This window comes from Streptomyces sp. NPDC088246, from assembly GCF_044741025.1.
Classification (GTDB): domain Bacteria; phylum Actinomycetota; class Actinomycetes; order Streptomycetales; family Streptomycetaceae; genus Streptomyces.
In genome coordinates, this window is sequence record NZ_JBIURV010000002.1 from 114,011 (window position 1) to 553,165 (window position 439,155).

General features: G+C 69.7%; 383 protein-coding genes, 6 tRNA genes, 17 pseudogenes and 1 riboswitch (1 of these 407 running past the window's edge). Of the genes and pseudogenes, 169 read left to right on the top strand and 237 right to left on the bottom strand.

Annotated features, from left to right (window positions below; translation table 11 throughout):
- Positions 1-738, bottom strand: the 5' portion of a protein-coding gene (proS, locus tag ACIPEK_RS03105; protein WP_401989930.1) for a proline--tRNA ligase. 678 nt of this gene lie to the left of the window's left edge; 738 of the gene's 1,416 nt are visible here — the first part of the coding sequence; it begins with the start codon at positions 736-738; its stop codon lies off the left edge, out of view.
- 238 nt (positions 739-976) lie between these two features.
- Between proS and ACIPEK_RS03110 the strand changes: the two genes are divergently transcribed.
- Positions 977-1,837 carry an SAM-dependent methyltransferase gene (locus ACIPEK_RS03110; RefSeq protein ID WP_401989932.1) on the top strand — a complete coding sequence of 287 codons (861 nt, stop codon included), beginning with the start codon at positions 977-979 and terminating at the stop codon, positions 1,835-1,837.
- 31 nt (positions 1,838-1,868) lie between these two features.
- On the opposite strand, the gene ftsH is transcribed toward ACIPEK_RS03110, so the two are convergent.
- Positions 1,869-3,782, bottom strand: a complete 1,914-nt coding sequence (ftsH, locus tag ACIPEK_RS03115) for an ATP-dependent zinc metalloprotease FtsH (protein WP_401989934.1) — start codon at positions 3,780-3,782, stop codon at positions 1,869-1,871.
- Between the two features lie 165 nt (positions 3,783-3,947).
- Here ftsH and yhfZ point away from each other — a divergent pair, with 165 nt between their 5' ends.
- From yhfZ to ACIPEK_RS03155, 8 genes are all read left to right on the top strand, one after another.
- Entirely contained in the window at positions 3,948-4,886 is a 939-nt protein-coding gene (yhfZ, locus tag ACIPEK_RS03120; RefSeq protein WP_383076452.1) for a GntR family transcriptional regulator YhfZ, read from the top strand.
- 86 nt (positions 4,887-4,972) lie between these two features.
- Entirely contained in the window at positions 4,973-5,359 is a 387-nt protein-coding gene (locus ACIPEK_RS03125; RefSeq protein ID WP_383076454.1) for a PRD domain-containing protein, read from the top strand.
- Positions 5,360-5,426: 67 nt separating this feature from the next.
- A complete protein-coding gene (locus tag ACIPEK_RS03130; RefSeq protein WP_401989936.1) occupies positions 5,427-5,783 on the top strand; it encodes a DUF2620 domain-containing protein in 357 nt (118 codons plus the stop codon).
- A 41-nt stretch (positions 5,784-5,824) separates the two neighbouring features.
- A complete protein-coding gene (locus tag ACIPEK_RS03135) occupies positions 5,825-7,159 on the top strand; it encodes a YhfT family protein (RefSeq protein WP_401989938.1) in 1,335 nt (444 codons plus the stop codon).
- Between the two features lie 35 nt (positions 7,160-7,194).
- Positions 7,195-8,151 carry a phosphotriesterase gene (locus ACIPEK_RS03140; RefSeq protein ID WP_401989940.1) on the top strand — a complete coding sequence of 319 codons (957 nt, stop codon included), beginning with the start codon at positions 7,195-7,197 and terminating at the stop codon, positions 8,149-8,151.
- A gap of 2 nt (positions 8,152-8,153) precedes the next feature.
- The gene (locus ACIPEK_RS03145) at positions 8,154-9,269 is read left to right on the top strand and encodes an aminotransferase class V-fold PLP-dependent enzyme (RefSeq protein WP_401989942.1); all 1,116 of its coding nucleotides are present in this window, start codon (positions 8,154-8,156) and stop codon (positions 9,267-9,269) included.
- A gap of 2 nt (positions 9,270-9,271) precedes the next feature.
- Positions 9,272-10,435: an alanine racemase gene (locus ACIPEK_RS03150; RefSeq protein ID WP_401989944.1), complete on the top strand. Its 1,164-nt coding sequence runs from the start codon at positions 9,272-9,274 to the stop codon at positions 10,433-10,435.
- Between the two features lie 26 nt (positions 10,436-10,461).
- Entirely contained in the window at positions 10,462-11,703 is a 1,242-nt protein-coding gene (locus tag ACIPEK_RS03155) for a phosphopentomutase (RefSeq protein WP_401989946.1), read from the top strand.
- 59 nt (positions 11,704-11,762) lie between these two features.
- On the opposite strand, the gene ffh is transcribed toward ACIPEK_RS03155, so the two are convergent.
- From ffh to ACIPEK_RS03180, 5 genes are all read right to left on the bottom strand, one after another.
- Positions 11,763-13,313: a signal recognition particle protein gene (gene ffh, locus ACIPEK_RS03160; RefSeq protein WP_401989949.1), complete on the bottom strand. Its 1,551-nt coding sequence runs from the start codon at positions 13,311-13,313 to the stop codon at positions 11,763-11,765.
- A 234-nt stretch (positions 13,314-13,547) separates the two neighbouring features.
- Complete coding sequence (locus ACIPEK_RS03165) at positions 13,548-16,010, bottom strand: [protein-PII] uridylyltransferase (RefSeq protein WP_401989952.1); 2,463 nt, start codon at positions 16,008-16,010, stop codon at positions 13,548-13,550.
- 29 nt (positions 16,011-16,039) lie between these two features.
- On the bottom strand, positions 16,040-16,378 hold the full coding sequence (locus tag ACIPEK_RS03170; RefSeq protein WP_093899110.1) for a P-II family nitrogen regulator: 339 nt from the start codon (positions 16,376-16,378) through the stop codon (positions 16,040-16,042).
- The gene (locus ACIPEK_RS03175; RefSeq protein WP_401989955.1) at positions 16,375-17,733 is read right to left on the bottom strand and encodes an ammonium transporter; all 1,359 of its coding nucleotides are present in this window, start codon (positions 17,731-17,733) and stop codon (positions 16,375-16,377) included. The genes ACIPEK_RS03170 and ACIPEK_RS03175 overlap by 4 nt, the downstream gene beginning before the upstream one ends.
- A 370-nt stretch (positions 17,734-18,103) precedes the next feature.
- Complete coding sequence (locus ACIPEK_RS03180; RefSeq protein WP_401989958.1) at positions 18,104-19,579, bottom strand: hypothetical protein; 1,476 nt, start codon at positions 19,577-19,579, stop codon at positions 18,104-18,106.
- A gap of 422 nt (positions 19,580-20,001) precedes the next feature.
- On the opposite strand from ACIPEK_RS03180, the gene ACIPEK_RS03185 reads away from it, so the two are divergent.
- Complete coding sequence (locus tag ACIPEK_RS03185) at positions 20,002-20,661, top strand: bifunctional DNA primase/polymerase (RefSeq protein WP_401989961.1); 660 nt, start codon at positions 20,002-20,004, stop codon at positions 20,659-20,661.
- A gap of 359 nt (positions 20,662-21,020) precedes the next feature.
- Here the strand turns inward: ACIPEK_RS03185 and ftsY are convergent, their stop codons facing one another.
- Positions 21,021-22,232 carry a signal recognition particle-docking protein FtsY gene (ftsY, locus tag ACIPEK_RS03190; protein WP_383077705.1) on the bottom strand — a complete coding sequence of 404 codons (1,212 nt, stop codon included), beginning with the start codon at positions 22,230-22,232 and terminating at the stop codon, positions 21,021-21,023.
- A 108-nt stretch (positions 22,233-22,340) separates the two neighbouring features.
- On the opposite strand from ftsY, the gene ACIPEK_RS03195 reads away from it, so the two are divergent.
- Together ACIPEK_RS03195 and ACIPEK_RS03200 are read left to right on the top strand one after the other, a co-directional pair.
- Complete coding sequence (locus ACIPEK_RS03195; protein WP_401989964.1) at positions 22,341-23,741, top strand: purine-cytosine permease family protein; 1,401 nt, start codon at positions 22,341-22,343, stop codon at positions 23,739-23,741.
- 58 nt (positions 23,742-23,799) lie between these two features.
- On the top strand, positions 23,800-24,765 hold the full coding sequence (locus ACIPEK_RS03200) for an LLM class flavin-dependent oxidoreductase (protein ID WP_401989967.1): 966 nt from the start codon (positions 23,800-23,802) through the stop codon (positions 24,763-24,765).
- A 76-nt stretch (positions 24,766-24,841) separates the two neighbouring features.
- On the opposite strand, the gene ACIPEK_RS03205 is transcribed toward ACIPEK_RS03200, so the two are convergent.
- From ACIPEK_RS03205 to ACIPEK_RS03225, 5 genes are all read right to left on the bottom strand, one after another.
- On the bottom strand, positions 24,842-26,260 hold the full coding sequence (locus ACIPEK_RS03205; protein WP_401989970.1) for a sugar porter family MFS transporter: 1,419 nt from the start codon (positions 26,258-26,260) through the stop codon (positions 24,842-24,844).
- A 228-nt stretch (positions 26,261-26,488) separates the two neighbouring features.
- A complete protein-coding gene (gene smc / locus ACIPEK_RS03210; RefSeq protein WP_401989973.1) occupies positions 26,489-30,127 on the bottom strand; it encodes a chromosome segregation protein SMC in 3,639 nt (1,212 codons plus the stop codon).
- A 303-nt stretch (positions 30,128-30,430) separates the two neighbouring features.
- Positions 30,431-30,643 carry a hypothetical protein gene (locus ACIPEK_RS03215; RefSeq protein ID WP_018551753.1) on the bottom strand — a complete coding sequence of 71 codons (213 nt, stop codon included), beginning with the start codon at positions 30,641-30,643 and terminating at the stop codon, positions 30,431-30,433.
- Between the two features lie 88 nt (positions 30,644-30,731).
- Positions 30,732-30,872 carry a hypothetical protein gene (locus tag ACIPEK_RS03220; RefSeq protein ID WP_229846040.1) on the bottom strand — a complete coding sequence of 47 codons (141 nt, stop codon included), beginning with the start codon at positions 30,870-30,872 and terminating at the stop codon, positions 30,732-30,734.
- Positions 30,873-31,081: 209 nt separating this feature from the next.
- A complete protein-coding gene (locus ACIPEK_RS03225) occupies positions 31,082-31,363 on the bottom strand; it encodes an acylphosphatase (protein WP_401989977.1) in 282 nt (93 codons plus the stop codon).
- A gap of 145 nt (positions 31,364-31,508) precedes the next feature.
- Between ACIPEK_RS03225 and ACIPEK_RS03230 the strand changes: the two genes are divergently transcribed.
- Together ACIPEK_RS03230 and ACIPEK_RS03235 are read left to right on the top strand one after the other, a co-directional pair.
- Positions 31,509-32,459: a CAP domain-containing protein gene (locus ACIPEK_RS03230; RefSeq protein WP_401989980.1), complete on the top strand. Its 951-nt coding sequence runs from the start codon at positions 31,509-31,511 to the stop codon at positions 32,457-32,459.
- 73 nt (positions 32,460-32,532) lie between these two features.
- Positions 32,533-32,961: a winged helix-turn-helix transcriptional regulator gene (locus ACIPEK_RS03235; RefSeq protein WP_383077718.1), complete on the top strand. Its 429-nt coding sequence runs from the start codon at positions 32,533-32,535 to the stop codon at positions 32,959-32,961.
- Here ACIPEK_RS03235 and mutM read toward each other — a convergent pair.
- From mutM to ACIPEK_RS03280, 9 genes are all read right to left on the bottom strand, one after another.
- Positions 32,934-33,803: a bifunctional DNA-formamidopyrimidine glycosylase/DNA-(apurinic or apyrimidinic site) lyase gene (gene mutM / locus ACIPEK_RS03240; protein ID WP_401989983.1), complete on the bottom strand. Its 870-nt coding sequence runs from the start codon at positions 33,801-33,803 to the stop codon at positions 32,934-32,936. The two genes, ACIPEK_RS03235 and mutM, sit on opposite strands and share 28 nt — an antisense overlap.
- 94 nt (positions 33,804-33,897) lie before the next feature.
- Entirely contained in the window at positions 33,898-34,722 is an 825-nt protein-coding gene (gene rnc, locus ACIPEK_RS03245; protein ID WP_383077722.1) for a ribonuclease III, read from the bottom strand.
- A 19-nt stretch (positions 34,723-34,741) separates the two neighbouring features.
- The gene (rpmF, locus tag ACIPEK_RS03250) at positions 34,742-34,915 is read right to left on the bottom strand and encodes a 50S ribosomal protein L32 (protein WP_003965982.1); all 174 of its coding nucleotides are present in this window, start codon (positions 34,913-34,915) and stop codon (positions 34,742-34,744) included.
- Between the two features lie 2 nt (positions 34,916-34,917).
- Complete coding sequence (locus ACIPEK_RS03255) at positions 34,918-35,589, bottom strand: DUF177 domain-containing protein (protein WP_266357563.1); 672 nt, start codon at positions 35,587-35,589, stop codon at positions 34,918-34,920.
- A gap of 147 nt (positions 35,590-35,736) precedes the next feature.
- Positions 35,737-36,810, bottom strand: coding sequence for a cell division initiation protein (locus ACIPEK_RS03260; RefSeq protein WP_401989988.1), 1,074 nt, complete (start codon positions 36,808-36,810; stop codon positions 35,737-35,739).
- Positions 36,811-36,909: 99 nt separating this feature from the next.
- Complete coding sequence (gene coaD, locus ACIPEK_RS03265) at positions 36,910-37,389, bottom strand: pantetheine-phosphate adenylyltransferase (protein ID WP_327278009.1); 480 nt, start codon at positions 37,387-37,389, stop codon at positions 36,910-36,912.
- A gap of 26 nt (positions 37,390-37,415) precedes the next feature.
- Complete coding sequence (rsmD, locus tag ACIPEK_RS03270) at positions 37,416-38,000, bottom strand: 16S rRNA (guanine(966)-N(2))-methyltransferase RsmD (RefSeq protein WP_401989991.1); 585 nt, start codon at positions 37,998-38,000, stop codon at positions 37,416-37,418.
- Positions 38,001-38,096: 96 nt separating this feature from the next.
- Positions 38,097-40,367, bottom strand: a complete 2,271-nt coding sequence (gene recG / locus ACIPEK_RS03275; protein ID WP_401989994.1) for an ATP-dependent DNA helicase RecG — start codon at positions 40,365-40,367, stop codon at positions 38,097-38,099.
- A gap of 158 nt (positions 40,368-40,525) precedes the next feature.
- Positions 40,526-42,139 (bottom strand): DAK2 domain-containing protein, encoded by a 1,614-nt coding sequence (locus ACIPEK_RS03280; protein WP_401989997.1) that lies wholly within the window; start codon positions 42,137-42,139, stop codon positions 40,526-40,528.
- A gap of 256 nt (positions 42,140-42,395) precedes the next feature.
- Here ACIPEK_RS03280 and rpmB point away from each other — a divergent pair, with 256 nt between their 5' ends.
- Complete coding sequence (gene rpmB, locus ACIPEK_RS03285) at positions 42,396-42,581, top strand: 50S ribosomal protein L28 (protein ID WP_030928661.1); 186 nt, start codon at positions 42,396-42,398, stop codon at positions 42,579-42,581.
- A gap of 153 nt (positions 42,582-42,734) precedes the next feature.
- On the opposite strand, the pseudogene ACIPEK_RS03290 reads toward rpmB, so the two are convergent.
- Both ACIPEK_RS03290 and ACIPEK_RS03295 read right to left on the bottom strand, forming a co-directional pair.
- A pseudogene (locus tag ACIPEK_RS03290) lies at positions 42,735-42,981 on the bottom strand (bifunctional hydroxymethylpyrimidine kinase/phosphomethylpyrimidine kinase); the annotation flags it as partial.
- 10 nt (positions 42,982-42,991) lie between these two features.
- Positions 42,992-43,963, bottom strand: coding sequence for a thiamine-phosphate kinase (locus ACIPEK_RS03295; RefSeq protein WP_383077732.1), 972 nt, complete (start codon positions 43,961-43,963; stop codon positions 42,992-42,994).
- A 336-nt stretch (positions 43,964-44,299) separates the two neighbouring features.
- Here ACIPEK_RS03295 and ACIPEK_RS03300 point away from each other — a divergent pair, with 336 nt between their 5' ends.
- Both ACIPEK_RS03300 and ACIPEK_RS03305 read left to right on the top strand, forming a co-directional pair.
- Positions 44,300-44,533, top strand: a complete 234-nt coding sequence (locus ACIPEK_RS03300; RefSeq protein ID WP_093899132.1) for an Lrp/AsnC family transcriptional regulator — start codon at positions 44,300-44,302, stop codon at positions 44,531-44,533.
- Between the two features lie 20 nt (positions 44,534-44,553).
- Complete coding sequence (locus tag ACIPEK_RS03305; protein WP_383077734.1) at positions 44,554-45,039, top strand: DUF3515 domain-containing protein; 486 nt, start codon at positions 44,554-44,556, stop codon at positions 45,037-45,039.
- 52 nt (positions 45,040-45,091) lie between these two features.
- On the opposite strand, the gene ACIPEK_RS03310 is transcribed toward ACIPEK_RS03305, so the two are convergent.
- The 3 genes from ACIPEK_RS03310 to ACIPEK_RS03320 all read right to left on the bottom strand — a co-directional run bounded on the left by ACIPEK_RS03310 (position 45,092) and on the right by ACIPEK_RS03320 (position 48,127).
- Entirely contained in the window at positions 45,092-46,249 is a 1,158-nt protein-coding gene (locus tag ACIPEK_RS03310; RefSeq protein ID WP_401990002.1) for a D-alanine--D-alanine ligase family protein, read from the bottom strand.
- A 118-nt stretch (positions 46,250-46,367) separates the two neighbouring features.
- Entirely contained in the window at positions 46,368-47,378 is a 1,011-nt protein-coding gene (locus ACIPEK_RS03315; protein WP_383077738.1) for an NAD(P)H-dependent glycerol-3-phosphate dehydrogenase, read from the bottom strand.
- Positions 47,375-48,127: a lysophospholipid acyltransferase family protein gene (locus ACIPEK_RS03320; RefSeq protein ID WP_401990005.1), complete on the bottom strand. Its 753-nt coding sequence runs from the start codon at positions 48,125-48,127 to the stop codon at positions 47,375-47,377. The genes ACIPEK_RS03315 and ACIPEK_RS03320 overlap by 4 nt, the downstream gene beginning before the upstream one ends.
- A gap of 149 nt (positions 48,128-48,276) precedes the next feature.
- Between ACIPEK_RS03320 and cofC the strand changes: the two genes are divergently transcribed.
- A complete protein-coding gene (gene cofC / locus ACIPEK_RS03325; RefSeq protein WP_401990008.1) occupies positions 48,277-48,960 on the top strand; it encodes a 2-phospho-L-lactate guanylyltransferase in 684 nt (227 codons plus the stop codon).
- A gap of 10 nt (positions 48,961-48,970) precedes the next feature.
- Positions 48,971-49,174: a hypothetical protein gene (locus ACIPEK_RS03330; protein ID WP_383077743.1), complete on the top strand. Its 204-nt coding sequence runs from the start codon at positions 48,971-48,973 to the stop codon at positions 49,172-49,174.
- 91 nt (positions 49,175-49,265) lie between these two features.
- On the opposite strand, the gene ACIPEK_RS03335 is transcribed toward ACIPEK_RS03330, so the two are convergent.
- From ACIPEK_RS03335 to leuC, 4 genes are all read right to left on the bottom strand, one after another.
- A complete protein-coding gene (locus tag ACIPEK_RS03335; protein ID WP_401990011.1) occupies positions 49,266-49,919 on the bottom strand; it encodes an HU family DNA-binding protein in 654 nt (217 codons plus the stop codon).
- 143 nt (positions 49,920-50,062) lie between these two features.
- Positions 50,063-50,290 (bottom strand): hypothetical protein, encoded by a 228-nt coding sequence (locus ACIPEK_RS03340; protein ID WP_072487271.1) that lies wholly within the window; start codon positions 50,288-50,290, stop codon positions 50,063-50,065.
- Between the two features lie 104 nt (positions 50,291-50,394).
- Complete coding sequence (gene leuD / locus ACIPEK_RS03345; RefSeq protein WP_401990013.1) at positions 50,395-50,988, bottom strand: 3-isopropylmalate dehydratase small subunit; 594 nt, start codon at positions 50,986-50,988, stop codon at positions 50,395-50,397.
- Between the two features lie 5 nt (positions 50,989-50,993).
- On the bottom strand, positions 50,994-52,418 hold the full coding sequence (leuC, locus tag ACIPEK_RS03350; RefSeq protein ID WP_382957172.1) for a 3-isopropylmalate dehydratase large subunit: 1,425 nt from the start codon (positions 52,416-52,418) through the stop codon (positions 50,994-50,996).
- Between the two features lie 174 nt (positions 52,419-52,592).
- Between leuC and ndgR the strand changes: the two genes are divergently transcribed.
- Positions 52,593-53,309, top strand: coding sequence for an IclR family transcriptional regulator NdgR (ndgR, locus tag ACIPEK_RS03355; RefSeq protein WP_030928691.1), 717 nt, complete (start codon positions 52,593-52,595; stop codon positions 53,307-53,309).
- A gap of 57 nt (positions 53,310-53,366) precedes the next feature.
- Here the strand turns inward: ndgR and ACIPEK_RS03360 are convergent, their stop codons facing one another.
- Positions 53,367-53,864: a DUF4188 domain-containing protein gene (locus ACIPEK_RS03360; RefSeq protein WP_401990016.1), complete on the bottom strand. Its 498-nt coding sequence runs from the start codon at positions 53,862-53,864 to the stop codon at positions 53,367-53,369.
- Positions 53,865-53,956: 92 nt separating this feature from the next.
- On the opposite strand from ACIPEK_RS03360, the gene ACIPEK_RS03365 reads away from it, so the two are divergent.
- A complete protein-coding gene (locus tag ACIPEK_RS03365) occupies positions 53,957-54,598 on the top strand; it encodes a MerR family transcriptional regulator (RefSeq protein ID WP_401990019.1) in 642 nt (213 codons plus the stop codon).
- A 92-nt stretch (positions 54,599-54,690) separates the two neighbouring features.
- Here the strand turns inward: ACIPEK_RS03365 and ACIPEK_RS03370 are convergent.
- From ACIPEK_RS03370 to ACIPEK_RS03410, 9 genes are all read right to left on the bottom strand, one after another.
- Positions 54,691-54,763: transfer RNA gene (locus ACIPEK_RS03370), tRNA-Glu, on the bottom strand.
- Between the two features lie 25 nt (positions 54,764-54,788).
- Positions 54,789-54,860: transfer RNA gene (locus ACIPEK_RS03375), tRNA-Gln, on the bottom strand.
- Between the two features lie 12 nt (positions 54,861-54,872).
- Positions 54,873-54,945: transfer RNA gene (locus tag ACIPEK_RS03380), tRNA-Glu, on the bottom strand.
- Positions 54,946-55,005: 60 nt separating this feature from the next.
- Positions 55,006-55,078, bottom strand: a tRNA-Glu gene (locus tag ACIPEK_RS03385).
- 25 nt (positions 55,079-55,103) lie between these two features.
- Positions 55,104-55,175 (bottom strand) — tRNA-Gln (locus ACIPEK_RS03390).
- 147 nt (positions 55,176-55,322) lie between these two features.
- Positions 55,323-56,018 (bottom strand): HAD family hydrolase, encoded by a 696-nt coding sequence (locus ACIPEK_RS03395; protein WP_401990022.1) that lies wholly within the window; start codon positions 56,016-56,018, stop codon positions 55,323-55,325.
- 129 nt (positions 56,019-56,147) lie between these two features.
- On the bottom strand, positions 56,148-56,477 hold the full coding sequence (locus ACIPEK_RS03400; protein WP_401990025.1) for a hypothetical protein: 330 nt from the start codon (positions 56,475-56,477) through the stop codon (positions 56,148-56,150).
- Positions 56,478-56,697: 220 nt separating this feature from the next.
- Positions 56,698-56,898, bottom strand: coding sequence for a DUF397 domain-containing protein (locus ACIPEK_RS03405; RefSeq protein WP_401990028.1), 201 nt, complete (start codon positions 56,896-56,898; stop codon positions 56,698-56,700).
- A 12-nt stretch (positions 56,899-56,910) separates the two neighbouring features.
- A complete protein-coding gene (locus tag ACIPEK_RS03410; protein WP_401990031.1) occupies positions 56,911-57,762 on the bottom strand; it encodes a helix-turn-helix domain-containing protein in 852 nt (283 codons plus the stop codon).
- A 143-nt stretch (positions 57,763-57,905) separates the two neighbouring features.
- On the opposite strand from ACIPEK_RS03410, the gene ACIPEK_RS03415 reads away from it, so the two are divergent.
- A complete protein-coding gene (locus tag ACIPEK_RS03415; protein ID WP_401990034.1) occupies positions 57,906-58,232 on the top strand; it encodes a hypothetical protein in 327 nt (108 codons plus the stop codon).
- 484 nt (positions 58,233-58,716) lie between these two features.
- Here the strand turns inward: ACIPEK_RS03415 and ACIPEK_RS03420 are convergent, their stop codons facing one another.
- From ACIPEK_RS03420 to ACIPEK_RS03445, 6 genes are all read right to left on the bottom strand, one after another.
- Entirely contained in the window at positions 58,717-59,175 is a 459-nt protein-coding gene (locus ACIPEK_RS03420) for a hypothetical protein (protein ID WP_401990037.1), read from the bottom strand.
- An 83-nt stretch (positions 59,176-59,258) separates the two neighbouring features.
- The gene (locus ACIPEK_RS03425) at positions 59,259-60,884 is read right to left on the bottom strand and encodes an alpha/beta hydrolase (protein ID WP_401990040.1); all 1,626 of its coding nucleotides are present in this window, start codon (positions 60,882-60,884) and stop codon (positions 59,259-59,261) included.
- A 7-nt stretch (positions 60,885-60,891) separates the two neighbouring features.
- Complete coding sequence (locus ACIPEK_RS03430; RefSeq protein WP_401990043.1) at positions 60,892-61,191, bottom strand: hypothetical protein; 300 nt, start codon at positions 61,189-61,191, stop codon at positions 60,892-60,894.
- A gap of 205 nt (positions 61,192-61,396) precedes the next feature.
- Positions 61,397-62,869 carry a glutamate--tRNA ligase gene (gene gltX / locus ACIPEK_RS03435; protein ID WP_401990046.1) on the bottom strand — a complete coding sequence of 491 codons (1,473 nt, stop codon included), beginning with the start codon at positions 62,867-62,869 and terminating at the stop codon, positions 61,397-61,399.
- Complete coding sequence (locus tag ACIPEK_RS03440; protein ID WP_114246867.1) at positions 62,862-63,638, bottom strand: fumarylacetoacetate hydrolase family protein; 777 nt, start codon at positions 63,636-63,638, stop codon at positions 62,862-62,864. The genes gltX and ACIPEK_RS03440 overlap by 8 nt, the downstream gene beginning before the upstream one ends.
- An 81-nt stretch (positions 63,639-63,719) precedes the next feature.
- Positions 63,720-63,914 (bottom strand): hypothetical protein, encoded by a 195-nt coding sequence (locus ACIPEK_RS03445; protein ID WP_114246866.1) that lies wholly within the window; start codon positions 63,912-63,914, stop codon positions 63,720-63,722.
- 579 nt (positions 63,915-64,493) lie between these two features.
- Between ACIPEK_RS03445 and ACIPEK_RS03450 the strand changes: the two genes are divergently transcribed.
- The 8 genes from ACIPEK_RS03450 to ACIPEK_RS03485 all read left to right on the top strand — a co-directional run bounded on the left by ACIPEK_RS03450 (position 64,494) and on the right by ACIPEK_RS03485 (position 74,975).
- Positions 64,494-68,231 carry a nitrate- and nitrite sensing domain-containing protein gene (locus tag ACIPEK_RS03450; RefSeq protein ID WP_401990051.1) on the top strand — a complete coding sequence of 1,246 codons (3,738 nt, stop codon included), beginning with the start codon at positions 64,494-64,496 and terminating at the stop codon, positions 68,229-68,231.
- Entirely contained in the window at positions 68,232-68,654 is a 423-nt protein-coding gene (locus ACIPEK_RS03455) for a roadblock/LC7 domain-containing protein (RefSeq protein WP_003966009.1), read from the top strand. It begins immediately after the preceding gene.
- Positions 68,655-68,788: 134 nt separating this feature from the next.
- Positions 68,789-69,196 (top strand): DUF742 domain-containing protein, encoded by a 408-nt coding sequence (locus ACIPEK_RS03460; RefSeq protein WP_003966010.1) that lies wholly within the window; start codon positions 68,789-68,791, stop codon positions 69,194-69,196.
- Positions 69,177-69,758: an ATP/GTP-binding protein gene (locus ACIPEK_RS03465; RefSeq protein ID WP_072487286.1), complete on the top strand. Its 582-nt coding sequence runs from the start codon at positions 69,177-69,179 to the stop codon at positions 69,756-69,758. Before ACIPEK_RS03460 ends, ACIPEK_RS03465 begins: the two co-directional genes overlap by 20 nt.
- Positions 69,759-70,105: 347 nt before the next feature.
- Positions 70,106-73,294 (top strand): nitrate- and nitrite sensing domain-containing protein, encoded by a 3,189-nt coding sequence (locus tag ACIPEK_RS03470; protein WP_401990054.1) that lies wholly within the window; start codon positions 70,106-70,108, stop codon positions 73,292-73,294.
- 10 nt (positions 73,295-73,304) lie between these two features.
- Positions 73,305-73,718 (top strand): roadblock/LC7 domain-containing protein, encoded by a 414-nt coding sequence (locus ACIPEK_RS03475; RefSeq protein WP_267007938.1) that lies wholly within the window; start codon positions 73,305-73,307, stop codon positions 73,716-73,718.
- Between the two features lie 89 nt (positions 73,719-73,807).
- The gene (locus ACIPEK_RS03480; protein ID WP_401990057.1) at positions 73,808-74,413 is read left to right on the top strand and encodes a DUF742 domain-containing protein; all 606 of its coding nucleotides are present in this window, start codon (positions 73,808-73,810) and stop codon (positions 74,411-74,413) included.
- Positions 74,394-74,975, top strand: a complete 582-nt coding sequence (locus ACIPEK_RS03485) for an ATP/GTP-binding protein (RefSeq protein ID WP_014048542.1) — start codon at positions 74,394-74,396, stop codon at positions 74,973-74,975. The genes ACIPEK_RS03480 and ACIPEK_RS03485 overlap by 20 nt, the downstream gene beginning before the upstream one ends.
- A 143-nt stretch (positions 74,976-75,118) precedes the next feature.
- Here ACIPEK_RS03485 and ACIPEK_RS03490 read toward each other — a convergent pair whose 3' ends face one another.
- The 5 genes from ACIPEK_RS03490 to ACIPEK_RS03510 all read right to left on the bottom strand — a co-directional run bounded on the left by ACIPEK_RS03490 (position 75,119) and on the right by ACIPEK_RS03510 (position 84,925).
- Positions 75,119-75,322, bottom strand: coding sequence for an acyl-CoA carboxylase subunit epsilon (locus ACIPEK_RS03490; RefSeq protein ID WP_383079046.1), 204 nt, complete (start codon positions 75,320-75,322; stop codon positions 75,119-75,121).
- Between the two features lie 66 nt (positions 75,323-75,388).
- Positions 75,389-76,972, bottom strand: a complete 1,584-nt coding sequence (locus tag ACIPEK_RS03495; RefSeq protein ID WP_401990061.1) for an acyl-CoA carboxylase subunit beta — start codon at positions 76,970-76,972, stop codon at positions 75,389-75,391.
- Positions 76,973-77,316: 344 nt separating this feature from the next.
- Positions 77,317-79,662, bottom strand: coding sequence for a polysaccharide lyase 8 family protein (locus tag ACIPEK_RS03500; RefSeq protein ID WP_401990064.1), 2,346 nt, complete (start codon positions 79,660-79,662; stop codon positions 77,317-77,319).
- An 89-nt stretch (positions 79,663-79,751) separates the two neighbouring features.
- Positions 79,752-83,624: an endo-alpha-N-acetylgalactosaminidase family protein gene (locus tag ACIPEK_RS03505; protein ID WP_401990067.1), complete on the bottom strand. Its 3,873-nt coding sequence runs from the start codon at positions 83,622-83,624 to the stop codon at positions 79,752-79,754.
- Positions 83,625-83,836: 212 nt separating this feature from the next.
- Complete coding sequence (locus ACIPEK_RS03510; RefSeq protein WP_401990070.1) at positions 83,837-84,925, bottom strand: GlxA family transcriptional regulator; 1,089 nt, start codon at positions 84,923-84,925, stop codon at positions 83,837-83,839.
- Positions 84,926-85,092: 167 nt separating this feature from the next.
- Between ACIPEK_RS03510 and ACIPEK_RS03515 the strand changes: the two genes are divergently transcribed.
- Complete coding sequence (locus ACIPEK_RS03515) at positions 85,093-85,956, top strand: S1 family peptidase (protein WP_401990073.1); 864 nt, start codon at positions 85,093-85,095, stop codon at positions 85,954-85,956.
- Between the two features lie 99 nt (positions 85,957-86,055).
- Positions 86,056-87,027 carry a GlxA family transcriptional regulator gene (locus ACIPEK_RS03520; RefSeq protein WP_401990076.1) on the top strand — a complete coding sequence of 324 codons (972 nt, stop codon included), beginning with the start codon at positions 86,056-86,058 and terminating at the stop codon, positions 87,025-87,027.
- Between the two features lie 10 nt (positions 87,028-87,037).
- On the opposite strand, the gene ACIPEK_RS03525 is transcribed toward ACIPEK_RS03520, so the two are convergent.
- On the bottom strand, positions 87,038-87,910 hold the full coding sequence (locus tag ACIPEK_RS03525; protein ID WP_401990078.1) for an MBL fold metallo-hydrolase: 873 nt from the start codon (positions 87,908-87,910) through the stop codon (positions 87,038-87,040).
- 117 nt (positions 87,911-88,027) lie between these two features.
- A complete protein-coding gene (locus ACIPEK_RS03530) occupies positions 88,028-88,471 on the bottom strand; it encodes an ATP-binding protein (protein WP_401990081.1) in 444 nt (147 codons plus the stop codon).
- 111 nt (positions 88,472-88,582) lie between these two features.
- Here ACIPEK_RS03530 and ACIPEK_RS03535 point away from each other — a divergent pair, with 111 nt between their 5' ends.
- The 3 genes from ACIPEK_RS03535 to ACIPEK_RS03545 all read left to right on the top strand — a co-directional run bounded on the left by ACIPEK_RS03535 (position 88,583) and on the right by ACIPEK_RS03545 (position 90,689).
- Entirely contained in the window at positions 88,583-89,407 is an 825-nt protein-coding gene (locus tag ACIPEK_RS03535) for a helix-turn-helix domain-containing protein (protein WP_401990084.1), read from the top strand.
- The gene (locus ACIPEK_RS03540) at positions 89,404-89,673 is read left to right on the top strand and encodes a DUF397 domain-containing protein (RefSeq protein WP_401990087.1); all 270 of its coding nucleotides are present in this window, start codon (positions 89,404-89,406) and stop codon (positions 89,671-89,673) included. The genes ACIPEK_RS03535 and ACIPEK_RS03540 overlap by 4 nt, the downstream gene beginning before the upstream one ends.
- 560 nt (positions 89,674-90,233) lie before the next feature.
- Positions 90,234-90,689, top strand: a complete 456-nt coding sequence (locus ACIPEK_RS03545) for a hypothetical protein (RefSeq protein ID WP_401990090.1) — start codon at positions 90,234-90,236, stop codon at positions 90,687-90,689.
- A 224-nt stretch (positions 90,690-90,913) separates the two neighbouring features.
- Here ACIPEK_RS03545 and ACIPEK_RS03550 read toward each other — a convergent pair whose 3' ends face one another.
- Entirely contained in the window at positions 90,914-91,156 is a 243-nt protein-coding gene (locus tag ACIPEK_RS03550) for a hypothetical protein (RefSeq protein WP_401990093.1), read from the bottom strand.
- Positions 91,157-91,726: 570 nt separating this feature from the next.
- A complete protein-coding gene (locus ACIPEK_RS03555; RefSeq protein ID WP_401990096.1) occupies positions 91,727-92,251 on the bottom strand; it encodes a hypothetical protein in 525 nt (174 codons plus the stop codon).
- A gap of 227 nt (positions 92,252-92,478) precedes the next feature.
- On the opposite strand from ACIPEK_RS03555, the gene ACIPEK_RS03560 reads away from it, so the two are divergent.
- Positions 92,479-93,108 (top strand): YceI family protein, encoded by a 630-nt coding sequence (locus ACIPEK_RS03560; protein WP_401990099.1) that lies wholly within the window; start codon positions 92,479-92,481, stop codon positions 93,106-93,108.
- A 205-nt stretch (positions 93,109-93,313) separates the two neighbouring features.
- On the opposite strand, the gene ACIPEK_RS03565 is transcribed toward ACIPEK_RS03560, so the two are convergent.
- The 11 genes from ACIPEK_RS03565 to ACIPEK_RS03615 form a co-directional block, all read right to left on the bottom strand.
- Positions 93,314-93,760: a hypothetical protein gene (locus ACIPEK_RS03565; RefSeq protein ID WP_401990102.1), complete on the bottom strand. Its 447-nt coding sequence runs from the start codon at positions 93,758-93,760 to the stop codon at positions 93,314-93,316.
- Positions 93,761-93,846: 86 nt separating this feature from the next.
- Positions 93,847-96,525: a SpoIIE family protein phosphatase gene (locus tag ACIPEK_RS03570; RefSeq protein ID WP_401990105.1), complete on the bottom strand. Its 2,679-nt coding sequence runs from the start codon at positions 96,523-96,525 to the stop codon at positions 93,847-93,849.
- Positions 96,526-96,689: 164 nt separating this feature from the next.
- Positions 96,690-98,057, bottom strand: coding sequence for a hypothetical protein (locus ACIPEK_RS03575; protein WP_401990108.1), 1,368 nt, complete (start codon positions 98,055-98,057; stop codon positions 96,690-96,692).
- Between the two features lie 175 nt (positions 98,058-98,232).
- Positions 98,233-98,367, bottom strand: a complete 135-nt coding sequence (locus tag ACIPEK_RS03580; RefSeq protein ID WP_401990110.1) for a hypothetical protein — start codon at positions 98,365-98,367, stop codon at positions 98,233-98,235.
- A gap of 72 nt (positions 98,368-98,439) precedes the next feature.
- Positions 98,440-99,858: a GH1 family beta-glucosidase gene (locus tag ACIPEK_RS03585; protein ID WP_401990113.1), complete on the bottom strand. Its 1,419-nt coding sequence runs from the start codon at positions 99,856-99,858 to the stop codon at positions 98,440-98,442.
- Between the two features lie 27 nt (positions 99,859-99,885).
- Complete coding sequence (locus ACIPEK_RS03590) at positions 99,886-100,902, bottom strand: ABC transporter ATP-binding protein (protein WP_401990116.1); 1,017 nt, start codon at positions 100,900-100,902, stop codon at positions 99,886-99,888.
- On the bottom strand, positions 100,899-101,873 hold the full coding sequence (locus ACIPEK_RS03595; protein ID WP_401990119.1) for an ABC transporter permease: 975 nt from the start codon (positions 101,871-101,873) through the stop codon (positions 100,899-100,901). The genes ACIPEK_RS03590 and ACIPEK_RS03595 overlap by 4 nt, the downstream gene beginning before the upstream one ends.
- A 3-nt stretch (positions 101,874-101,876) precedes the next feature.
- Positions 101,877-102,857, bottom strand: a complete 981-nt coding sequence (locus tag ACIPEK_RS03600) for an ABC transporter permease (RefSeq protein WP_401990122.1) — start codon at positions 102,855-102,857, stop codon at positions 101,877-101,879.
- Positions 102,854-103,912, bottom strand: a complete 1,059-nt coding sequence (locus ACIPEK_RS03605; RefSeq protein ID WP_401990125.1) for an ABC transporter ATP-binding protein — start codon at positions 103,910-103,912, stop codon at positions 102,854-102,856. Before ACIPEK_RS03605 ends, ACIPEK_RS03600 begins: the two co-directional genes overlap by 4 nt.
- 30 nt (positions 103,913-103,942) lie before the next feature.
- Positions 103,943-105,616, bottom strand: coding sequence for an ABC transporter substrate-binding protein (locus tag ACIPEK_RS03610; protein WP_401990128.1), 1,674 nt, complete (start codon positions 105,614-105,616; stop codon positions 103,943-103,945).
- A 161-nt stretch (positions 105,617-105,777) separates the two neighbouring features.
- Positions 105,778-106,752 carry a LacI family DNA-binding transcriptional regulator gene (locus ACIPEK_RS03615; protein ID WP_401990131.1) on the bottom strand — a complete coding sequence of 325 codons (975 nt, stop codon included), beginning with the start codon at positions 106,750-106,752 and terminating at the stop codon, positions 105,778-105,780.
- A gap of 582 nt (positions 106,753-107,334) precedes the next feature.
- On the opposite strand from ACIPEK_RS03615, the gene ACIPEK_RS03620 reads away from it, so the two are divergent.
- Positions 107,335-108,249, top strand: coding sequence for a GNAT family N-acetyltransferase (locus ACIPEK_RS03620; RefSeq protein ID WP_401990134.1), 915 nt, complete (start codon positions 107,335-107,337; stop codon positions 108,247-108,249).
- A 59-nt stretch (positions 108,250-108,308) separates the two neighbouring features.
- On the opposite strand, the gene cimA is transcribed toward ACIPEK_RS03620, so the two are convergent.
- The 6 genes from cimA to ureA form a co-directional block, all read right to left on the bottom strand.
- A complete protein-coding gene (cimA, locus tag ACIPEK_RS03625) occupies positions 108,309-109,916 on the bottom strand; it encodes a citramalate synthase (RefSeq protein ID WP_401990137.1) in 1,608 nt (535 codons plus the stop codon).
- 278 nt (positions 109,917-110,194) lie between these two features.
- Positions 110,195-111,535, bottom strand: coding sequence for an MFS transporter (locus ACIPEK_RS03630; protein ID WP_401990140.1), 1,341 nt, complete (start codon positions 111,533-111,535; stop codon positions 110,195-110,197).
- Between the two features lie 81 nt (positions 111,536-111,616).
- Positions 111,617-112,222: a TetR/AcrR family transcriptional regulator gene (locus ACIPEK_RS03635; protein ID WP_401990143.1), complete on the bottom strand. Its 606-nt coding sequence runs from the start codon at positions 112,220-112,222 to the stop codon at positions 111,617-111,619.
- 57 nt (positions 112,223-112,279) lie between these two features.
- Complete coding sequence (locus tag ACIPEK_RS03640; protein WP_401990145.1) at positions 112,280-113,305, bottom strand: agmatine/peptidylarginine deiminase; 1,026 nt, start codon at positions 113,303-113,305, stop codon at positions 112,280-112,282.
- Positions 113,306-113,332: 27 nt separating this feature from the next.
- Positions 113,333-115,015, bottom strand: coding sequence for an urease subunit alpha (locus ACIPEK_RS03645; protein WP_401990148.1), 1,683 nt, complete (start codon positions 115,013-115,015; stop codon positions 113,333-113,335).
- A complete protein-coding gene (gene ureA, locus ACIPEK_RS03650; RefSeq protein WP_382952214.1) occupies positions 115,015-115,710 on the bottom strand; it encodes an urease subunit gamma in 696 nt (231 codons plus the stop codon). The genes ACIPEK_RS03645 and ureA overlap by 1 nt, the downstream gene beginning before the upstream one ends.
- A gap of 126 nt (positions 115,711-115,836) precedes the next feature.
- Here ureA and ACIPEK_RS03655 point away from each other — a divergent pair, with 126 nt between their 5' ends.
- Entirely contained in the window at positions 115,837-116,589 is a 753-nt protein-coding gene (locus ACIPEK_RS03655) for a cytosine permease (RefSeq protein WP_401990151.1), read from the top strand.
- 91 nt (positions 116,590-116,680) lie between these two features.
- On the opposite strand, the gene ACIPEK_RS03660 is transcribed toward ACIPEK_RS03655, so the two are convergent.
- The 3 genes from ACIPEK_RS03660 to ACIPEK_RS03670 form a co-directional block, all read right to left on the bottom strand.
- Complete coding sequence (locus ACIPEK_RS03660; RefSeq protein ID WP_401990154.1) at positions 116,681-116,842, bottom strand: hypothetical protein; 162 nt, start codon at positions 116,840-116,842, stop codon at positions 116,681-116,683.
- 84 nt (positions 116,843-116,926) lie between these two features.
- Positions 116,927-118,015 carry a branched-chain amino acid aminotransferase gene (locus tag ACIPEK_RS03665; RefSeq protein ID WP_401990157.1) on the bottom strand — a complete coding sequence of 363 codons (1,089 nt, stop codon included), beginning with the start codon at positions 118,013-118,015 and terminating at the stop codon, positions 116,927-116,929.
- A 239-nt stretch (positions 118,016-118,254) separates the two neighbouring features.
- Complete coding sequence (locus ACIPEK_RS03670; protein WP_401990160.1) at positions 118,255-119,298, bottom strand: 3-isopropylmalate dehydrogenase; 1,044 nt, start codon at positions 119,296-119,298, stop codon at positions 118,255-118,257.
- 148 nt (positions 119,299-119,446) lie between these two features.
- Here ACIPEK_RS03670 and ACIPEK_RS03675 point away from each other — a divergent pair.
- A pseudogene (locus ACIPEK_RS03675) lies at positions 119,447-120,193 on the top strand (metallophosphoesterase family protein); the annotation flags it as partial.
- Between the two features lie 321 nt (positions 120,194-120,514).
- Here ACIPEK_RS03675 and ACIPEK_RS03680 read toward each other — a convergent pair.
- Positions 120,515-120,790, bottom strand: a pseudogene (locus tag ACIPEK_RS03680) (LysR substrate-binding domain-containing protein); the annotation flags it as partial.
- A gap of 101 nt (positions 120,791-120,891) precedes the next feature.
- Between ACIPEK_RS03680 and ACIPEK_RS03685 the strand changes: the two are divergent.
- Entirely contained in the window at positions 120,892-122,796 is a 1,905-nt protein-coding gene (locus ACIPEK_RS03685) for a glycoside hydrolase family 97 catalytic domain-containing protein (RefSeq protein ID WP_401990163.1), read from the top strand.
- A gap of 177 nt (positions 122,797-122,973) precedes the next feature.
- On the opposite strand, the gene pruA is transcribed toward ACIPEK_RS03685, so the two are convergent.
- Together pruA and ACIPEK_RS03695 are read right to left on the bottom strand one after the other, a co-directional pair.
- Positions 122,974-124,605: an L-glutamate gamma-semialdehyde dehydrogenase gene (gene pruA, locus ACIPEK_RS03690; protein WP_383070952.1), complete on the bottom strand. Its 1,632-nt coding sequence runs from the start codon at positions 124,603-124,605 to the stop codon at positions 122,974-122,976.
- A 47-nt stretch (positions 124,606-124,652) separates the two neighbouring features.
- Entirely contained in the window at positions 124,653-125,579 is a 927-nt protein-coding gene (locus ACIPEK_RS03695; RefSeq protein ID WP_383070950.1) for a proline dehydrogenase family protein, read from the bottom strand.
- Positions 125,580-125,758: 179 nt separating this feature from the next.
- Here ACIPEK_RS03695 and ACIPEK_RS03700 point away from each other — a divergent pair, with 179 nt between their 5' ends.
- Complete coding sequence (locus tag ACIPEK_RS03700) at positions 125,759-126,901, top strand: PucR family transcriptional regulator (protein ID WP_401990168.1); 1,143 nt, start codon at positions 125,759-125,761, stop codon at positions 126,899-126,901.
- A gap of 118 nt (positions 126,902-127,019) precedes the next feature.
- On the opposite strand, the gene ACIPEK_RS03705 is transcribed toward ACIPEK_RS03700, so the two are convergent.
- The 7 genes from ACIPEK_RS03705 to ACIPEK_RS03735 all read right to left on the bottom strand — a co-directional run bounded on the left by ACIPEK_RS03705 (position 127,020) and on the right by ACIPEK_RS03735 (position 137,572).
- Complete coding sequence (locus ACIPEK_RS03705) at positions 127,020-127,613, bottom strand: TetR/AcrR family transcriptional regulator (RefSeq protein ID WP_401990171.1); 594 nt, start codon at positions 127,611-127,613, stop codon at positions 127,020-127,022.
- A gap of 101 nt (positions 127,614-127,714) precedes the next feature.
- Positions 127,715-129,307: a phosphoglycerate dehydrogenase gene (gene serA / locus ACIPEK_RS03710; RefSeq protein WP_383070945.1), complete on the bottom strand. Its 1,593-nt coding sequence runs from the start codon at positions 129,305-129,307 to the stop codon at positions 127,715-127,717.
- 272 nt (positions 129,308-129,579) lie between these two features.
- Positions 129,580-130,581, bottom strand: a complete 1,002-nt coding sequence (ilvC, locus tag ACIPEK_RS03715) for a ketol-acid reductoisomerase (protein ID WP_093897792.1) — start codon at positions 130,579-130,581, stop codon at positions 129,580-129,582.
- 100 nt (positions 130,582-130,681) lie between these two features.
- A complete protein-coding gene (gene ilvN / locus ACIPEK_RS03720) occupies positions 130,682-131,209 on the bottom strand; it encodes an acetolactate synthase small subunit (RefSeq protein WP_018102507.1) in 528 nt (175 codons plus the stop codon).
- A gap of 22 nt (positions 131,210-131,231) precedes the next feature.
- Positions 131,232-133,082, bottom strand: coding sequence for an acetolactate synthase large subunit (locus ACIPEK_RS03725; RefSeq protein WP_401990176.1), 1,851 nt, complete (start codon positions 133,080-133,082; stop codon positions 131,232-131,234).
- A 222-nt stretch (positions 133,083-133,304) separates the two neighbouring features.
- On the bottom strand, positions 133,305-136,142 hold the full coding sequence (locus ACIPEK_RS03730; protein WP_401990179.1) for a putative bifunctional diguanylate cyclase/phosphodiesterase: 2,838 nt from the start codon (positions 136,140-136,142) through the stop codon (positions 133,305-133,307).
- A gap of 479 nt (positions 136,143-136,621) precedes the next feature.
- Positions 136,622-137,572: a 2-hydroxyacid dehydrogenase gene (locus ACIPEK_RS03735; RefSeq protein ID WP_401990182.1), complete on the bottom strand. Its 951-nt coding sequence runs from the start codon at positions 137,570-137,572 to the stop codon at positions 136,622-136,624.
- Between the two features lie 133 nt (positions 137,573-137,705).
- Here ACIPEK_RS03735 and ACIPEK_RS03740 point away from each other — a divergent pair, with 133 nt between their 5' ends.
- The 3 genes from ACIPEK_RS03740 (at position 137,706) to ACIPEK_RS03750 (ending at position 140,370) form a co-directional block, all read left to right on the top strand.
- On the top strand, positions 137,706-138,701 hold the full coding sequence (locus tag ACIPEK_RS03740; protein ID WP_383070936.1) for an aldo/keto reductase: 996 nt from the start codon (positions 137,706-137,708) through the stop codon (positions 138,699-138,701).
- A gap of 177 nt (positions 138,702-138,878) precedes the next feature.
- Positions 138,879-140,042, top strand: a complete 1,164-nt coding sequence (locus ACIPEK_RS03745; RefSeq protein ID WP_401990185.1) for a PQQ-dependent sugar dehydrogenase — start codon at positions 138,879-138,881, stop codon at positions 140,040-140,042.
- 31 nt (positions 140,043-140,073) lie between these two features.
- A complete protein-coding gene (locus tag ACIPEK_RS03750) occupies positions 140,074-140,370 on the top strand; it encodes a DUF6191 domain-containing protein (protein WP_401990771.1) in 297 nt (98 codons plus the stop codon).
- A 21-nt stretch (positions 140,371-140,391) separates the two neighbouring features.
- On the opposite strand, the gene ACIPEK_RS03755 is transcribed toward ACIPEK_RS03750, so the two are convergent.
- The 17 genes and pseudogenes from ACIPEK_RS03755 to ACIPEK_RS03835 form a co-directional block, all read right to left on the bottom strand.
- Positions 140,392-143,550, bottom strand: coding sequence for an AAA family ATPase (locus ACIPEK_RS03755; protein ID WP_401990188.1), 3,159 nt, complete (start codon positions 143,548-143,550; stop codon positions 140,392-140,394).
- Positions 143,551-143,619: 69 nt separating this feature from the next.
- Positions 143,620-143,805, bottom strand: a complete 186-nt coding sequence (locus tag ACIPEK_RS03760; RefSeq protein ID WP_327272771.1) for a hypothetical protein — start codon at positions 143,803-143,805, stop codon at positions 143,620-143,622.
- Between the two features lie 626 nt (positions 143,806-144,431).
- On the bottom strand, positions 144,432-145,127 hold the full coding sequence (locus ACIPEK_RS03765; protein ID WP_401990192.1) for a hypothetical protein: 696 nt from the start codon (positions 145,125-145,127) through the stop codon (positions 144,432-144,434).
- 72 nt (positions 145,128-145,199) lie between these two features.
- Positions 145,200-145,754: a GNAT family N-acetyltransferase gene (locus ACIPEK_RS03770; RefSeq protein WP_401990195.1), complete on the bottom strand. Its 555-nt coding sequence runs from the start codon at positions 145,752-145,754 to the stop codon at positions 145,200-145,202.
- Positions 145,754-148,000 (bottom strand): MMPL family transporter, encoded by a 2,247-nt coding sequence (locus tag ACIPEK_RS03775; RefSeq protein WP_401990198.1) that lies wholly within the window; start codon positions 147,998-148,000, stop codon positions 145,754-145,756. The genes ACIPEK_RS03770 and ACIPEK_RS03775 overlap by 1 nt, the downstream gene beginning before the upstream one ends.
- Positions 148,001-148,184: 184 nt before the next feature.
- The gene (locus ACIPEK_RS03780; protein ID WP_401990202.1) at positions 148,185-149,660 is read right to left on the bottom strand and encodes a hypothetical protein; all 1,476 of its coding nucleotides are present in this window, start codon (positions 149,658-149,660) and stop codon (positions 148,185-148,187) included.
- 83 nt (positions 149,661-149,743) lie between these two features.
- Positions 149,744-151,870: a phosphocholine-specific phospholipase C gene (locus ACIPEK_RS03785; RefSeq protein ID WP_401990205.1), complete on the bottom strand. Its 2,127-nt coding sequence runs from the start codon at positions 151,868-151,870 to the stop codon at positions 149,744-149,746.
- Between the two features lie 142 nt (positions 151,871-152,012).
- Positions 152,013-152,255 (bottom strand): annotated as a pseudogene (locus tag ACIPEK_RS03790) (arsenic transporter); the annotation flags it as partial.
- An 81-nt stretch (positions 152,256-152,336) separates the two neighbouring features.
- On the bottom strand, positions 152,337-153,845 hold the full coding sequence (gene gatB / locus ACIPEK_RS03795; protein WP_383070920.1) for an Asp-tRNA(Asn)/Glu-tRNA(Gln) amidotransferase subunit GatB: 1,509 nt from the start codon (positions 153,843-153,845) through the stop codon (positions 152,337-152,339).
- Between the two features lie 15 nt (positions 153,846-153,860).
- Complete coding sequence (locus ACIPEK_RS03800) at positions 153,861-154,100, bottom strand: hypothetical protein (protein WP_401990208.1); 240 nt, start codon at positions 154,098-154,100, stop codon at positions 153,861-153,863.
- Positions 154,097-155,599 carry an Asp-tRNA(Asn)/Glu-tRNA(Gln) amidotransferase subunit GatA gene (gatA, locus tag ACIPEK_RS03805; protein WP_401990211.1) on the bottom strand — a complete coding sequence of 501 codons (1,503 nt, stop codon included), beginning with the start codon at positions 155,597-155,599 and terminating at the stop codon, positions 154,097-154,099. The genes ACIPEK_RS03800 and gatA overlap by 4 nt, the downstream gene beginning before the upstream one ends.
- 5 nt (positions 155,600-155,604) lie before the next feature.
- Positions 155,605-155,901 (bottom strand): Asp-tRNA(Asn)/Glu-tRNA(Gln) amidotransferase subunit GatC, encoded by a 297-nt coding sequence (gene gatC / locus ACIPEK_RS03810; RefSeq protein ID WP_015036350.1) that lies wholly within the window; start codon positions 155,899-155,901, stop codon positions 155,605-155,607.
- Between the two features lie 200 nt (positions 155,902-156,101).
- Entirely contained in the window at positions 156,102-158,261 is a 2,160-nt protein-coding gene (locus tag ACIPEK_RS03815) for a putative bifunctional diguanylate cyclase/phosphodiesterase (RefSeq protein WP_401990214.1), read from the bottom strand.
- Between the two features lie 359 nt (positions 158,262-158,620).
- On the bottom strand, positions 158,621-160,813 hold the full coding sequence (gene ligA / locus ACIPEK_RS03820; RefSeq protein ID WP_401990217.1) for an NAD-dependent DNA ligase LigA: 2,193 nt from the start codon (positions 160,811-160,813) through the stop codon (positions 158,621-158,623).
- Positions 160,814-160,843: 30 nt separating this feature from the next.
- Positions 160,844-161,869 (bottom strand): methionine synthase, encoded by a 1,026-nt coding sequence (locus ACIPEK_RS03825; protein WP_401990220.1) that lies wholly within the window; start codon positions 161,867-161,869, stop codon positions 160,844-160,846.
- Between the two features lie 47 nt (positions 161,870-161,916).
- Complete coding sequence (locus ACIPEK_RS03830; RefSeq protein WP_401990222.1) at positions 161,917-162,606, bottom strand: SDR family oxidoreductase; 690 nt, start codon at positions 162,604-162,606, stop codon at positions 161,917-161,919.
- 43 nt (positions 162,607-162,649) lie between these two features.
- Positions 162,650-163,189 carry a TIGR00730 family Rossman fold protein gene (locus ACIPEK_RS03835; RefSeq protein ID WP_401990225.1) on the bottom strand — a complete coding sequence of 180 codons (540 nt, stop codon included), beginning with the start codon at positions 163,187-163,189 and terminating at the stop codon, positions 162,650-162,652.
- A 110-nt stretch (positions 163,190-163,299) separates the two neighbouring features.
- Between ACIPEK_RS03835 and ACIPEK_RS03840 the strand changes: the two genes are divergently transcribed.
- A complete protein-coding gene (locus ACIPEK_RS03840) occupies positions 163,300-163,635 on the top strand; it encodes a DUF427 domain-containing protein (protein ID WP_401990228.1) in 336 nt (111 codons plus the stop codon).
- 526 nt (positions 163,636-164,161) lie between these two features.
- Here ACIPEK_RS03840 and ACIPEK_RS03845 read toward each other — a convergent pair.
- Positions 164,162-164,320 carry a hypothetical protein gene (locus tag ACIPEK_RS03845; protein ID WP_401990231.1) on the bottom strand — a complete coding sequence of 53 codons (159 nt, stop codon included), beginning with the start codon at positions 164,318-164,320 and terminating at the stop codon, positions 164,162-164,164.
- A 281-nt stretch (positions 164,321-164,601) separates the two neighbouring features.
- On the opposite strand from ACIPEK_RS03845, the gene ACIPEK_RS03850 reads away from it, so the two are divergent.
- Together ACIPEK_RS03850 and ACIPEK_RS03855 are read left to right on the top strand one after the other, a co-directional pair.
- Positions 164,602-165,456, top strand: coding sequence for a helix-turn-helix domain-containing protein (locus ACIPEK_RS03850; protein WP_401990234.1), 855 nt, complete (start codon positions 164,602-164,604; stop codon positions 165,454-165,456).
- Between the two features lie 12 nt (positions 165,457-165,468).
- The gene (locus tag ACIPEK_RS03855; RefSeq protein ID WP_327272787.1) at positions 165,469-165,663 is read left to right on the top strand and encodes a DUF397 domain-containing protein; all 195 of its coding nucleotides are present in this window, start codon (positions 165,469-165,471) and stop codon (positions 165,661-165,663) included.
- A 64-nt stretch (positions 165,664-165,727) separates the two neighbouring features.
- On the opposite strand, the pseudogene ACIPEK_RS03860 reads toward ACIPEK_RS03855, so the two are convergent.
- Positions 165,728-165,898: pseudogene (locus tag ACIPEK_RS03860) on the bottom strand (IS630 family transposase); the annotation flags it as partial.
- Between the two features lie 66 nt (positions 165,899-165,964).
- Between ACIPEK_RS03860 and ACIPEK_RS03865 the strand changes: the two are divergent.
- Both ACIPEK_RS03865 and ACIPEK_RS03870 read left to right on the top strand, forming a co-directional pair.
- Positions 165,965-166,720 carry a dienelactone hydrolase family protein gene (locus ACIPEK_RS03865; RefSeq protein ID WP_401990237.1) on the top strand — a complete coding sequence of 252 codons (756 nt, stop codon included), beginning with the start codon at positions 165,965-165,967 and terminating at the stop codon, positions 166,718-166,720.
- 153 nt (positions 166,721-166,873) lie between these two features.
- Complete coding sequence (locus ACIPEK_RS03870) at positions 166,874-167,185, top strand: hypothetical protein (protein ID WP_401990240.1); 312 nt, start codon at positions 166,874-166,876, stop codon at positions 167,183-167,185.
- A 259-nt stretch (positions 167,186-167,444) separates the two neighbouring features.
- On the opposite strand, the gene mnmA is transcribed toward ACIPEK_RS03870, so the two are convergent.
- Positions 167,445-168,572: a tRNA 2-thiouridine(34) synthase MnmA gene (mnmA, locus tag ACIPEK_RS03875; protein WP_401990243.1), complete on the bottom strand. Its 1,128-nt coding sequence runs from the start codon at positions 168,570-168,572 to the stop codon at positions 167,445-167,447.
- 61 nt (positions 168,573-168,633) lie between these two features.
- Here mnmA and ACIPEK_RS03880 point away from each other — a divergent pair, with 61 nt between their 5' ends.
- A complete protein-coding gene (locus ACIPEK_RS03880) occupies positions 168,634-169,314 on the top strand; it encodes an N-acetylmuramoyl-L-alanine amidase (protein ID WP_401990246.1) in 681 nt (226 codons plus the stop codon).
- A 105-nt stretch (positions 169,315-169,419) separates the two neighbouring features.
- Here ACIPEK_RS03880 and ACIPEK_RS03885 read toward each other — a convergent pair whose 3' ends face one another.
- Positions 169,420-170,589, bottom strand: a complete 1,170-nt coding sequence (locus tag ACIPEK_RS03885) for a cysteine desulfurase family protein (RefSeq protein ID WP_401990249.1) — start codon at positions 170,587-170,589, stop codon at positions 169,420-169,422.
- On the opposite strand from ACIPEK_RS03885, the pseudogene ACIPEK_RS03890 reads away from it, so the two are divergent.
- The 3 genes and pseudogenes from ACIPEK_RS03890 to ACIPEK_RS03900 form a co-directional block, all read left to right on the top strand.
- Positions 170,557-170,724, top strand: a pseudogene (locus ACIPEK_RS03890) (IS5/IS1182 family transposase); the annotation flags it as partial. The gene ACIPEK_RS03885 and the pseudogene ACIPEK_RS03890 sit on opposite strands and share 33 nt — an antisense overlap.
- Positions 170,725-171,021: 297 nt before the next feature.
- On the top strand, positions 171,022-171,246 hold the full coding sequence (locus tag ACIPEK_RS03895; RefSeq protein ID WP_401990252.1) for a hypothetical protein: 225 nt from the start codon (positions 171,022-171,024) through the stop codon (positions 171,244-171,246).
- Positions 171,243-171,680, top strand: a complete 438-nt coding sequence (locus ACIPEK_RS03900) for a hypothetical protein (RefSeq protein WP_401990255.1) — start codon at positions 171,243-171,245, stop codon at positions 171,678-171,680. The genes ACIPEK_RS03895 and ACIPEK_RS03900 overlap by 4 nt, the downstream gene beginning before the upstream one ends.
- A 151-nt stretch (positions 171,681-171,831) precedes the next feature.
- Here ACIPEK_RS03900 and ACIPEK_RS03905 read toward each other — a convergent pair whose 3' ends face one another.
- The 7 genes from ACIPEK_RS03905 to ACIPEK_RS03935 all read right to left on the bottom strand — a co-directional run bounded on the left by ACIPEK_RS03905 (position 171,832) and on the right by ACIPEK_RS03935 (position 179,851).
- Positions 171,832-172,698 carry a thioesterase family protein gene (locus ACIPEK_RS03905; RefSeq protein WP_401990258.1) on the bottom strand — a complete coding sequence of 289 codons (867 nt, stop codon included), beginning with the start codon at positions 172,696-172,698 and terminating at the stop codon, positions 171,832-171,834.
- A gap of 119 nt (positions 172,699-172,817) precedes the next feature.
- Complete coding sequence (locus ACIPEK_RS03910; RefSeq protein ID WP_401990261.1) at positions 172,818-173,489, bottom strand: trimeric intracellular cation channel family protein; 672 nt, start codon at positions 173,487-173,489, stop codon at positions 172,818-172,820.
- 19 nt (positions 173,490-173,508) lie between these two features.
- Positions 173,509-174,693, bottom strand: coding sequence for an ABC transporter ATP-binding protein (locus ACIPEK_RS03915; protein ID WP_401990774.1), 1,185 nt, complete (start codon positions 174,691-174,693; stop codon positions 173,509-173,511).
- A gap of 35 nt (positions 174,694-174,728) precedes the next feature.
- Positions 174,729-175,829, bottom strand: a complete 1,101-nt coding sequence (locus ACIPEK_RS03920) for an ABC transporter ATP-binding protein (RefSeq protein ID WP_401990264.1) — start codon at positions 175,827-175,829, stop codon at positions 174,729-174,731.
- Positions 175,826-176,827, bottom strand: coding sequence for an ABC transporter permease (locus tag ACIPEK_RS03925; protein WP_383070974.1), 1,002 nt, complete (start codon positions 176,825-176,827; stop codon positions 175,826-175,828). The genes ACIPEK_RS03920 and ACIPEK_RS03925 overlap by 4 nt, the downstream gene beginning before the upstream one ends.
- Positions 176,828-176,972: 145 nt before the next feature.
- The gene (locus ACIPEK_RS03930) at positions 176,973-178,751 is read right to left on the bottom strand and encodes an ABC transporter substrate-binding protein (RefSeq protein WP_401990267.1); all 1,779 of its coding nucleotides are present in this window, start codon (positions 178,749-178,751) and stop codon (positions 176,973-176,975) included.
- Between the two features lie 95 nt (positions 178,752-178,846).
- Positions 178,847-179,851, bottom strand: a complete 1,005-nt coding sequence (locus tag ACIPEK_RS03935; protein WP_401990269.1) for an ABC transporter permease — start codon at positions 179,849-179,851, stop codon at positions 178,847-178,849.
- A gap of 973 nt (positions 179,852-180,824) precedes the next feature.
- Between ACIPEK_RS03935 and ACIPEK_RS03940 the strand changes: the two genes are divergently transcribed.
- On the top strand, positions 180,825-181,319 hold the full coding sequence (locus ACIPEK_RS03940) for a hypothetical protein (RefSeq protein WP_383070876.1): 495 nt from the start codon (positions 180,825-180,827) through the stop codon (positions 181,317-181,319).
- Between the two features lie 643 nt (positions 181,320-181,962).
- Here the strand turns inward: ACIPEK_RS03940 and ACIPEK_RS03945 are convergent.
- The gene (locus tag ACIPEK_RS03945) at positions 181,963-182,361 is read right to left on the bottom strand and encodes a helix-turn-helix domain-containing protein (protein WP_401990272.1); all 399 of its coding nucleotides are present in this window, start codon (positions 182,359-182,361) and stop codon (positions 181,963-181,965) included.
- Between the two features lie 467 nt (positions 182,362-182,828).
- Here ACIPEK_RS03945 and ACIPEK_RS03950 point away from each other — a divergent pair, with 467 nt between their 5' ends.
- Positions 182,829-183,428: a hypothetical protein gene (locus ACIPEK_RS03950; protein WP_401990275.1), complete on the top strand. Its 600-nt coding sequence runs from the start codon at positions 182,829-182,831 to the stop codon at positions 183,426-183,428.
- Between the two features lie 230 nt (positions 183,429-183,658).
- Here the strand turns inward: ACIPEK_RS03950 and ACIPEK_RS03955 are convergent, their stop codons facing one another.
- From ACIPEK_RS03955 to ACIPEK_RS03965, 3 genes are all read right to left on the bottom strand, one after another.
- Complete coding sequence (locus ACIPEK_RS03955; protein WP_401990277.1) at positions 183,659-184,441, bottom strand: enhanced serine sensitivity protein SseB C-terminal domain-containing protein; 783 nt, start codon at positions 184,439-184,441, stop codon at positions 183,659-183,661.
- Positions 184,442-184,622: 181 nt separating this feature from the next.
- On the bottom strand, positions 184,623-185,393 hold the full coding sequence (locus ACIPEK_RS03960; RefSeq protein ID WP_401990280.1) for an enhanced serine sensitivity protein SseB: 771 nt from the start codon (positions 185,391-185,393) through the stop codon (positions 184,623-184,625).
- Between the two features lie 80 nt (positions 185,394-185,473).
- Positions 185,474-186,151, bottom strand: coding sequence for an AAA family ATPase (locus ACIPEK_RS03965; RefSeq protein WP_401990282.1), 678 nt, complete (start codon positions 186,149-186,151; stop codon positions 185,474-185,476).
- Between the two features lie 158 nt (positions 186,152-186,309).
- Positions 186,310-186,407: riboswitch (glycine riboswitch) on the top strand.
- A 140-nt stretch (positions 186,408-186,547) separates the two neighbouring features.
- Between ACIPEK_RS03965 and gcvT the strand changes: the two genes are divergently transcribed.
- The 7 genes from gcvT (at position 186,548) to ACIPEK_RS04000 (ending at position 192,082) form a co-directional block, all read left to right on the top strand.
- Positions 186,548-187,663: a glycine cleavage system aminomethyltransferase GcvT gene (gene gcvT, locus ACIPEK_RS03970; RefSeq protein WP_401990285.1), complete on the top strand. Its 1,116-nt coding sequence runs from the start codon at positions 186,548-186,550 to the stop codon at positions 187,661-187,663.
- A gap of 91 nt (positions 187,664-187,754) precedes the next feature.
- Positions 187,755-188,132, top strand: a complete 378-nt coding sequence (gene gcvH / locus ACIPEK_RS03975; protein ID WP_327272806.1) for a glycine cleavage system protein GcvH — start codon at positions 187,755-187,757, stop codon at positions 188,130-188,132.
- Between the two features lie 19 nt (positions 188,133-188,151).
- Complete coding sequence (gene glyA, locus ACIPEK_RS03980) at positions 188,152-189,411, top strand: serine hydroxymethyltransferase (protein ID WP_401990288.1); 1,260 nt, start codon at positions 188,152-188,154, stop codon at positions 189,409-189,411.
- Positions 189,412-189,605: 194 nt separating this feature from the next.
- The gene (locus ACIPEK_RS03985; RefSeq protein ID WP_401990291.1) at positions 189,606-190,988 is read left to right on the top strand and encodes an L-serine ammonia-lyase; all 1,383 of its coding nucleotides are present in this window, start codon (positions 189,606-189,608) and stop codon (positions 190,986-190,988) included.
- A 30-nt stretch (positions 190,989-191,018) separates the two neighbouring features.
- On the top strand, positions 191,019-191,144 hold the full coding sequence (locus ACIPEK_RS03990) for a hypothetical protein (protein ID WP_401990294.1): 126 nt from the start codon (positions 191,019-191,021) through the stop codon (positions 191,142-191,144).
- A 270-nt stretch (positions 191,145-191,414) separates the two neighbouring features.
- A complete protein-coding gene (locus ACIPEK_RS03995) occupies positions 191,415-191,693 on the top strand; it encodes a hypothetical protein (RefSeq protein ID WP_401990297.1) in 279 nt (92 codons plus the stop codon).
- Positions 191,690-192,082: a type II toxin-antitoxin system VapC family toxin gene (locus tag ACIPEK_RS04000; protein ID WP_401990300.1), complete on the top strand. Its 393-nt coding sequence runs from the start codon at positions 191,690-191,692 to the stop codon at positions 192,080-192,082. Before ACIPEK_RS03995 ends, ACIPEK_RS04000 begins: the two co-directional genes overlap by 4 nt.
- A 271-nt stretch (positions 192,083-192,353) precedes the next feature.
- Here the strand turns inward: ACIPEK_RS04000 and ACIPEK_RS04005 are convergent, their stop codons facing one another.
- A complete protein-coding gene (locus ACIPEK_RS04005; protein ID WP_401990303.1) occupies positions 192,354-192,938 on the bottom strand; it encodes an SUKH-4 family immunity protein in 585 nt (194 codons plus the stop codon).
- 439 nt (positions 192,939-193,377) lie between these two features.
- Here ACIPEK_RS04005 and ACIPEK_RS04010 point away from each other — a divergent pair, with 439 nt between their 5' ends.
- The 4 genes and pseudogenes from ACIPEK_RS04010 to ACIPEK_RS04025 all read left to right on the top strand — a co-directional run bounded on the left by ACIPEK_RS04010 (position 193,378) and on the right by ACIPEK_RS04025 (position 196,717).
- Positions 193,378-193,908 (top strand): hypothetical protein, encoded by a 531-nt coding sequence (locus ACIPEK_RS04010; RefSeq protein ID WP_401990306.1) that lies wholly within the window; start codon positions 193,378-193,380, stop codon positions 193,906-193,908.
- 360 nt (positions 193,909-194,268) lie between these two features.
- Complete coding sequence (locus ACIPEK_RS04015; RefSeq protein ID WP_401990309.1) at positions 194,269-194,502, top strand: hypothetical protein; 234 nt, start codon at positions 194,269-194,271, stop codon at positions 194,500-194,502.
- Positions 194,503-194,759: 257 nt separating this feature from the next.
- Positions 194,760-195,035 (top strand): annotated as a pseudogene (locus ACIPEK_RS04020) (hypothetical protein); the annotation flags it as partial.
- A gap of 704 nt (positions 195,036-195,739) precedes the next feature.
- The gene (locus ACIPEK_RS04025) at positions 195,740-196,717 is read left to right on the top strand and encodes a terpene synthase family protein (protein ID WP_401990778.1); all 978 of its coding nucleotides are present in this window, start codon (positions 195,740-195,742) and stop codon (positions 196,715-196,717) included.
- Between the two features lie 38 nt (positions 196,718-196,755).
- On the opposite strand, the gene ACIPEK_RS04030 is transcribed toward ACIPEK_RS04025, so the two are convergent.
- Positions 196,756-198,168, bottom strand: a complete 1,413-nt coding sequence (locus ACIPEK_RS04030) for a PucR family transcriptional regulator (protein WP_401990312.1) — start codon at positions 198,166-198,168, stop codon at positions 196,756-196,758.
- 178 nt (positions 198,169-198,346) lie between these two features.
- On the opposite strand from ACIPEK_RS04030, the gene ACIPEK_RS04035 reads away from it, so the two are divergent.
- From ACIPEK_RS04035 to ACIPEK_RS04045, 3 genes are read left to right on the top strand one after another with little or no spacing between them, the layout of a single operon-like run.
- On the top strand, positions 198,347-199,852 hold the full coding sequence (locus ACIPEK_RS04035) for a long-chain fatty acid--CoA ligase (RefSeq protein ID WP_401990315.1): 1,506 nt from the start codon (positions 198,347-198,349) through the stop codon (positions 199,850-199,852).
- Positions 199,853-199,893: 41 nt separating this feature from the next.
- On the top strand, positions 199,894-200,175 hold the full coding sequence (locus ACIPEK_RS04040; protein WP_401990318.1) for a hypothetical protein: 282 nt from the start codon (positions 199,894-199,896) through the stop codon (positions 200,173-200,175).
- Between the two features lie 9 nt (positions 200,176-200,184).
- Positions 200,185-201,672: a carboxylesterase/lipase family protein gene (locus ACIPEK_RS04045; RefSeq protein ID WP_401990321.1), complete on the top strand. Its 1,488-nt coding sequence runs from the start codon at positions 200,185-200,187 to the stop codon at positions 201,670-201,672.
- A 79-nt stretch (positions 201,673-201,751) separates the two neighbouring features.
- Here the strand turns inward: ACIPEK_RS04045 and ACIPEK_RS04050 are convergent, their stop codons facing one another.
- Entirely contained in the window at positions 201,752-201,967 is a 216-nt protein-coding gene (locus ACIPEK_RS04050) for an EF-hand domain-containing protein (RefSeq protein WP_401990324.1), read from the bottom strand.
- A 164-nt stretch (positions 201,968-202,131) separates the two neighbouring features.
- Between ACIPEK_RS04050 and ACIPEK_RS04055 the strand changes: the two genes are divergently transcribed.
- Positions 202,132-202,770: a GNAT family N-acetyltransferase gene (locus ACIPEK_RS04055; protein ID WP_401990326.1), complete on the top strand. Its 639-nt coding sequence runs from the start codon at positions 202,132-202,134 to the stop codon at positions 202,768-202,770.
- Positions 202,771-202,813: 43 nt separating this feature from the next.
- Here the strand turns inward: ACIPEK_RS04055 and ACIPEK_RS04060 are convergent, their stop codons facing one another.
- The 6 genes from ACIPEK_RS04060 to ACIPEK_RS04085 form a co-directional block, all read right to left on the bottom strand.
- The gene (locus ACIPEK_RS04060) at positions 202,814-203,971 is read right to left on the bottom strand and encodes a hypothetical protein (protein ID WP_401990329.1); all 1,158 of its coding nucleotides are present in this window, start codon (positions 203,969-203,971) and stop codon (positions 202,814-202,816) included.
- On the bottom strand, positions 203,971-204,792 hold the full coding sequence (locus ACIPEK_RS04065; protein WP_401990332.1) for a polysaccharide deacetylase family protein: 822 nt from the start codon (positions 204,790-204,792) through the stop codon (positions 203,971-203,973). Before ACIPEK_RS04065 ends, ACIPEK_RS04060 begins: the two co-directional genes overlap by 1 nt.
- A gap of 359 nt (positions 204,793-205,151) precedes the next feature.
- Positions 205,152-205,667 carry an ATP-binding protein gene (locus tag ACIPEK_RS04070; RefSeq protein ID WP_383070834.1) on the bottom strand — a complete coding sequence of 172 codons (516 nt, stop codon included), beginning with the start codon at positions 205,665-205,667 and terminating at the stop codon, positions 205,152-205,154.
- 251 nt (positions 205,668-205,918) lie between these two features.
- Positions 205,919-206,686 (bottom strand): enoyl-CoA hydratase/isomerase family protein, encoded by a 768-nt coding sequence (locus tag ACIPEK_RS04075; RefSeq protein ID WP_383039146.1) that lies wholly within the window; start codon positions 206,684-206,686, stop codon positions 205,919-205,921.
- Between the two features lie 87 nt (positions 206,687-206,773).
- Entirely contained in the window at positions 206,774-208,027 is a 1,254-nt protein-coding gene (locus tag ACIPEK_RS04080) for an Ig-like domain-containing protein (protein WP_401990337.1), read from the bottom strand.
- A 258-nt stretch (positions 208,028-208,285) separates the two neighbouring features.
- Complete coding sequence (locus tag ACIPEK_RS04085) at positions 208,286-208,561, bottom strand: L,D-transpeptidase (protein ID WP_401990340.1); 276 nt, start codon at positions 208,559-208,561, stop codon at positions 208,286-208,288.
- 153 nt (positions 208,562-208,714) lie between these two features.
- Here ACIPEK_RS04085 and glgX point away from each other — a divergent pair, with 153 nt between their 5' ends.
- On the top strand, positions 208,715-210,949 hold the full coding sequence (gene glgX / locus ACIPEK_RS04090; RefSeq protein ID WP_401990343.1) for a glycogen debranching protein GlgX: 2,235 nt from the start codon (positions 208,715-208,717) through the stop codon (positions 210,947-210,949).
- A gap of 3 nt (positions 210,950-210,952) precedes the next feature.
- On the opposite strand, the gene ACIPEK_RS04095 is transcribed toward glgX, so the two are convergent.
- Genes ACIPEK_RS04095 through ACIPEK_RS04110 form a run of 4 tightly spaced genes read right to left on the bottom strand, consistent with a single transcriptional unit; the run spans position 210,953 to position 214,616 of the window.
- Entirely contained in the window at positions 210,953-211,603 is a 651-nt protein-coding gene (locus ACIPEK_RS04095) for a response regulator (RefSeq protein ID WP_383070826.1), read from the bottom strand.
- A gap of 19 nt (positions 211,604-211,622) precedes the next feature.
- On the bottom strand, positions 211,623-212,912 hold the full coding sequence (locus ACIPEK_RS04100) for a sensor histidine kinase (RefSeq protein WP_401990346.1): 1,290 nt from the start codon (positions 212,910-212,912) through the stop codon (positions 211,623-211,625).
- A 23-nt stretch (positions 212,913-212,935) separates the two neighbouring features.
- A complete protein-coding gene (locus tag ACIPEK_RS04105) occupies positions 212,936-213,712 on the bottom strand; it encodes an ABC transporter permease (RefSeq protein ID WP_401990348.1) in 777 nt (258 codons plus the stop codon).
- Between the two features lies 1 nt (position 213,713).
- Positions 213,714-214,616 (bottom strand): ATP-binding cassette domain-containing protein, encoded by a 903-nt coding sequence (locus ACIPEK_RS04110; protein WP_401990351.1) that lies wholly within the window; start codon positions 214,614-214,616, stop codon positions 213,714-213,716.
- 184 nt (positions 214,617-214,800) lie between these two features.
- On the opposite strand from ACIPEK_RS04110, the gene ACIPEK_RS04115 reads away from it, so the two are divergent.
- Together ACIPEK_RS04115 and ACIPEK_RS04120 are read left to right on the top strand one after the other, a co-directional pair.
- The gene (locus tag ACIPEK_RS04115; protein ID WP_401990354.1) at positions 214,801-216,672 is read left to right on the top strand and encodes an ABC transporter ATP-binding protein; all 1,872 of its coding nucleotides are present in this window, start codon (positions 214,801-214,803) and stop codon (positions 216,670-216,672) included.
- Positions 216,669-218,543: an ABC transporter ATP-binding protein gene (locus tag ACIPEK_RS04120; RefSeq protein ID WP_401990357.1), complete on the top strand. Its 1,875-nt coding sequence runs from the start codon at positions 216,669-216,671 to the stop codon at positions 218,541-218,543. Before ACIPEK_RS04115 ends, ACIPEK_RS04120 begins: the two co-directional genes overlap by 4 nt.
- Before the next feature lie 21 nt (positions 218,544-218,564).
- On the opposite strand, the pseudogene ACIPEK_RS04125 reads toward ACIPEK_RS04120, so the two are convergent.
- From ACIPEK_RS04125 to ACIPEK_RS04135, 3 genes and pseudogenes are all read right to left on the bottom strand, one after another.
- Positions 218,565-218,861: pseudogene (locus tag ACIPEK_RS04125) on the bottom strand (winged helix-turn-helix domain-containing protein); the annotation flags it as partial.
- Positions 218,862-218,932: 71 nt separating this feature from the next.
- The gene (locus ACIPEK_RS04130; protein WP_401990359.1) at positions 218,933-220,384 is read right to left on the bottom strand and encodes an alpha/beta fold hydrolase; all 1,452 of its coding nucleotides are present in this window, start codon (positions 220,382-220,384) and stop codon (positions 218,933-218,935) included.
- 311 nt (positions 220,385-220,695) lie between these two features.
- Positions 220,696-221,025: a DUF4190 domain-containing protein gene (locus tag ACIPEK_RS04135; RefSeq protein WP_401990362.1), complete on the bottom strand. Its 330-nt coding sequence runs from the start codon at positions 221,023-221,025 to the stop codon at positions 220,696-220,698.
- 359 nt (positions 221,026-221,384) lie between these two features.
- On the opposite strand from ACIPEK_RS04135, the gene ACIPEK_RS04140 reads away from it, so the two are divergent.
- From ACIPEK_RS04140 to ACIPEK_RS04155, 4 genes and pseudogenes are all read left to right on the top strand, one after another.
- A complete protein-coding gene (locus ACIPEK_RS04140) occupies positions 221,385-222,683 on the top strand; it encodes a histidine kinase (protein ID WP_401990781.1) in 1,299 nt (432 codons plus the stop codon).
- A complete protein-coding gene (locus ACIPEK_RS04145; protein ID WP_401990365.1) occupies positions 222,680-223,399 on the top strand; it encodes a response regulator in 720 nt (239 codons plus the stop codon). Before ACIPEK_RS04140 ends, ACIPEK_RS04145 begins: the two co-directional genes overlap by 4 nt.
- Before the next feature lie 226 nt (positions 223,400-223,625).
- Entirely contained in the window at positions 223,626-224,648 is a 1,023-nt protein-coding gene (locus ACIPEK_RS04150) for an alcohol dehydrogenase (protein ID WP_401990368.1), read from the top strand.
- A 424-nt stretch (positions 224,649-225,072) separates the two neighbouring features.
- Positions 225,073-225,276, top strand: a pseudogene (locus ACIPEK_RS04155) (hypothetical protein); the annotation flags it as partial.
- 169 nt (positions 225,277-225,445) lie between these two features.
- Here the strand turns inward: ACIPEK_RS04155 and ACIPEK_RS04160 are convergent.
- Positions 225,446-226,489 carry an FAD-dependent oxidoreductase gene (locus ACIPEK_RS04160; RefSeq protein WP_401990371.1) on the bottom strand — a complete coding sequence of 348 codons (1,044 nt, stop codon included), beginning with the start codon at positions 226,487-226,489 and terminating at the stop codon, positions 225,446-225,448.
- Between the two features lie 96 nt (positions 226,490-226,585).
- On the opposite strand from ACIPEK_RS04160, the gene ACIPEK_RS04165 reads away from it, so the two are divergent.
- Positions 226,586-227,230, top strand: a complete 645-nt coding sequence (locus ACIPEK_RS04165) for a TetR/AcrR family transcriptional regulator (RefSeq protein WP_401990374.1) — start codon at positions 226,586-226,588, stop codon at positions 227,228-227,230.
- Between the two features lie 590 nt (positions 227,231-227,820).
- Complete coding sequence (locus tag ACIPEK_RS04170) at positions 227,821-229,848, top strand: M4 family metallopeptidase (RefSeq protein ID WP_401990376.1); 2,028 nt, start codon at positions 227,821-227,823, stop codon at positions 229,846-229,848.
- Positions 229,849-229,972: 124 nt separating this feature from the next.
- Here ACIPEK_RS04170 and glgP read toward each other — a convergent pair whose 3' ends face one another.
- Positions 229,973-232,576: an alpha-glucan family phosphorylase gene (gene glgP, locus ACIPEK_RS04175; protein WP_401990379.1), complete on the bottom strand. Its 2,604-nt coding sequence runs from the start codon at positions 232,574-232,576 to the stop codon at positions 229,973-229,975.
- Positions 232,577-233,300: 724 nt separating this feature from the next.
- Between glgP and ACIPEK_RS04180 the strand changes: the two genes are divergently transcribed.
- The 4 genes from ACIPEK_RS04180 (at position 233,301) to glgB (ending at position 241,272) form a co-directional block, all read left to right on the top strand.
- On the top strand, positions 233,301-235,352 hold the full coding sequence (locus ACIPEK_RS04180; RefSeq protein ID WP_401990382.1) for an alpha-1,4-glucan--maltose-1-phosphate maltosyltransferase: 2,052 nt from the start codon (positions 233,301-233,303) through the stop codon (positions 235,350-235,352).
- The gene (gene treS / locus ACIPEK_RS04185) at positions 235,349-237,055 is read left to right on the top strand and encodes a maltose alpha-D-glucosyltransferase (RefSeq protein WP_382897252.1); all 1,707 of its coding nucleotides are present in this window, start codon (positions 235,349-235,351) and stop codon (positions 237,053-237,055) included. Before ACIPEK_RS04180 ends, treS begins: the two co-directional genes overlap by 4 nt.
- Positions 237,056-237,288: 233 nt before the next feature.
- The gene (locus ACIPEK_RS04190) at positions 237,289-238,689 is read left to right on the top strand and encodes a phosphotransferase (protein ID WP_401990385.1); all 1,401 of its coding nucleotides are present in this window, start codon (positions 237,289-237,291) and stop codon (positions 238,687-238,689) included.
- A 150-nt stretch (positions 238,690-238,839) separates the two neighbouring features.
- Complete coding sequence (gene glgB, locus ACIPEK_RS04195) at positions 238,840-241,272, top strand: 1,4-alpha-glucan branching enzyme (RefSeq protein ID WP_401990388.1); 2,433 nt, start codon at positions 238,840-238,842, stop codon at positions 241,270-241,272.
- A gap of 56 nt (positions 241,273-241,328) precedes the next feature.
- Here glgB and ACIPEK_RS04200 read toward each other — a convergent pair whose 3' ends face one another.
- The gene (locus ACIPEK_RS04200; protein WP_401990390.1) at positions 241,329-242,219 is read right to left on the bottom strand and encodes an NAD(P)-dependent oxidoreductase; all 891 of its coding nucleotides are present in this window, start codon (positions 242,217-242,219) and stop codon (positions 241,329-241,331) included.
- A 146-nt stretch (positions 242,220-242,365) separates the two neighbouring features.
- On the opposite strand from ACIPEK_RS04200, the gene ACIPEK_RS04205 reads away from it, so the two are divergent.
- From ACIPEK_RS04205 to ACIPEK_RS04255, 11 genes and pseudogenes are all read left to right on the top strand, one after another.
- On the top strand, positions 242,366-242,677 hold the full coding sequence (locus ACIPEK_RS04205) for an NIPSNAP family protein (protein WP_327278023.1): 312 nt from the start codon (positions 242,366-242,368) through the stop codon (positions 242,675-242,677).
- 14 nt (positions 242,678-242,691) lie between these two features.
- The gene (locus ACIPEK_RS04210) at positions 242,692-242,841 is read left to right on the top strand and encodes a hypothetical protein (RefSeq protein ID WP_401990393.1); all 150 of its coding nucleotides are present in this window, start codon (positions 242,692-242,694) and stop codon (positions 242,839-242,841) included.
- A gap of 567 nt (positions 242,842-243,408) precedes the next feature.
- A complete protein-coding gene (locus tag ACIPEK_RS04215) occupies positions 243,409-244,056 on the top strand; it encodes a hypothetical protein (RefSeq protein WP_401990396.1) in 648 nt (215 codons plus the stop codon).
- The gene (locus tag ACIPEK_RS04220) at positions 244,044-244,550 is read left to right on the top strand and encodes a hypothetical protein (protein ID WP_401990399.1); all 507 of its coding nucleotides are present in this window, start codon (positions 244,044-244,046) and stop codon (positions 244,548-244,550) included. Before ACIPEK_RS04215 ends, ACIPEK_RS04220 begins: the two co-directional genes overlap by 13 nt.
- Before the next feature lie 225 nt (positions 244,551-244,775).
- Positions 244,776-244,985, top strand: a pseudogene (locus tag ACIPEK_RS04225) (IS1380 family transposase); the annotation flags it as partial.
- 224 nt (positions 244,986-245,209) lie between these two features.
- Complete coding sequence (locus tag ACIPEK_RS04230; RefSeq protein ID WP_401990402.1) at positions 245,210-245,707, top strand: DUF3995 domain-containing protein; 498 nt, start codon at positions 245,210-245,212, stop codon at positions 245,705-245,707.
- Between the two features lie 68 nt (positions 245,708-245,775).
- A pseudogene (locus tag ACIPEK_RS04235) lies at positions 245,776-245,952 on the top strand (transposase family protein); the annotation flags it as partial.
- A gap of 414 nt (positions 245,953-246,366) precedes the next feature.
- Positions 246,367-247,380 carry a MarR family transcriptional regulator gene (locus ACIPEK_RS04240; RefSeq protein WP_401990405.1) on the top strand — a complete coding sequence of 338 codons (1,014 nt, stop codon included), beginning with the start codon at positions 246,367-246,369 and terminating at the stop codon, positions 247,378-247,380.
- Positions 247,381-247,650: 270 nt separating this feature from the next.
- Positions 247,651-248,550: an aldo/keto reductase gene (locus ACIPEK_RS04245; RefSeq protein ID WP_401990784.1), complete on the top strand. Its 900-nt coding sequence runs from the start codon at positions 247,651-247,653 to the stop codon at positions 248,548-248,550.
- A gap of 803 nt (positions 248,551-249,353) precedes the next feature.
- A complete protein-coding gene (locus ACIPEK_RS04250; protein ID WP_401990408.1) occupies positions 249,354-249,740 on the top strand; it encodes a hypothetical protein in 387 nt (128 codons plus the stop codon).
- A gap of 4 nt (positions 249,741-249,744) precedes the next feature.
- Entirely contained in the window at positions 249,745-250,380 is a 636-nt protein-coding gene (locus ACIPEK_RS04255; protein WP_401990411.1) for a TetR/AcrR family transcriptional regulator, read from the top strand.
- A 224-nt stretch (positions 250,381-250,604) separates the two neighbouring features.
- On the opposite strand, the gene ACIPEK_RS04260 is transcribed toward ACIPEK_RS04255, so the two are convergent.
- From ACIPEK_RS04260 to ACIPEK_RS04280, 5 genes are all read right to left on the bottom strand, one after another.
- Entirely contained in the window at positions 250,605-251,906 is a 1,302-nt protein-coding gene (locus tag ACIPEK_RS04260; RefSeq protein ID WP_401990787.1) for an RNA polymerase sigma factor, read from the bottom strand.
- Positions 251,907-251,914: 8 nt separating this feature from the next.
- Positions 251,915-252,322, bottom strand: coding sequence for a YciI family protein (locus ACIPEK_RS04265; protein ID WP_401990414.1), 408 nt, complete (start codon positions 252,320-252,322; stop codon positions 251,915-251,917).
- A gap of 190 nt (positions 252,323-252,512) precedes the next feature.
- Positions 252,513-252,857, bottom strand: a complete 345-nt coding sequence (trxA, locus tag ACIPEK_RS04270) for a thioredoxin (protein ID WP_401990417.1) — start codon at positions 252,855-252,857, stop codon at positions 252,513-252,515.
- A 3-nt stretch (positions 252,858-252,860) separates the two neighbouring features.
- A complete protein-coding gene (locus tag ACIPEK_RS04275) occupies positions 252,861-253,265 on the bottom strand; it encodes a MerR family transcriptional regulator (RefSeq protein ID WP_401990420.1) in 405 nt (134 codons plus the stop codon).
- 100 nt (positions 253,266-253,365) lie between these two features.
- Complete coding sequence (locus ACIPEK_RS04280) at positions 253,366-254,730, bottom strand: cation:dicarboxylate symporter family transporter (RefSeq protein WP_401990790.1); 1,365 nt, start codon at positions 254,728-254,730, stop codon at positions 253,366-253,368.
- Between the two features lie 137 nt (positions 254,731-254,867).
- Between ACIPEK_RS04280 and ACIPEK_RS04285 the strand changes: the two genes are divergently transcribed.
- Together ACIPEK_RS04285 and ACIPEK_RS04290 are read left to right on the top strand one after the other, a co-directional pair.
- Positions 254,868-256,559, top strand: coding sequence for an ATP-binding protein (locus ACIPEK_RS04285; RefSeq protein WP_401990423.1), 1,692 nt, complete (start codon positions 254,868-254,870; stop codon positions 256,557-256,559).
- Complete coding sequence (locus ACIPEK_RS04290) at positions 256,556-257,230, top strand: response regulator (protein ID WP_383070729.1); 675 nt, start codon at positions 256,556-256,558, stop codon at positions 257,228-257,230. The genes ACIPEK_RS04285 and ACIPEK_RS04290 overlap by 4 nt, the downstream gene beginning before the upstream one ends.
- Here ACIPEK_RS04290 and ACIPEK_RS04295 read toward each other — a convergent pair.
- Both ACIPEK_RS04295 and ACIPEK_RS04300 read right to left on the bottom strand, forming a co-directional pair.
- Positions 257,203-257,472, bottom strand: a complete 270-nt coding sequence (locus ACIPEK_RS04295) for a transposase (protein ID WP_401990426.1) — start codon at positions 257,470-257,472, stop codon at positions 257,203-257,205. The two genes, ACIPEK_RS04290 and ACIPEK_RS04295, sit on opposite strands and share 28 nt — an antisense overlap.
- 52 nt (positions 257,473-257,524) lie before the next feature.
- On the bottom strand, positions 257,525-258,202 hold the full coding sequence (locus tag ACIPEK_RS04300) for a hypothetical protein (protein ID WP_401990429.1): 678 nt from the start codon (positions 258,200-258,202) through the stop codon (positions 257,525-257,527).
- Positions 258,203-258,245: 43 nt separating this feature from the next.
- On the opposite strand from ACIPEK_RS04300, the gene ACIPEK_RS04305 reads away from it, so the two are divergent.
- Complete coding sequence (locus tag ACIPEK_RS04305) at positions 258,246-258,713, top strand: hypothetical protein (RefSeq protein WP_401990431.1); 468 nt, start codon at positions 258,246-258,248, stop codon at positions 258,711-258,713.
- 228 nt (positions 258,714-258,941) lie between these two features.
- Here ACIPEK_RS04305 and ACIPEK_RS04310 read toward each other — a convergent pair whose 3' ends face one another.
- Positions 258,942-259,124: a hypothetical protein gene (locus tag ACIPEK_RS04310; protein WP_401990434.1), complete on the bottom strand. Its 183-nt coding sequence runs from the start codon at positions 259,122-259,124 to the stop codon at positions 258,942-258,944.
- Between the two features lie 12 nt (positions 259,125-259,136).
- Here ACIPEK_RS04310 and ACIPEK_RS04315 point away from each other — a divergent pair, with 12 nt between their 5' ends.
- Positions 259,137-259,313, top strand: coding sequence for a hypothetical protein (locus tag ACIPEK_RS04315; protein WP_401990437.1), 177 nt, complete (start codon positions 259,137-259,139; stop codon positions 259,311-259,313).
- 133 nt (positions 259,314-259,446) lie between these two features.
- The gene (locus ACIPEK_RS04320; RefSeq protein WP_401990793.1) at positions 259,447-260,085 is read left to right on the top strand and encodes an XRE family transcriptional regulator; all 639 of its coding nucleotides are present in this window, start codon (positions 259,447-259,449) and stop codon (positions 260,083-260,085) included.
- A 225-nt stretch (positions 260,086-260,310) separates the two neighbouring features.
- On the opposite strand, the gene ACIPEK_RS04325 is transcribed toward ACIPEK_RS04320, so the two are convergent.
- A complete protein-coding gene (locus ACIPEK_RS04325; RefSeq protein WP_401990440.1) occupies positions 260,311-261,315 on the bottom strand; it encodes a helix-turn-helix domain-containing protein in 1,005 nt (334 codons plus the stop codon).
- 247 nt (positions 261,316-261,562) lie between these two features.
- Entirely contained in the window at positions 261,563-262,588 is a 1,026-nt protein-coding gene (locus ACIPEK_RS04330; RefSeq protein ID WP_093897439.1) for an ATP-dependent 6-phosphofructokinase, read from the bottom strand.
- A 318-nt stretch (positions 262,589-262,906) separates the two neighbouring features.
- Between ACIPEK_RS04330 and pta the strand changes: the two genes are divergently transcribed.
- The 3 genes from pta (at position 262,907) to pyk (ending at position 267,740) form a co-directional block, all read left to right on the top strand.
- The gene (gene pta / locus ACIPEK_RS04335; RefSeq protein WP_401990443.1) at positions 262,907-264,988 is read left to right on the top strand and encodes a phosphate acetyltransferase; all 2,082 of its coding nucleotides are present in this window, start codon (positions 262,907-262,909) and stop codon (positions 264,986-264,988) included.
- Entirely contained in the window at positions 264,985-266,235 is a 1,251-nt protein-coding gene (locus tag ACIPEK_RS04340) for an acetate kinase (RefSeq protein WP_401990446.1), read from the top strand. Before pta ends, ACIPEK_RS04340 begins: the two co-directional genes overlap by 4 nt.
- A 74-nt stretch (positions 266,236-266,309) precedes the next feature.
- Complete coding sequence (pyk, locus tag ACIPEK_RS04345; protein WP_401990449.1) at positions 266,310-267,740, top strand: pyruvate kinase; 1,431 nt, start codon at positions 266,310-266,312, stop codon at positions 267,738-267,740.
- 70 nt (positions 267,741-267,810) lie between these two features.
- Here the strand turns inward: pyk and ACIPEK_RS04350 are convergent, their stop codons facing one another.
- From ACIPEK_RS04350 to ACIPEK_RS04370, 5 genes are all read right to left on the bottom strand, one after another.
- Positions 267,811-267,996: a hypothetical protein gene (locus ACIPEK_RS04350; protein WP_401990451.1), complete on the bottom strand. Its 186-nt coding sequence runs from the start codon at positions 267,994-267,996 to the stop codon at positions 267,811-267,813.
- A gap of 109 nt (positions 267,997-268,105) precedes the next feature.
- A complete protein-coding gene (locus tag ACIPEK_RS04355; protein ID WP_401990454.1) occupies positions 268,106-269,362 on the bottom strand; it encodes a hypothetical protein in 1,257 nt (418 codons plus the stop codon).
- Entirely contained in the window at positions 269,352-269,918 is a 567-nt protein-coding gene (locus ACIPEK_RS04360) for a DUF6114 domain-containing protein (RefSeq protein WP_401990457.1), read from the bottom strand. The genes ACIPEK_RS04355 and ACIPEK_RS04360 overlap by 11 nt, the downstream gene beginning before the upstream one ends.
- A gap of 94 nt (positions 269,919-270,012) precedes the next feature.
- Positions 270,013-270,660, bottom strand: a complete 648-nt coding sequence (locus ACIPEK_RS04365; protein WP_401990460.1) for a DUF6230 family protein — start codon at positions 270,658-270,660, stop codon at positions 270,013-270,015.
- A gap of 600 nt (positions 270,661-271,260) precedes the next feature.
- Positions 271,261-272,241 carry a tetratricopeptide repeat protein gene (locus tag ACIPEK_RS04370; RefSeq protein WP_401990463.1) on the bottom strand — a complete coding sequence of 327 codons (981 nt, stop codon included), beginning with the start codon at positions 272,239-272,241 and terminating at the stop codon, positions 271,261-271,263.
- Positions 272,242-272,558: 317 nt separating this feature from the next.
- Between ACIPEK_RS04370 and ACIPEK_RS04375 the strand changes: the two genes are divergently transcribed.
- On the top strand, positions 272,559-273,188 hold the full coding sequence (locus tag ACIPEK_RS04375) for a TetR/AcrR family transcriptional regulator (protein WP_401990466.1): 630 nt from the start codon (positions 272,559-272,561) through the stop codon (positions 273,186-273,188).
- Positions 273,189-273,241: 53 nt separating this feature from the next.
- Here the strand turns inward: ACIPEK_RS04375 and ACIPEK_RS04380 are convergent, their stop codons facing one another.
- From ACIPEK_RS04380 to ACIPEK_RS04395, 4 genes are all read right to left on the bottom strand, one after another.
- Positions 273,242-274,942 carry a methylmalonyl-CoA mutase gene (locus ACIPEK_RS04380; RefSeq protein WP_401990469.1) on the bottom strand — a complete coding sequence of 567 codons (1,701 nt, stop codon included), beginning with the start codon at positions 274,940-274,942 and terminating at the stop codon, positions 273,242-273,244.
- Between the two features lie 110 nt (positions 274,943-275,052).
- Positions 275,053-275,385 carry a DUF3817 domain-containing protein gene (locus ACIPEK_RS04385; RefSeq protein ID WP_382944822.1) on the bottom strand — a complete coding sequence of 111 codons (333 nt, stop codon included), beginning with the start codon at positions 275,383-275,385 and terminating at the stop codon, positions 275,053-275,055.
- 224 nt (positions 275,386-275,609) lie between these two features.
- Positions 275,610-276,119: a MarR family winged helix-turn-helix transcriptional regulator gene (locus ACIPEK_RS04390; protein ID WP_401990796.1), complete on the bottom strand. Its 510-nt coding sequence runs from the start codon at positions 276,117-276,119 to the stop codon at positions 275,610-275,612.
- Positions 276,120-276,129: 10 nt separating this feature from the next.
- A complete protein-coding gene (locus ACIPEK_RS04395) occupies positions 276,130-277,383 on the bottom strand; it encodes an MFS transporter (protein ID WP_401990472.1) in 1,254 nt (417 codons plus the stop codon).
- 76 nt (positions 277,384-277,459) lie between these two features.
- On the opposite strand from ACIPEK_RS04395, the gene ACIPEK_RS04400 reads away from it, so the two are divergent.
- Together ACIPEK_RS04400 and ACIPEK_RS04405 are read left to right on the top strand one after the other, a co-directional pair.
- Entirely contained in the window at positions 277,460-277,723 is a 264-nt protein-coding gene (locus ACIPEK_RS04400; RefSeq protein ID WP_401990475.1) for a hypothetical protein, read from the top strand.
- An 82-nt stretch (positions 277,724-277,805) separates the two neighbouring features.
- Positions 277,806-278,804: a DUF5937 family protein gene (locus ACIPEK_RS04405; RefSeq protein ID WP_401990478.1), complete on the top strand. Its 999-nt coding sequence runs from the start codon at positions 277,806-277,808 to the stop codon at positions 278,802-278,804.
- Between the two features lie 65 nt (positions 278,805-278,869).
- Here ACIPEK_RS04405 and ACIPEK_RS04410 read toward each other — a convergent pair whose 3' ends face one another.
- Positions 278,870-279,169, bottom strand: coding sequence for an MTH1187 family thiamine-binding protein (locus ACIPEK_RS04410; RefSeq protein WP_093898565.1), 300 nt, complete (start codon positions 279,167-279,169; stop codon positions 278,870-278,872).
- A complete protein-coding gene (locus ACIPEK_RS04415) occupies positions 279,166-279,516 on the bottom strand; it encodes a DUF3817 domain-containing protein (RefSeq protein WP_093898564.1) in 351 nt (116 codons plus the stop codon). Before ACIPEK_RS04415 ends, ACIPEK_RS04410 begins: the two co-directional genes overlap by 4 nt.
- Positions 279,517-279,796: 280 nt before the next feature.
- Between ACIPEK_RS04415 and ACIPEK_RS04420 the strand changes: the two genes are divergently transcribed.
- The 4 genes from ACIPEK_RS04420 to ACIPEK_RS04435 all read left to right on the top strand — a co-directional run bounded on the left by ACIPEK_RS04420 (position 279,797) and on the right by ACIPEK_RS04435 (position 282,443).
- Positions 279,797-280,429: an AIM24 family protein gene (locus tag ACIPEK_RS04420; RefSeq protein WP_401990799.1), complete on the top strand. Its 633-nt coding sequence runs from the start codon at positions 279,797-279,799 to the stop codon at positions 280,427-280,429.
- Positions 280,429-281,079: an AIM24 family protein gene (locus ACIPEK_RS04425; protein WP_351256246.1), complete on the top strand. Its 651-nt coding sequence runs from the start codon at positions 280,429-280,431 to the stop codon at positions 281,077-281,079. Before ACIPEK_RS04420 ends, ACIPEK_RS04425 begins: the two co-directional genes overlap by 1 nt.
- Positions 281,076-281,840: an AIM24 family protein gene (locus tag ACIPEK_RS04430; protein ID WP_383073137.1), complete on the top strand. Its 765-nt coding sequence runs from the start codon at positions 281,076-281,078 to the stop codon at positions 281,838-281,840. The genes ACIPEK_RS04425 and ACIPEK_RS04430 overlap by 4 nt, the downstream gene beginning before the upstream one ends.
- Positions 281,841-281,966: 126 nt before the next feature.
- Complete coding sequence (locus ACIPEK_RS04435; protein WP_401990483.1) at positions 281,967-282,443, top strand: MarR family winged helix-turn-helix transcriptional regulator; 477 nt, start codon at positions 281,967-281,969, stop codon at positions 282,441-282,443.
- Positions 282,444-282,463: 20 nt separating this feature from the next.
- Here the strand turns inward: ACIPEK_RS04435 and ACIPEK_RS04440 are convergent, their stop codons facing one another.
- Positions 282,464-283,918, bottom strand: coding sequence for an ATP-binding protein (locus tag ACIPEK_RS04440; RefSeq protein ID WP_401990486.1), 1,455 nt, complete (start codon positions 283,916-283,918; stop codon positions 282,464-282,466).
- Positions 283,915-284,577, bottom strand: a complete 663-nt coding sequence (locus ACIPEK_RS04445) for a response regulator transcription factor (RefSeq protein ID WP_401990488.1) — start codon at positions 284,575-284,577, stop codon at positions 283,915-283,917. Before ACIPEK_RS04445 ends, ACIPEK_RS04440 begins: the two co-directional genes overlap by 4 nt.
- A gap of 118 nt (positions 284,578-284,695) precedes the next feature.
- Between ACIPEK_RS04445 and ACIPEK_RS04450 the strand changes: the two genes are divergently transcribed.
- Positions 284,696-285,292, top strand: coding sequence for a PepSY domain-containing protein (locus ACIPEK_RS04450; protein ID WP_401990491.1), 597 nt, complete (start codon positions 284,696-284,698; stop codon positions 285,290-285,292).
- A gap of 327 nt (positions 285,293-285,619) precedes the next feature.
- Here the strand turns inward: ACIPEK_RS04450 and ACIPEK_RS04455 are convergent, their stop codons facing one another.
- The 4 genes from ACIPEK_RS04455 to ACIPEK_RS04470 all read right to left on the bottom strand — a co-directional run bounded on the left by ACIPEK_RS04455 (position 285,620) and on the right by ACIPEK_RS04470 (position 293,035).
- Entirely contained in the window at positions 285,620-287,929 is a 2,310-nt protein-coding gene (locus ACIPEK_RS04455; RefSeq protein WP_401990493.1) for a protein kinase, read from the bottom strand.
- A gap of 31 nt (positions 287,930-287,960) precedes the next feature.
- On the bottom strand, positions 287,961-290,420 hold the full coding sequence (locus ACIPEK_RS04460; protein WP_401990496.1) for a PQQ-binding-like beta-propeller repeat protein: 2,460 nt from the start codon (positions 290,418-290,420) through the stop codon (positions 287,961-287,963).
- 396 nt (positions 290,421-290,816) lie between these two features.
- Positions 290,817-291,773 carry a methylmalonyl Co-A mutase-associated GTPase MeaB gene (gene meaB, locus ACIPEK_RS04465; RefSeq protein ID WP_401990499.1) on the bottom strand — a complete coding sequence of 319 codons (957 nt, stop codon included), beginning with the start codon at positions 291,771-291,773 and terminating at the stop codon, positions 290,817-290,819.
- 62 nt (positions 291,774-291,835) lie between these two features.
- Complete coding sequence (locus ACIPEK_RS04470; protein WP_383073121.1) at positions 291,836-293,035, bottom strand: acetyl-CoA C-acetyltransferase; 1,200 nt, start codon at positions 293,033-293,035, stop codon at positions 291,836-291,838.
- A 135-nt stretch (positions 293,036-293,170) separates the two neighbouring features.
- Here ACIPEK_RS04470 and mce point away from each other — a divergent pair, with 135 nt between their 5' ends.
- The 7 genes from mce to ACIPEK_RS04505 all read left to right on the top strand — a co-directional run bounded on the left by mce (position 293,171) and on the right by ACIPEK_RS04505 (position 302,886).
- The gene (gene mce / locus ACIPEK_RS04475) at positions 293,171-293,599 is read left to right on the top strand and encodes a methylmalonyl-CoA epimerase (RefSeq protein WP_114246697.1); all 429 of its coding nucleotides are present in this window, start codon (positions 293,171-293,173) and stop codon (positions 293,597-293,599) included.
- Positions 293,600-293,762: 163 nt separating this feature from the next.
- Positions 293,763-297,626, top strand: coding sequence for a polarized growth protein Scy (gene scy / locus ACIPEK_RS04480; protein WP_401990503.1), 3,864 nt, complete (start codon positions 293,763-293,765; stop codon positions 297,624-297,626).
- Positions 297,627-297,810: 184 nt separating this feature from the next.
- Positions 297,811-298,749 (top strand): cellulose-binding protein, encoded by a 939-nt coding sequence (locus ACIPEK_RS04485; RefSeq protein ID WP_383073116.1) that lies wholly within the window; start codon positions 297,811-297,813, stop codon positions 298,747-298,749.
- An 85-nt stretch (positions 298,750-298,834) separates the two neighbouring features.
- Positions 298,835-299,869 carry an ABC transporter ATP-binding protein gene (locus ACIPEK_RS04490; RefSeq protein WP_401990506.1) on the top strand — a complete coding sequence of 345 codons (1,035 nt, stop codon included), beginning with the start codon at positions 298,835-298,837 and terminating at the stop codon, positions 299,867-299,869.
- Positions 299,870-299,874: 5 nt separating this feature from the next.
- Entirely contained in the window at positions 299,875-300,654 is a 780-nt protein-coding gene (locus ACIPEK_RS04495) for an ABC transporter permease subunit (protein ID WP_383073112.1), read from the top strand.
- Positions 300,655-300,859: 205 nt separating this feature from the next.
- Positions 300,860-302,017: an ATP-binding cassette domain-containing protein gene (locus tag ACIPEK_RS04500; RefSeq protein ID WP_383073110.1), complete on the top strand. Its 1,158-nt coding sequence runs from the start codon at positions 300,860-300,862 to the stop codon at positions 302,015-302,017.
- A gap of 188 nt (positions 302,018-302,205) precedes the next feature.
- Positions 302,206-302,886 carry an ABC transporter permease subunit gene (locus ACIPEK_RS04505; protein WP_401990802.1) on the top strand — a complete coding sequence of 227 codons (681 nt, stop codon included), beginning with the start codon at positions 302,206-302,208 and terminating at the stop codon, positions 302,884-302,886.
- A 21-nt stretch (positions 302,887-302,907) separates the two neighbouring features.
- Here ACIPEK_RS04505 and ACIPEK_RS04510 read toward each other — a convergent pair whose 3' ends face one another.
- Positions 302,908-303,237, bottom strand: coding sequence for an ATP/GTP-binding protein (locus tag ACIPEK_RS04510; protein ID WP_401990510.1), 330 nt, complete (start codon positions 303,235-303,237; stop codon positions 302,908-302,910).
- A gap of 209 nt (positions 303,238-303,446) precedes the next feature.
- Here ACIPEK_RS04510 and ACIPEK_RS04515 point away from each other — a divergent pair, with 209 nt between their 5' ends.
- Positions 303,447-304,490 (top strand): LLM class flavin-dependent oxidoreductase, encoded by a 1,044-nt coding sequence (locus ACIPEK_RS04515; protein WP_401990513.1) that lies wholly within the window; start codon positions 303,447-303,449, stop codon positions 304,488-304,490.
- Between the two features lie 74 nt (positions 304,491-304,564).
- On the opposite strand, the gene ACIPEK_RS04520 is transcribed toward ACIPEK_RS04515, so the two are convergent.
- A complete protein-coding gene (locus ACIPEK_RS04520) occupies positions 304,565-304,957 on the bottom strand; it encodes an SCO5389 family protein (protein ID WP_030971516.1) in 393 nt (130 codons plus the stop codon).
- A 262-nt stretch (positions 304,958-305,219) separates the two neighbouring features.
- Here ACIPEK_RS04520 and nucS point away from each other — a divergent pair, with 262 nt between their 5' ends.
- Positions 305,220-305,891 carry an endonuclease NucS gene (nucS, locus tag ACIPEK_RS04525; protein ID WP_093898543.1) on the top strand — a complete coding sequence of 224 codons (672 nt, stop codon included), beginning with the start codon at positions 305,220-305,222 and terminating at the stop codon, positions 305,889-305,891.
- A 289-nt stretch (positions 305,892-306,180) separates the two neighbouring features.
- On the opposite strand, the gene ACIPEK_RS04530 is transcribed toward nucS, so the two are convergent.
- From ACIPEK_RS04530 to ACIPEK_RS04545, 4 genes are all read right to left on the bottom strand, one after another.
- Positions 306,181-308,697 (bottom strand): ATP-binding protein, encoded by a 2,517-nt coding sequence (locus ACIPEK_RS04530; protein WP_401990516.1) that lies wholly within the window; start codon positions 308,695-308,697, stop codon positions 306,181-306,183.
- 249 nt (positions 308,698-308,946) lie between these two features.
- The gene (locus ACIPEK_RS04535; RefSeq protein ID WP_266357903.1) at positions 308,947-309,270 is read right to left on the bottom strand and encodes an STAS domain-containing protein; all 324 of its coding nucleotides are present in this window, start codon (positions 309,268-309,270) and stop codon (positions 308,947-308,949) included.
- A gap of 237 nt (positions 309,271-309,507) precedes the next feature.
- Positions 309,508-310,356: a 3-hydroxyacyl-CoA dehydrogenase family protein gene (locus ACIPEK_RS04540; RefSeq protein ID WP_401990519.1), complete on the bottom strand. Its 849-nt coding sequence runs from the start codon at positions 310,354-310,356 to the stop codon at positions 309,508-309,510.
- Positions 310,357-310,541: 185 nt separating this feature from the next.
- Complete coding sequence (locus tag ACIPEK_RS04545; protein ID WP_383073098.1) at positions 310,542-311,183, bottom strand: TetR/AcrR family transcriptional regulator; 642 nt, start codon at positions 311,181-311,183, stop codon at positions 310,542-310,544.
- 90 nt (positions 311,184-311,273) lie between these two features.
- On the opposite strand from ACIPEK_RS04545, the gene ACIPEK_RS04550 reads away from it, so the two are divergent.
- The 3 genes from ACIPEK_RS04550 (at position 311,274) to ACIPEK_RS04560 (ending at position 313,556) form a co-directional block, all read left to right on the top strand.
- Positions 311,274-312,056, top strand: a complete 783-nt coding sequence (locus tag ACIPEK_RS04550; protein ID WP_401990522.1) for an ABC transporter ATP-binding protein — start codon at positions 311,274-311,276, stop codon at positions 312,054-312,056.
- A gap of 13 nt (positions 312,057-312,069) precedes the next feature.
- Positions 312,070-312,819 (top strand): ABC transporter permease, encoded by a 750-nt coding sequence (locus tag ACIPEK_RS04555; RefSeq protein ID WP_401990525.1) that lies wholly within the window; start codon positions 312,070-312,072, stop codon positions 312,817-312,819.
- Between the two features lie 164 nt (positions 312,820-312,983).
- Positions 312,984-313,556, top strand: coding sequence for a cob(I)yrinic acid a,c-diamide adenosyltransferase (locus ACIPEK_RS04560; RefSeq protein WP_401990527.1), 573 nt, complete (start codon positions 312,984-312,986; stop codon positions 313,554-313,556).
- Positions 313,557-313,610: 54 nt separating this feature from the next.
- Here ACIPEK_RS04560 and ACIPEK_RS04565 read toward each other — a convergent pair.
- Positions 313,611-314,146 (bottom strand): annotated as a pseudogene (locus ACIPEK_RS04565) (hypothetical protein).
- 151 nt (positions 314,147-314,297) lie between these two features.
- Here ACIPEK_RS04565 and ACIPEK_RS04570 point away from each other — a divergent pair.
- The 3 genes from ACIPEK_RS04570 (at position 314,298) to ACIPEK_RS04580 (ending at position 318,189) form a co-directional block, all read left to right on the top strand.
- Complete coding sequence (locus tag ACIPEK_RS04570; protein WP_401990805.1) at positions 314,298-315,494, top strand: sensor histidine kinase; 1,197 nt, start codon at positions 314,298-314,300, stop codon at positions 315,492-315,494.
- Complete coding sequence (locus ACIPEK_RS04575; protein ID WP_401990530.1) at positions 315,491-316,141, top strand: response regulator; 651 nt, start codon at positions 315,491-315,493, stop codon at positions 316,139-316,141. Before ACIPEK_RS04570 ends, ACIPEK_RS04575 begins: the two co-directional genes overlap by 4 nt.
- Positions 316,142-316,311: 170 nt before the next feature.
- Positions 316,312-318,189 (top strand): glycosyl hydrolase family 18 protein, encoded by a 1,878-nt coding sequence (locus ACIPEK_RS04580; RefSeq protein ID WP_401990532.1) that lies wholly within the window; start codon positions 316,312-316,314, stop codon positions 318,187-318,189.
- 323 nt (positions 318,190-318,512) lie between these two features.
- Here ACIPEK_RS04580 and ACIPEK_RS04585 read toward each other — a convergent pair whose 3' ends face one another.
- The 25 genes from ACIPEK_RS04585 to ACIPEK_RS04705 form a co-directional block, all read right to left on the bottom strand.
- Positions 318,513-318,959, bottom strand: coding sequence for a DUF2550 domain-containing protein (locus ACIPEK_RS04585; RefSeq protein ID WP_401990808.1), 447 nt, complete (start codon positions 318,957-318,959; stop codon positions 318,513-318,515).
- A 140-nt stretch (positions 318,960-319,099) separates the two neighbouring features.
- The gene (locus tag ACIPEK_RS04590; protein ID WP_277328391.1) at positions 319,100-319,474 is read right to left on the bottom strand and encodes a F0F1 ATP synthase subunit epsilon; all 375 of its coding nucleotides are present in this window, start codon (positions 319,472-319,474) and stop codon (positions 319,100-319,102) included.
- 110 nt (positions 319,475-319,584) lie between these two features.
- Entirely contained in the window at positions 319,585-321,027 is a 1,443-nt protein-coding gene (gene atpD, locus ACIPEK_RS04595; protein ID WP_351256312.1) for a F0F1 ATP synthase subunit beta, read from the bottom strand.
- Positions 321,027-321,941 (bottom strand): F0F1 ATP synthase subunit gamma, encoded by a 915-nt coding sequence (locus tag ACIPEK_RS04600; RefSeq protein WP_401990536.1) that lies wholly within the window; start codon positions 321,939-321,941, stop codon positions 321,027-321,029. The genes atpD and ACIPEK_RS04600 overlap by 1 nt, the downstream gene beginning before the upstream one ends.
- Positions 321,942-321,944: 3 nt before the next feature.
- Positions 321,945-323,516: a F0F1 ATP synthase subunit alpha gene (gene atpA / locus ACIPEK_RS04605; protein WP_383039329.1), complete on the bottom strand. Its 1,572-nt coding sequence runs from the start codon at positions 323,514-323,516 to the stop codon at positions 321,945-321,947.
- Positions 323,517-323,654: 138 nt separating this feature from the next.
- Complete coding sequence (locus ACIPEK_RS04610; protein WP_401990540.1) at positions 323,655-324,470, bottom strand: F0F1 ATP synthase subunit delta; 816 nt, start codon at positions 324,468-324,470, stop codon at positions 323,655-323,657.
- Complete coding sequence (locus ACIPEK_RS04615; protein WP_401990811.1) at positions 324,467-325,012, bottom strand: F0F1 ATP synthase subunit B; 546 nt, start codon at positions 325,010-325,012, stop codon at positions 324,467-324,469. The genes ACIPEK_RS04610 and ACIPEK_RS04615 overlap by 4 nt, the downstream gene beginning before the upstream one ends.
- A 46-nt stretch (positions 325,013-325,058) precedes the next feature.
- A complete protein-coding gene (locus ACIPEK_RS04620) occupies positions 325,059-325,304 on the bottom strand; it encodes a F0F1 ATP synthase subunit C (protein WP_383073080.1) in 246 nt (81 codons plus the stop codon).
- Between the two features lie 74 nt (positions 325,305-325,378).
- On the bottom strand, positions 325,379-326,194 hold the full coding sequence (gene atpB / locus ACIPEK_RS04625) for a F0F1 ATP synthase subunit A (RefSeq protein ID WP_383073078.1): 816 nt from the start codon (positions 326,192-326,194) through the stop codon (positions 325,379-325,381).
- 225 nt (positions 326,195-326,419) lie between these two features.
- Positions 326,420-326,857 (bottom strand): hypothetical protein, encoded by a 438-nt coding sequence (locus ACIPEK_RS04630; RefSeq protein WP_383073076.1) that lies wholly within the window; start codon positions 326,855-326,857, stop codon positions 326,420-326,422.
- Between the two features lie 264 nt (positions 326,858-327,121).
- Positions 327,122-328,507 carry an MraY family glycosyltransferase gene (locus tag ACIPEK_RS04635; protein ID WP_401990545.1) on the bottom strand — a complete coding sequence of 462 codons (1,386 nt, stop codon included), beginning with the start codon at positions 328,505-328,507 and terminating at the stop codon, positions 327,122-327,124.
- A gap of 92 nt (positions 328,508-328,599) precedes the next feature.
- Positions 328,600-329,865 (bottom strand): serine hydroxymethyltransferase, encoded by a 1,266-nt coding sequence (glyA, locus tag ACIPEK_RS04640; RefSeq protein WP_401990548.1) that lies wholly within the window; start codon positions 329,863-329,865, stop codon positions 328,600-328,602.
- A gap of 157 nt (positions 329,866-330,022) precedes the next feature.
- Positions 330,023-330,664: a protein-tyrosine-phosphatase gene (locus tag ACIPEK_RS04645; protein WP_266357930.1), complete on the bottom strand. Its 642-nt coding sequence runs from the start codon at positions 330,662-330,664 to the stop codon at positions 330,023-330,025.
- Positions 330,661-331,308, bottom strand: a complete 648-nt coding sequence (locus tag ACIPEK_RS04650; RefSeq protein ID WP_266357932.1) for an L-threonylcarbamoyladenylate synthase — start codon at positions 331,306-331,308, stop codon at positions 330,661-330,663. The genes ACIPEK_RS04645 and ACIPEK_RS04650 overlap by 4 nt, the downstream gene beginning before the upstream one ends.
- Before the next feature lie 64 nt (positions 331,309-331,372).
- A complete protein-coding gene (prmC, locus tag ACIPEK_RS04655; RefSeq protein ID WP_383073069.1) occupies positions 331,373-332,218 on the bottom strand; it encodes a peptide chain release factor N(5)-glutamine methyltransferase in 846 nt (281 codons plus the stop codon).
- A gap of 42 nt (positions 332,219-332,260) precedes the next feature.
- Positions 332,261-333,337: a peptide chain release factor 1 gene (gene prfA / locus ACIPEK_RS04660; protein WP_383073065.1), complete on the bottom strand. Its 1,077-nt coding sequence runs from the start codon at positions 333,335-333,337 to the stop codon at positions 332,261-332,263.
- Between the two features lie 155 nt (positions 333,338-333,492).
- On the bottom strand, positions 333,493-333,717 hold the full coding sequence (gene rpmE, locus ACIPEK_RS04665; RefSeq protein ID WP_019764351.1) for a 50S ribosomal protein L31: 225 nt from the start codon (positions 333,715-333,717) through the stop codon (positions 333,493-333,495).
- Between the two features lie 142 nt (positions 333,718-333,859).
- The gene (locus tag ACIPEK_RS04670) at positions 333,860-334,963 is read right to left on the bottom strand and encodes an LCP family protein (RefSeq protein ID WP_401990553.1); all 1,104 of its coding nucleotides are present in this window, start codon (positions 334,961-334,963) and stop codon (positions 333,860-333,862) included.
- A gap of 424 nt (positions 334,964-335,387) precedes the next feature.
- Positions 335,388-337,409, bottom strand: coding sequence for a transcription termination factor Rho (rho, locus tag ACIPEK_RS04675; protein ID WP_383073062.1), 2,022 nt, complete (start codon positions 337,407-337,409; stop codon positions 335,388-335,390).
- Positions 337,410-337,802: 393 nt separating this feature from the next.
- Complete coding sequence (gene thrB / locus ACIPEK_RS04680) at positions 337,803-338,720, bottom strand: homoserine kinase (protein ID WP_401990556.1); 918 nt, start codon at positions 338,718-338,720, stop codon at positions 337,803-337,805.
- Positions 338,721-339,145: 425 nt separating this feature from the next.
- Positions 339,146-340,216, bottom strand: coding sequence for a threonine synthase (gene thrC / locus ACIPEK_RS04685; RefSeq protein WP_401990559.1), 1,071 nt, complete (start codon positions 340,214-340,216; stop codon positions 339,146-339,148).
- Positions 340,217-340,222: 6 nt separating this feature from the next.
- Complete coding sequence (locus tag ACIPEK_RS04690; protein ID WP_401990562.1) at positions 340,223-341,578, bottom strand: homoserine dehydrogenase; 1,356 nt, start codon at positions 341,576-341,578, stop codon at positions 340,223-340,225.
- 95 nt (positions 341,579-341,673) lie between these two features.
- Positions 341,674-343,065, bottom strand: coding sequence for a diaminopimelate decarboxylase (lysA, locus tag ACIPEK_RS04695; RefSeq protein ID WP_401990565.1), 1,392 nt, complete (start codon positions 343,063-343,065; stop codon positions 341,674-341,676).
- Between the two features lie 26 nt (positions 343,066-343,091).
- On the bottom strand, positions 343,092-344,087 hold the full coding sequence (gene nrtL / locus ACIPEK_RS04700; protein WP_401990568.1) for an ArgS-related anticodon-binding protein NrtL: 996 nt from the start codon (positions 344,085-344,087) through the stop codon (positions 343,092-343,094).
- A 55-nt stretch (positions 344,088-344,142) separates the two neighbouring features.
- Positions 344,143-344,577: a response regulator gene (locus tag ACIPEK_RS04705; protein WP_401990571.1), complete on the bottom strand. Its 435-nt coding sequence runs from the start codon at positions 344,575-344,577 to the stop codon at positions 344,143-344,145.
- Positions 344,578-344,795: 218 nt separating this feature from the next.
- On the opposite strand from ACIPEK_RS04705, the gene ACIPEK_RS04710 reads away from it, so the two are divergent.
- The 5 genes from ACIPEK_RS04710 to ACIPEK_RS04730 all read left to right on the top strand — a co-directional run bounded on the left by ACIPEK_RS04710 (position 344,796) and on the right by ACIPEK_RS04730 (position 348,601).
- Positions 344,796-344,867, top strand: a tRNA-Arg gene (locus ACIPEK_RS04710).
- A gap of 341 nt (positions 344,868-345,208) precedes the next feature.
- A complete protein-coding gene (locus tag ACIPEK_RS04715; RefSeq protein WP_401990574.1) occupies positions 345,209-345,679 on the top strand; it encodes a GNAT family N-acetyltransferase in 471 nt (156 codons plus the stop codon).
- A 322-nt stretch (positions 345,680-346,001) separates the two neighbouring features.
- Complete coding sequence (locus ACIPEK_RS04720; RefSeq protein ID WP_401990577.1) at positions 346,002-346,265, top strand: CopG family transcriptional regulator; 264 nt, start codon at positions 346,002-346,004, stop codon at positions 346,263-346,265.
- Positions 346,262-346,675: a type II toxin-antitoxin system VapC family toxin gene (locus ACIPEK_RS04725; protein ID WP_401990580.1), complete on the top strand. Its 414-nt coding sequence runs from the start codon at positions 346,262-346,264 to the stop codon at positions 346,673-346,675. Before ACIPEK_RS04720 ends, ACIPEK_RS04725 begins: the two co-directional genes overlap by 4 nt.
- 342 nt (positions 346,676-347,017) lie before the next feature.
- Positions 347,018-348,601 carry an SWIM zinc finger domain-containing protein gene (locus tag ACIPEK_RS04730; RefSeq protein ID WP_401990814.1) on the top strand — a complete coding sequence of 528 codons (1,584 nt, stop codon included), beginning with the start codon at positions 347,018-347,020 and terminating at the stop codon, positions 348,599-348,601.
- Between the two features lie 97 nt (positions 348,602-348,698).
- On the opposite strand, the gene ACIPEK_RS04735 is transcribed toward ACIPEK_RS04730, so the two are convergent.
- Entirely contained in the window at positions 348,699-349,076 is a 378-nt protein-coding gene (locus ACIPEK_RS04735; RefSeq protein WP_327272909.1) for a hypothetical protein, read from the bottom strand.
- A 193-nt stretch (positions 349,077-349,269) separates the two neighbouring features.
- Between ACIPEK_RS04735 and ACIPEK_RS04740 the strand changes: the two genes are divergently transcribed.
- Positions 349,270-349,470, top strand: a complete 201-nt coding sequence (locus ACIPEK_RS04740) for a superinfection immunity protein (protein ID WP_401990583.1) — start codon at positions 349,270-349,272, stop codon at positions 349,468-349,470.
- A gap of 183 nt (positions 349,471-349,653) precedes the next feature.
- Here ACIPEK_RS04740 and ACIPEK_RS04745 read toward each other — a convergent pair.
- Both ACIPEK_RS04745 and glyA (ACIPEK_RS04750) read right to left on the bottom strand, forming a co-directional pair.
- A pseudogene (locus ACIPEK_RS04745) lies at positions 349,654-350,163 on the bottom strand (RNA-guided endonuclease InsQ/TnpB family protein); the annotation flags it as partial.
- A gap of 61 nt (positions 350,164-350,224) precedes the next feature.
- Positions 350,225-350,419 (bottom strand): annotated as a pseudogene (gene glyA, locus ACIPEK_RS04750) (serine hydroxymethyltransferase); the annotation flags it as partial.
- A 454-nt stretch (positions 350,420-350,873) separates the two neighbouring features.
- Here glyA (ACIPEK_RS04750) and ACIPEK_RS04755 point away from each other — a divergent pair.
- Both ACIPEK_RS04755 and ACIPEK_RS04760 read left to right on the top strand, forming a co-directional pair.
- Entirely contained in the window at positions 350,874-352,358 is a 1,485-nt protein-coding gene (locus ACIPEK_RS04755; RefSeq protein WP_401990817.1) for a hypothetical protein, read from the top strand.
- A 172-nt stretch (positions 352,359-352,530) separates the two neighbouring features.
- On the top strand, positions 352,531-354,480 hold the full coding sequence (locus tag ACIPEK_RS04760; RefSeq protein WP_401990586.1) for a protease pro-enzyme activation domain-containing protein: 1,950 nt from the start codon (positions 352,531-352,533) through the stop codon (positions 354,478-354,480).
- 270 nt (positions 354,481-354,750) lie between these two features.
- Here ACIPEK_RS04760 and ACIPEK_RS04765 read toward each other — a convergent pair whose 3' ends face one another.
- On the bottom strand, positions 354,751-355,818 hold the full coding sequence (locus ACIPEK_RS04765; protein WP_401990589.1) for a Ku protein: 1,068 nt from the start codon (positions 355,816-355,818) through the stop codon (positions 354,751-354,753).
- A 61-nt stretch (positions 355,819-355,879) separates the two neighbouring features.
- Between ACIPEK_RS04765 and ligD the strand changes: the two genes are divergently transcribed.
- From ligD to ACIPEK_RS04810, 9 genes are all read left to right on the top strand, one after another.
- Positions 355,880-356,776: a non-homologous end-joining DNA ligase gene (gene ligD, locus ACIPEK_RS04770; RefSeq protein WP_401990592.1), complete on the top strand. Its 897-nt coding sequence runs from the start codon at positions 355,880-355,882 to the stop codon at positions 356,774-356,776.
- A 239-nt stretch (positions 356,777-357,015) separates the two neighbouring features.
- Positions 357,016-359,193, top strand: coding sequence for a HEAT repeat domain-containing protein (locus ACIPEK_RS04775; protein ID WP_401990595.1), 2,178 nt, complete (start codon positions 357,016-357,018; stop codon positions 359,191-359,193).
- Positions 359,190-359,537 carry a zinc-ribbon domain-containing protein gene (locus ACIPEK_RS04780; RefSeq protein ID WP_401990598.1) on the top strand — a complete coding sequence of 116 codons (348 nt, stop codon included), beginning with the start codon at positions 359,190-359,192 and terminating at the stop codon, positions 359,535-359,537. Before ACIPEK_RS04775 ends, ACIPEK_RS04780 begins: the two co-directional genes overlap by 4 nt.
- A 102-nt stretch (positions 359,538-359,639) precedes the next feature.
- Positions 359,640-360,395: a hypothetical protein gene (locus tag ACIPEK_RS04785; protein WP_401990601.1), complete on the top strand. Its 756-nt coding sequence runs from the start codon at positions 359,640-359,642 to the stop codon at positions 360,393-360,395.
- Positions 360,392-361,759, top strand: coding sequence for an ATP-binding protein (locus ACIPEK_RS04790; RefSeq protein WP_401990604.1), 1,368 nt, complete (start codon positions 360,392-360,394; stop codon positions 361,757-361,759). The genes ACIPEK_RS04785 and ACIPEK_RS04790 overlap by 4 nt, the downstream gene beginning before the upstream one ends.
- Before the next feature lie 122 nt (positions 361,760-361,881).
- Entirely contained in the window at positions 361,882-363,261 is a 1,380-nt protein-coding gene (locus ACIPEK_RS04795; protein WP_401990607.1) for an FtsW/RodA/SpoVE family cell cycle protein, read from the top strand.
- A 76-nt stretch (positions 363,262-363,337) separates the two neighbouring features.
- Positions 363,338-364,795 (top strand): penicillin-binding transpeptidase domain-containing protein, encoded by a 1,458-nt coding sequence (locus ACIPEK_RS04800; protein ID WP_401990610.1) that lies wholly within the window; start codon positions 363,338-363,340, stop codon positions 364,793-364,795.
- A 4-nt stretch (positions 364,796-364,799) separates the two neighbouring features.
- A complete protein-coding gene (locus tag ACIPEK_RS04805) occupies positions 364,800-365,867 on the top strand; it encodes an amidase family protein (RefSeq protein ID WP_401990613.1) in 1,068 nt (355 codons plus the stop codon).
- Complete coding sequence (locus ACIPEK_RS04810) at positions 365,864-366,343, top strand: DUF3291 domain-containing protein (RefSeq protein WP_401990616.1); 480 nt, start codon at positions 365,864-365,866, stop codon at positions 366,341-366,343. Before ACIPEK_RS04805 ends, ACIPEK_RS04810 begins: the two co-directional genes overlap by 4 nt.
- 9 nt (positions 366,344-366,352) lie before the next feature.
- Here the strand turns inward: ACIPEK_RS04810 and ACIPEK_RS04815 are convergent, their stop codons facing one another.
- Positions 366,353-366,520, bottom strand: coding sequence for a hypothetical protein (locus tag ACIPEK_RS04815; RefSeq protein WP_401990619.1), 168 nt, complete (start codon positions 366,518-366,520; stop codon positions 366,353-366,355).
- A 140-nt stretch (positions 366,521-366,660) separates the two neighbouring features.
- Entirely contained in the window at positions 366,661-367,779 is a 1,119-nt protein-coding gene (locus tag ACIPEK_RS04820; RefSeq protein WP_401990621.1) for a ferritin-like domain-containing protein, read from the bottom strand.
- Positions 367,780-367,959: 180 nt separating this feature from the next.
- Here ACIPEK_RS04820 and ACIPEK_RS04825 point away from each other — a divergent pair, with 180 nt between their 5' ends.
- The 5 genes from ACIPEK_RS04825 (at position 367,960) to ACIPEK_RS04845 (ending at position 373,961) form a co-directional block, all read left to right on the top strand.
- Positions 367,960-368,895 carry a diiron oxygenase gene (locus ACIPEK_RS04825; RefSeq protein ID WP_401990624.1) on the top strand — a complete coding sequence of 312 codons (936 nt, stop codon included), beginning with the start codon at positions 367,960-367,962 and terminating at the stop codon, positions 368,893-368,895.
- A gap of 47 nt (positions 368,896-368,942) precedes the next feature.
- The gene (locus ACIPEK_RS04830; protein WP_383073014.1) at positions 368,943-369,698 is read left to right on the top strand and encodes a TetR/AcrR family transcriptional regulator; all 756 of its coding nucleotides are present in this window, start codon (positions 368,943-368,945) and stop codon (positions 369,696-369,698) included.
- Positions 369,699-369,715: 17 nt separating this feature from the next.
- Complete coding sequence (locus tag ACIPEK_RS04835) at positions 369,716-369,982, top strand: hypothetical protein (RefSeq protein WP_383073013.1); 267 nt, start codon at positions 369,716-369,718, stop codon at positions 369,980-369,982.
- A gap of 81 nt (positions 369,983-370,063) precedes the next feature.
- Entirely contained in the window at positions 370,064-372,625 is a 2,562-nt protein-coding gene (locus tag ACIPEK_RS04840) for a PQQ-binding-like beta-propeller repeat protein (RefSeq protein WP_401990628.1), read from the top strand.
- Between the two features lie 160 nt (positions 372,626-372,785).
- Positions 372,786-373,961 (top strand): NlpC/P60 family protein, encoded by a 1,176-nt coding sequence (locus ACIPEK_RS04845; protein WP_401990630.1) that lies wholly within the window; start codon positions 372,786-372,788, stop codon positions 373,959-373,961.
- 235 nt (positions 373,962-374,196) lie between these two features.
- Here the strand turns inward: ACIPEK_RS04845 and ACIPEK_RS04850 are convergent.
- Positions 374,197-375,054, bottom strand: a pseudogene (locus ACIPEK_RS04850) (tyrosine-type recombinase/integrase); the annotation flags it as partial.
- Positions 375,055-375,178: 124 nt separating this feature from the next.
- Here ACIPEK_RS04850 and ACIPEK_RS04855 point away from each other — a divergent pair.
- On the top strand, positions 375,179-375,694 hold the full coding sequence (locus ACIPEK_RS04855; RefSeq protein WP_401990633.1) for a hypothetical protein: 516 nt from the start codon (positions 375,179-375,181) through the stop codon (positions 375,692-375,694).
- A gap of 283 nt (positions 375,695-375,977) precedes the next feature.
- On the opposite strand, the gene ACIPEK_RS04860 is transcribed toward ACIPEK_RS04855, so the two are convergent.
- The 6 genes from ACIPEK_RS04860 to ACIPEK_RS04885 form a co-directional block, all read right to left on the bottom strand.
- Positions 375,978-376,193, bottom strand: a complete 216-nt coding sequence (locus tag ACIPEK_RS04860) for a hypothetical protein (RefSeq protein ID WP_401990636.1) — start codon at positions 376,191-376,193, stop codon at positions 375,978-375,980.
- A gap of 708 nt (positions 376,194-376,901) precedes the next feature.
- Complete coding sequence (locus tag ACIPEK_RS04865; RefSeq protein ID WP_401990639.1) at positions 376,902-378,140, bottom strand: styrene monooxygenase/indole monooxygenase family protein; 1,239 nt, start codon at positions 378,138-378,140, stop codon at positions 376,902-376,904.
- Positions 378,141-378,170: 30 nt separating this feature from the next.
- Complete coding sequence (locus ACIPEK_RS04870) at positions 378,171-378,821, bottom strand: ATP/GTP-binding protein (RefSeq protein WP_383074350.1); 651 nt, start codon at positions 378,819-378,821, stop codon at positions 378,171-378,173.
- The gene (locus ACIPEK_RS04875; protein WP_037689183.1) at positions 378,802-379,215 is read right to left on the bottom strand and encodes a DUF742 domain-containing protein; all 414 of its coding nucleotides are present in this window, start codon (positions 379,213-379,215) and stop codon (positions 378,802-378,804) included. The genes ACIPEK_RS04870 and ACIPEK_RS04875 overlap by 20 nt, the downstream gene beginning before the upstream one ends.
- Positions 379,212-379,691 carry a roadblock/LC7 domain-containing protein gene (locus tag ACIPEK_RS04880; protein ID WP_383074348.1) on the bottom strand — a complete coding sequence of 160 codons (480 nt, stop codon included), beginning with the start codon at positions 379,689-379,691 and terminating at the stop codon, positions 379,212-379,214. Before ACIPEK_RS04880 ends, ACIPEK_RS04875 begins: the two co-directional genes overlap by 4 nt.
- Positions 379,688-382,684, bottom strand: coding sequence for a nitrate- and nitrite sensing domain-containing protein (locus ACIPEK_RS04885; RefSeq protein ID WP_401990820.1), 2,997 nt, complete (start codon positions 382,682-382,684; stop codon positions 379,688-379,690). The genes ACIPEK_RS04880 and ACIPEK_RS04885 overlap by 4 nt, the downstream gene beginning before the upstream one ends.
- A 365-nt stretch (positions 382,685-383,049) precedes the next feature.
- Here ACIPEK_RS04885 and ACIPEK_RS04890 point away from each other — a divergent pair, with 365 nt between their 5' ends.
- Positions 383,050-383,835, top strand: coding sequence for a protein phosphatase 2C domain-containing protein (locus ACIPEK_RS04890; RefSeq protein ID WP_401990644.1), 786 nt, complete (start codon positions 383,050-383,052; stop codon positions 383,833-383,835).
- A 27-nt stretch (positions 383,836-383,862) separates the two neighbouring features.
- On the opposite strand, the gene ACIPEK_RS04895 is transcribed toward ACIPEK_RS04890, so the two are convergent.
- Entirely contained in the window at positions 383,863-384,360 is a 498-nt protein-coding gene (locus ACIPEK_RS04895; RefSeq protein WP_401990647.1) for a MarR family winged helix-turn-helix transcriptional regulator, read from the bottom strand.
- Positions 384,361-384,587: 227 nt separating this feature from the next.
- Here ACIPEK_RS04895 and ACIPEK_RS04900 point away from each other — a divergent pair, with 227 nt between their 5' ends.
- Together ACIPEK_RS04900 and ACIPEK_RS04905 are read left to right on the top strand one after the other, a co-directional pair.
- Complete coding sequence (locus ACIPEK_RS04900; RefSeq protein ID WP_401990650.1) at positions 384,588-385,445, top strand: lysozyme; 858 nt, start codon at positions 384,588-384,590, stop codon at positions 385,443-385,445.
- A 226-nt stretch (positions 385,446-385,671) separates the two neighbouring features.
- Positions 385,672-386,430: a polysaccharide deacetylase family protein gene (locus tag ACIPEK_RS04905; RefSeq protein ID WP_401990823.1), complete on the top strand. Its 759-nt coding sequence runs from the start codon at positions 385,672-385,674 to the stop codon at positions 386,428-386,430.
- 123 nt (positions 386,431-386,553) lie between these two features.
- On the opposite strand, the gene lon is transcribed toward ACIPEK_RS04905, so the two are convergent.
- Positions 386,554-389,022, bottom strand: coding sequence for an endopeptidase La (gene lon, locus ACIPEK_RS04910; RefSeq protein WP_401990653.1), 2,469 nt, complete (start codon positions 389,020-389,022; stop codon positions 386,554-386,556).
- A 267-nt stretch (positions 389,023-389,289) separates the two neighbouring features.
- On the opposite strand from lon, the gene ACIPEK_RS04915 reads away from it, so the two are divergent.
- Positions 389,290-390,081: a GNAT family N-acetyltransferase gene (locus tag ACIPEK_RS04915; protein WP_401990656.1), complete on the top strand. Its 792-nt coding sequence runs from the start codon at positions 389,290-389,292 to the stop codon at positions 390,079-390,081.
- 60 nt (positions 390,082-390,141) lie between these two features.
- A complete protein-coding gene (locus ACIPEK_RS04920) occupies positions 390,142-390,336 on the top strand; it encodes a hypothetical protein (RefSeq protein WP_401990659.1) in 195 nt (64 codons plus the stop codon).
- Here ACIPEK_RS04920 and ACIPEK_RS04925 read toward each other — a convergent pair.
- On the bottom strand, positions 390,263-391,072 hold the full coding sequence (locus ACIPEK_RS04925; RefSeq protein ID WP_401990662.1) for a rhomboid-like protein: 810 nt from the start codon (positions 391,070-391,072) through the stop codon (positions 390,263-390,265). The two genes, ACIPEK_RS04920 and ACIPEK_RS04925, sit on opposite strands and share 74 nt — an antisense overlap.
- A 134-nt stretch (positions 391,073-391,206) precedes the next feature.
- On the opposite strand from ACIPEK_RS04925, the gene ACIPEK_RS04930 reads away from it, so the two are divergent.
- The 10 genes from ACIPEK_RS04930 (at position 391,207) to ACIPEK_RS04975 (ending at position 404,444) form a co-directional block, all read left to right on the top strand.
- On the top strand, positions 391,207-391,821 hold the full coding sequence (locus ACIPEK_RS04930; protein ID WP_401990664.1) for an RNA polymerase sigma factor: 615 nt from the start codon (positions 391,207-391,209) through the stop codon (positions 391,819-391,821).
- Between the two features lie 14 nt (positions 391,822-391,835).
- Positions 391,836-392,837, top strand: coding sequence for a zf-HC2 domain-containing protein (locus tag ACIPEK_RS04935; protein ID WP_401990667.1), 1,002 nt, complete (start codon positions 391,836-391,838; stop codon positions 392,835-392,837).
- Between the two features lie 10 nt (positions 392,838-392,847).
- Positions 392,848-393,648: an ABC transporter ATP-binding protein gene (locus ACIPEK_RS04940; protein WP_401990670.1), complete on the top strand. Its 801-nt coding sequence runs from the start codon at positions 392,848-392,850 to the stop codon at positions 393,646-393,648.
- Entirely contained in the window at positions 393,645-395,039 is a 1,395-nt protein-coding gene (locus ACIPEK_RS04945; protein WP_401990673.1) for a hypothetical protein, read from the top strand. Before ACIPEK_RS04940 ends, ACIPEK_RS04945 begins: the two co-directional genes overlap by 4 nt.
- On the top strand, positions 395,036-395,659 hold the full coding sequence (locus ACIPEK_RS04950; RefSeq protein ID WP_401990676.1) for a hypothetical protein: 624 nt from the start codon (positions 395,036-395,038) through the stop codon (positions 395,657-395,659). Before ACIPEK_RS04945 ends, ACIPEK_RS04950 begins: the two co-directional genes overlap by 4 nt.
- A gap of 377 nt (positions 395,660-396,036) precedes the next feature.
- On the top strand, positions 396,037-396,729 hold the full coding sequence (locus tag ACIPEK_RS04955) for a spermidine synthase (protein WP_401990679.1): 693 nt from the start codon (positions 396,037-396,039) through the stop codon (positions 396,727-396,729).
- A gap of 226 nt (positions 396,730-396,955) precedes the next feature.
- A complete protein-coding gene (locus ACIPEK_RS04960; RefSeq protein WP_014154105.1) occupies positions 396,956-397,693 on the top strand; it encodes a response regulator transcription factor in 738 nt (245 codons plus the stop codon).
- On the top strand, positions 397,690-398,766 hold the full coding sequence (locus ACIPEK_RS04965; protein ID WP_401990681.1) for an ATP-binding protein: 1,077 nt from the start codon (positions 397,690-397,692) through the stop codon (positions 398,764-398,766). Before ACIPEK_RS04960 ends, ACIPEK_RS04965 begins: the two co-directional genes overlap by 4 nt.
- A gap of 257 nt (positions 398,767-399,023) precedes the next feature.
- The gene (locus ACIPEK_RS04970; protein WP_401990684.1) at positions 399,024-402,863 is read left to right on the top strand and encodes a multifunctional oxoglutarate decarboxylase/oxoglutarate dehydrogenase thiamine pyrophosphate-binding subunit/dihydrolipoyllysine-residue succinyltransferase subunit; all 3,840 of its coding nucleotides are present in this window, start codon (positions 399,024-399,026) and stop codon (positions 402,861-402,863) included.
- A 789-nt stretch (positions 402,864-403,652) separates the two neighbouring features.
- Entirely contained in the window at positions 403,653-404,444 is a 792-nt protein-coding gene (locus ACIPEK_RS04975) for a BTAD domain-containing putative transcriptional regulator (protein ID WP_401990687.1), read from the top strand.
- Between the two features lie 70 nt (positions 404,445-404,514).
- Here the strand turns inward: ACIPEK_RS04975 and ACIPEK_RS04980 are convergent, their stop codons facing one another.
- From ACIPEK_RS04980 to ACIPEK_RS05055, 16 genes are all read right to left on the bottom strand, one after another.
- A complete protein-coding gene (locus tag ACIPEK_RS04980; RefSeq protein ID WP_401990690.1) occupies positions 404,515-405,396 on the bottom strand; it encodes an ABC transporter permease subunit in 882 nt (293 codons plus the stop codon).
- Positions 405,393-406,334: an ABC transporter ATP-binding protein gene (locus ACIPEK_RS04985; protein WP_401990693.1), complete on the bottom strand. Its 942-nt coding sequence runs from the start codon at positions 406,332-406,334 to the stop codon at positions 405,393-405,395. The genes ACIPEK_RS04980 and ACIPEK_RS04985 overlap by 4 nt, the downstream gene beginning before the upstream one ends.
- 78 nt (positions 406,335-406,412) lie before the next feature.
- A complete protein-coding gene (locus ACIPEK_RS04990; protein ID WP_401990696.1) occupies positions 406,413-406,922 on the bottom strand; it encodes a multidrug transporter in 510 nt (169 codons plus the stop codon).
- A gap of 60 nt (positions 406,923-406,982) precedes the next feature.
- The gene (locus tag ACIPEK_RS04995; protein WP_401990699.1) at positions 406,983-409,130 is read right to left on the bottom strand and encodes a peptidase domain-containing ABC transporter; all 2,148 of its coding nucleotides are present in this window, start codon (positions 409,128-409,130) and stop codon (positions 406,983-406,985) included.
- Complete coding sequence (locus ACIPEK_RS05000) at positions 409,127-409,642, bottom strand: hypothetical protein (RefSeq protein WP_401990702.1); 516 nt, start codon at positions 409,640-409,642, stop codon at positions 409,127-409,129. The genes ACIPEK_RS04995 and ACIPEK_RS05000 overlap by 4 nt, the downstream gene beginning before the upstream one ends.
- Positions 409,639-412,956, bottom strand: a complete 3,318-nt coding sequence (locus tag ACIPEK_RS05005) for a type 2 lanthipeptide synthetase LanM family protein (RefSeq protein WP_401990705.1) — start codon at positions 412,954-412,956, stop codon at positions 409,639-409,641. The genes ACIPEK_RS05000 and ACIPEK_RS05005 overlap by 4 nt, the downstream gene beginning before the upstream one ends.
- Positions 412,957-413,049: 93 nt before the next feature.
- Positions 413,050-413,289, bottom strand: a complete 240-nt coding sequence (locus tag ACIPEK_RS05010; protein ID WP_383074315.1) for a mersacidin/lichenicidin family type 2 lantibiotic — start codon at positions 413,287-413,289, stop codon at positions 413,050-413,052.
- A 25-nt stretch (positions 413,290-413,314) separates the two neighbouring features.
- Positions 413,315-413,536 carry a mersacidin/lichenicidin family type 2 lantibiotic gene (locus tag ACIPEK_RS05015; RefSeq protein WP_383074313.1) on the bottom strand — a complete coding sequence of 74 codons (222 nt, stop codon included), beginning with the start codon at positions 413,534-413,536 and terminating at the stop codon, positions 413,315-413,317.
- Between the two features lie 728 nt (positions 413,537-414,264).
- On the bottom strand, positions 414,265-417,258 hold the full coding sequence (gene fxsT, locus ACIPEK_RS05020) for an FxSxx-COOH system tetratricopeptide repeat protein (RefSeq protein WP_401990709.1): 2,994 nt from the start codon (positions 417,256-417,258) through the stop codon (positions 414,265-414,267).
- An 81-nt stretch (positions 417,259-417,339) separates the two neighbouring features.
- Positions 417,340-418,731 carry an aKG-HExxH-type peptide beta-hydroxylase gene (locus ACIPEK_RS05025; RefSeq protein ID WP_401990712.1) on the bottom strand — a complete coding sequence of 464 codons (1,392 nt, stop codon included), beginning with the start codon at positions 418,729-418,731 and terminating at the stop codon, positions 417,340-417,342.
- Positions 418,728-419,936 (bottom strand): FxsB family cyclophane-forming radical SAM/SPASM peptide maturase, encoded by a 1,209-nt coding sequence (locus tag ACIPEK_RS05030; protein WP_401990715.1) that lies wholly within the window; start codon positions 419,934-419,936, stop codon positions 418,728-418,730. The genes ACIPEK_RS05025 and ACIPEK_RS05030 overlap by 4 nt, the downstream gene beginning before the upstream one ends.
- 193 nt (positions 419,937-420,129) lie before the next feature.
- Positions 420,130-420,303: an FxSxx-COOH cyclophane-containing RiPP peptide gene (gene fxsA / locus ACIPEK_RS05035; protein WP_383074306.1), complete on the bottom strand. Its 174-nt coding sequence runs from the start codon at positions 420,301-420,303 to the stop codon at positions 420,130-420,132.
- A gap of 303 nt (positions 420,304-420,606) precedes the next feature.
- Complete coding sequence (locus ACIPEK_RS05040; protein WP_401990718.1) at positions 420,607-424,191, bottom strand: SAV_2336 N-terminal domain-related protein; 3,585 nt, start codon at positions 424,189-424,191, stop codon at positions 420,607-420,609.
- A 7-nt stretch (positions 424,192-424,198) separates the two neighbouring features.
- Positions 424,199-425,230 (bottom strand): AAA family ATPase, encoded by a 1,032-nt coding sequence (locus ACIPEK_RS05045; protein ID WP_401990721.1) that lies wholly within the window; start codon positions 425,228-425,230, stop codon positions 424,199-424,201.
- 94 nt (positions 425,231-425,324) lie between these two features.
- Positions 425,325-427,436, bottom strand: coding sequence for a trypsin-like peptidase domain-containing protein (locus ACIPEK_RS05050; RefSeq protein WP_401990724.1), 2,112 nt, complete (start codon positions 427,434-427,436; stop codon positions 425,325-425,327).
- On the bottom strand, positions 427,433-428,050 hold the full coding sequence (locus tag ACIPEK_RS05055) for a CU044_2847 family protein (RefSeq protein WP_383074298.1): 618 nt from the start codon (positions 428,048-428,050) through the stop codon (positions 427,433-427,435). Before ACIPEK_RS05055 ends, ACIPEK_RS05050 begins: the two co-directional genes overlap by 4 nt.
- A 185-nt stretch (positions 428,051-428,235) precedes the next feature.
- On the opposite strand from ACIPEK_RS05055, the gene ACIPEK_RS05060 reads away from it, so the two are divergent.
- Positions 428,236-428,421, top strand: coding sequence for a DUF6104 family protein (locus tag ACIPEK_RS05060; RefSeq protein ID WP_010061466.1), 186 nt, complete (start codon positions 428,236-428,238; stop codon positions 428,419-428,421).
- Here the strand turns inward: ACIPEK_RS05060 and ACIPEK_RS05065 are convergent.
- The 3 genes and pseudogenes from ACIPEK_RS05065 to ACIPEK_RS05075 all read right to left on the bottom strand — a co-directional run.
- Positions 428,422-428,687, bottom strand: a pseudogene (locus ACIPEK_RS05065) (hypothetical protein); the annotation flags it as partial.
- A gap of 252 nt (positions 428,688-428,939) precedes the next feature.
- The gene (locus ACIPEK_RS05070; RefSeq protein ID WP_401990829.1) at positions 428,940-429,134 is read right to left on the bottom strand and encodes a hypothetical protein; all 195 of its coding nucleotides are present in this window, start codon (positions 429,132-429,134) and stop codon (positions 428,940-428,942) included.
- A gap of 135 nt (positions 429,135-429,269) precedes the next feature.
- A pseudogene (locus ACIPEK_RS05075) lies at positions 429,270-429,689 on the bottom strand (helix-turn-helix domain-containing protein); the annotation flags it as partial.
- A gap of 26 nt (positions 429,690-429,715) precedes the next feature.
- Between ACIPEK_RS05075 and ACIPEK_RS05080 the strand changes: the two are divergent.
- Together ACIPEK_RS05080 and ACIPEK_RS05085 are read left to right on the top strand one after the other, a co-directional pair.
- Positions 429,716-430,573 carry a DUF4097 domain-containing protein gene (locus ACIPEK_RS05080; protein ID WP_383074296.1) on the top strand — a complete coding sequence of 286 codons (858 nt, stop codon included), beginning with the start codon at positions 429,716-429,718 and terminating at the stop codon, positions 430,571-430,573.
- A gap of 1 nt (position 430,574) precedes the next feature.
- A complete protein-coding gene (locus ACIPEK_RS05085) occupies positions 430,575-431,558 on the top strand; it encodes a helix-turn-helix transcriptional regulator (protein ID WP_401990728.1) in 984 nt (327 codons plus the stop codon).
- Positions 431,559-431,585: 27 nt separating this feature from the next.
- On the opposite strand, the gene ACIPEK_RS05090 is transcribed toward ACIPEK_RS05085, so the two are convergent.
- From ACIPEK_RS05090 to ACIPEK_RS05115, 6 genes are all read right to left on the bottom strand, one after another.
- Positions 431,586-432,155: a Clp protease N-terminal domain-containing protein gene (locus ACIPEK_RS05090; protein ID WP_401990731.1), complete on the bottom strand. Its 570-nt coding sequence runs from the start codon at positions 432,153-432,155 to the stop codon at positions 431,586-431,588.
- Positions 432,155-432,364: a sigma factor-like helix-turn-helix DNA-binding protein gene (locus tag ACIPEK_RS05095; RefSeq protein WP_093899545.1), complete on the bottom strand. Its 210-nt coding sequence runs from the start codon at positions 432,362-432,364 to the stop codon at positions 432,155-432,157. The genes ACIPEK_RS05090 and ACIPEK_RS05095 overlap by 1 nt, the downstream gene beginning before the upstream one ends.
- A gap of 68 nt (positions 432,365-432,432) precedes the next feature.
- A complete protein-coding gene (locus tag ACIPEK_RS05100) occupies positions 432,433-433,119 on the bottom strand; it encodes a cellulase family glycosylhydrolase (RefSeq protein ID WP_401990734.1) in 687 nt (228 codons plus the stop codon).
- 46 nt (positions 433,120-433,165) lie between these two features.
- Complete coding sequence (locus ACIPEK_RS05105; RefSeq protein WP_401990737.1) at positions 433,166-433,348, bottom strand: hypothetical protein; 183 nt, start codon at positions 433,346-433,348, stop codon at positions 433,166-433,168.
- 44 nt (positions 433,349-433,392) lie between these two features.
- Positions 433,393-434,358 carry a zinc-binding dehydrogenase gene (locus ACIPEK_RS05110; RefSeq protein WP_401990740.1) on the bottom strand — a complete coding sequence of 322 codons (966 nt, stop codon included), beginning with the start codon at positions 434,356-434,358 and terminating at the stop codon, positions 433,393-433,395.
- A gap of 215 nt (positions 434,359-434,573) precedes the next feature.
- Positions 434,574-435,785 carry an NADP-dependent malic enzyme gene (locus ACIPEK_RS05115; RefSeq protein ID WP_401990742.1) on the bottom strand — a complete coding sequence of 404 codons (1,212 nt, stop codon included), beginning with the start codon at positions 435,783-435,785 and terminating at the stop codon, positions 434,574-434,576.
- A gap of 519 nt (positions 435,786-436,304) precedes the next feature.
- Between ACIPEK_RS05115 and ACIPEK_RS05120 the strand changes: the two genes are divergently transcribed.
- From ACIPEK_RS05120 to ACIPEK_RS05130, 3 genes are read left to right on the top strand one after another with little or no spacing between them, the layout of a single operon-like run.
- Complete coding sequence (locus ACIPEK_RS05120) at positions 436,305-437,255, top strand: ABC transporter substrate-binding protein (protein WP_401990745.1); 951 nt, start codon at positions 436,305-436,307, stop codon at positions 437,253-437,255.
- Between the two features lie 29 nt (positions 437,256-437,284).
- Positions 437,285-438,235, top strand: coding sequence for an amino acid ABC transporter permease (locus ACIPEK_RS05125; RefSeq protein ID WP_401990748.1), 951 nt, complete (start codon positions 437,285-437,287; stop codon positions 438,233-438,235).
- A complete protein-coding gene (locus ACIPEK_RS05130) occupies positions 438,232-438,993 on the top strand; it encodes an amino acid ABC transporter ATP-binding protein (protein ID WP_383074285.1) in 762 nt (253 codons plus the stop codon). The genes ACIPEK_RS05125 and ACIPEK_RS05130 overlap by 4 nt, the downstream gene beginning before the upstream one ends.
- Positions 438,994-439,155 lie beyond the last annotated feature (162 nt).

Sequence of the window (439,155 nt, forward strand, 5' to 3'; positions counted from 1 at the left end):
CAGGTAGCTGGTGTGGAAGGCCTTGGCGAAGTTGGTGCCGAGCTCATGGCTCGTACCCATCTGCAGGGCCTTGCCGTCCCGCATCATCCCTTCGAGCGTCAGGGTGTTGACGGCCCCGGCGAACCGCTCGGCGGGGGTCTTGCGGCCGAGGACCACATCGATGCCCAGCACGTTGACCATGAAGTCCGCGTAGACGTCCCGGTGGATGTACGCCGCGTACTCCCGGGCCTCCTCGTAGGTGGCATGGGCGGTGTGGCCCTCCTGCCAGAGGAATTCCGTCGTACGGAGAAAGACCCGCGGGCGCATCTCCCAGCGCACGACGTTCGCCCACTGGTTGATCAGCAGCGGCAGATCCCGGTAGCTCTGCACCCACTTCGAGAAGTACTCGTTGATGATCGTTTCGGACGTCGGCCGCACCACCACGGGCTCTTCGAGCTCTTTTCCACCGGCGTGGGTCACGATCGCGAGCTCCGGTTCGAAGCCCTCGACGTGCTCGGCTTCGCGTGTCAGGTAAGACTGGGGGATGAAGAGCGGGAAGTAGGCGTTCCGGGCGCCCGCCTGTTTGATTCGGGCATCCATCTCCTGCTGCATCCGCTCCCACAGGCCGTATCCGTACGGCCGGATGACCATGGTGCCGCGCACCGGACCGTTGTCCGCGAGTTCGGCCTTGTTGATCAGATCCTGGTACCAGCGGGGAAAGTCCTCGGCCTGGGGCGTGAGAACGGGTGCCTTTGCCATGGCGCGCATCGTACGGCGATACCGCCCACCACACAGGGCGACGGGCCCCGCTTCCACGGGCCGTCCCCACGGGCGCACCACCGGAGCACGCAAGCATCGCCATCACACCCCTGGACGCGGACGCGGATACGCAGTTCTCTGACATACGGGGGGAGCGGGCGCACACGCACAGGGGGACATCCACTCGGGGCACGACCGATCGGACATGACCGACCTCTCGGCGGATTGGGGCGCTTCCATGACACCAACGCTCGTCCGGCACCACAGCAACGCGAACACGGCCACCCCGGTGGACTCCGGTAACCGTGCCCGGGACTGGGCCGAGATTCAGGAGCGAATGCTCGCACCGCTGTACGAAGCGGTGTACGAGCGGCTCGAAGTGGGAAGCGGCACCCGGCTGCTCTCCCTCGGCTGCGGCTCCGGTCTCGCGCTGCTGATCGCGGCCACGCGCGGGGCGCTCGTCACCGGCGTCGACACCGACCCCGAACGGCTGGCACTCGCCCGGGCCCGGCTGCTGCCCGGGCCGGGGAGCGACGCCGGGCATCCGGCCGGGCATCCGCGGCTCCTGGACGGCGATCCGTCCGCGGCCGCCCCTGCCGACGGAACGCCGTACAACCTGCTCACCGCGTTCACCCCGATCGGCTGCTCGTCCGGCGACGGGGAAGGGCTCGTGGACGCGCTGCGGTCCGCCGTACCGCTGGCCGCCCGGGGCAGCACGGTCGTACTGACCGGGTGGGGTCCGCCGGAGCGGTGCGCGACGGCGCCGGTGCTGCGGGTGGCGGGCCGGCTCTCCGACGGGTCGCGGGCGCCGCGTGCGGGCGGCTGGCGGCCGTGGAGCCGGGACGATCTGGAAGAAGTGGCGTTCCGGGCCGGGCTGAATCCGGACGGCTCCGGCCGGGTCGCGTGCCCGTTCGGGTACGCGGACATGGACAGTGCGGTGCGGGGGCTGCTGTCGACGCGGCTCTTCGATACGGCGGTGCGGGCGACGGACCGGGACCAGGTGGCCGAAGAGGTCGCGGAGGCCCTGCACCCGCACCGGCGCCGGGACGGCACGATCTGGATGCCGAACGTCTTCCGCTATCTCGTGTGCACCACCTGAGCCATTCCGTGAACCTCGTGTGCACCGGCGGCTACTTGCCCAGACGGGTGATGCCGGCCGCTCGGTAGGCGGCGGCCTCGTCCAGCGTCTCGCTCTCCAGCAGCGCCGCGGCCAGCGAGTCCAGCCTGTCCCGGTTCTCGCCCAGGAGCCGGCAGGCCACCTCGTAGCACTCGTCGACGATGCGCCGCATCTCGCCGTCCACCGCGTCGAGCGTCGCCGGGGCTGCGGAGAGTCCGTACGCCTGCTGGGCATCGCTCGGGATCGCCGTCAGCCTGCCCACCTTGTGGCTCATGCCCCAGCGGCCGACCATGCCGCGGGCCAGGTTGGTGACCTGTTCCAGGTCGCTCTCCGCACCTGTGGTGACCATGCCGAAGACCACCTGCTCGGCAGCCATGCCGCCGAGCGCACCGATGATGCGGCCACGCAGATACTCCTCGGTGTACGCGTACTTGTCGGCGTCCGGCGTCGAGATGGTGACGCCCAGGGCCCGGCCGCGCGGCACGATGGTGACCTTGCGGACCGGGTCGGCGCCCGGCTGGAGCATGCCGAGCAGGGCGTGGCCGCTCTCGTGGTACGCGGTCCTGCGGCGTTCCTCGTCCGACATGACCAGTGAGCGCTCCGCCCCCAGCTGGACCTTCTCCAGGGCGTCCGAGAGATCGGACTGGCTGACCTCGGACTGCCGGCGCTTGACCGCGAGCAGCGCGGCCTCATTGGCCAGGTTGGCGAGATCGGCGCCCGTCATACCAGGGGTCGTACCGGCGACCTGGGCCAGATTCACATCCTCGGCAAGCGGGATCTGACGGGTGTGGATCTCCAGGATCGCCTCTCGGCCGCCTCTGTCCGGCGGGCTCACCTGAACGATCCGGTCGAAGCGGCCGGGCCGGGTGAGGGCGGGGTCGAGGACGTCGGCGCGGTTGGTGGCGGCGAGGACGACGACGCCCTCCGAACCGGAGAAACCGTCCATCTCGGTGAGGATCTGGTTGAGGGTCTGCTCGCGCTCGTCGTGGCCGCCCATGCCGGAACCGCCGCCGCGGGCCCGGCCGATGGTGTCGATCTCGTCGATGAAGACGATGGCGGGGGCGACCTTGCGTGCCTCCGCGAAGAGTTCCCGCACCCGGCTCGCACCGACGCCGACGATCATCTCGATGAATTCGGAGGCCGATGCCGAGAAGAACGGCACTCCGGCCTCGCCCGCGACGGCCCGTGCGAGCAGTGTCTTGCCGGTGCCGGGCGGTCCGGCGAGGAGCACTCCCCCGGGCATCCGGGCACCCATCTTCCGGTACGCCTGCGGGTTCTTCAGGAAGTCCACGACGTCGTTGAGCTCGCCCTCGACCTCGTCGATCCCGGCCACGTCCTGGAAGGTGGTGCGCTTGCCGCTCTCCAACTCGACGGGCTTGGGCGGCGCCTTGCGCCCGAAGCCGCCCATCCCGCCGCCCATGCCCCTGGACATCCGCCGGGCGATGAACACCCAGAGCAGGACGAGCAGCAGCATCGGGGCCAGCGAGATCAGCAGATTCGCAAGGAAGCTGCGCTGCTGGACGACCGGCTCGGCGGTGACCGTGACATCGCCCTTGACCAGTTCGGCCCAGAGGTTGTCGTCCGCGAAGGCAGGCCGCTGAGTGACGAACTCGGTGTATTTCTTGTCGCTCCCCGGGACCTTCGCCTCCTTCTTGAGCTGTCCCTGGATGGCATCGCCCTTGGAGTAGATCTTGGAGACATTGCCCGAGGTGACCTGCTTGCTGAACTCCGTGTACGCGATCGTCCGCTCCTGTGCCCCGTTGAAGAAGGACAGCACCAGATTGGCGATCAGATAGACGGCGAGCGCGGTCAGCAGCAGCCCGCCCCAGCCTCCCGGCATCTTGCGGCCCGGCGGCGGGGGCGGCGGGGCGCCCTCGGAGCGCCATGGCTGATCGGTTCGATCGCGGGGAGGTACGGGGGTGGTCACGCGCGCTCCTCTGCCGACAGCCAGTGAATGTGACATTAGACGAGAAATCGACCCAAAGCCCCTTGTAGGCCCAGCCAGTGGGCCCACCGGGGGAAGCGGCGGGCGGCGAATGAACCCCTCGCGGACTCCTTGTCAATATCCAGAATCCTGTTTACTGTTTGATTCGTGAACGATTTCGATGACCGCTTCCTCACCCGGAACGGCCTCGCCGCCCGGCAGCTCGCCGTCCTGCTGCTCAACCATGAGCCGGACACCCGCCTGCCCCGCGTACGCGACTTCGCCGAGGAGCTGGGCTGCGGAAACGGGACCGTTCAGGCGGCCCTGCAGCTGCTGGAGGATTCCGGGGCGATCGAGACGACCGCCCGCGGCCATCTCGGCACGTTCCTCGTCCGCTCGGACCGCTCCATCCTCTGGCGGCTGTCCGGACTCGGCACACTGCTCGCCGCGATGCCGCTCCCGTACTCACGCAGGTACGAAGGCCTGGCGACCGGACTGCGCAGCGCCTTCGAGGAGGCGGGCGCCCCGTTCGCGATCACGTTCATGCGGGGCGCCGGAGCCCGCACTGCCGCGTTGCTGGAGGGCAAGGTCGACCTCGTCGTCCTGTCCCGCTTCGCGGCCGACCAGCTGATCGCCGAGCACCCGGTGGAGCTGGTCGCCGACCTGGGCCCCGCCACCTACGTCGGCGCGCACGGCATGCTGCTGCGGCACGGCGTCGACCTGGACTCCCCCGGACTGCGGGTGGCCGTCGACCACGCATCCGAGGATCTGCGGATGCTCGTGGAGCGGGTCTTCGCCGGCCGGAAGGACATCGAATGGCTGGATGTCTCGTACATGCAGCTGCGCGACCTCTTCGCCCGCAACGAGGTCGACGCCACCGTCTGGAACCTGGACGAGGTGCAGGACCGGCTCGGGCTCGGCGTCGACGTGCTCCCGCTCGGCGACGAGGTCACCCGGGAGCTGTCGCTGCGCAACTCCAGCGCTGCCGTCATCGGCCGGACCGACGGGGCGAAGGCCCTCGCCGCGGTCCGGGACTCACTCGATCTGTCCCTGGTGACCCGGCTGCAGAGCGAAGTGCTGCGGGGCGAGCGCGTGCCCTCGTACTGACCGGCGGGTCGGGTGACGTAGATCTCGCGCGACACCCGTGATCAAAATACAGAATCCTGGTTACTGTTGATTTTAGGAGGATCACCATGGACGACCAGCTCGCACTGCGGATCCAGCTCTTCCGCGAAGGCGGTCAGGTCCGGCCCGATGTGGCCGACTTCGTCACCGCCGAGCTGACCGCCCTCGAAGCCGACGGCCGCACCGTCACCGAAGCGACCGCGGGCATGCTGACCAGCCATCTGATGATGGCGCTCACCCGGCTGCTCGACGGCGAACCGATCGAACAGTTCCTCACCGACGACCAGGTCGCCGCCGAACTGGCCGGACACCCCGACGCCGTCGAACGTGCCCGCGCCGTATCCGCGCGGGCCGAGCGGGAGCTCGGCGCCGCGCTCCCCGACTCGGAGGTCAACTTCCTCGGCATGCACCTCGCCGTCCTGGCCCAGCAGTCACCGGCCACCCCCGCTTCGTGACCGGTCCCGGCGCACGGAACAGACACGCCCCGGCACGCGGAAACAGACACAGAGAGAAGAGACAGCCATGACGAAGATCCTCACCGGTGGAGTCGGCAAGGTCGAGGTCGCCCAGGCCATCGGCAAGCTCGGGATCGACTCCCTCGACGTCGTCACCTCCAGCGACATGGACGCAGCGATGAAGCTCCGTGTCGGGCAGGCCGACTACTACCTCGGTACGTGCCACACCGGTGCCGGTGCCTCCCTCGGCGTCCTCGTCGGCCTCATGGGCAGCGCCGCCTGCCACACCTTCGGCCGCAGCGTGCCCACCGAGGAGCAGATCAGCGCCCTGATCGCCGACGGCAAGAAGGTCTTCGGCTTCTCGATGGACCAGATCGACGCCATCGCCCCACTCATGGCGCGCGCCATCGCCGCCCGCGGCTGATCCGGCCGCATCTCCCCATCCCGGGCACGAAGGAGTGATTCGTGAGCACCACACTCGCCGCCGGCACCAGCCTTGATTTCACGCTGGCCCAGCAACTGACCGTCATAGCCCTCTGTGCGCTGACGGCGTACATCTCGCACATGGCTCTGGCCGTCTTCAACGACGGCGTACGTCCGTTCCTGCTGGACTTCATCCAGGGGCGCACCACCCGCAGTGCGACGACGGCTGTCTCCTTCGGCCTCTCCGCCGGGTTCATCTTCGGACTCGGCGCCCCGATGGCACTCTCCACCGGTGTGCTCAACCCGTGGCTCGTCTTCCTGCCCACCGACATTCTCGGCATGCTGGCGCCGAAGAAGTGGCTCGCGCCGATCCTCGGCGGCGCCTGGGGCGCGGTCGTCGTCTTCGGACTGAACGGCGCCAACAACGTCGCGCACGACCTGCCCGTCGACTTCATCACCGCCATGCAGCAGATGTCGACGCCGATCCTCTTCCTCTTCACGCTGTTCCCGGTGCTCGCCATCACCAAGCAGTTCGGCCGCAAGTGGGGCGCCATCTCGGGAGTCCTGGAACTCGCTCTGGTGGTCATGACCATGAAGGTCTGGCCGAAGATGTTCGCCGGGGCGCTGGCCATGGCCGTCGGCGTGCTGATGCTGATCGCCCTGGCCGTCGCCAAGGACATGAAGCAGCGCAGGGCCGACCGGGCCGCGGGTGTCACCGAGGTCGTCCTGGAGGACGACCCGATGGCCTCGCTCTTCAGCGCCAGCGCGGCCCGCCTGCGCACGTACCTCCCGCTGTTCATGGTGCTCGGCGCCGGAGTCTGCGTGCTGGCGCAGATGCACATATTCGGCGGCGGCGAAGCGACCAGCTTCCTGATCGCCAAGGGGCAGTACGCCGAGGCCGCCCAGGTCGACTTCTACCGGGTCTTCGGCTTCATCCCGCTGATCGCGACGACCGCGCTGGCCTCCGGCGCGTACGGCATCGCGGGATTCACGCTGGTGTACCCGATCGGCTACCTGATGCCGAACCCGTTCCTGGCAGCGATCGTCGGCGCCGCCGTCTTCGCCGCCGAGATCCTGGCCCTCTCGTACATCGGCAAGGTCCTCGGCAAGCTCCCCAGCGTCCGTGACTCCTCGGAACACCTGCGCAGCGCGATCGGGGACACCCTGCAGCTCGCGATCCTCTTCGGCTCGCTGATGGCCGCCAACGCCATGGGCGGCGGACTCGGCATCCTCGTCGTCGGCGGGCTCTACCTGCTGAACGAGGCGATGGGCCGACCGGTCGTGAAGATGGCCGCAGCTCCCGCCGCGGTGATCGTCGGCGGCATCCTCCTCAACGTCCTGTACTGGCTCGACCTGTTCACCCCGATCAAGGGCTGAGGCCGGGTACGTACACGAAGAAGGAACCCCCCACGATGAACCACCCCGCACCGCCCGTCCTGCGCACCGTCGTCGGCGATCTCGCAGCCGATTCCGTGGCCGGCCCCGTCCTCGCCCATGAGCACCTCGTCCTCGATCTGGACCACAAGGGCGACGGCGCGGCCGTCCTCGACCCGGGACTCCACTCCGCGGCGGTCACCGCCGAGCTGGCCGCGCTGCGCGCCGAGTTCGGTCTCTCCCTCGTCGTCGAGCTGACCTGCCGCGGCATGGGCCGCGACATCCGCGCCCTGGCCCGCATCGCCCGGGACGCGCGGATCGCCGTCGTAGCCGCGACCGGCTGGTACTACGAGCCGTTCCACACCCCCGAGATCGACGGCAGCAGCGTCGAGGAGCTCACCGGCGCGCTCGTCCGGGAGATCGACGGCGGTATCGGCGCCACCGGCATCCGCCCCGGTGTTCTCGGCGAGATCGGCAGCCACGGCGACACCCCGACCACGCCCGAGGCCAAGGTGCTGCGCGCCAGTGCGCGGGCCGCCCTCGCCACCGGCCTCTCCGTCGCCACCCACGCCCAGCTCGGCCGCGGCGGAATCGCCCAGCTGGAGCTGCTGACCGGAGAGGGCCTGCCGGCCCATCGCATCAGCATCGGCCACCAGGATCTGCTCGACGACCCCGCCGTCCACAAGGAGCTCGCGGCGAGCGGGGCGTACGTCGCGTTCGACACCGTCGGCAAGGACGGCTACCAGAGCGACGACACCCGGCTGCGACTGCTGCTCGCCCTCGTCGAGGCCGGGCACGCCGACCGGGTGCTGCTCAGCTGCGACATCTCCCGCCACGGCTACCTCCTCGACGAGGGCGGCCGGGGGTACGGGCATCTGTTCCGGAGCTTCCTGCCCAAGGCCCGCGCGGCCGGTGTCGACGACGACCTGATCGACCTGATGACCCGCCGTAATCCGCTCCGCTTCCTGACCGGCGCCCGCGTGGAGGAGTTCTGACCATGAGCCCTGTACTTCCGCAGACCTTCCCGCTCGCGACAGTGGAGCTGGACGACGCGATCGCCGGACAGTTCCGGCTCCTGGAGGCCACCGCCGCGCACTTCGAGGGCCCCCAGCTCTTCGACGCGGACGCCGGAGTCGTCCCCGGTCTCGGCCGCCCCCGCACCACCGCCCGCGTCGAAGCCGTACTCGCGGACTTCTTCGGAGCCGAGGACGCCGCCTTCGTCCAGGGCGCGGGTACCGGCGCGATCCGCGCCGCCCTGGGCGCCGCCGTACGGGCGGGCGACCCGCTGCTCATCCACCGGGCCCCTGTCTACCGCACCACCGAGGTCACGCTGCGCGGCATCGGTGTACGGACCGTCGAGGTCGACTTCAACGACGCGCGGGCGCTGCACGAGGCCCTGGAGTCCGGCCGGTTCCGGTGGGCCTACGTCCAGCACACCCGGCAGCGGCTCGCCGACTCGTACGACCCCGCGGAGGTCCTCGCCGCCTGCCGGGCCGCCGGAGTCCGCACCCTCGTCGACGACAACTACGCCGTCATGCGCACCCCCGCCTCGGGAGTGGAGCTCGGCGCCGACGCCTCCTGCTTCTCCCTGTTCAAACTGCACGGCCCGGAAGGCGTCGGCATCGTGGTCGGCGCCCGCGATCTGGTCGGGCACATCCGCCGCGACAACTACTCCGGCGGCGGACAGGTCCAGGGCCATCAGGCGCTCGACGCCCTGCGCGCCCTCACCCACGTACCGGTCATGTGGTCCGTGCAGTCCCGGGTCGGCGCCGAGGTCGCCGAGCGGCTGGCGGCGGGCGAAGTGGACGGCGTCGCCGAGGTACGGATCGCCAACGCCCAGGACCGCTGCCTGCTCGTCCGCCTCGACCGGCCGGCCGCGAAGGAACTGCCCGCCGTCGCCGCCCGCTTCGGAGCCGCCCCCTACCCCGTCGGCTCCAACTCGCGCTACGAGATCGCGCCGCTCTTCTACCGGATGTCCAGCTCCGCTCTCGCCGACTCCCCCGAGCTGGCCGACTGGACCGTACGCATCAACCCGATGCGGGCGGGCGCGGATCTCGTCATCGACATCCTGCGCCGCTCGCTCGACGTGCTGAACGACCCGAAGGACGACTGACCGTGTTTCTCGACACCGTGCTCACCCGCAACCCCGAGCTCGTCGACGCCGCGGCCACCCTTCACCGGCGCGGCGAGATCCCGCCCGACACCTACGTGATGGACCTCGACGGCGTCGAGGCCAACGCCGCGCTGCTGGCGGCCGAGGCCGAACGGGTCGGCATCGGCCTCTGGTTCGTCGTCAAACAACTGGGCCGCAACCCCGAGCTGATCAGGGCCGTTGCCCGCCACATCCCCAAGTTCGCCGCCATCGACCCGCCCGAGGCCCGCACCCTGCACGCCGCGGGCGCACAGGCCGGCAACCTCGGCCACCTGGTCCAGATCCCCCGCCGCGCACTGCCCGAAATGCTGGCCTGGCGCCCCGAGACCGTCACCGTGTTCGACCTCGCCAACGCCGCGGCCGTGTCCGAGACCGCCGAGCGGCTCGGCTTCGTCCAGGACGTTCTCGTACGCCTCGAAGGCGCCGAGGGCGCCGTCTATCCCGGCCAGGAGGGCGGCGTCCCGCTCGGCCGCCTCGACTCGTTCGCCGAAGCGGCCGAGCAACTGCCCGGCATCCGGATCGCGGGCGTCACCGCCTTTCCCTGCCTCCTGTGCGACCCGGCGACCGGCATCCCCCGCGCCACCCCCAACTTCGCGCTCGCCCTCAAGGCCCGAGAAGTCCTGGCCGCCCGGGGACACGAACACCTGAAGCTGAGCGCCCCCAGCGCCACCTCGATGGCGTCCCTCCCGCTGCTCGCCGAACTCGGCGCCACCCACGGCGAACCCGGCCACGCCCTCACCGGCACCACCCCGCTGCACGCCCTCGACCCACGGCAGCCCGAGAAGCCCGCGTACGTGTACGTCAGCGAGATCGCCCACACCCTCGGCGACGGCCGCCCGGCGATCCGCGGCGGCGGCTTCTACGCCCGGTCCCACATCCGCAGCGCCCTGCTGCCGCGCACCGGCACACGCCTCGGCGTACAGGACGCACCCGCCGAGAACATCGACTACTACCGACTGCTCGACGCTCCCGCCGACGGCCGGGACGCCCGGCTCGGCGACACCGCACTGCTCGCCTTCCGTACCCAGATCTTCGTCACCCGCTCGACCGTCGCCGTCGTCTCCGGACTCGCCTCCGGCACACCCCGGCTGAGCGGGCTGTACGACGCCCAGGGCCGGGCCCTGTAAGGCCGACCCCTGAATAGGAGGCACCCATGGCCAAGACCGTCATCGTCGTCATCGACGGATTCGGCATCGGCGCCATGCCCGACGCGGGCACCCTGCGCCCCGGCGATCTCACCGCCGATACCTGCGGACACGTCCTCGACCACTGCCGCACGGCCCTCGGCCGGCCGCTGCGCCTGCCCGTGCTCGGCGCGCTGGGTCTCGGCCTGGTCCACCCGCACCAGGACCTCGCCCGCCGTACCCGTCTGCCCGTCGCCGCGGGCCGCGCCGCCCTCGGCTATCCCGGCGCCGACACCTTCGCGGGCCACCAGACGATGATGGGCGCCGACTTCAGCCGGGTCACCGTGGCCCGGCTCGCCGACCATCTGGCCGAGGTTGCCGCCGCCCTCGAAGCGGCCGGCCACCGCGTCGAACCGCTGGACGGCAAGCCGCTCCTCGTCGTCGACGGCACGGTCCTCGTCCACGACAACCTGGAGGCCGACCCCGGGATCAACTGGAACGCCTCCGGCCGCCTGGAGGACCTGTCCTTCGACGGCCCCGGCGGTATCCTCGCCGTCGCCCGTACCGTCCGAGCGGTCGCGCCCGTCGCCCGGGTCATCGCGGTCGGCGGCCACGCGGACGGCCCGCTGAGGCAGTTCGTACGCCCCGGCGATGCGGGAACCGTCGGACTCGACACCCCCGCCACCGGCTTCTACCGCAACGGCGGCCTGGAAGTTCAGCACCTGGGCGCCGAGCTCGACCACACCCGCCAGCTCCCCGGTCTGGCCGCCCGCGCCGGCATCCCGGTCACCCTGGTGGGGAAGGCCGCCGACATCCTGGCCTGCGAGGCGGCGCGGCGACACCCCGCCGTGAAGACCGCCGACGTGCTCTCCTACACCCTCGAAGCGGTACGCGCCCCCGGCGACGCGCTCGTCGTCGCCAACGTCCAGGAGACCGACCTGGCAGGGCACCAGCAGGACACCGAGCGCTACGGACACCTCCTGGAGCAGGTGGACTCCGGGCTCGCCGGGCTCGTGGCGCTGCTCGACAGCCCCGGCGACCGGCTGATCGTCACCGGCGACCACGGGAACGACCCCACGATCGGGCACGCCTACCACACCCGCGAGTACGTGCCGGTGCTGATCCACCGGCCCGGCACGGACGGCGTGGAACTGCTGCCGGACGCGGACAGCCTCGCGGATGTGGGCGCCACCGCCGCCGCGTCGCTGTCCCTGGACCCGGCGGGGCTGGCCAATGGCACGACGCTGCGGCCGGGACGGCACGCCGCATAGGAACATGCGCAGGGGGCGCCCACCGTCGGTGGGCGCCCCCTGCGCATGTCGTCGGGCGATCAGCCCATGAACTTCTTGAACTCGTCCGGCAGCTCGAAGTTCTTGTCCTCCTGCGCCGGCAGACCGAACGCACCGCCCTGCGCCGCCGCCTGCTCGCGACGGACCGCAGCGGCCTGCTCCTCGGCCTTGCGCTTCATCGGGTTGCCGCTCTTGCGCTTGCCCTTGGCCTGCTTGACCTGCTTCTTCTGCCGGCCGGGACCGCCACCCATGCCCGGCATCCCGGGCATCCCCGGCATGCCGCCGCCCTGCGCCATCTTCGACATCATCTTGCGCGCATCGAAGAACCGCTCCACCAGGTTCTTCACGGCGCTGACCTCGACACCGGAGCCCTTGGCGATACGGGCCCGGCGCGAACCGTTGATGATCGTCGGCTCGGCGCGCTCCTTCGGGGTCATCGACTTGATGATCGCGGCGGTGCGGTCCACGTCGCGCTCGTCGATGTTGTTGATCTGGTCCTTGATCTGCCCCATGCCGGGCAGCATCCCGAGCAGCTTGGAGATGGAGCCCATCTTCCGGACCTGCTCCATCTGGGCCAGGAAGTCGTCGAGCGTGAAGTCCTTGCCCTTGCTGGACGCCAGCTTGGAGGCCATTTTGGCGGCCTCTTCCTGGCTGAAGGTCTTCTCCGCCTGCTCGATCAGGGTGAGCAGGTCGCCCATGTCGAGAATGCGGGACGCCATGCGGTCGGGGTGGAAGGCGTCGAAGTCCTCGAGCTTCTCACCGTTCGACGCGAACATGACCTGCTTGCCCGTGACGTGGACGATCGACAGGGCCGCACCACCGCGGGCGTCACCGTCGAGCTTGGAGAGCACCACGCCGTCGAAGCCGACGCCGTCGCGGAAGGCCTCCGCGGTGTTGACCGCGTCCTGACCGATCATCGCGTCGACGACGAAGAGGATCTCGTCGGGGCTGACGGCGTCGCGGATGTCCGCGGCCTGCTGCATCAGCTCCTGGTCGATGCCGAGGCGGCCGGCGGTGTCGACGATCACGACGTCGTACTGCTTGGAGCGGGCGTGCTCGACCGAGTCCTTGGCGACCTGGACCGGGTCACCGACGCCGTTGCCCGGCTGCGGCGCGTACACCGCGACACCGGCGCGGTCGGCGACGACGCTGAGCTGGTTGACGGCGTTGGGGCGCTGGAGGTCACAGGCGACGAGCAGCGGGGAGTGGCCCTGGCCCTTGAGCCAGAGGCCGAGCTTTCCGGCGAGGGTGGTCTTACCGGCACCCTGGAGACCCGCGAGCATGATCACGGTGGGCGGGTTCTTGGCGAACCGCAGCCGCCGGGTCTCGCCACCGAGGATGCCTACGAGCTCCTCGTTGACGATCTTGATCATCTGCTGCGCCGGATTCAGCGCCTGGGCGACCTCGGCGCCGCGCGCCCGCTCCTTGACCTTGGCGATGAAGGACCGGACGACGGGCAGCGCGACATCCGCTTCGAGCAGGGCGATACGGATCTCGCGAGCCGTGGCGTCGATGTCCGCCTCGGACAAGCGGCCCTTGCCCCTGAGGTTCTTGAAAGTCGCGGCAAGGCGGTCGGAGAGAGTATCGAACACGGCGCTCGTCGGTCCTCAGGGTCGGGGGCAAATTGGATTCGGTACCCCAGGGTATCCGGCTCCGAAGAAACGATGCCCCCTGCCCGGGGGAAATCCCGGACGGAGACCGTGTCACACGAATCCCCGCGTGTGCGGGGAGCGGTCCTTGTCCATCCTTACGACCTGCCGGGCGGGCGGAACATCCCCGCATTCGCAGGGATCAACTGTTGATCCAACGATCGCGGCCGCCTCAGGTCACCCCTGAAGTGCGACCTCCACCGCCTTCGCCACCGCGACTGCGGTCTCGTCGGGCAGCGGCTCCCCGTCCGTATCCGTGACGTAGAAAGCGTCCACCGCGTTCGCTCCCAGCGTCGAAACATGCGCGCTGCGCACCCGTACCTCGCACTGCTCCAGCGCCCGGCCGATCCGGTGCAGCAGCCCCGGGGCGTCCTGGGCCCGTACCTCGATCACGGTCGCCAGCTGTGAGTCGGCCGCCGCGACCGTCACCCTCGGCGGCGGCGCCTTCATCCCGCGCCGCCTCGGATAGGCGGCCTCACGCTCGGCGAGGCGGGCCCGGATGTCGAGGGACCCGTCCAGCGCGCGTACGAGGTCGGCGCGGAGGCGGGTGGCCTGCGGCAGGGAGCCGTACTCGGCCGCGACCCGCCAGCTGAGCAGCAGCAGGTCGGCGGATTCGCCCTCACCGAGCTCGATGGGGAGTTCCACGGCCCGCAGATCGGCTGCTCGCACGGTGAGGCGGTGCAGGGCGAGGACGCCCGCCGCCGCGGGCAGCACGCCGGGGCGATCGGGCAGGGCGATGAGGAGTTCGACGCCGACGGGTTCCGGTTCGCCGTCCTCGTTCGGGGTCTCGGCCTGGGCGTGCAGGGCGAGGACGGGTTCGCCGGTGCGCAGGGCCTCGATGGCCAGGCGTTCCTGTTCGGCACTGGGGGCGGCGGGTTCCGGTTCCTCCGGGGCCTGGCCGGCGAGCACGGCGGCGACGCGTTTGACGAGGTCTGCGACGAGGGAGGCGCGCCAGGTGGACCAGGCGGCGGGCCCGGTGGCGAGTGCGTCGGCCTCGGTGAGGGCGTGCAGGAGTTCCAGGGTGGAGGTGGTGGAGACGGCGGTGGCGACGGAGCGCACGGTCGCCGGGTCGTCGAGGTCGCGGCGGGTGGCGGTCTCGATGAGCAGCAGATGGTGGCGTACGAGGGTGGCGATGACGCCCACGTCGTGCTGGTCGAAACCGATCCGGGCCGCCATGTCGCGGGCGATGACCTCCCCGGCGACGGAGTGGTCGCCGGGCCAGCCCTTGCCGATGTCGTGCAGGAGTGCGGCGACGAGGAGGAGGTCGGGGCGGCCGACACGGCGGGTGAGGGAGGAGGCACGGACGGCCGCTTCGACGAGATGGCGGTCGACGGTCCAGGTGTGGACGGGGTTGCGCTGGGGGCGGCAGTGGACGCGTTCCCAGTCGGGGAGCAGCCGGGTGATCAGTCCTTCGGCTTCGAGTGCTTCCCAGACGGGGACGGTGGCCTCGCCCGCGCCGAGGAGGGTGACGAGTTCCTCACGGGCCTCGGCGGGCCAGGGCACCGGCAGCGGGCGTGCGGCGGTGGCGAGGTGGCGTACGACGTGGCGGGAGAGCGGGAGTTCGGACTGGGCGGCCGCTGCGGCGGCGCGCAGTACGAGCACGGGGTCACGTTCGGGGCGGGCGGAGCGGGCGAGGACGGCTTCGCCGTCGGCCTCGACGACGCCCTCGGCGAGCGGGGTGCGTTCGGTGGCGGCGGTCTTGCCGCCACCGAGAATCGCGCGGAGCCGGGGGCGCGCCGAGCGGGCGCGCAGGACGCGGTTGACCTCGCGCCAGGTGACGTCGGTTGCGTAGGAGACGGTGCGGGCGGCCTCGTACACCTGGCGGAGCAGGGCGTCCGCGTCGAGGAGACCGAGGGCGGTGGCGACCTGGTCCTGTTCCTGAAGGGCGAGGCGGTCGGTGGCACGGCCGGTGGTGAGATGGAGCGCGTCGCGGGCGTCGAGGAGGACGCGGCGGGCTTCGGCGAGTCCTTCGCGGGGGGCGTCGGCCACCCAGGAGGCGGCGACGGCGCGCAGGGCGGTGGCGTCGCGCAGTCCGCCGCGGGCCTCCTTGAGATCGGGTTCGAGGAGGAACTGGAGCTCGCCCTGGCGTTCGGCGCGTTCGCGGCAGAGCTCATCGAGGGCGGGGAGGCGTTTGGGAGCCTGGTTGCGCCAGTCGGCGAGGATCGCGGTGCGCATGCCGGCGACGAGGCCGAGGTCTCCGGCGACGGGCCGGGCGTCGAGCAGTCCGAGTTGGACCTTGAGGTCCTCGCCGGCCGCTCTCCGGGCTTCGGCGGGGGTGCGTACGGAGTGGTCGAGAGCGAGGCCGAGGTCCCAGACGGGGTACCAGATGTGGTCGGCGAGGGAGGCGATGGCCCCGGCGTCGGCGTTGCCGTCGTGCAGGAGCAGGAGGTCGAGGTCGCTGCGCGGGGAGAGTTCGCCGCGGCCGTAGCCGCCGACGGCGACGAGGGCGGCGCCGCGGACGCCGGTCTGTTCGGCCGCGGCGGTGAACAGCGTGGTGAGCCAGTCGTCGGTGAGCGATGCGAGGGCCGCACGGCGCGGCGGCCCGGACTGCGCCTTCTCCTGGAGGAGGCGCAGCCGGGCCGCCGCGTAGCTGCTGGGTTCCGAGTCATCGGATTCGGTGGTCGCTTCGGTGCTCGTCACCCGGCTGCCTTTCGTTTCGGGACCGCGGGTCAGAGTGCGTCCGGGCCGCGTTCGCCCGTTCGTACGCGAATCGCGGTGTCGACCGGCACGCTCCAGACCTTGCCGTCACCGATCTTGCCGGTTCGGGCGGCCTTCACGACAACGTCGATGAGCTGTTCGGAGTCCTCGTCCTCGACAAGGACCTCGATACGGATCTTGGGGACGAGGTCGACGGTGTACTCGGCGCCCCGGTAGACCTCGGTGTGGCCGCGCTGACGCCCGTATCCGCTGGCTTCCGTGACCGTGAGGCCCTGGATGCCGAAAGCCTGGAGGGCCTCCTTGATCTCGTCGAGCCGGTGTGGCTTCACGACTGCGGTGATGAGCTTCATGCGTCCACCTTCTTCGTCTTCGGTGCTGCCGTCGTGCCCGGTGCCGTTGAGGAGGCCGTGGTGCGCAGGGCCGCGCCGCCGCCCGCTCCGCTGAAGTCGTACGCGGTCTCGGCGTGTTCGACCTGGTCGATGCCGGAGATCTCGTCGTCCTCGTCGACCCGCATCCCGATCGTCTTGTCCAGGAGGAAGGCGAGGATCGCGGAGACGACCAGAGAGTACGCGAGGACGGCGAAGACACCGACGGCCTGCTTGCCGAGCTGATCGAGGCCGCCGCCGTAGAAGAGGCCCTTGGCGTCGGACTGGACACCACCGGTGGCGAAGAAGCCGATGAGGAGGGACCCGGCGACACCGCCGACGAGGTGGACGCCGACGACGTCCAGGGAGTCGTCGTAGCCGAACTTGTACTTCAGGCCGACTGCCATGGCGCACAGGACACCGGCGATGGCGCCGACCGCGATGGCGCCGAGCGGGCTGACCGCGCCGCCGGAAGGCGTGATGGCGACAAGGCCCGCTACCGCGCCGGAGGCCGCACCGAGGGTGGTGAAGGAGCCGTGGCGGAGTTTCTCGTAACCGAGCCAGGCGAGCATCGCGGCAGCGGTGGCGACCTGGGTGTTGACGAACATGACCGCGCCGACGCCGTCGTCGTTGCCGAGCCACGAGCCGGCGTTGAAGCCGAACCAGCCGAACCAGAGCAGTCCGGCACCGAGCATGACGAGCGGCAGGCTGTGCGGCCGCATCGGGTCCTTCTTGAAGCCGACGCGCTTGCCGATGACGAGGATCACGCCGAGCGCCGCGGCACCTGCGTTGATGTGGACGGCCGTGCCACCGGCGAAGTCGATGACGCCGAGCTCGAAGAGCCAGCCGCCCGCGCCCCAGACCCAGTGGGCGACGGGGAAGTAGACGACGGTGACCCAGAGCGTGATGAACAGGGCCCAGGAGGTGAACTTGACCCGGTCGGCGAGGGCGCCGCTGATCAGTGCGGGGGTGATGACGGCGAACATCAGCTGGAAGACGGCGAAGACGTAGACGGGGATCGTGTAGCCGTCCCAGAGCTGGGTGATACCGATCCCGCTGAGGCCGACGTAGTCCGAGTTCCAGCCGATGACGGAGCCGATGTCGGTGCCGAAGGCGAGGCTGAATCCGTAGAGCACCCACAGGATCGTGACGATCCCGAGGCTGATGAAGCTCATCATCAGCATGTTGAGGGTGCTCTTGACGCGGACCATGCCTCCGTAGAAGAAGGCCAGGCCCGGGGTCATGAGCATCACCAGGGCGGAGCAGATGAGCATGAACCCGGTGTTGGCGGCAGACAGCGTCGGGGCGTCTGCGGCTAGCGTCGTGATGCCTGGGGGCATCGGCGTCTCCTCGTCGTCGGTGCGGCCGCGTGCGGGCGATAGGAGCGGGACCACGTGCGGGACCACTGGGGAAAGGGTGCGGGCCGGTTATGCGCCATGAGATTCGCCCAGCACGGTTTCCGTCGGTGCCGCACGGTGTTTCGCGGTAGTGACGAAGAGGTCCGGTGTGTTACGTCGCCATGAACCGGCCGCGGCGTATCCGGGGCCGGGCCTACTCTGCGGGCGCGGCCGCATACGGTGCGGTTACGACTCTCCCGTACGGGAACGGCAACGCGAACCGGCCACGCCGACCACCCGCTGACCTGGCAATTGGGGGAGCCGAAGTCGGTCTGTGCGGGGTGGTCGCCGTGGCCGGGGCCTGGGGTGCGGCTCAGACCGCTTCTGCGGTCTCGGGCAGCTGCTCGGTGAGGAGATCGGTGAGCCTGGCGACTTCGGGAATGTCCCCGAAGTCCCTGGCAGCGGTGTCGACGGTCTTGCGGAGCCGGGTGTTGACGCGCTCGGAGCGGATCTTCTTGGCGACGCGCAGCGCCTTCTCGGCCAGCACCGCGGACTGCTCGGGCTCGCGCTGGAGGAGGTGGACGGTGGCGAGGCCGACCAGGTTGAGCGCGTAGGACCGCTGGTGCTCGTCGTCCTCGCCGAAGAGCTGGACGGCCCTCTTCATGGGACGTTCGGCGAGCGTGGCGTACGTGGGGCTGCGGCCCGCGACATAGGCGAGGTCCCGGTACGAGTGGGAGTTCTCACCGTTGAGCTCGGCCTCGGAGAAGAAGCGGATCCAGTCGGGCTCGGGCTCGCCGTCGATCCCGACATCGAGGAAGGTGTCCTCGGCCATCCGGACGGCTCGTTTGCACTTGCTGGGCTGGCCCATGTTGGCGTAGGCACGAGCCTCCATCGCATACAGCATGGCCTGGGTGCGCGGAGTGGCGCAGTCGCGGCTGCCGTACTGCGCGAGATGGATCAGTTCGAGGGCGTCGTCGGGCCGTCCGAGGTGGATCATCTGGCGGCTCATGCTGGACAGAACATACGAACCGAGCGGTTTGTCGCCGGCCTCTTTCGAGGCGTGGAGCGCGAGAACGAAGTACTTCTGTGCGGTGGGCTGGAGGCCGACGTCGTAGCTCATCCAGCCCGCCAGCTCCGCCAGTTCGGCCGCGCAGCGGAAGAGCCGCTTCGCGGTGGCCGCCGGCTGCGGTTCCTGCAGCAGGTCGGTGACCTCGTGGAGTTGACCGACGACGGCCTTGCGGCGCAGTCCGCCGCCGCACTGCGCGTCCCACTGACGGAACATCGCGGTGGTCGACTCCAGCAGGTCGAGCTCGGGGCCGGAGAGCCGGGAGGGCCGGCGGGCCGCAGCGGCCGACTCCGGCTGTGCGGGTCCGGTGGCGGCGACGGGCACCAGCCAGCGCTGCATGGGTTCGATCAGGGCGGGTCCTGCGGCGAGCGCGAGCGAGGAGCCGAGGAATCCGCGGCGGGCGAGCATGAGATCGCTGCGGGAGAACTCGCTGAGCAGGGCGACGGTCTGCGGACCCGCCCAGGGCAGGTCGACGCCGGACACGGACGGTGACTGATGCGCCGCGCGCAGTCCGAGGTCCTCGATGGCGACGACGGAGCCGAAGCGCTCCGAGAAGAGCTCGGAGAGGATGCGCGGGATCGGCTCGCGCGGCTGTTCACCATCGAGCCAGCGCCGCACCCGGGAGGTGTCGGTGCTGATGTGGTGAGCGCCCGTCTGGCGCGCCCGGCGGTTCACCTGCCGCGCCAGCTCACCCTTCGACCAGCCGCTGCGCACGAACCATGAGCCCAATTGTCCGTTGGGGCGCTTACCGGCATTCGTATCGCCTGCGCCGCTGCCACTCACTGGAACGCCCCCATCCGCTGAATACTGTCGCGCGAACCACTATCAGATTGCCCTGATCCGGTGCTGCCCATACGGAGGTTGCGCACGATCGAACAGGAAATCGGATTGCCTCCGGCATACCCATGGGCGCACATAGTTCCATGGTTCGCGTACCGACGGTAATCCTACGATCACCGCCTCTGCGAGGGCGATTACAGAAACGCCACCATTCGCCACCCCTTCGAATGAACGCCACCACCGTCGGGCGCGATTCACTTGACACACGGCGATCGGCAGTGGGCGCAGTGACGCACGACGGGGCGCATGGAACACGCCGCAAGACTCCGAGTGCACCGGCGCGCCACGGATCGACAGTGACGATGGAGCGTCACGATCGGACTCCGCGTCGTAACCACTGGCGAGTCGGACACGTTGGAGGGGGCATGGGCTTCACGATCGGCGGCATCCGCGAGATGCGTACCGGCTCACGGCGCCGCGGCCGTGCAGCCGAGTGCACGGCAGTGGCCGAGTACACAGGGCTGTGGGGCTGGGCCGTCGCGCCGGGAGCGCGGACAACGGCCGGCCGCTGCTCGTGCGGGGAGGCCAAGTGCTCCTCCCCCGGCGCCCATCCACTGGACTTCGCCCTCGAGGTCCCCGCAGGGGCCACGCTCGACGCGGCGGCGGACGCCTGGGCCCAGGTGCCGGGCGCCTCGATGCTGCTTCCGGTGGGCCGCACCTTCGACATCCTCGACGTCGCCGAAGCGGCCGGGCGCCGGGCCCTGGTCCGCATGGAGCGGATGGGGCTGCCACTCGGCCCGGTCGCGGTGACACCGGCCGGGCGCGCGCAGTTCTTCGTGGCCCCGGGTGCCGCCGCCGAGCTCCCGCAGCTGCTGTACCGGATGGGCTGGGACGACGCGGGTCTGGACCTGCGGGCGCTGGGACCCGGCTGCCACATCACCGCCCCGCCGTCCGAGGAGGGCGGCCTGGGCCCGGTCCGGTGGCTGCGCCCGCCGGTGCTGGACACGGCGGCCGCACCGCCGCAGGCGCGACTGCTGCTGGGCACGCTGGCGTACAGCTGCCATCGCGCGCCCCTTTGCGGCTGAGAGCCTGTCGGGTGACGTCCGACCGGGCGGCCACGTCCTGGCAGGCACGCTTCCCGCGTTGTCGTCAGTCACCGACTCCCCCATAGCTGAAGGCATGGGGGGATCCCCTTCGCGTCGATTCCCTCCTCCGCCTTGGAATCGCACGCACCAGACCGCGTCCGCCACCCGATCGGAGGTCACCCGACAGGCTCTGAACCGCCGCCGCTTTCGCGGAGGTGAGGTCCCGCCGTCGGGGTTGCTCAACCGGTGGCCGTTGTCAGACGCAGAGCCCGACAGCCCCAGCCGCAGAGCCCGACAGGACGAAGAGCCCGACCGCAGTTGCATCATGCGGTCGGGCTCTGTTGTCGGCGCGCGAGGCGTCAGTCTCCGATCAGGGCGTCCACGAACGCCTCCGGCTCGAACGGAGCCAGGTCGTCCGGTCCCTCACCGAGACCGACCAGCTTCACCGGTACGCCCAGTTCACGCTGGACGGCGATGACGATGCCGCCCTTGGCGGTGCCGTCCAGCTTGGTCAGCACGATGCCGGTGATGTCGACGACCTCGGCGAACACCCGGGCCTGTACCAGACCGTTCTGTCCGGTCGTGGCGTCGAGGACGAGCAGGATCTCGTCGAGCGGTCCGTGCTTCTCGACGACGCGCTTGACCTTGCCGAGCTCGTCCATGAGTCCGGTCTTGGTGTGCAGCCGTCCCGCGGTGTCGATGAGGACGACATCGGCGCCCTCGGCGATCCCTTCCTTCACCGCGTCGAAGGCGATCGACGCCGGATCGCCGCCCTCGGGTCCTCGCACGGTGCGGGCACCGACGCGCTCGCCCCAGGTCTGGAGCTGGTCGGCGGCGGCGGCCCGGAAGGTGTCGGCGGCGCCGAGCACGACGCTGCGGCCGTCGGCGACGAGCACCCGGGCCAGCTTGCCGGTGGTGGTGGTCTTGCCGGTTCCGTTGACGCCGACGACCATCACGACACCGGGGGTGTCGACACCGCTCTCCGTCTTGACCGCACGGTCGAAGTCGGTGCCGAGCAGGGTGAGGAGCTCCTCGCGCAGCAGCGAGCGCAGCCCTTCGGGGGTACGGGTGCCAAGAACGCGGACGCGTTCACGGAGCCGCTCCACCAGTTCCTGGGTGGGTGCGACGCCGACGTCGGCGGTGAGGAGGGTGTCCTCGATCTCCTCCCAGGTCTCCTCATCGAGGTTGTCGCGGGACAGGAGCGTGAGCAGCCCCTTGCCGAGGGAGTTCTGCGAGCGGGCGAGCCGGGCACGCAGCCGCACCAGACGGCCCGCAGTGGGCTCGGGCACCTCGAGGGCGGGGGCGGCGGGCGCCTCCGGCTCGACGGCCTCGGGGGCTTCCTCGGCGGGAGCCTCGGCCGAAGGGGGACCGACCTCCTCGATGGTGCGGCGCGGTTCCTCGCGCGGCGTCTCGGCTTCCTCGCCGACACGGGGTTCGGCGGGAGGAGTGATGGTCGGCGTGCTCGACGGTGCCGGGGGCAGCTGCTTCTTCTTGCGGCTGCTGACCACGAGCCCGCTGATCACGCCGACCGCGACCAGGGCGATGACTACAGCAAGGATGACGAATTCCATAACCCACCCAGTATCAGTCACGTCCGCCGCGGGGGCCGCCCCGAAGGATCACCCTCGAATCCCTTTGAGCGTTATGCACCTTTTGGCGGTAAAGGTACGATTCTGCCCGTGGAGACCCGTGGCCTGGAACCCGTCCCCGACAGCGAGCGCACCGGCCGGGTCCGGACCCTCTTCCCCACCTGGGTCGGCGCGAACCTGACCGTACTGCTGCTCACCATGGGTGCAGGGCTCGTCGTCTTCAACGGGCTGAACTTCTGGCAGGTGCTGGCCGTCGCGATCGCGGCGCCGGTCATCGGTTTCGGACTGGTCGGCCTGGTCTCGATCGCGGGCAAGCAGGGCGGGGCTCCCGGCATGGCACTCTCCCGGGCTGTCTTCGGCCAGCGCGGCAATCTGCTGCCCGGCGCGCTGATCTGGGTCGCCCGCTGGGGCTGGGAGACGGTGAACGCGGTAACCGGCACCTACGCCCTGCTCGCCGTACTGAATCTGCTCTTCTCCATCGAGAGCAGCAACACCCTGATCATGGCAACCCTGCTCGCCTTCGTGGGGAGCAGCTTCCTGGTGTCGGGGCTGGGCGTGCGCGCCCTGCGGGTGTGCTGCACCTGGTCGGCATATCTCTTCGGGGGCTTCAGCGTCCTCGTACTGATCCACCTCATCGGCCGGACCGAATGGCGGGATGTCCTGGACAGGCCCGCAGGCCCCACGGCGATGATGATTGCCGGAGTCGGCACACTGGCGGCCGGCGGGATCAGCTGGGTTCCGACCGGCCCCGACTTCGCCCGCTATCTGCCGCGCTCCGCGTCCGGCCGGGCGATGATCGCGGCGACCGTGGGCGGCGCCGGGATCGTGTTTCTGCCGATGGTGCTGATGGGATCCGTGATGGCGGTCGCCACGCCGGGCCTGGCCGTCACCCGGGACCCGGTCTCGTTCATCGGCCCCCTGCTGCCGGACTGGCTCTCGGTGCCGTATCTGCTGATCGCCGTGGTCGGCATGGTGCTGATCAATGCGATGTCGATGTATTCGGCCGGATTCACCGCACAGACGCTGGGATTCATGATCCCCCGCGCGTGGGCGGTCGGGGTGAATGCCGCCATCAGTCTGTTTCTGAGCTCGTTGCTGATGATGACGGCGGCGGGCTTCCTGGATTCCTTCGTCTCTTTTCTGACGCTGCTCGCGGTGACGTTCTCGGCATGGATCGGCGTCTTCGGCGTGGATCAGCTGCGGGGGCGTACGTACGATCCCGCGGCGCTCCTGGACACCACACCGGCGAGCGCCTACTGGTATACGGGGGGTTTCGCCGTGACCGCCGTGGCCGCGTGGACCGTGGGCCTGGTGGCGGGCCTGCTCTTCACCGGCGTGGAGTGGTTCTCCGGCCCGCTCGCCGCCACCTGGATCGGGCGCCACGGACTGGGCTGGGCGGCCACGATCGCCGTGTCCGCCGCGCTGTACGCGATCCTGCCGCGTCCCGCCGGTCGGGAACGGCCCGGAGACGTCGTACTCCTACACTTCTGACGCCACGTCAGCTAATGTCCCGCCTCGCCGAGTTCGCCCGACGCAGGGGACAAGTGTCATGGCCTTCACAGTGGTCCGGTTCAATCTCGTCGATCCCGATGCCACCCCCGAGTCGCTCTCGGCCCGGTACCGCGCCGCGCTGGAGATGGCCGCGTACGCCGACGAGCACGGCGTCGACACCGTACAGACCGAGGAGCACCACGGCGCCGCCAACTCCTGGCTGCCCTCCCCCTTCGTCTTCGCGGGTTCGGTCTTCGGCGCCACCCGCCGGATCGCGGTCACCGTCTCGGCGATCATCGGCCCCCTGCACGACCCGCTGCGGCTGGCCGAGGACATCGCGGTCCTTGACCTGCTGAGCGCGGGCAGGCTGGTCACGGTGGCGGGGATCGGCTACCGGCCCGAGGAGTACGAACAGGCGGGTGTCGAATGGGGCAGCCGCGGCCGGCTCCAGGACGAGCTACTGGAGACGTTGTTGCAGGCGTGGACCGGGGAACCGTTCCCGTACCGGGGCCGTACGGTCCGGATCACGCCACGCCCGTACACCCAGCCGCATCCGCTGCTGCTGGTGGGCGGCAGCTCGCGGGCGGCGGCGCGGCGGGCGGCCCGGTTCGGGCTGCCGTTCTTCCCGAGCGCGCATCTGCCGGAACTGGAGGCGTACTACCACGAGCGGCGCGCGGAATTGGGGACGGACGGCTTCTGCATGATGCCGTCCGCCCGGACGCCGCTGCTGCATGTGTCCGAGAACCCGGACCGGACCTGGGCGGAGTACGGCGAGCACTTCCTGCACGAGGCTCGTACGTACAGCTCCTGGCAGTCCAAGGACATCCGCTCGGCCGTACGCTCGGCGGCGACGACGGTGGCGGAGCTGCGGGACGAGGAGGTCTACCGGGTCATCACACCGGACGAGTGCGCCGGGGCGGCCGGGGAACCGGACAGCCTGGTGCTGCATCCGCTGTGCGGCGGGATGCCCGTCGAGGAGGGGTGGCGCAGTCTGCGGCTGTTCTGCGAGGCGGTCGCGCGCTGACCCGGGCCACCGGAACTGCCCCGGCGCGCGGGTGCGGGCCGGGGCATTCCGTGGTCGAGGAGAGGGGCAGCGGGGATTAGCCCATCTCCTCCAACGCCTTGCCCTTGGTCTCCTTCACGAACTTGAACACGAAGGGGATCGAGAGCGTGGCGAAGCATGCGTAGATGATGTACGTGCCCGACAGGTTCCAGTCGGACAGGCTCGGGAAGCTCGCGGTGATCGCCCAGTTGGCGATCCACTGCGCGGACGCGGCGACGCCGAGCGCGGCGGCGCGGATCTTGTTCGGGAACATCTCACCGAGGAAGACCCAGACCACGACACCCCACGACAGGGCGAAGAAGAGCACGAACACATGGGCCGCGACGAGCGCCACGATGCCCTGGGTGTGCGGCAGTTTGCCGTCGACCAGGTGGGCGGAGAAGGCCCAGGCCTCGAAGGCGAGGGCGATGGCCATACCGGTGGAGCCGACCAGCGCGAGCGGCTTGCGGCCCACCCGGTCCACCAGCACCATCGCGATCACGGTACCGACGATGTTGATGATCGACGTGGTGAACGAGTAGAGGAATGAGTCCGAGGGGTTGATGCCGACGGACTGCCACAGCGTCGCCGAGTAGTAGAACGCCACGTTGATGCCGACGAGTTGCTGGAAGACCGACAGGCCGATACCGACCCAGACGATCGGCAGGAACCCGAAGCGGCCGCCGAGCAGGTCCTTGAACCTGGACTTGTGCTCACGGTGCATGGCGGTCTCGATCTCGGCCACCCGGGCGTCGAGGTCGACATTCTTGCCCTCGACCTCCTCGAGGATCCGCCGGGCCCGGTCCTTCTTTCCGACCGAGATCAGGAACCGCGGCGACTCGGGGATCGCGAACGACAGGAGTCCGTACAGGAGGGCGGGGACGACCATCACGCCGAGCATCCACTGCCAGGCCTCGATGCCGCCGATCCTGCCGCGCTGATCTCCGTCGGCGAGCTGCAGAATGCCGTAGTTGACCAGCTGGGAGATGGCGATGCCGATGACGATCGCCGCCTGCTGGAAGGAGCCGAGCCGGCCGCGGTAGGCGGGTGGCGAGACCTCGGCGATGTACGCCGGGCCGATCACGGAGGCCATACCGATGGCGAAGCCGCCGATGATGCGCCACATCGCCAGGTCCCAGAGCGCGAACGGGAGCGCGGAACCGACGGCGCTGATGGTGAAGAGCACGGAGGCGATCTGCATGCAGCGGATTCGGCCGATGCGGTCGGCGATGCGCCCCGCAGTGGCCGCGCCGATCGCGCAGCCGATCAGGGCGATGGCGATGACCTGGGCGAGCGTTCCCGGGCCGATGTCGTACCGGCTGCGGATCGCCTCGACGGCGCCGTTGATGACGGAGCTGTCGTAGCCGAACAGGAAGCCACCCATCGCAGCGGCCGCCGTGATGAAGATGACATGGCCGAGGTGATCCGGATGGGCCTCTCGGGCTCCGGACGCCGGTCCCTGCGATGTGCTGGTCACATGTACTCCTGATGCCTGGCCGCGTCGTCAGGTGTGGGGGGGGCGAGCCCTTGTGGGGGAGCGAGCTCTTCCAAGTGGCGCATAACTTCACGACAGACACCACTTGAACGTAAAGACGACGTTTCAGAGAGTATGCCTTCACATTTCGAAGTCAAGATTTCCCACTGGCGCACATCTACGCAGGAACACTCAAAAGGTACGTTGAAGTATTGAAGATTGAGTAAAGGCTCAGCGCAGCCGCTGGCTGATGACCTTGGAGACGCCGTCTCCCTGCATCGAGACGCCGTACAGTGCGTCGGCGACCTCCATCGTCCGCTTCTGGTGCGTGATCACGATCAGCTGAGAGCTCTCCTGGAGCTCCTCCATGATCCGGATCAGCCGCTGCAGATTGGTGTCGTCGAGCGCCGCCTCGACCTCGTCCATCACATAGAACGGACTCGGCCTGGCCTTGAAGATCGAGACCAGCAATGCCACCGCCGTGAGCGAGCGTTCCCCGCCGGACAGCAGCGAGAGCCGCTTGACCTTCTTGCCGGGCGGCCGGGCCTCGACGTCCACACCGGTCGCGAGCATGTTGTCCGGGTCGGTCAGGATGAGCCGCCCCTCGCCACCCGGGAAGAGCCGCGAGAAGACGCCCTCGAACTCACGGGCCGTGTCCCGGTACGCCTCGGTGAACACCTGCTCGACCCGCTCGTCGACCTCCTTGATGACCTGTATCAGATCGGCCCGGGTCTTCTTCAGGTCTTCGAGCTGCTCGGAGAGGAACTTGTGCCGCTCCTCCAGAGCCGAGAACTCCTCAAGCGCAAGCGGATTCACCTTCCCGAGTTGCTGATACGCCCGTTCGGCAGACTTCAGCCGCTTCTCCTGCTCGGCCCTGACGAACGGCTTCGGCTGATTGCGCGGGTGCTCCGGGTCCTCCGGCAGCTCCTCGCCCTCGGCGGCCGGCGACGGCGGTACGAGCTGGTCGGGGCCGTACTCGGCGGCCAGCCCGGCCGGCTCGACGCCCAGCTCCTCCAGCGCCTTCGCCTCCAGCTGCTCCATCCGTAGCCGCTTCTCGGCACCGAGCACCTCGCCGCGGTGGACGGAGTCGGTGAGCTTGTCCAGCTCGTTCTTGAGCTCGCGGCCCCGGTTGCGCTCAGCCGCCAGTTCCCGCTCCCGCTCCGCCTTCGCCGCCTCGGCCGCGACCCGCTCCTGCTCGGCCCGTACGACGGACACCTCGACATGGGCCAGCAGCTGACGGGCGCCGGACGCGACGGCGGAGGCCACCGCCGCCTCGTGCCGCAGTCGGGCGCGGCGCTGCTCGGCTCGGGCACGGGCCTCGCGTTCGGCGCGGGCGCCCCGGTCGAGGGAGTCCGCGCGGCCCGCAAGTCCCTTGACCCTCTCCTCATGGGTACGCACCTGGAGGCGGGCCTCCATCTCGGTCTGGCGGGCGTTGGCACCGTCGGCGGCGAGCCGGTCGCGCACGGAGGTGTCCGGCTCCTCCTCGACCGGCATCTCCTCGGCGACGAGCAGCCGCTCGGCCAGCTCCTCGGCCTCCTCCGTCGCCCGCTCCAGCGCCTCCTGGGCACGGGCGGCGGACGCGGTCATCCGCTCGGCCTCGCCCGCGGCGCCACGGGCCTGCCCGGCGAGCCGCCCGAGCTGCTGGGCCACCCCGGACTTCTCCCGCTCGGCGGCCCGACGCCGCTCCCCCAACTCCTCGACCAGCCCGGCGCTCGCGCTGCGGCGCTCCCCCGCAAGCCGCTGGGCCTCGGCCAACTCCGCGCACCGTACGGCCAGTTCCTCCAACTGGGCAGCGGCCTCGTCGACCGACGCCTGCACTTCGAGGAGGCTCGGCGCCCCGGCGGAACCGCCGTGCGCGAAGTGGGCCGAGAAGATGTCCCCCTCGGCGGTCACGGCCGTCAGTTCCGGGTGTACGGCGACGAGATCCTCGGCATCCTCCAGGGTGCCGACGACCACCATGCCCCGCACCAGCCTCCTTACGGCGCCCACCAGTTCGACGGGCCCGCGGACGAGGTCGGCCACTGCGGGCGGCCCCCCTGCGGGCGCTCCGGCCACATCGACACCAGAGAGACCAGAGAGACCAGAGACACCAGAGGCATCACCGACCCCACCGGCACCACCCTGACCGGGTACCCCATCGAGCGCCCCGCCCAACAGCAGTGCCGCCCGCCCCGCGTCCTGCTTGCGCAGCAGCCGGATCGCGTCCGCTGCCGTGGCCGGGTCCATCACCGCGACCGCGTCCGCCGCCGCGCCCAGTGCCGCCGCCACCGCCACCTCGTGCCCCGGCGCCACCGTCAGGAGTTCCGCGACCGGACCGAGCAGGCCCGACAGGCGGTCCCGCGCGCCGAGCAGCACACCGGTGCCGTCCTTGCGGCGCAGACCGAGGGCAAGTGCCTCATGGCGGGCCGCGACCGCCGCCCGCTTCCGTTCGGCGACGGTGGCGGCCTCCCGGGCCGCGGAGAGCGCCAGCTCCGCCTCTGCGAGTTCCCGCTTGGCGGCCTCGTGCCGCTCACCCAGCTCCACGTCGCCCGCGTCCAGGCCCTCGACCTCGGCCTTGAGCTGTTCGTACTCCTCCTGCGCGGCGACCGCCCGCTCCTGCGCCTCGTCGCGCGAGGCGGCAAGCCGGTCGATCTCCGCCTGCGCCGAACCGGCCCGGCTGCGGGCCGCGTTGACCTGTCCGTTCAGCCGGGCGAGCCCCTCTCGGCGGTCCGCGATGGCGCGGGCGGCATCCTTGAGCCTGCGCTCCTCGGCCGCCAACTCCCTTTCCAGTTCGGCCCGGTGGGCGGCGGTGTCCTCCAGTGCGTGTTCCGCCGCTTCCAGCGCGGCCTTCAGCTCCGCCTCCTGCTCACGGATCCGGGCGGCCTCGCGCTCCATGCTTTCAGGGTCCCTGAATCCCGTGCCGCGCCGCTCCTCCTCCGGCGCGGCGGTGGCGCTCTTCACCCGGGCGTCGGCGAGCGAGATCGTGCCGCGTACCCGTTCGGCCAGCTGTGAGAGCTCGTACCAGGTCTGCTGGGCGCGCTGCAGCCGCGGCGCCAGCCGCCGTACCTCGTCCTCCAGCTCCGCCTCACGCGCCAGCGCCGACTTGAGCTCCGCCTCCGCTGCTTCCCGGCGCTGCTTCAGTGCAGCTTCGTCGGCGATCTCGCTGCGCAGCGCGTTACGCAGCCGCACCAGGTCGTCGGCGAGCAGCCGCAGCCTGGCGTCGCGCAGGTCGGCCTGGATGACGGCGGCCCGGCGCGCCACGGCCGCCTGCCGGCCCAGAGGTTTCAGCTGCCGTCGCAGCTCGTCGGTCAGGTCCTGGACGCGGGCCAGATTGGCCCCCATCGCGTCCAGTTTCCGCAGCGCCTTCTCTTTCCGCTTGCGGTGCTTGAGTACGCCTGCGGCTTCCTCGATGAATGCGCGCCGCCCCATCGGATCGGCATGGAGTACGGAGTCCAGCCGGCCCTGGCCGACGATGACATGCATCTCGCGGCCGATACCGGAGTCCGAGAGGAGTTCCTGGATGTCCAGGAGCCGGCAGGTGTCGCCATTGATCTGGTATTCGCTGCCGCCGTTGCGGAACATGATCCGAGTGATCGTCACTTCGGCGTACTCGATGGGCAGTGCGCCGTCGGAATTGTCGATGGTCAGCGAAACTTCCGCCCGCCCGAGCGGCGGCCGCCCGGTGGTGCCGGCGAAGATCACGTCTTCCATCTTGCCGCCGCGCAGGGATTTGGCCCCCTGCTCCCCCATGACCCAGGAGAGCGCATCCACCACATTGGACTTGCCCGACCCATTGGGACCGACGACGCACGTGATACCGGGTTCGAACCGCAGCGTCGTGACGGAGGCGAACGATTTGAAACCACGCAGGGTCAGGGCCTTGAGGTGCACGCCGCCGGACTCTACCTTTCGCTCTCGGTTTCGCTGATGAAGGTGCAGGGCACATCAGACGGTAAGGGAAGGGGTGCAGGTCCGGGGCGGGTCCCGCACAGGTCCGGGCGGAAAAGAAAGAAGGGACGCCGAAGCGCCCCTTGTAAATCTTGTGCGGTGTTGCTGGTGCAGCGCATGACGGATCAAAGACATGTCACGGTGATGACAGATCAAGAGCAGTGATCTTCAATGATCCGGTGACGATCCGGGTGATGATCTCGGACGGCTGACGCGGACAGCCCGACCGGCCCTGGGGGCCATCGGTCAGGTCAGCGCCGGCTCCGCCTGAGGTACGTCGATGTCGATGCTGTCGAGCAGCGACTCTTGGTGCTGGGCGGCGGCATTGAGTGCGTCGTTCTCGTCCTGAATCCGCACGAGCTCGGATTCGAGGTCCTGGACGCGCTGCTGGAGCCGTCGCATCTCGGCGAGGAGTCGCGGGTCGGAACCGCCGACGTAACCGAGAAGCGCCTTTGCCATGATGGATGGTCCTCCACACTGAGTGACCGACCGATGCGGTGTGGGTCGTGAGGGAATCGCACCCGCGGTGCTCGGCAGTGCTCTGTATTCACTGCTGTTCTGCTGCCAAACAGCTCTGCCAAACAGCTAAGGTGCGCGGGGATTTCAGCGTCTCACCAAAAAGTTTGACGGTCAACACGATCACGCCCTGTAGAGACGGGCGGCCCGGGGCGCGCGGCTTGACGATCATGCGGCGCGGCTCTCCTGCGGGACCCTCGGGGGCGTGGAGATCAGCCTTACTGCCGCAGCCTGGCACGCCGACCGAATCTTGGCAACCACCCGGTCATTCCGCAGGTCATTTCATGTGTACGCAGATGAGTGCCCACTCCGTCACCCCGCGCCGCCCATCGAACACGGTCCGAACACAGCCTCCCGGGACGGCTCCGGATCGAGCCCGGATCAGCGGATCGCAAAACCCTCGTACACGCCGCGCGGGGTGCCCCAGATCTCGGTGACTCCGTCAACGCGCCCGGGTGTGTCGTCCGAGCGCAGCCATTCCAGCAAACGGTGGCAATTCTCACGTTGACCCTCGGCGACGACCTGCACTCTGCCGTCGTCGAGATTCAGGGCGAATCCGGTGAGGCCACCGATCTCCAGAGCGTTTGCCCTGGTGAACCAGCGGAACCCTACTTGCTGTACTCGGCCGCGTACCCAGGCGGTGAGTCGTACATCTTCGTTCATGCCCGAACGCTAACCGGCCAATTGCTCTCGGAACACTTCCTGCCGATAGGGCATGGGCTACAGTCCCGTCGCGATAGCTTCACCCCATCGGGTGAATCATGTTGACGCCGAGAGCGGCGTCCAGACCCCCGGAAGGGCTCAGCAGATGGGACGCCATCGACGCTCCGCCGCAGTTCCTGCCACTGAGCACCAGGCAGCGGGGGACGCGGGCCGGCACCGGGGTGCGCGCCATAGGAAGCGGTCCGGGATACCTGTTCGTACGGGACTGATCGGCGCGTCCGCGGCCCTTGCCGTGGGGGCCGTGGCGATCGCCTCCGGTCTGCTGCCCGGCGGCGACACCTACACGGTCGGCGGCGACACGGCTGCCGACCAGGTGCGTACCGAGGGGGCCCCGGATCTGCTGACCCAGGGCACCTCCACCACCGCCCCTGCCGACCGCGCCACCGCGTCCGCCGCGGCCGGCCGCGGCGTCGGGCGCGCCGACGGCGCGACGAAGGCAAAGTCCCCCACCGGTTCCCCGTCGTCCGCCTCCGCGCCGAAGACGTCCGGACCGACCGGGCGGGCAAAGCCGTCCGAATCTCCGACGTCGTCCGAGTCCGCTGCGACGGAAGCCGGGAAGAGCACCGCCCCGGCCACGGTCGACAAGTCGTCGGCCGCACCGACGGCCGAGGCCTCCACTCCGGCCGCCCGCAGGTCCGTGGAGCCGACGTCGGCCGCCGCCGGCTCCGCACAGGCCGCTGTGCTCACCCTGGTCAACCAGGAGCGCGCGAAGGCCGGCTGCAGCCCCGTCACCGCCAGCGCCTCACTGGCCTCACTGGCCCAGGACTTCAGCGACGACATGGCTACCCGCGGCTTCTTCGATCACACCGACCCCGACGGCCGGACCCCCTGGGACCGCGCCTCGAAGGCCGGTGTGCAGGGGTTCGGGGGCGAGAACATCGCCCGCGGCCAGGCCGACGCGCAGGCCGTGATGGACTCCTGGATGAGCAGCGACGGCCATCGGGCAAACATTCTCAACTGCGATTACAAGACGCTCGGCGTCGGCGTGCACTTCGGTGCGGGTGGCCCCTGGTGGACCCAGGACTTCGGCTTCTGAGCACTCCCGAGACGCGCTCACCGGGAGAAAGCGCACCCCAGCGGTAAGCGCTGTGCGGCGTACGCTGGTCGGCATGGACGAGAACACCCGTCTGGATGCGCTCGCTTTTGATGTGTTCTCCAGACAGTGCCCCTCACGCGGCACTCTGGAGCATGTCACCGGGCGCTGGGGCAGTCTGACGCTGGGAGCGCTGTACGAGGGCAGCTTCCGCTTCAACGAACTCCGTCGCCGGGTCGACGGGGTGAGCGAGAAGATGCTCTCGCAGACGCTCCACGCCCTGGAGCGGGACGGTCTGGTCCACCGCGAGGCCCAGCCGACCAATCCCCCGCGCGTCGACTACGAGCTGACCTCTCTGGGCCGGCAGGTCGCCGAGCGGCTGCTCGGACTGATCGAGCTCGTCGAGGGCCGGATGCCTGACGTGCTCCAGGCCCGTGACCGTTACGACGAGGCCCACCCGAGTCCGGAGACCGGCGCTCAGGAAGCCGTGCGCGGCGGTCGCTGACAGCGCGGGCAGAAGTAGCTGGAGCGGTTCATCCACGGGCGGCGGCGCATCGGCGTACCGCAGCGGTGGCAGGGCTCGCCCTCTCGCCCGTACGCGTCGAGCGAGCGGTCGAAGTAGCCGGACTCGCCGTTCACATTGACGTAGAGGCTGTCGAAGCTGGTGCCGCCCTGGTCGAGCGCCGCGTTCATCACGTCGCGGACATGGCCCAGCAGTTCGGCCGACTTGGGGCGGGTGAGGGTTGCGGTGGGCCGGTCGTAGTGCAGCTTGGTGCGCCAGAGCGCCTCGTCCGCGTAGATGTTGCCGACGCCGCTGATCAGCGACTGGTCGAGCAGGGCGCGCTTGACCGTCGTACGGCGCAGGCGCAGCGCGGTGTGGAAGGCGTCGTCGTCGAACGCCGGGTCCAGGGGGTCGCGGGCGATGTGCGCGATGGTGTCGGGCAGCCCGTCCGTGCTGTCGGCGGCACATTCGTGGAGAGAGAGCCCGCCGAAGGTCCGCTGGTCGACGAAGCGCAACTCGGTGCCGAGCGAGTCGTCGAAGCGGATCCTGACGCGCAGATGCTTCTCGTCGGGGGTGTCCTGCGGCTGTACGAGCAGCTGGCCGCTCATGCCGAGGTGGCCCAGCAGTGAGCTGGACGCATCGTTCAGCGGCACCCAGAGGTACTTGCCGCGGCGCATGGCCGTTCCGAAGCGGGCGCCGCCGAGCCGGGCCGCGAAGTCCACGCCGCCCGCGAGATGGCGGCGGACCGCGCGCGGGTGCAGCACCTCGACGTCGCCGACGGTTCGGCCGGTGACCCAGCGCTCAAGACCACGTCGTACGACTTCGACCTCGGGCAGCTCAGGCACGGTGTCGCTCCTGGAGAAGTGAACTGAAGAGATGAAAAGAATATCCGGGCAGGAAAAACCCCTCGGTGCGCAAGGCACCGAGGGGGTTCTCGGGTCAGGCCGGAGCGGCGTCCGTGGACGGCGACGGGTTGGCAGGGGTGTCGGCGGCCCCTCCGTCGGCGGCGGTCTTCGCCGCAGCCTCCCGCGCTTCCGCGGCGGCGCTGATCTCACGCCAGGCAGACTCCGCCGCCTGCTGCTCCGCTTCCTTCTTGCTACGGCCGGTGCCGGTGCCGTACGAGACACCACCGACGCGAGCAGCAGCAGTAAAGGTCTTCTCGTGGTCCGGGCCGGTCTCCGTGACGAGGTACTCGGGGACGCCGAGGCTCTCGCTCGCGGTGAGTTCCTGGAGGCTGGTCTTCCAGTCCAGGCCGGCGCCGAGGTTCGAGGACCTGTCGATCAGCGGGTCGAAGAGCCGGTGGACCAGCTCCGAGGCCGCGCTGAGACCCTGGTCGAGGTAGACCGCGCCGATCACCGCTTCAAGGGTGTCGGCGAGGATGGACGCCTTGTCCCTGCCGCCCGTGCCCTCTTCACCACGGCCGAGCCGGATGAAGGAGCCGAGTTCGAGGCCGCGGCCCACTTCCGCAAGTGCACGCGAGTTGACCACCGCGGCCCGCAACTTGGCCAGCTGGCCTTCGGGCAGGTCGGGGTGGGTGCGGTACAGCGTGTCCGTGACCACCAGGCCGAGCACCGAATCCCCGAGGAATTCGAGCCGTTCGTTGGTGGGCAGACCGCCGTTCTCGTATGCGTACGAACGATGGGTCAGCGCACGCACCAGAAGGGCGGACTCGAGGTGATACCCGAGCCGCCCTTCCAGAAGCGTGTGGGACGAGGCTGTGTTGACGTTGTCTGCCTGCTTCTTGGCGTTGGACAACTCAGACATCGGGCCTCTCACCAGCCGCTCAGACCTCGAGGACCTGGCGCTTGTTGTACGTGCCGCAGCTGGGGCACGCGATGTGCTGCAGCTTCGGCTCCTGGCAACGCTCACACGAAACCAGGGTGGGGACCGCAGCCTTCCACTGCGACCGGCGGTGGCGCGTGTTGCTGCGCGACATCTTCCGCTTCGGAACAGCCACGGCTACTTCTCCTGCTTCTCGTCGACGCCCGCTTCGGCGCCGCCCATGTTGTCCTTCTCGCCGTCCTGAACGGTGTCGGCGAGTCCTTGCAATGCCGCCCAACGGATGTCGACGGCATCGTGGTGGTGACCGGGGTTCTCGTCCAGCCTGATTCCGCATTCGGAACACAGACCGGCACAGGACTCCCGGCACACCGGCTGCATCGGCAGTGCGAGCACCACCGCATCGCGCAGCACTGGTTCGAGGTCGAACAGGCCGTCCTCGATGAAGAGCCTGTCCTCGTCGTCCTCGGCGTCGTCGGCCGGTTCCGCCTTGCTGCTGCGGCCCCGGTCATCGGCGTCAGGGTACGAGAACATCTCCTGGAAGTCCGCCACAACCTCTTGGCGCAGCGGCTCCAGACACCTTACGCACTCCCCCTCGGCCGACGCACGGGCGGTGCCTGTGACAAGCACCCCTTCCATGACCGATTCGAGACGGAGATCCAGCTCCACGGGTGCGCCTTCCGGCACACCGATGACCCCGTCGATGCCGAGGGCCGGTGAACCGGGTGCGTCCACCGAGCGGGTCAGCCGCTGCAGGGCACCAGGACGCCGACCCAGCTCGTGCGTATCGAACACGAGGGGGTTTCGGTGGTCGAGGTGGCCGTTCAGGGCTTTTCCTGCTTTCGAAATCATGTGCATCGCGCATCGTGGGGAGGGCCGACCGGATTCGGATTCGAAACGGGCAGCCGGGATCGCGGACATACGCGCGACCGAAGAGCCAGGATACTGGACGCGCCGCCCAGCTCCCAATCCGGTCCGCCCCGGCTGTCCGCCGCCCGGTCAGCGCTCCTGTTCGTACCGGCGGAGCTGGTCCAGATCGATCATGCTGGTGTCGAACAGGCTGGTCTCGTCGAGGGCGCTCTCACCCTGCGGCTGGAGCGCCTGCTGGGGCTGCATGGGCTGCTGCTGCCAGCCGTCGTACCCCTGGACCGGGATCTGGGCCTGGCTCTGGTCGTAGCCCTGCTGCTGATAGGCGGCGTACGGGTCCGGCTGCTGCTGGTAGCCGTAGACGTCCTGCTGCGGCTGCTCCTGATACGCGTACGTCTCCGCGTAGCTCGGCTGGGCCTGGGCGGGGAAGTGCGGCTGGACCTGCTGGTGCACCGGCTGCGGCTCCGGGGTGGCGAGCCCGGCGAGGCCGGCCCAGTGGTCCTCGTCGCTCATGTGCCCCTGATTGCCCGCAGCGTCCTGGGCGGCCACGTGCGCGCCGAGTTCGTCGGTGGCGACCCGGCCGTGCAGCTTCTGCCGGCCGCGGCCGACCGCCTCCAGGGTCTTGGCGAGCACGGCCTCGAAGGCGCCGAGCTTGGTGTCGACGTACTCGTCCGCACGGCGCTGGAGCGTGGCCGGGTCGGTACTGCGCTCGGGGGCCTCGGCGAAGTCCGGGTCCTCGTATCCCTGCTCGTCGAAGGCCTGGCCACGGCCGAGGAGCTTCTCGCGGCCCCGGTCGACGGAGCCGATGGTCTTGGTGAGGACGACCTCGAAGTTGGCGAGCTTGCTGTCGACGTACTCGTCGGCCTCGGCACGGACCTCCTCGGCCTCCCGACGGGCCTCGCCGAGGATGCGGTCGGCCTCGCTGCGGGACTGCCTGGCGACCTCGGTCCCGGAGATCAGCGAGGTGCGTTCGGCCTGCGCGGTCTCGATGATCCGCTCGGCCTCCTGACGGGCCTGCTCGGCCATCTGCTCCCGGCCGCCGATGAGCTCCTGGGCATGGGCGAGCGAGCCGGGCAGGGCCTCGCGTACCTCTTCGAGCATCGCGAGCAGCTCGGCGCGGTTGACCACGCACGAAGCCGACATGGGCATGGACCGGGCGCTCCCGACCGTCTCGACGATCTCGTCGAGCTTCTTCTGCACGTCCACCGTGTGCTCGCCACTCTCTACAGCCGATTTGGAGACGGACGGGACGACTGTACGGCCAGTCGGCGCCCGCCCGACACCTGGTGACGGTCCGTCAGTTCTTCAGTGCTGAGCAAGGCGTTCGGTGAGGGCTTCATGGACCACCGGGGGCAGCAGGTGGGAGACGTCGCCGCCCCAGGTGGCGACCTCCTTGACCAGGGAGGACGACAAGAAGCTGTAGGTGGGATTGGTCGGCACGAAGAGCGTTTCGACGCCGGAGAGACCGTTGTTCATCTGGGCCATCTGCAGCTCGTAGTCGAAGTCGCTGACGGCCCGCAGGCCCTTCACGATCGCCGGGATGTCGCGCTGCTTGCAGAAGTCGACCAGGAGACCGTGGAAGGACTCGACCTCGACGTTGCCGAAGTCCGCGGTGACCTGGCGGATCAGGTCGATCCGCTCGTCGACCGTGAACAGGCCCTTCTTGGACTGGTTGATCATCACCGCGACATGTACGACGTCGTACAGCTTCGAGGCACGGCCAATGATGTCGAGGTGTCCATTGGTGATGGGGTCGAATGACCCCGGACAGACGGCGCGGCGCAACTTGGTTCCCTCGCTCTCCGGTCCGGTCATCGTGCGTCTTCGCACGTAGAGGCGGCGCGACCGTACCAAAGCGTTCCCTCGCCGTAGCGACGGGCCCGCAGTGGCTCGAATCCCTTGGGCCAGTTGAATTCTCCGCCTCTGGTGCTGCGTTCCACGGTGACGAGGGCGTCGGCTGTGAGCCACCCCTGGGCACGGAGTGTGAGCAGTATCTCGCCAAGATCGTCGTCGGTCACGGCGTACGGCGGGTCCAGGAACACCACGTCGTACGGCTCCGCGGGCGCCGGTCCCGTCATGATCTGTTCGGCTTTGCCGGTACGGACTTCGGCGCCGGGCAGGCCGAGTGTGCGGACGTTGTCCCGGACGGTGCGGACGGCCTTGGGGTCGGCCTCGACGAGCAGGGCGTGGACCGCGCCACGGGAGAGTGCCTCCAGGCCGACGGCGCCGGAACCCGCGTACAGATCCGCGATACGGATGCCGTGGAGGCTGCCCAGGAGGGCTTCCCAGGTGGAGAAGAGGCCCTCGCGTGCACGGTCGGAGGTGGGGCGGGTGCCGGTGCCGGGCGGGACGGCCAGGCGGCGTCCGCCGGCCGAGCCGGCGATCACGCGGGTCATGGGTGTCTGATCCTCGGTTCGTGGGTGGCCCACAGGATGCTGCGGCGCCGTGCCACCCACGATATGGCGTCGTGGCGGATGGGGCCCGCGCACCTGTCACCCCTTGTCGAGGTACTGCTCGCGCTCCTTGTCGAGCAGCGCGTCCAGCGCGATCCGCAGCTCGGGCAGGTTTTCCAGCTCCGGGTCGGCTGCGACGATCGTGGCGGCCTCCTCGCGGGCGGCGGCGATGACCTCCTCGTCGTCGATGACGGTGAGCATCCGCAGCGAGGAGCGGACCCCGGACTGGGCCTGGCCGAGGACATCGCCCTCGCGGCGCTGTTCGAGGTCGATCCGGGACAGCTCGAAGCCGTCGAGGGTGGCGGCGACGGCGGAGAGCCGGGCGCGGGCGGGGCTGGCCTCGTGGGCCTCGCTGACCAGCAGACAGAGTCCGGGGGCGGAGCCGCGGCCGACCCGGCCGCGCAGCTGGTGGAGCTGGGAGACCCCGAACCGGTCGGCGTCCATGATCACCATGGCGGTGGCATTGGGGACGTTGACCCCGACCTCGATGACGGTGGTGGCGACGAGGACATCAACCTGGCCCGCGGCGAAGCGGCGCATCACGTCGTCCTTGTCGTCGGGGTTCATCCTGCCGTGCAGCACCTCGACGCGCAGACCTGCGAGCGGGCCCTTGGCGAGCTGTTCGGCGATCTCCAGGACGGCGAGTGGCGGGCGCTTCTCGCCGTCGTCCTCGGCCGCCTTCTTCTTCCCCTTCTTGCCCGCCGCCTCGTCCTCGGCGTCGTCGCCGATGCGGGGGCAGACCACATAGGCCTGGTGCCCGTTCTCCACTTCCTCCCGGACCCGTTCCCAGGCGCGGCTGAGGAAGTGCGGCTTGTCCTTGGCGGGTACGACATGGCTGGCGATCGGCGAGCGGCCGGCCGGCAGCTGGTCCAGTACGGAGGTCTCCAGGTCGCCGAAGACGGTCATGGCGACCGTACGGGGAATGGGGGTCGCGGTCATGACCAGCAGATGCGGCGGCTGCTTTCCCTTGGAGCGCAAGGCGTCGCGCTGTTCCACCCCGAAGCGGTGCTGTTCGTCGACGACGACCAGGCCCAGGTCGTGGAACTGCACCTTGTCCTCGATCAGCGCATGTGTGCCGATCACGATCCCGGCCTCGCCGGTCACGAGGTCGAGCAGGGCCTGGCGGCGGGCCGCGACACCCATGGAGCCGGTGAGCAGCACCACCTTCGTCCCCTGTCCGGAGCCGCCGAGCGCCCGCCCGTCGCCCGACCGCCGCCCCTCCTGAGGAGGCGCTTCGCGCCACAGTCCCCAGTTCTCGGCCAGCTCGCCCATCATTTCGGTGATGGAGCGGTGGTGCTGCTGGGCGAGCACTTCGGTGGGCGCGAGCATGGCGGCCTGCCCGCCCGCGTCGACGACACCGAGCATCGCGCGCAGCGCGACCATGGTCTTCCCGGACCCGACCTCGCCCTGGAGGAGCCGGTGCATCGGGTGCTCGGTCGCCAGGTCGTCGAAGATCTCCTTGGAGACCTTCTGCTGTCCCTCGGTGAGGGTGAAGGGCAGCTTGGCGTCGAAGGCGTCGAGCAGTCCGCCGGGCCTGGGTCTGCGGGCCACTGCCGGGAGCTGGGTGTCGGCGTATCTGCGGCGGGCCAGCGCGACCTGGAGGACGAAGGCCTCGTCCCACTTCAGCCGGTCCCTGGCCTGTGCGATGTCCGCCTTGGTCTGCGGGCGGTGGACCTTCAGCAGCGCTTCCGGGAGCGGGGTGAACCCGCGGCCCTCGCGCAGACTGGGCGGCAGCGGGTCGACGGCCTCCCGCGCACTGGGCAGCACGGTGTCGACTGCCTTGGCGATCCGCCACGAGTCCAGCTGCTTGCAGGCCGGGTAGATCGGCAGCAGCCGCCCGGCGAACGCGTCCACCGCTTCCGTGGCCTCGGCCCCGTCGATGGACTCGGCGTCCAGCAGCTGGTACGTGGGGTGGGCCAGCTGCATCTTCCGGTTGAAGACGGAGACCTTGCCCGCGAACATCGCCCGCCGGCCCGGCAACAGCTCCTTGTGCGGTTTGTGGACGCCATGACCGAAGAAGACCAGCTGGAGGCGGCCGTTGCCGTCGGTGAGGGTCACTTCGAGGCGCTTGCCGCGGCCGTTGTTGAACATCATGATGCGTGCGTCGGCCACCTGGGCGACCACCGTCACATGCTCGTCCAGCGGAAGGTCGGTCAGCGCCGTGAGCCGACCGCGCTCCTCGTACCGTCGCGGGTAGTGGTGCAGCAGATCACCGACCGTATGCAGGTCGAGGTGTTCGGCCATCACCTTCGCGGTGGCTCCGCCGAGCAGCTTCTTGAGGGGTTCATCGAACGCAGACACGCGATCCATTGCACACCACACCACTGACAGATGTCCGCCGGGCACCACACGGAACACCGGAATCCGCTGATCGGAGAGGACACTCTCCGACGCGCGCGTCCGTCGCACAGGTGCGGAAATCGAACCTGTCCGGCGCTTGAGGACACCCGCGCCGGCCGCAGCCCGCCCTACTCCACCCCGATCAGCAGCGGAGCGCACTGGAGGCCGCCCCGGTACACCACCGTGTCGACCGCCAGATAGCCCTCGCGTACGTGCTCCTCCAGCTCGTCGGCCAGGCTGTCGGGGACGTCCTCGCCGAGGACCAGGGTGACCAGTTCGCCGCCCGCCGCCAGCATGCGGTCCAGCACGTTCCGGGCCGTTTCCGGTACGTCCTCGCCGATGACCGCGACGTCGCCGTCGATCAGGCCCAGGATGTCGCCGGCCTGGCAGATACCCGCCATGGTCCAGGACTGCCGCTCGGCGACGGCCAGTTCGGCGTAGCGGGTGGCACCGGCCGCGGCGGTCATCGCCACCACGTCCTCGTCGAAGCTGCGGTCGGGTTCGTGGACGGCGAGGGCCGCGATGCCCTGGACGGCGGCCCGGGTCGGGATCAGGGCGACCCGGACGCCCTCTGCGCGGGCCTGTTCGGCGGCGGCAGCGGCGGTGTGGCGCAGCTCCGCGTCGTTGGGCAGCAGAACCACCTCGTGGGCGTGCGCCCGGCGGATCGCGTCGACCAGTTCGCCGCTGGCGGGCGGCTCCCCGGGGCGCGCCAGGACCGTCGTCGCCCCGGCCTCCTTGCACAGGCCGCGGAGCCCGTCGCCGGGGACCACCACGACGACCGCGCGCTGCACGGGTTCGGTGTGGGGGTGCACCCGGTCCGCGCCGAAGTGGGTGATCCGGATGCGGTACGGCCGCCCCGCCTCGACACCGGCCTCCACCGCCGCACCCGCGTCGTCGACATGCACATGGACGTTCCACAGCCCGTCGCCGCCCACCACCACGAGCGAGTCGCCGAGCCTGTCGAGCCGGGTCCGCAGCCGGTCCACGGCGTTGTCCGTGGCCTCCAGCAGGTAGATGACCTCGAAGGCCGGTCCGCCCTCCGCGCAGTCCTGCGGCACAGGGATCACGGCTGCGGGCACGGCCACGTATGTGCGCTCGGGAGCCCGCCCTGAGACCGCTTCCACGAGCGCCCCGAGCACCGTCACCAGGCCCCGTCCGCCGGCGTCCACGACGCCCGCCCGTCCGAGGACGGCGAGCTGTCCCGGGGTCGCTTCCAGGGCCGTCCACGCTCCCTCGTACGCCGCCCGTGCGACCGCCGCGGTTCCGGCGTCGTCCGCCGCGCGCCCGGCGGCCTCGGCGGCTGCGGTGGCCACGGTCAGCACGGTGCCCTCGACGGGGTGGGCGACGGCCTGCCGGGCGGCTGCGGCGGCCCTGGTGAGCGCCCGGCGCAGATGGTCCGCGTCGTGCCCGTCGGCCAGCACCCCTGCCATGCCGCGCAACAGCTGGGCCAGGATCGTGCCGGAGTTTCCGCGCGCACCGATCAGTGCTCCGTGCGCCATGGCCCGCACCGCGTCGGCGGCGACGGGCACGGTCGTACCGGTCTCATGGGCGGCGAAGACCGCTTCGACGGCCTGGGTCGCGGACTCCACTGTGAGATAGAGGTTCGTACCGGTGTCCCCGTCGGCGACGGGGTAGACGTTGATCGCGTCGATCGCCTCGCGCTCCCGGCCCAGTGCCTCCAGGGCCAGTGAGCACCAGGTACGCACCGCGACGGCGTCCATGTCGTCGGCGGTCTGCGGCACCTGTCGGTCCTCCTCGAAATCGGCCGGGTGGCCGGCTGCACCGCAGAGTAGCCCCGTGCGCCGAGTCCGGCGGGGACAGGGGCGGGACAGGGGGCGGCGGAACCCATGGTAGTTTCGTTCCACCGACGCAGCCGTTGTATGCTGCTTCGGTTGCCCGATGAGAGTCGGGCCATTCCCCCGGTGCCGCCACTTCAGTCAAATGAATCCGGCGCGCCGGAATTCACTGTAAGTGCACCTGAAGTCTTTGGAGTGACCCGTGGCTGCCAACTGCGACGTCTGCGGCAAGGGGCCGGGCTTCGGCAACAACATTTCGCACTCGCACCGCCGTACGTCCCGTCGCTGGAATCCCAACATCCAGCGCGTGCGTGCCGTGGTCGGTCGGACGCCGAAGCGGCTCAACGTCTGCACCTCGTGCATCAAGGCCGGCAAGGTCGCGCGCTGACGTTCCCGTCGTAGCGCAGCCTTCCGGTTGCCCAAAAAGCCGGTCCACCTCGGTGGACCGGCTTTTTGCTGTGCTCCTGGGGCCCTCACGCGGTGCGCGTCCGCCGGTGTGGTGGACGGTGACGGGGCCGATTCCGGCGCCCAGCGGGAAGCCCGCTTCGATCACGGTGCCGTCCACCACGCTGCGGTACCGGGCGCGTACGGCATCGACGGGCAGACTCCCAGGCGCTCTGCATCCCCGGCGAGTTCTGGGCCGTGACGGCGGTCAGCACGCTCATTGCGTGCACACCGAGCGTCGGCATCGTCTTCGGATCGGCCTGAATGCGCGCACCGCCACCGGAATCGGAACCGGAACCGGCGACGGTGCGTACACGGGCGGGTACAGCAGCGGATATGGGCATACGCCGAAATCTACTGAGCGTCCTCGATGTCCCCGAAATGGTCCCAGCCGCCCTTGCTGGTCCAGGGCGCCCCGTCGACCGTCACCTGTGGCAGCGCCGAGGGGTTGAGGACTTCGCCGATCACCTTCCAGCGGGCGGGCAGCTTCACGTCCGGCGGGAAGGTCGCGACGATCGCGTGGTCCTCTCCCCCGGTCAGCACCCACTGCAGCGGGTCCACGCCGACGGCCTGCCCGATGTCGGACATCTGCGAGGGGATGTCGATGAGTCCGGAGCGCAGATCGATCCGGACCTTGCTGGCCTCGGCGATGTGCCCGAGGTCGGCGACGAGTCCGTCGCTCACGTCCGTCATCGCGGTGGCGCCGAGTCCGGCGGCCGCGGGGCCTGCGTGGTACGGCGGTTCGGGGCGCCGGTGGGCCTCGACGAAGGCGCGGGGCGAGCGGAAGCCGCGGGAGAGCACGGCGTATCCGGCAGCGGACCAGCCGAGCCAGCCGGTGACGGCGACGACGTCGCCGGGCTGGGCGCCGGACCGGGTGACCGGTTCATGGTTGCGCAGATCGCCGAGTGCGGTGATCGAGACGGTGATCGTCTCGCCGCGCACCACATCGCCGCCGACCACGGCCGCGCCGGCGACCTGGCACTCGTCACGGATGCCGTCCATCAGCTCGCCGGCCCAGGTGACCGGGAGTTCGGAGGGGACGACCAGGCCGAGCAGCAGCGCGGTGGGCACGGCGCCCATGGCGGCGATGTCGGCGAGATTCTGGGCGGCGGCCTTGCGGCCGACGTCGTACGCCGTCGACCAGTCGCGACGGAAGTGCCGTCCCTCCAACAGGATGTCCGTACTGGCCACGACCCTGCGGTCGGGAGCGGACACGACCGCGGCGTCGTCGCCGGGGCCGAGCCGTACCGCCGGAGTGGTGGTGAGCCGGGAAGTGAGCTCCCTGATGAGCCCGAACTCCCCCAACTCGCCCACGGTTCCCTTCACCGAGTCTCACCTCTCATCTATCGCCCCGGACGTTCGTCCGGGCTGCTTCAGCGGCCGGGGGTCCGGATCGTGGACCGGCCGCCGCCGCAGGGAGCAGTCTGCACCGGTTCTCATCGGCATGTCTGTCCCCCTCCCGCAACGCTCTTCCGCACCGCTGCACATGCGGTCGCGGGCCGTCACTGCTGTCGGTACTGTCAAGAGATACGTCAACTTGTGTCTTGCGTGCGCCACGCTGTGGACGTCAACCGCCCCGTAGGTCTCCCCGCGGCCCGCGGCAACGCGATACCGTGGCGTCCCTTTCCCCCACATGATCCTCGTGGCCGCCCTGGAGGTTCCGTGGTACAGGCGTACATCCTTATTCAGACCGAGGTGGGCAAGGCGTCGACCGTCGCCGAGACCATCGCCAAAGTTCCGGGAGTGATCCAGGCAGAGGACGTCACCGGCCCCTACGACGTGATCGTGCGCGCCCAGGCCGACACGGTCGATGAACTCGGCCGCATGGTGGTCGCCAAGGTCCAGCAAGTGGAAGGCATCACCAGAACCCTGACCTGCCCGGTCGTTCATCTGTAGTCCCCGTCTACGCTGGGCCGGTGACATCATTGCGCCGGCTCCGCCACCCCGTGTTTCTCGGTCCGTCCGTAGCCGCGCTGCTGCTGGCCGCCGCGGGCTGCTCCTCGACCGACGCCGCGGCGTCGATCACGGTTCCCACGCCGTCACCGGAAGCCGCAGCTTACTGCCGTGCACTGCACAAGGAGCTGCCGAAGACCGTTGCCGGACTCGACCGCGGTGACACCGGGACGAAGTCCGAACTGACCGCCGAGTGGGGCGACGGAGCGATCGTACTGCGCTGCGGTGTCCCCCGGCCCGCGAAGATGGACGACCCCATGGCGAGGGGGACCGATGCGGACGGCGTCAACTGGCTGCTGGAGCAGCCGGAAGACGCCGGTCCGCGTTTTACGACGACCTACCGCAAGGCGTACGTCGAGGTGAGCCTCTCGAAGGCGTATGCCCATGACGCGACCCCGTTGGCCGCGTTCGGCCCAGCCATCCGCAAGACGGTCCCCAGCAGCCTGTAGGGCGTGCGCTCCCGCCAGGGAGCACACGCCCTACGGCGCGGGTCTCGTCTTCTCAGCGCAGGCCGGTCGGCCGGTTCAACGCGGCCTGGATCAGCCGGTCCACCAGCTCCTGGTAGCTCACGCCGCTCTCCTGCCACATCCGCGGGTACATGGAGATCGGGGTGAAGCCCGGCAGCGTATTGATCTCGTTGATCACGAAGCTGCCGTCCTCGGTGAGGAAGAAGTCGGCCCGCACCAGGCCCTCGCAGGACACGGCTTCGAAGGCGTCGACCGCCAGCCGCTGAACCTCGGCCGTCTGCTCCTCGGTGAGCGGGGCGGGCACGATCCCGGAGGCCGAGTCGATGTACTTGGCCTCGAAATCGTAGAAGTCGTGCGAGGTCACCGGCGGGATCTCGGCGGGCACGCTGGCGCGCGGTCCGTCCTCGAACTCCAGCACCCCGCACTCGATCTCGCGGCCGCGCAGCAGCGACTCGACCAGGAACTTGGGGTCGTGACGGCGGGCTTCCTCGATCGCCTCGTCGAGACCGGAGAGATCGTCGACCTTGGTGATGCCGATCGACGAGCCGGCCCGGGCGGGCTTGATGAAGAGCGGCCAGCCGTGGTCACCGGCGAAGTCCACGATGCGCTTGCGGGCAGCGGAAGGGTCCGTGTCCCATTCGCGGGGACGTACCACGACGTACGGGCCGACCGGCAGCCCGAACGAGGTGAAGACCCGCTTCATGTACTCCTTGTCCTGGCCGACCGCCGAGGCGAGCACCCCGGCGCCGACGTACGGCACACCGGAGAGCTCCAGGAGTCCCTGAAGGGTGCCGTCCTCGCCGTAGGGGCCGTGCAGCACGGGAAAGACGACGTCGACCTCGCCGAGCGCCTTGGGGACCGAGCCGGGCTCGCTGTAGACCACTTCGCGGCTGCCGGGGTCGACGGAGAGCACCACGCCGCCCTCGGTGGACTCGGCCAGCTGGGCCACGTCCGGCATCTGCCGGTCCGCGATGGCCATGCGCTCGGGCTCGTCGGCGGTGAGCGCCCAGCGGCCCTCCGTCGTGATGCCGATCGGCAGGACGTCGTACTTCGTCCGGTCGATGGCGTTCAGGACGGCGCCCGCCGTGACGATCGAGATGCCGTGTTCGGAGCTGCGGCCGCCGAACACGACGGCCACGCGCGGCTTGCGGAGCTGCTGCTCCGGGCTCTGGGGGAGGTTCTCGCTGCTCATATCGCGTTGAGCGTACCTGCTGGTACCACTCGCGTCAGCGTGGCCGGGGCCGCTGGAGCGATGACCGCGAACGTTCACCGGCTTGCGCCCCCCTTCAGCTCCTCCCCCGGCAAACCCGTCAGCGTCGCTCGGGTTTCGCGCTGCGCGACATCAGCTCGCCCAGTGCGACCATCGGGGGCTTGCCCTCGTGGACGATGCCGACGACCGTCTCGGTGATGGGCATGTCGACGCCGTGCCTGCGCGCCAGATCAAGCACTGATTCACAGGACTTGACGCCCTCGGCGGTCTGCTTGGTGACGGCGATGGTCTCTTCCAGCGTCATGCCGCGGCCGAGGTTGGTGCCGAAGGTGTGGTTGCGCGACAGCGGCGAGGAGCAGGTCGCCACCAGGTCGCCGAGGCCCGCGAGTCCGGAGAAGGTCAGTGGGTCGGCGCCCATGGCGAGGCCGAGACGGGTGGTCTCGGCGAGACCGCGGGTGATGAGCGAGCCCTTGGCGTTGTCACCGAGACCCATGCCGTCGGCGATACCCACGGCGAGACCGATGACGTTCTTGACCGCGCCGCCGAGTTCGGCACCGACCACATCGGTGATGGTGTACGGGCGGAAGTACGAGGTGTGGCAGGCGGTCTGGAGTCGCTGGGCCACGGACTCGTCCTGGCAGGCGACAACGGCCGCGGCGGGGCGGCGTTCGGCGATCTCCTTGGCCAGGTTGGGGCCGGTGATGACGGCGACGCGGTCCGCGGAGACCTTGGTGACGTCCTCGATGACCTCGCTCATCCGCTTCGCGGTGCCGAGTTCGACGCCCTTCATCAGCGAGACGAGGACGGTGTCGGAGCCGAGATGCGGGGCCCAGTCGGCGAGATTGGCGCGCAGCGTCTGCGAGGGCACCACGAGCACGGCGAAGTCGGCGCCGTGCAGCGCCTCTGCGGCGTCGGTGGTGGCCCGGATCGACGCGGGAAGTTCAATTCCCGGCAGATAGTCCGGGTTGGTACGGGTCCTGTTGACGGCCTCGGCGACTTCGGCGCGACGACCCCAGAGGGTGACCTCGCAGCCGGCGTCGGCGAGAACCATGCCGAAGGCCGTACCCCATGAGCCGGTTCCGAAGACGGCTGCCTTTGCGGGGTGCGTCACTTGGGTCCCTTTCCTTCGGCCTTGCGCCGCTGTTCTGCACGGGCCTTGCGGTGGTCGTACGGCTCCGCGGGCGCCTTCTCGCCCCGCACGATCTCCAGCTGCGCGGTCACCGCAGCCATGATGGCCTCGGTCGCCTCGCGCAGGACGTCCGGCGTCGGATCCTTGTCGTAGAACCGGGAGAGGTCGACAGGCGGTCCGGCCTGCACCTGAAGGGTCTTGCGGGGGAAGAGCCGGAGCTTGCTCTCCTCGGCGTACGGCGGCATGACCAGGTTGGCGCCCCACTGGGCGACCGGGATGACCGGGGCCTTCGTCATCAACGCGACGCGGGCCGCACCGGTCTTGCCGGCCATCGGCCACATGTCGGGGTCGCGGGTGAGGGTGCCCTCCGGGTAGAAGGCGACGCATTCACCGCGCTCGATGGCGGCGACGGCGGCCCTGAAGGCGTCCAGCGCATTGGTCGTCTCGCGGTATACGGGGATCTGTCCGGTGCCGCGCAGCATCATTCCGACAAAGGGGGTCTTGAAGAGGCCCGCCTTCGCGAGAAGCCGCGGCACCCGTCCGGTGTTGTACTGGAAGTGACCGTAGGAAAGCGGGTCCAGATACGAGTTGTGATTGACCGCAGTGATGAATCCGCCGTCGGCCGGAATGTGTTCCATCCCCCGCCAGTCACGCTTGAACAGAACCACCAACGGCGGTTTTGCGATGACCGCCGCCAGGCGGTACCAGAAGCCGATTCTGCGGCGGGACACTCGGACACCTTCCTCTAAGAACCTGACTGCTGCCTGGCTACCGACGGTCAAGTCTCGCCCCAGGCCCCTGCTCTGTCGAGAACACCGTACGCCCCGCCTTCGGGACCGAACCCCCGGGTTCTCGCACCGGCAGGCGAGAATAAGCGGCGATGCGCATCGAGAGGCAGATCGCCACGAACACCGACCCGGCCGGTCCTTGGTCACTGGTCGTCCCGTTGAAGCCCTTGGCACGGGCCAAGAGCAGGCTCGCGCCTGCGACGGGCGCCGCGCTGCGCCCGCGGCTCGCCCTCGCCTTCGCCCGGGACACCGTGGCCGCCGCCCTGTCCTGCCCGGCGGTACGGGATGTGGTGGTCGTCACGGACGACACGGAGGCCGGGGCGGCTCTCGCGGCACTCGGGGCTCGAGTCGTTCCTGACGAACCGGACCACGGGCTCAACGCCGCCCTCGCGCACGGTGAGCGGACCGTGCGGGCCGAGCGGCCGGGGGCGGCTCTCGCCGCCCTCAATGCGGATCTGCCCGCGCTGCGCCCCGGAGAATTGTCCCGGGTGCTCAATTTTTCCGCCGAATTTCCCCGCGCATTTGTTACTGATGCGGCGGGAATCGGTACAACATTTCTGTCGGCTGCACCGGGAGTGGAATTGCGACCGGCTTTCGGCGGTTCTTCCCGGGCCCGGCATCTGGACTCGGGGGCGGTGGAAATCAGCCTGACCGGCATCGATTCGGTCCGCCAGGACGTGGACACCGGCGACGATCTGCGGGCGGCCCTGGCCCTGGGCGTCGGCCCGCACACGGCGGGGCGCTGGGCCGCCGGAGCGCCCCTCGGGGACCGATAGGCTGCTGTTCATGCAGGCGACCTCGTACACGTACGACCCCGAGACCCGCTCCGGCAGTGTGCTGCTCGACGACGGCACCCCGGTGGAATTCGACGCCCGGGCCTTCGACGCCGGCGGTCTGCGGCTGTTGCGTCCGGGGCAGCGGGTGCGGATCGAGGTCACCGGCGAGGGCGCGGATCTACAGATCACGCTGGTGACGCTGCAGACGTTCTGAACGGCTCGGCGCACTGCCCACAAAAGCCCGCGGGCCGGGCTCCCCGAGGGGAGCCCGGCCCGGCGCGTGAGTAGCCCTGCGCTGCTCGGCCTCACTTCTTCCGTGCAGTGGCCTTCTTCGCCGTGGTCTTACGTGCCGTGGCCTTCTTCGCGGGCGCCTTCTTCGCCGTGGCCTTCTTGGCGGGCGCGGTCTTGCTGGCGACGGCCTTCTTGGCGGCCGTCGTCTTCTTCGCCGCCGCGGCGGTGGTCTTCTTCGCGGCCGCCGCCGTGGTCTTCTTGGCCGCCGCGGTGGTCTTCTTCGCGGTGGTCTTCTTGGCGGCGGTGGTCTTCGCCGCGGTCACGGCCTTCTTCGCGACGGCCTTCTTGGCGGTGGCCTTCTTGGCCGCGGCCTTGGCCGTCGTACGGGCAACACCGCCCGTGAGGCTGCCCTTGGGCGCCTTCTTCACGGCCACATCGTGCTTGGGGAGCTTCTTCGAGCCGCTCACCAGGTCCTTGAAGCCCTGCCCCGCGCGGAAGCGGGGCACCGAGGTCTTCTTGACCCGCACCCGCTCACCCGTCTGCGGGTTGCGGGCGTAGCGGGCGGGGCGGTCGACCTTCTCGAACGAGCCGAAGCCGGTGACCGAGACACGGTCCCCCGCGACAACCGCACGGACGATCGCGTCGAGCACCGCGTCGACGGCGTCTGCGGCCTGCTGACGGCCGCCGACCTTGTCGGCAATCGCTTCTACGAGCTGCGCCTTGTTCACGTCTTCCCCTTCGGAGACATTGCCAGAACGAAAGTGTTCAAGCGTTTTCGCACGTTAGGCAGATATATACCGCAAATCAAACACGAAACGGGCTAATCACCCTAGTGCCGCAACGAAGTCGACCGCTGCGCAGTTCCGCAGAGTCAGTCACCTTCGGGGAATCGGCCCTCATCGAGGTCCTTCATCAACCGGTCCAGACGCCTTGCCGCATCCGGGAGATCGTGCTTAGCCGCGGCCGTGATGACCAACAGCTTCCGGGACAGCGCCATCCTTACGCCCTCCGGGACTTGCAGTGCGCGCACTCTTGTGTGCGCTTCCTTCAATCGGTCGGCGACTTGGCCGTAAAGCTTGAGTTGGCTGTCGCGTTCCATGCACCGATTGTGCCATCTGGGGCGAGTTGTCGCCCGACGGGGTCTCAACAAGCGACTGCGCCCCCTACCAGATGGCAGGGGGCGCAGTCCTGGAAACGCGCTGCTCAGGCGTTAATTGTACGCGGCTTGAAGGTCGGTCTTGCCACCTCATAAGTCGCGATGTCCGCTTCGTTCTGAAGGGTGAGACTGATGTCGTCCAGCCCGTTCAGCAGTCGCCAGCGGGCGTTCTCGTCGAGCTCGAAGTCGGCCGTGATGCCCTCGGCACGGACCTGGCGCGCCTCCAGGTCGACGGTGATCTCGGCGGTCGGGTCGGCCTCGCTCAGCTCCCAGAGCGCGTCGACGACCTTCTGGTCGAGGACGACGGTCAACAGACCGTTCTTCAGCGAGTTGCCCCGGAAGATGTCGGCGAACCGGGAGGAGATGACGGCCTTGAAACCGTAGTTCTGCAGCGCCCACACGGCGTGTTCGCGGGACGATCCGGTGCCGAAGTCGGGACCGGCCACCAGCACCGTGGCACCGCTGCGCTCCGGGCGGTTGAGGACGAAGTTCTCGTCCTTGCGCCAGGCCTCGAAGAGTCCGTCCTCGAAGCCGTCGCGGGTGACCTTCTTCAGCCAGTGGGCGGGGATGATCTGGTCGGTGTCGACATTGCTGCGGCGCAGCGGGACGGCCCGGCCGGTGTGTGTGGTGAAAGCTTCCATGATTCTCAGACTCCGGCGGGCGTACGGGCGTCGGACAGGTCGGCAGGCGAGGCCAGGTGGCCCAGCACGGCGGTGGCGGCGGCGACCTGCGGGGAGACCAGGTGCGTACGGCCACCCTTGCCCTGCCGTCCCTCGAAGTTGCGGTTCGAGGTGGAGGCGGAGCGCTCGCCGGGGGCCAACTGGTCGGGGTTCATGCCGAGACACATCGAGCAGCCCGCGTGACGCCATTCGGCGCCTGCGGCGGTGAAGACCTTGTCCAGGCCCTCCTCGACGGCCTGCAGGGCGACCCGGACCGAGCCCGGGACGACCAGCATCCGTACGCCCCTCGCGACTTTGCGGCCGTCCAGGATCGCGGCGGCGTTACGCAGGTCCTCGATCCGGCCGTTGGTGCAGGAGCCTACGAAGACGGTGTCCACGTTGATCTCGCGCAGCGGCTGGCCGGCGGTCAACCCCATGTATTCCAGGGCCTTTTCGGCGGCGTTGCGCTCCGAGGCGTCCTCGTACGAAGCCGGGTCGGGGACGTTGGCCGACAGGGGCGCGCCCTGGCCGGGGTTGGTGCCCCAGGTGACGAACGGCGCCAGTTCGGCGGCGTCGATGACGACCTCGGCGTCGAAGACCGCGTCGTCGTCCGTGCGCAGCGTCTTCCAGTACGCGACGGCGGCGTCCCAGTCCTCGCCCTGCGGGGCGTGGTCGCGGCCCTTCAAGTAGTCGAACGTGGTCTCGTCCGGGGCGATCATGCCTGCCCGGGCGCCGGCCTCGATCGACATGTTGCAGATGGTCATCCGGGCTTCCATCGAGAGCTTCTCGATGGCCGGGCCGCGGTATTCCAGGATGTAGCCCTGGCCGCCGCCGGTGCCGATCCGGGCGATGATCGCGAGGATCAGGTCCTTGGCCGTGACACCGTCGGGCAGTTCGCCGTCGATGGTGATCGCCATGGTCTTCGGGCGGGCCATCGGCAGCGTCTGGGTGGCCAGCACGTGCTCGACCTGGCTGGTGCCGATGCCGAACGCCAGCGCGCCGAACGCACCGTGCGTGGAGGTGTGGGAGTCGCCGCAGACGACCGTGGTGCCGGGCTGGGTCAGCCCCAGCTGCGGGCCGACCACGTGCACGACGCCCTGCTCGACGTCGCCCAGCGGGTGCAGCCGTACACCGAACTCCGCACAGTTCTTGCGCAGCGTCTCCAACTGGGCACGGGAGACCGGGTCGGCGATGGGCTTGTCGATGTCGAGGGTCGGGGTGTTGTGATCCTCGGTGGCGATGGTGAGGTCGAGGCGCCGCACCCGGCGTCCGGCCTGACGCAGGCCGTCGAAGGCCTGGGGGCTGGTCACCTCGTGCAGCAGGTGCAGATCGATGAAGAGGAGGTCGGGCTCACCTTCGGCGCGCCGGACGACATGGTCGTCCCAGACCTTCTCCGCGAGTGTCCTACCCATCGCTTTCCCTCCGGCCGGCGTCTTCGCCGGCCCAACTAGAGATTCGGTGCGCCGCCGTCCGGACCCCCGTGCGGGGCGGTGGCTACGGGCCGTTGTGTGGCCGCCCCTACAGGTTCGCAACTTCCGCCGAAAATTGAACTTGCGTTTCACAGAGTGAGACGGGAGTATCGTCGTATGGACAACTCTAGCGGCGTCGGCGTTCTCGACAAGGCAGCTCTGGTATTGAGCGCCCTGGAGTCCGGTCCGGCCACCCTCGCCGGACTGGTCGCGGCGACCGGGCTCGCACGACCCACGGCCCATCGGCTGGCCGTGGCACTCGAACACCACCGCATGGTGGCGAGGGACATGCAGGGCCGTTTCATTCTCGGCCCCCGGCTGGCGGAGCTGGCGGCGGCGGCGGGCGAGGACCGCTTGCTGGCCACGGCGGGACCGGTGCTCACCCACCTCCGTGACATCACCGGCGAGAGCGCGCAGCTCTACCGGCGACAGGGCGACATGCGGATCTGCGTGGCGGCGGCGGAGCGGCTGTCCGGTCTGCGGGACACCGTGCCGGTCGGCTCCACGCTCACCATGAAGGCCGGCTCGTCGGCCCAGATCCTGATGGCCTGGGAGGAGCCGGAGCGCCTGCACCGCGGCCTCCAGGGCGCCCGTTTCACGGCGACGGCGCTCTCGGGCGTACGGCGCAGGGGCTGGGCCCAGTCGATCGGCGAGCGCGAGCCGGGTGTCGCGTCGGTCTCGGCGCCGGTGCGCGGACCCTCGAACCGGGTGGTCGCCGCCGTCTCGGTCTCCGGACCGATCGAGCGGCTGACCCGGCACCCGGGCAGGATGCACGCCCAGGCGGTCATCGACTCGGCGGCCAGGCTCAGCGAGGCCCTGCGCCGCAACGGCTGACGTACGCGGGAAATATCTTTCGGCCGCCCCAGCGTCGTGGCGGCCCCTCTCAGAACCTCACTTCGCGGACGAGCGGTGCGCGAGACGGTCCGCCGCCCCGCGGCCCCGCCCCTCGATCGGCAGCACGCCGGTCGCCGCGGCCAGCCCGTAGGCCGGCATATCGGCGTAGATCGATTCGTAGCCGCCCTCGGGCACTATGTATGTCTCGTGCCACAGCCCCACATGCTGCCGGGACTTCTTCTCCTTGCGGTTGATCATCGCCCACGCCTTGCGGTGGAACATGTCGGGAGCGCTCGCGTACGCGTACAGCTTCTCCTTCGACTCCCAGTACTGGACGACGTAGTGCGTCCGCGGCGAGCCGGACAGCAGCGTGTAGCCGAGCAGACCGCGCCCCTTGTCCTTGCTCAACTCCCGCAGCATGCGCGGCATTGCCACCAGCACGGGCAGCCAATGATGCACGCCCCGGAAGTGGTTGATGCGCATCCCGATGAGCAGGACGACCACCTCCCCCTCGGCTGCGGCGGTCGTCCGTCCCGGAACCGGCTTCGCGAACATGGCCGTACCTCCTTCCCCTGTTGGAGAGTGCCACTATCCAATGATTGGATAGTGGCACTGCCCAAGAGGTGGCGCAAGGGAAGGCACGGAACATGCGACTCTCGGAACTGAGCGAGAAGAGCGGCGTCAAGACCGCGACGATCAAGTACTACCTGCGCGAGGGGCTGCTGCGGCCAGGCCACCGAGTGAGCGCGACGCAGGCCGAGTACGACGAGAGTCATCTGCGCCGGCTGCGTCTGGTGCGGGCCCTGATCCAGGTCGGCCGTCTCCCCGTGGCCACGGCCCGCGAGGTTCTCTCCCATGTCGACGACCAGTCCCTGGGCCGCACGATCCGCCTGGGCGCCGCACTGTGGTCGCTTCCGCACGGTCCGGACCCCGACGAGGAGGCGCCGGAGACGGCGACCGCCCGCGAGGAGGTCGAACGACTCCTGGACCGGCTCGGCTGGGCGACCTCCCAGGAGCTCGGCTCCCTGTCCCCCGCCCATCGCGCACTGGTGTCGTCGGTGGCCACCCTGATCCGGCTCGGCTATCCCTGCGATGTCGAATATCTGGCCGAGCAGGCCCGCCTCATGCACCAAGTCGCCGTCCAGGACCTGGACATGATGGAGACGTACCCCACGGAGGCCGAGCAGGTGGAGACGGCGGTCGCGTCGGCCGTGCTCTACGAGCCGCTGCTGATGTCGCTGCGCAGGATGGCTCAGGAGGAGGAGTCGGCCCGGCGGTACGGACTCTGACGGACAATCCGGCAGACATTCTGGCGGATGTTCTGGCGGGCAAGCAGAAGGCCCCTCACCGAGGTGAAGGGCCTTTGTCTGTCGCTCTGTTGTACCCCCGACCGGATTCGAACCGGCGCTACTGCCGTGAGAGGGCAGCGTGCTAGGCCGCTACACAACGGGGGCTTGTTACTACTGTTGCATTTCTGCGCTGGGCTACCAGGACTCGAACCTAGAATGACGGTACCAGAAACCGTAGTGTTGCCAATTACACCATAGCCCATGGTGTTACAAGTACCCCCGACCGGATTCGAACCGGCGCTACTGCCGTGAGAGGGCAGCGTGCTAGGCCGCTACACAACGGGGGCCCTAGCGATCCTGCATCGAGAGCGTGGGTGCGACCCAGATGATCTCGCGGGAAGGATCTGTACCCCCGACCGGATTCGAACCGGCGCTACTGCCGTGAGAGGGCAGCGTGCTAGGCCGCTACACAACGGGGGCTTGTTACTACTGTTGCATTTCTGCGCTGGGCTACCAGGACTCGAACCTAGAATGACGGTACCAGAAACCGTAGTGTTGCCAATTACACCATAGCCCACCAAAACTCAACCCCCGGAAGGGGTTTTATTCGGCTTGCGCTTCCCGTTCGGATCTTCCGTCCCGCTCGGGCGGCGCAGGAAGAACATTACCCGAAGGTGTCCGGCGCTCCAAAACGGGTATTGCCCGCCAGGGCTTGTCCGGCGGATCAGGGTCGGGCAGGCCTCAGCAGGCCGGGCAGCTGATCGAGCCCGCTGATACGGACGAGCTCGGGCCGCCCGCCCCGTCCGCCCCGGTCCAGCCAGATCCCCATCAGCCCCGCGGCGACCGCGCCGCCCGCGTCGATGTCCGGCTCGTCCCCCACATACGCGACCTCCTGCGGCTCCAGCGCCAGCGCGTCGCAGGCGGCGTGGAAGGCGCCGGCCTCGGGCTTGGAGACGCCCAGCTCCACGGCGCACACCACGGCCTCGAACCGGTCCCGCACCCCGAGCGTGCGCAGCTTGCGGTCCTGGTTGTGAATGCTGGAGTTCGACAGCACCCCGTGCCGGAACCCGCCCGCCAGCAGATCCAGCACGGGCAGCACATCCGGGAAGAGCGACCAGGCGGCCTCGTAGTGGGCCGCGTGTCGAGCAAACCAGTCGTCGGCCCCGACGTCGTCCAGCGCCCGCGAGAGGAACTCCCGGACCCGGTCCCGGCGCTGTCCCTGGAAGTCCGTCTCCCCGGCGGCGAACCGTGCCCAGTGCACATCGGTGATCGCCCGCCACGCAGCGAGGGCCTGCTCGACGGAGTCGTATCCGTCGGGCAGGCCCTCGCGTTCGAGATGCTTGCTCATGCCGGCGCGGTCGGCGCCCGTGTAGTCGAAGATCGTGTCGTCGATGTCCCAGAGGACCGCGCGGATCGTCATGCGGCCCAGCTTAGGTTCCTACGCGGCGAGCGCGGTGGGCTTCGCGGTGCGCTGGAGGCCGATGAAGACAATCTTCAGGTCGTCGCTCTCCTCGGGGATGAACAGGTCGTCCGGACCGCCGGGCGCCGGTCAGGGAAGGGGCTGCCACCCGCATTCGCAGTTCGGCCTGTTTCTTGAGACGGGCCTCGGCGAGATGAGGTGTGGGATGGCGGCGGTATCGAACGCCATGCCTGGGGTGGGAAGCTCGTGGTTCTTACCGGCGCAGGTGCGGGCGAACCAGTAGAGGGAGTGGAACAGCTCACGCAAGCCGGCGACGGCGGTCTGCGGGGGCGCGGTCGCCTGCTTGTGCACGGCGTGGCTCCCCCGGCGCCGGACGATGTCCGTCTTGGCGTTCACGATGGGCCCGCCGAGCTTCTGGAACGAGCCTCGTGCAGCATCGCGTTCAGATCCGTCTTGCACGGCGCCCGGAGTGAGCTGTCCCGGTCGTAACATCCAGTGCGCGGCGAGTTCGATCGCGCGACGGGCACAGAAGCAGGCGGCAGGGGAGTGCTGTACGTGAACCGCTCGGCGCGGGTGGCCTCCTCGTAGAGGACGGGCCATTCGGCACGGAGAGGTGAAGTTCCCGGCGGGGCGGGAGGCACACCTGGGCTCCACGGTCCGTAGCGAAGGGGTCACAGCCTCATTCGGGTTGCGCCCAGGCGCCGCCGTTCGCCTTGATCAATGCGAGCAGCGCGCCCAGGCCGCCACGGGTCGCGGCGAGCATCACATCAGGCTCGTCGCTCTCCCGCAGCCTGAGTGTGCCGTCGGGTGCGTTGGCAACGTTGACGCAGTTCGCCCCCTCATTGCTGTACGAGGACTTCTGCCAGTTGTAAGTGTGCATGGTTCCGGCGTCTCACAGACTCTTGGCGATCTTGTGGATGAAATCACGGCTCTTGGCCTCACTGAGCGCACACCGCTCCATGCGGTCCAGGACCGCCCGGTAGCGAGCAAGCTGCGCCTCCGCATAGAGAAGGTCGCACCCGTGGTCCGAATCCAACAAGATCGTGTCCAGTTGTGGAACGGGGCCGCTTGCATACGTGATCGGCTGACCGGACACAGGGAAGTCGGCGCGTTCGAACGGGATGACCAGGATCGTCACATTCTCCTGCTCTCCCACATGGACCAAGTGCTCCAACTGTCCGCGTACAACGTCCGGACCGCCCACCCCCATGCGAAGCGCCGCCTCGTGGATGACTGCTGTGTACGGCAGGGACGACGTCTCATAGAGGACGCCTTGCCGCCTCACGCGGAAAGCAGATCTGTGCTCAACTTCGTACGGCTGGAGCACCGGAACGTTCTGGCTGTACGACGCTCGCGCCTGCTGAACTGTTTGCAGCAGGCCAGGCATGGAGACAAGCACGGCAACCCTCAGGGCCGTCGCCTCCGCCTCAAGCTCTGCAACCTCCACAAGGGCCACAGGCAGCAGTTCTCGGTACTCGTCCCACCAGTTACGCCCTCGCCGCCCTGTCATGTTGCCCAGCGCCTCGATCAGCGCAGCGTCTCCACATGCATAGCTGCGCGCCATGGCCCGTACACGATCCGCGCTCACGCCGTAGCGCCCAGCTTCGATCATGCTCATCCTGGCTTGCTGAATGCCGATGCATGCGGCCGCCTCTGTCGAACTCAACCCAGCCTGCTCGCGCAACTTCCTCAGTTCTGCACCGAGGCGCCGCTGGCGCAGCGTCGGTGGCGTGGAAGCAGCCACCACATCCCCTCTCCACCCACGGTCACTCTCGTCCCCCACATCAGTGAACATGCGAGACATTCCTAAGTTTCCACGATAGATCTATCGCGATTCCGTTAGCGTTCTATCACGTATCAACTCCTCTCGGTGACAGGAGACTTCGCATGACCACCGTATCCCCGCAGTCCTCCAACCCCGCCCCGTCTGACAGCTTCGCCGATGAGATCCGCGCCCTCGTCGAGGCCACCGCGCCCCGCCTCTTCGCCGTCGTCGAGCAGTTCCGAACCGATAGCGGCGAGCCCGACGCCCGGGTCGCGGCATGGGGCCTCGCGCACGGCGACGGGAGCGCCCAGGTCACCACTGTGGACGGCGGGTTCCGGATGTCACTGCGTACCCCCGAGCGCGCTGCACAACTGATCTCCCTGCGCCCCGGGAGCGTCGGATGCCTGGTGTGGCCAGGGCCAGCAGCTTCCACCACGCACCGGAGTTGACTCGGGTCAACTCCACGCGACGAGGAACGTGGCCTTGCACGCGGACCGCCAGCAGCATCGGAGGCACGAAACAAAACATCGCGCATATGGCTGCGCAGACCCTGTGGCCGCCCCTTCGGAGGCGGTCACAGACGTCGATGGCTTGCCACGCCTACCTCAACGACCGGGCGTGGAATGTGTATTGCGACGACGCCTGCGCGCCGCTAGGGAACAGTTCGGGGAGCGGCTGAAGAAGCTCCAGTTCCAATACCAAGACCCGGGAGGTAAGTGGCGTGGCGGGATCGTGGTCTCCGACCGCCGCGCAGCGCAGTCCTCCAACTTGCTGTTCGGGCCGCACAAGGCCCCCCACTGTCGAGGGTCATCCCAGGGCAGCAGACGAACAGCAGCACCGCTCCACACGCCCTCTAGAGCGCGGAAGAGGCGGCCCGTGGACTTCGATCACCGCCGCCGTATCCAGGGTGTCCCAGGACCAAGGGCTCACAACTCAGAATTTCTGCTGCTCGACACCCGGCGGCAGGAGGCAGGGGGTGCTGACGATGAAGACCAGGAGGTCCTTGTCCACGGACCCCACAGAGACGAACTGCTGATCCTTCGGGTGCTTGGCGTCAACCACGTTTGCCGGCTCTGTGTCCAGATCGACTTCGAAGCTCTGGATGTCGAAGCCCTTGCCCTTGAGGGTCTTCTCGATGTCCGTGACAGCTTGGGCATGCTGGGCACGGGGAAGAGTCCCTCGCACCGAGTAGCTCAACGTGAACCTGCCGTCGTCAGCCTCCTCGTTGTTACTGCCGATACAGTTGGTGAAGTCGGCCGTGGGACGAGCCGTTTTGGGGTCAAGGTGGGCATGCGCTGTGCTGACCATGGAATCGGTCCAGTGCTTGGCCCATTTCTCGGCCTTCTCCCTGCTCATGCGGGGAAGCGGATCGTTCACACCTTCGTCGGACATACAGCCTCCCAGTAGCAAGGCCAGGGCTAGAGCGGCAGCGCTCCTATGCCCGGCACATACGTGTGCAGATGCGCGGCGTGCCATCAGCCTGTTCCTCCGCCCCGAGGTGCGAGTCCGGCGATGATGCGGCCCTGGTTCTCCAGGCTCTTGCTGCCGTCGTTCCAATAGCCGCCGTGATCTTTGGTGTCCACATACATGTGCTGCGCCCCGAACTCCGATTCCTTGGGGTCCGCTCCGAGCGTGGCGCCGGAGAGATAGTTGGAGACCGGATCGTTGTCCGCGGTACCCACATACATATGCTTGGGATCGATATGAAGCTGGTCGGCGCGGTCGACCGTCATGCCAGGACTCCCGACGGCCACCATGTCGTCGGCGTCCAGCCCTCGCCCACCGGCATCGGCTGCACCGGCGACCGTTGAACCGTAGCTATGGGACAGGACCGTGAGGTGGCTCCGCTCCCCCTGGTGTGCGGCTCGCAGGCCATGCGTGAAGTCACGCAGGTCCCCGGCTCCGTCCTGAGCGCGGCCCTGCGTAGCGACCCCAAGGTTCAGCTCTGCCTTCTTCACCGAATCAAGGTTCGCCTCGGGGGCGTTGTAGTCCAGCCAGTAGACGACCGCCACGTCCGTCGCCCCGTTCGCGCTCCATCGACCGGCGGCGCCCTGGAGCTTTGCGGCTCGGTCGATCTGGCCCCCCACGTTGTCCAGCTGGTTACTCGTCCCCGGGACCTGAACAGCCGTGTGCCGGGCCGTGTCCGGATTGCCGACGGCGACGATCGCGCGGCCGTCCTTCGAGGTGTCGAATCCGAGCAGGTACAGCTGCTTGTGCGCGGGCGCCGTGTCTTCCCTGTCCAGGCGGTCCTTGAGGGCGCTCAGTGAGCGGTAGCTGTCGCGCTCGTGATAGCCGAGGTCGCCCTCGCGCAGCGCATAGTCGTTGAGCTGCATGTCCAGCACCGCTCGGTTCGCGTCGTCGCGGGTGGCTGTGGGAAGGCCGTCCAGTTTGCCGATCTGGTCGGGGAAGGCCGCCAGGTAGAAGTCGCGCTGGTCAGAGGTGAGGCCCGCCCACCAGTCGGCGGTGTGTTGCGGATCTTTCCCGTTCGGAATGTTCTTCCTGCCGAGCCCGGCGAACTCGGCGATCTGTGCGGCGTCCTCTGCGGCGTTGGCACCGCCGTACTGCTTGTCCAGGTCGAAGGGATCGATCTGATGGAGGAGTTCGGTCGCGTCGCTACTGACTCGTTCCGCTTCCGCCACCGCCTCGTCGATTCGGGCCCGGTAACCTCCCAGCCCGGCATTGGCCTGCTGCTGAACGCCCTGATAGTCCGGGTCGTTGTGATATTTCGGATCGACCGCCTGCTTCGGCTCGACCCAGCCGTCTTCCGTGACGGTATGACCGGCCGCCTCGGCATCCGACACCGCATGGCGCAGTTTGCGCTGGGCGGCCTGCATGCGGGTGCTGAGCGTGTCCAGGACCGTGTGGATGAGTTGCGCGTTCGTCTGCGCCGTTTTCAGTTTGCTCTCGGTGGTTTCGAGCGCGTTGAAGCCGTAGTCGGCGGCAACGCCCGACCAGCTTGCCTTGTGCAGCGGTCCCGAGACGCGCTTCCCGCTGCCGATCCGGGTGTCGCCGAGGATCTCGGCCAGCTTCTGCCACGAGCCGGTGGCCGCTTCCAGATCGGAGAAGTCCTGGCGGAAGAGTTGTGCGAAGAGTTCTGGCATTCCGGGCTCACCAGCCCTTGAAACAGTTGCCGATGTCCGCATCGTTGACGCTTTGGCCATCGGCCACCAGCCGTAGACCGTTCGCGTGTTCCGCGAGACGGTCCTTCAGGGTGGTCAGGGCGTCACCCCAGCCGGTGCCGACGGCCTCGATACGGCCCTTGTCGTCCCATGCCCGGAATGCGGCAGCCGCCGCAGCCGTGTCATCGATCGCCTTCCGCAAAGGCCCCTGCAAATCTGTTACGAGCGCGTCTGCGGCGCCCGCCGAGGCGTATAACTCGGTTGCGGAGACGTTGAGATCCTCTGCCATCTGCCCTTCATTCCTGCGTCACGCACCCCTTTCGGGCCATAGCGACTGATCCTAGCCGCGCCAGAGGTTCCCGTAAGCGAACGGCGACATTCGACTGAATCCCACACCCCGACTCGGCTGAAACGTGTCTCATGACCGAGAAACGGCGGAGGGGGCGGCCCCGGAGTGAACCGGTGACCGCCCCCTCAGGGCGTGACCTGGACGGTTACGCGGCCAGCTTCGCCAGTGCCGCGTCGATGCGGGCCAGGGTCTTCTCGCGGCCCAGGATCTCCAGGGACTCGAAGAGCGGCAGGCCGATCGTGCGGCCGGTGACCGCGACGCGGACCGGGGCCTGGGCCTTGCCGAGCTTCAGGCCGTGCTCCTCGCCTGCGGCGAGGATGGCGTTCTTCAGCGCGTCCGCGTTCCACTCGGCGTCGGCCAGCTTGGCGCGGGCGGTGACGAGCAGGGCGTCGGAGCCCTCCTTCATCGCCTTCGCCCAGGACGCCTCGTCGATGGCCGGCTCGTCGAGGAAGAGGAAGTCGACGTTGGCCGTGATGTCCGAGAGGACCGTGACGCGGGTCTGGGCGTGCGGGGCGATCGCCGCGAACTGCTCCGCGTCGAAGGACTCCGGGGCCCACGGGGCGAACGGCGCCTTCAGCCAGGGACCGCACGCCTCGGTGAACGCCTTCACATCCAGCTTGCGGATGTGCTCGGCGTTGATGTGCTCGCACTTCTTCAGGTCGAAGCGCGCCGGGTTGGCGTTGACGTCCTTGATGTCGAACGCGGCCACCATCTCCTCGATGGAGAAGATGTCGCGGTCCTCGGCGATGGACCAGCCCAGCAGGGAGAGGTAGTTGAGCAGCCCCTCGGGCAGGAAGCCGCGCTCGCGGTAGAGGTTGAGCGAGGCCTGCGGGTCGCGCTTGGACAGCTTCTTGTTGCCCTCGCCCATGACGTACGGGAGGTGGCCGAACGCGGGGGTGGCCTTGGCGATGCCCAGCTCGATGAGCGCCTTGTAGAGGGCGATCTGACGCGGGGTGGAGGAGAGCAGGTCCTCGCCGCGCAGGACGTGGGTGATCTCCATCAGCGCGTCGTCGACCGGGTTGACCAGCGTGTAGAGCGGGGCACCGTTGGCACGGACGATGCCGTAGTCCGGCACGTTCTCCGGCTGGAAGGTCAGCTCGCCGCGGACCAGGTCGGTGAAGGTGAGCGCCTCGTCGGGCATCCGGAAGCGGACGATGGAGGTGCGGCCCTCGGCCTCGTACGCGGCGATCTGCTCGGCCGTGAGGTCGCGGCAGTGGCCGTCGTAGCCGGACGGCTTGCCGGCGGCACGGGCGGCGTCGCGACGGGTGTCGAGCTCCTCGGTGGTGCAGTAGCAGTGGTACGCGTACCCGCCTGCGAGAAGCTTCTCGGCGACGTCCTTGTAGATGTCCATGCGCTGCGACTGGCGGTACGGGGCGTGCGGGCCGCCGACCTCGGGGCCCTCGTCCCAGTCGAAGCCGAGCCAGCGCATCGACTCCAGGAGCTGGTTGTAGGAGTCCTCGGAGTCGCGGGCCGCGTCGGTGTCCTCGATGCGGAAGACCAGGGTGCCGCCGTGGTGCCGGGCGAAGGCCCAGTTGAAGAGGGCGGTGCGGACCAGGCCCACGTGGGGGTTGCCGGTCGGGGAGGGGCAGAAACGTACACGTACAGGTGCGTTAACCACGCTTGATCACCTTGTTGGTGAGAGTGCCGATGCCTTCGATGGTGACGGCGACCTCGTCGCCGACATGGAGGGGTCCGACCCCTGCGGGAGTGCCGGTGAGGATCACATCGCCCGGGAGCAGCGTCATGGCTTCCGTGATGTGGACGACCAGATCCTCGATCGAGCGGATCATGTCGCTCGTACGGCCCAGTTGGCGTTGCTCGCCGTTGACCGTGGCCTGAATGGTCAGGTCGCTGGGGTCGAGGTCGGTCTCCACCCAGGGGCCGAGCGGGCAGGACGTGTCGAAGCCCTTGGCCCGGGCCCACTGCTTCTCGCGCTTCTGGGCATCGCGGGCGGTGACGTCATTGGCGCAGGTGTAGCCGAAGATGACGTCCTTCACGCGCTCACGCGGCACTTCGCGGCACATGCGGCCGATGACCACGGCCAGTTCGGCCTCGTGGTGGAGTTCGTTGGAGAAGGAGGGGTACTCGATGGCGTCGCCGGAGCCGATCACCGAGGTGGTGGGCTTGAAGAAGGCGACGGGGACGTCCGGTACCTCGTTGCCGAGTTCCGCGGCGTGCTCCGCGTAGTTGCGGCCGATGGCCACGACCTTGTTGGGGAGCACGGGCGGCAGGAGGCGGACCTTGCTCAGCGGGACCTTGGTGCCGGAGAGCTCGAACTCGGCGTACGGGATGCCTTTGATGATGTCGAGGACGAGACCATCGGGCCCCTCGCCCTCGACGGCGCCGAAGGCGACATTGCCGTCGATGGAGAACCTGGCGATGCGCACGGGATGCTGTCGCCCCTCACTTGCTGGCTGGCTGAAGACTGACGCTCCAGGCTAACGCGGGTGAGGGGGGACAACCGCGCATTACTCGGCCGCTGCGGCCGGGGCCGTGACCGGGGCTTCCATGAGGATGGTGCGGCGGGGGTTGGCCGTCTGGGTGGGCAGCTCGACTGTGCGCTCCGGCAGTTCCGGCGTCTGCAGCTCGTCGGCGTCCTTGAGGTGCGCCAGCGTGGTGCGCCGGGGGTTGGCAATGTTGCGGAACATCATCGTCGTCTTCATCTGCCGTTCGGACCCTGTCGGTACGGGCGCCGCCCGGAGGGGCGCCGGTTGTCGGATTTGCCATCCCTGTAAAGCGTCAGGCTAAACATCCAATTCCCTTCGGGAGCCCGGATGAGACGGCGATCATCATGTGAGTTTCCTCACGACCGCCTCGACAATTACCTCAATTCGGGCGGCCGATCACTCCGACAGAAACGGACATTACGCTACTGAATGCGTCATTCCGCTCCTGATCATGTCGACTAGGACACCCTCCACCCTCCGTCGATTCACCCTTAATGATCCACTTTGCCCGCGAACACGCTCCACGGTTCGTCACTCCTTCATCACACCGAGTCACCCAGGTCTAAGCCCGGTACGGGGCCCTTGTTGGAGATCCGGCACTGTGCTGGAATTCCACGCACCGCCGCGGGTTTCAGGCCGGCGCGCAGGGGCGCAACGCAGCGCCGAGTGGCGGCGGGAAGGGGAAGAGCGCCGGTCACTCACGACCACCAGGGGGCGGACACGACGCCCCACGACGCCGACACCGTCCCACCCGCTTCGCGCGGAGGGGCGCCTGGTCCAGAGGTTGCGACGCTAGTGCAGGGACGTTTCAAGAGGGATGGCAGCGCGGCGGCGGAACAGGAGCCGCCCGGCGGGACCGACCGCGGTTCCTCGCCCCAGCACGCCCAGAACCCCGGACCGGCCTCGGCCGGCGACAGCGGTGACCGCGACCGGCACCCCGGTGCCACGGCGAGCAGCGGCACCGATCCGATCTCGTCGCTCAAGCCCCGGGGCCCCGTCAGCACGGGCTCACGAGTGGCTCTTCGCAACTGGCGGATCAGCACGCGTCTGGTCTCCCTGCTCGCCCTCCCCGTGGTCGCCGCGACCACGCTGGGCGGACTGCGGATCAACGAATCCATGAACGACATCCAGCAGCTGGATCACATGCAGCTGCTGACCAAGATGACCAACCAGGCGACCACGCTCGCCCAGAGGCTCCAGGAGGAGCGCGACAGCTCGGCCGGTCCGCTGTCCCACCAAGAGAAGCCCGACGACTTCAAGATCACCCAGCCCCGCAAGAAGACCGACCAGGCGAAGACGGCCTTCTTGAACGCGACGGACGCGATCGGCGACCCGTCGGGCGACGAGGCCCTCGAGGGCATCTACGCGAGCGTCCAGCAGATCGCCAGCCAGCTGACCGAGATCCGCGAGATCCGCAAGACGGCGTACACCAAGGGCACCCCGAGTCTCCAGACCGTCGACCAGTACAGCCAGCTGATCACCTCGCTGCTGAGCCTCTCGCAGGACATGGCGCAGGCGACCAGCAACTCGGAGATGATCAAGCGGACCCGGGCGCTGGCGGCCTTCTCCTCCGCCAAGGAGTACGCGTCGATCCAGCGAGCGATCATCGCCGCAGCGCTACCGGGCGGGGGCGGCAGCCTGAAGGCTGGGAATCTCGACCAGAACGACCGGCAGTTCGGCCGCGCCGCGCTGCGCAAGGAGGGTTCGGCGCTCCGCTCCTTCAAGGCGGTGTACGAGGCGACCGGCAACAACGCCGACGAGCTGACCGCCACGCTGGAGGAGGGAAACCCGGAGATCAAGGCCGCCAACACCTACGCGAACAAGGTGCTGGACACCCCCTCGGGCATGGCCGGGACTCCGCGGCGTTCCTACCTGGACTGGTACGAACAGAGCTCCAACAAGATCCAGGCGATGAAGACCATCGAGGAGACCCTCCTCAGCGACATGGAGGGCAAGGCCCGCGAGCTCCGCGACCAGTCGAAGCGCGAAGCGATCATCAGCGGTGCGCTCATCCTGCTGGTGCTCGGCGTCTCGCTGGTCGGCGCCTTCGTCGTCGCCCGGTCGATGATCCGCTCGCTGCGGCGACTGCAGGACACAGCTACGCGCGTCGCCCAGGACCGGCTGCCCGAGCTCGTCAAGCAGCTCTCCGAGGCCGACCCGCAGGACGTCGACACCTCGGTCGAGTCGGTCGGCGTGCACTCCCGGGACGAGATCGGCAAGGTGGCCGCGGCCTTCGACGACGTGCACCGCGAGGCCGTCCGTCTCGCGGCCGAGCAGGCCCTCCTGCGGGGCAACGTCAACGCGATGTTCACCAACCTCTCGCGCCGCAGCCAGGGCCTCATCCAGCGCCAGCTCTCGCTCATCTCCGAACTGGAGTCGCGCGAGGCCGACCCGGACCAGCTGTCCTCGCTCTTCAAGCTCGACCACCTCGCGACCCGTATGCGCCGTAACGGCGAGAACCTCCTCGTTCTCGCGGGCGAGGAGCCGGGCCGCCGGTGGACCCGCCCCGTCCCGCTGGTCGACGTGCTCCGTGCCGCCGCCTCCGAGGTGGAGCAGTACGAGCGCATCGAACTGGCCGCGGTGCCCGCCACCGAGGTCGCCGGCCGTGTGGTCAACGACCTCGTGCACCTGCTCGCCGAGCTGCTGGAGAACGCCACGTCGTTCTCCTCGCCGCAGACCAAGGTCCGGGTCACCGGTCACGCGCTGCCCGACGGGCGGGTGCTGGTCGAGATCCACGACACCGGCATCGGCCTCTCCCCCGAGGACCTCGCGGCGATCAACGAGCGGCTCGCCTCGCCGCCCACCGTGGACGTCTCGGTCTCGCGCCGCATGGGTCTGTTCGTGGTCGGCCGGCTGTCCCTGCGTCACGGCATCCGGATCCAGTTGCGGCCCTCGGACTCCGGTGGTACGACCGCGCTGGTCATGCTCCCCGTCGACGTCGCGCACGGCGGCAAGCAGCCGGGCCCGAAGCAGGTACCGGGTCAGCAGCCGTCCGCCCCGGGCGGTCTGCTCGGCGGCGGCAGCGATACGGGCGCGGGCAACGGCTCCCGTCCCGGCCTCGGAGGCGCTCCGTCGGCCCCGGCCGGCCGGCTCGCCGCGGGCCCGGGTGCCGCGCGCGGTCAGGTCGGTGCGGGCTCCGGTCCGCGTGCTGCGCTGCCCTCGCGTGACGGCGGCCACCGCCAGCCGCAGAACCAGCCGGGTCAGCAGAACGCCGGCTTCCAGTCCGCCGGGCTGTCCAACACCGGCCCGCAGGACACCTCGCGCCAGGAGCCGCAGCGTCAGGGCGGCGGCCTCGCCGGTGCCTTCGGCAACGGTGCCCGGCTCGGCGCCCGCGGCCAGGGCGACGGAACGGGCCGTACGGACTCGTCCCAGCCCGACATGTTCGGCTCCAGCCGCCAGGACTCCGGCCGCCAGGACCGCGGCGACCAGCAGGGCCGGTCGAACGACCCGAGCCCGTGGCAGTCCCCGCAGCCGCAGCAGGCCCGGCAGAACCCGGGCGGCCAGGGCGGCTTCCAGCAGCCCGGCGGACCGGTCGGCCCCGGTCGTCAGCTGCCCCCGGTCGGCGGTCCACGTGCCGAGCTGCCCGGTGGCAACCCGCAGCCGCAGCGCCCGCAGACCACCAGCTGGGGCACCGAGGAGCCGTCCGCGCCGCGACGTGCTCCGCTGGACGCCCCGCGCGGCCACGAGGAGCCCGAGTCCACCGGCCTGTTCCAGCGGCCGATGAGCCCGCCGCTCACCCCGCGGCCGCCCATGGACGACCGGCAGGGCCCCGGCTCCACCGCCGAGTTCGCCCGCCCGGACTTCTCGGGCCCGGCCCCGCAGGCTCAGTCTCCGCAGGACCCGGCGAGCACCGCGCAGTTCGCCCGCCCCGATTTCGGACGGCCGCAGCCCGCGCGGGCGCAGGACCAGGGCCTGCCGGCACCGCGTCAGCACGGCCGGGACAACGGGGACTTCGGTGCCCCGCGTCCGCCCGCCGTGCCCAACGGTGACGCGCAGTACCGCCCGGTCCTGCCGCCGCAGCCGCAGCCCGAGGCGCTGCCTCCGGCCGGGCCCGGGGACGGTCGTACGCCGCTGTACGACACCCTGGAGACGAACTGGTTCCACGGCCCGCAGCAGAGCGGCCAGCAGCCGCCCGCCGAGCCGCAGGCGTCCGCCTTCCCGCAGCAGTCGGACCAGGAGCGCCCCGCTCCCGCCGCACCGCGCCGCGGCGGAGGCGACACGGGCGCCACCACAAGCTCCTGGCGCCCCTCGCCGAACGACGAACTCGTACGGCAGGCGGAGCGGGCCAAGAAGCCCGCGGCAGGCGGAGTGACCACCTCCGGACTGCCTCGCCGGGTACCCCGCGCCAATCTGGTGCCGGGCACCGCCCAGCAGCAGAACCATCAGTCCGGTCCTCAGGTGTCGCGTGCGCCCGATGATGTGCGCGGGCGGTTGACCAATCTCCGCCGGGGCATCCAGCAGGGACGGCAGGCCAACAACGGCCAGTCGACCGGAAGTTTTCCCCTCGGCCCCACTCACCAGCAGGAGCGTTAGTTGAGCCCGATGAGTCAGGCCGCGCAGAATCTGAACTGGTTGATCACCAACTTCGTGGACAACACCCCCGGGGTGTCGCACACGGTGGTGGTCTCCGCCGACGGACTCCTGCTGGCCATGTCCGAAGGATTTCCGCGCGACCGCGCGGACCAGCTGGCGGCTGTCGCCTCCGGTCTGACCTCGCTGACCGCGGGCGCCTCCCGGATCTTCGAAGGCGGCGCCGTCAGCCAGACCGTGGTGGAGATGGAACGCGGGTTCCTCTTCCTGATGTCCATTTCGGACGGCTCCTCGCTGGCCGTGCTCGCCCACCCGGACGCCGACATCGGTCTGGTCGGGTACGAAATGGCCCTTCTGGTCGACCGTGCGGGCACCGTCCTCACCCCGGACCTCCGCGCCGAGCTCCAAGGCAGCCTGCTCCACTAGGCGGCCGTGGATCGATGACAGACTCGATTGCCCCAGGTAACGCCCTCATCCCCAGCCCGTTCGGCCGCTTAGAGCCCCCCACCGGCCCCTTCAGACGGCAGGCCGACCCCCTTGCTGTCACGCCCGGAGGATTCATGACCCCGCCACCCGCCTCACCCGATCCGTACGGCGCACTGCACCACGCGTCGTACGACGGTGAAGGCGACCAGCCGCTGGTCCGCCCGTATGCCATGACCGGCGGCCGGACCCGACCGCGCTACCAGCTCGCGATCGAGGCGCTGGTCTCCACCACGGCCGACCCCGCGCATCTGGGGACGCTGCTCCCCGAGCACCAGCGGATCTGCCACCTCTGCCGTGAGGTCAAGTCGGTGGCCGAGGTCTCGGCGCTGCTGTCGATGCCGCTCGGTGTGGCCCGGATTCTTGTCGCGGACCTGGCGGAAGCCGGCATGGTGGCCATCCACCAGCCGGGCAATGGAGAGGCCGGCGGCGCGCCGGATGTGACGCTGCTCGAAAGGGTGCTCAGTGGACTTCGCAAGCTCTAGCGGCGGTGCGGCCCGCGCCACCACCTCGGCCAAGATCGTGGTGGCGGGGGGCTTCGGCGTGGGTAAGACCACGTTCGTCGGTGCCGTTTCGGAGATCAATCCGTTGCGCACCGAAGCCGTGATGACGTCCGCGTCCGCCGGCATCGACGACCTGACGCACACCGGCGGCAAGACGACGACGACCGTCGCCATGGACTTCGGCCGCATCACCCTGGATCAGGACCTGATCCTGTACCTCTTCGGTACGCCCGGACAGGACCGCTTCTGGTTCATGTGGGACGACCTGGTCCGCGGCGCCATCGGCGCCGTCGTCCTCGTCGACACCCGCCGCCTCGCCGACTGCTTCCCCGCCGTCGACTACTTCGAGAACAGCGGACTCCCCTTCGTCATCGCCCTCAACGGCTTCGACGGACACCAGCCCTACACCCCCGACGAGGTCCGCGAAGCGCTCCAGATCGGACCCGACACCCCGATCATCACGACGGACGCGCGGCACCGCGCGGATGCCAAGAGCGGCCTCATCACGCTCGTGGAACACGCTCTGATGGCGCGGCTGAAGTAGGCACAAGTCTGTATTGATTCAAGGCAGTTACTGTAGCCAAACGGGGGTGGACTGTGTCCTTTGACACGATCCGCCCCCGTGTTCATAACGTTTCGACAGAGAATTGTCCCGCGTTCAGCACCCGATGCATTCACTCGGTACCGCTGCGCTCACACGAGCCCCGCCTTTTGACGGGGCTCGCTCTTTATGCCCGTTTTATCTGAGGCCTGGACCACTCGGAATGGCTGGTTCCGACTGTTTGGAACGCGGCCGGTCCCCGTGCTGGAATTCGACGAACTCCCCAGTAGTACGGCTCTGAACAAAAAACGGCACAACGTAGGTGCCGACGCCGAGAGGTTGTTGGTCGAGTGAGGCGAAGCAACGAGGGCGCCGCGGCGCAGCGGGAGCGGGGAAACTTCACCCCGCCGCCGCGCGCCGCGGCGTCGCCTGCCGGTGTGTCCGAGGCAGTGACGTCCGGTGGAAGCAGCAGCCGGATGTCCCCGCGCAACTGGCGGGTGCCCACTCGGCTGAACGCGATCCTCCTGATCCCGGTGCTGGTCGGCCTGGTCATGGGCGGCTTCCAGGTGAAGGGGTCGATCGACACCTGGCGAGAGGCGCAGGACGCCGAGAAGACCGCGCTGGTCGTGCGCGCGGCCTCCGTGTACGGTCAGGCGCTCCTCAATGAGCGTGACCTCTCCGCTCAGCCCTTGCTGTCGAACAAGCGTGACGCCGCCGTTGTCAGCCAGGTCAGGGCCACCACCGACGCGGCCGCGTCCAAGTTCGACACGGCCGTGAAGGACCTGCCCGAGAAGCCGGGCCTGGAACGGCGTCTCCAGCTGTTCCGGCTGGAGGAGCCCAAGCTCCCCGAGCTGCGCAAGGCCGCCTACGCCGAGGCCATGGACCCGGTGAAGACGGAAGAGGGCTACATCCAGGTGCAGCACTCCCTGATGGAGTTCTGCAACGAGCTGGGTCTGGGCACCGGCAACATCACCAGCTACGGCCGTACTGTCTACGCGATCGAGCTCGCCAAGGCTGCAGAATCGCTTCAGCGCTCCATCGGTATGCATCTGCTGGTGCGTCCGAGCCAGGAGGGCGCCAAGTTCGACGCGCAGGTCAAGGCCTTCGGCTCGTACAACTACCTGGAGCAGATCGCGCTCGGCGAGTTCATCTCCGGTGGTACGGAGGCCGACGCAGCCCGGCTTGAGCAGGTCATGGCCGCCAAGTCGGCCGACGGCGCGAAGAAGCTGAAGAAGGCGAAGGAGCAGGCCGACGCCGCGGGTGTCCCGTTCGTCGCGCCGCCCAGTGTCGACGGCTCGGTCTTCGACGGCATGGCGCAGCAGATCGGGCAGGGCAAGTCGCCCGAGAAGCTGGCCGCGAAGGGCATCACACCCGAGACCTGGATGGCGGCCGCCACCGCCAAGTTCGACGGCTACACCACGGTCGAGAACGAGCTCGTCGACAAGGCCGTGACCGAAGCCGCGGACATCTCGTCCAGCGCCAAGAACGACGCCGTCATCAACGCCGCCGTCGTGATCGTCGCCCTGCTGGCCGCCTTCGCCCTGGCCGGGCTGATGGCCCGGCAGATGAGCCGCTCGATGCGCCGGCTGCGTACGGCCGCCTTCGGGATCGCCGAGCAGCGGCTGCCGATGCTGGTCGACCAGCTCTCCAGGGCCGATCCGGGCCGGGTCGACACCCGCGTCCAGCCGATCCCGATCGACAGCCGCGACGAGATCGGTGAGGTCGCTCGCGCCTTCGACCAGGTGCACCGCGAGGCGGTCCGGCTGGCGGCCGAGCAGGCCATGCTGCGGGGCAACGTCAACGCGATCTTCACCAACCTGTCGCGCCGCAACCAGTCGCTGATCGAGGGCCAGCTGACCCTCATCACCGACCTGGAGAACAACGAGGCCGACCCGGACCAGCTGGAGAACCTCTTCCGGCTGGACCACCTGGCCACCCGTATGCGCCGCAACGGCGAGAACCTCCTCGTCCTCGCCGGCGAGGAGCCGGGCCGCCGCTGGAACCAGCCGGTCCCGTTGGTCGACGTGTTGCGGGCTGCCTCCTCCGAGGTGGAGTCGTACGAGCGCATCGAGCTCTCCGGGGTGCCGGAGACCGAGATCCACGGCCAGTCCGTCACCGACCTCGTGCACCTGCTGGCCGAGCTGCTGGAGAACGCCACCACGTTCTCCTCGCCGCAGACCAAGGTGCGGGTCACGGCGACCCGGCTGCCCGACAGTCGCGTGATGATCGAGATCCACGACAAGGGCATCGGCCTCACCGCCGAAGACTTCGCCGACATCAACCACAGGCTGGCCAACCCGCCGACCGTGGACGCCGCGGTGTCCCAGCGGATGGGTCTGTTCGTGGTCGGCCGGCTCGCCGACCGGCACGGCATCCGGGTCCAGCTGCGCCCCTCGGGCGAGCAGGCCGGAACGACCTCGCTGGTCATGCTGCCGGACGCCATCACCCACGGTGGCGGTGGCGAACCGGCTGCCGCGCAGGACGACTTCACCGTCTCCTCGATCATTCCGCAGCAGCAGACCTTCGAACAGCTGCCGCACCAGCCCCAGATGCGCACGGCGGCGGAGCTCGGCTTCGACGACTCGCGCTATGAGCAGCAGTCGGTGGACACCGCGCAACTGGACCCGGTGGGCCGCTCGCTGATGCGTGAGGAGCGCCGGGCCGCGCTGGAGGCACAGACGGCCGGCGAGCGCCCGCAGTTCCCGCAGGAGCAGTACACCGCGAACCAGCCCGCGGGGAACGAGTACGCCAACAACCGGTACGCCGAGGGCGGGTACGCCCAGGAGCCGCAGCAGGAGCAGTACGAGCAGGCTCCGTACGAGGGCGGCTACGACCCCTACCGCGGCGACGCGGGCTTTACCGAGCAGCCCGACCACGCTCATCAGGGCGGCTATGCGGAGGCTGCTTATGCGGCCGGTGAGGTCCCGCAGCAGTCGTACGAGGAGCAGTTCGCCCCCCAGCCCCACCAGGACGAGTGGCCGGATCAGAGCGCCTACCAGGGCGCGTACGAGCCGCCGGCAGATGTCGAAGCGGAATCTGTCCCAAGTACCCCCGCCGAGCCGCAGGAACGCGTAGGCTTCGACCGTCCGGGGCCCACCGCGAACCCCGGCCACGAGATGACCGAAGCCGGTCTGCCGCGCCGGGGCGGTCAGCAGCACTGGCAGCCCACCGGCCGCGGGAACAACCGGCCCGTCGCCGAACAGCAACAGCCGCAGCAGGAGCCGCCGCAGCGGCAGTCGCCTGCGCAGCAGGACGGGAACGGCTCCGACGACTGGCGCTCGGCGAACGACGAGCGCTGGGAGCGGGCCGAGAAGCTCCGGGAGCCGAAGGCGGGCGGGGTCACCCCGTCCGGACTTCCCCGGCGGGTACCCAAGGCCAATCTGGTCGAGGGCACGGCGGAGCAGACCCGGCAGGACGGCCCTCAGGTCTCCCGCGCCCCCGAGGACGTCCGCGGCAGGTTGAGCAACCTGCGGCGGGGCGTGCTGCGGGGACGTAACGCGGGTTCGGACACAAGTAATACCTACAACCAGGAGCGTTAGTGTGAGCCCGATGAGCCAGGCGGCGCAGAATCTGAACTGGTTGATCACCAACTTCGTGGACAACACCCCCGGGGTGTCGCACACGGTGGTGGTCTCCGCCGACGGACTCCTGCTGGCCATGTCCGAAGGATTTCCGCGCGACCGCGCGGACCAGCTGGCGGCTGTCGCCTCCGGTCTGACCTCGCTGACCGCGGGCGCCTCGCGGATCTTCGAAGGCGGTGCCGTGAATCAGACAGTTGTAGAGATGGAGCGCGGATTCCTCTTCATCATGTCCATCTCCGACGGATCTTCGTTGGCCGTTCTCTCCCACCCGGACGCCGATATCGGTCTGGTCGGGTACGAAATGGCCCTTCTTGTCGACCGCGCGGGCACCGTCCTCACCCCGGACCTCCGCGCCGAACTTCAGGGAAGTCTTCTTAACTAGTAGACAGACAGTGCGTTTCGCGCCACCGAGTCATAAGGTGCGGTGGCGCGGACCCACTGGGATCGGGACCGGCAGGCGGAGGAGGAATCGTGGCAACACCCCCAGGCGGACACCGGTACGACGGTGGCCAGAACGTGCCGGGTGAGCACGGGGACAATCGTTTCAACTTCCCCTCCACACCCAGCAGGCAGGGCGCACAGCAGCCGTATCAGCCCTATTCGCAGCGGCCGCAGAGCGCCCAGCAGGGTCCCGGGTGGCCTCCGCAGCGGCCGCACCGCTACGACTCGCCCCAGTCGCCCCGCATTCAGCCTGTACAGCCGCGGCAGGCCCCCGAGCCGGCCGAACCGGCCGCGCACAATCCGCTGGTCCGTCCGTACGCCATGACCGGCGGCCGGACCCGACCGCGCTACCAACTCGCCATTGAGGCGTTGGTCAGTACCACGGCCGATCCGTCCCGGCTGCAAGGGCAGTTGCCCGAGCACCAGCGGATCTGCCGGCTGTGCATCGAGATCAAGTCGGTCGCCGAGATTTCGGCACTGCTCTCGATCCCGCTCGGCGTTGCCCGGATCCTCGTAGCCGACCTGGCAGAGGCCGGACTCGTCGCTATCCATCAGCCCGGCGGCGAAGAGTCCGCCGGCGGCCAGCCAGATGTGACACTGCTCGAAAGGGTGCTCAGTGGACTTCGCAAGCTCTAGCGGCGGAGCAGCCCGCTCCACTACCTCCGCGAAGATCGTGGTGGCAGGGGGCTTCGGCGTGGGTAAGACCACGTTCGTCGGTGCCGTTTCGGAGATCAATCCGCTGCGCACCGAAGCCGTGATGACGTCCGCGTCCGCGGGCATCGACGACCTGACGCACACCGGGGACAAGACCACCACGACGGTGGCGATGGACTTCGGCCGCATCACGCTGGACCAGGACCTGATCCTGTACCTCTTCGGTACGCCCGGACAGGACCGCTTCTGGTTCATGTGGGACGACCTGGTCCGCGGCGCCATCGGCGCCGTCGTCCTCGTCGACACCCGCCGCCTCGCCGACTGCTTCCCCGCCGTCGACTACTTCGAGAACAGCGGACTCCCCTTCGTCATCGCCCTCAACGGCTTCGACGGACACCAGCCCTACACCCCCGACGAGGTCCGCGAAGCGCTCCAGATCGGACCCGACACGCCCATTCTCACAACGGACGCGCGGCACCGCGCGGATGCGAAGAGTGCGCTGATCACGCTGGTGGAGCATGCGCTGATGGCTCGGTTGCGGTAGGGCTCGCCGCCCCGGCAGACATGCGTGAGGCCCCGCACTCCTTCGGGAGTGCGGGGCCTCACGGTTGCGCTGCGTCCTCAAGCGTTGTCCTCAGTCGCCGGACGGGCTTGGTCAAGCCCGTCCGGCGATGAGGACAGAAAAGCTCATCCCTGCCAGGAGTGCGGGGCGCGGAAGCCCGGGGTGCGTTCCAGGCGGCGCCATCCGGCGGTGCTGCGGCCACGGTGGGCGGGGGTCGCGGCGGGCTGGGCGGCGGCGCGGGCGAGCAGGACCGCGGTTATGGCGGCCAGCTCCTCGGGGTCGGCAAGACCCTTCTCGACACGCAGCACGGACTCGGCGGCAGTGTTCATGGGTGGTTTCTCCGTCTTCATCGGCAGGTCTTCGCGGGCTCGGCAGGGTGACTGCGACGCTGCGGACTACTGCGGGGGGTTGCCGTGCTTGCGGGACGGCAGGTCGGCGTGCTTGGAGCGGAGCATGGCGAGCGAGGCGATCAGCACCTCGCGGGTCTCGGCAGGTTCGATGACGTCGTCGACCAGACCGCGCTCGGCGGCGTAGTACGGGTGCATCAGTTCGGCCTTGTACTCCTTGACCATGCGGGTCCGCATGGCTTCCGGGTCCTCGGCGTCGGCGATCTGCCGACGGAAGATGACGTTGGCGGCACCTTCGGCGCCCATTACCGCGATCTCGTTGGTCGGCCAGGCGTAGGTCAGATCCGCACCGATGGACTGGCTGTCCATCACGATGTACGCACCGCCGTAGGCCTTGCGCAGGATCAGCGAGATCCTCGGCACAGTGGCGTTGCAGTACGCGTAGAGCAGCTTCGCACCGTGCCTAATGATTCCACCGTGCTCCTGATCCACCCCGGGCAGAAAGCCGGGTACGTCCAAAAGAGTGATGATGGGAATGTTGAATGCATCACACATCTGGACGAACCGGGCCGCCTTCTCCGACGCCTCGATGTCCAGGACACCGGCGAGGGACTGCGGCTGGTTGGCGACGATGCCGACGACCTGGCCGTCCAGACGGGCCAGGGCGCAGATGATGTTGCGGGCCCAGCGCTCGTGGATCTCCAGGTAGTCGCCGTCGTCGACGAGCTCCTCGATGACCTTGTGCATGTCGTACGGGCGGTTGCCGTCGGCCGGCACCAGGTCGAGCAGGACGTCGCCGCGCCGGTCGGCCGGGTCGTCGCTCGCCGCGGTGGGCGGGTTCTCCCGGTTGTTGGACGGCAGCATCCCGATCAGGTAGCGGACCTCGGCGATGCAGGTCTCCTCGTCGTCGTACGCGAAGTGCGCGACGCCCGAGGTCTCGGCGTGCACGTCGGCGCCGCCGAGGCCGTTCTGGCTGATCTCCTCACCGGTGACCGCCTTCACGACGTCCGGTCCGGTGATGAACATCTGGGAGGTCTCGCGGACCATGAACACGAAGTCGGTGAGCGCCGGGGAGTAGGCCGCGCCGCCCGCGCACGGTCCGAGCATCACGCTGATCTGCGGGATGACACCGGAGGCCCGGGTGTTGCGCTGGAAGATCCCGCCGTATCCGGCGAGCGCGCTGACGCCCTCCTGGATACGGGCGCCCGCGCCGTCGTTCAGCGAGACCAGCGGGGCACCGGCCGAGATGGCCATGTCCATGATCTTGTGGATCTTGGTGGCGTGGGCCTCGCCCAGCGCGCCGCCGAAGATCCGGAAGTCGTGCGCGTAGACGAAGACCGTACGGCCGTCGACCGTGCCCCAGCCGGTGATGACACCGTCGGTGTACGGCTTCTTCTGCTCCAGGCCGAAGCCGGTCGCCCGGTGCCGGCGAAGCTGCTCGACCTCCTTGAACGAACCCGGGTCGACCAGCAGCTCGATGCGCTCACGCGCCGTCAGCTTGCCCTTGGCGTGCTGCGCCTCGGTCGCCCGGTCACTCGGTCCGCGCCGGGCCTGCTCGCGCAGCGCCAGCAGTTCGGCCACACGGCCACGGGTGTCACTCGGCTCGCCCGGGGTTTCGTCCACAACGGTCATGTACCGACCCTACGAAGCCGGGCAAGTAAATCCTGCCGTCGACTCCGTACAGTCTCCTGACCTGTTTCCTGGTGGAGCCTGACAGAACCTTGGGGGCATGCAGGCGAAGTACCAGCCCTTACGGGTCCGTCTTTGTGTGAGTCCGACAAAGGGTCACTGTGGTCTGCTGCACACTCGTGTCAGCCTCGGAGTGTGGTCCGCTCGGGGGGCGGGCCCTTGCGGACGGCATCCGGCCGGTCCCGCACCGCTCCCTCGCCCGTCACCGGAGCGGGACGCACAGCGGAGTTCCGCGAGGATACCCCGGCCCTGCGTCCCCGCTCCTCACTCCTCCTGAGCCCCGGCGCCTACCGGACCTCGCACCGCAGGGTGCCCCCCTCCGTTCCCGGCTCGACCCTCAGCACCAGCCGTCGGCCGGTGGCACGTACCTCGATCCCCGGGTCCGCCGAGACGACCTCCCGTACCGGCCGCTCCCAGACCACGTCCACCGGCGCACCGGTCCGGTCGGGCCGGCTGACGCACACGGTCGTGGAACGCCGTCCCTCCCGTACGAGCACGCTCGCCGCGGCCGTGACGGTGAGCGGACCGGCCGTACCCGGCTGCCAGAAATTGGCGGCGGTCACCCCCAGCGAGCGGACGGCGACCGCCTGCGCGGCGGCGGTGTTGGCGTGCACGGTCAGCCAGTGCCGGTCGGCCGCGCGGGCGGCGACGGTTCTGCGGGAGGCGCCGGGCATCAGCAGATAGACGTACTCGGCGTCGACCGGGTCGGTGCCGTGGTCGAGCCAGAGGGTCTGGTAGCGGCGGGTCCGGCGCTCGGTGGAGCTGGTGGTGTTGATGTCGGACCAGGCGCCGGTGCGGTCCTCGCGCAGGGTGCGCAGGTCGGCGCCGGCGGGGAAGACCCAGCCGCCGTGACCCGCGAGGTGGGCCCAGCGGGGGCCGGTGCGGTCGTCGACGGTGAGGGGGGCCGTGCCGTCCTCGCCGAGCATGCGGTTGTCGACGATCGTCTCGACGGGGACCTTGTCGGTGCTGGTGATGCCGGCGCCGAGGCAGATGACCGTGTCGGCGACGCAGAACCATGACTTGCGGGCGTCCAGGGTCGAGCCGAGGCCCTTGAGGTGCTGGCCCACTGCGCCGAATTCGCCGTCCGTGGCGCCGCCGACCCATTTCACCGCGGGTTTGGGCGCGCCCCATTCGCCACCCGCCTTGTCGGCGAGCCGTTTGGTGGACACGGTCGTTCCGGGCAGGCGGTAGAAGTCGACGGTCGGCCAGAACCAGTCGGTGTACTGGTCGTTCTCCTTCCCGCCCGGCCACCAGTAGAGCATTCCGGCTCCGGTGTGCCAGCCGCGCGGATTCTCGCCGTTGCCGCACTCGTAGTGCGAGATCCGCTCCGAGGCCATGGAGATGCCCGCGGCCCAGTCCGGGCGGCGGTGCACGGCGCGGGCCATCTCGGCGAAGAGGTGGTGGCCCACCCGCTCGGGCGCGGCCGGCACGGCTGCGGCCCGGACCGCGTGCAGCCGGGCCAGGTCCGCGATGCCGAACTGGCGGGCGGTGAGGATCGGGCTGGTCCGGTCGCGGGCGATCCAGCCCTTGATCATGCCGTGCCACCGGTCGCGCTCGGCCACCGAGGCACCCTCGGCGAGCAGGGCGATCCCGGCGATGATGCCCTGCCCGTGGAAGTGGTCGCCGCGCATCACCTGAAGCTCGTCGCTCTTCAGGTAACCCCGGCTGATGGCACGGCCGTTGACACTGTCCATGACCAGGCCGTTGTAGATCAGCGGCGCGTAGGCGCGCTCGACGCTGTCCAGGATGATCTGCCGGTTGGGATCGGTGACGGCCCAGGTCGATCCGGCGAGCAGGGCGAAGAGGCGGCCGAGGCCGTCGAGCATGACCTGGCCGTAGGTGCCGGAGTAGGCGACGGTGGTGTGCTGGATGAACGACCCGTCCGCGTACAGGCCGTCCCCCTCGGTGACGTACGGGAAGACGGGTGACAGCGCGTCCCTGGCCAGTGCGACCTTCGCGGGCGCCCTGCCGAGGACGCCGCGCAGGGCGACGGAGCGGCACAGGTCGACTCGGTTGGCGCCGGTGGAGGTGCCGCTGTAGTCGTGGAGCACGGCGTCGGGGATGAAGTGGTCGACGGCGGCGCAGGCGGCCTCGACGCGGGCCGTGCCCAGGTTCTCGTACAGGACGGACGTGATGTCCATGAGAATGCGCGGGCTGCCGATCTGCCACTCCCACCAGTTGCCGTACGGGGTGACGGAGGAGTGGTAGGCCGTCCGGGCGAGGTGGTCGTAACCGCGGATGATGTCGGCGAGCAGGGCGGCGTCGCCGGTCGATCCGGTGCCGGGCTGGGCGTACGCCTGGGTCATCGTCCACAGGCGGCTGTATCCCTGGGTGATGCCGGACGGCGGGTTGTACGTGATGCCGGGCCACAGCGAGTCGGCGGCCGGGCTCATCGTGGCCCAAAACCCCCGGGCGAGCGTGCCGATTTCGGCGAGGCGGGAGGCGTAGGGTTCGGCGGCCGCATCGAAGCCGGCGCCGAGTGCGATGCCGGCCCAGCGCAGGCGGAGGGTGTCGAACTCGTCGGCCTCGGCGGCCACCGCGGCCGTCGCGGAACCGGGGAGGGAGACCGCCAGGGCGGCGGCGGTCGAGAGGGCGAGCAGGGTACGGCGTGACCATACGGGCGGGTTCGGCATGTACGGCTCCAGTTCGTCAGGGGGAAGGCCATCGCATGCAGGTGCGGGACGGGTGCCCACCATGCGCACCCGTCCCGCATCCTGCGCTCTCAACTACCGCAATGGAAGCGTGCGTCACCCCAGTCCGCGTGGTCGTTGCCGTTGCCGTCCCCGCCGTCGCCGACGACCAGTTCGACGTACTTGGCGCCGGTGGTGTCCGCCGTGAGCGACCACGCGTTGTCGGCCGCCTTCAGGACCGGAGACTTCACCTTCTCGGTGCCGTCGGCCGTGACGCTGAACTGCACGCTGCCGCGTGAGGTCTGTACGTCGTCCACGCCGACCTGAGCGGTGAAGGAAGTGCACCGGCCGCCCAGGTAGTAGCGGATCTTCGCCGGGGCGTGGCTGCCGAGGCCCTTGGTGTAGACGGTGCCGCCGATCTTCAGCGGGGTGCCGTCGCCACTGCCCTGCTCTCCGTTGGAGAGGTCCCGCTCGACGGGTCCCCAGCCGTTCTCGGAAGCGGTCCAGTCCAGGTCGCTGGCCCAGCTGTCCGTGGTGGGCGGCGGCGGCAGGGTCCGTACGGAGGTCTGCGCGCCGAGTGTGCGCCGTGCGCCGCCGACCGTGTACGTCACCTCGGAACTCAGGCTGTACGTCCGGTACTTGGCGTCCACCGGCGGGGTGACCTGCCAGCTGCCGGTGACCTTGGCGCCTGCCGCGACCGAGTCGAAGGTGACGGCGCCCGCAGGCTCGGCCTTCCAGCCCTCGGGGACGGTCAGGCTCAGCGCGACACCGGTCGCCGCGGTGGCCTCGTAGTTGGTGAAGCTCGCCTTGACGGTGTTGGCCGTGCCCGGCTCCAGGGTCTCGGCGACCGGGTCGACGGTGAGCGTGCCACAGGCGGCGAGTTCGCCGGCCGGGGCAGGGCCGAGGTCGGTCACCGTGAAGGAGTCGAGGACGAAGTCGGCGCCGTCGGGTGCGTCGCCGCGCTTGCGCAGTCCGGTCCAGGTGTCGCCGCAGCCCGCGGTGACGGTCTCGCTGAAGTGGCCGGTGGTGCGCTGCTGTCCGATGGGGGTGGTCCGGGTCTCGACCGAGTCGGGCTTTCCTTCCGCGGTGATCCGGTCGTAGCCGTCGACCCACTCATAGGCGCCGGCGTGGCTGGACTGGTAGTCGTACTCGACCTTGTAGCGGTGGCCGTCGGCCATCGGCACGGTCCAGGGGGCGGTGCGGTAGACGAGTCCGGTGTTCTCCTCGTGGGCCTTGAGGGACTCCTTGCCGCCGATGACGTCGTCGACGAGCTTTCCGTTCCAGCCGGCCTGGGTGTACGGGGTGTGCAGCTGGGAGATGACGGTCCGGGGGTCGGTGGAGCCGCCCGCGTCGCCCTTGAGGAAGGGGCCCCAGCCCTGGTCGACGTCCTCGAAGTCCTCGTACACGACGGTGTTCTTCCTGGTCGCGGGGGCGCTCGCGACGATGCGTACGTCATCGGCCCGGACGCTCGCCGAGCCGCCCTTGGCGGCCTCGATACGGAGGGTGGCGCGGCCGTCGGCGGGGGCGGTGAAGTTCACCTTGGCGCGCTGGAAGTACGTACCGTGCCAGTCGGACGCGGCGACGTAGTCCTCGGCGGTGGAGCGGTCCACGGCGACGGACTTCCCGCCGATCGAGAGTGTCGTGTGCCGGGTCCGTCCGGGCTGGACCTCGATGAGCGCGGACGCGGTGTAGCGCTTGCCGGGCTTGAGGCCGTCGATGCTCTGCGAGAGTGCCGCCGTGCCTGTGCCGGAGAGCTCGGCGCTGTTGCGGCCCTGGCCGTCGGTGTCACGGGCGACGGTTCCGGTCTTCGACCAGGCGTCGAGGCCGCTGTCGTTGAAGCCCGGGTCGTCGACCGGGGTGCCCTCGCCCCACTTGGGGTCGGCGGCCTTCGGCGCGCGTTCCGGGTAGAGGACGTAGGGCTGACCGGCCTCGGCCGTCAGCGTGATCTTCCCGTCGGCGGGCTTGACCGTGCCGGCCTTGACCCGGCCGTTGTCGGTGAGCTTGTAGACGGTGTACGCGCCCTTGGACGGCACCGCCCAGCTGCTCGTACCGCCGGACTTGCTGTAGTGGTACAGCTTCTTGCCGCCGTCCCACGGCAGCAGGTAGTCGGTGCCGCTCAGAACCTTGCGGCCGTGGTCGTAGAAGGTCCGCTTGCCGTCCTCGACGGTGCCCCGGACATCGCCGGTGAAGGTGATGTCATGGCCGTCCCAGCGGGTGATCTTCTGCTGCTGGAGGTACTTGGCGGGCAGGTCACGCTGCCAGATGTTGTCGTAGAAGGCGTTCCAGTCGGTCTCGTTGGTCCAGCCCTCGAACTCCTCGATGGCGGTCTGGCCGAGGACCGGATCATTGTTCCAGACGTCCTTCTCGTCGTTGCGGATGAACCGGATGATCTTCGAGTTGAGGCCCTTGTTGGTGGCGCCGCCGTAGTCGAGGTCATTGGCCCAGTGCGACCAGAGCGAGCCGCGCTCGAACTTGTCGGCCCACTCGGTGGCGACGTTCCAGCCCTGCTTCTGCACGGACTGGAGGGTCTTGTCCGCGATCCAGCCGTGCGTGTAGTAGACGTCGATGTAGAGCAGGCTGAGGTTGGGGTCCGTCTCGTCGCGCAGCTGCTGGAAGCGCTTGGCCAGGTCACCGCTGTTGATGTCGCGGCGCTGGTCGATGTAGTAGCTCTGGCCGAGCCAGTTCCAGCCGGGCCTGGTCTTGTCGACGAGCTTCTCGTCGAAGGCCTTGGCATCCGGGTACGCCTCGGTGGCGTTGACGTGGACGCCGAAGGTGGCGCCCCACTTCTTGCCGTCCTTGAGGAGTGCGTTGAGATCCTTCAGCCCGCCGGCGCGCTGGTTGTAATTGCCGCCGTAGTCGGGGTGGGCGGAGTCGTGGCCCTCGGAGGCGTACCCCTTGAGGAGCGCCATCTGCCCGAGGCCGTCGGTGGCGAGCGAGATCCGCTTGACGTCGTCCAGGGTGCGCAGGAAGGGGTGGGTGGCCTGGCTGGCGAAGTTGAACGGGATGTGGGTGATGACCCGGTCCGGGGTGTCCTTGCTGCCGGGCGCCGTGATGCCGATCGAGCGGAACGCGACGGCTCCGTCCTGCCAGTCGACCGACTTGTCGCCGTTGGCGTCGGGAGTGACGACCACCTTCGCCCAGGGGAGGTTGTCCCCGCTCTCCGGCTGCGATGCGCCGTCGCCGCGGTAGGTCCACTGCCCGGACCAGACGCCGACCCGGACGCTGCCGTCGTCGGCCTTGCGGGCCTGGTGCCAGAACCGGGCGTCGTCGCCGCCGGTGGCGCCGGAGGGCTTGTCGTACGAGGAGTTGGACTCGACGGCCGCAGCGAGGGAACCGGTGTTGACAAACGCGTACGAGGCACCGACCGGCGCCTGGTCCGCGGCGGTGTCCGGAGTGACCCGGGCGAAGACGTCGGCGGTCTTCGTCGAGTCGTTGTCCAGTCTTGTGAAAGCGGTGGCGGCGCCGGTGTCCGTGGAGCCGACGGAGACCAGGTCGTGGCCGGGAATGTCGATGGTGCCGACGCGGAACGCCTCGGTGTCACGGACGGCCGTCACCTTGAAGGTGGTGGCGCGTCCGGAGACGGAGAGCGAGGCGTCGATCTCGATGCCGGGCAGGTCGGTGAAGGTCAGCGTGTAGCGGGCGGTCGAGGCGGTGACCTCGGGGGCGCCCTTGAGCTTCACGGGGTGCGCGGTGCCGTTGAGGGTGACGGCGGTGACCTGCTGCGTACTGCCGAGCAGCTGATCGCCGCTCGCCTTGTCGGTGTACGCCAGGACGCGCGGGAAGTCGTCGGCGACCGCGACCGAGAGCTGCGCGGACCGGATGACGGTGGCGTCCGCGGGTACGGCCGACTCGACTGCGGCGGGTGAGGGGGCGGCGGCTGTGGCGGGGAGCGCGGTCCCCACCAGCGCCAGGACGGCGGCTGAGGCGGCGGCGACAGCGCCCGCCGAAGTGAATCTTCGCGACATGTGCTCTGAGTAGTCCCCGTGTCCGGACACCGTCAACGACGTACGGCTCCTCGGGGCGCTCCAGTCCAACAACCGCGTTGCGTAAGTCCAAGTGGACGGTACGCGTCCACCGGCCGACGTCTTGAGGGCGGGGCATCGGGGAACGGAGCGGGACGGCCGGACCGCCTCGCGTCCCGGGCCGATCGCGCCGGTTACGGTACGCGGTGCCGGTGTCAGGTACGGCGTCTCGCGGCACGGCGGTCGTCGGCGCCGCCGGACGGGTCGGGATCGGTGTCGGCGCTGCCCGGCCCGTTGGGTTCCGCCGGGTCGGCGTGCTTGCCGTCCGCCCAGGTCAGGGCGGCCACCAGAGAGCGGAAGGCGGTGCGGTAGATACGCGGGCCGGTGCCCGTGTGGTGCTGGAAGTGGTGGCGCAGGTTGGCGGGTGTGCCCAGTCCGGTGCGCGCGGCGATGCGCTCCACCGGCTCGTCCCCGCGCTCCAGCAGGCGCTGCGCCGCCTGGACGCGGGTGCGCAGCAGGTACTGGAGCGGGGAGAGCCCGGTCTCGGCCTGGAAGCGCCGGTTCAGGCCGCGGACGGTGAGCCCCGCGTGATCGGCGATGTCCTTCAGCGTCAGCGGGCGGTCGAGGTGGGCCTCCATCCACCGGATCGTGGGCCCGAGGGAGTGCGGGCCGGCCCGGTGCCGGGACGCGACGGGTGGGACCTCCTCGGCATCGGCACCGGCGGGTGCGTGGAGCTGTATGAAGACCTGCCGCTCCGTCTCGATGGCGACCGGTACGCCGTGGTCCAGGGTGATCAGGTGCAGGCAGAGATCGAGGCCGCCGAGCACTCCGGCCGCGCTGTGGAACGGGTCCGCGTCCACGACGGCCCCCTCCGGGTCGACATCGATACGGGGATGGCGCCGCGCCAGCTCCGCCGCGTACCGTCGCCCGGTGGCCGCCCGGCGTCCGTCGAGGAGCCCGGTGGCGGCGAGGGTGAACGTCCCGGTGCCGAACGCGCCGATGCGGGCTCCCCGGTCCGCGGCGGCCCGCAGGGCGTCGGCGACCCCGGGTTCCGGCTCGTCGCGGAAACCGGCGTGGCCGGGCAGCAGTACGGTGTCGGCGTCCGCCAGCCCTTCCAGGCCCCAGGGCGTGTCGATGGCGAAGGGCGCCGGGGAGCCTGTCCCGCGGAAGCCGGGAGCGGTGCAGTACCGCAGCTCGTACGCGACATGCGGGTGGTGCCGGGCGGCTGTGCCGAAGCACATTCCGGGCCCGGTGAGTTCATGGCCCGGCACTCCGTCGAGCGCGAGGACGGCGATCACTGACATGTCCAGAATTTAGCCGAGGGTGACATCAGGACCGCTTTTTCCGGGCGGGCCCGGTACGGAGGATGGGTGGTGCGCGGCACCGGAAGCGAGGGGACGCCCGGTAGCCGGTTCGCACGTCCACCACACGCACGACGCGCACGACGCGCATCGCAACGAAGGAATCACCCGTGTTCACACGCAGTTCGCCTTCCGCCGCCCCGTCCCGGTCCCGCAGCTCCCTCTCCCGCCGTGCGGGACGGCTCGCCACCGTCGCCCTGGCCGCGACGGCCTGCGTCACGGCCGTGTCCGGCAGCGCCAACGCCATCGTCAACGGGCAGGAGGCCACGCAGCGTTACCCGTTCATGGCCACGCTCCCGCAGACGGCCAAGTTCCCAACGGGTGACGGCGACACGATCGACGTACGCGCCCAGTGCGGCGCATCGCTGATCACCTCGCGCTGGCTGGTGACGGCGGCCCACTGCGTCAACCCGGAAGCGTTGGACGGCGTCGTCCGCATCGGGTCCAACGACCGCGAGTCCGGCGGCACCGTGCGCCACATCAAGCGGACCGTCACCCACCCCGCCTACGACGTCGAGTCCAACCCCAGCAGGAACGACATCGCGCTCGTCGAGCTGGACCGACCGGTCAAGGAGAAGCCCATCCGCATCGCCGACTCGGTGGGCCGTCCCGGCACCCCGACACGCCTGCTCGGCTTCGGCACCGTCCACGACACCGACTACCTCCCCGACGCGGTGTTCCCGGACAAGCTCAAGCAGCTGGACACCCGCATCGGTGCCGTGAACGAGTGCTCGCCCGGCCGCGCCGACAAGACCCGGATCTGCACGATCAGCAAGACGCCGGGCGCCATGGCCTGCTTCGGCGACTCCGGCGGCCCGCAGATCCAGCGCGGCCGGGACGGACGCTGGGAGCTGGTCGGCGCCACGTCGGGCGACGGCGACACCGACCCGACCTGCGGCACCGGCCCCGGGATGTACACCAACGTTCCCGCGTACTCCAAGTGGATCGACAAGACCATCCACTCGCACCGCTGACGCGGCACGTACCCGGGCGGGCGGGCCGTCCGTCGCCCGCCCGGGTACGCCCTGACCACCGCAGCTCCCCCCGCCCCCACCCTCGGATAGATTCTGAATATGTCCGTAATCGCTGTTCTTGTGCCCGACAGGCTCCCCGGACACCAGCTCACCACCCCCGGACTGGTCTTCGGGACAGCGACGGTCGGCCACCCCGACGCCGACTACGAGGTACGGCTCTGCGCCGCTCCCGGCCTCACCGCCACAGGGGCGCCCGCACCGCTCCGGATCTCCCTCCCGTGGGGGCTCGACTACCTCGCCGACGCGGACGTCGTCCTGATCCCCGGCCAGGACGGCGACGGTCCCCGCGACGAGCCCGCCGCCCCGGTGCTCGCGGCGCTCCGGGCCGCGGCCGCACGCGGCTGCCGCATCGGCGCGATCGGCACGGGAGTCTTCACCCTCGCGGCCACCGGTCTCCTCGACGCCCGCCGCGCCACGACCGGCTGGCGCCACACCGAGGAACTTGCCCGCCTCCACCCCCGTATCGAGGTGGATCCGGTCGGCACGGTCGTGACCGACGGCCCGTTCCTCACCTCGGCCGGGATCTTCGGCGGCATGGACGTCTGCCTGCGTCTGCTGGCCCAGGACCACGGTGAGCGGGTGGCCGGTGAGACGTCCCGGGAACTCCTCACCCCGCTCCTGCCCCACGGCGACCGCGTCCAGGAGACCATCGACCGCGAACTCACCGAGAGCGCAGGCATCGAACCGACGCTGCGCTGGCTGGAGACCCGCCTGCACCTCCCGCTGACCCCGGCGGACATCGCCGCGCACGCGGGGATCAGCGTCAGCAGCCTCAACCGTCGCTTCCACGCACAGACCGGCGCCACCCCGCCCCAGTACCTGCTGCGCCGGAGGCTGGAGCGGGCCCGCGAACTGCTGGAGGACACCGACGAAGGGGTGGAGCGGGTGGCGGCCCGGTGCGGTTTCACCTCGCCGGCCAGCCTGCGCCACCACTTCTCCCGGCTGACGGGCACCACACCACGCGCCTACCGCAAGAGCCACCGAGCGGCGCGCCCGGCGGCCGATGCGTGACGGCGACTCCTCACCAGCGGAGGGCGGTGAAGTCGATAGGCCGGGGCCGCAGCAGCGCCGTGCGTTCCGCCAGCGCGTGCAGCCGCCGGGACATCTCGTCGGCGTCCCGGCGCTGCCGGTCGCCGTGGCCGGGCAGCACCCACTCGAACCGCAGCTGCCCCGCCGTCCGCGCCAGGGAGGCGGCCAACTCCTCGATGGAGTACCAGGTCACGCTCTCCGCGACTTCGAGATCACCGGTCGTACGCGACCAGTAGAAGCTGTCACCGCTGAAGCAGTACCGGTCGTCCGCGAGATAGAGCACGCTGCCCCGCGTGTGGCCGGGCAGCGGATGGGCGGTGACGCCCTCGCCGATCTCCACCGGGTCGAGCCCCCGGATCACCCGGTCCGCGTCCGGCGCCGCGTCGAGGTCCCCTTCGTGGATCCACAGCCGGGCGCCGAAGTGGTCGGCGTAGCGACGCCCGTGCGCGGCGTGGTCTCGGTGGGTGAGCAGCACATCGGTGACGGGCCCGGTCGTCGCCACGTACCGCTCGGCCAGTTCGGTGCTCCAGCGCGGGGTGTCGATCATCATGACCGTGCCGGACGGGCGCCGCAGCAGATAGGAGTTGGCGCCGGCGGTGTGTTGCGAGTTGTGCCCGCAGACCAGTACGCCGTCGTCCAGCGCCATCGGGAACGGGTCGAGCGAGGGGTCCGGCTGTCCGGACGCGGGCCGGATCGAGCGGGTGTGGCAGGCGAAGACGGCGGCATGTAAGCGCCGGTTCTCCGCCTCGTCGCTCGGTTGCCGCAGGATCCGCGACGCCCCTTCCTCCTCTCCGATCAGCTCGGGTGCGAACTGTCGGGCCACGTCGCAGTTGGTGCAGCGGTCGTCCACGTACCAGTCGGTCATGGCAGGACTCCTTCCACTTCCACGGAAACGACCCCGTCGAGGGCCGCCGTTCCAGGGATAGCCCACGCGCAGCCGGAACCGGTAGACCCTGCCGATCTTGTATCTCGGTCCCCGGGTCTATCTCGTCGACACGCCGCGCCCCACCCCCGCCGACGCCTCGAACTCGCACCACACCACCTTGCCGGGGTCTCGCTCCCCCACCCCCCACTTGTCGGCGAGCGCCGCCACCAGCAGCAGCCCGCGGCCCCCTTCCTCATCCGACGCCGCCCAGGAATCTGCGAGACACACCTCCCCGTCGCCACTGTCGTGGACCTCGATGCGCAGGGTGCCGTCGGCCGGCTCCAGATAGAGGTGGAGGCGGAACCCACGACCGGGCGGGACACCATGCAGCAAGGCATTGGTGACGAGTTCGCTCACGCAGAGCAACACGTCATCGGCCCGGACGTCGCACGCCCAGTCGACCAGAGCCTCACGCACGAACTGCCGTACGAGTGGGACGGATCGGCGTTCCCGGCGGTGGAACACCTCGCGAAAGTAGGGGAGCTGAGTTGTTTCGTTCACGCGGCCAAGGTCACACAAAGTCACTAGCGTTGATCAGTGCGTGGGGTCGTACAAAGCAGTTGTACGGCTTCTGACGGGTCATCCGGAGTTCGTGACGGGGAGAGGCAGTTCATGCAACCGGCAAAAAAGAAGAGCAAACGGATCACGTCCTGGCATCTGATCGGTGCCCAGTTGGCGACGTTCCGCAAGGCGGCCCGAATGACACAGACGGCCCTGGCCGATCAGTGCTGCGTGGGCGAGGACACGATCGCGTCGATCGAGCAGGGGCGCAGGGCGCTGCAGTGGGACTTCGCGGTCCAGCTGGATGAACTGCTGGACACGAAGGGGGCGTTGCAGGTCGCGGTGTCGAAGGTGCCGCAGAAGGAGCGGTTCCCGGCGTTCGTACAGGACTACGTGGAGTACGAACAGGAGGCGGTGACGCTGCTCTCGTACCAGAACCAGGTGGTGCCGGGGTTACTCCAGACGGAGGGGTACATCCGCTTCGTCTTCTCCTGTCTCTATCCGCCACTCGAAGAGGAGGAACAGGAGGAATGGGTGGCGGCCCGGCTCGACCGGCAGAAGCTCCTCGAACGCAAACCCCGCCCCATGCTGCACTTCCTGCTGGAGGAGAGCATTCTGCGCAGCGGGATCGGGGATCCCACCATGCTGCGGCAACAGATCCGGCACCTGCGCCGATGCATGGAACTCCCCTTCCTGGGGCTTCAGATCATGCCGATGAAGCTGCCGAAACACGCCGCGCTCGATGGCCCGATGGTGCTGCTGGAAACCCCCGATCACGACCACTTCGCCTACGTGGAGGGCCAGCTGACCAGCTACCTGCACGAAGACCCAGATGACGTCAGCGTGCTCCAGCAGAAATATGGGATGCTGCGTTCGCAGGCGCTTTCCGTCGAGAAGAGCGCCCGCCTACTGGACGAACTGCTTGGAGAGACATGACCCGCGCAGCACACCCGGCTCCCCGCTCGAAGACCCTCGCCTGGTTCAAGTCCAGCTACAGCGGCAGTCAGGGCGGCGACTGCCTCGAAGTCGCCTACGACTGGCGCAAGTCCAGCTACAGCAACGACCAGGGCGGCGCCTGCGTAGAAGTCTCCGCCCACCCCGCCGCCGTGCACATCCGCGACTCCAAGGTCACCGACGGTCCCGTCCTCACCGTTCCCCCCGCCGCCTGGGCCGCCTTCCTCGGCCTCGGCCTCACAGCCTGAGGGTCGACACCACCGGGATTTCGGCCCCCACGTGCGCCGGACCGTTGGGCCTGATCGCCGGCTCGGCAACCTTCGACGAGTCGCGGCTTCCAGTTGTCGTGTCATCGCGAGCCCGCCGATCTCCGGTACGACCACACCGATCACCGCATCCAGCACCGCATCCGTGCGCTCCGCATGCCCGCCCGCCTGAATGCGCCCATCCTGGCCATCCCGGCCGACGGCGGCCTGTATCAGCAAGGCGAGGTCCACGCCGGCCCGCACCGACGGGCATCGGCACCACGATCGCGCGTCGAAGCCCGATCGGGCCTACGAGGTCCGGCTGATCCGTTGAGGTTGCCGCGCCTCCTCTGTGCTCGCCGGCAGTGCTCGCCGGCCGGACGAACGCTCCCGGACGACGTCGGCAGACTCGGCGGCAGACTACTTCCCGGAGCAGGCCGCAAACCGACAGGTTTCGGTCATGCGGTCGACGGTTGCCCCGTCAGAGGGTTCGCCCCGTGTCCCACGGCTTGTGTGCCGAGGCCCGCGGCTATGGTCTGCCCTTCGACTACAGGGAGTGCGTCATGCGCAAGATTTGGCTGTCCGTGGCTGCGGTTGCCGCCGCTGCCGGGCTACTCACGGCGTGTTCGGGTGCGAAGGACTCCGCCGACTCCGCGAAAGAGGGCGCCCCGACACCGGGGACGGGGAGAGCCTGGAGCGAGGAGGCCTCGGCGGCGAACCCGTCGAGGGACGTCAAAATCGTGAAGTCAGGGTTCGAGGGCCATCGGGCCCGGGGTCATCGCGCGTACGTCGTGCACTACACGATCAGGAACGGCGGGAGCGGGGCGGCGAGTTACTTCGCGCAGTTCGAGTTCCTGGACAAGGACGGGGATGTTCTCGGGAACACCGGGGTGACGGCCGACAAGCTGGGCCCCGGGAAGACGAGGACGGGGAGCTCGGCGCCACGGGACGCGGAGATCGAAGACGGCACCGTCAAAGACATCGCGTCCGTGCGCGTCACGCACGTCGAGCGCACGTGACGCGCGTACCGGTCACTTCCGCACGTCGTCCAGCAAAAAGATTTCAGAGCCCGGTCGAAGATCTTCTTCAGCAGCCCATTCGATTGGCCCGACTTATATCCACTGCTGGTGGGGTTACGCATACCTGACTCGCGCGTCAAGGTATCAGTCACGGTGAACGCTACCCGCGCCTTGGTGCCCTCGCCTCGTTATAGGCGCGCCCCTCACTTGCCCGAGCCTTCTCCTCAGCGCTCCCGCGTGTACGTCACGATCCACGCAATGGTGAGAACAACTCCGAGTACCCCCACGCCGAAGATGCCGAAGGCCGTCCAGATCCCCTTTCCGTCCACCGCGGAGCGCACCCCGCCGGCGAGCCCGCCGACGGCCATGCAGATGCCGAGGACGAACGCCCGTGAACTCCGGGGGCGCAGCCAGTGCCACAAGTTCGGACGGCGGCGACCAGGCGGCGGGCCTGCGGAGTGCTTCACCGGCACCTCACCTTTCCTGGTTCTGCCGAGGCTTCCACATGGGTGTCACCGGGTTCCTTCTTGGACGGGGTGTAGTAGAAGTCGATTCCCGTCGCCACCACGGCGACCGGCGCACCGAATATCTTCCCCCGAACTTGCCGGTCGTGTTGATGAACGTGGGGCGGTGGTTTTTCCCCTTTACATCTTTACGTCGCTCAGGATGACGAGGTCCCCGTCGGACGGCGCCGAGCGCGGGTCCGCCATCGGCGCACCGTCCGCTGCATACGGGCGGCGGCATGCGCTTTGAGGCCGGCCCACTCTTCTTCGAAGGACATGAACCCTCCCGGTGATCGCGATGGCCGGCGCCACTGACGTGCCAAATCCGGTATTGGACGGTCCGGCGGTACGCCGCATCGGTCAGCTCGGCTCAGGACCTCGGCAGTTGACCATGCTAATCCGTCACACAGTCGAATCGACGAGGTGGTGCCCCTCGCCGAGGCCCGGCGCGGCCGACGTGGTGTGAGACAGCGGCACGGGGTGCCCCCGTCCGGGCGGACAGGGGCACCCCGTGCGGGTCGATGCGTGCGGAGGTCAGCAGCCGCCGCAGTTGTAGTACGTCACGTCCCAGTGGCTGCCCTCGTCCGCGTAGATGTTGCCGGAACCCGCCTTGTACTGGGGTGCGCCGTCACCGCGCAGTCCGATGTAGGTGAAGACACCGTGGACGTAGTTCGTGAGGCAGGTGGACTTGCCGAAGTCGAGCTTGTACCCGTTCCAGTGCGAGTACGTACCGCTGGCGTGCCCGGTCTCGGTGCCGCCGGTGATGTTCAGCGCGCAGCCCGTGGCGCTCTTGAGGGTCTGGGCGCCCTGGGCGGTGGCCAGGTTGAGCTGGTCGAACGAGGTGCAGGTGGCGACGTTGCGGTTGGAGCAGCCGCCGGAGGACGACCAGGTGATTCCGGAGGAGCTGAACCGGGCGGTGGCCTGTGCGTGAGTGAGCTTCGTGTCGGCGTGGGCCTGGGTGGCGCCGCTGCCGAGAACGCCGACGCCGGGGGCGAAGAGGACGCCGAGGACGAGGGCGAGGGCGGTCAGGACAGGGCGCAGCGTCATACGGGACACCATGGGGGGACTCCTCCTGCTCATGACAAATAGGGGCAGGGAGATAGTGCCCGAGTTCTACGCGCGTCCGCCAGTGGGCGAAAGGGACGGATGGCGGCAGGCGGACAGCCCTCCGCAACAATCCGCAGCCCGGATGTTGAACTTTGAATTAGATGCGGCTAGAGTCAATCTCGTTGAAGGTTAAACAACAACTTCGACCGCCACTCGACCACGTCCCCCGAGGAGGAGCCATGGCTCTGTTCAACCGCAAGAACAACAACGCCCCGTCCGCCACCGCCGTCGCCACCGCCCCCGTCGTGGACCCGGCCCTGGCCGCCCTCACCGGCGACTACACGATCGACCCGGCGCACTCCAGCATCGGATTCACCGTGCGTCACGCCATGGTCACCAACGTGCGCGGCACCTTCGGCGAGCACGAGGGCAGCCTGAAGCTCGACGGTCACAACCCCGCGAACTCCGCCGCCTCGATCGAGGTCAAGATCGCCAGCGTCGACACCGGCATCGCCGACCGCGACGGCCACCTGGTCAGCGGCGACTTCTTCGACGCCGAGAAGTTCCCCCTCATGACCTTCCGCTCCACTCACGCCGAGCAGCTCGGCGGCGACAAGTACCGCATCACCGGCGACCTCACCATCAAGGACGTCACGCGTCCCCTCGCCATCGACCTGGAGTTCAACGGCTCCGCCACCGACGTCTACGGCAACGAGCGCGTCGGCTTCGAGGGCGGCGCGGACATCCTGCGCTCCGACTGGGGCCTGACCTGGAACGCGGCGCTGGAGACCGGCGGCGTGATGGTCAGCGACAAGGTCAAGCTCAACTTCGACATCTCCGCGATCAAGGCCGCAGCACCGCAGGCCTGACGCCTCCCACTGCCTCACGCCTGAACCCGAGCGCCCCCGCCTTCCCCCCTCCCCCGCCTGGGGCCGGAAGGCGGGCGCTCGTCGTCCGACCGGACCGCTCCCTTCGTACGGCCCCTGCGGACCGGCCGGGCGCACCCCGTGTCGTCGCTCCCCGAGCACCCGCTCGCAGACATCGCGCTCCGCCGCCGAGAAGGCCGCGCGTGGGTCAGGCAGTCAGGCCGGCGTCCGCTTCCCGGTGCATGCCCATGCACAGCGCCCAGATGACGAGGATGTTGACGACGATCAGCACCATGGCCCACAAGGGGTAGAACGGCAGCCACAGGAAGTTGGCGATCGCGCCCAGACCGGCCACGGCGACACCGAAGAAGCGTGCCCACAGGGCTCCGATGAATACGGCGCAGCCGGCGAGGACGAGGGCGATGCCCAGAATGAGGTGGACCCAGCCCCAGCCCGTAAGGCTGAACTCGAACAGGTAGTGGCGCACCACGACGAACAGGCGGTTCTTCGCGATGGCCGCGATCCCCTCGAAGATCGCCATCGCTCCGCCGACGATCATCAGGACTGCTGCCAGGACTGTCGTACCGGATGCGGGCGCGTGCGTGGGGCTCGGCTTCGTGCGGCTCGGTCCGGGTCCGGTGGTGTCACTGGCCATTTCGATCTCCTTGGGTGACGTAGCCGTGATCCCCCGTTTCAGCGTGTCACGACGGCTCTGCGTCGGCACTCCGGGCGGCACACGCTTCAGTCGTCGTCCGTCCCCGATTCGCCGACCGTCTGCTCCGACCAGATCACCTTGCCCGTCTCGGTGTAGCGCGTGCCCCAGCGTTCGGCGAACTGGGCGACGAGGAACAGTCCCCGGCCGCCCTCGTCCGTCGTCGCCGCGTAGCGCAGATGCGGTGAGGTGTTGCTGGTGTCGGACACCTCGCAGATCAGGTTGCGGTCGTACAGCAGGCGGACCTCGATCGGCCCTGTTCCGTAGCGCACCGCGTTGGTGACCAGTTCGCTCAGGATCAGCTCGGTGGTGAACGCCTCCTCGTCCAGGCCGCGCTCGCTGAGCCACTGGGCGACGTTCTTGCGGACCCCGGCGACGGCCGCCGGATCGGTGGCCACGGCCCATTGCGCGACCTGGTTCGGATCGAGCGTGCGGGTGCGGGCCACGAGGATGGCGACGTCGTCGGTCGGCGGCCCGGACAGCATCGCGTCGAGCACGTCGTCGCAGGTCTCCTCCGGCGTCCGGTCGCGACCGGCGAGAGTGGCGCGCAGCAGCTCCAGGCCGGCGTCGATGTCCCGGTCGCGGCTCTCGAGAAGACCGTCCGTGTAAAGGACCAGACGGCTTCCTTCGGGTACGTGGAACTCGGCCGCCTCGAAGGGCATGCCACCGATGCCGAGGGGCAGACCGACCGGAACCTCGGGAACTTCGACGCTGCCGTCCGGGAGGACCAGCACGGGCCCGGGGTGGCCTGCCCGGGCCACCGAGCAGATTCCGGAGACCGCGTCGTAGATCGCGTACAGACAGCCGGCTCCGGCGATCTCGGCGCCGTCACCGGCCGCCTCGTCCTGGTCGATCCGGCTGACCAGTTCGTCGAGATGTCCGAGAAGTTCGTCGGGCGCGAAGTCCAGCGCGGAGAAGTTGTGAATGCTGGTGCGCAGCCGCCCCATGGTGGCGGCGGCGTGCAGCCCGTGTCCGACCACATCACCGACGACCAGTGCGAACCGGGCGCCGGACAGCGGGATCACGTCGAACCAGTCGCCGCCCACCTCGGCCCGCGCCGGCAGATAGCGGTGGGCCACGTCGAGGGCGTTCTGCTCGGGCAGGTCGCGGGGCAGCAGGCTGCGTTGCAGCGTCACGGCCATTTCGTGCTCGCGTGTGTACCTGCGGGCGTTGTCCACGCTGACGGCCGCCCGGGCCACCAGTTCCTCGGCGAAGGACTGGTCGTCCTCGTCGAACGGTTCGGGATTGCCCGCGCGCCAGAAGTTGGCCAGGCCCAGGATGACGCCGCGTGCGTGCAGCGGTACGGAGAGCACCGAGTGGAATCCGTAGTCCAGGATCTTCGAGGCCCGCTCGGGGTCCCAGTACCGCCACCCCAGCTGCGCGATCACCTCCGGCCCCAGCCCGGCCTCGCCGATGTTCACGCACATGGCCCGGGTCCTGGAAGGAACGAATCCGACCAGTCGGCCGATCGAGTACAAGGGCTGGTCCGGGTCCGTGGCGGCGATGGCGGTACGGCGCATGTCCAGCGGGGCACTGTCCGGCGTGGTCGGTTCATCCCCGGGGAGCGCGAGGTCGGCGAGGTCGACGCTCGTGACGTCGGCGAATCCGGGAGTCGCCACATCCGCCAGCTCCTGGGCCGTCCGGCTTACGTCGAGGGTGGTGCCGATCCGGGCACCGGCCTCGTAGAGGAGCAGCAGGCGTTCATGGACGATTTCCGCCCTGCCTGTGACCTTGCGGAGCTCGGTGGTGTCCCGCAGGGTCGCCACGGTGGCGGGCGGCCCGCCACCCGCGCCCGCCGGCCGGAGGTTGACGGCCAGCAGCCGGTTGCGGACGCGCAGGACCTCGTCCGTGACGGTCCGGCCGGAGGCGAGCAGTTCCACAATCTCCGGGTCCAGCCCGAGGTCCGTCAACGCGCGGCCCTCGGCATCCGGGGGAAGGGCGAGCAGTCTGCGGGCCTCGTCGTTGACCAGCGTCAGCCGGTGGTCGGCCCCGACGATGAGAACGGCCTCGCGGACCGCGTGCAGCACCGCGTCGTGGTGCTCGTACATCCGGGTCATCTCTGCCGGTCCGAGCCCGTGTGTCTGACGGCTCAGCCGTCTGCTCAAGAGCACCGCGCCGCCCGCGGTGACCGCGAAGGCGGCCACCCCGACGGCAATGCTGAACGGGATGGACCGGGCAGCCACGCTGTTCACCGACCTGTCGGTGAGCCCGACGGACACCAGGCCGGCAACCGAACCGTCGAGCCGCTTGACGGGTACCACCGAGTTGATCGACGGCCCTTGAGTGCCGGAGAAGCTCCTGGTGAAGCCGTGGCCGGCCACTGCCTCTTTGTACGGGCCGACGATGTGCTTGCCGATCAGCGCGGGGTCGGGGTGGGTGTAACGGATGCCCTGGGGGCTGGCCACGACGACAGTATCGACATGTGTCTGCCGACGGACCTGCTCCGCGCGTGGCTGCAGGATGGCGGTGGGGTTCTTGCTGTCCAGTGCCGGTACCATCCCGGGCGAGTTGGCGAATGTCTCGGCCACGCTGAATGTGCGCAGCCGGGCCTCCTGCAGGCTGTCGCTGCGGCCCTGCAGCACCAGCGCGATCCCGCCGCCGGCGATGAGCAGGAGTACGAGCCCGAGCACGAAGCAGAAGACCTGGCCGGCCACGGTGCGCACACTGAACAGGGACAGCAGATCGCGGCCCGGGGAGCGGTGAGTCATGTCCCGACCGGGCGGCGCGGGGGTGGCTTGGCCCGAGCGCCCCCCATCGTGCCGATGTGGTCGCCGGACGGAGCGTCGCAACCTCGCCCGGAATCGGCCGATACCAGACATAACTTCAGGTCTAGCATGAATCGCACCTGCCCGAGAGATGGCCGGTCAGCGGCTCAGAACCCGCCTCCGTCGAAGCCGCCGCCCCCGAGGTCGCCGCCGCCGAAGCCGCCGCCGTCGAAGCCCGAGGAGTCGAAGTCGGAGCCGGAGAAGTCCCCGCCGCTCCAGTCACCGCCGGAGCCGAAGTCACCGCCGCCGTACTCCGCCGCGTACGCCGGGCTCGACAGCGCCGAGCCGAGCAGTGTGCCGACCAGCAGGCCGGGGAGCAGGCCGCCGCCGAAGTAGCCGCCCGCCCAGGGGCCGTACGCCGGGCCCGCCTCCCAGTACGGGCGGCGGCGGCCGTCGCCTGTGTCGACGGTGCGGCCGAGCGGCTCCTCGCCCTCGCGCAGCCGGATCTCGTCCGCCGCACAGACCGGGACCTCACGGGCCGTTCCGCCGGACGGGGACCACTGGACGTCGGCGACCGAGGGGCCGTGGCGCGGGTCGAAGAAGCACGGCGGGCGGCGGGCGGGCGGTTCACCGCCTTTGCGGCGGGCCTCCAGGACGGCGAGGGAGAAGCGGCCGTCCTCCAGGGCCTGGGTGACCCCGCGCACATCGGACGGGCGCTGGGCCTTCGACATGCGGATTTTGGCGCTCTCGTAGGAGTCGAGCGCCCGCTCGTAGTCGGCGCGCATGCTGTCGTCGGCGCCCGGCTCGGCGGGGTGGAAGTCGAGCCGGTCCAGGGTTTCGCCGTACGCGGTGATGTCCTCGTCCACGACGACCCGGAGCTTGTCGAGTGCGGCCCGCTCCTCGGTCTCCTTGCGCTGCCGGTTGCGCCGGAGGATCGTGTAGGCCGCGCCGCCGCCCAGCACCAGGATCGCGCCGACCGTGATCAGTCCGACGGTGGACGATGATCCGTCGCGCGCGGAGGAACCGCCCCAGGAGGCGGGGGCCCTGCCCCTTGCCTGTTCGACGGCCCGGTCGACGAAGGCGTTCAGCTGGGTCGCGGCGTCGGTGTCCGTGCCGGGTGTCTTCACGGCGGCGGTGAGGTTCTGGACCGCTCGGGTGGACATCACCCGGGGGTCGGCGCCTGCGTTGAACCCGTTGCCGAGACGGACCGCGTAGACGCCGGTGATGCCGGTGTCGGTGCGCAGGGTGGTGAGCAGGTTCTGCTCGGGAAACGCCGAGGTCCGCGGCAGCACCGCCACGAACACGGGCTTGTCGGCGTCCTTGATCTTCTTCGTCAGGGCGGCCGTCTGGCCCGGGGAGAGCTGGTCGGCGGTGGCCGGGTCGACGTACACCGGACTCTTGCGCAGCGCCTGCGCGACATCATTGATGGTGGATGCACCGACCGCTGTGGGCGCAGCGGGTGCCATGGCGAGCACGACCACCGACAGGATCAGCAGCAGGCCGGCCAACAAGGTCGGGAACAGCCTGTTCCGCATATATCGAAGCTAACCCAGGTGGGCGGCTCGTGCGCCACCACCCACCTGGGCCTGCTTCCTCCTCACGGGACCACGCGGCCCGGTACGCCTTCTTCAGCTTCGCCACCGCACCGGTGGGGCCGCCGGTGAGCAGCAGATGGTCCCGCGTCGGCGAGCTGCTCGGACACCGCGGCGGTCAGCTTCCCCCGGTCTTCTGCGCGGTGGCCGCACGGTCGGTGTCCCAGGCCGCGGCCTGCGCAGCCACCCTTGGCAGAGGGGCGGCGAAGGCCGTGGGGGCGGCGAGGGCGAAGAGTGCGGCTGTGGTCGTCATCGGAGTCGCACGAGAGGGCGTGGGGGGCTCCCGTTCGTTTCTTCGGAAGGGGCGCGGCTGCGCGCTGTGCGGCTACGCGTCGCGGGTGTGGCGGATCGTGTCGCGGTACCACTTGGCGCTGTCCTTGAGCGTCCGCTCCTGTGTGTCGTAGTCGACGCGGACGATACCGAACCGCTTGTCGTAGCCGTAGGACCATTCGAAGTTGTCCATCAGCGACCAGGCGAAGTAGCCCCGGACATCGGCCCCTTCCGCGCGGGCCGCGGCGACGGCGGCGATGTGGTCGGCGAGGTAGGTGGTGCGGTCGGCGTCGTGGATCCGCCCGTCCTCGGAGACGGTGTCGTCGAACGCGGCACCGTTCTCGGTGATGACCGTCGGGACGCCGTACTCCTTCTCCAGGCGCACCAGCAGGTCCGTGAGGGCGGTGGGAGTGATCTCCCAGTCCATGGCGGTACGCGGCAGGTCGCGCTCCACGCCACGGGTGACGGGCAGACCGTCGGCGCCCACCGGGGAACCCTCCTCCGTGACGCCGGAGAAGAGCGTGCCGCGGTAGAAGTTGACACCGAGGATATCGATCGGAGCGGAGATGACAGCCAAGTCACCTTCCTGGACCGGGAGTTCGGCTTTCTGCCGGGCGAGGTCGGCGATGACGTCCTCGGGGTAGGCGCCCTTGACGATCGGGTCGAGGTAGAGGCGGCGGCCGAGCCCGTCGGCGCGGCGGCAGGCCTCGGCGTCCTCGTGGCTGTCGGTCTCGGGTGTGGCGGTGCCGAGGTTGAGTGTGATGCCGAGTTCGAGCTCGTTGCCGCGGGCGGCGGCCGTCTCGCGAATGTGCTGCGAGGCGAGGCCGTGGCCGAGGAGCAGATGGTGGACGGCGCGGATCGCGTCGCCGAAGTTCTTCCGGCCGGGGGCCTGGTTGCCGTACGCGTAACCGAGCATGGCCGAACACCAGGGCTCGTTCAGCGTCGTCCAGTGCTTCACCCGGTCACCCAGTGCGTCATGGGCGAGCGCGGCGTACTCGGCGAAACGGTAGGCCGTGTCACGGGCCGGCCAGCCGCCCGCGTCCTCCAGCTCCTGCGGGAGGTCCCAGTGGTAAAGGGTGATCCAGGGCGTGATGCCCTTGGACTCCAGCTCGTCGACCAGACGCTTGTAGAAGTCCAGCCCCTTCGCGTTGGCCGGCCCCCGCCCGCCCGGCTGGATGCGCGGCCAGGCGAGCGAGAACCGGTACGTGTCGACGCCCAGGTCCGCGATCATCTGCACATCCTCGGGCATCCGGTGGTAGTGGTCGCAGGCCACATCGCCGTTCTCGCCGCGCACGACCATGCCCGGCACCCTGCAGTACGTGTCCCAGATGGACGGGGTCCGGCCGTCCTCGGCGGCCGCTCCCTCGATCTGGTAGGCGGCGGTGGCGACGCCCCAGCGGAAGTCGGCGGGCAGGCCGGGGACGGCCTCGGCGGCGATCTCGCGCGCGTATCCCTGAGGGGTGACGATGTCCATGGTTCTCCTGTGGTGTGCGAGGGGTCGCTACGAGCGAGGTGCCGCGGTGGCCGGGGCCGGCCGGTGGAGCCAGCAGGCCACCGAGCGCGAGTCGTCACCGTCCGGTACGGCGAGCTCCGGGACATGGCTGGTGCAGGCGTCGAGCGCCTTGCCGCAGCGGGGATGGAAGGCGCAGCCGGCCGGCATCGCGGACAGATGCGGGGGCGAGCCGGGGATGCCGGTGAGTTCGCGGCGGGGGCCGTGCAGCGCCGGGAAGGAATGCAGCAGGCCGTCGCTGTAGGGGTGACGGGGGGCCTGGTAGATCGCGGAGGCACCGGCCTCCTCGACGATCCGGCCGCCGTACATGATCGCGATCCGGTCCGAGAACTCGATCAGCAGCGAGATGTCATGGGTGATGAAGACGACCGAGAAGCCCAGCTCCTCGCGGAGTCCGACCAGTTGGCGCAGGATCTGGCGCTGCATGACGACGTCCAGGGCCGTCGTCGGCTCGTCCATGATGACGATCTCGGGCTCCAGCGCGAGCGCCATCGCGATCATCACGCGCTGGCGCATCCCGCCGGAGAGCTGGTGCGGGTAGGCGGCGAGCCGGTCGGACGAGATGCCGACGAGGGCCAGCAACTCCTTTGCGCGGGCCGTTCGTTCGGGCCGTTTCATGTCCGGTCGGTGCGCCTGGAGTACGTCGGTGAGCTGGCTGTGGACCGTGTGCACCGGGTTAAGCGAGTTCATCGCACCCTGGAAGACGATGGACAGCTCCTGCCAGCGGAAGGCCCTCAGCTCGGGGGCCGACAGGGTCAGCAGGTCGAGCGCCTCGCCGTCCCGCCGGTGGTAGTGGACCTCACCGCCGGTGATCACCCCGGGCGGCGACAGCAGCCGGGTGACGGCGTACGCGAGCGTCGACTTGCCCGACCCGGACTCGCCCGCCAGGCCGAGGACTTCGCCCCGGTGGAGAGTGAGGTCGATGTCGCGCAGCGCGTGCACGGCGTCGCCCCCGGTCCCGTAGTCCACGTTCAGACCGCGGATGCTGAGGACGGGCTCGCGGCTCATGAGCGGGTCTCCTTGTCGTGCGTACCGCGGGCCACGGGTGTGAAGCCGACCCGCACCCGGACCTTCCTGGACGCGCCTGTCTCCGTACGCAGGCGCGGGTTGACGAACTCGTCGATGCCGAAGTTGATCAGGGCGAGCGACATGCCGAGCAGGGCGATGCAGAGCCCGGCGGGGACGAACCACCACCACGCGCCCTGGGCCAGTGCCTGGTTGGACTGCGCCCAGAACAGGACGGTCCCCCAGTTCCAGTTGGAGATGTCGGCGACGCCGATGAAGGCGAGGGTGATCTCGGAGAGGATGGCGAAGATGACCGTGCCGACGAAGCCGGAGGCGATGACGGCGGTCAGGTTCGGCAGGACCTCGAAGAAGATGATCCGCCAGGTGGACTCGCCGGTGGCGCGGGCCGCTTCGACGTAGTCCCGGCGCCGCAGCGACAGCGTCTGCGCGCGCAGCACCCGCGCTCCCCACGCCCATGAGGTGAAGGCGATGACGGTGGCGATGAGCAGGTCGCCCGCGTCGGAGACGAAGCTGGCGATGATGATGATCAGTGGCAGTCCCGGAATGACCAGGAAGACGTTGGAGAGCACCGAGAGCACCTCGTCGGCCGTGCCGCCGAGGAAGCCGGCGCTGACCCCGACCAGTACGGACAGGATCGTTGCGAAGATCCCGGCGACGAAACCGACGACCAGAACGCCCCGGGTGCCGACGAGGATCTGCGAGAGCACGTCCTGACCGGTCTGTGTGGTGCCGAACCAGTGCGCGCCGGACGGCGGTTGGAGCAGCTGATCGCTCATGGTGTCGGGGTCGTACGGTGCGATCCACGGCCCGATGACCGCGATCACGATGAAGAAGGCGAGGATCGCGAGGCCGGTGACGGTCTTGCGGCCGCGCAGGAAACGCAGCCTGCGTCTGCTGGGCGCCGGGGTCTCGGTCGCGTCGATCACGGCGACCTCGGCAGCGGTGACGGCCATGTCCTAGGCCTCCCTTCGGGTACGGGGGTCGAGGACCATGTAGATCACGTCGGCGAGGAGGTTCGCCGCGAGGACGGAGAGCGTGATGATGAGGAAGACGCCCTGCATCAGGGGGTAGTCCTTGGCACCGACGCCCTGGAAGAGCTGGTAGCCGATACCGGGGTAGGAGAAGACCATCTCCACCAGCAGCGTGCCGCCGACGATGAAGCCCAGCGAGAGGGCGAAGCCGGAGATGTTGGGCAGGATGGCGTTGCGTGCGGCGTATCCGAACATCACCCGGCGCTCGGAGAGCCCCTTGGCCTGGGCGACCATGACGTAGTCCTCGGAAGACACCGTCACCATCATGTTCCGCATACCGAGGATCCAGCCGGCCACGGCGCTGAGCACGATGGTGAGGCCGGGCAGCGCCGCGTGGTGGAGCGCGCTGGAGATGAACGGCCAGTCGAAGGCGGGCACGAGCGAACTGTCGTAGCCCCCGGCGGCCGGGAAGAGCGGCCACTTCACGGCGAACACCGCGATGGCGATGAGCCCCAGCCAGAAGTACGGGATGGCCGAGATGAACGTGGTGACGGGCAGCAGGCTGTCCATCCAGGAGCCGCGCCGCCAGCCGGTGAAGACCCCGATGCCGGTGCCGAGCACGAAGCTGATCAGGGTCGTGACGCCGACGAGCGCGAGCGTCCACGGCAGGGACTGGGCGATCACCTCGCTGACCGGCGTCGGGAAGAAGGTGAAGGAGAGCCCGAGGTCGCCGTCGAGCAGATGTGACCAGTAGTCGGTGTACTGCTGCCAGAGCGACTGGTGCTTGTCGAGGCCGAAGAGCGCCTTGAGCGAGTTCACGGCATTGGTGTCGAGCTGGCCCTGGAAGCGGGAGAGCAGTGCCTGGACCGGGTCGCCCGGCATCATGCGCGGGATCAGGAAGTTGATGGTGATCGCGGCCCAGGCGGTGACCAGGTAGAAGGCGAGCCGTTGCAGCAGGTACTTCACTTCGCGGTCTCCTTCCGGTGGTCACCGGCGGCTTCCGCGCCGTCCGCGTACAGCCAGCAGGCCGCCCACTGACCGTCTTCGAGGTCGAAGCGCGGCGGCAGTTCGGTGCGGCAGCGCTCCATGGCCTTGGGGCAGCGGGGGTGAAAGCGGCAGCCGGCGGGCGGGGCGATGAGCGAGGGCGGTTCGCCACTGCCGGACTCCTCCTGCTCCGCCTCGGCGACCACCCGGTCCGGGTCGGGCGCCGAGGCGATCAGGAGCTGGGTGTAGGGGTGTGCGGGGCGCTGGGTGACGGTCTCGCTGTCACCGCCCTCGACGATCCGGCCCGCGTACATCACCAGCGTCGTGTCCGCGAAGTAGCGGGCCGATGCGATGTCGTGGGTGATGTAGAGGATCGCGAGATGCAGGCGGTCCTTGAGGTCCTTCAGCAGATTGAGCACCCCGAGCCGGATCGAGACGTCCAGCATCGAGACGGGCTCGTCGGCGAGCAGGACCTGGGGATCGGCGCCGAGCGCGCGGGCGATGGCCACACGCTGGCGCTGTCCCCCCGACAGCTCGTGCGGGAACTTGTCCAGATACTGATGAGGAGGAGTCAGCTGGACACGGTTCAGCAGAGCGGTCAGGTTCTGTTCCAGCTCCGCCTCGCCGCTGCCGGCCCGGCCGTGGATCCTCAGCGCACGCGTGAGGTGGTAGCGCACGGTGTGCACCGGGTTCAGCGAGGCGAACGGGTCCTGGAAGATGAGCTGGACCTGGCGTACGTACGTGCGGAAGGACCGGCCGCGTCCGGCCTTCACCGCCCTGCCGTCCAGGTGGATCTCGCCCTCGGTGAGCGGATGGAGCTGGGCGAGCAGTCTGGCGACGGTGGACTTCCCGGAGCCCGACTCCCCCACCAGCGCCGTGACGGTGCCGCGCCGCAGTCGCAGCGAGACGTCGTCGACGGCGTGGACGGTACGGCGCCTGCCCGCGACGAGGTCGCGTCCGGTGCGGCGTACGGGGAAGTGCTTGGTGACTCCGCGTGCTTCGAGCACGACGTGGTTCTTTGCGGGCTGCTTCGACATGACCGGTCCCTGTGTCCCGTATCCCTGGCTCTACTTGGCGGGCTTGAGCTTCAGCACGATCTGCAGCACGGACTGCTGGGTGTGCTGCGGCGGGGCGTACGGGTCGGCCTCGGTGGGCCAGCCCACCCAGTTCTTCGTGGAGTACTCGGCTCCGATGGGGGCGGCGGCCGTCGGGATCACCGGCGCCTGCTCGACCATGATCTTCTGGAGGGTGTTCATGGCCGTGGTGCGGGCGGAGTCCTCCGTGGCGTTGGCGAAGTCCTTGAGCGCCTTGGTGGCCTCGTCGCTCTTGAAGCGGCCGAAGTTGCCTTGCTGGGACGCCTTTCCGACGGGCTGGAGCAGCGCGCCGTCCATGATGTTCTGGTACATGTCGTACGGGGTGGCACCACTGTTGGTCCAGTGCAGGGTCGCGTCGAAATTGCCGTTGGCGACGTCGGCGCCCCAGGCCTCCGCGGTCTGCGTCCTGACCTTGGCCTCGATACCGAGCTGCTTGATGTCGTCCTTGATGATCGCGAGCCCGGTGATGTAGTCGTTCCAGCCGGCCGGGTCGGTGAAGGTGAGCTTCACCGGCTTGCCGCTCGGGTCCTTCAGCACCCCGCCGCTGAGCTTGAACCCGGCGTCGGCGAGGACCTTCTTGGCACCCGCCACGTCCGGTGCGGTGGTGGCGCTCTTGTACTCGGGCGCGATGAAGGACTCACCGGCGGGCAGCGGAATGCCGGTCGGGTTGGTGATCTCCGGGTAGAGCGTCGCCTCGGCCTGGGTGTAGATCGCCTTGCGGTCGACGACCATCGCCATGGCCTTGCGCAGCGCCGGGTTGTCGAACGGCTTGCGGGCGGTGTTGAACCACAGTCCGTGGATGCCGAGCCCGGACGGGAACCACAGCTTGTGGTTCTTGGGGTCCTTGTTGATGAACAGTTGCTTGTAGTTCGGCATGAAGACGAACGACCACTCGACCTTGCCGCTCGCCAGCGCCGTGGTCGCCGCGCTGTTGTCGTTGTACGCCGTGTAGCGCAGCTCCTTGACCTTGGTCGCGCCCTTCCAGTAGGAGGGCGTGGCGGTCAGGGTGGTGGTCTGCGGGGTGAACGTCTTGAGCTTGTACGGGCCCGAGCCGACGGGCGTGCGGTTGGGCCAGGTCTCGGGATTCTTGACGCCTTCCCAGATGTGCTTGGGCACGATGAACTGCTGAATGATCTTGTTCTGGTTGACGTACTGGGACTCCTTGAAGGTCAGGACGACCGTCTTGCCCTGCACCGCGACCCCGTCGAACGGGATGCCGTTCCAGTTGAGCGCCGTGTGCTTCTTGAGCAGGTCGAAGGTGTACGCGACGTCGTCGGCGGTCAGCGGCTTGCCGTCGGCCCACTTGGCTTTGGGGTCGAGGGTGAAGGTGACCTTGGTGAAGTTGGACTCCCACTTCCAGTCGGTCGCCAGCCACGGGGCGGCCTTGTCCGCGGGCCGGATCTGGTTCGTCATGGCGAGGGGCTCGTAGATCATGTAGCGGTAGCCGAGCGTGGCGCCCGCCGAGGTGTTCAGGAACGGGTTGCTGTTGTTGGTCTGCGGTCCGTCCGGCTTGCCCAGGGTCAGCACGCCAGAGGCGCCGCTCCCTTTGTTGGCACCCGAGTTGGCGGACGAGCAACCGGCGGCGAGCGCGACCACGGCGGTGGCGAGTGAGAGCGCTCTCAGCGCGGCGTGACGTCGTACGGACATGGCGACTCCATGAGGGACTGCGGGTCTGGGAGATCCGGGAAATGGGCAGCGCTCGGCGCGCCGGGTACAGGCGGTACGGGGCGATGCAGATGGTGCGGGTAGTGCGGGTGGTGCGCGAAAGGTGGTGCGGGGTGCAGGCGGCCGGGGAACCGGCCGGGCTGCTACGGCGCCGAGTGGCGCACGACCAGTTCGGTGGGCAGCACGACCGGTGCATCGGGTACGGCCGTGCCGCCGAGGTGGGAGAGCAGCATCCGCGCGGCCGTCTCACCCATCTGCCGGGTGGGCTGGCGCACGGTGGTCAGCGGCGGTTCGGTGTGCTCGGCCATCGGGATGTCATCGAATCCGACGACGGCGATGTCGTCCGGTACGGACCGCCCGGCCGCGCGCAACGCCCGCAGCACGCCCGCCGCGCTGATGTCGTTGTGCGCGAAGACCGAGTCGAACTCGGCACCGGACGCGAGGAGTTGCTCCACGGCCAGGCGGCCGCTGCGTTCGGTGAAATCCCCGTGTACGACGAGATCGGTGGGCAGGACCGTACGGAATCCGTCCAGCCGGTCGCGTACGCAGCCGAAGTTCCGGGGGCCGGTGATGACCAGGGGTCTGGTGCGTCCGGCGGCCAGCAGATGGCGGGCGGCGGACGCGCCTCCTTCGTGGTTGGTGGTCACGACGGAGGGGAATTCGGGGTGGTGGCCGCGGTCGTCGATCAGCACGATCGGCAGACCGCCGCGGTGCAGTGCGGTCAGGTGGTCGAGGGTGTTCTCGGGTTCGACGACCAACAGCCCGTCGAAAGCGCGCGCCGACACCTGGCTGGTGAAGCGCTCCACGGACTCGGCACCACGGTTGCAGGTGAAGAGCAGCAGCCCGTAATCGGCGGCCTCGACCGTGTCGACGACCCCCTGCAGCACTTCGCCCATCCACGGCCAGGTGAGCGAGGGCACCAGCATCCCGACCGTACGGCTGCTGCCGCGGGCCAGACCGACGGCGCCCGAGCTGGGCACATAGCCGAGCTGTGCAATCACTTCACGAACACGGGCGGCCGTGGAACCGTCCACTTCACCCTTGGTGTTGATGACCCGGGACACGGTCGTCTTGCTGACGCCGGCCTCGCGGGCGACATCGGCGATGGTGACACGCATCAGGGGCCTCCAGGACAAGACATGGCAGGGGGCTGGAACCGGTACCGCAACCGGTTCCGGAACCGGTACCGGCGTTGCGGCGTGAGTTAACCGCGCTGGAACACTGCCGTCAATACTTCACGTCGACATTGGTCCGGACCCATTTCCCCGACAGGAGAGGCGTGTTGTGTCTTCAAGATTTGAACGCACATTCTCTTGACGCGGGCACGTAGCAGGAGTTCGCCTGATTCTTGCCAGGAGACCCGGTCCTCCACGCCCGGAAGGAGTCGCATCACATGGTGATGCGAAGCGTCACGGCGGTTCCCGTCGGGTGCGGTGCGGCCGCTCCGCACCCGGGTCGGCCGCCCCGTGCACGTCCAGATCCGGGCCCTGGATTTCGCCGGGGTACTTACCGCCGATCCGCGCCCCGTGCACCGGTCATGGGCCGAATCCGAGGGCCTTCGTGCAGCAGCGTGGCGCGCATCGAATCGGACAGGTCAGCCGGTTGCCGGTAGCTCTGTGGGAAGTACGCGAGTCCCGGAAGCGTACTGACACACCGGGATCACCCGTCCAGGTCCATGACAACGTGGCTAGTGTGATCAGGTGACAGATTTCAGCATCCTTGGCGACAACGCGGAATGGCAGAAGGACTTCGAGCGGCGGCTACGCGTCTCGTACACGGCGGCCGGGCTCGGTGCGGCCGCGGCGGAGCGCATGCTCGAGGATGTACGCGCCGACATCGGGGACTGGACCGTCGCCGAGATCACGGACGCCGGGACCCGAGTGGGATACGTCGCCGTGGTCGTGGCTGACGACGACGGCGCGCTCGCGGGGCGTATCGGCGACCTCCGCGTCGACGCGCTCCACGCCGGCCGGGGGCACGAGCAGGCCGCCCGGGACTGGGCCGAGGGATGGTGCGCGGAACGCGGCGCAGGCCGACTGGACATACGGCTCACCGAGCCCGCCGGCGAGTTGTTCGACGACTACCACGTCCGCGGCCAGCTCAGGGCGCGGTGCGTCGGTTCCCCGCCGGAACCGGTCGACGGCGTCACCGCACGGCCGATGACACAGGCCGAATATCCCGAGTGGCTCACCTCCGAGAAGGCCGCCTATGTCGACGACATCGTCCGGGCGGGAGCCCTGAGCCCCGAGGAGGCCACGCGCAAGTCCGACCGCGACTTCGCGAAGCTGATTCCCGAGGGCCTGGCGACGCCCGACAACACGTTCCTGGTGCTCGAGGCGGCGGGCGAGCAGATCGGCACCGGCTGGTTGAAGCACGGGCACCTCCCCGGGGTCACCTACGGCTACTCGCTGTACGTCCAGGAGCAGCACCGCGGCAAAGGGTACGGGCGGGCCGCGATGTCGGCCGGCGAACAGGCAACGCTCGCAGCCGGCGATTCGACGCTGATGTTCACCGTGTGGGGCGGCAACGAGGTGGCCATGAACCTGTACACGAGCGTCGGCTATCAAGTCATCGAGGAAAGCCGTTCCGTCGGCCTTCCCCGCTCTGCGGCCTGAGCGGCACGACCGGTCCGGCGGGCCCACGGCGAACGTGCGGTGGGCCCGCCCCGCGACGACTACTCCGTCGGCTCGATCCCGGCGCGCAGCAGCCCGTACGTGTAGGCGTCCTCCAGCGCCTGCCAGGACGCCGCGATGACGTTCTCCGCGACGCCGACCGTCGCCCAGTCGCCGGTGCCGTCGCCCGTGGTGATGAGGACGCGGGTGGTGGACTCGGTGCCGGTGCGGCCTTCGAGGATGCGGACCTTGTAGTCGACCAGTTCCAGCTTGGCCAGCTGCGGGTAGATCCGCTCCAGCGCGACGCGCAGCGCCCGGTCGAGTGCGTTGACCGGGCCGTTGCCCTCTGCGGTGGCGACGATGCGCTCGCCCTTGGCCCAGAGCTTCACGGTCGCCTCGTTGGCGTGCGTGCCGTCGGGGCGGTCCTCGACGATGGCGCGCCAGGACTCGGTACGGAAGTAGCGGCGTGCCCGGCCCTCGGCCTCGGCGCGCAGCAGCAGTTCGAAGGAGGCGTCGGCGGCCTCGTACGTGTAGCCCTTGAGCTCGCGCTCCTTGACGCGCTCGACGACCCGGCCGACGAGTTCGCGGTCGCCTCCGAGGTCGATGCCGAGCTCCTTGCCCTTGAGCTCGATGGAGGCGCGGCCCGCCATGTCGGAGACGAGCATCCGCATGGTGTTGCCGACCAGCGCGGGGTCGATGTGCTGGTACAGGTCGGGGTCGACCTTGATCGCGGAGGCGTGCAGTCCGGCCTTGTGGGCGAAAGCGGAAACACCCACATAGGGCTGGTGGGTGGAGGGCGTCAGGTTGACGACCTCGGCGATCGCGTGCGAGACGCGGGTCATGTCGGCGAGTGCACCCTCGGGCAGGACGGTCTTGCCGTACTTGAGTTCCAGGGCGGCGACGACGGGGAAGAGGTTGGCGTTGCCGACCCGCTCGCCGTAGCCGTTGGCGGTGCACTGGACGTGGGTGGCGCCCGCGTCGACGGCGGCCAGGGTGTTGGCGACCGCGCAGCCGGTGTCGTCCTGGGCGTGGATGCCGAGCCGGGCGCCGGTGTCGGCGAGAACGGTGGAGACGACGGCCTGGACCTGGGCCGGGAGCATCCCGCCGTTGGTGTCGCAGAGGATGACGACATCCGCGCCGGCCTCCCAGGCGGCGCGGACGACGGCCTTGGCGTACTCGGGGTTGGCGCGGTAGCCGTCGAAGAAGTGCTCGCAGTCCACGAAGACCCGGCGGCCCTGCTCACGAAGGAAGGAGACGGTGTCGCGGACCATCTCCAGGTTCTCTTCGAGGGTGGTGCGCAGGGCGAGTTCCACATGGCGGTCGTGGGACTTGGCGACCAGTGTGACCACGGGGGCGCCGGAATCCAGCAGCGCCTTGACCTGGTGGTCCTCGGCGGCCTTGCCACCGGCCCTGCGGGTCGCACCGAAGGCGACCAGCTCGGCGTTCTTGAACTCGATCTCCTGCTGGGCGCGGGCGAAGAACTCGGTGTCCCGGGGGTTGGCGCCGGGCCAGCCGCCCTCGATGAAGCCCACGCCGAAGTCGTCCAGGTGCCGCGCGATGGTCAGCTTGTCCGCGACCGTCAGGTTGATGCCTTCACGCTGGGCCCCGTCGCGCAGTGTGGTGTCGAAGACATGGAAACTGTCGTCGGTGGCCTTGGCCTTGGTGGTCATGCTGGTCTGACTCCTGTCGGATGAGTGGATCCGGACGTTCTGGCTCCACTTGCCCCCATCATCCCGCGCACCTCGCCCCGGCCGAGGTGAGGGCCGGAAAACGAAAAAACCCCTCGCGGGTGCGAGAGGTCTGCGCGCGGGTCTGGGGCACGGTGGCCGTGCCGCACATGGTGGTACGGGACGGTCACTGCGGACCGGCGCGCCTGTTGCCAATAATCATGACGAACGAGGGCACGGAGGCAGTCTTGCACAGGGCTGCCTCCGTGCCGTGGCCCGTCTCAGGATGCGGGCGTGACGCTCGTCGCTCCGGACGACTCCGCCGGGGCCGCCTGCCCTGTCCTCCGGGCGGCACCGACCCGGCCGAGGTCGATGTCGCGGGTCTCGCGCATGGTCAGGTAGACGACCAGGGAGACCGCGGCGCAGCCCGCCACGTACCAGTAGAAGCCGGACTCGATGCCCGACTTCTTGAACCAGAGCGCCACGTACTCGGCGGTGCCGCCGAAGAGCGCGTTGGCGATGGCGTACGGAAGGGCGACGCCCAGGGCGCGGATGCCGGTCGGGAAGAGCTCGGCCTTCACACAGGCGTTGATCGAGGTGTACCCGGTGACGACGACCAGGGCGAGGAGCGCCAGGCCGAACGCGGGCCAGAAGGTGCCCGCGTGCTTGAGCATCGTCATGATCGGCACGGTCAGGAAGGTCGAGCCGACGGCGAAGGTGATCAGCAGCGGGCGGCGGCCGATCCGGTCGGAGAGCAGTCCGGCCAGCGGCTGGATGCACATGAAGACGAACAGCGCGCAGAAGCTGACGAGCGAGGCGGTGGACTTCTCCATGCCGGCGCTCCTGGAGAGGAACTTGGTGAGATAGGTCGTGTACGTGTAGTACGCGACGGTCCCGCCCATGGTCAGCGCCATCACCAGGAACGCCTCGCGCTTGTGCTGCCACAGCGCCTTCAGCGTGCCGCGGTCCTCCTGCTCGGCGGCGCCGGACTCCGCGTACACCTCGGTCTCCAGCATCGAGCGGCGCAGATAGAAGACGATCGCGGCACCGAGCGCACCGACGATGAACGGGATGCGCCAGCCCCAGCTGTGCAGGGCCGCGTCGGACATGTTGCGCTGCAGGATGATCTGGAGGCCGAGGCCGATGAGCTGTCCCGCAGTCATGGACACGTACTGGAAGCTGGAGGCGAAGCCGCGCCGGTGGGGCGCGGACGCCTCGGTCAGATAGGTGGCGCTGGCGGCGTACTCGCCCCCGACGCTGAGGCCCTGCAGCAGCCGCGCCACCAGCAGGACGGCGACACCGCCGTATCCCGCGACGTCGTACGTCGGCGCGATGGCGATGAGGATCGCGGAGGCCGACATGAGGGTGACGGTGAGGGTGAGCGCGGCCTTGCGTCCTTGGCGGTCACCGATCCGGCCGAGCACCCAGCCACCGACCGGCCTCATGAAGAAGCCGACGGCGAAGATGCCCATGGTGTTCATGAGGTTGGCGGTCTCATTGCCTTCGGGGAAGAACGAATCCGCGAAGTAGACGGCGAAGGTCGCATACACGAACCAGTCGAACCACTCGACCATGTTGCCGGCGGAGCCGACCCAGATCTTCTTCCACTGCTCTCGTCCCATGGTTCGTCACCGTGCCCCAGGAAACAGAAACGTAACAAGAGCGTGGTGGGCAACGATCGCGAGTACTTGCGTGCGTTGCGTTCACAGGAGCAGCGAGCTCTGAAGGAACTCCCTTACGTGGGAAAGGACTTGCTCGCGGCCGGTACCCGGAATACCGACGGCGACATGGACGCTGAAGCCGTCGAGCAGGGCGCGCAATCGGGCGGCGAACCGGTCCGGGTCCACGGCGCGGAATTCCCCCCGCGAAATGCCCTCGGCGAGCAGCGCCACCAGGTCCCGGTGCCAGGCCCCCTCAATGGCGGCCTGCCGACCGCGGGCGTCGGCGTCGGCGTTCTGCGAGCGGTTCCAGACCTCCAGCCAGAGCGTCCAATGGGGATCGCGCGGCCCTTCGGGGACGTACAGATCCACGTAGTGGTCGAGCCGCTCGGCGGCGGGAGCCTGCTGGGAGAGCAGGGCGCTGCGTTCGGCGCCGAGGCGCCCCTCGCTCCACTCCAGGGTCTGCAGCAGGAGCTCGTCCTTGGTCCGGAAGTAGTACAGAAGGTGCCCGCTGCTCATCCCGACCTCGCGCCCGAGCCCCGCCATGGTCAGCCCGTCGAGCCCGCGCTCGGCGATGGTGGCCATGGCGGCGGCGAGCAGGGACTCACGGGGCGGCGCCGTATTGCGCCGCCGGGCGGGGGGCGGGGTCATGCTGCGGCCGCCGCGCAGAGCATCTCGTTCACCCGTACGTTCTACCGGATCCGCCGCTCAGCCACCTACAGCGGGCTGCTGCTGAGTGATGCAGTGGATACCGCCCCCGCCCGCGAAGATCGTGCGGGCGTCGACCAGCGTGACCGTGCGGCCGGGGTAGAGGCGGCGGAAGATGCCCGCGGCGTTCTCGTCACGGGGGTCGTCGAAGGCGCACAGCACCACGCCGCCGTTGCAGACGTAGTGGTTGATGTACGAGTAGTCGACCCACTGACCCTCCTCGTCCTGCACCGCGGTCGGGGCCGGGACCTCGATGACCTCCAGGGTGCGGCCCTGCGCGTCGGTCTGGGCCCTGAGCATCTCCACGTTCTCCTTGCAGAGCTCGTGGTCCGGGTGGGACGGATCCGGCTGGGTGTGGACGACGACCACACCGGGTCCGGCGAAGGCGGCGACGATGTCGACATGGCCGAGGGTGCCGAAGCCGTGGGGCGGGTAGTCTCCGGTCAGGCCGCGCTTCAGCCAGATCGCCTTCGTGGTGCCGAGCTTGGCGTGGATCTCGGCCTCGACCAGCTCCTTGGTCCAGTCCGGGTTGCGCTCGGGGCCGAGCTGCACGGTCTCGGTGAGCAGGACGGTGCCTTCACCGTCGACGTGGATACCGCCGCCCTCGTTGACGAGGGGTGAGCTGTGCACGGGGACCCCGGCGAGGTCCGCGACATGGCGGGCGATCTTCGCGTCGTGATCCCAGGTGGCCCAGTCCTGTGCGCCCCAGCCGTTGAACACCCAGTCCACGGCGGCCAGCCGGGTGCCGTCGATGACGAAGGTCGGGCCGATGTCGCGCATCCAGGCGTCGTCCAGCTCGCGCTCGACCAGCTCGATGTCCGGGCCGAGGAGGCCACGGGCGTCCTCCGCCTGGCCGGGCCCGACGACCATGGTGACCGGCTCGAAGCGGCGTACGGCCCGGGCCACCGCGGCCCATGCCTGGCGGGACTCGGCGAGGTCGTCGCCGGAGAAGGTGACGTTGGGGCCCGGCCAGGCCATCCAGGTGCGCTCGTGCGGGGCCCACTCGGGCGGCATACGGAACGTCATGTCGTCGGACTCCTAAAGGCTGTGCTTCTACAGGAAGTAGAGGCGGTTGAGAGAGATCGAGTCGGCGGGCTCGGAGCGCACCGGGGCACCGTCCAGCGTGACCAGGCCGCTGCGCCCGTCCACTGCCACATCGCCGATACGGGAGTTGAGGCGGAGGTCCGCCGGCCCGATCCCACGAGTGCCGCGTACGGCCACCCGGCGGCGTCGCGTCGGTATCAGGTCGGAGCCCAGCTCGGTCGCCGCCTTCGCCACGAAGGCCACCGAGATGTCCGCGGGGGTCGCGCCGTGCCCCCCGAACAGCGGTCCCAGGACCAGCGGTTCACAGGTGTCGGTCGCGGCGTTGGGGTCGCCCGTCACTCCCCACGCCGGGAAGCCCGACTTGAGTACGAGCTGCGGCTTGGCCCCGAAGAACTGCGGCTTCCACAGCACGATGTCGGCGAGCTTGCCCACCTCGATCGAGCCGATCTCGTGCGCCAGACCATGCGCGATGGCCGGGTTGATCGTCAGCTTCGCCATGTAGCGCAGCACCCGGGCGTTGTCGTCGTGCGGGCCGTCGCCCTCCATCGGGCCCAGCTCGGCCTTCATCTTCCCGGCCATGGCGAAGGTACGGCGTACGGTCTCGCCCGCACGCCCCATCCCCTGTGCGTCCGACGAGGTGATGCCGATCGCGCCGAGGTCGTGCAGCACGTCCTCCGCGCCCATCGTCCCGGCCCTGATCCGGTCCCGTGCCATGGCCGCGTCACCGGGCAGGTCGGTCTTGAGGTCGTGTACGGAGACGATCATCCCGTAGTGCTCGGCCACCGCGTCCCGGCCGAACGGCAGGGTCGGGTTGGTGGAGGAGCCGATGACGTTCGGGACGCCCGCCATCTTGAGCACGTTCGGTACGTGTCCGCCGCCGCAGCCCTCGATGTGGAAGGCGTGGATCGTCCGGCCGTCCAGGACGCGCAGGGTGTCCTCGACGGACAGGCATTCGTTCAGCCCGTCACTGTGCAGGGCGACCTGCACGTCGTGCTCCTCGGCGACCCGCAGGGCGGTGTCGAGTGCGCGGGTGTGCGCGCCCATGTCCTCGTGCACCTTGAAGCCGGACGCGCCGCCCTCGGCGAGCGCCTCCACCAGGGGCGCGTCGTCGGAGGAGGAACCGCGCGCCAGGAAGCCGATGTTGACCGGCCAGGCGTCGAAGGCGTTGAAGGAGTGGCGCAGCGCCCACGGCGAGTTGACCCCGACGCCCCACACCGGGCCGAACTCCTGGCCGATGACGGTCGTGACGCCGGAGGCGAGCGAGGCCTCCATGATGCGCGGCGAGAGCAGATGGACATGGGTGTCGACGGCGCCGGCCGTCGCGATCATGCCTTCGCCGGACACGATCGAGGTGCCCGTACCGACGACGACGTCGACGCCGTCGAGCGTGTCCGGGTTCCCGGCCCGTCCGATCGAGCAGATCCGGCCTTCGCGGATGCCGATGGAGACCTTCCGGATGCCCTGGACCGCGTCGATGACCAGCACATTGCTGATGACGACGTCACAGGTGTCGCGTACGGCCGCGGCCTTGAGGTGCAGCCCGTCGCGCGCGGTCTTGCCGAATCCGGCCAGGAATTCGTCGCCGTGCTGCTGTGCGTCCGACTCGACGCGTACCACCAGGCCGGAGTCGCCGAGGACGACCCGGTCCCCGGCGCGGGGTCCGTGGACCGATGCGTATTCGTAGGGGTCCATCAGGCGTCCTCCGCTCCCAGATAACCGCAGGCCGCCGCACGTCGCAGAGCCTCGTCCTTCGCGCCGGGCGCGTCCAGCGGGCCGTCGACCAGGCCCGCGAAACCGATCGCGATGCGAGCACCGCCGATCGGCAGCAGGCCGACCTCGGCCTCGCCGCCCGGGTCGAAACGGACCGACGATCCGGCGGGAACACACAGCCGCATGCCGTACGCCGCGGCCCGGTCGAAGTCGAGTCGCGGGTTGGCCTCGAAGAAGTGGAAGTGCGAGGTGACGCTGACCGGGACGGTCGCGGTGTTGCGCACGGCCAGCCGCAGAGCGGGTTCGGGCTCGGCGTGCGCCGGTGCGGGCAGTACGGCGCCGGGCGCGCCGTCCCCCAGCCGGACTCCGGCGCCGTGGCCGATGGGCTCGGACACGACGGCCAGCCGGGATCCGTCGTCGAAGACGGCCTCCACATGGACCTCGGTGACCACATCCGCCACACCGGGCAGGACGTCGTCGGGTCCCAGCACACTGCGCGCGGCCTCGATGGCCTCCGCGAGCCGCCGTCCGTCGCGCGCCGCTTCGCACACGGTGTCCGCGATCAGCGCGGTCGCTTCGGGCACATTGAGCTTCAGCCCACGCGCCCGGCGCGCCCGCGCCAGTTCGGCAGCTCCGAAGAGCAGCAGCCGGTCACGCTCGGTCGGGGTCAGTCGCACGTCACCATACCTCCAGGTTAGAACACCACTCTAACTATGACTTCCCCTGACTGGAAAATGTTGACGGCCTTCCGTTCTACGCCAAATTGAGCGGCACTCAAACAATCGGGCGTCAGGGGCGGCCTCATGCCGATGGAACAACGCGGAGTCGACACCATCCCGGACGAGGAGCGCACCAGTGGGCCGCGCGACCTCGTGTCGATCCTTTTCAGCGCCAATCTCTGCCTGGGCGTCATCGTCTTCGGCTGGCTGCCGCCGTCCTTCGGGCTCGGGCTGTGGCCCTCGGTGACCTCGATCGTCATCGGGACGCTGGCCGGCGTCCTGGTCACGGCCCCGCTCGCGCTGATCTCCCTGCGCACGGCGACCAACCTCTCCACGTCCAGCGGCGCCCAGTTCGGCGTACGCGGCCGGCTCGTCGGATCGGTTGTCGGCCTGCTGCTCTCCCTCGGGTACACCGCGCTCACGCTGTGGATCGGCGGCGACGTGATGGTCGGCACGCTGTCCCGGCTGTTCGGGCTGCCCGACGGCGGCACCTCCCGGGCCTTGATGCACACCATGACGTCCTTCGTACTGCTTCTGACGGCCATCGGCACCCCCTGGGCCGTGATCTCGCTGATCGGGTACGTGCGCTGCGGCGGCCAGTACGCCCCGGACGCCCTGCAGGTCTTCAACCGACGCGCCAAGGGCGGCATCTACTGGTACCGGGCCGGCTGGAACATCAGCGCCACGGTGTCCTGGGCCCTGGGCGCGGCGGTCGGCCTCGCGGCGGTCTCCACCACGGTCTACGAAGGCCCGCTGCTCGCCCTCACGGGCGGGGTGGACTGCAGCTTCATCATCTCGGGCCTGGTGGGCGGGGTGACGTACACCGCCCTGACGTAGCGCGGCGCAAAGTCCACCGCCGACTCCGCTTCAGGCCCTGAGCCCGATGGCTCCGACCACTCGGACGGTTCCGACGGCGATCCCGTGGCGGTCACGTCCATGGGTAGCGGTTCCAGCCGTACCCCTCGGCCTTGACCTGAACATAGACATTGTGGCCGTCGCCCGCAGAGGTGTCCTGGAGGTCGCCCTTCCAGTGGAAGGCTCCGTACTTGGCGCCGGGCACCTCGAACCTGACGCCCGAGCTCGAGAGCATCGGGATCCCAGCCAGGCACAGCACGGCGAAGGCCGCGCCCGGCAAGCAGCCGGGCGCGGCCTTCGTCTGTACGGAACCGGCTGGTCAGCCGAGCGGGTGCATCCAGCCGTGGGTGTCCTCGGCGACGCCGCGCTGGATGTCCAGCAGGCGCTCACGCAGCTTCATCGTGACCTCGCCGGGCGCGCCCTCGCTCTGGGTCCACTCGCCGCCCGCGGACCTGACGGTGCCGACGGGGGTGATGACGGCCGCGGTGCCGCAGGCGAAGACCTCGGTGAGGGTGCCGTTCGCGGTGTCGGTCCGCCACTGGTCGATGGAGACGCGGCCCTCCTCGGACTCGTAGCCGAGGTCGCGGGCGACCTTCAGCAGCGAGTCACGGGTCACGCCGGCGAGCAGGGAGCCGGTCAGGGCCGGGGTGATGATCTTGTTCCCGTACACGAAGTACAGGTTCATGCCGCCGAGCTCCTCGACCCACTTGTGCTCGACCGCGTCGAGGTAGGCGACCTGGTCGCAGCCCTTCGCCGCGGCCTCTGCCTGGGCGAGGAGGGACGCCGCGTAGTTGCCGCCGGTCTTGGCGTCGCCCATGCCGCCGGGGACGGCGCGGACGCGGTCCTCGGAGAGCCAGATGGAGACCGGCTTGACGCCACCGGGGAAGTAGGCCCCGGCGGGCGAGGCGATGACGACGAAGAGGTACTCGTTGGCGGGCTTCACACCGAGGCCGACCTCGGTCGCGATCATGAACGGGCGCAGGTAGAGCGACTCCTCGCCGCCATGCGCCGGAACCCATGCCTTGTCCTGCTGGACCAGCACGTCGCACGCCTCGATGAATGTCTCGACGGGCAGTTCCGGCATGGCCAGCCGGTGCGCCGATGCCTGGAAACGCTTGGCGTTCGCCTCGGGACGGAACGTGGCGACGGAGCCGTCGGGCCGGCGGTAGGCCTTGAGGCCCTCGAAGATCTCCTGCGCGTAGTGCAGGACCGTGGTCGCGGGGTCGAGGGAGAGCGGGCCGTAGGGGACGAGCTGGCCGTCGTGCCAGCCGCGGCCCTCGGTCCACCGGATCGTCACCATGTGATCGGTGAAGTAGCGGCCGAATCCGGGCTTGACCAGGATCGCCTCGCGCTCCGCGTCGGACAGCGGGTTCGAGGAGGGCTTGAGCTCGATCGTGGGCGTCGTCATGTGTGCGTGTCCTTCACCGGTTGTGTGTGTTGGACCGCGCTCACGCCGCTCCTGTCAGACAGGTGCTAGGACGTCCGAGCTTCACCGCGAGCCACGGCCCCGTTCGATTATCGCTCCCGGGTGGCCGTGCACGAAACGATGTGAATGCGGTCCAGTGGTCGATGGTGGCACCCGGGACCGCATAGGAGAAGCCGCCGGGTGCGGTTGCGACCCGGCGGCTTCGAAATGGAGTCGTCGGGTCAGCTCGCTACGCGTACCGCGAGCGCGTCGCCGATCTGGTCGGTGGTACGGGTCGTCGTGCTGTCGCGCTCCGCGAGGTCGGCGGAGACGGCCTCCTCGATGCGCACGGCCTCGGCCTCGTAGCCGAGGTGGCGCAGCAGAAGGGCGACGGAGAGGATCGCGGCCGTGGGGTCGGCCTTGCCCTGGCCCGCGATGTCCGGGGCGGAGCCGTGGACCGGCTCGAACATCGAGGGGAACTCGCCGCTCGGGTTGATGTTGCCCGAGGCCGCGACGCCGATGCCGCCGGAGACGGCCGCGGCGAGGTCGGTGATGATGTCGCCGAAGAGGTTGTCGGTGACGATCACGTCGAAACGCTCGGGCTGCGTGACGAGGAAGATCGTCGCCGCGTCCACGTGCAGGTAGTCGGTGGTGACGTCCGGGAACTCGGCCGCGACCTCGTTGAAGATGTTGGTCCACAGGTGCCCGGCGTAGGTCAGCACGTTGTTCTTGTGGACCAGCGTCAGCTTCTTGCGCGGGCGGGCCTGGGCGCGGGCGAAGGCGTCACGGACCACACGCTCGACACCGAAGGCGGTGTTGACCGAGACCTCGGTGGCGACCTCGTGCGGGGTGCCGGTGCGGATCGAGCCGCCATTGCCGGTGTACGGGCCCTCGGTGCCCTCGCGGACCACGACGAAGTCGATCTCCGGCTGCCCCTTGAGCGGGGTCGCGACACCCGGGAGGAGCTTCGACGGCCGCAGGTTCACATGGTGGTCGAAGAGGAAACGGAGCTTCAGCAGGAAGCCGCGCTCCAGAACGCCGGACGGAACCGAGGGGTCACCGATCGCGCCGAGCAGGATCGCGTCGTGCTGCTTGAGCGCCTGGACATCCGCGTCGGTGAGGGTCTCACCGGTCGCGTGGTAGCGCTTGGCGCCGAAGTCGAACTCCTTGGTCTCCAGCTTCACATCCTGCGGGAGAACAGCATGGAGGACCTTGAGGCCCTGAGCCACTACCTCCTGGCCGATACCGTCACCAGGGATCACTGCGAGATTGATGCTGCGAGACATGTCCGCACCTTACTGCGCGTCCCACACCATGACACGTCATGTCCACCATACGGACACATGGGAAGCTATACGTGTACCGTTCACCCATTCGACGGAACGGCGTCAGGCAGCGGGTGGATGTTCTCGTCCATGGACATCCCCCGTTTCGGAGGCCTGGTACTCGCCGGACGGCTACGGCGGCCAGAACGCCCGCTGGACACTGCCCGACAACGGTCCGGACCCGGTCAACCAGCCCGGTGCGTACTCGTTCGTGCACGGCAACGTGGGGGGCATCGCCCTCGACGCCAATGACGTCTCGTACGAGATCCCGGCCAACTTCGGGATCAGCGACGGCAGGCAGACACGCCGGCCGGACCGGCGCCTCGGTGAGCTGCGGGCCCGTCACGACATCGGCTTCCTGGTCGTCTTCTTCCAGCACTGCGCCTTCTCGACCACCAACGCGCACGCCTCGGACGGCGGGGTGCGCGACGCGTGGGTGCCGCTCTTCGAGAAGCACCAGGTGGACCTGGTCATCAACGGCCACAACCACGTCTACGAGCGCACGGACGCGATCCTGAAGAACGCGGTCCGGCGCAAGGTGCCGATCGGCGAGCTCACCGACCCGAGGCGGGACGGCATCGCGTACGTCACGGCAGGCGGCGCGGGCAAGGCGCTGTACAACTTCCCGACACCGGACACCTACGAGAGACACGTCCGGGACCAGGACAGCGTGGCCACGTACCGCGTGGTCAAGGGCGGCGGGAAGGCGACCGGGACCGTGGAGTGGTCGCGGGTGCGCTACACCGGCTTCTCGTTCCTGGCGGTGGAGGTGCAGCCCGGGCGGCACGCCCGGATGAAGGTCACCGCACTCGCCGAGTCGGGCGAGCGCATCGACCACTTCGAGATCAGCCGCGGCCGACCGTTCTCAGTGGCCCGTGGAGCCGCCGTTGTCCCTGCGGTCGAGGGCCCGCTGCAGGGCGGCGGCGGCATTCCGGCGCTCCGACTCGGTCGGGCGGCGGGTGTGACGGACTCGGCGGACAGTCGTCTCGGCCATGGTGGATCGACTCCTTGAGATCGCGAGGATTTCGAGATCGAAAAATCGTGAACGTGATTTCGAGATCGGGATTTCGAGGCGCCGGAAGGGGCGGGGAGCAGGCGCCGCAGGGGTTGCCTGCACAGGGCGCGCACTCACGACCGCCAGTCGCTGGATCTAGCGAGACGTTCGGCTTCTACAAAGCTAGGACAGCTCGGCCGGTCTGTCTCCACAATTACTCGGACTTCCTACTATCTGAGACGGAGGTTTACGGCCGCCCGCCCTCAGTTCCCGGATCAGGGCCCGGACAGCGAGCGATTGTGCCTGCTCAGGGGTGGTGACGTAGCCGACCGAACGCGTCGGCCGCTCCGGCCCGAGAGCTGTGATCTCGTCCGTGTCCGGTGCTCCTTCGAGTGACAGCTCCGGCATGATCGCCATGCCGAGACCACGGGACACCATCGAGAGCACCGCTCCGTCGTCGCCCTCGCGGCCTTGACGGCCCCTCAGTCCACCACCATTCTCCCAGTCATCGGACCAATGGTCAGGTCTGTGAACGATGAGCCTGCGGACTGGGAGAAATCGTGTCACTGCACAAGCCATGGAGAACCCGTATCGGAACGCTGTCGGTGGTCCTGTGCTGCGCGCTCGCGTCGACGCTGCTGACGGCGGCCGGCGCGCGAGCCGAGGAGAGCGCCTGGACGGTACGGGACAAGCCCGACGGGCCCCGCGCGGAGCTGCGGCTCGACCGGGCGACCGGATCACTGAGCCTGACAGTGTCCCGCGAGGGCGGGACGGTCATCGCCCCGTCACCCGTGGGAATCGTGACCGAGCGGGCCGACCTCACCTCGGGGCTGGGGTTCCTCGGCCGCAGCGACCGCTCGGTGGACGAGCACTACCGCACGGGCGCGGGCAAGTCCCGGAGCCGCACCGTCCACATGCATGAATCGCGCTTCCGCTTCCGTACCGCCGCGGGCGCCCGGCTCGATCTGCTCGTCCGGGCCTCCGCCGACGGTGTCGCCTATCGCTACGTGCTGCCCGGTGACACGGGCAACGTCCTGCGCGAGGCCTCCGCGTTCACCCTGCCCGAGGGTGCGTCCGCCTGGCTCGGCACCTACCGCAAGGACAACGAGAACCTCTTCAACGCGTACTCCGCCACGGGCGCCCCGGCCGGTGAGTACATGATGCAGGGGTTGTTCCGCACCGGAGGCGGCTACGCCCTGGTCGCCGAGTCCGACCTCACCGGCAGCTACTCCGGGGCCCGTCTGGTCCATGACACGGGCTCCCCCACCTACCGCGTCAAGCTCTGGGACGAGCAGGTCCAGGTGAAGGGCGCGCTCACCACGCCGTGGCGCGCCGTGGTCACCGGCGACCTGACGACCGTCACCGAGTCCACCTTCACGGACGATCTCGCCCCGGCCTCCAAGGTCCGCGGCACCTCCTGGATCAAGCCGGGCCGGGCCCTGTGGACCTGGCTGGCGGGCGGGCGTCCGGCGGGCCAGAGCCTGGAGATGCAGAAGGGGTACGTCGACTACGCGGCCGCCCGCCACTGGCCGTACACCGTCGTCGACGCGGGCTGGTACTTCGACCCGGACCAGTGGGACGTCACCGACCCCGGCTGGCAGTCGCACAGCTGGATTCCGGAGCTGGTGCGCTACGGCAGGGAGCGCGGCGTCGGAATCCAGGTCTGGATCCACCACCGCGACCTGGACACCGCCGAGGAGCGCGCCCAGTGGCTGCCCACGCTGGAGAAGTGGGGCGTCAAGGGAGTGAAGATCGACTTCATGGACTCGGAGGCGCAGGAGACGTTCCAGTGGTACGACAAGATCCTCCCCGAGACGGCGGCCCACCACCTCCTGGTCAACTTCCACGGCTCCACGATCCCCAAGGGCATCCAGCGCACCTGGCCGCACGTCATGTCGCTGGAGGGCGTCAACGGCGAGGAGAAGAAGACCAACACCGCCCAGCATCTGACCACGCTCCCGTTCACCCGGAACGTGATCGGCTCCATGGACTTCACCCCCGGCGCCTTCCATCGCCCGAACCGGCCCAACGCCGCGTCCGACGCGGGTGAGCTGGGCCTGTCGGTGCTGTACGAGTCCGGGGTCCAGAACCTGGCCGGCACCCCCGAGTCGTACGAAGCCCGGCCGGTGGCCCGGCACTTCCTGGAGCAGCTGCCGGACGCCTGGGACGACACCCGGCTGCTGGCGGGTGAGCCCGGCGGCAGCGCGGTCCTGGCCCGCCGCAACGGCAGCCGCTGGTTCATCGGCGGTACGTACGCGGGCACGGCGCACACCGCCGAGGTGCCCCTGCGGATCGGGTCCGGCCGCTGGCTGGTCGAAACGGTGACGGACGGGCCGACGGGACTGGTACGCACGGCCCGCGCGGTGCGGGGCGGCGACGCGCTGTCGCTGGATGTGGTTGCCGACGGCGGCTTCGCCGCGGTGGCCTGCCGCTGGGCCCCGGGCCGCACCTCGTGCGACCGCTGAACCGGTGGCGGACCGGGAACCTTCTACGGGCGGGCCGCGGAGGCGGGCGACGCGGTGGTGAAGCGGTTCTTTTCTGAGGGACGGCCCCGGAATGGAAACCGCCCCCCGGCCGGCAGGGGAACCGGGCGGGAGGCGGAATTCATGGCGGGGCGCCGGGGGTGCGGCGCCCCGGGGGCGTCAGCCCTGGTGGGGGTAGGTGTAGTCGGTCGGCGGAACCAGCGTCTCCTTGATGGCCCGGGTCAGGGTCCAGCGCTGCAGGTTCTGCGGGGCGCCCGCCTTGTCGTTCGTACCCGAGGCACGGCCGCCACCGAAGGGCTGCTGGCCGACGACGGCACCGGTCGACTTGTCGTTGATGTAGAAGTTGCCCGCGGCGTACCGCAGCTTCTCCATCGTGTGCGCGGCCGCGGCGCGGTCGCCCGCGATGACGGAACCGGTCAGCGCGTAGTCGGAGACCGACTCCATCTGCTCCAGCATCTCGTCGTACTTGTCGTCCTCGTAGACGTGCACGGCGAGGATCGGGCCGAAGTACTCGGTCGTGAAGACCTCGTTCTCCGGGTCGCTGCACTCGATGACGGTCGGGCGGACGAAGTAGCCCACCGAGTCGTCGTACGTGCCGCCCGCGATGATCGTGCAGGACGGGTCGGCCTCGGCGCGGTCGATCGCGGCCTTGTTCTTGGCGAACGAGCGCTCGTCGATGACGGCACCGATGAAGTTCGACAGGTCGGTGACGTCACCCATGGTGATGGAGTCGACCTCGGCCGCGAACTTCTCCTTGAAACCGGAGTTCCAGATGGAGGCCGGGACGTACGCACGGGAGGACGCCGAGCACTTCTGGCCCTGGAACTCGAAGGAGCCACGGGTCAGCGCGGTCTTCAGGACGGCGTGGTCGGCCGACGGGTGGGCGACGACGAAGTCCTTGCCGCCGGTCTCGCCGACGAGCCGCGGGTAGGCGCGGTAGTTGGCGATGTTGTTGCCGACCGTCTTCCACAGGTGCTGGAAGGTGGGGGTGGAGCCGGTGAAGTGGATACCGGCCAGGTCGCGGTGGTTCAGGGCCACCTCGGAGACGGGGATGCCGTGGCCCGTCACCAGGTTGATGACGCCCTTGGGCAGACCGGCCTCTTCCAGGAGCTGCATGAGCAGCACGGCGGAGTGGGTCTGCGTCGGGGACGGCTTCCACACCACGACGTTGCCCATGAGGGCGGGGGCGGTGGGCAGGTTGCCCGCGATGGCCGTGAAGTTGAACGGCGTGATCGCGTAGACGAAGCCCTCCAGCGGGCGGTGGTCCATGCGGTTCCACACGCCCGGCGAGTTGGCCGGGGGCTGCTCGGCCAGGATCTGGCGCGCGTAGTGCACGTTGAAGCGCCAGAAGTCGACGAGCTCGCAGGGGGTGTCGATCTCGGCCTGCTGGGCGGTCTTGGACTGGCCGAGCATCGTGGACGCGGCCAGCGTCTCGCGCCACGGGCCGGACAGCAGCTCGGCGGCGCGCAGGATGATCGCGGCGCGGTCGTCGAAGGACATCGCGCGCCAGGCCGGGGCGGCGGCGAGCGCGGCGTCGATCGCATCCTGCGCGTCCTGCTGCGTGGCGTGCGCGAACGTACCGATGACGGCCTTGTGGTTGTGCGGCTGTACGACGTCGAAGCGCTCGCCGCCGCCCATCCGCTTCTCGCCGCCGATGGTCATCGGAAGGTCGATCGGGTTCTGGCTGAGCTCCTTGAGCTTCGCCTCCAGGCGGGCACGCTCCGGGGAACCCGGGGCGTAGGAGTGGACCGGCTCGTTGACCGGCGCGGGGACCTGAGTAACAGCGTCCATGAGTGCCTTGTCTCCTTGTGTCAGGGGGTGGGGGTCAGCCGGGCAGGTCAGCCCTTGGTGAGGATGGAGCGGCCGAAGAACAGCAGGTTCGCCGGCTTCTCCGCGAGGCGGCGCATGAAGTAGCCGTACCAGTCGGTGCCGTACGCGGTGTACACGCGCATCCGGTGCCCCTCGGCCGCGAGCCGGACGTGCTCGTCGCTGCGGATCCCGTACAGCATCTGGAACTCGTACTCATCCAGTTTGCGCCCGGCCTTGCGTGCCAGCTCCTGGCTGATGGCGATCAGACGCGGGTCGTGCGACCCGATCATCGGGTAGCCGTCGCCCTCCATCAGGGTCTTCAGGATGCGGACGTACGCCTTGTCGATCTCGGCCTTGTCCTGGTACGCGACGGAGGCGGGCTCCTTGTAGGCGCCCTTCACGATGCGGACGCGGCTGCCGGCGGCGGCCAGGCGGCGGGCGTCCTCCTCGGTGCGGAACAGGTACGCCTGGATCACACAGCCGGTCTGCGGGAAGTCCTTCCGCAGCTCCTCGTGGATGGCGAACATCGAGTCGAGGGTGGTGTGGTCCTCGGCGTCCAGCGTGACCGTCGTGCCGATCGCGGCAGCGGCCTCGACGACCGGGCGGACGTTGGCGAGCGCCAGCTCGTGGCCGCCGTCCAGCGCTTGGCCGAACATGGACAGCTTGACGGACATCTCGGCCTTGGTGCCCAGGCCCAGGTCCTTGAGGCGCTCGATCAGTTCGAGGTAGGCATCGCGGGCGGCGGCGGCCTGTTCGGGGGTGGTGATGTCCTCGCCGACCACGTCGAGGGTGACTTCGAGGCCCTTGCCGGCGGCGTCCTCGATGATCGGGACGACCTGGTCGACGGTCTCACCGGCGATGAACCGGTCGACGACCTGCTTGGTGCCAGGTGCGGCCGAGATGAAACGGCGCATCCTGTCGCTGCGGGACGCGGCGAGAATCACGGGACCCAGCACGGGGCACCTCCACGGAAAGTACGAACGAAGGCCGTACCGGCAGATAAGGAGCAGAGCGGTACAGCACGGAGAACCACCGTGAAATCTAAGGATCCCTCCGTTGGTGTGCCATCGACAGCTGTCACGCATCCATTCCCGGGATCTCAGACATATGTCTGAAGGGGTGCGAGAATGGCCGGGTGAAGGGCGATTACCAGGAGCTGGTCGACGAGATCTCCGGGCTGCTCGGCGCCCCCGCGACGCTGGAGAACCGGGACTTCGGCCTGGTCGCCTTCGGCGCCCACGACAGCGACGACGACACGGCGATGGACCCGGTCCGCACCCGCTCCATCCTGACCAGGCGCTCCACGCCCGCGGTGCGCGCCTGGTTCGAGGGCTTCGGCATCGCCCGCGCCACCGGCCCGGTCCGCATTCCGGCCGCCCCGGAGGCCGGGGTGTTCCGGGGCCGCATCTGTCTGCCGGTACGCCATCGGGGTGTCGTGCTCGGTTACGTATGGCTGCTCGACGCGGACCCCGGGCCGACCGACGAGCAGTTGAAGGCGGCGATGGAGGTGGCGGCCCGGATCGGGGGGCTGCTCTCCGACGAGGCACGGGCGGGCACGGATCTGTCCCGGGAGTTCGGTGCGGTCCTCACCGCCGGGCGGGGCTGGCAGCGCGACATGGCGGTGGCCGCGCTGCACGAGGCACTGGGCCAGGACGCGGAGGGCCTGCACACGGTGGTGTGCGTGACCCCGTGGACCGACGATCCGCCATCGGTCCGTACGGTCCCCTCGGCATCGGCACTGACCTCGGCCCCGGCCCCCGGAGCCGCCGGGGGCCCCTCGCTGGCCGCGCTGATCCGGCTGCGCTCCAGCGAGGTCCTCGACGCGGCGCTCACCGCCGCGGACCGGCTGCGTTCCTCCGCGGGCGGGCACGCCACCGCCGGGGTCGCAGTGCCCCGCCGGGGCCTGGCGGACCTGGCCGGGGCCTGGCACGAGGCTTCGGCCGCGGCCCGCGCGGCGGCGGCCGAGTCCCGCTTCGGCCCGGTCGCCGAGTGGTCGGCGATCGGCCCGTACCGGCTGCTGACCGCGCTCCCCGCAGAAGCGGCCGCGGATCCCGCGGTCCGCGCCCTGCTCACCCCGCCGCACAAGGATCTGGCCCGCACCGCCGAGGTGTTCCTCGACTGCGCGGGCCAGGCGTCGCGTACGGCCACCGCACTCGGCATCCACCGCCAGACGCTCTACTACCGGCTCTCCCGGGTCCAGCGGCTCACCGGCCTCGATCTCAACGACGGCGAGGACCGGCTGTTGCTGCACATGGCACTCAAGGGTGCGCGACTCTGATCCTGCGCGCCGCCACCGAACCCGACGCGTCCGAGAGCCCCCGTCAGCCCGTCCGGCGTTCGAGGACGCAGCCGTCGCCCCGGGCACCCGGCCCGGCCTGGACGCCGGCTCCAGGCCCTTACTGCCGCACCCGCCCTTCCAGCACCGCCTTCAGACCGTCCGTCAGATCCTGTGCGGAAGGCGCCGATTCACTGTCCATCAGCCACTGCACCATCACACCCGCGAGCAGCGCCTGGCAGAACAGCCCGGCCACCCGCGCCTTCTCCGGGTCCGCCTCCGGGTCGATGCCGAGCATGTTCTCGGCGAGCCCGTCACGCCCCTCGCGCTGCGGGCCCGCCAGAGCCTTCTGCAGCTCCGGGTCCTGGTCGATCCGGGAGACGACCTCCATCTGGAGCTGCCAGACGGACCGGGTCTGCTCATAGCTGTCGATCACCCGCTCCCAGGTGTCGCGGAACTGGTCGAGCGGCGACCGGGACCCGCCGTCGCCGCCGTCCGCGTCCACGTCCGGCCGCTCGGTGAGCACATCGCCCCACTCCTCCGTCACCTTGAGGAAGGCGAGGTTGAGCAGGGCCTCCTTGGAGCCGTAGTGGTAGCCGATGGAGGCGAGGTTCGTACCGGAGGCGGCCACGATGTCGCGCGCCGTCGTCCGGGCGTACCCCTTCTCCAGCAGGCAGCGCTTGGCGCCTTCGAGCAGATCCTCACGGTGTCCCATGAAAACAGCGTACCCGGCATGCAGACGTTCGTGTAAGACGCACGTCTAGATGCCGGGTGCGCGGGGCCCCGAGGCCGCCAGTCGGTCAGTCGGTCAGTCGGTCAGTCGGTCAGGTTCACCGTACGGGCCGATGCGGCACCGATCTCCGTGGAGATCTCGGTGAGCACCGACGCCGGAACGTCGTCGTCGACGGTGAGCACGACCAGCGCCTCGCCGCCCGCGTCCGTCCGCGAGACCTGCATGCCCGCGATGTTCAGACCGGCCTCGCCGAGGATCCGGCCGACCGTGCCGACGACACCGGGACGGTCCTCGTAACGCAGCACCACCATGTGGTCGGCCAGCGCCAGGTCCACGTCGTACTCGCCGACGGCTACGATCTTCTGGAGGTGCTTGGGGCCGGCCAGCGTGCCGGAGACCGCGACCTCCTCGCCGCCCGAGAGCGTGCCGCGGACGGTGACCACGTTGCGGTGGTCCGGCGACTCGGAGCTGGTGGTGAGGCGGACCTCGACACCGCGCTCCTGCGCGAAGAGCGGGGCATTCACATACGACACGGTCTCATCGACCACGTCCTCGAAGACGCCCTTGAGCGCGGAGAGTTCGAGCACCTTGACGTCGTGCTGGGTGATCTCGCCGTACACCTCGACGTCGAGGCGCACCGCGACCTCGCCCGCGAGCGCCGTGAAGATCCGGCCGAGCTTCTCGGCGAGCGGCAGGCCCGGGCGTACGTCCTCGGCGATCACACCGCCCTGGACGTTGACCGCGTCCGGCACGAGCTCACCGGCGAGGGCGAGGCGCACGGACCTGGCGACCGCGATGCCCGCCTTCTCCTGCGCCTCGTCGGTGGAGGCGCCGAGGTGCGGGGTGCAGACGACCTGGTCGAACTCGAACAGCGGGGAGTCCGTGCAGGGCTCCTTCGTGTACACGTCGAGACCGGCGCCGGCGACCCGGCCCTCCTTGAGGGCGGAGGCGAGCGCCTCCTCGTCGACGATGCCGCCGCGCGCGGCGTTGACGATGCGCACCGAGGGCTTCACCTTGTGCAGCGCCTCGTCGCCGATCAGGCCCAGCGTCTCGGGGGTCTTGGGCAGGTGCACGGTGATGAAGTCGGCGACCTCGAGCAGCTCGTCCAGCGTGAGGAGCTTGACGCCCATCTGGGCGGCACGCGCGGGCTGCACATAGGGGTCGTACGCGACGATCTTCATGCCGAAGGCCGACATGCGCTGAGCGACCAGGACACCGATGCGGCCGAGGCCGACGACGCCGAGAATCTTCTCGCTCAGCTCGACGCCGGTGTACTTGGAGCGCTTCCACTCGCCGTTCTTGAGGGCGGTGTTGGCCTGCGGGATGTTGCGCGCGGTGGCGACCAGCAGACCGCAGGCCAGCTCGGCGGCGGTCACGATGTTGGAGGTCGGCGCGTTGACGACCATCACGCCGGCCTTGGTGGCGGCGGAGACGTCGACGTTGTCCAGACCGACGCCCGCGCGGGCGACGACCTTCAGCTTCTTCGCGGCGGCGATGGCCTCGGCGTCGACCTTGGTGGCGGAGCGCACCAGGATGGCGTCGACATCGGCGATCGCAGGGAGGAGCTCGGCGCGGTCCGCGCCGTTGCAGTGCCGGATTTCGAAATCCGGACCCAGGGCGTCAACCGTGGCAGGCGACAGCTCTTCAGCGATGAGTACGACAGGTTTCGAGCTCACGTGAGTCCTCACAAGTCCAGTGCGGACGGCCGTCCCGACGGCCGCAGGCGGTGGAGGGGCTTGCCGCGTGGAAGACGCACGACACTGTGGGCCTGACGCGTGTATGTGTGGAGAAGTGTAGTCATGCGCCAGGACGCATACTGCGCCCCGATGGAAGGATCACCCACACGGGGGTGGACGACTTGTACACACGTACGACGCCGCCTCTTCCAGCGGTGAAGCAGGGGGACACCGCGGGGGCGGGTCAGGAGACCCGCCCCGCGGCGAATGGGTTACGCGTCCTCGTCGTTGACCCAGCTCATGAGCTTGCGCAGCTCACGGCCGGTGGTCTCCAGGAGGTGGTCGCTGTCCGCCTTCTTGTACTCGTTGTACTTGGGCAGACCGTTGTGGTACTCGGCCATCCAGTTCTTGGCGAAGGTACCGTCCTGGATCTCCGCGAGGACCTTCTTCATCTCGGCCTTGGTGGCGTCCGTGATGATCCGCGGGCCGGTGACGTAGTCGCCCCACTCGGCGGTCTCCGAGATGGACCAGCGCATCTTCTCCAGGCCGCCCTCGTACATGAGGTCCACGATGAGCTTCAGCTCGTGCAGGCACTCGAAGTACGCGATCTCCGGCTGGTAACCGGCCTCGGTCAGGGTCTCGAAACCGGCCTTGACCAGGGCGGCGGTGCCACCGCAGAGGACAGCCTGCTCACCGAACAGGTCGGTCTCGGTCTCCTCGGTGAAGGTCGTCTTGATGACGCCGGCGCGGGTGCCGCCGATGCCCTTCGCGTACGACAGGGCGAGCGCCAGGCCGTTGCCCGAGGCGTCCTGCTCGACGGCCACGATGCACGGAACGCCGCGGCCCTCCTCGTACTGACGGCGGACCAGGTGGCCCGGGCCCTTGGGGGCGACCATGCAGACGTCGACATTGGCCGGCGGCTTGATGAAGCCGAAGCGGATGTTCAGGCCGTGGCCGAAGAACAGCGCGTCGCCGTCCTTGAGGTTGTCCTTGATGGACTCCTCGTAGACCTGGGCCTGGATCGGGTCCGGGACGAGGATCATGATGACGTCGGCCTCGGCGGCGGCCTCGGACGGAGTCACCACGCGCAGGCCCTGCTCCTCGGCCTTGGCCTTGGACTTGGAGCCCTCGTGCAGACCGACACGGACGTCGACACCCGAGTCGCGCAGCGACAGCGCGTGGGCGTGACCCTGGCTGCCGTAGCCGATGACCGCGACCTTGCGGCCCTGGATGATGGACAGGTCGGCATCGTCGTCGTAGAACAGCTCGGCCACTGGGTCTCTCCTTGGTGTGCAGGTGTTGCGTCCCACCGTACGGCGGGGTGCGTCAGATACGTTTTCGGGTCTCGCCATACGAGCGGCGAAGTGGCGGTGCCTAGGCCGAACGGTCGAGGGCGCGCAGCGAACGGTCGGTGATCGAGCGCGCGCCGCGCCCTATGGCGATGGTGCCGGACTGGACCAGCTCCTTGATGCCGTACTGCTCCAGCATCTTGAGCATGGCCTCCAGCTTGTCGGCGCCGCCGGTCGCCTCGATCGTGACGGCCTCCGGGGAGACGTCCACGGTCTTGGCACGGAACAGCTGGACGATCTCGACGATCTGGGAGCGGGTCTCGTTGTCGGCGCGGACCTTCACCAGGACGAGCTCACGCTGGATCGCAGCGGACGGCTCGAGTTCGACGATCTTCAGGACGTTCACCAGCTTGTTGAGCTGTTTGGTCACCTGCTCAAGAGGCAGGTCCTCGACATTGACGACGATGGTGATGCGCGAGATGTCGGGGTGTTCGGTGGTACCGACCGCGAGCGAGTCGATGTTGAAGCCGCGGCGGGAGAACAGTGCGGTGATCCGGGCGAGGACACCGGGCTTGTTCTCGACCAGGACGGAGAGCGTGTGCTTGGTGGACATGGAGTCGGTCTCTCTCTGTCTCTCAGTCGTCTTCGTTGTCGCCGAAGTCGGGGCGGACCCCGCGGGCGGCCATGACCTCGTCGTTGGAGGTGCCGGCGGCGACCATCGGCCACACCATGGCGTCCTCATGGACGATGAAGTCGATCACGACCGGGCGGTCGTTGATGGAATTGGCCTCTTCGATGACCTTGTCCAGGTCGGCCGGGTCCTCGCAGCGGATCGCGTGGCAGCCCATGGCCTCGGACAGCTTGACGAAGTCCGGGACGCGGGTGCCCTTCGCCGGGACGCCCTCGGTGTCGGCGCCGGAGTGCAGCACGGTGTTGGAGTACCGCTGGTTGTAGAACAGGGTCTGCCACTGGCGGACCATCCCGAGCGCCCCGTTGTTGATGATGGCGACCTTGATCGGGATGTTGTTGAGCGCGCAGGTGGTGAGTTCCTGGTTGGTCATCTGGAAGCAGCCGTCGCCGTCGATCGCCCAGACCGTACGGTCCGGCATGCCGGCCTTGGCGCCCATCGCGGCCGGGACCGCGTAACCCATCGTTCCGGCGCCGCCGGAGTTCAGCCAGGTGGCGGGCTGCTCGTACTGGATGAAGTGCGAGGCCCACATCTGGTGCTGGCCGACGCCCGCCGCGAAGATCGTGCCCTCGGGGGCGAGCTGACCGATGCGCTGGATGACCTGCTGCGGCGAGAGGCTGCCGTCCTCGGGCAGGTCGTAGCCGAGCGGGTAGGTGTCGCGCCAGCGGTTGAGGTCCTTCCACCAGGCGTCATAGTCACCGACGTGACCTTCGGTGTGCTCCGCCTGGACGGCCTGGACCAGGTCGGCCAGGACCTCGCGGGCATCGCCCACGATCGGGACGTCCGCGGCGCGGTTCTTGCCGATCTCGGCCGGGTCGATGTCGGCGTGGACGATCTTGGCGTACGGGGCGAAGCTGTCCAGCTTGCCGGTGACGCGGTCGTCGAATCGGGCTCCGAGGGCGACGATCAGGTCGGCCTTCTGCAGCGCGGTGACGGCGGTGACCGCACCGTGCATGCCCGGCATTCCGACGTGCAGCGGGTGGCTGTCGGGGAATGCGCCGAGCGCCATCAGTGTGGTGGTGACGGGCGCTCCGGTGAGCTCTGCGAGGACCTTCAGTTCGGCGGTGGCCCCCGCCTTGATGACTCCGCCGCCGACGTACAGCACCGGGCGCTTGGCCTGAGTGATCAGCTTGGCGGCTTCGCGGATCTGCTTGGCGTGCGGCTTGGTGACCGGGCGATAGCCGGGCAGGTCCTGGGTGGGCGGCCAGCTGAACGTGGTCTGCGCCTGCAGTGCGTCCTTGGCGATGTCGACGAGGACGGGGCCCGGACGGCCGGTGGAGGCGATGTGGAAGGCCTCGGCGATGGTGTGCGGGATGTCCTCGGCCTTGGTGACCAGGAAGTTGTGCTTGGTGACCGGCATCGTGATGCCGCAGATGTCGGCTTCCTGGAAGGCGTCCGTGCCGATGGCCTTCGAGGCGACCTGGCCGGTGATCGCGACCAGCGGGACGGAGTCCATGTGGGCGTCGGCGATCGGCGTGACCAGGTTGGTGGCGCCGGGGCCGGAGGTGGCCATGCAGACGCCGACCTTGCCGGTGGCCTGTGCGTAGCCGGTGGCGGCGTGTCCGGCGCCCTGCTCGTGACGGACCAGCACATGACGGACCCGGGTGGAGTCCATCATCGGGTCGTACGCCGGAAGGATGGCGCCGCCGGGAATGCCGAATACCGTGTCGGCCCCCACCTCCTCAAGAGACCGGATGAGGGACTGCGCGCCCGTGACGTGCTCAACGGTGGCGGCGGACGATCCGCCGTTACGGGCCCGCGGCTGGGGATGGTGGGCCCCGGTGGCCTGCTCGGTCATCGCATTCTCTTCTCGAAGCTGAGGGTTTTTGCGGGTGTTTTACGAGGGTTTGCCTGGTCTTAGTGCAACAAAAAACCCCTCGTGCCGTGAGGCAAGCGAGGGGAGCGCGTCGGTGTGGTCTGCAGAGTGTCAGTGAGGGACTCTGCTTCAGCCGACGCGCTTTCCAAGTACGAGAATTCGGGTGCGCATGGCAATGACCCTCTCTCCGACGCATACAGCGTGTCAAGTGGGTGGGACGGGCGTCTCAACATGTGAGCCACTGAGGAGTGGGATCGAGCCGCCGGCCAGGACCGGCTGTGCGGCGGCACTGCCGGGCACCGGGAACTCACCATGGGCCAGGGCGCGGCGCAGCCGGTACTCGTCGAGCGGCCCGGAGAAGGCCATTCCCTGGCCGTGCGTACAGCCCATGGCGCGCAGCGCGAGGACCTGCTCCGGTACGTCGACACCATCGGCCACGGACTGCATGCCGAGGTCGCAGGCGATGCGCAGGAGGCCGCTGGTGATCTTGTGCAGCCGGGCGGATTCCACGACACCCTCTACGAGACCGCGGTCCAGTTTCAGTACGTCGATGGGGAGCCGCCGCAGGGCGTTGATCGCGGCGTATCCACTGCCGAAGCCGTCGAGCGCGATGCGGACACCGAGCCGGCGCAGCGCGATGAGACGCTGTTCGAGTTCGTCGAAGGAGATCCGGGGGTCGCTGTCGGCGACCTCGATCATCAGGGCGCCGGAGGGCAGGCTGTGCCGGGTGAGCAGCGCCTCGACGGAGCCGAACGGCATCGCCTTGTCGAGGAGCCTGCGGGCGGAGAGCCGCACTGCGACGGAGACCGGATGGCCGGCCCTGGCTCGGTCGGCGGCCTGCTCGACGGCCTCTTCGAGGAGCCAGCGGCCGAGTTCGGCGGTGCGGTCGCTGTCCTCGGCGACGCGAAGGAATTCGGCCGGGGTGAACAGGATGCCCTGGGCGGAGCGCCAGCGGGCCTGGGCGGCGACGGCGGCGACGGTGCCGCTGGTGAGATGCACCACGGGCTGGTGGAGCAGGGCGAACTCGCCGTCGCGCAGAGCGGTGCGCAGCCGGGCAGCGAGCTCGGAGCGGCGTACGACTTCGGCCTGCATCTGCGGGGCGTACAGCTCGACGCGGTTCTTGCCGCCCGCCTTGGCGCGGTACATGGCGAGGTCGGCGTTGCGCATGAGGTCGCTCGGGGAGATGCCGGGCTCGGCGAAGGCGACCCCGATGGACGCTGCGACCCGGACCTCGCCGGTGCCGATGCGGTACGGCTGGGAGAGGGTGAGGCGCAGCCGGTCGGCGATCTCGTGGACCTGGCATTCCCGGGCGGACTGGTCGCGGATGCCGTCGCCGAGGATGATGGCCGCGAATTCGTCACCGCCGAGGCGGGCCGCGGTGTCGCCGGCCCGTACGGATTCGTGGAGACGGCGGGCGGCCTGGATGAGGAGCTCGTCGCCCGCCTGGTGGCCGAGGCGGTCATTGACCGCCTTGAAGCCGTCGAGGTCGATGAAGAGCACGGCGGTGCCGGGGTCGCCGGAGCGGCGGCGGCCGAGGGCCTGGCGCACCCGCTCGGTGAACAGGGCGCGGTTGGGCAGGTCGGTGAGCGGGTCGTGCTCGGCGTTGTGCTGCAACTGGGCCTGCAACCGCACCCGTTCGGTCACATCGCGGCTGTTGAGGATCAGCCCGCCCTGGTGGCGGTTGACCGTGGATTCGACATTGAGCCAGTCGCCCGTACCGGATCTGAAACGGCACTCGATCCGGGTGGTGGGCTCCTCCCCCGGAGAGGCGGCGAGGAACCGGCGCACCTCGTGGACCACCCGCCCCAGGTCCTCGGGGTGGATGATCGAGGCGAGCTCGGCGCCGACAAGGTCGTCGGCATCGCGCCCGTACACCCCCGCGGCGGCGGGACTGACGTAGCGCAGGACGCCGGTGGGGGCGGCGATCATGATGACATCGCTGGAGCCCTGCACCAGGGAGCGGAAGTGGTTCTCCTTCTGTGCCAGCTCCTGGGTGAGGGCGATGTTGTCGACGAGCATGATGCCCTGCCGGACGACCAGGGCGAGCACCACCGTGCAGCCGGTGAAGACCACGACGCGGTCCACCCGGCGGCCCTCGGTGACGTTGTAGAGAATGCCGAGAGTGCAGACGGCGGCGGCGAGATACGGCGTCAGCGCGGCCAGCGATCCCGCGACGGGCCGGCTGGTGGAGCGCGGCGCACCCCGTGGCGGGTAAGCGTTGTCCGCTGCGCTGTTCGCACCCCAGGGTGCGTACGCGAGGAGCAGGGAACCGGCGAACCAGCCCGCGTCCAGCAACTGGCCGGAGTGGTAGGCCTGGCGCAGCAGCGGGGAGGTGAAAAGGGCGTCGGACAGGACCGTCAGGGCGAGTGCGGCAACGGCGGTGTTCACCGCGGAGCGGTTGACGTTGGACCGCCGGAAGTGCAGGGCCAGCACCATGGAGACAAGCACGATGTCGAGCAGAGGATAGGCAAGCGCGAGCGCCGCGCGGGCCACGCTCGCGCCCTCGGCATCCACGAGATGCGCGGTATGGGCGAGGGCGAGGCTCCAGGAGAGCGTGAGGAGCGATCCACCGATCAGCCAGGAGTCCAGCGCGAGACAGAACCATCCGGCCCGGGTGACGGGGCGTTTGGCGAGGACGAGCAGCCCGACGATGGCGGGTGGCGCGAAGCAGAGGTAGAAGACATCGGCGAGGGAGGGGCTGGGCACCGAGCGCCCGAGCACGACCTCGTACCAGCCCCAGACCGCATTGCCCCCTGCGGCCATGAGAGAGGAGAGCGCGAACAGCAGCCAGGCGGGCCGCAACCGGTCGCCGCCGGTCCGCGCGTAGAGGAAGCAGGAGACGGCCGCGACCAGCGCGGCGGCGCTGAGGCCGAAATCCCCCATGATGAGCGCCAGTTCCGAAGAACCCCAGTCGAGGGCCGCCCCCACCGCGTAACCGCCGCAGACGAGACCGACCAGGACCTGCAGGGCCAGTGCGGATGCGCTGCCGCCGGCCGACCGCCGGGAGAGGAACGCCCCGAGGGCGCCGGCCGGCGCGCTCACCGGGGCGCACCCGACGCCGCCGGGTGTGCACGCACCCGGCGCCTGGCTGGGGTCTGTTCCGGGATTCCCGGCTGCGCCGCGACGCCCGGCACGCACTCCCCCGAGCCCTCGGCTCCGCCCGGGCAGGGGGAACCCCCTTGCCGCGTTGCCGGGCTCGTCCGAGAGCGTCCGGTACAAGGGCGACCCCGCGCCCCGCGATCGCACGCGCCGGACGCGCTGCGTGCGGACGACGGGAAACCCGGAACAGGCCCCAGTTGCCGTCGACTGCCCTGCGGTGCCGGATCGTTCGCCCATCGGCCGTACATCGCCCGTCGCCCCCTCGCGTGTTGCGTCCTCCCCGGCGCAGTCCCTTCCTCGGCTCAGCGCCCCTTTCGGGACGATACACCAGAGCGGTCACTCAGGGACATAGCTTATCTACTCTCCGTGACGATCACGGGACTTGCTGCAACGGTACGCAGCCGAACGGAACCGCAGCGTGGTCAACCGGTGGTGCGTACGACGTTCTGCACCGGCTCCCCTGCGGCGAAACGGCTCAGCTGTCCGGCCACCAGACGCTTGGCGCGCGGCAGGAACGCCGAAGTGCTGCCGCCCACATGTGGAGTGATCAGGACGTTCGGAGCATGCCAGAGGGGATGGCCGGCGGGCAGTGGTTCCGGGTCGGTGACATCGAGGGCGGCGCGCAGCCGGCCGGACTCGAGTTCGAGCAGCAGCGACTTGGTGTCGACGACGCCGCCCCGTGCGACGTTCACCAGCAGTGCTCCGTCCGGCATCGCGGCGAGGAACTCCGCACCCACCAGCCCTTGTGTGGACGGGTTCAGCGGGGTGGACAGCACGACGACGTCGGCTTCGGGCAGGAGTGCGGGCAGGTCGTCGAGCGTGTGTACGGGGCCGCGTGCTGTTGTCCGTGCAGAGCGCGCGACGCGCGCCACCCGCGCGCACTCGAAGGGCGCGAGCCGGTCCTCGATGGCCGCCCCTATCGATCCGTACCCCACGATCAGCACGGACTTGTCGGCGAGCGCGGGGTAGAAGCCGGCCCGCCACTCCTCGTTGTCCTGGCCGTGGACGAACCCGGGGAAGCCGCGCAGGGAGGCGAGGATCAGGGCGAGGGCGAGCTCCGCGGTCGACGCCTCGTGGACCCCCTTGGCATTGCACAGGCGCACCCCGGCCGGCAGCAGACCGAGCCCCGGCTCGACATGGTCGATGCCCGCGGAGAGCGTCTGCACGATCCGGACCTGTGCCATGCCGGCGAGCGGACGGACCGCGATCTGTGAACCCTTCATGTACGGCACGACATAGAAGGCGCAGTCGGCCGGGTCTGCCGGGTAGTCCTGCGCGCCGTCCCAGAAGTGGTAGTTGAGACCCTCGGGGAGTCCTTCGATCTCGTCGGCGGGAAACGGCATCCATATGTCGGGAGTCTTCGTCGAAGTCATGGTCAGGAGGCTAATCCCCGGGAGGCTGGGCGAGGGGCGGCAGCCGGCAGAGGTTACTTTGGGGTGCGGTGCGGTCCCGTGACGGCGGGGCCGAGGTCCTGTCGTCACGGGACCTTAGGGAGGGTTCGGGGAGTTGGAGCGCAGGAGTCTCGGTGCGGCGGCGCTCGCCGTGGGTGCGGTCGGTCTTGGCTGTATGCCGATGAGCTGGGCGTACAGCGCGTCGCAGCAGCGCGGTGACCGTGCGTTGCGTGCCGTGCACGCCGCGCTCGACGCGGGCGTGCAACTGCTCGACACGGCCGATATGTACGGCCCCTTCACCAATGAGCTGCTGGTGGGCCGGGCGCTGAAGGGTCGCAGGTCCGATGCCTTCGTCTCCACCAAGTGCGGGCTGTTGTTGGTGGGCGATCAGCACATCGTCGCCAATGGCCGCCCCGGCTATGTGCGGCGGGCCTGTGACGCCTCGCTGCGGCGGCTGCAGACCGATGTGATCGATCTGTACCAGCTGCACCGGGCCGACCCCGAAGTGCCGGTCGAGGAGACCTGGGGCGCGATGGCGGAGCTGGTGACCGCCGGAAAGGTGCGGGCGCTCGGACTCTGTGCGGTCGGAGCACGGGCTTCACGCCGGCCGGGTGCCCGGATGTATGACGAAACGATCCGCCAGCTGGAGCGGGTGCAGCAGGTCTTTCCGGTGAGCGCGGTGCAGGCGGAGCTCTCGGTCTGGTCGCCAAAGGCGCTGGAGTCGTTGCTTCCGTGGTGCTCGGCGCGGGGTGTGGGACTGCTGGCGGCGATGCCGCTGGGGAACGGCTATCTGACGGGCACGCTGACCCCGGGACAGGGCTTCGAGCCCGACGATCCGCGGGCCAGGCATCCACGGTTCACGGCCGAGATGATGGCGGCGAACCAGCCGGTGGTGGTCGGGCTGCGGCGGATCGCGGAGCGGCACGGGGCGACTGTGGCGCAGGTGGCGCTGGCCTGGGTGCTGCGGCAGGGGCCGCATGTGGTGCCGGTGCCGGGGACCAAGCGGGAGCGGTGGGCGGTGGAGAACGCGGGGGCGGCCGGGCTGACGCTGAGCGCGCGGGATCTGGTGGAGATCGCCCGGCTGCCCCCGGCGCGGGGGTCGTGGGACTGACCGCCGGCCCCGCATCCGTGATCACCGATCGAGAAAACTGGCGGGCATGGGGTACCCGGGGCGGGGCTGCGGTGTAAGAACAGTAGTCGGGTGGCCGTCGAAGGGATCGGTGCTGTGCACGGTGTTCTGTTCGGGTCTGTACAAGGCCTTGCGCGTCGTCGGGGGCGGCGTCGCGGCGTGCGTCACGGAACGGTTGCCGCGCTGGCCGCGGGCACGCTGCTGCTGACCGCGGGGTGTTCCTCGGGGGACGGTTCCGGCAGCGCGGCGGGCGTCGGGCACATGCCCTCCCCCGCCGCCTCGGGCCCGTCGGCCTCCCCGTCCGCGTCGGTGGCCCTGCCACCGGCGAAGGGCTCGGTGGAGGTGGTCTCCACGCTCACCGAGGGCCTCGACTCGCCGTGGGGGCTGGCGCAGCTGCCCGGCGGCGATCTGCTGGTCTCCTCGCGCGACAAGGGCACGATCACCCGGATCGACGGGAAGAGCGGCAAGAAGACCCTGCTGGGCGCCGTGCCCGGGGTGTCGCCCGGCGGGGAGGGAGGGCTGCTGGGGATCGCGGTCTCCCCCGCCTACGGTGCGGACCATCTGGTGTACGCGTACTTCACGACCGAGTCCGACAACCGCATCGCGCGCATGCAGTACGACGAGAACGGCACGACGCCCGGCCGGCTGCTGGGTGCGCCGGACACGATTCTGCGGGGCATCCCGAAGGGCTCGATCCACAACGGCGGGCGGATCGCCTTCGGCCCGGATCACATGCTGTACGCGGGCACCGGGGAGACGGGGGACACCGGGCTCGCGCAGGACAAGAAGTCACTGGCCGGCAAGATCCTGCGGATGACCCCGGACGGCCAGCCGCTGCACGGCAATCCGCAGGCCGACTCCGTGGTGTATTCGTACGGGCACCGCAATGTGCAGGGGCTGGCCTGGGACGGGCAGAGGCAGCTGTGGGCGTCAGAATTCGGGCAGGGTACCTGGGACGAGCTGAACAGGATCGAGCCGGGTGGGAACTATGGCTGGCCGGAGGTCGAGGGCAAGGCGGGAAAGCCGGGTTTCATCGACCCCGTGGCACAGTGGAAGACGTCCGGGGCGTCCCCGAGCGGGATCGCCTTCGCCAAGGGTTCGATCTGGATGGCGGGCCTGCGCGGTGAGCGCCTCTGGAGGATTCCGCTGTCCGGCAAGGAACCTCTGGCGGCCCCGCAGTCGTTCCTGAAGGGGAAGTACGGGCGTCTGCGCACGGTGCTCGCCGCGGGCGGCGACAAGCTCTGGCTGGTCACGAGCAATACGGACACCCGTGGCACCCCGAAGCCGGGAGACGACAGGATCCTGGTGCTGGAGGTGCGGTAGCGGCTACAGCAGGTGAAAGGGCGTGCGGCCGGTGTTCAACTTCTTCGAGGAACTCTTCGCGCCGGGCCGTAAGCACGCCGCCGACGAACAGAAGCGGCTGGAGCTGACCCGGGTGGATCTCGGTGTCGGCGACCCGGGGCGCGGGCCGGTAGACCTGGCCTCCGGAAAGGTGATCGTCAGGGCGTCCGGTACCGACGGCGGTCCTGCGGCGGAGCGTGGCGCGACAGACGCGACACCGGACCGGGACCAGGCAGCGGACGACCTCGATGAGGCGTCCGGGCCGGATACCCCGGACGCTCCGGAGGCCGGTCCGGACGCGCGGCCGTAGGCGGGTTGGACGCCCCCGGTGTCAGGAGGTGTTCCGGACCGGGTACAGGCGGAGCCGGTGGGCCAGGGCGGCCGCCTCGCCGCGGCTGGAGACGCCGAGCTTGGCGAGAATGTTGGAGACGTGCACGCTCGCGGTCTTGGGTGAGATGTAGAGCTCCTCGGCGATCCTGCGGTTGGTGTGACCGGCTGCGACGAGACGGTGCACATCCTGTTCGCGTCGCGTCAGCCCGAAGGACTCCACCGCCGCTGCCGCCGCCTCGCGCAGGTGGTCCTCGGTCTGCTCCCGGTCCGCCGCCTCGTCGGTGGTGCCCTCCCGGGCGGGGACGGTGGCGGCAAGCGGTATCTCTTGGGCGGCGCCCTGGGCCGAGGACCGGTCGGAGGTGGTGAGGGTGATGCGGGCGCGTCCGGCCAGCAGCTCGATGGTCTCGGTCAACGGGCGCGCGCCGAGTCGCCCGGCGGTGCGATGGGCCTCGCGCAGCAGGGTGGTGGCCGCGGACCGGTCGCCGGAGGCGATGAGGAGCGCCTCTGCCCAGCGATGGTGGATCTGGGCCAGTTCGTACGGGCGGTGCAGGGGTGCGAAGGCGGTGGCGGCGCGGGACCAGTGGTCGGGGGTGTCGAGCCCCTCGGCCCGGGCCAGCTCGGCGTCTACCAGGAGACCGTAGGCGGCCCAGACGGGGATGAGCATCGGCAGCCGCTTCAGGTGTCCGCGGATGCTTGCCAGGATCGCCGGCCGGCCTGGGTCGGCGGCGGGCAGACCCCGGGCGTCGGCCTCGGCGGTGGCGGCGACATGGAGCAGCGGCAGGGCGTACCGCTGGGTGCCGGGCGGGAAGCCCTGCTCCGCCTGGGCCTCGAACGCGGACCGCGCCTCGGCGAGCCGCCCCTGCTGCGCGGCAAGGATCATGGCGTGGCGTACGCGGTTGATGAGGAGCTGGGGCTGCGGGTCACGGGAGCCGAAAAAGCGTCGGGTCAGGGCGAGTTGAATCTCGGCCTCGGCCAGGTCACCCTGGGCGAGGGCCAGTTCGGTACGGCGTGCGGCGACGAGCCCCTGCGCCTTGCTGGACCGGGCGGCGCGGGCCGCCGCGTCGGTGGTCGCACGGCTCTCGTCCCAGTGGCCGAGAGAGAAGAGCGAGATCGCCTGGTTGCAGCGGACCCATGCCTCCATGTCGGCGATGCCGTGGCTGCGGCTGATCTCGATGCCGTGGTCCGCGGCGGCCACGGCCTCCAGGGAGCGGCCCATGGATTCGAGGGTGGAGGGGAGATTGATGCCGGCCCGGCTGATGATGCCGACCAGGTGCAGTTCATCGGCGCGGTCGCGGACTGCGTACATCTCGGCGATGCCCTCGTCGACACTGCCCGCGTCGGCGGTGAGCCAGCCGCGGGTGAGCCTGGCGTGCAGTTCGATGTACTCGTCACCGACGAGCCGGGCGTACTCCACGGCCCGGTCGACGGCTTGCAGCGTCTCGGCGCCCGGGCGGTGCAGGGCGCCCCATCCCGCCACGCTCATCAGGACATCGGCGTGCACGGCGGACGGGGGCAGGCCGCGTACGAGCTCCTGGGCGTTGACCAGTTCCTGCCATCCGTCGCCACGGGTGAGGTCCTGCATCAGCCGGGAGCGCTGGACCCAGAACCAGGCGGCGCGCAGCGGGTCGTCCTCGCCGTCCAGGACGCGCATGGCCTTCTTGGCGATGGCCAGGGCCCGTTCGCGTTCGCCGCCGAACCAGGCGGCGACGGTGGCCTCGGCCATCAGGTCGAGATAGCGCAGCGGGGTGGTGTCGGGGTCGCAGCCGCAGGCCGGGTAGCTCTCCGCGTAGTCGATGGGGCGCAGGGTGCGGCGCACGTCGTCGGGGGCGTCGTCCCACAGCTCCATCGCCCTTTCCAGCAGACGGAGTTGCTCGGAGAACGCGTAGCGGCGGCGGGCCTCGACCGAGGCCTTCAGTACGGCGGGCAGGGCCTTGGCGGCATCGTGTGCGCAGTACCAGTAGCTGGCGAGCCGGGTGGCCCGTTCACCGGCGCGGACGAGGGTGGGATCGATCTCCAGGGCTTCCGCATAGCGCCGGTTGAGCCGGGAGCGCTCGCCGGGCAGCAGATCGTCGCTGACGGCCTCGCGGACCAGGGAGTGCCGGAAGCGGTAGCCGTTGCCCTCCGGGGTGGTGAGGAGCAAGTTGGCTCCGACGGCCGCACGCAGCGCCTCGATGAGTTCGTCCTCGGTGAGTCGGGCGACCGCGGCCAGCAGTCCGTACTCGACGGTGGAGCCGCCCTCGGCGACGATCCGGGCGATCTTCTGGGCGCCGTCGGGGAGCGCTTCGACGCGGACGAGCAGCAGGTCGCGCAGCGAGTCGGAGAGCCGGGAGCGGTCGCCGCTCTCCAGGCTGCAGGCGAGCTCCTCGACGAAGAAGGCGTTGCCGTCGGAGCGTTCGAAGATCTCGTCCACCAGGGCCGCCTCGGGGGTGGCGGCGAGGATGCCGGTGAGCTGGCGGCGGACCTCGGTGCGGTTGAAGCGGGCGAGTTCGATCCGGCGGACGGTACGGAGCCGGTCCAGTTCGGCGAGGAGGGGGCGCAGGGGGTGGCGGCGGTGGATGTCGTCGGAGCGGTAGGTGCCGATCACGACGAGACGGCCGCTGCGCACGGTGCGGAAGAGATAGGCGAGGAGATGCCGGGTGGAGGCATCGGCCCAGTGCAGGTCCTCCAGGACGAGGACGACCGCGCGCTGCGCCGAGATGCGCTCCAGGAGCCTGGCGGTGAGTTCGAAGAGGCGGGCGGTGCTGTGCTCGTCGGTCGCGTCCCGGTCGGCCTCGCCGAGTTCGGGGAGCAGCCGGGCCAGTTCGCCCTCCTGCCCGGCGCAGGCGGCGGCCATCTCGTCGGGCAGGGTGCGGCGCAGGGCGCGCAGGGCGGTGGAGAACGGGGCGTAGGGCAGGCCGTCGGCACCGACCTCGACGCAGCCGCCGACGGCGACGACGGCCTCGCGGCGCACCGCCGCCGCGAGGAACTCCTCGACCAGCCGGGTCTTGCCGACGCCCGCCTCGCCGCCGATGAGCAGCGCCTGCGGCTCGCCGCCGGGGCGGTCGGCACGGCCGGTGTCCTCTGCGGTGGCGCGGGTGAGCGCATCGACGAGCGAGGCGAATTCACCTGCGCGGCCGACGAACACGGGACTGACGGACCTGGTCTGCACGTCGCCGAGCATCGCACATGGGTCCAACGGTGCGGGCCCCGGAATCGGGTCGTCCGGCATCGCGAAGCCGTCACACGACTACTACGCGGCGTGGACGAACCGGTTCCGGTCCGTACTCACCGGCCCCTCGGCCTCCTTGCGTACGGATTCACGGGCAGCCCTGCGGGCGGCCCTGCGGGCCCGACGGGCCTCCCCGACGAGCCGCTCCTGCTCGGCACGGCGCCGCATTTCGATCGCGTTCAGCTTGTGGAGTTCGAGCGTGAACATGTGCTTCTCCCGGAGGACGAAGGCCCGTTGGGGCCTGGGGGGCGGCAGTGTTTCTGCCGTGCCCCCACTGTCGTCTCCCAGGGGGTGTCGCCGCATCGGGCGAGTTCCGCATCTTCGCGGGGCGGGGGGCCTTAGCCGGGTGCGGACACTGCCGCACACGGGCCGGGGCCGCCCGGGCGGATGCCTTAGACCGACCGGCAAATGGGGGGTGGGTGAGGGAGCGGGGCCGGGTGCGTGCCGCTGCAAGGCGGAGAAGGAGTCAACGCGAAGGGGGTCCCCCATGCCTTCAGCTATGGGGGAGTTGGTGACTGACGACAACGCGGGAGGGGGTCCCCCCTGGCCCTTAAGGCCTTGGGGGAGCGCGTGCCCAGCCCCGCGACGCCGCCCCCCAATTGCCGGTCGGTCTCAGAGCCTGTCGGGTGACCTCCGATCGGATAGCGGACGCGGTCTGGTGCGTGCGATTCCAAGGCGGAGGAGGGAGTCGACGCGAAGGGGGTCCCCCCCATGCCTTCAGCTATGGGGGAGTCGGTGACTGACGACAACGCGGGAAGCGTGCGTGCCAGGGCGTGACCGCCCGGTCGGAGGTCACCCGACAGGCTCTCAGACGGCCGTAGGGCGGTACGTACTCACTGGGTGGTGCCCGCGGTCGGCAGAGCGACGATGAGGTCGAAATACATGCCGGCGGAGATCACCAGGCCGAGGACACCGAGCGCGATGCCGGCGGTCGCGACGGCACGCACCCAGCCGGGCTGCGGGTGCGGGGAGGGTGCGCCGAAGGCCGGGCGGACCAGGGCGAAGATGCCGACCAGCAGGGCGAGCAGTGCGAAGAGGCCGTTGACCAGCGCGGTGGAGTGCCAGGCGTCGCCGTAGATCTCCGAGATCTGCTGGGCCGCGGTGCCACCGCCCGAGGTCTTGATCTGCCCGATCAGGGTCTCGCGCTCGGCGGCGACCTTGCCGACCCAGGACCCGCTGAGCGCGACGACACCGAGACCGGCGGCTGCCACGGCCGCGGCGGCCGAGCCGAGGCCGGACGACCCCTTGCCGGAGTCGTCGAAGTCGGGGTCCGTGAAGTCGGAGTCCTCGGAATCGGAGTCCTTGAAGCCGGCATCCGGATCGAGGTCCTGGGCGGGGTCCGGGGCGGAGCCCGCTCCGGCGTCGTCGGCCACCGCGAGCTCTCCCTCGGCTTCGGCCGCCCCCTTGTCGAGGCTGTGCGCCGCGTCCTTGGCAGTGTTCTCCTCGGCCGCGGTCTCCTCGGCGTCGAGAACAGCGGGAGCGGCGGAGCCGGTGGGAGTGCTGGCGTTCTTGGGAGTTCCGGGGTTCATGTCCCGCACGCTAGGCGGCCCGGATGAGAACCTTCTTAACGCCCGTCGCCGGCCGGTCCCCCTGTCCCGGCCTCAGGCCTTCTGCGCCCGCCACTCCCGGGCCAGTACGGACCAGATCTCCGAGTCGTGCCGCTCGCCCCGGTACAGGTAGTTCTCGCGCAGCACCCCGTCGCGTGTCATACCGAGCCGCTTGGCCACGGCGATGCTTCGGGTGTTCGCGGCGGACGCGCCCCACTCCACGCGGTGCATCCCGCGCTCGTACACCGCCCAGTCGATCAGCTTCCGTGTCGCCCGGGTGACCAGGCCACGCCCCTCCCCCGCCGGCTCCAGCCAGCAGCCGACCTCGCAGTTCCCGGATTCCGTGTCGAAGATCCGGAACAGGACACCGCCGACGAGCGTACCGTCCAGCCAGATGCCGTAGAGGCGCCCCGTGTCGGCCGCCCGCTTCTCCGCGTACCGCCGGAGCAGGGCACGCGCCGAGTCCACGTCGGTGGCGAACGAGGCGAGGGGGATCCAGGGGTCGACGATCTCGCGGGCCCGGTCCATATGGGCGAGGAACTCCGCCGCCTGCCAGATCTCCAGCGGCCGCAGTTCCGCTCCGTCGTCGCCCAGGGATATCGCGAACATCATGCTCCTTCTCGAACCGATTCCACCGCTTGCACTGCCTGCGCGGTTCCCACCGGTTCCGCCGGTTTCGCTGCCTGCGGGATTTTCCCATACGGCACGCGGCACTCTGGAGGCTCGATGCTGATCCGCGGCAGCCGCCCATCCAGCCAGCGCGGCAGCCACCAGTTCGCTCCGCCCAGCAGATGCATCAGGGCAGGGACCAGCAGCGTACGGAGAACGAAGGCATCGAGGGCGACCGCCGCGGCGAGCGCGATTCCGAACATGGCGATGACCCGGTCCCCGCTGAGGACGAAGGCGAGGAAGACCGAAATCATGATCACTGCCGCGGAGTTGATCACGCGGCTGGTCTCGGCGAGGCCGACGCGCACCGCCCGCCGGTTGTCACCGGTCTCCAGCCACTCCTCGTACATCCGCCCGACCAGGAACACCTGGTAGTCCATGGAGAGCCCGAAGAGCACGGACACCATGATGACCGGCAGGAACGGTTCGATGGGCCCCGAGCTGCCCAGCCCCAGCAGCTCGCTCCCCCATCCCCACTGGAAGATCGCGACTACGACTCCGAACGAGGAGGCGACGGCCGCCACATTCATCGCGGCCGCCTTCAGCGGAATGCCGATCGACCGGAAGGCCAGCAGCAGGAGCAGACAGCCGAGCCCTATGACGACGCCGATGAAGAGCGGGAGCTTGCCGATGATGATCCGGGCGAAGTCGTCGTAGCCGGCCGTCACCCCGCCCACATGGGCCCGGAGCGAGGTGTTCGCCTCGGCCTGCGGGAGGACATCCGTACGCAGCCGGCCGACGAGCGCGCTGGTCTCCCGCGACTGCGGTGACGAATTCGGCACAACGGCGATGAAGGCCGCACTGCCGCTGTTGTTGTACGTCACCGGGCCGACCGAGGCCACACCGTCGGTGGCTCGCAGGACGTCCGGCAGGCCGTCCATCGCCAGCCGGTCGTCCGCGCCGTCGAGCTGTGCGGCGATCGTCAGCGGGCCGTTGACGCCCGGTCCGAATCCTTCGGCCAGCAGGTCGTACGCCTGCCGGGTGGTGGACGAGGAGGGGTTGTTGCCCTGGTCGGAGGTGCCCAGATGCAGGGAGAACGTGGGCAGCGCGAGGACCAGCATCACCACGGCGGCGAACGCCCCGAGCAGCTTGGGATGGCGTTCGACGAACGCGGACCAGCGGGCGGCGAAGCCGGTGGGCAGTTCGGGCTGCGGCCCGCGCTCGGCGAGCCTTCGGCGCTCGCGCCGGCTCAGCGCCCGCATGCCGATGAAGGACAGCAGGGCGGGCAGCAGGGTCACGGAGGCGGCCACGGTCAGGACGACGGTGAGCGAGGCGGCGATCGCCACACCGTTGAGGAACCCGAGCCGCAGGATCAGCATGCCGAGCAGCGCCATACAGACAGTGGCTCCGGCGAAGACGACGGACCGCCCGGTCGTCGCGACGGCGTTCTGCGCCGCCTCGGCGACGGTCATGCCCCTGCGCAGTCCTCTGCGGTGCCGGGTGACGATGAACAGCGCGTAGTCGATGCCGACGCCGAGCCCTATCAGCATGCCCAGCATGGGGGCGAAGTCGGCGACGGTCATCACATGGCCCAGCAGCACGATGCCCGCGTACGCCGTGCCGACGGAGACGAGAGCAGTGGCGATGGGCAGCATGCTGGCGGCGAGCGAGCCGAAGGCGAGGAACAGGACGACCGCTGCGACGACGACCCCGATGGCCTCGCTGAAGTGGGCGGACGGCGCCTCGGTGAGGGCGACGGCCGAACCGCCCAGTTCCACCTGGAGGTGGTCGCCGGCGGCGGCCTTCGCTGTGTCGACGACCGCCCGGGCCTGCTGCACCGGGATGTCGTCGGACTGCCGGTCGAAGGTGATCGTGGCGTAGGCGGTGTGTCCGTCCTCGCTGATCTGCCCGGCGCCGGACGCCCCGTACGGTCCGGTGACGGCGCCGACACCGGGCAGTTCCTCGACCGCGTGCAGGGTCCGGGTCATCGTCTGCCGGACATCGGCGGCCCGCACGGTGGAGTCGGTGGTGTGCCAGACGATGGTGTCCGTGTCACCGCCGAGGTCCGTGAAACCGCTCCTGAGGAGCTCGGCGGCCCGGCCGGACTCCGTACCGGGCACGTCGTAGTCGTTGGAGTAGGCAGAGCCCGCGAAGCCCGCCGCGGTGGCTGCGCCGCCGAGGGCGAAGAGCCAGATGAGGACGGCGATGAGGCGGTGCCTGACGCACCAGCGGGCAATGGCAGCCAACGGACGTGCTCCTGATGGTTCGTGGTTCTTTACCAGGACAGAACATGAATTGCCCGTAAAGAACACATGACCTGAGAATCGCCACTCTGGCAGCCGATGGTGATCCTTTGTCGCTTTCGTGGCCTTACTCACAACGGCCGCAGGAATGACTGCGGCCCCGGAGTCACAACGGCCTCCGGCCACCTCACTCGGCCAGTCGTTCCTCCGCCTCCAGTTCTTCCTCGAACTGCTCCTCGATCTCCGCAATGCCCTTCGCCACGGCTTCCGCCAGATGGACGGGGCAGGTCAGCACCTCGCTCCCGAAGCCCTGGCCGTAGTCCGGGCCAAGGGCGGGGCATGCGTCGGGGGCGTAGAGGTGCGCGATGCGGGCCACGCGATCGGAGGTGCGCTCATGGCCGGGCGCATGGCCGTCCGCGTGGGTGCATGCGCCACCGGGCAGGGCGGCGGCAGCGGTACGGAGGATGCCGAGGATCTCGCGGGCGATTCCGTACGACAGCTGCAGGGAATCGGCCGCCGTGCCCATCAGGAGCAGCAGGACGGTCCGCTCGAGCGCGGGTCCGTCGGGGCCGAGCTGCTCGTACCGCCGGGCCGCCCAGAGCGCCGCCTCCTCGGAGGCTGTCTCGTCCTTGAACGGGACATGCCGCTCGCTCAGCGGTTCGATGTCGAGCCGGCCGTCGGGGCGCAGATACACCGGGTCCAGATGTGCCGTCTCCCGGGTGCCGAAGAGTCTGTCGACCGCTTCGCGCAGATGGTCGCGGGCCTCGACGGAGAGGGCGCGCAGGAAGGCGGTGCAGGTCCACGCCTCCAGCGAGGCCCCGTATCCGTCCTCGTGTTCCTCGCGCAGGACGGCCCGGCCGCCGGGGCTCTGCAGGTGGATTCCCTCGGCGGCCTGCTGGTCGCTGCCGGAGTTCAGTGCCGGGTGCTCGCCGTCCTCGTGCGCGCACGTCTCGTCCGGCAGCAACGGCAGTACGGACTCCAGGCCCTCGATCATGTCGTCGAGCAGCGACCGCTGTCTGATCCGGCCCGACCCCGCGTACCAGCAGTTCGCATGGGCGACGACGACATAGCCGGCGAGAGCGGCCCGGGAGAGGCTGCTGGGCGGTGTGGCGTGGACCTCCAGGTCCCAGAACGGATCACCGTTCGGATAGTCGTTGAGCACACTGCCCAGGCTGCTGATGTTGCTCAGGTGGCTTTCCGGGATGATCTCGGGGATGCCCTCCGTGCTGCCCGGCAGGATCACATCGGCGGCTGTCCGCGCCCATCCGGCGGCGTTGCGGGGGCAGGCCTCGGCCCCGTCCCACGCAGCGGGCGGAACCTGGACGTCCGGCGCGTCGAGCAGCGCGTCCGCGTCCGTGTCCCAGTTCTCCAGGCTCCCGGTGTACGGATGAGCCGCGTGCCCGCACCCGCCGGCCTGGCGGGACTGCTCGTCCATGGCCTCGGCGGCGGCGCCGAGCGCGTCCACCACGGCCCGCTCGACGGGGGCGCCGCGTCGCCCGAGGACGTACCGCGCCATGCTCACCAGACCGAAGGTCAGCAGGACCGCCTGCTCGCTGTCCGGTTCGGCGGCGAGCAGGCGGGCGCACTCCAGGACGACGGGATCCGCCTCCTCGGGGGCGGCGCCCGCCGTGACTCCGGTCCATTTCTCGATCAGTTCAGTCATGATCAAGGAAACGCCGGCCGCGCCACGGCGGTTCCGGTGGGCGCCGAACTCCCGTACGTGATGACGGGCCTGCCGGCGACCCGTCAGCCGGAAATGCTCGCCCGGCCGTTCTCGATGTGCCCCATCAGCCGGCGCCGGAAGACATCGTCCCCGTCGACGGTGACGGACAGGTCGTACCAGCCGTGTGCGTCGGCCGCCGAGTGCACGACCGTACGGCTGCGTCCCGGCTTGACCTTGACGGTCCTGGTCCAGCCCCGCAGGTCCGCCTCGTCGACGTACCCCAGCGGCCGCACGGTGAAGGTGAGCGTCGTCCGCCCCGTGTTGCGCAGGGTGAGATGCAGATCCCGCTCATGCGCGTCGACCCGCGAGGCGACTTCGGCCCCGGCCGAGACGCCGCCCTTCGCGGGCCCGGCGAACTCGCGTCGGAAGCCGTTCGGCCCCGTCACCGTGAACCGGTACGCCGCACCGGTAAGGGGCACCGTCCATTGCGCCGTGCCCCTCACATCCCGGTGCTGCGGTACGGGGAACTCCCCCGCGTACGGATACAGCGCGAAGTGCGCGGACGAGCGCCCCGTGTTGCTGAGGGCCACCTGCACCGCTCCGTCCACCAGCTTCGCCTGGGCGTCCGGCTGGTACGGCAGCGCGCGGGCCGGGCGGGTCCCGGGCTCCGGTACGGGCATGTGCTGCACGAGCGGCGGCTTCGGCGCCCAGCGTCCGCTGAACGGCGGGATGGCACCGGGCTGCTCCACCTCGGGCCGGCGCCGTGCGCGCTTGAAGTCGAACGCCGAGGTCAGATCGCCGGTGACGGTGCGCCGCCAGTCGCTGATGTTCGGTTCCTTCACGCCGGTCCAGCGCTCCAGGAAGCGGATCACGGAGGTGTGGTCGAAGACCTCGGAGCAGACGTAGCCGCCCACCGTCCACGGCGACACGACGAGCAGCGGCACCCGCATCCCGAGACCGGTGGGCTTGCCCTCCCACTGTTCCTCGGTCACCTCGGGCGGCGCGACCGGCGGCGGCACGTGGTCGAAGAAGCCGTCGTTCTCGTCGTAGTTGATGAGGACGGCGGTGTGGCGCCACACATCGGGGTGCTTGCCCAGCGCGTCCAGGACCTTGTAGACGATCGTCGCGCTGTGGATCGGCGAGGAGACGCTCGGGTGCTCGGAGTCGACGGCCGACGGCACCAGATAGGAGACCTCGGGCAGCGTGCCCGCCGCCACGTCCTTGGCGAACTCATCGGCCAGCGTTCCGGTCTCCACCCGGCGCAACGCACGCTCGAAGAGGCTGCGTTCGGTCTTGTCCAGGGTGACGACACCCTCTTCGAGCAGACCGAACAGCCGCTCCCGCTCCGTGGCGTCCGCGTCCCGTACCGCCGAGTAGAACGACTCCATGTACGTATGGCCGCCGGTCTTCGCCAGCGCCTTGCGGGCGATCGCCTTGAAGGTGGCGAAGAACTCGATCTGGTTGTCGGTGAAGTTCTCCCACTCGGTGTACGTACGCCAGCTGTGCCCGGCCTTCTCCAGCCGCTCCGCGTACGTGCTCCAGTCGTACCCGGGGTGCGTGCCCTCGTCGTACGCGTCGTTGCTGACGGCCCGCTTGCCGTTCGCCTCGTTGCCCGTCTTGCCACTCCACAGGTGGTTGCGGTTGGGGCTGGTCGAGGTGTGGATGGAGGAGTGGTAGGCGTCGCAGACCGTGAAGGTGTCGGCCAGTTCGTAGTGCAGCGGGATGTCACGGCGGTCGTAGTACGCCATGGTGGCGGCCGTCTTCGCGGTCACCCAGCCGTTCATCCACCCCCCGGCCCATGCCTTCCCGCCACCGCTCCAGGAGTGGTCGAGCGCGCCGATGTACTGGAGGTCCTTCTTCTGCGCCTCGGCGGCGTCCCGCACCGGGAACGGCAGCACGGAGGTGCCCAGCGGAGCGGGCTGCTCGAAGACCGGCCTGCCGGAGGGCAGTTCGACGGCGTTGCGGTCACCGAAGCCGCGCACTCCCCGGAGTGTCCCGAAGTAGTGGTCGAAGGAACGGTTCTCCTGCATCAGGATCACCACATGCTTGATGGCTCCGAGCCCGTCACCGCCACCGGACCCCGCCGGATGTGCCGGCTGCGCCGCGATCGCGGCCTGCAGCGACGGCGGAAGCAGCGACCCCGCAGCTGCGACGCCGAGTGCACCGCCGCCGAGCGCGAAGAGCCGTCGCCGTGAAATGTCCGTGGTCAAGTGAGCCTCCCGAGTCTGTCGTTCAGCCGGGAAACTAATCAAGCCAGGTGGCGCGGGGAAGGATTCCGTACGGCTCGGTGGTGAACGTCCAACAGGTCGGCCGGGAAAGTCCAACCGCGTCCCGCACCTGGTCACACCCCGATCAGCTGCGGCGCCCCCACAGCGCGACCGTCGACACGGCCGGCGTCGCCGGTACGGTCAGCAGCCCGAACCGGGTGAAGTGGCCGAGGTCGGGCGCGGCGCCGTGGGTGTGCAGGATGCGGCGCCGGAGCAGGGTGGCAAGCGGGCCGATGTACGTGAGGTTCGGGCCGAGGTTCACGCCGATCAGCGCGGCGGGCAGCGGGCCGGGACCCGCCGCCGCGACGAACGGGAGCAGCGCGAGGACGGGTGAAGGGGCGGTGCACCCGGCTCACGGGTGCACCGCCCCTTCAGGGACGTACGGAAACCGCCCACGCAGGGGACGGGATCAGCCCTCGACGCCGAGCTTCTCCAGGATCAGCTCGCGCACGCGGGCCGCGTCCGCCTGGCCGCGGGTGGCCTTCATGACCGCGCCGACGAGCGCGCCCGCCGCCGCGACCTTGCCGCCGCGGATCTTGTCCGCGATGGCCGCGTTGGCGGCGATCGCCTCGTCCACGGCCGTGCCCAGCGCGCCCTCGTCGGAGACGACCTTCAGGCCGCGCTTCTCGACGACGGTGTCCGGGTCGCCCTCGCCCGCGAGGACGCCCTCGATGACCTGGCGAGCCAGCTTGTCGTTGAGGTCGCCCGAGGTGACGAGCTCGGCCACCCTGGCGACCTGCACCGGGGTGATCGGCAGCTCGTCGAGGCCGCGGCCGGTCTCGTTGGCGTTACGGGCCAGCTCGCCCATCCACCACTTGCGGGCCTGGTCCGAGGGGGCGCCCGCGTCGGTCGTGGCGACGATCAGGTCGACCGCACCGGCGTTGAGGATGGACTGCATGTCGTGCTCGGAGACACCCCACTCCTCCTTCAGCCGCTTGCGGCGCAGCCGCGGCAGCTCGGGGAGGCCGCCCCGGAGCTCCTCGACCCACTCGCGGGCCGGGGCGACCGGCACCAGGTCGGGCTCGGGGAAGTAGCGGTAGTCCTCGGCGTTGTCCTTGATGCGGCCGGCCGTGGTCGAGCCGTCCTCCTCGTGGAAGTGCCGGGTCTCCTGCACGATCGTGCCGCCCGAGCTCAGCACCGCGGCGTGGCGCTGGATCTCGAAGCGGGCGGCGCGCTCGACGGAACGCAGCGAGTTCACGTTCTTCGTCTCGGAGCGCGTACCGAACGTCTCGGTGCCGTTGGGGCGCAGCGACAGGTTGACGTCGCAGCGCATCTGGCCCATCTCCATCCGGGCCTCCGACACACCGAGCGCCTTGATGAGCTCGCGGAGCTCGGCGACGTACGCCTTGGCGACCTCGGGGGCGCGTGCGCCCGCTCCCTCGATCGGCTTGGTGACGATCTCGATGAGCGGGATGCCGGCCCGGTTGTAGTCGAGCAGGGAGTGGGACGCGCCCTGGATACGGCCGGTGGCGCCGCCGACGTGGGTCGACTTGCCGGTGTCCTCCTCCATGTGGGCGCGCTCGATCTGCACCCGGAAGATCTCCCCGTCCTCCAGCTGGACGTCCAGATAGCCGTTGTAGGCGATCGGCTCGTCGTACTGGGAGGTCTGGAAGTTCTTCGGCATGTCCGGATAGAAGTAGTTCTTCCGGGCGAAGCGGCACCACTCGGCGATCTCGCAGTTCAGCGCGAGGCCGATCTTGATGGCGGACTCGACGCCGATCTCGTTGACGACCGGCAGCGCGCCGGGCAGGCCGAGACAGACCGGGCAGGTCTGGGAGTTGGCATCCTGCTTGAGCTCGGTCGAGCAGCCGCAGAACATCTTGGTCTTGGTGCCGAGCTCGACATGGACCTCCAGGCCCATGACGGGGTCGTAGGACGCGAGCGCGTCCTCGTACGACACCAGGTCAGTGACAGTCACGGTGAAAGTTCCCTCTCAGCCCAGCAGTACGTCGTCATCGCCGATGCGCTTGAGTTCGCGCAGCAGCAGGGCGACACCAGTGGCGATGGCGGCGGCGGAGACAACGGCGTCGATCAGTCGGAGCGTGTCGTGCTCGTAGCGGGCCTTCTTGGCCTGCTTGATGACGCCGAGCGCCCCGAAAGCGGTGGTGCCGATGGACAGGTACGTACCGGTCTTGGACTTCTTGAAGCCCTTGGCCTTGGTCAGTGCGCTCACAGCGACGGAGCCTCCTCCAGCAGCGGGTGCCCCCACTTTTCCACGAAGGCGGCCTCGACGGCGGCTCCGACCTTGTACAGCCGGTCGTCCTTCATGGCGGGGGCGATGATCTGCAGTCCGACCGGCAGACCGTCCTCCGGGGCCAGGCCGCAGGGCAGCGACATGGCGGAGTTGCCGGCGAGGTTGGTCGGAATGGTGCACAGGTCCGCGAGGTACATCGCCATCGGGTCGTCGGCGCGCTCGCCGATCGGGAAGGCGGTGGTGGGCGTCGTCGGGGAGACGATGACGTCAACCTGCTCGAAGGCCTTCTCGAAGTCCTGGGTGATGAGGGTGCGGACCTTCTGCGCCGAGCCGTAGTACGCGTCGTAGTAGCCGGAGCTGAGGGCGTACGTACCGAGGATGACGCGGCGCTTGACCTCGTCGCCGAAGCCGGCCTCGCGGGTGAGCGCGGTGACGTCCTCGGCCGACCTCGTGCCGTCGTCGCCGACGCGCAGGCCGTACCGCATGGCGTCGAAGCGGGCCAGGTTGGAGGAGCACTCGGACGGCGCGATCAGGTAGTACGCCGACAGGGCCAGGTCGAAGGACGGGCAGTCCAGCTCGACGATCGTGGCACCGAGCGACTTCAGCAGCTCGACCGACTCGTTGAAGCGCTGGACGACACCGGCCTGGTAGCCCTCACCGGCGAACTGCTTGACGACGCCGACGCGCATGCCCTCGACGCTGCCGTTGCGAGCGGCCTCGACGACCGGCGGGACCGGAGCGTCGATGGACGTCGAGTCCATCGGGTCGTGCCCGGCGATCACCTCGTGCAGCAGGGCCGCGTCCAGGACGGTACGGGCGCAGGGCCCGCCCTGGTCCAGGGAGCTGGAGAACGCCACCATGCCGTAGCGGGAGACACCGCCGTAGGTGGGCTTGACGCCGACGGTGCCGGTGACGGCCGCGGGCTGGCGGATGGAGCCGCCGGTGTCCGTGCCGATGGCGAGCGGGGCCTCGTAGGACGCGAGCGCGGCCGAGGAGCCACCGCCGGAGCCGCCCGGGATACGGGTGAGGTCCCACGGGTTGCCGGTCGGGCCGTAGGCGCTGTTCTCGGTGGAGGACCCCATGGCGAACTCGTCCATGTTGGTCTTGCCGAGGATGACGACGTCGGCGGCCTTCAGCTTCTTGGTGAGGGTCGCGTCGTACGGCGGGATCCAGCCTTCGAGGATCTTGGAGCCGACGGTGGTCGGCATGCCCTCGGTGGTGAAGATGTCCTTCAGCGCGAGCGGGACACCGGCCAGCGGGCCGAGCTTCTCACCGGCCGCCTTCTTCGCGTCGACGGCACGGGCCTGCGCGAGCGCGCCCTCGCGGTCGACGTGCAGGAAGGCGTGGACCTTCTCGTCGACCGCGTCGATCCGGGCCAGGTGGGCCTCGGTGACCTCGACGGCAGTGAGTTCGCCGGAGGCGATCTTCGCGGCGATCTCGGCGGCGGTGAGCTTGATGATGGTGCTGTTGTCCGTCATTGCTTTTAGTCCTCCCCCAGGATCTGCGGCACCTTGAAACGCTGCTGCTCCTGGGCCGGGGCGCCGGAGAGCGCCTGCTCGGGGGTGAGCGACGGACGGACCTCGTCCGCGCGCATGACGTTGGTCAGCGGCAGCGGGTGGGAGGTCGGCGGTACGTCTTGGTCGGCGACCTCGGAGACGCGGGCGACCGCGCCGATGATGTCGTCGAGCTGACCGGCGAAGTGATCGAGCTCTTCGCCCTTCAGCTCCAGACGCGCCAGCCGGGCGAGGTGGGCGACCTCCTCGCGCGTGATGCCAGGCATGCAGCGATCCTCAGGGGTTGGTGTGTGGTTTTGGCCCAATCCTATGGTGTCGCCCGCAGCCACTCCCGCCACCCGGGCGAACACCCTGGTCAGGCGACAGATTCGAGTCCGACCGGCGAGCCCGGTTCAGGCCCGTCCGGCAATTGGGGGCAGAGCGGCCACCGGGCCGCGCCGGTGCCCACACGCCGCGCCCCCCGTGCTCATGTCGTCGCGGGCCTCGACTCGACCGCCCGCCCGGGCGGCCGCTGCTCCAGCTCGGGCGGCGCACCGGCGGCGGCCGCGGCGGCCGCAGCCGCAGCCGCCAGCTCCGCCGGCCGCCGCCACCCGTGCTCACCCCGCGCCCGCAGCCAGGCCGTCGTCTCCTGCGGCGGCATCGCGGCGGCGACCAGCCACCCCTGCACCGCATCGCAGCGCAGATCCCGCAGCCGCTCCCAGGTCTCGTCGTCCTCGACCCCTTCCGCGACCACCAGCAGACCGAGCGAGTGGGCCAGGTCGATGGTGCAGCGGACGATCTCCGCGTCCTCGTTGTCGACGGCCAGACGGGCCACGAAGGACCGGTCGATCTTCAGCTCGCTGACCGGCAGCCGACGCAGATGGACCAGCGAGGAGTAGCCCGTACCGAAGTCGTCGAGGGACATCTTCACGCCGTGCCCGGTGAGTCCGGCGAGGGTGTCGGCTGCGCGCTGCGGGTCCTCCAGCAGCACATGTTCCGTTATTTCCAGCTGCAGCGCCCCGGCCGGGACGCCGTGCCGGGCGAGCCGCGCCGCGACGCCGCCCGCGAATCCGGGGGTGTGGACGTCGCGCGGGGAGACGTTGACCGCGACCGGGACGAAGAGCCCCTGCGCCCGCCACCGGGCGACCTGGGCCAGCGCCGTCTCCAGGACGTACTCCGTGAGGTGCGGCATCAGGCCGGACGACTCGGCGATGGCGATGAACTCGTCCGGAGGGACCCGGCCGCGCTCCGGATGCACCCAGCGCACCAGAGCTTCGAGGCCGGCCACCTGGCCGTCGAAGCGGACCTTCGGCTGGTAGTGGAGCTCCACCTCTCCGGCGTCCAGCGCACGCCGGAGATCGCCGAGCAGCCCGAGCCGGTCCGGGGTGTTGCTGTCCCGCTTCGACTCGTACACCTCGACGCCCGTACGGTCGCGCTTGGCCTGGTACATCGCCACGTCCGCACGCCTGAGCAGCCCTTCGGCGTCCAGCGCGTGGTCCGGGTAGACGGCGACTCCGGCACTCGCCTCCAGCACCAGGGTCAGACCGTCCAGGTCCAGCGGGGAGGACAGCTCGGCGACCAGGTGGCGCGCGACCCGCTGGGCGCTGGTGGTGGAGTCCGCGGTCGGCAGGAGCACGGCGAATTCGTCACCGCCGAGCCGCGCGGCCTCCGCTCCTCGCGGGAGCGCCAGTCTGAGGCGTTCCGCTATCTGCAGCAGCAGCCGGTCCCCCGCCAGATGGCCGAGGGTGTCGTTGACCGCACGGAAACGGTCGAGGTCGATCAGGACGAGAGCGGATCTGGCGCCGGTGGACTCGGCGTCCTCCAGCGCCGCCCAGGTGCGTTCCAGCAGCCACTGCCGGTTGGGCAGCCCGGTCAGCGGGTCGCGCAGTTGCTCCTCGGCCCGGGCGCGGGCGATCCAGAGGGTGGAGTCCAGGGCGATCAGCGGGACCGCGAAGAGCGGCAGGAGTACGGGCATGGCCATCGAGACGACGCAGATCAGCGGTGCGATGCCGAGCAGGGCCACCGCGACGAGGCCCTGGCGCAGCAGGGCGGTGCGGGCGATGGTCGGCAGCCCGCCGCTCTGGGGTGCCCGCGCGTACCACAGCAGTACCCGGGTCACCAGAAGGTAGGTGGAAGCTGCCAGGAGGACTTCCGGGACGGCGGCGATGCCCCAGTCGAGTGGATGCCAGGGCGATTCGACGGTCTGCACCTCCCCGAACGCGGCGAGCACCAGGGCTGCCGCGCCTATCCCCAGGATGTCCACCGCGCCGTGCAGCAGCCCTTGCCACCAGCGGTGTCTGCGGGCCCCGCCGACGAGGACGACGACGACCAGGCTGACCAGACCGGCGGGCACCCAGCCGTAGAGGAGCAGCACGGCAAGGGTGAGGGCGGCTCCGGAACCGGTGCCGCCCCACCATCGGTCGCGTCCGAGCGCGACCAGATGCCCGACGATGATTCCGGTGAGGACGGCGAGGGACCAGCCGGCCCTGCCGTCGGGAAAGAGTGCGTGTCCTTCGCTCACGGTCCGGTAGAAACCGGTCGCGAGCTGAACAACGGCGATCGCCACGACGACGGCACCCACTTTGGGCGTGAGGCCGACGAAACCTTGCAGCCGCGACACCGGTGCGGCGCTCTCGGTCGGTTTCATTCCGTCCCTCTCACAGCCGGCGGTGCCGATGTCGCCCGATGGTTCAGCTCCATGCCACCACGACCCGATTTCCCATCCCGTGGCCGGGCACGGCAGGTGCGCATCTCAACAGTAGGCCGCGGAAGGCTTCTACGGGCAGCGCTCTACAGCTCTTGCCCGAATGCGAACCAACCGTCCGTCAGGATCTGCTATGCGCCGATCGGGTGAACCCGGCCCCCCGACGACAACCCTTGTCCCTGTCCGTGCGTCTACACCCTTCCTGCCCACTTGTTCACCACTCACCCACCGGTCAGCCTCATTTCGGGGTTGTCACGACGGAGTTCTGTCCCGTTGCGCCGGTTCCGTGACGGGAATCTGTGCTATTGCGCCGGTTCCTCGACGGGTACGGCCGCCTCGCGCGCGGCATCCGGCCCCTGTTCGAGCAGTACGGCGAAGCCGTCCTCGTCCAGCACGGGCACCTTCAGCTGCATCGCCTTGTCGTACTTCGAACCGGGGTTGTCACCCACGACCACGAAGGAGGTCTTCTTCGAGACGGAACCCGTGACCTTCGCCCCCCGGCTCTGGAGCGCCTCTTTCGCGCCATCCCTGGTGTGTCCGGCCAGCGTGCCGGTGACGACGACGGTGAGTCCTTCGAGCGGGCGCGGCCCGACCTCCTCCCCCGCCCCCTCGTCCTCCATCCGGACCCCGGCCTCCCGCCACTTGCGCAGGATCTCCCGGTGCCAGTCCTCGGCGAACCACTGCTTGACCGATGCGGCGATGATGGGGCCGACCCCGTCGGCATCGGCCAGCTCCTGTTCGGTCGCCTCGTCGATCCGGTCGATGGAGCGGAACTGACGGGCCAGCTCCTGGGCCGCGACCGGGCCCACATGGCGGATGGAGAGCCCGGTGAGGATCCGGGCCAATGGCGCGTCCTTGGCCGCGGCGATGGCGTCGAGCATGCCGAGGGCGTTCTTCTTCGGCTCGCCCTGCTGGTTGGCGAAGACCCAGGCGGTCTTCTCCTCACCGGTCTTCGGATCGCGCTTGGGCAGTCCGCTGTCCTGGTCCAGGACATAGGCCCGGATCGGCAGCAACTGCTCGACGGTCAGCCCGAAGAGATCGCCCTCGTCCCGCAGCGGCGGCTCGGCCGGCTCCAGGGGCTTGGTCAGGGCCGCGGCCGCGACATATCCGAAGTGGTCGATGTCGAGACACTTGCGGCCCGCGAGATAGGCGAGGCGCTCCCGCAACTGCGCGGGACAGGAGCGCGCGTTGGGACAGCGGACGTCGATGTCGGCCTCCTTCATGGGCCGCAGCTCCGTGCCGCACTCGGGGCAGTGCGTCGGCATCACGAACGCCTGCTCGGTGCCGTCACGCAGATCGACGACCGGGCCGAGGATCTCCGGGATCACATCGCCCGCCTTGCGGAGCACCACCGTGTCCCCGATGAGGACGCCCTTCGCCTTCACCACGTTCTGGTTGTGGAGGGTGGCGAACTCGACCTCGGAGCCCGCCACCTCGACCGGCTCGACCTGTGCGTACGGGGTGACCCGGCCGGTGCGTCCGACACCGACCCGGATGTTCACCAGCTTGGTGTTGACCTCCTCCGGCGGGTACTTCCAGGCGATCGCCCAGCGCGGGGCGCGCGAGGTGGAACCCAGCCGGCCCTGGAGCGGGATCTCGTCGAGCTTGACGACGACGCCGTCGATCTCGTGCTCCACGGAGTGCCGGTTCTCGCCGAAGTACGCGATGAACTCCCGCACCTCGTCGAGGGAGTCCACCACCTTGTTGTGCCTGGCGGTGGGCAGACCCCATTCGTGCAGCAGCTCATAGGCGTGCGAGAGGCAGTCGATGTCGAAGCCCTCGCGGGCACCGATGCCGTGCACCACCATGTGCAGCGGGCGGGTGGCGGTGACCTTCGGGTCCTTCTGGCGCAGTGAACCCGCCGCCGCGTTGCGCGGGTTGGCGAAGGGTTTGTCGTCGGCCTCGACGAGCCGGGCGTTGAGCTCCTCGAAGGCTTCCATCGGGAAGAAGACCTCGCCGCGGATCTCGACCAGCGCCGGAATCCGCTCACCCTTCAGCCGGTGCGGGATCTCGGCGATCGTACGGACATTGGGGGTGATGTCCTCGCCGGTGCGACCGTCGCCGCGGGTCGCGGCCCGGGTCAGCCGCCCGTGCTCATAGGTGAGGTTGACCGCGAGTCCGTCGACCTTCAGCTCGCACAGGAAGTGGTAGCCGGTGGTGCCGACGTCCTTGGCGATCCGCTCGCCCCAGGCCGCCAACTCCAGGTCGTCGAAGGCATTGTCCAGCGAGAGCATCCGCTCGCGGTGCTCGACGGAGGTGAATTCCGTCTGGTAGGGCCCCGCGACCTTCTGTGTCGGCGAATCCGGCGTGCGCAGCTGCGGATACGTCTCCTCCAGGGCCTCCAGCGCGCGCATCAGCCGGTCGAACTCGGCATCGCTCACGACCGGCTGGTCGTTCACGTAGTACCGGAAGCGGTGCTCCTCGATCTGCTCGGCAAGCAGTGCGTGCTGCTCCTGAGCCTGTGCGGGCACTGACATCTGCTGTTCGACGGCCATCGTCTCGTCCTCCCGTTACCCGTTGCCCCGTTACTCAGGGTTGTCTGCGAGCGATCTCGCGGCCCGGGCGCAGTGGGCGAGCGCGGCGCGCGCATACGCGGGCGAGGCACCCGCGAGCCCGCACGACGGGGTGATCACCACGGACTCCGTCAGAGTCCCCGGATTCAGCCCCAGCCTGCGCCACAGCGTCCTGACACCCATGACGCTACCGCCCGGGTCCGACAAATCACCCGAGGCCGGGTCAGTGCCCGGCACCACCCCGAGGAAGAGCTGGGTGCCGCCCTCGACCGCTTCCCCGATCGCATCCTCCTCACGCTCGGTGAGCAGCGAGAAGTCGAACGAGATGCCGTCGGCCCCGGCCCGGCGCAGCAGCGCGAACGGCACATCGGGTGCACAGGTGTGAACGACCGTCGCCCCGTCCCCGGCTGCCGCCTGGACATCGCGCAGGGTGCCCTCCACGACCTGGCGGTCGACGGCCCGGTAGGTGCGGTAGCCGCTCGCCGTCCTGATCCGCCCGCGCAGTACGCCGGTCAGCGACGGTTCGTCGAGCTGGAGGATCACTTCGGCGCCCGGCACCCTGCGCCGTACCTCCGCCAGGTGGGCGCGCAGTCCCTCCGCCAGTGAGCCCGCCAGGTCGCGGCAGGCCCCCGGGTCGCCGAGCGCGGCCTCGCCGCCCCGTCGTTCCAGTGCGGCGGCCAGCGTCCAGGGACCGACCGCCTGGACCTTGAGCGGTCCCTCGTACCCCTGGGTGAACTCCTCCAGGGCGTCGAGATCCTCGCCGAGCCAGGACCTGGCCCGGCGGGTGTCCCGTCCGGGCCGGTCGCTGATCCGCCAGCCACTGGGCTCGACATGGCCGTACAGGTCGACGAGCAGCCCGATGGTCCGCCCGATCATGTCCGCACCGGGCCCACGGGCCGGCAGTTCGGCCAGATACGGCAGGCCCTCGCCGTCCCCGAAGGACCCGGTGACGGTCTTCGCCGCCTCCCGTGCGTCTCCCCCGGGCATGGAACCGATTCCGGTGGCCGGGCAACCCCTGAACTTGCTCTTCTCGCTCACACGGGAAGCCTAAGGCCGTGCCCGGCCCGCCCGGTCGGTGGTGGCGGTCAGCGCCCGGGGCGCACCGTGAGGTCGTTGACCTCGGCGTCGCGCGGCAGGTCGACGGCCATCAGGATCGTGGTGGCCACCGACTCCGGGTCGATCCAGCGGGAGGGGTCGTACTCCTTGCCCTCCTGCTGGTGGACCTTGGCCTGCATGGGGCTGGCGGTGCGCCCCGGATAGACGGACGTCACCCGGACGCCGTTCGCGTGCTCCTCGTGGCGCAGCGAGTCGGCGAGCGCCTTCAGGCCGTGCTTGCTCGCGGCGTACGCGCTCCACTCGGCGTGCGCCGCGAGACCGGCGCCCGAGTTCACGAAGAGCACATGGCCCTGGGCGACCCGCAGTTGCGGCAGGAAGAGCCGGGTCAGCTCGGCGGGTGCGACCAGGTTGGCGTTGAGCTGGAAGTGCCACGCCTTGGGCGTGAGGTCACCGACCTTGCCGAGCTCGACGACGCCCGCGATGTGCAGCAGCGAGTCGACCCGCTCCGGCATCGCCTGCTGGGCGAACGCCCAGGAGAGCCGGTCCGGGTTGGAGAGGTCACCGACGAGCGTACGGGCGCCGGGGTGGAGAGCGGCCAGCTCCTTCGCGCGGCCCGCGTCACGGGCCAGCAGCACGGTCTCGTCACCGCGCTCCAGAAGACGACGGGTGACGGCTGCGCCGATGCCGGAGCCTGCGCCGGTGATGACATGAGTGGACATGCCTCCCATGATCGCACCCCGCTGATCGCACCCCGCCGCCGCGTCACCGCAGGCCGGACCACTCCTCCAGGTAGGCCAGGGCGCCCACGCCGTCCTTCGCGAAGAACACCAGGTCGGTCAGCGGGAGGGGCAGGAAGCCCTCGTCCTCCATGCGCTGGAACTGCTGGCGCAGCCCGTCGTAGAAGCCTGCCGTGTTGAGCAGGACCACCGGCTTGTCGTGCTTGCCGTGCTTCTTCAGCTCCAGGATCTCGGTCGCCTCGTCGAGCGTCCCGGTACCCCCCACCATGATCACGACCGCGTCGGCCTTCTCCAGGAGCAGCGCCTTGCGCTCGGCGAGATCGCGCGCGATCACCATCTCGTCCGCATTGGTACGCGCCTTCGCGGCCAGGAAGTCGACCGACACCCCGACCAGCCGTCCGCCCGATTCCTGCACCCCGTCGGCGACGACCTTCATCAGCCCGCTCTCCGACCCTCCCCAGACCAGTGTGTGTCCGCCCCGGCCGAGCCTTTCGGCGAATTCGCGGGCGGGCTGGGTGTAGCGGTCGTCGAGGTCGGCGGCGGAGAGGAAAACGCAGATGTTCATGCAGACACCGTAAGGGCCACCACTGACACGCCCGGGCGGCCGGGTGGAGAACCGGCCGGCGCCGGGGAAGGAAGGGGAAGAAATCGGCCCGCGAGACGGCTGTACCAGACATGACTTCCACACAAGGCCACGTCATCACCGTCGAACCGGGCACCGAGCATGTACGTGTGGTGCGCGACGGGCAGGTGCTCGCCGAGAGCCGGCGCCCGCTCGTGCTGCGCGAGACGGGCTGTCCGGTCCGCTACTACCTGCCGCCCGATGACGTCCGTACGGAACTCCTGACCGCTTCGGACACCCACACCCACTGCCCGTTCAAGGGCGACGCCTCCTACTGGTCGCTGCCGGAGGAGGCCGATCTCGTCTGGGCCTATCCCGAGCCGAAGCCCGAAGTCGCCGCGATCAAGGACCACTTCTGCTTCTACGACACCGAGACAGTCTCCGACTGATCGTCAACCACCGCTCGCTGTTCCTGTCCGTCACGGCGCGCACGCCGGTGGTCTGCGGCGGCTTCAGCCCCACCCCGGCCCGGCTCGCGACCCGCGCCCCGCGCCCTGGCGGCGGCTCTCCCGCGCGCGTGTACGTACGCCAGGCCTCCTGAGCCCACGGTCCGCCCCGCGCGGCCACGCCCGCACAGGGGTCGGACGTGGCCGCGCGGGGCCTCGCCGCGCTCAGGCTCCGAGCCCGAGCTCGAACCAGACGGTCTTGCCGCCCGGCCCGTACGCCCCCTCCCCTATGGCGCACCCGCCCCAACGGTCGGCGACGAGTTCGAGGATGGCCATGCCCCGCCCGGCTTCGGCGTGAGGTCGCCGGGCGGGGCGTACGGCTTGGGCAGGTCAGGGCTCATGTCCCAGACGCTGATCCGGAGCACGGGGTGCCGCCACTGGAGCCGGACGGCTGCGGGCCCTTTGGTGTGCCGCACGGAATTGGTGGTCAGCTCTGACGTCAACAACTCGGCACGGTAGCTGAGTTCGGTCAGTTCGTGGCACCGAGGATGGCGCGGAGGGTGGCACGGGCGATGCGGGGGCTGCGCGGGTCGCAGGGGAAGGCGAGCTCGTACTGCCAGGGTTCGGCGAACGGGATGGGGGCGGGGTGGTGGGTGTACGGGGCGTAGGGGGTGGATTCAGCCCTCACGGGCACCTCCTGGGGTGCGTGCGAGTGGTGACAAGTGGACGTGCGCCATGGGTGGTTGCTGCCGTGGTGGCGGTGGCAATGCCGCTCCGGGGCCCGCCTTCCCGGATGGGCGGGGTGGATCGGTGCGCTTCCGCCGTCGACTGCGCGAGTGGCACGCATAACAGAGTAGGAGAGAAACTCATAACCGTGCTACCAAGTCGCTCCGAAGAGTTAACTTCCTGTTCTCGGTGGAACGTCGGGCTCTGGATAGGCACACTGTGCGCGAACCAAGGAGAGGCCACATGGCACCGCGACAGACTCCAACCATCCTTCAACGCCGATTCGGCATCGAACTTCGGCGGCTGCGCGAAGGGGCAGGTATGACCGCCCCTGCAGCGGCCGACCTTCTGGGCACTGACCGCACGGTCATCTCCAATGTGGAAGCCGGGCGCTTCGGTATCAGCGAAGAGCGCCTGCGCCGACTCGCCAGCATCTACGAATGCAACGATTCGTCCCTGATCGACGCACTGGCTGGACTGACTGGTGGGCGGAAGTCCGGCTGGTGGGAGGAGTACCGGGGCAAGATCCCGCCGGGCTTTCTGGACGTATCAGCACTTGAGCACTACGCCGTGCGCCTACGAACTGTCCAGATCGCACACCTTCCCGGCCTGTTTCATACCGAGGACCACGCACGCGCAATTTTCGAACTCTTCGTCCCACCCATGCCGCGCCTCGAAATCGAACTACGCGTGGCACACCGCTTGGCCCGCCAGGCCGTGGTCACCGGAGAGCACTCGGTCCCGTACACCGGCGTGATCCACGAAGCCGCGATCAGGATGCAGATCGGAGGCTTCGGCGTCACGCGCGCTCAGCTGCTGCACCTGCTGGATGCGAGTGAACGCCCCAATGTCACGCTGCACGTCATCCCGTTCGCAGCCGGCGGCTTCCCGCTCCTCGGCGACTCATCCGTCCTGTACGCGGAGGCTCCCAATCAGCATCTGGACACAGTGCAGTTGGACTCACCCACGGGAGCAGTCTTCATCGACTCACCCACGCAACTGGCGAACTTTCGCACCAGGCTGGACATGGTCGAGAAGGTGGCGTTGACTCCCGTGAAGTCCAGGGATTTCATCCGCTCAGTAGTCAGAGAACTGTAAGAGGTGTCTCACGTGTCCGGCCTGCATTGGTTGAAGTCATCGTTCTCCGACGCAGGAGGGAACAACTGCATCGAAGTTGCTGCACTAGAGGGCGAAGATGTCGCGATCCGCGAGAGCGAGAGCCCGGAACGCATCGTCACGACGGACCGGGCCACACTCCGTGCGCTTGTACTCGGACTGAAGTCCAGCAAGGTGGGCTTCGGCTGAACGAGAGACAGCCACTGCCGTGGGACGCCCGCGCGGGGATGTTCCGCCAGCAAGCAAAGAAGTCTGCCTGTATCTGGGACTTCTCGTCCACGCACAGCACGATCGCCCGCTCCGGCAGGTCCAGATACAGGCCGACGACGTCGCGGACCTTCTCGATGAACTGCGGGTCCTTGGACAGTTTGAAGGTGTCCACCAGGTGCGGTTTGAGGCCGAAGGTCCGCCAGATCCGCGACACCCGCGCTGTTCTGCCAGCGGTGAACCCCGGCCCGACCGGGCTCGACGATCACTAAAGTCCAGTCTCATGACGACGATTACAACGCGCACGGTCGAGTACCCGGCCGACGGTCTGACGATGATCGGGCACCTCGCACTCCCGGCCGGCGTCGACCGCCGGCCCGCGGTGCTGCTCGGGCCAGAGGGGACGGGGCTCAGCGACGTCGAGCGCCGCCGGGCCGATGCTCTCGCCGAGCTGGGATACGTAGCGCTGGCCTTCGACCTTCACGGCGGGCGCTATTTGGGTGACCCCGAGGAGATGCTGGCCCGTTGCATGCCGCTGCTCGCCGACCCCGACCGGATGCGGGGCATCGGCTATGCGGCGCTCGACGTGTTGCGCGCCGAACCGCGGACCGACCCCGACCGGATCGCCGCCGTCGGCTACGGCACCGGGGGCGCCGTCGGGCTGGAACTCGGGCGCGACGGCGTCAACCTGCGCGCGATCGGGACAGTCAACGCACTGACCACGGGCCGACCGGGCGAGGCGGCGCGCATTCGCTGCCCGGTGTGGGCCGGGGTCGGGTCGGAAGACCCGATCATGCCGCCCGCTCAACGGGACGCGTTCACCGCCGAGATGCAGGCCGCGGGCGTCGACTGGCGCCTCGCGGTCTACGGCGGCGCCTTGCACGCCTTCCACCACCCGACGGTCGACCACACCGTGCGTCCCGGCGTCGGCTACCACCCACGGCACGCGCAGCGAGCCTGGCGCGACGTCGTCGACCTGCTCTCCGAGTGCCTGCCCGTGACGGAGGATCCGGTCAGTCCAAGCTCGGCCACCCGCTGACCAGCGCTTACCGGTCACTACGGCATTTCTGGCTCAGCAGCGCCAGGAACTCGCCGCCCGCTATAACAGTGGCCCTTATTGGCAGGATGACAACGCCCAGGCCTACGGCCGTGGCTTCGACAAGAATCTGGACGATGCGAGGAGCGCCCTGAAGTGACCGGCCTGCTGCGAGGGCCTTGGGGAGTGATCCTCATCCTCGCGAACCTGCTCAACGCCTACGTTGCCTACGGCGCACTTGCGACTCAGCCGCAAGCGGCCTGGGACGAACAGACGCTGACGGGTATCGAGGTCGCGTCAGCGCTGCTGATCACGCTCGGTGTCATCACCTCCCTGCTCGCCCTGCTCCCCGTGCGGCAGCGGACGCTCAGCCGCTGGTGGCTGACGCCGTCACTGATCTTTCTGGCAGTGGGCGCAGCACGCTGGGCGTACATCGTTCACACCTATCCGCAGGGTCCCGGCAGCTGAGTGGCGCAGCAGCCCCATTTCGCGCAGGGCAGTGAACTGCGCGGTACCAGGCGGGGAAGCCCGCAGGCATCACCCGCCACTTGATGCCGTTGTCGACCAGGTAGCGGACAGCGTCGATCATCTGTCGGCCCCCGGCGGAACGGGGAGGCGGACCCCGTCGTACGTACATCACATGCGGACGGTCCGCAGCAGCGGCCTATGACGGCCGCCCCGGCAGTGTCGGCCCCGGCGGTCAGCCGAGGCCGGTCAGCCGGGGCGATCAGCCGGCCGGAGCCGTCTCCCGCCGCACCGTCGTCGCGATCGTCGCCGAGCCGACCACCCGGGTGCCGTCGTACAGCACGACCGCCTGGCCGGGGGCCACGCCGCGTACCGGCTCGGTGAACGAGACGTTCAGCGTCCCGTCGACGAGTTCCGCCGTCACCTCGGTCTCGCCGCCGTGGGCGCGGAGCTGGGCGGTGTAGGTGCCGGGGCCGGCCGGGGCCGTGCCGCACCAGCGGGGCTTGATGGCGGTGAGTGCGGTGACGTCGAGGGCCTCGACCGGGCCGACCGTCACCGTGTTGTTCACCGGGGAGATGTCCAGGACGTAGCGCGGCTTGCCGTCCGGGGCGGGGTGGCCGATGCGCAGGCCCTTGCGCTGGCCGATGGTGAAGCCGAAGGCGCCCTCGTGGGTGCCGACCTTCGTACCCGACTCGTCGACGATGTCACCCTCGGCCGTGCCGAGCCGGCTCGCCAGGAAGCCCTGGGTGTCGCCGTCGGCGATGAAGCAGATGTCGTGGCTGTCGGGCTTCTTGGCGACGGCGAGGCCCCGGCGCTCGGCCTCGGCACGGATCTCGTCCTTGGTGGTGAGGGTGTCACCGAGCGGGAACATCGCGTGGGCGAGCTGCTTCTCGTCCAGGACGCCGAGGACGTACGACTGGTCCTTGGCCATGTCGGAGGCGCGGTGCAGCTCGCGGCTGCCGTCCTCGTTCAGTACGACGGTGGCGTAGTGGCCGGTGCACACGGCGTCGAAGCCGAGCGCCAGGGCCTTGTCGAGCAGCGCGGCGAACTTGATCTTCTCGTTGCAGCGCAGGCACGGGTTGGGGGTGCGTCCGGCCTCGTACTCGGCGATGAAGTCGTCCACGACGTCCTCGCGGAAGCGTTCCGCCAGGTCCCAGACGTAAAACGGGATGCCGATGACATCGGCGGCGCGGCGCGCGTCGCGGGAGTCCTCGATCGTGCAACAGCCGCGCGCTCCGGTACGGAAGGACTGCGGGTTCGCGGAGAGGGCGAGGTGCACACCGGTCACGTCGTGGCCCGCCTCGGCGGCACGGGCCGCGGCGACGGCGGAGTCGACACCGCCGGACATGGCGGCGAGCACACGGAGGGGGCGCTGGGAAGTCTCAGTCATAGCTCCACCAGAGTACGGGGCGCCGGGAACCGAACGCTCGCGGATATGCGTTGTGGAACACATGGGGACCAAGGGGACGGCGGGCGCCAAGGGCTCTGCGGGGGCGAAGTCCGGGCACGGCATCAGCCGCCGCGGGCTGCTGATCGGCGCTGCCGTCACGGCCGCGGGTACGGCCGTGCTGGCGCGGGAGAAGCTGGAGCAAGCCTGGTGGCGGCTGCCGGGGGTGGACAAGCCCCGGACGCCGGGCGAGGTGGACTACGCGCGGGCCGAGTGGATATCGGCGTCCCCGGCGAACTGGCGGCGGGCCGACCGCCCGGCCGACTACCCGATCGACCGGGTCGTCATCCATGTCACCCAGGGCAGCTACCGGGGCGCGGTGAAGGTCTTCCAGGACCCGGGGCACAGGGCGGCGGCGCACTATGTGGTGCGCAAGGACGGCCATGTGGCGCAGATGATCCGTGAGCTGGATGTGGCGTTCCACGCGGGGAACAGGTCGTACAACGAACGCAGTGTCGGGATCGAGCACGAGGGGTTCGTGGACCGTCCGCAGGACTTCACGGCGGCGATGTACGGGGCGTCGGCGCGGCTGACGGCGGCGATATGCGGGCGGTACGGGATGCCGGTGGACCGCGAGCACATCATCGGGCATGTGGAGGTGCCGGGCACCGACCACACCGATCCGGGGACGCACTGGGACTGGGACCGGTATCTGAAGCTGGTCCGGGCGGCGGGCGCGCGGTGACCTCCGCGGCCTGGCCCGGTCCGCGGACGGGGCCGATGACCGAACGGGGCCGGTCCCCGGGCGCGCCCGATGACGGGGCCGATCGCCGGACGGGGCCGAGAGGCCCTAGCTGAGTCCCGCCGTCCGTGCCCGCTCCACCGCCGGGCCGATGGCGCGGGCCACCTCGTCGATGTCCTGCTTGGTGGATGTGTGGCCGAGCGAGAAGCGCAGGGTGCCGCGGGCCAGGTCCGGGTCGGTGCCGGTGGCCAGCAGTACGTGGCTCGGCTGGGCGATCCCCGCGGTGCACGCGGAGCCGGTGGAGCATTCGATGCCCTGGGCGTCCAGCAGCAGGAGCAGGGAGTCGCCCTCGCAGCCGGGGAAGGTGAAGTGGGCGTTGGCGGGGAGCCGCCCGCCCGGCGTCGGGTCGCCGCCGAGGACGGCGTCGGGGACGGCCGCCAGCACGGCCGCGACCAGGTCGTCGCGGAGTCCGCCGATCTCGTGGGCGAACTCCTCTCGCCCGTCGGCGGCCAGCCGCCCCGCGACGGCGAAGGCGGCGATGGCGGGCACATCGAGGGTGCCCGAGCGGACGTGCCGCTCCTGGCCGCCGCCGTGGAGCACGGGTACGGGGGTGTACTCGCGGCCGAGCAGCAGCGCGCCGGTGCCGAACGGTCCGCCGATCTTGTGCGCGCTGACCGTCATCGCGGCAAGACCGGACCGGGCGAAGTCGACTTCCAGCTGCCCGAACGCCTGCACCGCGTCGGCGTGCATCGGTACGCCGAACTCACGGGCCACGTCGGCCAGTTCACGCACCGGCATGATCGTGCCGATCTCGTTGTTGGCCCACATCACGGTGACCAGCGCGACATCGTCGGGGCTACGGAGGATCGCCTCGCGCAGTGCGTCCGGGTGGACGCGTCCGTACGGGTCGACGGGGAGGTATTCGACGTTCGCACCCTCGTGCTCGGCGAGCCAGTCGACGGCGTCCAGCACCGCGTGGTGCTCGACGGGGCTGGCCAGCACCCGGGTGCGGTGGGGGGCGGCAGCGCGGCGGGCCCAGTACAGACCCTTCACCGCGAGATTGTCGGCCTCGGTGCCTCCGGAGGTGAAGACCACCTCGCTGGGGCGTGCGCCGAGGGCATCGGCGAGGGTCTCTCTCGACTCCTCGACGGTACGGCGGGCCCGGCGCCCGGCGGCGTGCAGTGAGGACGCGTTACCGGTGACGGCGAGCTGGGCGGTCATCGCCGCGATCGCCTCCGGAAGCATCGGGGTGGTCGCGGCGTGGTCGAGGTAAGCCATGGTGGGCTCGATTGTACGAGCGTGCCGTGGGGCTTCAAGGCCCCGCCCAGGGTCAGCCCCGACCCCGGTCGCATCACGAAAATCGCCGCTGCGGCCCTCGTTCTGCTCCAGCTCGAGTACGGCCGCACCATCTGATCAATCACGCAACGTCGTGATCTGTTACTGACAAAGACTCATTGATCGGCATCCCCCTGGGCGGGAGGTGGCCGAATCCGGCCCGGGAGCGGAATGGACTCCGGGGCGGAGTCCCGCCGCTTTGAACTGTTCATGCACACTCCCGCCCCTTCCGCCTGCATCGCTGTCAGGGCACAGGACTTTGGACCCGTCCGGTTCGGGACCCTTGGCTCGATCACGGAGCAGGAAGCCCCCACTACCTTTACAAATTCTTGACTTCTTTTTTACGGCAGGGGATTCTTCTTGTTCAGCACAGCCATGTCCGGATCCAGGTGGTTCGCGACCACCGGTCTGGTGCTCGCCGGCCTTCTGGCCGTCGATGTGGCGGCTCCAGCCGCCGCGCTCGCAGCGGCCACCGCCCCGCGTCCGACAGGCACACCGCGGCCTCAGGACGACGTCACCTCGGCGCTGCCTCACCAATGGTTCAAGCGCAACAAGAACCTCAGTGCCATCAGCATCATCCGCCCGGGGAAGCGCAGTTGAGGCGGGCATACGGGGCGGTCGGCCTGATGGGAGCAGCGGTGCTGGTCCTCGGCGGGTGTGACGCCCTGAACACGGACAAGACGCCCGACCGCGTCAGGAACGGCACCTCCGAGCTCGACCTGACGGTCACCGGCCGCCCCACCCCCGGCAGCCTCTCCATCACGGAACAGGTCCTGGCGCGTCTCAAGGCCCGGGACGTCGGCGGCCTGGCCGATCTCGCGGCGGAGGACGGAGGCTCGCAGGGCGACGCGAAACGCTGGGTGACCCGCTGGGGCAAGGCCGCCCAGCACCCGGTCACGGCCCACTTCCTCCTGGGCGAGAAGGAGAGCACCGTCGACGTCCGCTTCACCGGTGAGCGCGCCGCATTGTCACTCCTGCTGAAGGACAACGGCTACGACGACGAGTACGGAGTCGTCCTGAGCGAAAACGACTGAGAACACGCGATGAGGGCTGCGGGCCCCGCCGGGGCAGCCGCCCGGCGGGGCCCGCAGCCGTGATCGGACCTGCTCAGCCTTTCGCTGCCTCCCGGCTGTTCGGGCTCCTGGCGCAGGGCTTCACCCGTCCTCCTCATGCCGCTTGACACCGCTATGCGCGCAGCGCCCGCACCAGTTGGCGGGACTGGGCCACCAGCCGGTCCGCGCTGTCCCAGACGTCCGCGTCCTCCTCCAGGAAACCGCCCGCGAGGTTGCGGGTGGTGATGGAGACGCGCAGCGGGCCGGGGGCGGGGCGGCAGCGGATGTGGGTGGTGAGTTCGATGGTCGGCGTCCAGCCCTTGAGGCCCAGCTCGAACGAGGTGGGCGGCAGCGCGTCGACGGTGAGCAGCAGCGAGAGCGGGTCGGCGTCGCGGCCGTCCGCGAGGCCGAACCAGCCGCGCATCTCGCCCTTGCCGGAGGGGGCGCCGACGGCCCAGCCGATCGTCGCCGGGTCGAGTTTGATGTCGAGCCGCTCGGTGATGGCGGAGCTGCCGGGGATCGGGGCCGGACCGTCGCTCGGGCCGAGGCAGTGCTCCAGCGGCGGGATGGCCGGCGGCTTCGCCGATGTGCGGACCTCGTCGGACAGCGCGTCCAGATCTCCGTAGGTGGCGATGACGCGGATGCGCTCGACCTCGGTGCCGTCCTGCGCGTACTGGAAGAGGGAGGCCTGGCCGGTGGAGAGGGTGCGGCCGGTTCGGACCGTCTGGGTGCGGATCACCGCGGGGCCCGGGACGGATGCGGTGAGGTAGTGCGCGGAGACCGAGAAGGGGTCGGGGTGCGGCAGGGCCTCACCGAGCGCACGGCCGAGCATGGCCAGCAGATAGCCGCCGTTGACGGCGCGGATGATCGTCCATCCGGCGGAGAGCTCGGCGTCGTAGACGCCTTCCTCGCGAAGGGTGACGGCGGTGTCGCGGTCGAACTCGCTGTTCCCGATGGTTACCTGCGCGGCCTGAGCCGTCTGCGCTGCTGCCTGTGCCATGCGATGCACCGTACCCGATCGTATTACTAAGCGGTAGCTTTGGGGTGCCGGAAGATATCGACGCACGGTGCGGAGCCCTTTCTCGCATTCCTCCCGCGCGTGGGCAGGGCGAAGTCGCGTCAGGTGGCCGCAGGGCCCTCCTCGGCCGTCGCCGACCGCCGGTTGTAGGCGCGCGGGGCCCGCCAGTGGTAGCGCATCGCCAGCAGTCGCAGTACGAAGGCCATGACGACCGCGGTGCCGCTGGTGAACGCGTTGAGCGTGTCGAAGCGGATGCACAGCACGATCATGGTGGCGCCGACCATCGCGGGTACCGCGTACAGGTCCCGGTCCCAGCGCAGCAGCGAAGGCACCTCGTTGGCCAGTACGTCGCGCAGCACACCGCCGCCGACCGCGGTGGCCAGCCCCAGGGCCGCCGACGCGGTGAGGCCGAGGCCGTAGGCGTACGCCTTGACCGTGCCCGTGACGCAGAACAGCCCGAGGCCGGCCGCGTCGAAGACATTGACGCCCACCTGGATCCGTTCGACGTGCGGATGCAGGAAGAACACCAGGCCGGCGGCGAGGAGCGGGGTGGTGAAGTAGCCGAGATCCGTGAACGCCGCGGGCGGGACCGCCCCGATGACGATGTCACGGAAGAGCCCCCCGCCCAGCGCGGTCACCTCGGCGAGTACCGCGATGCCGAAGACATCGAAGTTCTTGCGCACGGCGAGCAGAGCGCCGGAGATCGCGAAGACGAAGATTCCGACGATGTCGAGCGCATGCTGGACGGAGGGCGTGAACAGTTCGTTGAGCACCGGGCAATTGTGCCGGTTACTACTCCTTCGGGCTGTCCTCCGGCGTATCGGACGATGCGGCGCCGTCATCCGCGGCGGTCTCGTCGGCGTCCGGCTTCTGCACCTTGACGATCTCGATCGCCTCGCGCGCCGCCGCCGTCACCGTCTCGCCGGGCGCCTGGTCGGGCGCGTTCTCCGGGTGGTGGCAGGCCACCTGGTGCCCGGTCTTCAGCGCGACCAGCGGCGGTTCCTGCGTCTTGCAGATCTCCGTCGCCTTCCAGCACCGGGTGTGGAAGCGGCAGCCGCTGGGCGGCGAGATCGGCGACGGCACGTCGCCCTTCAGCAGGATGCGCTCGCTCTTGGCCGAACGGCGCTTCGGGTCCGGGATCGGCACCGCCGAGAGCAGCGCCTTGGTGTACGGGTGCATCGGCGCCTTGTAGAGCGACTCGCGGTCCGCCAGCTCCACGATCTTGCCGAGGTACATCACCGCGATCCGGTCCGAGACGTGCCGTACGACCGAGAGGTCATGGGCGATGATCACGTACGTCAGGCCGAGCTCGGTCTGGAGGTCGTCGAGCAGGTTCACCACCTGCGCCTGGATGGAGACGTCCAGCGCCGACACCGGCTCGTCCGCCACGACCAGCCTGGGGTTGAGCGCGAGCGCGCGGGCGATCCCGATGCGCTGGCGCTGGCCGCCGGAGAACTCGTGCGGATAGCGGTTGTAGTGCTCGGGGTTGAGGCCCACGACCTCCAGCAGCCGCTGCACCTCCTTCTTGACGCCGCCCTCGGGCGTGACGCCCTGCAGCTTGAAGGGGGCCGACACGATCGTGCCGATCGTGTGCCGGGGGTTCAGCGAGGAGAACGGGTCCTGGAAGATCATCTGCATGTCGCGGCGCATCGGGCGCATGGCGCCGACGCCGAGGTGCGTGATGTCCCTCCCCTCGAACTCGATCTTCCCCGCGGTGGGTTCGAGCAGCCGGGTGATCAGCCGGCCCATCGTCGACTTTCCGCAGCCGGACTCCCCGACGACGCCCAGGGTCTCGCCCGAGTGCACCTCGAAGTCGATCCCGTCGACGGCCTTCACGGCACCGGCGCTGCGCTGCAGCAGCCCCTTCTTGAGGGGGAAGTGCTTCTGCAGCCCGGTCACCTTGAGCAGAACCTCGCGGGAGGCTGCGTCCTTGACCGTCCCGCCGCCCCCGGCAGGCCTCTGCGTCGGAACGTCCACGCCCTTGTCCTCGCTCGTCACGGCCTTGTCCTCGCTCACAGCTTGGGCGCAATCTCTTCGGTCCAGATACGCTCCCGCTGCTCCTGCGACATGTGGCAGGCCGCCCAGTGCCGGCTGCCGACCTCCTGCAGCTCGGGCCGTACGGTGCGGGTCACGTCGTCCTTGGGCACGTCCGCGTACGGGCAGCGCGGGTTGAAGGCGCAGCCCGACGGGATGTTGATGAGCGACGGCGGGGAACCCTTGACCGGGATGAGCCGGTCGGTCTGGTCGCGGTCGAGGCGCGGCATCGAGCCCAGCAGTCCCCAGGTGTAGGGGTGCCGGGGCTCGTAGAACACCTGCTCGGCCGGTCCGCGCTCGATGCAGCGGCCGCCGTACATCACCAGGATGTCGTCGGCGAGCTCGGCCACGACGCCCAGGTCGTGGGTGATGACGATGACCGCGGAGCCGAACTCCTTCTGCAGGTCCCGGACCAGGTCGAGGATCTGCGCCTGGACGGTGACGTCCAGCGCGGTCGTCGGCTCGTCGGCGATCAGCAGCTCGGGGTTGTTGACCAGCGACATGGCGATCATCGCGCGCTGGCGCATCCCGCCGGAGAACTCGTGCGGGTAGCTGTCGACACGCTTGTCGGGCTGCGGGATGCCGACCCGGTCGAGCATCTCGATCGCCCGCTTGCGGGCGGTCTTCTTGTCGACGGCGTGATGGACGCGGTACGCCTCCACGATCTGCTTGCCGATCGTGTAGTACGGGTGCAGCGCGGACAGCGGGTCCTGGAAGATCATGGCCATGTCGCGGCCGCGCAGCTTGCGCACCTCGTCGGGGTCCGCGGACAGCAGCTCCTTGCCGTCCAGCCAGATCTCGCCGGAGAGCTGTGCCTTGCGCTTTCCGTACTGGCCCGCGGTGTGCAGGCCCATGATGCCCAGCGACGTGACGGACTTGCCGGAGCCGGACTCCCCGACGATACCGAGGGTCTTGCCCTTCTCCAACGTGAAACTGAGCCCGTCGACGGACTTGACCAGACCGTCGTCGGTCGGGAAGTGCACCTTGAGGTCGCGCACTTCGAGGAAGGCGGTGGGAGCGGGCGAGCCCGCCGGGGCGGGTTCGCCCAGCGCGGCACCGCTCTTGTGCAGTTCGGTCATCCCAGCCTCACTCGCGGGTCGATGACGGCGTACATAATGTCGACGACGAGGTTGGCGACGGCGATCGCGAGAGCCGCGAACAGTGTGACGCCGAGGATCACGGGCAGGTCCTTGTTGCTGATGGCCTGGACCGCCGCGAGCCCGAGCCCCGGCAGGTTGAACGTGGACTCGGTGAGGACGGCGCCGCCGAGGAGCACACCGATGTCGAGGCCGAAGACGGTGAGGATCGGCGTCATCGCGGAGCGCAGGGCGTGCCGGGTGATGACGGTCCCCTCGCCCAGGCCCTTGGCGCGCGCGGTGCGGATGTAGTCCTCACCGAGCACGTCGAGCATGGTGGCTCGGGTGAGGCGGGCGTACATCGCGGCGTTCAGGAAGGCGAGCACGATCCACGGCAGGATCAGGGTCTGGAACCAGGTGCCGATGCCGTCGTCCGTGGAGAGGTTGTCGGCGATGTGCACCCAGCCGAAGTTGTGCACGAAGAGGCCCATCGCGACCATGCCGGTGAAGAAGATCGGCAGAGAGACGCCGGCGAGGGCGGTGGTCATCGCGGCACGGTCCCAGATGGTGCCGCGCCTGAGTGCGGACACGACACCCGTGGCGACGCCGCCGATGAGCCACAGGACGCAGGCACCGGCGGCAAGCGCACCGGTGACGGGCAGGGCGTCCTTGAGGGTGGTCCAGACCGGTACCTCCGTGCGGAAGGAGTAGCCGAAGCAGGGTGCGGCGCAGTGGGTGACGTCGTCACCGTTCGCGTAGTCGCGCCCCATCGGGATGCCCTTGACGAAGTCCCAGAACTGGACGAGGAGTGGGTCGTCGAGACCCAGTTTTATCCGGATGCCCTGGAGCTGCTCGGCACCGGAAGCCTTGCCGGCGAAGAGGACGGCGACGTCCTGACCCGCCCACTTGGGCAGCATGAAGAAGATGGTGAAGGTCGCGAGCAGTACGACGAGCACCATGATGACTACGGCGAACAGGCGCCGGATGAGATAAGCAAGCACTGTGCGCGGCCCGCCGGTGGCCGGGAACCCCTTGTGGGGGCTCCCGGCCACCGCCCCGGGCCATCACCTGCCCTTCGGACTGGCGGGTTTCGGCGGCGGTGGAGCAGTCAACCGGGTTGACTGCACATGCTGTTGACTACAGCGATTACTTGACGACGCCGAGCGAGACGTAGTCGTAACGGCCGTTGTAGGCGTCGGACATGTAGGCGTTCGTCAGTCGCTTACCGCGCCAGGTGATGTTCTTCTCGTAGATGAAGGGCATCCAGTCGGCCTGGTCCAGGATCCGCTTGTCGAGGCTCTTGTAGATCTCGCCGGCCTTGACCGGGTCGGTCTCCGCGATCGCCTCGTCGAAGATCTTGTCGATCTGCGGGTCCTTGAGCTGCGACTCGTTGTAGTTACCGGTCTCGGAGAGGAACCGGCTGTCCCACAGCGGCTGGCCGAAGCCCTGGCCGGACGGGAAGTCCGGGCCCCAGCCGCTCATCGTCATGCCGTAGCCGCGCTTCTTCACGACGGACGGCGAACCGGTGATGCTGGAGGCCTCGGCGCCGTCGATCGGGTCGACCTCGATCTTGATGCCGACCTTGCCGAGCTGCTCCTGGAGCGCCTCGGCGGTGTCGACCTCGCCCGGGTTGTTGTTACGGGCGCTGAGCTTGGTGGTGAAGCCGTTCGGCTGGCCGCACGCCTTCAGCTCTTCCTTGGCCTTGGCGGCGTCCGGCTTGCCCTTGCGGGCGAGGACGCCGTACGGGTCGTAGTCGCTGTGGCCCTTGATGGAGGCCGGCAGGGTGCTGTTGGCGATCGCGCCACCAGCGATCTCGCCACCGCGGGTCTGCTGCAGGGCCGCGAAGTCCGTGGCGTAGAAGACGGCCTTGCGGCAGTGGACGTCGTCCAGCGGCTTCGCCGTGTGGACGAGCGCGACGTAGCGGACGAAGGACGTCTGCATGTTGTCGACGCTGTCCTTGTGGTCCTGGACGGCGGTCACACGGCCGGACTGGGTCATGCCGGTGCCGTTGATGTCGACGTCGTAGTCGCCCTCCATCAGCTTCTTGTCGTTCTCCTCCAGATTGGCGGAGATCGTCATGCTGATCTTGTCCGGCAACGCGGCGCGAATCGGGTCCGAGGACTTGTCCCACTTGTCGTTGCGGACGAGCACGATGCTCTTGCCCGGCTTGTACGTCTCGAACTTGTACGGCCCCGAGGAGAACGGCCGCTGGGTGTACTTCGCCTTGGTGTCCTGCGAGGCCTTCACGGGCGAGCCGGACGGCATGGCGAGGAACTGCTCGAAGTCACCGTTGGGCTTGGGCAGCTTGAAGATGATGGTGCTGTCGTCGGGCGTCTCGATCGCCTTCAGACCGAGCTTGTCCGCGGACGTGTCCTTGTACGGGCCCTTGTACTCGTGCTTGGGGTCCAGCGTCTGCATCAGGTACTGCGGGCCACCGGTGATGGTGTCCGTCGCCCAGATGCGCTCGATGCCGTACTTGACGTCCTTGGAGGTCAGCTTGGAGCCGTCCTCCCAGGTGACGCCAGGACGCAGCTTGTACGTGTACGTCTTGCCGCCGTCCGAGATCACACCGGGGCCGGTGGCGAGGTCGCCGACCAGCTTGGTGGAGGCGGCGCCCGGCTTCGTGTCGTACGTGACCAGCTGACGGGTGTAGAAGCGCATGAAGTCCCAGGCGAAGCCGTAGTAGGCGCGCTGGGGGTCGGCGGAGTCGAGGTCCTGCTTGCCGACCATCTTCAGCGTTCCGCCCTTTTTGGTGGACGGGTTGGCGACCTTGTTGAACGCCGCGTTGAAGCCGGCGCCCTTCGCCTTGCTGCCGCCGCCGCTGTCGCCGTCGTCGCCGCCGCCGCACGCCGTGGTGGTCATCAGCGCCGCGACCACGAGGGCCGCACCCGCGGTGAGCCGTCGTTTCGAGGTAACTGTGGACATTTTCTCGCAACCTCCGAGATCGCGGTCCCAGGCCATTGCTTGCCGGAGAACCATGGGAAGAGCCACCTGACAGTGCGGCAGGGGCAAGTCGTGGGCTATCGGGTCCCCTTGGGATCCAGGGCGTCGCGCAGCCCGTCCCCGAAGAGGTTGAAGGCCAGCACGGTGATGAAGATCGTCACGCCGGGGAAGACCATGAACATCGGGTCGTGCTCGTACGTCTCCAGGGCGTCCCGCAGCATTCCGCCCCAGGAAGCCGTGGGCGGCCGCACACCGGCGCCGAGGAAGCTGAGGGCCGCTTCGGTGAGGATGTTGGTGGGGATCATCAGCGTCGCGTAGACGGTGATCGGCGCCACCAGGTTCGGCAGCAGCTCGCGGAAGAGGATGTGCGCCCGCCCGCCGCCGAGACTGCGCGCCGCTTCCACGTACTCGCGTTCACGCAGCGAAAGCGTCTGGCCCCGGACGATGCGTCCCACGTACGGCCAGCCGAAGAAGCCGATGACGGCGACGAGTACGGCGATGCGCACCCCGCTGCCGGTGAGGCCGAGCAGATCGTCGGGGAGGACCGAGACGAGGGAGATGATGAACAGGAGCTGCGGGAACGACAGCAGCACGTCCATGACCCGGCTGATCACCGCGTCGACCCAGCCGCCGAAGTAACCGGCGATGATCCCGAAGAGCGTGCCGAGCGCGACGGCGACCAGGGCCGCGAGGAACGCCACGAGCAGCGAGATCCGGGCGCCGTAGACGATCCGGCTGAAGATGTCGCGCCCCTTGTTGGGCTCGACGCCGAAGAGGAAGTCGCCGCTCACGCCGCCGAGGGACCCCGTGGGGAGATTGGTCAGCGGATCGAGCTTGTCCTGGTGGAAATCGTTCGGCGGGTGTCCCAGCAGGCCCACGATCAGGGGCGCGAAGACGGCCACCACGATCAGGACGAGGACAACGATGCCACCCGTCAGAGCGACCTTGTCCTGCTTGAGGCGGTTCCAGGCAATCTGCTTGAGGGAGCGCCCCTCGACCTTCTTCGCCCCGGAGTCGGCTGCGGGACCGCCGGTCGCGATCGGGGCCGCTTCCGTGGTCGGCTCGTGCAGTGGTGCCGTCATCGTGGCAAGGACCCCTCTCAACCGGCGGTGGCCGGGCCGAACTGGCCGCTGTGGCGGCTCGATCAGTCAGTCGTACGCAGAGGCGGCTAGACGCCCTTGCTGCGGGAGTCTTCATTGCCGTCGCGACAGGTAGCCATAGCGTCAGGCGAATGGATGCCTAACCGTGATGCGGTCTGGGGTGTTCCGTTATCCGGACAAGGCTAAACGACCTCCGAACACAGGGCAGTTGGGGTTGAATCGTGCACACAAGCCGAACCATGCCGTTACGGGCTCCAGTTGCACCAGATGCCACGGGCATGGACATCGAGAACATAAACCTCCCGCAACACACTCCGCCTGCGCCCGGAGACACGCACCCCAGCGCGTGCACAGCCTGCCCCGCCGGCCCCGCCCCCACTCCGGCACTTCGAGCCAGGAGGGGCCCGGACACGCCAATCCCATGGAGAGAAACTCCCCGGGCCCACACCGAAGAGGACCCACAACACCCCACCGACCCGCCGGACGGCATCACGCCACTCGCCACGCCCGCTTCACCCATCAACGGAAAACTCTTCCACCGAGACCACCCTCTCGGTCAACCGTCGACCAACAACTTCCGTACCGGAAATACTCGCGTCATATCTTCGAACTCATATCCGTTCACTTCAGTGATGCGCATCACACCCGCCATCATCCGCGGCCAATTCCTCCCGAAGATTCCGATTCGCATCGTCCGCAATTCAGACACACTTCACATTTACAGAAGGGAGCAAATTGAATCGTCAACAGATTCGAGGGTTCCGTCGACGCCTCGGCGGGAGATGGATCGGGAATCGATTGAAGGCGCGACAGCCGGGGGCTAGTTTTCCTCTCGCGAACGCTGCAACCCGCAGCACCACGAGAACGGAGAACGAAGAGCATGATTCCCACACGCAGGCGCACCCTGTATTCGGCCGCCACGACTGCAGCCTTACTCATCGGAAGCTTTGCCGCCATGCAGGGCACAGCGTCGGCATCCGGCACCGGCGCCCAGGCATGCGACGTCTTCACCTTCTATCAAGCACACGCTTACGGAAAGCCTTCATACGCCGCCCGAGGGCCGATCGTGGGGAAGAGAAACAGCAGCTCACACACCTCGACGCTGTCCTTCGCCGTCAAGACCACGAAGAGCCGCACGACGACGTGGACCGGTCAGGCCGGGGGCAGTATCGGGTGGGGCATTGCCAAGATCGAGGCAAGTACCTCCTACTCGGTGAGCAAGAAGGTTTCGTCCGGCGTAACGGTGACGAACAAGATGAGCGTGGACGCGAAGAAGCGTGGATTCACGCAGCCGACTGCCCTGTACCGCAAGTTCGCGATCGAGAAGTGGAAGCAGAACGGCAACTGCAGCACCACGAAGCTCAAGACCTACTACATGAAGGCCATCGTGGCACCCATCTACTTCACAGAGTGCCAGACGAAGGGTTCTTCCTGCACTCCGAAGCCGTAGATCCCGCAGCATGAAGTCACGAGGGAAGCACACGTGTTCCACTGCGATGCAATGAATGCGTGTGCGCACCCCGATGAGTCGGCCCGTATTTCATCACGGGTCGACTCGACCATCATGAGGCCACCGTTGCGGTCGTCGTGGAGTGGATCGCGCCCTCACGATCCGCCGCCGCCTGAATTTCCTATTCGGCGAAATTTCTGCGAGCAGGACAACTCCGGACTCCAAGCCGGACATCACCAAGCAAGGGAGGGACGCGGGGTATTCCACGCACCTGCTACTGCCGCACCCTGAATACATGCAACACACCCCATGTGCCCGTCTCCTCGACCTGGAGCGGGCACTGCGCTGTGCGGTGAGATCGCCGGAGGCCACGAGCACAGTCGGGTACCGGCCCACCGACGATCCCTCGACGCACCGCGATTCCTCCGGCGAGCCGCGCCCGGGAGCACGCCCTGTCACTTCTCCGGCGGCGGCACCGGCTGCCTCGCGCTGCGGCGGAGACAGTCCCGGGCAGCCTCCGTACGGAGTGAATGAGAAGCCGTCGAGTCCGGCACCGGAACCACCTCCCACCCCGAGAAGCGACTGACGGACCAGTCGTGCCGGCCCGCGCTTGGCCCCGCAAGGAGCTGCGACGGCCGCCGACTCACGGCCGCCCCGCCCCGGCACCCCTCCACGAACCACGCGGAGCCGCGGCCGGCGGCCGTATCCGCTGTCGCGTCGCACTCGACGGCGTCTGGGGAGCAGATGCTCCCGCCTCACGGAAGGCCGCCCGGAACGTTCCGGAGAGGGACACGAAGATCAGCAGGTCCGACTCCATGGCCCGGGCCAGCCGGTGCAGCACCGCGAACGTGGGCACCCCCTGCCCTCGCTCCAACCGGGACAGTGCCGCCTGGCTCATACCGGCCAGCGCACCCAACTGCACCTGTGTGAGCCCGGCCTGTAAGCGTCTGGCCCGCAGCGCTCTCCCGAACACCCGCCCCGGCCGCACCTCTGTGACCGTGGCCTCCCGTGCGGTTCCCGCAACACGCTCAGACGTAGACATCGACTGGATCATTCTTCCCTCACGTCACTCGTCGGGTGATCTATGACCTCAAGAGACGCGCCAAACGCATCTGCAGTTGCAAATCCGCACGACCGACTTCGCCTTGAACCGGAAGATAGTCAGCTACTCGGCCTCCCGGCCAGGAAGTTGAGCTGTTCCTGAGGTTGAATTCCTCCTCATACCGCCGACCTCATAAGCCCAGGAAAGTGACACTGGGCACGATATGCGGCGGAAGCTATACGGACATGTGGGCTTCAATCGCCACGAAGCGAATCAGCGGGCGCCTCGTACATCCCTTTTGCCTGACCCGCGATCAAAGGTGTCAATAACCAGGCAGACAAGTAGTACATGGAATTCCACTTGCCGACCGCCATCTCGCCCAACATGCTCCTGCCACTCGCCGGAGCCGGCTTCTGGTCAACTACCGACTCCGGCAACTCAGTTGACATACCAACGGGAGACTCACCGTGAATATTCGGGCCCTCACCGCCGCCGGCGTCGCCACCGCCGCCCTCGGCGTCCTGTCCGTCGCCGTCCCTGCCGCCCAGGCCACACCCGGAGCCGGTGCCACCACATGCCGGCCGGGCTCCGTCCGGATCGCCTTCTCCCAGACCGTCACCAGCACCCGGTTGACACACGCCAGGACGGTCCGGGCCAAGGGCGCGAATACCTCTCTGAACACCCAGGTCCCGCGCGTGGGCGCACGCTTCAGCGCCTATAAGAAGGGGCCGGGAAAGGCCACTTCGGTCATCAACGGACTCGAAAAGGCCACCAAGCTCACCCTCGCCGACGTACCGAGCAAAACCCCAGCCAATTCTGTGACAGTCAAGGGCAGGATTGCCAAGCCCGGTATCTACGTCGCCTATGCAGGCGTAAAGATGGCGACTGGGACCTACACCGTGCGCACCTGCAACGCCAAGGGCACCGGATACGGCCCGCCCCGTCACGGCACAGCCGGCAGCTTCGCCGTGAAGAAGGGGGCGGCCGCCCTCGCCACGGGCCTTGTCTCCTGCCGGACCAAGAGCGTCGATGAACTGGCCCGCAAGGCTCAGCAGCACGGCTGCTGACCGTGGCACAGCGGCCGGAGGCAGTCGGGCCCTTCCCCTGAGGGAGGCCCCCACACCGAACGTCGACTCGCTGTGCCCGCCTTCTCTTCCTGAGAGCCTGTCGGGTGGCCTCCGACAGGCTCTGAGGCGGGCACGGCGCACGCATGCCCCGAGAATCTGCGGCGAGCGCCCGGGCTGCGCACCGGCCCGCCGGAGAGGGACAGGAACGTACAACTCCGCTTCGAGCGGGGTCAGTACGCGCCCTGCGGCGGCGGATAGCCGTAGCCCGCCACCGGGGCCGCCGGGGCGTGGGCCTCGCGGTCGTAGAACGGACGGGCGTTGGCGCGCAGCCACATCGCGACCGGGTCGTACTCGTCGGACATCGCGACGGTGGAGACGGGCAGCCCGTCCGGGACCGCGCCGATCGACTGCTGCATCATCGCGCGCACCGCGTCGACCGACGTCTGGCTCGTGTCGTAGAGGTCGAGACCGATGGCGAGATACGGGACGCCGAGCGCGGGCTGCACCCAGGCGCGGCGCAGCGAGCGGATCGCGGAGGTGTGATGGGCGTTCTGCGAGAGCAGGGCGTAGAACTGCGGGATCTCGATGGCCGGCTCGGTGAGCCGGAGCGGGCCCGCGGGCATCCGGTCGAGGCCGGTGGCGATCCGCCGCAGATCCAGCCAGGGGATGCCTACGCCGCCGCCCGGGGCGTGCGGGTTGAGCCAGATGCCCCAGCGGTCGGGGAAGAGGGCGCGGGCGATGTCGCGGCCGCCGACCAGTTCATGGGCCCGGTTCCAGCCGCTGGCCGAGAGCTCCTGGGCGGAGGTCACACAGGGCGCGTAGCCGAGGCCGTCGATCTCCATGTTCCCGTACTGGGCGTCGGGCGAGCCCGCCTGGCCGTGCCAGAGGAGCATCCAGATCCGGCCGTTCGCGAGGGCCTGCAGCAGTGCCTCGTACGCGTCGTAGCGCCCGGGCGTCACTTGGCGCAGCATGTGCTCGACCTGCCCGGCCGCCGCGGTGCCTGACGCACTCACCTGGTCCCCGCCCCTCTTCGATCCACTGTGTCGGCCCGCCGCTCCCGGGGCACACGGGTGCGGCATGGTGCCGTGGCACCAGCCATCAAACCAGCTTATGCGCCGGTCCTGACACCGACTTGACGCCTTGGCTCGACGCGGTGATCCGCTCCGAAGGCGTCCGCGGGCGCCTCGCCGGGCGCTACTGGCCCGCGCGCCGGTAGAACGGCCGGACCTTCTCCCGCATCCAGTCGCCGACCGGGTCCTGCGCCACATCGAGCAGGATCAGATTGACCGGCCAGGGCACCTCGACCCGGCCGAGCGCGCGGCCGAGGGCGTCCATCGGGGCGTTGCGCCCGGCACCCTCCCAGGTGGAGAACTCGACGCCGATGAAGAGGACGGGATCGCCGCCCTCGATGCTGGCCAGCGCCCGGCGGGCGGTGAGCACGACACCGCTCTCCTCGAATTCGCCGGCCGCCGCGGAGAGGAAGTCGGCGGGCTCCTCCTGCCAGGCCGGCTCGTACAGCCGGACCCTGCCTCCGCTGGCCGGCCCGTCCAGCGGGGTGCGTCCGGCGCGGCAGAGCTCGGCCACGGCGGGCGGCGGCAGCGGCATCCCGACGGCGCCGCCCGGGTTCACGGCGATGCCGAGCTGCGGGGGCAGGCCGCGGGCGAACTCGCGGGCGGGCGCGACGGTGAAGGACATATGGGTGCCGACGCAGCTGAGGAACTGCTGTTCGGAGCTGAACACGGGAACGTACGGAGCGCCCTCGATCTCCAGCGTGGGCAGTTCCAGGTCGGGGGAGTCGGGTCCGCCGCCGTTGGGCAGGGGCACCCAGACCTGGCTGCGCCCGAGCACCTCGACGAGCCGTCCGCCCGCCTCCGGGCTGCCCACCGAGGCCATCAGAACTTCTTCGAGCTCATTGGCCGGCCATCCGCTCTGCGGATGGGACTGGACCTGTGCCGGAATGTCCACTGCTTCCCCTTCTTGCCCGAGCCTTCCGGCAGAAGATTAACGTCCGGCCGCCAGGCGCTCGGGCCCCTCGCCCCCAAGCCCTACGCGTCCGCGAACGCGATCCGGCCCAGTTTCCCCGCCGCTTCCCGGTCCAGCAGCACCGCCGACACGCACCCGGGCGGCAGCAGGCCGGTCTCGGTGTTCCGCAGCAGCCTCCCCACCGCCCTGCGGTGCCGGGCGAACGCATATCCGGAGACCCCGCGTCCGCGCTCCCGCTGGCCCTCCCTCGCCGTCTGCGGTGTGACGTCGAGCAGGACGAGGTGGAGGACGCGGCCCCGGCGCCGCGCGTCACGGGCCAGCCAGCCGCGTACCCACGCCTGGGTTCCGCAGTCGTGGACGACGACGGACTCCCCGGAGCGCAGCGCCCGCCACAGCCCCCAGTAGTGGGCGACGCGGACGAGGGGGCGGTAGAGGGCGTACGGGACTAACCGGGGCATCAGTCCCGCCCAGCGGTCCCGGGTGTCCTGGGAGTCGATGGCACGGGCCGTTGTGACCGCCCGCCGGATGAGCGTCGATTTGCCGCTGCCGGGCAGCCCGGAGACCACCACCACGTCGCCCGCGGCGAAGTGCAGGCTGCGCGGGCTGCGCCCGGCCCGCTCCCGCAGATCCCGCACGACGGGCGCGTGCGTCCCGAGCGTCTCCGTGGCCGGAGCCCCTGGCTGTGCGGGCATCGCGCCGTGCGCGACCCCCGCGGTCGTCGCGTACCGCTGCAACGTCATCGCCCTCCCCCTGTCGGGTCACCCACGTATGCCCATGAAGTGTAAAGAAAAGGTAATGCGGCACAACCGTCCACGCCGCTGATTTCCCGTTCGGGACCGGGGCCCCACTCCAGTGCGATGCATGCGATGATGACCCGGCCAACTGCATAAAGGCCGCTTGAATCCGCGCGGGAGAGTTCCGGTCACTGCATGTGCCGGGCGCCGAAGGAGCAAGTTCCTCCCTTGAATCTCTCAGGCCCCGTACCGCGTGGATGAGGCAGATCTGAAAAGCGGGCCGCTCTGCGGCTCCACCCAAGGTGCAAGCCGAACCCCTCAGGGGCTCTCGGCGAACCTCTCAGGTTCCGATGACAGATGGGGAGGGATTGTCCTCGTCGTCATGCCCTGGGAGCCATATCCATGAGCACCGCCCCCCGTCTCACCGCCCTCGATGCCCTGCACCGTTCGCTGGGCGCGACCATGACCGACTTCGCGGGCTGGGACATGCCCCTGCGGTACGCCAGCGAGCGCGACGAGCACAACGCGGTGCGCACCAGGGCCGGTCTCTTCGACCTGTCGCACATGGGCGAGATCACCGTCACCGGCCCCGCGGCCGCGGCCTTCCTGAACTTCGCGCTGGTCGGCAACATCGCCACCGTCGCCGTGGGCCGCGCCCGCTACACGATGATCTGCGCCGAGGACGGCGGGATCCTGGACGACCTCATCGTCTACCGCTTGGGCGACACCGAATACATGGTCGTCGCCAACGCCGGGAACGCCCAGACGGTGCTGGACGCGCTGACAGCGCGGGCCGACGGCTTCGACGCCGAGGTGCGCGACGACCGCGACGCGTACGCGCTGCTCGCCGTCCAGGGCCCCGAGTCCCCCGCCATCCTGGCCTCCGTCACCGATGCCGACCTGGACGGCCTGAAGTACTACGCCGGTCTGCCCGGCACGGTCGCCGGTGTCCCCGCCCTGATCGCCCGTACCGGCTACACCGGCGAGGACGGCTTCGAACTGTTCGTCGCCCCCGAGCACGCCGAGCACCTGTGGAAAGCCCTCACCGAGGCGGGCGCCTCCCACGGCCTGATCCCGTGCGGGCTCTCCTGCCGCGACACGCTGCGCCTGGAGGCCGGCATGCCGCTCTACGGGCACGAGCTGACCACCGGGCTGACCCCCTTCGACGCCGGCCTGGGCCGGGTCGTGAAGTTCGAGAAGGAGGGCGACTTCGTCGGCCGCAAGGCCCTCCAGGCCGCCGCCGAGCGCGCCGAGACCGCTCCGCCCCGCAAGCTGGTCGGCCTGATCGCCGAGGGCCGCCGGGTGCCGCGCGCCGGTTTTTCCGTGGTCGCCGGGAGCCAGGTCGTCGGCGAGGTCACCTCGGGCGCCCCGTCGCCCACCCTGGGCAAGCCGATCGCCATCGCGTACGTGGACGCCGCGCACGCCACGCCCGGTACTACGGGCGTCGGAGTGGACATCCGGGGCAGCCACGAGCCGTACGAGGTCGTGGCGCTGCCGTTCTACAAGCGCCAGAAGTGACGTCCGCGCACCTCGGAAGTGACGCAGTCGCGTCTCACACCGTAAGACCACCGTTCATCAGCACTCCCCCGCGTACAGGAGAATTCAGGTCATGAGCAACCCCCAGCAGCTGCGTTACAGCAAGGAGCACGAGTGGCTGTCGGCCGTCGAGGACGGTGTGGCCACGATCGGTATCACCGAGTTCGCCGCCAACGCGCTCGGCGATGTCGTCTACGCCCAGCTCCCCGAGGTCGGTGACACGGTGACCGCGGGCGAGACCTGCGGTGAGCTGGAGTCGACCAAGTCGGTGAGCGACCTGTACTCGCCGGTGACCGGTGAGGTCACCGCCGCGAACCAGGACGTCGTGGACGACCCGTCGCTGGTGAACTCCGCTCCCTTCGAGGGCGGCTGGCTGTTCAAGGTACGTATGGCGGAGGAGCCGAAGGACCTGCTCTCCGCCGACGAGTACACCGAGTTCTCCGGCAACTGAGACCCAAAGGGACCACCTGATGTCGCTTCTCAACTCCTCCCTCCACGAGCTGGACCCGGACGTCGCCGCCGCTGTCGACGCCGAGCTCCACCGTCAGCAGTCCACCCTCGAAATGATCGCCTCGGAGAACTTCGCTCCGGTCGCGGTCATGGAGGCCCAGGGCTCCGTCCTCACCAACAAGTACGCCGAGGGCTACCCCGGCCGCCGCTACTACGGCGGCTGTGAGCACGTCGACGTCGTCGAGCAGATCGCCATCGACCGCATCAAGGCGCTGTTCGGCGCCGAGGCCGCGAACGTCCAGCCGCACTCCGGTGCGCAGGCCAACGCCGCCGCGATGTTCGCGCTGCTGAAGCCGGGCGACACGATCATGGGCCTCAGCCTGGCCCACGGCGGTCACCTGACCCACGGCATGAAGATCAACTTCTCCGGCAAGCTCTACAACGTGGTCCCGTACCACGTCGACGAGACCGGCGTCGTGGACATGGCCGAGGTCGAGCGTCTGGCCAAGGAGTCCAAGCCGAAGCTGATCGTCGCCGGCTGGTCCGCGTACCCCCGTCAGCTGGACTTCGCCGCCTTCCGCCGTATCGCGGACGAGGTCGGCGCGTACCTGATGGTCGACATGGCGCACTTCGCCGGCCTGGTGGCCGCGGGCCTGCACCCCAACCCGGTGCCGCACGCCCATGTCGTCACGACCACCACGCACAAGACCCTCGGCGGTCCGCGCGGTGGCGTCATCCTGTCGACGCAGGAGCTCGCCAAGAAGATCAACTCCGCGGTCTTCCCGGGCCAGCAGGGTGGTCCGCTGGAGCACGTGATCGCGGCCAAGGCCGTCTCGTTCAAGGTCGCGGCGACCGAGGAGTTCAAGGAGCGCCAGCAGCGCACCCTGGACGGCGCCCGCATCCTCGCCGAGCGCCTGGTCCAGCCGGACGTCACCGAGGTCGGTGTCTCCGTGCTGTCCGGCGGTACGGACGTCCACCTGGTCCTCGTCGACCTGCGCAACTCCGAGCTGGACGGCCAGCAGGCCGAGGACCGGCTGCACGAGCTGGGCATCACGGTCAACCGGAACGCCATCCCGAACGACCCGCGGCCGCCGATGGTCACCTCGGGGCTGCGGATCGGTACGCCGGCCCTGGCCACCCGCGGTTTCCAGGCCGAGGACTTCACCGAGGTCGCGGAGATCATCGCGTCGGCGCTCAAGCCGTCCTACGACGCGGATGAGCTGAAGGCCCGCGTCGTCGCGCTGGCCGAGAAGTTCCCGCTGTACCCCGGCCTGAAGTAGCTGAAGTAGCCCGGGTCACAGGTTGTCCCGAAGTAATCCGGGACACAGTTCGTCACGTTTCGGGCGGGGCACCGCGCACACTGGACAGTGGGCGCGGTGCCCCATCCCTTGTCCCCCGCTGCTCTTCGGGCCGACCGGCCCGTACCGCATCACCCGGCAGACAACGGCGTCTACCAACCCTTAGGAGTCACCCCGTGGCCATCTCGGTCTTCGACCTGTTCTCGATCGGCATCGGCCCGTCCAGCTCCCATACGGTCGGCCCGATGCGCGCCGCCCGAATGTTCGCGCGCCGGCTGAAGAACGAGGGCCTCATCGCCCACACCGCCTCCATACGCGCCGAGCTGTACGGCTCGCTCGGTGCGACCGGTCACGGCCACGGCACCCCCAAGGCCGTCCTGCTCGGTCTGGAGGGCGAGTCGCCCCGTACCGTCGACGTGGAGTCCGCCGACGACCGGGTGGCGGCGATCCGCACCTCTGGGCGGCTCAACCTCCTCGGCATGCACGAGATCGACTTCGACGCCGACGAGCAGCTGATCCTGCACCGCCGCAAGGCACTGCCGTACCACGCCAACGGCATGACGATCTTCGCGTACGACCACGAGGGCGCCCCGCTCCTGGAGAAGACGTACTACTCCGTCGGCGGCGGCTTCGTCGTGGACGAGGACGCGGTCGGCGAGGACCGGATCGTTCTCGACGACACCGTCCTCAAGCACCCCTTCCGCACCGGCGACGAACTGCTGCGGCTCGCGAAGGACACCGGACTGTCGATCTCCTCGCTGATGCTGGAGAACGAGCGCGCCTGGCGCACCGAGGACGAGATCCGCTCCGGTCTGCTGGACATCTGGCGCGTCATGCAGGCGTGCGTCTCGCGCGGCATGTCCCGCGAGGGCATCCTGCCCGGCGGCCTGAAGGTCCGCCGCCGCGCCGCGAACACCGCACGCCAGCTGCGCGCCGAGGGCGACCCGCAGGCCCACGCGATGGAGTGGATCACCCTCTACGCGATGGCGGTCAACGAGGAGAACGCCGCGGGTGGCCGCGTCGTCACCGCCCCGACCAACGGCGCAGCCGGCATCATCCCGGCCGTGCTGCACTACTACATGAACTTCGCGGCCGGCGGCGCAACCGAGGCCGAGAAGGAGGACAGCGTCGTCCGCTTCCTCCTCGCCGCCGGAGCCATCGGCATGCTCTTCAAGGAGAACGCCTCCATCTCCGGCGCCGAGGTCGGCTGCCAGGGCGAGGTCGGCTCCGCCTGTTCCATGGCCGCGGGCGCCCTCGCCGAGGTCCTCGGCGGCACCCCCGAGCAGGTCGAGAACGCCGCCGAGATCGGCATGGAACACAACCTCGGCCTGACCTGCGACCCGGTCGGCGGTCTCGTCCAGATCCCGTGCATCGAGCGCAACGGCATGGCCGCGGTCAAGGCCGTCACGGCGGCGAAGATGGCGCTGCGCGGCGACGGCAGCCACAAGGTCTCCCTCGACAAGGTCATCAAGACCATGAAGGAGACGGGCGCGGACATGAGCGTGAAGTACAAGGAGACGGCGCGGGGCGGGCTCGCGGTGAACATCATCGAGTGCTGAGCGGGATGGGCCCTGACCAGCGCGTTTGCTGTGTCCGCGCTCGGCCGCCACCTGCGCCGGAGCGGACGCGGCGGGGTCAGCGAACTCCAGCACATCGCGCGCGAGTTGGGCGCCCTCTCCGTCGTCCGCCCCGCCGTAGAGACGGTGCTCGCCTGATGGCCAACCCCACCCGCGACACCACCGTCGGTCGCGTCTGCAACGACCTGCGCAACTTGGCCCGCCGCAACAGTCGGTCCACGGACGAGGTCATGGTCGAGTACGTCCTCGAACGGTTCCTCTACCGCCTGGCCTCGTCGCCCCTTGGCCGGGAACACTTCGTCCTCAAGGGCAGCCTGCTGCTCGCCCAGATTGGCCACCTGCCGCCGGCCAAGCAACAAAGCCACAGATCCGCCACCCGAATAACAAGAGTTTTGTTAAAGTGGCTCCATGGCCAACACCCCCGCCCCTGCTCCCGGCGAAGGCCCCGTCCGCCCGGTCTCCGTCTCCCTCCACCAGGGCACCATCGCCGCCCTCAAGGCTCGCACCGGCAAACGTGGCATGTCCGCCTACGTCGAAGCCCTCATCCAGCGCCAGCTGGAGCGTGACCGGCTGCGCGAACTCATTGAAGACGCGGAAACTGAGCACGGGCCAGTGGACCAGGCCGCGGTCGAGGCCAAGCGGGCACTCCTGCGCGGCGACAAGGCCGGCTCGGCGGACGCCGCGTGAGCGGCACCCTCGTCCTGGACTGCGAAGGCCTGTCCAAACTCGTACGACGCACACCCGAACTCACCGAATGGCTGGCCGCAGCCGAGGCCGAGGACATCCGCGTCATCACCAGCTCCGTCACCCTCGTCGAAGCCCGCGACCCCAAGACCAACCAAGCCCGCTTCGACTACGCCGTCTCCCGCGTCAACATCATCCCGCCTACCGAAGCCATCGCCCGCCAGGCCAGCAAGCTCCTTGCCTCAGCCGGACTCCACGGCCACAAATACGCCCTCGACGCCTTCGTCGCCGCCACCGCGCTGGCCTCGCCCGCGCCGGTGACCGTGCTGACGTCAGACCCCGAGGACCTCCTCATGCTGTGCGGCCCCGGCATCCGCGTCATCAAGATCTGACACTGTGCGATGCCGGGCCAGCCGCGGCTTTTGTTCGCCGCGCTCTAGAACTGACGATCACCGTTGACACCTGGGTCTCCGATCACTATGGAGACCCGCATGCCGAAGTCCACGCCGATCGCACCGCCTCCGAATGCGATTCCGCCTCCAAAATTGTCCGGCACAGACAAACGGCGCTCAAGCGCCAAATCGTCTCCGCTACCCCGACACCCCCTTCTCGGCTACCCACCGTCCACGCCATCACCGCCTTGCTCGACCCTCGTGCCCGGCGTCAGATGGCGTCGAGCTCGACCTCCTCGTAGACCCGCTGCCACCAGGTGGCGACGTCGTCCCTGAAGGCGGCCGGGTCCTGGCCGCGGAGCCCGTCCCTGATCTTCATTCCGAAGGCGACCCGGGCAGCTTCGGCCGGGTCGTCCTCCTCCTCGGGGTCGTCCGGCTCCAGTTCGTCGAAGTCGTCCAGGTGCTCGCTGCGGTGGTCCCACGCCGCCAAGGCGTCGAGGAAGGCAAGCAGCGAGCTGTTGACGAAGCGGGGTTCGGGGAGGGACGGGTCCGGGATCACGACCCGCCCCTCCGCATCGAGCACGTACTCCAGGGCGTGCGAGGACTCGTGCCGGCCGAGTCGCCAGTACGGTCCCTCGTCCGCCTTCGCCGTCACCCGGGTGAACGCGGCGCCTTCCTCGGACGGGTAGAACATCCCGTACACCTCGTTCGGCAGCCCGTAGGTACGGGCCACCTCCAGAGCCTCACGCACGGGTTGCGGCCACTCGCCCGCCGACGCGAGCGCGTCCGCGTCCAGGCCGAGGATGCCGGCCTCGTCCCAGGACTCGGGTGTCAGCCACTGCAGTACGTACTCCACTGGTCATTCCCTTCGAGAAACGCACTTACAGAAGGTGATCGAAGGCGCCACGCCGGATCTTTGTCAACGTGCGCTTCAGCTCGTTGACACCGGCGGAACGTGCCTTGCCGGGGCCCGTCCCCGTGCCGTGCGGGCAGTCGATGCTCCATGACACCTTCGACCCTCCGAAGGTGTCCATGAGGAACCTGTCACAGAAGTTCACCGTCTGAGCCACGCAACAGCCTCCGAACGACCCGACCCTCGCCAAGCAGCGGGGGCCGTTGTCATGCCGGAGCGCAAGCGGCGCCGGCTCGTGCTCCGGGCATGACAGCTGACGTCGCGTCACGATGCTTCCGGCGTACCCTCACAAACCCGCGAGCCGGGTTCGCGGTCCGCGGGTGGGGTGGATCCTCCGGCAGCGGGCAGTGTTGGAGACGTCCACGATCCCGAAGGGGGCCCGATGAGGCGTACAGAAGTGGCCAGACAGTTGGGCGGATTCGTACGGGAGCACCGCACCGACGGCGCGAGACGCCTGCGGCAGGCGGGCATCTGGCTGGTGGTCGGGGCGGCGGGCACAGCCGTCGGACTACCGGTGGCGATCGCGTCGGTGGGCACCGTCCACGGGGCCCCGAAGCTGGCGGGGCTGCTGCTCGGGGTCGGCCTGGTGGGGTGGGGGCTGGGGATCTGGCGCCTGGTGCAGGCGTTCCGTACCCGGGAACAGTGCTTCGACATCCATGAGCGGGGGTTCACCCACCGCGTGGCGGGCGAGGCCACCGTCATTCCCTGGGAGGACGTGGCGCAGGTGAGCGCCTCCGGCGGCGACGGCCGTCCGCTCGCCGATGCTCGTGGCATGGGCTCCACGTGCGAGATCCGGCTGCACAGCGGACGCCGGATCCGCGTCGACACCTTCACCGAGGACATGCGAGAGCTGGCCACGGTGGTCCACCGCGCGGTTCACCTCGGGGAATTTCCCCGGGGCCGGGGACGCTGACCGGCGCTACTGGAGCCCCACGCGGCGAGGAGTGCCGCTGCCGAGCGGACCCGTGGGCGGTCCGCCGTGTCCGAGCCGTTCGGCGGCGCGTACGGCGTCTGCCAGGACGTCCGATCATGCCGCCCACCTCCGGCACCGGCACCTGGACCCGGTGCCGGTCAGCAGATGCCCGCATCAGCGGATTCCGGCAGTCGGAAGAAGCCGGCCTCCACATCCCCGTCCCGTCGGGCCACTACAAGCGCCATTGCGACGCCAAGCGCACCTGCTAGCCTCGCGAAGGGCGCGAGCCGTTTACTCCCTTTTTGTCACCTCCGCCCCTCCCTCCTCCCCCCTTCTCTCCACTGATCCGGGACGTGAGCGATGCCTGAGAGCCCGAGTGTCTGGGAAGTGCGGCTGGGTATTTACGCCACTCGACAGCAGGCCGAAGAGATCGAGGAACGCATCGCCAGGCTGCTGTGCCCGGACCCCGATCACGCCCCGCCGTGCCCGATTCCATGGTCGGTGTCCCTCCTCCACGGGTCGGGACTCGAGGAGGGCGACCCGTATCCGGAGCTGGTCGAACAGGCCGAGGCGGAGAAGCGCCTCCACCCATGACCATCCGGACCATCCGGCGGCGATCGAACGGTCGCCGCTTTTTGTGATCGTGTGCACGGAGTGGAGATCGGCTGTAGATCCTCGGGTACCCGGTTGCGCCGAGAAGGCCGCCACGACGCGCGGCAGCAGATGTCGGCGGTTACGGCGTGACCGAGCGAGAGATCCTTCTCGGGCGCGGCTCGGAGTACCGGGTGACCCGAGTCTTCGTGGACGAGGCCGGACAGGCCCAGGTGTACGGCGAAGTCCTGCCGAAGTGAGTCGGCCTCGGGCTCCACTTCGTCCTGACGCGCCGCATCGCGGGCGCGTCGCGCGGCATGTACGACCCGCTGGTGCTGGGCCTGCGCGAGTCGGGTGCCTCGGCGCTCCTCATGGCGGGCGACCGCAGCGAGGGCCGGTTGTTCCCCGGTGTGTACGCCGCGCAGCAGCAGGCGGGCCGCGGTGTGTTCATCCGCAGGGGCCGGGCATCTGCGCCGTCGGCACGGAGATCGTCCCAAGAGACCGTCAGCTGCTCAGAGATGTTCGTTCGTTCGTGACGATCAGGCAATTTCAGTCACAAACGACTTCCCTCCCTTGGCCACAGGAGGTTCACAACTGCTGTTCCAGTACCTCGTTTTGGCGAACATGAGCACGATTGAGTGAACGGTGTTCCGGTCTATGGGTGTGCCTGGCTGGGTGTGCGTAACGTATGTGGCGCGATCTGGGACGCCGGGTGTGGCGTCAGCAGTCGGGGCCCCCGTATCACCGGAGTGATGGTTCGGGGCCTCCCCGTCGCCTCTGGCCACACCCACATGGCCAGGCCGTAGGGATTCCGCCCACCCGGGACGGACCGCATACGTGATATGCGTCGCCGCCCAGGACGAGAAAGCGGAGGACCAGCGCGCCCAACACCGTTCGGGGCGTGCCAGTGAGACAGGACTCACTTCTGCTCACTGCCCAGGAACGGTTGACTGTGGGTCACGCACGGTGATGCCACCGTCCTGAGCCAAGGGCGCTTGCCACCGCGGGCCCGCGAGCCCGGCCCCGATGCCCGGACCCCCGGCGGAGGAGAGTGAGCAGGGATGACCGGCTCATCTCGTACGGTGACCCTCCGGCCAGGGCCGAGCGGGAGCGGGCGGCCCGCACCCCGATGCGTACTGGCGCCGACGCGTGAATTCGATCAGATCCCCGTTCGTATCGTTCATCCGCATCGTCTCGACGAGGGGCACCAATGAGCCAGATTGCGCTGCCGGAGTTTCATATGCCGTTCCAGAGCACGGGATGCAATCCCGGCATCGAGGAGACCGGGAAGGCCGCTTGGGAATGGGCCGAATCCAATGGTCTCGTACTCTCCCCGATGGCCCGGAAGAAGATGATCCGGACCAGGCCCGAACTCTGGATATCCCTCATATTCCCCACTGCTTCACAGCAGCATCTCGATCTCTTCTGCCAGTGGCTCTTCTGGGCCTTCCTCGTCGACGACGAGTTCGACGACGGCCCCGCCGGACGTGATCCCCGCATGTGCGAGGCGGCGATCGACCGGCTGGTGGCCGTACTCGACGGCGAACAGCCGCGCGGCGCCATGGAGTACGCACTCCTGGACCTGCGGGCCCGGACGTACCACGACCGCTCGCCACGCTGGATCCGGCAGTTCCGGCGGGACACGGTCTCGTGGCTGTGGACCTACTACGCCGAAGCGGTGGAACGGGCCGCCGGGCAGGTGCCGACCAGGAACGAATTCGTGAAGCACCGCCGGGATTCGGTGGCCATGCAGCCCTTCCTCGATCTGCATGAGATCACCGCCGGCATCGACCTTCCGGAATCGGCCCGGAGCCTTCCCGCATATATCGCCCTGCGCAACGCCGTAACCGATCACTCGGGGCTCTGCAACGACATCTGCTCCTTCGAGAAGGAGGCACTGCTCGGTTACGAGCACAATGCGGTACGGCTCATTCAGCGCGACAGCGGATTCACCCTCCAGGAGGCCGTCGACGAGGCCGGGGTGCAGCTCGCTCAGACAGCGGAACGGGTGCAGCGCGCCGAGAAGGAACTGATCGACGAAATAGAGGCGGCCGGAATCCACGGCCGCACCCGGGCCGCGCTGGAGCGGTGCGTGCAGGACTACCGCGGACTGGTCCGGGGCGACTTCGACTACCACGCCCGCGCGGAACGCTACACCCGTCCCGATCTGGTGGAGATCGACGAACGGGATTCGCTGTCACGGTACTTCGCCGCCTGACCGGACGGCAGAGCATGGCGCGGGGCCGGAGGCGGGAGTCAGGTCTCCGAAGACCGGAGGGCGGGTCTCCGGCCTCCGCGCCGCCTCCGGTCGTCGTCGACAGATTCTCCGGCATGCTCGTCTCCAGGAGGGTGCTGAAGATCTTGGCCCACGTAGTCCTCCATGGGCTCCGGTTCACCATCGGCGCCGAGCAGCGGCAGCGCCCTGAGGGCCAGTGCCCACCCCAGCCGCGCCTCGCCCGACTCCGCGGAACGGCCGGTGAGTTCGGCGATCCGGCCGATCCGGTTGAGGACCGTGTTGCGGTGGCAGTAGAGGAGCTCGGCGGCACGCGCCGCCGAGCAGCCGTTGTCGAGCCAGACCCGCAGCGTGCTGAGCAGCGCGTCGCGTTCGGCCGCCGTGTCCAGGACTGCTCCCAGTCGCGTGGTGACGATGCGCTCGGCGATCTCTGGCCGGCCGACCAGCAGGACCTCCGCCAGCCGGTCGTCGAGCGCCGCCGCCTCGCCGCTTCCGGCGGGCAGCGTACGCAGGGCCTGCTCGGCCAGCCGCAGGGCCCGGCCCGCCTGGGCGAGCCGGTCGAACTCCGGTGATACGCCCGCGGTGGCACCGGTGCGGTGGCGCAGCAGGTCGAGCAGTACGCCGGACTCCCCCGCGGCCAGCCGCACGATTCCCGCGTACCGGCCCGATCTCGGCCGCCAGAAGGACCAGATGCCGTGGTCGTCGAGGACGGGCGCCGGGTTGGGCGGCGCGGCCGGGTCCTGGGCGGCGACGACGACGACGTACCGGTCGTGGACCGGCACTCCGAGCGCGGCGGAAGCTGCCGCGGCGACCGCCGGGTCGTCTCCGCGCCCGTCGAGGAGGGCCTCGAAGAGGGCGACCCGGCGGGTGTCCTGGCGGCCCTGCATCTCCAGCTGGGTCAGCCGGTACGACTCGGCCATCACCAGCGAGTAGCGGTCGATGGTCTCCCACACGGCACCCGCCATGTCGAGCTCGGTGTCCCGGTCGCCCGCGCCCACGCCCACGGGGTCCTGCCCCCGCCCGGCCCCACCGGCCCGTGTCGCCCGCAGGTGCTCCGCCATCACCTGCCACATCACCCGGCCCCCGCGCCGGTAGGCCTGCAGCACGGTGTCCAGCGGTACGTTCTGCTCCGCGCGCCGCCGCCCTGTCTCGCGCGCCGCGTACTCGAAGTCACCCCCGCTGGAGGGCAGTCCGCCGAAGTCCTCCAGCGCCCGCAGCAGATTGTCGCGGCAGATCTCCCACAGATCGACCCGGCTGACGGGCGCGCCCGACGCGTACGTGCCGCTGTGCGCGTGGATGTCGGCGACGACCCGCCGGGTCAGTTCGTCGATCTGCGGCACCAGGGCGACAGCCAGGGCGCGGCGCGGCTCGCCGTCGGCGCCGCCACTGCCGTGGTCGTCGCTGCGAGGGGTCCGGGCTCCGGGATTGTCCGCCATGCCGGAAGGTTAGCGCCGCGCTCCCGATAGGCGGATGCCTTGTCGCATACACCTCTGAGGGGCTGCTGCCCAGGTGGGCGATGCGCATGGTGGGCATCTGCACATTGTGTGGAGACGGGCCGACGGCTGATTCTGAGCAGCAGCAGCCGTGTGAACGCCATGTTTCCTGGAGCGTGTCATGTTTCTCAGCGTCGCCACCGTCCTCCGTGAGTCGGCCCGTAGGTATCCCGACCGCGTCGCCGTGATCGATGCGGACACACGGCTCACCTACCGGGAGCTGTGGGCGGGGGCGCTGGGCTGCGCGGGCGCGCTGCGGGCGTCCGGGGTGCACCCGGGGGACCGGGTGGCGGTGCTGCTGTCCAATTCGGCGGACTTCCTGTACGCGTACTACGGGGCGCTCGCCGCCGGGGCGACGGTCGTACCGGTGCATGGGCTGCTGGTGGCCGACGAGGTGACGTACGTACTGCGGCACAGCGGTTCCGTCGCGCTGATCAGTGGTGGTCCGCTGTGGCCGGTGGCCGAGGAGGGGGCGCGTGCCGCGGGGGTGCGGGCCGTGCGCGGTGTCCCGACGGACGGTGACCCGCTGCCCGCGCCGGAGCCTGCGGCGCCGGACGACACCGCGGTGATCCTCTACACGAGCGGCACGACCGGGCGGCCGAAGGGTGCACTTCTCACCCATCTCAATATCGTGATGAACGCGTCCGTGATCGCCCACGACCTGGTGGGGCTGGACGTCGACGACGTGGTCCTGGGCTGCCTGCCGCTGTTCCACAGCTACGGGCAGACCTGTGCGATGAACGCGACGCTACGGGCGGGGGCCACGCTCGTCCTCATGCCGCGCTTCAGCGGCGCGGGCGCACTCGAACTGCTGGCCTCCGAGGGCGTGAGCGTCTTCATGGGCGTACCGACGATGTATCACGCACTTGTCGAGGCTGCGAAGGACGCCACGGCGCGGGACGACACGACGCCCCGTCTCACTCTGCGTGCGGCCGTCTCGGGCGGCGCCGCGCTCCCCGTCGCCGTGCTCGAACGCTTCGAGGAGACCTTCGCGACGCAGGTCCTGGAGGGTTACGGGCTGACCGAGACCTCCCCCGCCGCCACCTTCAACCAGCCGGAGCTCGGCCGGCGGCCCGGCACGGTCGGCCACCCGGTCTGGGGCGTGGAGATCGGCGTCGCGGACGCGGCGGTCGAGGATGCCGTGCTGCTGCTGCCGGACGGCGAGGTCGGCGAGGTCGTGGTGCGCGGCCACAACGTCTTCGCGGGGTATCTCGACGATCCGGAGGCGACGGCCGCCGCCCTGGTCGACGGCTGGTTCCGCACCGGAGATCTCGGGGTGCGGGACGAGGACGGCTTCCTGAGCATCGTCGACCGGAAGAAGGATCTGGTCATCCGGGGCGGCTTCAACATCTATCCGCGTGAGGTCGAAGAGGTGCTCGTGCGCCATCCGGCGATCTCCGAGGTCGCGGTGATCGGCGTGCCGGACGAGGCGCGCGGCGAGGAGATCTGCGCGGTCGTCGTGCTGCGTGCGGATGCGGGTGCGGTGACGGAGGAGGACGTGATCGCCTGGTCCCGGGACCGGCTCGGGCGGCACAAGTATCCGCGGATCGTGCGGTTCGCCGAGACGCTGCCGCTCGGCCCGACCGGCAAGGTCCTCAAACGGGCGCTGACGGCCGCCTCTTCCTGACCCGTCCGGCCGACGCCGACGCCCCGACGTCGACCGGAGCCATGTCCGCCGTGACCGCCCCCGCACGCCCCCTCGCCCCGACCGCGGACAGCGGACCGCACGGCGCGGTGTCCGGTGCGCGGGGCGCGGTGCCGGCCCCGCAGGGCCTCGTCCGGGTCGACGCGGCCCCGCACCGGGTACGTATCGAGTCACCGGTGCCGGTGGAGGTGCTGCACCCGGACGTGCTGCACCCGGACGGCTCCCTCACCCACCATCCGTCCGGCTCGTCGCCCGTCGCACCCTCCACAACCGCACCGTCCGCGATCGCACCGCAGAAGGGCTGAAGCCACCTCATGACTGCCGTACCCCCTCCCATATCCGAGACGTCACCGCAGGTCAGCACGGTCCACGGGGCGGTGCGCGGAACGCTGGAGCGGGGCGTCGCCGTCTTCCGCGGTATCCCGTACGCGGCTGCGCCGGTCGGCGCCCGCCGCTTCCGGGCGCCGGAGCCGCCCGAGCCCTGGGAGGGCGTACGGGAAGCGGTGGCGTTCGGGCCGACCGCGCCCAAGCGGCCGTACTCCCCGCCGCTGGACCGGCTGCTGCCCGATCCCGACGTGCCGGGCGACGACTGCCTCAACCTCAATGTGTGGACACCGTCCCCGGCCCGTACCGGGCTGCCCGTCCTCGTCTGGATCCACGGCGGCTCGCTGCTGCACGGCTCGTCGGCCGTGCCGGTGTACGACGGGGCGGCGTTCGCCCGTGACGGCGTCGTCCTCGTGTCGGTCAACTACCGCCTGGGCATCGAGGGGTTCGGGGTGTTCCCGGATGCGCCCGCCAACCGGGGGCTGCTCGATCAGCTCGCGGCGCTGGCCTGGGTGCGGGACAACATCGCGGCGTTCGGGGGCGATCCGGACCTGGTCACGGTGTGCGGCGAGTCGGCGGGGGCCATCAGCATCGCCGCCCTGCTGGCCGCCCCGCGCGCGAAGGGCCTGTTCCGGCGTGCGGTGCTGCAGAGCGGTGCGCCGACTGCGCTCCGGTTGAACGCCGCGGCCCGCCGCACCACGGAGCTGACCGCCAAGCGGCTGGGGGTCGCGGCGACGGCCGGGGCGCTGGCCGCGGTGGACCCGGCGCAGCTCCTGACGGCGCAGACCGAGGTGACGTCCGGCGGCTCCCCGCTGACCGGCGGGAATTCCTTCCAGATCGTGGTGGACGGCGATCTGCTGCCCCGTGATCCGCTCGAAGCGCTGCTGGACGGCGCCGCGAACGACGTCGATCTGCTGATGGGTGCGAACAGTGAGGAGTACCGGCTCTGGTTCGTGCCGAGCGGTCTGACGGAGCGGCTGTCCAGGATCAAGCTGCGGCTGGCCCTGCTGAAGTTCAAGGTGCCGGGCGCCACGGCCCGTACGTACCGCGCGAACCGGCCCGGTGCCACTCCGGGCGAGCTGCTCGGGGCGCTGGCCACCGATCTGCTGCTGCGCGTCCCGCTGAACCGGGTGGCCGATGCCCGCGCCGGCGCGTCGGGGAGCACCCATCTCTACGAGTTCGGCTGGCCGTCGCCCGTGCTGCGGCTCGGCGCCTGTCACGGGCTGGAGATCGCCTTCGTCTTCGACACGCTCGACCGGCCCGACGCGGTGGCCCTGGCGGGCGAGGACGCTCCGCAGGAGCTGGCCGACGCGATGCACGCGGCGTGGGTACGGTTCGCCGCCTCCGGTGATCCCGGCTGGCCGGCCTGGGACACGTCCCGCCCGGTGATGGGCTTCGGCCCCGAAGCGCCCGCCGTGGTGCGCGCCCCGCGCGACGAGGAGCTGCGTGGCTGGGCACCGTACCGGAGGAACACCTGACACCGGTCGGTCCGCCGCCGGCAGCGGCGCGGGCGGCGGCCCCCGGCCCGGGGGCCGGGGGCCGGGGGCCCTCCCGGCATCAGTCCTTGTTCTGCGCCGCCCAGAACTCGTCGAACGTGAGCAGCCCGTCGCCATTGGCGTCGTGCGAGTTGATGACGGCCTGGGCCACCGGCTCGGTGACATAGGGGTCGCCGAGCTGAGCCATCACGCTCTTGTACTCGGCGGCCGATACCAGCCCGTCGCCGTTCAGATCGAACCGCTGGAATGCCTTGCGTGCCGACTCGATGTCCGCCACAGTTCCGCCCCTTCGTAATGCCTGACCAATGCCTGACCAGTGTCTGACTGACGGGGGTCAGATTAACGGGTGCGACGGATGGCGCTCGCGGCGGCCGGTAGTCGATCATGGGTGGAGGTCCGCCGCCCGGCGGACCGCGTTCGGGACCGGGGAGAGGGACGCCGATGGACGACGCACTGGCAAAGATCCTGGCGGCTGCGGCACGCGGACGGTTTCCCCCGCCGGACGGGTCCACGACGGTGGTGGGGCAGCCCGGCGCCCGGGATGCGGGAGTGCTGGCGTTCACCGCGCACTCGGTGGTGTTCACCGACGAGGATCCGCGGTGGGTGCGGGCCGTGCTGGCGGCCACCCCCGGTGACGCGCTCGCCGCGACGATGAATCCGTACTTCCTGAGCGCGCTGCTGGCCCGGAGCGGCCGGCACATGAACACCATCGATCTGCTGACGGTCGCGGACGCGCTGCCGGGCGAGCCGGAGATCGCGCTGCGGGAGATCGAGGACCCGGAGCATCCTCGGGTGGCGCGGGCGATGAAGTACCGCGACGAGGTGCGGGTCTGGTCCGCCGACGGCGGTGTGGTGATCCTCGGCCGGGGAGTCGCGGGGCGCTGGGAGACCGCGGTCGAGGTGGCCGAGGAGGCGCGCGGCCGGCGGCTGGGGGAACGGCTGGCGCGGGCTGCCCGGCATCTGGTGCCGGACGCGGTGGTGTGGGCTCAGCAGTCGCCGGGGAACGCCCGCAGTGTGCGGACGTTCCAGGCGGCGGGCTACCGGCCGGTGGGCTCGGAGGCCCTGTTGGTCGCAGGGTGAGTGTCCGGCGGATCGGCCACGGCTCGTGGCCGGCCCGGGGCCGTCAGCGGAAGACGCCGGTGTGGCCGAGTGAGTAGCGGCCCGGCTGCGGGTAGACGGCGAGTCCGTGCGGGCCCCTGCCCACCGGGATCCGGGCGAGCTGTTTGCCGCTGGTGGTGTCGATCGCGTACACCTCGGAGTTGTAACGCCCGCTCAGCCAGAGGACCTTGCCGTCCGCCGAGACTCCGCCCATGTCGGGGCTGCCGCCGTTCGGCAGGCGCCATTTCTTCGCCAGTTTGCGCTGTGCGAAGTCGAAGACGGAGATGGAGCCCTCGCCCCGGTTGGAGATGTACATCTCCTTGGAGTCGCGGCTGACGTAGAGGCCGTGGGCACCCTTGCCGGTGGGCAGTAGCTTCGGGGTGGTGAACTTCTTCCCGTCCAGCACCCACACCCCGTTGGCCATCATGTCCGCGATGTAGAACGTGCCGCCGTCGGGTGACAGCTTCACGTCCTGCGGCATCGCGCCCTTGAACGGCAGCTTCTGCTCTCCGACGACCTTCATCCGCGCCGTGTCGACCTTGAGGAGTTCGCCGGAGAACTCGCAGGAGACGATGAAGTAACGGCCGTCCATGGAGAAGTCGGCGTGGTTGACGCCCGCGCAGCCGACCGGGACGGCCTTGGCCGTCTTCATGGTGCGGGCGTCGCGGAAGACCAGTTGGCGGTCCATCGAGGCCATCACCACGGCGTACTTGCCGTCCGGTGTGAAGTAGAGGTTGTACGGGTCGGAGACGGGCACGGTGCGGCTCACCTTCCCGGTGGCCGGATCGATGGCCGTGAGGCTGTCACCGATGTCGTTGTTGACCCAGAGGGTCTTCAGGTCCCAGGACGGGACGACGTGCTGCGGCTGGCGGCCGACCTTGATGGTCTTGATGACCTTGTACGTCGCGGGATCGATCACCGACACCGTGTCGGAGTTGGTGTTGGGGACGTACACCCGGGACGGGAAGTCCTTGACGACCGGGGAGAGCTTCCCCGGCCGGTCGGCCGCGTAGACGTCCTTGGTGTCGAGTACCGGTGGCATGCCGGGCAGCGCGGGTTTCGCTCTGACGGACGGTGCGGCGGCCTCGGCGTTCCCCTTCTCGGCGGAAGTGCCGCAGCCGGCGAGTACCGCCAGCAGGACGCCCCCGAGCAGGGCCGCGGTGAGCTTGGTGGAGGGAGGCATCACGTCAGCAGCTCCGTGGTCGTCACCGCGCGCAGTCGGCGGCGGTCGATTTCGGTGAGGAGGAGAGGCAGGGCGGCGACCGTGTCCGCGTAGCCGAAATGCAGGCTCACCACCGATCCGTTGCGGATCTCCCCGGCCACCTTGCGGGTGACGGCCGCGGCGCCGGGAGAGGTGAAGTCGAGGGAGTCCACGTCGTACGAGAGGACGTGCGGGTAGCCCGCCCTGGCGGCGAGCCGCTGGACGAGCGGGGTGGCGTACCGGGTGCGGGAGGGCCTGAACCAGGTGCCGATGGAGCCGGTGAGCCGGCGCAGCCGCTGGGCGCAGCCGGTGATCTCCGCGTACGCCTCGGCCTCGCCCATCGAGGAGATGTCGATGTGGCGCTGGGTGTGGTTGCCGAGGTCGTGGCCGCCGTCGAGGATGCGGCGGGCCATCTCGGGGTGTTCGTCGAGCCAGCTGCCGACGGCGAGGACGGTGATCCGGGCGTGGGCGCGTTCGGCCTCGGCGAGTACGGTGCGGGCGATGGCGGGGTCGCCCTGGCCGTGGAAGGTGAGGGCGACGCGGGCGCGGTCGCGGGGGCCGTGGTCGATCTGGACCGACTGCCCGGGGAAGCGGTGCGGGGCGGGCGCGGGGCGCGGGGCCGCGGGCCGGGTGGTCGCGGTGACGGGGTTCTTCGGGCTCACTGCGGTCGGGACGGTCCTGGCCGACGTACCGGCAGCGTCGCCGCGGTCCGCGCATCCGGCGATGAGGGCACCGGCGATGGCGGCCCCTGCTCCCGCACGCAGAGCGCTGCGGCGGTGCACCGGTGTGTCGGAGGCGTTCATGTGAAGAACAGTAGGGGCAAAGTGGACAAAGAATGACAATATATGAGCATCTGGGTGACGCGAATGAAACACCCGCCGAATCTCATAAATATTCATAGTTTTCCAGGTAAGTGACCCATCACACCTGCGATTCACCAGAAGAATGTCGCACTATGAACGTGAATGCCCTGTTTGCACCTTTGGCGGCGAGGTCACCCGTCTGCCATAGTCGGTGACACGACCGCATCGACCCGAGCTCGGTCGTCACAAGCGGCCGTGAACACACCCCCCATTTCACGGCCCCCACACAGCAGCCCCCGAAGCGCCGCACCACGGCAGACCGGGGGCTTCTGTGCATCCGGGCACGAGCCCGCCGGGGCTCAGCGGTCGGAGATCCGCATCTCGAACCAGGTGGTCTTGCCGCGCGGCAACAGATCCACACCCCACCGGTCGGAGAGCTTGTCGACGAGGAAAAGCCCCCGGCCGCTGATGTCCATCTCCTGGACGGGCATCAGGCACGGCAGCCCACGCGAGGGGTCGCGCACCTCGATCCGGATCCATCCGCGGCGGCGCAGCATCCGTAACCCGAAAACCCGGGCGCCGGTGTGTCGTACCGCATTGCCGACGAGCTCCGAGACGAGCAGCACGGCGTATTCGGCGGTGTGCGCGGAGAGCGCCCACTGGCGCAGCACCACACACGAGGTGAGTCTTCGGGCGGTGGCCGCGGACTCCGGGCGGGACGGCAGCCGGACTTCACCCTCCGCCGGGTTTCCGAACAACTCCAGCGCCTTGAACGCCTGTTCGTCATCGACCGCCGGCATCCAGCGTGCCGCTGTCGCGCCGCTGCGCGGTCGCGGCTGTTCCACACCCTCCAGGCCCGCCATGCACACCATCATGGCCGCAAGACAAACACTCCGGGGCCGTTCCAAAGGAATCCACACCCCGGAATGCGTCATTCCGGAGAGGTCGATAGGCATATGCCACTGGCAGAATGCAGCCCGATACACCCACTCTGACCTGCACAGACAACGCCTCCGAGCGAGGTTGCCAGCCTCTTCGATTGGCTGGGCCTTAGGGTTCCCTTAAGGCCCAGCCAATCCGCCCGCACGGATGAACCCGCGTCACTCTGTACCCAACTGGCGTTCGGTCAGAGGAACTTGGCCTTGCCCGGACCCTCTTCCACAAAGCTGCGCATACCGCGCTCCCGGTCCTCGGTGGCGAACAGACCTGCGAACCAGTTCCGCTCGATCGTGAGCCCGGTGTCGATGTCCGTCTCCAGGCCGGCGTCGACGGATTCCTTGGCGGCGCGCAGCGCAAGGGCGGGCCCCTTCGCCAGCTTGGCGGCCCAGGCATGCGCCTGCTCGTACACCTCGGCCGCGGGCACCACGCGGTCCACCAGACCGATCGTCAGGGCCTCCTCGGCCTTCACATGGCGGCCGGTGAAGATCAGGTCCTTGGCCCGGGAGGGGCCGATCAGCCGGGCGAGGCGCTGGGTGCCGCCCGCTCCGGGGATCAGTCCGAGCAGGATCTCGGGCTGGCCCAGCCTGGCGTTGTCGGCGGCGATCCGGAAGTCGGCACAGAGCGCCAGCTCGCAGCCGCCGCCCAGCGCGTAGCCGGTGACTGCGGCGACGACGGGCTTGGGGATCCGGGCCACCGCGGTGAAGGAGTCCTGCAGCGCCTTGGACCGTACGACCATCGCCGTGTGGTCCATCGCCTGCATCTCCTTGATGTCCGCGCCCGCCGCGAACACCTTCTCGCCGCCGTAGAGGACCACGGCACGCACGTCGTCGCGCCGGGTCGCCTCTTCGGCGAGTTCACGCAGCCGGTCCTGGGTGGCGACATCCAGGGCGTTCATGGGCGGACGGTCCAGCAGGATCGTGCCGACGCCGTCACTTACTTCGAGGGTTGCGGTCATGAGAGGCAGGTTAACCGGGGTTAACGCGAGCGGGCCCGGTGCTGTTGGTCACAGCACCGGGCCCGCTCGCTTTCTGTGCGACGCGCGCTACTTGGTCCACTCCGACCAGGACATGTTCCAGCCGTTGAGGCCGTTGTCCGGCTGGATCGTCCTGTCCTGCGAGTTCTTCACGACCACTACATCGCCGATGAGCGAGTTGTCGAAGAACCAGGCCGCCGGGGTCTTCTTGCTCCAGGCGCCACGCACGTCCTGGAGACCGACGCAGCCATGGCTGGTGTTGGCCGAGCCGAAGACACCGGAGCCGCCCCAGTAGTTGCCGTGGATGAAGGTGCCCGAGGTGGACAGGCGCATGGCGTGCGGCACGTCCTTGATGTCGTACTCGCCGCCGAAGCCGACGGTGTCACCGTTCATCCGGGTCACCTTGAGCTTCTCGCTGATGACCATCTGGCCGTTGTACGTGGTGGTCGCCGGGGCACCCGCCGAGATCGGGATGTCCTTGATCTGCTTGCCGTCGCGGACGACCTTCATCCGGTGCGTTCTCGCGTCGACGTTGCTGACCTGCCTGCGGCCGATGGTGAAGGAGATCGTCTTGGCCTGCTTGCCGTAGACGCCCGGTCGCCCCTCGACGCCGTCGAGGTTGAGCTTCACTGTCACCTTGGTTCCCGCGGCCCAGTAATCCTCGGGGCGGAAGTCGAGGCGGTCGTTGCCGAACCAGTGGCCCTCGATCGGTACGGAAGGCTCGGCCGTCACCTTGATGGCGTTCTCGACCGCTGCCGGGTCGGTGATGCCACGGGTGAAGTGGATGGAGACGGGCATGCCGACGCCGACCGTGGAACCGTCCTCCGGGGTGTACTGCCCGATGAAGGTGTTCTGCGGGACCAGCGTCGTGAAGCTGGTGTCCTTCGCCGATTCACGGCCCTTCGTGTCCTTGGCGACCGCGTGGACCTTGTACTTGGTCGCCGCGGCCAGATGCTGGTCCGGTGTCCAGCTCGTGCCGTCCGCCGCGATCTTCCCCTCGACCTCGGCGCCCTTGGGATCGGCGACCTTGACCGCGGTCAGCTTCCCCTGCTCGGCGGAGATCTTCAGTGCCCCGCTGGTGGCGACGGAGTCCGCCCCGTCCTTCGGCGCAATGGTCACCACGGCCTGCGAGGCGGTGGTGTCGTCGCCCTTCGACCCGCCCTTGCGGTCCTTGCCCGCACCGCCGGCGTCGTCTCCCCCACCGCACGCCGTCACCAGCAACAGGAGCGCACCCAGTACCAGAGCCAGCAGTCCGGTGGCCCCTCGCCCACGCCGCCCGCCGTTCGCCCCGGCCGATGTCCCCGATATCGGCTGCCCGTTCAATGTGCTCGTCTCCCCTCACACGGTCTGGCCCCGCCAAGACCCTGAGAGCCCGCAGGCCCCTGCCCCCGCGCGCTGCACATGCGCGCTCAGCGAAAGATAATCACACCGATCACGGGGAGATGACCCCGCGGATGTCACCGTTCAGTCCCAACTTGTCCCGGGACTTCACCAGGTGACAGGGGGTACGGGTGCGGCAGGGCCGGCCGGCCTGTCCGTGTCCTGGTCCGCCGGACAGGTCCCGGGAGATCCGACAGGGCCTCAGCGGAAGTCCGAGCCGGCCTTCCACCGGGACCGGTTCAGATTCCGGCCTCCGAGCCCGTTGTCCGGTGCCACCTGCTTGTCCCTGGAGTTGACGACCTCGATCACATGGCCGATGAGTGTCCGGTCGAAGAACCAGGCGGCCGGGGTGTCGCTGCCGCCACCCTCCATGTCGAGCAGCCCGACGCAGCCGTGGCTGACGTCGGCCGAGCCGAAGACGTCCCATGTCAGCACGGTGGCCGAGCTCGCCACCGCCCTCTTCGCTACGTGGTTCACGTCCCCCCAAAGACGGGGGCCGGTCGGGGGAAACGTGAGTGCGGGCCCCCGCGTGGGCAGAACAGAGGGGAGGACCACACTCGGGGAGCCGCGGCCGGGACGCCGCGCGCTCCCTTTCGGTGCCGGTCCCCACGAGCCGCGGGAGGCGAGCAGGTGTCGAGCGCAGCCGAGCAGGAGGCAGTGCAGGAGACGGGCGCGGAGACCGTGCCCGAGAGCATGCGGGAGGCCGTGCCGGGGCGGCCGCCCGCCGTGTGGCCCGGCGCCCCGATGCCGCTCGGGGCCCGCTTCCGGGTGGGCCCCGACGGGGTGGCCGGCACCAATTTCGCGCTCTGGGCGGGCGGCGCGGAGGCCGTCGAGCTCTGCCTCTTCGACGAGGACGGGAGCGAGACACGCCTGGTGCTGACCGAGCTGACCCACGAGATCTGGCACGGCTTCGTGCCGGGCGTGCGGCCGGGGCGGCGGTACGGCTACCGGGTGCACGGCCGCTGGGACCCCTGGACCGGCGCCCGCTGGAACGCGGCGAAGCTGCTCCTCGATCCGTACGCACGGGCCGTGGACGGCTCGTTCACCCTCCCGGCCGAGGTGTACGGCCATGTGAGGGACTGGCCGCACCAACAGGTCGCCGACACCGTGCGCGACGAACGGGACTCCGCTCCGTACGTACCGAAGGGTGTCGTGGTCCATGACGACGACGACTGGGCACAGGACCGCCGGCCCAAGACCCCGTGGGCGGACTCCGTCATCTACGAGCTGCATGTACGCGGCTTCACCAAGCTGCACCCCGAAATCCCCGAGGAGCTGCGGGGCACGTACGCCGGTCTCGCCCACCCGGCGGCCATCGGCCATCTGCAGCGGCTCGGGGTCACGGCGGTGGAACTGCTGCCGGTGCATCAGTTCGCCCACGAGGACCATCTGCTCCGGCGCGGCCTGCACAACTACTGGGGCTACAACTCCATCGGCTACTTCGCCCCGCACGCCGGCTACTCGGCGAGCGGGACCGCGGGCCAGCAGGTCGGCGAGTTCAAACGGATGGTGCGGGCCCTGCACGACGCCGGGATCGAGGTGATCCTCGATGTGGTCTACAACCACACGGCGGAGGCGAGCGAGCTGGGTCCCATGCTGTCGCTGCGCGGCATCGACAACCGGGGCTACTACCGCCTCCAGTCCGACGCCCGCAGATACGCGGACTACACCGGCTGCGGCAACACCCTGCATGTGGTCCAGCCGCACGTCCTGCGGCTGATCACGGACTCGCTGCGCTACTGGGTCACGGAGATGGGCGTCGACGGCTTCCGCTTCGATCTGGCGGCCGCGCTGGCCCGCTCGATGCACGACGTCGACATGCTCTCCCCCTTCCTCGCGGTGATCGCCCAGGACCCGGTGCTGCGCCGGGTGAAGCTGATCGCCGAGCCGTGGGACGTCGGCAACGGCGGCTACCAGGTGGGCGCCTTCCCCCCGCTGTGGACCGAGTGGAACGACCGCTACCGGGACGCCGTACGGGACTTCTGGCGCGGCGCCCTGCCCGACGTACGGGATCTCGGCTACCGGCTGACCGGATCCAGCGATCTGTACGCGTGGGGCGGCCGGCGCCCGTACGCCTCGGTCAACTTCGTCACCGCGCACGACGGCTTCACCCTGCGCGATCTGGTCAGCTACGAGCAGAAGCACAACGAGGCCAACGGCGAGGGCAACCGGGACGGAACCTCGGACAACCGGGCCTGGAACTGCGGCGCCGAGGGCGAGAGCGACGACCCCGGGGTCAATGCGCTGCGCCGCCGTCAGCTGCGCAATCTGCTCACCACACTGCTGCTGTCGACGGGTGTGCCGATGCTGGTCGCGGGCGACGAGATGGGCCGCACGCAGGGCGGCAACAACAACGCGTACTGCCAGGACAACGAGGTCAGCTGGCTGGACTGGTCACTGCTCGACCGGCCCGGATGGCGGGCGCTGACCGAGCTGACCTCCCGGGTGCTCACCCTGCGCCACACCCACCCGGTGCTGCGCCGTCGCGCCTTCTTCTCCGGGCGGGCGCAGGCGGCGGACGGGCTGCGGGACCTGGCATGGTTCACCCGGCAGGGGGCGGAGATGACGGAGGAGGACTGGTACGCACCGGCCGCGACGGTCGGGCTCTATCTCTCCGGACGCGACATCCCCGGCCGGGACGCACGCGGCGAACCCGTCACGGACGACAGCTTCCTGGCGATCCTGCACGCGGACCACCGGCCGAGCGACTTTTGGCTCCCGGGGCCGCCGTGGGCGCAGAGTTACGAACTGGTCCTGGACACCTCGCGGGAGGACCAGGCCGTGGCACCCGGCACCGTCCACGGGGGCGGCGGGCCGCTGACCGTACCGGCCAGGTCGGTGCTGCTGCTGCGGGTCAGGGAGTGAGGGTCAGCCGAGGATGCCCCGGTCGTAGCCGACCGCGACGGCGGCGGCCCGGTCCTTGGCGCCCAGCTTGGCGAAGATATGGGTGAGGTGGGTCTTCACCGTGGCCTCGCTGATGAACAGCTCGGCGGCTATCTCACGGTTCGAGGTGCCCTTCGCGACGAGTTCGAGCACCTCGCGCTCACGGCCCGACAGCGACTCGCTGCCCTGCGCCGCCGGGGTGCGCACCCGTGAGATCAGTCGGGAGGCGACGGCGGGCGAGAGCACCGTCCGGCCGTCGGCGGCGGCGCGGACTGCGTTGAAGAGCTCGTCGCGGGGCGCGTCCTTGAGCAGATAGCCGGTCGCGCCGGCCTCGATCGCGGGGAGAGTGTCGGAGTCGGTGTCGTACGTGGTCAGGACGAGCACCTTGGAGCGGGCACCGCGCCCGGTCAGTTCGGCGATGGCGGCGACTCCGCCGCCGCCCGGCATCCGCAGATCCATCAGGACGACATCGGGGTCGAGCCGGGCCACGAGGTCGACGCCCTCCACCCCGTTCGACGCCTCTGCGAGAACCCGGAAGCCGGGGGCCGAATCGAACATGCCGCGCAGACCGTCCCGTACGACGGGGTGGTCGTCGACGACGACGAGTGTGATGACGCGTGCGGAATCCTCAGCCATGGCAGGCCAACCGTACTGGTCATCGGCTGTGCTGAACCAGGGGCACCCGGGCGCAGACCGCCGTGCCGCGGCCCGGCTCCGTCTCCACCTCGACGGTGCCCGCGATGCGTTCGGCGCGGGCCCGCATGCCGCCGAGCCCGAAACCACCCGCGCCGCTGTACGGCGGCAGGGCGGCAGGGTCGAAGCCGCGGCCGTCGTCCCGTACGTCCAGGGTGAGTTCGTCGCCCATGAAGGACAGGGTGATGCCGACCCGCGAGGCCCCGGCGTGGCGGCCGGCGTTGGCGAGGGCTTCCTCTGCGATACGGAGCAGGGTGGCGGCTATCTCGTCGTGGAGCGGCTCGACGGTACCGGTGACGGTGAACTCGGCCCGGACCGCATGGCGTTCGGCCCAGCCGGCGACCGTCTTCTTCAGCGCGCCCGGAAGGTCGTCGTGCTCCAGTGCGACGGGGACCAGATCGCGTACCGAGCGGCGCGCCTCGCCCAGGCTGTGCCGGGCGAGGGCGGCGGCGCGGTCGAGGTGCTGCCGGGCCAGGGCAGGGTCGGTGTCGGCGATCGAGGTCACCACCTGGAGCTGGGCGATGATGCCGGTCAGGCCCTGCGCGAGGGTGTCGTGGATCTCGGCGGCCAGTCGGCGCCGCTCGTCGGCGACGCCCGCTTCGCGGGCCTGGACGAGGAGTTGGGCGTGCAGGCCCGCGTTCTCCGCCATGGCCTGTTCGAGGCGGGCGTTGGCGGACTCCAGTTCGGCGATGGTGTCGACCTGGGCGCGGGTCTGCTCGGCCTCCCGGTCGCCGATCTGGGCGAACACCATGGTGAGGGTCGCGTGCAGGGCGAAGAGGATGCCGAAGGCGATCCAGTTCATGAGGTCGGCCGGCGGGAGACCGCTGCCGGACTGCGAGGCCGCCATGATGACGGCGGTGACCAGCAGCCCGGCGCGCATGGCCCGTTGCGGGAGCAGCCGGCCGGCGTCGAAGTAGCCGAGAACCGCGAACATGGAGAAGAACGGGTTGCACCAGGTCAGTACGAAGGCGAGCGACGTCCGGGCGACGAAGTAGAACTGCGCCGCCCGCGACTGCGGGGGAACAACCGGACGGACCCGCCCCCACCAGAGCTGGAGGACCAGCGCCACCGGGACCAGCACCGCGGTGACGTGCACGTCCGAGCGGGACATGATGAGGTGCGCGGACACGACCGAGACCACGGTGCCGAGACCCAGCAGACCGTACGGCCCGTACCGGAAGAACCGTTCCCACCACTGCGCGGCCGTCTTCGCTCCGGTTGTGCCCGTCTCTGTCATGTCCCCCGTGTTCATGGATGAAGTCTCCCCCGGAACGGTCACTCCCACCGGAACAGGCGGGTCGCGAGCAGGGTCGCCAGGGCCGCCCACAACGCCATCACGCCCAGCTGGACCCAGCCGGGCCAGCCACCGGACGCCGCCCGGTCCAGCGCCTGGGAGGCCGCGCCGAACGGGGTGACCTGAACGATGCGCCGGAGGGTGTCGGGCATGGTCTGCACCGGGATCCAGACCCCGGCGGTGAACATCATCACGAGGTAGACGACCGAGCCGATGGCGGCGGAGGCCTTGGTGGTGCGGGAGAGCGCACAGAGCAGTGCGCCGAGGGCGAGGACACTCGCCGTCGCCAGGAGCAGCGCCAAGGCATAACCGAAGGGCTGTCCGGGCAGCGTGACGTGGAAGGCGGTCCGGCCGACGGCCATCACCAGCGCGGCGGAGCCGAGGGCCGCGGCGCCGTGCAGGGCGATCTGCGAGGTGAGCAGGGCGGACGGCCGTACCGGAGTGGTCGACATACGGCGCAGGATCCCGCGCTCGCGGTAGCCGGTGAGGACGGGCGGCATGGCCTGCAGTCCGGCCATGATCATGGCGAGCAGCACGGCCACCGGTACGTACAGATCGATGACGCGGCGGCCGCCGAGCGCGTCGTCGGGGTCCCGGAAGGACGGGATCAGGCCGAGGATCGTCAGCAGCACGGTCGGGAAGACGAGAATCCAGAACAGGCTGCCGGGCTCGCGGAGGAAGAGCCGTGTCTCGGCCCTGAGTACCGCTGCCCATGGGGTGGGTGCGTCCATCGCCTTGGCCGGGTTCGCCGTGGTCATCTCAGGCCGCCTGTTCTGTGAGATCGAGGAAGGCGTCGTCCAGCGTTGCCTCGGTGACGCGGAGTTGGTGTGCGGTGATGCGGTGGCGGGCCAGCAGTGAGATCACCGCGTTGACCGTCTCGTCGGTGCCGTTGATGACGACCCGGGCGTCGTTCTGCTCGACGGAGACCGCCCCGGGCAGCTGGTCCAGCTCGGTGTCGTCGAGCGGCTGTGACGGCGTGAAGGAGATGACCGTGGCGCTGCCGGCCTTGCTGATCAGGCCGGACGGGGTGTCGAGGGCGACGACCTTTCCCTTGTCGATCACGGCGACACGGTCGCAGAGCCGGCTGGCCTCTTCCATGAAGTGGGTGACCAGAAGGACCGTCACGCCGCTGTCGCGTACGTCCTCGATCAGCTTCCAGGTGTCCCGGCGGGCCCGCGGGTCCAGACCCGTGGTCAGCTCGTCGAGGACCACGACCCGCGGGTTGCCGACCAGGGCGAGCGCGATGGACAGCCGCTGCTTCTGGCCGCCGGACAGTTTGGCGAACCTGGTGCCGTACTTGGTGTGCAGACCGAGCCGTTCGGCCAGCGCGCGCCAGTCGGCGGGCTCCGGGTAGAAGGCGCTGTACAGCTCCAGCGCCTCGGCCACGGTGAGCTTGGGCTGCAGCTCGCTCTCCTGGAGCTGGGCGCCGAGCAGCCGGGTCACCCGGTCGTGGTCGGCGACGGGGTCGAGACCGGCCACGCGGACCGTACCGGCGTCGGGAACCCGCAGTCCCTCGACGCACTCGACGGTGGTGGTCTTGCCCGCACCGTTGGGTCCGAGGATCCCGAAGATCTCCCCCTCGTCGACGGCGAAACTCACTCCGTCCACGGCGGGGCGCCCGGCGTAGGCCTTGTGCACCCCGTTCACTTCGATGATTGCCATGCCTACGAGGATCGTGGCGCGGGGACCGGTGCACCATCGTCCATCGCGCTCGAAGCGGCATCGTCCGATCGGTTGATACGGGGTACGACCATCGGTCCGCAGGGCCTGGTGCGGGGCTCCGTCACCGCCGGACGGCCGAAAACCACATGAGCGATGTCAGTGGTGAACCGTAGGCTCGCCTGTGATGCCCGAAGAACATGCAGAGCCCAAGGACCGGTCCACCGTGCGCTCCCTGATGCGGTTGTGGCCCTATGTGAAGCCGGTACGCAGGCGCCTGTTCGGCGCAGCTCTGGTCGCGATAGTCGCTTCCTGTATCGGCCTGGTGATCCCTCTCGTACTGAAGTGGATCGTCGATGGCCCGGTGGCCGGCCGCGACCCGGGCGGCGTCTGGCTCGGCGCGCTGTATCTGCTGTTGCTGGGCCTCGCCGAGGCCGCGCTCTTCGGGGTGCGACGGTGGATGGTGGCCCGGCCGCTGGCGGGGGTCGAGGCGGCGATGCGGGCCGACCTGTACCGGCATCTGCAACGGCTGCCGGTGGCGTTCCACGACCGCTGGCCGTCGGGGCAGTTGCTCTCGCGCGGGACCACGGACCTGATGCTGGTGCGCATGTTCCTGGCTTTTCCGCTGACCTTCCTGCTGGTCAACGGAACGACGATCCTGATCGGTTTCATCATTCTGCTGATGCAGCAGTGGACGCTGGGACTGGTGCTGCTCGCCCCGGTGGTCCCGTTGGTGATTCTCTGCTCGGTCTTCGAGACGAAGTACTCGCTCGTGGCGCGCAAGGCGCAGGATCAGGTCGGCGATCTCACGACGGTCGTCGAGGAGAGCGTGCTCGGCATCCGCATCATCAAGGGCTTCGGCCGGCACCGCAGCCAGGCCCTCGCATTCCGTGCCCTCTCGCAGCGGCTTCGGAGCACGGAGCTGGGCAAGGCCCGCCTCCTCGCGGGCATCTGGGCTGCCATCACCACGATCCCCGAGCTGGCCATCGGGGCGGCGCTGGTCCTCGGCACGGTCCAGGTCGCGGACGGCGGGCTCTCGGCGGGCACGCTGGTCGCCTTCCTCTCCACGGCGCTCGCGCTGCGGTGGCCGATCGAGTCGATCGGCTTCCTGCTGGCGATGAGCCAGGAATCGGCGACAGCGACCGAGCGGTTCTTCGAAGTGATGGATGTGGCCGAGGAGGACGACAGGGCCGCCGCCGACGGCCGCGCGCCGAAGGACCCGGCCGGTCAGGGCGAAATGGTCTTCGAGGGGGTGGAGTTCCGCTACCCGGACGCCGAGGCCGGCTCCGTACCCGTACTGTCCCGGATCGATCTGCGCATCCGCCCCGGCGAGACGATGGCCCTGGTCGGGGCCACGGGTTCCGGGAAGACGACGCTCACCGCGCTCGTGCCGCGGCTGCACGAGGCGACCGCGGGACGGATCACACTGGACGGCAGGGACATCACCGCCATGCCCCGCCAGGAGCTGCGTGAGCTGGTGTCCGTGGCCTTCGAGGAGCCGACGCTCTTCTCGGCGAGCGTCGGGGAGAACGTGCTGATGGGCGCCGAAGGCGCCGGGGAGGAAGAGCTGCGGCGGGCGCTCGCGGTCGCGCAGGCCGACTTCGTGTACGACCTGCCCGAGGGCATCGACACCCAGGTCGGCGAGCAGGGGCTCAGTCTCTCCGGCGGACAGCGGCAACGGCTCGCGCTGGCCCGCGCCGTGGTGGGCCGGCCGCGTTTCCTGGTGCTCGACGATCCGCTCTCCGCCCTGGATGTGCACACGGAGGCGCTGGTGGAGGCCGCCCTGCGGCAGGTGCTTGAGGAGACGACCGCGATCGTCGTCGCGCACCGTCCGTCCACCGTGATGCTGGCGGACCGCGTGGCGCTGCTGTCGGAGGGCCGGATCACCGCTGTCGGCACCCATCAGGAGCTGCTGCGCGGCAGCGCGGAGTACGCCTGGCTGATGGCGGGCGCCGGAAGCACACCGGAGGGTGCCTTTGCCGAGGACGCCTTCCCCGACCCGTCCGACGAGGACCGCCTTGTGCCGGACGTCCCTGCCGAGAAGGGCCGCACCCGATGACCAGTACGACGACGACCGGGCCCGCCGGCCGGCGCGATGCGCGGAAGAGCCCCGAGGGCCCGTCCCCCTCCGACGGCGCCGCTGATCAGTTCGACCGGGACGATCTGCCCACTCCGCGTGGTGCGACCCGCACACTGCTGATGTCGCTGCTCCGGCCGCACCGGGGCCGGGTGATGGTGTCCGCGCTGTTGCTGCTGATCCAGCAGGCGGCGGTGCAGGCGGGCCCGCTGCTCGTCGCCTACGCCATCGACAGCGGTGTGCCCGCCTTCCGGGACAAGGACTACGGGCCGCTGATCGCGGTGGCCGTGGGGTACACGCTGTGCTCGGCGGTCGCGGGGCTCATGCAGTACGCGTTCATCATGGTCTCCGCCCGGATCAACCAGGACGTGCTGCTCGATCTGCGCGGGCGGATCTTTCGCCATGCACAGGCGTTGAGCGTGGACTTCCATGAGCGCTACAGCTCGGGCCGGCTGATCTCCCGCTCAACCACTGATGTGGAGTCGCTGCGGGAGCTGCTCAGCGAGGGGCTGCAGGAACTGATCGGCATCGTCCTGTCCTTCGTCTCCATCTCGCTGGTGCTCCTCTGGCTGGACTTCGGTCTCGGCGCGGTCGCGGTGTTCTCCTTCGTGCCCCTGTATCTGCTGGTACGGCTCTACCAGCAGCGGGCCGGAGCGCTCTACGCGGCGCGGTCGACGGCGATCGCCGCGGTCATCGTGAAGTTCGCCGAGTCGATGAACGGCATCCGTCCCGTCCAGGCCTTCCGCCGCGAGCGTCTCAACGACGCGCACTTCGAGGGCCTCAACTCGGCTCACCGGCAGGCGAACGGCGGCGCGATGCTGGAGATGGCGCGCTATGTCGTCGGCTCCCGGCTGGTCGCCAACACGGCTGTCGCCGGGATCGTGCTGTGGGGTGCGTACCGCGTGGCTTCGGGCACCCTGGCACTCGGCGTGCTGGCTGCGGCCGTGCTCTATCTGCGCCGGCTGTACGACCCGATCGACCGGCTCGGCATGTTCCTCAACTCCTACCAGTCGGCCGCCGCTTCGCTGGAGAAGATCGCGGGACTGCTCGACCAGACCCCTTCCGTTCCCGAGACGTCAAATCCGCGGGAGCTGCCCGCCCTCACGGGTGATCACCCGGGCCGCGAGGTCGTCTTCGACTCGGTGCGGTTCGCCTACCGGACGGGCGGCGAGGTGCTGCCCCGCTTCGATCTGACGGTCCCGGCCGGCCAGACCGTGGCCGTGGTCGGTTCGACGGGCGCCGGCAAGTCGACGCTCGCCAAGCTGCTGGCCCGCTTCTACGACCCGACCGACGGCCGGGTGCTGCTGGACGGGACCGATCTGCGGGATCTGGCCGTGCCCGAGCTGCGGCGGGGTGTGGTGATGGTGACCCAGGAGGCGTTCCTGTTCTCCGGGACCGTCGCCGAGAACATCGCGATCGGCAGCCCTGACGCGACCCGTGAGGAGATCGAGCAGGCCGCCAAGGCGATCGGCGCACACGATTTCATCACCGGACTGCCCGAGGGATACGACACGGACGTACGCAAGAGGGGCGGCCGGATCTCGGCCGGTCAGCGCCAGTTGGTCGCGTTCGCACGGGCCCTGCTGGCGAACCCGGCGGTGCTGATCCTCGACGAGGCGACGAGCTCGCTGGACATCCCCGGCGAACGGGCGGTGCAGCGGGCCATGGACACGGTGCTGCACGGCCGCACCGCGGTCGTGATCGCGCACCGCCTGTCGACCGTGGAGATCGCGGACCGGGTCCTGGTGATGGAGCACGGGCGCATCGTGGAGGACGGTGCCCCGTCCGAACTCATCGGCGGCACGGGACGATTCGCGGGGCTGCACCGGGCTTGGCGGGAGAGCCTGGCGTGACGGGGAGTGCTCTGCGCAGCGTTCGGTCGCCCGCCGCAGAGGCACCTGCACGGACCGACCGAGCCGCCGCAGCAGCTTCCGCACGCCCTGGCGCGTGTACCCGACGTGGAACATCCGCCCGATCAGCAGCTCGACGCGCTGCAGCGTCCAGCTCCGGGACTCGTCGTTCCAGCCGTGCGCGAGCGGGCCGCGCTCCAACTCCCGCACCAGCCGCTCCCACTGCCCCGGACTCAGCCGCTCCGAGTAACTGCCCTGCGCGGCACGGAGTATGACGAACGCGAGGGGGCCTTCCGCCGGTGGAAGGCCCCACGTCAACACCCGGGACAGCTGGGGGGCAGAAGCGGTCGTGCGTTCTCGGGAGTTTCGGGCCAGGAAGCGTGCGGGCTCTCCTACTGCCCGGCCGGCGCTTGGCAGGTCAGGTCCTTGGCCGGGAGCCTGCCCGTGGTCAGATAGGCCGTGGCGCTCTTGTCTGCACAGGAGTTGGTGCCGTAGATGCCGTGCCCCTCCCCTCCGGCGACAGTGATCATCCGGGAGGCGTGCAGGGCCCGGTGCATGCCCTGGGCGCCGGCCAGGGGCGTTTGGGGGTCCCACTGGTTCTGCAGGATCAGTGCATCGACCTCGTTGTTCACCGTTGTCGCGGGCTCGCTGCCCTGCTTCCAGAAGGCACACGGCTTGATGTTGGACGCGAAATCGCCATACAGCGGATACCGGGCCTTGTCACGGATCGCGTCGCGGCGGTACTGCTCGGGGTCGCGCGGCCACGGACGGGTGTCGGCGCACAGGACAGCCCAAGCGCTCGCGGCGTCGTTGTCCGAGGGGACGTCACGGGCGAACGCCGGCGGGACGGGGCCCGGGGCCCGCTCGGGCGTGCCGGACGGGGCCGGCTTCCTGCCCTCGGCCGCCTTCTTCAGCTCGGCAACCCTTTCGGCGGCTCCCTGAACCCGGAAGAACTTGGCGCGCAGCTCAGAGCGGATGTCGTCACCGGTGAGGGGTCTCCCGCCGGAGTCGATGGGCTTGCGGTCGGCCTGGGCGATCAGCTTCCAGAAGGTCTCGCGGACCTCGGCCGGGGTATTACCCAGGTTGTACGTCGGGTGTCGCTCGGCAGTCCATTCGCTCCATCTCGTGAAGGCGGGCCCGGCCTCCTCCGCCATCCCCTGGAACATGCCCCGCCAGACCCGCGCGGGGTCGGTTGCGCTGTCCAGCACGAACCGGTCGGTTCGCTGGGGGAACATCTGCGTGTAGACGGCGCCGAGGTAGGTGCCGTAGGAGTACCCCAGGTAGGAGATCTTCCGCTCTCCCAGCACGGCACGGATGACGTCCATGTCGCGAGCGGTGTTGCGGGTGGTGAGGTGCCGCAGCGTGTCACCCTCCTTGGCCTGGCACTTGTCGGCCACCGTGCGTGCCCACTCCACATCGTTCGCGAATGTCTCGGCCTTGTACGGGCGCTCGTCGTTCTTTTCGTCGTCGGTCAGACCGCAGCTGACGGGAGAGCTCTGCCCGACGCCCCTCGGGTCGAACCCGATGAGGTCGTACTGTCTCTTCACCTCCTCGGGGAAATTCAATTCCGGGACGACAGGCATATCCAGGCCCGGGCCGCCAGGGCCACCGGGGTTGAGCAGCAGAACGCCGCGGCGTCCCTTCGCACTGCTTGCCTTCAGCCGGGATACCGCGATATCGATCTCCTTACCGCCGGGATCGCTGTAGTCCAGCGGCACCTTGAGAGTCGCGCACTGATAGGTGGCGGGGCTCCCCGCGTCGCAGCGCTGCCATCGGGGATTCTGCTGCGTGTACTGCCGCAGAGGATCCTTGGCCGCAAAGGCCTCGGATGCGGCAGAGGCCATTGAAGGTGTAGGCGCCGAAACCAAAGTCGCCACGGCGCCGACGACCAGAAGAGATGCTATTCGTCTTTTTCGCATGATTATGCTCGTCCTTGCTGGGGAGAGGTGACTGACCCTTCCACCCTTTTGAGTGCGGGGGGGTTGGCGAGTCCATCGCCAGGATGGAATTCACCGTCTGACTTACGGCGCACAGGCAATGTGACGCACAATCCTCGTGCTGATCTTCAACGTCGTGGCCCGGGGCCTGGCGGGGGCGGCAGCCCGGCCGGTGCGCCGAGGCCGGGGTCGCCGCCGGCTGTGCTACCGGCCGCCGGTCAGTCTCCGGTGAGCTGCTGATGGACGCACTGCTTGTATTGCTGGATGCTCTCCGGCCGGTAGCACTCCTGCGTCTTGTTGGCGTACCAGACCATGAAGAGGGCGACCAGGATGGACACCACGATCGCGATGGCCGACGTCACCACGCCGGTGATGGCCTTGCCCCGGCCGCTGCCGGTCCGCTTGGTCGTCTTCAGGCCGACGATGCCCAGGATCAGGCCGATGCCGCCGAGCAGGCCGCCGACGAAGACGATCGAGGTCATCAAGCTGATGAGGCCCAGCACCATGGCGGCCACGGCCAGGCCGTTCCTGCCGACCGGAGGCCGCATGCCGTAGCCGGGGCCCTGGGGGCAGGGGGAATGCGGGTCTGCCTCAGCGCCCCGAGCCGATGCCGCCCGAATCGGTCCTGTCGGATTCGGCGTCGACGTTGCCCGAGTCGACACAGCCTCAGCCGGCGCCGTGTGATTCGGCGTCGACGCCGTCCGAGTCGGCACAGCCTCGGCCGGCGCCGTGTGATTCGGCGACGTCTCTGTCCCTTGCGTGTTCATCATCCGTCCTCCCGTCAACTGGGCAGGACACGATCCTGGCCTGCGGGGTCTCGGGTGCGCATCGCGGGAAGGCGGGAGAAAACGCTCCCTCGATCGGGGGAGGCCACCGGTGAGCTGTCCGGTCATACTGGCCGATTGTGATGAGGGGAATCCGGCCGCTGCTGCGCGGCTCCACATATGCGGGTGCGCTGTTCGCCTATTGCGGCGCGTTGGCGAGCATTCCGCTGCTGCCTTTCGCGATGCTGCCGTTGCTGGCGTGGGGATCCGCTCCGGAGGGAGTGCAGATCGTTCTGGCCCTGCTGGTCTGGGCAGCACTGATCGGGCTGGTCGGGCTGGCCCGCACCACGCGGCGGGTGCTGATCGCGTGCGCCCGTCGACTGCTGAGGGTTCCGTTGCCGGATCCGGTGGCCGCGCGTCAGTCCGCGAGTTCACCCGGCACCGGGCCGGCTCCCGTCGCGCCGGGCCCCGCCGTGCCGTCCGGCGCCGACCGTTGGCGGACTCCGGTCTGGCTGCTGCTGCACGTGGCACTCGGGTGGGCGGGGGCGTTGGTGAGCGGTGTACTGATCCTCGCGGGCCTGACCCTCCCGGTGGGTTGGTTCCGCGCCGAGGCGGGGCTGAGTTTGTTCGGCTGGTCGGTGCGGGTGGCGGGTGGCTGGGCCAGCTGGGCGGTGGCGCTCGGCTGTGTGCTGCTGGCGGCGGCTGTGTGCGTGGCGGTGACGAACGCTCTGCGGTGGTTGGCGCCAAGGCTGTTGGGGCCGTCGTCGGCCGAGCGGCTGGCGCTGGCGGCCGAGCGGGAGCTGCGGCTGGCCGAACGTAACAGACTGGCCCACGAGTTGCACGACTCGATCGGGCACACGCTGACGGCGGCCACGATCCAGGCGGCGGTGGCGGGCGAGGTGCTCTCCGCCGACCCGGTGGCGGCGCGGGCCGCCCTGCGCAGCATCGAGGAGTCGGCCCGGGCCGCGCTGGAGGACCTGGACTACGTGCTGGGCGTGCTGCGCGAGGAGAAGGCGGAGACAGCGCCGACCCGGACCTTGGCCGACCTGCCGGAGCTGCTGGACCGCTTGCGGCACGCGGGCGCGGTGGTGGAGCCGGAGCTGTCGGGCGAGCCGGCGCAGGTCCAGGGGACGCTCTCCCGGGCGGCGTACCGGATCCTGCAGGAGGGGTTGACGAACGCGTTGCGGCACGGGGCGGACGGTCCGATCGAGGTCCGTGTGGCGGTCGCGCCGGACGGACTGGAGCTCAGTGTGGTCAACCGGACCGGGGCGGGGACGGGCACGGGTACAGGTAGAGGCCCGGGTGCCTTCCCGACGTCCGGGCACGGCCTGCCCGGCCTGGCCGAGCGCGTGCGGCTGCTGCACGGTGAGATCGAGGCCGGCCCGCACGGGCCGCAGCACTGGCGGTTGGCGGTCCGGCTGCCAGTACGGTTGTCGGCATGATCGGCTCTGACGCGAGCTCAGCCGTCATGACTGGCGCCGGCACCGCCAGCCCTACCAGCACCCCCGTCACGCTCCTGATCGCGGACGACGACGAGGTGACCCGCAGCGGTCTGCGCACGTTGCTCGCGGCGCAGCCGGGGATCGCGGTGACCGGGGAGGCCGCCGACGGCGTCGAGGCGGTCGAGCAGGTGCGGCGGCTGCGGCCGGACGTGGTTCTGATGGATGTGCGGATGCCGCGTCGCAACGGGATCGAGGCCACCCGGCAACTCCTTGCCGAGTCGGCCGATCCGCCGAAGGTCGTGGTGATCACCACCTTCGAGAACGACGGTTACGTCACCGCCGCGCTCAGCGCGGGGGCCAGTGGGTTCGTGCTCAAGCGGCTTCCGGTCCGGCAGATCGCGGAGGCGGTGCGGGTGGTGGCGGCGGGGGAGGCGGTCCTCTTCCCAGCGGCACTGCGCCGGATGGTCGCCGCCCGCCCGCTGGGCTCCGCCGAGGCGTTGCCGAAGGCGGCGCTGACGGGGCGGGAGGAGGAGGTGCTGCGGTTGATGGCCACCGGCCTGTCCAACCCCGAGATCGCGGAGTCGCTCACGGTGAGCCTGGAGACGGTGAAGACCCACGTCGGGAACGTGCTGACCAAGCTCGGCGCACAGAACCGGACGCACGCGGTGGTGATCGCGTACGAGTCCGGTCTGGTGGTGCCGGGATTCGCCGGCTGACGCGCCTGAACGTGCGTCCGGTGCAGGAACTCGCCCGACTTCGAAGAAGATCCGGTACCGGCCCCGTCCGATCGGCGGCTTCCTGCCGCCTACCGGCCTGACCATGGACGACGACGGGATCAGATCACCGGACTCCCCTCGCCTGCACCACTCGGCGCGCGCGATCGGGCCGGAGCTGGTCTGCTGATTCCGGGGGCCGTCCACCCGTACTCCGGGAGAGATCCAGATGAGCGTCTATCGAGCCGCGCAGGTCACCGCCGCCGGCGGTCCGTTCGAGATCGTCGAGCGCGAGATGCCGCAGCCGGGCCCCTGCCACGTACGGGTGGCCGTGGACGCCTGCGGGGTCTGCCACAGTGACTCCCTCTTCGTGGACGACGCGGTTCCGGGCGTACGGTTCCCGCTGGTCCCCGGGCATGAGATCGCCGGGCGGATCGAGGAGCTCGGTGAGGGAACGCAGAACGCCTGGCAGGTGGGCGACCGCGTGGCGGTGGGCTGGTTCGGCGGCAGCTGTGGCCACTGCACCCCCTGCAGGCAGGGCGACTTCGTCGTGTGCCGGAACCTGAAGGTCCCCGGATGGGCGTACGACGGGGGCTACGCCGAGACGGTGATCGCACCGTCGGACGCCCTGGCCCGGATCCCCGACACACTGGCGGCGACCGATGCGGCACCCATGGCCTGCGCGGGAGTGACCACGTACAACGGGCTGCGGCGCAGCTCTGCCCGGCCGGGTGACCTGGTCGCCGTGCTGGGCATCGGCGGGCTCGGCCACCTGGGGGTGCAGTACGCGGCCGCGATGGGCTTCGAGACCGTGGCCATCGCCCGCGGAGCCGCCAAGGCCGACTTCGCCAAGGAGCTCGGCGCGCACCACTACATCGACAGCACGGCGGACACCTCCGTCGCGGACGCGCTGCAGGCCCTCGGCGGCGCCAGGGTCGTCCTGGCCACCGCCGCCAACTCCGGGGCCATCACGGCAACCGTGGAAGGGCTCGCCCCCCGCGGTGAGCTGGTGGTCATCGGCGCGGACCCCGAGCCGCTGGGAATCAGCCCGGTTCAGCTGCTCATGGACGGCAAGATCGTCCGGGGCCACCCGTCAGGCACCGCGCAGGACGTACAGGACACCATGGCGTTCAGCGCCCTGCACGGAATCCGCCCGATGACCGAGACCGTGCCGCTGGACGGGGCTACCGAGGCGTACCGGAAGATGATGTCCGGTGCCGCCCGCTTCCGGATGGTGCTCACCACCGGCTGACGCGTCCGGCCCCGCCCCGGGGTGGCGGTAGCCCATTTCTGGGCGTCACCGCGCTCCCTTCCGGTCGGCCGGTACGGAGCCCGTACCCCGACGCAGGGCGACGGAGAGAACAGCGGCACCGGCCATCGCGACTGCGGCGCCGGCCGCGGCCATGTTCATGCTGTGGGTGAAAGCCCGGAAAGCGGCGGAGAGCACCGTTTCCCGCAACTGGTCCGGGAGCTGCCGGGCGACCGCGACCGCGGCTGACAGGGTCTCCCGCGCGCGGTGAAAGCCCGGAAAGCGGCGGAGAGCACCGTTTCCCGCAGCTGGTCCGGGAGCTGCCGGGCGACCGCGACCGCGGCTGACAGGGTCTCCCGCGCGACGTCGGGTGCACCGGGGGCCGTTGGCGCTCCGGGAGCACAGCAGCCGCGGCGCGTACACCGCGGACACGGTGCTGCACGGCCGCACCGCGGTCGTGATCGCCCACCGTCTGTCGACCGTGGAGATCACGGACCGGGTTCTGGTGATGGAGCACGGGCGCATCGTGGAGGACGGTGCCCCGTCCGAACTCATCGGCGGCACGCGCCGCTTCGCCGGACTCCACCGGGCGTGGCGGGAGAGCCTGGCGTGGCGGGAGAGCCTGGCGTGACGGGGGCGGGTTGTAGGGTCCGAGACTTGATGCACAATGTCGGCGCTCAACGCGCAGTGGGCCCGCAAATCCGGGATTCGATGCGCAACGGCTCCGGACTGTCATCGCCAAGTCGCGGGAATGGCCCGGCTGGACCGCGAAAGTCACCCGTCCCTGTCGTGAGTCTCCATCAGCTCGGCATCATGCGAAACAGCGCGTTGCGCAGGCGGGTGCGCTCGGTGGTCATGAAGCGGTGCAGGTTCCGGGAGCCGAAGGCGACCCGCTGGGCGCTGCGACGGCGTTCCGAGTCGTAGGCGCGCAGGGCGGCGGGCAGGCCGACCGGGTCGTGCTCGGCGACGGCCCGGGTCAGGGCCTCCGCGTCGAGGATCGCCGTGCACGCACCCTGGCCCAGGTTGGGCGTCATGGCGTGCGCCGCGTCGCCGACCAGCGCGACCCTGCCGCCGTTGACAAAGGTCGGCAGAGCGGGGAACAGGTGCCGCATCTCGTAACGGATCCAGGTGGACGGGTCGGTCTCGGCAAGGACACGCGGGATGGGGTTGTGCCAGTCCTCAAAGTACCCGCGCAGCTCCTCGGCGGTGGTGGCCTCGGGCACGGTGGCGTACCAGTTGGTGCGGCCCGGCTCGACCGGAGTCATCCCGAAGAACCGGCCCTTGCCCCAGGTCTCGCCGTAGACGCCGCTCTCGAAGTCGGCGATGCCGATCCAGGCGACGGTTCCGACGTGCCGCGGGCCGCTGCGCTCGCCGAACCGCACGGCGCGCACGGCGCTGCGGATTCCGTCGGCACCGACCACCAGGTCGTGCCCGGCCACCAGCGCATCCACCTCGGAGACGTTCTCCCCGAACTTGAGCGGCACATCCCCGAAGGCGTCCAACTCGGCCATGAGGACATCGATCAGGTAGGGCCGGGAGATCAGCAGTTCGGGGCGGCCGGCCTTCCGCTCGATCCGCTCCAGCGGGAGGCTCGCCATCACCTTCCCCTCCGGGGTGCGGATACGGGCCCCCCGGTAGGGAACCGCCCGGCCGCGGAACGCCTCGCCCACCCCGAGACGGTCGAGCGCGGCCTGCGCGGTGGGGTGGATACCGAACGCGGTGCCGTACCGCTCCGGCTCCGTCCGCCGCTCCAGGATCGACACCGCCCAACCCGCGCGGCGCAGCCCGATCGCCGTCGCCAGCCCACCGACTCCCGCCCCAACGACAACCGCCAGTCCCGTCATGCCACCCTCCCCTGCTAGCCCAGCTCCTCAACCACCACATCCGTGGTACCACGGCTGGGGTAGCGTGGGCAAGGTGTCCAGGCGAAGGAGCTGACGGTGAATCCGGATCGACGAGACCGGCTGCGCGACGCGGCCATCGAGGTGTTGGCCGAAGCGGGCGGACGCGGCCTGACGCACCGCGCCGTCGACACGACCGCAGAGGTGCCGCCCGGCACCACCAAGAACTACTTCCCGACCAGGGACGCCCTGCTGCGCGCGGTGGCCGAGCGCTGCCTGGAGCGGTACCGCGAGACCACGGCGCACATGGCCGCCACTGGACCGGCAGCCACCGACCGCGAGGGCCTGGTGGCCATGTTCCGGGCGCTCGTGGAGAACGTCGCAGGGCCCGGTCGCCCCCGCCTGCTCGCCTACCTGGAGCTGCAGGTCGAGGCGGCCCGCAAGCCCTGGTTGTCAGCCATCCTCGATCCCATCGCGGCCTCCGACTTCGAGGATTTCGAGCTGGCTCAGCGGACCGCAGGACTGCCCGTCACTCCGCAGCGGGCAGCCATCGTCACCCTCGCCATGCACGCCGCCATCCCACACCTGCTGGCCGACGGCTCCGACACCCTGGCCGGCGCCGGCCTGGACGACCCCGACCGCTTCGTCCGCGGCCTCCTGCAGGCGGTGTACCCGGAGAGCCCGGACGGACCGAAGGTGGCATCGGTCGCAGCTGGTGACGCGGCCCGACCTCACTCGTGCTGAGCGATGAGGGCGCTTCGTCGACCCGTGACATGGATGCCCGGCCCCGCCGCCAACGGTCGGCGGGGCCGGGCGATCACGTGCACGGCCACAATTTCCCCGCCCGGGACGGCGGTCCGCACCGGTCGCAGTGACACGAGGGCGAGCAGAAGCCGAGGCTCCGCATCTCGACGAGGGGAACGCCCGAGGGGCCTGAGGCCGGGACTGCGGAATGGGACTCGACCATCGAGCCCGCCCAAGGGTGGCCCTCGCCGTGGAGGGCGGCGGCATTCAGCCACATCCCACCACCATCTCGGCCAGCGGCGACCACCCGCCACCGGACCCGCTGTTCACATACGGCCGATTCGGGCCCGCCCCGCCCCTCTCTCCGAATTCCGGCCGCACGAACCCTTTACGGCATCGCGATGATGATCGGCGAAACGTCCGCTTAACGAACATGACCTTTCCGGCAACGAACGACTTCCGGCCAACTTGTTGACGCGGTCCTGACAGGACCGTCTTCCGGCTGACACTCTTCACCCCGTTCCGCGCACTTCTCGTACTTCCCGTCGGCTCACCCTGCCGCCGGTACCCCCCTCGCAGAAGGAGTCCGCGTGAGATCCACGCCCAGCCGTCGTGCCACCGCGACCGGCGCTCTGATAGCCGCAGCAGCCCTCCTCGCCGTCGGAGTCCAGACCGGTACGGCCACAGCCACTCCCGGCAGCGCCACAGCGGCGGCGACCGCCGGCGCCAACCACGGCGCACTGGCCAAGAAGCTCACCCCGTCCCAGCGCGCCGAGCTCATCCGCGAGGCCGACGCGAGCAAGGCAGCCACGGCCAAGGAGCTCGGTCTCGGCTCCCAGGAGAAGCTCGTCGTCCGGGATGTCATCCAGGACAACGACGGCACCACGCACACCCGTTACGAGCGCACCTTCGCCGGGCTTCCGGTGCTCGGCGGCGACCTGGTCGTCCAGGAGACCAAGGCCGGCGCGACCGAGAGCGTCACCAAGGCGTCCAAGGTCAGCAGCGGTCAGCTGAAGGCCGTGGACACGACGGCCGATGTCGCGCCCGCCGTGGCCGAGAAGCAGGCGCTCGGACTCGCCAAGGCCGACGGCTCCAAGAAGACCGCGGCCGACCGGGCACCCCGCAAGGTGGTCTGGATGGCGCAGGGCAAGCCGCAGCTCGCCTTCGAGACCGTCGTCGGCGGACTCCAGGAGGACGGCACCCCGAACGAGCTGCACGTCATCACGGACGCGGCCACCGGCGCGAAGCTGTACGAGTGGCAGGGCATCGAGAAAGGCACCGGGAACACCGAGTACAGCGGCCAGGTCACCCTCGGCACCGCACCGTCGTACACGCTGACCGACACGGGCCGCGGCAACCACAAGACGTACAACCTGAACCACGGCTCCTCCGGCACCGGGACGCTGTTCACCAACTCCACGGACGTGTGGGGCAACGGCAACCCGTCGAACGCCGAGACGGCCGCCGCGGACGCCCACTACGGCGCGGCCGAGACCTGGGACTACTACAAGAACGTGCACGGCCGCACCGGTATCCGGGGTGACGGTGTCGGCGCGTACTCCCGCGTCCACTACGGCAACAACTACGTCAACGCCTTCTGGCAGGACAGCTGCTTCTGCATGACGTACGGCGACGGCTCGGGCAACGCCGCCCCGCTGACCTCGCTCGACGTGGCCGCGCACGAGATGTCGCACGGTGTCACCGCCGCCACCGCCAAGCTGGTCTACAGCGGCGAGTCCGGTGGCCTCAACGAGGCGACCAGCGACATCATGGCCACCGCGGTCGAGTTCTACGCCAACAACGCCACCGACAAGGGCGACTACCTCATCGGTGAGAAGATCGACATCAACGGCGACGGCACCCCGCTGCGCTACATGGACAAGCCGAGCAAGGACGGCGCGTCCAAGGACGCGTGGTACTCGGGCATCGGCAACGTCGACGTCCACTACTCCTCGGGCCCGGCGAACCACTTCTTCTACCTGCTCTCCGAGGGCAGCGGCGCCAAGGTCATCAACGGCGTCTCCTACGACTCGCCGACCTCCGACGGCCTGCCGGTGACCGGCATCGGCCGCGCCAAGGCCGAGCAGATCTGGTTCAAGGCGCTCTCCACCAAGTTCACCTCCACCACCGACTACGCGGCGGCCCGCACCGGCACCCTCGCCGTGGCCGGTGAGCTGTACGGCACGACCAGCGCCGAGTACAAGTCCGTCGCCGACGCCTGGGCCGGCATCAACGTCGGCCCGCGCCCCGGTGGCGGCACCGACCCCGGCGGCACGGTCTTCGAGAACACCACCGCTGTCGCCATCCCGGACGGCGGCGCGGCCGTCACCAGCTCGGTCAACGTCACCGGTGTCACGGGCAACGCGCCCAGCACCCTCAAGGTCGGCGTGGACATCACCCACACCTGGCGCGGTGACCTGGTCATCGATCTCGTCGCCCCGAACGGTACGACCTACCGGCTGAAGAACTCCTCGCTCTCCGACTCGGCGGACAACGTCCAGACGACCTACACGGTCAATGCTTCGTCCGTGGCGGCCAACGGCACCTGGAAGCTGAAGGTCCAGGACGTCTACTCGGGCGACACCGGCAAGATCAACAGCTTCAAGCTGACGTTCTGAACCCGTCGGCCTGCTGAATCCGGAGCCAGGTCCGGCTCCTGAACGAGCCGCCCGGGAGGAGCTCTCGCTTCCTCCCGGGCGGTTTCACGTCCGCGGCGGCTGCCAAGGCCGAGCGCACAGTACGTCAGCGCATCAGCAGGCCCGCGCCGTCACCCATCGACTCCGTGGGCAGTGCCACCAGGCCGAGCTCCGCGCTGGTCGCCAGCAGCGGATGGGCGGGAAGAACCCGTACCGTGTAGCCGTACGGCCCGGTGCGATCGAGGGCCAGCGGGCCGTCGTACAGCCAGCGGCCCTCCAGGTCCTGGCCCCCGGCGGGCTTCAGCGGGAAGACCTGGGCGTCCGAGATCCCGTCGGCGGCGTCCACCCGGCCGGCCACCGCCTGGACCTCCACATCGGCCGGCTCCAGCACCCCGAGGGCGATCCGCACCCGCAGCACCAGCGTCGACCCCAGCTCGGCCGAACCGCTCGCCGTATCGGGCGCCACGGCCTCCACATGGTCGACGGCCACGCGCGGCCAGGCGGCGCGGACCCTGGCCTTCCAGTCGGCGAGCTGCCGGGCCGTACCGGGGTCCAGGGCACGCTGGGCGATCGCGGCGGGCGCGTACAGCCGCTCCACATACTCGGACACCATGCGGCCTGCCAGAACCTTGGGCCCGAGGGTGCCCAGCGTGCGGCGGACCATCTCGATCCAGCGCTCGGGGAGCCCTTCGCCGCCCCGGTCGTAGAAGCGCGGCGCGACCCGGTCCTCGATCAGCTCGTAGAGGGCGCCCGCCTCCAGATCGTCACGGCGGTCCTCGTCCAGGGCCAGACCGTCGGCCGTCGGGATCGCCCATCCGAAGTCCGGCTCGAACCACTCGTCCCACCAGCCGTCGAGGACCGAGAGATTGAGGCAGCCGTTGAGCGCGGCCTTCATGCCGCTCGTACCACAGGCCTCCAGGGGGCGCAGCGGGTTGTTGAGCCAGACGTCGCAGCCCGGGTAGAGCTTCTGCGCCATGGCCATCCCGTAGTCCGGCAGGAAGACGATGCGATGGCGCACCCGGGGATCGTCGGAGAACCGCACCAGCTCCCGCACCAGCCGCTTTCCGCCGTCGTCGGCGGGGTGGGCCTTGCCGGCGACGACGATCTGGATCGGGCGGGTCGGGTGGAGCAGCAGTTCCCTCAACCGGTCGCGGTCGCGCAGCATCAGCGTCAGCCGCTTGTACGAGGGCACTCGCCGGGCGAAGCCGATCGTCAGCACGTCCGGGTCCAGCACGCTGTCGATCCAGCCGAGTTCGGCCGCTTCCGCGCCCCGGGTGCGCCATGAGGCGTAGAGCCGCTCGCGCACCTCGGCGACCAGCTGTCCGCGCAGGGCCCGCCGCAGGTCCCAGAGTTCCCGGTCCGGGACGTCGGCGGCGGAGTCCCAGCGTCCGGGAGTGCCGCCGTATCCCTTGCGCAGGCGGAGGATCTCGGGCGCGACCCAGGTGGGTGCGTGGACCCCGTTGGTCACCGAGGTGATCGGCACCTCCGCGGCGTCGAAGCCCGGCCACAGCCCGGCGAACATCTCGCGGCTGACCGACCCGTGGAGGGTGGAGACCCCGTTGGCCCGCTGGGCGAGCCGCAGCCCCATCACCGCCATGTTGAAGAGGTCGGGCTCACCGCCGGGGTGGGTCTCCATGCCCAGTTGCAGGATGCGTTCGACGCCCACTCCCGGGAGTTCGCCGTCGTCCCCGAAGTGCCGGGCGACGAGTTCGCGGTCGAACCGGTCGATCCCGGCGGGCACGGGCGTATGGGTGGTGAAGACCGTGCCGGCCCGCACGGACTCCACCGCGGAGTCGAAGTCCAGCCCGGTGCCGGAGAGTTCACGGATGCGTTCGAGTCCGAGGAAGCCGGCGTGCCCCTCGTTGGTGTGGAACACCTCGGGCGCCGGGTGCCCCGTGAGGCGGCAGTACGTCCGCACGGCCCGTACGCCGCCGATGCCGAGGAGCATCTCCTGGAGCAGCCGGTGCTCGCTGCCGCCGCCGTACAGCCGGTCGGTCACCTCGCGTTCGCCCGGCGCGTTCTCCTCCACGTCGGAGTCGAGCATCAGCAGCGGCACGCGTCCCACCTGGGCCTGCCAGATGTGGGCGTGCAGAGAACGGCCACCGGGAAGGGCGAGGACCACCCGGCACGGGGTTCCGTCGGCTTCGCGGATCAGGGTGAGCGGCAGCTCGTTCGGATCGAGTACCGGATAGTGCTCCTGCTGCCAGCCGTCGCGGGACAGGCTCTGGCGGAAGTAGCCGTGCCGGTAGAGCAGGCCGACCGCGACGAGGGGAACGCCCAGATCGCTGGAGGCCTTGAGATGGTCGCCGGCGAGGATACCGAGCCCGCCGGAGTACTGGGGCAGTGCGGCGGTCACGCCGAACTCGGGAGAGAAGTAGGCAACGGCGGCCGGCAGCTCCGCTCCCTGGGCCAGCTGCTCCTGGTACCACCTGGGACCGTCCAGGTAGTCCCGTAGGTCTGCGGACACCTCGGCCAGCCGGTGCAGGAACTGCTGGTCCAGGGCCAGCTCGGCGAGTCGCCCGGCGGACACGGCACCGAGCAGCCGCACGGGGTCGCATTCCGCCGTCCGCCGGATCTCCGGGTCGACGGCCTGGAAGAGCTCACGGGTCTCGGTGTGCCAGGACCAGCGCAGATTGCGGGCGAGGTCACTGAGTGGTTGAAGGGGATCGGGGAGGACGGGACGCACGGTGAATCGACGAATGGCCTTCACGTATTCCACCTTTACAGGGGACGTACGAATCCGAGGGGACGCACCACGGTGTGCGCCTCTTCGTCACCCTTGACGTCAACGGTGGGCCGTACGCCGCAGCCACGGCGCGCGACCGGCTCACAGCGCGTGCCGCCGGCCGGGCCGCCCGCGCCGCTTCCACCCCGTGCCGATCCCCCACCTCGTCCGCCTCCGGGGCCCCGAACGGCCGCTCCAGGCACATCCGCCGCATAGGTAATGGCCGATTCCGTCCCCGCACTCGGTCTTGTGGCACTTCACACCAAGGAGAAAGCTGCCCAGTGGCGTCCGGAGAGGGCCGGCGGGCCCCGCACATGCGGGGTGGCGCTCGGCGCATTCAGGTCGTCACAGATACGCCCGAGTAGTTGACACACCACCGGATTGACCCCCCGAGAAGCATGGGAAGGCTTCTCCGGTACACAGCCCGAGTGCATCCCGGGACCACGCGAATGCCGCCCGAATGCAGCACGAATGCGAGGCAACCGCGGGACCGGTGTTCAGCCGGTTTACATCCGCGCAACACATCCGCGCCCCAGCTATTCGAGTGCCATTCGAGTGAATGCGGACAGGAGCGGCCATGCCCACACCCCATCAGCCGTCGACGGAGCAGCTAGAAAGGACGGACCCCATCGGTCGCGGTGCGCGCATTTCGCCCTCCGCGGCCGCAGCGCGCCCCGTTCAGCCCGAGCCTCAGTCCCCAGGTGATTCCATGATCGGTCGCATTCCCGTCCTCGACGTCCGTCCCCTCGTCGACTGCGGCAGAAGGCCCGCCAAGGCCGTTACCGGTGAGACCTTCCAGGTCACCGCGACCGTCTTCCGCGAGGGTCATGACGCCGTCGCCGCCAATGTGGTCCTGCTGGATCCGAGCGGGCGCCCCGGTCCCTGGACGCCGATGCGCGAGCTCGCCCCTGGCACCGACCGCTGGGGCGCCGATGTCACCCCGGTCTCCGAGGGCCGCTGGACGTATACGGTCGAGGCCTGGAGCGACCCGGTCACCACCTGGCGCCGGCACGCCCTGATCAAGATCCCGGCGGGAATCGACACCGCGCTCGTCCTGGCTGAGGGCGCCGAGCTGTACGAGCGGGCCGCCGCGGGCGTACCCAAGCGGGACGGGCGCGAGGCGGTGCTGGACGCGGCCGACGCACTGCGCGACGGGTCCCGTCCGGCCGCCGCCCGGCTCGCCGCGGCGCTGGTCCCCGGGGCGCAGGCCGCACTCGACCGTCACCCGCTGCGCGAACTGGTCACCGCATCCCGCCCGCTTCCCCTCCTGGTCGAGCGCCGGCGGGCCCTGTTCGGCTCCTGGTACGAGCTGTTCCCCCGCTCGGAGGGCGCCAGGATCGAACCGGCCGAACCGGCCGGGGCGAAGAAGAAGGGCAGGGCGGGGAAGCCGGGAAAGGCGGCAAAACAGCCGGCGAGGATCATCAGCGGCACCTTCCGTACGGCTGCCGAGCGGCTTCCCGCGGTCGCCGCCATGGGTTTCGACGTCGTCTATCTCCCGCCCGTCCACCCCATCGGAACCACCCACCGCAAGGGCCCCAACAACTCGCTGTCCCCCGCTCCCCACGACGTGGGCGTCCCCTGGGCGATCGGCTCGGCCGAGGGAGGTCACGACGCGGTCCATCCCGAGCTGGGCACCCTCGAAGACTTCGATCATTTCGTCGAGACCGCCCGCACCCTGCGCATGGAGATCGCGCTGGATTTCGCACTCCAGTGTTCTCCCGACCATCCCTGGGTCGAGAAACACCCCGAGTGGTTCCACCATCGCGCCGACGGCACCATCGCCTACGCCGAGAATCCGCCGAAGAAATACCAGGACATCTATCCGATCGCCTTCGACAAGGATCTGCGCGGCCTGGTCCGAGAGACGTTGCGCATTCTGCGCTTCTGGATGGGTCACGGGGTACGGATCTTCCGCGTCGACAATCCGCACACCAAACCGGTGATCTTCTGGGAGAAGGTGATCGCCGATATCAACCGGACCGACCCGGATGTGATCTTCCTGGCCGAGGCATTCACCCGGCCCGCAATGATGAAGACGCTCGCCGCCATCGGCTTCCAGCAGTCGTACACGTATTTCACCTGGCGCAACACCGGGCAGGAAATCACCGAGTACGTCACGGAACTGTCGGGCGAATCCGCCTCCTGCATGCGGCCCAACTTCTTCGTGAACACCCCGGACATCCTGCCGGGTTACCTCCAGGACGGGGGCCGTCCGGCCTTCGAGGCGCGGGCCGTTCTCGCCGCGACGCTCTCCCCGACCTGGGGCGTGTACGCGGGATACGAACTGTGCGAGAACACCCCGATCCGGCCCGGCAGCGAGGAGTACATCGACTCGGAGAAGTACGAAATCCGGCCCAGGGACTGGGAGTCGGCCGAGCACGAGGGCCGTTCACTGGCTCCGCTCATCACCTCGCTCAACCGCATCAGGCGCCGCCACCCGGCGTTGCAGCAGCTGCGCGATGTGCACTTCCACTCCGCGGACAACGACGCGTTGATCGCGTACAGCAAGCGCTCGGGTTCGAACATCGTTCTGGTGGTCGTCAACCTCGACCCGCACCACACCCAGGAGGCCACGGTCTCGTTGGACATGCCGCAACTCGGCCTCGACTGGCACGAGAGCGTGCCGGTGCGCGACGAGCTCACCGGCGATACCTATCACTGGGGCAGGACCTTCTATGTGCGTCTGGAGCCGGGCGTCACGCCCGCGCACATCGTCGTCCTGCGACCGTCCCCGCCGACCGGAGGGTCACCCACACCATGATCGTCAATGAGCCCGTCCACGACCTGTTCGAGGACACCCCGGCCAAGGACCGCGATCCCGACTGGTTCAAGCGCGCCGTTTTCTACGAGGTCCTCGTCCGGTCCTTCCAGGACTCCAACGGCGACGGCATCGGCGACCTCAAGGGCATCACCGCCAAGCTGGACTATCTGCAGTGGCTGGGCGTCGACTGTCTCTGGCTGCCGCCGTTCTTCAAGTCGCCGCTGCGCGACGGCGGCTACGACGTGTCCGACTACACCGCCGTGCTGCCGGAGTTCGGCGATCTGGCCGACTTCGTGGAGTTCGTCGACGCCGCGCACCAGCGCGGGATGCGCGTGATCATCGACTTCGTCATGAACCACACGAGCGATCAGCACGACTGGTTCCAGCAGTCCCGCACCGACCCGGAAGGGCCGTACGGCGACTACTACGTCTGGGCCGACGACGACAAGCAGTTCCCGGACGCCCGGATCATCTTCGTCGACACGGAGACGTCCAACTGGACCTTCGACCCGGTGCGCAAGCAGTACTACTGGCACCGGTTCTTCTCCCACCAGCCCGACCTCAACTACGAGAACCCGGCAGTGCAGGAGGAGATCATCTCCGCGCTGCGCTTCTGGCTGGACCTCGGTATCGACGGATTCCGGGTGGACGCCGTGCCGTATCTCTACCAACGGGAGGGCACCAACTGCGAGAACCTCCCGGAGACGCACGACTTCCTGAAGCGGGTCCGCAAGGAGATCGACGCGAACTATCCGGACACGGTGCTGCTCGCCGAGGCCAATCAGTGGCCTGAGGACGTCGTCGACTACTTCGGCGAGTTCCAGGCCGGCGGCGACGAGTGCCACATGGCGTTCCACTTTCCTGTGATGCCACGGATCTTCATGGCCGTCCGGCGCGAGAGCCGCTACCCGGTCTCCGAAATCCTGGCGAAGACACCGGCGATCCCGAAGAACTGCCAGTGGGGCATCTTCCTGCGCAACCATGACGAGCTCACCCTCGAGATGGTCACGGACGAAGAACGCGACTACATGTACGCGGAGTACGCCAAGGATCCACGGATGCGGGCCAACATCGGTATCCGGCGGCGGCTGGCACCCCTGCTGGACAACGACCGCAACCAGATCGAGCTGTTCACGGCGCTGCTGCTGTCCCTGCCCGGCTCCCCGATCCTCTACTACGGGGACGAGATCGGGATGGGCGACAACATCTGGCTGGGCGACCGGGATGCCGTACGCACTCCGATGCAGTGGACTCCCGACCGGAACGCCGGGTTCTCCTCCAGTGATCCCGGGCGGCTCTACCTCCCCACGATCATGGACCCGGTCTACGGCTACCAAGTCACCAATGTCGAGGCGGCGATGGCCTCCCCGTCGTCGCTGCTGCACTGGACGCGACGGATGATCGAGATCCGTAAGCAGAACCACGCCTTCGGTCTCGGCTCGTTCAACGAACTGCCGTCCTCGAACCCCGCAGTGCTCGCCTTCACCCGGGAGCACGGGGACGATCTCGTGCTGTGCGTGCACAACTTCTCGCGGTTCGCGCAGCCGACGGAGCTGGATCTGAGTTCGTTCAACGGGCGCCATCCGGTGGAGCTGATCGGTGGGGTGCGCTTCCCCGCCATCGGTCAGTGGCCCTACCTGCTGACTCTCGCGGGCCACGGGTTCTACTGGTTCCGGCTGCGGAAGGACGTACCACCGAGCTGACCAGGCGTCACCCACCACCAATCGCGGGGCGGTTTCCGCCGCCCCGCACGGGGCACTCCCCCACATCGAGCACTTCCGGTCCCTTCCGGGTCCCCTCTGGCGTTTCGATCCCTTCGAGTCGAGTCCGTACGGACCATCCTGACCCGACACGTCCCGCACAGCCGGACAGCTATTGCCGCAATCCGGGACACTCTTCGCATCCTGTGGTGTGCCCGGGGAAAGGACGCGATGCCATGTCGGAGGCTGCATCCACTCGGGTCGCCCTGGCTGACAGCACAGCCCTACTCCCGTCTCTCGCCCCACTGCTGCACGAATGGCTGCCCCGGCAGCGGTGGTTCGCCGGCAAGGGCCGGCCGATCACCGCGTTCTCGCTGGTGTCGGCGACCGAGATACTGCCGGTGGGCACCGGTTCCGTCGGCGTCCGCGCCGGGGCCGGACTGCTCCATCTGCTGGTCCGGGTCCACCAGCCCTCCATGCCCGCACAGTCGCCGGACGACTGCTACCAACTGCTGCTCGGCGTAAGGTCCGCGCTGCCGCCACGGCTGGCGTCCGCACTCATCGGTCATGTGGCCGGAGGACCGCTCGCCGGCCGCACCGTCTACGAGGGACTGCACGACCCGCGCCTGGCCGAAATCCTGCTGGAACGGTTCCGTAGCCCCGGCACCCTCGGCGCCCTGCGCTTCGGCCGGGGCGGCGCCCCCATCGCCGCGGGGCTGGCGCCGCGTGTGCTCGACACCGAGCAGTCCAACACCTCGCTCGTCTACGGCAACGCCTACATCCTCAAGATCTTCCGCCGGATCTTCCCGGGTACCAACCCCGATCTGGAACTGCCGCTCGCCCTCGCGCGCGAGGGCTGCGGACGGGTGCCCGCCCCCGTCGCCTGGTTCGAGGCCACCGCCCCGGGGCCGCTCACCCTCGGCGTCCTGCAGCCGTTCCTGCGCGGCGCGCAGGACGGCTGGCAGCTCGCCCTGCGCGCCCTCGCCTCGGGCCACGACTTCACCGTCGAGGCCCACGCGCTCGGCAGGGCCACCGCCGAGGTGCACACCGCGCTCGCCGCCGCCCTGCCGACGCCCGCCCTGCGCCGCGCCCAGACGGAGCATCTCGCCGCCGCGATGGTGCAGCGGCTGGAAGCCGCAGCGCAGGCGGTACCGGCGCTCATGCCGTACGTCCCCGGGCTGCGCACCGCCTTCGACGCGGTGGCCGCACTGGGTCACCGGGGCCGCAACTGGGCGGCCCAGCGGGTCCACGGCGATCTTCATCTGGGCCAGACGCTGCGCGCGGCCGACGGTTTCTGGTCACTGATCGACTTCGAGGGCGAACCGGCCAGACCACTGCCCGAGCGCCGCCGTCCACAGCCACCGGTACGCGACATCGCCGGCATGCTCCGCTCCTTCGACTACGCGGCCCGCTCGCACCGCCCGTGGAACGCCGAGTGGGCGGCACGCTGCCGGACCGCCTACTGCGAGGGGTATGCCAAGGCCTCGGGCGTCGACCCGCGCAGCGAGCCGGAGCTCTTGCGCGCCCACGAGACCGACAAGGCGGTGTACGAGGTGCTGTACGAGGCACGGCACCGGCCCGACTGGCTTCCGGTTCCGATGGCGGCGATCCAGCGGCTGGCCGCCGTCGCCGACTGACGGCCCGGGTGCTGTCGCCCGCCGGCGGACCCGCCGTCGTCGCACCGCACCACCGTCCGTCCCCGCCCCGCCCTGCCTCGTCCGTCCCCGCTGTTCCGCCCTGTTCGGCCCTGTTCCGCCCCGACAACACCCTCCGAGGAGGCTGTCCCTGTGACCGCCCGCAAAACGCCCGCCGCCACCGAGGTCCCCCAAGTCCCTCTGCTCACACCGGCCGAGACGGCACCTCCCGCGCCCCCGGCGGAGATGGCCACCCCGCCCTCCTCGCAACCGGCCGCCCCGGACGCTTCGGCCGAGCGGAAGAAGCCTGCGGGCAGGCGAGCCGCCGGAACCGGTGACGGTGCCGCTCCGCCACGTCTTCGCGGGGGCGCCGGCAGCCAGGGAGTGCGGCAGGCGCGCCCCCTCGACGACGGCGACCGGGGCCGGCTGCTCGCCGGTGAGCACCATGCCCCGCACGACCTGCTCGGCGCCCACATGGTCCGCGGCGGTGTGACCTTCCGGGTGCTGCGCCCGTACGCGCGGTCCGTGACCGTGCTCGCCAAGGGGCTGCGGGCGCAACTGCACGACGACGGCGACGGCCTCTTCTCCGGGCTGCTGCCGATGCCCTCACTCCCCGAGTACCAGCTCCTGGTCGACTACGAGGACAACGAGATCGAGGTGCACGATCCGTACCGTTTCCTGCCCGCGCTCGGCGATCTCGATCTGCATCTGATCGGCGAGGGACGCCACGAGGAGCTGTGGACCGCCCTGGGCGCTCAGCCCATGGAACACCAGGGGGTCGCGGGGACCCGGTTCACCGTCTGGGCCCCCGACGCCCGCGGTGTGCGGGTCGTCGGGGACTTCAACTACTGGGACGGCACCGGCTTCCCGATGCGTTCGCTCGGCGCCAGCGGGGTGTGGGAGCTGTTCCTGCCCGCGATCGGGGAGGGCGCGCTGTACAAGTTCGACATCTGCCGCCCGGACGGTTCGCACACCACACGCGCCGACCCGATGGCCCGCCGTACCGAAGTACCGCCCTCCACTGCCTCGATCGTGACGGCCTCGCACCATGAGTGGCACGACCAGGAGTGGATGGCGCACCGTGGGGACCTACCGGTGCACGAGGCGCCGTTCTCCGTGTACGAGGTGCATCTTCCGTCCTGGCGGCCGGGACTCACGTACCGCCAGCTCGCTTCCCAACTCCCGGCGTACGTACGGGATCTGGGCTTCACGCACGTGGAGCTGATGCCGGTCTCCGAGCATCCCTTCGGCGGTTCCTGGGGCTATCAGGTGACCGGTTTCTACGCCCCGACGTCACGCATGGGCACACCGGACGACTTCCGTTTCCTCGTCGACGCGCTGCACCGGGCCGGTATCGGCGTCATCGTCGACTGGGTTCCCGCCCACTTCCCGCGCGACGACTGGGCGCTCGCGGAGTTCGACGGCCGCCCGCTGTACGAGCACTCGGACCCGTCACGGGCGGCGCATCCGGACTGGGGCACGCTGGAGTTCGACTACGGGCGCAAGGAGGTACGCAACTTCCTTGTCGCCAACGCCACTTACTGGTGCGAGGAGTTCCACGTCGATGGGCTGCGGGTCGACGCCGTCGCCTCGATGCTCTATCTCGACTACTCGCGCGAGGACGGGGAATGGTCCCCGAACGAGCGCGGCGGCCGGGAGAACCTGGACGCCGTCGCCTTCCTCCAGGAAATGAACGCAACCGTCTACCGGCGCAATCCGGGCGTCGTCACCATCGCCGAGGAATCCACCGCCTGGAACGGCGTCACCCGCGCCACCCACCACGTCGGCCCCGACGGCTTCGGCGGGCTCGGCTTCGGGCTGAAGTGGAACATGGGCTGGATGCACGACTCCTTGCAGTACGTGTCGAAGGAGCCGGTGCACCGCAAGTACCACCACAACGAGATGACCTTCTCGATGGTGTACGCGTACAGCGAGAACTACGTCCTGCCGATCTCGCACGACGAGGTGGTACACGGAAAGCAGGCACTGGTCAGCAAGATGCCGGGCGACTGGTGGCAGCGGCGCGCCAATCACCGGGCGTACCTCGGTTTCATGTGGGCCCATCCCGGCAAGCAACTCCTCTTCATGGGGCAGGAGTTCGCCCAGGGCGCGGAGTGGTCGGAGGGGCACGGTCCGGACTGGTGGCTGCTCGACCCTTCGTACGAGGCGGAGAGCGACCACCGGGGCGTACGCGCCTTGGTCGGCGACCTGAACGCGGTGTACCGCGCCACCCCCGCGCTCTGGCAGTGCGACACCGTCCCGGAGGGCTTCGACTGGGTGGACGGCGGTGCGGCCGAGGACAACACCTTCGCCTTCCTGCGCTACGACGCGCACGGCTCGCCGCTTCTCGCCGTCAGCAATTTCTCCCCGGTGGTGCGGCACGACTACCGCATCGGCGTCCCGGACGTCCTCGGTGATCAGGTCGCGTGGGCGGAGATCCTCAACACGGACGCCGCGCGGTACGGCGGCAGCGACGTACACCATCCCGGGCCGCTGAAACCCGATTCGGTGGCCGCGCACGGCCGGCCCGGCAGCATCCTGCTGACGCTGCCGCCGCTGGCGACGGTCTGGCTGAAGCCGGTCTGAGTCCACCCGCGGGGCCCGCGGCCGGCTCCGGGCCGCAGGCCCCGCACCATGCCCGCTCAGCCGCCGAGCGCCTCGATCGTGCTCGCCCATGAATCGGCGCTGTGCCCCTTGGCGATCGCACGGTCACAGACGGCCTTGATCGCCTCCAGCTGGGATGTGTCCAGCCCCCTGCCGCGGGACGCGTGCAGCAGGTGATCGACACCGGCGGTCATCATGGCGAGGTTGGCACCCGCGCCGTTGTACTCCTTCGCGTCGATGTCGGCCGCCGTCCCGGTCACGATGGGCGGCAGGATGTTCACGATGGTCTGCAGATACGGGGCGATGGCGGCTGCGGGAATGTTCTCGGCCCCGGCCAGGGCGAAGGAGTGGACCAGCCCCGCCATGCTGCCGTAGAAGAAGTCCAGCATCGCCATGTCGTACGCGGCCGCGAGGGCGTGATCCGTCCCCAGGAACGGGGCGCCCGCGCCGAGCGCCTTGAGCACGGCCTCGTACCTGTCGTACGCGGACTGCGACCCGGCGTAGAAGATCAGCGCCTCCGGACCGCCGATCACCTCGACCGGCACCATGATCGCGCCCGCCAGATAGTCGAGCGCATGGGCGTCCGCCCAGGCCGCGGAGGTACGGGCGCGGTCCGGGGTGTCCGAGGTGAGGTCGACGAGGACACGTCCGGCGAGCGCGTCCGTCAACGGATCCAGGATCTGCTGCGACGCCTCGTGGTCGACGACACAGACGACCACCAACTCGCTTGCCCGCACAGCCTCTTCGGCCGATCCGGCCCGAACCGCCCCCCGGGCGACGAGCTCTTCGCCCTTGCCCGGGGAGCGGTTCCAGATGGTGGTGCGATGGCCGGCGTCCAGGAGGGCGCCGGCGAGCGCCTGGCCCATGGCGCCGAGGCCGATGACGGTGACGGTGACGGGTGTGGACGAGGTGTTCGTATGCGTAGGCATACGCACCATGGTCATCACGGCGTATGCACCCGCCAAGAACCCACTTATTTCTCAGATACCCACCAGAAGGAAAGCATCCAGGCCAGCCGGGACTCGGGCACATAGGCCGCCTTCGATCCCGAACCGGCATGCAGCATTATGTGGGCGTGATCACCATTCATCTGAAATACGAGATCGACGCCGACAAGCTTGAGGACTTCGAGGAGTACGGCCGCCGCTGGGTCGGGCTCGTCAACCGTTTCGGCGGGACGCACCACGGCTACTTCCTGCCGAGTGAGGGCGACAGCGACATCGCGTACGCCCTCTTCTCCTTTCCCAGTCTCGCCGCGTACGAGCAGTACCGCACGGACAGCATGTCCGACCCGGAGTGCCAGGATGCCTTCGAACTGGCTCGTAACACCCGCTGCATCAAGCGGTACGAGCGCCGCTTCCTGCGGCCGCTCGACGTCGCGTCCTAGGCCAGGGGCCGGGCTTGGACGACTGCCCCGAACGCCAGGACATGGCCGTGCAACTCTTCGACGCAATCGCCGTGGACTTGCTGCCCGGCGGCACGGGCGAGAAGGCCGACAGACGGCCCAGGGACCTCATCGCGAGTCCATCCACGTTCGCCAAGGCCTGGTGATCAGCTCACGGTACGTGTGATGGGACGGATTGTGCCCCGAGTGCGAGAGAGCCCAGCCCGGCGGATCGCCATGCCCGCCCACCGACAGCCACGGCCCACCACAGCCAACCCAGCTCAGCCGGCCCAACTGAAACGGGGAGGTTAATTGCTCAGGCAAAAGAGGGTGCAACGCCCTTCCATCGCGTGCGCCGCGACGGCCACACCCGCAGGTCAGGGCTGCAACCTGGTGTGTTGCAGCCCTGTGTTGCACCGCGCGTTGCACGCCATGTCCTCGCCTCAGGCGCGGCGGAACAGATGGGCGACGCGTGGACGGCATGGCTCCGGCCCGGGGCAGATGGTCGGCTCGGTCTGCGGCAGACAAGACACAAGGCTCGATGGAGCGAAAGGTACTGGGCGACTTCCTGCGAAGGCGTCCAGAGCGGGAACCTCCAACCTCAAGTTACACTCAGCTTGTATGTATAACTCTGTGTTCTCGCTTGCGTGTGTGGCCTACTGAGTCCACCGTCGTCCCGGTAAGGGGACGGCATGGGGGAAAGGTGCCTCATGGGCATCATCAGACGGGGATCCATGGGTTCCGTCATTGCGTTCCCTGTACTCGCCGGAATCGCGACGGCGCCCGCGTACGCGCAGCCGACGACGGCTGTTTCAGTCGATGACCCGGAGCCCGTGAACACGGCTCCGCCGGCCGAGCCGGAAGAGACCGACTTGGTCGACGTCACGGACCCTGAGCCCGAGCCGGAAGAGACCGTCCGGCCGAGCAAACCGGGAGACACCACGAACGGCGAGTACTGTGGCCCGACGCAGCGCATCTACACGCCCACGACCATGGGAACCAAGTACCACAAGGGTGTGGGGCCGGCGAACGCCAACTACAACGGGACATCGCGCACCGCACGGTCGACGTTCACCTCCGAGGTCACCGGTGAGGTCGGTGTGAGCATCACTGGAGAGCTATCGACCAGCGTGGACGTGATGATCGCGAAGATCGAGGGCAAGTACTCCGTCAACCTCAGCGCCAAGATGACAGCCAAGATGGGTAACCAGATCTCGGTGGACACGCCGCCGAAGAAGACCACGAACGCGAAGTACGGCGTCTACCGGCTCAAGAACACCGGTACCAGCTACACGATCTACAGCAACTGCAAGACCACAGCGAAGAAAACCGTTACCAGCTACACGCCCATGAAGGTTGGCTGGTACCTGTGGGAGAGCTGATCGCCCCGGCTCCTGCCCGTCCTTCCTTCGGCCTCGCCGCGGTTGCCATGGCCGCCGCCCTGGTGCTGACCGGATGCAGCGGCGAGGAGAAGCCCGCATCGGCCAAACCGTCCGCTTCTCCATCCGGGCATGTCAGTCCGCCGCAGACCAGCGACCGGGCTGAGCACATCAAGGGCGAGACAGTTTCCCAGGCCCCCAAGCCGGTTAATGGCGGACAGGTGCTGCTGTCCGTCGCGTCCAGGAAAGGAAATGCCGAGCTTCCTCTGTCCAAGGAGATCGGCATCGGGAGTCTGGCCATCCAGGTCAACTGCCAGGGCAAGGGAACACTCCACGTAACCGTCGAACCGGTGGGGCTCTCCTTCCCGCTGGAGTGCGTCAACAAGGAAGTCAGCAGCACCTACAATGAGATCCAACTGAAGAGAGCACGCAGTGAGGGAAGTGTGCAGGTAACGGCCCCCTCGACTGTTCTCTGGGCCCTTACTGCCGAACAGTAGCGCCAAGGAGCAAGCACGTTGAGATTGAAGGGGAGTTCGTCGGGGTCCAGGAAGTACTGCGGGAGATCCACGAACGGCAAGCGATTGCAACAGGTGGTACGGCGCCAGCCGCAATCGGAGATTGCCACCCTTTAGCCTCGCCGTTTCGCTTGGGTGTGGCGGTTGTCGAGGCGGAAACGCGAAAGTGCCTTCCTGACCTGGGACGATGAACCTTGCTGAGGGGTTCTGTCGGTCCAGGCGGAGGGCACTTTCTACGTGCACGGTATCGGGTTGCGTCCCAAGGTCTATGTCAGTACCGATGGCTCGGGAGTGGTCGGGCATGCCGGGGCACGGTTGCTGGCGGATCTTGCCGATGCCGCTGGGTTGACCGCCGCGTACTCCACCGCGCTCGGGCCGCTGCGACCTCGCGGGACCGGACACGATCCGGATCACATCACGGCCCGAAAGATCTCGGAGAACCCGACCACCGCGTCGGGACTCCGCCATGCCCAAGCAGCGAAATCACCCCGTCCGCCCGACAACTGACAAACAGCGACGTCTCATCATCCCAACCGAAACGGGGAGGTTAAGGCTTGGGTTTTCTCAAATCTCGTGAATCCGGGATCGCACGAGCAGACAGAATGAGCCGAAGCGTTGATCGTCATCGAGGGGTGGGGCACGTGTCGCTGAGGACGAAATCAGTCTGGCCGTGGGGGTACGTGGCGTGTTTGTGGGCGTTGATCTTTGCTGCATCCCACTTTTACTGGGCTGTCGGCGGCGATGTGGGGTTGAGCGTGTCCGCCGGGCGGCAGCTCGCCAACGCGCGCCCGCTGTGGTTCGTGCTGTTGGGTCTGTGGGGTGTGGGGACTCTCTGCCTGGTCGGCGCCTTGCTGGCATGGCTGCTCGCTCAGTCACATCCGCAGGGAGCGGCAAGGAGGATCCTGACGTGGTTGGGCTGGGGGGTCAGCTTCATCCTGCTGACGAGAGGCATCACCATTGAGTTCCTGCTGCTGACCGACGTCACGCAGCTGGACAGCAGCGTGAGTGCGGGGCAACGGTTCTGGACCCTGGTGCTGTGGAACCCCTGGTTCATCGCGGGTGGGCTGGCCTTCGGAATGTCCGCGCTGAAAGCCGGCAGGCGTGCCCCCTCCCCATTGCTCCAGACCGATCCGCGCTGACGCACCGTGTGTTCTCGCCGAAGCCGGCAACACTCATCGGTGACAGGCTCTATCGCTCACAACCTCGCGAGCACGGGATGAACGTGCGGGTCGTCGCGGACCCGGCGGGAAGGCTGCGGTGGGCCTCGCCCGCGCTGCCCGGCGCGGTCCACGACGCCCGTGCCGCCCGCATCCACGGCATCCTCGACACCCTGGCCGAGGCGGGCGTCCGCTGCTGGGCCGACAAGGGCTACCAAGGCGCCGGCGTGCCACGACCGGGCGGTGGCCACGTCTGGCTCCGCCGGTCGAACAGTGCTGCCCCGCGGCTCGGAACCCGAGTTCCGGGCTTCGACGGTCGGGGTTCGAGCACCGGGACCGGCTGAGTCACTCTTTCGTGGGTCGGGGAGGGAGCTGGGCCCGACGCTTGAGCTTCGGGATCCGGGCGTCGGATTCCGGGCTCCGGGATTCGAGCGCTCTTGGTTAACCGGTAGGTGAATGAAGGGGATTGGGCAAACCTCCCCACCCTCCCTGCTCCGTCACGGCCACCAAGTACGACTAATCCTGACCAGCTTGCGGCGCGCTGTCGCGGCTGCTTACGGTGCCCCCAACGAAACGACCCCGACGCGGTGTTCGAAGCACCGGGCCGGGGTCTCACCCCAAGATCGTTAGGACCCGATCTCGTGGCTACCGAGAACCTTAGCCCTGCCCTGCGTACGCCCGCATCCTCGCGCCCGTACGCAAAGGCCAACCGCGGCTACGGCAAGCGATCCGCATCGGACCAATGCCCGCCGCGCGCTGACGACTTCATGCTGCTGCCCGAGCGTGAGCGCTACATCGCCGGGTACGTCGACCATCTGCCCGACGGTGCGGCCATGGACATCAAGTCGCTGGCCAGGAGCATCCCCATGTACGGGCAGATGGCCGTCGGCAGCGCCCTCAGGGCGCTGGGAGTGGCCGGTCACCTGCGGTACGCCCAGTGCCGTGTCGAGGAGCGCGGCCAGGTCCGCTGGGTCACCCGCACCTTCTGGTCCCGCACTGCCCGGGACAATGAATGGTGGGGCGCCTTCCTGGACGCCGAGAACGACCGGGCCACCCACGAAGCAACCGCTCCCCGAGCCGGTGCTGAATCGCCGACCCCGGCCCCCGTGACACCGGCCGAGCCCGCAGCGCAGCCCACCTCGCCCGGCCCCGTACCCGTCGTACCGCAGCAGCGAACCCCCGAACCGGCCCCGGGGCAGCCCTCGCCCGCGTACCTCGCCCTGGCCCAACTGGGCCGAATCGAACCGCGCCTGTCCCTCTCCGCCGCCGACTGCGCCGTCCTGGAACCCCTGGCCGCCCAGTGGTTCACCCGGGGCGTGGACACCGACTACCTCACCCACGCCCTCACCTCCGGCCTCCCCGCCCGGGTCGGCTCCCCCATCGGCTTCGTACGCCGTCGCCTCAACGACAAGATCCCGCCCCGCCTGCCCACCACCCCTTCACCGGCCGCGCCCGGCAGCCCCGCCCGGCGCCTGATGGTGGAATGCACCGAATGCGGCACACCCGGCCCGTCCGAAGCACTCCCCGACGGCCTCTGCCGCCGCTGCCGCACACCCGCCCCGGACACCGCAATCAAGCAGGCCGCCGGAGCCGACGCAGAACGCGCCGTCCGCGGCCTCGTCGCCGAACTCCGGGGCATGCTCAAGCACGCTTGATACTCCCGCGCGTCGGCGGGCGATCAACAAGCTGAACCAGTTCACGGCCGCCGCGCACCTCACCCGGCTCCACTCGTGACGGGGAGTTATGAGAAGGAAGCGTCGGTAGTAACAACTCACCGTGCGTATCCAGAGTTTCCGATCGCGCTGTGACATTCCCCCAACGCTCCATGCCTTCCCGCCACGCCGTCCACCTGCGCATACTCCAGGACCGTCGAGCCTCGGACCGCCCGAGAAGCGATGGCCGATCGAATGGAGCTGATGGAGAAGATGACATCGAGCACGGTCTCTGCGGCAGCGGCGGGCACGTGGCTGCTCGGAGACCTCAAGGTCAACCGGATGGGCTTCGGCGCCATGCGTCTGACCGGCAGCGTTCCCTTCCACCGCGGCATCCCCGGCGACCGCGGCCAGGCGATGCGCGTGGTGCGTCGCGCCGTCGAACTCGGCGTCAACCACATCGATACCGCGGCGTTCTACTTCTCCCGGCTACGGTCCGCCAACGAACTCATCAACTCGGCCCTCGCGCCGTACCCGAACGACATCGTCATCGCCACCAAAGTCGGCCCGGCACGGGACGCCTCCGGGGAGTGGACCACTCCGGCACGGCCCGACCAGCTTCGCGGCCAGGTTGAGGAGAACCTGCGCCAACTCGGCCGCGACCACCTCGACCTGGTCAACCTGCGCATCATGGGCCAGGACTCCATCAGCGAGCACTTCGGGGCCCTCGCCGAGCTGCGGGACGCCGGACTCGTCCGTCAGCTCGGTATTTCCAATGCCCGCCCCGAGCACCTGTCCCAAGCACTGGCGATCGCACCGGTGGTGTGCGTCCAGAACCGCCACAGCATCGACGAGCCCAGCGGTGAACGGATGCTCCGCACATGTGCCGTACATGGCATCGCGTTCGTACCCTTCTTCTCCGTCGCCGGGCAGGGACACGAGGCAGGAGCTGTCCATGCCGAGCACGACAACGTCTGCGCCGTCGCCCGTACACACGGCGTGTCACCGACGCAGATACGCCTGGCATGGACCTTGCAACAAGGTGACCACGTGCTGGCCATCCCGGGGACAGGCAATCCTGAGCATCTCGTCGACAACGTGGCGGCGGGCGCACTGCGGCTGACGAAGAGAGAACTCCAGCTCCTCGACTCGATCAGCCACGCCGGATCCTGACGCCGACTACCGGCAACCCGCTGAGTACATCCCAGGACGGGATCGTCATCGCGGAGTCAGGGCCTGGCCGGGGGGCGATCCGAGCCATGGCCTGTCCGGACATCGCGCGCCGATGGGACGTGTCAAGGCCCTGGCTCGCGGCCACCGCGCGATCTTCAGGAGTAAGGCCTCATGCTGAAGATCCTGTCCACTGCGGCACGCTGGACGCAGTCCGGGACCAACGGCGGGGCACCGCGGTCCTCCCGGGGAATGCCGCTCCCTGGAGCCGGCGCTCCCTAGCTGTGGCCTGAGGTATTGGCCTACCCGGCGCCCCATGGCCGAATGCGGCACACCCGGCCCATCCGAAGCGCTCCCCGACGGCCTCTGCCGCCCCTGCCGCAGGCGCCCGGCGCCCTGGCCCCGTCACCCTCCGGGAGTGAGGGGCCTCCGACAAGGACGCGCAATTGCAACATCCGGGCCTCCTGGCGCGCTCGACGGTCTTCGACGGTCCCGAGCCGCACCAGAGGCCCTGTCTCCATGCCCACCCGGACCCGACACCACCCGACCGAGCCGCCGCACTCGACCCCGCGATCACCATGATGGGCACGACACCGGCTCCTGGCCAGGGCGTGTATCGAATGCAGCCGGGGGCCGCTCGTAGCGCACAACCACACCTCGACTGCCAATGCACCACTGCTCCCCCGGCAGCTCACCGGTCAGGCACCCCACCTCCTTCTATTGACCATGCGGTCAACTGAAATTAGATTGACCGCATGGTCAATAGCGTTGCAAGAGATGAGCTCGGGTCGGCGTCGCTCGCGAGGGTGAAGCAACTGGTAACCGCCTACGTGTTAGTGGCCTTGGGCACGCTGGTGGCCCTGGCCGTCCTGGCGGTGGCGGCACCGCATCTGGCGACCGACGAGGCATGGGGGCACGCCGTGATCGTCGCCGTGTTCGCAATCGTGCTGCCCGTGCGGACGCGCGCCGCACTCAAAGGGAGTCCCTCCGGCCTTCGTGCACTCACCATCATCGGGTGTGTCCTGCTGGTGGTGAATCTCGTCGAGGCCGCGCTGCCTGGCGTCTTCCCTGCGTGGATGCGCGGAGAGATGCTCGTCATCGCCGCGATGATGCTGACCCTTGCGATCCTGTCAATCCGGGTTCGCCGGAACAGCCGGCCAGTCGCCGATGACCAGGCCAATGATCCACAGTGACGGCATGACCACTTCGTCCTCACAAACCACAAGGCCGGGTGCACGTCGGCAGCGGCTCGACGAGAATCAACGCCGGGCACAAATCATGACCGCAGCCGTGGAGGAACTCGCCGACTGCGGTTACGACGGCCTGTCGTTGACTCGCGTCGCCGAGCGGGCCGGCGTATCCAAGGGCCTCATCTGGCACTACTTCGCCGACAAGGACGACCTGATGGAGTCCACTGCCAAGGCGACGATGACTACCATCCGCGACCGCATCGCGAACTCGCTCGACCTGACCGAGCCGGTCCCGGACATCATCCGCGCAGCCCTGCGCCGAGCTGCGGCCTTGACCGCCACCCACCAGGGAGAACTCACCGCACTCAACCACATCGCCCACAACCTGCGTCACTCCGATGGCACGCCGCGCCTGACGCCTGACGCCTACGAAGAGACCTACCAGGCACAGGAATCGCTGTTCCGACGCGGCCAAACCGAGGGAACCCTGCGCGACTTCGACACGCGCGTGATGGCCATCACCTACCAAGGGGCGATCGACATGATGATCGGGTACCTCGGAACCAAGCACTCCCACATCGCCCCTGACGACTACGCCGACAAACTCGCGGACATCCTGCTCGCCGGCATCCAGCGGAATTGATCCTGGTGGCGCAACCCCGGATTCAGCGAGCCATCTCACGACATCTCGTAGAACAGCACGAACGCGATGGGTTGTTCAGCGCAGATGTGCAGGAACTCCTTCTGGGCTGGACGGGGTACCCACGCCTGGACGATGAGCGTGCCAAGGTTCTCCGGGGCGGGCGCCTCCAGCGCGCCTGTCGTCGCCGCTGAGCTTCCCCGCCGGCAACGCGTGAGCGCGACCCCTCAGTGACACCGGCGGGCGTTGAGCCGGGCGGCCTGGCGCGTCAGGTGGTCGCGCTCGGCGAGGTTGGGTGCCTTTTGGGCCGCCTCGGCGTACAGCCGTGCCGCCGTCGCCAGGTCGCCGTCGCGCTCGTGGAGGTACGCCGCCACCGCGGCGTGGCGGGGGATGGGGTCTCCCCTGCTCAATGGGGTCTCCCCTGCTCGAACGAAGTTGAGAGCTTGGGGAAGAAGCCGAGAGCTTGGAGAAGAGTCGTCCAGCGCCGCGAGCGCCGCCAGGCCGGCGCGCGGTCCGTCGGCCTCGCCGACGGCCACCGCGCGGTTGAGCCGCACGACCGGGCTGTCGGTCAGGCGCGCGAGCTCGTCGTACCACTCGACGATCTGCACCCAGTCGGTCTCCTCGGCGGTGGGCGCGTCGGCGTGGAGTGCCGCGATGGCGGCCTGGGCCTGGAACTCGCCCAGCCGGTCGCGGGCGAGGGCCGTCTGCAGGATCTCGACGCCCTCGGCGATCGACTCGGTGTCCCACCGGTCGCGGTCCTGCTCGGCGAGCGGCACCAGGCTGCCGTCGGGCGCGGTCCGGGCGGCGCGCCGGGCGTGGTGGAGCAGCATGAGGGCGAGCAGCCCCGCCACCTCGGGGTGGTCGATCGCGGCCGCGAGCTGCCGGGTGAGCCGGATGGCCTCGGCGGCGAGGTCGACGTCGCCGGAGTAGCCCTCGTTGAAGACCAGGTAGAGGACGCGCAGCACGGTGGCGACGTCGCCGGGCTGGTCGAACCTTCCCCGAGCTCTCGGCTTCTTCCCCAAGCTCTCGGCTTCGCTCGAGCAGGGGAGGCCCCATTGAGCAGGGGATATCCCATTGCCGGAGACGGTGCGCTTGGCCCGGCTGATGCGCTGCGCCATGGTCGCCTCGGGAACCAGGTAGGCCTCGGCGATCTGGCGGGTGGTCAGCCCGCCGACGGCGCGCAGCGTGAGCGCGACCGCGGACGAGGGCGTCAGCGACGGGTGGGCGCACAGGAAGTAGAGCTGGAGCGTGTCGTCCACCGCGGGTGCGGGTCCGGGCGCCGGCTCCTCGTCGAGGAGGTTCTCACGCCGGCGGCGGGCGGTGTCCGCCCGGGCCGCGTCGAGGAACCGGCGCCAGGCCACGGTGACCAGCCAGCCCTTCGAGTCCCGCGGTGGGCCGGCCGGCCAGACGCGGACCGCCTCGACGAGCGCGTCCTGCACGGCGTCCTCGGCCGCCGCGAAGTCGGCTCCGCGGCGGACGAGGATGCCGAGCACGCTCGGCGTGAGGCTCCGGAGCAGGGCCTCGTTCATCCGGGAGGTCACTCCGTGATGGTGGGCGGCGCGGCCAGGAACGGGCGCACCTCGAGCCACTCGTGGATCGGCTTCCCGCCCGCCCCGGGGGCGGCCGACAGTTCCCCGGCCAGTTCGACGGCGCGCTCGTAGCTGTCGACGTCGATCACCATCCAGCCGGCGATGAGGTCCTTGGTCTCGGCGAACGGGCCGTCGGTGACCGGCGGGCGCCCCTCGCCGTCGTACCGGACCCACGTCCCCTCGGGGGCGAGCGCCTGGCCGTCGACGAACTCGCCGGTCCCTTCGAGCCGGGCCGCGAAGTCCTGCATGTACTGCACATGCGCCGAGATCTCCTCCGGCGTCCACTGGTCCATACAGACGTCGTTGACCGGAGCCGGGGCGCCACGGTAGTGCTTGAGCAGCAAGTACTTGGCCATCGTGATTCTCCTCGATGCTGGTGCGACCCATTCTGGTCGCGTTCACTGCGAGGACGGAGCCGGCCACGGGTTCTCGACATCGTCGTGCGAAATCGCCGTCCGAATTTTTTGGCTCTCGTGGATGAGCCTCGGTAAGCCGGGCCGATGAGTTGTTCGGCGTGGAGGGCATGCACGTCCTCGACGCCCCGCCTCACACCGTCTCGAACACGTCCTCCAGCTCCTGGAGCAGCCTGCGCTTGGGGCGGGCGCCCACCATCGACTTCACCGGTTCGCCGGAGCGGAACACCATCAGGGTCGGTGTCGCCAGCACCGCGTACCGGCTTGCGATGCCCGGGTTGTGGTCGACATCGATCTGGACGACCTTGACGCGTCCGGCCTCCTCGACGGCGACCGCGCTGAGCACGGGGGCGAGCTGGCGGCACGGGCCGCACCAGTCGGCGGTGAACTCGACCAGTACGGGGAGATCGGCCGCCAGCACCTCCGCGTCGAAGGTGGTGTCGGTGACCTCGGCCACGCCCTCTGCTGCATGAATCATCTGTCATCCTCCCAGTTCACAACGTGGTTCCGGACCGCCGGGAAGCTCTGCCGCGGCCTCCAGCTCGGCCCTCGCGAGCTGTGCGCCCACCTGGGCGCGTACCGCCTGGAGCTGCTCGATGAGCGAGTCGAGCTCGCCGAGCTTGCGCCGGTAGACGGCGAGCGAGGCGGGGCAGGCGTCGCCGGCCGGGTGACCGGCGCGCAGGCACTCGACGAACGGCCGGGTCTCCTCCAGTTCGAAGCCGAAGTCCTGGAGGGTCCTGATCTGCTGGACGAGACGCAGATCGTCCTCGTCGTACGCGCGGTAGCCGTTTCCGGCCCGCCGCGCGGGCAGCAGTCCGCGTGACTCGTAGTACCGCAGAGTCCGTGTGGTCGTCCCGGCCCGTTCGGCCAGCTCCCCGATGCGCATGTCTTCGACCGTAAACCTTTACGCGGACGTCAAGGCAAGCGCGAAGGGCCGTCGCGGGAGCTCCCGCGACGGCCCATTCCGTGTGCTGGGTGTTCGGCGCCTAGGCCTTGGCCGCGGCGTGCTCCTGGTCGCTGCCCCGCGCTTCCGGAACGGTGCCCGTGCCGTCGCCGTGGTCGGCATCCTGGTTGAGCATCTGGTCGTTCCACGGGAGCGCACCGGACAGGACCTGGTCCACCCGCTCCTTGTCGATCTCCTTGGTCCAGGTGCCGACCAGGACGGTGGCCACCGCGTTGCCCGCGAAGTTCGTCATGGCGCGGGCCTCGCTCATGAAGCGGTCGATGCCGACGATCAGGCCGACGCCGTCGACCAGTCCGGGGCGGTGCGACTGGAGGCCGCCCGCGAGGGTGGCGAGGCCCGCGCCGGTGACTCCGGCCGCGCCCTTCGAGGCGACGATCATGAAGAGCAGGAGCGAGATCTGCTCACTCGCGCTCAGCGGGTCGCCCATCGCGTTGGCGATGAAGAGCGAGGACATCGTGAGGTAGATCGCGGTGCCGTCGAGGTTGAAGGAGTAGCCGGTCGGCACGGTGATGCCGACGACCGGCCTGCTGACCCCCAGGTGTTCCATCTTCGCGATGAGCCGCGGCAGGGCGGACTCCGACGAGGAGGTGGAGAGGATCAGCAGGAACTCGCGGCCCAGATACTTCAGCAGAGCCAGCAGATTGACCCCGGCGACCAGTCGCAGGATGGTGCCGAGCACCACGAAGACGAAGATCGCGCAGGTGACGTAGAAGCCGACCATGATGATCGCGAGCGACTTCAGCGCGTCTACGCCGGTCTCGCCGACCACCGCCGCCATCGCGCCGAACGCGCCGACCGGGGCCGCCCACATGATCATGGCGAGGATGCGGAAGACGAGGCGCTGGATGTGGCCGATGCCGCGCAGGACCGGTTCGCCCGCCGAGCCCATGGCCTGGAGCGCGAAGCCCGCGAGCAGGGCGACGAGCAGGGTCTGCAGCACCTCGCCCTCGGTGAAGGCGGAGACCATCGTCGTCGGGATGATGCCGAGCAGGAAGTCCACCGTGGACTCGCTGGCGCCCGCCGCCTGCTTCTCACCGGCGGCGCGGACCGCTTCGGTGAGGTGGAGGCCCTGGCCGGGCTCCAGGATGTTGCCGACGAGCAGACCGATGGCGAGTGCCACGGTCGACATCACCAGGAAATAGCCGAGGGCGAGACCGCCGACCGCGCCGACCTTGGCGGCCTTGCGCACCGATCCGACGCCCAGCACGATCGTGCAGAAGATGATGGGCGAGATCATCATCTTGATGAGGTTGACGAAGCCGGTACCGATCGGCTTGAGCTCGACGGCGAAGTCCGGGGCCGCGAAGCCCACGAGGATGCCGAGGCCCACGGCCGCGATCACGGCGAGATACAGGTAATGCGTACGGTCCCGCTTGGCGGCTACCACTCCCACGGGGTTCTCCTCGGCTCGTCCAGGTCGCTCCCCCGTCCCTGGGGGGCTTGGTGACTATCCCGCCCCCCTGTGACGGTGGTCACTGTTACGTGCATTTCGTTCATATGTTTTCGGCCAGGCAGACTGGGGCCATGCGTCTCCCCCGCCCCCGTACCCGCCCTCGCAGCCTGGCCGGCCAGCTCTTCGCCATGCAGGTGGTGCTGGTGGCGGCCGTGGTGGCGGGGTGTGCGTTCTTCGCCTACGTCTCCGGCAGCGCACAGGCGAAGGAGACCGCGACCCGGCAGGTCAGGACGGCGGCGCTGGCGATCGCCGACTCGCCGTCCGTACGGGAGGCGATCCGTACCCCGGACCCGTCCGCCGTGCTGCAGCCGTACGCGGAGAAGGTCCGCAGGGACACCGGGATCGCCTTCGTCACGATCATGAGCCCGGACCGGATCCGCTGGACGCACCCCGACGCGGACCAGATCGGGGAGCCCTTCCTCGGCCACACCGCGCGGGCGCTGCGCGGCGAGACGTTCGCGGAGACGTACACCGGCACGCTCGGCCCGTCGATCAGGGTCGTCACCCCGATCCGGGACGGCGGCAGGATCACCGGTCTGGTCAGCGCGGGCATCACGGTCGAGCGGGTCTCCTCACAGGTGCGGGCACAGCTCGGGGCGCTGGGGCTGGCGGCGGGCGGGGCGCTGGCGCTCGGCGGCATCGGAACGTATGTGATCAACGCCCGGCTCCGGCGGCACACGCACGGCATGAACGCCGCCGAGCTGAGCCGAATGCACGACTACCACCAAGCCACGCTGCACGCGGTGCGCGAGGGGCTGCTGATGCTCGACGGGCGGCGCAGGATCGCGCTGATCAACGACGCGGGCCGGGAGTTGCTCGGGCTGGGGCCGGGTGCGGTCGGGCGCAGGATCGCCGACCTCGATCTGCCGGCGCCGCTGACCGGTGCGCTGCTCTCCTCCGAGGAGCGGGTCGACGAGCTGCATCTGACGGCGGACCGGGTGATCGTGGTCAACACGCGCCCGGTGGTGGGCGGGGAGCAGCGCGGTACGGTCGTCACGCTGCGCGACCACACGGAACTTCAGGCGCTGTCCGGCGAGTTGGACTCGGAGCGCGGGTTCACCCAGGCGTTGCGCTCACAGGCGCACGAGGCGGCGAACCGGCTGCACACGGTCGTCTCGCTGATCGAACTCGGCCGGGCCGAGGAGGCGGTGGGTTTCGCGACAGCCGAACTGGAACTGGCCCAGGCCCTCACCGACCGGGTGGTGGGCGCCGTCGCCGAACCGGTGCTGGCGGCGCTGCTGCTCGGCAAGGCGGCGCAGGCGAACGAACGGGGGGTGGAGCTGGTGCTCGCGGACGACAGCCTGATCGACGACGGCGCCCTGCCCGCGACTCTGCCGCCACGGGACCTGGTGACGATCCTCGGCAATCTGATCGACAACGCGGTGGACGCGGCGTCGGAGGCGGCGACCGGTACGCCGGGCCCCGGAGCCGTGCCCGGCCGGCGGCAAGCGGTGCCGGTGAGGGCCGCCCGCGCCCGGGTCACCGTCACCGCGCTCGCCGGGGAGGGCGAGCTGCTGCTGCGGGTCGCCGACACCGGGGCCGGGATCGATCCGGACGACGCCGCCGAGGTGTTCGACCGGGGCTGGTCGACGCACGGCGCGGGCCGGGGGATCGGGCTGGCCCTCGTACAGCAGGCGGTGCATCGCAACGCCGGCACGGTGGCGCTGGACCGCGGCCCGGACGGCGGTGCGCAGTTCACGGTGCGGCTGCCGCTGGCCGGCGGCAATCGCACGACGCACACCATGAAGGAGGCCACCGCATGATCCAGGTGCTGGTCGTCGAGGACGATCCCGTCGCCGCGGACGCCCATCAGCTGTACGTGGGCCGCGTCCCCGGATTCACCGTGGCCGCGGTCGCGCACTCGCGCGCGGAGGCGGTGCGGGCGCTGGACCGTACACCGGTCGATCTGCTGCTCCTGGATCTGTATCTGCCCGACGGGCACGGTCTGCAGCTGCTGCGTTCGCTGCGTGCGGCCGGGCACTCGGCGGATGTCATCGCGGTGACGTCGGCGCGTGATCTGACGGTGGTCCGGGAAGGGGTGTCGCTCGGTGTCGTCCAGTACGTGCTGAAGCCGTTCACCTTCGCCACCCTGCGCGACCGGCTCGTCCGCTACGCCGAGTTCCGCGCGGCAGCCGGTGAGGCGAGCGGTCAGGACGAGGTGGACCGGGCGCTGGGCGCACTGCGCGCGCCACAGCCGACCCGGCTGCCGAAGGGGCTGAGCGGCCCGACGCTGGAGGCCGTCACCCGCGTCCTGCGGGCCGCCCCGGACGGAGTGACGGCGGGCGCGACCGGGGTGGAGCTGGGCATCTCGCGGATCACCGCGCGCCGCTATCTGGAACATCTGGTGACGGTGGGGCGCGCGGTACGCAGCCCGCAGTACGGTCAGATCGGGCGCCCGGAGCTGCACTACCGGTGGGTGTCCCAGGGGCGCTGACCCCGTACGGCACTGGCCAGGAGGGTGCTGCGCCGCCAGCGCCGGAACAGCCCGTACACCGTCTCCCACGGCCCATAGCGTTCCGGCAGGTCCCGCCCCGGGATGCCGGTGCGCGTGCGGAACCGTATGCCGTTGATCAGCTGCCGCTTGCTGTGCACCGACGGCCGACCAGACTTGACGCCCTTCGGCAACAACGGTTCCAGCACCGCCCGTTGAGTGTCAGTCAGATCTCCCAGAGCCACGAGAGGTGATCATCGCAGGACCTTGATCAACTTTCGAAACAGGTCATGGCGGCTACTGGCTCAGTGTGGGGTAGTAGGTCAGCTGGTACGCCGACAGCTGGGAGACGGCCAACTGGCCCCCGCCCCGGCAGATGGGGCAGACGCGTCGCCTGCCGCACTGGCGGCAGTTACTGCGCCCATGAGGCTCGCTGGGCACCCAGCCGCGTCCACCGCAGCCGTGGCAGGCGCCGAGGCCGTCGCACTCGTAGCAGAGCACGTAGCCGGGCGTGAGGGTCTCGGGCGTCCGGACCGGCTCCGGCCACTGGAACTCCTCCGGCTCGCGCAGGGCCAGGGCAGGGGTCTGCCCGCTGTAGAGCACGGCCGAGCTGTGGTCGCCCGTGCGGACTTCGATGCGGGTGCCGTCGGGGCGGCGGGCGGTGAGGACGTACGTGCGTTTGGTGCCGTCGATCTCCTCCTGGGGCCCCGCGACGTCCCAGTCGGCCGGGCCGAGCAGGCCGGCCGCCCGGGAGGCGACGTCGGCAGCGCCGACCCCTTCGGGGCGTTCCCCACGGAACACGGCCGAGTAGCTGTAGCGCAGAGGCTCGTGCCAGTCGGCGACATTCGGCTCGTCGAGGAAGAGGAGGCCGAGGTCGGCGCCCGGGGTCAGGTCGTCGATCAGCTCGACGAGCTGCGCACGCAGGGCACGCCCGAGCCGGTCCAACTCCTCACGCGCGCCTGGTATTTCTCCCACTGGGGCCCCCTCTCTCTCGCTTGATCACGGGCATCCTATGCGGGTGAGAACACAGGCAGAGGCCCGTACCCAGCTGCTGCAGCACTTCACGGAGACGCTCCGTGCGCTGCCCCCGGAACTGTCGCTGGCGCTGCGGCATCCGGACCTGCCCCACGCGGGCCTGCACCGCGGGGTTGTCCTGTCCGAGGACCTGAACCATCCCGATGACGGCTGGGCGACCTTCGACATCCGGTACTGGGTGCTGGGAACCACGCCGGACACCCGCGACCGGTATTTCGACCTGGTGACGGGGGTGTGGCGCGAGTGGGGCTGGGCGACGCGGGACGGAGGGACTGCCCGTACGCGCACGGGTTGGGCGGACACCCCCGACGGCTACGGCCTCGCCCTCACGCGGAGCGTGAACGGCTACCTGAGCATGGCCGGCTCGACACCGCTGTTCCTGCGGGACTCGGTGGTGGGGGAGCCGATGCCGACGCGGATCGCTTGGCGGGACGGGACGCAGAGAACATGACGAAGCCCTTCCCCCGGTGGAGGGAAGGGCCTCGTGAGCGAGCGCTGGGCAGGCCTTGCACCTGCATTTCCCCGCAGGAAGCGGGGCGTCTTTCCTTGGACCACCAACGCAGCTTCAGCCGCCGCGAGTTGCGGCGAACTTCCAAGATCAACTATACCGCATGCGGCCGCCGGCCGGCCCCGGCCATCACGGAGGCGGTTGAGCGGCAGACCCGTGCGATGCGGGCGCTCAGTGAGACCGCGACGACCAGGCCGACTTCGACTTCGCCCGGCCGGACGGCGCGGCGATCGGCTCGGTGGTGGCCATCCGGTTCAAGCGCGGCGGGCCGCGCTCGCGGTGCTCGTGCTGCCGACGGGCGAGCGCGCTGAACATCTCCACCAGGGCGTCGGCGGCGGCCCGGGGCGCCCGCACCCGGCCATCCTCATGAAGGGGCCCGACATCGACGGCTGCCCCTACTCCTGGGACGGGCTGAAGCCGATTCTCACCCAGCGGGCCGTCAGCGGTCTGCGGATCAGCCTCCGGCCCGGATCGGCGGCCGAGCTCCCGCCGCTCGTCCTGCCCGGTTCCGCAGCCAGGCCGGGGCGGGGAGGGGGTTGGTAGGACGTTCCTACGAGCCGTGATATCGGTGGAACACACCGTAGTCAGAGGGCGTGTCGACTTCTACGGTGGGGCCGTGCACCCCTCCCCGCCCTTCAACGCCCCCGCCGCGCGTCGACTCCGCGAGGCCCTGGGGATGCTTCCAGGCCATGTCGCCTATGGCCTCGGAGCCCAGTACGGGCTCCGTATCAGCGCCGAGACGGTTGCTGCCTGGGAGCGCGGGCTCGCCGTCCCGAGCGAGTACGAAATCACGGCACTGGCCGGGGTGTTGTGGTGCTCGGCGGGCGAACTGCTGACCGCCGCGCGCACCCTGCGGGAGCACCGGGTGGCCCGGGAGCTGGCCGTCGATGAGCTGGCGCGTCTGCTGGGGCTGACCGCCTCCGCGTATCTGCGGATGGAGGAGGCGGGGCGCTGGCGCGGCAACGAACGCCAGTCCGCGGTGCTCAGCGAGGTACTGGGGCTGACGGCCGCCGGGGTCGTGACGGTGTCGGGCCGGGACGAGGAGCTGGCGAAGCTGTTGCGCAGTGCGGTGACGACGCGCTGGCAGGCCCATGTCCGGCCGCTGGCGAAGCTGGTGCCGTTGGAGCGCGGGTTCCTGCAGGACGTGCTGGCACAGCTGCACGCCGACTACCAGGCGCTGATGGTGTCGACGCTGAGCTGGAACAGCACGGGTACGGAGCGGGCCGGGGCCACGGGCGATGCGGGGCGGGAGTTCCTGGCGCAGATCATGGAACGGTTCTGGCGGACGGCGGGGGTGCAGGGGACGAGCGTCTGAGACGCCTGTCGGGTGACCTCCGATCGGATAGCGGACGCGGTCTGGTACGTGCGATTCCAAGGCGGAGGAGGGAGTCGACGCGAAGGGGGTCCCCCCATGCCTTCAGCTATGGGGGAGTCGGTGACTGACGACAACGCGGGAAGCGTGCGTGCCAGGGCGTGGCCGCCCGGTCGGAGGTCACCCGACAGGCTCTGAGCCACCGGACCTCCGACCGGCCGTGCGTTCTCAGCCGCCGGCCGTGTCCGAGGCCACCGGGTCGAAGGAGAACAGGCTTCCCCGGTCCACCCCGTCGCAGCCCAGCTGCACCATCTCGGCGTCGCGCCTGCTGCTGCCCGCCTTGGCGCCGACGCACAGGTGGGTGTGGGCGGGGCGGATCCGGTACCCCTTGACGGGATGGCCTTGCGGCTCGATCCAGAACGCCTCCGCGGAGCCGCGCTTGCCGCACTCCTGGTCCTGCATCAAGGCTCCGGCCTCCCGCATCCCGTCCCAGATACCTGTGCAGCCGAGGCCGAAGTCCGGGTGGTCGGTCACAATCCGCCAGACGCCGTCGCCCAGCGGTCTGAGGGAGAAGGCCGGGATCGTCTCCTCGTCGCACGGCACCTGGTAGATCCGGCCGCTGTCGGTTCCCCGCTTCTCGGAGAGGCAGAGCCCGGAGTGGACGGACCGGATCTGCACCGTCCGCCCCGCCACGGGTCCGGCGACAGGGGCGGGTCCCGGCCGTTCGTCGCGTACGAGGAGGGCGACGGTCACCGCGGCGGCGGCAAGCACCAGGAGGGAGACGGCCGCCACCAGGAAGGTCCGGGGCCGGCGACGGGCAGGGGGCGGGCCGGCGGGCGGGCCGGCGGCCGGCTCGGGTGACCGCAGGGCCGGCGTACCCGGGACCTCCCCGGCCTCATCCGTACCGGCCTCGTCCTCACGTGCATCCGCAGCGCCGGCCCGCTGCCCGTGCACGGCGAGTTCTTTGCGCACGCCGAGCCAGTCCTCGATCTCCGTGGGCCCGCAGCCGCAGGCCCGCACGAAAGCGGCGAGGAGCTCTTCGCGCGGGACCGACGTACGCCCGAGCATGTTGGCGATCGTGGAGCGCGGCAGGACGTCCCCGACCGCGCCGGCCCGCAGCGTCAGCTCGCGGAACGTCAGACCGGACGCGTCCTTGAGCACCCGTAACAGGGCGATGAACTCGGCCGCACTCCGCGCCTCCCGAGGATCCGGAGTCCTGCCCTCGACCACCATGCGCTGTGTCCCTCCCCTGGGATCCGTGCCCGGACAGAGTTGGGACATGTCCGGGACAGGGATAAGCCTTGTTGATCCGGGCCTCCGGCTCAAGAGTGGATTCCGGCACCACGGCCCGTCCGGACCTGACCTCGACCTTCCGGAACGGCCCCGACGGCCGGGGGAACGGCAAGCGGCCCTGACCGTCCACGGGGGGACAGTCAGGGCCGCCGGCCACTGCTTGCGACGCTGCCGCGCGCGTCCGGGGTCAGAAGACCGACTCGGCCTCGTCCATCCGGTCCGCCGGCACCGTCTTGAGCTGGGTGATGGCATCGGCGAGCGGAACCATCTTGATGTCGTTGCCACGCAGCGCCGTCATCCGGCCGAAGTCGCCCCGGTGCGCGGCCTCCACCGCGTGCCAGCCGAAGCGGGTGGCGAGCACCCGGTCGTACGCCGTCGGCGTGCCGCCGCGCTGCACGTGGCCGAGAATGACCGGCCGGGCCTCCTTGCCGAGCCGGGTCTCCAGCTCGATGGCCAGCCGGTTGCCGATGCCCTGGAAACGCTCGTGGCCGTACTGATCGATCTCGCCCTTGGCGTACGGCATGGAGCCCTCGGCCGGGTGCGCGCCCTCCGCGACGCAGATGACCGCGAATTTCTTGCCCCGTGCGAAGCGTTCTTCGACCATCTTGACCAGGTCCTCGACCTGGAAGCGGCGCTCGGGAAGACAGATGCCGTGCGCGCCGCCCGCCATTCCGGACTCCAGCGCGATCCAGCCGGCGTGGCGGCCCATCACCTCGACGACCATGACCCGCTGGTGCGATTCGGCGGTGGTCTTCAGGCGGTCTATGGCCTCGGTGGCGACGCCCACCGCGGTGTCGAAGCCGAAGGTGCGGTCGGTGGCGGAGATGTCGTTGTCGATGGTCTTGGGAACGCCGACGACGGGCATTCCGGCGTCCGACAGCATCCGCGCGGCCGTGAGGGTGCCTTCGCCGCCGATCGGGATGAGGGCGTCCATGCCGTAACGGCGACTCAGTTCGGCGCAGTTCTCGGCGGCCTCGCGCAGCCGGTCGCGCTCCAGCCGGGCCGAGCCGAGAATGGTGCCGCCATGGGCGAGGATGCCGCTGACCGCGTTGAGATCGAGGGGGCGGAAGTGGCCGTCGAGGAGTCCCTTGAACCCGTCCTCGAAGCCGATGACCTCATCGCCGTGACCCACCACGGCACGGTGCACGACCGAGCGGATCACTGCGTTCAGGCCTGGACAATCCCCGCCTGCGGTGAGAACTCCGATGCGCATCGTGCTGTATCTCCTGCTCGCTAGTGCCGTGCATTTCGGGGGCTGCTACAGAATCCCCCGTACCGTGAGCCACAACGATTGTCCCACGTCAGGTCCGGACCTCGCGTTCTCGGTCGCTCCGGGGATTCCCGCACGGGTGTTCCGCCGGATGCAGCAGTGAACCGGGCGGCGGTCCGGCCGGACGGGCGGGGGTCCGGCCGGTCGGTTCGAGGCCCTTCGCAGAGGGTCTTTCGCCCGGCGGGCGGCGCCTTGGCCCCCGCAGGTATCGTCAACATGGCAATACCATCCCAAACCGCAAAATTGGACGGGAGAGCACGCGTGACGCGCAGCGTGTACGTGACCGGGATCGACCGGGGAGACGGCCGCCAGGTCGTCGATCTGGGAGTCATGGAGCTCCTGACGCGTCAGGTGGACCGGGTCGGGGTGTTCCGGCCGCTCGTCCACGACGGACCCGACCGGCTTTTCGAGCTGCTGCGGGCCCGCTACCGGCTCTCCCAGGACCCCGCGTCGGTCTACGGTCTGGACTATCAGGAGGCGTCCGCGCTCCAGGCGGAGCAGGGTACGGACGAACTCGTCTCCCGGCTCGTGGAACGCTTCCATCAGGTGGCCCAGAAGTACGAGGTGGTGCTGGTCCTCGGTACTGACTTCGCCGCCACCCAGCTCCCCGACGAGCTGGCGCTCAACGCCCGCCTCGCCAATGAGTTCGGCGCCTCGGTCATCGCGGTGGTCGGCGGGAAGGGCCAGCCGGCGGAGTCCGTACGGGCCGAGACCCACAATGCCTACCGGGCGTACGCCGGCCTGGGCTGCGATGTCCTCGCGATGATCGTCAACCGGGTGGCGTCCGAGGACCGCGATGTCATCGCGGAACGGCTGGCGGCCCGGCTGCCCGTCCCCTGTTCCGTCCTGCCGGACGATGCGGCGCTCTCCGCGCCGACCGTCGCCCAGATCACCGCGGCGCTCGGCGGCACGGTGCTGCTCGGCGACGACTCCGGGCTGGCCAGGGACGCGCTGGACTTCGTCTTCGGCGGTGCGATGCTGCCGAACATGCTGAAGGCGCTGACGCCGGGCTGTCTGGTGGTCACGCCCGGGGACCGGGCGGATCTGGTGGTCGGCTCGCTGGCCGCGCACAGCGCCGGGACCCCGCCCATCGCGGGTGTGCTGCTGACCCTGAACGAACGCCCCGGCGAGGAGATACTCAGGCTGGCCGCGAGACTCGCACCGGGTACCCCGGTCGTCTCCGTGGCCGGCGGCTCCTTCCCCACCGCCGGGGAACTCTTCGCACTGGAGGGCAAGTTGAACGCGGCGACGCCCCGCAAGGCGGAGACCGCACTGGGCCTCTTCGAGCGCCATGTGGACACCGGAGCCCTGCTGGACCGGATCTCGGTGGCCCGCAGCGGCCGCGTCACCCCGATGATGTTCGAGCACGAGCTGCTGGAGCAGGCCCGCACCGACCGGCGCCGGGTCGTCCTGCCGGAGGGCGCCGAGGAACGGGTGCTGCGCGCCGCGGACGTCCTGCTGCGCCGCGATGTCTGCGACCTCACGCTCCTCGGCGACGTCGACGTCATCCGCAAGAAGGCCGCCGACCTCGGCATCGATCTCGCCGGTACGCAGCTCATCGACCCGCAGAGATCGGAGCTGCGCCAGGCGTTCGCCGAGCGGTACGCACAGGTGCGCGCGCACCGCGGGGTCACGGTGGAGCTGGCGTACGACGTCGTCGCGGACGTCAACTACTTCGGCACCCTGATGGTCCAGGAGGGGCTCGCGGACGGCATGGTCTCCGGGGCCGTGCACTCCACCGCGGCGACGATCCGCCCCGCGTTCGAGATCATCAAGACCAAGCCGGACGCCTCGATCGTCTCCTCCGTCTTCTTCATGTGCCTCGCCGACAAGGTCCTGGTGTACGGCGACTGCGCGGTCAACCCGGACCCGGACGCGGAGCAGCTCGCGGACATCGCGGTGCAGTCGGCCGCGACCGCCGCCCGCTTCGGCGTGGAGCCGCGGATCGCGATGCTGTCGTACTCGACGGGCACCTCGGGTTCGGGCGCCGATGTCGACAAGGTGCGCGAGGCCACGGACCGGGTGCGCGAGAGCCGGCCGGATCTCAGGATCGAGGGTCCGATCCAGTACGACGCCGCGGTGGAGCCGAGCGTCGCCGCGACGAAGCTGCCCGGCTCCGAGGTGGCGGGTCAGGCGACGGTGCTGATCTTCCCGGACCTGAACACCGGCAACAACACCTACAAAGCCGTGCAGCGCTCGGCGGGCGCCGTGGCTGTCGGTCCGGTGCTCCAGGGGCTGCGGAAGCCGGTCAACGATCTGTCCCGGGGCGCGCTCGTCCAGGACATCGTCCATACCGTGGCCATCACGGCGATCCAGGCGCAGGGCGAGGAGCGAACCGCATGACCACCCCGACCGCAGAAGGCTCTTACACCGTGGCCGCCAATCGCGTACTCGTTCTCAACTCCGGCTCCTCGTCGGTGAAGTACCAGCTCCTGGACATGAGCGACCGCTCCCGGCTGGCGGCCGGACTGGTCGAGCGGATCGGCGAGGAGACCTCCCGGCTGGTGCACACCCCGCTGGCCGGCGGCCACGCCGAGCAGCGCGAGCGCATCGGCCCGATCGCCGACCACGAGGCCGCGCTGAAGGCGGCGGCCGAGGAGCTGGCGGCCGACGGTCTCGGCCTGGACTCCCCCGCACTGGCGGCGATCGGCCATCGGGTGGTGCACGGAGGGCTGCGGTTCACCGAGCCGGTGGTGATCGACGACGAGGTGCTGAAGGAGATCGAGCGCCTGGTCCCGGTGGCCCCGCTGCACAATCCGGCGAACATCGTCGGCATCCGTACCGCCCAGGCCCTGCGCCCGGACCTTCCGCAGGTGGCGGTCTTCGACACGGCGTTCCACACGACGATGCCGGAGTACGCGGCGCGGTACGCGATCGATGCGGAGACCGCCGACGCCCACCGCATCCGGCGCTACGGCTTCCACGGCACCTCGCACGCGTACGTCTCCCGCAAGACCGCCGAGCTGCTGGGACGCACCCCCGAGGAGGTCAATGTCATCGTGCTGCACCTGGGCAACGGCGCCTCGGCGTCGGCGGTGGCGGGCGGCCGGTGCGTGGAGACCTCGATGGGGCTGACCCCGCTGGAGGGGCTGGTGATGGGCACACGTTCCGGTGACATCGATCCGGCGGTCACCTTCCACCTGAAGCGGGTGGCGGGGATGTCGACGGACGAGATCGACGTACTGCTCAACAAGAAGAGCGGTCTGGTCGGGCTCTGCGGCGACAACGACATGCGGGAGATCCGGCGCCGGATCGACGAGGGCGACGAGCGTGCGGCGCTGGCGTTCGACATCTATGTGCACCGGCTGAAGAAGTACATCGGCGCCTATTCGGCGGTCCTCGGGCGGGTGGATGCCGTGGTGTTCACGGCGGGGGTCGGGGAGAACTCGGCGCCCGTACGGGAGGCTGCGATCGCCGGTCTTGAGGGGTTCGGCCTGGCGGTGGACGCGGATCTGAACGCCGTACGGTCCGGCGCACCGCGGCTGATCTCGCCGGACCACGCACGGGTCGTGGTCGCCGTGGTGCCGACGGACGAGGAACTGGAGATCGCCGTCCAGACCTTCGCACTCGTCGGACAGGCCCACAACTGAGCACCCCCGCGCCCCTTTGTACCTTCCACCAGACGGAATATTCCGCAGCGAAACAAACCGATAGGATCCGCCTCATGCGCCGTTCCAAAATCGTCTGCACACTCGGCCCTGCCGTCGACTCCCATGAGCAGCTCGTCGCTCTGATCGAGGCCGGCATGAGCGTGGCCCGCTTCAACTTCAGTCACGGCAGCCACGAGGAGCACCAGGGTCGTTACGACCGGGTCCGCAAGGCCGCCGCCGAGACCGGCCGTGCGGTCGGCGTGCTCGCCGACCTCCAGGGCCCGAAGATCCGCCTGGCGAAGTTCGCCGAGGGCCCCGTCGAGCTGGTCCGCGGGGACGAGTTCACGATCACCGCGGAGGATGTCCCGGGCGACAAGTCGATCTGCGGCACGACCTACAAGGGCCTGCCCGGCGACGTCGCCAAGGGCGACCCGATCCTGATCAACGACGGCAACGTCGAGCTGAAGGTCGTCGCGGTCGAGGGCCCCCGGGTCAGGACCATCGTCATCGAGGGCGGTGTCATCTCCGACCACAAGGGCATCAACCTGCCCGGCGCGGCGGTCAACGTCCCGGCCCTGTCCGAGAAGGACGTCGAGGACCTGCGGTTCGCCCTGCGGATGGGCTGCGACCTGGTGGCGCTCTCCTTCGTACGGGACGCCGATGACGTCAAGGACGTCCACAAGGTGATGGACGAGGAGGGCCGCCGGGTCCCCGTCATCGCCAAGGTCGAGAAGCCGCAGGCCGTCGAGCACATGGAGGGCGTCGTCATGGCGTTCGACGGTGTGATGGTCGCCCGCGGCGACCTGGCCGTCGAGTACCCCCTGGAGAAGGTCCCGATGGTGCAGAAGCGCCTGGTGGAGCTCTGCCGGCGGAACGCCAAGCCGGTGATCGTGGCGACCCAGATGATGGAGTCGATGATCACCAACTCGCGGCCGACCCGCGCCGAGGCGTCCGACGTCGCCAACGCGATCCTGGACGGTGCGGACGCGGTCATGCTGTCGGCCGAGTCCAGCGTGGGCGCGTACCCGATCGAGACGGTCAAGACGATGTCGAAGATCGTCGTCGCCGCCGAGGAGGAGCTGCTCTCCAAGGGCCTCCAGCCGCTGGTGCCGGGCAAGAAGCCCCGCACCCAGGGCGGCTCGGTGGCCCGCGCGGCCTGCGAGATCGCGGACTTCCTGAACGGCAAGGCACTGGTCGCCTTCACCAAGTCCGGTGACACGGCCCGTCGCCTCTCCCGCTACCGCGCGGCGCAGCCCATCCTGGCCTTCACTACGGACGAGTCCACCCGCAACCAGCTCGCCCTGAGCTGGGGCGTCGAGGCCCACGTCGTACCGCACGTGGACAACACCGACGCCATGGTGGACCTGGTCGACGCGGAGCTCCTGAAGCTGGACCGCTACAACGAGGGCGACACGATGGTCATCACGGCCGGCTCGCCTCCCGGCATCCCGGGCACGACGAACATGGTGCGGGTGCACCATGTGGGGGGCGGGGCGCGCGACTGACGCGTTCGTGGCCTTCACCCGGACATGACAGTGCTCCGTCCTCTCACGGAAGACGGAGCACCGTCATGTGTCAGGGCAGCCGTTCGGCCAACTCCCGCCACGCCTCGTACTCACCGCGGCGCGGATGGTCCACGAACAGCGACTCGACCAGCCTGGCCGGGGCGAGCAGCCGCCGGGTCGTGCGCAGCTCAAGGATCTGCTCACGCTCCAGATCTCTCCAGCCCGGGGCGAGCTCGGCGGCAGCCTCCGAGGTCATGGGCATCGCGTTCAGCGCCCGTTCGAGCACGGGCCCCTGTGGCCCACACCCCTGAACAACGGGGTGCGGGCCACAGTCGCTGTGCGGCTCCCGAACAGGTCGGTGTCGGCTAGCTGTTGCCGCCGGTGAAGTAGTTGTGCAGTCCGGGCACCTTGAGCGAGCCGCCGAACTGGCCGGCCTGGGTCACCTTGACCTTGGTGAAGATGGCGAAGGGTACGTTCAGCGGGGGCGGTGTCTCCGGGCTGAACGTGACCGGGATGAGGCCGAAGAGGTTGCCCTTCAGCTCCTCCGTGTACATGGTCACCGTGCCGTTGCGGATGGTGGACTCGGAGCCCTTCCGCGCCTCGACATGGGCCGTGGTACCGGCCGGACCGACCGTCGTCTGGTGGAGGTTGTCGATGTCGATGGAGCTCGCGGTGAACTTCAGCACCTTCTTGACGGTGCCGTCGTACGTCTTCACCTCGACGATGCCCTTGTAGTCGAGCCCTTTGAGGGTGAGCTTCGAGCTCTCCAGGATCCACGGGTCGGTCGGGAGGAGCGGGATGCCCGTGTCCAGATCGGCCGCGGCCAGCGCCTCGGGGTCGGCGGTCGGACACGGGAAGCGCTCCTTGGCGCCGTCCGGGATGTCCTCGTCCTTCTTGGCGTCGAGCCCCTTGGCGCTCTCGTCGAGCTCCTCGACCGACTTGCCGGCCTTGTCCGCTGCGTCGCGGATGGCGGCGGCCGTCTTGTCGGCCGTCTCCTTCACAGCGTCCGTGGCCTTCTCCGCGGGCTTCTCCGCAGGCTCGGCAGCGTCGCTCTGCGACGGCTTCGGGGACGCGGCGGTGGCGCTCGGGGACGGGCTCGCCGTCTCCTTGTCCGGTCCGTCAAGGAGGTCCTTGAGTGCGTCGCCTACGCCCAGCGGGTCGAGCGGGTTCGTCGACTTCGTGGGTGTGGGCGAGGCGCTCGGCGCAGCGGCGGCGGGTGCGTCGGCGGCCTTCGTCTCCGGGTTCGCCGCGTCGCTCGCCGACGGAGTCGCCGAGGGCTTCGGCGTCGACGTGTCGCCTCTGTCGCCGGAATCGGTGGCGGACGGGGACGGGGACTTGGTCTCCGATGCGGACGGGGACGGCGACTCGCTCGGCTCGTCGGAGCGGGTCACGCAGGGGCCGGGCGCGAAGGGAATGTCCGAGCTGTCGTCGGCCAGCGCGAGCTTGGGCGTGAGCCCCATGCCCACGAAGACGGCCGTCGGCATCGCGGCGAGTGCGAAGGCCTTGCCCGCGGGTATGTGCAGCTTCGTCAGCAACGACTTCCTGGGGGCCGCGTGGCGCGGTCCGCTTCTCGTCCGGAGATCCTCCCCGGGCGAGTTCAGCTGCGTCTCGTCACCCCGCACGATGCCTCCCGCCGTCGGCCTCGACTGTCGTGTCGCACTTCTCCGGCTGCTGGGGCACCGCTGCCGTGCTCTGGAGCTCGGGTTCGGGCTCCTTCGTCCCGAAACCGGCGTCCTCGGACGTCTGGCCTTCCGCACCGGCATCTACAACGTCGGGCTTCGGCTCGCCCGGGGCCCAGGAGATGGAGAGCGCTCCACCGAGCAGGGAGAACAGGAAGCCGATCAGGAAGCCGCCGATGTTGGCCACCGGTATGGAGATCAGCGCCAGCAGGATCGCGGCAACTCCGGCGAACACTCTCACGATGTGGTGGAACCACATCGTGAGGCCCAGCGTGACCAGCAGGACCCCGATGATCAGCGATCCCGCACCGGCGGTCGTGGACATCGCCAGCGTGATGTTGCCGAGGTGCATATTGGCGTACGGGAAGTACGCGATGGGTAGACCACCCACCATGGTGAACAGGCCCGCCCAGAACGGCCGGTTACCCCGCCAGGTGCGGAATCCTCGCCAAAAGACGCGGAGGTAGTGCTCGTTCTGCCCTGTGGACTCGGGGCTCATGGAAAACAGCTCCCTGGAACCGGTACTGCTGTGAGAAGAGAAAAGGGTGGGCGGCCGGAGACCCCGAAGGGCGCTCCGACCACCCGGACGAGTGCTAGTAGCACTCCTTGTCATCGCCGCCGCTGTACAGCCGCAGGCTCAGGTTGCTGAGCTTGAAGGTGCCGGCGGTGGTCGCCCACGCCGTCTGATTCACATTGGTCAGCGTGGCCGTCTCGGCGCGCTGCCCGAAGCCGTTCGGGTTGACGGCCTTCTTGGTGCCGGACTGGATACCGGGCTTGCCGACGGAGCCGGCGGCCACACCGATGTCCATGTGCTCGAAGTACGCGTCGGCGTCGAGCTCGGCGACATCCAGGTACAGATTGGTCGCCTCGACCGGCTTCTGCGGGTCCGTACCCGCCTTCAGCCGCAGCGTGACAGTGCCGAGGCCGAACGGAAGGTTCGGAGTGACCACCGACTGGCACATGTTGGTGATCTTGGCGTCACTGAAACCGGACACGGCCACGGCGTGCGCCGCGTCATTGCCCTTGAGGTCCTTGCCGGTGGCCACGCTTCCGTACTGCACGAAGTTGTGGCCGACGAGACTGTCCGCATGCACCTTGAAGCTCTGGCCGGACACGCTGAACGAAGCCGCGAGCGCACCCTGCGCCAGGCCGACGCCCACCGCTGCGGTCGCCGCCACGCTCGGCACCATGACCAGAGCGAAACGCTTCCATCTGGTGCCGCCACGAACCTGGGAACTCATAAATTTTCCTCCTTCTCGGACGTACATCTCCGGTACGGGCGAGGGCCCGTCCTGGGATGGGAGAAGTGCTACGTCCTCGGAAAGGAGAGCGCCCGCGTACGGAGGCAGGAACCGCGTCCGAATCACCGGCGATCACCCCCGAGCGACAACCACTGGCCACGCATTCGCGCAACCTGTTCGGACAGGCCCTGCCGGACGGCAGGAACCCCCCTGTCCGGAGTCGGCGCCACTGCCGCCGACCCACTCGGTGGGGACCCAACAGGGCCACCGCGCCGACTGGCAGCCGGGCTGGCGTTATTGGACCGAGCGTGGCCGATCGTGGTGCATTCCCGCCCGTGGCACAAGGGGGTTCGTTACTCGCTAGTAACGGCCCGATAACCGATGCGCGACCGGGTGGCACCACCCGGCCACACAGGGTGGCGTCGAACGGAAGGATGAAAGGGAAAATCGGGGTCTTTATACGGACAGATCCCAGGGGGTGATTTACTGCGAGTAACAGGCCGCACCTTTATCAAGATTTGGTAAAGGGGGGCCGTCCCTTATCGCCTGATCGCGAAAACGGCCGTGACACCCCGGGGGTGCCACGGCCGCGTTGTCACATCAGAACAAGACCCGCGCCAACGCCGTACGCGCGGCGCCGACCCGCGGATCGTCGGGGCCGATCACCTCGAACAGCTCCAGCAGCCGCAGCCGCGCCGTGTCCCGGTCGTCACCGAAGGTACGGCGCACCGTCTCGACGAGCCGCCCGAAGGCGTCCTCGACATGACCACCGGCCAGATCCAGATCGGCGGCCGCGAGCTGCGCCGTGACATCGGCCGGGTTCTCCGCCGCGCCCTTGCGGACCTGCTGCGGGTCCATGTCCTTGACCCGGGCGAGCAGTTCGGCCTGGGCGAGACCGAGCTTGGCCTCCGTGTTGGCCGGATCGTCGGACAGGACGTTCTTGTACGCCTGGACGGCACCGGTGAAGTCGCTGGCATCCAGGGCCTGTACGGCCGCTTCGAGCAGGGCGTCGTACGGCCCGGCGGGCTCCTCGGCAGGAGCCTCGCCGGCTCCCTCGGCGGCGGCCGCATCCTGGTCGACCACGATTCCGGTGAGCCCGAACCGCTCCTCGCCGACCTGGATCAACTGGTCGAGCGTCTGCCGGATCTGAGCCTCGGGGGCCGCGCCCTGGAAGAGCGGGAGAGCCTGCCCGGCGACGACGGCGAAGACCGCCGGGATGCCCTGGATGCCGAATTGCTGCATCAGCATCTGGTTGGCGTCGACATCGACCTTGGCCAGCACGAAGCGGCCGTTGTACTCATGGGCCAGCCGCTCCAGGAGCGGCCCCAACTGCTTGCACGGCTCGCACCACTCGGCCCAGAAGTCGATGACGACCGGGACCTCGGCGGAGCGCTGGAGGACATCGCTCTCGAAGCCCGCCTCATCGACATCGATCACCAGGGCGGACGGCGGCACGGCACCGCCACCACCCTGCCGGGCGGCCTCGGCACGGGCCTGCTCCGCCTTCACCTTGGCCTCGCCGGCCGCCTTCACCGCGGCGAGGTCGACGACGCCGCTCATGGACATGTTCCTAGGCTGCATACGTACATCCTCCCCCCTTGGCGCGCCGATACGGAAAGCGAGACGGAAACCGCACCCGTCCGCGGTCCCCGCCGGTGTGCGGGGTGCACGGACAGACACGGTCCGAGGGCCCCTGAAAGACCCGTTTCGGCGCCGGGTCCCCACCCGGTGCCTGTGGCTGTCGTTCGGTCGTGGCGTCACGACGGCATGACCATCGTGCTTACGCTACGACCCGTAGCGTAACTTCCCGGCACCCCTCGCGCACAAGTACGTTCGGTGATCTGTCTCACGGCGAACGGGACCGGCCGGTTCTACTTACTGACCGGTATGGTCTCGGCATGCTGAGCCACAGCCACCCCAAACCCCTTCGAACGGGACGTCCCCGCAGCGCCGCGGCCGATGAGGCGATCCTGGAGGCGACCAGAGCCTCTCTGGTCGACCTCGGCTGGTCGAAGCTGACGATGGGCGACGTGGCGACGCGGGCCGGGGTCGCCAAGACGACCCTGTACCGGCGGTGGGCGGGCAAGAACGAGCTGGTCGTGGACGCCGTCGCGGTCCTCTTCGACGAGCTGGAACTGCCCGATCTGGGCAGCCTGTCGGCCGATGTGCAGGCGGTGGTGCTGCAGTTCGCCGCGCTGCTGAAGCGGCCGGAGACCCAGACGGCGCTGATGGCGGTGGTCGCGGAGTCGACCCGCGACGAGGCGCTGCGGACCCGGATCCGCGACTCGATCGTGGACCGGCAGAAGCGGCTGGTGCTTCAGGGACGTCAACGAGCCCAGCAGCGCGGGGAGTTGCCCGTCGAGCAGGACGAGGCCGTGGCGGCGACGACCGCCGATCTGATCTTCGATGTGATCGCCGGTGCGGTCGTGCACCGGGCCCTGGTGAGCGCCGAGCCCGTCGACGAGGACTGGGCCCGGCGCTTCACCGTGCTGCTGCTCACGGGGCTGGGGGCGGCGGCCTCCGCGTAGCGGAGGGCTGCCGCCGCCGGGCGCAGCTGTCGAGCATGACAGCCGACTGCCCGTCAGAAGCCGGGCGGCTCCGTGTAGGTGCCCCACTCGTCGCGCAGAACCCCGCAGATCTCGCCGAGCGTCGCCTCGGCCCGTACCGCGTCGAGCATCGGCCCGATCATGTTGGAGCCGTCGCGGGCGGCGGCCAGCATCGCGTCCAGCGCCGACTTGACCCGTGCGTCGTCGCGGGCGTCCTTGCGGCTGCCGAGCACCCGGACCTGCTCGCGCTCGACCTCGTGGCTGACCCGCAGGATCTCCAGGTCGCCGGTGACCGAGCCATGGTGGACGTTGACACCGACGACGCGCTTGTCGCCCTTCTCCAGCGACTGCTGGTACCGGAAGGCGGACTCGGCGATCTCGCCGGTGAACCAGCCGTCCTCGATGCCGCGCAGAATGCCGGAGGTGATGGGCCCGATGGGGTGCTGCCCGTCCGCGTGGGCCCGGGTGCCGCGTTCCTTGATCTGGTCGAAGATCTTCTCCGCGTCGGCCTCGATCCGGTCGGTGAGCTGCTCGACGTACCAGGAACCACCCAGCGGGTCGGCCACATTGGCGACGCCGGTCTCCTCCATCAGCACCTGCTGGGTGCGCAGCGCGATCTCGGCGGCCTGCGCGGAGGGGAGTGCGAGGGTCTCGTCGAGGGCGTTGGTGTGCAGCGAGTTGGTGCCGCCGAGGACCGCGGAGAGCGCCTCGACCGCCGTCCGTACGACGTTGTTGTACGGCTGCTGGGCGGTGAGCGAGACACCGGCGGTCTGGGTGTGGAAGCGGAGCCACTGCGCCTTGTCGGTCTTCGCGCCGTAGGTCTCCTTCATCCAGCGGGCCCAGATCCGGCGGGCCGCGCGGAACTTGGCGATCTCTTCGAAGAAGTCGAGGTGCGCGTCGAAGAAGAAGGAGAGACCGGGCGCGAAGGTGTCGACGTCCAGCCCGCGGGAGAGGCCGAGCTCCACGTAGCCGAAGCCGTCGGCGAGGGTGTACGCGAGCTCCTGCGCGGCCGTCGCCCCGGCCTCGCGGATGTGGTAGCCGGAGACGGAGAGCGGCTTGTAGGCGGGGATGTCGCGGGCGCAGTGCTCCATCAGGTCGCCGATGAGGCGCAGATGGGGCTCGGGCTGGAAGAGCCACTCCTTCTGCGCGATGTACTCCTTGAAGATGTCGGTCTGGAGCGTGCCGTTGAGCACGCCCGGGTCGACGCCCTGACGCTCGGCGGCGACCAGATACATACAGAAGACAGGGACGGCGGGTCCGCTGATCGTCATGGACGTCGTGACGTCGCCGAGCGGGATGTCCTTGAAGAGGATCTCCATGTCGGCGGCGGAGTCGATGGCCACGCCGCAGTGCCCGACCTCGCCGAGCGAGCGGGGGTCGTCGGAGTCGCGGCCCATCAGTGTCGGCATGTCGAAGGCGACGCTGAGCCCGCCGCCGCCCGCGGCGAGGATCATCTTGTAGCGCTCGTTGGTCTGCTCGGCGTTGCCGAAGCCGGCGAACTGGCGGATCGTCCAGGTCCGGCCGCGGTAGCCGGTCGGGTAGAGCCCCCGCGTGAAGGGGTACTCGCCGGGCCAGCCGATCCGCTCGAATCCCTCGTACGAGTCCCCGGGGCGGGGGCCGTACGCGGGTTCCACGGGATCCCCGGAGAGTGTGGTGAAGTCCGCGTCACGCTTGCGGGCCTTGTCGTAACGGGCCTGCCAGCGGCGGCGGCCTTCCTCGATCGCGTCAGCGTCCATACCATCGAATTTACTAGGACGTCCTAGTAAATGTCGATGGCAAACCGCCCGGTGCTTTGCACGGGGCGGTTCGGAAGAAAGGTGCGGGGCAGGTCGTCCGCCCGGCGGCCTCAGGCCTTGACAGCCACCGGAGAGCCGTCGGCGACCAGCGGCTCGACCTCGCGGACGACCTTGCGCTCGACGAAGAACGCGGCCGTCGGGATGGTGCCGGAGATCAGCACCCAGAGCAGCTTGCCCACCGGCCACTTCGCCTTGGAGCCCAGGTCGAAGGCGAAGATCAGGTAGATGATGTAGAGCACACCATGGATCTGGGAGACGACGAGCGTCAGGTCCTTGCCCATTTCGAAGCCGTACTTGAAGACCATGCAGGTGCAGAGCACCAGCAACATGACTGCGGTGACGTAGGCCATCACCCGGTACCGGGTCAGCACACTGCGTTTCATGGAATGGAGCGTAACCGGACGCCCGGGGCGATCTTGCAGCGGGCCGGGCCCTCGAAATGTTGTCTTAGACCGACCGGCAAATGGGGGCGGCGTCGCGGGGCTGGGCACGCACATCTGCCGCGTTGTCGTCAATCACCATGGCTCCGCCATGTCTCAATCCGCCGCCTTGCAGCTGCACGCACCCAGCCCCGCTCCTTCTCCCACCCCCCATTTGCCGGTCGGTCTTATGCCTCTTCGAAATCCTTGGCCGCGATCCGCAACGGCCGCAGCATGGCGAAGATCTCCGCGCACTCCTCGGCGTCGTACACCCCTAGCCCGAACTCCATGCCGACCAGGTCCTTGGTCGCGGCCTCGACGACCTCGCGGCCCTTGTCGGTGATGGAGGCGAGGGTTCCGCGGCCGTCGTTCGGGTTGGGGCGCTTGGCGACCAGGCCGGAGCGCACCAGCCGGTCCACCGTGTTCGTGACGGAGGTGGGGTGGACCATGAGCCGCTCACCGATCTTGGACATCGGCAGCTCACCGGCCTTGGAGAAGGTGAGCAGCACCAGCGCCTCGTACCGCGCGAAGGTCAGGCCGTACGGTTTGACGACCGCGTCGACCTCGGCGAGCAGGATCTGCTGCGCGCGCATGATCGAGGTGATCGCCCCCATCGAGGGCACCGGGCCCCAGCGCTGCTGCCAGAGTTCGTCGGCGCGGGCGATGGGATCGAAGGGGAGACTGAGCGGCTTCGGCACGCCGTCGACCTTACCCACTGGTCATATGCTGGTCAGCCCCGTCTCGAACTTCGGTCCGAGGACCGCGCGCGGTCGCTGTCGCCCTGACCTCGCGGACCAGCAGGAGCGTGCACACCGTACCGATCGCCCCGGCCCCCGCGACCACCAGATGCACGGGGACGAATTCGGCGGCCAGCCCGGCCAGCGCCATGCCGATGCCCTGGACCGTCATCAGCCCGGCGGTGAGCAGGGTCATGGCCCGGCCCCGCAGCTCCTCCGGGACGGCATCGACGAACCACTGGTCGAGGCCGATGATGTACGCCGCCCCCACCCCGGCCAGCGCAAGCGCCACCAGGGTCGGGACCATGCCGGGGCGGATCCCGTACAGCAGGAACGGCAGCAGCCCGGCGGCGGCGACCGGCAGCACGATCCGGGAGCGGATGCGCGGGGCCAGCACAGCGCCCACGTACAACTCGGCGGCGATGTGCCCGACCGGCATCGCGCACATCAGCAGCCCGAGGGCGGCCGGGCCGAGACCGAGCTCGTCCGCGTACGGGGCGGCGAGCGCCTCCGGTGCGACGACGAACAGGGCGGGTACCCAGAACAGCAGCATCAGCGCGCGGATTCTGCGGTCGGCGAGGACTATGCGGGCCCCGGTCAGTGATTCCTTGAGCAGCGTGCCGCCGCGGTCACCGCCGGTCCTGGCGGGCCGGTTACGGGTGCCGAAGCGGAGCAGGGCCGCCGAGCAGAGGAACGTCCCGACGGTGATGGTGATCGCTCCGCGCGCGGACAGCGCGGCAAGCAGCACACCGCCGACACCGAAGCCGGTCAGCAGCGCGCTCTGCGAGACGATCCGCAGCAGCGAACGGCCCAGTACGTAGAGGTCGCCCTCTCCGAGGATGTCGGTCAGCGCGGCCATCCGCGTCCCGGTGAAGACGGGCGACACGGAGGCGACGAGACAGCGCAGCGCGAGGAGGCCGCCGACCGGGGTGCCGGGCAGCACCATGACGGCGACACAGCCCGCACAGATCAGATCGCAGGTGACGAGGACCCGGCGGGCCGGGTAGCGGTCGGCGACCCCGGCGAAGAGCGTGCCGCCGACGAGGTACGGCAGGAAGCCGAGCGCGAAGGTGAGGGCGCTGAGCAGGGGTGAGCCGGTGAGGTCGTAGACGAGGACGGTGAGGGCGAGCTCGCTGACGACTACGCCGAGGAGGGAGAGCAGATGCGCGGCAAAGACGGCCCGGAACTCCCGGACGGCGAAGACGGCGCGGTAGCCGCGGGGCATGCCCGGGGCGGGGTCGTCCGGAGTTGCGTCGGCAGCGGGAGCCGCGGCCCGGAGCGCGGGCGACGGGTTCGGGTCGATGGCGTCGGCGCGCTCCGTGGGCGGAGCCGAGGCCGGAGCCGAGGCCGAGGCCGAAGCCGAGGGCGAGGCCGAAGCCGAGGGCGAGGCCGAAGCCGAGGGCGGAGCCGAGGCCGAAGCCGAAGCCGAAGCCGAAGCCGAGGGCGGAGCCGAGGCCGGCACCGGTCCGGCCGGACCGGCGTGCGCGGCGCGGGGCGCGGCTGACGGGTCGTGGGGCGAAGGAGCCCCCTCGTCGCGGGGGCCGCCCGCCGGGGTGGGGCTGTAGCTCGGCATGACCGCAGCTTGGAGGACCGGACCCGCCGCTCCGTAGACTTTCGGCTCACGCCGAATCTTCGCGGGGGCCGCCGATGCCGTTCCATCTGCATTTCGAGGAGAGCGATCTGCTCCGCTGCCGGTTCGCCCTCTCCCCGCTCTGGGAGACGCAGGCCGCGGTGCGCACCCTTCTGCGCCCCGGGCAGCACGGCTACCACCAGCCCTGGCTGAGGCGCATCCGGAGCGCCGCCGCGGGCCTCGATCTCGCACCGCTCTGGTTACTGATGCCAAAGAGCGGGCACAACCCGGACTTTCTCTGCCCGCCGCCAGCCGGGCCCTATACCTCGTTCGAGGAGGAGATCGCCGGTGTGCGCGCCATCGATCCGCTGCTCATCCGTGAGGACCTGGCGCTGGCCCTCACCGACCAGCCGGGGGCGCTGGACTCCCCCGCCGGGCGGGCGATGCTCGCCGATCCCGCACGGACACTGCGGGAGCTGGCCGCACTGATGGAGCAGGCCTGGCAGGTGCTGGTCGAGCCGGACTGGCCGCGGCTGCGCGCGCTGCTGGAGGCGGATATCGCGTACCACTCGCGCCGGCTCGCCGAGGTCGGCTTCGCCCGGCTGCTGGGCGAGCTGAGCCCCCAGCTGAGCTGGACGGACTCGACGCTCTCGCTGGTCGGGATGAGGGGGCGGCACTCCCGGGTGCTCGGCGGGCAGGGCCTCGTCCTGATGCCGAGCGTCTTCGCCTGGCCGGATGTGGTGAGCGGGTACGAGCCGCCCTGGCAGCCCGCGGTGATCTATCCGGCGCGCGGAATCGGCAGTCTGTGGACGCAGCCCGCGGACCGTACGCCACAGTCGCTCGCGCGGCTGCTCGGGCGAGCGCGGGCCGATGTCCTGTGCACGCTCGACGAACCGGCCGGCACGAGCGCGCTCGCGCACCGGCTGGGCCTCGCGCTCTCGTCCGTGTCGGAGCACCTGTCGGTGCTGCGCGCGGCGGGTCTGCTCACCTCGCGCCGGTACGGACACCAGGTGCTGTACGAGCGGACGCCGCTCGGGATCGCCCTGGCGGTACCGGAGCACCGCCCGCGGGAGTGACAGAAGCGGGACGAGCCCCCGGCCGGGGGCCGGGGGCTCGTCGGGTCACGCAGTCGGACGGAGCGTCAGTCCGTCTCGGCGAGGTACCGCTCGACCGTCTCGACCTTGGAGGTCAGGCCGTCGGTGACACCGGGTCGGATGTCGGCCTTCAGTACGAGGGAGACGCGTCCGGCGCGGGCCTCGACGGCGGCGACGGCCCGCTTGACGACGTCCATGACCTCGTCCCACTCACCTTCGATGGAGGTGAACATGGCGTCCGTGCGGTTGGGCAGCCCGGACTCGCGGACGACCCGGACGGCGTCGGCGACGTACTCGCCGACGTCCTCACCGACGCCCAGCGGACTGACCGAGAACGCGACGATCATGCGCTGACCACGCCTTCCCGGCGGGCGCGGGCGGCGATGACGCCGTCGGCCTCGTAGCGCTTGAGCACCTTGTCGCCGTACAGCCCGCCGAACGGCAGCAGCGCGAGCAGGAAGAAGAACGCGACGCGCTTCAACGGCCACTTGGTCTTGGACCAGACGTCGAGCAGCAGGACGGCGTAGATCACGAAGAGCACACCGTGGATGATGCCGAGCGGCATCATCAGGAAGTCGATGTCGGAGACCCGGCTGAGAATCGAGCCAAAGATGATCAGCGCAGGGAAGGAGAGCGCCTCGGGAATCGAGATGAGGCGCAGCCGGTGCAGGGCGGTAGCGGTCTTGATGTCCACGAGGGCACCTTCGGTGGGAGGATCGTGACGGCTTGTGAATACAGGCACAAGCGCAACCCATTGTGGCATCGGCACGGGCGGCGCTCGGTGCCGGGGGCCGTATGTGTCCGGTCACATGCCGCCGCCGGGCCCAGTCCGTTCCGTCGTCGCCCCGTACGGGATACGTCCCGATTGCGTACGGGTCCCGTACCGGATGCGTATCAGGGGCGGTTCAGGGTGCCGGTTCCTCCCCAGGGCCCTGTCCTGGCCGGGGTCATGCCGATACCGTCGCTCCGTGGCAATGTTCCGACTCCAAGGCAGCAGAACGCTCGCCGTCGACCTGGCCGGTGACGCCGTCAAGGCGAAGAACGGCTCGATGGTCGCGTACGACGGCCGGATGACGTTCAAGAAGATGACCGGCGGCGGCGACGGCCTGCGCGGCATGGTGACCCGCCGGCTGACCGGCGAGCAGATGACCGTGATGGAGGTGACCGGGCAGGGCACCTGTTACTTCGCCGACCGCGCGAGCGAGATCAGCCTCGTCTCGCTGCACGGCGACAAGCTCTATGTCGAGGCGAGCAATCTGCTCTGTACCGACGCCGGGCTGCGCACCGGAACCACCTTCACCGGCCTGCGCGGCGGGGCGACGGGAAACGGCCTGTTCACCACCACCGTCGAGGGCACCGGACAGGTGGCGATCATGTCGGACGGTTCGGCCGTGGCGCTGCGGGTCTCGGCCCAGTACCCGCTGTGCGTCGACCCCGGCGCCTACATCGCGCATCAGGGCAATCTGCAACAGCACTTCCAGTCCGGGGTGAACTTCCGGACGCTGATGGGCGAGGGCTCGGGCGAGTCCTTCCAGATCCGGTTCGAGGGCGAGGGACTCGTCTACGTGCAGCCGAGCGAGCGGAACACCATCGGGGGCGATGCCTGATGCCGTTCCGTGAGATCAACTCGAAGATGGTCGAGGCGACGGTGCTCCCCGGCCAGAAGATGTACAGCCAGCGCGGCGCGATGCTCGCCTACCGCGGCGAGGTGTCGTTCACGCCGAACATCCAGGGCGGCCAGGGCGGCGTGATGTCGATGATCGGCCGACGGGTGGCCAATGAGGCGACGCCGCTGATGACGGTCGAAGGCAGCGGCACGGTGATGTTCGGTCACGGGGGCCATCACATCCAGGTGATCAACCTGTCCGGCGACACCCTGTACGTGGAGGCCGACCGGCTGCTCGCCTTCGACGGGACGCTGCAGCAGGGCACGATGTTCATGGGTTCGCAGGGCGGGGTGATGGGCATGGTGCGCGGCCAGGTGACCGGGCAGGGCCTGTTCACCACCACCCTCAAGGGGCATGGCGCGGTCGCGGTGATGGCCCACGGCGGTGTGATCGAGCTGCCGATCACGCCGGGCCGCGAGGTACATGTGGACCCGCAGGCGTACGTCGCCCACCACGGCGACGTACGCAACAAGCTCTCCACCGCGCTCGGCTGGCGCGACATGGTGGGGCGCGGCTCCGGCGAGGCGTTCCAGCTGGAGCTGAGCGGCAGTGGCGCGGTGTACGTCCAGGCCTCGGAGGAGAAGCTGTGAGCACGCCCGTGGTCTTCGACCCGATGACGCTGCCGTCGGACGACAACGTCAACTCGTACACCTTCTGCGTGGAGCTCAAGGGGAGCCAGTGGTTCCTGCAGAAGGGCAAGATGATCGCCTATTACGGACGGATCGAGTTCAACGGCATCGGCCACGGCCGCTTCGAGCGGCTGATCCGTACGAGCTTCCACTCGCCGTTGCACGCGAGCGACTGGGTGGTGGCCGAAGGCAGCGGCAAGATGCTCCTCGCCGACCGCGCCTTCGACGTGAACTCGTACGACCTTCAGGACGGGAATCTGACGATCCGGTCCGGCAACCTCCTCGCGTACCAGCCGACCCTGGCGCTCAAGCAGTCCATCGTGCCGGGCTTCCTGACACTGATCGGTACGGGAAAGTTCGTGGCCGCGTCCAACGGTCCGGTGGTCTTCATGGAGCCGCCGCTGCGGGTGGATCCGCAGGCGCTGGTGGGCTGGGCGGACTGCCCCTCGCCGTGCCACCACTACGACCATGGCTATATGACGGGCGTGATGGGCGGGCTCAGATCGCTGACCGGGATCGGCGGGACGTCGGGCGAGGAGCACCAGTTCGAGTTCGTCGGGGCGGGTACCGTGCTGCTCCAGTCGACCGAGATCCTGATGCCCGAGCAGCCGACGGGGGCGACGCCGGCGCAGGCCGGGGTGCCGGGTGGTGCGGGTCAACCTGGCTCCGCACCCCGTCTGCCCGGTCAGCTCGGGGACCTCCAACGCCGCTTCGGTTTGTGAACGGTAGTCTGCGGAGTGTGACGTCGAACGTCTGCACCCCGCACCCGAGCCCGTCTCCGGGCGAGTGCCGGGCGTCACGATCCCCCACCTTCGTCCGGCTTTCAACTTCTTAGGTAGAATCCATACATGGAGACCGAGACGGCCACTCGCTGGCTGAACGACGCGGAGCAGTGCGCCTGGCGCACCCACCTGGACGTCAGCAGGCTGTTGATGCACCAGCTGGAGAAGGACCTCCAGCCGTTCGGCCTGACCAACAACGACTACGAGATCCTGGTCAACCTCTCGGAGTCGGACGACCAGCGCATGCGGATGAGCGACCTCGCCGCCGCGACGCTGCAGTCCAAGAGCAGGCTCTCGCACCAGATCACCCGCATGGAGAACGCGGGACTGGTCCGCAGGGAGAACTGCGAGTCGGACCGGCGCGGACTGTTCGCGGTCCTCACCGAGGACGGCGCGGAGACGATGCGAAAGGTGGCACCACACCACGTGGCGTCGGTGCGCAAACACTTCATGGACCTGTTGACGCCGGAGGCACTGGCAGACCTGCACGCGGCACTGACACCGGTCGCGGATCATCTGCGGGGACGCCGCGGCAAGGTGTGACCTGCGGGGCGGGGCGGTGTTCAACCGGCGCTCGGCAGCCACAGCTCGAACCGCGCGCCGCCCTGCGGCGCACCGTCCACCGTCAGCCGGCCGCCGTGCCGGGCCGCGACGTCACGGGCGATGGCCAGGCCCAGGCCTGCGCCGCCCTCGTCCCGCGTACGGGCGTCGTCCAGACGCACGAAACGTTCGAAGATCCGCTCGCGCTCGTCCGGTGGCACCCCCGTCCCGTCGTCGGTGACCGCGACGACCACGCAGCCCCGCTCCGCACGCAGCGAGACCGCCACCGTGCGCTCCGCATGGCGCTCGGCGTTGTCCAGCAGATTGCCGATCACCCGCGCCAACTGCCCACGCGAACCGGCAACTTCGAACGCACCGGAGTCCGGCACGGACACCGCCACCGGAATCCGGTCGCCGATGCGCTGCGAAACCTCCTCGTGGACCAGCGCGCCCAGGTCCAGCGTCGTACGGCCCGGCCGCTCACCCGCGTCCAACCGGGCCAGCAGCAGCAGATCGGCCGCCAGCGCCTGCAGCCGTACGGTGTCGGCGACGGCGCCCGGCACGTCCAGCAGCTCCGGATGCGCGGCGCCCACCTCCAGCTGGGTGCGCAGGGAGGCGATCGGGCTGCGCAGTTCGTGCGAGGCGTCCGCCACGAAGCGCCGCTGCCGGTCCACCGATGCCTCAAGGGCCGTCAGGGTCTCGTTCGTGGTACGGGCCAGCCGGGCGATCTCGTCGCGCGAACCGGGCTCAGGCACCCGCCGGCTCAGATCCTCGGACGCGGTGATCGCGGCCATCTCTCGACGGATTCCCTCGACCGGGCGCAGCGCTCGCCGGGTCACCAGCCAGGTGACCCCGGCAACGACGAGCAGCAGCACCGGCAGCCCGATCAGCATCGCCCCGCGCACAGTGCCCACGGCCTCCTGCTCGGCGGCCAGCGGGGCGCCCGCGTGGACGGTCAGGGTCACCCCGGCCGATGTGGTCGCCCGGACCGACGCAAAGCGGTGGTCGGCCGTGTCGCCGTCGACGGTGGCGGTGCCGTTGCCGAAGTCCGGGTCACCGGAGTCGACTTCACCGCGGCCGGGGATGCCGTGACCGCCGTTGTCGTCGCCGTCTTCGTCATCGCGTCCGTCGTCGTCGGAACCGGTAGAGCTTCCCGCGGCCGGTGACGGGGCCGGCTCGACCTGGTCCGTACCGGTGCCGGAGATCGCCTCCAGGTCCTTGGAGACGGCCACCACGCGCCCGTCCTCGTCGGTCACCTGGACCGGATGGTCCTCCTCCTCGCGCATCTCCAGCCGGTCGTACGGCACATCGAGGGCGAGTTGCCCGGCCACCTCACGGGCCGCCACCTCGGCCTGCAGTCCCGCCTGATCGGTGAGGTTGGCGCGCAGGACGAGGAGTACGGCGAGCCCGGCGCCGACCAGTGCGACGGCGACCACGACCGTGGCACCGAGTGCGGCCCTGGCCCGTACCGATCTCACAGCGCCTCCATCCGGTATCCGGCGCCACGCACCGTACGGATGGCGGCCGCGCCGAGCTTGCGCCGCAGCGCGCTGACGTACACCTCGACGATGTTCGGGTCGCCGTCGTAGGCGAAGTCCCAGACGTGTTCCAGGATGTCCGCCTTGCTCACCACCTGCCCGGGCCTCAGCGCGAGTTGTTCCAGCACCGCGAACTCCTTGGTGGTGAGGGTGATTTCGGCCGGACCGAGATGCACCCGACGAGCGGCGGTGTCCATGCGCAGGGAGCCGACGGTGACCACCGGCGAGCCGGAGCCACCGCCCCGGCGCCGCAGCAGCGCCCGGATCCTGGCCACCAGCACGACGTACGAGAAGGGCTTGGTCAGGTAGTCGTCGGCCCCGGTGTCGAGGCCCTCCGCCTCGTCGTACTCCCCGTCCTTCGCCGTCAGCATCAGGATCGGCATCTCATGGCCGGCGGCGCGCAGGGCGGCACAGACCCGGTAGCCGTTCATCCCGGGCAGCATGATGTCGAGGACGACGAGGTCGTACACGCCCCCGGCCGCCCGGTGCAGCCCTTCGAGACCGTCGTGCACGACATCCACGGCGAAGCCCTCGGCGGTGAGTCCCCCGGCCAGGGACATCGCCAGCCGCTTCTCGTCCTCCACGATCAACAGGCGCATGGGCACAGGGTCCCAAACCGAACCTGAAGACGGCTTCAGGTGGCTTCAGGCTGCGTTCAGCATCACCCCGGCAGTGTGGACCGTGTCGAAACCGGCCACCCGATCAGGGAGGAACCTCATGAAGCGCAAGATCGTCATCGCCGCCGTCACCGCGGCCGTGCTCGTCGGCGGCACAGCCGCCACGGCCATCGCCTTCGCGGACGACGACAGCCACGACCGCGGCACCAGGAGCGGCGCGGCGAGCGGCAGCACCGCCCGCGTCACCGTCGGCGACGCGTCCGCGGCGGCCGTCGGAGCCGTCCCGGGGACGATCACCGAGGCCGAGCTGGACATGGAGGACGGCAGGCTGGTCTGGGAGGTCGACGTGTACGGCTCGGACAGGGCCTGGCACGACGTGACGGTGGACGCGGGCAACGGCAAGGTGCTCGCCAAGCACACCTCCGACGACAACGACGGCGATCGCGACCGGCATGCGTCCCGCTCGGCCCGGGTGTCGCTGGACGCGGCGGTCGACGTCGCGCTCAAGGCGGCGCCCGGGACCGTGACGTCGATCGACCTGGACGACCACGACGACCGGAGCGGCAAGGCGCTGCGCTGGGAGGTCGACGTCCACGGCAAGGACGACAAGCGGCACGAGCTGAACGTCGACGCGGGCACGGGCAAGGTGACCGTGGACCGGTCGAACGACGGCGGACGCGACGGTGCCGACGACTAGGGTCTGTCCGGCGGATCACGGCCGGGGTCGCGACGCCTGGCACGGCACCTCGCGGCGTTGCCGAAACGACCGAATAGTTCCTTCCCCAAGCTCTCAACTCCGTTCGAGCAGGGGAGACCCCACCTCAGGACACTCCGGCGCCTTGCTATGCACCGCACCAGACGCCGCGCCCTGTCCGACCCTGATCCGCCGGACAGACCCTAGGAGACCGCTGAAGATCTTGCTCTGGCCGCCCGGCTCACCCCGGATTGCCGGTAAATGTCAATCGCCATGAACCAGGGCAAGTCAGGCACGATTTCAAGATCTTCAGGACACTTCTAGGAGGGATCAGGGCGCGTAGACGGAGATGACCGTCCCGTCGCCGAAGCCCAGGAACACCACGTCGCCCCGGGCGATGTACGAGATCGACGCCGGGTCGTGCCGGGCTCCCTGCCCGCCGGGCCACTCGGTGGGCAGCCGCGAGCCCGTGTTGTCCGCCTCCCCCGTGGAGCCCATGGCGAACGCGGCGATCCCCTGATCACCCACCACAACGGCACTGTCACCGGCGAGGACGGGCGCGCCCCAGACATCCAGCCCCCCGCCGCTGTCGTCGTACGTCGCCCAGTACTGCCTCCCGTCGGCCAGGCCGAACGCGTACACCCGCGAACGGCTGCTCACCACGACCTTGCCGTCGCGTGACACGGCGGGCCGGAAGGCGATGTCCACGCCGGCGGCGATCGGCCGGCGGTTCTGCGGGGCCGTCACATCGACGACCGTCAGGCCGTCCGGGCCCGAGCAGAGGAGTTCCTTGCCCTTCAGGACCGGCGTACGGCAGGTGATGTCACCGGCGGCGACGGCTCCCAGCCGTGCGCCGTCCGGGCTCCCCAGGACGGTGACGCCGTCGCCGACCGCGACGAGCCGGCCGTCGGCGAAGGACAGTTCCCCCTCGTCGGCCGGGTCGTCCCACGGCTTGTCCCACTTGCGGGTCTGCTTGCCGGTGAGCTGGTGGGCGAGGAGCCGGGCCGCACCCGTGCCGGTGACCCTCGTGGCGTAGTACAGGACTCCGCCGGACTGGACGGAGTCGGTCACCCGGGCACCGGCCGTCAGCGGCTCCCGCCACTGCTCGGCGCCGTCGGCGAGGCCGAGCGCCACCAGGGCACCGTCCTCGAAGGCGTAGACGGTGGTGCCGATGACGGCGGCCACCGAGGCCGGTCCACTGCCCGCCCTGCCCGGCTCGGTCCGCCAGCGCTGCCTGCCGTTCGCGGCGTCCAGCACGGTGATGCGCCGCGGGCCGCCGCAGACCAGGGACATGTCCGCCAGTACGCACTCCACCGATCCGTCCTCGATCTTGGCCTTCCACGCCTTCCAGCCCGCCGGCTTCCTGGAGACGTCGGTGGCGGCCGGGCCGAAGTCCCCGGTGCGACCCGCGTCCGCGCCCGGAATGACGGGGGGCCCGGCCTGCGTCCGCGCGGCGTCCGAGGCGGACGCGGTCGGCTGCACGCCACCGCCCGCGTTGGCCTCGCCTCCGCCGTCCCCCTCGAAGAGCCCCGGCAGCAGCAAGGCCCCCAGCACCACGCAGACCACCGTGGCCGCTGCCGCCAGGGCGATCCACAGGCCCTTGTTGCGCTGCCGGTCACCCGGTACGGCCACCGGCACGACGGGCGTCGGGGCGAGGGCGGGCCCGCCGGGGTGCGGGGCGCCGGACGGGGCCGGCGGTGCGGCAGCGGCCGGCGCGGCCGCCTCCGCGACGGCGCGCGCCCCCGCCGCGTGAGCGGCGAGCTGCCCCCGTACCGCTTCCGTCCAGGGGAACGGTCCGCCGGCCGCCGTGCCCGCCCGGTCGCCCGGTCGCAGCAGGCCGGCCAGCTGCTGGGGCGTCGGCCGGGCCTCGGCGTCGCCGCGCAGGCATTGCTCGATCACCGCGCGCAACTGTGGTGGCACGCCGGACAGTTCGGCCTCGCCCTGGGCGATCCGGAAGATCACGGCGGCCATGTCGGAGTCGTCGAACGGGCCCCGCCCGGTCGCCGCGAAGGCGAGCACCGCACCGAGGCAGAAGACGTCCGACGCGGGTACGAGCGCCCGTGAGCCGTTGACGTGCTCGGGCGAGATGTAGCCGGGGCTGCCCACAACCACACCGGTCCGGGTGAGCCGGGTGGCGTCGAAGGCCTGGGCGATCCCGAAGTCGATCACCTTCGGACCGTCGGCGCCGAGCAGCACGTTGCCCGGCTTGAGGTCGCGGTGGAGTACGCGTACGGCGTGCATGTCGGCGAGCGCGCGGGCGAGACCGGCGCCCATCTCGCGCACCACCGGCTCGGGCATCGGCCCGCCACGGATCACCGCCTCTGCGAGCGAGGGGCCGGGCACGTACTCGGTCGCCAGCCAGGGCAGCCGGCCGCTCGCGTCGCCGCCGACGAGAGCCGCGGTGTGCGGACTGCGCACGGCACCCGCCGCGTCGATCTCGCGCCGGAAGCGGATCCGGAAGCCGTCGTCGAGGTCGAGATCGGCGCGTACCGTCTTCAGTGCGACCAGCCCGCCGAGCGGGTCCGGCGCACCGGCGGGCCGGGCGAGATACACCTCGCCCATGCCGCCCGCGCCCAGCAGCCCGAGCAACTGGTAGGGACCGACCAGCCGGGCGCGGCCGGGCGGAAGCGGCTCGATCACCGCACGGCTCCTCTGCCGTTCGCCGGACGGTTCACTCGGGCAGCGGTACGGAGACCGTGGTGCCGTCGTCGTACACGACATGCACGACGCCGCCGGCCGGCAGCACCTGCGGGTCGTTCAGTTCCTTGTCCAGCTGGATGCCGTCTGCCATGTCGTATTCCGGTGTGCGGCTCGGGCCCGGGGCGCCCGCCAGGCGGGTCCTGCCCAGTGCGCCCAACGTGCCGTCGGGGCGGATCGGGACGGTGTACAGCGTCGTGCTGTCCGCCCAGACCACGGTGTCGGCGACGATCAACGCGTTGGAGGCCGGATTGCTCATGCCCTTCTCCGCCTTTGCGCCGAGTGGGAACCTGCCGAGGGTCCGGCCGTTGCCGCGGCCGACGACGACGAGCTCGTCGGGCACGTCCGGCTCGTGTTCGCTGCTCCGGCGGAGGACCATCACCCGGTCGTCGACCGCGGTGGGGGTCGCCTCGGCGACGAGCGCGGAGTCCATCGGCACCCGCCCCTGCGCCTCGAGCGTTCCTGCCGCGAACCGCAGCACGCTCATGTCGGTGCCGAAGCCGGAGGCGCTGCCGTTGGAGGCGTAGGTGGCGCAGTAGGCGAATTCGCCCCGCAGCCGGAGATCCCCGCAGCCCGGTTTCGTGCCCTCGCCGCCCGCGGTGCCCAGCAGCGTGCCGTCCTTCGGCCGGAACGCCTTCGGACCGTCCTCACCGATCGCGTACACCACCTTGCCGTCGGTGGCGACCGGCCAGAAGTTTCGCCTCTCGGCTTTGGCCAGATCCTTCGGGGCCAGCGGCTTGTGCCACTTCTCGGCCCCGGTCCTCAGGTCGTACGCGGCGAGCTCCGCGCCCTCGGACGACCGTGTGGCGGCGGCGAAGACCAGACCGTCGACGACCAGCGGCGCGCTTCCCAGGCTCTGCGCGCCACCGGACCGGGTCTCCCAGCGGACCTTCCCCGTGCGGGCGTCCAGCGACTGCAGCCGGTCGCCTGCGGCGAGCAGCACCGTGTCGTCGTACACGGTGGGGCGGGTGGCACTGGCCGGCATGAAGAACTGACCGGTGGGCCCCCAGCCCGCCGCACGGGACGTCTCCCCCGTGTCGAGCGCCCACATCCGGTGCCCGTCCACCGCCGACAACGCCTCGTACGTGCCGTCCGCCTTGCGGCAGACCACGACGTCCCGGCCGGCCGAACAGCCGATCGGCGACCCGGTGAACTTCCCCTGCCAGGACTTCGTCCACCCCGCCGGACGGGCATCGCGACCGTACGGGACCGTGCCCGAGGCGTCCGGGCCGCCGTTCTCACCCACGCCCGCCACGATCTTGGCGACTGCGGGTGAACCGCCGCCGGGAGAAGCCTCGTTGGGCGTGGTGCGGTTGTTGCGCCAGGCCAGGATGCCCCCGGTGGCCGCACCCAGCACAACCAGCGCGGCAAGGACCGCGCTCAGGGCCCGCCGGGAGCGGCGCGGGGGCGGGGCGAGTCCGGGGCCCCGGGTGGGCGCGATGTGCAGGCCGGGGGTGAAGTCGGTGCCCTGGGTGGGCAGTTGATGGGGGCCCGGACGGCTTCCGGCGGTCGCCTCGGTCGGTGTGTACCCCGGGAGCAGGGGGCCGCCCAGCGCGATGACGCGGGCCAGTTCGCGCTCGTGCTCGGCGATGTGCTGCGCCACCGGGTCCGGCCACCGGGCCGCCGCGCCGGGGTCGAGCAGCTCCGCGAGTTCGGCGGCTGCCGGGCGGGCGGCCGGGTCCGCCGCCAGGCAGCGGTCCAGTACGGCACGCAACGCGTCCGGAACGCCGTCGAGGTCGGCCTCGACGTACTTGACCCGGTAGAGCACGGCGGCGACCGGCCCGTCACCGAAGGGATCGCGCCCGGTGGCGGCGAAGCAGAGCACGGAGGCGAGGCAGAAGACATCGGAAGCCGGGACGACGCGTCCGCTGCCCGCCACGTGTTCCGGGGACATGAAGGCGGGGCTGCCGACCATGCGGCTGGTGGTGGTGAGCGGGGTCGCACCGGAGTCGCGGGCGATCCCGAAGTCGATGAGGCGCGGGCCGTCCGCCGCGAGCATCACATTGCCGGGCTTCACATCGCGGTGGACGATCCCGGCCGCGTGCACGGCCGCCAGGGCGCGGGCGAGCCCGGCGCCGAGCATCCGTACCTCGGCCTCGTCCATCGCGCCCGCCCGGCGGACGGCGGCGGACAGGGTCGGCCCGGCCACGTATCCGGTGGCGAGCCAGGGCACTTCGGCATCGGCGTCCCCGTCGAGGAGTGGCGCGACATGGGGGCCGGTGACGGACCGGGCGACGGTGATCTCGCGGCGGAAGCGACTGCGGAAGCCGGAGTCCTGGGCCACGTCGCGGCGTACCGTCTTGACGGCGACCGGGTCGCCGCCGCCGTCCGGAGCGCCGAGGAAGACCTCCCCCATGCCGCCCGCGCCGAGCCGGGCCCGTATCCCGTAGGGCCCGATCCGCCTGGGCGAGTCGTCCCGCAACGGCCCGAGCATGCGTCATTCCCCCCGTCGTCACGCATGAACGCCGGACGCCCTGTGCCCGCGTCCGGCCGCAATCCTGCCACGGACACGTCATCGACCGCAGCGCCGAACAGCACGGAAACCGCACGCCGGGGCCCCGACCGACGCACCCTCAGCCATCAAGGACGGGGGACGCCGGACGGCGGTTCCAGGATCCGGCACCCGCCGGAAGGGCCGTGCGTTCTGCAACAGGGACCGACGCACCGGGACTCGGCAGCCCCGAGGAACCCGGAGCGGCCCGAAGGCCCGAACCAGGCGCCGGGCCGGGCCGCACAAGCCGCGCACAGCACAGGCCGCGGGCCGCACAAGCCGCGGACGCCCCCCGAAGCGGCCCGCACGTCGCCCCGGACCCGTCCACACCGGATCGGGTCAGCCTTCGGTGAGGCCCGCCACCAGTTCGTCCGCCGCCGCGTAGGGGTCGAGGCTCCCCGCCACGATGCGTTCGGCGAGCGCGCCGATGTGGCGGTCGCCGTGCAGATCGCCGATGCGCTCACGCAGCCGCGTGACGGCGATCGTCTCGACCTCGCGGGCCGCACGGGCCATGCGCCGCTCGGCGAGCACTCCGTGCTCCTCCATCCATGCCCGGTGCTTCTCCAGCGCCTCGACGACCTCGTCGATGCCCTCGCCCCGGGCGGCGACCGTCTTCACGATCGGCGGCCGCCAGTCGCCGGGACCGCGGGACTCGCCGAGGCCCAGCATGTGGTTGAGCTCGCGCGCGGTGGCGTCCGCGCCGTCCCGGTCGGCCTTGTTGACGACGTATACATCGCCGATCTCCAGGATTCCGGCCTTCGCCGCCTGGATGCCGTCGCCCATGCCGGGCGCCAGCAGGACGACGGAGGTGTCGGCCTGGGAGGCGATCTCCACCTCCGACTGGCCGACGCCGACCGTCTCCACCAGGATCACTTCGCAGCCCGCAGCGTCCAGCACCCGGATCGCCTGCGGTGCCGACCAGGCGAGACCGCCCAGATGTCCGCGGGTGGCCATGGAGCGGATGTAGACGCCCGGGTCGGAGGCGTGCTCCGACATCCGGACCCGGTCGCCGAGGAGTGCCCCGCCGGAGAACGGCGAGGACGGGTCGACGGCCAGGACGCCGACCCGCTTGCCTGCCCGCCGGTACGCCGAGACCAGCGCCGATGTCGATGTCGATTTGCCGACACCGGGTGAGCCGGTCAGGCCGACGACATACGCGTTGCCCGTCAGCGGCGCCAGGGCCGCCATCACCTCGCGCAGCTGCGGCGACGCCCCCTCCACCAGGGAGATGAGCCGGGCCACGGCCCGCGGCCGGCCCGCACGGGCCTGCTCGACCAGGGTGGGGACGTCCACCATCACCGCTCCGTTCACTCGCTGAGTGCTCTACGTGTAGTACGTACTGCCTGCCCGGGCCGTTCCTACTTGGGGACGCGGATGATCAGCGCGTCGCCCTGGCCGCCGCCGCCGCACAGCGCCGCCGCACCGGTGCCGCCGCCGCGCCGCTTCAGCTCCAGCGCCAGGTGCAGCACCACACGGGCGCCGGACATGCCGATCGGGTGACCCAGCGCGATGGCGCCGCCGTTGACATTCACCTTTTCCGGGGTGACGCCGAGGTCCTTCATCGACTGGACGGCGACCGCGGCGAACGCCTCGTTGATCTCGATGAGGTCGAGGTCCGCGACCTCCAGGCCGTCCTTCTTCAGGGCGTGCTTGATGGCGTTGGACGGCTGCGACTGGAGCGAGTTGTCCGGGCCCGCCACATTGCCGTGGGCGCCGATCTCGGCGATCCAGTCCAGGCCCAGCTCCTCGGCCTTGGTCCTGCTCATGACGACGACCGCGGCGGCGCCGTCGGAGATCTGCGAGGAGGTGCCCGCGGTGATCGTGCCGTCCTTGGTGAAGGCCGGGCGCAGCTTGCCGAGGGACTCCGCGGTCGTCTCCGGGCGGATGCCCTCGTCCTTGGAGAAGAGGACCGGGTCACCCTTGCGCTGCGGGATCTCGACCGGGGTGATCTCGGCCTCGAAGATGCCGTTCTTCTGGGCGGCGGCGGCGCGCTGGTGGGAGAGGGCGCCGATCTCGTCCTGGTCGGCGCGGTTCAGGCCGAGGCGGGTGTTGTGCTTCTCGGTGGATTCACCCATCGGGATGTTCTCGTAGGCGTCGGTCAGACCGTCGTACGCCATCGAGTCGAGCATCTCGATCGCGCCGTACTTGTAGCCCTCGCGGGACTTCGGGAGCAGGTGCGGGGCGTTCGTCATGGACTCCTGGCCACCGGCGACGACGACGTCGAACTCACCGGCGCGGATCAACTGGTCGGCGAGCGCGATCGCGTCGAGCCCGGACAGACACACCTTGTTGACGGTGAGCGCGGGGACGTTCATCGGGATGCCCGCCTTGACCGCGGCCTGGCGGGCCGGGATCTGGCCCGCACCGGCCTGCAGGACCTGGCCCATGATCACGTAGTCGACCTGGTCGCCGCCGATGCCGGCCCGGTCCAGCGCGGCCTTGATGGCGAAGCCGCCGAGATCGGCCCCGGAGAAGCTCTTCAGCGAGCCGAGGAGACGGCCCATGGGCGTACGCGCGCCCGCGACGATCACTGAGGTGGTACCGGTCGTTCCTGACATGAGCCGCAGCCCCTTGGGATTAGGAGTGAACGAGGGTTTACATGAATGTACTGAGCGGTACCTCGCCCGTCATCCGGCAACGGGTGTGATCGCGCGCACGTTGCGTAACCATCGGTGTCGCGCTGCACTGGTTGCATGCTGACGCGAATCGACCACATCGGGATCGCCTGTTTCGACCTCGACAAGACCGTCGAGTTCTACCGCTCGACCTACGGGTTCGAGGTGTTCCACTCCGAGATCAACGAGGAGCAGGGCGTCCGGGAGGCCATGCTCAAGATCAACGATACGTCCGACGGCGGCGCTTCCTACCTCCAGCTGCTGGAGCCGACCCGGGAGGACTCGGCCGTGGGCAAGTGGCTGGCGAAGAACGGGGAGGGTGTCCACCACATCGCCTTCGGCACCGCGGACGTCGACGCAGACGCGGCGGACATCCGGGAGAAGGGGGTCAGGGTGTTGTACGACGAGCCCAGGACCGGTTCGATGGGGTCCCGGATCACGTTCCTGCACCCCAAGGACTGCCACGGGGTCCTCACCGAACTGGTCACGTCCGCAGCGGAGCACTGACCTCCGGATACCTGGCCCGGTAGAGTGGGCTGTTCCGGGCCGGGGCCGGGTCGGGGCCGCGCCGCGTCCCCAGCCGTGATCTGTCACCATTCCCCGGGGGACCGTTCACCGGCGAACGGTACTCGTTGGAGAGTTGCGACCAGGGGACGGATGGGACCGCGCAGTGCGGGGCTACGAACGCCAGGAGAGCCACCGAGCTGAAGACGACCATCTCTCGCGGTTCGAAGCCGAGATGGACCGGCTGAAGACCGACCGGGAGAAGGCCGTTCAGCACGCCGAGGACCTCGGTTACCAGGTCGAGGTCTTGCGCGCCAAGCTGCACGAGGCTCGACGCAATCTCGCGACCCGTCCCGCATACGACAGCGCGGACATCGGCTACCAGGCCGAGCAGCTGCTCCGTAATGCCCAGATCCAGGCAGAGCAGCTGCGGACCGACGCCGAGCGGGAGCTCCGTGACGCCCGTGCGCAGACGCAGCGGATCCTGCAGGAGCATGCCGAGCACCAGGCGCGGCTCCAGGCCGAGCTGCACAACGAGGCCGTGCAGCGGCGCCAGCAGCTCGACCAGGAGCTGGCCGAGCGCCGTCAGACCGTCGAGTCCCATGTCAACGAGAACGTCGCCTGGGCCGAGCAGCTCAGGGCCAGGACCGAGTCCCAGGCGCGCCGCCTGCTGGAGGAGTCCAGGGCCGAGGCCGAGCAGTCCCTGACGGCCGCGCGCACCGAGGCGGGCCGGCTGGCGGACGAGACCCGGCAGCGGCTCGGCTCCGAGGCGGAATCTGCCCGTACCGAGGCCGAGGCGATCCTGCTGCGCGCCCGCAAGGACGCCGAACGGCTGCTGAACGCCGCCTCCAGCCAGGCGCAGGAGGCCACCAGCCACGCCGAGCAGCTGCGTACGTCGACGACGGCCGAGACCGAGCAGACCCGGCAGCAGACCGCCGAGCTGAACCGGGCCGCCGAGCAGCGCATGCAGGAGGCCGAGACCCAGCTGCGCGAGGCCCGCCTGGCGGCCGAGAAGGTCACCAGCGAGGCGAAGGAGGCCGCCGTCAAGCGGCTGGCCGCCGCCGAGTCGCAGAACGAGCAGCGCACCCGTACGGCCAAGTCGGAGATCGCCCGGCTGGTCGGCGAGGCCACCAAGGACGCCGAGTCACTCAAGGCGGAGGCCGAGCAGGCGCTCGCCGATGCCCGCGCCGAGGCGGACCGGCTGAAGTCCGAGGCGGCCGAGAAGGCCCGCACGGCGGCCGCCGAGGACGCCGCTGCCCAGCTCGCCAAGGCCGCCAGGGCCGCCGAGGAGGTGCTGACCAAGGCATCCGAGGACGCGAAGTCCACCACCGGGGCGGCGAGCGAGGAGGCCGACCGGATCCGCCGCGAGGCGGAGGCCGAGGCGGACCGGCTGCGCGGCGAGGCCGCCGAGCAGGCCGATCAGCTCAAGGGCGCGGCCAAGGACGACACCAAGGAGTACCGGGCCAAGACGGTCGAGCTGCAGGAGGAGGCGCGCAGGCTGCGCGGCGAGGCCGAGCAGCTGCGCTCCGAGGCCGTCGCCGAGGGCGAGCGGATCCGTGGCGAGGCCCGCCGCGAGGCCGTCCAGCAGATCGAGGAAGGCGCGAAGACCGCCGAGGAGCTGCTGTCCAAGGCGAAGTCGGACGCGGAGGAGCTGCGCACCACCGCGGGCACGGAGAGCGAGCGGGTCCGTACCGAAGCGGCCGAGCGCGCCACCACGCTGCGCAAACAGGCCGAGGAGGCCCTGGAGCGCGCCCACGCCGAGGCCGAGCAGCTGCGTACCGAGTCCGAGGAGCAGGCCCGGTCCACCACCACCGCGGCCGAGCAGGCGGCGGCGGAGCTGCGCGAGGAGACCGAGCGTGCGGTCGCGGCCCGGCAGGCGGAGGCGGCCGACGAGCTGACCCGGCTGCAGACCGAGGCCGAGACCAGGGTCACCACCGCCGAGCAGGCGCTCACGGACGCGCGCGCCGAGGCGGAGCGCATCCGGCGTGAGACGAACGAGGAGTCCGAGCGGCTGCGCGCGGAGGCCGCCGAGCGGCTGCGGGCGCTGCAGGAGCAGGCGGAGACCGAGGCGGAGCGGCTGCGCGACGAGGCCGCGGCGGATGCGTCGCGCTCGCGTGCGGAGGGCGAGTCCACCGCCGTACGGCTGCGCAGCGAGGCGGCCGCCGAGGCGGAACGGCTCAAGTCCGAGGCGCAGGAGAGCGCCGACCGGGTGCGTTCCGAGGCCGCTGCCGCCGCGGAGCGGGTGGGCACGGAGGCCGCCGAGGCGCTGGCCGCCGCGCAGGAGGAGGCGAACCGGCGCCGCCGGGAGGCCGAGGAGACCCTCGACACGGCGCGCACCGAGGCGAACCAGGAGCGCGAGCGGGCCCGCGAGCAGAGCGAGGAGCTTCTCGCATCCGCCCGCAAGCGGGTCGAGCAGGCGCAGGCCGAGGCGCAGCGTCTGGTCGAGGAGGCGGACAGCCGGGCGACCGAACTGGTCTCCGCGGCCGAACAGACAGCCCAGCAGGTACGGGATTCGGTCAACGGGCTGCAGGAGCAGGCCGAGGCGGAGATCGCCGGGCTGCGCTCCGCCGCCGAGCATGTCGCGGAACGGACGAGGTCCGAGGCGCAGGAGGAGGCGGACCGGGTCCGCACCGACGCACACGCCGAGCGGGAGCGGGCCGGCGAGGACGCGGCCCGGATCCGCCAGGAGGCGCGGGAGGAGTCCGAGGCCGCGAAGGCGATGGCCGAGCGGACCGTCGCCGACGCGATCAGCGAGTCGGAGCGGCTGCGGGCGGACACCGCCGAGTACAGCCAGCGGATGCGTACCGAGGCCTCCGACGCGCTGGCCTCGGCCGAGCAGGACGCGGCTCGCAGCCGGGCCGAGGCCCGCGAGGACGCCAACCGGATGCGTTCCGATGCCGCGGCCCAGGCCGACCGGCTGGTGGGCGAGGCGACGAGCGAGGCCGAGCGGATCGGTACGGAGTCGACGCAGCAGGCCACCCTGCTCGTCGAAGAGTCGACGCAGCAGGCCACCGCGCTGGTCGACGAGGCGAAGCAGCAGGCGGCCCGGCTGGCGGACGAGGCCGCGGACGAGGTCGAGCGGCTGCGTGCGGAGGCGGCGGCCACCGTCGGCTCCGCACAGGAGCACGCGGCCCGCACCCGCGAGGAGTCGGAGCGGGTACGCGCCGACGCGGAGGCGGCGGCCGAGCAGATGCGTGCCGAGGCCCGTCAGGAGGCCGACCGGCTGCTCGACGAGGCGCGGGAGGCCGCGGCGAAGCGCCGTGCCGATGCCGCCGAACAGGCCGACCAGCTCGTCAACAAGGCCCAGGAGGAGGCGTTGCGCGCCGCCACCGAGGCCGAGGAGCAGGCCGACACGATGGTCGGCATGGCCCGCAAGGAGGCCGTGCGGATCACCTCGGAGGCGACCGTCGAGGGCAACTCCCTGGTGGAGCGCGCCCGTACGGACGCGGACGAGCTGCTGGTCGGCGCGCGGCGGGACGCCACGGCCATCCGGGAGCGTGCCGAGGAGCTCAGGACCCGGATCGAGAGCGAGATCGAGGAGCTGCACGACCGGGCCCGGCGGGAGACCTCCGAGCAGATGAAGACGGCGGGCGAGCGCGTCGACAACCTGATGAAGGCGGCGACCGAGCAGCGCGACGACGCGGCGGCCAAGGCCAAGGAGCTGCTGGCGGACGCCAATTCGGAGGCGAGCAAGGTCCGGATCGCGGCGGTGAAGCGGGCCGAGGCGCTGCTGAAGGAGGCCGAGCAGAAGAAGGCCACGCTGGTCCGTGAGGCCGAGAAGCTGCGGGCCGACGCCGAGGTCGAGGCGAAGCGTACGGTGGACGAGGGCAAGCGCGAGCTCGATCTGCTGGTGCGTCGGCGCGAGGACATCAACACCGAAATCTCCCGTGTCCAGGACGTGCTGGAGGCATTGGAGTCGTTCGAGACGCCGGCGGGCGGCGGCAAGGGCTCGGGTGGCGGCTCCGCCGGTGGCGTCAAAGCCGGTGCCTCAGCGGGCACTCGATCGAGTGGCAAGTCGTCCGAGGGGTAGTCGCCCTGTCATCTCCCGTGCTTCGTCAAGGACGTTCAGCCCTCCGAGTGGCAAGAGTTGCGGGGGTTAGCCACTCAAAAGGGGTGTCATTCTCCAGATCAAACGGGCATCCGCTCGATGACACGCCGCTCGGGCCCCTAGGATTCCCTCTAACACCTCACCGGTCTCATTCGACAGGAACCTCATGAGCGACCCTTCCTCCCCCTTCGGCTTCGAGCTCGTGCGACGTGGATACGACCGCGGTCAGGTGGATGACCGCATTACCAAGCTCGTCGCCGACCGTGATAGTGCTCTCGCCCGCATCACGTCTCTGGAAAAGCGCATCGAGGAACTCCACCTCGAAACGCAGAACGCCCAGGCCCAGGTGAGCGACGCGGAGCCGTCGTACGCCGGTCTCGGCGCGCGCGTGGAGAAGATTCTCCGCCTGGCCGAGGAGGAGGCGAAGGACCTGCGCGAGGAGGCCCGTCGCGCCGCCGAGCAGCACCGTGAGCTCGCCGAGTCGGCCGCCCAGCAGGTGCGCAACGACGCCGAGTCGTTCGCCGCCGAGCGCAAGGCGAAGGCCGAGGACGAGGGCGTTCGTATCGTCGAGAAGGCCAAGAGTGAGGCCGGCTCGCTGCGTACGGAGGCCCAGAAGGACGCCGCTCAGAAGCGCGAGGAGGCCGACGCCCTCTTCGAGGAGACCCGCGCCAAGGCCGCCCAGGCCGCCGCGGACTTCGAGACCAACCTCGCCAAGCGCCGCGACCAGTCGGAGCGCGACCTCGCGTCCCGTCAGGCCAAGGCCGAGAAGCGCCTCGCCGAGATCGAGCACCGCGCCGAGCAGCTCCGCCTGGAGGCCGAGAAGCTCCGTACGGACGCCGAGCGCCGGGCCCGCCAGACGGTGGAGACCGCGCAGCGCCAGTCCGAGGACATCGTGGCCGACGCGAACGCCAAGGCCGACCGGATCCGCAGCGAGTCGGAGCGCGAGCTGGCGGCGCTCACCAACCGCCGCGACTCGATCAACGCTCAGCTGACCAACGTCCGCGAGATGCTGGCGACGCTGACCGGTGCCGCGGTGGCCGCCGCCGGCTCCCCCGCCGACGACGAGCCGGTCACCCGCGGCGTCCCGGCTCAGCAGACCCGCTGACCCGCCGTACCGCCGCTGTACTCCTCGCGCGCCCGGTTCCGCCCTTGTGGTGGCGCCGGGCGCGCGGCCGTTCTAGCGTGAACGCATGATCGAGCTCGATGGTCTCACCAAGCGCTTCGGCAACAAGGTTGCCGTCGACCGGCTTTCGTGCCGCGTCAGACCTGGAATGGTGACGGGCTTTCTGGGCCCCAACGGTGCGGGCAAATCCACGACGATGCGGATGATGCTGGATCTCGACAACCCGACCAGCGGTTCGGTGCGCATCAACGGCAAGCACTACCGCGACCTGGAAGAACCCCTCAAGTACATCGGGGCGCTGCTCGACGCGAAGTCGATGCACGGCGGGCGCAGCGCGTACAACAATCTGCTCTGCCTCGCGCAGAGCAATCGCATCCCGGAGAGCCGGGTCGCGGAGGTGCTGGACACCGTCGGTCTGAGCACGGTGGCGAGGAAGAAGTCGAAGGGCTTCTCCCTCGGTATGGGCCAGCGGCTCGGCATCGCGGCGGCACTGCTCGGCGACCCGCAGGTGCTGCTCTTCGACGAGCCCGTCAACGGTCTCGACCCCGAGGGGATTCACTGGATCCGCAATCTGATGAAGGCGCTCGCCGCGGAAGGCCGGACGATCTTCGTCTCCTCGCATCTGATGAGCGAAATGGCCCTCACCGCGGACCATCTGATCGTGATCGGCCAGGGCCGGTTGCTCGCCGACACCTCGATGGCCGACTTCATCCACCGCAACTCCCGCAGTTATGTACGTCTGCGCTCCCCGCAGCAGGAGCGGCTGCGCGACGTGCTGCACGAGGAGGGCCTGATCGTGGTCGAGACGGGCAGCGGCACGCTGGAGATCGACGGCGCCACCACCGAGGCGCTGGGAGAGCTCGCCGCCCGTCATCAGATCGTGCTGCACGAACTGAACTCTCAGCGGGCCTCCCTGGAGGAAGCGTTCATGCAGATGACGGCGGACTCCGTGGAGTACCACGCACACTCGGAGCCCGGTGAGGCACCGCCGCCCGTGGGCCCGCACTGGGGTGACGAGTGGAATCGGCGGACCGCCGTCGGCACGACCGGTAACGGCACGCCGGGCGTACCCGGTGTCTCCGGCACCGGCAAGGGGGCGTGACGACGATGGCATCGGTACCCGCGGTCCTGACCTCCGAGTGGACCAAGATCCGTACGGTTTCGTCGACCGTCTGGACCCTGATCTCCGCGTTCGTCGTCACCGTCGCGATGAGCGCGGCGCTCTGCGCCCTGATGAACGCCCAGTTCGACGACCTCCCCGCGGCCCAGCGGGCCACCTTCGACCCGACCCTCATCAGCTTCTCCGGCATGGTCCTCGGCCAGCTGGCCATGGTCGTATTCGGTGTGCTGGTGGTCGGTACGGAGTACAGCTCGGGCATGATCCGCACCTCGCTGGCGGCCGTGCCCCAGCGCGGTTCGTTCCTCTTCAGCAAGGTCGCGGTGGCCGGTGTGCTGGCCCTGGTGGTCGGCATCGCCACCAGCTTCGTCTCGTTCTTCCTCGGGCAGTCCCTCCTCGGCGACCACCACACGGACATCGGTGCGGAAAATGTCCTGCGCGCGGTGGTCGGCGGCGGCATCTACATGGGCCTGATCGGGATCTTCTCCATGGGTGTGGCGACGATGCTGCGCAGCTCCATGCTGTCGCTCGGCATCCTGATGCCGTTCTTCTTCCTGGTCTCCCAGATCCTGTCGGCGGTCCCGGGCGCGAAGAAGGTCGCCCGCTACTTCCCCGACCGGGCCGGATCCAAGATCATGCAGGTTGTTCCGGACGCCATGAACAGCAACCCCGCTCCGTACGGGCCGTGGGGCGGGCTCGGCATCCTGGTCGCTTGGGTGGCGGCCGCGCTGGTAGGCGGCTACCTCGTACTGAAGAAGCGGGACGCATGACCGGTGGGCGGGACCCATGGCCGGTGGGTGGACGCAAGACCTGATCGGCCCGGAAGCGCTCCGTCCGCTCTGCCGGGAAGGCGATGCACTCTCGTAACGACTTGGCCGGAACCGTCAAGGCCTGGATATCCTCCTAACTCTTACGGGGGGCGTGCGGCCGGACGGCCTGGGCCCCGACGACAGACGAAGTCGATGGGGCTGGAGCATGATCGAGGCAGTCGGCCTGACCAAGCGCTATGGCGCGAAGACGGCCGTGTACAACCTTTCCTTCCAGGTGCGGCCGGGGGCCGTCACGGGATTCCTCGGTCCCAACGGGTCGGGCAAGTCCACCACCATGCGCATGATGCTGGGCCTGGACCGACCGACTTCCGGCCATGTCACGATCGGCGGCCACCCCTTCCGCAGTCTGCCGAACGCTCCGAGGCAAGTGGGTGCGCTGCTGGACGCGAAGGCGGTGCACGGCGGCCGCAGCGCCCGTAACCACCTCCTCTCGCTCGCCCAGCTCGCCGGCATCCCGGCCGCCCGGGTCGACGAGGTGCTCGGTGTCGTCGGCCTCCACGACGTCGCGCGGAAGCGGTCCAAGGGCTTCTCGCTCGGTATGGGCCAGCGGCTCGGCATCGCGGCGGCACTGCTCGGCGACCCGCAGGTGCTGCTCTTCGACGAGCCCGTCAACGGTCTCGACCCCGAGGGCATCCTCTGGGTCCGCAATCTGATGAAGATGCTGGCGTCGGAGGGCCGTACGGTCTTCGTGTCCAGCCATCTGATGAGCGAAATGGCACTCACCGCCGACCATCTGATCGTGATCGGCCGCGGGCAACTGCTCGCCGACATGAGCGTCAAGGACTTCATCTCCGCCAATTCGGCCGACTTCGCCCGGGTGCGGGTCGCGGACGGTGCGCAGGAGCAGCGGGAGAAGCTGACCGCCTCGCTCACCGAGGCGGGCGGCCAGGTCATGTCGGAGCCGGACGGGGCCCTGCGGATCACCGGTCTGCGGCTGCCGCGGATCAGCGATCTGGCACACGAGTCGGACGTCCGGCTGTGGGAGCTCTCGCCGCACCAGGCCTCGCTCGAGGAGGCGTACATGCGGATGACGCAGGGCGCCGTGGACTACCGCTCGACGGTGGACCAGAAGGCCGGGCTGCAGCAGCCGGTGCACGGCGGGTACGGACAGCAGCCCGGGGCACCGCAGCCGCCGGTCCCGGAGATGCCGCAGCAGGGCTGGTACGCCCCGCCGCCGCCCGGACAGAACCCGTACGCGGGAGCTCCGGCGGCACCCGCCGCCGCGGCCCCTGCAGCCCCGGCTGCGCCCGCCGCGGCCCCTGCAGACCTGACCAAGCGCGAGACCAGCGAGGACGCCCGATGACCACACCGCCGACCCCGCAGGCGACGTACCAGCAGCAGGCCCCGGTCCCGCAGCAGAACTGGCAGGACGCATCGGCCGGGCTCTACGCCTCACCGATCCCGGTGCGCCGCGCCACCCTCGGCGACGCGCTCGCCTCCGAGTGGACCAAGATCCGTTCGGTGCGCTCCACCATGTGGACGCTCGGCGTCATGATCGTGTTGCTCCTCGGCCTCGGACTGCTCGCCGCGATCGCGGTCAATACCTCCGACGCCAACATCGGCGAAACCCCGGTGCTCAGCTTCGGCTTCTTCGGAGTGCTGCTCGGTTCGATCTGTGTGATCACGCTCGGCGTGATGACCACCGCCTCCGAGTACGGCACCGGCATGATCCGTACGACGCTGACGGCCTGCCCCGACCGTGCGCGGGTGCTGACCGCGAAGGCGATCGTCTTCTTCCTGCTCACCTTCGTCATCACGACCGTGACGACCGCGCTGGTCGGCGCGTTGCAGACGGCCATGCTCGACGGCGAGGCATCCACCGGTGACGCCTGGCTGCGCGCCACTGTCGGCGTCGGCCTCTACATCGCGACGCTGGGCCTGCTCTCGCTCGCGGTCGGCGCTCTCATCCGGCACTCCGCGGGTGCGATCACGATCATGATCGGGGTGGTGCTGCTGCCGCTCGTGCTGGCCATGTTCATGTTCTCGGAGTCGCTCAGCGACCTGCGGCAGGCATTGTTCGAGTACTCCATCCCCAGCCAGCTCGGCGCGTTCTACGACAGCTCGGTCACCGGGTCGGGGCCGTCCGGCTGGGATCCACTGTGGATCATGCTCGGCGTCACGGCCGTGGTCCTGGCCGGTGCCTATGCGTCGCTGGCGAAGCGCGACGTCTGACCAGTCACCGGCCGCCGGAGCTCAGTAGCGAGGCGCGTTCCTGGACCGCTGCACCTGCGTGGTGCGGCGGTCCTTCGCGTTCCAGCAGGCCTTGTGCCAGTGCCTGCGGTCGTCGATCCCGCCGTACTCGGACCAGGTCACCAGGTGCGGGACGCCGGACGGGATCTCCTGGTCGCAGCCGGGACAGCGGTACCGCTTCCCGGCCGCGCTCGCGCCGCTCACCGGGCGGACCGACCACTCCTCGCCATGCCACTGTTCGGTGCGTCCGCCGCCGCCGAAGCGGGCCCCTGGCTCCGCTGCGCTGTCGTGGGGACTCTCGCCGCCTCGGGGGCGGTTGCGGCGCGGGGACACGTGACACCTCACGGGGCAGGCTGGGCAGTTCCCGTCAAGCGTAGGGCCATTTGGCCGAGCGAGGTGTCCCGCACCCCACAGGACGGCGCCCGGGGCGGGGTGAGTTACCGGAAAATCGCAACAACTTGCCCCCGGACCGTGCCTTTGGCACGTGTCAGACGTTGTTGCCAGTGGGGAGAGCCGCGTCGGCCGCAAGGAGGTAATTGGCGATGCGTGTGGGAACGTTCGTACTGGCAGCCCAGTTTCCGGGACAGGGGCCGGGGGAAGCGCTGCATCGCGCGATCCGGTCCACCGAGGTCGCGGAGGAATCCGGGCTCGACTCGGTCTGGCTGGCAGAACATCATTTCGTGCCGTACGGGGTCTGCCCGTCCGCCGTCACCCTGGCAGCGCTGTTGCTCGGCCGCACCCGGAGAATCCGGGTGGGTACGGCGGTGAGCGTGCTGCCGACCCAGCACCCGGTCGCGCTGGGCGAACAGGCCGCGCTGCTCCATCTCACCAGCGGCGGCAGGTTCACGCTCGGCGTCGGCCGGGGCGGCCCCTGGGTGGATCTGGAGGTGTTCGGAGGGGGCCTGGAGGCGTACGAGAAGGGCTTCCCGGAGTCCCTGGAGCTGCTGCTCGACTGGCTGGGCAAACCTCGCGTGGCGGGGAGCGGGGAGCGGTACGGCTTCCGCGAGGTGGCGGTGGTCCCCCGGGCCGACGAGCTGCTCGGCGTGGACGGCGGCGAGAGCCCCGGCGGTCCCGAGGTGATCGTCGCGTGCACCTCGCCGAAGACGGTGAAGCTCGCCGCGGAGAACGGTCTGCCGATGCTGCTCGGTATGCACTGCGGCGATGAGGAGAAGGCCGAGATGGTCGCCCTGTGGCGCTCCGCCGCCCTCGCCGCGGGCCACTCGCCCGAGAGCGTCCGGGAGGCCGGACATGTGTCCGCAGGGGTGGCCCAGATCGCCGACCGTGCCGAGGGCGCCGTGGAGACGCTCGTGAAGGCGATGCCGGGCTGGCTGCGACAGGGCCTGGACGCCCATGTGACGGTCGACGGCCGGCACCGGATGATGCGCGACCCGGTCGCCTATACGGAGCTGCTGTGCGGCCTTCATCCGGTGGGCCCGCCCCGGCTCGCGGCCGACCGGCTCGCCGCCACCGCCGAGCGGACAGGCATCAGCCGCTTCGCGCTCCTGGTGGAGGGTTCGGGAGATCTGGCGGCCACGGAGGAGAACGTAACGCGGCTGGGCACGCAAGTACTGCCGCTGCTCTCATAAGCAGTCGTAAGAGGTACGGGGGCCGCCGCCCCGGAGCCAGTTGCGCATCCGCCCCGGAACGGCAGCAGAAGCGTTTAGCAGTCCCGTAGTTCGGGCGACTGATTGAGCAACTGGCCCCTCACCGAGGTGAAGCGGGCCAGGCGCTCGTCGACCGAGGCGTCCAGCGGGAACACCGCGACGCGGTGGCAGTTCTGGAATGCCAGACGCACCCCGAAGTGCCTCTGCAGAGCGCCACGTATCGCATCACTCGCGAGCGCGCGCAGCAGCTGACCACGTGCCTGCTCGTCCGGCGGGGGCGTCTGGTTGTCGGCGAACTCTCCGCCGTCGACCTTCAGCTGAGCCACCAGAGAGCTGATCATCTCCCATGCGTAGGGCAGGGAGGTCCGGACGCAGTCGACGAAGTCGGCTTCGTCGACCTCGCCTCGCTCGGCCTGTTCCAACAGCGCCGGTGAGACGTCGAGCGACATGGGTTCTCCTCTCGCGACCCCGACGCCGGGCCGGGGCCTTACGGGCAGGGAAGGAGGACGGCGACGCAGCGTGCACAGACGGCGACCTCCTGCTTCCACGGTAAGGGTGCAGTCCTGGCCGCACCAGGAGATTGGGAACACAACCGGCCAATAACGAAGGTGAGCAAAGAGGGGCAAGCCCCTGGGGCCCCGGTCCGGGGCGCAGAGGGGCGGTGGAGGGAGAATCGCGTGGAGCACCCGTCGTCGAGTAGCGTTGCCGACCATGCGTCTCGTCATCGCCCGCTGCTCCGTGGACTACGCCGGCCGGCTCACGGCCCACCTGCCCTCCGCTCCCCGTCTGATCCTGGTGAAGGCGGACGGGAGCGTATCGATCCACGCCGACGACAGGGCGTACAAACCCCTCAACTGGATGTCACCGCCCTGCACCCTCAAGGAGGGCGCCGACGACACCGCGGGAGTCTGGACCGTGGTCAACAAAGCGGGCGAGAAACTGATCATCACGATGGAGGAAATCCTCCATGACTCGTCCCATGAGCTGGGTGTCGACCCGGGCCTCATCAAGGACGGCGTCGAAGCACATCTGCAGGAACTCCTCGCTGACCGGATCGAGACACTCGGCGAGGGCTACACCCTGATCCGCCGTGAGTACTTCACCGCCATCGGGCCGGTCGACATCCTGTGCCGGGACGCCGACGGCCAGACCGTGGCCGTGGAGCTGAAGCGGCGCGGCGACATCGACGGCGTGGAGCAGCTGACCCGCTATCTGGAGCTGCTCAACCGCGATCCCCACCTCGCCCCCGTGAAGGGCATTTTCGCGGCGCAGGAGATCAAGCCGCAGGCGCGGGTGCTGGCGACGGACCGCGGCATCGGCTGTGTGGTACTCGACTACGACGCGCTGCGCGGCATCGAGGACGACAAGCTGCGCCTGTTCTGACGTTACGCGGACGCCGGACGTGCATGGCCCGTCCGGCGTCCGCGGAGCTCGGCTCAGAGCCTGTCGGGTGACCTTCGGTCGGAGAGCGGACGCGGCATGGTGCGTGCGATTCCAAGGCGTCGGAATGGCCTCGGATGGGGCCTCCCCTGCTCGAACGAAGTTGAGAGTTCGGGGAAGGAGCTACCAGGCCATTTCGGCAACGCCGGAGGGGGTCCCCCCTGGCCCTTAAGGCCTTGGGGGAGTGCGTGCCAGGCCGTGGCCGCCCGATCAGAGGTCACCCGACAGGCTCTCAGGCCACGGTCGGACTGCTGTCCGCACCGGCCGCCGCTGACGACGAAGAAGGCCCGCTCGCCGAGTCCGAGGTGTTCGGCGACATCGGCGGGGTCTCGGTTGCCGAGTCCGTCGGGTCCGGGGAGTCGGTCTCCGTCGGAGTCGGGCTCGGGCTGCTCGGCGTCGTCGGCGTGGACGACTTCGTCGGGCCGGACGACTTGGTCGGCTTGCCCGACGACGGCTTGTCGCTGGACGGTGTGTCCGACGACGGGGTGCCGCCCGGCCTCGTCGAGTCCGTGGACGGCGTACCGCTCACGCCGGGCGTGGCCCGGCTGCCCGACGGACCGGGCGTCACCGCGCCGTCGCTGGATGCCGTGTCTCCGGAAGGCGAGCCGTCCGTCGGTCCGCCGTCCGGGCCTGCGTCCCCGCTGTCGTCCTGGCCCGCCGACTCCTCGGTCGTGACACCTGGATTCCCCTCGGCATCGCCGCCACCGGACGTCATCCCCAGCGCCACCACCGTGCCGAGCACACCGGCCAGGAGGACGCCCACGCCCACCCCGACCAGATTGCGCCGGGCCCCGCCCAGCGCTCCGAAACGGCCTCCCCGCGCGCCTGAGGCGGCTGCCGGGGCGCCCTGCCGGGATATCACCGCGGTGGCGTCCCCGTACGGCCGTGACAGCGTCTGCGTCACGGCTGTCGTCGGACCGACGGGCGGCGGCGCCGACTCCTCGTACCGCAGGGCCGGCACGTCACCGCCCACCGGGACAGGTCCGCCGGGCAGCGGCCCGCCGGAGCGGTCGTCGACCAGGGCGAGCGCGCGTCGTCCGGCCACCGCGCCGGACTTGTCGGCGAGCGCCCCGCGCATGCTGATCGAGGTCTCCAGCTCCGCCCTGGCCCGGTCCGGATTGCCGGTGCAGAGTGCGAGGACGCCCAGCTCATGGTGGAAGTACGCCTCTTCGGCGACCTCTCCGGCGATCCTGGCCGCCTCCTGGCCGATCCGCAGGGCCCTCTCCCAGGCGCCCCAGTGCAGTCCTGCCGCGAAGGCTGGGGAGGCGCTGCGGGCCAGCAGCACGGCCACGCTGGTCTGCCCCGCCCCGTCGCCGGGGACGAGCTGTGCCATCGCCGCGACGACCGCGTCGGCCTCTGCGGTCGCCCGTGCGGGGGTGACCGAGGGGTGCCCGGCCCACCACGCGTAGTGCTGGGCCGCCGTCCGGGCCCGGTCGATGCTGTCCTCGCCGTATCCGGCGGCCTCCAGCTGGGCGAGGACTCCGGCGGCCAGCCGGTAGCGGGGACCGGCCGGGGACAGCAGTCCGCAGCCGGCCAGTTCACCGAGCGCGGCATCGGCGTGGGTGTCCCCGACGAGCGCCGGCAGATGCGCCTGGTGCGGCACCTCGCCGCCGAGCGCGACCGCAAAGCGCAGGGTGTCGCGGGCGGGCCCGCTCAGCCGTGAGGCGAGCAGTGCGGCGGGCGCCGCGCCCTCGCCGAGGCTGGGCAGCGGTATGTGGACGCCGTCGACGTCCTCGTCGTGCCCGAAGGGTGCGTCGAGGGACTTGCCGTCGAGGCCGCTGTACGCGTCGGGGTCGGTGCGCAGCATGTCGCGCTGGCGCAGCAGGGCGCCCGCCTGGACGAAGCGCAGCGGCAGCCCCTCGGACTCGAACCAGAGGTCTCCCGCCCAGTTCGCCTCCTCCTCGGTGAGCGGACGCTCGACGACCCGCTCCAGCAGGTCGACCGAGGAGCTGCGGCCGAGGCCCGCGAGGTAGACCTCTTCGAGGTGCGAGTCCGGGGTGGGTGCGGCGACATCCGGAGTCGTCGCGAACAGGAAGGCGCATTCCGGAGTGGCGTCGAGCAGCTCCTCCAGCGCGGCCTCGCCGAATTCCAGGTCGTCGATTACGACGACGGCGCCGATGCTCCGGACCCTTTCGAGGAGACCGGCGCGGCCGGGCCGGTGCAACTGCGCGTCATGGACGGCCTCGAAGAGCCCGTACAGCAGGTCGGTGACGGTCCGCTTGTAGCCGGAGAGCCGTACGACTCCGTCCGGTGCGAGGTCCGCACAGTCGGCGGCGACGGCGTTCAGCAGTGCCGTACGGCCGGATCCGGCCGGTCCGGTGAGCCGCACCGAGCGGCCGCGGGCCAGCAGGCGTGCCAGCCGTTCGCGCTCTTCCGCACGCTCCAGGAGGGGCAGCTGGGGGGCGGGCGGCCCCGGCGGCACGGGCGGTGCGGTGGCGCGTTCGCGGTCGGCGCGCTCGGCCGCGGTGCGCCGGACCGGCGGATCGGGCCGCTCCCCCGGCGGGCACAGCTCGACCTCGCTGCCGTCGACCGGGTTGACGGTGAGGAGGTAGTCACCCGATATGAGCCGGACGACGCGCGCCTGTTGTGACGTTTGCTGACCGAATTCCGGAGTCATGGGGCCTCCCCTGCCCGAGCGGAGCTGAGAGCTCGGGGACGGATCGCCGGACGGCCGTCGCCGGCCGGTTCCCTCACCGAAGCTGTCGTTGTCCCTGCCGTACTCTTCCGGCCCCCGGTGTGTCGGGTCCATCGCCAAAGCCCCCAGACGCGTCGCGCACGATTGCCCTCCCGGCCTCGCACGCCCCGCTGTCGCTCCCGGTCCGGTGTCCGCCCGGTGGGTTCGTCAATCGGCGGACGGCCGAACCCTAGACCGTCGCACAGTGCCCGCGCACAGTCGGGGGGCCACGCCGCCCGAAGCGCACTTTCTCGTGCGGATTGTGCACCTTCGGCCGTGCCGCACGGCCAAGGCCCGTCCGCCGGGTCGGGGGCCGGACAGGCCCTACACGCGCGGCAGGGAGTCTGCGGCGATTCCACCCTCGATGGCGAGAATGCGGTGCAGCCGGGTCGCCACCAGCAGGCGCTGCATCTGCGGCGGCACGCCACGGAGCACCAGCCGTCGTCCGGCCCGGCCGGCCCGGCGGTGTGCGCCCATGATGACGCCGAGCCCGGTGGCGTCCCAGGAATCCAGCTCGGTCAGGTCGAGCACCAGGTCGCCGACTCCGTTGTCGAGGGCAGAGTGCAGGGCCGTACGGGCGTCCGCCGCGCTTCGGACGTCGAGGCGGCCCCCGACGACCAGCTCGGCGTGGTCGCCCCTGATATGCATATGTGCTCCCCGGAATTGCCCCGTAGCAAGGTTCGTGTGTCTGTTCTGTCTCTGCCACAACTGACTGCGACAGCGACAGGGAAGTTGCCGTCCGTGAGCGAACCGATACCGAATTCACCCCGCGGAGTGACTAAGGCCCGGCGAGGACCCACGCGGATCCACCGTTTCCGGGAGACGCCCCCCGGACCTCCGGGCCTGACCGACGGCAGATCAGGCAAACCGGAGGACCGAAAACGATCAGTACGTGTAGAAGCCCTGCCCGCTCTTGCGGCCGATGTCACCTGCATCCACCATCCGGCGCATCAGCTCCGGCGCGGCGAACTTCTCGTCCTGGGACTCGGTGTAGATGTTGCTCGTGGCGTGCAGCAGGATGTCGACCCCGGTCAGGTCCGCCGTGGCCAGGGGGCCCATGGCGTGGCCGAAGCCCAGCTTGCAGGCGATGTCGATGTCCTCGGCCGTGGCGACGCCCGACTCGTAGAGCTTGGCAGCCTCCACGACGAGCGCCGAGATCAGCCGGGTGGTGACGAAGCCGGCCACGTCACGGTTGACGACGATGCAGGCCTTGCCGACGGACTCGGCGAACTCCCGCGCGGTGGCGAGGGTTTCGTCGCTGGTCTTGTAGCCGCGTACGAGTTCGCAGAGCTGCATCATCGGAACCGGCGAGAAGAAGTGCACACCGACGACGCGCTCGGGGCGCTCCGTCACGGCCGCGATCTTGGTGATCGGGATCGCGGAGGTGTTGGAGGCGAGGACGGCATCGTCCCGGACGATCTTGTCGAGGGCCCGGAAGATCTCGTGCTTGACCTCGAGCTTCTCGAAGACGGCCTCGACGACGACATCCGCGTCGGCGACCGCGTCGAGGTCGGTGGTGGTGGTGATGCGGGCCAGCGCGGCATCGGCGTCGGCCGCCTCCAGCTTCCCCTTGGAGACGAACTTGTCGTACGAGGCCTTGATGCCGTCACGGCCACGGGTCAGGGCCTCGTCGGTGACATCACGCAGCACGACATCCCAGCCCGCCTGGGCGGAGACCTGCGCAATGCCGGATCCCATGAGTCCGGCTCCGATGACGGCGAGCTTCCTGGCCACGTCTGCACCCCTTGGTTTCTGTTCGCCTCTGCAGCTGGTCCCTGCACGGCCGGTCCTCACGGTTGTTCACATGCTCTCCGGCGGAGATTAGTACCCGTGAGGGGCCCTGTGACCGCGAAGAGATGCGCGTCACGTCTCACATGACGGACATCACACCGACAGCAGCACTCGCGTACCCGTACGACTCACCCGTCGCCGCGCACGGCGTAGTTGAGAACCTTCTCACTCAAGAGGTCTTCCGTGTCGTCGAGTAGACCGAGGGCCTCGCGGGAGACCTCGTCGAGGGGACGGCCGGCCATCACCTCGCGACCGATGAGCGCCAGAAGGGTGGTGTGGACCCAGTTGATCTGCCCGGCCATCAGGGACGGCAGTGGGTCGTCCGGCGGCGCGCCGGTCTCCTCGCGCAGCGTCTCCTCAAGGAGCACCAGACTCTCCTGCTGCATGTGCCACAGGCGGGCCCGGAGTCCGGCCGCCCCCTCCACGACCTTCATGAAGCGGTCATAGCCGTCGATGAGGCCCACCTGGGGCGACACCGCCTCGACCTCGTCCCGCAGCTCGCGCAGCACCGCGGCGGCCGCGGATTCGCCCTTGTCGCGGGCGCGCACGAAGCGCGAGAGGCGGGCGACGCCGCCCTTGGCCCGGTCGAGGAAGAGGTCCTCCTTGGCCTGGAAGTAGTTGTAGACCGTGTTGACGGAGACATCGGCCGCCTCGGCGACCTCAGCGATCGTCACCGCGTCGAACCCGCGCTCCAGGAACAGCCCCGTGGCCACATCCGAGATGTGCTGTCTGGCCTGCCGCTTCTTTCGCTCCCTGAGCCCCTCTGCCATGGCCACATCGTAGGCGCCACGGGCTTGTTTTGGGCTCACTCAATTTTTGGTGTCATTGTAAAATTTCAATGACTCTGCTTTTCTGGGCCCATGACCATCATCAGTACGGCCGGTCTGGCCCGTACCTTCCAGACGAAACGCGGCCCGGTCGAGGCGGTGCGCGGCATCGACCTGACCGTCGCGCCGGGCGAGATCCTCGGCTTCCTCGGCCCGAACGGGGCCGGAAAGACCACGACCCTGCGCATGCTCACGACCCTGCTGCCGCCCACCGGCGGCGCGGCCACCGTGGCCGGCTGCGATCTGGCCGCCGACCCCGTCGGAGTGCGCCGGGCCGTCGGCTACGTGGCACAGTCCGGCGGCGTCGATCCGAATGTGACCGTGCAGGAGGAACTGGTCACCCAAGGGCGGCTGTACCGCCTGCCGAAGCCCCAAGCAAGCGAGCGTGCCGAGGAGTTGGCACGCGACCTGGATCTGGTGGATCTACTGGACCGCAAAACCGCGGCGCTCTCCGGCGGCCAGCGGCGCCGCCTCGACATCGCCATGGGGCTCACGCACCGCCCCCGGGTCCTGTTCCTCGACGAGCCGACGACGGGTCTGGACCCGGCGAGCCGCGCGGACCTCTGGGACCTGGTCCGCCGGCTGCGCGACGAGCACGGCACCACGGTCTTCCTGACCACGCACTACCTCGACGAGGCGGACGCACTCTCCGACCGGCTCGTGATCGTCGACAAGGGCGTCGTGGTGGCCGAGGGCACACCGGGCGCGCTGAAGCTGGCGCACGGCGGCTCGATCGACGCGACCCTCCAGGACACGTTCCTCTCCATCACCGGCCGTGGCCCGGCGCCGGCCGACTCCACCCCTGTAGCCGTATAGGACGTTGAGAGACATGCTCTTGCAGGACACCGCGCTGATCTTCGGGCGCTACGCCCGCCAGACCCTGCGCTCCAAATTCCAGATCCTCTTCGGCGTGCTGATGCCGCTGCTCTACCTCCTGCTGTTCGGACCGCTCCTGACCAACCTGCCCCTGGGGTCGCGCGGCAGTTCCTGGCAGGTGCTCGTGCCTGGGCTGTTGCTTCAACTCAGCTTGTTCGGCGCCCTTTTCTCGGGATTCTCGATCATCGTCGAGAAGAACTACGGGGTCGTGGAACGGATGCGCGTCACGCCCGTCAGCCGTCTCGCGCTGCTGCTGGGCCGGGTGCTGCGGGATGCCGCTCTGTTCGTCTTCCAGGCAGTGCTGCTGGTTCTCGCCGCGCTGCTCATGGGCCTGCGGGCGCCGCTTGCCGGGGTGCTCGTCGGGTTCGCGTTCGTCGCCCTGCTGACCGTCTCCCTCGGCTCCCTGTCGTACGCGGTGGCGCTGAAGGTCGAGCGGCCGCAGGAGTTCGGCCCGATCGTGAATTCGGTCTCCATGCCGTCGATGCTGCTGTCGGGCCTGATGCTGCCGATGGCCCTCGCGCCCGGCTGGCTGGACGTCCTCTCCCACTTCATGCCGCTGCGCTATCCGGTGGACGCGATCCGGGACGCGTACATCGGTCAGTACGCCACCGCCTCCATGCTGTACGGCGTCCTGGTCACCCTCGGCTTCGCAGGACTCGCCGTGACGGTGGGCACACGTGTCTTCCGCAGGGCCGGTGCGTAACCAGGGCCTCTCGTTCGGATCACGCCGGGCTCGCGGGCCCTGGCACTGCGCCTCGCCGCGTTGTCGTCGGTCGGCATGGCTCCCTCCTCCGCCTTGCGATCCACAGCACCAGACCCCGCTCCCTGATCCGGCCTGATCCGAACGAAAGACCCTAGGCTGGCCGCATGGTCAATCTGACACGTATCTACACCCGCACCGGCGATCAGGGCACCACCGCCCTCGGCGACATGAGCCGGACCGCCAAGACCGATCTGCGGATCTCCGCGTACGCCGACACCAATGAGGCCAATGCCGTCATCGGTACAGCGATCGCGCTCGGGCAGCTCTCCGACGATGTCGTGAAGGTCCTCGTCCGCGTGCAGAACGACCTGTTCGACGTGGGCGCGGATCTGTCGACGCCGGTCGTCGAGGACCCGAAGCTTCCACCACTGCGGGTCGAGCAGAGTTACGTCGACAAGCTGGAGGCGGACTGCGACCGCTTCCTGGAGCAGTTGGAGAAGCTGCGCAGCTTCATCCTTCCGGGCGGTACGCCGGGGGCGGCGCTGCTGCACCAGGCGTGCACGGTGGTCCGGCGTGCGGAGCGGTCCACGTGGGCGGCCCTGGAGGTGCACGGTGAGGTGATGAACGCGCTGACCGCGACGTATCTCAACCGCCTCTCCGACCTGCTGTTCATCCTCGCGAGGACGGCGAACAAGGAGGTCGGCGACGTGCTGTGGGTACCTGGCGGCGAGCGGTAGCGGTTGTTGTCATCAAGCGCCGGACGGGCTTGAAGATCAAGCCCGTCCGGCCCCTCAGCGCCCCGCCCCCTCCCGCTTCGGGAACACCGTGTAGCTCCCCGCGATGACCACGTTGATCCCGATCACGAGCAGCATCTTCTGCTGCCACGACTGCAGCGACGTCACATCCCCGTCCCCGCCCACGTACCAGATCGCCGCCTGCAGCAGCGCAAGCGCCGTCACGGCCGCGACCGCGCCGCGACCCGCCACTCGTGCGCCGCGCGCTCCATGCCGTACTTGGGCGGCTTCACCGGCGGCGGCCCGCCCGCGAAGCGGTGGGCAACCCGGGCGTCCACCCAGCGGATCGTGGAGTGGCCGAGCCCCACCGTGAAGCCGATGTAGACCGCGGCGAGCCCGTGCTTCCAGTCGGGCTCGGCCCCGTTCTTCAGGTCGATGGCCGTCACCACCAGCAGCACGACCTCCAGCAGCGGCTCGCACAGCAGCACGGCCGCACCCATCCGCGGCTTCTTCGCCGGGTACCGCAGTGCGAGCCCCGCGGCCAGCAGCACCCAGAAGGCGACTTCGCAGAGGACGATCAGCGTGACGACCACGGCACTTCTCCTTCCCGTTCCCTCCAGCCTCCCGGCCGAGGTGCCCGGGATCGTCGTCGGCAGTGACGAACCGTGACTGCATACTTCGATGTACTCGTACCTCGCCCCCGGTACGGAGGTCCGCGGGGAAGCCGCCGTGTTGGATAGGAGGGTGCTCCCCTACGCCCGCCCGCACCGCCACGACGTGCTCATCGCTGCCATCGGTCTCTGCGGCGGTCTTTTCCTGTGGATGCTCGGGCTGCACATGCAGGGCAACCGGACCTTCGTCGCCCCCTGGTTCTCCCTGCTGCCGCTCGCCGTCGTCTCGGTGCTCGAACTGGTCCGTCGGACCGCCCCGCAGACGGCGCTGGTCATCGGCACACTCGCCCTGGTCGCCGACCAGTTCACGGTCGGGAATCTGGCGACGGTCATGATGTTCACGGATCTGATGTACGCGGCCGTGCTGTACGGGACACCGGCCGCCGCCCGCCGCATCCCGGTGACCACCTTCCTGATCACGGTCGCGGTCACGATCGGGTTCCTGGCGTGGTTCCGCAATCCCCAGGCGCTGCTCATCGGCGTCATCACCGGGGTGGTGTCGTTCGGGCCCGCCATCACAGGGGTCAGCGTCCGCAACCACCGCGACGCCGCCGAGACCGCCAGGCTGCGCGCCGATCAGACCGCGCTGCTGGCCGAGATGGACCGTACCCAGGCGGTGACCGCCGAGCGCACCCGGATGGCCCGTGAGCTGCACGACATGGTGGCGAACCATCTCTCCGCAATCGCCATCCACTCCACCGCCGCCCTCTCCATCGACGACCCGGACACCTCGCGCGAGGCTCTGGGGGTGATCCGGGAGAACAGCGTCGACGGTCTCGCCGAGATGCGCCGGCTGATCGGGCTGCTCCGCACCGGCGGCGCCACCCCGGAGCCGCGCGCCTCGCCGACGCTCGCCTCGCTGGACGCACTGGTCGAGCAGACCCGGACGAACGCCGCGTCGAGCGGGCTGACCTGCACCTTCGAGGACACCCGCGGCGATCAGGGCCCGTTGCCCGCGCCGGTCGAGCTGGCCACCTACCGTATCGTCCAGGAGTCCCTGACGAACGCGCTCAAGCATGCCGCTGCCGGCCCGGTCGTGGTACGGATCGGGCGGGCCGGGCAGCTGCTCACGGTCGAGGTCAGCAGTGTGTACGGCGACCGTCCGGGGCCGCGCGCACCCGGGTCGGGGGCCGGCCTGGTGGGGATGCGGGAGAGAGTGGCGCTGCTGGGCGGAGAGATCGAGGCGGGTCCGGTGAGCACCGGCGACCGGACGAAGATCTGGCGGGTACGGGCCGAACTGCCCGTGGAGGAAGGGACCGTGAGGGCATGACGATCCGGGTTGTGGTCGCCGAGGACCAGTCGGCCGTCCGTGCGGGGCTGGTGCTCATTCTGCGCAGTGCGCCGGACATCGAGGTCGTCGGCGAGGCCGGGGACGGCGAGGAGGCCGTGCGCCTGGCCCGCGAACTACGGCCGGATCTGGTGCTGATGGATATTCAGATGCCACGCCTCGACGGGGTGTCGGCGACCGGACAGGTGGTGGCCGAGCAGCTCGCGGATGTGCTGGTGCTGACAACGTTCGATCTGGACGAATACGTCTTCGGGGCACTGCGGGCGGGAGCGGCGGGTTTTCTGCTGAAGAACGCCGATGCACACGATCTGCTCGAAGCGGTGCGCACGGTGGCGCGCGGCGAGGGGATGATCGCCCCGGCCGTGACGCGCCGTCTGATCGCGGAGTTCGCCGGGACCACCCCCGTACGGCCTGCGAACGCGACCGACCCTGCGGTGCTCCACGCTCTCACCCGGCGGGAGCGGGAGGTGCTGGGCTGTCTCGGCGCGGGGCTGTCGAATGCCGAGATCGCGGTCCACCTCTCGATGGCCGAGGCGACCGTGAAGACGCACGTCAGCAGACTGCTGGGCAAGCTGCAGCTGCGCAGCCGCGTCCAGGCGGCAGTACTTGCGCAGGAATTGGGCATCTGAGGTTTAGCTCGGAACTTTGGTCTGGACCTCTTGACGATTGGTCCAGACCTTCCTAATCTCACCGAGCACACTGCGGTGAGTGCGCCATGACAAGGCGTGCTCAGGGCGGCGCAGGGTTTGCAGTCCACGGACCACCCCCCGTTTGTCCGGACCTCACCCGAGGAGCACCGTTGAGCACTGAAACCCCCCTACGCCGGCCCCGATTCAGACTCGGGACCGGACGAGCCACCAGATCCAGAGCGGTCGCGGGCCTCACCGCACTGCTTCTCCCGCTCGCCGCAATGATCGGCCTGGCCTCCCCCGCCGAAGCCGCCACCTCGGCAACCGCCACGTACCTCAAGAAGTCCGACTGGGGCAGCGGCTTCGAAGGCCAGTGGACGGTGAAGAACACCGGCACCACCGCCCTCTCCTCCTGGACCATCGAGTGGGACTTTCCCTCGGGCACCACGGTCAGCTCCGCCTGGGACGCCACCGTCACCAGCTCCGGAACCCACTGGACCGCCAAGAACGTCGGATGGAACGGCTCGGTCGCACCGGGCGCCAGCGTCTCCTTCGGCTTCAACGGCACCGGCTCCGGCGCCCCCACCGGCTGCAAGCTGAACGGCGCCTCCTGCGACGGCGGCAGCGTCCCCGGCGACAACGCCCCCTCCGCGCCGGGCACCCCCACCGCGAGCAGCATCACCGACACCTCGGTCAAACTGAGCTGGACCGCGGCGACCGACGACAACGGCATCAAGAACTACGATGTGCTGCGCGACGGCGCCGTCGTCGCCACGGTCACCGGTACGACGTACACCAACACCGGTCTCACCGCGGGCACGGACTACTCGTACACCGTGCAGGCCCGTGACACCGCCGACCAGACCGGTCCGGTCAGCGGCGCGGTCAAGGTCCACACCACCGGTGGCGGCGGCAACCCCGACCCCGGCACCGGCGGCAAGGTCAACCTCGGCTATTTCACCGACTGGGGTGTCTACGGCCGGAATTACCACGTCAAGAAACTGGACACCTCGGGTTCGGCCGCGAAGATCACGCACATCAACTACGCCTTCGGCAATGTGACCGGCGGCAAGTGCGCAATCGGTGACGCCTACGCCGACTACGACATGGCGTACACCGCCGACAAGTCCGTCGACGGCGTCGCCGACACCTGGGACCAGCCGCTGCGCGGCAGCTTCAACCAGCTGCGCAAGCTCAAGGCGAAGTACCCGAACATCAAGGTCCTGTGGTCCTTCGGCGGCTGGACCTGGTCCGGCGGCTTCGGCGAGGCCGCGAAGAACCCGGCCGCGTTCGCCCAGTCCTGCTACGACCTGGTCGAGGACCCCCGCTGGGCCGATGTCTTCGACGGCATCGACGTCGACTGGGAGTACCCCAACGCCTGCGGTCTGACCTGCGACACCAGCGGTCCGGCCGCCCTGAAGGCAATCACCTCGGCGCTGCGCACGAAGTTCGGCAGCAACAACCTGGTGACGGCCGCCATCACCGCCGACGCCTCCACCGGTGGCAAGATCGACGCCACCGACTACGCAGGCGCCGCCCAGTCCCTGAACTGGTACAACGTGATGACGTACGACTTCTTCGGTGCCTGGGAGGCGAAGGGCCCGACCGCCCCGCACTCCCCGCTCACCTCCTACAGCGGCATCCCGCAGGCCGGCTTCAACTCCGCCGAGGCCATCGCCAAGCTGAAGGCCCAAGGCGTCCCGGCCTCGAAGCTGCTGCTCGGCATCGGTTTCTACGGCCGCGGCTGGACCGGTGTCACCCAGGACGCGCCCGGCGGCACCGCCACCGGAGCAGCCCCCGGTACGTACGAGGCGGGCATCGAGGACTACAAGGTCCTGAAGACCAGTTGCCCGGCCACCGGCACGATCGCCGGTACCGCGTACGCGCACTGCGGCACCAACTGGTGGAGCTACGACACCCCGGCCACCATCGCGTCCAAGATGACCTGGGCGAAGGGCCAGGGCCTGGGAGGCGCGTTCTTCTGGGAGTTCAGCGGTGACACCGCCAACGGTGAACTCGTCGGCGCGATCAACAACGGTCTGAAGTAAGCCCCCACTCAGTACCGCGCACAACCCCGGAAAGCAGCCGGGGAGACAGGTCCGCCCCCTGTCTCCCCGGTTTTTCGTCGACTGCGACACGGGCCTGGGAGGGTGCTGAAGATCTTGGCCGGATCAGGGAGCGGCGTTCGGTGCGTGCAGCAGCAAGGCGCCGGAGTGTCCTCGAATGGGTCTCCCCTGCTCGAACGAAGCTGAGAGCTCGGGGAAGGAGCTATCAGGGCGTTCCGGCAACGCCGCAGATGTGCGTGCCGGGCGTCGCGAGCCCGGCCAAGATCTTCAGCACCCTCCGAGGCCACGTCGTACGGACCTCGGGCTCAGGCCACGTTCACCCTCTGGCCGGGCGGAGCCGCCTCCAGCCAGGCAAGGAATCCGGTCAGCGCGTCCTCGCTCATGGCCAGCTCCAGGCGGGTCCCACGATGGAGACAGCCGAGCACCACGGCGTCGGACAGGAGCGCCAGTTCCTCCTCGCCCTCGGGCAGCCGACGGGCGACCACCTCGATCGCGGAACGCTCCAGGACCCGGCGCGGGCGGGGAGCGTACGAGAAGACCCGGAACCAGTCGATCTGGTCGCCGCTGTACCGGGCGACCCCGTACACCCAGCCCTTGCCCGAGAGATCGGGTTCCTCCGGCACATTCCATCGCAGGCTGCAGTCGAAGGTCCCACCGGAGCGCTGAATCAGCCGCCGGCGCAGACCGAAGACGAAGAGACCAACCGCGATCAGGGCGACGACCAGCCCGCCCACCCACAGCGCGAGGAACATCTCCACCGACCTCCTCGCGTCGTCGAGTAACGGATACCGCCAGAACTGCACCTGCACCTGCATCGCCTCAGCCGCGGCACGGTCTGGAGTGGTCTCCAGCTCGGGCCGCGGCTGAGGGTAAAGCTACGTGTCGCGGTGCGCTAGTGCACCGCCACCGCACGCAGTCGCACTTCGGCGCGCCGCTCGGAGGCAGCGTCCGTGTCCGACTTCGCACGCTCCAGCGCACGCTCGGCGCGCTGGACATCGATCTCGTCCGCCAGCTCCGCGATCTCCGCGAGCAGCGAAAGCTTGTCGTCCGCGAACGAGATGAAACCGCCGTGCACAGCGGCGACCACGGTCCCGCCATCGCTCGTACGGATCGTCACCGGGCCCGATTCCAGCACACCCAGAAGCGGCTGGTGACCGGGCATGACGCCGATGTCGCCGGACGTGGTGCGCGCGACGACCAGGGTGGCCTCGCCGGACCAGACACTGCGGTCCGCGGCGACCAGCTCGACGTGCAGCTCAGCAGCCAAGGGTGGCTCCTCGGGTCACCACCCGGCCGTTCATGCCGGGTGTTGGGTCAATTCTACGGGGCGTGGTGAGGGGGACGGGACGCACCCGCCCCCCTCGGTGAGCCATGGGCTCAGGAGACGCCGAGCTCCTTGGCGTTGGCCTTGAGGTCCTCGATGCCACCGCACATGAAGAACGCCTGCTCCGGGAAGTGGTCGTACTCACCGTCGGCGATCGCGTTGAACGCGGCGATCGACTCGTCGAGCGGAACGTCCGAACCGTCCACGCCGGTGAACTGCTTGGCGACGTGGGTGTTCTGGGACAGGAAGCGCTCGATGCGACGGGCGCGGAAGACCGTGAGCTTGTCCTCCTCGCCGAGCTCGTCCATACCGAGAATGGCGATGATGTCCTGGAGGTCCTTGTACTTCTGCAGGATTCCCTTGACCCGCATGGCGGTGTCGTAGTGGTCCTGCGCGATGTAACGCGGGTCCAGGATCCGGGACGTGGAGTCCAGCGGGTCCACGGCCGGGTAGATGCCCTTCTCGGAGATCGGACGGGAGAGAACCGTCGTCGCGTCGAGGTGGGCGAAGGTGGTGGCCGGGGCCGGGTCGGTCAGGTCGTCCGCGGGGACGTAGATCGCCTGCATCGAGGTGATCGAGTGACCGCGGGTCGACGTGATGCGCTCCTGCAGCAGACCCATCTCGTCGGCCAGGTTCGGCTGGTAACCCACCGCGGACGGCATACGGCCGAGCAGGGTGGACACCTCGGAGCCGGCCTGGGTGTACCGGAAGATGTTGTCGATGAAGAAGAGCACGTCCTGCTTCTGCACATCGCGGAAGTACTCCGCCATGGTCAGACCGGCCAGCGCCACACGAAGACGCGTGCCCGGCGGCTCGTCCATCTGACCGAAGACGAGTGCCGTCTTGTCGATGACGCCCGAGTCGGACATTTCCTCGATGAGGTCGTTGCCCTCACGGGTACGCTCACCGACGCCCGCGAACACCGACACACCGTCGTGGTTGTTGGCGACGCGGTAGATCATTTCCTGGATCAGAACGGTCTTGCCGACACCGGCACCACCGAACAGGCCGATCTTTCCACCCTTGACGTACGGGGTGAGAAGGTCGATGACCTTGACGCCGGTCTCGAACATCTCGGTCTTGGACTCGAGCTGGTCGAAGCTGGGCGCCTTGCGGTGGATCGGCCAGCGCTCGGTGATCTCGGCCGAGGCCTCGGGCTTGTTCAGGATCTCGCCAAGGGTGTTGAACACCTTGCCCTTGGTGATGTCGCCGACGGGAACCGTGATACCGGCGCCCGTGTCGGTCACCGGGGCCTGGCGGACCAGACCGTCGGTGGGCTGCATCGAGATCGCGCGGATCACGCCGTCACCGAGGTGCTGGGCGACCTCGAGCGTCAGCTTCTTGAGCTTGCCGTCCTCGGCCGGGTCGGCCACCTCGACGGTCAGCGCGTTGTAGATCTCCGGCATCGCGTCGACGGGGAACTCCACGTCGACGACCGGGCCGATGACCCGGGCGACGCGGCCCGTGGCAACGGCCGTCTCAACTGTGGTCGTCATTACTTGTCACTCCCCGCGGTCGCGTCGGCCAGCGCACTGGCACCACCGACGATCTCGCTGATTTCCTGGGTGATTTCGGCCTGGCGGGCCGCGTTGGCAAGCCGGGAGAGGCTCTTGATGAGCTCACCGGCGTTGTCGGTGGCCGACTTCATCGCGCGGCGGCGGGCAGCGTGCTCGGAAGCAGCGGCCTGCAGCAGCGCGTTGTAGATCCGGCTCTCGACGTACCGCGGAAGCAGGGCGTCGAGGACGTCCTCCGCCGACGGCTCGAAGTCGAAGAGCGGCAGGATCTCTCCCTTGCCGTCCTCCTTCTTCGTGGCGTCGAGACTGAGCGGCAGCATCCGGTTGTCCACCGGGTTCTGCGTCATCATCGACACGAACTCCGTGAAGACGATGTGCAGCTCGTCCACGCCGCCCTCGGCGGTCTCCTTGGTGACCGCTTCGATCAGCGGGGCCGCGGCCCGCTTCGCATCCGCGTACGTCGGGCTGTCGGTGAAGCCCGTCCACGAATCCTCGATCTTGCGCTCGCGGAATCCGTAGTAGGCGACACCCTTGCGGCCGATCACATACGTGACGACCTCCTTGCCCTCACCGCGGAGCCGCTCGGTCAGTCGCTCCGCGGCCTTGATGGCGTTGGAGGAGTAACCGCCGGCCAGACCGCGGTCGCTCGTGACGAGCAGGACCGCGGCCCGCGCCGGAGCGTCGGCCTCGGTGGTCAGCGGGTGCTTGGTGGTGGAGCCGGTCGCCACCGCGGTCACCGCGCGTGTGAGCTCGGTCGCGTACGGCGTCGACGCCGCCACCTGGCGCTGCGCCTTGACGATGCGCGCAGCGGCGATCATCTCCATCGCCTTGGTGATCTTCTTCGTGGCGGTGACGGAGCGAATGCGGCGCTTGTAAACGCGAAGCTGAGCGCCCATCGATCAGCCCTCGCCCAGCAGCTTGCCGTCCGAGGTCTCGAACTGCTGCTTGAAGGCGGCGACCGCGTCGGCAATCGCCTGCAGCGTGTCGTCGGACATCTTGGCGCCCTCGGCGATGCTGGTCAGGAGGTCCTTGCGCTCACGGCGCAGGTACTCCAGCAGCTCGCTCTCGAAGCGACGGATGTCCTCGACCGGGACGTCGTCCATCTTGCCGTTGGTACCGGCCCAGATGGAGACGACCTGCTCCTCGACCGGGAACGGTGCGTACTGCGGCTGCTTCAGCAGCTCGACCATGCGCTTACCGCGCTCCAGCGACGCCTTCGAAGCCGCGTCCAGGTCGGAACCGAAGGCGGCGAACGCCTCCAGCTCGCGGTACTGGGCGAGGTCGACACGGAGTCGGCCGGAGACCTGGCGCATGGCCTTGTGCTGGGCGGAGCCACCGACACGGGAGACCGAGATACCGACGTTCAGGGCCGGACGCTGACCGGCGTTGAACAGGTCGGACTCCAGGAAGCACTGGCCGTCGGTGATGGAGATGACGTTGGTCGGGATGAACGCCGACACGTCGTTCGCCTTGGTCTCGACGATCGGGAGGCCCGTCATCGAACCGGCGCCCATCTCGTCGGAGAGCTTCGCGCAGCGCTCCAGCAGACGCGAGTGCAGGTAGAAGACGTCGCCCGGGTAGGCCTCGCGGCCCGGCGGACGGCGCAGCAGAAGCGATACGGCGCGGTAGGCGTCGGCCTGCTTCGAGAGGTCGTCGAAGATGATCAGGACGTGCTTGCCCTGGTACATCCAGTGCTGGCCGATGGCCGAACCGGTGTACGGCGCCAGGTACTTGAAGCCGGCCGGGTCGGACGCCGGGGCGGCGACGATGGTCGTGTACTCGAGCGCGCCGGCCTCTTCCAGGGCACCACGCACGGAGGCGATGGTGGAACCCTTCTGACCGATGGCGACGTAGATGCAGCGCACCTGCTTGTTCACGTCGCCCGAGCGCCAGTTGTCGCGCTGGTTGATGATCGTGTCGACGGCCAGAGCGGTCTTACCCGTCTGACGGTCACCAATGATCAGCTGACGCTGGCCGCGGCCGATCGGCACCATGGCGTCGACGGCCTTGTAGCCGGTCTGCATCGGCTCGTGCACCGACTTACGGACCATGACGCCAGGGGCCTGCAGCTCGAGGGCGCGGCGGCTGTCGGTCGCGATCTCGCCGAGACCGTCGATCGGGTTGCCGAGCGGGTCGACGACGCGGCCGAGGTAGCCCTCGCCGACGCCGACGGAGAGCACCTCACCGGTGCGCTGCACCGGCTGGCCCTCTTCGATGCCGCTGAACTCGCCGAGGACGATCGCACCGATCTCGCGCTCCTCGAGGTTGAGGGCGAGACCGAGGGTGCCGTCCTCGAACTTCAGCAGCTCGTTCGCCATGGCCGAGGGAAGACCCTCAACCTTCGCGATGCCGTCGCCGGCAACGCTGACAGTACCGACCTCCTCGCGCGAGGCCGCGTCCGGCTTGTACGACTGGACAAAGTTCTCCAGCGCGTCCCGGATCTCCTCCGGCCGGATCGTGAGCTCCGCCATCTGGGTTCCCTGCTCTCCTTGTTGGGCCCGAAGTTTCTTAAGGGGGTCTGGGGGCCGACCCCCAGGAATCTTCTGCAATTTCTGCACGGCCCAACCGGGCCGCTGGTCTTGCTCTGTTCTGTTGCTGCGCTGTGTTCGTCAGCCGGCCATGCGACGGGTCGCCTCTTCGAGGCGCTCCGCGATGGTGCCGTTGATGACCTCGTCACCGACCCGCACCGCGATCCCGCCGAGGACCGTGGGGTCCACATCGAGATTCAGGTGCATCGGCCGTCCGTAGATCTTCGCCAGTGCGGCGCCGAGACGCTGCTTCTGCTGATCGCTCAGCGGCACTGCCGAGGTGACCACGGCGACCATGCGGTCCCGGCGCTCCGCGGCAAGCTTGGAGAGGGACTCGAGTCCCGCTTCCAGGCTACGTCCACGCGGCTGGGTGACAAGCCGCACTACGACGCGCTCGGTGGTGGGCCGTGCCTTGCCGCCGAGCAGGCTGTGCAGCAGCTCCCTCTTGGCGGCGGTGGACGCGGACCGGTTGGTGAGCGCGGAGCGCAGCTCCTTGTCGGAGGCGACGATCCGGCCGAACCGGAACAGCTCGTCCTCGACGTCGTCGAGGTCTCCGTTGCGCTGGGCGGCGGTGAGGTCTGCGGTGTTCGCCAGTTCCTCGACCGAGTCGACCAGGTCACGCGACTGCGACCAGCGGGAGCGGACCATGCCGGAGATCAGGTCGACGGTCTCGCCGCCCACCTGACCGCGCAGCAGTCGTCCGGCCAGCTCGGCCTTGGCCTCGCCGGCCTGCGACGGGTCGGTCAGGACCCGCCGCAGTGAGACCTCGCGCTGAAGCAGCGCCGTCACGGCGGCCAGCTCCTCGGCGAGCTTCGCCGCGTCGACCGACGTGTGGTCGGTCAGCGCGTCGAGACGCTCACGTGCGGCAGCCAGTGCCTCGCGGCTCGCGCCGTTCATCGGACAGCCTCGGCCTTCGCCTCGAGCTCGTCGAGGAACCGGTCGATGGTGCCGCTCTGCCGGGCGTGGTCCTCGAGGGACTCGCCCACGAGCTTGCCGGCCAGGTCGGTGGCGAGCTTGCCCACGTCCTGACGCAGCGCGGAAGCCGCAGCCTTGCGGTCGGCCTCGGTCTGGGCATGGCCGGCAGCGATGATCTCCTCGCGCTGCCGCTGGCCTTCCGCCCGCATCTCCTGCAGGATCACGGCGCCCTGCTCCTGCGCCTCCTGGCGCAGGCGCGCGGCCTCGTGACGGGCCTCGGCAAGCTGGGCCTTGTACTGCTCAAGAACGCTTTGCGCCTCGGACTTGGCGGCTTCGGCCTCCTCCATGCCGCCTTCGATGGCCGCGCGACGCTCTTCCAGAACCTTGTTGATGTTCGGGAGAAGCTTCTTCGCGAGGAAACCGAAGACGATGGCGAAGGCGATCAGGCCAATGACGATCTCGGGGATCGCCGGCATGAGGGGGTTCTGAGGCTCCCCCTCTTGCGCCAGCTCTAGGAAGGCGATCACTTCATTGCCTTTCGTCGAATCGGGGCAGTGGTGTATGCCGCGATTACTTGACCGGGTAGACGAACGGCATGACGAGACCGATCAGGGCGAGCGCCTCACAGAGGACGAAGCCAAGGATCTGGTTCGCACGGATCAGACCGGCGGCCTCGGGCTGGCGGGCCAGTGCCTGGGTGCCGTTACCGAAGATGATACCGACGCCGACACCGGGGCCGATGGCGGCGAGACCGTAGCCGATCGAGCCGAGGTTGCCGGTGATGTGGGTGGCGGCGAGGGTCTGGAGAGCGGACATGCCGTTTCTTCCTTCTCTTTCACGAACCGGTGGGGGTTGGCCACCGGACGACTGTCGGGATGGGGCTGGCTGATTCAGTGGTGCTCGGCGAGAGCGCCCTGAATGTAGTTGCTGGCCAGGAGGATGAAGACGTAAGCCTGCAGCGCCTGGATGAACAGCTCGAAGGCAGTCAGCAGGATGGTCATCACGAACGAGACGCCGGCGTAGGCGATGCCGATGCCGTTGAAGAGGTACCAGCTCGCGATGGTGAAGATCAGCAGCAGTACGTGCCCGGCGAACATGTTCGCAAAGAGTCGTACCGCGTGCGTGAAGGGGCGGATCAGCAGGTTCGAGAAGACCTCGATCAGCATGACCACCGGAAGGACCGGGCCGAGCGACTTGTCGTAGCCCGCGATGTTCTTCCATCCGCCGACGAAGCCGTGGCGCTTGAACGTGATGCTCAGCCAGAGGACGTAGACGATTGCCGCGAGGGCCACCGGATAGCCGATGACCGAGGGCACCGGGAACTGTGCGACCGGAATGATCGCCCAGATGTTCATGATCCAGATGAAGAAGAACAGCGAGACCATCAGCGGGACGTACTTCTCGCCCTCGCGCTTGCCCAGCGTCTCGTAGACGACGCCGCGACGGATGAAGTCGTAACCCGCCTCGGCCACCATCTGAAGCTTTCCGGGCACGACCTTCGGCTTGTTGAAGGCCGCCCAGAAGAAGCCGACGACGATGATCGTGGTCAACGCAACCAGCAGCATCGGCTTGTTGATCTCGATGCCGTTGACGGTGAACAGCGGCTTGAACAGAAAGGAATGCAGGCCGGGAGCCGGGAAGCCGCATCCGTTGAAGATGTGGCAATCGGTCTCGAAGGCGAGCACCGTCGTCGGGTCAGCACTCACCGCGGGCTCCTTCAGCGTGGCGCATAGGTACGGCAACCTCGTTGTGTCGGCGCGGCGAGCAGCCGCTGGTCGGCACTGGACTGGTAATACGGATGTGGGGGCGGCTGTCAGGCAATGAGCCTCGCGATGGAACAGGCGTCAGCTCGGATGCCCGCGCCCGCAGTGCCGCAGTTGGCACCGGACGATAGCAGGATCTCGAATGCCTCCTTATCCCGGCCCTACCCTTCACGCCGAAGAGCCGGTCTTCTCGGGCTTGTTGCCCTTGGAGGAGTCCGGTTCGACGTAAAGGATCTTGGCCTTCAGATACGCGCGCACCTGTGCGGCGAGCCACACGATCGTCGTGGCGACCAAGGTGATGGCGAAGGCCCTCGGGTTGAACAGCGTCGTGTTCTTGAACACGGCGAGGAAGACGAAAAGCAACAGGATCTGCGTCGTGTACAGCACGAGTCCCATTGCCTGGAAAAGATGCGGCATTGACTTCGCGGTACGTTCCAGTACGACCAGCCCCACGCCCATGAAGAGCATCACGACCAGCGTCCCGACGACCGCGCCGACCGCTCCCTTGCCGCCCGCGACCACGGCGCTGACGGCGACGGCGACAGCGCCGGCGGCAGCGGTGGGCACGGCGGTCTGGAGGAGAGTCCGGGCGTCGTTGTACGGCATGGCGGTAACTCCGCTTTGCAGTGGGTGGGCAATGGTGTCGTCATGGACGAGCGTAGGCCCGGTCCGAGTCGATGCCTCGGGCCGATAGACCGTGGTACTCAGGTCCTTCAACTCCGTCACCGGGCTTCGTGAACGGTATCACAAACTATTTGATGAGGTCTTTACCAAGAAAGTGTGCCCACTGTCACACGTGAGAGTGAAGTTGCGCGTGTGAGCAAGGCAACTCAATGCGTTGTCTGGTATTGCCCCTTGATGACCGAATCGTCAGTGTGCGGAATCGGCCCTGTCTCTGTCCGAAAAACGCGAACGGGGGCCGATGGCAGTCGCCCCGTTGACGCCTGAGACTCCCACGACGATCGGGGCCCGCTCCTGGGACTCGTGCTCCTCCTGCCTCATCTGCGTTTCCAGCGCCCTCTGTTGGGCCGCGTGCGCGGATGAGGGTTCCGTCCCGGGCACCTCGCCCTTGCCGCGGCGACGGCGGTAGCGGGGCGGTACGAAGCGTTCCGCCCAGTACGGCGCCCGCGGGGTGAAGCGGGGCATCAGCAGCAGTACGAGGCCCAGCGCGCTCAGCCCCATGATCACCAGCACGATCCACAGGGACGCCGAGTGCACGGAGTAGCCGACCGCGCCGAAGGCGATCAGGGCCGACCAGAAGTACATGATCAGCACGGACCTGCTGTGCGAGTGGCCGATCTCCAGCAGTCGGTGGTGCAGATGGCCACGGTCTGCCGCGAACGGCGACTGGCCGTTCCACGTACGCCGCACGATCGCCAGCACCAGGTCGGCGGCCGGGATCGCAATGATGGTCAGCGGCAGCAGCAGCGGGATGAAGACCGGCAGCATCGCCTGGGTGGCCTCGCGCTCACTGCCGGCGAAGAGCTTCATCGTGTCCGGGTCGACCTGTCCGGTGACCGAGATCGCACCGGCCGCGAGCACCAGGCCGATCAGCATCGAACCCGAGTCGCCCATGAAGATCCGGGCCGGATGCATGTTGTGCGGCAGAAAGCCCAGGCACATGCCCATCAGGATCGCCGTGAAGAGCGTCGCGGGGGCCGCCGCCTCGATCATGTGCCCGTACCAGAGCCGGTACGTGTACAGGAAGAACGCGGCGGAGGCGATACACACCATGCCTGCCGCGAGACCGTCCAGGCCGTCGACGAAGTTGACCGCGTTGATGGTGATGACGACCAGGGCGACCGTGAGCAGCGTTCCCTGCCACTGGGTGAGCGCGACGGTGCCGACGCCGGGGATCGGCAGCCACAGAATCGTCAGGCCCTGGATGACCATGACCGCGGCGGCGATCATCTGCCCGCCGAGCTTGATCAGTGCGTCGATCTCGAACTTGTCGTCCAGAACACCGATCAGCCAGATCAGCGCGGCCCCGGAGAGCAGCGCCTGCGGTTCGTTGGAGAACTGGAAGACGCTGTCGAGGTTGGACAGATGGTCCGCGACGATCAGTCCGGCGCACAGTCCGCCGAACATGGCGATGCCACCGAGCCTCGGTGTCGGTTCTCGGTGGACGTCACGCGCACGGATCGCGGGCATCGCCCCGACCGCGATGGCGAACTTGCGCACCGGGCCGGTCAGCAGATAGGTAACCGCGGCCGTGACACAGAGCGTCAGCAGGTAATCACGCACGGGCTGCCCCATAGATTTCGCCGGCCATCTCAGCCCACACTTTAGCTACGTCGGGCTCATGGTTGAGGACACGGAGGCCGGGCCGATGGTTGCACGGACCACGTCTACCCCGGATAGGGCGGATATTTCCGGGCCAGCTCCTGAACCTCCGCGCGGATGTCGCCCTCCTCACGTACCGCCGCTCCGAGGAGCACGGCCAGCCGTGCCATGTCGGCGTCTTCCATGCCCTGGGTGGTGACGGCCGCGGTTCCGAGTCTGATGCCCCGGGCGTCCCCGTACGGAAGCGCGCAGGTGTCCAGCACCAGGCCCGCCCCTGCCAGCCGGGTGCGGGCAGTGGGTCCGTCGACGCCCAGCGGAGCCGGGTCCGCGACGATCAGGTGGGTGTCCGTGCCGCCCGTGGTGACCTCGAAGCCCTCGGCCTCCAGACCTGCGGCCAGCACCCGGGCATGGGCCACCACCCGATGGGTGTACGCGGCGAACGCCTCAGTGGCCGCCTCCCCGAACGCGACGGCCTTCGCGGCCACCGTGTGCATCTGCGCGCCGCCCTGGGTGAACGGGAAGACCGCCCGGTCGATCCGCTCGGCCAGCTCCGCACCGCACAGGATCATCCCGCCGCGCGGACCGCGCAGCACCTTGTGCGTGGTCGCGCAGACCACGTCGGCGTACGGGACGGGGCTCGGGGCCGCTCCCCCGGCGATCAGCCCCATCGGATGCGCGGCGTCGGCGATGAGATACGCGCCCACCTCGTCGGCGATCTCCCGGAACAGTTCGTAGTCGGGATGGCGGGGGTACGAGATCGAGCCGCTGACGATCGCCTTGGGGCGGTGCGCACGGGCCAGGGTGCGCACCTGCTCGTAGTCGATCAGGCCGCTCTCGGAGTCCACCCCGTAGCCGACGAACTCGAACCAGCGGCCGGAGAAGTTGGCGGGCGAGCCATGGGTGAGATGCCCGCCGTACGGGAGTCCCATCGCGAGCACCGTGTCGCCGGGGCGCAGCAGGGCCGCGTATGCGGCGAGGACGGCGGAGGAGCCGGAGTGCGCCTGGACGTTGGCGTGTTCGGCGCCGAAGAGCGAGGTGGCCCGCCGGCAGGCGATGCGTTCGGCGGCGTCGGCCTGCTCGCAGCCGCCGTGGTAGCGGGCGCCGGGGTAGCCCTCGGCGTACTTGTTGGCGAGCGGTGAGCCCAGGGCGGCGAGGACCGCGGGCGAGGTGAAGTTCTCGGCGGCGATCAGCTGCAGGGTGCTCGACTGCCGGTGCAGCTCCTCCAGCAGCACGGCGGCCATCTCCGGGTCCTCCCGGAGCAGGGCGCCGAAATCCTGCGGCAGGGCGGCCTGGGCGGCGAAGTTGGGTGCGGCAGGAGTGGTGACCGGCATCTGACGGCTCCGGGCCTGGGGAAGGGTGCGCTGACGTCAGCTCCAATGTAGGCCCGTAACGGGCCCCCTGCCTGCTGTGCGGCGACACCGTACACCCGTTGGGCCCCCTGGTACCTGGCCCGTGTGTACGGCCGTCAGAGTGGCGCAGGCGCAGGCGTCAGTGCGGGGCGGGTACGCCGGTCAGTGCGGTGACGACCGGGTCGAGGGCCTGGTTGATCTCGTCGCCGATGGACCGGAAGAACGTGATCGGTGCGCCGTACGGGTCGTACACCTCGTCGGCATCGACGGTGGGGGCCAGTAGCCAGCCGCGCAGCGCGGCTGCGGCACGGACCAGTGCGCGGGCGCGCTCGACCACACCCTCGTCGCGCGGGTCGGGCAGCGTGGCGGGGTCTATGGCCCGGACCAGCCGGGTGAATTCCTTGAGGGTGAAGGTCCGCAGCCCGGCCGAGTGACCCATCGAGATCACTTGTGCCCGGTGGTCGCGGGTGGCGGTGAGCACGAGGTCGGCACGGATCACATGCTCGTCGAGCAGTTCCCGGCCGACGAAGCCGGTGGTGTCGGCGCCGAAGTCGGCGAGGACGATCTCGGCGTTGGCCTCCATGGGGGCGCCTTCGTGGCCCCAGGTGCCCGCACTCTCCACGATCAGTCCGCCGCTGAGCGGATCGCCGAGGCGGTCCACCAGGGCGTGCCGGGTCAGCCGCTCGGTGATCGGTGAGCGGCAGACATTGCCGGTGCTGACGTGGAGGATGCGGAAAGTGTCGGCCTGCCCCGCTATGCCACGCCCCTCAGGGGCGGTCAATTGGCCACCTCGAGGTCGGGTACCACCTTGCGGAGTTCCTCGACGGAGAGCGCACCGGCGCGCAGCAGTACGGGGACCTTGCCGGTCACATCGACGATCGACGAGGGCACGATGCCGGGCGTCGCGCCGCCGTCGAGGTAGACGGAGACGGAGTCGCCGAGCATCTCCTGAGCGGCGTCGCAGTCCTCGGGGGCCGGGTGTCCGGTGAGGTTGGCGCTGGAGACGGCCATCGGGCCGACCTCGGTGAGCAGCTCGATGGCGACCGGGTGCAGCGGCATCCGGATCGCTACGGTGCCGCGGGTGTCCCCGAGATCCCACTGCAGCGACGGCTGGTGCTTGGCGACGAGCGTGAGGGCGCCGGGCCAGAAGGCGTCGACGAGCTCCCAGGCCTGCTCGGAGAAGTCGGTGACCAGTCCGTGCAGGGTGTTCGGGGAGCCGATCAGGACGGGCGTCGGCATATTGCGGCCGCGGCCCTTGGCGTCCAGCAGGTCGGCGACGCCCTCGGAACTGAAGGCGTCCGCACCGATTCCGTACACGGTGTCGGTGGGCAGCACGACCAGTTCGCCGCGGCGGACGGCCGACGCGGCCTCACGCAGACCCGTCGTACGGTCGGTCGCGTCGTTGCAGTCGTATCGCCGTGCCATCAGCCGGCCTCCTCAAGCATGTACGGGTATGACGGGTACGGGTCGTGCGGGTGGTGGCCGCCGGTCACGGCATGGCCTTGCGGGCCGTGGCGAACCGCGGCCGGTTGTTCAGGTCGGGATGGTCGGCCGCATCGGCCCAGCCGCGTTCCTCCGTGAAGATCCACGGCACCTGGCCGCCCTGGGTGTCGGCGTGCTCGATGACGACGAGGCCGCCGGGGCGCAGCAGGCGGTGTGCGGTGCGTTCGATGCCGCGGATGGTGTCGAGGCCGTCCTCGCCGGAGAAGAGGGCCATCTCCGGGTCGTGGTCACGGGCCTCGGGTGCCACGTACTCCCATTCGGTGAGCGGGATGTACGGCGGGTTGGAGATGACCAGGTCGACCTGGCCGTCGAGTTCGGGAAGGGCCGTGAGCGCGTCTTGGTGGTGGACGGTGACCCGCGACCCCTCGGCGTTCTTCCTGGTCCACTTCACGGCGTCGTCGGAGAGCTCGACGGCGTGCACGCGCGAGCGGGGAACCTCCTGCGCCATGGCCAGGGCGATGGCGCCCGATCCGCTGCAGAGGTCGACGATGAGCGGCTCGACGACATCCATCGCGCGGACGGCGTCTATCGCCCAGCCGACGACCGATTCGGTCTCCGGGCGGGGGACGAAGACACCGGGTCCGACCTGGAGCTCCAGGTAGCGGAAGAAGGCGCGTCCGGTGATGTGCTGCAGCGGTTCGCGGGCCTCGCGGCGGGCGATGGCCTCCCAGTAGCGGGCGTCGAAGTCGGCGTCCGGCACACGGTGCAGCTCGCCCCGCTTGACGCCGTGCACGAACGCGGCGAGCTCCTCCGCGTCGAATCGCGGTGAAGGGACACCGGCGTCGGCCAGCCGCTGGGTGGCCTGGGCCACCTCGGCGAGCAGCAGGTTCATCGCGGTTCTCCGTACGGGGTTACGGGCGGGGCGGGCTCGGTCTTATGCGGCGGCGAGCTTGGCGGCGGAGTCGGCGTCGACACAGGCCTGGATCACGGAATCCAGGTCGCCGTCGAGCACCTGGTCCAAGTTGTACGCCTTGAAGCCGACGCGGTGGTCCGAGATCCGGTTTTCCGGGAAGTTGTACGTACGGATCTTCTCGGAACGGTCGACCGTACGCACCTGGCTGCGTCGTACGTCCGAAGCTTCCTGCTCGGCGGCTTCCTGGGCGGCCGCGAGCAACCGCGAACGCAGGATACGCATGGCCTGCTCCTTGTTCTGGAGCTGGCTCTTCTCGTTCTGGCAGGAGGCGACGACGCCGGTCGGCAGGTGTGTGATGCGGACCGCCGAGTCCGTGGTGTTGACGGACTGGCCGCCGGGGCCCGAGGAGCGGTAGACGTCGATACGGAGATCGTTGGCGTGGATCTCGACGTCGACCTCCTCGGCCTCGGGTGTGACGAGCACACCGGCGGCCGAGGTGTGGATACGGCCCTGGGACTCGGTGGACGGCACCCGCTGCACGCGGTGCACCCCGCCCTCGTACTTCAGCCGGGCCCACACGCCCTGGCCGGGTTCGGTGGCGCCGTTTCCGCCCTTGGTCTTCACGGCGACCTGGACGTCCTTGTAGCCGCCGAGCTCGGACTCGGTGGAGTCGATGATCTCGGTCTTCCAGCCGACGCGCTCGGCGTAGCGCAGATACATCCGCAGCAGATCTCCGGCGAACAGGGCGGACTCGTCGCCGCCCGCGCCCGCCTTGATCTCCAGGAGCACGTCCTTGTCGTCGCTGGGGTCGCGCGGGACCAGGAGGAGGCGGAGCTTCTCGGTGAGCTCTTCGCGCTGCTTCTCCAGGTCCTTGACCTCGGCGGCGAAGTCGGGGTCGTCGGCGGCGAGCTCGCGCGCCGTCCCGATGTCGTCCCCTGCCTGCTTCCAGGAGCGGTACGTGCCGACGATCGGGGTCAGCTCGGCGTAGCGCTTGTTGAGCCTGCGCGCGTTGGCCTGGTCGGCGTGGACCGCCGGGTCCGCGAGCTTCTTCTCAAGATCGGCCTGTTCACCGATCAGTTCCTCGACCGCCTCGAACATCTTCGGGCTCCTGGTTTCTTCACTCAAACGTGCCTGCTGGACGGCGTGCTGCTGTCCGGGCTCGGGTACGGGGACGGCCCGTACCACGGGCCGGAAAAAAACGCCGGTCTCGGCGCCCCCGGGAAGAGGGCGCCGAGAACCGGCGCAGTGGCTCGCTACTTGCTGGCGGAGCCGGCAGCCTTGCCGAAGCGGGCCTCGAAGCGGGCCACACGGCCACCGGTGTCGAGGATCTTCTGCTTGCCCGTGTAGAACGGGTGGCACTCGGAGCAGACGTCGGCGCGGATGGTGCCGCCGTCGATGGTGCTCCGGGTCGTGAACGACGCGCCACAGGTGCAGCTGACCTGCGTTTCGACGTACTCGGGGTGAATGTCGCGCTTCAAGGGTTTCTCCTAGGTTCGGGAGGGCGCCGGGTCGTACGCGCGGATTGCACGTCCGTGAACCGGGGCCGACGTACCAGTCTGCCAGGACCGGCCGTATCTCCCAAAACCGGGGGCGGGCTGCAACTATTCCCGGCCCGTCCCGTCACTGGACGACGCTGCCCGCGACGCCCTTGTCGCCCGCCGACTTCTCGGTGGCGGAGGCGGGGATGGCCTTGTCGTGCTTGAGCGCCGTCCACACCTGCCGGGCGGACTCCTCCAGCGGTACGACGCGGTTCGGGTCGGCCGGGTCGTACTGCACGGGCAGGGTGACCATGTGGACGTTCTTCGAGCCGAGCCCCTTGAGGCCGTTCGCGAAGCCGGTGAGCTGCTCGACCGAACCCAGGTCGGAGTCGGTGGTGATGGCCTTTGTCGCCGTGTTCGCGAGGTCGAAGAGAGTCTTCGGATTCGAGAACACCCCGACGCTCTTGACCTGTTCCATCAACGCCTTGATGAACGCCTGCTGGAGCTGGATGCGGCCGAGGTCGCTGCCGTCACCGACGCTCTTGCGGGTGCGGACGAGGCCCAGCGACTGCTCGCCGTCGAGCGTGTGGGTGCCGGGTCCGAGATGCAGATGGCTCTTGGAGTCGTTGATCGCCCTGGTGGTGGTGATCTTCACGCCGCCCAGCTCGTCGATGAGCTTCTTGAAGCCGGTGAAGTCGACTTCGAGGTAGTGGTCCATGCGGATGCCGGACATGGACTCGACGGTCTTGACCGCGCAGGCCGGTCCGCCGACCTCGTACGCCGTGTTGAACATCGCGCGCTGCTCGCCCGCGACGCTCTGCCCCGTGGTGTCGCTGGTGCAGTCGGGACGGGTGATGAGGGTGTCGCGCGGGATGGAGACGACGGAGGCGCTCTTGTGACCCTTGTTGATGTGCACGACCATCGCAGTGTCGGAACGGGCCGTACCCTCGTCGGCGCCGTACTCCGAGTTCGCGCCGGAGCGGGAGTCCGAGCCGAGTACGAGGATGTCCTCGGAGCCGTTGTCGATGTTGTCGGGGCGGTTCTTTCCGAGCGCCGCGTTGATGTCGACGGCCTTGAGATTGCCGTTGAGCTTGAAGTAGGCGTATCCGAGCCCGCCGCCGCCGACGACCACGGCACCGGCCAGGGTCCAGGCGGCGATCACCGTCGCCCTGCGGCGACGGGAAGGCCTCTTCCGGCGTTTGCCGGTGGGGCGTATTCGGCCGCCGCTCCCGCTCTGCTCGCTCATCCGTCTCCTTCGGTCGTCAGGCTTCTCCCGGCCAGGGCCTGTCCGGCCCCGGTCCGCCGGGCAGGCCCTGGCCCCTGCAGCGGTGTTCGGGCACTGGTTTTGTCGGCTTTGGCAACTTGTTGCCACTTCGTACGACGTCGCGGCACGAAGAAGGGTTGCACAGCGACCTGTCACGCCCACGCGAGGACAAAAGGGACGCACAACCTCGATGAACAGCTGGTGATCCCGCGCTCACCTGCGGTTTCTTGCCAGGTGTAGACATCGTGGTGGCCTCTGTCGTCGTGGCGGTTGTGTGGCGAAGGTCTCGGATCGGTCGAAAAGGTCGAATCGACTGCGTCACATTCGCGGGCCCTACGACGCAGGGCCGCCCCCGTCACCGGAGTGACGAGGGCGGCCCTGTGATTCAGCCGATCCGGGTATGACGTCAGTCGTTGCCGTTGCCCGGAGCCGGCGTCGTCTTCTGGATCTGGAGCAGGAACTCCGCGTTGGACTGGGTCTTCTTCATCCGGTCCAGGAGGAGCTCGATCGCCTGCTGCTGGTCGAGCGCGTGCAGCACCCGGCGCAGCTTCCAGACAATGGCCAACTCATCACTGCCGAGCAGGATTTCTTCCTTACGGGTGCTGGACGCGTCGACGTCCACCGCCGGGAAGATGCGCTTGTCCGAGAGCTTCCGGTCGAGCTTGAGCTCCATGTTGCCGGTGCCCTTGAACTCCTCGAAGATCACCTCGTCCATGCGCGAGCCGGTCTCGACGAGCGCGGTGGCCAGGATGGTCAGCGAACCGCCGTCCTCGATGTTGCGCGCGGCACCGAAGAAGCGCTTCGGCGGGTACAGCGCGGTCGAGTCGACACCACCGGACAGGATGCGGCCGGATGCCGGGGCCGCGAGGTTGTACGCACGGCCGAGGCGGGTGATCGAGTCCAGCAGGACGACCACGTCGTGACCCAGCTCGACGAGACGCTTGGCGCGCTCGATGGCCAGCTCGGCGACGGTGGTGTGGTCCTCGGCGGGACGGTCGAAGGTCGAGGAGATGACCTCGCCCTTCACCGACCGCTGCATGTCGGTGACCTCTTCCGGACGCTCGTCGACCAGGACGACCATCAGGTGGCACTCGGGGCTGTTGACCGTGATCGCGTTGGCGATCGCCTGCAGGATCATGGTCTTGCCGGTCTTCGGCGGGGCCACGATCAGGCCTCGCTGGCCCTTGCCGATCGGTGCGACCAGGTCGATGATCCGCGTCGTCAGGACGTTGGAGTCGGTCTCCAGACGGAGCCGGTCCTGCGGGTAGAGCGGGGTCAGCTTCTGGAACTCCGGGCGGCCGCGGCCGGTTTCGGGTGCCATGCCGTTGACCGAGTCGAGGCGGACCAGCGCGTTGAACTTCTCGCGACGCTCGCCGTCCTTGGGCTGGCGCACCGCACCGGTGACGTGGTCACCCTTGCGCAGGCCGTTCTTGCGGACCTGGGCGAGCGAGACGTACACGTCGTTCGGGCCCGGCAGGTAGCCGGAGGTCCGGATGAACGCGTAGTTGTCGAGGATGTCCAGGATGCCCGCGACGGGGATCAGGACGTCGTCGTCGGAGACGGGAACCTCGCTGGCGAATTCCTCGCGGCCACGGCGGCCACGGCGGTCGCGGTAGCGGCCGCGACGACCGCGACGACCGCCTGCCTCGTCGTCGTAACCGTCGTCCTGCGGGCCGCCGCCCTGCTGGCCCTGGCCCTGACGCTGCTGGCGCTGGCCGCCCTGCTGGCCCTGGCCACCGCCCTGCTCGTCGCCCTTGCCGCGGCGATCGCGCTGACGGTCGCGGCGCTCCCCGCGCTCGCCGCGCTCCTGACGGTCGCCCCGCTGGCCGCGGTCCTGGCGGTCGCCCCGGCGGCCCTCGGCCGTGTCGGCGGCGGCTTCGGCCTTGGCGTCGGTGCGGTCGTCGCTCTTCGGCTCGGCCTGTGTCTCCGCCTTGGCCTCGGCGGCCGGCTTGCTCTCCGCCTTGCTCTCCGGGCTGCCCGCCTGAGCGGTCGCACGGCGCCGACGACGCTCACCCGTGGGCTGGTCGTCGCTGGCCGGCTGGCCGGGGATGTCGATCTGCTGCTGCGCGGCGGCCTTCTCGGCGGGCGCGGCGGCCGCGGACTCGTCCCCGGTGCGCGCCTTGGAGGTGGCACGGCGCTTCGGCTTGGTCTCGGCATCCGCGGCGGGCGCGGCGGCCTTGGGCGCGGCGGAGCTACCGGCCTGCGCCTCCTTGATGACCTCGATCAACTGGCCCTTGCGCATACGCGCAGTGCCCTTGATGCCGAGGCCGGACGCGACCTGCTGCAGCTCGGCCAGGACCATGCCGTCAAGGCCGGTGCCGGAGCGGCGGCGCCGTGTGGTGGTGCCAGTGGCAGCACCTTCGGCGGGGGCGGCGCTGTCGACGCTCTTGTCGGCAGTCACGCCCATCAGATCGGTGGTGTCGCTCACGAAGGGTCCTTCCCTGGAGCGGACGTCGGCCTTCTGGCTCGGCGACCGGTTGTGCTGTCCGAGTGCGGTCTGTGATCTTGCGGATCGCGGACCGTGCCGGGGCGGTGGTCCGCCGGGTACGGCGGAGAGATGAAGGTGTGCATGGGTCCGGCGCGAGCATCCCCCTGCTCGGCCCACTCCTGGACAAGCGAGGGGTGTCGTGCCGGTTCCGGAGCGTGCACGAAACTGCTCAGGCAGGCTGCTCAGGCAGTTGGGGAGGCTCCCGGAAGAATTGGTGGTCCCGGAAAGGGACACGAAGCAACGCGCCACATAGACGTCGGTTGCAGACTTGAGGTTAACACTACCGGCTCCAACAAACATTCCCCCTCTCACTCACCGGCAATCACTTCTCGGCTACGGGGCGAGCGGCAGCACACTCGCACCCGGGGCGTCGAGAGTGAGCCGATTGGCCGCCCATCCCTCGCCCGCCAGCTGTGCGACCTTGTCGGCCGCACCGTCCTCGGCCAGTGCGAGCACCGTCGGCCCGGCACCGGAGATGACTGCGGGAACGCCGTCGGCGCGCAGTCGGTTCACGAGTTCCACGCTCTGCGGCATCGCCGGGGCGCGGTACTCCTGGTGCAGCCGGTCCTCGGTGGCGGTGAGCAGCAGCTCGGGGTGTCGGGTCAGAGCCTCGACGAGGAGCGCGGAACGGCCTGCGTTGAAGGCGGCGTCAACATGCGGGACCGTGCGCGGCAGCAGTCCGCGAGCGGTCTCGGTCAGGACCGGCTTGCTCGGGACGAAAACCACCGGAACGATGGAATCTGCGGGATCCATCCTGATGGCGCGGGCCGATCCGCCGTCCATCCAGGCGAGTGTGAACCCACCGAGCAGGCAGGCCGCGACATTGTCGGGGTGGCCCTCGATCTCGGTGGCGAGTTCCAGCAGCGCGGCGTCGTCGAGCCGGGCGTCACCGCCGGTCGTCACGGCACGCGCGGCGACGATGCCGGCACAGATGGCGGCGGAGGAGGAGCCGAGGCCGCGCCCGTGCGGGATGCGGTTGGCGCAGACGATCTCCAGGCCGCGGGGCTGTCCGCCGAGCAGGTCGAAGGCCGCGCGCATGGAGCGTACGAGGAGGTGGCTCTCGTCGCGGGGCAGCGTGTCCGCGCCCTCACCCGCGATGTCGATGTGCAGTCCGGAGTCGGCCACGCGGACGACGACGTCGTCGTACAGCCCCAGCGACAGGCCGAAGGCGTCGAAACCCGGGCCCAGGTTGGCGCTGGTCGCGGGGACGCGCACCCGGACGGCGGCGGCTCGGAAGGCGGGACCGGCCATCGCTTAGACGACTCTCCTTGTGAGACAGCGGGGGTGGTGAAGCGTTTTCTCGATGCTGGCGGGAGGTCGTGGCGGCGGGGAGTGGAATTCCGGAAAACCCGACGGCCACAACGGCCCTTGCACCGCGGCATATGCGGCGGGGCGGGTTGGCTACAGCTTATCGAAGGAAGGTTCTGTCGCGACATAGGGCGCACAGGAGGCGCACGATGCGTGTCGCCCGCCTCCTATGCGCTCTCCGCCCCGAAAAGGGGCGGTTGAGCCGGGTTCTTACCGGCAGATGAACGGGACTCCTGCCGACGGCGAGCCCGGCTCCCGCAGGCAGCTGTGCCCGGCTCCGCAGGCAGCTGTGCCCGGCTCCCGCAGGCAGCTGTGCCCGGCTCTCACCGACAGCCGATCAGCCCGGCCCCCGCCGACCGGCCCAAGGCTTACGCGAGGCCCAGCCTCTCGGCGGCGGTGGCCGCGTCGACCGGGACCGTGACCGGCTGCGGAGCGCCCGCGACGGCCCAGTCGGGGTCCTTGAGCCCGTTGCCGGTGACCGTGCAGACGATCTTCTGACCCGGGTCGACCTTGCCCTCTTCGGCGGCCTTCAGCAGGCCGGCCACGGACGCGGCCGAGGCGGGCTCGACGAAGACGCCCTCCCGGGAGGCCAACAGCCGGTAGGCGGCCAGGATCTGGCGGTCCGTCACCTCGTCGATGAAACCGCCCGATTCGTCCCGGGCGTCCAGCGCGTACTGCCACGAGGCCGGGTTGCCGATCCGGATCGCGGTGGCGATGGTCGACGGGTCCTTGACGATCTCGCCGCGGACGATCGGCGCGGAGCCGGAGGCCTGGAAGCCCCACATGCGCGGGGTGTGCGTGGACATGCTGTCGCCCGCGTACTCCTTGTACCCCTTCCAGTACGCGGTGATGTTGCCCGCATTGCCGACCGGGAGGACATGGATGTCCGGGGCGTCACCGAGCGCGTCGACGATCTCGAACGCGGCGGTCTTCTGACCCTCGATACGGACCGGGTTGACCGAATTGACCAGCGCCACCGGGTAGTTGTCCGAGAGCGAGCGGGCCAGCGTCAGGCAGTCGTCGAAATTGCCGTCGACCTGGAGGATCTTGGCGCCGTGCACGAGCGCCTGGCCCATCTTGCCGAGCGCGATCTTGCCCTGCGGTACGAGGACGGCGCAGACCATGCCGGCCCGCACCGCGTACGCGGCCGCGGAGGCGGAGGTATTGCCGGTGGAGGCACAGATGACAGCCTGTGCGCCCTCCTCCTTGGCCCGGGTGATCGCCATCGTCATACCGCGGTCCTTGAAGGACCCGGTGGGGTTGGCGCCCTCGACCTTGAGGTGCACCTCGCAGCCCGTGCGCTCGGAGAGGACCTGAGCGGGGACGAGCGGTGTACCGCCCTCACGAAGCGTGACGACCGGCGTCGTGCTCGTGACCGGAAGGCGGTCCCGGTACTCCTCGATGATGCCGCGCCACTGGTGGGTGCCCTTGCTGGTCATGGGTCCTTACTCCCCTTCAACACGCATGATGCTGGCGACACCGCGCACGGTGTCGAGCTTGCGCAGCGCTTCGACGGTCGCCGAGAGGGCGGCGTCGGGCGCGCGGTGGGTGACGACGACGAGGGAGGCCTCGCCGCCTCCGCCCGCCCGTCGCCCGCCGCCACCCTGCTCGATGGCGACTTCGTCGCCGCTGCCTGAACTTCGGCCTTGCTGGCGTACCGTATCGATCGATACGCCCTGTTCGGCGAAGACCGTCGCGACCTGGGCGAGTACGCCAGGCTTGTCGGCCACGTCGAGGCTGATGTGGTACCGCGTGACGACGTCGCCCATGGGGCTGACCGGCAGGCGCGTGTACGCGGACTCGCCGGGGCCTGTGGCCTCGTTGAGTTTGTTGCGGCAGACCGCGACGAGGTCGCCGAGGACCGCGGAGGCGGTCGGCGAGCCACCGGCGCCGGGACCGTAGAACATGAGCTGCCCGGCCGCCTCGGCCTCGACGAAGACCGCGTTGTACGCCTCACGGACAGAGGCCAGCGGGTGGCTCAGCGGGATCATCGCCGGATGCACACGCGCGGTGACGGACTGGCCGTCGGCGGCACGCTCGCAGATGGCGAGGAGCTTGACGGTGCAGCCCATGCGGCGGGCGGAAGCGATGTCGGCGGCGGTGACCTCGGTGATGCCCTCGCGGTGCACATCACCGATCCTGACCCGGGTGTGGAAGGCGATACCGGCGAGGATCGCGGCCTTGGCGGCGGCATCGAAGCCCTCGACGTCGGCGGTCGGGTCGGCCTCGGCGTATCCGAGGGCGGTGGCCTCGTCGAGCGCCTCGGAGTACCCGGCGCCGCTCGTGTCCATCCGGTCGAGGATGAAGTTGGTGGTGCCGTTCACGATGCCGAGGACCCGGTTGACCTTGTCACCGGCGAGGGATTCGCGCAGCGGCCGTACGAGCGGGATGGCGCCGGCCACGGCGGCCTCGTAGTAGAGGTCCCGGCCGTACTGCTCGGCGGCGGCATGCAGCGCGGCACCGTCCTCGGCAAGCAGCGCCTTGTTGGCGGAGACGACGCTCGCGCCGTGCTCGAAGGCGGTGGTGATGAGGGTACGGGCGGGCTCGATGCCGCCGATGACCTCGATGACGACGTCGATGTCGCCCCGTTTGACCAGGGCTGTCGCATCGGTGGTGATCAGTGCGGGGTCGATCCCCTCCCGCACCTTGGAGGGCCGGCGCACGGCGACACCGGCGAGCTCGATGGGCGCGCCGATGCGCGCGGCGAGGTCGTCGGCGTGCGTCGTCATGATGCGCGCCACCTCTGAGCCGACCACTCCACAGCCCAGCAGCGCCACCTTCAGCGGACGCGTACGCATCATCCGACCTCGTTTCCTTTACATCTGATGTGTGGACCAGTCTCACTCACCGGACGGGAGTTTCTGCCACTCGTCCGGATCCTGAGACATCTATTTCATCAGCCGACATCGAGACGCAGGAGATCTTCCTCCGTCTCGCGCCGGACGATCACTCGCGCCTCCCCGTCGCGCACGGCGACGACGGGCGGACGCAGGGCATGGTTGTAGTTGCTCGCCATGGAGCGGCAGTACGCGCCGGTGGCGGGCACGGCGATCAGATCGCCGGGCGCCAGGTCGGACGGCAGGAACGCGTCCTTGACCACGATGTCGCCGCTCTCGCAGTGCTTGCCGACGACGCGCACGAGCATCGGCTCGGCGTCGGAGGTACGCGAGACGAGCGCGACGCTGTACTCGGCGTCGTACAGCGCGGTGCGGATGTTGTCCGACATGCCGCCGTCGACGCTGACGTACGTACGCAGCCCCTCCAGGGGCTTGATGGTGCCGACCTCGTACAGCGTGAACGCGGTGGGGCCGACGATGGCGCGCCCCGGCTCGACGGAGATCCGGGGGGTGGCGAGCCCGGCCGCCTCGCACTCACGGGTGACGATGTCGCCGAGCGCCTTGGCGATCTCGTGCGGCTCGCGCGGGTCGTCCTCGGAGGTGTAGGCGATGCCCAGCCCGCCGCCCAGGTCGATCTCGGGCAGTTCGATGCCGTGCTCGTCGCGCACCTCGGCAAGCAGTTGCACCACGCGCCGGGCGGAGACCTCGAAGCCGGCCATGTCGAAGATCTGCGAGCCGATGTGCGAGTGGATGCCGATGAGCTCGAGCCCGTCGAGGGTGAGCGCCCGGCGCACCGCCTCGGCGGCCTGTCCCCCGGCCAGCGCGATCCCGAACTTCTGGTCCTCGTGCGCGGTGGCGATGAACTCGTGGGTGTGCGCCTCGACGCCGACGGTCACCCTGATCTGTACGCGCTGCCGCTTGCCGAGCCGCTGCGCGATGTGCGCGACCCGGGCGATCTCCTGGAAGGAGTCGAGCACGATCCGCCCGACGCCGACGGTGACCGCCCGCTCGATCTCCGCGACGGTCTTGTTGTTGCCGTGGAAGGCGATGCGCTCGGCGGGCATTCCGGCGTCCAGTGCGCAGGTCAGCTCTCCCCCGGAGCAGACGTCGAGGTTGAGCCCCTCTTCCTTGAGCCAGCGCACGATCGCCCGCGACAGGAACGCCTTCCCGGCGTAGAACACATCGGCGTCGCGTCCGAAGGCGTCGGCCCAGGCCCGGCAGCGGGCCCGGAAGTCGCTCTCGTCGAGGAAGTACGCGGGGGTGCCGAACTCCTCGGCCAGCCGCGTCACTTCGATCCCGCCGACGGTGACCGCACCGTCCTCGTCACGGGCGACGGTACGGGCCCAGACCTTCTCGTCCAGGACGTTGAGATCGGCGGGCGGGGCCGTGTAGTGCCCCTCCGTCATGACATCGGCGTGACGGGGCCCGGCGGGGTGTGCGGATCGGCTCATCGTGTTGCTCTGCTCTCTCGGGTCTCTCAGAGGACTTCGGGTGCGCTGATGCCGAGCAGGGACAGGCCGCCTGCCAGCACCGTCCCGGCGGCTTCGGCAAGGGCGAGCCGGGAGCGGTGGACGGCCGAGGGTTTCTCGTCACCGACGGGGAGCGGGGCGGCGCCGTCGTGGAAGTCGAAGAAGGCCTGCGCGACCGCTTCCAGCTGCCGGGCGAGCCGGTCGGGCTCACGGTGGCGGGCGGCGGCGGCGAGCACACCGGGATGGTCGGCGAGGAGTGCGCCGAGCACGGGCGCGTCCACACTCTCCTCGTAGGCGCCACAGAACCCGAGCTGCTGAGCGTTCCGGCTCAAGGCCCGGGTCCGGGCGTACGCGTACCGCACCCGGAACAACGGATTGCTTTCCTGCTGTACGAGGAGCTCATCGTTCCCTGTGCACCGGGCCCGGTCGTGCGGGGCGGCCCGCAGCAGTGCCCAGCGCGCGGCGTCGCTCCCGAGCCGCGCGAAGAGATCGCGGTCCGCGGCGGGCAGGGGCACCACATGCAGCGCCTCCCCGCCGGCGGCCCGCGCCCCGACTTCCGCCCCCTGAGACCGGAGCAGCCGCTCGACGGTCTCGGTGACGACACGGGCGCGCAGCTCCTCGACGGGTACGAACGAGGCGGATACACCGGCGAGGGCGTCCCCGTGCCCGTACTCGGTACCGCTCGCCTCAATGGCGCCGACAAGGACGGCCAGGCCGTCGTCACCGTCCAGAGTGAAGTTCAGGAACCCGGGCCCGGTGACCTCGACACCACTGATCCCCGGCGCCCCCTGCACCCGCTCCCGAAGGATCTCGGCCACATCCCTGGCCGGCAGCGCGGCGGGCCCGGCCAGTTGGAGAGCGACGGCAGTGGCGTAGTCCCCACGCCCGCCCGGCCGTGTCCGCTCCACCCGCACGCGCGCGGGCACGGGCGCGCGCAAGGCGTCCTCGTCAACCGCGCGGCGCACGGCGTGCAGCACGGTCCTGGAGAGATCGGCGGGGGTCACAGCACAAGCGTATGGGAGGAAGGGGGGCGCCCCGCGACCCGGTTTCGCCATGCGGTCACCCTGCGGCGCTCTCCGCCCTCCCGGCACCGTGTCTGCCGTCGACCGACGACGGGTCCTCCCTGTCCACCAACTGCCGTACAAGCCGCACCAGTTCGCTCGGCTCGAAGGGCTTCGCCAGGAACGCATCGACGCCTGCGGCGACCCCGCGGTCCACCTCGTAAGGCGTACACGCACTGATGACCGCCACGGGCAGCCGTCTGGTTCGCGGATCGGAGCGCAATCTGGTGGCGGTCTGCAGACCGTCCAGCCGGGGCATGACGACATCGAGCGTGATCACATCGGGACAGACCCGATGCACCAGATCCAGACACTCGACACCATCGGCCGCGGTCACGACCTCGAAGCCCTCAAGCTCAAGATTGACCCTGATCAACTGCCGGATGACCTCGTTGTCGTCGACAACAAGCACGCGGCCACAAGCCCCTGACACACTCCGAGAGTAGGCGGGGTGTAGGGGCTGCGTCCGGGTTTTGCCTATTTCCGACCCCGGACGAGTGGCGCAGGGGGTGGCCGGATACGCCCAGGACCACCCCTACGCCCCCTCCGCGCGGCCTGTACCGCCGCCTCCGGCAGCACGGAAATACCTGTTCATGGACACCCTGCGGAAGCTGGTAGTGTTTCTCCCGTCGCCGCGTAACGCAGCGATACGCCCCCGTAGCTCAGGGGATAGAGCATCGGCCTCCGGAGCCGTGTGCGCAGGTTCGAATCCTGCCGGGGGCACTTCGATTGAAGTGCCTGAAGACCCCGTCATCAGCGGAAACGCTGAGGCCGGGGTCTTCGCGTATGCGCAGGCATGTGCAGCGCCGAGCGGCCCTGGGGCGGGGTCTGTGGACTATTCGTGGACAGGATCTTGGAGTGCCTGCCCAGGTCGAAGCAGCTGCCTCGGACGCGGGCACCGCCCGGCGTGCCAGTCCCGCTCCAGCTCCGCTGCGTCGAATACGCTGCGAAGACGTCCAACCCGACGTCCTTGACATTGCGTACACACAACGGACTACCGCGCGGCGGCGGCTCTTCGCGTCGGCCCGGATGGCGCGGCTGCCGAGTGCGGGAAGGGGTGTGGCATGAGGTCCCCAGGAGTGCAGCTGCGGGAGATCACCGACGACAACCGGGATGCCGTTCGCGCCCTCCGCGTCCGGCGTGGCCAGAAGCAGTTCGTCGCCTCCGTGTCCAAGTCGCTCAAGGAGGCGACGAAGAAACCAGAGACCAATCCCTGGTACCGCGCCCTGTACCGCGACGACGAGCCAGTCGGCTTCGTGATGCTGTCGTGGAAACCGCCGGCTGGTCCTTACCAAGGGCGGCACTTCATCTGGCGCCTCCTCGTCGACAAGCGGTACCAGGGGCGAGGGATCGGCCGAGAGGCGCTCACGCAGATCTCCGCCCTGGTTCGCGCGGACGGCGCCACCGAGCTGCTGACCAGCTACGAGCCCGGCGACGGCGAACCGTGGCCCTTCTACCAGAAGTTCGGGTTCGAGCCCACCGGGGAGATCGACGACGGCGAGATCGTTCTGCGGCTCACCTTCCCCACTCGGTGAGCTCATACGGAAAGCGATCGCCCCTGGTACTCCAGCCGGACTTCTAGATTTGTCCTGGGCGGTGGCCTGGCGGCGGGGAGTGCAGTGGGTGTGCGGCAGTCGCGGGATGGTCTTGCCGGGGTTGTCCCGCGAACGTGTGGCCCCGCCGCATGTAATGACAGCGTCAGGCACTCACTTGGTGGCGGCGCCTCCAGCGGGACCAGCTCACCGCGTGGTTGCGGTGTTCAACAGGGCGGGGATACGAATACGGCCCCGCAGCGAGCCGGCGGATTCCGGAGGGCTTTCCCAAGGAAAGCGGAGCATCAGAGGTAGGATAGGTGTCATGAGTGAGCCTACCGGCAAGTACTCGATCACCATGCCGCGCGACATCGCCGAAGCCGCCAAGGCCCGCAGTGGCCCCTCCGGCTTGTCCGCCTACGTGGCCGCTGCCGTCGCCCGCCAGATCGAGCGCGACAACCTCAACGAACTCATCCAGGTCGCCGAGGCCGAACACGGACCCATCACCGAGGATGAGATCCAGGCCCTCCGCGACCAGCTCCACCAGGCGCGCCGGCAGCAGGCCCACAACGAGCCGAACGCGGCGTGACACGCTCCCCCGCCGCCCCGGGCGGCACACTCGTCCTCGACAGCGAAGCGCTGGCCAAGGCCGTGCTGCGCAATCGCGCAGTCACCGCCTGGCTCGCCCTTGCCCGCGCCGACGACCTGCGCGTGATCACGTCCGCCGCCACTTTGGTGGAAGTGACCCACCCTCGCATCAACCGTCCAGCCCTGGAGTGGACCCTCTCCCGCCTCGTCATCGAACCGATCACAGAGCCGATCGCACGCCACGCTTCCACCCTCCTCGCCGATGCCGGCCTGCACGGTCACAAGCACGCCATCGACGCCATGCTCGGCGCGACCGCCCTGGCCTCACCCGGCCCTGTCACCGTGCTCACCACCGATCCGGAAGACCTCACCGCTCTGTGCGGCGGACGCATCACCGTCATCAAGGTCTGACCCGGCGCTCTCCGCGACATGGGTGGCCTCATGTCGGTCCTCCGTCAGTTGCTGACGGACCGGGCTGTACTCACATCCCACCGAGACGGATGGGCCACGGAGCCCATGACCTCGAAAAGCAGCAGCACAACGGACACGGCCCACAACTCCCCTACGGCGCCCTGCCACGTCCGTGTCTCGGCAACGCCACCGGGATTCCTGGATGCGCAGAGCGATGTTCCCGCCCTGCGGTTGAATGACCGTGTGTCACGGAAGACAGGATTCAACGAGAACGACCTGCGTGCGCTGGCCGGTCCGCGCTCCTTCGAGCGAGGCCAGGGATACGTGAATGCGGTGACCGCCATGGAAGTGGGCGACGGCTGGATCACGGCCACGGTTCATGGGACGGACGCGTACGCGGTGGAGCTGTCCCTCGGCGGACCCGGCAGGCTGGGTGGGGAGTGCGACTGCCCGTACGGCATGGAAGGCAACTTCTGCAAGCACCTGGTCGCACTCGGCCTGACCGCGCTCGACGAGGCGACTGGGCTGCCGCAGCAGCGCAGCCGAGCCCGGGGTCGTGCGCAGAAGCTGGACGTGTGGCTGGCCGGACTGTCCAGGGACGAACTCCTCGCCCTTGTCCGGGAACAGATCGCCGAGGACCGGCAGGTACGCCGCCGCCTGGAACTGCGGGCGGCGAGCGCCCGCGGGGACCTGGCCGAGGTCCGTACCCGGATCCGCGAACTCCTCGACATCACTCCCTTCGCGCGGTACGGATACGTCGAGTACGCCGATGCCCACGCGTATGGCGAACAAGCCGCGCAGGCGGTGTCCGCGATCACCGCGCTGGTCTCCACCGGGCGGGCCGAGGACGCGATCCACCTGTCGCGGGAGGCGATGCGGCTGCTGAGCGAGGTGCAGGACGGCATCGACGACTCCGACGGGCAGCTGAGCGAGGTCGGGGCCGCTCTCTGCGAAGCCCATCTCGACGCATGCCGTACGGCTCGTCCGGACCCGGACGAGACCGGGCGGTGGCTGGCCCGGCATGTGCTCAGTGACCGGGACGACCTGACCGGCGTCGACCCGCTCGACTACACGGATGTCCTCGGAGAGCAAGGCATGGTCACCGTACGGCAGCTGGCTGTCGAGGCGTGGCGCGGCAACCGTACCGGGTGGGCGGAGAAGTATCTGATGGAGCGGCTGGCCAAGGCGGGCAATGATGTGGACACCGTGGTCGCCGTTCACGCTGCAGACCTGGCGCCCGACGGCAGCACCCACCTGGTCATCGCCCGCGAACTGGACACCGCGGGCCGTCCCGACGAGTCCCTCCGGTGGGCGGAGCGCGGCATTGAGGAAGCGTCTGGCCCCGTTACCCCCGACATCGCCTTGGTGGATTACCTCTGCGACCGGTACACCCGCGCGGATCGGCTCTCCGATGTCGTCGCCCTGCGCCGCGACACCCTCGCAGCCCGCCGTTCCCTGACCGCGTACCAGCAGCTGCGTACGGCGGCGCAGGCAGCCGGCTGTTGGCAGGCAGAACGTGAGCGAGCTCTCGCGCTGCTGCGGGCCGATGCGCAACAGCGGCAGCGGTCCTGGTGCGGCGGGCCTGTCCTGATCGACGCCCTGCTCGACGACGAAGACATCGCCACCGCCTGGCAGGCTGCGGCCGAGACCGGCGCCCACGACCGGCAGTGGCTCGCCCTCGCCGACCAGGCACGCGCCTCTCGTCCCTCCGACGCGCTCCGCGTCTACCTGCGCCTGGCCGAACCTCTCACGAAGCAGACCGGCAACCCGATCTACGCGCAGCTGACCAGCCTGCTCCTGAGCATCCGCGACTGCCACCGCCGCCTGGGCACCGAGGACGAGTTCACGTCGTACGTCGCTGCCCTGCGAGCCGCCCAGAGGCGCAAGCGGAATCTCATGCGGCTCCTCGACCAGCACGGCCTGTGACCCCGCCGGCCGCACGAACACCTGTGGGCACGCAGGACGGAATACCTCAGTCCGATGCGGCGGACGATCGGCTGCCGGTCGGCTCGGGCCGTGCGGTCTACGGGTCCATGTCCTCCGAACCGCCGGAGCCGATCTGTTCTGCCCGCAGTGCCAGGTCCTGCAGTACGTCGGCGGAGGTCACGTCCGTCTGCCCGGAGTCGTGCACCTGGGCCAGCATCGCGAAGGCCAGGGTGAACGCGCCGACCAGTTGCTCCACCGCGCCGCCGACCTCCCGGCCGACAAGGACCGCGACCTCTTCGATCGAGGCGTCCTCGGGGATCGTGATCCGGGGCATCGTCTCGTTCAGGAGTGCGGTCACCACGCTCGGATCGGTTTCCACATCTTCGCGGTCCACGTTCTCTTCGAGGAGCCGGCGGATCTCGCCCGCCTCCGTGAGGATTCCCACGACACGCTTCACCACTTCGCTCTGCTCCATCCAGTGAGCATAGGCGCGGAGCCGTGCGGCCTGTGGTCGGTCGGTCTTTCGCGCTTTCGTGCCTCCGCCGGTCCGGGGTCGGACCGGGGAACCGCAAGGGGCGGCCGAGCGTGCCCCAGTACGGGGGACGCGACTGCAGGGCATCTTGGCCATGTACGGCGACTGGCCCCGGTACTTCGGTCAAAGGACCCTCATGGACTCAGTGTTGACCGTGATAGTCGTTGTGATCGGCGCAGCGTTCTACCTGCTGCCGTTGCTGATCGCCTTCAACCGGAGCAGCGGGGACCGGTGGTTGGTCCTGGTCGTCGATGTTGTCTTCGGCGCGTCTCTCCTGGGCTGGGTTCTGGCCCTCTGTCTGGCGCTGCGCAAGCCCAGGGTGTCAGCCGCGGCGTGATGTCCGTGCTCGCGAGCCGGGTGGCGGGCCTCGGCGGCTCGGCCGGCCGGTGAAGTCGGGAGCCTGGGGGCAGACATCTTGGGCCCCGGCCCGGCCCCGGATTCGTACGCGACCTGTCTTGACTGCTCCCCTCCCTTGAAGGAAGGGGATTCCCTCCTTCGGGGCTGAGCGGGGATTTCTAGCTCACGCTGCCTGGCCAGGCAGCGCCTGGTCAGGTCTTCCACGATCAGCACCAGCCGGGTGCAGACCAGCCCGGACAAGCATCACACCTGCGGAGTTCTTGTCCCTCGGGGATACGGCTCCGCAGGCGGTGCAGGTGTAGGTGCGCTCTCCCAGCGGCAGTGCGTGCTTGGCTCTCGCTCCGCAGTGCGCGCAGTCCATCGTGGAGTACGCAGGGTGGATCAGGTGCACGGACCGTCCGTGCTTGCGGCCCATCTCGATCAGGGCCTGTCTGGTCACGCCGATGGCGGCGTCAGCAGCCTTGCGGGCCATGGTGGTCCGGCTGAGGAACTTCGGCTTGAAGTCCTCGACAGCGAGCGCGTCATGGTCGCGGACAACCCTCTTGGCCCACTTGCGGGCGGTGTCCTGGCGCTGCCGGGCCACTTTCTTGTGCAGCCTGGCACGCAGCCGCTTCGCCTCGCGGTATCCCTTCGACCCGGCGTGGCCCTTCTTCGGCTTGCGTCGGGCCATCATCAGGACACTTCTAGCAGCACCTGCGGCGGTGACGACAACGTCAGGGAGGACGGCCGCCCGGGAGGACGGTGCCGGATGCCTCCAGTACGGCGGCGGAGACGTAGTTCTCGCTGGGGATCAGGCGCAGGGTGTCCGCCTGGAGCTGTTCCTCGGACGCCACGAGTGCGGCGACCTCCGGGTCGGATGCTGCCAGCGCGTCATGGCGGGTGTGCGGGGGTACGGATACGGTCACGGGGTCCTCCCGGGTCGGTCGCATTGCTGCGGCGTGGACCCGGATGCCCAGGCGGACGGCTCTCCGGTGATGGCGCCCCCGGGTGTGCCCGGGGTGTGCCGCTCCCTCGTGGTCGATTCCACAGAGCACCCCTGCCGGGGTGCGCGCCAGTCGCGGCGTCGGTCACTTCATCGGGTGCGGGGCCGGGCCGCCTCGATACCGGTTCGGTGCCGGTAGCGAGTCGTCGGGCGGCGGACGGACGTACAGGCGTCCGGATTGACACTGTTCGGGGCGTCGTGGATGGTAATCCAACCGGGTGCGGTTCCAGGCCCGATAGCTCAACGGTTGGGGGGCCGACGTGAGTTGGGACGATCAGCTTCGTTTCGGGGCAGGGAATACGCCTCCGCCGCCACCTGCTTCCCCGCCGCCTCCCCCGCCTCCTGGCCGGCCGCCCACGGTCGGGCCGCCGCCGCCGGGGAGTGTTCTGCGTTCCTTGGCCGTGGGGCTGCTCAATCTGAGTGGGTTCGGGCTCGGCCATGCGCTGATGCGGTGCTGGTTCAGGACGGTTCTGTGCTGGGCGGCGACCGGTGCGCTGCTGCTCGTCGCACTGCCGGCCGATCCCGACGGGGTGGCCGGCGGGCTCGTCGTCGCGTATCTCGTCGTGCTGGTCCTGGCGGCCGTGGACGGGGCGTGGACCGCCCGGCGTCGCGCTGTCGGCGGGTCGTGGCGGCCGATGGTGGCGGCCGTGGTCGGCCTGGTGCTGCTGGCGGTGCCTGCGGGGGGCGTAATGTTCTACGGCTCCGCGCAGGACGAGGCCGTCGAGCAGATGCTGCTCGACCGGCTGGACAAGGGTGACAGGACCGTCGAGGCGGCTTCGGCCAGGACCTTCGGCGCCGCCCGGGGCGACTACCGGTCGGCGCTCGCCGTCTACCGCGAGCTCGGCGAGAAACACGCAGGGTCCAGGGCCGGGAAGCTCGTACCGAAGCGGCTCGACGCGTACTACCGGTCGGTCTCGGCGCCGTACCGGCAGAAGAAGCACTGCGAGGCCATCGAGCCGCTGACCTATCTGCGGACCGTGCCCAAGGAGATCGACCCGAAGCTGCTCGGCGATCTCGTCGGCTACCCCGACGTTCCGCTGGCCACCTCGCTGTACGAGTGCGGGGTGTCCAAGCTGGGTGACCCGGCAGGCGGTACGGAAAGCCGTGAACTGGACGAACTGCTGCGTACGTTCCCCGGGTCGGCGCAGGCCGGGAAGGTGGGACCGGCGGTCTCCAGGAAGATCTCGGAGCAGAGCGGGGCCGTACGCGGGAGCAATCCCTGCGCTGCCACGGAGACACTGCGCCGGCTCCGCGCGACGGCTCTCTCACTGCCGGACAAGTCGGTCTCGGCGCTGGCCAGGAATGCCGACGGCTCCATCGAGAACGGCATCTACGCCTGCGGACTCGCACAGTTCAAGGACAAGCGGTTCGGCGAGGCGCGGCAGACGCTGACGGAGTTCGCCGCCACGTACAAGAAGGACAAGCGCAGGGCGCGGGCCCGGGACATCGCCGTCGCCGCCGAGATCGCCGGCACACGGCCGGCGGCCGGCAAGCACCTGCCGCCCTCGGGCCGGCCGGGCGGGGCCCGGATGCAACTCGTCATCAGCAATGACGCCCCCGACGGGGTCGAGATCCTCTACACCGGGCCGGTGACAGGGAAGGTCAGCATCGGGGGGTGCGGCAGTTGCAGGTCGTACTCCTGGGTGAGCGGGTCCCTGTCGGCCTGCAAGGCCAAGGGGAAGAGCTATCCGCATGCGACGCTGTGGCTGCCCGCGGGTGAGTACCACTTCCTGTACAAGCACCGAGAGGGCTCGTCCAGCGCGAGTGTCACGAGCTATGCGGACGGTTCGAAGATCCAGCCCGGGTATCGGTACACCGGCTGCACGTATGTGACCAGTTCGACCTCGCTCGGCACCGGTCCGACGGACTCGGTTTCGAACACCTGAGGACGCATTTCCGCAGATTCTTCGTGAACTACCCCATCATCAAGGGCACTTGGTCGATTCTTGGTGAATGCATGCCCCCTACATGAGGCGTTCCTCGCCAGAGTGGCGCATTACATGTGCACATCATCCGGCACATGCTCCACACGCGAAGAACCACATCGCAGGGGGTTACATGAGAACCAGCCGCGCGAGAAGTCGCGCCGCGCTGAGCATGGCAGCGACACTGCCGCTGCTTGCCGGTGCGCTCGCCCTCGGGATACCGACCGCCAGCGCGGACTCCGCGCCGAGCGGGCGGGACGCGCTGCAGGGCACCAAGCCTGTCTGGGCGACCGCCGAGGCCGACCAGGGGGCCACGCCCGACAGCAACAAGGTCGGCGTCCGGGTCCATCTGGCCGGACGGGACGCGAAGGGGCTGGCCGCCTACGCCGCTGCCGTGTCCGACCCGCAGTCCGCTTCGTACGGGAAGTACCTGAGCGCCGAGCAGGCACAGGCCCGGTTCGGGGCCACTCAGCAGCAGATCGACCAGGTCGGCCAGTGGCTGAGGTCGAACGGGCTGACCGTCACCGGCACCAACCGGCACTATGTCTCGGCCACCGGTGATGTGGCCGCCGCCGAGAAGGCGTTCGGCACCCAGCTGCGCAACTACCGCAAGGGCGGCCGGACCTACCGCGCCCCGGCCTCCACCGCCTCCGTGCCCGCCGGGTTGAGCGATGCCGTTCTCGCCGTCTCCGGCCTGGACAACGCGCCGCACAAGTCGAGCCACGACGAGACGCTGCCGCCGCCGGACGCGGTGTTCCGCAACTCCGGCCCCTTCTCCTCGTACTACGGTTCGAAGACCGCGTCGACGCTGCCGAGCGCCTACGGGTCCAAGGTGCCGTACGCGGTGAAGGGCTACACAGGCAAGCAGCTGCGCGCCGCATACGGTGCGGGCGACTGGACCGGCAAGGGCGTCACCGTCGCGATCACCGACGCGTACGCCTCGCCGACCATCGCGAAGGACGCCGCCGAGTACGCCAGGCGCAACGGCGACGCCCCGTACCGTCGCGGGCAGCTCAGCCAGGTGCTGCCGGCCGACTACACGAAGACCGAGGAGTGCGGGGCCTCCGGCTGGTACGGCGAGGAGACCCTCGACGTCGAGGCCGTGCACGCGGTCGCGCCCGCCGCCGACATCGTGTATGTGGGTGGCGCCTCCTGCTACGACGCCGATCTGCTGGACTCGCTGAACAAGGTCGTCGACCACCGGCTCGCGGACATCGTCTCCAACTCCTGGGGCGACATCGAGGCCAATGAGACCCCGGACGTCGCGGCCGCGTACGACCAGGTCTTCAAGATGGGCGCGATCGAGGGCATCGGCTTCTACTTCTCCTCCGGCGACGACGGCGACAACGTCGCGTCCACGGGTACGAAGCAGATCGACGTGCCGTCCAACTCCGCCTGGGTGACCTCGGTCGGCGGCACCGCGCTGGCCGTCGGCAAGAACGACACGTACCAGTGGGAGACCGGCTGGGGCACGCTGAAGGCGAGCCTCGCCGACGACGGCAAGACCTGGACCGGCTTCCCGGGCGCGTACACCTCCGGCGCGGGCGGCGGCACCAGCTCGTCCGTGAAGCAGCCGTTCTACCAGCGCGGAGTCGTCCCGGACTCGCTCGCGCAGGCGAACGGGAAGAAGCGGATGCGCACGGCCCCGGACATCGCGGCCGTCGCCGACCCGAACACCGGCTTCCTGGTCGGCCAGACCCAGACGCTGCCCGACGGATCGCTCGGCTACGACGAGTACCGCATCGGTGGTACGTCACTGGCCGCGCCGGTCATCGCCGGTGTCCAGGCGCTCGCGCAGCAGGCCCGGCACGGTCTGCCGATCGGTTTCGCCAACCCGGCGATCTACGCCCGGTACGGCTCGAAGGCGTACCACGACGTCACCGACCACCCGCTGGGCCCGAACCGCGACCTCGCGGTGGCCAGGGTCGACTTCGCCAACGGCGTCGACGCGGCCGACGGCGTGCTGACGTCGGTACGGAGCCTCGGCAAGGACGCCTCGCTCAAGGCGGTCAAGGGGTACGACGACGTGACGGGTGTCGGGACTCCGGCGGCCGGTTACGTGAACTCGTACCGCCGGCACTGACGTCGCGGTTGGTACACGTCGACGGCCGCCCCGGGGCCCGCTCCGGGGCGGCCGTCGGTCGTGCGTGGGCCGGGGGCCGCCCCGGGGCCTGCTCCGGAGCGGCCGTCGGTCGTGCGTGGGCCGGGGGCCGCCCCGGGGCCTGCTCCGGGGCGGCCGTCGGTCGTGCGTGGGCCGGGGGCCGCCCCGGGGCCTGCTCCGGGGCGGCCGTCGGTCGTGCGTGGGCCGGGGCTCGTGCCGCGCACCCGCATCCCGGGCCGAGGCGCGCTTGTCTCAGGCCGAGGCGCGCTTGCGAGGGGCCGCCTTCTTCGTCGTCGACTTCGTGTCCGACTTCGCGGTGGTCTTCTTCGCCGTCGTCTTGGCGGACGACTTCGCCGTCGACCGCGCGGCGGTCTTCTTGGCGGGTGCCCTGCTCGGCGCCGGCTTCTTCGTGGCCGTCTTCTTGGTTGACGCCGTGGCCTTCTTCTTCGCTCCGGTTCCGCCCGACTTCTTGCGGCCGGTGAGCGAGGTGACCTTGGCGACGGGCGCGTCGGCCGGCTCCCCGGCGGCCTCCGGCTCCTCGCCACGGGCCTCCTTCGCGGCCCGGACGCTGTTCTCCAGCGCTGCGATCAGGTCGATGACCATGCCACCGCCCGAGGCGTCCGCCTCGGCCGGCTCCAGGGTCCGGCCGTCCGCCTTCGCCGCGATGAGTTCCTCGACCGCCTCGCGGTAGTCGTCGTGGAGCGAGTCCATGTCGACCTCGCCGAGGGTGGCCATCAGCGCGTCGGCCAGATCGAGTTCGGCGTCGCGGACCGTGACCCCGGTCTCCGGGGCGACGCCCTCGGTGCTGCGGATCTCGTCCGGCCAGAGCAGGCCGTGCATGGCGATCACATCGTCGACCACCCGCAGCATGCCGAGCCGTTCGCGGCCGCGCAGCGCGTATTTCGCCACGGCGACCTTCTGGCTCCGCTTCAGCGCCTCACGCAGCAGGGTGTACGGCTTGGCCGCCGGGACCCCGTTGGCGGAGAGGTAGTACGCCGCGTCCATCTGGAGCGGGTCGATCGAGGCGGCCGGCACGAAGGCGACGATCTCGATCGTCTTTGCGGTGGGGAGGGGGAGGGAGCTGAGGTCCTCGTCGGTGATCGGGATCACCGAGCCGTCGGCGTCCTCGTACGCCTTGCCGATGTCGGCGGCGGTGACCTCCTGCTCGTCGATCTCGCAGACCTTCCGGTATCGGATCCGGCCGCCGTCGGCGAGGTGGATCTGGCGGAAGGAGACCGAGTGGTTCTCGGTGGCGTTGACCAGCTTGATCGGGATGCTGACCAACCCGAAGGAGATGGCGCCGTTCCAGATGGACCGCACTGTTCACCCCTTGTGTTCGTATAGATACCTATAGGTGAGGGAAACGTGTGATTCTTATCGTATGACGCCGATCACAGAGGTGGAGGGGCGGCGGCTGGCGCTCAGCAATCTCGACAAGGTGCTGTATCCGGCCACCGGAACCACCAAGGGCGAGGTGCTCCACTACTACGCGGCCACCGCGGCGGGGGCCCTGCTCGGACATCTGCACAACCGGCCCGTGTCCTTCCTGCGCTATCCGGACGGGCCGGACGGGCAGTGCTTCTTCACCAAGAATCCGCCGCCGGGTACGCCGTCCTGGGTACGGACCACCGCCGTGCCGCACGGCAAGGACAGACAGGCCAGACAGGTGGTCGTGCAGGATCTGGCCTCGCTGATGTGGGCGGCCAATCTGGTGGTGGAATTCCACACTCCGCAGTGGCAGGCCGACGCACCCGGGATCGCCGACCGGATGGTGTTCGACCTGGACCCCGGTGCGCCCGCGACCGTGGTGGAGTGCTGCGCGGTGGCACTGTGGCTGCGCGAGCGGCTGGCGGCGGACGGGTTGCTCGCGTACGGGAAGACCTCGGGATCGAAGGGACTGCATCTGCTCGTACCGCTGGAGCCCACCCCCGCCGATCGGGTGTCGGCGTACGCGAAAGGGCTGGCCGTCGAGGCGGAGCAGGAGCTTGCGGAGCTGGTCGTGCACCGGATGACGCGGGCGTTGCGGCCGGGAAAGGTGTTCGTCGACTTCAGCCAGAACGCGGCGGCGAAGACGACCGCCACGCCCTATACACTGCGCGCCCGGCCCGAACCGACCGTCTCGGCACCCGTCACCTGGGCGGAGGTGGAGGAGTGCCGGGCGCCGGGGAAGCTGGTCTTTCTGGCCGGTGACATGGGGGCGCGGCTGGAGCGGTACGGGGATCTGCTGGGGCCGCTCATCGATCCGAACCGGGCAGGGCGGTTGCCGGCCGCGCGGTAGGGGCAGGCGGCGGCCGGGGCCGGGTCGGGATGGCCGCCGTCCTGTCCCCGATCGCCGGACGGGCTGCTTTCACCGGTCGGTCGACGCGTCCGAAATTCGCCCCCGGATCGCCTGGCGCATGGCGGACGATCTTGTCATGTCCGTCAGGAAAAGACCGCATGCGGAGGGCAAAGCGTCCGAGCCGTGGTGCAGACTCCTCGCAGACACTGCTTCGTGGAATTGCGTGGGGAGGCGATGGCGTGTTCGCAGGAATCGACGAGGTCGACTGGGCCTCGATGGAGCATGCCTACGGGCCTGCCGATGATGTGCCGGCGATGCTGCGGGGTCTCGCGTCCGCCGATCCGGCGGAGCGCGAGGCGGCGCTGGACGGCATGTACGGGGCCGTTCACCACCAGGGTGATGTGTACGCCTGCACGCTGGCCTGCATTCCGTTTCTCTTCGAGCTGGTCGTGGATCCGGGCATTCAGGACCGGGGCAGCATCGTCGAGCTGCTCACCAGCATCGGCGGCATCGATCTGGACGGGGACGACGAGGACGAGATCGACGAGGACGAGATCGAGGACGCGGCGAACTACGCGATGGCGGCGACTGCCGTCACCGCGGGTGCCGGGGTGTTCTTCGAGCTGATGGCCGACGAGGACCCGGGCGCGCGGCTCTCCGCGCCCCTGGCGCTGGCCACGCTCCACAGCCAACCCGTGCGGGTCCTCGCGCTGTTGCGGGAGCGGTTGCCGGTGGAGCCGGCCGAGGAGGTACGGCTCGCCCTGGTGGAGGCCGCGGGACGGGTCGCGCTGCGGCATCGTGCGCTGGCCGGGCAGGTGGCCGGCTGGCTGACCCGGCTGGCCGGTGAGGGTTTCCCGCCGGGGTTGCGGCTGGCCGCGCTGGCCCAGCTGGCGCGGTGCGCGCCGGATGCGCTGCCGGGCGATGTCGTACGAGTGGTGACGGGGCTGCTGCGGCAGCTGCGCTCGGTGCCCGTGCGCCGGGCCGGGGCGGCTCCCGCGGTCGATGCGCAGACCGGTCCGGCCGAGGTCGCGGCCGTCGACGCGCACTCGGAGCCGGCCGGGACCGGGGAGCCGCCCGTCGAGGAGCGGGCCGTGCCCGTGACCCTGGTGGGGCAGTTGCGGGCGCTGTCCGACGAGGAGACTTCGGGTCGCACCGCCCCTTGGACGGCGGACCTGCTGCGGACGCTGCATGTAGGGCTCGACGACCGGGTGGCCGAGCGGACGGCGCTGCTGACGTATCAGCTGCGCAGCCCCGACCACCAGCAGCGGATCGATGCGCTCCGGATGAGCAGCGGGCTGATCCGGGCCTGGCGCGGCTCGTACGAGGAGCTGGTCCGGCTGGTGGGTGAGCAGCTCGCCACCCCCGAGCCACGGCTGGCCGAGGCCGCCTCGCATGTGCTGGAGGAGCTCTTCGGGCTCGCCGCGCCCGCCGCCGATGCGCTGGCGGCCCGGGTGGCGGCGGACCCCGGCGCCTGGGTTCAGGACTGGCCGAGCGGGCCTCCGGGGCTCGCCAGCGCGGTGAAGGCGCTGGCCAGGCTCGGCGATGCCCGTGCCGTGCCCGCGCTGGCCGCCGCGCTGGAGCGGCCCGAGGTGCCGCACGACGTCGGATTCGCCATCGGCTGTCTGGGGGCGGCAGCGGCCCCGCTGACCGCTCTGCTGCGGCGCAGGCTCGGCGAGGTCCGTCTCCACGAGGGGGCGTACGACCAGGCGAGCCCACTGCTCACGGGGCTGACCGCGCTACGGGCGGACGAGGCGATACCGGAGGTGCTGCGGGTCCTGCGCGGCGCGCCGGAGTACCGGGGCGAGTGGCTGCGTACGGCGGCGCTGCGGGCGCTCGGTTCGTTCGGGCCCGCGGCGCACAGTGCCGTACCCGAGCTGCGAGTTCTGCTGCGCCGCCCCGGGAACACCTCGGCGACAAAGGTCGCGGAGGCCCTGTGGGCGGTCGACGGGGACGCCGACGCCGTGCTGCCGGTGCTGATCGAGGGTCTGCAGGCGGAGCGGGCCCACGAACGGCGCTCCGCTGTGAACGCGCTGGGCAGGCTCGGGACGCGGGCGGCGGTGACGGCGCCCAGGCTGCGCGCACTGCTCGGGCACGAGGAGCTGTGGCTGCGGGTGGATGCGGCGATCGCGCTGCGGGACGTGTCCGGGCGGGCCGAGGAGTCCGTGCCGGTGCTCCTGGCGGCCTGGGAGAAGAACCGTCATGTCCGGGTCCGGGTGGCGGAATGTCTGGCGCGGACGGGTGTCGCTGGTGCAGGGTCGGACGTGGCACATGTGCTGCGCGCCGAGCTCGCCTCCGTACGCCGTCACAACGCGATGGACGGTGGATACGGCAGCCACGACACATACGAGGACGAAAAGCTGCTGGCGCTCTGCCGGCAGGCGCTTCTGGGTAATACGGGGAAGGGATCCACAGCATGATCATTTTCGGTACGCGGGGTTATCTGTACCAACTGGCCATCCTGACGATGGTCTGCGGCTGGTGCGGCAATCCGGCCGCGCACACGCTGCGCAAGCGGGTCACGAAGTTCACGCTGTTCTTCGTGCCGCTGTTCCCGTTCTCGACGAAGTTCGCGACGCAGTGCACGTTCTGCGGCGGGGAGCAGCAGATCCCGAAGGAGCAGGCCGAACAGCTGCTGGCGCAACATGCCGCCTCACAGGACGGCAATCCGTTCGGGCAGGCGCAGGGACAGGGGCAGGGGCAGGGACAGCCGGGATACGCGCCGGGCGGACAGGGACAGGGACAGAACCCGTACCAGCACTGAAGCAGCATCCCAAACGGCGCCCCAACCGTCACTAACATAGACAAAAATGACTTCCTTCCGAATAAGGTCTATGAGTCACAGACCACGGGAAGGGAGGGTGCCATGCGTCCGCATCGCCGGGTGCAGCACCGCACGGCGGCGGCCCTCGCGGCCGCCGTCGGCGCAGTGCTGCTGGCCGGCTGCGGCACCAGCGGCGGGCTGCGGAGCGCCGGAGCGACCCCGACCGCCATCGGGCCCGCCCGGCTCTGGCCCGAGCTGCCGCCCGCCTCCGCCGCTCCGTACGACTACGGCGAGGGCGAGACCGCACGCATCCCGGGGATCGAGGTGCCGGACGGCGATGTGCACCGTCTGGATCCGGTGGCGGTGGTGCAGGCGGGCCTGAAGGCCCGGCCCAACCGGTCCAGCGGCGTGGCCGGCCTCCCCGCCGACACGGTCCGCCACATCGTCGCGTGCCGTGCCGAACCGGCTTCCTGTCCCGTGCTGCAGCCCTACTTCCGTGATCTGACGGGCGACGGCAGGGACGAGATGGTGCTCGGCGTCCAATTGCCCGGCCGCCAGCTCTCCGTACGGGTCTATATGGCGGAGGCGGGCGGGCTGACCCGGATCCTGTCCACCGCGGACGCCGTGATCAGCGTCGAGCTGGCCGGGCGGGACCTGATCATGCGGGTGCCGTCGGCCATCACCGGATACGAGTACCGCACCGCCTGGTCCTGGGACGGCAGGCAGCGCGCGATGCTGCCCACCCGGGACGAGATCCTGCGGATGCCTGCGTCCCGGGCCCCGCAGCCCACGACCGCCCGTCCGACAACCGGACCCACCGCCACACCGTCCGTCGGCGTCTCCGCGGAGCGCCGATGAGGCGGCGTGGGGCCGGGCGGCACGGAACGAAGCGGCACGGGCTGCGCACGCCTGCCTGGACCGCGACGCTCACCGGGAAGGCGGCCGTCTTCATCACCGTGATGTGCTGCGCCCTCGCCGCGCTGCTGAGCGTGCTGGTCCACACCGAGGTGACCCGTCAGACCGTCCGCCAGGCCCGCGAACAGGCGCTGTCCCGGCTGGAGGACGTCACCATCGCGTACGAGACGGGCGAGGCGCTCCCGCCGGGTTCCGGCATCGATCCGCCGGGGCTGCCCGCCTCCCTGCGCGCACTGGCAGCGGGCGGCGACCGCGGCACGCTCGTCGCCCATCACAACGGGCGTCCGGTCATGTGGGCGGCGGCTCCGGCCGACGGCCGTGCGCTGGCCACGGAGGTGGACTACAGCCAGAGCGCCCGCACGATCAACGATCTCGACGGGGCGATCGTCGGCTCCTCCCTGCTGGCCACCGGCGCCACCCTGCTCGTCGGCGCGTTCGCCGTCACCCGGGTCACCCGGCGGCTGCACCAGACGGCCCGGGTGGCCCGCCGGATCAGTGCGGGCGATCTCGACGCCCGCGTCGGCGACCCCCGCACGACGGACCCTTCGCGCCCGCAGGACGAGGTGGCGATCGTCGCCGGCGCGCTGGACACGATGGCGTCCACGCTCCAGCGCAAGCTGCTGACCGAGCAGCGGTTCACCGCCGATGTGGCGCACGAGCTCCGCACCCCGCTGACCGGCCTCTGGGCCGCCGCCGAACTGCTGCCGCCGGGGCGGCCGTCCGAACTGGTACGGGACCGGGTCCGGACAATGAGGGGGCTGACGGAGGATCTGCTGGAGATCTCCCGGCTGGACGCCCGCACGGAGCAGGTCGATCTCGATGTCCACGAACTGGCGCCGCTCGTCGAACGCGTGGTGCGCGGATCCGGAACGGAGACCGAGATCCATTCCGAAAGAACCGCCGCAGGGCGACCGCAGGAGCATGTCCAGGTCGAGACCGACAAGCGGCGCCTGGAGCGGGTGCTGGGCAATCTGATCACCAATGCGCACAAGCACGGCCGCCCCCCGGTGGTACTGACGGTCGACGGGCCGGTGGTGACCGTACGCGATCACGGGCCGGGTTTTCCGGACTATCTGCTGGCCGACGGCCCGCAGCGGTTCCGTACCGAGGGCAGCGGCAAGGGACACGGTCTCGGGCTCACCATCGCCGTCGGGCAGGCGGAGGTGATCGGCGCCGACCTCACCTTCTCCAACGCCCAGGACGGCGGGGCGGTGGCCCGGCTGACACTCCCCGAGTACGTACGGCTGGACGACGAGGTGCCAAAGAGCCGGGAGGATCCGGAATCCGGACCGCATCACCAGGAGTGAGGGGGCGTCAGCCAAGCACCCGCCGACACCTGCCCGCCGGGCAGACCCTCATGAACACGTCTATGGACATACGCACTATGACATAAGGGAAATAGACACCACCTCTTGCTACGTTGCGTGGCATGACCGCAACGACGGCGGACGCACCCCCGCCCGATCTACGTCTGCCCAAGCGGCGCGGAGTCGAGCTGCTGCTCCTCGTCGGGGCCGTCCTCATCTCCGTCTACGGCTACGCCGCCGTCGGCCTGGCCAGGAACGACGCGGTCCCGCCCGATGTGGCCGGTTACGGCGCGGGCCTGGGGCTCCTTGCTCTCCTCGCCCATCTCGCGGTCCGCTTCCGTGCCCCGTACGCCGATCCGCTGCTGCTGCCCATCGCCGTACTGCTCAACGGGCTCGGCCTGGTGCTGATCTACCGGCTCGACCTGGAGACGCCGAAGGACCAGGCGGCCCCCACCCAGCTGATCTGGTCCACGCTCGGCGTGGCGCTCTTCATCGCGGTGGTCGTCTTCCTGCGCGACCACCGGGTGCTCCAGCGGTACGCCTATCTCTCGGTCGCCGCCGCCCTGGTCCTGATGATCGTGCCGATCTTCTTCCCCGCGGTGAACGGCGCCAAGATCTGGATCCGGGTCGGCGGATTCTCCTTCCAGCCGGGCGAGTTCGCCAAGATCCTGCTCGCCGTGTTCTTCGCCGCGTATCTCGCCGCGAACCGCAACGCCCTCGCCCACACCGGCCGCAGGATCTGGAAACTGCAGCTCCCCACCGGCCGGGTGCTCGGCCCGATCGTGGCGATCTGGCTGCTCAGCGTCGGTGTGCTGGTCCTGGAACGCGATCTGGGCACCTCGCTGCTCTTCTTCGGCCTCTTTGTGATCATGCTGTACGTGGCGACCGGCCGGACCGGCTGGATCGCGGTGGGTCTGCTGCTCGCCGCCGTCGGCGCGTACGTCGTCGGCTCCTTCGAACCGCATGTGCACAGCCGGGTCCAGGACTGGCTCGACCCGTTCGCGTCCATCGACGCCGGCCGGGGCCCCAGCCAGCTGGCACAGTCGCTGTTCGCGTTCGCCGCGGGCGGGATGCTCGGCACCGGGCTCGGACTCGGCCACTCCATCCTCATCGGCTTCGCCGCCAAGTCCGACTTCATCCTGGCGACCGCGGGCGAGGAGCTCGGCCTGACCGGACTGACGGCGGTCTTCCTGCTGTACGCGCTGATCGTCGCCCGCGGCTACCGGGCCGGCCTCGCCCTGCGCGACCCCTTCGGGCGGCTGCTGTCGATCGGCCTCGCCTCGATCCTGGCGCTCCAGGTGTTCGTGATCGCGGGCGGGGTGATGGGACTGATCCCGCTGACGGGCATGGCGATGCCGTTCCTCGCCCAGGGCGGTTCGTCCGTCGTCACCAACTGGATCATCGTGGCGCTGCTGATCCGGGTCAGCGACCAGGCCCGCAGACCCCGTCCCGGCCATGTGGAGACCGGGGTCATCGCGCCGATGACGGAGGACGAGCTGTGATCCCGCCCCCGCGAACCGTGATCCCGTCCCCGCGAACCGTGATCCCCTACCCGCCGCGAGCCCCGGAGGCCAGGCCGTGATCCGCTACATCCGCCGGGCCGCCGCGCTCTGTCTGCTGCTGCTCGTGGCACTGCTGCTGAACGCCGCCCGCATCCAGGTCCTCGATGCCGACAGCCTGGACAACAATCCCGCCAACCGCCGTCTCACGATCGCTCGTTACAGCCAGCCGCGCGGCAACATCCTGGTCGGCGGCAAGTCCGTCACCGGCACCGAGGACACCGGCGAGCAGCTCAAGTACGAGCGCACCTACAACAACGGTCCGCTGTACGCACCCGTGACCGGCTACGCCTCGCAGACGTACGGCACGACGCTGATCGAGAACGCCGAGGACGGCGTCCTCTCCGGCACCGACTCGATGCTCGCCCCGTTCCCCCTGTGGAACGAGATCACCCGCAGCCGGCAGCCCGGCGGCAATGTCGTCACGACCATCAAGGACTCGATGCAGCGCGCCGCCTACGACGGGCTCGGCGGGCGGCGGGGCGCGGTCGCCGCCGTCGAGCCGTCGACCGGCAGGATCCTGGCGCTGGTCTCGACCCCTTCGTACGATCCCGGGCGGCTCTCCGGCACCGGTTCGTCGGTCACCGACGCCTGGCAGCGGCTGAACGCGGCGAAGAGCCAGCCGATGCTCAACCGGGCGATCCGGCAGACCTATCCGCCGGGCTCCACCTTCAAGATCGTGACAGCGGCGGCCGCCCTCGACGCGGACGTCGTCACCGACCCCGACAACCAGACCGACACCCCGTCCCCCTATGTTCTGCCGGGTACGTCGACCACGCTCCCCAATGAGGCGGAAGGCTGCGAGAACGCCTCGCTCGCCGAGGCGATCCGGGTCTCCTGCAACACCGTGATGGCGGAGCTGGGGGTGCGGGTCGGGCTGAAGGGCATGGTGGACGCGGTGCGGAAATTCGGCTTCAACGACGCCGGGCTGAAGATCCCGTCAGGGGTGGCGAAGAGCAACTTCGACACCCAGATGTCCGACGACCAGCTGGCGCTCTCGTCGATCGGGCAGTTCGACACGACGGCGACACCGCTCCAGATGGCGATGGTGGCTTCGGCCGTGGCGAACGGCGGCGACCTCAAGTACCCGTATCTGGTGGACCGTACGACCACGAGAAGCGGCTCGACCGTCCACCGCAACGGCTCGCACACCTACCACCAGGCGATGAGCCCTCGGACGGCCGTGCAGCTGCGGCGGATGATGGTCGACGTCGTGGAGCAGGGCACGGGGTCCAACGCCGCGATCGACGGAGTGAAGGTCGGCGGCAAGACCGGCACCGCACAGCACGGCATCGACAACTCGGGCAGGCCCTACGCCTGGTTCATCTCCTGGGCGCAGGCGCCGGACTCGGCGCAGCCGGACGTCGCGGTCGCCGTGGTCGTCGAGGACGCGGCCGCGAACCGGGCCGACATCAGCGGCGGCGGCAGCGCGGCCCCGATCGCCCGTTCCGTCATGCAGGCGGCTCTGGGAAGGTGACCGCGTGACGGATGCGGGCGAGGTGGGCCGGGCGCTGGAGCGGATCGGGCGGGAGGATCCGCGCCTGTGCGCGTTCATCGAGGTGTGGCCCGAGAGGGCGCTCGCCGACGAGGACCGGGCTCGTCGGCTTCCGCTGGCCGGTATGCCGTTCGCGGTCAAGGGGCCGGCCGGTATCCGCTCGTACGCGGCCCGGCGACTGGCCGCGGCCGGTGGCGTCCCGGTCGGCGCGACCTCGGTGCCCGGTCCCGGCACGCCCTGGCAGACCTGGGGGCTGGGCGCATACGGCCGTACGGTCAACCCGTGGCACCCCGAGCGCACACCCGGCGGCTCCTCGGCGGGCTCGGCGGTGGCGGTCGCGGCGGATCTGGTGGAACTGGCGACCGGCAGCGACGGGGCGGGGTCGGTACGGATTCCGGCGGCGTGGTGCGGGGTGTTCGGCCTGAAGACGACGAACGGCCTGCTGCCTTCCCCCGACCGGTCCGGGCTCGCTTCCGCCGGGGTGCTGACCCGTTCGGCGGCCCAGGCCCAGACCTTTCTGAGCTGTGTCCTGGACGGCTGCGAACCGGCGGCGGCGGATCTTCCGATCCCCGCTGTCTTCAGCCCCGGTCTGGGGTACGCGGAGGTCGACCCGGAAGTCGAGTCGGTCGTCCGGCACGCGGTGGGGCGGCTCGTGGCGGGCGGGGTGGTGCGGCTCGTGGACCGTACGTGCGAGCTGCTCGACCCGCGAGAGGCATGGCAGGCGGTCCGGAGCGGGGAGCCGTCCCCGGCCGCCACGGAGATCCGCCGCGAGAACGACCTCCGGCTCGACGCCCTGTTCTCCCGTACTCCTCTGCTGCTCACCCCGACCACCCCCAACCGCCCGCACGGCCACGACGGTCCGGGCGATCTCTACTCGACCGCCCTGACCTGGGCGTTCAACCTCAGCGGCCATCCCGCCGCGAGTGTGCCCGCCGGATTCACGGCGGACGGCTGCCCGGTCGGGCTGCAGTTGGCCGCAGAGCGCGGGGCGGACGTCTCACTGCTCGGAATGGCCCGTGCTGTGGAGAACGCACTGATTACCGTGTGGCCATGACACACAGCGACCGACAGACCGGCCATGAGCTGGCCCAGGTGAACACAGCCCGTCTCAGATTCCCCCTGGACTCCCCCGAGCTGAAGGACTTCGTCGACGCCCTCGACCCGGTGAACGCGGTCGCCGACCGGGCCACCGGCTTCGTCTGGCGGCTGCAGAGCGAGACCGGCAACGCCACCGACGTACCGGTCTTCGGGGACACCTGGCTGATCGTGAACATGTCGGTGTGGCGCGACACGGACGCACTGACGGCGTTCATGTACCAGGGGCAGCACCGTGAGCTGCTGGCGCGGCGGCGCGAGTGGTTCGAGCGGGTGGAGGAGGCCATGACGGCCCTGTGGTGGGTGGAGGCGGGCGTGCGCCCGACGGTGCAGGACGCCGAGGAGCGCCTGCTCCATCTGCGTGAACACGGGCCCACCGAGCGGGCGTTCACTCTTCGGAAGTCCTTCCCGCCGCCGACCGCGGCCATGGGCTGAACGGACTGATCAGCCGATCGGCTTGCGCACCTCGGACCTGACCTTCGCGGTGTCCGCCGCCAGCTGCCTCAGGTCGATGGACCGCGGGTCCTTCACCGCGGTCTCGGACGTGACGACGGCGACCATGGCGCCCGTGTTCCCGTCGCCCCAGGCGCACATCGGGAGGCTGCTCGACACACCGCTGGTCTTCTGTCGCACGACCTGGCACTCGCCCGTGACGCGATGCCGCTGAAGGTGCCGAAGCAGGTGGCGGAGCAGCTGCGGGGATTCGTCTCGCAGCTCTGCGACCCGGTCCCCGCCGGCCGGCCGCTTCGCTCTCAGTCCCCCGAGGTACTCGTTTCGCCCTGGGCTATCGCCTCCTCGACCTCCGCGACCCTGGCCTGTTCCTCCGCCGCGAAACGGTCCCGGTCCAGTTGCTCGGCCAGCTCCTCGTCCTGGGCCATCAGCAGGTCCAGGCTGGAGTCGCCGAGTTCGAGGACGCCCATGTCGACGTACGCCTTCTGAAGCCGTTCGCCCCACAGGCCGATGTCCTTGACGCACGGCACTATCCGGCTGAACAGCAGCTTGCGGAAGAGCTGCAGAAACGGTGACTGCTCGGAGAGTTTCTCGGCCTCCTGCTTGCCGATGCCGAAGTTCTCCAGTACCTCGACGCCCCTGAGCCGGTCGCGCATCAGATAGCAGCCCTCGATGACGAACTCCTCGCGTTCGCGCAGTTCGGCGTCGCTCAGCTGCTTGTAGTAGTCACGCAGCGCCATCCGCCCGAAGGCGACGTGCCGGGCCTCGTCCTGCATGACGTACGCGAGGATCTGCTTCGGCAGCGGCTTGGACGTCGTGTCGCGGATCATGCCGAACGCGGCCAGGGCGAGGCCCTCTATGAGGACCTGCATGCCGAGGTAGGGCATGTCCCAGCGGGAGTCGCGCAGGGTGTCGCCGAGCAGGCCCTGGAGGTTGTCGTTGACCGGGTAGAGCATCCCGACCTTCTCGTGCAGGAACCGGCTGTATATCTCCGCATGCCGGGCCTCGTCCATCGTCTGGGTCGCGGAGTAGAACTTCGCGTCCAGGTCGGGGACGGACTCCACGATTCTGGCGGCGCAGACCATGGCGCCCTGCTCACCGTGGAGGAACTGACTGAACTGCCAGGCGGTGTAGTGCTTACGCAGCTCGCCCCGGTCCTTGTCGGTCATCTTCGCCCAGTGCGGCGTGTCGTACAGGGTGAGGACGTCGTCCGGGGTGCCGAGCGGGTCGGCGGGGTCGACCTCCAGGGACCAGTCGATGCGCTTGTTGCCGTCCCACTGCTTGTCCTTGCCCTTCTGGTAGAGGGCGAGCAGGCGTTCGCGACCGTCGTCGTAGTCCCAGCTGAAGCGGGCGGCGCCGGAGGCGGGCACCTGCCACAGCGGCGCGTCGGGGGCGGTGGTGTAGAGGTCGTGTGTCGACACGGACGGCTCCTTCTCGCCTTGCGTACTCCGATAAGTCCCTTGGCGGTTGCGTCAGTTGGCAGGTTCACACGTTGGTAGACGCCGGGTCAACAAGTCGTGCGCAAGGGATTGACGGCCTTACTGACGGAGAGTCTCATAAGAAGTGACCGCCGGTAACCCATAGGTGAGGTGCCTCCAGCCATGACGACAGTGACCGAACGCGACGTGCAGTTGCTTCGCGATGCACTCGGCCCGCTCCGGGACCGCGAGCAGATCGCCGAGCGGCTGCTCGAATCCTCGGCCAAGCACTCCTTCGATCCGGACAAGGAACTCGACTGGGAATCGGCGATCGAGGACGGCAAGTGGTTCTGGCCGCCCGAGCTCGTCTCGCTCTACGACACCCCGCTGTGGCGGGGGATGTCGCAGGAGCAGCGACTGGACCTGGCCAGGCACGAGGCGGCCTCGCTGGCCTCGCTGGGCATCTGGTTCGAGATCATCCTCATGCAGCTGCTCGTCCGGCACATCTACGACAAGCCGGTGACCAGCAACCACGTCCGCTACGCGCTCACCGAGATAGCCGACGAGTGCCGGCACTCGATGATGTTCGGCCGCATGATCAAGTGGAGCGGTTCGCCCGACTACCCCGTACCGCGCGTCTATCACAACCTCGCCCGCGTGCTGAAGACCGTTTCCACCACACCCGGTTCGTTCGCCGCGACCCTGCTCGGCGAGGAGATCCTCGACTGGATGCAGCGGCTGACGTTCCCGGACGAGCGCGTCCAGACCCTGGTGCGCGGTGTGACCCGCATCCATGTCGTCGAGGAGGCACGGCACGTCCGGTACGCCCGCGAGGAGCTGCGCCGCCAGATGGTGACCGCCCCGCGCTGGGAGCGCGAGTTCACCCGGGTGAGCTGCGGCGAGGCGGCCCGTGTCTTCTCCGTGTGCTTCATCAACCCGCTGGTGTACGAGAACGTCGGCCTGGACCGCCGCGAGGCCGTCGCCCAGGTGAAGGCGAGCGGTCACCGGGCGGAGGTCATGCAGACCGGCGCGAAGCGGCTGACGGACTTCCTGGACGACATCGGGGTGCTGGGCGGGGTGGGACGCAGGCTGTGGAAGAGCTCCGGCCTGCTCGCCTGAGCCGACGCCCCATTGCCCGTACGGGCGGAGCGCCTAGGCTTCATGGCATGACCACTGCCGCGCCGCCGACCCGTGCGTACCGAAGGCTCAGCGTCGAGGAGCGCCGCACCCAGCTCCTCGGTGCGGCGCTCACCCTGTTCGCACACCGGGCCCCCGACGAGGTCTCGCTCGACGAGGTGGCGACGGTCGCCGGAGTCTCCCGCCCACTTGTGTACCGCTACTTCCCGGGCGGACGCCAGCAGTTGTACGAGGCGGCGCTGAGGTCGGCCGCCGAGAAACTGATCCTGTGCTTCAGCGAGCCGCCCGTGGGGCCGCCCACCGAGCGGGTGCTGCGGGTGCTCGACCGTTATCTCGCCTTCGTGGACGAGCACGACGCCGGCTTCAGCGCACTGCTGCGCGGCGGGAGCGTCGTCGAGACCTCCCGTACGACCGCGATCGTCGACGAGGTGCGGCGGGCGGCGGCCGAGCAGATCCTGCTGCACCTGGGCCGGGGCGGCGCGGATGCGGGGGCCGAGCCCGGACCCCGGCTGCGGATGATGGTGCGCACCTGGATCGCGGCCGTCGAAGCGGCGTCCCTGATATGGCTGGACGAGGGGAAGCAGCCCGCCGCGGCCGATCTGCGCGACTGGCTGGTCGACCAGCTGATCGCGCTGCTGGCCGCGACGGCGGCGACGGACCCGGAGACCGCGTCGGCGGTGGCGGAGCTGCTGCCTCTGGAGAACGCCGCAGGTCCGGCCGGGCGGCTGGCGGAACGACTGATCCCGGTCGTCGGCGGGGCGGCCCATCTGCTGCCCGAGGGCTGATCGGTCAGACTGGGGCGGTGAGAAGCGAGAACACCCCCTTCAGCGGCGGCCCCCTGGACGGGCGGGTCCTGCCCGTCCTCGTCGGTCCGACCGGCCATCCGCCCAAGTGGTACGAGGTCCCGGTGCCGGCCGCCGGCGGCGGGCCCGCCACCGTGTACGCGTACCGCCGGGTGCCCGCCGGCCACTCCAAGCGGCTGGGGATTCCGCGGGGCTGGGTGTACGAGTACGCCCCCGAGGGCCGTGAACGGCACAGCCCCAAGTGGCCCTGGTCGAAGCCGGGCTGAGGGTGCGGCACCCGGCGGGCCGGGGGGATCGGTCTAAGATCGACGCTCTGGTGCCGGGCACGGTCAGCAAGGGGGTGCGCCATGGAGGCGCTGCGTCAGGACGATCCACGCCGCATCGGTCCGTACACCGTGCTGGCCCGGTGCCGCGAGACCGCGAGCGCCGTGCAGTACCTCGCGCACGACACGGCCGCGGACAGACCCGTGGTGGTCACCGCCGCCCGTCCCGAACTCGCCGCGCTGCCCGCCTTCCGGCGCCGCTTCCAGGCGGAGGCCCGCACCGCGGACCGGCTGGCCGGCGGCTGGGTCCAGCCGCAGCTCGACACTCCGGCCGATGACGCGGACGACGACCTGCCGTGGACGGCCGGCCCCTACGTACCCGCGATGACGCTCTCCGAGGCGATCGATGTCATGGGGCCGCTTCCCGAGCGTGCCGTGCGGATACTGGGTGCGGGCATCGCCGAGACCCTCTCCCGCGTGCACGCCACCGGAGCCGTGCTCCAGGGCCTGGCTCCCGGGACGGTGCTGCTGGCCGAGGACGGACCACGACTCACCGCGTTCGGCCCGCTGGGCGCTGCGGCCGCCGCCGAGGTCCGGCCCGGCGGGCAGTTGTCCGTAAGGCTCGGATATCTCACCCCGGAACAAGTTGAGGGCGAGGAGCCCGGACCGGCCTCGGATCTCTTCGTGCTGGGCCTGCTGCTGGCGTACGCGGCGACCGGCACGACCCCGCTCGCCGACGGCCCGGCCGCCGAGGGCGCCGAACGGATCGCCCGCACCGACCCCGAACTCGGCGCGGTTCCAGAGGAGTTGCGTGACCTGATCGCCGGCTGCCTCGCGAAGGACCCGGCCGACCGGCCGAGTGCGGGAACGGTGGCGGCGGAGCTGGCCCTCGAGGGGGCGGCGGGCCTGGCGAAGGGCGACTGGCTGCCGGAGCGGCTGGCGGCTGCGGTGACGGAGCAGGGTTTGCGGGTAAGGGAGTTGGTCTCGGCCGGCCCTCCGGTGGATGCGCCGGTCGACAGACCCGCCGACGGACCTGCGGACGCCACACCATCGGATGCACCGGCCGACGCGCCCGGCCGCGAACTCTCCCCCGTCCGGGACACCCGTACCACTCAGCTGGGGAACATCGGGCGCCACGTCCCGAGGACCGACCGGCCCACGACCCAGCTGTCCGTACCGCGCGAGCTCACCGCGCCCCCCGCCGCGCCCCCGGCCGCCCCCGCCGCCGGGCTTCCTGCCGTGCTCCCGCCCGTCGCTGCGCTGCCGCCCCGCCCGCTGCCGGTCCCCGCGGCTCCCGCCCCCGCCCCGGCCGCCCCCGCCTCCCCCGCCGTCGGTCGGCGCAGCCTCTTCGTCGGGCTCGCTGCCGGGGCCGCCGGGCTGGTGGTCGGCGGGGGTGGGGTGCTCGCACTCGGGTCCGGTGACGGGGGCACGACGGACGATCCCAAGCCCGCGCCGAGCCGCAGCGGTCCCACCGTCGCGGGGCTGCCGCCTCAGCCGCGTTGGGTGTACACGCACCCGGCGGCCGAACCTCCGCCGCTCACCGCAGCCCTCTGGAACGACCGGCTGCTGGTGCTGACCAGCGAGAGCGGGGCGGCCGGCATCGATCTGCGTACCGGGCGCCGGGTCTGGGAGAACACGGACGCCGCCAAGGGACAGGCCGCACTGCCGGCGGGGAAGGACCTCTGTTTCGTCGCGGGTCCGTCCGAGTTCCTGTGGCTGTCGCCGAAGGACGGCAAGGTCGCGCACCGGGCGGGATACGCGGACGGGTTCACCGGGGCGCCGAACCTCGCGGTGTCGGAGATCGTCGGCACGTTCGGCCCGGTGGTCTGGTTCACCGGCTCCAACAAGGTGACGGTCAAGGCCCCGGCTCCGAAGAAGGGCAAGAAGCGGGGCAAGGACACTCAGGTCGTCAAGTCGTACCTCTTCGCCTACGACGTCCTGCAACGCAAGGAACTGTGGCGGACCCCCGTACCCACCGGGCGCGGACCGGCCGCCCCCGTCCACCGGCTGATCGCTGTCGGGCAGGACGACTTCGTCGTACGTCAGAGCACAGGCACATTGACACCCGGCGACGTGAAGGCCGCCAAGGGGAAAGCAGTCTTCCGGGGCTTCGACCAGAAGACCGGAAAGCTGCTGTGGAGCAGGTCGTTCGGCACGATCGCACCGGACGGAGCGGCCATGGGGGACGACCGGGGCCTGCTGTACGCGGCGGTGGGCGACGATCTCCAGGTCTTCGAGATCCCCGCAGGCAAGCCGAAGTGGACGCTGAACGGCACCACCGGGACCCCGTACGGGACCCCCGTCGCCACCGGCACGCTTCTGCACACCACCAACCGCAACCAGGAAGTGGGCGCGGTCGAGCGGGAGACGGGGCGGCTGCGCTGGCGGCGCTCGACGGAGGCGGCACCCGGCACCGCCGCCCCCGCGGTGACGCTCAGTACGACCGGCAGGACGCTGTTGGCCGCGGACGGGGCCCAGGTCACCGCGTTCGCGGCACAGGACGGGCGACGGCTGTGGAAGTTCCAGGACATCGGGTCGCAGGACCCGAAGGGGCCCACAGTCACCGCTCCGTACCGGGTGCTGGCGACCGGAAAGACCGCTGTCGTCCAGCGCGACCGGATCTTCTACGCCTTCCCGGTCGCCTGAGCGAAGGCTCAGGGGGTCCGCCCCCGCCCGCCGCCTTCCGGGCGAACCCGTCTGCCGCCACACCGCACGGTTCTTGCATCTCGTGACACCGAGTGACCGTATTTGATGCGCTCACTCATGGGGAAGTCCCATGACTCGCCCCGTCACCGGAGGTGATGTCGTGTCAGGCGGAGTCCTGCGTGCGGTCTGCACCGCGACCCTGACCACGCTAGTCGTAACCTCGCCGGCAGCCGCCGCTCCCGTGGACCCGAGCCCCGCCGCGGGCCCCGCCGCGAATTCGGCCGCCGCCCCCGCGGCCACGAACAAGAGCGTCGCCCAGCTGCTGACCGAGCTGCAGAAGCTGTACCAGCAGGCCGAGGAGGCCACCGAGACGTACAACGGGACCGCAGCGGAGCTGAAGAAGCGCAAAGCGCAGGCGAAGAAGCTCCACACCTCCCTCGTCGCCGCCCGGACCGCGCTGGCCGACAGCCACGACGAGGCGGGGCAGCTGGCCCGTGAGGAATACCAGGGGCAGTCCGACATCTCCTCGTACATGCAGCTCATGCTGGCCCGTGATCCCGAGCACTTCCTGGACCAGGAGCATGTGATCCGGCGTGCGGCGGCCGGGCGGGCGGCCACCGTGAAGCGGCTCACCGGCGCCGAGAAGCGCGCCGACGACCTGGCCGCCGAGTCCCGCAAGGTGCTGGACCGGCAGCAGGCTCTGGCCACGAAGCAGAAGAAGCAGCGGAACGCGGTGCAGTCGCGGCTCAAGGCCGTCGAGGCGGAACTGGCCACGCTCTCCGGCACACAGCTCGCCGAGCTGTCCCGGCTGGAACAGCGGGGCATGGCGAAGGCACAGGGCGCCCTGGCCGCCTCTGGCGCCCTGTCCTCGACCTGGTCGCCGTCCCAGGCCGGCGGCGAGGCGGTGAAGTACGCGATCCGGCAGGTGGGCAAGCCGTACGTGTGGGGCGCGGAGGGGCCGAACTCGTTCGACTGTTCGGGGCTCACCTCGCAGGCCTGGGCGAAGGCGGGCCGGGTCATTCCGCGGACCTCGCAGGAGCAGTGGCGGCAGCTTCCGAAGGTGCCGCTCAACGCGCTGCGCCCGGGCGACCTGGTGATCTATTTCCCGAAGGCCACTCATGTGGCGCTGTACATCGGCAACGGACAGGTGGTGCAGGCGCCCCGGCCGGGTTCGCAGGTGAAGGTCTCGCCGGTGGCGTCGAATCCGCTGCTGGGTGCCGTACGGCCGGATCCGCAGAGCGCGCCGTTGTCCGGGTACAAGCCGCCGCAGCTCCCGCAGGGGGCGTCCTCGGGCTCGGACTCGGGGTACAGCTCGTCGTCGGCGCCCGAGCAGTAGGCAGCCGGGGCCGTGACGTCCGCACATGACAGCCGGGCCGAGTCCCGTCGGATTCCCGACGGGACTCGGCCCGGCTGCTGCGGTCAGGCGGCCGACGCTGCCCCGGACACCTCGGCGAGGTACGCGTTCGTCTTCTCCGGGTCGGAGAAGTAAGCCACTCATATCAGAAGCCTCCCACCTGCGAACTTTCCGCAGATGAGAGGCTTCTGACGTCCCGTGGGCCGTCTGTGGGCCGTCAGCCCCGAATCGGGCCCTTGCTGTAGGCCGTCGCGATGGCCTTTCGCGTGCGCTCCCGGCTGCTCGGCATGAGGTGGGCGTACACCCTGAGCGTCATGGCCGGGTCACTGTGTCCCAGGTACTCGCTCACGGCCTTGATGTTCTCCCCGCCATCAAGGAGGGCCGACGCGTGGAAGTGCCTGAGAGCGTGCATGCCGTGCTCTCGCGCCGCGGCATAGCTGCCCTCCTCGGTCTCAGGCTCCGGAATGATTCCGGCCGCCACCAATGCGGGCTTCCACGCGCCGTCGTTGAGCGAGGTGCGCCACACGTGGTTGCCCATCGGCGCGGTGAAGATCAGACGCTTGGTCACCTTCGGGCCGTCAGCGCGCCGCCACGGCAGGGTGATCTCGACCGGTGGGTACTGCTTCATGTGCGCTTTGAGAGCGTCGGCCACGGGGCCAGGCAGCGGAACGTCCCTCAGCTTCCCGCCCTTGGGTGGTGCGAACACCGGCTTGCTCCGGCTGAGTTTGAGCTGCTGCACCACATGAAGGGTGTCGGTCTCGAAGTCGAAGGCGTCCACGGTCACGCCCAGGATCTCGCTCTGCCGCATGCCGCAGCCCGCCCCCAGGTCGACCATCGCCTGATACCTCTCCGGCATCGCGGCCTGCACGGCGAACACCCGCTCAGCAAGCCACGGAACGACCGGCTTCCGCTCAACAACCGGCTGCTTGACGGAACGCACGGAACACGGGTTGCGGTTCGGGTACTTGTCGTCAACGGCGGCGCTCAGCACGGCTCGCACATTGGAGTAGATCGCTCGGGCGTAGGGGCCAGGGATTCCGCGCTGTTCGAGGGTGGCCACCCACTCGCGGACATGTTCCGAAGTCGCCGGGTGGGCTCACGAGATGCGGGCTTGGTTTGCTCTCACGACCGGGGACTACCGCGGAGTCATCGCAGCGGCTCAGGCAGGGGCAGAGGTCGCGGCCCACCACGGTGTCGCGGTGCAGCTTGCCGACCAAGAGGCGAAGGCGTGGGCTCGGCTCGGTGACCGGCGACAGGTCGAGGCGGCGCTGGACAAGGGGCGGCGCCTACTCGAAGGCATGCCGCACCCGGAGAACCTGGACAACCACTTCGTGGTCGACCCGGCGAAGTTCGACTTCTATTCGATGGACTGCTACCGCTTGGTCGGGGAGGACAAGCTGGCCAGGGCCCTTGCCGAAGAGGTGCTGCGTGCGGGTACGGACTTCGACGGCACCGAGCGCGCGCCGATGCGCAACGCTGAGGCGCGCGTAACGCTGGGCGTGACGGCCGCACGCGAGGGCGACCTGGAACAGGCACTCATCATGGGAGAGCGTGCGCTTCAAGGCGACCGGCAGTCGGTGCCGTCGCTCATCATGACGAGTCGGGAGCTCGCGGCCGAAGTGAAGCGCCGCTACAGCACCGAGCCGTCTGCCCAGGACTACCTCGCGCAGCTTCAGGCACTTGGGCGAGAGAAGCCGGGCTTCCTGCCACAGTGACGTCACCTTGCTCGCCCCCTGCGCTAGCTTTCAGGGCAAGCCCCTGCCCAGACCCCGGTTTCCAAGCGGAACCGGGGTCTTCTCGCACCCACTGCTAGACGCTAGTGCGCAGCTCAGCCGCATGATTCGCTGCTAGCGGGGGTGCTAGACCTAGCGGTGACGGGTGCTAGGTCCAGGGCGTGTCCGACGGGTCGGCACAGTCCCTGCGACTCTCCCGGCTACGCTCGCGCGGGAGCGCCCCGCGGCGCGTGGCTGCGGGGCGCCTTGTGGGGTTTAGGGCCTGTTAGTCGACCGGCTCCCCGTCGTGCGTACCGCCCTTGCAGGGGTTGCCCGGCAAGTCGATCCGGGGCTCTCCGCCGCCCTGCTTGCACTCAGAAGGGGTGACGTAGGATGGGGCACCCTTTGCGGTGGCGGCGGTGGCGGTGGCGGCGCCTGTGAGGCCGAGTCCGGCGAGGGCTGCCGTGGCGATGACGGCGGCGAGGATTCGTCGAATGTGCATTTGGTTCCCCTTTCACGGATTACCTCGGTGGGGCACTAGCCAGCTTGTGCTTCGCCCATGTGGATGGCACATCATGTTGCGCCATTCAGGTGGCATGGCTGTCGGGAGCAGGGCCGCTGACCCGGCCCGCCCAAGGCCTTCGCGGCCGACTGGGAAGGCGGGACGGACGGCGGAGCGATGGCAGCTCTGGGGGTGGGGACGGTCTGCATGACGCGACCCGTCAGACACGCTCTAGCAGGGCAGTCCTGGATTCGACCCCACAGGCCCCCACAACCTTGTGGGGGTCCCACACGGCCGCGGGGGTCTCTGACCTGCATGTGGTGGGTGTGGGGGTTCCACAAACCGCCCCCGGAAAACGGCCCTGCGCCCCCCACAGGACGCCTCGGGGGACATTCTGTGGGGGTCTGTGGGACCCCCACAGACCCCCACAAGAGCCGCGATAGAGAGTGACGAACGCGTGGCCCTCCTCGCCGGAGCGGCGCTCCAGGCTGTGAACCGTCGGTCGGTGGGCGGGGCGTCAGGAGGGACAGGGCTCCGGGCGTCAGGCAGTGTCAGGACCTGGTGTCAGGGCGCGTGACGGTGTCAGGTGTCACGCGGGTGTCAGAGCCATTCACCGGGCCGATGGCCGGGCCGTCCGTGGGCCGTCGGAGGGCGGCCCACAGTCACCAACGTTCACCACCGTTGACCGCTGCTTCGCAGGTCAGGCGTTTACACAGCGGCCGAGACCTCGGCCAGGTACGCGTTCGTCTTCTCCGGGTCGAAGAAGAAGTTCTCGAAGTCCGCCGGGTTGTTGAAGCCGTTGGCGAAGCGGTTGGCGACCGGCTGGAGCTGGCCGGCTGCGCCGATCAGGTTCAGTACGTGCTCCGGCGGTACGCCGAGCATCGCGTTGGTCCACTTCACGACGTGCTGCGTGGTCTCCCAGTGCCGGTCGAACGTGGCCTGCATCCACTCCGCGTCGAACTCGCGGTCGCCGTGCTCGAGGATCGAGTTCAGGTAGGAGTTCGCGCACTTGGAGGCCGTGTTGGAGCCCTGGCCGGTGATCGGGTCGTTGGCGACGACCACGTCCCCCACGCCGAGGACCAGACCGCCGCCGGGCAGCCGGCCGATCGGCTTGCGGACGGTCGGGGCGTAACGGCCCGCCAGGGTGCCGTTCGCGTCGGTCAGTTCGACCTTGGTGGCGCGTGCGTACTCCCACGGCAGGAACCGCTCCATGAGCTCCAGCGTCTTGGCGAGGTGCTCGGCGGGGTCCTTGATGCCCTGGAACGCGTCGAGCGGGCCGCCCGGGACGCCCTCCCAGAACAGGATGTCGGCACGGCCGGACGTGGTCAGGGTCGGCATCACGAAGAGCTCGCCGACGCCGGGGACCAGGTTGCAGCGGACCGCGTCGAACTCGGGGTGCTCGGGGCGCGGGCCCATTCCGTGGACGTACGCGACGGCCAGGGCACGCTGCGGGGCGTCGAACGGCGAACGGGACGCGTCGCGGCCGAACATGGAGACCAGTTCGCCCTTGCCCGCGGAGACCATCACCAGGTCGTACGTACGGGAGAAGTAGTCAAGGTCGGAGACGGCGGCACCGTGGATGACGAGCTGCCCGCCGCGCTGGGCGAAGGTCTCCATCCAGCCAGCCATCTTCACGCGCTGGTCGATGGACTGGGCGAAGCCGTCCAGCTTGCCGACCCAGTCGACGGCGCGCGAGGAGTCGGGCGCGGCGACCGAGACGCCGAGGCCCTCGATGCGCGGGGCCTGGGACTCCCAGAAGTTGAGCTGGTAGTCACGCTCGTACTGGAGCGCCGTGTCGAACATGCACTGCGTCGACATGACCCGGCCGGAGCGGATCTCGTCGGCGGTGCGGTTGGACATCAGGGTGACTTCGTACCCTCGGGACTGCAGTCCAAGGGCGAGCTGGAGACCGGACTGGCCGGCTCCGACTATGAGTATCTTCCGCATCGCGGTTCTCCGTTACGTGTTGCGTGCGAGCTATGCCGGGGTGGCGTCGAGGGCGTGGCCCACGAGGGCCAGCAGCGACTCGACGACAGTGATCTTGTTACGCGCGTCCATGATCACAACAGGCACGTGCGGCGGCACGGTCAGGGCCTCCCTGACGTCCTCCGCATCGAACCCCGGCGTTCCTTCGAAGTGGTTGACGGCGACGATGTACGGCAGGCCGCAGCTCTCGAAGTAGTCGAGTGCGGGGAAGCAGTCGGCGAGCCGCCGGGTGTCGGCGAGCACGACCGCACCGATCGCGCCGCGCACCAGGTCGTCCCACATGAACCAGAAGCGCTGCTGGCCCGGTGTGCCGAACACGTACAGCACGAGGTCGTCGTCGAGCGTGAGCCGGCCGAAGTCCATCGCGACGGTCGTGGTGACCTTGTCGGGTGTCGCGGAGAGATCGTCGGTCTCCTCGCTGGCCTGGGTCATCATCGCTTCGGTCTTCAGCGGGGTGATCTCGGAGACCGACCCCACGAAGGTCGTCTTGCCCACGCCGAACCCGCCCGCGACCACGATCTTCGTGGCGATGGGGGCCCTGGTGTGGTCCAACTGCCAGGCCTGCAGCGATTCTTCGGCCTGGTCCTTGGCCCCCGGCTGACGCGGGGCGAAGAGCGGCGACTCAGAGACGGCGGAGTCCATTGAGCACCCTTTCGAGCAGTGCGCGGTCGGGCTGGCCGGTGCCGTGACCGGTCCCGTACACGCGGATCTTTCCCTGGTCGGCCAAGTCGCTGAGCAGCACCCGGACCACGCCGAGCGGCATCTTCAGCAGGGCGGAGATCTCAGCGACCGTACGCATCCGGCGGCAGATTTCGACGATGGCCTGGAGCTCCGGCATGACGCGGGTGGCCAGGTTGCCGTTGGTCAGCTCGCGGCGCTCCTCGGGCGCTTCCAGCGCGGCGACGAACGTCTCGACGAGCAGAACGTGGCCGAAGCGGGTGCGACCGCCGGTGAGCGAGTACGGGCGGACCCGTGCGGGCCTTCGGTCGGACCCGCGGACGGGAAGCCTTCGGGCGGGTTCAGCAGCGGGCGTCACTGGGCGCTCTCCATCGATTTGCGCAGTTCACTGCGGAGTTCGGGGGTGAGTACGTGTCCGGCTCGGCCGACGAAGAGCGCCATGTGGTAGGCGATGACGCTCATGTCGCAGTCCGGGGTGGCGTGCACACCGAGCAGCGAGCCGTCGCTGATCGACATGACGAAGACGCTGCCCTCGTCCATGGCGACCATGGTCTGCTTGACGCCGCCGCCGCCCATCAGCTTGGCGGCGCCGACGGTGAGGCTGCCGATGCCGGAGACGATGGTGGCCAGGTCGGCGCTGGAGCCCTTGGGGCCGTCCTGCCGTCCGGTGCTCTGAGTGGTCAGATGGCCGGGGTCGGAGGAGAGCAGCATCAGTCCGTCGGACGAGACGACGGTGACCGAGTGGACCCCTGGCACCTCCTCCACCAGATTGCTCAGCAACCAGTGAAGGTTCCGGGCCTCGGTACTCAGCCCGAATGTGCTGGGCGCAGTCAACTGCGTGCCTCCTCGACTGTGTCCCCCGTCTCATCGGCTCGGCCGTCGCTGGGGTCGGCCGGATCACTGTGCTCGGTAAGTGCGGAGCGCCCGGCGTGTGCGGGGGCCCCGGGGAACGGCTGGGTCGCCGTGATCTCGGCGATCTCCGCCTCGACGTCCCGGCGGCCGTCCTTCGCACCCTGGTGGAAGCCGCCGAGCCGACGGCGCAGCGCTTCCTTGTCCAGGCTGCCCTTGCGCTCGGCGCTGGGTGCCGTGGTGGGCTTGACGACCTTGGGGGTGCGCTTGGGCAGGCCCTTGTCGGTAATGCGCTCCTGCTGCGGCTGCGAGTGCTGCACCGGCTGCCGGGGGCCGGGCAGGGCGTCGGCGACGGGCGCGGGGGCCGGGGCGGGTGCGGGGACCGGGGCGGGAGCGGTGTACGGCTCCGGGGCGGGAGCGGTATACGGCTCCGGGGCGGACACAGGGGCCGGCGCGGCGTACGGCTCCGGGGACTCGTCTGCAGTGCGCTCGTGGCGGTCGGGGCCGATGGCGTACGGGTCGGGCGCCGTGAGCTCGGAGACATCCGCGAACTCCGGAACCACCGGGAGCCGTACCTGCATCGTGATCTCGGCCTCGGCGGCGGCCGGAGCGGGGGCGGCCGGAGCGGGGGCGGCCGGAGCGGGGGCGGGGGCGTTGCCCACCGCGTGCCCGGGCACGGGCTCGGAGGTGGCGCCGGACTCGCGGATCGTCTGCTCGGCCGCGGCGATCAGCGGGTCGCCGGGCAGGGCGAGCGTACGCCCCGGCAGTGCGTTGGAGTTGGCCTCGGCGACCGACCCCGGCAGATTCACCGCGGGGGCGTCCCCGGGGACCTTCACCGGCGGTGGTGTGGCGGCCGGTGGCGCCTTCGGCAGCATGGTCTTGGGCAGGACGACGACCGCCGTGACCCCGCCGGTGCCCGCGTGGTCGCGCAGCTGGACCCGTACACCGTGGCGCGCGGCCAGCAGGGAGGTGACCTGGAGTCCGAGCCCGGCCCCGTCCGCACTCTGTTCGCCCGCCTCGAACAACGTGGGGTCGCCGAGCCTGGTGTTGAGCTCGCCCATCCGTACGGCGGACATCCCGATGCCCTCGTCCTGGACGGAGAGCATCACCTCGCCGGTCTCCAGCAGCCAGCCGGAGAGCTGGACATGGGAATCCGGCGGTGAGAAGGAGGTCGCGTTCTCCAGGAGTTCGGCGACGAGGTGGCTGAGGTCGTCCGCGGCGAAACCGGCGATCTGGGCGTGCGGCGGCAGGGACTGGATGGTGACCCGCTCGTACCGCTCGATCTCGGAGACGGCCGCACGCAACACGTCGACCAGCGGGATCGGGCCCGCATGGCCGTGGCCGTGCTCGGCGCCGGCGAGGACCAGCATGTTCTCGCTGTGGCGGCGCATGACCGTGGCCATGTGGTCGAGCTTGAAGAGGGTGGCCAGCCGCTCCGGGTCGTGCTCCCGCTCCTCCAGGCTCTCGATGACACCGAGCTGACGCTCGACGAGGCCGAGGGTGCGCAGCGAGAGGTTGACGAAGGTGTGGTGGACCGTGTTCTTCAGCCGCTCCAGCTGGGCGGTGAGGTCGGAGGCCATGACCTGGAGTTCGGCGCGCTGGACGGTGAGGGCCTCGCGTCCGGCGATCAGCTCGGCACGCTCGGTCTGCAGGCTCTCGAAGCGGCCGTTGAACTCGTGGAGCAGTCCGTGCAGCTGGCCGTGCAGGGCGTTGATGGACCGTACGACCTGGGCGAACTCGTCGTTGCGGCCGGTGTAGCGGATTGGTTCGGCGGTGGCGGGTTCCGCGGCAAGGCGGGCGGCACCGATCCGCAGGACGGCGAGCGGCTGGGTGAGGGTGCGGGCCACGGCGGTGGAGACGCCGACGGCGATCAGCAGACAGCCGCCGAGCAGCGCGATCCGCAGTTCCAGCGCCGTGACGTCATCGTCGCGCAGCTGCTCCAGGCGCTGGACCTGTGCGGTGCCGAGGGCGGACTCGACACCCCGCATCCGGTCGATCCGGGCGGAGAGTGCCGCCTCGACCTTCTTGCTGCTGGCCTTCTGGTCGGAGTCCGACAGCTCGGGGCGGTCGGTGAGGGAGTTGAGGTACTTCTCCGCGCTGTTGACCTCGGGTCCGGTGACGGTGGACGACAGCTTGTCGCGGGCTGTGGCTCCGGCGGCCTGGTCGAAGTCGGCGAGCGAGGAGAGTTCGCGGACCCGGGCCTGCTGGGCGGCGGCGCTCAGCTCGTCACGGGTGCGGTCGTCCTTGCTGCTGCCCGCGTCCTGGGTCTGGACGGGCAGCCCGGTGACCCGGTCGATCTGCGAGGTCGTGACCTTGCGGGGTACGGACAGCGCGGCGATCAGCAGCCCGCGGGTGGCGGAGGCCTGCTCGGTGGCCTGGCCGAGGGCGAACGGGGCGCGGGTGGACTCGGCGGCGCGCGGCGGGGTCTTCTCGGCGAGCTCGTCGGCGAGATCGTGGAGCTTGGCGATGACCTCGGAGTACGCCTGATGGGCCTCCAGCGCGGTGCCCTTGCCGCTGAGCGCGTCGCGGCGCAGGGAGGGAATGGTGGAGAGGTCGCGGCGCAGTGCGGCCGGGGCCGCACCCCTGATCTCGTCCACCTGCTGGTCGACGCGGGCGCTCCGGCTGCCGGGGTCGCCCTTGCCTTCCGCCGTGGGGCCGGACTTCTCGTCACGGCCGGCCGCGATGTAGGCGGTGACCTCGTCACGCTCGTCCGCGAGGGCGTGTGCGAGCGCGATGGCCTGTTGGTTCAGCTCGGCGAGGGTGACCAGCCGCTGAGAGTCGTTCAGGTCGGAGGAAGCGCTGAGGGCCGCGGGTGCGCCCGCGGCGATGACAGTGATACCGACGACCGCGACGCCGGCAACCAGCCGACTGCGTACGCGCACGGTGCGCCGGGTGCTCTCGCTCTCGGCGGGTGCCGGAGGCGTCACCTCGGAACCACTGCGCTTGCTGCCCTTGCTCCGAGGCCGCTTCTTCTGCACCGGTGCTCGCATTCTTGACTCGTCCGCCCTTGAAGCAGAGGTGACGCACGGTCACATGTGAACGAGCGTCCCGACTCCTGGTACGGCTTCTGACCATTCCAGTGCTTTTGAGAGGGAGACGCGCATCAACCACTCCGCCACCTGAACGAGTGAACATCACTCCGGAGTTGACCAACAAGTCTCCCCCGGGGGCGCGTCCGGCACACCTGAGCCGTCGGCTGGAACTTCCGCCCAGGCTTTGGCAGGATGCCCGCCCGCACGCCGCACGGAGCCTTTCCTTCCGCTCCGGACATCCGCCTGACCTGCTGGTACAGGCCAACCTTGGGCAGTGCAGGGCTCGTGAAGGCGTCGTGCAGACTGGCCGTATGCGAATCGAACTCGCCACCGTCGCCGGCAGCGCTGAACGACCGAACGAGGACTGGGCCGCCACCGCCCTGCCCGCCTCCGGCCAGGGTGGGACGCTGATCCTGCTCGACGGAGTGACTCCGCCGCAGGGTGACGACGGTTGTGTGCACTCGGTCCCCTGGTTCACCGCACGGCTGGGCGGCTCATTGGTCGAACTGTCCGGTTCGCGACGGGATCTGACCCTCCAGGAGATCCTGGCCGAGTCCATCCGGCGCACCGCCGATACACATCGCTCCTCGTGTGACCTTTCTCACGTGAGGACGCCGCAGGCGACGGTCGTCATGGCGCGCTGGGACGAACGCGAGATCGAGCATCTGGTGCTGTCCGATTCCGTACTGTTGTTCGAGGCGCCCGACGGAAACGTGCACCCCCTCCTCGACGACCGGCTGGATCGCCTGCCACCGGGCTCGCTGGCCGACGAAGCAATCACCGACGCGCAGGTACGCAACAAGGAGGGCGGCTTCTTCACCGCCGCCGCCGACCCCTCCGTAGCGGCCCGCGCGGTCACCGGGCGCACCCCGCTCGGCCAGGTGCGGGCGCTGGCCGCGATGACCGACGGGGCGGCCCGCTGGACCGAGATGTTTCGCGCGGGCGACTGGGCGGACTGCCTCGGGGTGCTCCACAAGGAAGGCGCACAGGGGCTGATCGACCGCGTCAGGGCGCTGGAGGACGCGGACACGGAGCGCACGCATCTGCGCCGCAGCAAGACCCACGACGACGCGACGGCGGTCTACGCGGTGCTGTGACGGCGCACCGGGAGGGCGGCCGGGGCGTCAGTCCTCGGCCCGGGAGTTCAAGTGGTGCAGCAGCCGGGCCAGTTCGGCCACCTCGGCCCGGTCCCAGTCGGCGAGCTTGCGCACATAGCGGTCGCGTCGGGCGTCGCGGACGCTGCGATAGCGGGCCAGACCCTCGGCGGTGAGGTGGACGAGGGAGGCCCGGCCGTCGGCCGGATCGGGCTCGCGCGCCACCAGCCCGAGGGCCTCCAGGGCACGCAGTTGACGGCTCATGGTCGCCTTGCCGACCCCGAAGTAGGCCGCAAGATCGGTGGCCCGCTGCTGCCCGGCCGACTCCAGTCGTACGAGAAGTCCGTATGCGGCGGCCTCCAGTTCGGGGTGGACCTCGCGCGCCATTTCCCCGGAGTTGGCCCGCGCCCGGCGCAGAAAGACGGCCAACTCCCGCTCCAGGGCAAGGAATGCGTGGTCCACACCACTTTCTCCGCTCGCGCCGGGTTCACTACCGCTTTCGCTCCCGTGCACGTCAACACCCCTCATGAGCTTTCCTGCCGCTGAAAGTTTCTTTCGCCGCTGGTCATCGCCGCAGCTTGGCCAGTATTTCGCAGGCGTAGACCAACGGCAGCACCCAGGCCCCCTTCCGCAGCGCGGGTCTACGTGCGTAGCGTCATGCATGGCATGTTCACACCATGACATGCCGGCAGGGGTTCGCCCGGCGTCCCCCTGGGATCAGCACGTCCCCCCACCAAGGCCTCGGAGGCACTCACATGCCGGTGCTCAGATCCAGATCCGGAACATCCCGTCGCTCGCGCTTCGCCGCGGCCGGAACCCTGCTCGCAGCCCTCTCCCTCCTCCTCACCCTGCCCGGCGCGGCGAGCGCCGCGGGCACCCACGACACCGCCGCCGCGGCCAAGAAGCCCGCACGGGGCACGGCCACGATGGGCATGGGCGTCGTCGCCCACGACGGCCAGGGCGGACTGCCGCGCGACACCCGCGCCGCCCAGACCGAAGGTGTGGACGTCGCCAGCTACCAGGGCAACGTCGACTGGGGGACTCTCTGGAACAGCGGCGTGAAGTGGGCCTACACCAAGGCCACGGAGGGCACGTACTACACGAACCCGTACTTCGCCCAGCAGTACAACGGCTCGTACAACATCGGCATGATCCGGGGCGCGTACCACTTCGCCACCCCGGACACCACGAGCGGCGCGGTCCAGGCCAACTACTTCGTGGACCACGGGGGCGGCTGGTCGAAGGACGGCAAGACCCTGCCCGGCGTGCTCGACATCGAGTGGAACCCGTACGGCGCGCAGTGCTACGGCAAGACCCAGGCAGGCATGGTGTCCTGGATCCGTGACTTCGTGAACACCTACAAGGCGCGCACCGGACGCGACGCGGTCATCTACACCGCGACCAGTTGGTGGCAGACCTGCACCGGGAACAATGCGAGCTTCGGCGCCACCAACCCGCTATGGGTGGCCCGCTACAACACCACGGTCGGCGAACTCCCGGCCGGCTGGAGCTACTACACGATCTGGCAGTACACCTCGTCCGGCCCCTACGTCGGCGACCACAACCACTTCAACGGCGCCCTCGACCGCGTACAGGCTCTCGCCAACGGCTGAGCCGGCCTGCCGCGCCCGCCCGGTCCGACGCTTCACACAACAGAGTCCCGGCGACTCACCCAGTCGCCGGGACTCTTCCCTGTTCACTCCCACCTGACCAGGCGTTTCGCCCTCCGAGCCGCACACGAAGGCCCCTATGCGCTTGATGTATACACCATGTGTATAGTCCTTCTCTGCCGCACACCGTGCGCCTTGTTCAGCTACGGAGGAGTGACCCGCCTTGTCCATGAAGACGAAGTCGATCGGTACAGGGTTGGCCGCCGCTCTTGTGACGGCACTCACCCTGACGCTGAGCGGCTGCTCCATGCAGACCACCGCGCCCGCCTCCGCGCGCGGCGACGCGGGCTCCGACGCCAAGGGCTCCTTCGGCCCGGTGGACTGCCGCAAGGCGAAGTGCATAGCCCTGACCTTCGACGCGGGACCGGGTGAGGACACCCCGCATCTGCTGGACATCCTCAAGGAGAAGAAGGTGCACGCGACCTTCTTCCTGCTGGGCAAGAACCACGTCAAGAAGCACCCCGACACCGTGCGAAGGCTCGCCGCCGAGGGGCACGAGGTGGCCAACCACACCTGGTCCCACGAGATCCTGACGGACAAGAAGCCCGCCGAGATACGCGACGAGCTGGAGAAGACTCAGGACGCGATAGCGGAGATCACCGGCAAGAAGCCGCGTCTGATGCGCCCGCCGCAGGGCCGTACCGACGACACCGTCTCGGACATCAGCAAGGACCTGGGGCTCTCCCAGATCCTGTGGAGCGCGACCGCCAAGGACTACTCCACGACCGACTCGGCTCTGATCAAGAAGCGCATCCTGGACCAGGCCGGCCGGGACGGCATCATCCTGCTGCACGACATCTACAAGGGGACGGTGCCCGCCGTGCCGGGCATCATCGACGCGCTGAAGAAGCAGGGCTACACCTTCGTCACCGTCCCGCAGCTGATGGCGCCCGCGGAGCCGGTCCCGGGGACCGTCTACCGCCCCTGAGCCCTACGTCCCGGAAAGCGAGGGCTCCAGGCGCACGCGGAACGGCCCGCCCACCCGTTGCCGGGAAGGCGGGCCGTCCGTACCGGTCGCGCACGTGGTGCCACGCCCGTCACGCCATGGCGCCTACGCCGCGGCCGGGATCCTCTCCTCGGGCCTGGCCGCGGAGGCCGGGGCGAGGGCGATCTCCAGCACCTGGCGGACGTCCGTCACCGGGTGGACCTCCAGGGTGTCCAGGACCTCGGCCGGGACATCGTCCAGGTCGGCCTCGTTCCGCTTCGGGATCACCACGGTGGTGATCCCGGCCCGGTGCGCGGCCAGCAGCTTCTGCTTCAGGCCGCCGATCGGCAGCACCCGTCCGGTGAGCGAGACCTCACCGGTCATCGCCACATCCGTACGGACCAGCCGTCCGGAGAGCAGCGAGGCCAGCGCAGTCGACATGGTGATGCCGGCGCTCGGGCCGTCCTTCGGGACCGCGCCCGCCGGGAAGTGGATGTGCACGCCGCGGTCCTTCAGATCCGCGACCGGCAGCTCCAGCTCCGCGCCGTGCGACCGCAGGAAGCTCAGCGCGATCTGCGCGGACTCCTTCATGACGTCGCCGAGCTGACCGGTGAGGGTCAGTCCGGACGCCCCGGTCTCCGGGTCGGCCAGCGACGCCTCCACGAACAGCACGTCACCACCGGCACCGGTCACCGCGAGTCCGGTGGCCACGCCCGGCACCGCGGTGCGGCGCTCGGCCGGGTCCTGGGCGGACTCGGGGACGTGGTGCGGCCGGCCGATCAGACCGCGCAGATCCGCTTCGGTGACCGTGAACGGGAGTTCCCGGTCACCGAGTTCATGCTGGGCCGCGACCTTGCGGAGCAGCCGGGCGACGGCCCGCTCCAGGTTTCGTACGCCCGCTTCACGGGTGTACTCGCCGGCCAGCTTGCGCAGCGCGGACTCGTCGAGCGTCACCTCGTCCTTCTGCAGACCGGCCCGCTCCAGCTGGCGCGGGAGCAGGTGGTCGCGGGCGATGACGACCTTCTCGTCCTCGGTGTAACCATCGAGCCTGACCAGCTCCATACGGTCGAGCAGGGCCTCCGGGATGGCTTCGAGCACATTGGCCGTCGCCAGGAAGACGACATCGCTGAGGTCGAGTTCGACCTCCAGGTAGTGGTCGCGGAAGGTGTGGTTCTGCGCCGGGTCGAGGACTTCGAGGAGGGCGGCGGCCGGGTCGCCCCGGAAGTCGGAGCCGACCTTGTCGATCTCGTCGAGCAGGACGACCGGGTTCATCGAACCGGCCTCCTTGATGGCCCGGACGATACGTCCCGGCAGGGCGCCGACGTACGTACGCCGGTGGCCGCGGATCTCCGCCTCGTCCCGTACACCGCCGAGCGCGACGCGGACGAACTTGCGTCCCATGGCGTGCGCGACGGATTCACCGAGCGAGGTCTTGCCCACGCCCGGCGGACCCACCAGCGCCAGCACGGCACCACCGCGCCGCCCGCCGACGACGCCGAGGCCGCGCTCGGAACGCCGCTTGCGCACCGCCAGGTACTCGGTGATCCGCTCCTTCACGTCCTGCAGGCCCGCGTGCTCGGCGTCGAGGATCTCCTGGGCGCCGCGAATGTCGTACGCGTCCTCGGTCCTCTCGGTCCACGGCAGTTCGAGGACGGTGTCGAGCCAGGTCCTGATCCAGGAGCCCTCGGGGCTCTGGTCGGACGAGCGCTCCAGCTTGTCGACCTCCTTGAGGGCGGCCTCACGGACGTGCTCGGGAAGATCGGCGGCCTCGACGCGGGCCCGGTAGTCGTCGGACTCGTCTGCGCCGGAACCAGAACCGCCGTTGAGATCGGACAGCTCCTTGCGTACGGCTTCGAGCTGGCGCCGCAGCAGGAATTCGCGCTGCTGCTTGTCGACGCCCTCCTGGACGTCCTTGGCGATGGACTCGGCGACGTCCTGCTCGGCAAGGTGTTCACCGAGCCACTGGATGGCGAGCTTCAGCCGGGCGACCGCGTCCACGGTCTCCAGGAGCTGCACCTTCTGGGCAGTGGTGAGGAAGGGTGAGTAACCGGAATTGTCGGCGAGCGCGGAGATGTCCTCGATCTGCTGGACCCGGTCCACGACCTGCCAGGCGCCGCGCTTCTTCAGCCAGCTGGTGGCGAGCGCCTTGTACTCCTTGACCAGCTCGGCGGCGGCTCCGGGAATGGGGTCTCCCCGGCCGAGCTTGTTCGAGGCTGGGGAAGGATCGGGGACGACCGCGTCGACCCGTGTCCCTTCCACCCAGAGCGCGGCACCCGGTCCGCTGGTCCCGGCCCCGATCCGTACCCGGCCACGGCCGCGGATGAGCGCGCCCGGATCCCCGTCCGAAAGCCGTCCGACCTGTTCGACGGTGCCGATGACACCGGTGCCGGTGTACGTCCCGTCGATCCGCGGCACAAGAAGCACCTCGGGCTTGCCGCCGCCCTCGCGGGCTGCGGCCTGTGCGGCTTCCACGGCGGCGCGTACATCGGTGTCGGACAGGTCCAGAGGCACCACCATCCCGGGCAGCACGACCTCGTCGTCGAGCGGCAGCACGGGCAGGGCGAGCGGAGTGACCGCATCGGACTCGGTAGCCATGATCTCCCCTTCGGCAGTCAAGTTGAGTTATGCAGACTCAATGCTCCTGAGTCGCCCATTGTTCCCCGGCGCGTGTTCGCTGTGAGCGATCGGCTGAATACGCTCGCTCCGCAGGACCGGTCAGGCCCTTTCGGTCAGGACCGGTCAGGCCCTTTCTGTAGCGGAGAACTCCGGATGCGTCCGCTTTAATCCGGCGGCGTTCCCGGCTTCGATCCGGCGGCGTTCCCGGCCCGAAAATGCATTTGTCACCGCTCGTACTGTCTTCTTGTGACGGACATCGACGGCTTGCTCGCGGCCTATGACGAGCAGATGCGCGGAGCACCGCCCAACCCTCCGGCCGGAGTCACGTACGAGTGGGACGGCTCGCTGCTGCGGATCGTCGGCCAGTTCCGCGGCTTCGTGAGCTGTCCGCGCGATGCCGGTGTGAGCGGCGCGGAGCTCGACCGGTTGATCGCCCGGCAGCGCGACTACTTCGCCGCACGTGGCGAGGCCGTGGAGTGGAAGACCCGCGGACACGACCGGCCGACCGATCTCACCGACCGGCTGCGTGCGGCGGGCTTCGTCGCCGAGGAGCAGGAGTCGGTCCTGATCGGCCGGGCCGACGAGATGGCGGCCGAGCCGCTCCTGCCGGACGGTGTCGCCCTGCGTCAGGTCACCGCGGACGCCGACATGCGCCGTATCGCCGCGATGGAGTCGTCCGTCTGGGGACAGGACTGGAGCCGGCTGGGCGACGACCTGATCGCGCGCGTCTCGGCCGCACCTGAGGAGATCGCAGTCATGGTCGCCGAGGCCGACGGCGAGGTGGTCTCCGCGGCCTGGCTGGTCTTCCGTGCGGGAACCGAGTTCGCCGGTCTGTGGGGCGGTTCGACACTCTCCGCGTGGCGGGGCAGGGGGATCTACCGCGCCCTGGTCGCCGCGCGTGCCTCGCTCGCCTCAGCCCGCGGTGTCAGGTTCCTGCAGGTGGACGCCTCCGACGACAGCGCCCCGGTCCTGCGGCGGCTGGGCTTTTGCTCCGTGACCACCACCACGCCCTACGTGTGGTCGCCGCCGGGGCCCTGACGACGGCAACGGGGCCTCGGACCGGCCGGTGCCCCGAAGCCCGGCCCACCCGCCGATCTGGTGGAGTCCGCCGAGGTGTTCGCCCGCTACTACCCGGACCACCCGGAGCGGATCGAGCAGATGCGGGTGGCCGCGCGCACGGGCCGCGCCCCCTCCGCCGACCCGGCCGTCCTCGCGATGCTCATCGACGATCTGGCGCCCTGGTTGGCAGCCGAATATCTCGCGATGCACGGCGAGAAGGCCCCACGCCCCTGACCACCACTCCTGAGACCGCACCGGCCCGGCGCAGCAGCGGCCAGCAGGCCACGCCCAGCAGCAGCGCCAGCGGGTGGCCCCAGTTGGCGAGGGGGTCGCCGAGGTCGAACAGATCGCGCAGCAGCATCGCACCGACCCCGCCGAGCACCAGCACCCGGGGCCACGGCGTGAGCAGCCCGGCGAGCGCACCCACGCTCGCCATCAGCCCGAAGCTGATGCCGTAGTCGAGCCGGTGCAGCGAGGACTCCGGCAGATGGCCGGCCACCACGGACAGCCCGACCGGGATCTCCGTGGCGAGCGTCGCCACGACATGACCGAGCAGGAACACACCGGCGGTGCGCCACCCCCCGATGCGGTGTTCCAGGGCGGTCAGCACGAGAGCGAAGCCCAGGACGTACGGGGAGGTGAGCCCGCCGACGACCCACAGGGCACTGGCGGCCAGGACGAGGAGCGGGGTCTCGCCGAGATGCGCGACATCCGTGCTCGATTCGCGCAGTACGGCGGAGACGGTGTCCGGATCGGCGTACTCCATGAAGAGGGACGTGGCGACGAGCACCAGCAGATACCCGAAGGTGAACGGGGTACCGGTGGGCGTCGGCAGCAGCCGCAGCCACCGGCGGGCCTTGCGGTCCGCAGGAACGGCGGGCTCTTGCGTATGGCGCTGGCGCGGTATGGCGTCGAGCAGCGGCGCCGAGAGCTCTGCTTCGCGAACCGCCCTGTCCGTACCCTGATGCACCGCGCGAGGCCCCTTTCCGTACCGGCCCCCGAAGCAACGTTCCACCCTCCGTGATCGCCCCCCGCGCCGTCTATGGCGTGAACCACATGAGCCACGTATGAACCGACTCGGGTCCGGTGCTCGATAGAGGGAGTGTGAACCTGTTGCGCCCCCCGGGGGAGGACCAAAATAACGACGACGACGCGCTGCTGCGTGCCGTCGCGCAGGGGGATACGGCGGCCCTGGCGACGCTCTACGACCGGCACGCCGGCTGGCTGCTCGCCCGGCTGAGCAGACGGTGCGCGGATGCCGAGACCGTACGGGAAGTCCTTCAGGACACCTTTGTGACGGCGTGGCGCTCCGCCGGATCGCACCAAGGGGGGCAGATCGGCGGCTGGCTCTGGGTGATCGCCTCGCGCCGGCTGGTGGACGCGCGGCGGGTCCACGCCCGTGCCGGTCTCGCCGCACAGGCCGAGGCCGAGCGGGCCGGGAGCAAGGAGTGGGCAGTCGCCGCGCCGTCCGCCGAGGAGCGGGTGCTGGCCGGTCTGGAGTACGGGGATGTGGGCGTCGCACTCGACCGGATCTCGCCGGAGCTGCGCGAGGTCCTGCGCGCGACGGTCATCGACGGGCTGACGACCCGTGAGACGGCCCGGCTCCTGGACATACCGGAAGGAACGGTCAAGACCCGGGCGATGCGGGCCAGGCGCGAGCTGCGCGCCGCGCTGGAACTGCTGGCGCCGGAAGCCGGTCCGCTGGGAGGCACGGCATGAGGGGAGGCGACGGTATGACCCACTGGCACGTGGGCGGAGAACTGGCCGACCGCTACGCAGCCGGTTCGGTGGCGGAGACGGATGCCTGGTCCCTGGAGAAGCACGTGGAGACGTGCGTGGGGTGCGCGGCACGGGTCTCGGCGGCGGTACGGGCACGGCAGGAGGCGGCGGCGCTGCTGGACGGGGTGCGGGCGGGGGTGCTGGCCGCGGTGGCGGAAGGGGCACCGGAGGGCCGGCCCGTCCGGAGCAACCGGGTCCATTCCCTCGCGTCCGCAACCGGGGCCGTCCTGAACGGTCGCGTCCGCCTTCCCGGGTCCGTCCTGAACCGTCACGTCCGCCTTCCCGGGTCCGTCCTGAACCGTCACGTTCGCCTTCCCGGGTCCGCCACCCGCGCCGGGCGTCTGCTGTGGGCCGCCGGGCCCGCGCTGCGCGGTGCGTGGCTGCTGGCGCTGGTGCTGGTGGCCGTAGGGGCCCTCGCTCTGGCGTACGCGGCCGGGCTCGGCGCGGCCACGCGGCCGCTGCTCCTCGTCATCGCGCCGGTGCTGCCGCTCGCCGGGGTCGTCGTCTCCTACGGGCGGCACACCGACCCGATGCACGAGATCACCGCTGCCACCCCGTCCGGCGGGCTGCGGTTGCTGCTGACCAGAACCGCCGCGGTGCTCGGCGTGAGCATCCCGGCGCTCACTCTCGCCGGGGCCGCGCTGCCCACGTCCGCCGCGGGGCCGGGCCCGGCGGCCTGGCTGCTGCCGGGACTGGCGATGACGCTGGCGGCGCTCGCCCTCGGCTCGTATGTCGGCTGCCGTACCGGTGCCTCGTCCGTCGCCGTGGCCTGGGCTGCCGCCGTGCTCCTGCCTGCCTTCGCCGCCTCTCCCCCGGAGATCGGCGAGCCGGCGGCCGAAGCCGCGAAGTACTTCGCAGGGCCCGCCGCACAGGGCGGCTGGGCGGCCGGGGCGCTGGCGTGCGCCGCGCTGCTCGCCGCACGCCGTAGATCCTTCGACCATCTGGAGACGTTGTGAGCGTGAACGCATGAACAGCACCACACTCATGAGCACGGTCAAGGTCAGGAAACTGACCGTGCGGCACCGCAGAACGGCCGTGCTCGACGCCGTCGACCTCGACTTCGCACCCGGTGTGCACGGGCTCCTGGGACCGAACGGGGCGGGCAAGACCTCGCTGATCCGGGTGCTCGCGACGGTCGCCGCACCGTCCGGCGGCCGGGTGGAGCTGCTCGGCAGCGAGGTCGGCGCGAAGTCCGGCCACCGCAACCGGGCGGCGGTCCGGCGCAGGCTCGGCTATCTGCCGCAGGAGTTCGGGTACTACCCGGGCTTCACCGTCCGCGAGTTCGTCGCCTATGTGGCCTGGCTCAAGGAGATGGACGCTGCGGCGATGCCCGCGGCCGTGGAGCTTGCGGTGGCCCGGGTGGGTCTGGCGGACCGGATCGACGCCCCGGTGAAGACCCTGTCGGGCGGGATGGTGCGGCGCGTCGGCATCGCCCAGGCGATCGTCAACGATCCGGACCTGCTGCTGCTCGACGAGCCGACCGCGGGTCTCGACCCGGAGCAGCGGGTCGAATTCCGGGCGCTGATACGGGAGCTGGGCAGCACGTCCACCGTGATCGTCTCGACCCATCTGGTCGAGGATGTCGCCGCGGCCTGCACCGATGTGACGCTGATCGAGGCGGGCCGGATCGCCTACCGGGGTACGGCACAGGAACTGACGGCTCTCGGCGGCGCGGACACCGGAGCGGACGGGCCGGACGGCAACCCGATCGAGCGCGGCTACACCGCTGCGCTGCGGGCGCACCGGGCGGCGGTGGCGCACCGATGACAGAGTCCGAAGCACCGGGCAGAGGTGGCGCACCGGCAACGTACCCCGAAGCACCGTTCAGCAGTGGTGCCCCCGCGCCGGTCCCCACCCCCTCGTACGGCGAAACACCGGCACGCCGCGCGACGCCCAATCCACTGCGAGCCGAACTCCGGCACGGCATCGCCCCCTGGACCGGGCTCGCCGTGGCCCTCACGGTCCTCATTCCGCTGTGGAGCAAGGCGCCCCAGTGGCAGGGCAGCTGGGGCGCGACCCAGACCCAACTGCACGCGGCGTCGGCCTTGCTCGCCGGTCCGCTCGTCGCCGCGGCCGCCTGCTGGCAGGGCGGTCGGGAGCATCGCCGCCGTACCGCCGAACTACTGCTCTCGACGCCACGCAGCCGACTCGCGCAGGTGATGGCTGCCACGACGCCGATCGCGCTGTGGGCGGCGGCCGGATATCTGGTCGCGCTGGCTGTGGCGTTCGCGGCGACCGCCCCATATACCGGGGCGGGCAGCCCGCCCATCTCCCTCGCGGCCACGGATCTCGGCTTCCTGCTGTCCATCTGCTTCGTGGGGTTCGTCGTCGGCCGGCTGGCGCGGTGGCGGCTGACCGCTCCGGTACTGGCGGCGTGCGCGTTCGTCGTCCTGGGGTTCCCGGACTACGTGGATTCGGCAGCCCGGTTCCTGAGCCCGGCCCAGGTCGTCGCGCTCGACGTGTCCGTCCCGGTGCGGTGGTTCGCCCCGTTCCTGCTGGCATGGACGGGCGGCATCGCCGCAACCGTGCTGCTCGGGTACGCGGCCCGGCGGCGGTACCTGGCCGTCGTGCCACTCGCCCTGGCGGTCGCGGCCGGAACCATGATCATGCGCACGGGCGCGGACCTGTTCCAGGACAACCCGGCCATGGCACGCAGGGTCTGTTCGGAGGTCGCCCCGGGCACGCCACAGATCTGCGTGAACGCGCACGACGCCCCGGTGCTGCCCCAGATGTCCAAGGCATTGGCGGGAATGTTCTCCCGTCTTGAGGGAGTTCCGGGCGCGCCGGTCACCTACGTGGACCCCTGGTACAGCCCGAAGAACGGCGAAGCCACTCTCGCCTACGTGACGCGCGGCTGGGGCATCACACGGAACCGGCTGACCGATCCCCACCAGTACCGCTCGGAAACCGCCTCGGCTCTGGTGAACCGCGACTGCTCGACCGACACGCGCGGCAAGGATCGGAAGGAGACCGAGCGGGTGGAGCGCACGGACGACGCGGTCATCAGCTGGCTGAGCGGCAAGGACTCGACCCGGTTTCCGAATTCGCCCCAACTCGTCCGGCTCGAGGCCATGCCGGACGCCGACCGCAAGGCATGGCTCGGCCGCTTCCTGGCCACCCGGAAGAGCTGCACACCCTCGGAGGTCCCGGTCCTGTGAGCCGTCGGCCGACCCACACCGCACTCCCCCTCCTTTACATCCGCTCCCGCGCCTTCCCCCTCACCTCCGTCGCCCTGACCTGCATCGTCCTCGTCGCCGCCTGGGCGGCCCACTGGCTGCAGGACCAGCCCTACTTCGACCACACCGCCCGTGTCCCGGTCATTGCTCTGGCCCCGATGCTCGCCTCCGCCGCGATCGGCACCAGCCTGCACTCGCACAGCGACGAGCTGGACCGGACGGCCGTACGCCGCTGGTGGCCGCGCCGGCTGCTGCATCTACTGACCCTGACCGTACTGGCGGCAGGGGCACTCGCAGCCGCTGTCCCGGGTCACCCGGAAGCGTTCGGCGCACCGGGCATGGTGCGCAATGTGCTCGGCGCGACCGGGGTGGCCGCGGCCTCCGCCGCCCTGATCGGTGCCCGGCTGAGCTGGCTGCCGATGACGGTCTACGGCGGCGCCGTCTATCTGGCGGCGCCCCACAACCCGGGCGGCGCGGCGGCAGTGTGGGCCTGGCCGATGCAGCCGGGTCCGCAGGGTGCGGCGTGGGCGGTGGCCCTGACGGCGTACGTGATCGGGGCCGCCCTCCTCGCGGTGCGCGGTGCGCGCCCGGAGAGCGCGTAACTCCCGGCGGTGCGCGCCCGGAGAGCGTGTGACTCCCGACGGCGCACGCCCGGAAAGCGTGTGACTCCCGACGGCGCACGCCCGGAGAGCGTGTGACTCCCGACGGCGCACGCCCGGAGAGCGTGTGACTCCCGACGGCGCACGCCCGGAAAGCGCGTAACTCCCGACGGCGCACGCCCGGAAAGCGCGTAACCCTGAAGTTCCGCGCCCCGGAGCGCGTAACTCTCGTCCGTCGCACGCCCCGGGCCGCGCAACGGTGCACGCTCCCCCGGACGGATCGAATGGATCGGGCGGATCAGGCAATCCGCTGGCCCCCGACCGCGTCGAGCGGCCAGGATGGCGGTGAACCTGCCCGCCATCCACCGGAGATCCGCACCATGCCCGACTTCCACGGCCCCGACACCCTCGCCCCCGTCACGCTCGACCGCCGCGAAGGCCCTTACGGCGAGGTCGTTCTGCGGGAGCGGGGGGACAACTTCGAGATCATCGCCAACGGGTGCTTTCTGATGGACACCTCCGACGGGCGTTCCGAGCGGCTGCTGATCGACGCGGCGCTGGCCGCACTGCCCGCCGACCGGGAAGCACCGGCGGTGCTCATCGGGGGCCTCGGGGTGGGGTTCTCACTCGTCCGGGCCGCCGCCGAGCCGCGATGGGGGCGGATCGCCGTCGTCGAGCGTGAGCAGGCGATCGTGGACTGGCATCTGGAGGGGCCGCTGGCCGGGATCTCCGGTGCGGCGCTCGCCGATCCGCGGACCGCGATCCTGACGACGGATCTCATTTCGTACCTGCGTACGACTACGGACCGTTACGACGCCCTGTGCCTGGACATCGACAACGGACCGGACTGGACAGTCACAGAGGGCAACACGAGCCTGTACTCCCCCGCCGGTCTGGCGGACTGCCGGGAGCGACTGACGCCGGGCGGCGTTCTCGCAGTGTGGTCCGCACAACCGTCCGCCGAGTTCGAACAGGCCTTGCGGAATGCCGGATTCAGTGGGATTAGGACGGAAGAGGTCAATGTTGCCCGAGGTGTGCCCGACGTGGTGCATCTCGCACTTCGGACAGCCTGAGAGCCCCCCGCCGGGTATCGCTCGGCCCCCGGACGCCCGGGGCCAAGCGCCACAAGACCGACACTCCGCCACCTCCTTGCACCCAAGCCGTTACACCCTGCGTAGCCGAGAGTGGTCCGCTGCCTTTACGCTGACCACCGGTAACGGGGATCACCCACGAAATCCACAAGCGAAGACCGTGCGTCCGGGGGGAATGGCCCCCGTGAGAACGGGCAGGGGCGGGGCGATGGAACAGACACACACCACCCACAACGGTGTCGCGGCCACCCCGGGCGCGCAGCGCCGGGTGCTGGTGGTCGAGGACGACGCCACAATCGTCGATGCCATTTCCGCCCGGCTGCGGGCCGAGGGCTTTCTGGTGCAGACCGCACTCGACGGACCCGCGGCCGTGGACGCGGCCGAGGCATGGCAGCCCGATCTGATGGTGCTCGACATCATGCTCCCCGGCTTCGACGGCCTGGAGGTCTGCCGCCGTGTGCAGGCCCAGCGGCCGGTGCCGGTGCTGATGCTGACCGCCAGGGACGACGAGACCGACATGCTGGTCGGCCTCGGGGTCGGCGCCGACGACTACATGACCAAGCCGTTCTCGATGCGCGAGCTGGCGGCCCGGGTGCACGTCCTGCTGCGCCGGGTCGAGCGGGCGGCACTCGCCGCGGTGACGCCGCGCAGCGGCATACTGCGCCTCGGCGAGCTGGAGATCGATCACGCGCAGCGCCGGGTCCGGGTGCGCGCCGATGACGTCCACCTCACGCCGACCGAGTTCGATCTGCTGGTCTGCCTGGCCAACACCCCGCGTGCGGTGCTCTCCCGGGAGCAGCTGCTGGCCGAGGTCTGGGACTGGGCGGACGCCTCCGGCACCCGGACCGTCGACAGCCACATCAAGGCGCTGCGCCGGAAGATCGGTGCGGAGCGGATCCGTACCGTGCACGGTGTCGGCTACGCCCTGGAGACCCCGGCACCATGACCCGGCCCGGTTCCGGACTGCGCCCTTTCTCGGTCAAGGCCAAGCTGGGCACGCTCGTGGTGGTCTCGGTGTTCATCACCACCGGGCTGCTGATGGTGGCCGTGCGCACCAGGACCGAACTGCGCTTCATCACGGTGTTCTCGGTGATCGCGACCCTGCTGATCACCCAGTTCGTGGCGCACGGTCTGACTGCGCCGCTCGATGAGATGACGACCGTGGCCCGGTCGATATCGCACGGTGACTACACCAGACGGGTGAGCGGCGCCGACCGGCGTGACGAGCTCGGCGATCTGGCCCAGACGATCAACCGCATGGCGGACGATCTGGAGGCCGTGGACCGGCACCGGAAGGAGCTGGTGGCCAATGTGTCGCATGAGCTACGGACACCCATCGCGGCGCTGAGAGCCGTGCTGGAGAACGTCGTGGACGGCGTGTCCTCGGCCGATCCGGAGACGATGCGCACGGCCCTGAAGCAGACCGAGCGGCTCGGCAGGCTGGTGGAGACGCTGCTGGACCTGTCCCGCCTGGACAGCGGGGTGGTCACGCTGAAGGCCCGCCGTTTCGAGGTGTGGCCGTATCTGTCGGGTGTGCTGAAGGAGGCGAACCTCGCCGCCTCGCACCGCCGGCTGCCCTCCGGCTCCGGGAACCACACCCGCAAGGACGTACATCTGCATCTGGATGTGTCGCCGCCCGAGCTGACCGCGCACGCGGATGCGGAACGCCTGCACCAGGTCGTGGCCAATCTGATCGACAACGCTGTCAAGCACAGCCCGCCGCACGGCCGGGTCACCGTGCTGGCCCGGCGCGGGGCCGGACCGGAATCTCTGGCGCTGGAGGTCCTGGACGAGGGTCCGGGCATTCCGGAGTCCGAGCGGCACCGCGTCTTCGAGCGTTTCAACCGCGGCGAGGTGCCGTCCCCGCACGGTCCGGGCAGCGACGGCGGTACGGGCCTGGGCCTGGCGATCGCCCGCTGGGCGGTGGATCTGCACGGCGGACGAATCGGCGTGGCCGAATCCGCTCGCGGTTGCCGCATCCAGGTCACTCTTCCGGGGATCCGGCAACCGCGAGGTTGACATAGGGTTCGAACCGGAAGGGCACGTTCTACGTGTTCTGTTCAAGGGGTACGGTCCAGAGGGCCGTAGCCGCGGTCCCGCGTACCCGAAGCGAAGCGGAACCACGCTTGTTTCCCGCCATTTCCTGCGCCGAAACCAGTCTTCCGATGTGACTTGCACGACGAAGACCGGCCCGGCCTGCATGGAACGGCTGGGGAGGCGTAGCCTTGATTTCCGCTGTCCATCACCTTGTGAAGCGGAAGAGGGCGGTTGCCGCCGTGTCGTCTCAGTCCCCCAGTAACTCGAGCATCTCGACCGACCAAGCCAGCCCGGGTACGAACCCGGCTGCAGCTTTCGGCCCCAATGAGTGGCTCGTCGACGAGATCTACCAGCAGTACCTCCAGGATCCCAGTTCGGTCGATCGCGCCTGGTGGGACTTCTTCGCCGACTACAAGCCGGGTACGTCCGGCACGGCGGACAAGCCCGTTCCCGGCGCCGCAGCCGCGGGGGCTGCGGTGACCCCGGCCCCGGCCGCCACCGCACCGGCCACCACACCCCAGGCCCCTCCGGCGCAGGTCCCGGCTCCGGCCGCGAAGGCCCCGGCGCCCGCGGCTCCGGCGCCCGCACAGGCCGCCCCCGCCGTCGCTGCTCCGGCAGCTCCGGCGAAGGCCGCGCCGGCTCCGGCCGCGAAGGCCGCCGCTCCTGCCCCGGCCAAGCCCGCCGCGGCTGAGGCCACCGAGGCCGCGGCGGGCCCCGAGTACGTGACGCTGCGCGGTCCGTCGGCCGCCGTCGCGAAGAACATGAACGCCTCGCTGGAGCTGCCGACGGCCACGTCCGTCCGCGCCGTTCCGGTGAAGCTGCTCTTCGACAACCGCATCGTCATCAACAACCACCTCAAGCGCGCCCGGGGCGGGAAGATCTCCTTCACGCACCTCATCGGGTACGCGATGGTGCAGGCCCTCAAGGCCATGCCGGCGATGAACCACTCCTTCGCGCTGAAGGACGGCAAGCCGACCCTGGTCAAGCCGGACCACGTCAACCTCGGTCTGGCCATCGACCTGGTGAAGCCGAACGGCGACCGCCAGCTGGTCGTCGCGGCCATCAAGAAGGCCGAGACGCTCAACTTCTTCGAGTTCTGGCAGGCCTACGAGGACATCGTCCGCCGCGCCCGCAACGGCAAGCTCGGCATGGACGACTTCACCGGAGTCACCGCCTCGCTGACCAATCCCGGCGGCATCGGCACCGTGCACTCGGTGCCCCGTCTGATGCCCGGACAGGGCCTCATCATGGGCGTCGGCGCGATGGACTACCCGGCAGAGTTCCAGGGCACCTCTCAGGACACCCTGAACAAGCTGGGCATCTCCAAGGTCATGACGCTGACCTCGACGTACGACCACCGGGTCATCCAGGGCGCCGCCTCCGGCGAGTTCCTGCGGATCGTCGCCCAGCTCCTCCTCGGCGAGAACGAGTTCTACGACGAGATCTTCAAGGCGCTGCGCATCCCGTACGAGCCGGTCCGCTGGCTCACGGACATCGACGCCTCGCACGACAACGACGTCACCAAGGCCGCGCGGGTCTTCGAGCTGATCCACTCCTACCGGGTCCGCGGCCATGTCATGGCCGACACCGACCCGCTGGAGTACCGCCAGCGCAAGCACCCCGACCTGGACATCACCGAGCACGGCCTCACCCTGTGGGACCTGGAGCGGGACTTCGCGGTCGGCGGTTTCGCCGGCAAGTCGATGATGAAGCTCCGCGACATCCTCGGTGTGCTGCGTGAGTCGTACTGCCGCACCACCGGCATCGAGTTCATGCACATCCAGGACCCGAAGCAGCGCAAGTGGATCCAGGACCGGGTGGAGCGCACGCGCACCCAGCAGCCCGAGCGCGAGGAGCAGCTGCGCATCCTGCGCCGGCTGAACGCCGCCGAGGCGTTCGAGACGTTCCTGCAGACCAAGTACGTCGGCCAGAAGCGGTTCTCGCTGGAGGGCGGCGAGTCCGTCATCCCGCTGCTCGACGCGGTCATCGACTCGGCCGCCGAGGCCCGCCTCGACGAGGTCGTCATCGGCATGGCCCACCGCGGCCGGCTGAACGTGCTGGCGAACATCGTCGGCAAGTCCTACGCGCAGATCTTCCGCGAGTTCGAGGGCAACCTCGACCCCCGGTCGATGCACGGTTCCGGCGACGTGAAGTACCACCTGGGCGCCGAGGGCACCTTCACCGGTCTGGACGGCGAGCAGATCAAGGTCTCGCTGGCCGCCAACCCCTCGCACCTGGAGGCGGTCGACCCGGTCCTGGAGGGCATCGCCCGCGCCAAGCAGGACATCATCAACAAGGGCGGCACGGACTTCACGGTCCTGCCCGTCGCGCTCCACGGCGACGCGGCCTTCGCAGGCCAGGGCGTCGTCGCCGAGACGCTCAACATGTCGCAGCTGCGCGGCTACCGCACCGGCGGCACCGTGCACGTGGTGATCAACAACCAGGTCGGCTTCACCGCCGCCCCGGAGTCCTCGCGCTCCTCGATGTACGCCACGGACGTGGCGCGCATGATCGAGGCGCCGATCATCCACGTCAACGGTGACGACCCCGAGGCCGTCGTCCGTGTCGCGCGCCTGGCCTTCGAGTTCCGGCAGGCGTTCAACAAGGACGTCGTGATCGACCTCATCTGCTACCGCCGCCGCGGTCACAACGAGGGCGACAACCCGGAGTTCACCAACCCGCAGATGTACACCCTGATCGACAAGAAGCGCTCGGTGCGCAAGCTCTACACCGAGTCCCTCATCGGTCGCGGCGACATCACGCTGGAAGAGGCCGAGCAGGCGCTGCAGGACTTCCAGGGCCAGCTGGAGAAGGTCTTCGCGGAGGTCCGCGAGGCCACCTCGCTGCCGGCTCCGGCACACACCCCCGAGGTCCAGCCCGAGTTCCCGGTCGCCGTGACCACCGCGGTCTCCCAGGAGGTCGTGAAGGTCATCGCGGAGTCCCAGGTCAACATCCCCGACCGGATCACCGTCCACCCCCGTCTGATGCCGCAGATGCAGCGTCGCGCGGCCTCGGTGGAGAACGGCACGATCGACTGGGGCATGGGCGAGACCCTGGCCATCGGTTCGCTGCTGATGGAGGGCACCCCGGTCCGGCTCGCCGGCCAGGACACCCGCCGCGGCACCTTCGGCCAGCGTCACGCGGTCCTCGTCGACCAGGTGACCGGCGAGGACTACACCCCGCTGCTCTACCTCTCCGACGACCAGGCCCGTTACAACGTCTACGACTCGCTCCTCAGCGAGTACGCGGCGATGGGCTTCGAGTACGGCTACTCGCTGGCCCGTCCGGAGTCGCTGGTCATCTGGGAGGCCCAGTTCGGTGACTTCGTCAACGGCGCGCAGACCGTCGTCGACGAGTTCATCTCCTCGGCCGAGCAGAAGTGGGGCCAGACCTCCGGCGTCACGCTGCTGCTGCCGCACGGCTACGAGGGCCAGGGCCCGGACCACTCGTCCGCCCGCCCGGAGCGCTTCCTGCAGCTGTGCGCGCAGAACAACATGACGGTCGCCATGCCGACGCTCCCGTCGAACTACTTCCACCTCCTGCGGTGGCAGGTGCACAACCCGCACCACAAGCCGCTGGTCGTCTTCACCCCGAAGTCGATGCTCCGCCTCAAGGCGGCGGCGTCGAAGGCGGAGGAGTTCACCACCGGCGGCTTCCGCCCGGTGATCGGCGACGACTCGGTCGACCCGAACGCGGTGCGCAAGGTCGTCTTCTGCGCCGGCAAGGTCTACTACGACCTGGAGGCCGAGCGCGAGAAGCGCGGCGTCACGGACACCGCGATCATCCGTCTGGAGCGCCTGTACCCGCTGCCGGGTGCCGAGCTCCAGGCCGAGATCGCCAAGTACCCGAACGCCGCGAAGTACCTGTGGGCCCAGGAGGAGCCGGCCAACCAGGGCGCCTGGCCGTTCATCGCCCTGAACCTGATCGACCACCTGGACCTGGCCGTCGGCGCCGACGTCCCGCACGGTGAGCGCCTGCGCCGCATCTCGCGGCCGCACGGCTCGTCCCCGGCGGTCGGCTCGGCCAAGCGCCACCAGGCCGAGCAGGCACAGCTGGTCGCCGAGGTCTTCGAGGCCTGACGCTTCGAGACCTGACCGGTCGCTGTACGTACGACGAGGGGCCCGGTTCCGCGAGTTGATCGCGGGGCCGGGCCCTTCGGTGTGCCACGGGGCGGGCCCGCCCCGTTCGGTCCTGGGACTCGTTCTCCGGCCACGCCGACCACTTGGTTCGCCGCGGTCGGTCCGTCAACCGCGCCGAGGCGACCGGCGAGACAGCCCCCCAAGAGCCGCTGAGCGGGCCACACCGTATCCACAAATGGGACACAAAGCAGGGCATCCCATCACAGCCCTCACACCGATCGCACAGAACCATGGCTGACTTCGATCCCCCGTGGCAAGATAGAGATCATTCCACGGGGGACGCGAGCAACGTATTTACGGCTTAATGCGCTCACCCCTGCCTTGACCAGCAGGAGGAGAACAACGGTGAAGATCCACAGCGCGACAGCCGCAGCGGAAACCACCACTGCACCAGGTGTCAGGGCGCCGACAGCTCGGACGAGCGGAACCCGCGTCCACAGCGGCTGCGCCGCGGACATCATGGACCGGGCTTGTTGACCTCTGTTCGGCAGAGCGATCCACACTCTGTGGTGTCGTCTGCCGCAGCGCCGTCAGGAAGTACACCCACCGGACCGGGGCGGGAAAGCCGGCGGCTGCCGCACCGTCCGGGCGGCCCCAGGCACGGTCTTCGAGGCTGTTCCCACTGCCGGGTGCCCTGGCACCTGGTCGGCTCACGTCCCGTCTCAGGCCGGACGGACCGTCATGCGGTCTGGTGAGAGGTCGGGTGTGCGCTTCAGTATTCTCGGTCCGTTGCTCGTCCAGGGCGATACCCGGGTGGTCTCGCCGGTCCGGCGCGCCATCCTCACCGCCCTCCTGCTCCGGGCCGGGCGGCCGATAACCATTTCCGAGTTCGCCGAGCTGCTGTGGGATGAGCCCCCAGCCTCTGCCACGGCGAACATCCGCAGCCATCTCACGGGCTTGCGACGCGACCTCGATGGGACCCAGCTGGGACTCAGCGGCAGGTTACACACCTATCGGGGCGGCCATTGCGGGTACCGGCTCCACATCGAGCCGGACGAACTCGACCTGACCGGATTCACACAGGCCGCACGTATCGGCCGGGCCCATCTCCTGTGCGGCGACCTCGACGCGGCCATCGCATCACTGGAGGAAGCCATCACGCTGTGGCGCGGGCCGTTCGGTCAGGACCTGCCGCCGACACGATGGTTCAGCGCCCATGTCGCCGGGCTCAACAACGCCCGCTTCGACGTGTACCAGGACCTGTTCACCGCCTGCATCCTTGCTGACCACACGGCGGTGCTCGGCTATCAGATCGAAAGCGCGATCGCGGAGGTGCCCTATCGTCAGCGCTTTTGGGAACTGCTTGCCGCAGTGCACTGCATCAAGGGCGACGCCTCGAGCGCACTGGATGCGATCAAGCGCTGTCAGGCTCTGTTCGCCGATGACCTGGGCCTCGACCTGCCTCCGAGCATCGAGGCTATGAGGGCCGCGGCTCTGACCTGGGACAGCAGCCAGGCCTGGCGGCTCGTAGCGGCATCCGTACAGTTCCCCGGAGCGAAGAACGGCTCGCGTCAGTCCTGAACACGTCAGCCTCCCCATCCATAGCGGGAGGCTGAACGTCCGGTGGTGTGGGAGCGTTGAGTTGACGCCCTCACACCACGTCCCGTCTGCGCAGAAGGACTGTTCCCACCAGGCCGGCGGACAGGCCGTACGCAACCAGCACCGCCGCGCCGGTCCACTGCGCGGGGGCGCCTGCGAAGAGTTCACCCGGGGTGGTCATGATCTGGGAGGCCACACCGGGAATGATCACTTGAGCCTTCAGCACCCAGTCCTCTTCGATCACGAGTTCATGGATGGCTTGGAAGCCGAACGCGACCACGACCGAGGTGAGGAAGTACAACGCTGTCGCGGTGACGGTGGCGATCACCTGGCTGCGGATGAGCACGCCGAGACCGAAGCCGAACACGCCCCAGACGACGTACGCGGCAAGGTTCAGCAGTACCGCGGTCACGACGTCGGGGTTGCCGAGCTGAGCGCCCGTGTCCCGGAACGTCAGGAATACGGCTCCGACCACGAGATCGACGATGGTGGACACCAGCCACAGTCCGGCGGAGGCGGTGACCACGACCGCCAGCTTGGCCGCGATGACGCGGTCGCGGCGCGGAGTTGCCAGGAACGTGGCGGTCAAGGTGCGGTGCTGGTACTCGTCGGTCACCAGCAGCACCGCCAGCACGCCTGCCAGGAGCAGGCCGAGCGCCTGCCCGGACGTGTATATGGTCGCGGCGATGTGGCCGACATCGCTCTGCGTCTCCCAGAGCCGGTGCATGGAAGCGATCTGCTCCGCCGAGAGATCCTGGCGGGGGGTCAGGATCGCGCCCGACAGATAGTCCTCGAAGGGCTGCATGAAGGCAGTGGCTTGCCAGCTGTTCCACAACGCCATCAGAAGCGTCGCCCCGGCCATTCCCGCTCCGGCGATCCACCAGGTCCGTGTGGTCCGCAGTTTCAGCAGTTCGCTGTTGAACAGACCCATCATCGGATCGAGGCCTCCCCGCCCGTGAGTTGCAGAAACGCGTGTTCCAGATCGCGCCTCTCCTCGGCCAGTTCGTACAGCTCTCCGCCGTGGGCTGCGGCGAGCGAGGACACCGCGGTCGTGTCGAGTCCGGACACCAGCAGCACTTCTCCGCCGCCGGGAAGGCCGGCCGTGACGGTTGCGCCCGCGGAGGTGAGGGCCGTTTCCAGGTCTGCGGTGCGCGAAACGCGGACCCGCACGCGACGCTCCCTGCTCAGACCGTCGACGACCTCACGGGTCGCACCCTGCGCCACCAGCCTTCCACGGCTGATGATCACCAGGTCGTCGGCGGTCTGCTCGACCTCGGAAATGAGGTGACTGGAAACGAGCACGGTGCGCCCCTCGGCGGCGAGGTTCCGCAGCAGTTCGCGCATCCACGCGATCCCTTCAGGGTCCAGCCCGTTGGTTGGTTCGTCGAGGACGAGCACGGTTGGGTCACCCAGCAGCGCCTGGGCGAGATTGAGCCGTTGCCGCATACCGAGCGAGTACTCTCCGTACCGCCGCCGGGCGGCCGACGTCAGCCCGACGAGGCCGAGTACTTCGTCGGCCCGGCGCGCGGGCAGTTTGGCCGCCGCGCACTGCACACGCAGGTGGTCGCGGCCGGTACGGCTGTTGTGCGCCCCGGATTCGTCGAGCATCGCACCGACCGTCTTCAACGGTTCGGCCAACTCCCTGTACCGGTATCCGCTGATGGTCGCGGTGCCGGCGCTGGGAGCCGCCAGGCCGAGCAGCAGGCGCAACGTGGTCGTCTTGCCCGCTCCGTTGGGCCCGAGGAAGCCCGTCACGCGCCGTGGTTCGACCGTGAACGACAGGTTGTCGACGGCCACCACCTCCCGGTATCGCTTCGTCAGGCCCTTTACCTCAATTGCCCCCGACTCGCTGTTCGGCCCTGTTCTCGCCATGGACGCGGTCCTCTCCTTGTCTCTCGGCTCGGGCCACCACGAAGCGAACCGCGCCCCGCGCCGGCCGTACGCAGTCGGCTACCGGGCCGCTTGCGGCTTCCTGTGCACGCGTATGTCCTCGTAGAGGTGCGACCGGTGCAGTCGCCGGGTACGCAGTAGCCTGCGCCAGTCAGCACAGGTGTCGTGCATGAGCTGCCACTGGAAGTAGTTCACGTACTCGGCCGCGGCCAGCCCGTACAGGACAGCCCCCGGCACCACGTCGATCCCTCCCCGCCCGCTCGCAAGGGCTGCCGCGATCACCACGAGACCCGCCGCCAGACCCACCGCGCACACCGGCCGAAGCCACCGGAACACCCCGATCAGTGGTGGCCGGGGCAGACCCGCGCCCAACTGGCGCAGCTTCGCGGCCCAGTACATCGCGCCGGTGATCAGGTGCGCGGCCGCCAGCCCGTACCCGATGGCGTTCGCCGCGCTCATCGGGGCGTCGAAGGTCACGAACACCACCCAGCCGATCCAGACGGTGTTCGCAAGCTCCAGCACAGCCAGGTTGCGCAGCCGCGCCGTAAGTTCCGCCCGGAGGCGAACCATTCTCGTCACCCCTTGAGCATGGCGTACCCGCGCGGTCGCACTGCGAACGCATCCGACGCATCAGTCATGTACGAGCTGCTGGTCGACCAGTGCGGCGTACGCCCCGCCGCGGGCGACCAGTTCCTCGTGCCGTCCGTCCTCGACGATCCGGCCCCGGTCGAGAACGAGGATGCGATCGGCGTCCCGGACAGTGCTCAGGCGGTGCGCGATGACGATGCGGGTGCAGTTGAGCTCCGAGAGGTTCTCGTGCACGGTCGCCTCGGTCGTGGCGTCCAGGTGGCTGCTGGCCTCGTCCAGGAGCAGGACACGCGGCTGGTGCACGACGGCACGGGCCAGGGCGATCCTTTGCCGCTGACCGCCGGACAGACCGCTGCCGCCCTCGCCGAGGATGGTCTCGTAGCCCATCGGCATGCGCGTGATGTCGTCGTGGACAGCCGCAAGACGGGCGGCAGCGACGACATCGTCCAAGTTCGCCTCGGGCTTGACCAGTGCGATGTTGCTCAGCACCGAACCGCTGAAGATGTCGGCGTCCTGGGTGACCACACCGCACTGGCGCCGCAGATGCCCCAGGTCGATGTCGATCAGAGGCGTCTCACCGTAGGTGATCTGCCCGTCGGTGGGGTCGTAGAGGCCGAGGACGAGGCGCGCCAGGGTGGACTTCCCCGAGCCGCTGCTACCGACGATGGCGATCTTCTCGCCCGGGTTGACCGTGAGCGAGATGTCCGAAAGGGCCTCCGGGCCGTCCCCGGAATACCGGAAGCTGACATCCGTCAGCTTGATCGGCTCATCCAGAGTGACCTTCTTGTCCCCCTGGCCGACGGTCTCCGACGGCTCGTTGAGTACGTCGCGCAGCCGGTCGAGGTGGACTCGGATGGTCTGGAACGTCTTGATGCTACGGCCCAGTTGCGTCACCGGGGACAGCGCTGCTCCGGCGAGTGCGATCAGGGCGAGCATCTCGCCGAGGGAAAGGTTGTCGCTGAACACGAGCGAGGCACCGAGAACGAGCATCAGCAGGGGTGACGCCGTTCCCAGCATGCCCAGGAGGCTGTCGATCGTGTTGTCGAGCCTGCTTCTGCGTACCGATGAGGCCAGTTGCTCGGTGAATTTCTGTGACCAGCGCTGAACGACCACGTGTTCGGCGCCGGAGGACTTCACTGTCTCGGCGCTGGTCACCGCTTCCAGGAGGGTGCTCTGTGCCTCGCCGAGTGACTGGAGTTCGCGCTCGGTCAGACGCTGTGCGGCCGGCGCCGAGACAATCATGACGGAGAGCTGGACGGCGGCGATGGCCAGGATCGCGGCGACGAACAGCAGCGACTTGAATCCGATGACCACGAGGTAGATGCCCAGCAGGGCCACGTCGAGGAAGACGGCGAGCAGTTGGCTGGAGACCGCATCACGCACATAGGCCATACTCGATACGCGGACGAGGAGGTCGCCGCCGGTGCGCAGTTGGAAGAACTGGTACGGCAGCGACATCAGGTGTCTGAGGAACGAGCCCATCATCGACCAGTCCATACGGGTCTGGAGCCACAGCAGCAGCTCGGCCCGCGCCAGCGTCATCATCGCGTGGCTCACGGCGTAGGCGGCGAGTCCGGCCATCAGGATCAGGAGGGTGCTCTCCTGACGGCCGGGCAGCACACGGTCGACGACGTAGGCGGTCAAGAACGCCGGGAGAAGCCCGAACACGGTCAGGATGACCGAGGCCCCGACAACGGCGGACAGCACGCTGACCGAGCGCGGCAGGAACGGCCTGACGAAGGACCACAGTCCGGCCTCGCCGCCGGTGCGTTGTTCGAGCGCGTCGGTCGGCTCCAGTTCCAGAGCCACGCCGGTGAACGACGCGTCGAGCTCCGCATGGGTGATGTGGCGCCGCCCGGATGCGGGGTCGACGATGTCGGCGCCACTGCGGGTGATGCGTTCGATCACGACGAAGTGGTTCATCCCCCAGTGCGCGATCAGTGGCATCGACAGCTCCGCAAGAGCGTGCGGTTCGGCGCGGAATGCCTTGACCTTCATGCCGAGCTCGCGGGCGTGCCGGGCGATGGACGCGGCGCTTGCCCCGTCGCGGGCCAGCACCATGCGGTCGCGCAGCTCGGCGACCGTGGTGTGTCTGCCATGGTGGGCGAGCACCATCGCCAGAGCGGCGACACCGCATTCGACCGAAGTGGACTGCAGCCGTACGGGAACCCGGCGGCGTCGGATCTTCACTTTTCCCCGCCTCCGTCCAGGATGTCGAGGAGCAGCGGCCTGGTGCCCTGGTCGATGGCCACCTCCGTACCGTCCTTCGCGTCGTCGAGACTCTCACCGGTGCGTAGTTCGACGAGCAGCATGGTGACCTGGGTGCCTCCCTGACCGGGCTGGAAATCCTTGACGCGTCCGGTCACGGTCCGGTTCTCGCCCAGGCGCAGGACCACATCGGTGCCCTTCGCCGGAGGGGCGAACTTCGGGAATGCGAGGACGGCGTTGCCCTTGTTGGTCCCGGCGAGGGCCCCGGTCGGACCGACCGGAACCCTGACGAGCAGCCCCGCCAGGACGGTGCCGGCGATGATCAGTGCGCCGATCAGCGCCCACCGCCACCGCGGCGTCATTCGTTCGACGTCGAAGCCGGTCAGGGCCGGGCCACGTGGGTTGGCCCGGTAGGCGGCCACCATGCTCGGGCGGTAGACGCCCTCGGCAAGGGCGCCGTCCGATTCAGCGGGTGCTGTGGTCTTGGCGTTCAACGTCCCCGTTCCTCCCCCGTCGGCCCGGTCAGCGTCAGCAGGTCCGGTACCTGTGAAGGGTCGGCCTTGCGTGCCAGGCCCCAGGCGATACCCGCAAGTCCGGTCATCAGTCCGGGGGTCTCCACACCGTTCGGGACGCCGCACAGCCAGCCGTTCTCACGGCCCTCGTGCAGCAGCGTGTTCCACACCGGGGGCAGCAATTCGGCAACCTCTGGTTCCGCATCCGGGTTGCAGCTCGCCTCGATGATGAGGAGATTGCCGACATCGCCGTGGCACAGGCTGTGGTTGCCCAGCCCGGACACCGGGTTGAGGTCGAGTCCGGTGGAGATGGACGCGAGCACGGCCCTGTGCCTGTCGCGTTCGATCGATTGGGCCAGATCCGGCGCGATTCCCATCCGCTGGAATTCGGTACGTGCCATCGCGATGCCCGGGGCGCCGTGGCACCAGGCGTTCATGACCGTCCGGCCGCCGAGGTTTGCCGGACGCAGGTCACGCCAGGTCCGCAGATCAGGATCGTAGACGGTCGACTCGTATCGCAGCGCGTGGTGTACGGCCTGCGCGTACTCCGGGCGGGCGGCCACCTGGTTGAGCCGGGCGAGCGCGTACGCGACGCCGGACGCCCCGTGGGAGAACCCGGCCAGCGGCGCCTCGGGGTTGATCGGAGTGATCCAGCCCCAGCCGTCACGGGTCTCCTGCCGGGTGGCCAGGAGCCGGTCGGCGCAGCGCACCGCGAGCTCGGCGGCTCCGCTTCCGGGCGCGGCGGATTCCAGCGACAACAGTGACAGGATCGCCCCTGCCGATCCGGACACCACGTCCAGCAGCGGGTCTTCGTCGATGAGTTCGCCGATGGCGGGCAGCAGTGCGGCGGCGGCCCTGCCATAGTCCTGGCGACCGTGGCGGACGGCTGCGTGCGCCAGGGCGTACATCGCTCCGCCGAAGGGCCCGAAGGCGCCGATACCGAACTCGGCGGGGCCGGGCTTCTTCTCCAGTCCGGCCAGGGTCTCGGCAATGAGAAGGGAGCGCTTGGCGACTTGGTCGAAAGCGGCCTGCGCCAGCTCAGCGGTCTCCGCGTCGCCGGTCACGGCCGCGACCGCGTCCAGCGCGTGCGCGATACCGGCCGTGCCGGTATACAGGCCGATCGGGGCGGGGGCGTACTGCCAGTACTTTTCGTCCACCAGGTCGAGGCCGATCCAGCCGAGCCCGTGATCGTCGCGGACGCACAGGTGCGAGAGCCGGCGCGCGATGCGCAGGGCCTCCTCGGCGAAGTCCCCGGAGTCCGCCGTGCTCCCCATGCGGGCACGCTGCCAGTTGGGCCAGCGTGCTTCGTTGTCGCCCATGACGGTGGCGGCCACGCTGGAGCGGATGACGCGTTCCTGGAAGGCGAGATCGTCGTCGCCGAGCGCGGTGAGCCGCTCGCGTACGGCCGTCAGCGGTGCCGGGGTACGAGTGCCGATCTGTGTGCCGTCGAGCCCGCCGCGCAGGGCGCCCGTGTCGGCGTCGACGGTGAACATGGGAATGTCCCCGAGTGACAGTTCGGCGATCTCGTCCAGGACCATCGCATTGCGGGAGTCCGGCATCTCGATGTGGCCGCCGGCCAGTCGGGCCAGCGACCGCGCGTGGTCGAGTCCGTCGCGCAGGAAGTCCGGGTGGGTGCTCTCCAGCAGCAGACGGCCATAGATGTGGGTGGGGCGGGCGATGAGCCGGGTCTTTACGGAGCCGAAGGCCGCGATCGGCCCGTCCGGGCCGCGGAGTTCGTCGCGTCCGGCTTCGAGGAGCCGGTAGACGTGGGTGAAACCGTCCACGAATTCGTCAACGCGTCCGACCAGGTCGATCGGTTCGCCGTCGGCGGTCATCGGGTGATTGCGTTCAGCATCCATCTCCATGCGGCGCTTGACCAGCCGCATCTGGTCGGTACCGCTGCCCTCCCAGGTGGGCACCGGCATCGGAGTGAGCTGGCCGCCGTGCCCGGCCAGCCCGCTGACGTCGAGCCCGAAGGTGCCGTCCTCGCCGCGTACGAGCAGACGGTTGGGCAGGATACCGACCGACTGAACAGAGTTGGCGAGCGTGACCGCCGCGATGTCCGTCTCGCCGTCGATCTTCACGACGGCAGCCGTCTTGTCGCTGTGCAGCAGTGCTTCCAGGTCGACGAGAACCGGGTGCTCGCCCGCGGCGAGGACGTTCTCGAAGTGGAAATCGGTGGCATGGAGCAGATACAGCAACGCCGTCAGCCCGCCCAGCCGCCACGCGTAGCGGTCGCCGCCTTCGGCGTCGGTGGTCGCCGACGTGTCGACGAGCTCCACCCAGCCGTGCTCGCCGCGGTCGAGAACGCCGATGCGGGCGAGATCGTGCGGCGGGTGCTGCCGGTTGACCCAGTCGAGAAGGCGGTCGAACGCAAGGTCCATGGCCAGCGAACGGGGTTTGAACACGAGCGCGCCGGTGTCGAAGGTGACGATCGCGACCGACCGGCCACGGCGATGCTTGTCACCGGCGCCGAACTCGATTCGTTCCAGCTGCTCTGGGCCGGCTCCGGCGAGCATGCCCTCGCGCAGGACGGGCAGATCGGCGACAAGCGCTTCGATCAGTTCGACACGGGTGTCGATCCAGAACCGGAGCTGATTGACGAGGAGCCGCGCGAGGATCGGGTATTCGTCCCAGATGCCGAGGGCGTTGCCCTCATCGCGCAGCAGCTCCACATAGGAGGCGAAGCGCTCCTCTGGAGTCTCGCCCGCCAGCCGGTCCTCGACGCGGGCGATGTTCAGCTCAAGGACCAGGGTCCGCTGCACATGTCCCAGCAAGTCCGCTGCCGGAGCTGTCGCGCGCACTACGTCGAGTATGTGACCGAGATCGGCCATGACGGGGTCGGCCGAAGCCGCGACCCGTTCCTCGATGAGGGCGTCAAGTTCGTGAACCGCACCTTCGACAAGGGGCCGGATCACTTCGAGGAGGCCCATGTCGGGGTCGAGACGGCGGTCGGCGTCGGTGGCGGCCATGCCCGTCGCCCACCAGCGGAGGAAGGTCTTGTGCCACTCCGGTTCGACCGTCAGCCGGGAGGCGAGGGACTCATCGGTCTCGCCGAGCAGCGCGGACAGTTCGCCGGCGGTGACGCCCAGCGGGGCCAGCCGCATGTCCAGGGTGGCTTGATCGCCTTTGAGAGGCGCGAGTTCCATCCACATGGCCAGGCGCTTCTCGCCACGGACGGTGTCGGTCCGTGAAGGGTGTCCGCCCGTCCTCTCGCCCAGCGTGGCCGCCCGGTGCCATGGGAGGCCTGTCCGGCCTTGCCTGCCGGTGTCGTGATCGGTTGCTTCGAGCGGCATTCTCGTCTCTCCTCCTGAGACAGGAACGCGACCGGCAGAGGCCTGAACTGACCCCCTGCCGGTCGCGTCATTTGTTCGGTAAGCTACTGGTTGTTATTTACAGGGCGTACCGGGGTCGCAGACGAGACCGCAGACGGTCCAACCTGAATACCACGGCAGGCACCAGCAGCACCCGAGAGTGCCGAGGACACCGGTGCCGGCACCGTTGACCTCAGTCAGCTCTTCATCGGTAATGGCGGTGAGGCCTTCGCCCGACGGATGGGCGGGGGCCTCACTCCCGAGGGACAACCGGTACTCGGCGTCCTTCCAAGACCGCACTATGTCCACGAACATCACTCCTTGATGTGATGGCGACGGCTCAGCAGCAGCCGCGCGTACCCATGTTGCAACTGCCGCAGAGCGTGCCGGTGGGCGAGCACACCGTGACGGTCAGGGTGATCGTGGCGCAGGCCCACGTGGTGCCACCTGCGACGCCGTCGAGCTGATCGTCGGCCAGCTCGACCAGGCCGGCCGGGTTGGCCGGGGCCTCGGCGAGAGTGGCCCGGTACTCCGGGTCCTTCCAAGCGCGAATAAGGTTCATTTGTCGATTCACCTCCCATCGTTGCGGATTCAGGTCACCGGACGTGATCGACGAAAAGTGATTCGATCCCCGGTGACCTGTTCGCCATCCTCCTGAACCTGGATTGGCCTGGAATACCGCGAGGAGACCAAGGCGGGCACAGACTGCGCATATGCCGGGCATGCGATCGGTGGGTACCCGTGCACAGAGGGCAGCACGAGGCAGGGCGCCGCCCGTGGACATCGAACTGTGGCGGTCTGCCCGCACCCGTGGCGGTGGCCCGGCTTCCCTGCCGAGCGAATGGGTCGTTCCACTGCGTGGCGACCCGAAGCGCACCTGACGTGCCATCGTCCTGAAGCGCACATGACGTGCCATGCGCGGGACCGCTTGGAATACGTGAACTCACAAAGGCTTCAGACCGACCGGCACATGGGGGGGGTGGGAGGAAGAGCGGGGCTGGTGCGTGCAGCTGCAAGGCGGAGGAGGAAGGCGCCGCGGAGGGGCCCCCATGCCTTAAGGGCTATGGGGGAGTTGTCGACTGACGACAACGCCGCAGGTGTGCGTGCCCAGTCCCGCGACGCCCCCCATGTGCCGGTCGGTCTTGGACGCCCTGGAGCAGTCGGGCGGGCCGTCGCCCGGCTCGTTGCCCAGTGGGCTGCCGGTGCGGCACGACCGGGCCGGCCCGGTGGTGTGCGGGAGCGGGGCACACCGGAACCACTGACCGTGCGTGCCGCTCTCAGGGATACGGGTCAGATGATCGGGGGCTCGAAGTCCCAGAACGGACGGTTACGGGAACGCGCCGAGACCGTGTGGACGTGCTGGGCTCCGAGTGTGGCCACCAGGTCGTCCAGTGCCTCGCTCTCGACCTTTTCGGCCCGCTGCCGGTCCCGGACACCCCGCAGGTCCGCGGCGTGGGCGATCCGGGCGGAAAGAGTCAGCGGATGGGTCCGGCCGAGGACCTCGAGGGCCCTGGCAATGATCGATTCCGTCAGTGCGGCGGCCGATTCCGGGTCGCCCACCAAGTTGCGCAGCGCCGAGGCGTTGATCGCGCAGCCCAGGGTCCAGGGGTGGTTCTCACCCACGGCCCGGGTCATGTCGGCAAGCGCCTCCTCCAGAAGGCTGTGCGCCTGATCCCGCTCCCCCACGTTGCGGAGGATCAGGGCATGGTTGGCGCGGGTGCCCGCCACATACGGGTGGCCTTCGCCGAGCATGCCCACATAGCCCTGGACGACCTTCTCGCTTATGTCCCTGGCCTGGTCGATGTCCGCGTGCTCACGGGCGAAGCAGCTCTGGCTGGCCGCGAACATCATGGTCAGCGGGTCACCCTCGCCCAGCACGCGTTCGCTGCGCTCCAGGACCCGGGTGAACAGCGCCGCAGCCCTGGCACGCTCTCCCGAGCGGTACTGGCAGAGGGCCAGGTTGTGTTCGGCACGCAGGGTCTGCGGATTGTCGTGCCCCATCACGATCCGGTGGACACGGACGCTCTGGCTCTGGAGCGATTCGGCCTCGCTGTAGCGGCCGAGCAGCCGCAGATCGGTGGCGTAGTTGATCTCGGAGTAGAGCGTCCAGCTGTGACGCGGACGCAGCAGTTGCCGCCGGGCCTCCAGAGTCCGCCGGTTGAGCTCCAGGGATTCCTCGTACCGGCCGAGCAACCGCAGCGAAATGGCCAGGTTGTTCTGCGCGTTGAGCGTGCGCGAGTCCTGGTCGCCCAGCAGTTCGCGGTAGGCGGAGAGGATCCACCCGGACATCTCCAGCGCCTCGTCGTAGCGGCCGAGGCCCCGCAGATCGGCGGCGAGGCCACCGGCTGCCCGCAGGTGTTCCAGGTCCTGTGCGCCGCGTTCGGTACGCAGATGGTCGACGGCGGCCCGTTCGATGGCTTCCGTACCGGCGTAGTCGCCGACGGCCCGCAGCAGGTTGGCGTAGTTGTAGCTGAGGTCCCACACCCTGGGGTGGTCCTCGCCGAGGAGTTCCCGCCACGCCTTCATGGCACGCGCGCCGAGTTTGATGCCGGCCCGGTACTCGCCGGAAAGGTACATGTAGCGCAGGCAGTTGAGCACCAGAGTCTGCACCGCCGGGTCCGTGCTCTTGAGCACGTCGGCCCATTTCAGGTGCGGGGTGATCTCGGCGTAGGCAGGCCACAGACGGGTGTCGGTGGGCCGGCCGGGGTCCGCGGCCGCGAGGGCTCGGCGGACCACGTCGATGAACTCGTGCCGGTCCCGCTCCGGCATGTCCTTGCCGATGATCTGGTGGACCATGCGGTGCATGTAGAGCGATTCGCCGGACGACGCCTCGTCGGCCACCGATTCGTGGGACTCCAGTCGGACCACGGAGTACTGGCGGAGCTGGCCGATCGCCCTGTTCCACAGCAGCGGGTCGTTCATCAGGCCGGAGAGCTGTTCCGGCAGTTCGCCGGGGGGCATCTCCTTCAGCAGCCGTACGGGGATGGAGCCGGGTGCGAAGAAGCTGCACAGGCGCAGCAGGTCGACGGACTCGGGGACGGTGTCCCTGAGCTTGTTCAGCAGTATCGACCAGGCCGTCTGGAAGGCGAGCGGGAAGTCCGCGGAGACCTTGACGACGTCCTGGTCGATGCCGCCTTCGAGGAGTTCGATGTACTCCTCGACCGACATGTCGGAGTCGTTGAGCCAGCCGGCTGTCTGGTCGAGGAGCAGCGGGAGGTCTTCGAGAGCGTCGGCGAGCTGGTCGGCCTCGGCCGGGGTCAGGCGCGAGGCGCGGCGGCGGATGAACGCGACCGACTCCTCGCGGTCATAGACCGGGACCTCGACGAGGTTGCTGTTGTGCTCGCTCCACTCCGGGTTGCGGGAGGTGATCAGGACGTGTCCGGGGCCGGTCGGCACCAGGTCCCAGATGTGTTCGGGTTCGTCGGCGCCGTCGAGGACGAGGAGCCAGTGGGAGTGGGGTTCGCCGCGGCGCAGCGCGTCGCGTACCGCGCGCAGCCGTTCGCCGTACTCGGCACCGGTGGACAGGCCCAGTTCGGGGGCGAGTTCGGCGAGTTTCTGGCGGTAGAGGGCACGCCGGTCCGCGGGCACCCACCACACCACGTCGTACTCGGAACCGAAGCGGTAGACGTACTCCGCGGCCAGCTGGGTCTTCCCGACGCCGGACATGCCGTGCAGCGTCACGACCCCGGCGCCGGATCCGGCGTCCTGAAGGGCCTGGTACGCCTTGCTGAGCAGCTCCTCACGGCCGGTGAACCGGGTGTTGCGGCGCGGCACCCCGCCCCACACCTCGGGGGTGTCGGCCGGATACCGGGGCCCCTGCCTGGCCCCGACGGACTCGGGCAGCGGGTCGGTGGGCAGGCCCAGGCGGACGAGGAGCCGCCGTTCGGCCTCGTCGGCACCGACATTGGTGAGGTCGGCCGCGCCGAGGACCGAGGTGGCGCCGGGCAGTGCGGAGGTGGTGACACAGACGGCGGCGAAGCGGTCGGGGTCGGGGGCGACGACCTCGCGCAGGGCCCTGTTCCACTCGTCGTGGCTGCGCGGGCCGAGCTGGAAGTACCAGTCGCTGAGAATCACCATGACGCTGCCGCGTGACAGCGTCAGATCCCGCAGCGACTCCTCCAGCGGAACCTCGATCGGGGGGTCCCAGCGCTGCTGGACGACCGTCACTCCACGGCGCTCCAGGCGGTCTCCGATCCACGTCGCCCAGGCGCGGTTGAAACCGGCGAAACTGATGGTGACGGTCTGCGCCCCGGTTGCTCCAACCTGCTTACGCGTTCCGGGCATTCAACCGTCTCCCTGCCTCGATGCGAGCCTTGCCAACATACACCGGAGCGTGGTCGCTCCGGCCGGTGTCGCGGGGGCCGCTCACTGCCTTCGCGAGCCGTTCCTCTGCTGCCATATCACCTTGGCGGTGGCCACGTACGCTTCCGCGCGTGCGAGATGACCCGTGGGAGGCGGACAATCATCCAGACGGTGGTAGAGCGTGATCATCTCGTTGACCAGCACCCGGCCTTCGCGGGTCAGTGCCGCCGATCCGGCCAGCACGGGCAGTACGGCCCCGACCTGTTCGCGGCAGCGGGCGTGCTCGGCCCAGGCCAGGTCGCCATGGGTGACGCGCTGCGCGCCGAGCGCGAACCGCTGCCAGTAGTCGGCCAGCGCGAGGTGCGAGTACGCGCCCTGGAGGAGGCCGTCGAAGGGCCGGGGATCAAAACGCCAAGGGGCGAAGTGGCGTGGTGTCGCGTCCTCGTGGTGCAGCGGTACGAGGGCGCCGAGCGCGGCCAGTTTGGTGTGCTGGAGTTCATGGACGAGGGTCGACGCGAAGTAGGCGGGGGTGGCCGGCTTGCTGCTGAGGACGGCGCCGAACGCCTCGCGCCGGGTGCCGCTGCAGTGCGCCGCGCCCTCGCCGGTGGGCCCGGAGCCGGGAGGTTTGCCGAGCGGTATCACGCAGCGCAGCAGCACGGCCGCTTCGGTGAGGCGGTGCTCGCCACCGATGCGGAGCAGGGGCTCCACTCCGGACCAGGACTCGGTCCAGGCCTTGCGTTCGTGGTCGTCGACATGGGTGGCGGCGCTCAGTCCGTGCCGCTCCAGTCCACTGCCGTCGGTGCGGTACGGATCGAGGTCGTCCAGGGGCACGGGGCCGACGCCGGGCAGCACGGCGGGCAGGGCGTGGACGGGCAGCCAGCGGGCGTCGGACGAGCTGGTCGTACCGTCCCGATGCGCATGCACGGTGAGAGACGGCCCGCCCGCCGGTCGGCACACCGTCATCTCGCCGTCCGAGAATTCGATGTCCACCGCTCCTGGTGGCGTGCGCAGGGCCCCCAGGGTGGGCAGGGACAGCAGCCCGTCGCGAGCGGTGAGCCGGGCGCCGAACGCGACCCGGCTGCGGATCGCCGCCGCAGCGGCGAGTGCGCTCAAGTGGTCGAGGTCTGCCGGGAGTCCGGAGCCGGGGGCGGCACCGGTGAGGCCGCGAAGGCAGCACTGCGCCCAGGGCCCGGCGAGGGGATGGAACAGGACCGTGCGCACGGCGGCGCGGTCGGCGCGGTCGGCCGTCTCCAGCAGCGCCCAGTCCTGGTGCAGCCGGTCGAGTGCCTGGGGCGGACAGACGGTCGCGGGGGCGGTCTCGGCTGCGTCGAGCAGGGCGCGCAGGAGGAGAAGCCGGCGGGTGTCCTGGTCGCGTACGAGGACGTGGAGGGTGTCGGCGTCGCCCTCGGTGCGGCCCAGTTGGCGAAGCATGTGGTCCGGGAGTGGGGGGCTCATCGGTTTGCTCCTGCGGTTGCGTCGTACAGCCGGCCCGCGATGTGGCGCACCAGCCGTTCGAGATCGGCGCAGTAGACGGACGGGTTGGTGAAGCCGTTGTCTGCGCGGTAGCGGTGTGCGTAGTGGCCGCCGCCGCAGACGGTCAGCAGCGGGCAGGCGCGGCAGGCGGCGGCGAGCGCGTCGGCGCCTGCCTGGCGGGCGGCGACGCCGGGGTGGCGCAGGGCGTCGTCGAAGGTGTGGCGGAAGATGTCGAGCCCGGTGGCGGCGGCCGTGTCGTAGGCGGACTTGAGGGAGTCCACCTGCTCGATCGTCCCGTCGGTCTCGACCACGATCGCGTTGACGGGGTCGAGGCCGAGGGATTCGGTGGCGGCGGGCAGGCCCAGCAGCAGGGCGATGCACTCCTCGAAGAGCCGGATCCGGGTCTCCCGCCGTCCGGCCGGCCACCAGCGGTCGAAGACGGTGGTGAGCCAGTCGCCGTACGGGGTCGGGCGGCCCGGTTCCGGCACCGTGGGGGCCGTCCCCGCATCGGGCAGGCCCGGCGGGGGGTTCGTCCAGTTGCCGTGCGGCAGCAGCAGGTCCAGGGCCGGTGGGCGCAGGGCGAGCAGCGACTCGTACATCTCGATCGGGTCGGTCTGCGGGTCGACGACGGTGAGGATGCCCGCGTACGCGTCGGGGTGCTGGTCGGCGAGAAGCCGGGCGCCGCGCGAGGCGGCGGGCCAGGAGGGGCGTCCCGCGTGGTCGGTGCGCCGGGTGTTGTGGGCGGCCAGACCGCCGTCGAGGCTGATGCCGATGCGTATGCCGTGCCGGGCGAGGGTGGCGACGCGTGCATCGGTGAGCAGGGTGGCGTTGGTCTGCACGGTGGTGTGGACGGTGCAGTCCACGGGCACCAGGTCGCGCACCCGGCCGGCCAGGGCGGCCAGCCGGTCGGCGCCTACGAGGAGGGGTTCGCCGCCGTGCAGGACAAGGGCGACATTGTGCAGTCCGTGGGCCGCAGCGTGTTCGGCGATCCGGTCCGCGGTGCGGTCCAGGACGGCGGATGCGGCGGCGGCCGGGCGGGCCCGCCAGGTGTGGTCGGGGCCCTCGTAGAGATAGCAGTAGCGGCAGGCCAGATTGCACCGGCCGTGCACCTTGACGATGAACTGCCCGAAGGGGACCGGGAGTCGGCCGCCGGCGCAGGATTCCGTGCACCGGGGTGTGTGCGGCATCGCCTGTCGAGACACTCCGGCACCCCCGTGCTGCATGTCTGCCGGGACGGCCCCCGTTGCCGGCCCGAGGCGAGTATCCCTGGCCTGCCGTGCGGGCAAACCCGTCCCGGACCACGATGTCCTGTTCAACCGGGCCCCGGACCGAAATCGTGCGGTTCCGGCCCCGCCCGGCGGAGCAGCGGGGCACCCCGCCTCAGAAGGCGTTGTTGAATCCCCACAGCATCTCCCGCGGCTGCTCGGCCCGGCCGCGCAGATCCGCGACCACCGCGGAGAGCACCGGGTGGTCCAGTGTCCGCAGCGCCTCCAGATCGAGCCCCAGCAGATCCGGCAGCTCATCCGGCCCGCCGTTGCGTACCGACTCGCTCATCACGCCTCCCCGTACTGCGTACTGCCGCATCGGGCCTGCGATGACTCGCTCGCCGTTGAGCGCGTCCCGTTGAGCCCGTGTCCCTGACACACATACATCTACTCGCGTTGCGATGGTGCACGTACGCCGGCGCCGGTGCGATTCGCACCGGTCATATCTGTACCGATGCCCCGCACAATCCGGCATACGCCTTGTTGAGCATGCCATCGACCGGCGTCGGTCGTACGCCGGTCATGCACAACGCGCATCGCCCGGATCGCATCGGACCGGAGTCACGCCGCCAGAACGCCGGCTGCCCGGCACTCAGCGCTCCAGCTCGGCCAGCCGCTCGGCGGTCGCCTCGCCCGCCGCGCCGCCGCCGTCCGGCAGTTTGCGCCATTCCTGGCGGGCCGCCCGGTACGCCTCGCGTGCGGCCCGGGGACGTCCCGCCCTCTCGTATGTCATACCCCGCCAGTGGTTGGCCGTACCACCCAACTCGACCGCCTGCCGTACCTGTTGTGAACTTTCCAGCTCCGCTTCCGCCGCGTCGGCCGCATCGGCCGCGCCCCGGAACGCCTCGGCCGCCTCGTCGAGCCGGGCCGGACGGTTCAGCACCCGGGAGGCGTCGAGGTGGGACAGGCCCAGTTCCAGCCAGCAGCGCGCGGCGGTCAGCGGGTCGGTCGCCTCCTGGGCCGCGAGCCCGAAGAGATGCTCGGCCTCCCGCAGATCGACCCGGTCCTCGGTGGCCCGGTGCCGCAGCATCAGCGCCCGCCCCAGCATCAGCAGCCGCTCGGCCTGGCGCGCGCTGCCCGACGCCGTCTCCGTACGGCAGTCGCGCAGCACCCGTATCGCGGCGCCGATGTGTGCGCGGCCGTCGGACAGTTGGGCGCGGCGCAGCAGGGTACCGCCCCATTCGGCGAGCAGATCGGCGTGGGCCTGCGAGTCGCGCGGGACGCCGCGCGCGGCGCGGGCGAACCAGTCGGCGGCGTCCACGAGTTCATCCGGGTTGCCGGTGTGTTCGTAACGGGCGACACGGACTCGGGCGGCCCGGGTCTGGAGGAGGGCGCGCAGCCGCTGTTCCCGTACGGTCGCCAGGGCCTGCTCGATCAGGGTCGCCGCCTCGTCCGGCTCCTCGCCGGAGGCGAGCAGGGCGTCCACCAGATCCAGCAGGATGCGCACCTCGGTGCCCATGGTGTGCCGGCCGCCGCCCTGCTCGAACGCCGTGCGCAAGGAGCGCGCCGCCTGACCGGCGTACACCCGGGACTGTTCGGTGTCGACGGTGGCCCCTGCCAGTCTCAGCAGGGTCCGACCGTGCGCCAGCGGCAGGGCCGGGGGCCGGTTCTCCTGGTCGGGCCAGACATCGGCGAACGCCTCCAGCATGCCGTACGCGGCCTGCAGCAGGGCGGTGTCGCCGTCGAGCCGCCACTGCGCCTCCAGGGCCCGGACCCGCTCCAGCGTGAGCCGGAGGGCCTCGGCGGGATCCAGGCCGGGGGCCGAGCAGGCGGCCGTGTACTCGCGGTCGGCGCGCCGCAGCAGCTCCAGTGCGCCGCGCCGGTCGCCGCGCCGCCGCCGGTCGTCGGCCGCGGCGTGCAGCACCTTCGCCAGTACGGCCCGTTCGCGTACCGCCCCGGGGTGCGCGGCGGCCCGTTCGGCGGCGTACTCGGCCTCGCGGAGCAGCTCGGCGTCGCCCTGGACCTCCCACAGCCGCAGGACGCAGCGCGAGTACTCCGCCCACAGTTCGGGGTCGGCGCCGGGCCGTTCCTCGCGCTCCGTGGCCCCCCGCAGCAGCTGCACGGCATCCATCAGGTACTGCACCATGCTGTCCGATTCGAAGTGCCGCACGAGGACGCGGGCGCTCTCCACCGCCGCGTTCGGCGTCTGGACGGGGCTCCGGTAGCCGTCCCGGTCGGTCTGGATGACGAACTGCTCGGGCAGGGGCATGAAACGCTCCAGTACGCGGACCGCGACCTCGGCGAAGGGATGGGGGACGCGCGACCCGCCGCCTGCGCCGCTCTCCCCGCTCTCGTCACCCTCTTCGATCTCCCCGTCGGGCGCGCTGCTCTCCCTGGTGTCCGTGGTGCGGGTGGACCGCGACGATCCGTCCCTGCCCTCTCCGAGCTGGGCGAAGGCGAGGGCAGGGAAGTTCGGCCCGCCCTTCCCGAATCGCTGCTCGATGTACTGCGAGCAGTGCTTGAGTACGAGCAGCGCCTCGTCCCGGCCCAGCGGACCGAGCAGCGCTTCCCGGACTCCGGGCGCGAACTCGTACCACTGGCCGCCGCCCTCACCCCCGTCCTCGGCCCTGCTCCGCGTCAGCAGTCCGCTCAGCAGTACCTCGGCGAGTTCGGACGGGCCGGAGTGGGGCAGCATCGTGCGCTGCACCAGCTGCATCACGGGCAGATACAGCGGGGCCGCCGCGAGGTAGACGGCCAGCTGTCCGGCGACCGGAGAGGCCGCGGAGCGGAAGCGGCTGACCAGTTGGAGCGAGGACAGCCCATCACCGGGGCGCTGCGCGGCCGCCGCGGGCTGATCGGCCCGCACCCAGCCGACGGCTCCGGAGATCTGCCCCGCACCGGTGCCGGAGAGCAGTCTCGCCCAGGCCGCCAACGCGCCTTCCACCGGTGGGAGTACGGGTATCGCGAGCGCGCCCGGATGCACGGCGGGCCCCGATCCGGCATGCTCCGTGACCTTCAGTACGGCGGCGCCGCCGGGCCCCTCGCCCCGGGACAGCGAACCGTAGGTGACCGGCAGCCTGGTGCGGTTCCACATCCGCTGCGGCAGGGGCTGGAGCACGGCCGCCGGGGCCTGCCCGGCCAGCTGGTGCAGCAGCCGGTGGGCCCGGCCGCTGTGCCAGAGCGGACCGGCGCAGTCGCTGACCAGGACGGTGACACGGCGGCCGGTCGGATCGCTCAGCCGGTCCGCGGAGTTCAGCGGCGCGGCGGCCGGATCGGGGCTGCGGCTCACCGCCGCCGCGCCGTCGGGCCCCTGATGCAGATAGCGCACCTGGACATCCCGGAAGGCACCCAACTGTCCGAAGATATCCTGCAGTTCACCGAACATCCGGTCCCACACCAGCATCGAGGACGAGGCGTCCATGACGCACTGCAGCAGCGCCTCGCCCCGGGAAGCACCGCGGAACACCGGCATGATCATTCCACCGGCACGGGCGCTGAGCTCCGCGGTCGCCGTCTCGTCGAGCGTACGGCGCAGCGGGGGTGCGGCCGGGCGGTAGCGCTGCAACGGGCGCAGGGCTCGCTGGAGTTCGAGCGGCGCCGGGAGGGCGGGGGCGGCGGGTACGCCGACGGTGAGCGCTCGCGCCCGGCCGCCCCGGGCGGCGCTCCGTCCGCGCCCGGCCGGGCCGTCCGGGCGGGGGCCGCCGGGTGGCGCGGTGCGGGGTACGGGATAGAGGGCGATCCGCCGGTCGGTGTCGCCGAGGTCCCGCTGCTCCGCGGGCTCGTCGTCGCCCGGGGCGAGGTCCGGGGCTTCGTCCCGTCCGGTCACCTGTGGGGCCGGCCGCCCGTCCGGTCGGCCCGCCTGGGCGGGGCCGACGGACAACAGCTGCGCGGCCGCGTCGCCCTCGTCGTCCGGCGCGTCGGGGTGACGGGTCCAGCGGGCCAGCCAGAGGGCGTCGCAGAGCTGCTCGGCGTCGGGGTCGAGCCCGGCTTCGCGCAACCGGGCGACGAATACGGGCAGCAGGCCTCCGCCGTACGGCTCGGAGTCCGGCTGCGGCTGTTGCTGCGGCGCGCGACCGGGCTCCGGCCCCGGCACCGGCCCGACAGCTTCAGGAGCTTCGGGCTCGGTGTTCATTGCCTCACCCGGGACGTGGGTGTCGTAAGGCTCCACGATGTCATCCCGCCCGCCGCCGGGGCCGCGTCCCTCATCCGGTCCGTGCCGCGCCTTGCCGTCGGCCATCAGCGCATCACCTCGGCCGGTCGAGTCGCTGAATGAGCAGGTCGGCGAGGCGGTCCCGGCCGGCCGGGGCGGCGGCATCGGTGAGATAGATCGCGTTCAACAGCTGGTCGGTGGCGAGGAGTTCACTGCGGGAGCGCTCCAGGAAGTGGGCGATGAGATCGTCGCCGGACCGCGCCGCCTCGTCGCCCAGGTGGGCGCGTACGAAGGTCGCGAGCCGCTGGTGGTCGGGGCGTCCGAGCTCCAGGTGGATGCAGCGGCGCATCAGGGGCGCCGGGAAGTCCCGCTCGCCGTTGCTGGTGAGCACCACGAACGGGAAGGACCGGCATTGCACCCTGCCGCCCCTCACCTTCACCTTGTTGCCGTCGTCGTCGAGGACCTCCGCCTCGCCGTCGGGCAGCCGGTCGGCGATCCGCTCCAGCTCGAAAATGGCGAACTCGCCCTCCTCCAGCACATTGAGCAGGTCGTTCGGCAGATCGATGTCGCTCTTGTCGAGCTCGTCGATGAGCAGTACGCGCGGCCGGTCCGAGGGCAGCAGCGCGGTGCCGAGCGGCCCGAGCCGGATGTAGCTGCCGACGCTCTGTGCCGATTCGGCGCCGGGCGCCCCGGCAGCCGCACTGTGCGCGGCGATCTGTACATCCTGGAGCCGGGCGATCGCGTCGTAGTGGTAGAGGCCGTCCTGGAGCGTCGAGCGGCTGACGATGGGCCAGCGCAGGACCCGGCCGAGCCCGAGCTCATGGGCGACGGAGTGGGCCAGCGTGCTCTTTCCGGCGCCGGGGCTGCCGGTGACCAGCAGCGGACGCCGCAGATAGAGCGCGGCATTGATCATTTCGAGCTCTTCGGCACCCGGCCGGTGGAGTTCGGCGATGTGCCGGTAGCCGCCGAGGCGGCGGTCGGCGGATCCGTCCCCGTCCGGCTCGTCGGGGTCCGGGGCGCCGCGGCCCGCGAAGTCCCGCCAGGGCGGCGGGGGCGGCAGCTGCTCGATGCCCTCGTGCGGTTCGCCGGCCCCTCGGTAGATGAGCCACTCGCTGGGTTCACTCATAACGTGTTCCTCGTCGTCACTCGTCCGCCAGGGGCAGCAGCCGAACGTGCATCACGGTAGCGATCCGGCGTACACGCCGTAAGGGCCCGGCCGTTCACGGCGCCTCAAGGAACTGCCCGGAGCCGGGCAGTGGATGGTGTGGATCTTCGTAGAACAGGGCGACACCGTCCGACCAGTACGTCTCCGCACGGCCCGCATAGACCCCCTGCCTCAGCTCATGCACTTTTTTCGGGAGTTGAACGGCGGCGCGGGCCTCGGCGACCGTATCGGCGGCGCGCCGGTGGAATTCAGTGCACACCGCGGCCGGCTCGGCCGCCCGGCGCCGCCACAGGGCCACCCCGAAACCCCCGTCGATCACCCGTCCGAGACCGGCCGCGGTCTCCGGGTGGGCCCGTTCACCGTAGCGGCAGAGCACCGGGACGGTCTCGTAGGCCAGTTGGCGCAGCTCCTCCACCACGGGTACGGGTACCCGCATTCCGTCCTCGCAGTCGACGACGGCGGCCCGCATCGCGGCGGTCATGGTCCGGTTCCAGCGCGCCTCGCGCTCGTCGATCCCGTCATCGGTCAGGAGCGGACGGTGGTCCAGGCGGCGGATGACCACGGGGCGCAGCACCCCGAGCGGCCGCCCGTCGGGCGGCACCCGCCATCCGTCGACCTCCAGGTCCATGAGGGCCTGGTCCACCGCGACCTGGAGCACGGCGGGGTCGTCGGGTTCGTCGCACCGCCGGAACGCCTCCGCCAGCGGGCCCGCGAGCCGGGCCGGGAGGGCCTTTGATGCGGTGCCCCGGCTGTCCTCGGCGACGGGCAGGACGTCCCCGTCGTGCTGGGCGACGCCGATCCGCCAGTCGTAGCGGTCCCGTTCCCAGCCGCGCGGCTCCAGCGCCAGCAGGACGAACGGGGCGCTGCGCATCCTGGCGGGTTCGAGCGTCGGCGCCGGGCTTCGCAGGTGTTCGAGGCCCGGGGCGTGCCGGCCGTTGTGCCGGAGCCCGGCAAGCTCATGACGGAACTTGCGGGAGAGCCGGTCCTCGGCCATCCGCTTCACCCATTCCCACAGGGATGCCTCGGCGAGCTGGGTGGACGGCAGGACGTAAGGGCGTTCGGCGGAGATGGCGCTCATGCAGTAGCGCAGGATCAGTTCCAGTGCGCCGTCGCCGCCGGGGGCGTCGTAGAGCGTCCCCAGTCCGTCGCGCCAGCCGCGCGGTGCCGCGTGGTGCTCGGCCGGATGGGTGTCCGGCAGCCGGTCCAGGAGGTCCAGGAGGCTGCGGGTGCTGAGCGGGGGCGGGAGTTCGGCGAGCCGGCCGAGCAGGTCGACGCGTTGCTGGGGGCTGAGGGCGAGTCCTGCTCCGGCACCCAGTTCGCGCTGGAGATCGGCCCAGGTCCGATCGGTGCCGACCGGGCTGGTGTGCCGGTCGGCGTGGTAGCGGTCGTGGGCGTGGAACACCGCTTGGTAGGGGTCGTCGGACTCGGCGGCGACCGCCCCGGGGGGCACGGGCAGTGTGCGCAGCCGCTCGACGCCGATCGAGGTCCCGCCGGTCGTGCCGTCGGAGCGCGACTTGAGTACGCCGACGACCTCGCCGCGGGCCAGGTCCACCACGGGTCCGCCGGACAGGCCCGGGTACATCCGGTCGCCGTCGAGCCGCATCTGTTCGTCGTCCTCGGCCCAGTCGCCGAAGGTGCCCATCACCTGGCACCGCCCGCTGAACCGGGTCAGCTGCCCCGACCCGCCGTCGGTCCAGCCCGTGTAGAGGACCGAGCCGCCGCCGAACATGCCCGCCGGACGCTCGGTGACGTACACACAGGGGTGCTCGACGGGCCGCAGCAACCGGATGAGCGCGAGGTCGGGGGCGGGCCAGCCGCCCGGAGGCGCCGGAACGCGTGCACCGCCGGGCCCGGCCGTGGCGTGACGGCTCTCGGGCAGGGCGGCGACCACGGTGCCCTGGACCGCGGTCTCGGCGCTGCCCGGGTCCGGCTTGAAGACCACGTCCACGTGACGCCCCTCCCCCTCCATCGCCACGTGCGCGCACGTGAGGACCCAGCTCGGAGCGATGAAGAAGCCGCTCCCGAGGAAGCCTCTGTCGGATCCGTCAGGGGCATACCCGGGCTCCGGGCGATGGATGCGTACGGTCGCCGCCATCACGAGGCCCGCCAGCGCACGGTACGTACTCTCCGAGCCGCCCCCTGCGCCCCTGCCCGGCGGCTGGGTCATGACCGGCTTCCGGCGTCCGGCCCGGGCCCGTCCGGATGCGCCGGTGCGCCGGTGGATGCCCCGGCGTCCGGATTCCCCGCGGATGCCCCCGGGACCGCCGCCGGTGGTGCCGTGGGCGCGGGCGGGTGCCCGGGCGGCGAGGAGGGCGGGGGCGGCATGGGCGGGGTGGCCTGCGTGGCCGGGGGTGCGGCTGCCTGCGGCGGCGCCTGCCCCGCCCCACGCGCCCCCGTCTGCGCCGGGAGAGTCGGATCGACGGGCGGACCGCCACCGCTCCACGTCAGCGTGACTTTGATGCCACCCTTGGCCTCGCCGTCCGCGAGCAGGCCGACGACCTTGCCCGCCTTCGCGGTGAGCTCGATGCCGAATTCGACGCTGACCTCGTCGGGCCGCACCGCCCGCAACGGCTCGGCGAGCGAACGCGCAACGCTGGTCACGACGGCCTGGAGGCTCTCGACCCGGGCCTGCACCTGATCGGCGAAGTCCCCGTAGCCGATGTCCGTGAACGCCGGCCCCCGGGCGGGCTTCGTCAGCTCCTCCGCCCCGGAGATCCTCGCCCAGACCGGTGTGCCGTCCGGCATCTCGATACGCGTGATACGGGCTCCGCCGTCACCCATGAAACCCCCCGTTCCCCCAACTACCCGCAGGTTAACGGCAGTACGCCGCCGATGCGAGAGACATGGACCATGACGCCGGGGCGCGGCGGGCCGGTTCTCGACGTGCGCGCGCGGCTGCCGCGGACCGCGCCCCAGGACGTAATCCCGGCCTTCGCGGGGCTGTCACCAGGCATTAGGCTTGCCGCATGTACTTCACCGACCGAGGTATCGAGGAACTGGAGAAGCGGCGAGGCGAGGAAGAGGTCACTTTCGAGTGGCTCGCCGAGCAGCTGCGTACGTTCGTCGATCTCAATCCCGATTTCGAGGTGCCGGTCGAGCGCCTCGCCACCTGGCTGGCCCGTCTCGACGACGAGGACGACGAGGACGAGTAGTCAGGCCGGCCCGACGGCATCGGCCCCGTCGGCCCCGAACCGGTCGTAGGCGAGTCCGAGCGCTCCGTGCGTCATCAGCAGCGCCCCCGCCAAGACCCAGCCGCCACTGCGACGGCTCATCCCCAGAGGGTGAGCGGCAGCCCGGCCGCCACTTGGGCGCCGCCCAGTACTCGGGCTCCGGGGCCGCGCGTCCAGGGGCCGAGGCGGCCGCTCCCGACCGCGTCGCGTTCGACTTTCACCGCCTCGCGCCGGCCGGTCCAGGCGATCGGTTCCGCTTGGACCGACCGGCAAATGGGGGGCGGCGTCGCGGGGCTGAGCACGCACTCCCCCAAGGCCTCAAGGGCGCCCGAAGGCATGGGGGGACCCCCTCCGGCGTTGTCGTCGGTCAACAACTCCCCCATAGCCCTGAAGGGCCCCGAAGGCATGGGGGGACCCCCTCCGCGGTACCTCCCTCCTCCGCCTTGCAACTGCACGCACCCTGCCCCGCTCCTTCTCCCACCCCCATGTGCCGGTCGGTCTCAGGGCCGGCCGTCGGCCGCCGCATACAGGCGGTCACCGGGCGTGTCCGGGTCCAGACCGGACGGGAGGGCCAGGCCGATGCGGCTGAGGACGGCGAGCAGCCCGCGCGGCCGGATGCGGGCATCGGCGTCCGGGTCCGGGCGGGTCAGCCCTTCGAGCGCCCGGACATCCAGCCGCATCGCGGTCCCGGTCATGCTGGGCTCCACACGCGGAGCACGTCCAACCACGGACGTGCAACGGCTTCGGGCCGTCGCCGTGAACCGCACGCGCTGGCGGCCGTCCCGCTTCGACAGCTCCGCCGACGACGGAAACGGCAGTCCCTGCTCATGAGCCTGCTTCCGCGCCCGCAAAGGGTCGTTGAACACCACCCGCGCACAACCGGACGCCCGCCCCAGCGCAAGACGCCGACCTGGGCCCGGCTCGATCCGAAACGCATGACGAAGCCGCACACACACGACCGTACGACCGCCACTCGACGACCCGTGCGACAAGTTCAGAACCGGCAGACGTTGCCCCCCTCGCGATCCGAACCGCACCATCGCGAACGCAACGCGCCACCACCTGTTCCTCTGCACACACCGGAGAAGACACGGACGAGCCGGGCAACCACGCTCACGTCGGAGCGGCCCCGGGATTCGCACCACCGGGCCGAAGCCCGATGCACTGCGCACAGGCCCGGTGGCCGACCCCTTGACTTCCCCGATCCACGATATAGCGTGTTCTGCAAGAGACGCGATATGTTGCGTCATTCCGCGTTCCCCGGGAGGTCAGATCCATGCCTGTGTCGACATGGGCCATCGCCGAGCCCCAGAAGCTGACCTTCGACGGCCCCGTGACGTCGCTCAATGTGCGCATCGTCGGGGGCGCGGTGAATGTCGTCGGTACCGAGGAGCCGACCGCCCGGCTGGAGATCTCCGCGATCGAGGGCCCGCCGCTGATCGTGACCCAGGAGGGCGGCGCCCTTACGGTCGCGTACGAGGGCCTGCCGTGGAACGACTTCCTCAAGTGGTTCGACCGCAAGGGCTGGCACCGCAGCGCGGTCGTCTCGCTCGCCGTGCCGGCCGGGTCGGCTGTGGAGGTGGGCGTGGTCGGCGCCGGGGCCGTCGTATCCGGAATCCGTGGGCGCACGGACGTGCGGGGCGTCAGCGGCGACACCACGCTCGTCGGGCTCGCAGGTCCGGTCCGGGCCGAGACGGTCTCCGGCAGCGTGGAGGCCCAGTCGGTCACCGGCGATCTGCGCTTCCAGACGGTCTCGGGCGATCTGACGGTCGTCGAGGGCGCCGGGGCCTCGATACGGGCGGACTCGGTCAGCGGCAACATGGTGCTGGACCTGGATCCGACCGGGAAACCCACGGACATCCGGCTGGCCACGGTCTCCGGCGAGCTCGCCATCCGGCTGCCGCACCCGGCGGACGCGACGGTCGAGGCGAACACCGCGAGCGGCGCCGTCTCCAACGGCTTCGAGGATCTGCGGGTCAGCGGCCAGTGGGGGGCGAAGAAGATCACCGGCACGCTCGGAGCCGGGACCGGGAAGCTGAGGGCGACGACCGTCTCGGGATCGATCGCCCTGCTGCGCCGCCCACCGGCCACTGACGATCCGTACGATGCCGAGCCGACCGGAAAGGTGCTCTGACATGCCTCCCGTATTCGCCCACGGCCGCCTCCGCCTCTATCTGCTGAAGCTGCTCGACGAGGCCCCTCGTCATGGCTACGAGGTGATCCGGCTCCTGGAAGAGCGCTTCCAGGGGTTGTACGCGCCCTCGGCGGGCACGGTCTATCCGCGCCTCGCCAAGCTGGAGGCCGAGGGTCTCGTCACCCATGCCACCGAGGGCGGCCGCAAGGTCTACTCGATCACCGACGCGGGCCGCGCCGAACTGGCCGGCCGCACGGGCGAACTCGCCGATCTGGAACTGGAGATCAGGGAATCCGTCTCCGAACTCGCCGCCGAGATCCGGGACGATGTCCGCGGCGCCGCCGGCAAACTGCGCAGCGAGATGCGGGCCGCGGCACACGAGACCAGGCACACCTCCACCGGCCCCACCGGCCGCAAGGGCGACCGGGAGTCCGCCTTCGGCGACCTCGGCGACTTCGGCGACAAGGAGACATGGCGCGCCGCGAAAGAGGAGCTGCGCAAGGCCAAGCAGGAGTGGAAGGAGCAGGCCCGCCGGGCCAAGGACGAGTCCCGCCGCGCCCGCGAGGACGCCCAGCAGGCCCGCCGCCAGGCCAAGGAGGCCCAGGACAGGGCGCGCGAGCAGATGCAGAACGCCGCCCGCCAGGTCCAGGAGCACTTCGCGCGGGGCGACTGGCCTTCGGGCGTACGGGAGGGGCTGGCCGAGATCACCGGTCAGCTGGGCAGCTTCGCGAGGACGGGCAGCTGGCCCCCGTACATCAAGCCGGAGCCCGCCGACGCCGACCCGGAGTGGGGCAAGGACGCCGCAGGGACCGGCGACCCGGCCCGCGATCTGGACCGCCTGCTCGACCGCTTCCGCGACGACATCCGCGACGCGGCCCGGGACCGGGGCGTCACGGAGGAGCAGCTGACGGAGGCCCGCCGCCACCTGTCGACGGCGGCGGCCCACATCGGGGCACTGCTGCGGAAGGGCGACGCGGGGAGCTGACGCGGGCCGGGGACGGAGCCCCGGCCCTCAAACCCCGGACGGGCTGAGACCGCCCCCGCCTCCGTCCCCGTACAACGCCCGGTTCACCGCCTCGTACGTCGCGCCGTGTGCGGCGAGTACATCGGCGACCACGCCGGGGCAGGCGGCGAGCGCCAGAAGGAGGTGCTCGTCACCGATGAAACGGTCTCCGCGCCCCACCGCGATCCGCAGCGTCTTCGTCAGGACGTCCTTCGACCCGCGGGTGAACGGGCGACGCCCCGCCCCGCGCCGCCGGGCCCTGTCCAGCGCACCCTCCCCATGGGCCTCCTCGACACGGGCGACGATCTCGGCGACGTCGATGCCGATACCGGCGAGTGCGTCCGTATCGGCCCGGGTCAGCCCGCCACGGCGGCGTGCGGTGACCAGATCGGCCTCGACCGCCGCGCGACGGTCGGCGAGGCCCAGCGAGGTGATGGCGAAGGAGGCCCGGCCGCTCCGCCCGTCCAGCAGGGCGAGCAGCAGATGTTCCTCGGTGACCGTTTCGGCGTCGGTCCGTTCGGCGTGGGTCACAGCGCCGGTCACGGTCGCCCGGGCGCTCCTGGTGAATCGTTCGAACATCAATGCCTCCCGTACTTCTTGTGCACGGCCTGTCGGCTGACGCCCAGCTCGGCCGCGATCTCCTGCCACGACCAGCCCTTCACGCGGGCGCTTCTGACCTGCACGGCTTCGAGTTGCTCCAGCAGCCGTCGCAGTGCGGCGACCGCCCGCAGCCCCACCCGGGGGTCGTGGTCACCGGCACGCGCGGCGAGATCCGTTGCTTCGGTCATGATGTCAACTTACGTTGACATGGCATCCACGTCAACCACAGTTGACATGGATGCTGCGGAGGACCGCCTCAGCCATGCGCCGCCCAGGTCACCGTGACCGTGATGCGAGCCCCCTTGCGGGCCTGGATGAACACCTCGCCCCCGCGCCTTCGGACCGTGGCGCGACCGTCCACCGAGACCCGCCACTCCCCGACCGTCGGCGGCAGGGAGACCTCCGTGACGCCGCGGCCGCCGGCCGTGCAGGAGAGCCGGTAGACGCCGGTGGTGTCGTCGTACGTGTCGGAGTGGACGGTTCCGGCGACGGCGGGCGCGTACGGCGTGGCGGTCCGTTCCTTGTTGGCCGCGAAGGCGCCTTCCTTGCCCAGGGCGCAGTAGCCCCCGCCGTAGCACCACACATAGCCCGCCCAGCCGGAGGTGTAGCGGCTCAGGGAGGCCATCGCGTCCCGGTAGAAGCGGCCCATCCGCGGGAGCGTGTTGTTCAGCGGGCCCCATTCACCGACGACGACCGGGATGTGCCGCTGCTCCGGGTACGCGGTGACGGCGGCCTCGTACGACTCGATCCAGCCCGCCGACGGGTCGTAGTCGCCGCCCGCCTCCATCGCGGTGTTGTAGAAGTGCGGCGCGTAAATGGTGCGGTGGTCCCGGATCGCACCCAGCCCGGTGGGGACGCCCTCGCCGACGATGGGAGTGGGTTCGACGAACAGCCAGTTGGCCCGGTCCGCCGAACGGACCGCGCGGGCCAGCCTGTTGTACATCGGGGTGAGCTGCTGGGCCTCGATGCGGCGGGCAGCCGTCGCCCGGTCACCGCGGTGCGCCTTGTCCTCGACGTTCCACCCGCGCAGGGGTGAGGGTTCGGCCCTGGTCGTCGGTGAGGCGGGGGATGCCGGTCCGGTCCGGCGGTCCGGGCCGTGCCACGGCGGCGGGGGCGAGGGTCCCCGCCGCGAGCACGGACGAAGTGACGATCGAGGTGAGTACGCTGCCCATCCGCGTCCGCATGGCGCAGACGAGAACAGCTCACCCCGAACACCTCAAGAGCAGGTGAGCACAATCTTTCCGAACTGGTCGCCCGCGGCCAGCCGTTCGAATCCCTCGCGGGCCCGGTCCAGCGGCAGCACCTCGTCGATGACGGGCCGCACGCCGGTCGTCGCGCAGAACGCCAGCAGATCCTCCAGCTCGTCCTTGGAACCCATGGTCGAGCCGACGACCTTCAGCTCCAGGAAGAAGATCCGGGTCAGCTCGGCGTGCAAAGGCCGGTCGCCGCTGGTCGCGCCGGAGATGACGAGCGTGCCGCCGGGGCGCAGCGACTTCACCGAGTGGGACCAGGTGGCGGCGCCGACCGTTTCGATGACCGCGTCGACGCGCTGCGGCAGCCGCGTGCCCGGCTCGTACGCCTCGACCGCACCGAGTTCGACGGCGCGCTTACGCTTGGCCTCGTCGCGGCTGGTGGCGTAGATCCGCAGCCCGGCCGCCCGGCCGAGCACGATCGCGGCGGTGGCGACGCCGCCGCCCGCGCCCTGGACGAGGACCGAATCGCCGGGACGCACTCCGGCGTTGGTGAAGAGCATCCGGTACGCGGTGAGCCAGGCGGTCGGCAGACAGGCGGCCTGCTCGAAGGTGAGCTCCTTCGGCTTGGGCAGCACATTCCAGCTGGGGACGGTGACCTGCTCGGCGAAGGTGCCCTGATAGCGCTCGGTGAGGATGGAACGGGGTTCCTTCGGGCCGACGCCGTGCCCGGTCTGCCCGATGACGGAGTGCAGGACGACTTCGTTGCCGTCCTCGTCGATCCCGGCGGCGTCGCAGCCGAGAATCATCGGCAGCTTGTCCTCGGCGAGACCGACGCCGCGCAAGGACCAGAGATCATGATGGTTGAGGGAAGCGGCCCGGACGCTGACGGTCGTCCAGCCCGGACGCGCCTCGGGGGCGGGGCGTTCGCCCAGCTCAAGGCCGTTGAGGGGGTGGTCGCGGTCGATGCGGGATGCGTAGGCGGCGAACATGGCCTTGACGATAGGCCGGGGCGCGGGCCGACGTAACCAGCCACGGGTGTGACGCGCACCGCGCCGGGAGGCGGGGGCAGAATCAGCCCCTCCCACGATTGAGGAGCGGGGGTCCGGGGGCGGAGCCCCCGGTTACGGGAAGAGGCGGGGTGGGGACAAGCCCGCCTCAGGCGCACCCCGCACCCGGGAACCTGTACCCCGCCCCGCCCAGGACCTCAGCGCCGGGCCACGCCCTCCGCCCGCGCCGCCGCGGCCACAGCGGCCGTGACCGCCGGAGCCACCCGCTCGTCGAACGGCGACGGAATCACGTAGTCCGCCGCGAGCTCGTCGCCCACGACATCCGCCAGCGCATTCGCCGCAGCGATCTTCATGCCCTCGGTGATCCGGGAGGCCCGGACCTGAAGGGCACCAGCGAAGATGCCGGGGAAGGCCAGCACGTTGTTGATCTGGTTCGGGTAGTCGGAACGCCCGGTCGCCACGACGGCCGCGTACTTGTGCGCGATGTCGGGGTGGACCTCGGGGTTCGGATTCGCCATGGCGAAGACGAACGCACCCGGCGCCATCGAGGCGACGGCCGCCTCGGGCACCGTACCGCCGGAAACCCCGATGAAGACGTCCGCGCCGGCCAGCGCGCTCTCCAGCGAACCGGAGATCCCGGCCCGGTTGGTGAGTTCGGCCAGCTCGCGCTTGACGTCCGTCAGGTCCTCACGGTCCCGGCTGACGATGCCCTTGCGGTCGGCCACGGCGACATCGCCGAGCCCCGCCTCCAGCAGGAACTTGGCGATGGCCACTCCGGCCGCGCCGGCGCCGGAGATGACGGCGCGCAGCTCGCCGAGGCTCCGGCCGGACAGCTTCGCGGCGTTGCGCAGGGCCGCGAGCGTCACGACGGCGGTGCCGTGCTGGTCGTCGTGGAAGACCGGGATGTCGAGCCGCTCCTGGAGCTTGCGCTCGATCTCGAAGCAGCGCGGCGCCGAGATGTCCTCCAGGTTCACGCCGCCGAAGGACGGCGCGAGCCGGACGACCGTCTCGACGATCTCGTCCGCGTCGGTGGTCGCGAGCGCGATCGGCACCGCGTCGACGCCGCCGAACTGCTTGAACAGAATCGCCTTGCCCTCCATCACCGGGAGGGACGCCTCGGGGCCGATGTCACCGAGGCCGAGCACCGCGGTGCCGTCCGTCACAACGGCGACGACCTGCGATTTCCAGGTGTAGTCGTGGACCAGCTCGGGGTTCTCGGCGATGGCGCTGCACACTTTGGCGACGCCGGGCGTGTACGCGAGGGACAGGTCGTCCTTGTCACGGACGGGAACGGTGGCCTGCACGGCCATCTTGCCGCCGCGGTGGAGCGCGAAGGCCGGATCGAACGGCTCTTCGGTGGCGCTGTCGGTGGTGCTGTCGCTGCGAGGATTGACGATCTCCGCTGCCATGGTGTTGACCCCTTAAGTCTTCAACGTTTGAGGGTGGCCACTCCTGATTGAGGAGGGGTGGGCGGGCACCGCGTACGTTCCCTGCGCCCGGCGGTTGGCCCGCCCCGGCAGGGGGAGATACATACGCGCGGGCGCGCCGCACACGCGCCCTGAGCCCCGGATGAGGGGTGTAAAGGTCTTTCTTACCGGACGGACCACGTCACGGACGAGTCCATACCGGCGCGGTGATGTGACTCATAGTCGAATATCTGGACAAGTCAGCCAATTGGCGAAATGACGTTCACCAGTCGAGACGCGCCGAAAATCCTCCGGTGTCAAGAAGAAAACCCCACAGATGGTCCGGCCTTGATGTACCGGCCCCTTGAGGTTCGGGGATCGCCCGTTACCCGATTTTGACATGACTGGCCCCCTGTTTGGGCAAATTCGAATGGCAAGATGCCGTAATCGCACAGGGCGGCGACATCCGACATCGCGTGTCATACCGCCTGCACCACCCTCATCTGCCGGAGGAACCCGATCATGACCGCAAGCACCACACGCCGTACGGCCGCGAAGTCCCGGATTGCAGCGGTCGGCGCCATCGCGGTCGCCGGCACCATGCTGCTGACCGCCTGCGGCGACCAGACCAAGAGCGGGAACAACAACTCCGGCCAGACGAAGAGCTCCGCGGCCGCCGATCTCCTGCCGCCGGAGATCAAGGCCAAGGGCGTCATCAAGGTCGGCTCGGACATCGCGTACCCGCCGGTGGAGTTCAAGGACAAGTCGGGTGAGACGGTCGGCATCGACCCCGATCTCGGTGCCGCGCTCGGCAAGGAGCTCGGCGTGACGTTCCAGTTCGAGAACGGCACGTTCGACACGCTGATCACGGGCCTGCGCTCCAAGCGCTACGACCTGGCGATGTCGTCGATGACCGACACCAAGGACCGCCAGGAGGGCGTCGACTCCAAGACGAAGAAGAAGATCGGCGAGGGTGTCGACTTCGTCGACTACTTCAACGCCGGTGTCTCGATCTACACCAGGAAGGGCGACGACCAGGGCATCAAGACCTGGGCGGACCTCTGCGGCAAGAAGATCGCCGTCCAGCGCGGCACCGTCTCGCACGACCTCGCCGAGGCGGAGTCGAAGAAGTGCACGGGCGGCAAGAAGATCGCCATCGAGACGTTCGACAACGACCTGGAGGCCCAGACCCGGCTGCGCAGCGGTGGCGCCGACGCCGGCTCCTCCGACTTCCCGGTGGCCGCGTACGCGGTGAAGACCTCGGGCGGCGGCAAGGACTTCCAGATCGTCGGCGAGCAGGTCGAGGCCGCCCCGTACGGCATCGCCGTCGCCAAGGGCAACGACCAGCTGACCAAGGCAGTTCAGGCGGCCCTGGACGCGATCATCAAGAGCGGCGAGTACGGGAAGATCATCTCCAAGTGGGGCGTCGAGGCGGGCGCGGTCACCGAGGCCAAGCTGAACGGCGGATCCTGAGACGGCTCCGGCGCAGAAAGGTTCTTCCTGTGACTGACATCGAGAAGACGGGCCCGGTCGACCGGCCGCGCATACCGCCCACCCCGCCGGCCGGACCTGAGGCGATCAAGGCCATTCCGGTCCGGCACTACGGCCGGTACGTCTCGGCCGTCATCGCCATCGCCGCGCTCGTGGCGATCATCTACGCGTTCAGCCAGGGCAAGATCAATTGGGGCGCGGTCCCCGACTACTTCTTCGACGACCGCATCCTCAAGGGCGTCTCCCAGACCCTGCTGCTGACCGCCCTGTCCATGGTCATCGGCATCGTCGGCGGCATCCTGCTGGCCGTGATGCGGCTGTCGAGGAACCCGGTGACCTCGTCGATCGCCTGGTTCTACATCTGGTTCTTCCGCGGCACCCCGGTCCTGGTCCAGTTGTTCGTCTGGTTCAACCTGGGCCTGGTCTTCGAGTACATCAACCTCATGCCGATCTACAAGGACTACTGGTCGAGCTTCATGACGCCGCTGCTGACGGCGCTGCTCGGCCTGGGTCTCAACGAGGCCGCCTACATGGCGGAGATCTGCCGTGCGGGTCTGCTCTCGGTCGACGAGGGCCAGACCGAGGCGTCGCACGCGCTGGGCATGAGCCACGGCAAGACGCTCCGGCGCGTCGTGATCCCGCAGGCGATGCGGGTGATCGTGCCGCCGACGGGCAACGAAGTCATCAACATGCTCAAGACGACGTCGCTGGTGGCGGCCGTGCAGTTCTACGAACTGTTCAAGTACGCCCAGGACATCGGGCAGTCGTCCGGAGCCCCGGTCGAGATGTACTTCCTGGCCGCGGCCTGGTATTTGATCATGACCTCGGTGCTGAGCATCGGCCAGTTCTACCTGGAGCGATACTACGCACGCGGGTCCAGCCGCAGCCTGCCGCCCACCCCGCTGCAGAAGATCAGGGCCAACCTGCTGTCCCTGGGCCGCCCGAAGGGAGGCATGGCATGACCGCCATGGTGAAGGCCGAGGGCGTCCACAAGTCCTTCGGCGCCGCGCACATCCTCAAGGGCATCGACCTGGAGGTCGCCCCGCGCGAGGTCTTCTGTCTGATCGGCCCGTCCGGTTCCGGCAAGTCGACCTTCCTGCGGTGCATCAACCATCTGGAGCAGATCAACGCCGGCCGGCTGTACGTCGACGGCGAGCTGGTGGGCTATCGCCAGAAGGGCGACAAGCTCTACGAGCTCAAGGACAGCGAAGTCGCCCTGAAGCGCCGGGACATCGGCATGGTCTTCCAGCGCTTCAACCTCTTCCCCCACATGACGGCGATCGAGAACGTCATGGAGGCCCCGGTCCAGGTCAAGCGCGAGTCCAGGGCCGTCGCCCGGGCCAGGGCGGAGCGGCTGCTGGACCGGGTGGGCCTGGCCGACAAGGCCAAGAACTACCCCTCCCAGCTCTCCGGCGGCCAGCAGCAGCGGGTGGCCATCGCCCGCGCCCTGGCCATGGAGCCGAAGCTGATGCTCTTCGACGAGCCGACGTCGGCGCTCGACCCGGAGCTGGTGGGCGATGTCCTGGACGTCATGCGCGGTCTCGCGGAGGACGGCATGACAATGATCGTCGTGACCCATGAGATGGGCTTCGCCCGTGAGGTCGGCGACGCGCTGGTCTTCATGGACGACGGCGTGGTGGTCGAATCAGGCCACCCGCGCGACGTGCTGACCAACCCGCAGCACGACCGGACGAAGTCGTTCCTGTCGAAGGTGCTCTAAGAGGGCGTTCGATAGGGGAACCCCCTATCTGTCCGATCTGCGCTGCGGCGAGACGGACTTGTTTCCATGATCTCGTAGCGCGACACCTGGGTCATCGGTTTCGATCATTCTGTGACTGAGCGACGTGCCTATCCTTCGGACCTCAAGGACGATCAATGGGAA

Excerpts from the sequence above, each read along its gene's own strand:
- ACIPEK_RS03140 (WP_401989940.1), top strand. The coding sequence starts at position 7,195 with ATGAACCACCCCGCACCGCCCGTCCTGCGCACCGTCGTCGGCGATCTC.
- ACIPEK_RS03220 (WP_229846040.1), bottom strand. The coding sequence starts at position 30,872 with ATGATCGTCAAGCCGCGCGCCCCGGGCCGCCCGTCTCTACAGGGCGTG.
- ACIPEK_RS04630 (WP_383073076.1), bottom strand. The coding sequence starts at position 326,857 with ATGCCGTACAACGACGCCCGGACTCTCCTCCAGACCGCCGTGCCCACC.
- ACIPEK_RS03635 (WP_401990143.1), bottom strand. The coding sequence starts at position 112,222 with ATGACCCCGCCCCCCGCCCGGCGGCGCAATACGGCGCCGCCCCGTGAG.
- ACIPEK_RS04780 (WP_401990598.1), top strand. The coding sequence starts at position 359,190 with ATGATCATTTTCGGTACGCGGGGTTATCTGTACCAACTGGCCATCCTG.
- ligA (WP_401990217.1), bottom strand. The coding sequence starts at position 160,813 with ATGGCCGTCGAACAGCAGATGTCAGTGCCCGCACAGGCTCAGGAGCAG.
- ACIPEK_RS04905 (WP_401990823.1), top strand. The coding sequence starts at position 385,672 with ATGAAGACGAAGTCGATCGGTACAGGGTTGGCCGCCGCTCTTGTGACG.
- ACIPEK_RS05025 (WP_401990712.1), bottom strand. The coding sequence starts at position 418,731 with ATGAGCCCCCCACTCCCGGACCACATGCTTCGCCAACTGGGCCGCACC.
- ACIPEK_RS03535 (WP_401990084.1), top strand. The coding sequence starts at position 88,583 with ATGCAACCGGCAAAAAAGAAGAGCAAACGGATCACGTCCTGGCATCTG.
- ACIPEK_RS04255 (WP_401990411.1), top strand. The coding sequence starts at position 249,745 with ATGACCACTTCGTCCTCACAAACCACAAGGCCGGGTGCACGTCGGCAG.
- ACIPEK_RS04635 (WP_401990545.1), bottom strand. The coding sequence starts at position 328,507 with ATGGGGCAGCCCGTGCGTGATTACCTGCTGACGCTCTGTGTCACGGCC.
- ACIPEK_RS03525 (WP_401990078.1), bottom strand. The coding sequence starts at position 87,910 with ATGACCGACTGGTACGTGGACGACCGCTGCACCAACTGCGACGTGGCC.
- ACIPEK_RS05015 (WP_383074313.1), bottom strand. The coding sequence starts at position 413,536 with ATGAACCTTATTCGCGCTTGGAAGGACCCGGAGTACCGGGCCACTCTC.
- ACIPEK_RS03365 (WP_401990019.1), top strand. The coding sequence starts at position 53,957 with ATGCGACTCTCGGAACTGAGCGAGAAGAGCGGCGTCAAGACCGCGACG.
- ACIPEK_RS03995 (WP_401990297.1), top strand. The coding sequence starts at position 191,415 with ATGGCCAACACCCCCGCCCCTGCTCCCGGCGAAGGCCCCGTCCGCCCG.
- ACIPEK_RS03930 (WP_401990267.1), bottom strand. The coding sequence starts at position 178,751 with ATGTCCACAGTTACCTCGAAACGACGGCTCACCGCGGGTGCGGCCCTC.
- ftsY (WP_383077705.1), bottom strand. The coding sequence starts at position 22,232 with ATGGAATTCGTCATCCTTGCTGTAGTCATCGCCCTGGTCGCGGTCGGC.
- ACIPEK_RS03235 (WP_383077718.1), top strand. The coding sequence starts at position 32,533 with ATGGACGAGAACACCCGTCTGGATGCGCTCGCTTTTGATGTGTTCTCC.
- ACIPEK_RS04795 (WP_401990607.1), top strand. The coding sequence starts at position 361,882 with ATGACCGCAACGACGGCGGACGCACCCCCGCCCGATCTACGTCTGCCC.
- ACIPEK_RS04945 (WP_401990673.1), top strand. The coding sequence starts at position 393,645 with ATGACAGAGTCCGAAGCACCGGGCAGAGGTGGCGCACCGGCAACGTAC.
- ACIPEK_RS03945 (WP_401990272.1), bottom strand. The coding sequence starts at position 182,361 with ATGTCTACGTCTGAGCGTGTTGCGGGAACCGCACGGGAGGCCACGGTC.
- ACIPEK_RS05045 (WP_401990721.1), bottom strand. The coding sequence starts at position 425,230 with ATGAGTGAACCCAGCGAGTGGCTCATCTACCGAGGGGCCGGCGAACCG.
- pyk (WP_401990449.1), top strand. The coding sequence starts at position 266,310 with ATGCGCCGTTCCAAAATCGTCTGCACACTCGGCCCTGCCGTCGACTCC.
- ACIPEK_RS04830 (WP_383073014.1), top strand. The coding sequence starts at position 368,943 with ATGACCACTGCCGCGCCGCCGACCCGTGCGTACCGAAGGCTCAGCGTC.
- ACIPEK_RS04385 (WP_382944822.1), bottom strand. The coding sequence starts at position 275,385 with ATGAAACGCAGTGTGCTGACCCGGTACCGGGTGATGGCCTACGTCACC.
- ACIPEK_RS05115 (WP_401990742.1), bottom strand. The coding sequence starts at position 435,785 with ATGGCAGCGGAGATCGTCAATCCTCGCAGCGACAGCACCACCGACAGC.
- ACIPEK_RS04650 (WP_266357932.1), bottom strand. The coding sequence starts at position 331,308 with ATGGCACGGCGATACGACTGCAACGACGCGACCGACCGTACGACGGGT.
- ACIPEK_RS04320 (WP_401990793.1), top strand. The coding sequence starts at position 259,447 with ATGCTTCCAGGCCATGTCGCCTATGGCCTCGGAGCCCAGTACGGGCTC.
- ACIPEK_RS03125 (WP_383076454.1), top strand. The coding sequence starts at position 4,973 with ATGGACGACCAGCTCGCACTGCGGATCCAGCTCTTCCGCGAAGGCGGT.
- glyA (WP_401990548.1), bottom strand. The coding sequence starts at position 329,865 with ATGCCGGTCACCACTCCTGCCGCACCCAACTTCGCCGCCCAGGCCGCC.
- ACIPEK_RS03500 (WP_401990064.1), bottom strand. The coding sequence starts at position 79,662 with ATGCCGAACCCGCCCGTATGGTCACGCCGTACCCTGCTCGCCCTCTCG.
- ACIPEK_RS04055 (WP_401990326.1), top strand. The coding sequence starts at position 202,132 with ATGGACGACGCACTGGCAAAGATCCTGGCGGCTGCGGCACGCGGACGG.
- lysA (WP_401990565.1), bottom strand. The coding sequence starts at position 343,065 with ATGAGCCGATCCGCACACCCCGCCGGGCCCCGTCACGCCGATGTCATG.
- ACIPEK_RS04360 (WP_401990457.1), bottom strand. The coding sequence starts at position 269,918 with ATGAGCCCCGAGTCCACAGGGCAGAACGAGCACTACCTCCGCGTCTTT.
- ACIPEK_RS03660 (WP_401990154.1), bottom strand. The coding sequence starts at position 116,842 with ATGCTCTCGAGCTCGGGCGTCAGGTTCGAGGTGCCCGGCGCCAAGTAC.
- ACIPEK_RS03725 (WP_401990176.1), bottom strand. The coding sequence starts at position 133,082 with ATGACCGAGCAGGCCACCGGGGCCCACCATCCCCAGCCGCGGGCCCGT.
- ACIPEK_RS04935 (WP_401990667.1), top strand. The coding sequence starts at position 391,836 with ATGACCCACTGGCACGTGGGCGGAGAACTGGCCGACCGCTACGCAGCC.
- ACIPEK_RS03830 (WP_401990222.1), bottom strand. The coding sequence starts at position 162,606 with ATGTCCACTCATGTCATCACCGGCGCAGGCTCCGGCATCGGCGCAGCC.
- ACIPEK_RS04180 (WP_401990382.1), top strand. The coding sequence starts at position 233,301 with ATGATCGGTCGCATTCCCGTCCTCGACGTCCGTCCCCTCGTCGACTGC.
- ACIPEK_RS05030 (WP_401990715.1), bottom strand. The coding sequence starts at position 419,936 with ATGCCGCACACACCCCGGTGCACGGAATCCTGCGCCGGCGGCCGACTC.
- ACIPEK_RS04985 (WP_401990693.1), bottom strand. The coding sequence starts at position 406,334 with ATGGCGAGAACAGGGCCGAACAGCGAGTCGGGGGCAATTGAGGTAAAG.
- ACIPEK_RS03885 (WP_401990249.1), bottom strand. The coding sequence starts at position 170,589 with ATGGCTTACCTCGACCACGCCGCGACCACCCCGATGCTTCCGGAGGCG.
- ACIPEK_RS04060 (WP_401990329.1), bottom strand. The coding sequence starts at position 203,971 with ATGCCTCCCTCCACCAAGCTCACCGCGGCCCTGCTCGGGGGCGTCCTG.
- ACIPEK_RS04980 (WP_401990690.1), bottom strand. The coding sequence starts at position 405,396 with ATGATGGGTCTGTTCAACAGCGAACTGCTGAAACTGCGGACCACACGG.
- ACIPEK_RS04555 (WP_401990525.1), top strand. The coding sequence starts at position 312,070 with ATGCTCTTGCAGGACACCGCGCTGATCTTCGGGCGCTACGCCCGCCAG.
- ACIPEK_RS04670 (WP_401990553.1), bottom strand. The coding sequence starts at position 334,963 with ATGAGCGAGCAGAGCGGGAGCGGCGGCCGAATACGCCCCACCGGCAAA.
- ACIPEK_RS04110 (WP_401990351.1), bottom strand. The coding sequence starts at position 214,616 with ATGGCAATCATCGAAGTGAACGGGGTGCACAAGGCCTACGCCGGGCGC.
- ACIPEK_RS03770 (WP_401990195.1), bottom strand. The coding sequence starts at position 145,754 with ATGTTCGCGATATCCCTGGGCGACGACGGAGCGGAACTGCGGCCGCTG.
- ACIPEK_RS03570 (WP_401990105.1), bottom strand. The coding sequence starts at position 96,525 with ATGACTCACCGCTCCCCGGGCCGCGATCTGCTGTCCCTGTTCAGTGTG.
- ACIPEK_RS03580 (WP_401990110.1), bottom strand. The coding sequence starts at position 98,367 with ATGACGACCACAGCCGCACTCTTCGCCCTCGCCGCCCCCACGGCCTTC.
- ACIPEK_RS03560 (WP_401990099.1), top strand. The coding sequence starts at position 92,479 with ATGGCTCTGTTCAACCGCAAGAACAACAACGCCCCGTCCGCCACCGCC.
- ACIPEK_RS04380 (WP_401990469.1), bottom strand. The coding sequence starts at position 274,942 with ATGGACGCTGACGCGATCGAGGAAGGCCGCCGCCGCTGGCAGGCCCGT.
- ACIPEK_RS05010 (WP_383074315.1), bottom strand. The coding sequence starts at position 413,289 with ATGTTCGTGGACATAGTGCGGTCTTGGAAGGACGCCGAGTACCGGTTG.
- trxA (WP_401990417.1), bottom strand. The coding sequence starts at position 252,857 with ATGATTCATGCAGCAGAGGGCGTGGCCGAGGTCACCGACACCACCTTC.
- ACIPEK_RS04825 (WP_401990624.1), top strand. The coding sequence starts at position 367,960 with ATGACGACAGTGACCGAACGCGACGTGCAGTTGCTTCGCGATGCACTC.
- ACIPEK_RS04275 (WP_401990420.1), bottom strand. The coding sequence starts at position 253,265 with ATGCGCATCGGGGAGCTGGCCGAACGGGCCGGGACGACCACACGGACT.
- ACIPEK_RS04325 (WP_401990440.1), bottom strand. The coding sequence starts at position 261,315 with ATGGTGGTCGAGGGCAGGACTCCGGATCCTCGGGAGGCGCGGAGTGCG.
- ACIPEK_RS03655 (WP_401990151.1), top strand. The coding sequence starts at position 115,837 with ATGCCGATGGAACAACGCGGAGTCGACACCATCCCGGACGAGGAGCGC.
- ACIPEK_RS03130 (WP_401989936.1), top strand. The coding sequence starts at position 5,427 with ATGACGAAGATCCTCACCGGTGGAGTCGGCAAGGTCGAGGTCGCCCAG.
- ACIPEK_RS03460 (WP_003966010.1), top strand. The coding sequence starts at position 68,789 with ATGACCCCGCCACCCGCCTCACCCGATCCGTACGGCGCACTGCACCAC.
- ACIPEK_RS03840 (WP_401990228.1), top strand. The coding sequence starts at position 163,300 with ATGACTTCCACACAAGGCCACGTCATCACCGTCGAACCGGGCACCGAG.
- ACIPEK_RS04350 (WP_401990451.1), bottom strand. The coding sequence starts at position 267,996 with ATGACCTCGGAGGCTGCCGCCGAGCTCGCCCCGGGCTGGAGAGATCTG.
- ACIPEK_RS03895 (WP_401990252.1), top strand. The coding sequence starts at position 171,022 with ATGTCCGGATCCAGGTGGTTCGCGACCACCGGTCTGGTGCTCGCCGGC.
- ACIPEK_RS04405 (WP_401990478.1), top strand. The coding sequence starts at position 277,806 with ATGCCGTTCCATCTGCATTTCGAGGAGAGCGATCTGCTCCGCTGCCGG.
- ACIPEK_RS04445 (WP_401990488.1), bottom strand. The coding sequence starts at position 284,577 with ATGCGCCTGTTGATCGTGGAGGACGAGAAGCGGCTGGCGATGTCCCTG.
- ACIPEK_RS03145 (WP_401989942.1), top strand. The coding sequence starts at position 8,154 with ATGAGCCCTGTACTTCCGCAGACCTTCCCGCTCGCGACAGTGGAGCTG.
- ACIPEK_RS05070 (WP_401990829.1), bottom strand. The coding sequence starts at position 429,134 with ATGACCGGGACCGCGATGCGGCTGGATGTCCGGGCGCTCGAAGGGCTG.
- ACIPEK_RS03640 (WP_401990145.1), bottom strand. The coding sequence starts at position 113,305 with ATGACGTTCCGTATGCCGCCCGAGTGGGCCCCGCACGAGCGCACCTGG.
- ACIPEK_RS05060 (WP_010061466.1), top strand. The coding sequence starts at position 428,236 with ATGTACTTCACCGACCGAGGTATCGAGGAACTGGAGAAGCGGCGAGGC.
- ACIPEK_RS04150 (WP_401990368.1), top strand. The coding sequence starts at position 223,626 with ATGAGCGTCTATCGAGCCGCGCAGGTCACCGCCGCCGGCGGTCCGTTC.
- ACIPEK_RS04045 (WP_401990321.1), top strand. The coding sequence starts at position 200,185 with ATGACTGCCGTACCCCCTCCCATATCCGAGACGTCACCGCAGGTCAGC.
- ACIPEK_RS04265 (WP_401990414.1), bottom strand. The coding sequence starts at position 252,322 with ATGGCCAAGTACTTGCTGCTCAAGCACTACCGTGGCGCCCCGGCTCCG.
- ACIPEK_RS03645 (WP_401990148.1), bottom strand. The coding sequence starts at position 115,015 with ATGGACCCCTACGAATACGCATCGGTCCACGGACCCCGCGCCGGGGAC.
- lon (WP_401990653.1), bottom strand. The coding sequence starts at position 389,022 with ATGGCTACCGAGTCCGATGCGGTCACTCCGCTCGCCCTGCCCGTGCTG.
- ACIPEK_RS04495 (WP_383073112.1), top strand. The coding sequence starts at position 299,875 with ATGGCATCGGTACCCGCGGTCCTGACCTCCGAGTGGACCAAGATCCGT.
- ACIPEK_RS03765 (WP_401990192.1), bottom strand. The coding sequence starts at position 145,127 with ATGAACCCCGGAACTCCCAAGAACGCCAGCACTCCCACCGGCTCCGCC.
- gcvH (WP_327272806.1), top strand. The coding sequence starts at position 187,755 with ATGAGCAACCCCCAGCAGCTGCGTTACAGCAAGGAGCACGAGTGGCTG.
- gatA (WP_401990211.1), bottom strand. The coding sequence starts at position 155,599 with ATGACGGACAACAGCACCATCATCAAGCTCACCGCCGCCGAGATCGCC.
- ACIPEK_RS04105 (WP_401990348.1), bottom strand. The coding sequence starts at position 213,712 with ATGACCACGGCGAACCCGGCCAAGGCGATGGACGCACCCACCCCATGG.
- ACIPEK_RS03545 (WP_401990090.1), top strand. The coding sequence starts at position 90,234 with ATGCGCAAGATTTGGCTGTCCGTGGCTGCGGTTGCCGCCGCTGCCGGG.
- ACIPEK_RS04200 (WP_401990390.1), bottom strand. The coding sequence starts at position 242,219 with ATGCCTACGCATACGAACACCTCGTCCACACCCGTCACCGTCACCGTC.
- ACIPEK_RS03520 (WP_401990076.1), top strand. The coding sequence starts at position 86,056 with ATGTCCGTAATCGCTGTTCTTGTGCCCGACAGGCTCCCCGGACACCAG.
- ACIPEK_RS04575 (WP_401990530.1), top strand. The coding sequence starts at position 315,491 with ATGACGATCCGGGTTGTGGTCGCCGAGGACCAGTCGGCCGTCCGTGCG.
- ACIPEK_RS03865 (WP_401990237.1), top strand. The coding sequence starts at position 165,965 with ATGACGACGATTACAACGCGCACGGTCGAGTACCCGGCCGACGGTCTG.
- ACIPEK_RS04370 (WP_401990463.1), bottom strand. The coding sequence starts at position 272,241 with ATGCAGCCTAGGAACATGTCCATGAGCGGCGTCGTCGACCTCGCCGCG.
- ACIPEK_RS04600 (WP_401990536.1), bottom strand. The coding sequence starts at position 321,941 with ATGGGCGCTCAGCTTCGCGTTTACAAGCGCCGCATTCGCTCCGTCACC.
- ACIPEK_RS04500 (WP_383073110.1), top strand. The coding sequence starts at position 300,860 with ATGATCGAGGCAGTCGGCCTGACCAAGCGCTATGGCGCGAAGACGGCC.
- ACIPEK_RS04015 (WP_401990309.1), top strand. The coding sequence starts at position 194,269 with ATGCCTGAGAGCCCGAGTGTCTGGGAAGTGCGGCTGGGTATTTACGCC.
- ACIPEK_RS04585 (WP_401990808.1), bottom strand. The coding sequence starts at position 318,959 with ATGTTCCTCGCGCTGTGGGTGGGCGGGCTGGTCGTCGCCCTGATCGCG.
- ACIPEK_RS03200 (WP_401989967.1), top strand. The coding sequence starts at position 23,800 with ATGGCCTTCACAGTGGTCCGGTTCAATCTCGTCGATCCCGATGCCACC.
- ACIPEK_RS04890 (WP_401990644.1), top strand. The coding sequence starts at position 383,050 with ATGCGAATCGAACTCGCCACCGTCGCCGGCAGCGCTGAACGACCGAAC.
- ACIPEK_RS04990 (WP_401990696.1), bottom strand. The coding sequence starts at position 406,922 with ATGGTTCGCCTCCGGGCGGAACTTACGGCGCGGCTGCGCAACCTGGCT.
- ACIPEK_RS04115 (WP_401990354.1), top strand. The coding sequence starts at position 214,801 with ATGCCCGAAGAACATGCAGAGCCCAAGGACCGGTCCACCGTGCGCTCC.
- ACIPEK_RS04410 (WP_093898565.1), bottom strand. The coding sequence starts at position 279,169 with ATGATCGTCGCGTTCTCGGTCAGTCCGCTGGGCGTCGGTGAGGACGTC.
- ACIPEK_RS03540 (WP_401990087.1), top strand. The coding sequence starts at position 89,404 with ATGACCCGCGCAGCACACCCGGCTCCCCGCTCGAAGACCCTCGCCTGG.
- ACIPEK_RS03670 (WP_401990160.1), bottom strand. The coding sequence starts at position 119,298 with ATGTCTCGCAGCATCAATCTCGCAGTGATCCCTGGTGACGGTATCGGC.
- ACIPEK_RS05055 (WP_383074298.1), bottom strand. The coding sequence starts at position 428,050 with ATGGGTGACGGCGGAGCCCGTATCACGCGTATCGAGATGCCGGACGGC.
- ACIPEK_RS04100 (WP_401990346.1), bottom strand. The coding sequence starts at position 212,912 with ATGAACACGGGGGACATGACAGAGACGGGCACAACCGGAGCGAAGACG.
- ACIPEK_RS04400 (WP_401990475.1), top strand. The coding sequence starts at position 277,460 with ATGGCGTCGGCGCGCTCCGTGGGCGGAGCCGAGGCCGGAGCCGAGGCC.
- prmC (WP_383073069.1), bottom strand. The coding sequence starts at position 332,218 with ATGAACCTGCTGCTCGCCGAGGTGGCCCAGGCCACCCAGCGGCTGGCC.
- ACIPEK_RS03780 (WP_401990202.1), bottom strand. The coding sequence starts at position 149,660 with ATGACTGAACTGATCGAGAAATGGACCGGAGTCACGGCGGGCGCCGCC.
- ACIPEK_RS03405 (WP_401990028.1), bottom strand. The coding sequence starts at position 56,898 with ATGCACACTTACAACTGGCAGAAGTCCTCGTACAGCAATGAGGGGGCG.
- ACIPEK_RS04330 (WP_093897439.1), bottom strand. The coding sequence starts at position 262,588 with ATGCGCATCGGAGTTCTCACCGCAGGCGGGGATTGTCCAGGCCTGAAC.
- ACIPEK_RS04435 (WP_401990483.1), top strand. The coding sequence starts at position 281,967 with ATGGAGACCGAGACGGCCACTCGCTGGCTGAACGACGCGGAGCAGTGC.
- ACIPEK_RS04245 (WP_401990784.1), top strand. The coding sequence starts at position 247,651 with ATGACATCGAGCACGGTCTCTGCGGCAGCGGCGGGCACGTGGCTGCTC.
- ACIPEK_RS04530 (WP_401990516.1), bottom strand. The coding sequence starts at position 308,697 with ATGGACCCGACACACCGGGGGCCGGAAGAGTACGGCAGGGACAACGAC.
- ACIPEK_RS05005 (WP_401990705.1), bottom strand. The coding sequence starts at position 412,956 with ATGCCGCTCGAAGCAACCGATCACGACACCGGCAGGCAAGGCCGGACA.
- ACIPEK_RS03495 (WP_401990061.1), bottom strand. The coding sequence starts at position 76,972 with ATGACCGTTGTGGACGAAACCCCGGGCGAGCCGAGTGACACCCGTGGC.
- ACIPEK_RS04065 (WP_401990332.1), bottom strand. The coding sequence starts at position 204,792 with ATGAACGCCTCCGACACACCGGTGCACCGCCGCAGCGCTCTGCGTGCG.
- ACIPEK_RS04720 (WP_401990577.1), top strand. The coding sequence starts at position 346,002 with ATGAGTGAGCCTACCGGCAAGTACTCGATCACCATGCCGCGCGACATC.
- ACIPEK_RS04470 (WP_383073121.1), bottom strand. The coding sequence starts at position 293,035 with ATGTCAGGAACGACCGGTACCACCTCAGTGATCGTCGCGGGCGCGCGT.
- ACIPEK_RS03510 (WP_401990070.1), bottom strand. The coding sequence starts at position 84,925 with ATGTCAGTGATCGCCGTCCTCGCGCTCGACGGAGTGCCGGGCCATGAA.
- ACIPEK_RS03415 (WP_401990034.1), top strand. The coding sequence starts at position 57,906 with ATGACCACCGTATCCCCGCAGTCCTCCAACCCCGCCCCGTCTGACAGC.
- ACIPEK_RS04145 (WP_401990365.1), top strand. The coding sequence starts at position 222,680 with ATGATCGGCTCTGACGCGAGCTCAGCCGTCATGACTGGCGCCGGCACC.
- ACIPEK_RS03935 (WP_401990269.1), bottom strand. The coding sequence starts at position 179,851 with ATGACGGCACCACTGCACGAGCCGACCACGGAAGCGGCCCCGATCGCG.
- ACIPEK_RS05085 (WP_401990728.1), top strand. The coding sequence starts at position 430,575 with ATGCCTCCCGTATTCGCCCACGGCCGCCTCCGCCTCTATCTGCTGAAG.
- ACIPEK_RS04535 (WP_266357903.1), bottom strand. The coding sequence starts at position 309,270 with ATGCATATCAGGGGCGACCACGCCGAGCTGGTCGTCGGGGGCCGCCTC.
- ACIPEK_RS04315 (WP_401990437.1), top strand. The coding sequence starts at position 259,137 with ATGAAGGGGCCCGACATCGACGGCTGCCCCTACTCCTGGGACGGGCTG.
- ACIPEK_RS03395 (WP_401990022.1), bottom strand. The coding sequence starts at position 56,018 with ATGACGATCCGCGCGGTCCTCTGGGACATCGACGACACGATCTTCGAC.
- ACIPEK_RS03880 (WP_401990246.1), top strand. The coding sequence starts at position 168,634 with ATGGGGACCAAGGGGACGGCGGGCGCCAAGGGCTCTGCGGGGGCGAAG.
- ACIPEK_RS03475 (WP_267007938.1), top strand. The coding sequence starts at position 73,305 with ATGAGCCAGGCGGCGCAGAATCTGAACTGGTTGATCACCAACTTCGTG.
- ACIPEK_RS04785 (WP_401990601.1), top strand. The coding sequence starts at position 359,640 with ATGCGTCCGCATCGCCGGGTGCAGCACCGCACGGCGGCGGCCCTCGCG.
- ACIPEK_RS04760 (WP_401990586.1), top strand. The coding sequence starts at position 352,531 with ATGAGAACCAGCCGCGCGAGAAGTCGCGCCGCGCTGAGCATGGCAGCG.
- ACIPEK_RS03665 (WP_401990157.1), bottom strand. The coding sequence starts at position 118,015 with ATGACGACGCCCACGATCGAGCTCAAGCCCTCCTCGAACCCGCTGTCC.
- ACIPEK_RS04940 (WP_401990670.1), top strand. The coding sequence starts at position 392,848 with ATGAACAGCACCACACTCATGAGCACGGTCAAGGTCAGGAAACTGACC.
- ACIPEK_RS03155 (WP_401989946.1), top strand. The coding sequence starts at position 10,462 with ATGGCCAAGACCGTCATCGTCGTCATCGACGGATTCGGCATCGGCGCC.
- ACIPEK_RS04690 (WP_401990562.1), bottom strand. The coding sequence starts at position 341,578 with ATGATGCGTACGCGTCCGCTGAAGGTGGCGCTGCTGGGCTGTGGAGTG.
- ACIPEK_RS03505 (WP_401990067.1), bottom strand. The coding sequence starts at position 83,624 with ATGTCGCGAAGATTCACTTCGGCGGGCGCTGTCGCCGCCGCCTCAGCC.
- ACIPEK_RS04860 (WP_401990636.1), bottom strand. The coding sequence starts at position 376,193 with ATGCACATTCGACGAATCCTCGCCGCCGTCATCGCCACGGCAGCCCTC.
- cimA (WP_401990137.1), bottom strand. The coding sequence starts at position 109,916 with ATGACCACCAAGGCCAAGGCCACCGACGACAGTTTCCATGTCTTCGAC.
- ACIPEK_RS04960 (WP_014154105.1), top strand. The coding sequence starts at position 396,956 with ATGGAACAGACACACACCACCCACAACGGTGTCGCGGCCACCCCGGGC.
- ACIPEK_RS05080 (WP_383074296.1), top strand. The coding sequence starts at position 429,716 with ATGCCTGTGTCGACATGGGCCATCGCCGAGCCCCAGAAGCTGACCTTC.
- ACIPEK_RS04740 (WP_401990583.1), top strand. The coding sequence starts at position 349,270 with ATGGACTCAGTGTTGACCGTGATAGTCGTTGTGATCGGCGCAGCGTTC.
- ACIPEK_RS03490 (WP_383079046.1), bottom strand. The coding sequence starts at position 75,322 with ATGAACACTGCCGCCGAGTCCGTGCTGCGTGTCGAGAAGGGTCTTGCC.
- ACIPEK_RS04840 (WP_401990628.1), top strand. The coding sequence starts at position 370,064 with ATGGAGGCGCTGCGTCAGGACGATCCACGCCGCATCGGTCCGTACACC.
- fxsT (WP_401990709.1), bottom strand. The coding sequence starts at position 417,258 with ATGCCCGGAACGCGTAAGCAGGTTGGAGCAACCGGGGCGCAGACCGTC.
- ACIPEK_RS03330 (WP_383077743.1), top strand. The coding sequence starts at position 48,971 with ATGCAGGCGACCTCGTACACGTACGACCCCGAGACCCGCTCCGGCAGT.
- thrB (WP_401990556.1), bottom strand. The coding sequence starts at position 338,720 with ATGGCCGGTCCCGCCTTCCGAGCCGCCGCCGTCCGGGTGCGCGTCCCC.
- ACIPEK_RS04450 (WP_401990491.1), top strand. The coding sequence starts at position 284,696 with ATGAAGCGCAAGATCGTCATCGCCGCCGTCACCGCGGCCGTGCTCGTC.
- ACIPEK_RS03615 (WP_401990131.1), bottom strand. The coding sequence starts at position 106,752 with ATGCGTGTCACCATCGCCGATGTCGCCCGCGAGGCCGGCGTCAGCAAG.
- ACIPEK_RS04120 (WP_401990357.1), top strand. The coding sequence starts at position 216,669 with ATGACCAGTACGACGACGACCGGGCCCGCCGGCCGGCGCGATGCGCGG.
- ilvN (WP_018102507.1), bottom strand. The coding sequence starts at position 131,209 with ATGTCCACCAAGCACACGCTCTCCGTCCTGGTCGAGAACAAGCCCGGT.
- mnmA (WP_401990243.1), bottom strand. The coding sequence starts at position 168,572 with ATGACTGAGACTTCCCAGCGCCCCCTCCGTGTGCTCGCCGCCATGTCC.
- ACIPEK_RS04190 (WP_401990385.1), top strand. The coding sequence starts at position 237,289 with ATGTCGGAGGCTGCATCCACTCGGGTCGCCCTGGCTGACAGCACAGCC.
- ACIPEK_RS03310 (WP_401990002.1), bottom strand. The coding sequence starts at position 46,249 with ATGAGCAGCGAGAACCTCCCCCAGAGCCCGGAGCAGCAGCTCCGCAAG.
- ACIPEK_RS04040 (WP_401990318.1), top strand. The coding sequence starts at position 199,894 with ATGTCCGCCGTGACCGCCCCCGCACGCCCCCTCGCCCCGACCGCGGAC.
- ACIPEK_RS03595 (WP_401990119.1), bottom strand. The coding sequence starts at position 101,873 with ATGGCCGTCACCGCTGCCGAGGTCGCCGTGATCGACGCGACCGAGACC.
- ACIPEK_RS03705 (WP_401990171.1), bottom strand. The coding sequence starts at position 127,613 with ATGGGACACCGTGAGGATCTGCTCGAAGGCGCCAAGCGCTGCCTGCTG.
- ACIPEK_RS04140 (WP_401990781.1), top strand. The coding sequence starts at position 221,385 with ATGAGGGGAATCCGGCCGCTGCTGCGCGGCTCCACATATGCGGGTGCG.
- ACIPEK_RS03565 (WP_401990102.1), bottom strand. The coding sequence starts at position 93,760 with ATGGCCAGTGACACCACCGGACCCGGACCGAGCCGCACGAAGCCGAGC.
- ACIPEK_RS05105 (WP_401990737.1), bottom strand. The coding sequence starts at position 433,348 with ATGGGCAGCGTACTCACCTCGATCGTCACTTCGTCCGTGCTCGCGGCG.
- ACIPEK_RS04965 (WP_401990681.1), top strand. The coding sequence starts at position 397,690 with ATGACCCGGCCCGGTTCCGGACTGCGCCCTTTCTCGGTCAAGGCCAAG.
- ACIPEK_RS03170 (WP_093899110.1), bottom strand. The coding sequence starts at position 16,378 with ATGAAGCTCATCACCGCAGTCGTGAAGCCACACCGGCTCGACGAGATC.
- ACIPEK_RS03760 (WP_327272771.1), bottom strand. The coding sequence starts at position 143,805 with ATGTTCACGCTCGAACTCCACAAGCTGAACGCGATCGAAATGCGGCGC.
- ACIPEK_RS04545 (WP_383073098.1), bottom strand. The coding sequence starts at position 311,183 with ATGGCAGAGGGGCTCAGGGAGCGAAAGAAGCGGCAGGCCAGACAGCAC.
- ACIPEK_RS04730 (WP_401990814.1), top strand. The coding sequence starts at position 347,018 with ATGGAAGTGGGCGACGGCTGGATCACGGCCACGGTTCATGGGACGGAC.
- ndgR (WP_030928691.1), top strand. The coding sequence starts at position 52,593 with ATGGACAACTCTAGCGGCGTCGGCGTTCTCGACAAGGCAGCTCTGGTA.
- ACIPEK_RS04515 (WP_401990513.1), top strand. The coding sequence starts at position 303,447 with ATGCGTGTGGGAACGTTCGTACTGGCAGCCCAGTTTCCGGGACAGGGG.
- ACIPEK_RS03605 (WP_401990125.1), bottom strand. The coding sequence starts at position 103,912 with ATGTCGAAGCAGCCCGCAAAGAACCACGTCGTGCTCGAAGCACGCGGA.
- ACIPEK_RS03630 (WP_401990140.1), bottom strand. The coding sequence starts at position 111,535 with ATGGGACGAGAGCAGTGGAAGAAGATCTGGGTCGGCTCCGCCGGCAAC.
- ACIPEK_RS04025 (WP_401990778.1), top strand. The coding sequence starts at position 195,740 with ATGCCGTTCCAGAGCACGGGATGCAATCCCGGCATCGAGGAGACCGGG.
- ACIPEK_RS04135 (WP_401990362.1), bottom strand. The coding sequence starts at position 221,025 with ATGCGGCCTCCGGTCGGCAGGAACGGCCTGGCCGTGGCCGCCATGGTG.
- ACIPEK_RS04035 (WP_401990315.1), top strand. The coding sequence starts at position 198,347 with ATGTTTCTCAGCGTCGCCACCGTCCTCCGTGAGTCGGCCCGTAGGTAT.
- rsmD (WP_401989991.1), bottom strand. The coding sequence starts at position 38,000 with ATGACCCGCGTGATCGCCGGCTCGGCCGGCGGACGCCGCCTGGCCGTC.
- ACIPEK_RS04095 (WP_383070826.1), bottom strand. The coding sequence starts at position 211,603 with ATGGCTGAGGATTCCGCACGCGTCATCACACTCGTCGTCGTCGACGAC.
- ACIPEK_RS03420 (WP_401990037.1), bottom strand. The coding sequence starts at position 59,175 with ATGTCCGACGAAGGTGTGAACGATCCGCTTCCCCGCATGAGCAGGGAG.
- ACIPEK_RS05110 (WP_401990740.1), bottom strand. The coding sequence starts at position 434,358 with ATGTTCGCCGCCTACGCATCCCGCATCGACCGCGACCACCCCCTCAAC.
- ACIPEK_RS04900 (WP_401990650.1), top strand. The coding sequence starts at position 384,588 with ATGCCGGTGCTCAGATCCAGATCCGGAACATCCCGTCGCTCGCGCTTC.
- gatC (WP_015036350.1), bottom strand. The coding sequence starts at position 155,901 with ATGCCTGGCATCACGCGCGAGGAGGTCGCCCACCTCGCCCGGCTGGCG.
- treS (WP_382897252.1), top strand. The coding sequence starts at position 235,349 with ATGATCGTCAATGAGCCCGTCCACGACCTGTTCGAGGACACCCCGGCC.
- recG (WP_401989994.1), bottom strand. The coding sequence starts at position 40,367 with ATGGATCGCGTGTCTGCGTTCGATGAACCCCTCAAGAAGCTGCTCGGC.
- ACIPEK_RS04375 (WP_401990466.1), top strand. The coding sequence starts at position 272,559 with ATGCTGAGCCACAGCCACCCCAAACCCCTTCGAACGGGACGTCCCCGC.
- leuC (WP_382957172.1), bottom strand. The coding sequence starts at position 52,418 with ATGGGTAGGACACTCGCGGAGAAGGTCTGGGACGACCATGTCGTCCGG.
- ACIPEK_RS04420 (WP_401990799.1), top strand. The coding sequence starts at position 279,797 with ATGTTCCGACTCCAAGGCAGCAGAACGCTCGCCGTCGACCTGGCCGGT.
- ACIPEK_RS03835 (WP_401990225.1), bottom strand. The coding sequence starts at position 163,189 with ATGAACATCTGCGTTTTCCTCTCCGCCGCCGACCTCGACGACCGCTAC.
- ACIPEK_RS04070 (WP_383070834.1), bottom strand. The coding sequence starts at position 205,667 with ATGATGGTGTGCATGGCGGGCCTGGAGGGTGTGGAACAGCCGCGACCG.
- ACIPEK_RS03850 (WP_401990234.1), top strand. The coding sequence starts at position 164,602 with ATGGCACCGCGACAGACTCCAACCATCCTTCAACGCCGATTCGGCATC.
- ACIPEK_RS04290 (WP_383070729.1), top strand. The coding sequence starts at position 256,556 with ATGATCCAGGTGCTGGTCGTCGAGGACGATCCCGTCGCCGCGGACGCC.
- ACIPEK_RS04340 (WP_401990446.1), top strand. The coding sequence starts at position 264,985 with ATGACCACCCCGACCGCAGAAGGCTCTTACACCGTGGCCGCCAATCGC.
- ACIPEK_RS03965 (WP_401990282.1), bottom strand. The coding sequence starts at position 186,151 with ATGACGTTGCAGCGGTACGCGACGACCGCGGGGGTCGCGCACGGCGCG.
- prfA (WP_383073065.1), bottom strand. The coding sequence starts at position 333,337 with ATGTTCGAGGCGGTCGAGGAACTGATCGGTGAACAGGCCGATCTTGAG.
- ACIPEK_RS04260 (WP_401990787.1), bottom strand. The coding sequence starts at position 251,906 with ATGAACGAGGCCCTGCTCCGGAGCCTCACGCCGAGCGTGCTCGGCATC.
- ACIPEK_RS05095 (WP_093899545.1), bottom strand. The coding sequence starts at position 432,364 with ATGACCGAAGCAACGGATCTCGCCGCGCGTGCCGGTGACCACGACCCC.
- ACIPEK_RS03360 (WP_401990016.1), bottom strand. The coding sequence starts at position 53,864 with ATGTTCGCGAAGCCGGTTCCGGGACGGACGACCGCCGCAGCCGAGGGG.
- glyA (WP_401990288.1), top strand. The coding sequence starts at position 188,152 with ATGTCGCTTCTCAACTCCTCCCTCCACGAGCTGGACCCGGACGTCGCC.
- ACIPEK_RS03590 (WP_401990116.1), bottom strand. The coding sequence starts at position 100,902 with ATGAGCCGCGAGCCCGTCCTCAGCATCCGCGGTCTGAACGTGGACTAC.
- nucS (WP_093898543.1), top strand. The coding sequence starts at position 305,220 with ATGCGTCTCGTCATCGCCCGCTGCTCCGTGGACTACGCCGGCCGGCTC.
- ACIPEK_RS05040 (WP_401990718.1), bottom strand. The coding sequence starts at position 424,191 with ATGGCCGACGGCAAGGCGCGGCACGGACCGGATGAGGGACGCGGCCCC.
- thrC (WP_401990559.1), bottom strand. The coding sequence starts at position 340,216 with ATGACCAGCAAGGGCACCCACCAGTGGCGCGGCATCATCGAGGAGTAC.
- ACIPEK_RS04865 (WP_401990639.1), bottom strand. The coding sequence starts at position 378,140 with ATGCGGAAGATACTCATAGTCGGAGCCGGCCAGTCCGGTCTCCAGCTC.
- ACIPEK_RS04505 (WP_401990802.1), top strand. The coding sequence starts at position 302,206 with ATGATCGTGTTGCTCCTCGGCCTCGGACTGCTCGCCGCGATCGCGGTC.
- ACIPEK_RS04215 (WP_401990396.1), top strand. The coding sequence starts at position 243,409 with ATGGGTTCCGTCATTGCGTTCCCTGTACTCGCCGGAATCGCGACGGCG.
- meaB (WP_401990499.1), bottom strand. The coding sequence starts at position 291,773 with ATGGTGGACGTCCCCACCCTGGTCGAGCAGGCCCGTGCGGGCCGGCCG.
- ACIPEK_RS04160 (WP_401990371.1), bottom strand. The coding sequence starts at position 226,489 with ATGACGGGACTGGCGGTTGTCGTTGGGGCGGGAGTCGGTGGGCTGGCG.
- ACIPEK_RS05130 (WP_383074285.1), top strand. The coding sequence starts at position 438,232 with ATGACCGCCATGGTGAAGGCCGAGGGCGTCCACAAGTCCTTCGGCGCC.
- ACIPEK_RS03445 (WP_114246866.1), bottom strand. The coding sequence starts at position 63,914 with ATGAAGACGACGATGATGTTCCGCAACATTGCCAACCCCCGGCGCACC.
- ACIPEK_RS04130 (WP_401990359.1), bottom strand. The coding sequence starts at position 220,384 with ATGGCCTCTGCCGCATCCGAGGCCTTTGCGGCCAAGGATCCTCTGCGG.
- ACIPEK_RS04485 (WP_383073116.1), top strand. The coding sequence starts at position 297,811 with ATGAGCGACCCTTCCTCCCCCTTCGGCTTCGAGCTCGTGCGACGTGGA.
- pruA (WP_383070952.1), bottom strand. The coding sequence starts at position 124,605 with ATGGACGCTGTTACTCAGGTCCCCGCGCCGGTCAACGAGCCGGTCCAC.
- ACIPEK_RS04010 (WP_401990306.1), top strand. The coding sequence starts at position 193,378 with ATGAGGCGTACAGAAGTGGCCAGACAGTTGGGCGGATTCGTACGGGAG.
- ACIPEK_RS03425 (WP_401990040.1), bottom strand. The coding sequence starts at position 60,884 with ATGCCAGAACTCTTCGCACAACTCTTCCGCCAGGACTTCTCCGATCTG.
- mce (WP_114246697.1), top strand. The coding sequence starts at position 293,171 with ATGCTGACGCGAATCGACCACATCGGGATCGCCTGTTTCGACCTCGAC.
- ACIPEK_RS04610 (WP_401990540.1), bottom strand. The coding sequence starts at position 324,470 with ATGAACGGCGCGAGCCGCGAGGCACTGGCTGCCGCACGTGAGCGTCTC.
- fxsA (WP_383074306.1), bottom strand. The coding sequence starts at position 420,303 with ATGAGCGAGTCGGTACGCAACGGCGGGCCGGATGAGCTGCCGGATCTG.
- leuD (WP_401990013.1), bottom strand. The coding sequence starts at position 50,988 with ATGGAAGCTTTCACCACACACACCGGCCGGGCCGTCCCGCTGCGCCGC.
- ACIPEK_RS03255 (WP_266357563.1), bottom strand. The coding sequence starts at position 35,589 with ATGATTTCGAAAGCAGGAAAAGCCCTGAACGGCCACCTCGACCACCGA.
- ACIPEK_RS04870 (WP_383074350.1), bottom strand. The coding sequence starts at position 378,821 with ATGGACTCCGCCGTCTCTGAGTCGCCGCTCTTCGCCCCGCGTCAGCCG.
- ACIPEK_RS03225 (WP_401989977.1), bottom strand. The coding sequence starts at position 31,363 with ATGAACGAAGATGTACGACTCACCGCCTGGGTACGCGGCCGAGTACAG.
- ACIPEK_RS04895 (WP_401990647.1), bottom strand. The coding sequence starts at position 384,360 with ATGAGGGGTGTTGACGTGCACGGGAGCGAAAGCGGTAGTGAACCCGGC.
- ACIPEK_RS03175 (WP_401989955.1), bottom strand. The coding sequence starts at position 17,733 with ATGCCCCCAGGCATCACGACGCTAGCCGCAGACGCCCCGACGCTGTCT.
- ACIPEK_RS03585 (WP_401990113.1), bottom strand. The coding sequence starts at position 99,858 with ATGGACATCGTCACCCCTCAGGGATACGCGCGCGAGATCGCCGCCGAG.
- ACIPEK_RS03215 (WP_018551753.1), bottom strand. The coding sequence starts at position 30,643 with ATGGCAAAGGCGCTTCTCGGTTACGTCGGCGGTTCCGACCCGCGACTC.
- ACIPEK_RS04460 (WP_401990496.1), bottom strand. The coding sequence starts at position 290,420 with ATGCTCGGGCCGTTGCGGGACGACTCGCCCAGGCGGATCGGGCCCTAC.
- ACIPEK_RS04285 (WP_401990423.1), top strand. The coding sequence starts at position 254,868 with ATGCGTCTCCCCCGCCCCCGTACCCGCCCTCGCAGCCTGGCCGGCCAG.
- ACIPEK_RS03735 (WP_401990182.1), bottom strand. The coding sequence starts at position 137,572 with ATGACTTCGACGAAGACTCCCGACATATGGATGCCGTTTCCCGCCGAC.
- ACIPEK_RS03920 (WP_401990264.1), bottom strand. The coding sequence starts at position 175,829 with ATGACCGAACTGCACAAGAGCGGTGCCGCGCTGGGCGAACCCGCCCCG.
- ACIPEK_RS03610 (WP_401990128.1), bottom strand. The coding sequence starts at position 105,616 with ATGTCCGTACGACGTCACGCCGCGCTGAGAGCGCTCTCACTCGCCACC.
- gcvT (WP_401990285.1), top strand. The coding sequence starts at position 186,548 with ATGAGCACCGCCCCCCGTCTCACCGCCCTCGATGCCCTGCACCGTTCG.
- ACIPEK_RS04075 (WP_383039146.1), bottom strand. The coding sequence starts at position 206,686 with ATGACCGCAACCCTCGAAGTAAGTGACGGCGTCGGCACGATCCTGCTG.
- ACIPEK_RS04560 (WP_401990527.1), top strand. The coding sequence starts at position 312,984 with ATGGTCAATCTGACACGTATCTACACCCGCACCGGCGATCAGGGCACC.
- ACIPEK_RS04735 (WP_327272909.1), bottom strand. The coding sequence starts at position 349,076 with ATGGAGCAGAGCGAAGTGGTGAAGCGTGTCGTGGGAATCCTCACGGAG.
- ACIPEK_RS04620 (WP_383073080.1), bottom strand. The coding sequence starts at position 325,304 with ATGTCCGCTCTCCAGACCCTCGCCGCCACCCACATCACCGGCAACCTC.
- ACIPEK_RS04395 (WP_401990472.1), bottom strand. The coding sequence starts at position 277,383 with ATGCCCCGCGGCTACCGCGCCGTCTTCGCCGTCCGGGAGTTCCGGGCC.
- rnc (WP_383077722.1), bottom strand. The coding sequence starts at position 34,722 with ATGTCTGAGTTGTCCAACGCCAAGAAGCAGGCAGACAACGTCAACACA.
- ACIPEK_RS03905 (WP_401990258.1), bottom strand. The coding sequence starts at position 172,698 with ATGGCACAGGCAGCAGCGCAGACGGCTCAGGCCGCGCAGGTAACCATC.
- ACIPEK_RS03230 (WP_401989980.1), top strand. The coding sequence starts at position 31,509 with ATGGGACGCCATCGACGCTCCGCCGCAGTTCCTGCCACTGAGCACCAG.
- atpD (WP_351256312.1), bottom strand. The coding sequence starts at position 321,027 with ATGACGACCACAGTTGAGACGGCCGTTGCCACGGGCCGCGTCGCCCGG.
- ACIPEK_RS03940 (WP_383070876.1), top strand. The coding sequence starts at position 180,825 with ATGCAGGGCACAGCGTCGGCATCCGGCACCGGCGCCCAGGCATGCGAC.
- ACIPEK_RS04030 (WP_401990312.1), bottom strand. The coding sequence starts at position 198,168 with ATGGCGGACAATCCCGGAGCCCGGACCCCTCGCAGCGACGACCACGGC.
- ACIPEK_RS04520 (WP_030971516.1), bottom strand. The coding sequence starts at position 304,957 with ATGTCGCTCGACGTCTCACCGGCGCTGTTGGAACAGGCCGAGCGAGGC.
- ACIPEK_RS03110 (WP_401989932.1), top strand. The coding sequence starts at position 977 with ATGACACCAACGCTCGTCCGGCACCACAGCAACGCGAACACGGCCACC.
- ACIPEK_RS04365 (WP_401990460.1), bottom strand. The coding sequence starts at position 270,660 with ATGAGTTCCCAGGTTCGTGGCGGCACCAGATGGAAGCGTTTCGCTCTG.
- ACIPEK_RS05090 (WP_401990731.1), bottom strand. The coding sequence starts at position 432,155 with ATGTTCGAACGATTCACCAGGAGCGCCCGGGCGACCGTGACCGGCGCT.
- ACIPEK_RS03815 (WP_401990214.1), bottom strand. The coding sequence starts at position 158,261 with ATGAAACCGACCGAGAGCGCCGCACCGGTGTCGCGGCTGCAAGGTTTC.
- ACIPEK_RS05100 (WP_401990734.1), bottom strand. The coding sequence starts at position 433,119 with ATGTACAACAGGCTGGCCCGCGCGGTCCGTTCGGCGGACCGGGCCAAC.
- ligD (WP_401990592.1), top strand. The coding sequence starts at position 355,880 with ATGACGCCGATCACAGAGGTGGAGGGGCGGCGGCTGGCGCTCAGCAAT.
- ACIPEK_RS04955 (WP_401990679.1), top strand. The coding sequence starts at position 396,037 with ATGCCCGACTTCCACGGCCCCGACACCCTCGCCCCCGTCACGCTCGAC.
- cofC (WP_401990008.1), top strand. The coding sequence starts at position 48,277 with ATGCGCATCGAGAGGCAGATCGCCACGAACACCGACCCGGCCGGTCCT.
- ACIPEK_RS04810 (WP_401990616.1), top strand. The coding sequence starts at position 365,864 with ATGACACACAGCGACCGACAGACCGGCCATGAGCTGGCCCAGGTGAAC.
- ACIPEK_RS04425 (WP_351256246.1), top strand. The coding sequence starts at position 280,429 with ATGCCGTTCCGTGAGATCAACTCGAAGATGGTCGAGGCGACGGTGCTC.
- ACIPEK_RS03575 (WP_401990108.1), bottom strand. The coding sequence starts at position 98,057 with ATGCGGAACAGGCTGTTCCCGACCTTGTTGGCCGGCCTGCTGCTGATC.
- atpA (WP_383039329.1), bottom strand. The coding sequence starts at position 323,516 with ATGGCGGAGCTCACGATCCGGCCGGAGGAGATCCGGGACGCGCTGGAG.
- ACIPEK_RS04790 (WP_401990604.1), top strand. The coding sequence starts at position 360,392 with ATGAGGCGGCGTGGGGCCGGGCGGCACGGAACGAAGCGGCACGGGCTG.
- ACIPEK_RS03555 (WP_401990096.1), bottom strand. The coding sequence starts at position 92,251 with ATGGTGTCCCGTATGACGCTGCGCCCTGTCCTGACCGCCCTCGCCCTC.
- ACIPEK_RS03185 (WP_401989961.1), top strand. The coding sequence starts at position 20,002 with ATGGGCTTCACGATCGGCGGCATCCGCGAGATGCGTACCGGCTCACGG.
- ACIPEK_RS04715 (WP_401990574.1), top strand. The coding sequence starts at position 345,209 with ATGAGGTCCCCAGGAGTGCAGCTGCGGGAGATCACCGACGACAACCGG.
- ACIPEK_RS05050 (WP_401990724.1), bottom strand. The coding sequence starts at position 427,436 with ATGACCCAGCCGCCGGGCAGGGGCGCAGGGGGCGGCTCGGAGAGTACG.
- ACIPEK_RS03755 (WP_401990188.1), bottom strand. The coding sequence starts at position 143,550 with ATGCTCGGCGACGTGCAGACCAGGTCCGTCAGTCCCGTGTTCGTCGGC.
- ACIPEK_RS03340 (WP_072487271.1), bottom strand. The coding sequence starts at position 50,290 with ATGGAACGCGACAGCCAACTCAAGCTTTACGGCCAAGTCGCCGACCGA.
- ACIPEK_RS05120 (WP_401990745.1), top strand. The coding sequence starts at position 436,305 with ATGACCGCAAGCACCACACGCCGTACGGCCGCGAAGTCCCGGATTGCA.
- ACIPEK_RS04490 (WP_401990506.1), top strand. The coding sequence starts at position 298,835 with ATGATCGAGCTCGATGGTCTCACCAAGCGCTTCGGCAACAAGGTTGCC.
- ACIPEK_RS04550 (WP_401990522.1), top strand. The coding sequence starts at position 311,274 with ATGACCATCATCAGTACGGCCGGTCTGGCCCGTACCTTCCAGACGAAA.
- ACIPEK_RS03430 (WP_401990043.1), bottom strand. The coding sequence starts at position 61,191 with ATGGCAGAGGATCTCAACGTCTCCGCAACCGAGTTATACGCCTCGGCG.